This window comes from Sphingomonas sediminicola, from assembly GCF_014489515.1.
Taxonomy (GTDB): domain Bacteria; phylum Pseudomonadota; class Alphaproteobacteria; order Sphingomonadales; family Sphingomonadaceae; genus Sphingomicrobium; species Sphingomicrobium sediminicola.
This window is the reverse complement of the sequence record NZ_CP060782.1, coordinates 2,230,917-2,577,500: the sequence shown is the minus strand read 5'-3', so window position 1 is coordinate 2,577,500 and position 346,584 is coordinate 2,230,917. Positions and strand designations below refer to the sequence as shown.

The 346,584-nt window shown below is 63.1% G+C and carries 337 protein-coding genes, 3 tRNA genes, 52 pseudogenes and 1 riboswitch (2 of these 393 running past the window's edge); of the genes and pseudogenes, 177 read left to right on the top strand and 215 right to left on the bottom strand.

Annotated elements, in window-relative coordinates:
* Positions 1-352: the 3' portion of an acyl-CoA thioesterase gene (locus H9L14_RS13870; protein ID WP_187708561.1), read on the top strand. 26 nt of this gene lie to the left of the window's left edge; 352 of the gene's 378 nt are visible here — the last part of the coding sequence; the start codon falls outside the window, past its left edge; it ends in the stop codon at positions 350-352.
* Positions 353-432: 80 nt separating this feature from the next.
* On the opposite strand, the gene H9L14_RS16800 is transcribed toward H9L14_RS13870, so the two are convergent.
* From H9L14_RS16800 to H9L14_RS13800, 16 genes and pseudogenes are all read right to left on the bottom strand, one after another.
* Positions 433-564 (bottom strand): hypothetical protein, encoded by a 132-nt coding sequence (locus H9L14_RS16800; RefSeq protein WP_281389388.1) that lies wholly within the window; start codon positions 562-564, stop codon positions 433-435.
* A 24-nt stretch (positions 565-588) separates the two neighbouring features.
* Positions 589-813 (bottom strand): annotated as a pseudogene (locus H9L14_RS17535) (porin); the annotation flags it as partial.
* Between the two features lie 143 nt (positions 814-956).
* Positions 957-1,973, bottom strand: a pseudogene (locus H9L14_RS13865) (porin); the annotation flags it as partial.
* A gap of 98 nt (positions 1,974-2,071) precedes the next feature.
* On the bottom strand, positions 2,072-3,070 hold the full coding sequence (locus H9L14_RS13860; protein WP_187708559.1) for a substrate-binding domain-containing protein: 999 nt from the start codon (positions 3,068-3,070) through the stop codon (positions 2,072-2,074).
* Between the two features lie 158 nt (positions 3,071-3,228).
* Complete coding sequence (gene phoB, locus H9L14_RS13855; protein ID WP_187708558.1) at positions 3,229-3,921, bottom strand: phosphate regulon transcriptional regulator PhoB; 693 nt, start codon at positions 3,919-3,921, stop codon at positions 3,229-3,231.
* A complete protein-coding gene (phoU, locus tag H9L14_RS13850; RefSeq protein ID WP_187708557.1) occupies positions 3,918-4,616 on the bottom strand; it encodes a phosphate signaling complex protein PhoU in 699 nt (232 codons plus the stop codon). The genes phoB and phoU overlap by 4 nt, the downstream gene beginning before the upstream one ends.
* A 14-nt stretch (positions 4,617-4,630) precedes the next feature.
* Positions 4,631-5,377 carry a phosphate ABC transporter ATP-binding protein PstB gene (gene pstB, locus H9L14_RS13845; RefSeq protein WP_222949995.1) on the bottom strand — a complete coding sequence of 249 codons (747 nt, stop codon included), beginning with the start codon at positions 5,375-5,377 and terminating at the stop codon, positions 4,631-4,633.
* A gap of 100 nt (positions 5,378-5,477) precedes the next feature.
* A complete protein-coding gene (gene pstA / locus H9L14_RS13840; RefSeq protein ID WP_246444223.1) occupies positions 5,478-6,386 on the bottom strand; it encodes a phosphate ABC transporter permease PstA in 909 nt (302 codons plus the stop codon).
* Positions 6,379-7,747, bottom strand: a pseudogene (gene pstC, locus H9L14_RS13835) (phosphate ABC transporter permease subunit PstC). The gene pstA and the pseudogene pstC overlap by 8 nt, the downstream one beginning before the upstream one ends.
* A 30-nt stretch (positions 7,748-7,777) precedes the next feature.
* On the bottom strand, positions 7,778-8,812 hold the full coding sequence (locus tag H9L14_RS13830; RefSeq protein WP_187709995.1) for a substrate-binding domain-containing protein: 1,035 nt from the start codon (positions 8,810-8,812) through the stop codon (positions 7,778-7,780).
* Positions 8,813-8,903: 91 nt separating this feature from the next.
* Entirely contained in the window at positions 8,904-9,935 is a 1,032-nt protein-coding gene (locus tag H9L14_RS13825; protein WP_187708555.1) for an ATP-binding protein, read from the bottom strand.
* Positions 9,932-10,540, bottom strand: a complete 609-nt coding sequence (locus tag H9L14_RS13820; protein WP_246444220.1) for a DUF4167 domain-containing protein — start codon at positions 10,538-10,540, stop codon at positions 9,932-9,934. The genes H9L14_RS13825 and H9L14_RS13820 overlap by 4 nt, the downstream gene beginning before the upstream one ends.
* A 265-nt stretch (positions 10,541-10,805) precedes the next feature.
* Positions 10,806-11,592: pseudogene (gene prmC, locus H9L14_RS13815) on the bottom strand (peptide chain release factor N(5)-glutamine methyltransferase).
* 37 nt (positions 11,593-11,629) lie between these two features.
* Positions 11,630-12,715 carry a peptide chain release factor 1 gene (gene prfA / locus H9L14_RS13810; protein WP_187708554.1) on the bottom strand — a complete coding sequence of 362 codons (1,086 nt, stop codon included), beginning with the start codon at positions 12,713-12,715 and terminating at the stop codon, positions 11,630-11,632.
* The gene (gene hisS / locus H9L14_RS13805) at positions 12,712-13,950 is read right to left on the bottom strand and encodes a histidine--tRNA ligase (protein ID WP_187708553.1); all 1,239 of its coding nucleotides are present in this window, start codon (positions 13,948-13,950) and stop codon (positions 12,712-12,714) included. Before hisS ends, prfA begins: the two co-directional genes overlap by 4 nt.
* 10 nt (positions 13,951-13,960) lie before the next feature.
* A complete protein-coding gene (locus H9L14_RS13800) occupies positions 13,961-14,290 on the bottom strand; it encodes a DMT family transporter (protein WP_246444217.1) in 330 nt (109 codons plus the stop codon).
* A gap of 133 nt (positions 14,291-14,423) precedes the next feature.
* Between H9L14_RS13800 and H9L14_RS13795 the strand changes: the two genes are divergently transcribed.
* The gene (locus tag H9L14_RS13795) at positions 14,424-14,966 is read left to right on the top strand and encodes a DUF1345 domain-containing protein (protein ID WP_246444216.1); all 543 of its coding nucleotides are present in this window, start codon (positions 14,424-14,426) and stop codon (positions 14,964-14,966) included.
* Here H9L14_RS13795 and H9L14_RS13790 read toward each other — a convergent pair.
* The 4 genes from H9L14_RS13790 to ispG form a co-directional block, all read right to left on the bottom strand.
* Positions 14,963-15,868, bottom strand: coding sequence for a DMT family transporter (locus tag H9L14_RS13790; RefSeq protein WP_246444215.1), 906 nt, complete (start codon positions 15,866-15,868; stop codon positions 14,963-14,965). The two genes, H9L14_RS13795 and H9L14_RS13790, sit on opposite strands and share 4 nt — an antisense overlap.
* 26 nt (positions 15,869-15,894) lie before the next feature.
* Positions 15,895-16,371: a retropepsin-like aspartic protease family protein gene (locus H9L14_RS13785; RefSeq protein WP_187708552.1), complete on the bottom strand. Its 477-nt coding sequence runs from the start codon at positions 16,369-16,371 to the stop codon at positions 15,895-15,897.
* Positions 16,372-16,433: 62 nt separating this feature from the next.
* A complete protein-coding gene (locus H9L14_RS16795; RefSeq protein ID WP_281389387.1) occupies positions 16,434-16,562 on the bottom strand; it encodes a hypothetical protein in 129 nt (42 codons plus the stop codon).
* Positions 16,563-16,603: 41 nt separating this feature from the next.
* Complete coding sequence (gene ispG / locus H9L14_RS13780) at positions 16,604-17,737, bottom strand: flavodoxin-dependent (E)-4-hydroxy-3-methylbut-2-enyl-diphosphate synthase (RefSeq protein ID WP_187708551.1); 1,134 nt, start codon at positions 17,735-17,737, stop codon at positions 16,604-16,606.
* 109 nt (positions 17,738-17,846) lie between these two features.
* Between ispG and H9L14_RS13775 the strand changes: the two genes are divergently transcribed.
* From H9L14_RS13775 to H9L14_RS13760, 4 genes are all read left to right on the top strand, one after another.
* On the top strand, positions 17,847-18,971 hold the full coding sequence (locus H9L14_RS13775) for a toll/interleukin-1 receptor domain-containing protein (protein ID WP_187708550.1): 1,125 nt from the start codon (positions 17,847-17,849) through the stop codon (positions 18,969-18,971).
* The gene (locus tag H9L14_RS13770; protein ID WP_187708549.1) at positions 18,955-20,025 is read left to right on the top strand and encodes a hypothetical protein; all 1,071 of its coding nucleotides are present in this window, start codon (positions 18,955-18,957) and stop codon (positions 20,023-20,025) included. Before H9L14_RS13775 ends, H9L14_RS13770 begins: the two co-directional genes overlap by 17 nt.
* A 26-nt stretch (positions 20,026-20,051) precedes the next feature.
* Entirely contained in the window at positions 20,052-20,450 is a 399-nt protein-coding gene (locus tag H9L14_RS13765; RefSeq protein WP_187708548.1) for a hypothetical protein, read from the top strand.
* A gap of 99 nt (positions 20,451-20,549) precedes the next feature.
* Positions 20,550-22,304 (top strand): DUF4231 domain-containing protein, encoded by a 1,755-nt coding sequence (locus H9L14_RS13760; protein WP_187708547.1) that lies wholly within the window; start codon positions 20,550-20,552, stop codon positions 22,302-22,304.
* A gap of 4 nt (positions 22,305-22,308) precedes the next feature.
* Here H9L14_RS13760 and H9L14_RS13755 read toward each other — a convergent pair whose 3' ends face one another.
* Together H9L14_RS13755 and H9L14_RS13750 are read right to left on the bottom strand one after the other, a co-directional pair.
* Positions 22,309-22,509: a type II toxin-antitoxin system antitoxin gene (locus tag H9L14_RS13755; protein WP_187708546.1), complete on the bottom strand. Its 201-nt coding sequence runs from the start codon at positions 22,507-22,509 to the stop codon at positions 22,309-22,311.
* 6 nt (positions 22,510-22,515) lie between these two features.
* A pseudogene (locus H9L14_RS13750) lies at positions 22,516-23,414 on the bottom strand (SPFH domain-containing protein).
* Positions 23,415-23,521: 107 nt separating this feature from the next.
* On the opposite strand from H9L14_RS13750, the gene H9L14_RS13745 reads away from it, so the two are divergent.
* Positions 23,522-24,445: an isoaspartyl peptidase/L-asparaginase family protein gene (locus tag H9L14_RS13745; protein WP_187708545.1), complete on the top strand. Its 924-nt coding sequence runs from the start codon at positions 23,522-23,524 to the stop codon at positions 24,443-24,445.
* On the opposite strand, the gene H9L14_RS13740 is transcribed toward H9L14_RS13745, so the two are convergent.
* The 7 genes and pseudogenes from H9L14_RS13740 to H9L14_RS13715 all read right to left on the bottom strand — a co-directional run bounded on the left by H9L14_RS13740 (position 24,421) and on the right by H9L14_RS13715 (position 28,347).
* Positions 24,421-25,560 (bottom strand): GNAT family N-acetyltransferase, encoded by a 1,140-nt coding sequence (locus tag H9L14_RS13740; RefSeq protein ID WP_187708544.1) that lies wholly within the window; start codon positions 25,558-25,560, stop codon positions 24,421-24,423. The genes H9L14_RS13745 and H9L14_RS13740 overlap by 25 nt on opposite strands.
* Positions 25,547-26,140 (bottom strand): annotated as a pseudogene (locus H9L14_RS13735) (glycerophosphodiester phosphodiesterase family protein); the annotation flags it as partial. The gene H9L14_RS13740 and the pseudogene H9L14_RS13735, both read right to left, overlap by 14 nt.
* Before the next feature lie 91 nt (positions 26,141-26,231).
* A pseudogene (locus tag H9L14_RS13730) lies at positions 26,232-26,692 on the bottom strand (RidA family protein).
* Between the two features lie 32 nt (positions 26,693-26,724).
* Entirely contained in the window at positions 26,725-27,471 is a 747-nt protein-coding gene (locus H9L14_RS13725) for an SDR family NAD(P)-dependent oxidoreductase (RefSeq protein WP_187708542.1), read from the bottom strand.
* On the bottom strand, positions 27,468-27,767 hold the full coding sequence (locus H9L14_RS17190; RefSeq protein ID WP_343070200.1) for a hypothetical protein: 300 nt from the start codon (positions 27,765-27,767) through the stop codon (positions 27,468-27,470). The genes H9L14_RS13725 and H9L14_RS17190 overlap by 4 nt, the downstream gene beginning before the upstream one ends.
* Positions 27,768-27,844: 77 nt before the next feature.
* Positions 27,845-28,084 carry a hypothetical protein gene (locus tag H9L14_RS17185; protein ID WP_343070199.1) on the bottom strand — a complete coding sequence of 80 codons (240 nt, stop codon included), beginning with the start codon at positions 28,082-28,084 and terminating at the stop codon, positions 27,845-27,847.
* On the bottom strand, positions 28,081-28,347 hold the full coding sequence (locus H9L14_RS13715; RefSeq protein ID WP_187708541.1) for a DUF3572 family protein: 267 nt from the start codon (positions 28,345-28,347) through the stop codon (positions 28,081-28,083). The genes H9L14_RS17185 and H9L14_RS13715 overlap by 4 nt, the downstream gene beginning before the upstream one ends.
* A gap of 48 nt (positions 28,348-28,395) precedes the next feature.
* Between H9L14_RS13715 and H9L14_RS13710 the strand changes: the two genes are divergently transcribed.
* The gene (locus tag H9L14_RS13710) at positions 28,396-28,776 is read left to right on the top strand and encodes a response regulator (protein WP_425506914.1); all 381 of its coding nucleotides are present in this window, start codon (positions 28,396-28,398) and stop codon (positions 28,774-28,776) included.
* Between the two features lie 15 nt (positions 28,777-28,791).
* Here the strand turns inward: H9L14_RS13710 and rpmG are convergent, their stop codons facing one another.
* Positions 28,792-28,959 (bottom strand): 50S ribosomal protein L33, encoded by a 168-nt coding sequence (gene rpmG, locus H9L14_RS13705; RefSeq protein WP_187708539.1) that lies wholly within the window; start codon positions 28,957-28,959, stop codon positions 28,792-28,794.
* A gap of 146 nt (positions 28,960-29,105) precedes the next feature.
* Between rpmG and H9L14_RS13700 the strand changes: the two genes are divergently transcribed.
* The 4 genes and pseudogenes from H9L14_RS13700 to H9L14_RS13685 all read left to right on the top strand — a co-directional run bounded on the left by H9L14_RS13700 (position 29,106) and on the right by H9L14_RS13685 (position 33,963).
* A complete protein-coding gene (locus tag H9L14_RS13700) occupies positions 29,106-29,426 on the top strand; it encodes a hypothetical protein (RefSeq protein ID WP_222949850.1) in 321 nt (106 codons plus the stop codon).
* Between the two features lie 41 nt (positions 29,427-29,467).
* Positions 29,468-31,068, top strand: a pseudogene (locus tag H9L14_RS13695) (cisplatin damage response ATP-dependent DNA ligase).
* A 47-nt stretch (positions 31,069-31,115) separates the two neighbouring features.
* A complete protein-coding gene (locus H9L14_RS13690; RefSeq protein ID WP_187708537.1) occupies positions 31,116-32,411 on the top strand; it encodes a metal-dependent hydrolase family protein in 1,296 nt (431 codons plus the stop codon).
* Between the two features lie 7 nt (positions 32,412-32,418).
* The gene (locus H9L14_RS13685) at positions 32,419-33,963 is read left to right on the top strand and encodes a S10 family peptidase (RefSeq protein ID WP_187708536.1); all 1,545 of its coding nucleotides are present in this window, start codon (positions 32,419-32,421) and stop codon (positions 33,961-33,963) included.
* A 57-nt stretch (positions 33,964-34,020) separates the two neighbouring features.
* Here H9L14_RS13685 and H9L14_RS16790 read toward each other — a convergent pair whose 3' ends face one another.
* The gene (locus H9L14_RS16790) at positions 34,021-34,839 is read right to left on the bottom strand and encodes a cold-shock protein (RefSeq protein ID WP_187708535.1); all 819 of its coding nucleotides are present in this window, start codon (positions 34,837-34,839) and stop codon (positions 34,021-34,023) included.
* A gap of 233 nt (positions 34,840-35,072) precedes the next feature.
* On the opposite strand from H9L14_RS16790, the gene H9L14_RS13675 reads away from it, so the two are divergent.
* The 5 genes from H9L14_RS13675 to rpoN all read left to right on the top strand — a co-directional run bounded on the left by H9L14_RS13675 (position 35,073) and on the right by rpoN (position 39,160).
* The gene (locus H9L14_RS13675) at positions 35,073-35,693 is read left to right on the top strand and encodes a ribonuclease D (RefSeq protein WP_187708534.1); all 621 of its coding nucleotides are present in this window, start codon (positions 35,073-35,075) and stop codon (positions 35,691-35,693) included.
* Positions 35,694-35,813: 120 nt separating this feature from the next.
* Positions 35,814-36,335, top strand: coding sequence for an LPS export ABC transporter periplasmic protein LptC (gene lptC / locus H9L14_RS13670; RefSeq protein WP_246444214.1), 522 nt, complete (start codon positions 35,814-35,816; stop codon positions 36,333-36,335).
* Between the two features lie 5 nt (positions 36,336-36,340).
* The gene (locus H9L14_RS13665; RefSeq protein WP_187708532.1) at positions 36,341-36,874 is read left to right on the top strand and encodes an LptA/OstA family protein; all 534 of its coding nucleotides are present in this window, start codon (positions 36,341-36,343) and stop codon (positions 36,872-36,874) included.
* 4 nt (positions 36,875-36,878) lie between these two features.
* A complete protein-coding gene (gene lptB, locus H9L14_RS13660) occupies positions 36,879-37,652 on the top strand; it encodes an LPS export ABC transporter ATP-binding protein (RefSeq protein WP_187708531.1) in 774 nt (257 codons plus the stop codon).
* Between the two features lie 26 nt (positions 37,653-37,678).
* Positions 37,679-39,160, top strand: a complete 1,482-nt coding sequence (gene rpoN, locus H9L14_RS13655) for an RNA polymerase factor sigma-54 (RefSeq protein ID WP_187708530.1) — start codon at positions 37,679-37,681, stop codon at positions 39,158-39,160.
* Here rpoN and H9L14_RS13650 read toward each other — a convergent pair.
* The 7 genes from H9L14_RS13650 to H9L14_RS13620 form a co-directional block, all read right to left on the bottom strand.
* Positions 39,157-39,927, bottom strand: a complete 771-nt coding sequence (locus H9L14_RS13650) for an endonuclease/exonuclease/phosphatase family protein (RefSeq protein ID WP_187708529.1) — start codon at positions 39,925-39,927, stop codon at positions 39,157-39,159. The two genes, rpoN and H9L14_RS13650, sit on opposite strands and share 4 nt — an antisense overlap.
* 132 nt (positions 39,928-40,059) lie before the next feature.
* A complete protein-coding gene (locus H9L14_RS13645) occupies positions 40,060-41,178 on the bottom strand; it encodes a hypothetical protein (protein WP_222949849.1) in 1,119 nt (372 codons plus the stop codon).
* Between the two features lie 816 nt (positions 41,179-41,994).
* Positions 41,995-43,518 (bottom strand): TniQ family protein, encoded by a 1,524-nt coding sequence (locus tag H9L14_RS17595; protein ID WP_187708527.1) that lies wholly within the window; start codon positions 43,516-43,518, stop codon positions 41,995-41,997.
* A 200-nt stretch (positions 43,519-43,718) separates the two neighbouring features.
* Entirely contained in the window at positions 43,719-43,994 is a 276-nt protein-coding gene (locus tag H9L14_RS13635; RefSeq protein ID WP_187708526.1) for a hypothetical protein, read from the bottom strand.
* A gap of 20 nt (positions 43,995-44,014) precedes the next feature.
* On the bottom strand, positions 44,015-44,797 hold the full coding sequence (locus H9L14_RS13630; protein ID WP_187708525.1) for an ATP-binding protein: 783 nt from the start codon (positions 44,795-44,797) through the stop codon (positions 44,015-44,017).
* 226 nt (positions 44,798-45,023) lie between these two features.
* Positions 45,024-46,340, bottom strand: a complete 1,317-nt coding sequence (locus H9L14_RS13625) for an integrase catalytic domain-containing protein (RefSeq protein ID WP_187708524.1) — start codon at positions 46,338-46,340, stop codon at positions 45,024-45,026.
* Between the two features lie 481 nt (positions 46,341-46,821).
* Complete coding sequence (locus H9L14_RS13620) at positions 46,822-47,022, bottom strand: hypothetical protein (protein ID WP_187708523.1); 201 nt, start codon at positions 47,020-47,022, stop codon at positions 46,822-46,824.
* Positions 47,023-47,817: 795 nt separating this feature from the next.
* Between H9L14_RS13620 and H9L14_RS16785 the strand changes: the two genes are divergently transcribed.
* From H9L14_RS16785 to H9L14_RS16255, 6 genes are all read left to right on the top strand, one after another.
* A complete protein-coding gene (locus H9L14_RS16785; protein WP_281389386.1) occupies positions 47,818-47,943 on the top strand; it encodes a hypothetical protein in 126 nt (41 codons plus the stop codon).
* Between the two features lie 146 nt (positions 47,944-48,089).
* On the top strand, positions 48,090-48,683 hold the full coding sequence (locus tag H9L14_RS13615; RefSeq protein WP_187708522.1) for an energy transducer TonB: 594 nt from the start codon (positions 48,090-48,092) through the stop codon (positions 48,681-48,683).
* Positions 48,684-49,162: 479 nt separating this feature from the next.
* Complete coding sequence (locus H9L14_RS13610) at positions 49,163-49,993, top strand: UDP-2,3-diacylglucosamine diphosphatase (RefSeq protein ID WP_425506913.1); 831 nt, start codon at positions 49,163-49,165, stop codon at positions 49,991-49,993.
* 7 nt (positions 49,994-50,000) lie between these two features.
* Positions 50,001-51,065: a glycosyltransferase family 4 protein gene (locus tag H9L14_RS13605; protein WP_187708521.1), complete on the top strand. Its 1,065-nt coding sequence runs from the start codon at positions 50,001-50,003 to the stop codon at positions 51,063-51,065.
* Positions 51,066-51,241: 176 nt separating this feature from the next.
* On the top strand, positions 51,242-51,823 hold the full coding sequence (locus tag H9L14_RS13600) for an esterase/lipase family protein (protein ID WP_187708520.1): 582 nt from the start codon (positions 51,242-51,244) through the stop codon (positions 51,821-51,823).
* A gap of 856 nt (positions 51,824-52,679) precedes the next feature.
* Positions 52,680-54,674 (top strand): hypothetical protein, encoded by a 1,995-nt coding sequence (locus H9L14_RS16255; RefSeq protein ID WP_246444213.1) that lies wholly within the window; start codon positions 52,680-52,682, stop codon positions 54,672-54,674.
* Between the two features lie 235 nt (positions 54,675-54,909).
* On the opposite strand, the gene H9L14_RS16780 is transcribed toward H9L14_RS16255, so the two are convergent.
* Together H9L14_RS16780 and H9L14_RS13585 are read right to left on the bottom strand one after the other, a co-directional pair.
* Positions 54,910-55,416, bottom strand: coding sequence for a CHAD domain-containing protein (locus tag H9L14_RS16780; protein WP_187709990.1), 507 nt, complete (start codon positions 55,414-55,416; stop codon positions 54,910-54,912).
* The gene (locus H9L14_RS13585) at positions 55,388-56,356 is read right to left on the bottom strand and encodes a CYTH domain-containing protein (protein ID WP_187708519.1); all 969 of its coding nucleotides are present in this window, start codon (positions 56,354-56,356) and stop codon (positions 55,388-55,390) included. The genes H9L14_RS16780 and H9L14_RS13585 overlap by 29 nt, the downstream gene beginning before the upstream one ends.
* A gap of 580 nt (positions 56,357-56,936) precedes the next feature.
* Between H9L14_RS13585 and H9L14_RS13580 the strand changes: the two genes are divergently transcribed.
* The 8 genes from H9L14_RS13580 to H9L14_RS13545 all read left to right on the top strand — a co-directional run bounded on the left by H9L14_RS13580 (position 56,937) and on the right by H9L14_RS13545 (position 61,204).
* Positions 56,937-57,368, top strand: coding sequence for an NUDIX hydrolase (locus H9L14_RS13580; RefSeq protein ID WP_187709989.1), 432 nt, complete (start codon positions 56,937-56,939; stop codon positions 57,366-57,368).
* Between the two features lie 18 nt (positions 57,369-57,386).
* On the top strand, positions 57,387-58,133 hold the full coding sequence (locus tag H9L14_RS13575; protein ID WP_187708518.1) for a ParA family protein: 747 nt from the start codon (positions 57,387-57,389) through the stop codon (positions 58,131-58,133).
* Between the two features lie 411 nt (positions 58,134-58,544).
* Entirely contained in the window at positions 58,545-58,790 is a 246-nt protein-coding gene (locus tag H9L14_RS13570) for a hypothetical protein (protein ID WP_222949847.1), read from the top strand.
* Positions 58,787-58,990 (top strand): helix-turn-helix transcriptional regulator, encoded by a 204-nt coding sequence (locus H9L14_RS13565; RefSeq protein ID WP_425506885.1) that lies wholly within the window; start codon positions 58,787-58,789, stop codon positions 58,988-58,990. The genes H9L14_RS13570 and H9L14_RS13565 overlap by 4 nt, the downstream gene beginning before the upstream one ends.
* A gap of 193 nt (positions 58,991-59,183) precedes the next feature.
* The gene (locus H9L14_RS13560; protein WP_187708516.1) at positions 59,184-59,822 is read left to right on the top strand and encodes a hypothetical protein; all 639 of its coding nucleotides are present in this window, start codon (positions 59,184-59,186) and stop codon (positions 59,820-59,822) included.
* A 40-nt stretch (positions 59,823-59,862) separates the two neighbouring features.
* Positions 59,863-60,210: a hypothetical protein gene (locus H9L14_RS13555; protein ID WP_187708515.1), complete on the top strand. Its 348-nt coding sequence runs from the start codon at positions 59,863-59,865 to the stop codon at positions 60,208-60,210.
* The gene (locus H9L14_RS13550; RefSeq protein ID WP_187708514.1) at positions 60,207-60,599 is read left to right on the top strand and encodes an MAPEG family protein; all 393 of its coding nucleotides are present in this window, start codon (positions 60,207-60,209) and stop codon (positions 60,597-60,599) included. Before H9L14_RS13555 ends, H9L14_RS13550 begins: the two co-directional genes overlap by 4 nt.
* A 104-nt stretch (positions 60,600-60,703) precedes the next feature.
* Entirely contained in the window at positions 60,704-61,204 is a 501-nt protein-coding gene (locus H9L14_RS13545; protein ID WP_222949846.1) for an arsenate reductase ArsC, read from the top strand.
* 44 nt (positions 61,205-61,248) lie between these two features.
* On the opposite strand, the gene H9L14_RS13540 is transcribed toward H9L14_RS13545, so the two are convergent.
* Entirely contained in the window at positions 61,249-61,545 is a 297-nt protein-coding gene (locus H9L14_RS13540; RefSeq protein WP_187708512.1) for a hypothetical protein, read from the bottom strand.
* 98 nt (positions 61,546-61,643) lie between these two features.
* Here H9L14_RS13540 and H9L14_RS13535 point away from each other — a divergent pair, with 98 nt between their 5' ends.
* Positions 61,644-62,096 carry a DUF6869 domain-containing protein gene (locus H9L14_RS13535; RefSeq protein ID WP_187708511.1) on the top strand — a complete coding sequence of 151 codons (453 nt, stop codon included), beginning with the start codon at positions 61,644-61,646 and terminating at the stop codon, positions 62,094-62,096.
* 43 nt (positions 62,097-62,139) lie between these two features.
* Here the strand turns inward: H9L14_RS13535 and H9L14_RS13530 are convergent, their stop codons facing one another.
* Positions 62,140-62,769, bottom strand: coding sequence for an MmyB family transcriptional regulator (locus tag H9L14_RS13530; RefSeq protein ID WP_246444643.1), 630 nt, complete (start codon positions 62,767-62,769; stop codon positions 62,140-62,142).
* A gap of 12 nt (positions 62,770-62,781) precedes the next feature.
* A pseudogene (locus tag H9L14_RS16775) lies at positions 62,782-62,976 on the bottom strand (helix-turn-helix domain-containing protein); the annotation flags it as partial.
* Positions 62,977-63,086: 110 nt separating this feature from the next.
* Between H9L14_RS16775 and H9L14_RS13525 the strand changes: the two are divergent.
* On the top strand, positions 63,087-63,479 hold the full coding sequence (locus H9L14_RS13525) for a hypothetical protein (RefSeq protein ID WP_187708509.1): 393 nt from the start codon (positions 63,087-63,089) through the stop codon (positions 63,477-63,479).
* A gap of 260 nt (positions 63,480-63,739) precedes the next feature.
* Positions 63,740-64,150 (top strand): hypothetical protein, encoded by a 411-nt coding sequence (locus H9L14_RS13520; RefSeq protein WP_187708508.1) that lies wholly within the window; start codon positions 63,740-63,742, stop codon positions 64,148-64,150.
* Between the two features lie 340 nt (positions 64,151-64,490).
* On the opposite strand, the gene H9L14_RS13515 is transcribed toward H9L14_RS13520, so the two are convergent.
* Together H9L14_RS13515 and H9L14_RS13510 are read right to left on the bottom strand one after the other, a co-directional pair.
* Positions 64,491-65,159: a hypothetical protein gene (locus tag H9L14_RS13515; RefSeq protein ID WP_187708507.1), complete on the bottom strand. Its 669-nt coding sequence runs from the start codon at positions 65,157-65,159 to the stop codon at positions 64,491-64,493.
* Complete coding sequence (locus tag H9L14_RS13510) at positions 65,156-65,491, bottom strand: hypothetical protein (protein WP_187708506.1); 336 nt, start codon at positions 65,489-65,491, stop codon at positions 65,156-65,158. The genes H9L14_RS13515 and H9L14_RS13510 overlap by 4 nt, the downstream gene beginning before the upstream one ends.
* A gap of 540 nt (positions 65,492-66,031) precedes the next feature.
* Between H9L14_RS13510 and H9L14_RS13505 the strand changes: the two genes are divergently transcribed.
* Positions 66,032-67,132 carry a tyrosine-type recombinase/integrase gene (locus H9L14_RS13505; RefSeq protein WP_187708505.1) on the top strand — a complete coding sequence of 367 codons (1,101 nt, stop codon included), beginning with the start codon at positions 66,032-66,034 and terminating at the stop codon, positions 67,130-67,132.
* A gap of 52 nt (positions 67,133-67,184) precedes the next feature.
* Here H9L14_RS13505 and H9L14_RS13500 read toward each other — a convergent pair whose 3' ends face one another.
* From H9L14_RS13500 to H9L14_RS13485, 4 genes are all read right to left on the bottom strand, one after another.
* Complete coding sequence (locus H9L14_RS13500) at positions 67,185-67,817, bottom strand: alpha/beta hydrolase (protein ID WP_222949845.1); 633 nt, start codon at positions 67,815-67,817, stop codon at positions 67,185-67,187.
* Between the two features lie 182 nt (positions 67,818-67,999).
* Positions 68,000-68,830 carry an alpha/beta fold hydrolase gene (locus tag H9L14_RS13495; RefSeq protein WP_187708504.1) on the bottom strand — a complete coding sequence of 277 codons (831 nt, stop codon included), beginning with the start codon at positions 68,828-68,830 and terminating at the stop codon, positions 68,000-68,002.
* A 76-nt stretch (positions 68,831-68,906) separates the two neighbouring features.
* Entirely contained in the window at positions 68,907-69,713 is an 807-nt protein-coding gene (locus H9L14_RS13490; protein WP_222949844.1) for an SDR family oxidoreductase, read from the bottom strand.
* Between the two features lie 5 nt (positions 69,714-69,718).
* The gene (locus H9L14_RS13485; protein ID WP_187708503.1) at positions 69,719-70,048 is read right to left on the bottom strand and encodes a nuclear transport factor 2 family protein; all 330 of its coding nucleotides are present in this window, start codon (positions 70,046-70,048) and stop codon (positions 69,719-69,721) included.
* A 118-nt stretch (positions 70,049-70,166) separates the two neighbouring features.
* Here H9L14_RS13485 and H9L14_RS13480 point away from each other — a divergent pair, with 118 nt between their 5' ends.
* Complete coding sequence (locus H9L14_RS13480; RefSeq protein WP_187708502.1) at positions 70,167-71,066, top strand: LysR family transcriptional regulator; 900 nt, start codon at positions 70,167-70,169, stop codon at positions 71,064-71,066.
* 359 nt (positions 71,067-71,425) lie between these two features.
* Here H9L14_RS13480 and gyrB read toward each other — a convergent pair.
* A pseudogene (gene gyrB / locus H9L14_RS13475) lies at positions 71,426-73,919 on the bottom strand (DNA topoisomerase (ATP-hydrolyzing) subunit B).
* Between the two features lie 187 nt (positions 73,920-74,106).
* Here gyrB and H9L14_RS13470 point away from each other — a divergent pair.
* The gene (locus H9L14_RS13470) at positions 74,107-75,504 is read left to right on the top strand and encodes a M20/M25/M40 family metallo-hydrolase (RefSeq protein WP_187708501.1); all 1,398 of its coding nucleotides are present in this window, start codon (positions 74,107-74,109) and stop codon (positions 75,502-75,504) included.
* Here H9L14_RS13470 and H9L14_RS13465 read toward each other — a convergent pair.
* From H9L14_RS13465 to H9L14_RS13440, 6 genes are all read right to left on the bottom strand, one after another.
* Complete coding sequence (locus H9L14_RS13465; protein WP_187708500.1) at positions 75,485-76,972, bottom strand: DEAD/DEAH box helicase; 1,488 nt, start codon at positions 76,970-76,972, stop codon at positions 75,485-75,487. The genes H9L14_RS13470 and H9L14_RS13465 overlap by 20 nt on opposite strands.
* Before the next feature lie 184 nt (positions 76,973-77,156).
* Positions 77,157-78,215, bottom strand: coding sequence for a DNA replication/repair protein RecF (recF, locus tag H9L14_RS13460; RefSeq protein WP_187708499.1), 1,059 nt, complete (start codon positions 78,213-78,215; stop codon positions 77,157-77,159).
* A gap of 17 nt (positions 78,216-78,232) precedes the next feature.
* Positions 78,233-78,553 (bottom strand): antibiotic biosynthesis monooxygenase, encoded by a 321-nt coding sequence (locus H9L14_RS13455; RefSeq protein WP_187708498.1) that lies wholly within the window; start codon positions 78,551-78,553, stop codon positions 78,233-78,235.
* Positions 78,550-79,653 carry a DNA polymerase III subunit beta gene (gene dnaN / locus H9L14_RS13450; RefSeq protein WP_187708497.1) on the bottom strand — a complete coding sequence of 368 codons (1,104 nt, stop codon included), beginning with the start codon at positions 79,651-79,653 and terminating at the stop codon, positions 78,550-78,552. Before dnaN ends, H9L14_RS13455 begins: the two co-directional genes overlap by 4 nt.
* Before the next feature lie 88 nt (positions 79,654-79,741).
* Positions 79,742-80,323 carry a fasciclin domain-containing protein gene (locus tag H9L14_RS13445; RefSeq protein ID WP_187708496.1) on the bottom strand — a complete coding sequence of 194 codons (582 nt, stop codon included), beginning with the start codon at positions 80,321-80,323 and terminating at the stop codon, positions 79,742-79,744.
* Between the two features lie 79 nt (positions 80,324-80,402).
* The gene (locus tag H9L14_RS13440; RefSeq protein ID WP_187708495.1) at positions 80,403-81,296 is read right to left on the bottom strand and encodes a hypothetical protein; all 894 of its coding nucleotides are present in this window, start codon (positions 81,294-81,296) and stop codon (positions 80,403-80,405) included.
* Between H9L14_RS13440 and H9L14_RS13435 the strand changes: the two genes are divergently transcribed.
* Positions 81,249-81,794, top strand: coding sequence for a hypothetical protein (locus H9L14_RS13435; RefSeq protein ID WP_187708494.1), 546 nt, complete (start codon positions 81,249-81,251; stop codon positions 81,792-81,794). The genes H9L14_RS13440 and H9L14_RS13435 overlap by 48 nt on opposite strands.
* A 120-nt stretch (positions 81,795-81,914) precedes the next feature.
* On the opposite strand, the pseudogene H9L14_RS13430 reads toward H9L14_RS13435, so the two are convergent.
* Together H9L14_RS13430 and H9L14_RS13425 are read right to left on the bottom strand one after the other, a co-directional pair.
* Positions 81,915-83,173 (bottom strand): annotated as a pseudogene (locus H9L14_RS13430) (spinster family MFS transporter).
* A gap of 58 nt (positions 83,174-83,231) precedes the next feature.
* Complete coding sequence (locus H9L14_RS13425) at positions 83,232-85,553, bottom strand: TonB-dependent receptor (protein WP_187708493.1); 2,322 nt, start codon at positions 85,551-85,553, stop codon at positions 83,232-83,234.
* A 111-nt stretch (positions 85,554-85,664) separates the two neighbouring features.
* Here H9L14_RS13425 and H9L14_RS13420 point away from each other — a divergent pair, with 111 nt between their 5' ends.
* Positions 85,665-86,327 (top strand): TetR/AcrR family transcriptional regulator, encoded by a 663-nt coding sequence (locus tag H9L14_RS13420; protein WP_425506884.1) that lies wholly within the window; start codon positions 85,665-85,667, stop codon positions 86,325-86,327.
* On the opposite strand, the gene H9L14_RS13415 is transcribed toward H9L14_RS13420, so the two are convergent.
* From H9L14_RS13415 to H9L14_RS13405, 3 genes are read right to left on the bottom strand one after another with little or no spacing between them, the layout of a single operon-like run.
* Positions 86,324-87,418 (bottom strand): aminotransferase class V-fold PLP-dependent enzyme, encoded by a 1,095-nt coding sequence (locus H9L14_RS13415; protein ID WP_187708491.1) that lies wholly within the window; start codon positions 87,416-87,418, stop codon positions 86,324-86,326. The genes H9L14_RS13420 and H9L14_RS13415 overlap by 4 nt on opposite strands.
* Before the next feature lie 53 nt (positions 87,419-87,471).
* Positions 87,472-88,239, bottom strand: coding sequence for a tryptophan 2,3-dioxygenase (locus H9L14_RS13410; protein ID WP_187708490.1), 768 nt, complete (start codon positions 88,237-88,239; stop codon positions 87,472-87,474).
* A gap of 53 nt (positions 88,240-88,292) precedes the next feature.
* On the bottom strand, positions 88,293-88,757 hold the full coding sequence (locus tag H9L14_RS13405; RefSeq protein WP_187708489.1) for an outer membrane protein assembly factor BamE: 465 nt from the start codon (positions 88,755-88,757) through the stop codon (positions 88,293-88,295).
* A gap of 102 nt (positions 88,758-88,859) precedes the next feature.
* Here H9L14_RS13405 and H9L14_RS13400 point away from each other — a divergent pair, with 102 nt between their 5' ends.
* On the top strand, positions 88,860-89,375 hold the full coding sequence (locus H9L14_RS13400) for a ubiquinol-cytochrome C chaperone family protein (protein ID WP_187708488.1): 516 nt from the start codon (positions 88,860-88,862) through the stop codon (positions 89,373-89,375).
* Complete coding sequence (locus H9L14_RS13395) at positions 89,372-89,815, top strand: YceD family protein (protein ID WP_246444211.1); 444 nt, start codon at positions 89,372-89,374, stop codon at positions 89,813-89,815. Before H9L14_RS13400 ends, H9L14_RS13395 begins: the two co-directional genes overlap by 4 nt.
* Before the next feature lie 73 nt (positions 89,816-89,888).
* On the opposite strand, the gene ssb is transcribed toward H9L14_RS13395, so the two are convergent.
* The 5 genes from ssb to H9L14_RS13370 all read right to left on the bottom strand — a co-directional run bounded on the left by ssb (position 89,889) and on the right by H9L14_RS13370 (position 94,136).
* Complete coding sequence (gene ssb, locus H9L14_RS13390; protein WP_187708487.1) at positions 89,889-90,374, bottom strand: single-stranded DNA-binding protein; 486 nt, start codon at positions 90,372-90,374, stop codon at positions 89,889-89,891.
* A 27-nt stretch (positions 90,375-90,401) separates the two neighbouring features.
* Positions 90,402-92,249: a ferrous iron transporter B gene (gene feoB / locus H9L14_RS13385; protein ID WP_187708486.1), complete on the bottom strand. Its 1,848-nt coding sequence runs from the start codon at positions 92,247-92,249 to the stop codon at positions 90,402-90,404.
* Positions 92,250-92,253: 4 nt separating this feature from the next.
* Complete coding sequence (locus H9L14_RS13380; protein ID WP_246444210.1) at positions 92,254-92,520, bottom strand: FeoA family protein; 267 nt, start codon at positions 92,518-92,520, stop codon at positions 92,254-92,256.
* Between the two features lie 66 nt (positions 92,521-92,586).
* A complete protein-coding gene (locus H9L14_RS13375; protein ID WP_187708485.1) occupies positions 92,587-93,237 on the bottom strand; it encodes a COQ9 family protein in 651 nt (216 codons plus the stop codon).
* A gap of 161 nt (positions 93,238-93,398) precedes the next feature.
* Complete coding sequence (locus H9L14_RS13370; protein WP_246444208.1) at positions 93,399-94,136, bottom strand: DMT family transporter; 738 nt, start codon at positions 94,134-94,136, stop codon at positions 93,399-93,401.
* A 167-nt stretch (positions 94,137-94,303) separates the two neighbouring features.
* Here H9L14_RS13370 and H9L14_RS13365 point away from each other — a divergent pair.
* A pseudogene (locus tag H9L14_RS13365) lies at positions 94,304-95,391 on the top strand (alkene reductase).
* On the opposite strand, the gene ribH reads toward H9L14_RS13365, so the two are convergent.
* From ribH to H9L14_RS13335, 6 genes are all read right to left on the bottom strand, one after another.
* Positions 95,388-95,810, bottom strand: coding sequence for a 6,7-dimethyl-8-ribityllumazine synthase (gene ribH / locus H9L14_RS13360; RefSeq protein ID WP_187708484.1), 423 nt, complete (start codon positions 95,808-95,810; stop codon positions 95,388-95,390). The pseudogene H9L14_RS13365 and the gene ribH overlap by 4 nt on opposite strands.
* A gap of 4 nt (positions 95,811-95,814) precedes the next feature.
* Positions 95,815-97,095, bottom strand: a complete 1,281-nt coding sequence (ribB, locus tag H9L14_RS13355; protein WP_187708483.1) for a 3,4-dihydroxy-2-butanone-4-phosphate synthase — start codon at positions 97,093-97,095, stop codon at positions 95,815-95,817.
* A gap of 55 nt (positions 97,096-97,150) precedes the next feature.
* Positions 97,151-97,756: a riboflavin synthase gene (locus H9L14_RS13350; protein WP_187708482.1), complete on the bottom strand. Its 606-nt coding sequence runs from the start codon at positions 97,754-97,756 to the stop codon at positions 97,151-97,153.
* A 9-nt stretch (positions 97,757-97,765) separates the two neighbouring features.
* Complete coding sequence (gene ribD, locus H9L14_RS13345) at positions 97,766-98,722, bottom strand: bifunctional diaminohydroxyphosphoribosylaminopyrimidine deaminase/5-amino-6-(5-phosphoribosylamino)uracil reductase RibD (protein WP_187708481.1); 957 nt, start codon at positions 98,720-98,722, stop codon at positions 97,766-97,768.
* Between the two features lie 17 nt (positions 98,723-98,739).
* A complete protein-coding gene (locus H9L14_RS13340; protein WP_187708480.1) occupies positions 98,740-99,060 on the bottom strand; it encodes a hypothetical protein in 321 nt (106 codons plus the stop codon).
* 96 nt (positions 99,061-99,156) lie between these two features.
* Complete coding sequence (locus tag H9L14_RS13335; RefSeq protein ID WP_187708479.1) at positions 99,157-99,384, bottom strand: tautomerase family protein; 228 nt, start codon at positions 99,382-99,384, stop codon at positions 99,157-99,159.
* Between the two features lie 157 nt (positions 99,385-99,541).
* Between H9L14_RS13335 and H9L14_RS15215 the strand changes: the two genes are divergently transcribed.
* The 3 genes and pseudogenes from H9L14_RS15215 to H9L14_RS16245 all read left to right on the top strand — a co-directional run bounded on the left by H9L14_RS15215 (position 99,542) and on the right by H9L14_RS16245 (position 100,074).
* Positions 99,542-99,727: a winged helix-turn-helix transcriptional regulator gene (locus H9L14_RS15215; RefSeq protein WP_222949843.1), complete on the top strand. Its 186-nt coding sequence runs from the start codon at positions 99,542-99,544 to the stop codon at positions 99,725-99,727.
* A pseudogene (locus H9L14_RS17530) lies at positions 99,724-99,780 on the top strand (hypothetical protein); the annotation flags it as partial. The gene H9L14_RS15215 and the pseudogene H9L14_RS17530, both read left to right, overlap by 4 nt.
* A gap of 48 nt (positions 99,781-99,828) precedes the next feature.
* Positions 99,829-100,074 carry a hypothetical protein gene (locus H9L14_RS16245; RefSeq protein WP_246444206.1) on the top strand — a complete coding sequence of 82 codons (246 nt, stop codon included), beginning with the start codon at positions 99,829-99,831 and terminating at the stop codon, positions 100,072-100,074.
* A gap of 168 nt (positions 100,075-100,242) precedes the next feature.
* Here the strand turns inward: H9L14_RS16245 and H9L14_RS13325 are convergent, their stop codons facing one another.
* The 3 genes and pseudogenes from H9L14_RS13325 to H9L14_RS13315 form a co-directional block, all read right to left on the bottom strand.
* On the bottom strand, positions 100,243-100,911 hold the full coding sequence (locus tag H9L14_RS13325; RefSeq protein WP_187708478.1) for a TonB family protein: 669 nt from the start codon (positions 100,909-100,911) through the stop codon (positions 100,243-100,245).
* Positions 100,912-101,003: 92 nt separating this feature from the next.
* On the bottom strand, positions 101,004-102,323 hold the full coding sequence (gene gltX / locus H9L14_RS13320) for a glutamate--tRNA ligase (protein WP_187708477.1): 1,320 nt from the start codon (positions 102,321-102,323) through the stop codon (positions 101,004-101,006).
* Positions 102,320-103,983, bottom strand: a pseudogene (locus tag H9L14_RS13315) (NAD+ synthase). The gene gltX and the pseudogene H9L14_RS13315 overlap by 4 nt, the downstream one beginning before the upstream one ends.
* A 91-nt stretch (positions 103,984-104,074) precedes the next feature.
* Here H9L14_RS13315 and H9L14_RS13310 point away from each other — a divergent pair.
* From H9L14_RS13310 to rplT, 4 genes are all read left to right on the top strand, one after another.
* Complete coding sequence (locus tag H9L14_RS13310) at positions 104,075-105,010, top strand: ribose-phosphate pyrophosphokinase (protein ID WP_187708476.1); 936 nt, start codon at positions 104,075-104,077, stop codon at positions 105,008-105,010.
* 3 nt (positions 105,011-105,013) lie between these two features.
* Entirely contained in the window at positions 105,014-105,376 is a 363-nt protein-coding gene (locus H9L14_RS13305; protein WP_187708475.1) for a cupin domain-containing protein, read from the top strand.
* Positions 105,377-105,517: 141 nt separating this feature from the next.
* On the top strand, positions 105,518-105,721 hold the full coding sequence (rpmI, locus tag H9L14_RS13300; RefSeq protein ID WP_126717626.1) for a 50S ribosomal protein L35: 204 nt from the start codon (positions 105,518-105,520) through the stop codon (positions 105,719-105,721).
* A 13-nt stretch (positions 105,722-105,734) separates the two neighbouring features.
* Complete coding sequence (gene rplT, locus H9L14_RS13295) at positions 105,735-106,109, top strand: 50S ribosomal protein L20 (protein WP_187708474.1); 375 nt, start codon at positions 105,735-105,737, stop codon at positions 106,107-106,109.
* Positions 106,110-106,175: 66 nt separating this feature from the next.
* On the opposite strand, the gene H9L14_RS13290 is transcribed toward rplT, so the two are convergent.
* The 7 genes and pseudogenes from H9L14_RS13290 to aceA all read right to left on the bottom strand — a co-directional run.
* Positions 106,176-106,985 (bottom strand): COG4705 family protein, encoded by an 810-nt coding sequence (locus H9L14_RS13290; protein WP_187708473.1) that lies wholly within the window; start codon positions 106,983-106,985, stop codon positions 106,176-106,178.
* A gap of 51 nt (positions 106,986-107,036) precedes the next feature.
* Positions 107,037-107,402, bottom strand: coding sequence for a hypothetical protein (locus tag H9L14_RS17180; protein WP_343070266.1), 366 nt, complete (start codon positions 107,400-107,402; stop codon positions 107,037-107,039).
* A gap of 60 nt (positions 107,403-107,462) precedes the next feature.
* Positions 107,463-108,115, bottom strand: a pseudogene (locus H9L14_RS17175) (malate synthase A); the annotation flags it as partial.
* Positions 108,115-108,603 carry a hypothetical protein gene (locus tag H9L14_RS17170; protein ID WP_222949840.1) on the bottom strand — a complete coding sequence of 163 codons (489 nt, stop codon included), beginning with the start codon at positions 108,601-108,603 and terminating at the stop codon, positions 108,115-108,117. The gene H9L14_RS17170 and the pseudogene H9L14_RS17175, both read right to left, overlap by 1 nt.
* Complete coding sequence (locus H9L14_RS13280; RefSeq protein WP_187708472.1) at positions 108,600-108,797, bottom strand: DUF4170 domain-containing protein; 198 nt, start codon at positions 108,795-108,797, stop codon at positions 108,600-108,602. Before H9L14_RS13280 ends, H9L14_RS17170 begins: the two co-directional genes overlap by 4 nt.
* Positions 108,798-108,807: 10 nt before the next feature.
* A complete protein-coding gene (locus H9L14_RS17525; RefSeq protein WP_246444637.1) occupies positions 108,808-109,371 on the bottom strand; it encodes a hypothetical protein in 564 nt (187 codons plus the stop codon).
* 48 nt (positions 109,372-109,419) lie between these two features.
* A pseudogene (gene aceA, locus H9L14_RS17520) lies at positions 109,420-110,087 on the bottom strand (isocitrate lyase); the annotation flags it as partial.
* Between the two features lie 102 nt (positions 110,088-110,189).
* Here aceA and H9L14_RS13270 point away from each other — a divergent pair.
* Positions 110,190-111,005, top strand: coding sequence for a helix-turn-helix domain-containing protein (locus H9L14_RS13270; RefSeq protein WP_187709985.1), 816 nt, complete (start codon positions 110,190-110,192; stop codon positions 111,003-111,005).
* Positions 110,951-111,630 (top strand): annotated as a pseudogene (locus H9L14_RS17515) (helix-turn-helix domain-containing protein). Before H9L14_RS13270 ends, H9L14_RS17515 begins: the two are co-directional and overlap by 55 nt.
* Here H9L14_RS17515 and H9L14_RS13260 read toward each other — a convergent pair.
* Positions 111,627-112,538, bottom strand: a complete 912-nt coding sequence (locus tag H9L14_RS13260; RefSeq protein ID WP_187708470.1) for a DUF5996 family protein — start codon at positions 112,536-112,538, stop codon at positions 111,627-111,629. The pseudogene H9L14_RS17515 and the gene H9L14_RS13260 sit on opposite strands and share 4 nt — an antisense overlap.
* 59 nt (positions 112,539-112,597) lie before the next feature.
* Between H9L14_RS13260 and pheS the strand changes: the two genes are divergently transcribed.
* Together pheS and pheT are read left to right on the top strand one after the other, a co-directional pair.
* A complete protein-coding gene (pheS, locus tag H9L14_RS13255) occupies positions 112,598-113,665 on the top strand; it encodes a phenylalanine--tRNA ligase subunit alpha (RefSeq protein WP_187708469.1) in 1,068 nt (355 codons plus the stop codon).
* Positions 113,662-116,015: pseudogene (pheT, locus tag H9L14_RS13250) on the top strand (phenylalanine--tRNA ligase subunit beta). The gene pheS and the pseudogene pheT overlap by 4 nt, the downstream one beginning before the upstream one ends.
* On the opposite strand, the gene H9L14_RS17160 reads toward pheT, so the two are convergent.
* The 6 genes and pseudogenes from H9L14_RS17160 to ftsE all read right to left on the bottom strand — a co-directional run bounded on the left by H9L14_RS17160 (position 115,992) and on the right by ftsE (position 118,801).
* Positions 115,992-116,225 (bottom strand): hypothetical protein, encoded by a 234-nt coding sequence (locus tag H9L14_RS17160; RefSeq protein WP_343070198.1) that lies wholly within the window; start codon positions 116,223-116,225, stop codon positions 115,992-115,994. The pseudogene pheT and the gene H9L14_RS17160 sit on opposite strands and share 24 nt — an antisense overlap.
* A gap of 140 nt (positions 116,226-116,365) precedes the next feature.
* Positions 116,366-116,461, bottom strand: a pseudogene (locus H9L14_RS17155) (1-acyl-sn-glycerol-3-phosphate acyltransferase); the annotation flags it as partial.
* Positions 116,462-116,688: 227 nt separating this feature from the next.
* A complete protein-coding gene (locus H9L14_RS13240) occupies positions 116,689-117,222 on the bottom strand; it encodes a YdcF family protein (RefSeq protein ID WP_187708468.1) in 534 nt (177 codons plus the stop codon).
* The gene (locus tag H9L14_RS13235) at positions 117,219-117,578 is read right to left on the bottom strand and encodes an FtsX-like permease family protein (RefSeq protein ID WP_222949839.1); all 360 of its coding nucleotides are present in this window, start codon (positions 117,576-117,578) and stop codon (positions 117,219-117,221) included. Before H9L14_RS13235 ends, H9L14_RS13240 begins: the two co-directional genes overlap by 4 nt.
* On the bottom strand, positions 117,578-117,991 hold the full coding sequence (locus H9L14_RS13230; protein ID WP_222949838.1) for a hypothetical protein: 414 nt from the start codon (positions 117,989-117,991) through the stop codon (positions 117,578-117,580). The genes H9L14_RS13235 and H9L14_RS13230 overlap by 1 nt, the downstream gene beginning before the upstream one ends.
* 100 nt (positions 117,992-118,091) lie before the next feature.
* A pseudogene (ftsE, locus tag H9L14_RS13225) lies at positions 118,092-118,801 on the bottom strand (cell division ATP-binding protein FtsE).
* Between the two features lie 104 nt (positions 118,802-118,905).
* Here ftsE and H9L14_RS13220 point away from each other — a divergent pair.
* On the top strand, positions 118,906-119,778 hold the full coding sequence (locus tag H9L14_RS13220; RefSeq protein WP_187708464.1) for a zinc-ribbon domain-containing protein: 873 nt from the start codon (positions 118,906-118,908) through the stop codon (positions 119,776-119,778).
* A 1-nt stretch (position 119,779) separates the two neighbouring features.
* On the opposite strand, the gene H9L14_RS13215 is transcribed toward H9L14_RS13220, so the two are convergent.
* Positions 119,780-120,001 carry a hypothetical protein gene (locus tag H9L14_RS13215; protein WP_187708463.1) on the bottom strand — a complete coding sequence of 74 codons (222 nt, stop codon included), beginning with the start codon at positions 119,999-120,001 and terminating at the stop codon, positions 119,780-119,782.
* 161 nt (positions 120,002-120,162) lie between these two features.
* On the opposite strand from H9L14_RS13215, the gene H9L14_RS13210 reads away from it, so the two are divergent.
* Positions 120,163-120,249: transfer RNA gene (locus H9L14_RS13210), tRNA-Leu, on the top strand.
* A 95-nt stretch (positions 120,250-120,344) separates the two neighbouring features.
* On the opposite strand, the gene H9L14_RS13205 is transcribed toward H9L14_RS13210, so the two are convergent.
* The 5 genes from H9L14_RS13205 to H9L14_RS13185 form a co-directional block, all read right to left on the bottom strand.
* Positions 120,345-123,020: an SdrD B-like domain-containing protein gene (locus tag H9L14_RS13205; RefSeq protein WP_187708462.1), complete on the bottom strand. Its 2,676-nt coding sequence runs from the start codon at positions 123,018-123,020 to the stop codon at positions 120,345-120,347.
* 28 nt (positions 123,021-123,048) lie between these two features.
* Positions 123,049-123,396 carry a hypothetical protein gene (locus H9L14_RS13200; protein ID WP_187708461.1) on the bottom strand — a complete coding sequence of 116 codons (348 nt, stop codon included), beginning with the start codon at positions 123,394-123,396 and terminating at the stop codon, positions 123,049-123,051.
* A complete protein-coding gene (locus H9L14_RS13195; protein ID WP_187708460.1) occupies positions 123,393-123,863 on the bottom strand; it encodes a fimbrial biogenesis chaperone in 471 nt (156 codons plus the stop codon). Before H9L14_RS13195 ends, H9L14_RS13200 begins: the two co-directional genes overlap by 4 nt.
* 153 nt (positions 123,864-124,016) lie before the next feature.
* Positions 124,017-124,541 (bottom strand): DUF4402 domain-containing protein, encoded by a 525-nt coding sequence (locus tag H9L14_RS13190; protein ID WP_187708459.1) that lies wholly within the window; start codon positions 124,539-124,541, stop codon positions 124,017-124,019.
* Between the two features lie 155 nt (positions 124,542-124,696).
* Positions 124,697-125,221 carry a DUF4402 domain-containing protein gene (locus H9L14_RS13185; protein ID WP_187708458.1) on the bottom strand — a complete coding sequence of 175 codons (525 nt, stop codon included), beginning with the start codon at positions 125,219-125,221 and terminating at the stop codon, positions 124,697-124,699.
* 163 nt (positions 125,222-125,384) lie between these two features.
* Between H9L14_RS13185 and H9L14_RS13180 the strand changes: the two genes are divergently transcribed.
* The gene (locus tag H9L14_RS13180; RefSeq protein WP_187708457.1) at positions 125,385-127,535 is read left to right on the top strand and encodes a transglycosylase domain-containing protein; all 2,151 of its coding nucleotides are present in this window, start codon (positions 125,385-125,387) and stop codon (positions 127,533-127,535) included.
* On the opposite strand, the pseudogene H9L14_RS13175 reads toward H9L14_RS13180, so the two are convergent.
* Both H9L14_RS13175 and H9L14_RS13170 read right to left on the bottom strand, forming a co-directional pair.
* Positions 127,482-128,105: pseudogene (locus H9L14_RS13175) on the bottom strand (M48 family metallopeptidase); the annotation flags it as partial. The gene H9L14_RS13180 and the pseudogene H9L14_RS13175 overlap by 54 nt on opposite strands.
* Positions 128,106-128,177: 72 nt before the next feature.
* A pseudogene (locus H9L14_RS13170) lies at positions 128,178-128,626 on the bottom strand (YcgN family cysteine cluster protein).
* Positions 128,627-128,692: 66 nt separating this feature from the next.
* Here H9L14_RS13170 and H9L14_RS13165 point away from each other — a divergent pair.
* Positions 128,693-129,292, top strand: coding sequence for an ankyrin repeat domain-containing protein (locus H9L14_RS13165; RefSeq protein ID WP_187708456.1), 600 nt, complete (start codon positions 128,693-128,695; stop codon positions 129,290-129,292).
* Position 129,293: 1 nt separating this feature from the next.
* On the opposite strand, the gene H9L14_RS13160 is transcribed toward H9L14_RS13165, so the two are convergent.
* From H9L14_RS13160 to H9L14_RS13125, 9 genes and pseudogenes are all read right to left on the bottom strand, one after another.
* The gene (locus H9L14_RS13160) at positions 129,294-129,776 is read right to left on the bottom strand and encodes an MmcB family DNA repair protein (RefSeq protein WP_187708455.1); all 483 of its coding nucleotides are present in this window, start codon (positions 129,774-129,776) and stop codon (positions 129,294-129,296) included.
* 42 nt (positions 129,777-129,818) lie between these two features.
* Complete coding sequence (locus tag H9L14_RS13155; protein ID WP_187708454.1) at positions 129,819-130,397, bottom strand: cell wall hydrolase; 579 nt, start codon at positions 130,395-130,397, stop codon at positions 129,819-129,821.
* 258 nt (positions 130,398-130,655) lie between these two features.
* Entirely contained in the window at positions 130,656-130,955 is a 300-nt protein-coding gene (locus tag H9L14_RS13150) for a DUF1491 family protein (RefSeq protein ID WP_246444633.1), read from the bottom strand.
* 41 nt (positions 130,956-130,996) lie between these two features.
* A complete protein-coding gene (locus tag H9L14_RS13145) occupies positions 130,997-131,476 on the bottom strand; it encodes a PaaI family thioesterase (RefSeq protein ID WP_187708452.1) in 480 nt (159 codons plus the stop codon).
* Entirely contained in the window at positions 131,457-131,921 is a 465-nt protein-coding gene (locus H9L14_RS13140) for a PTS sugar transporter subunit IIA (protein ID WP_187708451.1), read from the bottom strand. The genes H9L14_RS13145 and H9L14_RS13140 overlap by 20 nt, the downstream gene beginning before the upstream one ends.
* Positions 131,922-131,986: 65 nt before the next feature.
* Positions 131,987-132,558, bottom strand: a pseudogene (hpf, locus tag H9L14_RS13135) (ribosome hibernation-promoting factor, HPF/YfiA family).
* A gap of 65 nt (positions 132,559-132,623) precedes the next feature.
* Positions 132,624-133,322, bottom strand: coding sequence for a DNA polymerase III subunit epsilon (dnaQ, locus tag H9L14_RS15190; protein ID WP_222949991.1), 699 nt, complete (start codon positions 133,320-133,322; stop codon positions 132,624-132,626).
* A 126-nt stretch (positions 133,323-133,448) separates the two neighbouring features.
* Positions 133,449-133,865, bottom strand: a pseudogene (gene coaE / locus H9L14_RS15185) (dephospho-CoA kinase); the annotation flags it as partial.
* Between the two features lie 100 nt (positions 133,866-133,965).
* Positions 133,966-134,544, bottom strand: a complete 579-nt coding sequence (locus H9L14_RS13125) for a Maf family protein (RefSeq protein ID WP_187708449.1) — start codon at positions 134,542-134,544, stop codon at positions 133,966-133,968.
* Positions 134,545-134,890: 346 nt separating this feature from the next.
* Between H9L14_RS13125 and hemE the strand changes: the two are divergent.
* The 10 genes and pseudogenes from hemE (at position 134,891) to H9L14_RS13075 (ending at position 144,624) form a co-directional block, all read left to right on the top strand.
* Positions 134,891-135,903, top strand: a pseudogene (gene hemE / locus H9L14_RS13120) (uroporphyrinogen decarboxylase).
* Entirely contained in the window at positions 135,900-136,352 is a 453-nt protein-coding gene (locus H9L14_RS13115; protein WP_187708448.1) for a CopD family protein, read from the top strand. The pseudogene hemE and the gene H9L14_RS13115 overlap by 4 nt, the downstream one beginning before the upstream one ends.
* Before the next feature lie 180 nt (positions 136,353-136,532).
* Positions 136,533-137,788: pseudogene (gene rho / locus H9L14_RS13110) on the top strand (transcription termination factor Rho).
* 25 nt (positions 137,789-137,813) lie between these two features.
* Positions 137,814-138,476 (top strand): YjbE family putative metal transport protein, encoded by a 663-nt coding sequence (locus tag H9L14_RS13105; protein WP_187708447.1) that lies wholly within the window; start codon positions 137,814-137,816, stop codon positions 138,474-138,476.
* 83 nt (positions 138,477-138,559) lie between these two features.
* On the top strand, positions 138,560-139,276 hold the full coding sequence (locus H9L14_RS13100; RefSeq protein WP_187709983.1) for a YjbE family putative metal transport protein: 717 nt from the start codon (positions 138,560-138,562) through the stop codon (positions 139,274-139,276).
* Between the two features lie 27 nt (positions 139,277-139,303).
* Positions 139,304-140,584: a tRNA uridine-5-carboxymethylaminomethyl(34) synthesis GTPase MnmE gene (gene mnmE, locus H9L14_RS13095; protein WP_246444197.1), complete on the top strand. Its 1,281-nt coding sequence runs from the start codon at positions 139,304-139,306 to the stop codon at positions 140,582-140,584.
* Between the two features lie 72 nt (positions 140,585-140,656).
* The gene (gene mnmG / locus H9L14_RS13090; RefSeq protein ID WP_187708446.1) at positions 140,657-142,333 is read left to right on the top strand and encodes a tRNA uridine-5-carboxymethylaminomethyl(34) synthesis enzyme MnmG; all 1,677 of its coding nucleotides are present in this window, start codon (positions 140,657-140,659) and stop codon (positions 142,331-142,333) included.
* Between the two features lie 46 nt (positions 142,334-142,379).
* A complete protein-coding gene (gene rsmG / locus H9L14_RS13085; protein ID WP_187709981.1) occupies positions 142,380-142,943 on the top strand; it encodes a 16S rRNA (guanine(527)-N(7))-methyltransferase RsmG in 564 nt (187 codons plus the stop codon).
* Between the two features lie 2 nt (positions 142,944-142,945).
* Positions 142,946-143,728 (top strand): ParA family protein, encoded by a 783-nt coding sequence (locus tag H9L14_RS13080; protein ID WP_187708445.1) that lies wholly within the window; start codon positions 142,946-142,948, stop codon positions 143,726-143,728.
* Complete coding sequence (locus H9L14_RS13075) at positions 143,725-144,624, top strand: ParB/RepB/Spo0J family partition protein (RefSeq protein ID WP_187708444.1); 900 nt, start codon at positions 143,725-143,727, stop codon at positions 144,622-144,624. Before H9L14_RS13080 ends, H9L14_RS13075 begins: the two co-directional genes overlap by 4 nt.
* A gap of 4 nt (positions 144,625-144,628) precedes the next feature.
* On the opposite strand, the gene holA is transcribed toward H9L14_RS13075, so the two are convergent.
* Genes holA through leuS form a run of 3 tightly spaced genes read right to left on the bottom strand, consistent with a single transcriptional unit; the run spans position 144,629 to position 149,105 of the window.
* Positions 144,629-145,645 carry a DNA polymerase III subunit delta gene (gene holA, locus H9L14_RS13070; RefSeq protein ID WP_187708443.1) on the bottom strand — a complete coding sequence of 339 codons (1,017 nt, stop codon included), beginning with the start codon at positions 145,643-145,645 and terminating at the stop codon, positions 144,629-144,631.
* A complete protein-coding gene (gene lptE / locus H9L14_RS13065; protein WP_187708442.1) occupies positions 145,642-146,145 on the bottom strand; it encodes an LPS assembly lipoprotein LptE in 504 nt (167 codons plus the stop codon). Before lptE ends, holA begins: the two co-directional genes overlap by 4 nt.
* On the bottom strand, positions 146,142-149,105 hold the full coding sequence (gene leuS, locus H9L14_RS13060; RefSeq protein WP_187708441.1) for a leucine--tRNA ligase: 2,964 nt from the start codon (positions 149,103-149,105) through the stop codon (positions 146,142-146,144). The genes lptE and leuS overlap by 4 nt, the downstream gene beginning before the upstream one ends.
* 220 nt (positions 149,106-149,325) lie before the next feature.
* Here leuS and H9L14_RS13055 point away from each other — a divergent pair, with 220 nt between their 5' ends.
* Complete coding sequence (locus tag H9L14_RS13055; protein ID WP_187708440.1) at positions 149,326-150,000, top strand: porin; 675 nt, start codon at positions 149,326-149,328, stop codon at positions 149,998-150,000.
* On the opposite strand, the gene H9L14_RS13050 is transcribed toward H9L14_RS13055, so the two are convergent.
* Entirely contained in the window at positions 149,997-150,506 is a 510-nt protein-coding gene (locus H9L14_RS13050; RefSeq protein WP_187708439.1) for a thiamine phosphate synthase, read from the bottom strand. The genes H9L14_RS13055 and H9L14_RS13050 overlap by 4 nt on opposite strands.
* A 62-nt stretch (positions 150,507-150,568) precedes the next feature.
* Between H9L14_RS13050 and H9L14_RS13045 the strand changes: the two genes are divergently transcribed.
* The 4 genes and pseudogenes from H9L14_RS13045 (at position 150,569) to H9L14_RS13030 (ending at position 154,249) form a co-directional block, all read left to right on the top strand.
* Positions 150,569-151,222, top strand: a complete 654-nt coding sequence (locus H9L14_RS13045; protein ID WP_187708438.1) for a YggS family pyridoxal phosphate-dependent enzyme — start codon at positions 150,569-150,571, stop codon at positions 151,220-151,222.
* A 19-nt stretch (positions 151,223-151,241) separates the two neighbouring features.
* Positions 151,242-151,727 (top strand): hypothetical protein, encoded by a 486-nt coding sequence (locus H9L14_RS13040; protein ID WP_187708437.1) that lies wholly within the window; start codon positions 151,242-151,244, stop codon positions 151,725-151,727.
* Between the two features lie 18 nt (positions 151,728-151,745).
* Positions 151,746-152,921: a dual-specificity RNA methyltransferase RlmN gene (rlmN, locus tag H9L14_RS13035; RefSeq protein WP_187708436.1), complete on the top strand. Its 1,176-nt coding sequence runs from the start codon at positions 151,746-151,748 to the stop codon at positions 152,919-152,921.
* Positions 152,922-152,978: 57 nt separating this feature from the next.
* A pseudogene (locus tag H9L14_RS13030) lies at positions 152,979-154,249 on the top strand (class I SAM-dependent methyltransferase).
* Positions 154,250-154,302: 53 nt separating this feature from the next.
* On the opposite strand, the gene H9L14_RS13025 reads toward H9L14_RS13030, so the two are convergent.
* Positions 154,303-154,920 (bottom strand): EF-hand domain-containing protein, encoded by a 618-nt coding sequence (locus H9L14_RS13025; protein WP_187708435.1) that lies wholly within the window; start codon positions 154,918-154,920, stop codon positions 154,303-154,305.
* 163 nt (positions 154,921-155,083) lie between these two features.
* Here H9L14_RS13025 and H9L14_RS13020 point away from each other — a divergent pair, with 163 nt between their 5' ends.
* Positions 155,084-155,407, top strand: a complete 324-nt coding sequence (locus tag H9L14_RS13020) for a hypothetical protein (RefSeq protein WP_222949837.1) — start codon at positions 155,084-155,086, stop codon at positions 155,405-155,407.
* A 2-nt stretch (positions 155,408-155,409) separates the two neighbouring features.
* Positions 155,410-156,336: a hypothetical protein gene (locus tag H9L14_RS13015; protein ID WP_187708433.1), complete on the top strand. Its 927-nt coding sequence runs from the start codon at positions 155,410-155,412 to the stop codon at positions 156,334-156,336.
* A gap of 317 nt (positions 156,337-156,653) precedes the next feature.
* On the opposite strand, the gene H9L14_RS13005 is transcribed toward H9L14_RS13015, so the two are convergent.
* Genes H9L14_RS13005 through H9L14_RS12995 form a run of 3 tightly spaced genes read right to left on the bottom strand, consistent with a single transcriptional unit; the run spans position 156,654 to position 158,753 of the window.
* On the bottom strand, positions 156,654-157,385 hold the full coding sequence (locus tag H9L14_RS13005) for a class I SAM-dependent methyltransferase (RefSeq protein WP_187708431.1): 732 nt from the start codon (positions 157,383-157,385) through the stop codon (positions 156,654-156,656).
* The gene (locus tag H9L14_RS13000) at positions 157,385-158,308 is read right to left on the bottom strand and encodes a glycosyltransferase family 2 protein (protein WP_246444191.1); all 924 of its coding nucleotides are present in this window, start codon (positions 158,306-158,308) and stop codon (positions 157,385-157,387) included. The genes H9L14_RS13005 and H9L14_RS13000 overlap by 1 nt, the downstream gene beginning before the upstream one ends.
* On the bottom strand, positions 158,265-158,753 hold the full coding sequence (locus H9L14_RS12995; RefSeq protein ID WP_187708429.1) for a GtrA family protein: 489 nt from the start codon (positions 158,751-158,753) through the stop codon (positions 158,265-158,267). The genes H9L14_RS13000 and H9L14_RS12995 overlap by 44 nt, the downstream gene beginning before the upstream one ends.
* Positions 158,754-158,822: 69 nt before the next feature.
* Here H9L14_RS12995 and H9L14_RS12990 point away from each other — a divergent pair, with 69 nt between their 5' ends.
* A complete protein-coding gene (locus tag H9L14_RS12990) occupies positions 158,823-160,595 on the top strand; it encodes an AcrB/AcrD/AcrF family protein (RefSeq protein WP_187708428.1) in 1,773 nt (590 codons plus the stop codon).
* Here the strand turns inward: H9L14_RS12990 and H9L14_RS12985 are convergent.
* The gene (locus tag H9L14_RS12985; protein ID WP_187708427.1) at positions 160,592-161,116 is read right to left on the bottom strand and encodes a peroxiredoxin; all 525 of its coding nucleotides are present in this window, start codon (positions 161,114-161,116) and stop codon (positions 160,592-160,594) included. The genes H9L14_RS12990 and H9L14_RS12985 overlap by 4 nt on opposite strands.
* Before the next feature lie 88 nt (positions 161,117-161,204).
* Between H9L14_RS12985 and H9L14_RS12980 the strand changes: the two genes are divergently transcribed.
* On the top strand, positions 161,205-161,717 hold the full coding sequence (locus H9L14_RS12980; RefSeq protein WP_187708426.1) for a COG3650 family protein: 513 nt from the start codon (positions 161,205-161,207) through the stop codon (positions 161,715-161,717).
* A 5-nt stretch (positions 161,718-161,722) separates the two neighbouring features.
* On the opposite strand, the gene H9L14_RS12975 is transcribed toward H9L14_RS12980, so the two are convergent.
* The 3 genes from H9L14_RS12975 to H9L14_RS12965 form a co-directional block, all read right to left on the bottom strand.
* Positions 161,723-162,157 (bottom strand): DUF1810 domain-containing protein, encoded by a 435-nt coding sequence (locus H9L14_RS12975; RefSeq protein ID WP_187708425.1) that lies wholly within the window; start codon positions 162,155-162,157, stop codon positions 161,723-161,725.
* 31 nt (positions 162,158-162,188) lie between these two features.
* Positions 162,189-162,374, bottom strand: coding sequence for a PspC domain-containing protein (locus tag H9L14_RS12970; protein ID WP_187708424.1), 186 nt, complete (start codon positions 162,372-162,374; stop codon positions 162,189-162,191).
* A gap of 329 nt (positions 162,375-162,703) precedes the next feature.
* Complete coding sequence (locus H9L14_RS12965) at positions 162,704-162,955, bottom strand: hypothetical protein (protein WP_187708423.1); 252 nt, start codon at positions 162,953-162,955, stop codon at positions 162,704-162,706.
* A 113-nt stretch (positions 162,956-163,068) separates the two neighbouring features.
* On the opposite strand from H9L14_RS12965, the pseudogene H9L14_RS12960 reads away from it, so the two are divergent.
* The 3 genes and pseudogenes from H9L14_RS12960 (at position 163,069) to H9L14_RS12950 (ending at position 167,093) form a co-directional block, all read left to right on the top strand.
* Positions 163,069-164,887 (top strand): annotated as a pseudogene (locus H9L14_RS12960) (ABCB family ABC transporter ATP-binding protein/permease).
* 36 nt (positions 164,888-164,923) lie between these two features.
* Entirely contained in the window at positions 164,924-166,708 is a 1,785-nt protein-coding gene (gene recQ, locus H9L14_RS12955) for a DNA helicase RecQ (protein ID WP_187708422.1), read from the top strand.
* Between the two features lie 10 nt (positions 166,709-166,718).
* On the top strand, positions 166,719-167,093 hold the full coding sequence (locus H9L14_RS12950; RefSeq protein ID WP_222949836.1) for a protein tyrosine phosphatase family protein: 375 nt from the start codon (positions 166,719-166,721) through the stop codon (positions 167,091-167,093).
* A 49-nt stretch (positions 167,094-167,142) separates the two neighbouring features.
* Here the strand turns inward: H9L14_RS12950 and H9L14_RS12945 are convergent, their stop codons facing one another.
* The 5 genes and pseudogenes from H9L14_RS12945 to H9L14_RS12925 all read right to left on the bottom strand — a co-directional run bounded on the left by H9L14_RS12945 (position 167,143) and on the right by H9L14_RS12925 (position 170,122).
* Entirely contained in the window at positions 167,143-167,289 is a 147-nt protein-coding gene (locus H9L14_RS12945) for a hypothetical protein (protein ID WP_187708420.1), read from the bottom strand.
* The gene (locus tag H9L14_RS12940; RefSeq protein ID WP_187708419.1) at positions 167,290-167,826 is read right to left on the bottom strand and encodes a DUF924 family protein; all 537 of its coding nucleotides are present in this window, start codon (positions 167,824-167,826) and stop codon (positions 167,290-167,292) included. It lies immediately after the preceding gene.
* A pseudogene (gene tldD / locus H9L14_RS12935) lies at positions 167,823-169,255 on the bottom strand (metalloprotease TldD). The gene H9L14_RS12940 and the pseudogene tldD overlap by 4 nt, the downstream one beginning before the upstream one ends.
* Before the next feature lie 54 nt (positions 169,256-169,309).
* Positions 169,310-169,528 carry a zinc-finger domain-containing protein gene (locus tag H9L14_RS12930; RefSeq protein ID WP_187708418.1) on the bottom strand — a complete coding sequence of 73 codons (219 nt, stop codon included), beginning with the start codon at positions 169,526-169,528 and terminating at the stop codon, positions 169,310-169,312.
* A gap of 72 nt (positions 169,529-169,600) precedes the next feature.
* Positions 169,601-170,122, bottom strand: coding sequence for a DUF4402 domain-containing protein (locus H9L14_RS12925; protein ID WP_187708417.1), 522 nt, complete (start codon positions 170,120-170,122; stop codon positions 169,601-169,603).
* A 124-nt stretch (positions 170,123-170,246) separates the two neighbouring features.
* Between H9L14_RS12925 and H9L14_RS12920 the strand changes: the two genes are divergently transcribed.
* From H9L14_RS12920 to H9L14_RS12900, 5 genes and pseudogenes are all read left to right on the top strand, one after another.
* Positions 170,247-171,173, top strand: a complete 927-nt coding sequence (locus H9L14_RS12920; RefSeq protein WP_187708416.1) for an ABC transporter ATP-binding protein — start codon at positions 170,247-170,249, stop codon at positions 171,171-171,173.
* Positions 171,170-172,749 (top strand): annotated as a pseudogene (gene nadB / locus H9L14_RS12915) (L-aspartate oxidase). Before H9L14_RS12920 ends, nadB begins: the two are co-directional and overlap by 4 nt.
* A 14-nt stretch (positions 172,750-172,763) precedes the next feature.
* Positions 172,764-173,159 carry an MAPEG family protein gene (locus H9L14_RS12910; RefSeq protein WP_187708415.1) on the top strand — a complete coding sequence of 132 codons (396 nt, stop codon included), beginning with the start codon at positions 172,764-172,766 and terminating at the stop codon, positions 173,157-173,159.
* A gap of 44 nt (positions 173,160-173,203) precedes the next feature.
* Positions 173,204-176,050, top strand: a pseudogene (gene polA, locus H9L14_RS12905) (DNA polymerase I).
* Positions 176,047-177,594, top strand: a complete 1,548-nt coding sequence (locus tag H9L14_RS12900) for a lipopolysaccharide biosynthesis protein (protein ID WP_187708414.1) — start codon at positions 176,047-176,049, stop codon at positions 177,592-177,594. The pseudogene polA and the gene H9L14_RS12900 overlap by 4 nt, the downstream one beginning before the upstream one ends.
* 1 nt (position 177,595) lies before the next feature.
* Here H9L14_RS12900 and purH read toward each other — a convergent pair whose 3' ends face one another.
* Genes purH through H9L14_RS12875 form a run of 5 tightly spaced genes read right to left on the bottom strand, consistent with a single transcriptional unit; the run spans position 177,596 to position 182,795 of the window.
* Positions 177,596-179,188, bottom strand: coding sequence for a bifunctional phosphoribosylaminoimidazolecarboxamide formyltransferase/IMP cyclohydrolase (gene purH / locus H9L14_RS12895; protein WP_187708413.1), 1,593 nt, complete (start codon positions 179,186-179,188; stop codon positions 177,596-177,598).
* Between the two features lie 19 nt (positions 179,189-179,207).
* Positions 179,208-180,170, bottom strand: a complete 963-nt coding sequence (locus H9L14_RS12890) for a heparinase II/III family protein (protein ID WP_187708412.1) — start codon at positions 180,168-180,170, stop codon at positions 179,208-179,210.
* Positions 180,171-180,193: 23 nt separating this feature from the next.
* Positions 180,194-180,859 (bottom strand): hypothetical protein, encoded by a 666-nt coding sequence (locus H9L14_RS12885; protein WP_187708411.1) that lies wholly within the window; start codon positions 180,857-180,859, stop codon positions 180,194-180,196.
* Positions 180,856-181,506, bottom strand: coding sequence for a ribulose-phosphate 3-epimerase (gene rpe / locus H9L14_RS12880; protein ID WP_187709980.1), 651 nt, complete (start codon positions 181,504-181,506; stop codon positions 180,856-180,858). The genes H9L14_RS12885 and rpe overlap by 4 nt, the downstream gene beginning before the upstream one ends.
* Positions 181,507-181,532: 26 nt before the next feature.
* Positions 181,533-182,795, bottom strand: coding sequence for an RsmB/NOP family class I SAM-dependent RNA methyltransferase (locus tag H9L14_RS12875; protein ID WP_187708410.1), 1,263 nt, complete (start codon positions 182,793-182,795; stop codon positions 181,533-181,535).
* Positions 182,796-182,823: 28 nt separating this feature from the next.
* On the opposite strand from H9L14_RS12875, the gene H9L14_RS12870 reads away from it, so the two are divergent.
* Positions 182,824-182,991, top strand: coding sequence for a DUF1674 domain-containing protein (locus H9L14_RS12870; RefSeq protein ID WP_187708409.1), 168 nt, complete (start codon positions 182,824-182,826; stop codon positions 182,989-182,991).
* On the opposite strand, the gene H9L14_RS12865 is transcribed toward H9L14_RS12870, so the two are convergent.
* Positions 182,988-183,977 (bottom strand): NAD(P)H-dependent glycerol-3-phosphate dehydrogenase, encoded by a 990-nt coding sequence (locus tag H9L14_RS12865; RefSeq protein WP_187708408.1) that lies wholly within the window; start codon positions 183,975-183,977, stop codon positions 182,988-182,990. The genes H9L14_RS12870 and H9L14_RS12865 overlap by 4 nt on opposite strands.
* Positions 183,974-185,004: pseudogene (gene tsaD / locus H9L14_RS12860) on the bottom strand (tRNA (adenosine(37)-N6)-threonylcarbamoyltransferase complex transferase subunit TsaD). The gene H9L14_RS12865 and the pseudogene tsaD overlap by 4 nt, the downstream one beginning before the upstream one ends.
* A gap of 71 nt (positions 185,005-185,075) precedes the next feature.
* Here tsaD and hemC point away from each other — a divergent pair.
* From hemC to H9L14_RS12835, 5 genes are all read left to right on the top strand, one after another.
* Entirely contained in the window at positions 185,076-185,996 is a 921-nt protein-coding gene (gene hemC, locus H9L14_RS12855) for a hydroxymethylbilane synthase (RefSeq protein WP_187708407.1), read from the top strand.
* Positions 185,993-186,655, top strand: coding sequence for a uroporphyrinogen-III synthase (locus H9L14_RS12850; protein ID WP_187708406.1), 663 nt, complete (start codon positions 185,993-185,995; stop codon positions 186,653-186,655). Before hemC ends, H9L14_RS12850 begins: the two co-directional genes overlap by 4 nt.
* Positions 186,656-186,663: 8 nt before the next feature.
* Complete coding sequence (locus H9L14_RS12845; RefSeq protein ID WP_187708405.1) at positions 186,664-187,467, top strand: hypothetical protein; 804 nt, start codon at positions 186,664-186,666, stop codon at positions 187,465-187,467.
* 122 nt (positions 187,468-187,589) lie between these two features.
* A complete protein-coding gene (locus tag H9L14_RS12840) occupies positions 187,590-187,949 on the top strand; it encodes a serine hydrolase (protein WP_187708404.1) in 360 nt (119 codons plus the stop codon).
* Positions 187,950-188,031: 82 nt separating this feature from the next.
* Positions 188,032-188,679, top strand: coding sequence for a serine hydrolase (locus H9L14_RS12835; RefSeq protein WP_187708403.1), 648 nt, complete (start codon positions 188,032-188,034; stop codon positions 188,677-188,679).
* 33 nt (positions 188,680-188,712) lie between these two features.
* On the opposite strand, the gene H9L14_RS12830 is transcribed toward H9L14_RS12835, so the two are convergent.
* A tRNA-Gly gene (locus H9L14_RS12830) sits at positions 188,713-188,787 on the bottom strand.
* A gap of 183 nt (positions 188,788-188,970) precedes the next feature.
* On the opposite strand from H9L14_RS12830, the pseudogene H9L14_RS12825 reads away from it, so the two are divergent.
* Both H9L14_RS12825 and H9L14_RS12820 read left to right on the top strand, forming a co-directional pair.
* Positions 188,971-189,863 (top strand): annotated as a pseudogene (locus H9L14_RS12825) (tetratricopeptide repeat protein).
* 14 nt (positions 189,864-189,877) lie between these two features.
* A pseudogene (locus H9L14_RS12820) lies at positions 189,878-190,494 on the top strand (LON peptidase substrate-binding domain-containing protein).
* On the opposite strand, the gene H9L14_RS12815 reads toward H9L14_RS12820, so the two are convergent.
* Positions 190,495-191,709, bottom strand: coding sequence for a UbiH/UbiF/VisC/COQ6 family ubiquinone biosynthesis hydroxylase (locus H9L14_RS12815; protein WP_187708402.1), 1,215 nt, complete (start codon positions 191,707-191,709; stop codon positions 190,495-190,497).
* A gap of 103 nt (positions 191,710-191,812) precedes the next feature.
* Here H9L14_RS12815 and H9L14_RS12810 point away from each other — a divergent pair.
* The 4 genes and pseudogenes from H9L14_RS12810 (at position 191,813) to ribA (ending at position 196,914) form a co-directional block, all read left to right on the top strand.
* Positions 191,813-194,142: pseudogene (locus tag H9L14_RS12810) on the top strand (FtsK/SpoIIIE family DNA translocase).
* Positions 194,143-194,237: 95 nt separating this feature from the next.
* On the top strand, positions 194,238-194,849 hold the full coding sequence (locus H9L14_RS12805) for a LolA family protein (protein WP_187708401.1): 612 nt from the start codon (positions 194,238-194,240) through the stop codon (positions 194,847-194,849).
* Between the two features lie 216 nt (positions 194,850-195,065).
* Positions 195,066-195,859 (top strand): annotated as a pseudogene (locus H9L14_RS12800) (exodeoxyribonuclease III).
* On the top strand, positions 195,856-196,914 hold the full coding sequence (gene ribA / locus H9L14_RS12795) for a GTP cyclohydrolase II (protein WP_187708400.1): 1,059 nt from the start codon (positions 195,856-195,858) through the stop codon (positions 196,912-196,914). Before H9L14_RS12800 ends, ribA begins: the two are co-directional and overlap by 4 nt.
* Positions 196,915-196,918: 4 nt before the next feature.
* Here ribA and mgtE read toward each other — a convergent pair whose 3' ends face one another.
* Positions 196,919-198,277, bottom strand: a complete 1,359-nt coding sequence (mgtE, locus tag H9L14_RS12790; RefSeq protein ID WP_187709979.1) for a magnesium transporter — start codon at positions 198,275-198,277, stop codon at positions 196,919-196,921.
* Positions 198,278-198,449: 172 nt separating this feature from the next.
* On the opposite strand from mgtE, the gene H9L14_RS12785 reads away from it, so the two are divergent.
* The 3 genes and pseudogenes from H9L14_RS12785 to H9L14_RS12775 all read left to right on the top strand — a co-directional run bounded on the left by H9L14_RS12785 (position 198,450) and on the right by H9L14_RS12775 (position 202,088).
* Positions 198,450-198,914, top strand: a complete 465-nt coding sequence (locus H9L14_RS12785; RefSeq protein WP_187708399.1) for a peptidylprolyl isomerase — start codon at positions 198,450-198,452, stop codon at positions 198,912-198,914.
* A 4-nt stretch (positions 198,915-198,918) separates the two neighbouring features.
* Positions 198,919-199,679: pseudogene (locus tag H9L14_RS12780) on the top strand (SDR family NAD(P)-dependent oxidoreductase).
* Between the two features lie 90 nt (positions 199,680-199,769).
* Complete coding sequence (locus H9L14_RS12775) at positions 199,770-202,088, top strand: CDC48 family AAA ATPase (RefSeq protein WP_187708398.1); 2,319 nt, start codon at positions 199,770-199,772, stop codon at positions 202,086-202,088.
* Here H9L14_RS12775 and H9L14_RS12770 read toward each other — a convergent pair.
* A complete protein-coding gene (locus tag H9L14_RS12770) occupies positions 202,085-203,383 on the bottom strand; it encodes an MFS transporter (protein ID WP_246444185.1) in 1,299 nt (432 codons plus the stop codon). The two genes, H9L14_RS12775 and H9L14_RS12770, sit on opposite strands and share 4 nt — an antisense overlap.
* A 75-nt stretch (positions 203,384-203,458) precedes the next feature.
* Between H9L14_RS12770 and H9L14_RS12765 the strand changes: the two genes are divergently transcribed.
* From H9L14_RS12765 to H9L14_RS12750, 4 genes are all read left to right on the top strand, one after another.
* A complete protein-coding gene (locus H9L14_RS12765) occupies positions 203,459-203,776 on the top strand; it encodes a hypothetical protein (RefSeq protein WP_187708397.1) in 318 nt (105 codons plus the stop codon).
* Between the two features lie 62 nt (positions 203,777-203,838).
* Entirely contained in the window at positions 203,839-204,747 is a 909-nt protein-coding gene (locus H9L14_RS12760; protein WP_187708396.1) for a sulfite exporter TauE/SafE family protein, read from the top strand.
* A gap of 44 nt (positions 204,748-204,791) precedes the next feature.
* Complete coding sequence (locus tag H9L14_RS12755; protein ID WP_187709977.1) at positions 204,792-205,508, top strand: TIGR02186 family protein; 717 nt, start codon at positions 204,792-204,794, stop codon at positions 205,506-205,508.
* Between the two features lie 75 nt (positions 205,509-205,583).
* Positions 205,584-207,269, top strand: a complete 1,686-nt coding sequence (locus H9L14_RS12750) for an ATP-binding protein (RefSeq protein WP_187708395.1) — start codon at positions 205,584-205,586, stop codon at positions 207,267-207,269.
* Between the two features lie 4 nt (positions 207,270-207,273).
* Here H9L14_RS12750 and H9L14_RS12745 read toward each other — a convergent pair whose 3' ends face one another.
* Complete coding sequence (locus tag H9L14_RS12745) at positions 207,274-208,116, bottom strand: helix-turn-helix domain-containing protein (protein ID WP_222949835.1); 843 nt, start codon at positions 208,114-208,116, stop codon at positions 207,274-207,276.
* Positions 208,117-208,358: 242 nt separating this feature from the next.
* Between H9L14_RS12745 and H9L14_RS15175 the strand changes: the two genes are divergently transcribed.
* On the top strand, positions 208,359-208,571 hold the full coding sequence (locus H9L14_RS15175) for a rhodanese-like domain-containing protein (protein WP_222949834.1): 213 nt from the start codon (positions 208,359-208,361) through the stop codon (positions 208,569-208,571).
* An 11-nt stretch (positions 208,572-208,582) separates the two neighbouring features.
* Positions 208,583-208,765 (top strand): rhodanese-like domain-containing protein, encoded by a 183-nt coding sequence (locus tag H9L14_RS15170; RefSeq protein WP_222949833.1) that lies wholly within the window; start codon positions 208,583-208,585, stop codon positions 208,763-208,765.
* A 53-nt stretch (positions 208,766-208,818) separates the two neighbouring features.
* Here H9L14_RS15170 and H9L14_RS12735 read toward each other — a convergent pair whose 3' ends face one another.
* Complete coding sequence (locus tag H9L14_RS12735) at positions 208,819-209,583, bottom strand: transporter (RefSeq protein ID WP_187708394.1); 765 nt, start codon at positions 209,581-209,583, stop codon at positions 208,819-208,821.
* The gene (locus H9L14_RS12730) at positions 209,580-211,490 is read right to left on the bottom strand and encodes a potassium transporter Kup (protein ID WP_425506912.1); all 1,911 of its coding nucleotides are present in this window, start codon (positions 211,488-211,490) and stop codon (positions 209,580-209,582) included. Before H9L14_RS12730 ends, H9L14_RS12735 begins: the two co-directional genes overlap by 4 nt.
* Positions 211,491-211,586: 96 nt before the next feature.
* On the opposite strand from H9L14_RS12730, the gene H9L14_RS12725 reads away from it, so the two are divergent.
* Positions 211,587-212,927 carry a DUF4118 domain-containing protein gene (locus tag H9L14_RS12725; RefSeq protein ID WP_187708393.1) on the top strand — a complete coding sequence of 447 codons (1,341 nt, stop codon included), beginning with the start codon at positions 211,587-211,589 and terminating at the stop codon, positions 212,925-212,927.
* Positions 212,928-212,934: 7 nt separating this feature from the next.
* Here H9L14_RS12725 and H9L14_RS12720 read toward each other — a convergent pair whose 3' ends face one another.
* Complete coding sequence (locus H9L14_RS12720; protein ID WP_187708392.1) at positions 212,935-214,101, bottom strand: M23 family metallopeptidase; 1,167 nt, start codon at positions 214,099-214,101, stop codon at positions 212,935-212,937.
* 120 nt (positions 214,102-214,221) lie between these two features.
* On the opposite strand from H9L14_RS12720, the pseudogene H9L14_RS17510 reads away from it, so the two are divergent.
* The 3 genes and pseudogenes from H9L14_RS17510 (at position 214,222) to fdxA (ending at position 217,402) form a co-directional block, all read left to right on the top strand.
* A pseudogene (locus H9L14_RS17510) lies at positions 214,222-216,741 on the top strand (helicase-related protein).
* Positions 216,742-216,745: 4 nt separating this feature from the next.
* Positions 216,746-217,009 carry an RNA-binding S4 domain-containing protein gene (locus tag H9L14_RS12710; RefSeq protein WP_187708391.1) on the top strand — a complete coding sequence of 88 codons (264 nt, stop codon included), beginning with the start codon at positions 216,746-216,748 and terminating at the stop codon, positions 217,007-217,009.
* Between the two features lie 54 nt (positions 217,010-217,063).
* Positions 217,064-217,402 (top strand): ferredoxin FdxA, encoded by a 339-nt coding sequence (gene fdxA / locus H9L14_RS12705; RefSeq protein WP_187708390.1) that lies wholly within the window; start codon positions 217,064-217,066, stop codon positions 217,400-217,402.
* A gap of 12 nt (positions 217,403-217,414) precedes the next feature.
* Here fdxA and H9L14_RS17140 read toward each other — a convergent pair.
* The 3 genes and pseudogenes from H9L14_RS17140 to cysD form a co-directional block, all read right to left on the bottom strand.
* A pseudogene (locus H9L14_RS17140) lies at positions 217,415-218,190 on the bottom strand (MipA/OmpV family protein).
* Between the two features lie 49 nt (positions 218,191-218,239).
* Complete coding sequence (gene cysN / locus H9L14_RS12695; RefSeq protein WP_187708388.1) at positions 218,240-220,144, bottom strand: sulfate adenylyltransferase subunit CysN; 1,905 nt, start codon at positions 220,142-220,144, stop codon at positions 218,240-218,242.
* Positions 220,141-221,039, bottom strand: a pseudogene (gene cysD / locus H9L14_RS12690) (sulfate adenylyltransferase subunit CysD). Before cysD ends, cysN begins: the two are co-directional and overlap by 4 nt.
* A gap of 78 nt (positions 221,040-221,117) precedes the next feature.
* Between cysD and H9L14_RS16215 the strand changes: the two are divergent.
* The 4 genes from H9L14_RS16215 to H9L14_RS12670 all read left to right on the top strand — a co-directional run bounded on the left by H9L14_RS16215 (position 221,118) and on the right by H9L14_RS12670 (position 224,678).
* Complete coding sequence (locus H9L14_RS16215) at positions 221,118-221,570, top strand: EF-hand domain-containing protein (RefSeq protein ID WP_246444182.1); 453 nt, start codon at positions 221,118-221,120, stop codon at positions 221,568-221,570.
* A gap of 34 nt (positions 221,571-221,604) precedes the next feature.
* A riboswitch (TPP riboswitch) is annotated at positions 221,605-221,708 on the top strand.
* Positions 221,705-223,540, top strand: a complete 1,836-nt coding sequence (thiC, locus tag H9L14_RS12680; protein WP_187708387.1) for a phosphomethylpyrimidine synthase ThiC — start codon at positions 221,705-221,707, stop codon at positions 223,538-223,540. (Overlaps the previous riboswitch by 4 nt.)
* Complete coding sequence (locus H9L14_RS12675; protein WP_187708386.1) at positions 223,537-224,001, top strand: nuclear transport factor 2 family protein; 465 nt, start codon at positions 223,537-223,539, stop codon at positions 223,999-224,001. Before thiC ends, H9L14_RS12675 begins: the two co-directional genes overlap by 4 nt.
* A gap of 104 nt (positions 224,002-224,105) precedes the next feature.
* Positions 224,106-224,678, top strand: coding sequence for a DUF1993 domain-containing protein (locus H9L14_RS12670; RefSeq protein WP_187708385.1), 573 nt, complete (start codon positions 224,106-224,108; stop codon positions 224,676-224,678).
* 20 nt (positions 224,679-224,698) lie between these two features.
* Here H9L14_RS12670 and H9L14_RS12665 read toward each other — a convergent pair whose 3' ends face one another.
* The 3 genes from H9L14_RS12665 to H9L14_RS12655 all read right to left on the bottom strand — a co-directional run bounded on the left by H9L14_RS12665 (position 224,699) and on the right by H9L14_RS12655 (position 225,587).
* On the bottom strand, positions 224,699-225,106 hold the full coding sequence (locus tag H9L14_RS12665) for a DUF302 domain-containing protein (RefSeq protein WP_187708384.1): 408 nt from the start codon (positions 225,104-225,106) through the stop codon (positions 224,699-224,701).
* A 72-nt stretch (positions 225,107-225,178) separates the two neighbouring features.
* Positions 225,179-225,373, bottom strand: coding sequence for a hypothetical protein (locus tag H9L14_RS12660; RefSeq protein ID WP_187708383.1), 195 nt, complete (start codon positions 225,371-225,373; stop codon positions 225,179-225,181).
* 49 nt (positions 225,374-225,422) lie between these two features.
* Positions 225,423-225,587, bottom strand: coding sequence for a hypothetical protein (locus H9L14_RS12655; protein ID WP_187708382.1), 165 nt, complete (start codon positions 225,585-225,587; stop codon positions 225,423-225,425).
* 207 nt (positions 225,588-225,794) lie between these two features.
* On the opposite strand from H9L14_RS12655, the gene H9L14_RS12650 reads away from it, so the two are divergent.
* Positions 225,795-226,280, top strand: a complete 486-nt coding sequence (locus H9L14_RS12650; protein ID WP_187708381.1) for a nuclear transport factor 2 family protein — start codon at positions 225,795-225,797, stop codon at positions 226,278-226,280.
* A gap of 54 nt (positions 226,281-226,334) precedes the next feature.
* On the opposite strand, the gene H9L14_RS12645 is transcribed toward H9L14_RS12650, so the two are convergent.
* Together H9L14_RS12645 and H9L14_RS12640 are read right to left on the bottom strand one after the other, a co-directional pair.
* Positions 226,335-226,472: a hypothetical protein gene (locus H9L14_RS12645; protein WP_187708380.1), complete on the bottom strand. Its 138-nt coding sequence runs from the start codon at positions 226,470-226,472 to the stop codon at positions 226,335-226,337.
* Between the two features lie 94 nt (positions 226,473-226,566).
* Complete coding sequence (locus tag H9L14_RS12640) at positions 226,567-227,037, bottom strand: c-type cytochrome (RefSeq protein ID WP_187708379.1); 471 nt, start codon at positions 227,035-227,037, stop codon at positions 226,567-226,569.
* A gap of 223 nt (positions 227,038-227,260) precedes the next feature.
* On the opposite strand from H9L14_RS12640, the gene H9L14_RS12635 reads away from it, so the two are divergent.
* From H9L14_RS12635 to H9L14_RS12620, 4 genes are all read left to right on the top strand, one after another.
* Positions 227,261-227,710, top strand: a complete 450-nt coding sequence (locus H9L14_RS12635; protein ID WP_187708378.1) for a nuclear transport factor 2 family protein — start codon at positions 227,261-227,263, stop codon at positions 227,708-227,710.
* A gap of 175 nt (positions 227,711-227,885) precedes the next feature.
* Positions 227,886-228,326: a J domain-containing protein gene (locus H9L14_RS12630; RefSeq protein WP_187708377.1), complete on the top strand. Its 441-nt coding sequence runs from the start codon at positions 227,886-227,888 to the stop codon at positions 228,324-228,326.
* Between the two features lie 96 nt (positions 228,327-228,422).
* Positions 228,423-228,962: a hypothetical protein gene (locus H9L14_RS12625; RefSeq protein WP_187708376.1), complete on the top strand. Its 540-nt coding sequence runs from the start codon at positions 228,423-228,425 to the stop codon at positions 228,960-228,962.
* 84 nt (positions 228,963-229,046) lie between these two features.
* Positions 229,047-229,334, top strand: coding sequence for a hypothetical protein (locus tag H9L14_RS12620; protein ID WP_187708375.1), 288 nt, complete (start codon positions 229,047-229,049; stop codon positions 229,332-229,334).
* A gap of 23 nt (positions 229,335-229,357) precedes the next feature.
* Here H9L14_RS12620 and H9L14_RS12615 read toward each other — a convergent pair whose 3' ends face one another.
* Complete coding sequence (locus tag H9L14_RS12615; RefSeq protein WP_425506883.1) at positions 229,358-229,828, bottom strand: YaiI/YqxD family protein; 471 nt, start codon at positions 229,826-229,828, stop codon at positions 229,358-229,360.
* A gap of 54 nt (positions 229,829-229,882) precedes the next feature.
* Positions 229,883-230,293 carry a DUF3597 domain-containing protein gene (locus tag H9L14_RS12610; protein WP_187708373.1) on the bottom strand — a complete coding sequence of 137 codons (411 nt, stop codon included), beginning with the start codon at positions 230,291-230,293 and terminating at the stop codon, positions 229,883-229,885.
* Between the two features lie 229 nt (positions 230,294-230,522).
* Between H9L14_RS12610 and H9L14_RS12605 the strand changes: the two genes are divergently transcribed.
* From H9L14_RS12605 to H9L14_RS12590, 4 genes are all read left to right on the top strand, one after another.
* The gene (locus H9L14_RS12605) at positions 230,523-231,593 is read left to right on the top strand and encodes a retroviral-like aspartic protease family protein (RefSeq protein ID WP_187708372.1); all 1,071 of its coding nucleotides are present in this window, start codon (positions 230,523-230,525) and stop codon (positions 231,591-231,593) included.
* Positions 231,506-231,916: a YciI-like protein gene (locus tag H9L14_RS12600; protein WP_246444181.1), complete on the top strand. Its 411-nt coding sequence runs from the start codon at positions 231,506-231,508 to the stop codon at positions 231,914-231,916. The genes H9L14_RS12605 and H9L14_RS12600 overlap by 88 nt, the downstream gene beginning before the upstream one ends.
* 96 nt (positions 231,917-232,012) lie before the next feature.
* Positions 232,013-232,435: a nuclear transport factor 2 family protein gene (locus tag H9L14_RS12595; protein WP_187708371.1), complete on the top strand. Its 423-nt coding sequence runs from the start codon at positions 232,013-232,015 to the stop codon at positions 232,433-232,435.
* A 31-nt stretch (positions 232,436-232,466) separates the two neighbouring features.
* Positions 232,467-232,613, top strand: a complete 147-nt coding sequence (locus tag H9L14_RS12590; protein WP_187708370.1) for a hypothetical protein — start codon at positions 232,467-232,469, stop codon at positions 232,611-232,613.
* Here the strand turns inward: H9L14_RS12590 and H9L14_RS16210 are convergent.
* The 14 genes and pseudogenes from H9L14_RS16210 to gluQRS all read right to left on the bottom strand — a co-directional run bounded on the left by H9L14_RS16210 (position 232,610) and on the right by gluQRS (position 243,438).
* The gene (locus H9L14_RS16210; protein ID WP_246444180.1) at positions 232,610-233,875 is read right to left on the bottom strand and encodes a glycoside hydrolase family 3 protein; all 1,266 of its coding nucleotides are present in this window, start codon (positions 233,873-233,875) and stop codon (positions 232,610-232,612) included. The two genes, H9L14_RS12590 and H9L14_RS16210, sit on opposite strands and share 4 nt — an antisense overlap.
* Positions 233,872-234,855, bottom strand: coding sequence for a glycoside hydrolase family 3 protein (locus tag H9L14_RS16205; RefSeq protein ID WP_246444178.1), 984 nt, complete (start codon positions 234,853-234,855; stop codon positions 233,872-233,874). Before H9L14_RS16205 ends, H9L14_RS16210 begins: the two co-directional genes overlap by 4 nt.
* The gene (locus tag H9L14_RS12580; RefSeq protein ID WP_187708369.1) at positions 234,852-235,634 is read right to left on the bottom strand and encodes a cupin-like domain-containing protein; all 783 of its coding nucleotides are present in this window, start codon (positions 235,632-235,634) and stop codon (positions 234,852-234,854) included. Before H9L14_RS12580 ends, H9L14_RS16205 begins: the two co-directional genes overlap by 4 nt.
* 72 nt (positions 235,635-235,706) lie before the next feature.
* A complete protein-coding gene (locus H9L14_RS12575) occupies positions 235,707-236,642 on the bottom strand; it encodes a hypothetical protein (RefSeq protein WP_187708368.1) in 936 nt (311 codons plus the stop codon).
* An 89-nt stretch (positions 236,643-236,731) separates the two neighbouring features.
* The gene (locus H9L14_RS12570) at positions 236,732-237,004 is read right to left on the bottom strand and encodes a hypothetical protein (protein ID WP_187708367.1); all 273 of its coding nucleotides are present in this window, start codon (positions 237,002-237,004) and stop codon (positions 236,732-236,734) included.
* 67 nt (positions 237,005-237,071) lie between these two features.
* Positions 237,072-237,698 carry a MarC family protein gene (locus H9L14_RS12565; protein ID WP_187708366.1) on the bottom strand — a complete coding sequence of 209 codons (627 nt, stop codon included), beginning with the start codon at positions 237,696-237,698 and terminating at the stop codon, positions 237,072-237,074.
* A complete protein-coding gene (locus H9L14_RS12560; RefSeq protein ID WP_187708365.1) occupies positions 237,695-238,330 on the bottom strand; it encodes a hypothetical protein in 636 nt (211 codons plus the stop codon). Before H9L14_RS12560 ends, H9L14_RS12565 begins: the two co-directional genes overlap by 4 nt.
* Positions 238,330-239,217: a bifunctional methylenetetrahydrofolate dehydrogenase/methenyltetrahydrofolate cyclohydrolase FolD gene (gene folD / locus H9L14_RS12555; protein ID WP_187708364.1), complete on the bottom strand. Its 888-nt coding sequence runs from the start codon at positions 239,215-239,217 to the stop codon at positions 238,330-238,332. The genes H9L14_RS12560 and folD overlap by 1 nt, the downstream gene beginning before the upstream one ends.
* Positions 239,214-239,516, bottom strand: a complete 303-nt coding sequence (locus H9L14_RS12550) for a YggT family protein (protein WP_187708363.1) — start codon at positions 239,514-239,516, stop codon at positions 239,214-239,216. Before H9L14_RS12550 ends, folD begins: the two co-directional genes overlap by 4 nt.
* A gap of 36 nt (positions 239,517-239,552) precedes the next feature.
* A pseudogene (gene egtD / locus H9L14_RS12545) lies at positions 239,553-240,511 on the bottom strand (L-histidine N(alpha)-methyltransferase).
* Positions 240,495-241,729, bottom strand: a pseudogene (egtB, locus tag H9L14_RS12540) (ergothioneine biosynthesis protein EgtB). The pseudogenes egtD and egtB overlap by 17 nt, the downstream one beginning before the upstream one ends.
* Positions 241,730-241,797: 68 nt before the next feature.
* Positions 241,798-242,361, bottom strand: coding sequence for a cob(I)yrinic acid a,c-diamide adenosyltransferase (locus H9L14_RS12535; RefSeq protein WP_187708362.1), 564 nt, complete (start codon positions 242,359-242,361; stop codon positions 241,798-241,800).
* A 13-nt stretch (positions 242,362-242,374) separates the two neighbouring features.
* Complete coding sequence (locus H9L14_RS12530) at positions 242,375-242,581, bottom strand: twin transmembrane helix small protein (RefSeq protein ID WP_187708361.1); 207 nt, start codon at positions 242,579-242,581, stop codon at positions 242,375-242,377.
* Entirely contained in the window at positions 242,578-243,438 is an 861-nt protein-coding gene (gluQRS, locus tag H9L14_RS12525; protein ID WP_187708360.1) for a tRNA glutamyl-Q(34) synthetase GluQRS, read from the bottom strand. Before gluQRS ends, H9L14_RS12530 begins: the two co-directional genes overlap by 4 nt.
* Positions 243,439-243,626: 188 nt before the next feature.
* On the opposite strand from gluQRS, the gene H9L14_RS12520 reads away from it, so the two are divergent.
* Entirely contained in the window at positions 243,627-244,193 is a 567-nt protein-coding gene (locus H9L14_RS12520; protein ID WP_187708359.1) for an HNH endonuclease, read from the top strand.
* A 44-nt stretch (positions 244,194-244,237) separates the two neighbouring features.
* The gene (locus H9L14_RS12515) at positions 244,238-244,804 is read left to right on the top strand and encodes a response regulator (RefSeq protein WP_187708358.1); all 567 of its coding nucleotides are present in this window, start codon (positions 244,238-244,240) and stop codon (positions 244,802-244,804) included.
* On the opposite strand, the gene galU is transcribed toward H9L14_RS12515, so the two are convergent.
* Positions 244,801-245,661: a UTP--glucose-1-phosphate uridylyltransferase GalU gene (galU, locus tag H9L14_RS12510; RefSeq protein WP_187708357.1), complete on the bottom strand. Its 861-nt coding sequence runs from the start codon at positions 245,659-245,661 to the stop codon at positions 244,801-244,803. The two genes, H9L14_RS12515 and galU, sit on opposite strands and share 4 nt — an antisense overlap.
* Positions 245,658-245,978 carry a hypothetical protein gene (locus tag H9L14_RS12505; RefSeq protein WP_343070195.1) on the bottom strand — a complete coding sequence of 107 codons (321 nt, stop codon included), beginning with the start codon at positions 245,976-245,978 and terminating at the stop codon, positions 245,658-245,660. Before H9L14_RS12505 ends, galU begins: the two co-directional genes overlap by 4 nt.
* Before the next feature lie 85 nt (positions 245,979-246,063).
* Here H9L14_RS12505 and H9L14_RS12500 point away from each other — a divergent pair, with 85 nt between their 5' ends.
* Positions 246,064-246,435 carry a TlpA family protein disulfide reductase gene (locus H9L14_RS12500; protein ID WP_187708356.1) on the top strand — a complete coding sequence of 124 codons (372 nt, stop codon included), beginning with the start codon at positions 246,064-246,066 and terminating at the stop codon, positions 246,433-246,435.
* A 144-nt stretch (positions 246,436-246,579) separates the two neighbouring features.
* On the opposite strand, the gene H9L14_RS12495 is transcribed toward H9L14_RS12500, so the two are convergent.
* The 14 genes and pseudogenes from H9L14_RS12495 to H9L14_RS12435 all read right to left on the bottom strand — a co-directional run bounded on the left by H9L14_RS12495 (position 246,580) and on the right by H9L14_RS12435 (position 256,065).
* Entirely contained in the window at positions 246,580-247,590 is a 1,011-nt protein-coding gene (locus tag H9L14_RS12495; RefSeq protein WP_222949832.1) for a DMT family transporter, read from the bottom strand.
* Positions 247,591-247,661: 71 nt separating this feature from the next.
* Positions 247,662-248,486 (bottom strand): 2,3,4,5-tetrahydropyridine-2,6-dicarboxylate N-succinyltransferase, encoded by an 825-nt coding sequence (gene dapD / locus H9L14_RS12490; RefSeq protein ID WP_187708355.1) that lies wholly within the window; start codon positions 248,484-248,486, stop codon positions 247,662-247,664.
* Positions 248,483-249,199, bottom strand: coding sequence for a pyrimidine 5'-nucleotidase (locus H9L14_RS12485; RefSeq protein ID WP_187708354.1), 717 nt, complete (start codon positions 249,197-249,199; stop codon positions 248,483-248,485). The genes dapD and H9L14_RS12485 overlap by 4 nt, the downstream gene beginning before the upstream one ends.
* Positions 249,200-249,215: 16 nt before the next feature.
* Entirely contained in the window at positions 249,216-249,380 is a 165-nt protein-coding gene (locus H9L14_RS15165) for a methyltransferase family protein (RefSeq protein WP_343070194.1), read from the bottom strand.
* Positions 249,377-249,955 (bottom strand): hypothetical protein, encoded by a 579-nt coding sequence (locus tag H9L14_RS12480; RefSeq protein ID WP_222949830.1) that lies wholly within the window; start codon positions 249,953-249,955, stop codon positions 249,377-249,379. Before H9L14_RS12480 ends, H9L14_RS15165 begins: the two co-directional genes overlap by 4 nt.
* A gap of 57 nt (positions 249,956-250,012) precedes the next feature.
* A complete protein-coding gene (locus tag H9L14_RS12475) occupies positions 250,013-250,375 on the bottom strand; it encodes a HesB/IscA family protein (protein ID WP_187708353.1) in 363 nt (120 codons plus the stop codon).
* 12 nt (positions 250,376-250,387) lie between these two features.
* On the bottom strand, positions 250,388-250,843 hold the full coding sequence (locus H9L14_RS12470) for an SUF system Fe-S cluster assembly protein (RefSeq protein ID WP_187708352.1): 456 nt from the start codon (positions 250,841-250,843) through the stop codon (positions 250,388-250,390).
* Positions 250,840-252,030, bottom strand: coding sequence for an aminotransferase class V-fold PLP-dependent enzyme (locus H9L14_RS12465; RefSeq protein ID WP_187708351.1), 1,191 nt, complete (start codon positions 252,028-252,030; stop codon positions 250,840-250,842). Before H9L14_RS12465 ends, H9L14_RS12470 begins: the two co-directional genes overlap by 4 nt.
* Positions 252,027-252,773, bottom strand: coding sequence for a SufD family Fe-S cluster assembly protein (locus H9L14_RS12460; RefSeq protein ID WP_187708350.1), 747 nt, complete (start codon positions 252,771-252,773; stop codon positions 252,027-252,029). Before H9L14_RS12460 ends, H9L14_RS12465 begins: the two co-directional genes overlap by 4 nt.
* Positions 252,774-252,834: 61 nt before the next feature.
* Complete coding sequence (locus H9L14_RS12455) at positions 252,835-253,065, bottom strand: hypothetical protein (RefSeq protein ID WP_187708349.1); 231 nt, start codon at positions 253,063-253,065, stop codon at positions 252,835-252,837.
* Positions 253,062-253,805, bottom strand: a complete 744-nt coding sequence (gene sufC / locus H9L14_RS12450) for a Fe-S cluster assembly ATPase SufC (protein ID WP_187708348.1) — start codon at positions 253,803-253,805, stop codon at positions 253,062-253,064. Before sufC ends, H9L14_RS12455 begins: the two co-directional genes overlap by 4 nt.
* A gap of 1 nt (position 253,806) precedes the next feature.
* Positions 253,807-254,184 carry a hypothetical protein gene (locus H9L14_RS12445; protein ID WP_187708347.1) on the bottom strand — a complete coding sequence of 126 codons (378 nt, stop codon included), beginning with the start codon at positions 254,182-254,184 and terminating at the stop codon, positions 253,807-253,809.
* A gap of 5 nt (positions 254,185-254,189) precedes the next feature.
* Positions 254,190-255,670 (bottom strand): annotated as a pseudogene (gene sufB, locus H9L14_RS12440) (Fe-S cluster assembly protein SufB).
* Positions 255,667-256,065: an SUF system Fe-S cluster assembly regulator gene (locus H9L14_RS12435; RefSeq protein WP_187708346.1), complete on the bottom strand. Its 399-nt coding sequence runs from the start codon at positions 256,063-256,065 to the stop codon at positions 255,667-255,669. The pseudogene sufB and the gene H9L14_RS12435 overlap by 4 nt, the downstream one beginning before the upstream one ends.
* A 96-nt stretch (positions 256,066-256,161) precedes the next feature.
* Between H9L14_RS12435 and H9L14_RS12430 the strand changes: the two genes are divergently transcribed.
* Positions 256,162-257,187, top strand: a complete 1,026-nt coding sequence (locus tag H9L14_RS12430) for a quinone-dependent dihydroorotate dehydrogenase (protein WP_187708345.1) — start codon at positions 256,162-256,164, stop codon at positions 257,185-257,187.
* Here H9L14_RS12430 and H9L14_RS12425 read toward each other — a convergent pair.
* Positions 257,184-258,899, bottom strand: a complete 1,716-nt coding sequence (locus H9L14_RS12425) for a gamma-glutamyltransferase family protein (protein WP_187708344.1) — start codon at positions 258,897-258,899, stop codon at positions 257,184-257,186. The two genes, H9L14_RS12430 and H9L14_RS12425, sit on opposite strands and share 4 nt — an antisense overlap.
* 97 nt (positions 258,900-258,996) lie before the next feature.
* Between H9L14_RS12425 and H9L14_RS12420 the strand changes: the two are divergent.
* Positions 258,997-260,744, top strand: a pseudogene (locus H9L14_RS12420) (AMP-dependent synthetase/ligase).
* Here H9L14_RS12420 and H9L14_RS12415 read toward each other — a convergent pair.
* The 3 genes from H9L14_RS12415 to H9L14_RS12405 are packed head-to-tail and all read right to left on the bottom strand — an operon-like array spanning position 260,745 to position 262,338.
* A complete protein-coding gene (locus H9L14_RS12415) occupies positions 260,745-261,143 on the bottom strand; it encodes a hypothetical protein (RefSeq protein WP_187708343.1) in 399 nt (132 codons plus the stop codon).
* Positions 261,144-261,193: 50 nt separating this feature from the next.
* Entirely contained in the window at positions 261,194-261,922 is a 729-nt protein-coding gene (gloB, locus tag H9L14_RS12410) for a hydroxyacylglutathione hydrolase (RefSeq protein ID WP_187708342.1), read from the bottom strand.
* Positions 261,922-262,338, bottom strand: a complete 417-nt coding sequence (locus tag H9L14_RS12405) for a VOC family protein (protein ID WP_187708341.1) — start codon at positions 262,336-262,338, stop codon at positions 261,922-261,924. The genes gloB and H9L14_RS12405 overlap by 1 nt, the downstream gene beginning before the upstream one ends.
* Positions 262,339-262,445: 107 nt before the next feature.
* On the opposite strand from H9L14_RS12405, the gene H9L14_RS12400 reads away from it, so the two are divergent.
* On the top strand, positions 262,446-263,198 hold the full coding sequence (locus tag H9L14_RS12400) for an SIMPL domain-containing protein (RefSeq protein WP_187708340.1): 753 nt from the start codon (positions 262,446-262,448) through the stop codon (positions 263,196-263,198).
* Here H9L14_RS12400 and H9L14_RS12395 read toward each other — a convergent pair.
* The 3 genes from H9L14_RS12395 to H9L14_RS12385 are packed head-to-tail and all read right to left on the bottom strand — an operon-like array spanning position 263,195 to position 265,016.
* The gene (locus tag H9L14_RS12395; protein ID WP_187708339.1) at positions 263,195-263,869 is read right to left on the bottom strand and encodes a tetratricopeptide repeat protein; all 675 of its coding nucleotides are present in this window, start codon (positions 263,867-263,869) and stop codon (positions 263,195-263,197) included. The two genes, H9L14_RS12400 and H9L14_RS12395, sit on opposite strands and share 4 nt — an antisense overlap.
* Complete coding sequence (locus H9L14_RS12390) at positions 263,866-264,606, bottom strand: alpha/beta fold hydrolase (RefSeq protein WP_187708338.1); 741 nt, start codon at positions 264,604-264,606, stop codon at positions 263,866-263,868. Before H9L14_RS12390 ends, H9L14_RS12395 begins: the two co-directional genes overlap by 4 nt.
* A gap of 5 nt (positions 264,607-264,611) precedes the next feature.
* Positions 264,612-265,016: a DUF411 domain-containing protein gene (locus H9L14_RS12385; RefSeq protein ID WP_187708337.1), complete on the bottom strand. Its 405-nt coding sequence runs from the start codon at positions 265,014-265,016 to the stop codon at positions 264,612-264,614.
* 243 nt (positions 265,017-265,259) lie between these two features.
* On the opposite strand from H9L14_RS12385, the gene H9L14_RS12380 reads away from it, so the two are divergent.
* From H9L14_RS12380 to H9L14_RS16200, 6 genes and pseudogenes are all read left to right on the top strand, one after another.
* Positions 265,260-269,207: a beta strand repeat-containing protein gene (locus H9L14_RS12380; protein ID WP_187708336.1), complete on the top strand. Its 3,948-nt coding sequence runs from the start codon at positions 265,260-265,262 to the stop codon at positions 269,205-269,207.
* On the top strand, positions 269,204-269,785 hold the full coding sequence (locus H9L14_RS12375) for a hypothetical protein (protein WP_187708335.1): 582 nt from the start codon (positions 269,204-269,206) through the stop codon (positions 269,783-269,785). Before H9L14_RS12380 ends, H9L14_RS12375 begins: the two co-directional genes overlap by 4 nt.
* A gap of 29 nt (positions 269,786-269,814) precedes the next feature.
* Entirely contained in the window at positions 269,815-270,831 is a 1,017-nt protein-coding gene (locus H9L14_RS12370) for an Ig-like domain-containing protein (RefSeq protein ID WP_187708334.1), read from the top strand.
* 89 nt (positions 270,832-270,920) lie between these two features.
* The gene (locus H9L14_RS12365) at positions 270,921-271,616 is read left to right on the top strand and encodes a calcium-binding protein (protein WP_187708333.1); all 696 of its coding nucleotides are present in this window, start codon (positions 270,921-270,923) and stop codon (positions 271,614-271,616) included.
* Positions 271,617-271,660: 44 nt separating this feature from the next.
* On the top strand, positions 271,661-272,182 hold the full coding sequence (locus H9L14_RS12360) for a hypothetical protein (protein WP_187708332.1): 522 nt from the start codon (positions 271,661-271,663) through the stop codon (positions 272,180-272,182).
* 137 nt (positions 272,183-272,319) lie between these two features.
* Positions 272,320-273,225: pseudogene (locus H9L14_RS16200) on the top strand (aldo/keto reductase family protein); the annotation flags it as partial.
* A 58-nt stretch (positions 273,226-273,283) separates the two neighbouring features.
* On the opposite strand, the gene H9L14_RS12350 reads toward H9L14_RS16200, so the two are convergent.
* The 4 genes from H9L14_RS12350 to H9L14_RS12335 all read right to left on the bottom strand — a co-directional run bounded on the left by H9L14_RS12350 (position 273,284) and on the right by H9L14_RS12335 (position 275,130).
* Entirely contained in the window at positions 273,284-273,499 is a 216-nt protein-coding gene (locus H9L14_RS12350) for a helix-turn-helix transcriptional regulator (RefSeq protein ID WP_187708331.1), read from the bottom strand.
* On the bottom strand, positions 273,496-273,906 hold the full coding sequence (locus H9L14_RS12345) for a hypothetical protein (RefSeq protein ID WP_246444176.1): 411 nt from the start codon (positions 273,904-273,906) through the stop codon (positions 273,496-273,498). The genes H9L14_RS12350 and H9L14_RS12345 overlap by 4 nt, the downstream gene beginning before the upstream one ends.
* Before the next feature lie 77 nt (positions 273,907-273,983).
* Positions 273,984-274,664, bottom strand: a complete 681-nt coding sequence (locus H9L14_RS12340; RefSeq protein ID WP_187708329.1) for a CADD family putative folate metabolism protein — start codon at positions 274,662-274,664, stop codon at positions 273,984-273,986.
* A gap of 70 nt (positions 274,665-274,734) precedes the next feature.
* Complete coding sequence (locus H9L14_RS12335) at positions 274,735-275,130, bottom strand: DUF1489 family protein (protein WP_187708328.1); 396 nt, start codon at positions 275,128-275,130, stop codon at positions 274,735-274,737.
* Positions 275,131-275,404: 274 nt separating this feature from the next.
* Between H9L14_RS12335 and H9L14_RS12330 the strand changes: the two genes are divergently transcribed.
* Complete coding sequence (locus tag H9L14_RS12330; RefSeq protein WP_187708327.1) at positions 275,405-275,935, top strand: class I SAM-dependent methyltransferase; 531 nt, start codon at positions 275,405-275,407, stop codon at positions 275,933-275,935.
* On the opposite strand, the gene H9L14_RS12325 is transcribed toward H9L14_RS12330, so the two are convergent.
* On the bottom strand, positions 275,932-276,336 hold the full coding sequence (locus tag H9L14_RS12325; RefSeq protein ID WP_246444175.1) for a phospholipase D-like domain-containing protein: 405 nt from the start codon (positions 276,334-276,336) through the stop codon (positions 275,932-275,934). The genes H9L14_RS12330 and H9L14_RS12325 overlap by 4 nt on opposite strands.
* On the bottom strand, positions 276,333-277,106 hold the full coding sequence (locus tag H9L14_RS12320; RefSeq protein WP_187708325.1) for a phospholipase D-like domain-containing protein: 774 nt from the start codon (positions 277,104-277,106) through the stop codon (positions 276,333-276,335). Before H9L14_RS12320 ends, H9L14_RS12325 begins: the two co-directional genes overlap by 4 nt.
* Before the next feature lie 137 nt (positions 277,107-277,243).
* Here H9L14_RS12320 and rpoZ point away from each other — a divergent pair, with 137 nt between their 5' ends.
* Positions 277,244-277,585 carry a DNA-directed RNA polymerase subunit omega gene (gene rpoZ / locus H9L14_RS12315; RefSeq protein ID WP_187708324.1) on the top strand — a complete coding sequence of 114 codons (342 nt, stop codon included), beginning with the start codon at positions 277,244-277,246 and terminating at the stop codon, positions 277,583-277,585.
* Between the two features lie 208 nt (positions 277,586-277,793).
* On the opposite strand, the gene H9L14_RS12310 is transcribed toward rpoZ, so the two are convergent.
* Positions 277,794-278,237: a winged helix-turn-helix transcriptional regulator gene (locus H9L14_RS12310; RefSeq protein WP_187708323.1), complete on the bottom strand. Its 444-nt coding sequence runs from the start codon at positions 278,235-278,237 to the stop codon at positions 277,794-277,796.
* Between the two features lie 182 nt (positions 278,238-278,419).
* Here H9L14_RS12310 and H9L14_RS12305 point away from each other — a divergent pair, with 182 nt between their 5' ends.
* Positions 278,420-280,510, top strand: coding sequence for a RelA/SpoT family protein (locus H9L14_RS12305; RefSeq protein ID WP_187708322.1), 2,091 nt, complete (start codon positions 278,420-278,422; stop codon positions 280,508-280,510).
* On the opposite strand, the gene H9L14_RS12300 is transcribed toward H9L14_RS12305, so the two are convergent.
* Positions 280,507-282,780 (bottom strand): NADP-dependent malic enzyme, encoded by a 2,274-nt coding sequence (locus H9L14_RS12300; RefSeq protein WP_187708321.1) that lies wholly within the window; start codon positions 282,778-282,780, stop codon positions 280,507-280,509. The genes H9L14_RS12305 and H9L14_RS12300 overlap by 4 nt on opposite strands.
* A 92-nt stretch (positions 282,781-282,872) precedes the next feature.
* Here H9L14_RS12300 and mutS point away from each other — a divergent pair, with 92 nt between their 5' ends.
* Together mutS and H9L14_RS12290 are read left to right on the top strand one after the other, a co-directional pair.
* Positions 282,873-285,473 carry a DNA mismatch repair protein MutS gene (gene mutS / locus H9L14_RS12295; RefSeq protein WP_246444172.1) on the top strand — a complete coding sequence of 867 codons (2,601 nt, stop codon included), beginning with the start codon at positions 282,873-282,875 and terminating at the stop codon, positions 285,471-285,473.
* Positions 285,470-288,195, top strand: a pseudogene (locus tag H9L14_RS12290) ([protein-PII] uridylyltransferase). Before mutS ends, H9L14_RS12290 begins: the two are co-directional and overlap by 4 nt.
* A gap of 223 nt (positions 288,196-288,418) precedes the next feature.
* Here the strand turns inward: H9L14_RS12290 and H9L14_RS12285 are convergent.
* The 4 genes and pseudogenes from H9L14_RS12285 to thrS all read right to left on the bottom strand — a co-directional run.
* A pseudogene (locus H9L14_RS12285) lies at positions 288,419-291,180 on the bottom strand (TonB-dependent receptor); the annotation flags it as partial.
* A 159-nt stretch (positions 291,181-291,339) separates the two neighbouring features.
* Positions 291,340-292,728 carry a pyridoxal phosphate-dependent decarboxylase family protein gene (locus H9L14_RS12280; protein WP_187708320.1) on the bottom strand — a complete coding sequence of 463 codons (1,389 nt, stop codon included), beginning with the start codon at positions 292,726-292,728 and terminating at the stop codon, positions 291,340-291,342.
* Positions 292,729-292,825: 97 nt separating this feature from the next.
* Complete coding sequence (gene infC / locus H9L14_RS12275; protein ID WP_187709971.1) at positions 292,826-293,371, bottom strand: translation initiation factor IF-3; 546 nt, start codon at positions 293,369-293,371, stop codon at positions 292,826-292,828.
* Between the two features lie 124 nt (positions 293,372-293,495).
* Positions 293,496-295,511, bottom strand: a complete 2,016-nt coding sequence (gene thrS, locus H9L14_RS12270) for a threonine--tRNA ligase (RefSeq protein ID WP_187708319.1) — start codon at positions 295,509-295,511, stop codon at positions 293,496-293,498.
* 318 nt (positions 295,512-295,829) lie between these two features.
* Between thrS and H9L14_RS12265 the strand changes: the two genes are divergently transcribed.
* The 4 genes from H9L14_RS12265 to H9L14_RS12250 all read left to right on the top strand — a co-directional run bounded on the left by H9L14_RS12265 (position 295,830) and on the right by H9L14_RS12250 (position 300,082).
* Positions 295,830-296,687, top strand: a complete 858-nt coding sequence (locus H9L14_RS12265) for a M48 family metalloprotease (protein WP_187708318.1) — start codon at positions 295,830-295,832, stop codon at positions 296,685-296,687.
* A 78-nt stretch (positions 296,688-296,765) separates the two neighbouring features.
* Positions 296,766-297,866, top strand: coding sequence for a YjgN family protein (locus H9L14_RS12260; protein WP_187708317.1), 1,101 nt, complete (start codon positions 296,766-296,768; stop codon positions 297,864-297,866).
* A 6-nt stretch (positions 297,867-297,872) separates the two neighbouring features.
* Positions 297,873-298,895 (top strand): M48 family metallopeptidase, encoded by a 1,023-nt coding sequence (locus H9L14_RS12255; protein ID WP_187708316.1) that lies wholly within the window; start codon positions 297,873-297,875, stop codon positions 298,893-298,895.
* An 89-nt stretch (positions 298,896-298,984) separates the two neighbouring features.
* Entirely contained in the window at positions 298,985-300,082 is a 1,098-nt protein-coding gene (locus H9L14_RS12250; protein ID WP_187708315.1) for a hypothetical protein, read from the top strand.
* Here the strand turns inward: H9L14_RS12250 and H9L14_RS12245 are convergent.
* From H9L14_RS12245 to dinB, 6 genes are all read right to left on the bottom strand, one after another.
* Positions 300,016-300,687 carry a DUF4956 domain-containing protein gene (locus H9L14_RS12245; RefSeq protein ID WP_187708314.1) on the bottom strand — a complete coding sequence of 224 codons (672 nt, stop codon included), beginning with the start codon at positions 300,685-300,687 and terminating at the stop codon, positions 300,016-300,018. The genes H9L14_RS12250 and H9L14_RS12245 overlap by 67 nt on opposite strands.
* A gap of 221 nt (positions 300,688-300,908) precedes the next feature.
* Complete coding sequence (locus H9L14_RS16760; RefSeq protein WP_187708313.1) at positions 300,909-301,319, bottom strand: GIN domain-containing protein; 411 nt, start codon at positions 301,317-301,319, stop codon at positions 300,909-300,911.
* Positions 301,253-301,606 carry a head GIN domain-containing protein gene (locus H9L14_RS16755; protein WP_187708312.1) on the bottom strand — a complete coding sequence of 118 codons (354 nt, stop codon included), beginning with the start codon at positions 301,604-301,606 and terminating at the stop codon, positions 301,253-301,255. The genes H9L14_RS16760 and H9L14_RS16755 overlap by 67 nt, the downstream gene beginning before the upstream one ends.
* Positions 301,607-301,640: 34 nt before the next feature.
* Positions 301,641-302,363, bottom strand: coding sequence for a head GIN domain-containing protein (locus H9L14_RS12230; protein ID WP_187708311.1), 723 nt, complete (start codon positions 302,361-302,363; stop codon positions 301,641-301,643).
* A gap of 123 nt (positions 302,364-302,486) precedes the next feature.
* Positions 302,487-303,026 carry a CarD family transcriptional regulator gene (locus H9L14_RS12225; protein ID WP_187708310.1) on the bottom strand — a complete coding sequence of 180 codons (540 nt, stop codon included), beginning with the start codon at positions 303,024-303,026 and terminating at the stop codon, positions 302,487-302,489.
* Between the two features lie 219 nt (positions 303,027-303,245).
* Positions 303,246-304,325 carry a DNA polymerase IV gene (gene dinB, locus H9L14_RS12220; RefSeq protein ID WP_187708309.1) on the bottom strand — a complete coding sequence of 360 codons (1,080 nt, stop codon included), beginning with the start codon at positions 304,323-304,325 and terminating at the stop codon, positions 303,246-303,248.
* Between the two features lie 189 nt (positions 304,326-304,514).
* On the opposite strand from dinB, the pseudogene sucC reads away from it, so the two are divergent.
* The 3 genes and pseudogenes from sucC to H9L14_RS12205 all read left to right on the top strand — a co-directional run.
* Positions 304,515-305,629 (top strand): annotated as a pseudogene (gene sucC, locus H9L14_RS12215) (ADP-forming succinate--CoA ligase subunit beta); the annotation flags it as partial.
* A gap of 109 nt (positions 305,630-305,738) precedes the next feature.
* A complete protein-coding gene (locus H9L14_RS12210) occupies positions 305,739-306,488 on the top strand; it encodes an electron transfer flavoprotein subunit beta/FixA family protein (RefSeq protein ID WP_187708308.1) in 750 nt (249 codons plus the stop codon).
* Complete coding sequence (locus tag H9L14_RS12205) at positions 306,485-307,414, top strand: electron transfer flavoprotein subunit alpha/FixB family protein (protein WP_187708307.1); 930 nt, start codon at positions 306,485-306,487, stop codon at positions 307,412-307,414. Before H9L14_RS12210 ends, H9L14_RS12205 begins: the two co-directional genes overlap by 4 nt.
* Here the strand turns inward: H9L14_RS12205 and H9L14_RS12200 are convergent.
* The 5 genes from H9L14_RS12200 to H9L14_RS12185 all read right to left on the bottom strand — a co-directional run bounded on the left by H9L14_RS12200 (position 307,411) and on the right by H9L14_RS12185 (position 311,803).
* Positions 307,411-308,415: a histone deacetylase family protein gene (locus tag H9L14_RS12200; protein WP_187708306.1), complete on the bottom strand. Its 1,005-nt coding sequence runs from the start codon at positions 308,413-308,415 to the stop codon at positions 307,411-307,413. The two genes, H9L14_RS12205 and H9L14_RS12200, sit on opposite strands and share 4 nt — an antisense overlap.
* A complete protein-coding gene (locus tag H9L14_RS17135) occupies positions 308,415-309,077 on the bottom strand; it encodes a Na+/H+ antiporter NhaA (RefSeq protein WP_343070193.1) in 663 nt (220 codons plus the stop codon). Before H9L14_RS17135 ends, H9L14_RS12200 begins: the two co-directional genes overlap by 1 nt.
* 11 nt (positions 309,078-309,088) lie before the next feature.
* Positions 309,089-309,652: a Na+/H+ antiporter NhaA gene (locus tag H9L14_RS17130; protein WP_343070192.1), complete on the bottom strand. Its 564-nt coding sequence runs from the start codon at positions 309,650-309,652 to the stop codon at positions 309,089-309,091.
* A 93-nt stretch (positions 309,653-309,745) separates the two neighbouring features.
* Positions 309,746-310,378: a hypothetical protein gene (locus H9L14_RS12190; protein ID WP_187708305.1), complete on the bottom strand. Its 633-nt coding sequence runs from the start codon at positions 310,376-310,378 to the stop codon at positions 309,746-309,748.
* 87 nt (positions 310,379-310,465) lie between these two features.
* Positions 310,466-311,803 (bottom strand): S8 family serine peptidase, encoded by a 1,338-nt coding sequence (locus tag H9L14_RS12185; RefSeq protein WP_187708304.1) that lies wholly within the window; start codon positions 311,801-311,803, stop codon positions 310,466-310,468.
* A gap of 70 nt (positions 311,804-311,873) precedes the next feature.
* Here H9L14_RS12185 and H9L14_RS12180 point away from each other — a divergent pair, with 70 nt between their 5' ends.
* Positions 311,874-312,380 carry an RNA polymerase sigma factor gene (locus H9L14_RS12180; RefSeq protein ID WP_187708303.1) on the top strand — a complete coding sequence of 169 codons (507 nt, stop codon included), beginning with the start codon at positions 311,874-311,876 and terminating at the stop codon, positions 312,378-312,380.
* On the top strand, positions 312,361-313,083 hold the full coding sequence (locus H9L14_RS12175; RefSeq protein WP_187708302.1) for a zf-HC2 domain-containing protein: 723 nt from the start codon (positions 312,361-312,363) through the stop codon (positions 313,081-313,083). Before H9L14_RS12180 ends, H9L14_RS12175 begins: the two co-directional genes overlap by 20 nt.
* A gap of 18 nt (positions 313,084-313,101) precedes the next feature.
* Here H9L14_RS12175 and H9L14_RS12170 read toward each other — a convergent pair.
* Positions 313,102-313,649: pseudogene (locus tag H9L14_RS12170) on the bottom strand (J domain-containing protein).
* Positions 313,650-313,708: 59 nt separating this feature from the next.
* Between H9L14_RS12170 and H9L14_RS12165 the strand changes: the two are divergent.
* Positions 313,709-313,996: a BolA family protein gene (locus H9L14_RS12165; RefSeq protein WP_187708301.1), complete on the top strand. Its 288-nt coding sequence runs from the start codon at positions 313,709-313,711 to the stop codon at positions 313,994-313,996.
* A 6-nt stretch (positions 313,997-314,002) separates the two neighbouring features.
* Here H9L14_RS12165 and H9L14_RS12160 read toward each other — a convergent pair whose 3' ends face one another.
* Positions 314,003-317,215, bottom strand: a complete 3,213-nt coding sequence (locus H9L14_RS12160) for an autotransporter outer membrane beta-barrel domain-containing protein (protein ID WP_187708300.1) — start codon at positions 317,213-317,215, stop codon at positions 314,003-314,005.
* A 267-nt stretch (positions 317,216-317,482) separates the two neighbouring features.
* On the opposite strand from H9L14_RS12160, the pseudogene H9L14_RS12155 reads away from it, so the two are divergent.
* From H9L14_RS12155 to H9L14_RS12070, 18 genes and pseudogenes are all read left to right on the top strand, one after another.
* A pseudogene (locus H9L14_RS12155) lies at positions 317,483-318,378 on the top strand (pirin family protein).
* Positions 318,375-319,259, top strand: a complete 885-nt coding sequence (locus H9L14_RS12150) for an alpha/beta fold hydrolase (protein ID WP_187708299.1) — start codon at positions 318,375-318,377, stop codon at positions 319,257-319,259. Before H9L14_RS12155 ends, H9L14_RS12150 begins: the two are co-directional and overlap by 4 nt.
* A 24-nt stretch (positions 319,260-319,283) precedes the next feature.
* A complete protein-coding gene (gene nusB, locus H9L14_RS12145) occupies positions 319,284-319,748 on the top strand; it encodes a transcription antitermination factor NusB (RefSeq protein ID WP_187708298.1) in 465 nt (154 codons plus the stop codon).
* A 5-nt stretch (positions 319,749-319,753) separates the two neighbouring features.
* Positions 319,754-320,716, top strand: a complete 963-nt coding sequence (gene thiL / locus H9L14_RS12140; RefSeq protein WP_187708297.1) for a thiamine-phosphate kinase — start codon at positions 319,754-319,756, stop codon at positions 320,714-320,716.
* Between the two features lie 159 nt (positions 320,717-320,875).
* Complete coding sequence (locus tag H9L14_RS12135; protein ID WP_187708296.1) at positions 320,876-323,041, top strand: sodium-translocating pyrophosphatase; 2,166 nt, start codon at positions 320,876-320,878, stop codon at positions 323,039-323,041.
* 85 nt (positions 323,042-323,126) lie between these two features.
* Complete coding sequence (locus H9L14_RS12130; RefSeq protein ID WP_187708295.1) at positions 323,127-324,098, top strand: quinone oxidoreductase family protein; 972 nt, start codon at positions 323,127-323,129, stop codon at positions 324,096-324,098.
* 73 nt (positions 324,099-324,171) lie between these two features.
* A complete protein-coding gene (gene infA, locus H9L14_RS12125; protein ID WP_187708294.1) occupies positions 324,172-324,438 on the top strand; it encodes a translation initiation factor IF-1 in 267 nt (88 codons plus the stop codon).
* Positions 324,429-324,974, top strand: coding sequence for a Maf family protein (locus H9L14_RS12120; RefSeq protein WP_187708293.1), 546 nt, complete (start codon positions 324,429-324,431; stop codon positions 324,972-324,974). Before infA ends, H9L14_RS12120 begins: the two co-directional genes overlap by 10 nt.
* An 18-nt stretch (positions 324,975-324,992) precedes the next feature.
* Positions 324,993-325,937, top strand: coding sequence for a ribonuclease (locus H9L14_RS12115; protein WP_187708292.1), 945 nt, complete (start codon positions 324,993-324,995; stop codon positions 325,935-325,937).
* On the top strand, positions 325,834-326,103 hold the full coding sequence (locus H9L14_RS12110; RefSeq protein ID WP_425506882.1) for a DNA gyrase inhibitor YacG: 270 nt from the start codon (positions 325,834-325,836) through the stop codon (positions 326,101-326,103). The genes H9L14_RS12115 and H9L14_RS12110 overlap by 104 nt, the downstream gene beginning before the upstream one ends.
* A 40-nt stretch (positions 326,104-326,143) precedes the next feature.
* Positions 326,144-326,219, top strand: a tRNA-Phe gene (locus H9L14_RS12105).
* A gap of 97 nt (positions 326,220-326,316) precedes the next feature.
* A complete protein-coding gene (gene rfbF / locus H9L14_RS12100; protein ID WP_187708290.1) occupies positions 326,317-327,087 on the top strand; it encodes a glucose-1-phosphate cytidylyltransferase in 771 nt (256 codons plus the stop codon).
* Positions 327,084-328,166, top strand: coding sequence for a CDP-glucose 4,6-dehydratase (gene rfbG / locus H9L14_RS12095; RefSeq protein ID WP_187708289.1), 1,083 nt, complete (start codon positions 327,084-327,086; stop codon positions 328,164-328,166). Before rfbF ends, rfbG begins: the two co-directional genes overlap by 4 nt.
* The gene (locus H9L14_RS12090; protein WP_246444170.1) at positions 328,163-329,407 is read left to right on the top strand and encodes a DegT/DnrJ/EryC1/StrS family aminotransferase; all 1,245 of its coding nucleotides are present in this window, start codon (positions 328,163-328,165) and stop codon (positions 329,405-329,407) included. The genes rfbG and H9L14_RS12090 overlap by 4 nt, the downstream gene beginning before the upstream one ends.
* A gap of 3 nt (positions 329,408-329,410) precedes the next feature.
* A complete protein-coding gene (locus H9L14_RS12085) occupies positions 329,411-329,548 on the top strand; it encodes a hypothetical protein (protein WP_187708288.1) in 138 nt (45 codons plus the stop codon).
* 56 nt (positions 329,549-329,604) lie between these two features.
* Positions 329,605-330,543: a glycosyltransferase family 4 protein gene (locus H9L14_RS12080; protein ID WP_187708287.1), complete on the top strand. Its 939-nt coding sequence runs from the start codon at positions 329,605-329,607 to the stop codon at positions 330,541-330,543.
* Positions 330,543-331,775, top strand: coding sequence for a class I SAM-dependent methyltransferase (locus H9L14_RS12075; RefSeq protein WP_187708286.1), 1,233 nt, complete (start codon positions 330,543-330,545; stop codon positions 331,773-331,775). Before H9L14_RS12080 ends, H9L14_RS12075 begins: the two co-directional genes overlap by 1 nt.
* A 42-nt stretch (positions 331,776-331,817) precedes the next feature.
* A complete protein-coding gene (locus H9L14_RS12070; RefSeq protein ID WP_187708285.1) occupies positions 331,818-333,272 on the top strand; it encodes an MATE family efflux transporter in 1,455 nt (484 codons plus the stop codon).
* A gap of 16 nt (positions 333,273-333,288) precedes the next feature.
* Here H9L14_RS12070 and H9L14_RS12065 read toward each other — a convergent pair whose 3' ends face one another.
* Positions 333,289-333,891, bottom strand: a complete 603-nt coding sequence (locus tag H9L14_RS12065; protein ID WP_187708284.1) for an acyltransferase — start codon at positions 333,889-333,891, stop codon at positions 333,289-333,291.
* The gene (locus tag H9L14_RS12060) at positions 333,888-334,841 is read right to left on the bottom strand and encodes an NAD-dependent epimerase/dehydratase family protein (RefSeq protein ID WP_187708283.1); all 954 of its coding nucleotides are present in this window, start codon (positions 334,839-334,841) and stop codon (positions 333,888-333,890) included. Before H9L14_RS12060 ends, H9L14_RS12065 begins: the two co-directional genes overlap by 4 nt.
* Positions 334,842-335,222: 381 nt before the next feature.
* On the opposite strand from H9L14_RS12060, the gene H9L14_RS15160 reads away from it, so the two are divergent.
* The 10 genes and pseudogenes from H9L14_RS15160 (at position 335,223) to H9L14_RS12020 (ending at position 345,406) form a co-directional block, all read left to right on the top strand.
* Positions 335,223-335,432: a hypothetical protein gene (locus tag H9L14_RS15160; RefSeq protein ID WP_222949829.1), complete on the top strand. Its 210-nt coding sequence runs from the start codon at positions 335,223-335,225 to the stop codon at positions 335,430-335,432.
* 107 nt (positions 335,433-335,539) lie between these two features.
* On the top strand, positions 335,540-336,646 hold the full coding sequence (locus H9L14_RS12050; RefSeq protein WP_187708281.1) for a hypothetical protein: 1,107 nt from the start codon (positions 335,540-335,542) through the stop codon (positions 336,644-336,646).
* A gap of 190 nt (positions 336,647-336,836) precedes the next feature.
* Complete coding sequence (locus H9L14_RS12045; protein WP_187708280.1) at positions 336,837-339,239, top strand: TonB-dependent receptor; 2,403 nt, start codon at positions 336,837-336,839, stop codon at positions 339,237-339,239.
* Positions 339,240-339,274: 35 nt separating this feature from the next.
* On the top strand, positions 339,275-340,267 hold the full coding sequence (locus H9L14_RS16750) for a TonB-dependent receptor domain-containing protein (protein ID WP_187708279.1): 993 nt from the start codon (positions 339,275-339,277) through the stop codon (positions 340,265-340,267).
* A 118-nt stretch (positions 340,268-340,385) separates the two neighbouring features.
* Positions 340,386-342,395: a tetratricopeptide repeat-containing sulfotransferase family protein gene (locus H9L14_RS12035; RefSeq protein WP_187708278.1), complete on the top strand. Its 2,010-nt coding sequence runs from the start codon at positions 340,386-340,388 to the stop codon at positions 342,393-342,395.
* A 4-nt stretch (positions 342,396-342,399) separates the two neighbouring features.
* A pseudogene (locus H9L14_RS16190) lies at positions 342,400-342,576 on the top strand (tetratricopeptide repeat protein); the annotation flags it as partial.
* A gap of 188 nt (positions 342,577-342,764) precedes the next feature.
* Entirely contained in the window at positions 342,765-343,547 is a 783-nt protein-coding gene (locus tag H9L14_RS12030) for an aspartyl/asparaginyl beta-hydroxylase domain-containing protein (RefSeq protein WP_246444166.1), read from the top strand.
* Entirely contained in the window at positions 343,544-344,020 is a 477-nt protein-coding gene (locus tag H9L14_RS16185; RefSeq protein ID WP_246444165.1) for a hypothetical protein, read from the top strand. Before H9L14_RS12030 ends, H9L14_RS16185 begins: the two co-directional genes overlap by 4 nt.
* 163 nt (positions 344,021-344,183) lie before the next feature.
* Positions 344,184-345,053, top strand: a complete 870-nt coding sequence (locus H9L14_RS16180; RefSeq protein WP_246444164.1) for a putative 2OG-Fe(II) oxygenase — start codon at positions 344,184-344,186, stop codon at positions 345,051-345,053.
* Between the two features lie 77 nt (positions 345,054-345,130).
* The gene (locus tag H9L14_RS12020; protein ID WP_187708277.1) at positions 345,131-345,406 is read left to right on the top strand and encodes a hypothetical protein; all 276 of its coding nucleotides are present in this window, start codon (positions 345,131-345,133) and stop codon (positions 345,404-345,406) included.
* Between the two features lie 6 nt (positions 345,407-345,412).
* On the opposite strand, the gene msrA is transcribed toward H9L14_RS12020, so the two are convergent.
* The 3 genes and pseudogenes from msrA to H9L14_RS16170 form a co-directional block, all read right to left on the bottom strand.
* Positions 345,413-346,012 (bottom strand): peptide-methionine (S)-S-oxide reductase MsrA, encoded by a 600-nt coding sequence (msrA, locus tag H9L14_RS12015; protein WP_187708276.1) that lies wholly within the window; start codon positions 346,010-346,012, stop codon positions 345,413-345,415.
* Positions 346,013-346,075: 63 nt separating this feature from the next.
* The gene (locus H9L14_RS16175) at positions 346,076-346,489 is read right to left on the bottom strand and encodes a glutathione S-transferase family protein (RefSeq protein WP_246444626.1); all 414 of its coding nucleotides are present in this window, start codon (positions 346,487-346,489) and stop codon (positions 346,076-346,078) included.
* Between the two features lie 68 nt (positions 346,490-346,557).
* Positions 346,558-346,584 (bottom strand): annotated as a pseudogene (locus tag H9L14_RS16170) (glutathione S-transferase N-terminal domain-containing protein); its annotated part runs 144 nt beyond the window's last position; the annotation flags it as partial.

Genomic DNA, 346,584 nt, shown 5'->3' with positions numbered 1-346,584 from the left:
GCTGCGCGTCGTTCCGGGGCCCAGCGACATTAATGCCAACGGCCATATATTTGGCGGCTGGGTGCTTAGCCAGATGGACATCGCGGGCGGAATCACCGCGTCCCGACGGTCGCAGGGGCCAGTCGCGACCGTTGCGATCGAGAGGATGGAGTTCATCGCCCCGATCCACCTGCGCGACGTCATCTCCGTCTACGCCGAGGTGGAGCGGGTCGGGCGAACTTCAATGGCGGTCCGGATCGAGGTCGTCGCCAGCCGCGATCGCGGTGCGACGCAGGTCCCGGTTACCGAAGGTCTCTTCACCTTCGTCGCTCTCGACGAGAACAACCGCCCGCGTCCTATCGAAGCGGCCTGAGCCAAGAAAGCAAAGACCCCCTCGCCGTACATCCGGGCGAGGGGCCTGCCGTGCCTTTCCGGGGAGTGGGTGGAAAGGCTCTAGAACTCGATCTGAGCCCGGGCCGCGAACGTGTCGGCGCCAAACTTGCGTTTGTTCGCCGGCTTGTTCGGGTCGACCAAGCCAAGCGCGCGCGGACCGCCCGTCACTTCCACGTGGCCGTACTGCGCCATGAAGCGGACCCAATCGATGGGATTCCAGATCAGGCTGGCCTGAAGACCCAGCTGCTTGCCGCCGTTGACGTAGAACGGCGCGGCGTAGGTGGCGCTGCTGTCAACGCGGTCGCTAAGATCGACATAGTCGACGCGGCCGTTGATCTGCAGGGCGCCCCAGCCGCCGTCGTTCCACGGCTTGAGCACCTTCGTGCGATCCCACTTGCCACCCTTGTAGGCGCGGGTCTCGCCGGTGAGGAAGTAGCCCAGCTCGAAATATCCGCCCAGAACGACGGATTACCATTCAGCGCGGTGCCGGTCGCAACATCGTTGTCATTCGGATCGGCGTTGGTCGCCGCCAGCTCGGCCGCGGTGAAGGTATTACGCACCCAGACCTTCTGCGCTTCGGCCGCAACGTGCAGGCTCTTGTGGATCGCGGCAAACTCGACGCCGAGCGTGTCGTCACCCGACGATGCGAGCGTGCCCGTATCGATGAAACGCTGGTCGGTGATCTGGGTCAGCGGACGCGTACGATATTGCGCACCCAGCGATTCCTGGCTGTTCGACCGGTGCTGGAAGTTCGCGCCGACATGGAGGCGGGTCGAACCGAGCGTCGGCGTGTACAGGGCACGCAGTGATGCCTGCCAGCCGGTGCGCGTGAAGCTCGCGTCATTGATCGGCGTCGAGAAGATGCCGGCCTGTACGAGGTAGCTGTCCGTCGCCTTGTCCGAGAACTGCAGGCCGATGCCCAGGCGGCGGTTGTAGTTGAACGCATCGGTGAACGAGGCGCGCTCGAGCATGCTTCCCAGACGCGAGCTCGTCATCGTTTCGAGGCTCGAATAGGGATAGAAGTTACCGACCGAGACCTGCAGCGGCGCCTTCTCGAAGTCGTAGGTGAGGATGATGTCCTCGTAGTCGACGGTGCCCTGGGCGAAGTTGAATTCGACCTTGTATCCGAACCGGCCGGGCAGCGTGCCTTCCGCGCCGAACACGAGGCGGCGAGCGCGGCTGTTGAAGCCGAGGTTCTGGAAATTGAGGCCGCTGACCGTTCCGCGGCGCTCGTCGCCGTCAGGGAACCCGACATAGCCCGTGTCGAACTGCGCGAAGCCCTTCGGCTTGAAGGTGAAGCCGGTATCCTTGTCGGCGAACTCAGGCCCGCCCTTCCACGAAGGAACCGCCTTGGCCTGCTGCTTCTTCACGCCCTCCAGCGATTCCTGAAGCGCTTCGACTTGGGCCTGCAGCAGCTCGATCTTTGCCTGCAGGTCGTCGACCTGATTGGTGTTGGCGATGGTTGCGTCGGCCGTGGCGTCGGATGCGTCCGGGGCCGTCGGCTCTTGAGCGGCTGGTGCTTCCTGCGCCGCGGCCTGGGCCGGCGCAGCGAATACTGCTGTGCCGGCGAGCAGCGCGGCGATTACGAACTTGCGAGTCATTCTATTCCCTTTCCCCGCCTCTTTGGTGAGGCCTCAGCGCCGGCTTCCCGAAGGGGCCGGCGCCGTCATGGACGATCAGTTTGTGTGGCGGAACGCTGCTACTTGAGGCTCGCAAAGTTGAGCGGAGCGAGGCCACGTGCAGCCATTTGCGAGCGGGCCCGCACCTGTGTCGGCGACGCGATCATACCCGCCTGGCGAAGATATCCGTTCGGCCCGAATGCGCTCTCCTTGGTGAACTCGGCGACGAAGGCGCGGATCGCCGGGATCGCACCGACGTGAGCGTTCTTCACGTAGACGTAGAGTGGGCGAGCACCCGGATACTTGAATGAACTGATCGAGTCGTAGCTCGGCGCGACGCCGTTGATGGAGAGGCCCTTCAGCAGGTTCGTATTCTCTTCGAGGTAAGAATAGCCGAAGATGCCGACGGTGCCGGGGTTTGCCTCGAGCTTCTGGACGATCAGATTGTCGTTTTCGCCCGCCTCGATGAAGGCGCCGTCCTCGCGCATCGCGGTGCAGATGGCCTTGTACTTGATCTCGTCGGCCTTCTTTACCGCTGCCATGCCGGGGTTGCTGTCGCAGCCCGCAGTCATGATCAGCTCGCCGAGCGCATCACGCGTGCCGGACGTGGGCGGCGGCCCATAGACTCGGATCGGAAGCGCCGGCAGCTTGCCGTTTACGTCCTTCCAGGTCTTCGCTCTGTTCGGCTTGCCGAACGGCGTCTTGGCGAGTGCGAGGTAGATGTCGCGCGTGGTCAGGTTGGCAAGCGGCGTACGCTTGGACGTTGCCAGCGAAATCCCGTCGATGCCGACCTGGATCTCGGTGACCTTGGTCACCCCGTTTGCGGCGCACTGCTTTGCTTCAGAAGCCTTCATCCGACGTGAGGCGTTCTCAATGTCCGGGAAGCGCTCGCCGACGCCGGCGCAGAACAGCTTCATTCCGGCGCCGGTCCCGGTCGATTCGATGATCGGCGTGCCGAGGCGACCGTTGGCGCGAGCGACGCGCTCGGCAACGATCTTGGCAAACGGATAGACGGTCGAAGAGCCGACGGCGCGCATCTGCGTGCGGGCTTCAGCGGCAGTGCTGGCGGTGGTTGCCATCAGTGCGACCCCGCCAGAGCCAAAATCTTGGAAGACATCTGAATAATACCCCTTGGAATGGTCGGCGGCTCAGCCGCGACAATCATTCTCTAGGAGCGTGCAAAGACTCGAAAATGACCGGTTTGTTTCAGTCTCGTGACGAGGTTTTCGGGTGACTCTCAGGCCTCGGCGTCGAGCGAATAGCCCGCCGAGCGGACCGTCCTGATTATGTCCTTCTGCCCGCCGTCGTTCAGCGCCTTGCGGAGACGGCGAACGTGCACGTCGACCGTCCTGAGATCGATGTCGGGATCGTGCGACCAGACCGTGTCAAGCAACCGCTCGCGCGAGAAGACGCGGCCCGGATTCTCGAGAAAATGGCGGAGCAGACGGAATTCGGTCGGGCCCAGGGAAACGGGTTTGCCGCTTCGACGAACGCGATGAGCGGCAACGTCCATCTCGACGTCCTCGTAGCCAAGCTGCTCGGCGGCAAGCGCCGGCCGGACACGGCGAAGCACGGCTTCGACACGAGCGACCAATTCGCGCGGGCTGAACGGCTTGGTGACATAGTCGTCCGCGCCGGTCTCGAGGCCGCGGATGCGATCGCTCTCCTCGCCACGAGCGGTGAGCATGATAATCGGAGCGTTTGCGGTTTCGGAGCGACGACGAAGCCGCCGGCAAACTTCGAGGCCCGTGATCCCTTCGATCATCCAGTCGAGGATGATGACGTCCGGCGCCTCTTCCGCAGCCAGCAACAGCGCTTCCTCGCCGTCACCCGTGCGACGGACATCGAAGTCCTCGCGCTCGAAATGCCAGATAAGAAGCTCCGCGAGCGCACGATCGTCCTCGACGAGGAGTAGCTTCTTCTTCGTCATGTCGTTTTCCGACGCCGCTTCTTGCTGGGCTCAACCATATGCTCGCCGGTCGCGGCGTAATAAACCATCTCGGCGATGTTCGTCGCGTGATCTCCAACCCGCTCGAGGTTCTTTGCCACAAACAGCAGGTGGGCCGATTGGCCGATATTGTGCGGGTTCTCCATCATGTGCGTCAGCAAAGTGCGGAAGATGGAATCGTAGAAATCGTCGACCGCCTGGTCGCGCTCGCAAACCCGGACGGCGCCCTTGGCGTCACGCTCGACGAATGCCCGAAGCACGTCCGTGACCATGTCGGTCGCGATGCGTGCCATTTCCGGAAGCAGCGAGACTGGCTCGATGTCACTGGCGCCGTCCAGCAGTGGGACCCGCTTGGCGATGTTCTTGGCATAGTCGCCGATGCGCTCGACGACGCCGGAGATCTTCAGCGCCGCAACGGCATCGCGAAGATCGCCCGCCATCGGCGCGCGAAGCGCGATCAACTGAACAACGCGCTTCTCCGTCTCGATCTCGAGGCGGTCGATCTCCTTGTCGCGCTCGACGACCCGAAGCGCTCCTTCGGTGTCTCGCTCGATCAGGCAGCGCATGGATTCTCGGATCGCCTGGTGGGCTAGCTGGCCCATCTCGCTGATGAGCCCGCGCAGGCGATCGATATCCTCGTCAAATGCCTTGAGTGTGTGACCGGTCTGTTGTTGCATCGTCTCTGCTCCGATCAGCCGTACCGCCCAGTGATATAATCCTGGGTGCGCTGTTCGCGCGGGTTGGTGAACATGTCGCTGGTCTTGCCATATTCGACCAGCTCGCCGAGGTGGAAGAAAGCCGTGCGCTGCGAAACGCGCGCCGCCTGCTGCATGTTGTGCGTGACAATCGCGATCGCGTAGCGGCCGCGAAGTTCGTGGATCAGCTCCTCGATGCGAGCCGTCGCTATCGGGTCGAGCGCCGAGCAGGGCTCGTCCATCAGGATGACTTCCGGATCGACCGCGATGGCACGCGCAATGCAAAGGCGCTGCTGCTGTCCACCGGACAGAGCCGTGCCGCTCTCGTTCAAGCGGTCCTTGACCTCATCCCAAAGACCGGCGCGCTTCAGCGACTTCTCGACGGTCTCGTCGAGCTCGGTCCGCGACGCGGTAAGTCCGTGGATGCGGGGACCGTAGGCCACATTCTCGTAAATCGACTTTGGAAACGGGTTCGGCTTCTGGAATACCATTCCGACCCGGGCCCGTAGCTGCACCACGTCCATCGCCGGCGCATTGATGTCCTCACCATCGAGCTCGATCCGGCCAGCGACGCGCGCGGACGGGATCGTGTCGTTCATGCGGTTGAGGCAGCGAAGGAACGTCGACTTGCCGCAGCCCGACGGGCCGATGAAAGCGGTCACGCGATCGTCGTGGATCTCGATCGAGACATCCTTCAGCGCCTGCTTGTCGCCGTAGAAAACGCTGATGTCCTTTGCCCGCATCTTGGGTGCCCGCTTGGTCGTAACGTGCGGCTCCTCGTCGGCGTGCAGCGGGACCGGCGGCGCGATCGTCGGGGCTTTCGTGGTCGTCATAAGCATGGGCCTACCAGCGTTGCTCGAAGCGGTTGCGAAGATAGATAGCGAGCCCGTTCATCATCAGCATGAAGACGAGCAGAACGATGATCGCAGCGCTCGTCTTCTCGACGAACGCGCGGTCGACCTCGTCGGACCAGAGAAATATCTGGACCGGAAGAACGGAAGACGGATCGGTAATGCCTGACGGCGGGACCGCGATGAAGGCGCGCATGCCGATCATTAGCAGCGGTGCGGTTTCGCCGAGCGCACGTGCCATGCCGATGATCGTCCCGGTCAAGATGCCCGGCAATGCCAGCGGCAGCACGTGATGGAAAACGACCTGCATCTTCGACGCCCCGACGCCGAGCGCAGCTTCGCGGATCGAGGGCGGGACGGCTTGAATCGCGTTCCGGCCGGCAATGACGATGACCGGCATGGTCATCAGCGCCAGCGTCAGGCCGCCCACCAATGGCGCGGAGCGCGGCAGGTGCATGAAGTTCAGGAATACGGCGAGGCCGAGCAGGCCGAAGATGATCGACGGAACGGCCGCGAGGTTGTTGATCGAAACCTCGATCATGTCGGTCCAACGGTTCCGTGCCGCGAATTCCTCGAGGTAAATCGCGGACAGCACTCCGACCGGGAAGGCTAACGCCATCGTCACGACGATGGTCAGGAAACTACCCTTCAGCGCGCCCCAGACGCCGGCGGTCGCCGGGTCGGTCGAATCCGACATCGTCAAGAAGCCGAGGCTTAGTCCGCCCGCGCCCTTCCACAGCATCGTGCCGAGGAGAAAGGCCAGGAAGGCAAGCGAAATGCCGACGGCCGCGAAGCCGAGCAGCTTGAACAGCCGCTCCGAGCGGTAGCGTTTGCGCAGCCGGCTTTGCATCGCATCGCCGGTCCAGCGAGTGATGGCGGCTTCTGAAGCGACGCTATTCATAGGCTTCTCGGTATCTGCGCACGACGGTCAGAGCGATCAGGTTCAGGACCAGGGTGATCAGGAAGAGCACCAGGCCGAGCGCGAAAGCCGCCAGCGTCTTGGCGCTGTCGAATTCCTGGTCACCGGTCAACAACTGGACGATCTGAACGGTGACCGTCGTCACGCTTTCGAACGGATTGGCGGTAAGGTTGGCGGCTAGGCCGGCAGCCATGACGACGATCATCGTTTCGCCGATTGCGCGGCTGACGGCGAGCAATACACCCCGACGACGCCCGGAAGCGCGGCGGGGAGAAGAACTTTGCGGATGGTTTCGGACTTGGTTGCGCCGAGCGCGAGGCTGCCGTCGCTCATCGCCTGCGGAACGGCGGCGATGGAATCATCGGCCATCGAGCTGACGAACGGAATGATCATAATGCCCATGACGAGGCCTGCGGCGAGCGCGCTCTCGCTGCTTGCCGATTCGATGCCCAGTGAGATTCCGACTTCGCGGATCCAGGGAGCGACAGTCAGGGCGGCGAAATAACCGTAGACCACCGTCGGGACGCCCGCGAGAATCTCGAGCACAGGCTTGATGACCGCCCGTGCCCGCTGACTGGCGTATTGGGTGAGATAGATCGCGCTCATCAGACCAAGCGGAATCGCGACGATCATGGCGATGATCGCGCCGATCAGGATCGTGCCCCAGAAGAGCGGGATCGATCCGAACGCGCCCGACGAGCCGGCCTGGTCGGCGCGGATCGCCATCTGCGGGCTCCAGGACAGCCCGAACAGGAAGTCGGTGATCGGCACCAGCTGGAAGAATCGCAGGGATTCGAACAGCAACGACAGGACGATCCCGAGGGTCGTGAAGATCGCGATCAGCGAGGCGCCGATCAGCAGGCCATTCATCCAGCGCTCAACCGACGTCCGCGCCCGGAACTCGCGATCACGTTTCCGCAGGAGCAGGACGCCTGCAGCACCGAGCGCAATCAGTATGGCGGCAATGCCCCCAATCAACGCATAGCGGCCTTCCGCTTCCGCTACGCGAGGCGCGAGTGACGTCGATTCCGGATTAAAGCCGGTTTCGATCTCATGGTGAGCAATTTGCCGCGCCTCATCGAGGATCGAATCGCGCTGCATCTCGAAGTCGGGAAGCGCCTTGCCTTCGGGCTTGATAGCACTGCCTGGTCGACGAGCCGGGTCTGCATGGGAGACCATGCGGCGAGCACTAGTAAGGCGGGCACCACGACCCAAAGGGCCGCGTGAATGCCGTGGTAGACGGGAAGCGAGTGAAGCCTTCCACCCGCGCGGAGCTGCCGTGCCCTGTTGAACGCGATCCCGCCGACCGCCGAAGCGATCAGCAGGACCACGATCAAGGCAATTCCGAGCGTCACGGCCGGCGCTGGCGAGGCTTACTTCAGGGTCGCCGGGTCGAGCGGCTTGAGCTCGGTGGCCTGCTTGGCAGCAGCTTCCGAGTCTGCTCCAGCGAAGGGAACCAGTCCACGCTTCTCGAGCGTACCGCCCTTGCCCCACGCCTTCGAATAGGCTGCGACAAAGTCACGCAGGGCCGGCTTTGCCGCCAGGTGCTCGCCCTTCAGGTAGATGTAGAGCTTGCGGGCGCCCGGATAGGAGAGGTCGGCAATCGTCGCTTCCGTCGGGGAAACGCCGGCAATTTGAACAGGCTGAACCTTGTCCAGATTCTCTTCGAGGTAGCTGAAGCCCAGCACGCCAATTGTGCCCGGCTCGGCGCTGACCTTCTGGACCAGCAGATTGTCATTCTCGCCAGCCTCGACATAGGCGCCATCTTCGCGGATTTTGGTGCAGACGTCCTTGTGTTTCTTCTCGTCCGACTTCTTCAGCGCTTCCATCGCCGGATCGGTGTTGCAGCCCTTCTCAAGATAGAGATCGGCGAGGCTGTCGCGGGTGCCCGACGTCGGCGGTGGGCCAAGCACGCGGATCTTGATGGCCGGAAGCGCCGGATTGACGTCCTTCCAGGTCTGCGCCGTGTTCGGGCCCTTGCCGAACGGATTGGCGGCAAGCGCCTTGTAAATGTCGGCTTGCGTCAGGTTGGCGAGCTGGCTGCCCTTGGCTTCGATGAACGTCAGTCCGTCGATGCCAATCGGGACCTCGATGATCGTCTTCGCACCGGCGGCGACGCATGAGTCATACTCGCTCTTTTTGATGGCGCGCGAAGCATTCTCTATGTCGGGGAAGTTCGCGCCGACACCGCCGCAGAACAGCTTCATGCCCGCGCCCGTGCCGGTCGATTCCACGACTACGCTGACATTGGGATTATCGCGCTGGAACTGTTCGGCGACCGCGGTCGTGAAGGGATAGACGGTCGAGGAACCGACCACCTTCAGCTGTTGTTTCGCGGCCCCGCCTTCGCCGCCGCCATTGCTTCCACACGCGGCAAGCGCCGCCGCAAGCGGCAGCGCAATCATCATCTTGTTCACTTGCGAACTCCCATTCGGGCCAATTTCGAAATCGGCCCTAGCGGCAGTTCAGCGACCTCTTCGCGACTCTTCTGTTACACTTCTATGACAGCGATCCCGCAGCAACCGGCAGCAGGACGTGCACGGTCGTGCCCTTCCCGACCTCGCTCTCGATGGTCAGGCGGCCTCGGTGTCGCTCGACAATATGCTTGACGATTGAAAGGCCGAGACCCGTCCCGCCGAGCGACCGGCTGCGGCTCGTGTCGACCCTGTAGAATCGCTCGGTCAGTCGCTGGATGTGCTCCGGCGCGATTCCCTCGCCCTGATCGACGATGCGGAGGTGAACCATTTCGTCCTCGAGCGATGCCGAGACCTCGACCGGAGTTCCTGGTTCGCCGTACCGAAGCGCGTTGGTGATCAAGTTGTCCAGCACCTGGAGTATCTGCACGCGATCGGCCGCAACCGGAGGCAATCCAGGCTCTATCTTGCAGAGAAGCGCCGACCCGCGTTCGTCGGCCATCCGCTTGGCGCTTTCGACCGCTACTTCGATCAACTGCTCGAGATCTACGGCCTCGGTCGGGGTCGTGAACTTTTCGGCCTCGATGCGGGAAAGGGAAATGAGGTCTTCAACGACCCGCTGCATTCGGCGAGCCTCTTCGTGAACGATCGCCAGAAACCGCCCTTGCGTCTCGCCGTCCAATTCGCCGGTATGTTCACGAAGGGTCTCGGTGTAGCCGATCAGCGTAGCCAGCGGCGTCCGCAACTCATGGCTCGCATTGGCGACGAAATCGACGCGCATCTGCTCGGCGGCACGCGCTTCGCTTCGGTCGATCAGGCGGACGAGTATTGCGCCGTCCCCAAGCGGCGCGATTCGGGCGAGCCAGTGGCGGCGTGACCCGCCGAAGCCCGCGGCTTCGATTTCTTCGGGCCCGGTCAACCCACCCCGAACAAGGCGCTCGATCAGCGCCGGATGCGGCAGTACCTGCCGAACGTCAACGCCCTCGATCCCGATGCCGAGAAGGTTGCGGGCCGCGGCATTGCTCATAACGACGGAAGCGCCGCGGACGATGATTGCGGCCTCGGTCAGGCCCTCAATGAGCTTTCGGCTCTTGTCCCTGTTGAGCGTGAAGATCACGCGGCGGGAGCGATGTCGCCTTCATCCTGGGACCGGGGACGTCGCGCGCGACGGCGGGGGCGGGCCTCAATGGCCTCCTCCTCACCCTCGTCATTCGCGCTTTCTTCGCGCCCGATCGCCGGCGGAAGAACATCCATCGGAATCCGCTCGTCGGCGCCATTGCCGCGCTCGAGGCCGTTGCGTTCATCGCCTTCGTCGCGGGGACGATCGTTGCGCGAGTAACGGCGCTGGCGCTCCTGACGCTCCGGGCGCTCGGCACGGTCGCGGCGGTCGTTGCGCTCTGGACGCGTGGCCTGCTCTTCCTCGATGTCCGAATTGTCTTCGCCGGACGTCTCCATTTCGTCGCCGTCGTCCTCGTCGAGTTCGTCGTCGCGCTGGCGACGCGGATTCTGTTCCTCGAAACGGGCACGGCTTTCGCTCAGCACGCGGAAATAGTGCTCCGCGAACTGGAGGTAATACTCGCTCTGGACGCGATCACCGGCGAGTTGCGAATCGCGCGCCATGCTCTTGTACTTTTCGAGCAGCTGCGCCGCGTTTCCGCGCTGCCGGTTGTCCTGACGGTTACCTCCGGGTTGTCCCCGAGGCTTTGTCCCCTCTGACCCCACGACCGCGCCTGCGGCCGCCCTGACGATTATTGATCAAATGCCTACTTCCTTAACAAGAAGCTTTCCCCTTCACCTGAGACTGCCAGACCAGCACGAATTCCACGTGCCGGGCCTGACCCTCTCGTTCCGAACTGTGTCTCATGGACACGATGCGAACGGCCGATTGCGTCGGGGTGGAGCGGGATCTGCTCAGCTTTCTCTCAAGGGAGCGAGCCCGGTCCTGACTTAGATGTAGTGTCGGAACAGGCGGATGCCAAGCGAATTTCTAAACACTCCAAGTTAGCAGCAGCGCCCTTGCCCGGCCGGCGAGGTCGTTCGCGATCCGGGCGGAAAGCCCATCGCGAGCGAGAAGCCCCGTCACCGCCTCGGCCTGATCATGGCCGATCTCGACGGCGGCGAGCCCCCTTTGTTCAGCAGCCGAGGAAGCTGGGGTGCCAATTCACGATAGGCGTCGAGGCCTTCCTTGCCCGCGAAAAGTGCCTCGTCCGGCTCATATTCACGGACTCCCGGTCCAAGTTCGGCATCTTCCGCGACGTAGGGCGGATTGCAGAGGATGAGGTCGAACCTCTCGCTGATCCCCTTGGCCCAGTCGCCTTCAATCAACTCTACCCTGGGCTCGAACCCGAGCCGCCGCGCATTTGCCGCCGCATAGGACATGGCCTGCCGCGAGACGTCGACGCCCAGACCGGTCGCACCGGGCCAAAGATCGAGGGCGGCCAACAGAAGCGTTCCGGGACCCGTGCCGAGATCGAGGATCCGCTTCGGCCCATCCGCGCCTTCGAAATGCTCGAGAGCAGACGAGATCAGAACCTCGCTGTCCGGCCGCGGGATTAGCACCCCGGCCCAACGTGCAGCTCGATATTCCAGAAGGCGCGCCGGCCGGTGATGTAGGCAACAGGCTCCCCAACCTTTCGCCGATCGACCATCTGGAAAAAGCGGTCGGGAGCTTCGCGCTGGGGCGGCGACAGGATCAGCCTGTCACGGTCGATGTGGAGCGCCTCGGCCATCAGCAATTCGGCGTCGAGGCGAGGCGTGTCGCTGACTGGTCCCAGTTCGTTGGTCGCCCGGGAGAGGGCTCGGGGATGGTCGTCACGCTTGTTCGAGACCGGCGAGCCTCTCCGCCTCGTCCTCCGCGGCCAGCGCGTTGAGAAGTTCGCCAAGTGCCGGCCCTTCGAGAATCTCCGGCAACTTGTGCAGCGTCAGATTGATCCGATGGTCAGTCACCCGGCCCTGCGGAAAATTGTAGGTGCGGATGCGCTCGGAGCGGTCACCCGAACCGACCATCGACTTGCGGGCTCCGGCGCGCTCGCTGGCGAGACGCTCTCGCTCCATTTCGAAAAGGCGCGTGCGCAGAACCTTCATCGCCTTCGCCTTGTTCTTGTGCTGCGACTTCTCGTCCTGTTGGATGACGACGAGGCCGGTCGGCAGGTGGGTAATGCGCACCGCGCTGTCGGTGGTGTTGACCGACTGACCACCGGGACCGGAGGACCGGTAGACGTCGATGCGCAGGTCCTTGTCATCGATCTGGACGTCGACATCCTCCGCTTCCGGAAGCACGGCAACGGTCGCAGCGGAGGTGTGAATGCGCCCGCCGCTCTCGGTCGCCGGCACGCGTTGAACCCTATGCACCCCGCTTTCGAACTTGAGTCGAGCGAAGACGCCCGGTCCGATGATCGAGGCGACGGCTTCCTTGTAGCCTCCGACGTCGGACGCGCTCGCGGAGATCAATTCGAACTTCCAGCCCTGCGACTCCGCGAAACGCTGGTACATTCGGAGCAGGTCGCCTGCGAAAAGCGCGGCCTCGTCGCCACCAGTTCCCGCGCGGACTTCGAGCATTGCAGCGCGCTCGTCGGCGGAATCGCGAGGCAGGAGCTTGATGGCCAGGGCGCGCTCGGCGTCGGGAAGCTTGTGACGGATCTCGTCGGCCTCGGCCGCAGCCATCTCCTTCAGCTCCGCTTCCGCCGCGGGGTCGGCCACCATCCCGTTCAGGACTTCGAGCTCGGCGCGCAGACGGCGGACTTCGCGAGCAGCCGCAGCGACGGGCTCGATCTGCGCATATTCCTTGGACAGGCGCACGAAGTCGTCCGGCGAGAGGTCGCCAGCGGCCATTGCGTCGGCAAGTTCCTGCTTCTTCGCCTCGATGGACGCGATACGCTCCGACGAAATCTGGGTCATTTGCGGATCGCATCCCCGATCAGGTCGAGCGATACCGCTCGCTGCTCACCAGTTGTGAGGTCCTTGAGCTGCGCCTCTCCGCTCTCGAGCTCATTGTCGCCAAGGATTAGCGCATATTTAGCGCCCGACGCGTTCGCGCGGCTCAGCCGCTTTTTCATGTTGCCGCGATAGGCCATGTCGGCGGCGATGCCCTCGCGGCGAAGTCCTGCCACGATTCCTTGCGCCGCAGCCTCGGCCTTATCGCCGAGCGGCACGACCGCCACGGTCGCCGCTTCCGGCTTGGGCGCATCGATCATCATGCCCAGCCGCTCAATTCCGGCCGCCCAGCCGACGGCTGGCGTATGCGGACCGCCGAGCGCCTCGATTAGGCCGTCATAGCGGCCGCCGGCGATCACCGTCCCCTGCGCTCCAAGCCGGTCGGTGACGAACTCGAAAGCCGTGTGACGGTAATAGTCCAGCCCGCGAACGAGGTGCGAGTTTCTTACCCACTTCACACCCGCCGCATCGAGGCCGGCCGTCACCTGCCCAAAGAAATCGGAAGCCTCACCGGTCAGATAATCGTCGATCGAAGGCGCGGCGTCCGCGATCGGGCGTTCCTTCGGATCTTTCGTGTCGAGAATACGGAGTGGGTTGCGCTCGAGCCGGGCCAGGCTGTCCTCGGACAACGAATCGCGATGCGCTTCGAAATACTCAATCAAAGCCGACCGCCAGGCATCGCGCGTCTCCGCATCCCCAAGCGTGTTGAGCTGAAGCGTCACGCCTTCGTGGATGCCGAGTTCGCGCAATAGCTGGTCGCCGAGCGACAGCAGTTCGACATCCGCAGCGGCCTCGCCTGCCCCAATCACTTCGGCGTCGAGCTGGTGGAACTGGCGGAAGCGGCCCTTCTGTGGACGCTCATAACGAAAGGCCGGTCCGTGCACCGCGAGCTTCAGCGGCGCGAACTGCTGCCAACCCTCGCTGAGATAGGCCCGACAGATGCCCGCCGTGAACTCCGGACGCAGGGTGATCAGCTCGCCGCCGCGATCCTCGAACGAATACATTTCCTTGGACACGACGTCGGTGGTCTCGCCGATCGTGCGAGCGAAGACGGCGGTCTGCTCGATCACCGGAACCTCGACGCGCCTGAAGCCGAACAGGCGGCGGACGCGATCGAACGCGTCGACCACTGCGTGGAAGCGGTCGGCCTCTTCTCCTAGCAAGCTCTGGGTCCCGCGAACGGGCTGGGGCGTCGTCATTGCGGGGGACTTAGGCGGTGAGCTTCAAGCCCGCAATCGCCGCCACGATTGCGAAGATCAGCAATATGCGGACGGTCGCCGCAGGCTCGCCGAACCAGAGGATGCCGACGATCACCGTGCCGACCGCGCCGATCCCGCCCCAGACCGCATAGGCCGTTCCCATCGGGATCGAGCGGGACGCAAGCTCCAGCAAGCCCATGCTGATTGCGACCGAAGCGAGAAAGGCGATCGTCCACGGAGCATTCCTGAAGCCATCGACGAAACGCAGCGACGTCGTGAAGCCGACTTCGAATACGCCTCCCAGAATGAGCCAGAACCAGGCTATGTTTCGCCTCCGCAACCAACTTGCCGATTGTAGGTTCTGCGCTCATGGCGAGCAGTGGCATGAATATCAATCGTATCGCCCCGTGGCGTTTCCTCTTGTTCTTCGCGATCCTGATCGCCGCCTGGATCGTTGCGATCGGGCGGGCGCAGTGCTTTCGCGAGGTCTGCTGATCGGGTTCGACGTCGCCGCAATCGCTTTCCTTGCTTCCTACGCGCCGACGTTCCGATTTGACGCGAAGCGCATCCGCCAGGAAGCAGCCCACAACGACGCCAACCGCGCAATCCTGCTCATCCTCAGTTTTGTGCTCACCATCATGATCCTGGCCGTGCTCGTCGGCGAGCTCGCTCAAGGCGGGAAGATCTCGAGCCTCGACAAGTTCATCGTCACCGTCAGCCTCATTCTGGTCTGGACGTTCGCCAACGCAGTCTACGCGCTTCACTATGCTCATCTCTATTACACGGCAGACGATGGCGGCCGCGATTGTGCCGGCCTCGAGTTTCCCAAGATGCGCGAACCGCTGATGGCGGACTTCGCCTATTTTGCCTTTACGCTTGGTGTTGCGGTCCAAACCAGCGACGTGGCGATCACGTCACCACACATCCGCAAGGTCGTCACCGTCCATTGCGTGGTCGGCTTCTTCTTCAATCTTGGTGTGCTTGCGTTGACGGTGAACATACTCGGATCCCGCTAGGTCGCGACCTCCACTTCACCCGGCGCAGCAATCTTGCTCCGGGCGGCAATGATACATCCTCCGACGATCATGCCGGCACCCGCAACGGTGTAGAGAGAGACCGGTTCTTGGAAGACGATCCAGCCGAGCGCAGCGGCCCATAGGAATGCGCTATATTCGGTCACTGCGAGGTAGCTCGCCTCGGCACGCGCATAACCCCAGGCAAAGAGCATGGCGCCGGCCGTCGACATAGCCGCAGCAATGACGATCCACGTCCACCAATAGTCCGATGGCCAGTCCGGCAGGCCCGCGAACGGAATGACCGCCAGCCATAGGACCAGAACGGTCAGCGACTGGAAGAAGGTGATCTCGAGCGGCTTGGCCGCCAGCGCCTGATGCCGCATCAAGACGATGTTGCAGGCATAGCAAAGCGCGGAGCCAATGATGGCGACGCTACCCATCAGGACGTCGGGACCAAGCTCGGCCCGCGCTTGCCCCAAGACAATAACGAGAACCCCGGCAAAGGCCGCAACCGAGCCGCCGATGGATCGTCCGCCGATTTTCTCGTGCAGGAAGAGCGCCGCGAGCATGAGTGCGATTAGCGGAGCGATAAACGTCAGGGCGATGGCTTGGGCGAGCGGCACCCGGCCGATTCCCCAGAAGAAGAGGAACGCCATAACGGTAACGATCAAGCCTCGCGCAACGTGGATCCTGAGCGTCGACCGACTCGGCCATGGAAGGCGGCGCGGGAGGTAGAGGCTCCCTGAAAGAATGAAGCCGACGACCGACCGCCAGATGCTGACAGCGTAGATCCCTATCGCCAGCACCAGCGCCTTCATCACAGCGTCCATGACCGACAGGATGCCGACTGCGGCTAGCGCCGCGAGAAAGGCCTGGACGGGATGTTGGGCGACGCGATTCACGCACCGCCCTTAGCCATGAGCGTCGGCTAGCGCAGCACCATATAATCGCCGCGCATCTGCACCTCGCCCATCCGCGACAGATAGGACTGGCCGAGAAGCGACAGCTCCGAACCCTCGAGGATTGCCCCGCGGACATCGGTCACCTTTTTCCCGTCCACATCGACCTCGTGCAGCATGATCGGCTTGCCGCGAATCGGGCCCGAAGCGCCCTCGCCAATATATTCGAATTCGGCCGGATTGACGGGAATGCCGATGCGCTGGGCGTCTTCAACGGTGAGGGCGACACCGCTTGCGCCGGTGTCGACCAGGAAGCGGACGAGTTCGCCGTTCACTTTCGCGTGGACGTAGAAATGCCCGTTGCTTTCGCGCTCGAGGACGGTCTCACGGGCTTGGCCGTCATTCTGCGGAACGGAGGCCGGTGCGGCTGGCGGGCGCTTGGACGTCGGCACGGCGAGGCCGATCACGGTTCCGACAGCAATGAACGCAAAGAGAGCTCGGTACATTGAGCTGCAATTTAAGCGCAACTCGTCAGCAATTGCTTAAACTCGCGAAGATGCTGTGGTGATTACAGGTCTGCGTCAGGCGAAGACGGTGCGGGCTGCGAGGCATCATCGATCAGCAGCGGCGGCTCCGACGGCTCCATGGTGCCGGCGAGCGCTCCGCCCAAAATCAGAATGAACAACAGCTTGGCCACGGCGCGACAATGCGCCCAACAAGGTGAAAAAAGGCTGAACTTTACTCGGCTGCGTCGAGAGTCTCGTCGCTTGCGGACGCCGCCTCGATTTCCGCGGCCTTGGCCTCGACCAGCTTCACGATGTGCTCGATCATGTCCTCGTCGCGAACATGATGGTCGGTGACTCCCGACAGGAAGACCATGTGCTTGCCCTGGCCGCCACCAGTGATGCCGATGTCGGTCTCGCGGGCTTCCCCTGGACCGTTGACGACGCATCCTAGCACCGAGAGCGACATGGGCGTGCGGATATGCTGGAGCCTTTCCTCCAGCGTCTGGACCGTGCGGATCACGTCGAAGCCCTGCCGCGCGCAGCTTGGGCAGGAGACAACACGAACGCCGCGATTGCGGATGCCGAGCGCCTTCAGGATCTCGTAGCCGACGCGAACTTCTTCCTCCGGCTCGGCGGAAAGGGATACGCGGATCGTGTCGCCGATCCCTGCCCAAAGCAAAGAGCCGATGCCGATCGATGACTTCACGGTGCCACCGATCAACCCGCCGGCTTCCGTAATGCCGAGGTGCAATGGACAATCCACTGCGTCTGCTAGCGCATGATACGCAGCGACCGCGAGGAAGACGTCGGACGCTTTGACCGCGACCTTGTACTCTCGGAAGTCGTGATCCTCGAGAATTCGGATGTGGTCGAGCGCGCTCTCAACGAGGGCCTCGGGGCACGGTTCGCCATACTTTTCGAGAAGGTCCTTCTCGAGGCTTCCGGCGTTCACGCCAATGCGGATCGCGCAGCCGTTGGCGCGAGCCGCCGCAATCACTTCCTTAACACGGTCTTCAGAACCGATGTTGCCGGGATTGATTCGCAGGCAGGCCGCTCCGGCGTCCGCCGCTTCGAGCGCGCGCTTGTAGTGGAAATGGATGTCCGCAACGATCGGGACGTTCGCCGCGCGGACGATCTCCTTCAAGGCCGCCGTGCTGTCCTGGTCGGGGCAGGAGACGCGAATAATATCCACGCCTGCATCCTCGCAGCGTCGGATCTGATCGATCGTGGCGCCCGCATCAGCAGTCGGCGTGTTGGTCATTGTCTGAACGGTTACGGGCGCATCTCCGCCCACCGGAACGGAGCCGACCATGATCTGACGCGACTTGCGGCGCGCGATATCTCGCCACGGGCGAATTGAGGACATGGCGGCGCATATAGGGCCTGCCGCCGCTACGGCCAAGCGAGGTCCGAGGACTGATTCGCGTTAAATTCGCGGAAATGGTAAGCGATTTAGCGGAGTTGCGAGGGCAGCGATGACGTTACTTGCCCGGCCGTCTGAGTGGATTCATCCCGACCGGGATGCAGCTTCGGCGACGCCCTTCGCCGGTGGCTCGAAGCACTATTTCGCATTCCTCAGCTACAGCCACCGCGACGAGCCGACAGCGCGCTGGCTCCATGATGAGCTCGAGAAGTTCCGCGTGCCCGGCCATCTGGTCGGCCGCGTCACCGATCACGGTTCCGTACCTCGAAGGCTCACCCCGATCTTCCGCGACCTAAGGGAGCTTCCTGCGTCGGATGACTTGGGCCACGAGATTCGTGCCGCGCTCTCGACGTCGCGCTTCCTGATCGTAATCTGCTCGCCGGCGGCGGCTGATTCCAAATGGACCAATGCCGAGATCGAGGCCTTCAAGCGCGTGCACCCCGAAGGCTGCGTCCTCGCCGCGATCGTGGCCGGCGAGCCCTTTGCATCCGAGCATCCGGGCAGGGAGCAGGAAGAATGCCTGCCGAGGGCGCTCCGGTTCCGGTACGATCGACGTGGACGTCCGACGCCGAAGCGAGCCGAGCCACTGGCAGCCGACCTTCGCGGCGATGCCGAAGTCAGACGCCTGGGATTGCTCAAGCTCGTCGCAGGAATGCTGGGCGTCGGCCTCGACGATCTCATCCGTCGCGACGAAGTCCGGCGGCAGAAAAGGCTAGCCTTGCTGGCTGCCGCATCCCTCGCGGGAATGGTGGTGACGAGCGGACTTGCTTACACCGCTATCCAGGCACGCGACGCTGCTCGCGATCAACGAAGGCAAGCCGAAGGTCTTATCGGCTTCATGCTCGGGGATCTGAAGAACAAACTGGAGCCACTGGGCCGTCTCGATGTCCTTGACAGCGTCGGGGCGCGCGCGCTCGATTATTACCGGCACCAGGACACAACGAGCTTAAGCGACGAAAGCCTGACCCAACGGTCGAGGGCGCTGACCCTGATGGGACAGATCGCAAGCAGCCGGGGGACGTGGATGGAGCCTTCCAGCGCTACCGTGAAGCCTTGGCAGGCACCGCCGAAGCCTTGCGTCGATCGCCCAACGATCCGCAGCGAATTTATGAACACGCGCAAAACGTCTTCTACGTGGGGACGTTGCCCGCCTGCGGGGCATGACGAACGAAGCTGAAGCGGCGATGCGCAACTACAAGGCGTTGGCGCAGCGGTTGATCGCGACCGACCCTTCGAACCCGACCTGGCAAATGGAAGGTATTTACGCCGATACCAATCTCGGAATCCTGCTGATGGAATCGGGTCGGTATTCCGAAGCGGCATCGGTGTTCGAGAACTCGCTATCCGACCGCGAAAAGCTGGCCGCGAGCGCTCCGGACAATGCGCAGTACCGCAAGGCGCTGATTGAGGTCCTGGCGTGGCTCGGCGACGCGCGAGAGAAGGAGGGCCGGCTCGACGACGGCCTCGCGCAGCGGGAACGCCAGATCGTACTACTCCAGCCCCTCATCACCAATCCGAACAGTGACGCGGAGTATCGCCGTCAAGCCGTCGTTGCGTACCGCGCGGCGGGTCGGTTGAACGCCGTTCGAGGAAACCTAGCTGCCGGCATCCAGCAAATGCGCACTTCGGTGAACATTGGCGACGCTCTCCTGAAAGCTGAGCCGGCAAATACGGACTGGGCGGCGATGACCGCTTATTCGAAGCTCGAGCTCGCCAAGTTCGATTTGGCGGCGCGAAACGTCGACGAAGCGTCCGCGCTTGTTCGATCCGGTTGTGATTCCGCGGACAGGCTCGTTTCAAAAGATTCAACGGTTGTTCTCTGGCGCATGGATCTGAGGAGCATGTGCCTCGAAACAAAGATTCGCGCGGCCGTTGGGCGAGGCGCGCTGGCGGAGGCGCAGGAGCTCTCCGGCCAGCTGAACGGACTTGCGCAAGGCGAACTCGCGAGATCGCCTTCGAGCGACGCGCGGCTTGTCCTAGCCAATGCCTACCTCTTGCGGGGCCTGGTCCAAAGCTCGTCCGGGGATCGGGCAGGAGCTCGCGACGCATTTGCGAGTGCATTGCGGTCATGGCCCGCGGAAGCGTCCGACAGGCCGGCACTGATCGCCCGCAAGGTCGTGATCCTGAAAGGATTGGGCCGACGGGAAGAGGCGGGAGGCCTGGCCGCACGGCTGGATCGCATGGGCTACGGCGACCCCACCTACAAGCGCGACCTTTCAATTGTTGGGTAAACGAAAACGAGAAGAGGAGCTCGGTCATGGCAAAGGACGTGAAAGTCGAGGCCAAGAAAGGCGACAAGGGCCTCATCGATTGGGAAATCGACGGGAAGAAAGCAAAAGTCTCGCGGATCGAATTCGATAAGGGCGACAACGACGTGCTGGTAGAGTTCAAGCTTCAAGACACAACCAGCCGGAAGCTTCGCTTCGATACCGAGCAGCCGATCTGGATTCACGAGAATGCGGACGGTCAGTGCCCTTCCCCAGGAGCGACTGACAAGCAGATCGAGGTCGTGAGCTGCGATGACAACACGCTGAAGCTCGTCAACAAGAACGACAAGGAATCGATACTTCGGTATCAGCTGAACTTCGTCGACCAGGCCAATAAGGCCGAGCCTTGCGATCCTGAGTTCAAGAACGGCGGGACTAGTGCGCAATAGGAGCGAGCGATCACTGCGCCTGAGCTGAACCTGCACCAGTCGGGTCGTCGCCGTATGCGGGAGTGCCCACCATCGCTGCCGTTCGTCCTTGCGGTTGGGGTGACCGGCCACCGAAGGGATGCCCTTGCCGCGGATGCGGTTGAGGCGCTGAAGAGCCGGCTGCGCGACGTTCTCGTGGCGATTGCGGCCACGGCAAATGACGTGCGGCGCGCGAACTGCGAGTTCTTTTCCGATGCACCGCTGCGGCTGCTATTCGTCTCGCCGCTGGCAGACGGGGCCGATCAGATCGCCGCCGCAATCGCGCTGGAGCTCGGTTTCGAGCTGCACGCAATCCTTCCGTTCGAACGCGACCGATATCTTGAGGACATGGCGGAAGCGGCCGGCCGCGCCGAATTCGACGCGCTACTCTCGCGCGCGTCCTGCGTGCTCGAGCTTCCCGGGCACACGAGCCATTTGCTCGAGAGCTACGTCATGGCCGGGCGTGCAACGGTTGCTCACAGCGATCTGCTAATCGCCGTATGGGATGGCCTCCCGCCCAGGGGGCGCGGCGGGACTGGCGAAATCGTGCGGCTAGCTCATGACCGAGCGACACCCACGATCCACGTTCCGATTTCGGCCTCGCAGCCAATTACCCTGAGATGGAGCGCCTTCGAGCCCGCCGTCATTACAAGCGCCGAAGACACGGCGAACGTTCGAGGCTTTTCCAATGAAGAGTTGAACGACGTTCTCAACGCGCTGGTGACCCCGCCGCCAGGCGCGCAGGAGCGTAACTTCATCCACAAGTTCCAGAGCGAATGCCGGCGGAAGGTGAAGGCACGGATCGAATATCCGCTTCTACTCGCCGCGACCGGAGTATCGCGCTTCCGCCGACAGCACTGGCGAGCCGATGCGGCGTTCGAGCAGTCCCATGCCGAATGGCGGAGCTATTGCGACGCATGCGAGCGAGTGCAGGCCGTCAGCGCGCCGCTCACTTCCCTCCAGAATTGGTACGAGTGGGCCGACAGCCTCGCCACCCATTTCGCCCAATCTTACCGGAGCGGGCACGTGTTCAATTTCGTGCTGGGTGCGCTGGCCGTACTGCTCGCGCTGACCACATTGGTCCTTCCCGACGCGAAGAAGTATCTTGCAGTCGCCGAGCTCATCGCGGTGCTCGCGATCCTCTTCAACACCTGGTTTGGCACCAGGCAGCAATGGCACCGTCGCTGGCTCGATTATCGTCAGCTGGCCGAGCGTCTTCGGCCCATGCGCAGCCTGAAAATGCTTGCCTTGGCGGCGCCGGACCCACCCGGAACCAGCGCAAATCCGGTCGCTCGACGGTGGATCGACTGGTATGCAATCGCGGTGTGGCGGGCGATGGCTTGCCCTTCCGGGCGGCTCACGCAGGATAAGCTCAAGATCCTCACAGAAACGATCGCCGAACATGAGATCACCCCGCAAATCGACTACCACCGTTCGACCGCGCGGCAGGTCGAACGGCTCGACCACCGTCTCGAGATATTCGGCTACAGCCTGTTCGCCCTCGCGCTCGTGGGCTGCATCGCCCTGCTCATCGGGTTCGTGGTCGATCCGGCCTGGGTCAAGCACAACAGCAATTGGTTCACCCTCCTGTCTGCAGGCCTCCCGGCCATCGGCACTGCAGTCTTCGGCATCAGGGTCCAGGGCGACTATGTAGGGAGCGCGGTGCGATCGGAGCAGACCGCGCAGGTCCTGGAACAGATCGTCGATCGCCTGGAGCGGGAGCCTGCGAACCTTCCGCGGGCGGGAGACCTTGTCGAACAGGCCGCGCGAGCGATGCATGCGGATCTCGACGAGTGGAGGCTGCTGAACCAGCAGCACGATCTTTCGGTCGGCTAGTCGATCAGCCCTTCTTGGGGCGGCCGCGCTTGACCGGCTGTGGTGGCTCCAATTTCACGCCGCGGGCCTTCAGCGCCTCTCTAAGCAGGCATTCGACTTGGCTGTTGACGCTCCTCAGGTCGGCGGCGGCACAGCGCTCGACTGCGGACCAAAGGTCCGGGTCGACCCTCAACGGATATGCCTTGCGCTCGCCGCCGCCAGCCATTTTGACCTAGGTGTAGAGCGTGCCGGTGTTCACCACGGGCTGCGTGTCACGCTCACCGCAGAGCACGACCATCAGGTTCGAGACCATGGCCGCCCGCCGCTCGTCATCGAGGTGGACGACCCTTTCTCGGACAAGGACGCGAGCGCCATCTCGACCATGCCCACCGCGCCATCGACGAGTGTCCGGCGAGCCGCGACGACTGCCTGCGCCTGCTGACGACGTAGCATCGCGCCGGCGATCTCAGTCGCATAGGCGAGGTGCGTGAAGCCACATTCGTCGATCGTGATTCCGGCGACCGCAAGACGCGCGATCAGCTCCTTGCGAAGCTCGACCCCGACCTCGTCGTGGTTGCCGCGAAGGGTGATCTCTTTGTGCTCGAAATCGTCGTACGGATAGCGCGAGCCGATGGTGCGGATCGCCGCTTCCACCTGGACCTTCACGAACTCCCTATAGTCGTCGACGTCGAACAGGGCCTGAGCCGTATCGACCACGCGCCAGACGATCTGGGCTGCCATTTCGATCGGGTTGCCGCGCAGGTCGTTGACCTTGATTCGCTCGGAAATGAAGTTGACCGATCGGACCGAGACCTTCTTGCGAATCATCCATGGCCACACCCAGCGGAGGCCCGTTGCACGATCCGTGCCGCGGTAATCCCCGAACAAGGTGATCGCGGAGGCCTGGTTGGGCTGCAACATGAAGAATCCTGGCGCGATGAGCAGCAGCGCGATCGGTCCGAGGAGCACCGCTAGGACCGGCGCCCAGCCGGCCGCGTAATTGCTCAGATTGTAGGCGCCAAAAGCAATGAGAAGGATGTCGAGCAACAAGAGAAACAGCATCAGGTAGCCGCTGGATGTTGAGGCCGCCCGCTCCCGGCTGGCCTTCAAGGCGGTGACATTGTCAGCCACGAGAACCTCCCTGTTAAAGTGATATCAAAATAATATCGCACTCAATCTGAGTCAATCCGACATCAGCGACGTGGATTTGGAACCCGTCGGTGGCTAGGAACGCCCCCATGACTATCTCCTGGAAGCTTGTGATTCATGGCGGCGCAGGTGCGATGCGCCCGGTCCATGGCGACGAAGATCATGAAGAGCGTGCGCGGCAGGGATTGCGCAATGCTCTCGAGGCGGGGTCTGCGATCCTGAACAACGGCGGAAGCGCGGTCGACGCGGTCGAGGCTGCTGTTCGAGTGCTGGAGGACGACCCCTGCTTCAACGCCGGACGCGGAAGCACCCTCAACGCGCAGGGCATCGTCGAGCTCGATGCCGCCATCATGGACGGTGAGGATCGCCGGGCCGGCGCCGTTGCAGGAGTCCGCACAACCCGCGCGCCGATCAGCCTGGCGCGCACATTGATGGAGCGCGGTCCGCACGTGTTCCTCTCATATGAAGGCGCCGATCGTCTCGCGATCGAGGCCGGGCTCGCGCAGGTCGACAACAGCTGGTTCGTGACCGGCGAACGCCGTCGGCAGCTCGACGAATTGCTCGAAAAAGGCGGCTTCGACGCTGACGTCAAATACGGAACCGTCGGCGCGGTTGCGGTTGATACGAACGGGCATGTGGCCGCCGCTACATCGACGGGCGGACTGACGGCCAAACAGTGGGGCCGGATCGGCGACTCGCCCCTGATTGGCGCCGGCACTTACGCCGACGACCGCTCCGCAGCGGTTTCGGCGACCGGCTCGGGCGAATATTTCATTCGCGCCGTCGCCGGCCATCAGTTGGGTGAACGAGTTCGCCTGGCCGGAGAGACGCTTCAGGACGCGCTCGACGGAACGCTGGAAGACATTAAACAGCTCGGCGGATTGGGCGGACTGATTGCCGTCTCGCCGAGCGGCGATTGTGCCTGGGGATTCACGACACGCGCCATGTATCGCGGCGTCGCTGGCCCGGAGATGCAGAAGGTCGCGATCTACGCTGAGGAAGACATGCGGTAGGGCAGAGCCCGCCGCAGCCAGTCCAACTCCGCGCCGATTGCCCGCCGCTCCTCGACCAGGAACTGCTCGACCGCGTCGCGGAATCCCGGATCGACGATGAAATGCGCTGACTTGGTGACCACTGGCTCGTAGCCGCGCGCAAGCTTGTGCTCGCCCTGCGCACCAGCCTGCACACAGGTCACACCATTCGCGATCGCCCACTCGATCGCCTGGTAGTAGCAGAGCTCGAAATGAAGGAACGGGACCTCGTCGACCGTTCCCCAGTAACGGCCGTAAAGTGTGTCCTGGCCTATGAGATTCAGGGCGCCGGCGACCGGCTCGCCGTCGCGCATGGCGAGGAACAGGAGCAGCTTGTTGCCCATGCTCTGGCCAATGAGGTCGAAGAATTTGCGGGTCAGGTAAGGCCGTCCCCATTTGCGGGAGCCGGTGTCCTGGTAGAAGCGCCACATCCAGTCCCAGTCAGCCGCGCCGATCTCGGCACCACGCAGAGTTCGGAACTCGAAACCATGCCGCGCTGCGTCACGTTCCTTGCGGATCGCCTTGCGCTTGCGGCTGGTCAGCGCCGCAAGAAAGTCTTCGAAACTGCCGTAGCCGCGGTTCCGCCAATGGTACTGGATGCCATCCCGGATGAGCCAATTGCGCCGCTCGCATTCGGCGACGCCACCCTCATCGATGAAGGTCATATGCGCCGATGAGATCTCATTTTGGACGACCACCGCCTCGGCAGCCGCAAGCAAGTGCTGCGGCTGGGTGCCGAGCAAGCGCGGCCCGGGCACGGGGGTGAAGGGAACGGCGATCTGAAGCTTCGGGTAATAGGTCCCGCCCGCGCGCTCAAAGGCGTCGGCCCAGCCATGGTCGAATACATATTCGCCCTGGCTGTGAGTTTTCAGATAGGCGGGCGCCGCCGAAATCAGACGGGAAGATTCGTCCTCGACAAGGATGGCCGCAGGCGTCCAGCCGGTGCCTTTGCCGACGCTGCCCGACTCCTCGAGCGCCGAGAGGAAGGCATGGCTTACGAACGGGTCATCGCCCGAAAGCCTGTCCCAGGCGTGGCTGTTGAGACCGCTCACCCCCGACGCCAGTTTGGCAATTACTTCCGATTCACGGTCGGCCATCGGCTTCCCAGATAAGGGCATCGGCGTGAACCTGCGCTTGCGCGCGCTGCTCGGGCGATCGTATCGTCCAGCTGTAGACTGGCATCCGCTCCCGTTCGCGGGCGATCCATGATTTTCCGAGAGAAGTACGATCCACGGCGAGAAAATCGGGATCGGCAAGCCAGATCGCAAGGCTGCGTTGCAGGGGCGAAAGGTCATCGCGAACGACAAGTCCGCGCCGAACGTCAGGCATGTTCGTCTTCAAAAGCCTCGCCAGGCGAGCATCGAAGCTCATCACCCCAAACGGACCGGCGTAGCCCGCGAGCGCACGCCGTAGTGCAGGCACCCAGCGCCAGATATCGCTGTCGACCTTCACTTCCAGCAGCAGCGGAGCGTCGCCTTTCACTAGCGCGAGAAGGCTTTCGAGGGTCGGCAGTGGGCCCTCACCGACCTTGAGCTTCTTTAGCTCCTCATGGGTGGATTGGCCGATGCGAAGCGGACTGCCGCACATGCGCCAGGCATCCGCGTCGTGAAAGACGAGAATCTGGTCGTCGGCGGTAAGCCTCAGGTCGCATTCGATGCCCGCGCCAAGCTCGAGCGCTGCGGCGGACGCGATCAGGCTATTCTCGGGAAAGCCAGAGCCGTAGTGCAGGCCCCGGTGCGCGAACCCTTTCGGGCCCGGCTCGAGCGGGTCAGGCTTTGACCGCGACGATCGCATCCACTTCGACGGCGACACCCAGGGCAGGACCGCGACGCCGACGGCGCTGCGCGCGTGCCGGCCGGCCTCGCCGAACACTTCCTGCATCAGCTCGGAAGCACCGTTCGCGACTTTCGGCTGGTCGGTAAAGTCAGGCGCGCTATTCACGAACACGCCGAGCTTCACGACCTTCTCAACTCGATCTAGCGAACCGAGCGCCGCCTTCATCTGCGCCAGGAGCATGATCCCGCAACGGCGCGCAGCCGCGGTTCCACGTTCCAGGTTCATGTCTTCGCCAAGACGACCTTGAATGAGATTCCCATCTTCGGAGAAGCTGATCTGGCCGGAGATGTGAAGCAGGCCGCCTTGCTCGACCGCCGGGACGTAAGAGGCAACGGGGGCTGCGGGCTGCGGAAGGGTGATGCCGAGTTCGGCGAGGCGCTGGTCGATGCTCATGGCCGCGCCTCAACACCCGCTGGCGCTTCTGGTCAACCCTCGCGGTTAACGGTGAAGCCGGCCCAGCTCTGGCTGACCGGCATCAGCTCGATCGTGTTGATGTTGAGGTGCGGCGGCAGGTTGGCCAGCCACCAGAACAGGTCCGCGAGGTCTTCCGAGGTCATCGGCTTCATGTTTGCATAGAGCGCGTCCGAGGCAGCCTTGTCCCCTCCTGTCCTCACAATAGTGAACTCGGTCTCGGCCATGCCCGGCTCGATCGAGGTCACCCGGACACCGGTTCCGGCGAGGTCGCAACGAAGGTCAAGCGAGAACTGGCGGACGAACGCCTTGGTCCCTGCATAGACCGCTCCACCTTTGTAGGGATACGTCGCAGCGACCGAGGACAGGTTGATGATCTGCCCCTTGCGCTCGACCAGCTTCGGAAGAAGCACGCGAGTGAGCGCGACCAATCCCGCGATATTTGTGTCTAGGACTTCTTCGATCCGCTCCCAATCCGTCTCCGGCATCGGGGTCATTGGTGGCGCCAAGCCCGCATTGTTGAGCAGGAGGTCGATGTCGCCCCAGGGCGGCGAAAGATTCGAAAGGCTTTCGACGGCCTCGCGATCGCGCATGTCGATTTCCAGCGGCAGGAGGGCGTCGCCCAGCTCTTGCTGAAGCTCTCGGAGCCTCTCGGCGCGACGGCCGGTGCCGATAACTCGCCATCCGTCGGCTGCAAAGCGCCTTGCCGCGGCCTGACCAAATCCCGCAGTCGCGCCAGTAATGAGGATGGTCTTGGTCATTTCTTCTCCGAAAGCTTGTCGAGGATCCAGTCGGTGGCGGTGGGCCAGTCGTCGATCCGCGCGTGGGCGTGCTCGGCCATTGGAACGGCTCCCGCAACGCGAGGCTCCGCGATCATGTGAAGCCGCCAGACCTTGGGAGCATGTTTCGCGACCGAAGCGTGATGCATCGGCAGATCGTCGACGAACACGGCTCCCGAGGGACGGCGCTTCTTGAGCAGCTGCTTCACCGGCGCGCCCTTGCCGCCGGTGTTGCAGATGACGTCATGGCGTATGCCGTGGCTTGCAAGCTGCTCCACGCGCCAGGGATGCGCCTCGTTGCCGAGGTTGGTGAGGATGACGATGTCCGCGGCCTCGCCGATCCGGCCGAGCGCTTCTACTGCCCCGGAACCAAGGTCTGGCGGTGCATTTCCCCGCGAAAGAACGCGTCGAGCAGGATCCAGGCCTGGTCGAGCGCAAGCGACTCGCCTGTCTGGACGACGGTCATCGCCTCGGACCAGCGGCCGGTTTCCAGCTCGAAGCGGACACCATGCTCCGCCTCCAGCCACTCGGCGAAGTGGCTGACCATATGCAACAGCACTTCGTCACAATCGGTGATGAGCAGCGGCCGCTTCACGCTTCCAGGTCCTCCCGGGCTGCGACCAGCTCCGCCGGCTTCACGCCCATCGCATCGGCTACATCGATCAGGTCGGGTTCGTGCGCTTCGAGGAAGCGCAGCAATGCGGCAAGCAACGCCGGCTCCGCAGCCTGGAGGCGCAACTCCTCTGTGTCGATTCCGGACAGGTCGAGGAACCGCCGGGCGCGGCGTTCGTCGGTCAGTGTGGCGGCAAGCGCGGAGAGCGCGAGCGTCTCAGCGTCATTTGTCGAGCGAGCCCGCATGGCTTAAGTCGTTGCTAGAGAGAGTGGGGGAATATTCGGTTGGCCAAGATCCTGATTGTCGAGGACAACGCCCTCAACATCAAGCTGTTCTGCGATCTGCTCGCAGCGCATGGCCATGAGCCGCAGGCCGTGACCGACAGCCGCCTCGCCCTCGACGCAGCGCGCGAGTTCGTTCCCGACCTGGTGATTACCGACATCCAGCTCCCGCACGTCAGCGGGCTGGAGCTCATTCAGCTGATTCGCGCCGACGAGGCGATCAAGGACGTGCCGATCATGGCGGTCACCGCATATGCGACCGCAGGCGACGAGGAGCGCATCCGCGGAGCGGGCGCTGAATCCTACGTGACGAAGCCGATTTCAGTCGCGCGGTTCGTGCAGGAGGTGGACTCACTGCTCGCGCGGAAAGAGCCGGTAACCGCCGACGCGTAAAGCGCCGGCAGCGGCTTACTTGATCTTCGCTTCCTTGAACTCGACGTGCTTGCGCGCGACCGGGTCGTACTTGCGGAAGCTCATCTTCTCGGTCTGGTTCCGAGGGTTCTTCTTGGTAACGTAGAAGAAGCCCGTGTCGGCCGTGCTGACGAGCTTGATCTTGACGGTTGTCGGCTTGGCCATCGCGCCTATCCCAAATGCTTGAAACGAAGAGAGCGGCGCGCGAGGCGGCCGCTCGATCGCCGGCGCAAATGACTGGCCCGAGCCGTTTTGTCAAGAAGACGCGGCCGCGTAACACGCTCTTAACCATCATCGGTGAAACTGCGCTCATGGCTCGGGCACGCAAATCTGACTCGCTAAGCGACGTTCGTCAGCAGCTCGGTGAGCGCATCGCCGACCTGACGAAGCGCGCGACCCGACTGTCGCCGCTCGATATCCACGCCCAGATGGACGCGATCCGCGAGGTTGCGGCGATCAACGGGTTTGCCGCGCTCGAATGCCTTGCGCACCGCTCGGCACAGCTGGCGCTTCTGCCCGGCCACCGCGTTTCGTTGCAGTGCTGCCTCGAACATATGGATGAAGCTCTTTCGAGCAATCGCAGCACCGACACGAACGCAATTCTCGCCGCGCTTGCCATTCGTCTTCACTAAAGTTTCGGCACCGCAACGCCATTGAGGCATTGTGATGCCCGATGCGCGCCTTCTCCCAGCTGCTGGACGACCTCGTCTACACGCGCTCGCGCAACACCAAGCTCAAGCTGATCGGAGATTACCTCAAGGAAACGCCCGACCCTGATCGGGGATCGCGCTCGCCGCGCTGACCGCGACGCTCGACATTCCCCATGTAAAACCGGCTGCCATACGCGGGCTGGTCGAAGAGACGATCGACCCGGTCCTGTTCCGCATGAGCCGCGACTATGTCGGCGATTCGGCGGAGACGATTTCGCTGCTCTGGCCCAATGCGGCAGATGGCGAGCCGGAGCTGGACGACGCTACCGTCAGCATTTCCGCCGCCGTCGATCGCCTTCGCTCGGCAAGCAAGATGGACGCGCCGAAGGTGCTCGCAGAGATGCTCGACCATCTCGATGCGTCCGGCCGGTACGCGCTTCTGAAGCTGGCGATGGGAGCATTACGCGTCGGCATTTCGGCCCGGCTCGCAAAGCAGGCGCTTGCCGACGCCTTCGGGATTGACGTCGAAGCGGTCGAGGAAGTCTGGCACGGCCTCGCTCCGCCCTATCTGGAGTTATTTGACTGGGCCGAAGGCCGCGGGCCGCAGCCGACTGCGCGCGACGTTCCGGTTTTTCGGCCCTTCATGCTCGCCCATCCGCTCGAAGAAACGAAGGTCTCGCTCGACGACTATGCGGCGGAGTGGAAGTGGGACGGAATCCGCGTCCAGATCGTGCGGACAGCGGGGCAGACGCGCCTCTACAGCCGGACCGGCGACGACATCAGCGGCAGCTTCCCCGAGATTGCCGAGGCCTTCACGGCGGAGGGAGTTCTCGATGGCGAGCTTCTCGTTCGAGGCACCGATCAAGGCGCTGCCGATCTCCATGGCGGGGCGGCCGCCAGCTTCAACGCGCTCCAGCAGAGGCTCGGCCGCAAGAACGTCAGCCAGAAGATGCTCGGCCAATATCCGGCGTTCGTGCGTCTCTACGACATATTGCTCGAAGGTGCCCGCGACCACCGCGAACTGCCCTGGTCCGAGCGGCGCAAGCGGCTGGAGAGCTTCGTCCCGACGCTCGAAGCCGAGCGGTTCGACATCTCGCAGCTGATCAAAGCGGCGAACTTCGACGAGCTGGAAGCTCTCCGCGCGGGTGCCCGCGACGCGGCGATCGAGGGCATCATGCTGAAGCGTCGAGACAGCCCCTATGTGGCGGGTCGCCGGGCAGGCCTCTGGTACAAGTGGAAGCGCGATCCGCTGACTGCCGATTGCGTGCTGATGTACGCCCAGCGCGGTTCTGGAAAACGCTCAAGCTATTACAGCGACTATACCTTCGGCTGCTGGAACGAAGCGGGCGAGCTGCTTCCCGTCGGAAAGGCCTATTTCGGTTTCACTGACGAGGAGCTGCGCTGGATCGACCGCTGGGTCCGAAGCCACACGATCCAGCGCTTCGGCCCGGTCCGCGAAGTCGAGAAGAGCCTGGTGTTCGAAGTCGCCTTCGATTCGATCCACAAGAGCACTCGTCACAAGTCCGGCCTCGCCATGCGTTTCCCTCGCGTCAGCCGTATCCGAACGGACAAGCCGGCGAACGAAGCCGACCGCATCGAGGCCCTGCTCGCCATGGCCACTTGAAGCGATTGCGACTCCCGTTACGGTCACGCACCGAAGGGGAGAGTTGCATGCTGAAACTGTTAGCCGCCGTCGCGGCGCTGACCGCCGCTTCCACTGCCAGCGCCGAAACCTACGCAATCCAGGCCGGACGTCTGATCGTCGATGCCGCGCAGCCCGCACGCGGAGCGTCGACCGTGATCGTTGAGAATGGGCGGATCGCGCGGATTGAGAACGGCTTCGCTGCGCCCGCCGGTGCGACGATCGTCGACGAGCGCGGCCGCACGGTGATGCCGGGCATGACCGACGTCCACGTCCACTTGACGCAGACCTCCGGGACACCCTGGTATGCGTACTTCACGAAGAAATATTCCGCTCCTTACGCGACCACTCTGGGCCTGACGCATGCGCTGGAAATGGCGCGCGGCGGGTTCACCACGGTCCGCGATCTCGGTGGCGATGCAAGCGCAGTGACCGCGGTTCGCGACGCGGTAGCGGAAGGACGCTTTCCGGGTCCGCGCATCCGAGTCTCCGGCGACCCTCTCTCGATCATCGGCGGTCACGCGGACGCGGCGACCGGTCTCCCGCCCGAGTTGGCGCAGGCCGTGAACGACGCGCACTTGAGCCCGGCCGTTTGCACCGGCGTCGAGCAGTGCCAGACGGCGGTTCGCAAGCTCGCGGCCGAGGGCGTCGATGTCATCAAGATCATGGCAACTGGGGGCGTCCTCGATCCGGGGGCGATGGGCCTCGAACAGCATTTCAGTGACGCCGAGATGAAGGGCATCGTCGAGGCGGCCCACGCAATGCACCTCAAGGTGGCCGCCCACGCTCATGGCGCGCAGGGAATCCTCGCCGCCACCAACGCGGGCGTCGATTCGATCGAGCACGGCACCTTCCTCGATGCCAAAGGCGCTCAGGCGATGAAGGCGCACGGTACCTATTATTCAGCGACCCTCATGGCGTTCAGCGGAGTCCAGGCGCTGATGGGCAGCGGCAAGCTGCCGCCCGAATCCGAAGCCAAGGCGCGGCAGACCTTCGCCGTCTGGGGCAAAGGGCTGAACCTCGCCTATCGCTCCGGCGTGAAGATCGCCCTCGGTACCGACAGCGCTGTCGCTCCTCACAATCAGGCCAACAAGGAACTTGAGCTGATGGTAACGAAGGGCGGGATGACTCCGCGGGACGCCCTGATCGCTGCGACGAAGGGCGGTCCGGACCTTCTCGACATCTCAAGCGAGACCGGGACTCTCGATCCCGGCAAGTCAGCCGACCTGATTGCAGTCGAAGGAGACCCGTTGGTCGATCCGACCGCTGTGCAGCGCGTCGGCTATGTCATGGTCGGCGGCAAGCCGATCCCGATGAAGGACTGACCGAAGCATGCGTTCGTCACTATTGGCGCTGAGCCTCCTCCTCTCCACCACCGCCTTTGCCGCCGATACGCCAGCCCCTGCCGGCGATGCCCCGCCAGCGAAAGCGAAAGAGGAAGCCGCGAAGCCGGATCCGGATGTCGCCGCCGCAAGCGTCGAGGAAGACGCCCAGCCGAAGAAGCGCTCGATCTCGATGCGCGACCGGTCGCTGAGCTACACGGTCACGCCTGGTCACCTGACGATCCGCGACGATGACGGCGCGCCCAAGGCGAGCATGTTCTACGTCGCCTACACGGTGGACAACGGGCGCGGTCCCGTTCGGCCAGTGACCTTCCTGTTCAATGGCGGGCCGGGTTCGTCGACCATGTGGCTGCACATGGGCAGCTTCGGGCCGGTGAAGGTGGACGCCTCGCTTCCCGAAACGGTTCAGGGCCCTCCGTTCCGCTACGGTGCGAACCCGGACACGTTGCTGGACGTCAGCGACCTTGTGTTCATCGACGCGCCGACGACCGGGCTCTCGCGGCCATTGGGCAAGGCCGAATCGAAGGACTTCTTCGGTGTCGACAAGGATCTCGATGCGTTCGGCCGAACCATCCAGCGCTACCTGACCAAATATGGGCGCTGGAATTCGCCCAAGTTCATCATCGGCGAAAGCTACGGGACGACCCGAGCGGCGGGCCTATCCACCGCGCTCGCGGACCGCGGCGTTCAGCTCAACGGCATCGTGCTCGTCTCGACGGTGCTGAACTTCAACAGCTTCAACGGCGATCAGTCGATGGTCAACTTCTTGCCGACCTATGCGACCAACGCCTGGTATCACGGCAAAGTCGCCGAACCGAAGCCGGACCTGATGAGCTGGGTGGCCGAGGCGAAGGCGTTCGCCGCCGGCCCTTACGCCGCCGCCCTACAGAAGGGCGCCGCAATCACCGAGGCGGAGAAGCAGTCCATTGCACAGCAAATGGCGCGGCTGACCGGCCTGTCGGAGGCATACATCCTTCGCTCGAACCTGCGCGTGAATCCCGACCGTTTCGAGCGCGAGCTCTTGCGGGATCGCCGCCAGATCATTGGCCGGATCGATTCGCGCTATGTCGGCACGGACGCCGACGCGGCAGGCGAGAAGCCGAGCTACGATGCACAGGCTGCGGCCATTACCGGCGCCTTTGCCGGAGCGCTGAACGACTATTTGTTCCGCGACCTCGGCTACAAGACGCCGCTCAGTTACCGGCCGAACAATTACGCCGGCATCGGCGAGGACTGGAACTTCCAGCACAAGTCGGTCGAGGGGCAGCAACTCGCAGTCGACACAAGCGCCGACCTCGCTGCGGCAATGCGCGGCAATCCCCGGATGAAGCTGCTTTCAGTGAACGGTCTCTATGACTTGGCGACGCCATTCTTCGGGGCTGATTATGACATCGGCCATATGGCGCTGGAGCCGCAGATCACGGCGAACATCCGCTACACTTACTATCCGGCGGGCCACATGATGTACACGGACCCGGGCTCTGCACGGCAGCTCAAGGCCGACCTCGCGGATTTCTACGCAAGCGCTCAATAGGCATGAAAAAGCCGGCGGGACTTGCGTCCCGCCGGCTCCTCTGCCCCCTAGGAGCTGTTATTCGCTGACCGGTGCCAGGTTCACCGCGGCATATTTGCCGCGACGATCCACCTCGATCTCGAACTCAAGTCGGTCGCCTTCGTTGAGCGTCGGCATGCCCGCACGCTCAACCGCCGAGATATGCACGAACGCATCCGGCTGTCCGTCGTCGCGCTGAATGAAGCCAAAGCCCTTCATCGCGTTGAAGAACTTGACGACGCCCGTCGCCTTTTCGCCAGTCAGCTTCCGCTCGGGCGCGCGCTCGGCCCGCTCGACCGCCATCGGCTCGCCATCGATTCGCAGGTTGGTCGCGGAAATACGCCCACCACGATCGACCAGCGTGAACTCGAGCGGCTGACCGTCGGCCAAATCAGTTAGACCGGCCTGCTCGACAGCAGAAATGTGCACGAAAACGTCTTCGCCGCCATCGTCACGGACGATGAAGCCGAAACCCTTCTGCGGATTGAAGAACTTTACGACGCCCTTGCCTTCGCCGACGACCTGGGGGGGCATTCCGCCGCCACCGCCGCCGCCGCCACGAAAGCCGCCACCGCCACCGCCGCCACGGAAACCACCGCCTCCGCCACCGCCGAAGCCGCCGCCACCGCCGAAGCCGCCGCCACCGCCGAAGCGATCACCGCCTCCGCCGCCGCCACCAAAGCGATCGCCGCCGCCGCGGTATCCACCGCCGCCACCGCCACCGCCACCGCCGAATCCGCCGCGGTCTCCGAAACCGCCGCGCTCGCCGTAGCTGCTGCTTTCACCACCGAAGAAATCGTCGCGCTTGTCACGGCCGCGACCACCGCGGTCCCCCTTACGCCCTCTATCGAAACCCATGCCCGTCTAAAATCCTTTGTGCCCACAATGTCTTAAAACCAACGCGCTGGGCCCAAAGAGCGCAACCGGTCAGGCGCATGATTGCTCACACACTGTTCAGCACCCTACAGCAAAAAACTGTGTCTCTCCAGTGATTCCAGCGCGGAACCGTGACATGGCCTCAAGAAGTGCGGCGCAAGGTCTGCTAAAGGGGGAGCGATCCGAGCGTAATGAAAGATTTTTGGGACGAGTGAATGAGCATCCATTTCCATGAAGAAGACCTGCCCGACGGCCTTAGCTTCGAAGGGGCGATTGCCGTCGACACGGAGGCGATGGGGCTCCATCCGGCGCGCGATCGGCTATGCCTGGTCCAGCTGTCTGACGGCCGCGGGGACGAGCACCTGGTCCGATTCCGCAAGGGAAGCGCTTACTCTGCGCCAAACCTCAAGGCGCTTCTCGGCGATCCGAACCGCCTCAAACTCTATCACTTCGCCCGATTCGATGTGGCGATGATCCAGGCCTACCTCGGGTTCATGGCCGCGCCGCTGTACTGCACGCGAACGGCGTCCCGTCTGGTTCGGACCTATACAGACCGGCACGGCCTCAAGGACCTTGTCCGCGAGCTTCTTGGCCACGAAATTTCCAAGCAGCAGCAGACCAGCGACTGGGGTGCACCGGAGCTTAGCGATGCCCAGCGCGAATATGCCGCGAGCGACGTCCGCTACCTGCATGCGCTGAAAGAAAAGCTCGACGAACGCCTGGTTCGGGAAAAGCGGGTTGAATTGGCGCAGTCCTGCTTCGATTTCCTTCCCCATCGTGCCTTGCTTGATCTGGCCGGCTGGCCGGAACAGGACATTTTCGCTCACGACGGATAATCGATGTCGGACCTTGCCAACCAGGAACGCGAAGTAAAACAGCGTTGGGCGGTGCCCGGGAGCTCGCACGACAGGATCGTGCGGTTCGCGAAGGTCGCGCTCCCAAGTGCTGTCGGCGTCGTGATCGCATTCCTGGCCATGGCGCCGCTCGACAAGAGTGGGGACGTGAGCTTCATCCTCGACAAGAACCAGGTGGAGAACGCTCCCGAGCGCATGCGCGTGGAGCAGGCGCGCTATGTCGGCCAGGACAATAACGGGCAGAAATTCCTGATCGTCGCCAACCGCGCGCTTCAGCGAACTTCCGAGCAGCCGATCGTCGACATCTGGGGAATGCTCGCCCGCTTCGGCCTTGCGCAGGGGCCCGTGACGGTTGCGGCGAACCAGGGCCAGTACAATCTCGACCAGCAGAAGGTGACGGTCCAGGGCCCGGTTCGGGTTGCCGGCCCAGAGGGCGAACAGCTGGTGACGCGCGACGTGACGGTCGACCTCAAGCAGAATGTCATGACCAGCGACGGCGGCGTGGCGGGCCGAATGGAGCTCGGTCAGTTCGAGGCGTCACGCCTTCGCGCCAACCTGAATGACCGAACTGTGGTCCTGGACGGCGGCGCTCGCTTGAAAATCGTGCAGGGGGCAGTCAGATGAGACCGATGCGCAGATTGCCGCTGATCCTTCTCGCCCCTGTGGCGCTCGCCACGGCGGCAGCGGCCCTCGCCCAGTCGCAGGAGCCCGTCTCGGCGCTCAAGGGACACAACAGCAACGCGCCCGTCGACGTTTCCGCCGACCGGATCGAGGTCCAGGACCGCGCCGACCGCGCAATCTTCGCCGGCAACGTGAAGGTGAGGCAGGACGAACTGAGTCTCGATACTGCCCGACTGACGGTCGCCTATACGAGCACGGGCGGTGTCCAGATCAAGCGGCTCGATGCCAGCGGCGGCGTGACGGTGCGCAGTCCGTCCGAGACCGCGCGGGGCGCTCTCGGAATCTACGACCTCGACCGAAAGCTGATCACCCTCGTCGGCGATGTCGTCCTCCAGCGCCAGGGATCGCAGATCAATGGCCAGCGGCTGGTGATCGATCTCGATACCGGACGCGCAGTGATCGATGGTGGCCCTGCCGGCGTCGGCCAAAGCGGCGGCCGGGTGACCGGACATTTCACCGTCCCTCAGAAAAAGGGCGGCTGATCCCGTGAACGAAGCCGTCACCCTCCCACGCGCGGTCATCGAGCCGGCGGCGGCGGTTGGCGGCCTGGAAGTCCGGTCGATCGCCAAGGCCTATGATCGCCGGGCCGTCTTGCACGATGTTTCGCTCGATGTTCACCGCGGTGAGGTCGTTGGCCTGCTCGGCCCGAACGGCGCAGGCAAAACCACCTGCTTCTACTCGGTCATGGGCCTGGTGAAGCCGGACAGTGGTCGGATCTTCCTGGACGGCCAGGACATCACCGAGCTGCCGATGTACCGGCGAGCGATCCTTGGGCTTGGCTATCTTCCCCAGGAAACATCGATCTTCCGCGGCTTGACCGTGGAGCAGAACATCATGGCGGTGCTGGAAGTCGCGGAGCCCGAGCCGCACGCCCGGCATGACCGGCTTGAGCAACTGCTTGGAGAGTTCGGGCTGACGCGCCTGCGCGATTCCGCCGCGATGGCCCTGTCTGGCGGCGAGCGTCGCCGCTGCGAGATCGCCCGCGCCCTCGCGGCCGACCCGTCGATCATGCTCCTTGACGAGCCCTTCGCCGGGATCGATCCGATTTCGATTGCCGACATCCGCGAATTGGTTCGGGAGCTGAAGAAGCGCGATATCGGCGTGCTCATCACCGACCACAACGTCCGCGAGACGCTCGACATCGTCGACCGCGCCTGCATCATCTACGATGGCCAGGTGCTATTCGCGGGGACTCCGCAGGCACTCGTCGCCGACCATGAAGTTCGTCGACTCTATCTCGGCGAGAGCTTCGCGCTTTAATTCTTTGCCGCTAGTCTCTTAGCGCAATGGCGCTCGGCCCACGCCTCGACCTTCGACAAACTCAGGCACTCGTCCTGACGCCTCAGCTGCAGCAGGCGATTCGCCTGCTGCAATTGTCGAACCTCGAGCTCGAAGCGGTCATCGCGGAGGAGATATCCAAGAACCCCCTCCTTGAGGCGGCTTCAGGCGGCGACGACGAGGGCGGCCCGCCCCTGGATGCGGATGCCGAAGTCGCGGTAGATTCCTCCGACGAACCAGCGGTCCCCGGCGCCGATGAACTGATGACTTCGTCGGACGGCACGTCCGATCAGCCGCTCGATTTCGACTGGGACAGCGAAGCGCTGGAAACCGACAGCTTCGCCGATGTCGTTGTCAGCAGTGGCGGCGGTGACGAAGACGGCCCGGATTTTGAGCGGATGGAATATACGGCGGACTCGCTGTCCGAACATTTGCTCAACCAGCTTCATGGCGCGTCAGGCACGGTCGGACAGCTCGCTCGGGTCATCGCAGAAATGCTCGAAGAGACCGGCTATCTGGACGTGCCGGTCCGCGACATTGCCGAAGCTACGGAGGAGCCAGTCGCGGTCGTCGGGGAGGCGCTCGGGCTCGTCCAAAGCCTCGATCCGCCCGGGGTAGGCGCTCGAAATCTCTCCGAATGTCTCGCGCTGCAGGCCAAGGCGGCTGACCGCTACGATCCGGCCATGGCGAGGCTGATCGATAATCTCGATCTGCTCGCCAAGGGCCGCATGGCCGACCTCAAGCGCATTTGCGGGGTTGACGACGAGGATCTCGCCGACATGGTCCGGGAGCTTCGCGCTTACGATCCAAAACCCGGCTGCCAGTTCTCGAGCCGGGGAGCTGAAAGCGTTTCGCCGGACGTGTTCGTCCGCCGGACTCGGCTTGGCTTTGCGGTCGAACTCAACCAGGCGACGCTTCCGAGGCTGCTGGTCAATCGCCGCTACTATCAGGAGCTGAAGACCGGACCGCAGGACAAGAAATCGCGGGCTTGGCTCAGCGAATGTCTGGCCAGCGCGAACTGGCTGGTGAAAGCGCTCGATCAGCGCGCCCGGACGATCGTCAAGGTCGTCAGCGAGATCGTAAAGCGGCAGCAGGGCTTCTTCGAGAAGGGTGTCGCCGCGATGAAGCCGATGACCCTGCGCGAGATTGCCGACGCGATCGAGATGCACGAATCCACGATCAGCCGGGTCACCTCGAACAAGTATCTGCTTTGCGATCGCGGCCTGTTCGAGCTGAAATATTTTTTCGGCTCGGGCGTCGCCTCGACCGAGAGCGAGGGCGAAGGCGCTGCTGCCGAAGCGGTAAAAGCGGCGATCCGCGAGATCATCGAAAGTGAGGCCGATGTGCTGAGCGACGACGCCATCGCCGGCCTGCTCAAGCAGCGCGGCTTCGACTGCGCCCGCCGCACCGTCGTCAAATATCGGGAGTCGATGGGGATCGGCTCATCCATCCACCGCCGCCGCCAACGGAAGATGGCCGGCGCCGCCTAAGGCGAGAGCCGCGCCCAGATTGGCAGATGGTCCGACGCGCGCCGCGCCGAGGGACTCATGTGCACGCCGGCCGCATCGATCCGCAATTCCTTGTCGACTATGATGCGATCGAGCGCCGCCACCGGGTGCCGCGAATGGAAGCTCGGCCCGGTCGGAGCGATATGGAAATGCGGTTCAAAGTCCCTGAGGCAGCCCGCCGCTTCGCGCCACTCGTTGGTGTCGCCCATCAGGATGGTGGGCATTTTCTGAGGCCGCTTTGCCACGGCCTCAAGGATCGCCCGGATCTGGCGCCGTCGCCACATTCCGGAGAGATCGAGATGCATGCCGATCACCCGGACGGGCCTCTCGCCGATCAACAATTCAGCAAGCACGGCCCCGCGCGGCTCGAATGTCGGAAGCTCAAGCGCCGCACAGTCGAGCACGCCGACATGCTGCTTCACGAGGATGGCGTTGCCGTGCCAGCCCATGTTGCGCGTGTTGATCTTGAGCAGCGCGTCGACATGCTTTCCGCCCGGCATGCGGTCCAGAACGCGCCGGTGCTTCACTCCGAAGAACACCGGCCTGTACGTCCCGTGATCGTCGATCAGCTCGTGCGGCACGGCCGCGCCGCGTCCGCCGAAGCGCTTGTCCGCTTCCTGCAGGGCGACGATGTCGGCATCCATTTCGTGGAGCACATCGAGCACGCGCTGCGGGTTTCGGCGCCGGTCGGTGCCGATGGCCTTGCGCACATTGTAGCTTGCGACGGTGATCGACGATTCAACGGTCACGACTGTGGCAACACCGGGCTCGCCAAGGCAGTTCTCAACGGAGCCGAAAAAGCGGAGCCGATCCGCGAATTCGGAAGGCAATCTCCCGCGTCGCGGAAGCGATAAAGCAGCTCTTAATCTCTTTCGGAAGCATTAAATGGGTTCCTCGTTCAGTCCTAAAGCGTGAAGGGCGCGCTCGCGCTCGAAAACGCGGTGGAAGCGAGAACCGTTCATTTCGAGGCACGGAATTCTCGCCACGCGCATGCGCTTTGTGATGATCTCTTGCGCAAGATCCGATCTGGCCGCCAACTCGGCCTTACTGACGTAACGCTCCGCGAACGCTTCGAGCGACCGGCGCGTCACAGTGTGAGATTTTGTGCGATTACGCGACGAAGGATAAATTTCCAGGAAGCCGGCCTCTATTAATCGATTAACGGCCCAGTCCCCCATCATAAGCCTCGCGCCGCCGTCGTAAATTGGTAGGCCGAACTCGACTTCATATTGCCGGTAGTCCCAACCCAATTGCTGATCCCTAACGAGCAGCCCCGCCAATCCAGCTACTCCTTTCAGCCGGCCCTCACATTCAAGCTGACCGTCCTGAATGGCTCGAACAATCTCAGCAATGCTCTGAGATCTACGGGTAATTATTGAAACGAGGTCATCCGGCTGTTCTGAGAAGGTCGGCTTCCCTTCTGCAGCCGCAGCCACGAATGCGCGGGGCGCCCTCAGATCGAACAGGTTTGCCTTCGTAGACGTCTTCCCGCTCACGCGCTGAAAAACTCCACGCTCGGCCAGTTGGAGCACGACTTTCCAACCGACACCCAACATCGCGGCGAGTTCATGTATGGTGCCAGTATGTCCGATCTTCAGCCTGACTGATTGAATCAGCTTTGCATCCAGCATCGCCGCCGGAGACCAATCCTCGACTTTTGTCTCGGTAAGCTCCGCGACGATTTCGGCAACCGCCGCCTCAGAAACCTCGTTTAAGAGCGCAACTTCACTTAGCGAAAAGCGCAACGGCTGCTGACGATTATGACGTGCCACACCACGGGCGCGGTTCAGGACAATCTCCTTCCATAGCCTCTCAAGAGCAGACATGAACGGCAACTCGCGGCGGTGTCTGCGTATGCGCTGTTCATGAAAGTGCGCGAGCGGACCAAAAACGCGCGAAAAGCCGTGACCCGCTCTCCGCGCGGCTTTCTCGCCGATGACCTGACAAAGGTCTCCGTCAGCGTCTAGCAGAAGGTCGAATGCCTCAGATGACATCCGCATGATCTCGTGAGGCGGCAGGTGTCGTCCAACATCCAGATACGGAGCGTCACTGAAAAAGAGACCAACTCGCAGACAAAGATCCGAGAGGGTCTGAAGATCATATGGGAGAGTCCAGGACGGCCTCGGAGAACCCATAAGGTAGCCAACAAACGCCGCGTCCAACGTTGCCACTTCCGCTTGGAGTTCGGAGCACCGCGCCAAATTTGCCCCACAGACACAAGACTCGACCCGCACTCTGCGGGTTTGGAGCTGGTCTCCACAGCCCGGGCATCGGGAAATCAAGGGCCGCCGATGGAGGGGCAGCCTATAAAGGAGAGGGCCACCAGAAACGACGATAGGGCCTGCAGTCCTCCGGCCCTCGAGGTGCTCAAGATCGTTGGCCAAACACTCGGGACAGACTGAATCGATGAAAGCTCCTCCGGGATGAGGAAAGCGCGTGTGGTCTGTCAGCAGGATGGAGTTCAGGATGATTCCGCGATCAGTGGACAGCGGCGTTCGAGCTTTTAAGGTCTCCAAATCCTGACCCGAAACGTTTGCGAGCGCGATCAGGGACTCTTCCCGCCATGGCGAATTCATGACGTCGCCTTTCGCGCCAGCTGTATTCAAAAAGTCGGTGACATTTTGATAACCGGCCCGCCTCGCTAGGCGGCACCAGATGGAGGCGGGAGCCTCGTCCGCTCGCTCCCGTATGTAGAGAGGGGCCTTTCGTAAGAGATGTGGTGGTCTCTTCCGCAGATGTGGCCTTGGGGTTCCCATAAGACACTCCCATTGATCACGATGTCGTTGACCCGCTCGATCGACTGCTCGCCACCCGTCCTAGAGACTCAGTTGACGGCAATCCTGCAGTCGGAAAAATGTTTGGCGAACGCTCGGTGGGCCGAACGCAGGGTGAACGCCTCGTCGGTCCGCGAAACCTATCACCTGCTTGGCTGCGATATGCAGCCTCTCGGCGAGCTGAGCTGTAGTTAGATGCTCTGCGAAAAATGCCTCTACATTCTCTCGGCACAGCTTTCGCCCGTGTCGCGCCAGCACGCCCAGCTTCACCAGTTCAAGTAGGGCTTGATGATGCGCGCCGAACCTTTGACTGACGTCCTTAATGGTCCACTCGGATGCCCGTTTGAGGCTCACGCAATCCTCAACGCTGACACGGAAGTCGCTCAAGCCGCCGGTCGCAGTCAGCCGCGTGCAGCGGACGCGACCTGCAATGATGCCGTGGCAAATATTGGCGAGCGACACCGCGCGATTTCGGCACACGTCCGATAGAAGACCAGTTTCAGACGGAAGGCTTTGATATGTTGGGAGGCTGCTTACCCACCTCCGAGCCATCTCGGGACATGGGCGACCCAGATTATTCTTCAGGCAAAACTCGGCAACGAGTTGAGCAGCTTGCCGCTTGCCCACGCCAAGGACTTGGGTCGCGCTCTCGGGCTGGCGCGGCGGCAGTGAATCGGCAATCGACGCCTCTATGGCGAATGCCACACCGCGTCGGGAGCCCCGAGGAATGGCGTTGGCCTCCCTCAGCAGCGACCTTGTCGTCTCGTATGATCGTCCTAGTCTTCTAGCCAGGCCGGTGACGCTCACGGTTCCTAGGGGCGGTCGCCCACGTCGGCACTCGTTCTCGGCTATTATGCCGTGTTGGACCGCGTGCCGCTCAATCGCGGCAAGAAGCTGTTCTGAGAAGATCGGCCCTGCGCTTTGCTCGTCCGTCTCGGTATAAAGTCTGCCGTAAGCCTCTATGAGGCCCGAGCCTCTACGACCTCGGCGCTTTAAGAGACTGTCCAGAAGCAACGGGATCGAATCGACCCAATTTTTGGCGATCGTCCATCCGCGGTCCGCTGGCGTGCAAAAATCTCCGACAGCTTCGATGCCAGCATCGGAAGCGGCGAAGCTCAAAATCCTCACAGCACGAACCGCATGCCGATAGTCGAGCGCATCGAGTAGCTCGCAGCTTAAGCGGTCGCTGACTCCAAGCCGGCCGGCAAGATAGTCGCTGCAAACGGAGCGAGCGGTCGCGAATAGTCTGCAGGTCAACCGGGCGCCGCACGCGCAATAAAGCAGTGACGGGTCGGACCAACGCTGCCGCCGGCCGCAGGCGGAGCAATCGTCCGTCAGGGCGCAGCCATGCTCAGGACAAGTGGAAATCGATTGAACGTCCCAGTGGAAGCGATGACAGGCCCAGGCCCGGTCGTCGATTCCAAGAGATCGCGCTCGTTCGAAATCGCCGTTCAGACAAAGCTCACACCGCCGTCGGAACGTAGTGGACCAATCCCCAAGTCTGATCAGCTCGCCTCGGAGCTCGACTAGACGGCCTGTCGGTCGCCTTACCGGAGACCACTTCATGAGCTGCCCGGATCTAGGCCTGCTCGAAACGCAAATTCATCGACGTTCATTCCCTTCGTGAGATCGTGCAGTGAAAATCGAAGGCGGCGTCGAAGATCTCGGAGGGCCCGATAACCCATCCTGCCCGCTAGCCTGACGAAGGCGCCATGCGCCGGCTCCATTAGCCTTGGCCGGAGCCTGAGGGTCAGAGCCCGTGACACCTACGAGCTTTTGCCTTTTCCCTTGGCTCCTATCGTGGCGTTGTTCACCGCGGGCTTCGCATTATCCCTCGCCTTGCGCGCTCTTTCGGCGTGAAGATCATCCCACAGGATTTTCAAGCGAGCCGAGGTGCAGAGAAAAGGATTGTCACTCAACGGAAGAGGTTCGGCCGCATCAATGGTTTCTGCGTCGCAATCGAATTCGATCTCCTCGTCCTCGTCGCCCCGCTTGAAGGCGACGTAAACCTCGCCGAGGAGTGCAAGATCGATCTTGGCCATCTGCCTCATGTGAGCACGCCTCAAAGCCTCGACCAAGAGCTTGCTGACGAGGCCAACCTGCCCCCTGACGCGAGGTAGAGTCGCTTGCTGAAATCCGGCGAGTTTATGAGCGATGGTTCGGGCAACCCCATGTTCTCTTCGAACAGCCCGAGCATTGAGCGGAAGTCGGTCTGGCCCTCTCTAGTGTTGAAGCGGTAAGGATCGAGGTTCAGATCCACCTCTTTCCGTCTCTCCAGGCCCCAGCCTTTGTGGAGCTGCTGAATCTCGGGAGCTCCGGCAAGCACGAGCTGACAGTCGAGGCTGTTCAGAAGCGACACGAGAAACTTCGCCAATATTGGCGCTTCAGAGCCAAAGATGCGGTCTGCCTCATCAATGGCGATCATGAGAACATCGTGCCGCCGCGCGAAATTAGCGATCTCGTCTACGATACGGGCGGTATTCCAGTTGGCGCTGGGCTCATGGCCCATCGCCATGAGTATGGCCTCGACGAGACCCTTGCGAGTGCAGGGAAAAGGCATTTCGACCAGCACTACGGGCATCATTCGACCGTCGATTGTCTCAACGTCGGGAAAGTCGCGCTTGTGCTGCTTGAGCAACGTTGATTTCCCTGCCCCAGGGAGGCCTGTGACGATGAGCAGATGCGATGGCTGTGAGGAGCCCTCGAAGAGCTTCAGACTTCGTGCCTGGTGCAGGCGTAGACGTTGCAAGCCATGGAAGAGCAACTTGTGCTGGACGATACTTTGCTCAAGACGGCTGCTGGCGATGGTGGCTTCGAGTTCGCCAGGTGCGTACCCGACCATCATGATTTAGCCCGCCAAAGCTTCATGCGTTCCTCAATGAGGGCTGCCAGCTCATCCAAAGATTCCTCGTCGACTTGTGGCAAGCCAACTTGGTCAGCGTTCTTTGCTCTAGGCTCAGGTGAGACGACGCGCGACGGTTCGCAAGCCGCTGCAAGCTCGAACGAGTCATCCTCCAACAGGGGGTCCTGGTCGTTGGCGATGACTTGGTGCTCGAACCCCGGGACCGGGGTCACCAACGTCCCAAGGTCCCGTACTTGGTCCATTTGAGCAGATATTTATGAGTGCTGTTCCGCTTGTATTCTCCGTTTTGAAGCGCCGCACTCTCGCGCTCTAAGCGGTTCTTGGCGCGAGCGAGGGTGGCAACCTGGATCTCCGCACCTTCGCGGGTCATCTGGCGCGCTTCGTCGAGGATGATCTTGAACTGCTCTCTGGAGACGCCGCTCATGACCTCGCGGTTGGCATTAGGTATCGTGATCCAGTGGGGCACGCGGCCTGTATCATCCAGAAGACGGATATATCCCCAGTCGGTATCGTCCCGATGAACCCGCCAGACCTTGCCAGGTCCGTGCCTCTTGCGAAGCCGCTCCATTACATCTTTGTCTAAGTACCATTGCGGACCGATCCGGATGCCATCCGACCTGATCCGACAATTGAAGATCTCGCCAGTGATGAGATGCACTTGCTCTGGGTCACGAGCCAAACGAATGCCGTAGCGCGAGGTCAGAACCTGCCACGCCATGTCAGGCGTCGTACCCCTTCCGTAGCGCTCTTCGAGCTTGGGATGCGGTCGATGATGATAGCGATCGACAATCCAGCGGATGAGCCGCTTCGTGAATTCGTCCTTATCTAGACGAGCACTTTTTGCTGATCGGTAGGCCTCGACGTCGTTAAACTTCGTTGCGCCGTCCATCAGGTCAAAGACGGCTATACCCATGTACCCGAACAGCCGCTCAATAGCACCTTTGAGCCAAGGGCTGCGACCTGGAAGAGGGACCGGAATGATGTCTAGCGCAGCGCAGGTCGCCTTGAAACTCGCGCATTTGAACTCCTTGCCCTGATCACTGATCAAGTATTTGGGCACTCCGAAGCACGCCCATTTTCGTTTGATGGACGGGAACGTCGAGAGATCCTTTGGATAAGCCGAGTGGGCAATCGCTAGGCGGACGGAGTGGTAGCTCGGCGGCTGGAAGGTGATGTGAATGCCGAGAACGCATCTCGTTGCCCTATCGAGAAGGACGGTAATCCACGGCCGACCGGCAATCCGCCCGTTCTTGTGTATCAATATGACGTCCACCAAGCAGTGATCGATCTCCACCTCATCGAGCGGGATGTCGGGTAGGTCCTGTGGAATGAAAATGCCGTGCTCGAGGAAGGCCTTCTTCCGGCCCTTGCGTGCTATGCACTGCTCTTCAGGCGTGTAGAGCCTGTCGATGTAATCGCGAAAGCCTCGATCAGACATCAGCTCGGTGGCGGGCAAGCTGCTTTCTTCGACACAGTCCTTGTACACCTCCCAAGCGGCCGTGGATGGAGGTCGCAACAACGTCATGTAGACTTCGTCGATCGCCTTCTTGGCATAATGATATGTGTCGAAGCCTGACCGATCCTTGGCCTTGTAATGGGGCTACGGCAGCCTCTGCGGTGATAGCTCGGAATGAGAGCGCAGATGTCGCGTCCGGCATCCCGCCAATCGCCGTACCAGTTCTCTATGGTCCGGGCAGAAGGCTGTTTCACCCGCCGGTGCTTGACAGCTGGCCCGTCGAAGCTCTCTCCCTTCCGGTGGGTCCTAGAGCTATGGATTATGAGCGCCGCGTTCTTCTCTTCTGCCTCCCAAGCTTCGAAGTGGGCGGAAAAGGTCTCGCCGCGTGCCGAGAGGCAGGCGGCCCTGATCGTCCCGCAAACAGGGATGCGCTGGTCGACTTCTGACACATAAGCCAACCGCCGAGCCGCTTCTCTCCTGACGTGCGCCGGCCAAGCGGTAAAGGCCGACTGCAACATCTCGACCTTGTCAGCTTGGAGGCTGTCGAGATTTACGGGCCAATGCGGAACCTCCGCCGTCCATAAGCCTGCAACACCTCGCCGAAGGAGATGGTCTCGGGCTCATCCTCATCCTTGCCGCTCTTGAGCACGCTGATGCCCGCCTTCGTAACCTTGAGAACACGGCATAGCGGCGAAGACATGCCGTCCAGGACGAAGCAGTCCCCAACCTTCAGTCGGACCGGCGCACTCATCTGCTACTCCAACTGCCACAACAACTCGCGCGTGATAATCGATGCGAATTGTCGATTTGTCAAAGTATCAAAATGCCGTTTTCCGATGTTCTAACAATGAATGAATGCGTATCGGTTTGTTGTGGAAGTATTGTGGATGTTCTAATGAATAGGTTCTGGAAATCTTCCTGATGATTCGACACATTCGTTGTTTCAGACTCAACAAGTTCCTGCGCTAGCAATTTGGGTTGATTAACCTCGGTGTCCTGTTCTTCTTTTCCAGAAAGATCCCGTTTGCCTCAGAAATCATCTCGGATAATCTTTTGGGTCCAACGATCTTCTGCGATCAGGAAGGAACGCCGCCTACGGCGGCGCGCGTTCCATCAGGCGAGCCCTGCTCAACCGCAGCCATCCTCTCCGTCCGGCAGAATGCCGGGTTCATCGAGCCCTCGGACCCGATTGGCCTCGCCTTGTTACTGCGCCGCTTGAGCCCGGGCCTGCGATAGCTGCGCGCTTGCCTTTGAGATACGTGAGCGGATCAACGTCGGGTCGAGCCGTGCGAGACCCTAGCCCTGCCTCTTCCCGGACAACGAGCAGATCATCCTAGCGTCTGCTTTCGACCCATTGCGGACATTAGCTTAGCCACCAGAATAGTAGCGCACCGAGGCAAACGATAGCGACGGCCAAGCAACCACGGCCAGAAACCGGCTTGCTGTCATCGCATTCGCCGGTGTCGGCAAAGCGCCTGATTTCAACCCGCTGCTTTCGGCCATATTCGGCATCTTTCGCCCTTATGTCCGCGTCCGCCAGGAAGTGATGGACGATGTGAGGGCAGTCCTGATTGGGGTGATTTTCGAGATCGTCAGAGAGCTTCGTGCAGAGGTCCTCAACGGCATGCCAATCAACATTTGGTCGCTCTTCTTCGTTGAGAATAGCGATTAGGCGCTGTCGGAGCGTCGCCGTGTTCATCAGCGAACCTTATGGAAATGGTGACGACGCGCAATGTCCGCTTTCGACCCAAAGCTGACATTAGAAGCTAGAAGCTGACGCATATCGACAATGGCTGAGACCAATGCAAACTTGAACGCATGATCTGGGTTGCACTTGCCGCTCAATTGAGCGCTCCGGTTCCCATCGATTTCCTCAAGTGGTGGTCGCCCGATGACATGCCGGCCTACCACCAGATCAACGGGGTCACGCGCTGGCTGACCTATCGAGTCACGGTGAAGCCCGACGGCTCAATCCAGGCTTGCGACGTCGAGATCAGCAGCAATGACAGTTACCTCGACAGTCTGTCTTGCAACATCATCAAAAAGCGTGCGAAGCTGGCACCGGCGAAGTGGACCGACGGATCACCCGTCCAGGGTGTCTTTCGAGCCGGAGTGACATGGGCGGTCGGAGACGATCCGCCTCCGAACCTCAGGCCGCCTGACGTTACGGTTAAAGTAGACCAAATTCCCAAAGGGGCTCGCTCGTCGGGCTATGCCAAGGTGATGTTCGCCGTTGATGAACACGGTCGCGTTTCTGATTGCGTGGAATATCCTGAAAACGAGCGGCCGGAACTGGTCGATGCAGCCTGTCAGGCAGTGATTGAGAGCTACAAAGCCACAGCGGCCGCAGGACCGAATGGCTACGCCGTACGGTCGGTTCAAAACGCTGAAGTTAAGGTATCGAAGAAGTGACTGCCGTAGCGATGGCGAACCAATTCGTTCGACTCGATTTGAGCAAGCGCCAATGTCCGCTTTCCACCCATTGCGGACACTACAGGCAGCTGCTGCCGAAGAAGCAAGCGAACACGATTATCCCGTAAAGAGCCAGCGCAACTAAGAAGGGTAGCGTTATTAGGAGCCAACGCCTTTGGCGCTTTCTGTGCGCCAGGAATACTCCCAGCAAGGATGCCAAAAGAAAAACGATGAAGGCGAACGTGAACATTTTTGTCTCAATCGCAGGGAGGCGTTAATGTCGTCTTTCCACCCAAAGCGGACATTCGCGGAATAATCACGGGCAAGCGATAAGGCGCCATAAGACTGTAGCAGTCACGCAACTCGGCTGACACGGCCCAGACCTACTCTGTTCCATATCAAGGAGGCGGGAGGGTGCCGTGTCCAACAGTCTGCCGAATGATCTGATCGTAGGTCGGAGTGCTTCCGCTGCAGGGCGACTGACGCCTAAGTGGATTGAGGAACCCATTCACTTCGAACCTCATCGCCCAAGACTAGTATTCCGCACCGTCTGGATCTCCGACACGCATCTTGGGACTCCTGGATGCAATGCGGAGATACTGCTCGACTTCCTCAAGGCGATCGAGTGCGAAACCCTTTACCTCGTCGGCGACATCATCGACGGCTGGCAGCTGCGAAAGGGTTGGTACTGGCCGCCACGCCACAACGATATCGTCCGTTGCGTGTTGAAGATGGCGAAGCATGGAACGCGGGTCATCTATGTTCCCGGTAATCACGATGAAGTCTTCCGCGACTATATCGGGCTTCACTTTGGCGGCGTCGAAATCCTGCCCGAAGCTGTGCACGTCACGGCAGATGGGCGGACTCTGCTAATCGTCCATGGCGACGAATTTGACGGCGTCGTCCTCTATGCGCGCTGGCTCGCGTTCCTTGGCGACAGCGCATACTCAATGCTGCTCAAGCTGAACGCTGCTCTCAACCGCTGCCGCCGGATGATAGGCAAGCCTTACTGGTCGCTGTCAGGCCTCCTGAAAAAGAAGGTCAAGAATGCCGTCCAGTTCATTTCCAGCTTCGAGGAGGCTGTCGCACGTGCGGCGTTCGAACGCGGCGCTAACGGCGTCGTCTGCGGCCACATTCACACTGCCGAGGTCCGTCAGATCGGCGACGTCACTTATTACAATGATGGGGACTGGGTGGAGAGCTGCACCGCTCTGGTTGAGCACGCAGACGGGCAGATGGAGATTCTCAACTGGGCCGAGCGCAAACGGAACGAAGCTAGCGCGGCAGCCCCCATCCCTCGAATCAGCTAGCCGCAGCGTGAGGATCGCGATCGCTACCGACGCCTGGCGTCCGCAGGTAAATGGAGTCGTACGGTCGCTCGATACGACCGTCGAGCATCTGCAGCGCCGCGGACATGAGGTGGTCGTCATCGAGCCGGGCATGTTCCGGACTATCCCGTGTCCGACTTATTCCGAAATTCGCCTCGCGATCGCTTGCGGGCGGCAGGTTTCCGCAATGCTCGACCGGATCGCACCTGACCGTATTCATGTCTCGACCGAAGGTCCGATCGGCTGGGCGACACGCAGCTGGTGCTTGAAGCGCAATCGTCAATTCACGACCGCATTCCATACGCGCTTTCCCGACTATGTTTCGATCCGGACAGGCATTCCGGCCGAATGGATCTGGAAGGTGATGCGGCGTTTTCACGGCGCGGCGGAACGCACGTTCTCGGCGACAGCAACGCTTGAGAGGGAACTCAACCGGCACGGAATTGCGCAAACACATCTTTGGCCGCGTGGTGTGGACCTCGACCAGTTCAGCCCCCACATCTGTCCGCATCCTGCATTGTTCAGGCTTCCTCGGCCGCTGCTGCTCAACGTCGGGCGGGTATCAGTAGAAAAGAACATTGGGGCTTTTCTCGACTGCAATGTGCCCGGAACGAAGGTCGTAGTCGGTGATGGGCCAGCGCTCGAAAGCCTGTCGCGGCGTTACCCCAAAGTTGTCTTCATGGGCGCGATGCACGGCGCGGAGTTGGCGTCTTGCTATACGGCGGCGGACGTATTTGTGTTCCCAAGCCGGACGGATACGTTTGGATTGGTCAATATCGAGGCATTGGCATGCGGCGTGCCGGTCGCTGCATATCCCGTTCCAGGGCCGCTCGACATTATCGGAGAAGACGGCCGAGGCGTTCATGACGGGTCTCGTCGAATTGGGGCGCTCGATGAAGATTTGGGCGCCGCAATCCATCTCGCTCTCACCGCCGACCGGGGCGCCGCGGTCGCTGAAGGTCGGCGTTACTCTTGGGAGCATTGCACAGACCTGTTCGAAACAGGCCTCGCAAGCGAAACATCGCAACGCACTCCCGTTCGCGAAGCGGCCTAGGTAAGCGTTTTGCCAATCTGGGGAGCCGATGAGACTCGGTGAGGAGATCGACGCAAAGTCATGAGCCGGCGTGGGAGGGGGACGACGCCCCACCATCTCAAGGAAATTGGGGCGAGCTCCTCTGGAACTTCGGCCGGATGATTGGCACATTCCGGAAACGAGGTCCGCTCGGCCCGTTGCACGGACAGCCTGTGCTGGTGATCCCGGGCTTCCTCTGTAGTGATCAGACCACGTTTTCCCTTCGACGCGAACTCGCTCGCGCGGGATTCAGGGTTCATGGCTGGAAGCAAGGATGGAACTTCGGCGCAAAGCCGGACACGATCGAGATTCTTGCAGCAAGGGTCGATGGCCTTGGCCACGATCGGCCAATAGTCATTGTGGGCTGGAGTCTTGGGGGTCTCTATGCTCGCGAGTATGCCCGTTATTACGCTGCAAACGTAAGGGCGGTCATAACCCTCGGCACCCCTTTCTCCGGTCATCCAAAGCAGAACAATGTCTGGCGGCTGTACGAGTGGGTAGCCAATCACAAGGTCGATGATCCACCGATTCCGCGGATCACTGATAAGCCGCCCGTTCCACACCTCGCGATTTGGTCCAGGCGCGATGGGCTGATCGCACCCCGGGCAGCACGAGGGCTTGATCATGAGCGCGACGCGCAGGCCGAGCTTGATTGCCATCATATGGCATTTGCAATCTCTCCCAGAGCGGCGCGCGATGTGGTGAGGGAAGTCGAACAGTTCCTGGAAAGTCGCGAATGATACCTTTCGTCTCGCAACTTTCATCCATCGGTCATGGCTGCGCCTTGGTTTTGACTGAGAAGAGTCTCGCAGCGCGTCCGCAAGCGAGGAGCTGGGGTTGGAGCACTGGGTCGAAATTTTGAGGCGATGGGTTCGCCTGCCGGTTTCGGTCATGGCCTTGGTCGTTGAGGGTGCTCTGCATATCTTGTTCGTCTTCGGGCCGGAGGTCGCATTTCTTTGTTTGCTATTGCGAATTGGTGGCCCGAGACCCTCTGCGGACTGATAAATGATTTGAATATTGGGGAAATCGGATTGTTCTAATGAGCAATAAGACTGTCGTGCTGGTCGCCCTTTTAGCTTGCTCTTGCGCGAAGGGGGCGCCGGAACCAGTAGCGCCTCCGCCTCAAAGAGTGGCTGAGCTCGCAGGCCGACTGCCGGTGAAAAGTCAACGCTGCATCGGGGTCGAATCGGGTCGGGTCTTCCGCATTTCGAACTCGGATCCCCACGTCCTTCTTTATGAGGAGGACAAGGTGATTTGGGTTAGCACCCTAGAGGACAGTTGCGGATTTTCGCCGGGTCAGACGGTGATCCCGGATTCCAATGCTGCCTATTACTGTAAGGGCGACCTTGTCCGATCTGGTGAGCAGGTCACTCTTCTTCCGTTCGGACGCATATGCGCTCTCGGAAATTTCACTGCTTTCAAGTTTGGGCGTTAGGCGCGCCGTCAGGAGCGGATTCTCTTGGCGATGAGTGAAGTTTCGAATTGCACCTCGCCTCCAACTTTCATCATTCGGTCTCGCGCGTGTCACCTGTCCGAACGGCGATCTGAAATCGCCCGTCCGTAGCTAATCTGCTTTCCAAGCAGAGGAGTAAGGCGATGCCTACCGGTCCTTCCACCACCGTTGATCCGTTCCTGCTCGCTTCCGAGCCCAACGTGCGAATCGTTTCGATCGCTACGACTGGTGATGCTCTGCCGGGCGACGGCGTGTTCGGTGGAATCCCGGATGGCATCGGCGCATTCGACAATGGCGACGGCACGATCACCGTGCTCGTCAACCACGAGCTGGGGTCGAGCGCTGGACTGGTGCGCGACCACGGATCGACCGGCGCCTACGTCGACAAGCTCATTATCGATGCGAATACCCTACAGGTCGTCGGCGCTGACGATCTCATCAAGACGGTGATGAAATGGGACGACGCGACCGACAGCTATGTGAACGCGACGACCGCCTTCAACCGCTTTTGTTCGGGCGACTTGCCGGCGACTTCAGCACTCTTCAATTCGGCGGATGGCCTGGGCACTCAGGTGCGAATCTATCTTACCGGCGAGGAGAACACGCCCGAAGGTCGTGCGACCGCAACGATCGTCACCGGTGCGAACGCCGGAACGATCTACGAGCTTCCTTCTCTTGGCAATCTCGCGTTCGAGAACATCGTCGCGAACCCCTACGCGCAAGACAAGACGATCATTGCCGTAAGTGACGATAGCAGTCCTCCGAACGGCAACGGCCAGGTGTACATTTACGTCGGCCAGAAGCAGTCGACGGGCACCGAGATCGAGAAAGCGGGCCTTTCGGGAGGCGATTTCTACGGCATCAAGGTCACTGGGGTGACCGCCGAGTCAAATGGCAGCCCGATAAGCGGCAGCTTCACTCTCAACGAAATCGGAGCCAGCGGCGACGTCAGCAACATGACGGGCGCCCAGATCGAGGCGGAGAGCAATGCGGAAGGCGTCACGGCTTTCCTGCGGCCGGAAGATTTCGCTTGGGATCCGGACAATCCAAGCGTCGCCTACTTTACGACGACGAACAGCTTCTCCGGCGTCTCGCGTGTCTATCAGCTGACGTTCAACGATATCACCAATCCGACGACCGGCGGTACAATCAAGGCCGTAGTCGAGAGCGACGATCTCGGCGGCCACATGTTCGACAATCTGACGGTCGCAGACGGCAAAGTCATCGTCCAGGAGGATCCGGGCAATAACGCCTATGTCGCCCGGGTCTGGGAATATGACATCGCGAGCGGTGCCGTCAGCGAATTGGCCCGCTTCAACCCGGCGCAGTTCGTTGTCGGTGGAGCGAACTTCATCACTCAGGACGAAGAAAGTTCCGGCGTCGTCGATGTCACGTCGCTCCTCGGCGACGGCGACACGCGAGCCTATCTACTCGACGCTCAGGTTCACGCTGCAACGGGGAATCCGGCCACCGTCGAACAGGGCCAGCTGCTTGTCATGTATGTCGACGATCCATTCCTGATCGGTGGAAACGACAACGACAATCTGTTCGGAAGCGCTGCTGACGAGACGCTCCGCGGCAACAACGGCGACGATTGGGCACGGGCCGGTTCAGGGAACGACCTAGTCTATGGCGGCAATGGCAGCGACCATCTCTCGGGTGACGCAGGCAACGACCAGCTCAATGGCGATAATGGCTCGGACGAGCTGATTGGCGGAACCGGCAATGACCAATTGAGGGGCGGAAACGGTCCCGATTATTTCGTCTTCGATAATCGAGCCGAAACCGGGAACGACCGGATCGTCGACCTAGGCAACCCGGACCACCTCCTGACGACGGTGCAGCTTGCCGATGGGAACGGCGACGGGATCATCGAGCTTGGCGCCGGCGGGACGCTCGGCCTCTTCGGCTCAAGCAGCGTGGAGATCACGGGGGCGACCGCCCTTCGTTATTCGGGAACGACCGAGCTCGATGGAGCAACCTATTATTCCTACGACCTTGCGGGCGCATCCGCCTCGCCAAAAGCGGCTGTTCGGGTATCCGGCAACCTGGATTCGCTGCACTTGATCGATGACTCGGTTATCGTACTAAACGCGAACTTCGGCCACGTGTTTGGCGCTTACGACCATCTGCTCTAATCGGCGAATTACGGGGGAGGGAAGCCTCCCCGCAGCCTTCGGCAACGCTATCGCTAACTTTGGGTAAGGTCTTCCACCGCAGCAGAGTGCGTATCTGCACGCCGGGGTTCGTTACTGGAATGCTCGACAAAAGCATGCCCCCGCAACGGGCCCCGCTTTCTTCTCCGCGCCAGTGACTTGCTCGAACATCGTCAGGGCTACGGGATTGCGATCGTGCTGCTCCGGTGACCGGGGATTAGCTTTTCCAGAAGAGCGGTTGGCGTTTCAGATGTTTGAAGCGTGTCTCGACCGTCTTGAGCTGCCGCGATCGAGTGGTCATTTCCATTCTGCCCATCTCGCCAAGACCAAAGTAGGCAACAATTCGCCGACTGACTATCTCGTCGTGGATCAGGCCGAGACAATCCTGCATCTTCTCCAACGAGGAACCGAACTTGCTAACCTGTTTCCTGGCAAACAGCGGCGCAAAGAAGTCCACGGCATATCGCATCCTCTTGAGGCTTATCCGAAGCCGATGAAGTCGCGTCGGCCCTAGGTCGCCTAGCCCTTTGCCCTTCCGTAAGACTTTTCTCCAGGCGGCGTTGAGCCGACGGGTTGCGAACTTTTCGATGGAAGCCGACGCGGCATCCTTCCGCCAGTTTGCCGAGACGGTCCATTCGACAAGGTCCAAGAGCATATCGCGAGACCTTTGAGCCATCAGCGTCCCGATAACTTGGTCATATGCCTTGTCGCGGGCCGCCGTCAGCTTCCGGCGGGCGTTCGCACTTAACTCGGCCCGTGAGTGTCCAGGAAAACGTCGAGATTGCGAGCATCACCGAAGGGGCAATGAATCCGCGCAATTCCTCGCGGAGCGGTTCGAGCGATCCCTGCTGAATCGCCGGCCTAAAGAAAGTGAACGCCGACCGAAGGCGCCTTATTGCGACGCGTGCCTGGTGAAGCGCGTGCGGATCGCGTTGCTCGATTATCAGCGTTTCGTTGAGGCGAAAATGCCGAATGCATTCATAAACGATCGTTGCAAACGCCTGCCCGGCATCCATCTTCTTACGGAGATCAATTGCTCTCGCCTTGTGTTCGTGACCAAAGGCGCCTCTTGCGAGCATCCGGCCCCGCTCTTCCTTGCTGAGAACACCAACGTGAAGCGGGACCACCCGGCCAAGCTCCTGAGCGATTGCGAATAGCGAAGCTTGCTTCCCTTGCCTCAATTCGAGCTCGAGCTCGTGGAGAGGGGCCTCTTTGCCATCGGCGCGAATGGACCCGGAGTCCAAGGCTACCTCGACTATGCTGCCATCGCGATTGATCAGCCAGGTCGTGCGTTCGACCTCGGACCAAACCACAGGCTTGGCGTCGCGGGTCAGTTTCTTTATCTTGCCCAGAGGCGTCTGTCTCAGAGCGTCTGGATCGGGAGCGATTTGCTCGACCCGCGCTTCCCACTCTCTCCGATCGAATAGACCGGCAGATCCCCCGTTCGTCTTGACCGTCTGTGTGAAGCTATTGCCGTCATCGCGCACGCGGAGCGAATAGCCTGCCCGATACGCGTCGCTGTCGTCCGTATCGAAATAGATCGATCTTTGGACCTTGGTTCGATGATCCGTTTTCGACAGGAGAGGGTGGCGACGGGCCTTCTTGGCTGCGCGACCGTCTAGTTCAAACTTGAGCTCGACCTCCCCGTTGGTTCCGTGCTTCATCGACGCCCAATTCGCAAACGGCTTGAGGCGTTCCTATACAGGGTTAGCGGTACCCTGTATCGAAGCATCCATGACGACGAGCCAATCGAACGTCTGCGCGGCCGGAGACTGCTCAAAAGAGGCAGTGATCAAGGATTCAGGTAGCGCCTACTGCGGAAACCATGCGCTTCAACGACACCGAATCCGCGTTAGAAACGGAACGCGCACCAAACATCTTGAGCGCTACGAACGGTGATCTCCAGAGCGTGGTCCACACGAGGTTCTTCCAGTTTTCGACGTCCTATGCCTAGCAAGGATGCGACGCCGAAGGAGTGCCAGCAATTGCCGTCGATTTTTCGGAAACTCGCCAAAGAGACCCTGGAACGCGAAAGGGCCGCGAGGTTCTTCCAAATCGCGCGGGAATACGAACCGGCAGTCGAGCGGCCGGAAACGCCCGTCTCCGCCGGACATTCCGCGCTTAGCGAGGCCTAAGGAAGACAATTGTTGCGCGGACGTCAGTAGTAATCGTTCTGTCCCAAAACTTCCTCAGATTTGGACGTGGTTGACGGCGCGATGAGTCGCGAGGAGTGTCGAAGTGGTAATGCAAACGGGAGCTTTGCCGTGGCGTCTAACTAAGGGCCACAAGCCAGAGGTTCTGTTGGTCACTGCCCGCCGATCTGGCCGCTGGACGATACCCAAAGGTTGGCCGATGATCGGCAAGTCGATGGCCGATGCAGCTGCCGTCGAAGCCTTTGAGGAGGCAGGGATCAAGGGCATTGTCCGCAAGAAGCCACTTGGGAGCTTCCGGCACACAAAGCGAAATTGGCTCGGTAACGTAGAAGTGGACGTTCTCGTCCATCCATTTGCCGTCGAAATCGAACTGGAGGATTGGCCTGAAAGAGGTCAACGAGAACGGCGCTGGTTTGCTCTCAAAGAGGCTGCGTCACTGGTAGAATCTGGCGAACTCCAGGCCTTGTTGGTTGGGCTTGATCGAGAGATCAAAACCGGAAGGTTTCAATCAGGCCCAGCCTAGCGCAGAGCGGTTTTTTGAATGGCAGCAATTGGAATCTATAGCGCCAAGGGAGGTGTGGGAAAGACCACACTCGCGGTGAATCTCGCATGGGCGAGCGCAGTATTGTACCACCGTCGCACTCTACTTTGGGATCTCGATCCTCAAGGTGGGGCGTCGTACATTCTCAGGCAGCAAAGCGCGGGTAGTGACCTATGCTCGCGGATCGTCGAAAAAGACGATCTGCCATCGATGGCCAGACGAACAGGCTATAAGAAACTTGATATCCTCCCATCCGATCCATCTCTTCGAAACTTAGAGCGTCGATTCCAGGATCTTGGAAAACGGCGGCGGCTAGCGAAAGCCACCGCTGACTTATCGCGAGACTACGACAGAATCATCGTGGACTGCTCGCCCGGCCTGACCGAAACGTCGGAGCAGATCATGCGAGCAATGGACCTGATCCTTGTACCAGTAATTCCAGCGGCTCTGTCGAGACGAGCGCTCGACGTGATCAGCGAACATCTCCGGAGGACGAAGGGCCCACAAGTTAGATTGATTCCACTCTTTTCAATGGTCGATCGGCGACGACAAATTCATATCCGGGAGTTGGAAGAACATCCCAATTGGCCGGTCATTCCAATGGCGAGCGCGTTTGAACGCGTTAGCGAGGAGCGGGCGCCGATAGGCGAGCTTCTGCCCCGATACTCAATGCCGGTGGAAATCACGGCACTCCTATGGCGGAAGGTCGAGCGAGTGCTTGCCGACCTTCGTTCGGCATCGCGCTAAATTCCTCGCGCCTCAACCAGGCCCTCCGCTGACGCTGCAATGCGCCTTTCGAAATTGTTCACGGATGCTCTGAGGGCTGCAAAGATGGACAATGGAATGCAGGAGCGGATTAAGTATGTCAGGTTTAGTTGACAGCTCCTTTGATCCCGCGTATGTCAGGTATTCCTGACACTAAGGGAGAGCGTCATGCTTTTCTATCGAGCCTCGAACGGTCCACGCGAACTATCTATACCGCTCCTCCGAGTTCTGACGGCAACGTCACTTGTCACCTATCCGGCTGGTGCTTTGCTCTTGGCGACCGGACCTGACACACTTGCGAACAGCATTGCAGGCTTTGGGTTGGTTTCCGCGGGTTTGGTCTCATGCATGCCCGTCTTCAGTTCTTCAATTCAGCGAATAGTGGGAGAAGAAGTGAAGGCGCTCGACGAGTTCGAGCTTCGGCTCCGTGGCCGCGCCATGGGTCTCGCGTATGCGATCTTCACTGGACTAGCCCTCGTATCAGTCCTCTATTCCGCCATTGCGGCCGACAAGGGCTTCTGGTTCCCCAGCACGTACGACGAGTTTAATGGCGTGTTCTGGGGCGTGTTTCTTTACGCTGCAGTTCTTCCGGCGGCGATCTTGAGCTGGCTCGTTGACCAGTCCTTCAACCAAGAGTGATCCGCACGTTGAGAAACAGCGTAAGAGAACTGCGCCTTCAGCGTGGGTTGAGTCAGGCTGAGTTAGGCGAACGTCTCGCCGTCTCCCGGCAAGCCGTCAACGCCATCGAGAACGGCAAGCATGACCCGTCGTTGTCGCTCGCGTTCAAGATCTCGCGCTTGTTCGAGCGCCCGCTGGAAGCGATCTTCGGGGACGAATGAATATGCTGGCCATTTGGCGGTGGAACCCACCATGGCCCTAAGGCCATCTGGATTGGCTAAAGGCAGCGGAGCAATCCGAGGGGATGCCCCTGAAGATCATCCTTCTGGTCCTCGCGCTGACGCAGGCGGGGCGCCATTGCTTCTCTTCTTCGACGGCTTCGATAAGGGAGCGGGGCGTCCACCAACACCCATAGTGCCCGCGAATTACGCGTTCACGATTTGGGGAATCATTTACGGGCTTGGGGTCGTGTACTCGGGAGCGCAGTTCTTTTCGACGCGCGTCAGCCCATTGCTGCAGCGCATCTTCTTGCCAGCGAGTTGTCTATTCCTGCTGTCGACCGTCTGGCTCCTGTTCGCGAGGTTCGGCCCATTCTGGGGAACCGTTCCAACCATTCTGGCGATGCTCGGATTGGCCGTTTACGCCCTTCTCGCTGTTAGTCCGGACGATGATGAGTCCCGGGCATTCGCCGACTGGCTGGCGCTTCCACTGTTCGGCCTCTACGCCGGATGGCTGACCATTGCGGTTTTCGCCAACTTCACGGAGATCGCCGTCGATCTAGGCTTTCCGTTTTGGGGCTTAAGTTTGCCGGCCTGGACTATGCTGGCGCTCGCCACGGGAACCGTGCTTGCCGCTTGTGTCGCTTCAGCGTCGCGCGGCAATGCATCTTACGCAGCGGCGATTGTCTGGGCATTGATCGCAATTGCCGTTGCGAACAGCCGTGAATGCCGGTGGACGATAGTGACGGTGAGCCTCGTCGGTGCTGCTATCGTGACGGGCTGGACCTATGCAGCTCGAAGGCGCGCAGCGCGACTTCCGGCAGCAGCGGCATAAAATGGAAATAGCCAGCCTATTGTTGCGCACCGCATACCTGGTGAACATCGCTATACTCGTACCAGTCGTGGCCACTCTGTGGTTCGGCCCGGCCCAGCGGATCCTAGGGCCAGAGGTCGTTGGGTCGCGCATGCTTCGGCTGCTGATCGCAGCGCTATGGGCCGGGATTTTGGTCTGCTCGGCGATCGGGTTGGCTTGGCCCAGAGCGATGGCGGGCGTTCTAGTCCTACAGGTCGTCTACAAGTCGCTCTGGCTTGCGACGGCGGCCGCCAATGCGTGGCGCGCGGGCGAGCCGATCCCGTGGGGGCCGACGATTACTTTCATCGCGATTGTGCTCACCTGGCCGATCGTGTTGTTCCTCAGCTGGCCAAGCCTGCTCCAAGGATGACGCACCAGCTCCCAATTACGGCGATTTACGCTGTCCCGCTGGCCTTGCTGTTCTTGGTCCTGAGCGTCCGGATCATTCTCATCCGCCGACACAAGCGAATAGCGTTTGGATCGGGCGGGGATCCAGATCTAGAACGGCGTGTCCGGATCCACGACAATTTCGCCGAATATACGCCCTTCGCACTCTTGCTTCTAACGCTTGCCGAAAGCGCTGGCAGCCCGCCATTGTGGCTGCATCTCGCTGGCTCGTCCCTTGTGATTGGCCGGTTCGCTCACGCCATTGGACTCTCCCGACCAAGTACAGATGACCTGGGGCGGATCGTCGGGATGACCGGATCGCAAACATCAATCCTGATCACGGCCATTCTGCTGTTGATGACTTGGTCGTGAGAAATATCGAGCCGAATGTGCGTGTGGGGTGGAATGCAGACAATGGCGGTCACGTGGTTGTCATTATGCCGTGCCAAGGGGCTACCGAAAATGGGGCCGCCACGATGGAAACCTATAACGTCCTGTTCCTTTGCACAGGCAACTCCGCTCGCTCCATCCTCGCGGAAGCTATCTTGAACAAGGAAGGCGCAGGCCGCTTCCGAGCCTTCTCGGCGGGCAGCTATCCAAAGGGCCGAGTCCATCCCGAAGCTCTCCGGCTCCTGGACGAGTTTGGTTTTCCGACGGGCGGGTATCGCTCCAAGAGTTGGGACGAGTTCGCAACCGAAAATGCGCCCCCGCTCGATTTTGTGTTCACCGTTTGCGACAACGCGGCAGGCGAGATTTGCCCCGTTTGGCCTGGACAGCCGATGACGGCTCATTGGGGCATTGAAGACCCTGCGGCAATCGAAGGCGAGCGCCAGGCAGAGGCGTTCCGCAATGCTTTCTACGCCCTTCAGCGGCGCATCGGGTTGTTCCTTGCTCTCCCGTTGGAGAGCATCGATGAGATGAGCTTGAAAACCCATTTGCGAGAGATTGGCAGGACTAGCGACCAAGACGCTGCCTAGACCAAAGCCTCGAATGTCCGGAATGGGTGGAAAGCTGCCATTAGCTACTCGGTCGCTAGCTCCGCTTTGGCAGCGCCGGCGGCTTGGCGTATCTGCTCCTCACTCCGGTAGTTCGGAATGCGTGCTCGCTCCTCCGGAAACGGTGAGAAGTAGACGACTTCATCGAAGAGCCGTTTGAAGGCAGTTTCTTCTCGCGGCGTCAGATCGCGCTGGTCAACGTCGAGGTTGAACGCTTGTTCGAAGTTGTCACAGAACAGCGTGGTGTCGATCCTGCCACCGAGATAATCGGTAAGCAGCTTGTGGAGCACTTCACTGCCCTTCCAGAGCGGCTGTAGCGTCATCCATCCAGCATCAGACAATCCGCCAATGTCCGCAATGGGTGGAAATCTGACTCTTGCCGTAGAAGGTTTCGAAACCTCCTTTGCTTACGTGCTGATACATGCCCGACAAGCGATACTCGGATGAACTTGAACATGCGTTGGCTCGGCATGACACCGACGAGATGATCCAACAACTCGACGCATATGCCGCTTATTTCGCGGCGGGTGAGGGTGAATGGACGGACGATTTTTCAGAGATAATAACCTGCCATTCCGACGATCCTGAAAAGGCTCTCGCATATGTGGCGCTAGGTGCTTCGCGGTCCGATGAGCCGGTGTTCTTGGCGCAGCTTGCGTGTGGACCACTCGAAGACGTGTTACGCGACCCTTCCTCGGAGCTTTTGGCTCGGATCGTAGCGGAAGCACGAAAGTCTGCGCGATTTCGTTGGTTACTCAGCCATCCGTTCAAAGTCGCGGTGTCGGACGAGGCTTGGGCAGCAATCGAGAGATTTCGAATGACTGGTCCCCATGAAGAGCCATCGCCCGACTCTCTGCCGCCGAGATCATCCTAAAAGGCTTCACGACGTAATGTCTGCTTTGGGTCGAGAGCGGACGCTAGCCGCCATCCGTTTGCAGCCGATAAGCCCCCTCACGACCTTTATCAGCCGCCGCACCATTGTATTTCGTGAGCCTCTCGGCAGTTGGAGCGTCGGCGGGGAAGAAACTCTCGATCGTGATTTCCGAAAGGGTGACGTCGTTGGCAGTGCCAAATATGGTTGTGGTCGAGAGGAACGAGAGCTTGCCTAGTGGAGAACTGAAGATCAGAGGCGACACGAAGTCCGACAAAGTATGTGGGTTGTCGGAAGCCGGCGCAGGGTAACTCCTCAATTCCTCCAGAAGTTCTTCAAGCCTGGAATCTGCGCTAGCGCGCACTTGCTGGCCGAGGCGATGCAGAACGTGCGCTTTCCACTCCGACAGATTGAGTATCCGTCCGGCGAGACCGTCTGGGTGCAAGCTTAAACGGAGCACGTTGGCATTCGGCGAGAGCAAATAATCGGCTGCACCCACCATCAAATGTTGAACCGCGGCGTTCGCGTGAAGCAGGTTCCAGTAACGGTCCACCGCCAAAGCCGGAAACGGCATGTGGCAATCAATGATCCGTTCGACCGCCGCGCGTGCTGCGCTGAGGACCGGGTCATCGAATGCTCGCTGCGGATAGTCAGGCGCGAAACCGGCTGCCAGCAAGAGGCTATTCCTCTCGCGGAGGGGAAGTTCGAGCGTTTCAGCAATCCGTAGGACCATATTGCGTGAGGGCATTGAGCGGCCGGTCTCAATGAAGCTCAGATGTCGGCTGCTGATCTCCGCTTCCAGGGCAAGATCCAGCTGGCTCATGCGCCGCCGCTTTCGCCAGTTCTTGAGCTGGTCGCCGAGCAGTTTGTCGTGAGCGGTCATAGCTCCTTCTCGTCGAGAGGACTTCTGGGCGCCATTACTTCCCAGGTAATGGATTGCCGACCGTAAGTCGCAGATTTTGCTCCACGCATTAGTCGTAAGGAGATTGGATCATGCAACTTTCATCGTTTCTGCGCACTGTCTTGAAGCTGGATGCTGCAAGCTGCCTCGCGATGGCAGCGTCGCTGATCGGCACGGCTGACTTGCTCAGCCCGCTTTTCGGGCTTCCCATCGCTATGCTGACCGAGGCGGCGATTCTGCTCGTTCTCGTCGGCCTCTTCATTCTTTGGCTGGGGACACGCGAGCGGAGTTCACCCACGCTGGTGCGAGTTGTCGTGTTCGGCAACGTTGGTTGGGCAGCCGCCAGCTTCGTCTCGCTCGGACTAGTCCCAAGCATTACCGGCTTGGGCTTGGCGGCCGTCTGCGGGCAGGCGGTCGCGGTGCTAGCCCTCGCAGCGCTTGAGTGGCGTGGACTGCGTGAGTCCCTTTGGGCCTCGCCAGCCTAGAGACGTCAGGGGAACTGCCTGTCACTAATCGCAATGTAGGCCCGGGCTTGAATGTGCCCGGGCCAGACATGCGCGGTTCTGAATGTCTTCTTTGGGTGGAAAACTGACATTCGGCTCTGTTCCGCAAACCTCTTTCTTCGACCGCGCCTTCGTAGAAAACCTCATCGGTCCGTCGAAACCAAAGCTTCGACCTCACTGAACCGGCTATGGTCCAACGATTCCACGTGAAGCAGGACGGTTTATTGGAAGGAGCAATGACAATGGCAAACAGCTGGGTCAAAGCCGCGCGAAGCGCAGCCGGGATCGTGATTGGCTATTTGGTCTTCGTGGCCGGTGCGTGGTTCGTACAGGAAGCCGTACTAGGTGGGGTCGGCTACCATGACAGCCTGAACACCATAGCTCTTGCCGGAGTCTTGACGCCGGTGGCAGCGGCGGCTGGTGCGATCGTCACCGTGAGCATCGCCGGCAGGCATCCCTGGCTGCATATCATGCCTATGTTCATACTGATCGGCGTGGAAACGACCTATCTTTATACACAGGGACGCGTCGATGGTCCGCTATGGTTCGAAGTCGCAGCGGGAGCCTCGCTGATCGCAGGTGGCGTGATCGGAGCCCTGATTTGGCAAGTCCTGTCGAAGCGGCTTTGGAGGCCCGAAACAGTTGGATCCTAATGTCCGCTTTGGGTCGAAACCGGACATTAGAATTCACGCCCAAGGCAGCTCCGATCGACCAAGTTCACGAAGGGCTTTGTTCGGTTTGGGAGGTTTCGCGAAGACCTTTGCAAACTCGATGCTTTGCGCCTCGTCGAGGTGAAGGATGACTAGTTGAGCCAGGGCATCGCGAAGGCTGCGACGAGGCCCAACAAGAAGGTAGTGGGAGTTCAGCGTGGCGACGACATTTCCCTGTTTCGCCGAACGAGGCGCAAGCAAGGGAGAGGTTTGGACCAGGCGGCCGTCGGGCCAGCGCTTCTTCTTGTCTCCGAAGACTCTCCCCACGAGCGTTGCGAACCCTTCAAACCTTTGAACAGCCCAATCTCGCAGTTCGGCATCGTGGTACACCATCGACATCGCTCCCTCGGGTGTCCCGCTCAATTCCCGGCGGCCTCCGCCCGCAAGTGCAGGCGGACGTTCCGAAGCGCGGGCAAGCCCCCTCAATCATCGTGACCAGCGCGGACCTGCCGTCGAATAGCGGTCCCTTGTTCGGCGCGCGGATCCATCGGTCGGCGGCCTCCCGCGGCAGGATCGCGTTCAGGGCGATGAAGATATCAAGGAGAATGGCGCCCCGCTCCAACGTTTCCGGCGAAACGTCCTGAAAGGGCTGGCCGCGGAGCGCTTGGAGGTCGGCAGCGCTTTCCAAGCCCATCAGCGCGAGCTTCTCCTCTTCAGTCAGCCTCCAGGCGCTCGCGACGCAGTCGATCATGAAGAAGAACGAGCCCGTCGAAGGATTGGTCTGGGAAAAGCCGCGCTTTCCAGCTTCGAGTTCGAACCGGTCGAACACGGCCTGCCGCGCGGCCTTGCGGAAACCCTTGAGGAGCATCCCGGCAAACAGCAGGTGGTTGCCCGACGCAACGACTTCCTCGAGGCTGACCCTTCCGCCACGCTGCGCAAGCCATTCGTCCCAATCGCGCAGTGGATCGTCGCTAGTTTTTGCGATCGACGGTCTCCGGGATTTTGGCTTCATCTTGGGGAGGTATCTCGGTTGCCATTCGGACCGAGCCAATCGCCGGTGCGGTGCTTCTCGTCGACGTGGTTATCTGAGAGAGCGCTGGAGAGCCGCGGGACCCATTCGTTGAGGGGCTTATTGTTGAGGTCGTGGAGACGATCGAAGATGACGTACGGCGTCCATCCGCCACGGCTTCGCAGTTCGTAACGATCGTAGCCTTTCCACCCCAGCATAGAGATCTGGATGGAGGAAGCTGATTCGAGCGGGCTTTCGTCGAGAAAGCTTGCGTAGCGCTCGAGCGCATCGCGCAGGTCGGTGAGTTCGATCTCAGCTGGAAAGTAGAACAGCACCCCAGTTCTCCTTCGAGTTTGGGGCGCCGGCGCAAAGCCGGGTGCTGCTAAGCCTGGGCTGTCGCTCCAGGACCGCCGCCTTTAGGCGAACCCTGGACATGCGCGGCGGCCACCCGGCCACGAAGCTCGCGACCGGTCGACAGCACCGAGGGGTTAGCAGGCCCCACCACCGCCTTTTACGGTGGCGGAAGCAGCGTCGCAGATGCTCGTCGGACGCGCAAGATGCATCCACAAAGACCCAGATTCGGGCTCTCGGAAGCCCATTCTGTCCCATTGCGTGCCGCGCGTCACATTTCGCGCAAGTCGCTGAAACGCAGCGGTTTTAATGGCTATTTTCGTTACGGATACGATACGAACTGGCCGTTTTGCGGAACGATTTCGGCAAAATCGTTCGCGATTTTCGGGGTCGACTCCGACACCGGTTTTTGGGCCCGATTTCCGGCTGAACGGAGATAGGACGATAATGACCCTTATCGCCTTTACTGGTGATTATCGTCCTATTACCCGGACCGCCGTTTCGCCGCGTTCATGGAGCCGCCAATGGCCGCTGCTTTGCCCGTTGCCGAACCGGCTCCCGGCGCCCCGGTTGCGCCCGCCGACGGCTTCCGTGCCGACCTGCTGCGCGCGGCGTTCGGCCCCGAGGTCCCCGGCGAGACCGTCCACCGCACCATCGCCGCCTTCGCCGGCGCCGCCTCGCCCAACACGCTGCGCGCGCTGCGCTCCGACCTCAAGCACATCGACGCGTTCCAGCAGCGCCGCGGCCGCCCGGCGTTGCCGCTGGCGCCGGGCGACTGCTTCATCCTCGTCGACGAGCGCGCCCGCGCCGGCAGCGCCAAGGCGTCGATCGACCGCCTGGTCGCCTCGGCGGTGCGCCTCCATCAGCTCGCCGGCCTGCCCTCCCCGGTCGACGACACGGTGCGCTGGAAGCTCAAGGAGATCCGCAAAGCCGACACCCGGCCGGTCCGCCAGGCACTGGGGCTGCGGATCAAGGGCGAGGTGGGCGACGTCCACACCGACGCGCCTCACCCTATCTCGTTGCTGGCACTGCTCGAGAGCATTCCCGCCAACCCCGCCGGCCTGCGCGACCGCGCCCTGCTGTCGTGCGCCTACGACGCCGGGCTGAGGCGCTCGGAAGTGGTCCGGGCGCGGGTCGAGCATTTCGAGCCGCTGCCGAGCGGCGAAGCGGCGCTGTTCCTGCCGCGCTCGAAGACCGACCAGGAAGGCGAGGGCGCGCGGGTGTGGATGTCGGCCCGGACGATGCACCACGTCGCAGTGTGGCAGGAGGCCGCCGAACTAACAGCGGGCTACGTATTCCAATCGTTATCGTACCGTATCTCGCCGCGCGGGCACCTGCACGAAAGCGCCGTCGCCAAGATCCTCAAGCAACGGCTCGCCGCGCATTTGGCGCCGATGGTTGAACGCGGCGAGCTGTCGCAGGCCGAGGCGGACAAGATCGTGGAGGAGATGTCGGCGCACTCGCTGCGCGTCGGCTGCGACCAGGACCTGTTCGCCGCCGGGGTCGACATCGGCGCAATCATGCAGGGTTTGCGCTGGACGTCGCCACGGCAGCCGCTGGCCTACGCCAGGCACCTGGCTCCCGCGTCATCGAAGCTCGCCGCGGTGATGCGCAACGTCCGATAAGCGCCCTTCTCAGACGCTCACAGACCGGTCGCTCTAGCCCGCGAGCGGACGTTCATCGCGTTGCTGCTTGGGCCTTCATCGCGGCCTGTTCGATCACGTCTGCTACCGCCTTTGGTTGAGTGAGGAACACGACATGGCTGCCCTTGACCTCGGTGGTGACGGCTCCAATCCGTCGCGCCGTGCTGCGCAGCAGCCTTGGATCAATTGCTCCGTCTTGCGTGGCCACCACCGCCCAGCTTGGCTTTGTCTTCCACGCCGCGAACGTCACCTTGGCCTTCAATGCCGCCATAGCGATCGGGACCTGGCTATCCCGCAGAAATGCCGCGACGTCGTTGCTTGCGTCTCCTGCAAAGCCAGCCTTGAACTTGTCCCTGTTGAGAGTCGCGAACCCATCAGCCGATTCTTCCGGGACAAAGTTCGGCGGGGGAGCGACTTCTGCATATTGGTCGAGGGTCGACTGGCCGACCTCTGGAGCGAAGGCTGCGACATAAACGAGCCCGACTACTTTCGGGTCACCGCCCGCCTGAGTGATCACGCTTCCGCCATAGCTGTGGCCAACGAGAATAGTCGGCCCGTCCTGGCGGGCGAGCACTCGCTTCGTTGCGACCACGTCATCATCGAATGAAGTGAGCGGGTTTTGCACGATGCTGACACGGAAACCGCGAGACGTCAGCTCATCATACACGCCCTCCAACCTGATCCGTCGGCGAAGGCACCATGGACAAGCACGACATTCTTGGCCGTCTGCCCGTTGGCGACGGAGGACAGGCCAAGTGCTGCAGCGGCTAGCAGAATACTTTTGGCGTTTTTCATGATCGTTCTCCTTAGGCGAGATGTTGCGATGACAAGGTAGGCTTCGTCCGAGCGTCACCCGGTGATGAAGGCGAGAATATCCTCGTTGATGATGTCCGCGTTGATGGTGGCCATGCCATGGGACAAACCGGGATAGATCTTGATCTCGCCCTTCCTGAGCAGCTCAATGGCAAGCTTGGCGCTCTGGTCGATGGGGACAATCTGATCGTCGTCGCCGTGCAGGATCAGCGTCGGAACATCGATCGCCTTCAGATCGTCGGTGAAGTCCGTCTCGGAGAAGGCCTTGATTCCCTGATAGTGCGGGAGCGAGCCGCCCATCATCGCTTGGCGCCACCAGTTGCTGATGACTGCGGGCTTCGCTTCGACGCCGTCGCGATTGAAGCCATAGAATGGGCCGGATGCCAGACCGTGATAGAAGCTCGCCCGGTCTGCAGCTAGCGCCGCACGAAACCCGTCGAACAGCTCGATTGGAAGTCCATTCGGGTAGGCGTCGGTTCTGGCCATGATCGGTGGCACCGCCCCAATCAGCACTGCCTTCGCTACGCGGCCTGCCTCTGCCCGAGCTACGTAGCGCGCGACTTCACCGCCGCCGGTGGAGTGACCGACGTGAACAACATCCCGAAGACCGAGCGCATCGACCACAGACGCAGCATCGGCAGCATAATGGTCCATGTCGTGGCCGCCCGGCACCTGCTCCGAACGCCCGTGGCCGCGCCGGTCATGGGCGATAACGCGGTAACCTTGGTTGACGAAGAAGAGGAGCTGCGCGTCCCAGTCATCAGAGGAGAGTGGCCAGCCATGGTGAAACATGATCGGCTGATCGTCCTTAGCGCCCCAGTCCTTGTAGAAGATCTGTACGCCGTCCGTCGTCGTTACGTATCCCATCTGCTTTCTCCTTCCAGTTAGTGCGATAGCGCCAGTGTTCTCTTCTAATGCCGCCAGGGCTTTCGATGATCGGGCGTCAGGCGGTCGGGACCGTCCCGCCGTCGATCGTGAACTCGGCGCCATGGATGGCGGCGGCACGATCGGACGCGAGGAAGGCCATCAGCTCCGCAACTTCGTCGGGCCGAGCCGGCCGCCCGAGTGGGATCCCGCCAAGAGAAGCAAGGATCCTGCCGGTGGCTTCCTGCTCGTCCACTTTCGCGTCGGCGGCGATCCTCTCTACGAGCGCCTTTGCTGCCTCCGTCGCGATCCAGCCCGGCGAGACCACGTTGACGCGAATGCCCTTTGGGCCGACCTCCTTGGATAGCGCCTTGCTGTAGGCGACCAGCGCTGCCTTGGCGGCCGCATAAGCGGTCGTGGACTCGGGCAATGGCAGCTTGCGCTGGATCGACCCGGTATGAATAATCGCTCCTGCGCCTTTCGCGACCATTCGGGGTACAAGTGCCCGGTCAAGCCGGACGGCACTCAGCAGGTTGAGGTTCAGCTCCCTTGCCCAATGGCTCTCCTGAAGCGCCGCGAACCCACCGCCCGGCGAATTCGACCCGCCAAGGACGTGGACGAGGATGTCGATCCTTCCCATCCGTTCCAGTGCCTGCGCGGCGAACAGCTCGACCCCGTCGACCGTCCCGAGGTCGGCCTGAACGAAGAGGTCCGAGGGGACGAAATCCGGCCGCTCGGACCGGGCTGCCGTCATCACCGTTGCTCCGCCAGCCTGGAAGCGACGAAAAGCCGCTCCGCCGGCACCCTTCGTTCCTCCGCTGATGACGACGTTCTTGCCGATGAACTCGGAAGAATCTGCCCAATGCATGGTCTTGCTTGCGCTCATGACCATCACGCCCCGATCTCAAGGTCGGCAATGCGGTCGCCGTCGAAGCGAAAGCCGTAGCGCAGGTCTACCGGACTGCCGGGGAAGTTGCCGACCAAGTGGCCCGTCACGATCGTGCGGTTGCCCTCCGTGGCTACTGCGAACGGCTCGACCGTGTATTTGTATTTCGAGCCCGCTCCTCGCTTCCAGGCAATAATTGCCTCGCACCCCTCGTAGACCTGGCCCTCATCCTTCACCGTTGCATCGTCCGTGAAGCAGGTGGCGAGGGCGTCGAGATCGCGCGCTGCGTCGAACGCGAAGTAACGCGTGATCGGGATTGGCAGATCGATGGTCATGTCGAGGTCCTCCGGCCGTGGCGCCGCACGTGGCAGCTTGGTCGAGCCTCACTTAGACGCTTGCCTTCCCTTCGATAATCGGGACAAAGCAGGACGTGCTGTTGCGATAGGAGGGACAATGTCCCGGATGGGACTGTTTGGCCTGCAGGCCGTTCTTGCAATCGCCCGGCGCGGCTCCTTCCGATCCGCCGCACTCGAACTTAACGTGTCGACGACGGCACTGAGCAATGCCGTTGCCAAGCTGGAGCGGGAGCTCGGCGTGCGTCTCTTCAATCGCACGACGCGGAGCGTCTCGCTGACCGATGCGGGTCGAAGCTTTGTCGACCAGGTCGGGCCGGCACTTCAGGACATCGGCGATGCGATGAACATCGCGCGTTCGCATCAGGAAGTGCCGTCCGGGACCATCCGCATCAACAGCTTTCCGACCGCAGCCCGTGAGGCGGTGATGCCTCTGGTGCTGCAGTTCCTCGAACGCTATCCCCAGGTCCATGTCGACATCGTCACGGAGGGACGGCTGGTCGACATCGTCGGCGAGGGGTTCGACCTCGGAGTTCGCGCGGCCGACCTGGTGCCCCACGACATGATCGCCGTTCCGCTACAGTCGGCTCGCCGTCACGTCGTCGTCGGGACACCGGCCTATCTCCAGGCCGCGGGCGTTCCCGAGGTGCCGAGCGCACTATCCCAACACCGCTGCATCTGCATTCGTCTACCAAACGGCGCGCCTTACCCGTGGCAGTTCGAGAAGGACGGCAAGACAGTGAAGATCAACGTGGGCGGCCCACTCACGCTGGACGAGGCTTCGCTGGCCCGAATGGCGGTGCTGAGCCACGTCGGCCTCGGCTACTTCATGGAGGCCGATGTGCGTGAGGATATCGAGAAAGGTCGCTTCGTCGAGGTGCTGGGGGACTGGGCCCTGAATGTCCCGCCTCTTTGCCTCTATTATCCAAGCAGGCGAAACCCGTCGGCGGCCTTCCGTGCTCTCGTCGAACTAGCGCGAGAAATTAATTCGCAGGTTTAAACGCCATGCCGAAGGCTGCAATTGTGCAATGACCCTCTGCAGCGGACGGTCCGCTAACGGCCAAGTTCGGCCTCCCAGACGCCTTAATTGCTTCCGAAGCGCAAATTATCTTTGAGACAGGTTATTGGTTGTCCGGAACAGCCAACCGCCTGAACGAGACAGACAATCGGCTGATTCCAGAACAAACCCGGCCCAAACCACTCGCAAGGCCGATCAGCATCTCTTGGATGAACTCCCGCGAGGCCCAGCGATTTCACCCACCGGCCCGTCGAAAACGCCCCAATTCCGGCTTTAATGCTTCCGCAACCGGCTTAATCGCTTCCGAAATCGTAGTTATCGGTTCCGTTGAGAGCAGTTCCTTAGACGTCCAGGTTCGCGACGCTGAGCGCGTTCTCCTGGATGAACTCCCGTCGTGGCTCGACGATGTCGCCCATCAGCCGCGTGAAGATCTCATCGGCGACATCGGCCTGGGCGACTTCGACCCGCAGCAATGAGCGGTTCGCCTTGTCGAGCGTCGTTTCCCAAAGCTGCTCGGCGTTCATTTCGCCGAGACCCTTGTAGCGCTGGATGCTGAGACCGCGACGACCCGCGGCGAGCACGGCATCAAGAAGTTCGGACGGCCGCGTGACCACAACCGTCTTCCCCTTGGTGTCGCTTTCGACCGCCTGCTCTTCGCCCTCTTCGCCTTCGACCGGCTCAGGCTTCGCCTCTTCGGCGGCACCCTTCTTTAGCGTCTTGAGCGTAGCGACCGTCGCGTAGGTAGCTGCCTGCTCACCGGCCAGGGTCGCCAGCTTCCGCGCCTCGGTCGAGACGAGAAAACCCTTCTCGAAGATGTAGGCATCGGTCACCCCGCGCCACAGACGCTTGAGCAGATAACCGCCCTCGCTGGACATTTCGCCGGACCATTGCGCTTCCGGGTCGCCGTTGTTGAGCCACTCGGCGACTTTGACGATCGCCTTGGCGCGGCCTGCATCATCGAGCTTTGGATTGAGCGCATCGTTGATCGCCAGCCCCTCGATCAAGGTCGAATCATACCTGCGCGGCGCATAGCGCATCAGCGTACGCATTCGGCGGGCGTGATCGACGAGAGTCCGGAGGTCCTGTCCAGACCGCGGACCGCTCTTGCTCTCGAATATGAGGCCTTCGAGACCCGCATCGACGAGATATTCATCGAGCGCTGCATCATCCTTGAGATAGACTTCGGACCGGCCGCGAGCGACTTTGTATAGCGGCGGCTGGGCGATGTAGAGGTGCCCGCCTCGATCAGCTCCGGCATCTGCCGGTAGAACAGAGTGAGCAGAAGCGTGCGGATGTGAGCGCCGTCGACGTCGGCGTCCGTCATAATGACGATCTTGTGGTAGCGCAGCTTCTCGAGGTTGAATTCCTCGCGGCCGATGCCGGTGCCGAGCGCCTGGATGATGGTCCCGATCTCCTTCGACGACAGCATTCGGTCGAAGCGGGCACGCTCGACGTTCAGAATCTTGCCCTTGAGGGAAGGATCGCCTGGAACTTGCTGTCGCGGCCCTGCTTTGCGGATCCGCCGGCGCTGTCGCCCTCGACCAGGAACAGCTCGGACTTGGCGGGATCGCGCTCCGAGCAGTCGTGCAGCTTGCCGGGCAATGAGGCGATGCCCATCACAGACTTGCGGCTGGCTTCGCGCGCCTTGCGGGCAGCCTCGCGCGCGGCGGCAGCGTCGATGATCTTCTGGATGATCGTCCGCGCGTGCGCAGGATTTTCCTCGAGCCATTCGGCCATCTTGTCGGCCATCAGGCTTTCGAGCGGCTGGCGGACCTCGGACGAGACGAGCTTGTCCTTGGTCTGCGAGCCGAACTTCGGGTCGGGGAGCTTCACGGAAACGATGGCGGTAAGGCCCTCGCGCATGTCTTCGCCAGTCAGACTCACCTTTTCGCGCTTAAGCACACCTGACTTGTCGGCGTAATTGTTGATCGTGCGTGTCAACGCCGCCCGGAATGCCGCAAGGTGCGTGCCGCCGTCGCGCTGCGGGATGTTGTTCGTGAAGCAGAGGACCTGCTCGTAATAGCTGTCGTTCCATTCGAGCGCGACTTCGATGCCGATGTCGTCGCGCTGGCCGGTGACCGAAATCGGGTCCGGAATCAGCGGAGTCTTGGCGCGGTCCAGATATTTCACGAAGGCTCCGATCCCGCCTTCGTAATGCATCTCGACTTCCTTCAGCTCGTCGTGCCGAGCGTCCTGGAGGACGAGGCGAACGCCCGAGTTGAGGAAGGCAAGCTCCCGGAAGCGGTGCTCCAGCCGGTCGAAGTCGAAGTCCAGGATCTTGAAGGTCTCTGGGCTTGGAAGGAACGTCACCTTCGTTCCGCGCTTGTCGGTCTTGCCGACGACCTTCAGCGGAGCCTCGGCATCGCCGTGACGGAAGCGCATGTAATGCTCTTCGCCGTCGCGCCAGATCGTCAGGTCGAGGAATTCGCTGAGCGCATTGACGACCGAAACGCCGACGCCGTGGAGACCGCCCGAAACCTTGTAGGCATTGTCGTCGGACGTGTTCTCGAACTTACCGCCGGCGTGCAGCTGGGTCATAATGACCTCGGCCGCCGACACGCCCTCCTCGGCATGGATGCCCGTCGGAATTCCGCGGCCGTTGTCCTCGACGGAGACCGATCCATCCGGATTGAGCGTGATCAGGACGCGATCGCAGTGCCCGGCCAGCGCCTCGTCGATCGCGTTGTCGCTGACCTCGAACACCATGTGGTGGAGGCCTGAGCCGTCATCGGTATCGCCGATGTACATGCCGGGACGCTTGCGCACCGCATCGAGGCCCTTGAGGACCTTGATGCTGTCGGCGCCATAGGAATTGCTGTTGGGATCGGTTGCCATGATGTCCGGGATAGGGAGAAAAACGGGAAAAGTCTCACGGAAACGCGCGTGCGCGCACGCGCGCGTGAGTCACTCCTCCCCAATATAGGAATTCTTCCGGAGATTTCGAGCTTCGCCCTTGCGCGCCAGCCGTGAAAGGTGAAGCGTGTCGCCGCTGCCCTCCCATGGCGGCGAAGCAGGGGGCAAGATGCTTAGATCCGCCGCTGTAATCGCGCTCGCATTTACCGCTCAGACCGTTTCAGCCCAGGCGCTCCGGCCCGACCAGGTCGAGTATCGGGCCCTCTACAAGGAGCTGGTCGAAACCAATACGACGCTTAGCAGTGGGAGCTGCACCTTGGCCGCAGAACGCATGGCTGCGCGTCTGAGAGAAGCCCGCCTCCCGGAAAGCCAGATCACCTTGTTTGTCGATCCCGCTCATCCGAAGGAGGGCGGTCTTGTTGCCATCTATCCGGGCACCTCGAAGACGCTGAAGCCGATCCTCGGCATCGCCCATATCGACGTGGTCGAGGCGAAGAAGGAAGACTGGGTCCGCGACCCCTTCACCCTGATTGAGGAGAACGGCTATTTCTATGCTCGCGGTTCGCTGGACGACAAGGCCATGGCGTCCGCCCTGGTCGACACACTGATCCGCTTCCAGGAATCGGGATACAAGCCGAAGCGCACGGTAAAGATCGCCCTCACTTGCGGCGAGGAAACCAACGGCGCCTTCAATGGCGCGCAGTGGCTGGCCGCGAACAAGCGCGACCTGATCGATGCCGAATTCGCGCTTAACGAAGGCGGCGGCGGGACCACCGACGGCAAGGGGAGGGTTGTCGAACAGGCAATGCAGGTCGGCGAAAAGACGTTCGCGACCTACCGCCTCGAGACTCGAAACCCGGGCGGCCACAGCTCTGTGCCGAGGCCCGACAATGCAATCTATCAGCTCGCGCAGGCCCTTGTCCGCTTGCAGGGCTACGAATTCCCGCTGGAAATGAGCGAGACGACGCGAGCCTATTTCCGCGAATCCGGAACCGGACGGAAGGACGAAGTCGGGCGTGCCATGGTCGCGCTTTCATCGAACCAGGCCGACAAGGCAGCCGAAGCGATCGTCAACAAGGACCCGTTTCTCCACTCCAATCTTCGGACGACCTGCGTCGCCACGATGTTGGACGGTGGGCACGCCAAGAACGCGCTCGCGCAGCGTGCCGGCGCCTTCGTGAACTGCCGCATCTTTCCCGGACATTCGGTCGACGAAATTCGCTCGGAGCTCGCAAAGGTCATCGGCGATGAGGGTGTAAACCTGACGGCCATCCCGCCGCTTCGCCCATCACCCCCAGCTCCGCCGCTCGATCCGAAAATCATGGAGCCTGCCGCAAGACTGGCGGCAAAATATTTCCCCGGCGTCCCCGTCGTTCCGTCGATGGCTAACGGCTACACCGACGCGACCTTCCTAGGCGCAGCCGGCATACCGACATACGGGGTGCCGGGCGCCTGGGGTGATCCCGATGGAAATGGAGCCCATGGGTTGAACGAGCGGATCGAAGTCCGCTCGCTCTACGTCGGCCGAGATTATCTCTACGACCTGATCAAGGCCTACGCGAACTAGCCCTGAGCTTGACGGCCGCCTGGGCGACCGCGCCCGCCGCGGAACGGACGCTTCGGGCGGCCGCCTTCGGGACGGTGTGCGGCATGGCCATCGGCGCGGTGCGGATGACGCTGCTGCTGCGGTCGATCGGTCCGTTGCTGGCCTGCGCGGGATGTTCCGGCCGCTGCTGACCCGAACGCTGCTGGCCTGACCGTTCACCGGAACGCTCGTTGCGCTGCTCGCGGCGCTGGCCGTCGAAGCGGCGGTCCGCCTTGATGCCGTGCGAGTGGAAACGCCGCGGCTGTTCCTCGGCCTGCTTGGGAGCGGGCTTGAGCCGCTTCAGTTCGGCAGCCGCCTGGACGAAGTTCTCCGGAAGCGGAGCAACTTCGATCTTCTGACGCGTCAGCCGCTCGATGTCGCGCAACAGTCCGCGCTCCTCCGATGAACAAAAGGCAATGGCCTTGCCCTCGGCGCCCGCGCGAGCGGTCCGGCCGATACGGTGGACATATTGCTCCGGGACCTCGGGAAGGTCGTAATTGACGACATGGCTGACACCCGGGATGTCGATCCCGCGCGCGGCAATGTCGGTCGCAATCAGGACCGGCGTCTGACCTGAACGGAACTCGGCTAGCGCCCGCTCACGCTGGCCCTGGCTCTTGTTGCCGTGAATGGCGCTGGCCGCGACCCCTGCGGCATTGAGCATCCGGACGATCTTGTCGGCTCCATGCTTGGTTCGGCTGAAGACCAGGGCGCGCTCGACCTTTTCGGTCTGCAAGAGAATGGTCAGGAGAGCGGTCTTTTCCGGCTGGTTGACCATGACAACCTTCTGATCGACGCGATCGGCGGTCTTGGCGACGGGAGTCACCGCAACCTCGGCCGGGTTCGTCAGATACTTGTCGGCAAGCTCCTTGATTGCCCTCGGCATGGTGGCCGAGAAGAACAAGGTCTGGCGCTTTGCCGGGACCAAGGCGACGATGCGCTTCAGCGCATGGATGAAGCCGAGGTCGAGCATCTGATCGGCCTCGTCGAGGACGAGGATTTCGAGATCGCGAAGGCTGAGCGCGCGCTGGTCGATGAGGTCGAGCAGGCGGCCCGGCGTAGCAACGAGGACGTCGAGACCGCGCGCGACCGTGCGCACGCTCTTCGAATTGGGAACGCCGCCGAAGATGACGCCGACAGACAGCCGCATGAAGCGGCCATAGGTCTCAGCGCTCACCGCGATCTGCGAAGCGAGTTCGCGGGTCGGCGCAAGCACCAGCATCCGGATCTGGCCCGGCTTAGGAATGTTGCGATTGGCTGCCAGGCGGTCGAGCGACGGCAGCATGAACGCCGCCGTCTTGCCGGTACCAGTCTGTGCAATGCCGAGGAGATCGCGGCCGGTCAGGACCGTCGGGATCGCCTGATGCTGGATTGGCGTCGCCTGCGAATAATTCTTCGCCGCAAGCGCGTCGAGAAGGGGCTTGGACAGGCCAAGATTATGAAATGACAATGGTAATTCCAATATGAAACGGCCGCGCAAAGCGCGGTCCGAGGGGGTCAAAAAAGCGCCCGCGTGAATTGGAGAGCAAAATCGATCGAAGCGCGGGCCGGGTCCTCAAACTTGTCGAGACCGTTCACGCCGCTTGAAAAGCGCTTCGTGCTGCAGTGCAATATAGAGGTAAAACACGAAAAGTCTAGATACGGTGGACAGCGCCCCCTTCGACATGGAGACGGCTAGCCTCTCCAACGCCGTCGAACAGCGCCGCTTCGGTCGCCGTCATCCACACCTGGCCGCGCCCTTCGAGGCGGGTGAAGAGCGCCGAGCGGCGCTTCGGATCGAGGTGGGCGGCGACCTCATCGAGCAGCAGAATGGGCGGTTCGCCACGGCGCTCGGCGACCACCTCGGCATGTGCCAGCACGAGCCCGAGGAGCAGCGCCTTCTGTTCGCCGGTTGAGGAGCGGGAAGCCTCCATCTGTTTTGCCCGGTGACTGACGAGCAAATCCTGCCGATGCGGCCCAATTATCGAGCGGCCGGCGGCAGTATCCCGGCTTCGGCTGTCGCGAAGCTGCGCCGCAAGATCGGCCTGATCCCAGCCGTCCAACTGGATTGCCGCGCGGGCGAATTGGTCGTCCGGCGCACCTTCCAGCCGATGTTCGAGTTCGGCGACCGTTCGCGAGCGCGCTCCGGCAATCGCCGTGCCATGCTCCGCCATCTGTTGTTCGAGCGCCCCGAGCCAGGACGGGTCGGGCAATCCATCGTCAGCCAGCAGCTTGTTGCGCGCGCGCATCGCCGCCTCGTATCGCGAAGAATGGTGCGCATGGCTCGGTTCGAGAGCGAGAACGAGCCGGTCGAGAAACCGACGGCGGTCGCCAGCCGAGCCAAGGAAGAGCCGGTCCATCGCCGGCGTCAGCCAAAGCACTGACAGCCATTCGCTGAGTGAGTTGACGGACGCCGGCGCGGAATTGATCCGCACCTGCCGGCGCTCGGGCGCTGACGTCTGGGTCCCTGTTCCGATCTCGACGTCGCCGAGCCGCGCGGCTACCGCGAACCCTCCGCCTCCGCCGATCCGGGCCATTTCGGATAGCGCGGCTCCACGCAGTCCGCGGCCGGGACTTAGCAATGACACGGCCTCGAGGAGGTTGGTTTTCCCGGCGCCGTTCTCGCCCGACAGCAGGACGAACCCCGGACCGGGCTCGATGAGCGCAGACGGATAGGAACGGAAATCGGTGAGGGCGAGGCGGCTTACGGGCACTTGAGCCGGTTTAGCCTCTATTGCTCGCGGCGGTCGAGAACCTCGAAATGGGCAGCGCGAGCGTCGAAGCGGGAAAGCAACGCCTGCGCCGCAGCCGGTACGTGGCTGACGCTGTAATCCTCGCCAGTGAACGCCTTGATCGCCTCGATGCTGTCGAACCACATGCAGGTCATGAACTCGACCTCGCTGCCAAGGTCGCGCTTCATCAGGTCGATGTGGCGGAAGCCGGGGATTTTTAGCGCCTCGATCGCAGGGATGACCTCGCTGCGAACAGTGCGCTCATAGGCTGCTGCATTTTCGGGTGTCGTCCACCCGCGCCAAAGACGGCAGACCGTCACACCCGCATCGGCATGAGGACGTAGAGCGCCGGGCTCTTGTCGTTCTCACGCAGAAGAGTGGGAGCCGCGGCATCGGCCAGGTGGACCTCGACCGTGTCGCCATCGATCTCGCCGAGGATGTCGAGCAGGTATCGGGCGTTGAATCCAATCTCGATTCCTTCGGAGCCGTAATCGGCCGCGATTTCCTCGGTCGCCGTGCCGCTCTCGGGCGAAGTAACAGACAGGGTCACCTTGTCGCGATCGACGTTCATCTTAACCGCGCGGGTCTTCTCGCTGGCGATGGTCGACACACGGTCGACGCCCTGCGCGAAGCTCTTCGGATCAAGCTTAAGAAGCTTGTCGTTTCCGGTTGGAATGACCCGGTTGTAGTCCGGGAACGTGCCGTCGATCAGCTTGCTGGTCAGGACAGCGCTGCCGAGGCCGAAGCGGATCTTGGTCGGCGACATCGAGACTTCGACGGTACCCTCGAGTTCCTCAAGCAGCTTGCGAAGCTCGGCAACGCACTTCCGCGGGACGATCACGTCCGGCATTCCGTCCGCTCCATCGGGCTTCGGCACGGTCACGCGGGCGAGCCTGTGCCCGTCAGTTGCCGCAGCCTTCAGCTGGTCGTCTGCCAAATGGAGGAAGATTCCCATCAGATAGTAGCGGGTCTCCTCGGTCGAGATCGCAAAGCGCGTCTTGTCGATGATCTGGCGAAGCGTCGCCGCCGGCAGCTCGAACTTGGTCGGCAGGTCGCCTTCGGCGATTACCGGGAAGTCGTCGCGCGGCAGTGTCGAAAGGTTGAATCGCGCGCGGCCTGCGGAGAGCTGCATCTTGCCCTCGGCGGCGTTGATCTCGACCTGGCTCCCTTCCGGAAGCTTGCGGACGATGTCGAACAAGGTGTGCGCGGAGACGGTCGTCGCGCCGGCCGTCGATACATTCGCCTGGATGCTTTCATCGACTTGCAAATCGAGGTCGGTCGCCATCAGGCGGATCGATCCGTCATCGCGTGCTTCGATCAGCACGTTCGACAGGATCGGAATCGTATTGCGGCGCTCCACGACCGACTGGACGTGGCTCAGGCTCTTGAGGAGTGTCGCCCGTTCAATCGTCGCTTTCATGCGTCGTCCTGCCCCAAACATGCCGATTTCGCTTCGTTTATAGCGAGCGTTCGGCTGCTTGGAAGCAGGAAAGGCTAATGCGGACCGCTTACTTCTTCGGGGCGGCCTGTGCCGACGGCGTAAGGATCGTGTCGATGTACTGAACCACTCCGTTCGAGCGCTTCTGGTCGCCGTCGACAATGGTGGCTTTCCCACCCGAAGAATCCGTCAGGACCACCTTGCCACCATCCTTGGTCGCGGTGAGGGTTTCACCGTTCATCGTCTGGATGAGTGCCTTGCCCTTGCCGTTGTCCACGGCTTTGGCGAGGTCATCGACAAGTACGGTGCCCGGCAGGATGTGCAGCGTAAGGACGCGGGTCAGTTCGGCGCGGTTTTCGGGATTGCCTGAATCCTTGAGTGCGCCTTCGACCTTGCCGAACGCCTCATCGCGAGGAACGAGCACGGTGTACGGCCCCGGACCCGCGAGGGTGGAATCCAGTCCCGCAGCATGAGCCGCCTGGTAGAAGCGTCCATTCTTGTCGAGCGCCGCGGCGATCGTCTGATCGCCCGCGGCCTTCGCGGCCTGCGCTGGCTGGTCGGGCGCAGCGCCATTGGTGGTGTCAGTCTTGTTGCAGCCGGCGACTGCAAGCGCGAGCGCGGCCGTTGTCACGGCAAACAGTCTGAAGGTCATTGCCTCCTCCATATTCATTCTGAGAACGAAATGGCCCGGCAACGCACGCCGGGCCATCTGCGATCCATATCTTCCAAAATCAGACGAGGGCCTGGACCATCGCCGTGATCAGCTGGGTCGTGGGATCGACCTGGTAAATGTAGCCGTCGCTGTAGCGATACCATGCGTCCGGACTATCGTAATATCGGTCGCGATAGGCGAACGGGACGTTGTACGCCGAATAAGACGCCGGCAGCGGCTGACCCACCGACAGTCCACCGGTCAGCAGGGACGAAATCGCCGTGATCAGCTGCGTGTCGCGATCGACCTGATAGATCGCACCTGGAGCGTAACGGTACGCGTACTCTGGCGTGTCGCGGTAATAGTCCCGATACTGGTACGGCACGTTGTAGTAGCTGTACCCTGCCGGGAGCATTTGCCCGAGGCCATAGCCGCGATCGAGAAGGGGGATGACGTCCTCGATCATGCCCGAGCCCGCATCCAGCCGGTACACATAGCCGTTGTCGTAACGATAATATTCGTACGGCGTGTCCGGATAGAACGACTGGTAATAGTCGGGCACGTAGTAGTTGGGCTGGTTGTAATACGGGAACTGCTGGCCGACGCCGTAACCGCCACCGATCAGCGGCAGCAGTGCCGAGATAAGATTGTCGCCCCGGTCGACGCGATACACGTACCCGTCGCCCCAACGATAATAATAGTCATCGTTGTCGTGATAGATGTCGCGAAGGCCGAGCGGCAGGTAGTTCGACGCGTAGAACGAAGGCAGCGCATGGCCGATGTAGTGCTGCTTCGCGAGGCCCGGAGGCACGCAGGCCGGCGACTTCTTGGCTAGGCCCGGAGGGCAGCCGACATAGGCTGCTGGGATGCCGCGATAGGCATAGTGCCGGTCCCAATCGCCGTCGCTCCAGTCGCGCCATTCCGAATGGCGACGGAAATCGTCGCGATAACGAGCGGCGTCAATGTTGTTCACGCGCGCCAGCTCGCGCCGGTCGCCGCGGACCTGACCGCGGTCGAACGCCATGCGCTGGTCGTGGCCGATCCGATCGCGGTTTTCGACGCGAGCGGCGTTGCGGCCGCGATTGTCAATGCGCGCGAAGTCGCGGTTGCCATGATTCTGGCGCTCGACCCGCTGTGCGCGGCGTTCGTTGCGGTTCGACTGGAAGTTGGCGAATCGGCGTTCACCGCCACTGCGACGTTCCATGCGCTGCGCCTGGCGTTCACCGCCACCACGCTGCATCTGGAAAGCACGCTGCCCGCCGCCGCCGCCATGGCGCTCGGCGCGCTGCATCTGCATCTGGCGGCCACCACCGCCTCCGCCACGCTGTACCTGCTGGCCTCCGCCGCCCCCACGCTGGGCCTGGGCGTTGCCACCATGTCCTCCGCCGCCCTTGTCGGGCTTGGCGGCTGCCGGAACGGCCATCGCAAATGCCGCGACACCGGCTGCAAGGATGAGCTTCCTCATCACTAATCTCCTATTGGTTCCCAGCTAGAACGGCCCTGTCACGGGCCCGTTCCACTCCTCGGGACTGAATGGGAACGTCCTACGGCACCAGGCTGAACCGCAGATTTCTGCCGTTTGCAGGCTAGGTTAGGACTTGATGTCCTGCTTGAGGCGCACTGCGGCGAACAGGTAGAAGAGAGCGGCGAGCAAGTAGAAGCCCAGCCCGTAGAGGATCGAGAACTTGAGCGAGTCCGCTCCGTGAGCGGCCTTCAGCGTATCGGACATCCAGCCGAGGAAATAGATTCCGAATGCGATTCCGATCAGATTGTTGATGAAGAGGAAACTGGCCGAGGCCGTGGCGCGCATCGATGGCAGGACGATGTGCTGGACCGCCGTGATTACCGGCCCGAGCCAAGCGAGTGCGAGCATCTGGCCGATCGTGAAAAGCAGCCATGCAATCCACAGGTTCGGAGCGAAGAGCCCGAGCGCGAAAGTCGGCGCTGTGATCACAAAGCATACGGCTGGAATGAGGGCATAGCCGCCCGGGCGCCTGGGACCGATCCGGTCGCCGACCGAGCCTCCCAGCCAGGTACCGAGCGCTCCGCCGACGAGAACGATTGATCCATAGAACCAGCCCACATCCTCGACCGCGAGGCCGAAGCTGCGGTTGAAGAAACTCGGGAGCCAGAAGATCAGGCCGTAGCCCAGGATCGACCCGGATGCGGCCCCGAATGAAAGCAGCCAAAAGCTCGGAATGGAGAACACTGCTTTCGCGACCGCGCCAAATGGCAATTCGGATTGGACGGGAGCGGCATCGAAGCGCCCGCGCTCCGGCTCGGGAACCAGCAGCTTGATGAGCAGAGCCGCGGGAAGGCCGGCGAGGCCGATGATGATGAGCGCGCTGCGCCAAGTCAGATGAGCTGCCAGCCATCCCCGGAGAAGACGCCCAGCGCCGAACCGATCGGGATTCCGAGCGAATAGAAAGCCAACGCCCTCGATCTCTTCTCGCGTGGGAAATAGTCGGAGATGAGCGAATAGGACGGCGCGATCCCGCCGGCCTCGCCGACGGCAACTCCCATGCGGGCAACGACGAGCTGCGTGTAATTCTGCACGACGCCACAAGCGGCCGTGAACAAGCTCCAGAGCGCAACCGCCGCGGCGATGATGCTGACGCGGCCCTTGCGGTCGGCCGCCCAGGCGATCGGGATTGCGATGGCCGCGTAGAAGACGCCAAAGGCGACGCCGAGCGTGCTGAGCGCCGTATCGGAAAGTCCGAACTCCTCGCGGATCGGCACGGCAAGGACGCCGATGATGTTCCGGTCGATGAAATTAAAAATGTAGGCGAACAGCAGAAGCAGGAGCACGCGGGTCCGGAGGGCGCGCTCGCCGGTCGAAGGATCAGTCATTGCGGTCGCCGCTGGCATGGCGGCGGCGGAGCGGCAAGCCCCGCCGCCGTCACTAGCATCAATAGCGGGCCGTGAACTTCAGCGAGACCGTCCGCGGTGCGCCGTAATAAACGGTGCGGATGCTACCGACGCTAGAGAACTCCTGGCCATCGGTCTTGTACGCCTTGTCACCCAGATTGTAGCCGTACAGTCCAAGCGCGAACTTCTTGCTCGCATTTTCCCAGACGATCCGGGCGTCGTGGATCCAGTATCCGTCCTGAAAAAGGCCTTCGATCTTCGTGGCCGAATTCACGAGCGTGTTGTCGACCGCCAGCGCTGCGCGCGAGCGGTAGCGCGTCTGGCCGCCAACGGTGATCCCGCCCGTGCCGCCAAGGTCGAACGTGTATTGACCGCCCAGGCGGAGCGTCCATTTCGGCGCGAAGGCCGGCGTCTGGAACGCACGGCTGCCACCGAAATTGGTGAAGCGGACGTCGTCGAAGTCCTTGTACTTGGCATCGAGGTAACCGAGCTGTCCATCGATCAGCAGGTTGCGGACAGGGGTCCACGAGGCTTCGAGCTCTGCACCCTGGATCCGCATCTTGCCGGCATTGAGGACCGACAGCTTCGGCGACGGCAGGCCGGTGACCGGATCGTCGTCGAGCCCCGAGACGCGGGCCTGGAAGTCCCTGTAGTCGTTGTAGAAGACCGAGCCGTTCAGCCGCAGCTGCTTGGCAAGCGTCGTCTTGAAGCCGGCTTCGTAAGACCAGACCGTCTCGGGATCGTACTTGGTCGATTCCGCGACGGTGTTCGCACGGCCGTTGAACCCGCCCGATTTGAAGCCCTTTGCAACGCGCGCATAGAGCATGGTCGAAGGCGTCGCCTGCCAGTCGAGGCTGACCATCGGCGAAGTGTCGTTCCATTTGCCCTTCGGAGGAACGAATATGTAGGTCGCGTTGAATGCGGGAAGGAGCGAGAAGAACGAGCTCGTGGTCCGGAAATAATCCTTCGTTTCCTTAGTGTAGCGGATACCTGCCGACAGACGCACCGTTGGAACCACCTCGTAGCTGGCGTTCGCATAAGCGGCGTAGCTCTTGGTCGTCAGGTCGTCGTCTATGGTGCGTAGGAAGCCGCTGTTTAGGAACAGCGGGCCGAGCAGGTCGTCGGCATAGGCTTCCTGGTGCGAGCCGACATTCTCCTTGAGGTAATAGACGCCCGCAACGCCCGTCAGCCGGTCGCTGGTGTAGGCCAGCTGCATTTCCTGGCTGAACTGGTCCTGGTCCACGCCGACGAACACATCGCCGACTTCGTAGCGGGTTGCATCGATGTCGATGAAGTCGTCTGTCTTGAGCTTCCGCACCGCCGTGATGGACTTCCACGTCAAATGGTCCGTCAGGTCGGCGGTGATCGTGCCCGCGAAGCCGTAGTGCTTCAGCTTTGTCGAGTTCGGGAAGCCGGGCGTGGTCTCGCCCTTCCACTTGTACTTGCCGGAGCCGACCGGGTCGGTGACGACCAGCGTTCCTCCCGAAAAGGTCGTGAGATTGTTGACCGGACGTCCAACGTTCAGCGCGGCGTCGTCCTGACTGTAGTCGGCCGTCAGATCGACGCGGACAGTGTCCGCCGGGGTAAAGGCCACGGCGCCGCGAATGCCGGCCGAATCCCGGTTGTTGTATTCCCGATCATCGTTGCGATCATCGACGAACCCATCACGCGTCGAACGCATCACCGAAACGCCGATCGCCAGCTGGTTGCTGATTGGCCCCGAAAGGTTCGCACGGACATCGATCTGATCGAACGATCCGAGCGTCAGGCTTCCTTCGGCGCGCACATCCTGGCCGGGCTTGCGCGACACGAACTTGATGGCGCCGCCTATCGTGTTCTTGCCGTAGAGCGTCCCCTGCGGTCCGCGCAGGACCTCGATCCGCTCGACGTCGAGGAGATCGAGCTGGTTGCCGCGGATGCGCGAGAGATAGACGTCGTCGACATAGACGCCGACGGCAGGGTCGAACGTTTGCAACGCGTCCGGCTGGCCGATGCCGCGGATGAAGATGTTGGTTGCGTTGGACGAGCCGCGGCCCTGCACGATGTTGAGGTTCGGTACCGCGCCCTGCAGGCCGGTTGTGTCCTGCGCCTGGATGCGGTCGAGAGCCCGCTCGTTGAAGGCGGAGATGGAAGATGGAACGCGTTGCAGCCGTTCGTCGGTACGACGGGCTGTGACGACGATATCGCCCGTTGCGGTATCCTGGCCCTCATTGTCGGTCGCTGCGGTCGCGTCCGGAGCGGGAGGCTGCTGCTGCGCTTCGGCATTGGCCTGCTCGGCAGTTTGAGCCCAGGTCGGCGTGGAAATGGCAAGTCCGGCGACGCCAGCAAGCAGCAGGCGTCCAAAGCGGTCGGCGCGAATCATCTCAGTCCCCTCTCCCGAGGCGGTAGTTGCGCCTCGTTCAACCTTGGGTCATACTGAAACCTGAACCAGCTTTCAACTTCCTTGATGGCTGGTCGATTTGGGGGACAAGGATTGGCCGGAATTCGTGACGCCGAAGGCAGCGCGGACGCTCGCAATCCCGAGGCATCCAGCCCGGCCAGCGAAGGCAAGGCTCCGCGCACGGCTCGCGGCCAGCGCACGCTGCGCAAGATCCTCGACGCAGCGCTGGAAGAGTTCGGAGAGAAGGGCTTTTCCGAAGGCTCGATTGTCGGGATCACCAGCCGCGCCCGCGTCGCGCTTGGCACCTTTTACACCTACTTCGACAGCAAGGAGGCGGTGTTCCAGGAAGTCGTGCGCGACATGTCAGCGCAGGTCCGCGACCACGTCGCTCCGGTCCTCGCCGGGTCGGCCGACACACTGGAGGGAGAAGGCCGCGCGCTTATTTCCTTCCTCGAATTCGTCCGCACGCATCGGGAGGTCTACAGGATCATCGACGAGGCGGAGTTCGTCGATCCAGAAGGCTTCAGGAAGCACTATGTGACGACTGCCGACCGCATCGCGGCGCGGCTTCAGGCCGGCAAGGATAAAGGGGAGGTCGTCGCGATGGAGTCCAAGCTTGCGACGGAGGTCGAAGCCTGGGCGTTAATGGGAATGAACGTGTTCCTGGGGCTGCGCTTCGGAGTCTGGGGCAAGGAGTCACCGGCCGAAGTCACTCGCATCGCCAACCACCTGCTGCAGAGCGGGCTGAGGCCCTAGGTTAGGTCTCCAGCCATCCGCGCGAAGGCGTGGATGTCATCCTCGTCATGGTAGAGCGCGAGCCCGATGCGCAGAACGTCCCCGCGCACGTCCGTGACGCAATTCCGCGCCATCAACTCGCCGGACCAGCGTTGGGCCTGCGGCGTCCGGAACGCGAGAAAGCGGGCATCGCCGGGCCGGTTCAATCGCTCGGCGTCCCCGAACCGGCTCCCCTCGATCGCGTCGAGCAGATGTTCTTGGAGCCGGCTGACATGCGCGTGGATTCGCGCAGTCGTCAGTCCGTTTTCCCAAAGCATGCGGCGAACTGCGTTGAACCGGTAGAGTGCCGAGGGGTCGAATGTCGCGCCCATGAAGCGCATCGCGTCCTTGCGATAGCCGACTGCTCCGGGGGGCAGTGTCAGATCTTCGAACTCGGCGAACCAGCCGGTTAGCGGCGGACGTTCGCCATAACCGGAAGGGGCATGAAGGAAGGCGCAGCCCTCCCCCGACATCGCATATTTGTAGCCTCCGCCGACGTAGAACGCCGACCTCGAAGCGACGTCGTCGAATGGGGACTCGATGGCCATGAACGCGTGATAACCGTCGACCACGACCCACGGGCCGGGGGAGCTCGCGAGTTCCGCCAACTGGTCCACGCGATCGAAGCGGCGGCCGCTTCCGAACAGCACCTGGCTCACGAAGATCAGGTCATGTTTTCCCGACTGCGCAGCTTCCAGGAAGCGATCGGAGAAAGTCTCGAAGGGCTCGACCGCGATGCGTTCGACCGTCACCTCGCCGCACTCCTCCCAGCGCGCGAATTGCCGACGCGCGCTATGGAATTCACCGTCGCTGGTCAGGATCCTAACCTGCCGATTCTGCCGAGGGACAGCGGCGACGAGCCGAATCAGGAAATCGTGCGTGTTTGGCGCGAACACGATCGCGTCGGGTGCACCGGTTCCGAGCTCGTTCGCGACATGGCCCTGCGCTTCCGGCCACACCTCGTCCATGATCCGGTCCCACTTGCGGTCGGCAAGGCGCGCTGCGTCCTCCCAACACTCCACCTGCCCTTCGAAGCTGGCGTCGGGCCACAAATGATGGCTGTGCGCGGCCATGTGCAGCCGAGCCGGGTCGGCCCCGAGGCTTCGCGCGAAGAGCGGCTTGAAGCTCAGAGTGCGGTCCTGATCGACCAGAGCTCGGGAAATGCCCGTTTTTCCAGCGTCGAGCGAAGATATGGCGCACCGGCCGATCCGCCTGTCCCCGGCTTGTTGCCGATGATCCGTTCGACCGTCAGCACATGCTTGAACCGCCACATCGACAAGGCGTCGTCAATGTCGACGAGCTTCTCGGCAAGCTGGTACAGCTCGAACCACCGATCGGCATTACGATAGATTTCGAGCCAGGCTGCAGAGATTGCCTCTTCGGAGCGGTCGCCAAGGTCGAAGCCAGCGCGTTCGAGCGCGTCGTGGCTGGCGTCACGCAGGCTTTGGCCTTCCAGCGCTGCCTTCAGCCGGGCCGCGAGCTCGGGGATATCCTTGTGATATTCGAGGAACGCGGGATTCTTGATTCCGAGCTTGAACTCGAGCTCCCGGAACTGAGCCGACTGGAAGCCGGACGATGTGCCCAGCACGTGCCGGAATTTCATGTAATCGACCGGAGTCAGCGTCGAGAGCACATCCCACGATAAGGTCATCACCGATTGGATTCGGCCGATCCGGGACATCGCCTTGTAGGCAGGCGCGTATTGATCTTGATCCACCAGCCCGATTGCCAGATCGAGTTCGTGCAGCATCTGCTTGAGCCACAACTCCTTGGTCTGGTGAATGACGATGAAAAGCATTTCATCGTGCAGATCCGACAAGGGCTTCTGGGCATTGAGCAGCTGGTCGAGCGCAAGGTAATCGGCATAGGTCATGCCGGCGGGCGTAGCGGTCATGCGCCCCGACTAGGCGAAAGCGCGGGGCTTAGGAAGATTGGCGCCTAAGGAGATTATTGGCCCTGGCGTCCCGGCAGACCCGGCTGTCGGATCGTCCCGATGTTGTTGAACAACTCTTGGAAGAAGCCGTGCGAGCGGCCGAGCGTCGGGGTCTTGTCGTTGCTCGGGTTGATCGCCGCGATCAGGCTTTCGTCGGTCTGCTCGACCGACGCGACGTTGCCGGTCGGGTCGAAACGGACATGGATGACCGTCTGGTCCGTCACCCGCGGGTTGCGGAAAGCGAAGGCCCGGGTGTCGCGCGCAACATAATACCAGTCGTTCTGGTCGAAGGTGCCGGTGAAGCTCGGCTCACCGAGGGTCTTCTCGACCGACTGCTTGTTGTCGACGCCGACCTGCACCGCGCTGGTCAGCTGCTCGTCGATCACATATCCACGGTGCTCGCGGACGCTGAGACCGCAACCGGCCAGCATCACCGCTCCAACGCAGGCGGCTACGCCGTTGAAAACCGCAGACTTCATGATTGAACCTTCTCCCGAATCCCGCCGGCGCTTGCAGAGCCGCGAGGCCGCCTCAATATGCGGGCCGCGCCCCAAGGCGCAAGCCGCAACCAGAGGAGTCCTATGCTTAGCGCCCTGTTCGCACGATTAACGGGCAATCCCAGGCGCGGGCAGGGCCTGTTCGATCTTGCCGTCGCAGAGGCGCGCCGGACCGGCTGGTTCGTGGAGGGCGAAGTCCCGGATACGGTCAACGGGCGGTTTGCAGTGCTCGCGACGATCATTGCTCTGTTTACCGTCAAGCTGGAGCGCGAGGGCGAAGCGGGCCAGGAAGCGAGTGTCGCCCTCACCGAGCGGTTGGTCGAGTCGCTCGATGCCGAAATCCGAGAGATGGGTCTCGGCGATCCGACGCTTGGAAAGCAGGTTCGGCGCCTCGTCGGCGCTGTGGGAGGCCGCGTGGACCGCTGGCGGGTGCTGGTCGAAAGCCACGACTCATGGACCGAGGAAGTGCGGCAGAGCCTCTATCTGAACGAGGCGACGCAAATCGACGCTCTGGCGTATAGCGAATCGGCCTTGCGAAAGCTGTGGCAGCGAGTGAGCGATTCTAGCCTTGAAGAGCTTGCCGACGGGAGGATGCGGTGACGGACACCTTCGCGCACCGGCTTCCGCTCAACCAGATTCGCGACGGCGAGCGTATCGATATCAGCGCCGACGAGGGCGAGCGGCGTCAGATCGCGGACCGGCTGGGCCTGCGCTCGCTCGACCGGCTCGAGGCTCATGCCACGCTCGACCGCAAGGGCGAGATCATCCGCGCGCGAGGGCGGCTGAGGGCGAGCCTGTGTCAGAGCTGCGCGGTCACCGGCGAGCCGATCGACGCCCATGCCGATGAGGCGTTCGACATCTATTTCCTGCCCGAGCCGACGAGCGGTGGCGGCTCCGACGAAGAAGTCGAGCTTGTCGAAGCGGACTGCGACGTTGTTTTCCATGATGGATCGGCCATCGACCTGGGTGGCGCGATTGCGGACACGCTGGCGCTAGGCCTCGATCCCTATCCGCGCAGCGCGGGGCGGAAGCTGCGCTGAAGGAAGCCGGGGTGCTTAGCGAAGCCGAAGCCGGCCCGTTCGCCGCCCTCGCCAAGCTAAAGCGGAGCGATTCCTAGAACGGAACGTCGTCGTCGAGATCGGTATCGAACGCCGCGGGCTGCGGGCGCTTCTGACCCTGTGAGCTGCCGCCTCCGCTGAAATCGTCGCTGTAGCCGCCACCGCCAAAGTCGCGGCCGCCGCCTCCGCCGCCTTCGCGGCTGTCCAGCAGCACGAGCTCGCCACGAAACTTCTGCAACACGATCTCGGTCGTGTATTTGTCGTTGCCGGATTGATCCTGCCACTTGCGCGTCTGCAGCTGACCTTCGAGATAAACCTTCGATCCTTTGCGTAAATAGCTTTTCGCGACGCGGCCGAGGTTCTCGTTGAAGATGACGACATTGTGCCACTCGGTCCGCTCCTGGCGGTTGCCGTCGCGGTCCTTCCACTGCTCCGACGTGGCGATTCGCATGTTCACGACTTCACCGCCGTTGTTCAGTGAACGGGCCTCCGGATCCGCGCCGAGATTGCCGACCAGGATCACCTTGTTCACGCCCGCCATGTCACTCTCCTTGTGCTTGGCGGACAGCTATAATCCCAGCGCGACCGCCGTCCAGTAGGTTGCGCCGGCTGCGATATAAGCGAGGGCGAAAAGATAGCCGACCATGAACGCAGGCCACTTCCAGCCATTCGTTTCTCGGCGGGTGACCGCGATGGTGGAGATGCACTGTGGTGCGAACACGAACCACGCCAGGAAAGCGAGGGCCGTCGCAAGCGACCAGCGTCCGCGAAGCCGGTCCTCGAGAGCGACATTGGCCGATTGGTCGTCGCCCGCATCAATCGAATAGACGGTGCCGATCGCGCTAACGGCGACCTCGCGCGCGGCCATGGCCGGGAGGAGCGCCAGCGAGATGTCGCGATTGAACCCGATCGGCTTCACCAAAACTTCGATGCCGCTGGAAATCTTTCCGGCGATCGACGCCTCGATTTGGCTTTCGCCCGGCTTTGCCTGCGGGAAGCTTGCCAGCGCCCAGAGCAGGACGGTCGTTCCAAGAATTATCGTGCCGGCGCGCTTCAGGAAGATCAGGGCACGCTGATAAAGGCCGATCACGACGTCCTTGAGCTGCGGCATCTGGTACTTGGGCAGCTCCATCATGAATGCGCCGCCGCCGCCCTTGGTGACGGTTCTGCGAAGCGTCAGCGCTGCCAGCAAGGCGCCACCGACGCCGGTCACGTAGAGCCCGAACATCACAAGCCCCTGGAGTCCAACACCCAATCCCACGGTCCGGTCAGGAATGAACGCCGCGATGATCAGGGTGTAAACCGGCAGCCGGGCCGAGCATGTCATCAACGGCGCAACGAGGATTGTCGTCAGCCGGTCCTTGGGATTGTCGATCGTCCGGGTCGCCATGATTCCCGGAACCGCGCAGGCGAAGCTCGACAGCAATGGAATGAAAGCGCGTCCCGACAGTCCGGCGCCATGCATCAACTTGTCCATCAGGAAGGCGGCCCGGACCATGTAGCCGCTCGCTTCGAGCAGCAGGATGAAGAAGAAAAGGATTAGGATCTGCGGCAGGAAGACGACCACTGCGCCGACTCCGCCGATCACGCCATCAACAATCAGTGACCGCAGCAATCCATGGGGAAGGACATCCGCCGCGCCCTGAGCAATCAGCGCTATTCCGCTCTCGATCCAGCTGACCGGAACCTCGCTCCACGCGAAGACGGCCTGGAACATGACGAACAGCACCGCGGCCAGGATCGCCGGCCCCGCGATCGGATGGAGCAGGACACCGTCCAGCCGGTGAGTCCAGCGGCGAACTGGGCTTTCGCTGACAACGGCGGCCTTGGCGATGTCACGGGCGCGGCGTTGCAATGGAATGAGATCGGACGGCGCATGCTCGTGAACGCCGCACCGCGGAGCCGAAATCATGTCGTCGAGCGCGGCCTGCAGCTCCTGGATTCCGCGCTTCCGGACAGCCACCGTCTCGATCACCGGAACGCCAAGTTCGGCTTCGAGGCGCTTCGGGTCCAGCTGGAGGCCGTCGCGCTTGGCGAGATCGACCATGTTGAGCGCGACGATCGTCGGCAAGCCCAGCTCGATCAACTGCAGCGCAAAGCGCAGGTGATTGTCGAGGTTCGATGCGTCGACGACGATAACCAGCGCGTCAGGCGCACGCTCGCCCTTCTGCTTTCCCAGCAGAACGTCCCGTGTGACCGCTTCGTCGGGGCTGGCCGGATCGAGGCTGTATGCTCCGGGCAAATCGACAAGTTCGACCGGACGTCCATCCGCAAGCGTCAGCCGGCCGGAGTGGCGCTCGACGGTCACGCCCGGATAGTTTCCGACCTTCTGGCGAGCCCCGGTCAGCGCGTTGAAGAGGGCGCTCTTGCCGGCGTTAGGGCTGCCGGCGACCGCCACGAGCGGGAGCGGGGTCATAATCCTATGCGGGAATGTTCACGCGCACTGCGCGAGCGTGGCTACGGCGGATCGCGACGGTCATCCGCCCTACGCGGATCGCAAGCGGATCGCGGCCGAACGGGCCAAGATGGAGCGGTTCGACGACGACGCCTTCGTCAAAGCCGAAGTGTTTCAGGCGGCAGGCTTCGCTCTCCTCGAGCGCGTCCCAGTCGATAGATGCGATGGACGCGCGCGCGCCAATCTTCAGCTGGTCGAGCGAGATCGACTCCGGTTTGAAGTGCGCGGTCATCTTGCAACTGATTATCAATAACGGAGGCAGAGCGCCATAGGGCGGATTACGTATTGCCTCTCCACGCTAGCGCGCCGGGTAGCGAAGACGGCCAAGGAAACGGGACACACTAAAGTGCTCCTGTCCCTTCCATTGCGCCTTGAACTTCTCGAACTTCATAACGTCTTCTATGCGGCGGTCGAGGAAGGCCGCGGTCTCGGTCCAGCCTTCGGATTGGTCGTCGAGCCAGACCAGAAGGGTCGAAGCATAGACGCCCCCAAGCGTGGCGCGTTTGGTGTAATGATTGAAATCCGTGCTCGTATCGCCGGCAATGCGCCACATCAGGTCGGCCGTCCGCCAGCCTGACCTGAGGCCGGCCGGAACGTTCTGCGGCATGGCAAGGATCGAGAGCGCGCGGCGGACTGCCTCACGCGCGGGCGCCATGATCTCCAGCCGCTTCCAGACGATCGCCCGGATCTTCTCGCGGATTTTCAGACCTTGAAGCCGCGCCGGGGTGAACCAGGCCTCGAGCTCCCGATCCACGGCCTGGATGTACAGGTCGATCTTGCCGGCCCGATCCTTCGGCATGGCGAGCCGCGCTTGTGCCGTATTGATCCCCACCTGGCCCGCGGCGGCATCGACCGCGGCTAGAGTCCAGCCGTCGAACACGGCATTTTCGCCGACGGCGAGCGCCAGCTTCTCGCGGATTTCGTGAAGTGGACTCGGCTCCGATTGCATGGAGGCTCAACTCGTCCCTTGGACGGCAGGTTGCAAGCCCCGCTGCGGAAGCCGGACGAGCACCAGGGCCGTCGCGATCGCTACAGCGCCCAACCAGTCAAACGGCTGAAGGGTCTCGCCATAGACCATCCATCCAACGAGAGCCGAGATGGCCGGCTGCGTCAGGAGCGTAAGACCGACGACCAGGGCGGCAGCGCCCCGATCGCATAAACGAGCAGCCCCTGCCCCAGCACCTGGCTGCTGATCGCGAGGACAACCACGAACGTCCAGTCGTCCGGAATGATTTTCTCTCCGAGCAGCAGCGAGAAGGGCAGGAGCATCGCGGCTCCGAAAGCGCTCGCCAGAAACAGGAGAGGCATCGGCGCCAATTTCTCTCGAGCGCGCTCAACGGCGATCAGGTAGCCGGCGTAGAGAAGCCCGGCCGAGAGGGCGAGCATGTCTCCATGAAGATTGCGGAGCGAAAGCTCGGCGCTGCTGCCCATGAGGAGTGCCGCGCCGAGCGCCGCCAGGGTCAGGGCCACAGCCTGGATGGGTGAAGGCCAGCTGCGCGCCAGCCACAAGCCCCAGCCCGCGAAGGCGAAGCTCGCCACGTTCCCGAACAAAGTCGCATTGCCGAGCTTCGTCATGTGAATGCCGGCGTGCCAGGCCGCGAGGTCGGATGCGAAGAACAAAGCCGCGAACGCAATGATCACCCCAAGCGCTCGGCCGGGCCAATGCACGGGCTGCCTTGCAACCTTCGCGATGACGAACAGGAACGGCAGGGCCAGCGACAGGCGCCAGAAGCCCGCAGCGACCGGCCCCACTTCGGACAGGCGAACGAGCCAGGGTCCGAAGGCGAGCAGACTGCTGCCGACCAGCAATGCAGGGAATGCGAAGGAGTGATGATGAGGCCGGTTCACAAGCGGTGATTAGGGCCTTCACCGTGCACATCAAAGCCGGAACTGCATGTGTCGGCCATAAAGCAGACTTATGGACTCAAGCCGCGAATTGAATTGAAAAGGAACCGAGGAAATCTATTTGGGCCGCCGACTGCTGGAGAGGGTTCACCCACAACGAAAGGACCCGAATGCCCACTCTTTTTGATCCGCTCGAGCTTGGCGCGCTCGAGCTTCCCAACAGAATTGCGATGGCACCGCTGACGCGCGCCCGCTCCAACCGCGATGCCGTGCCGAACGAGCTCATGGCCGCCTACTATGCCCAACGCGCGAGTGCCGGGCTTATAATCTCCGAAGCGACTGGGATCAGCCGCGAGGGCTGGGCTGGCCCAACGCGCCGGGTCTCTGGAACGATGCGCAGATCGAAGGCTGGAAGCTGGTCACCGACGCCGTGCATCGGTCCGGCGGACGGATCGTCGCGCAGCTTTGGCACATGGGGCGTCTCGTTCACCCCGACCTTGGCGGACGCCAGCCGGTAAGCTCGTCGACCACGACCGCACCGGACTATGCGCACACCTATGAGGGCAAGAAGCCCTACGTCGCTGCACGTGCAGCCACCTTCGAGGACATCCGCCGGATCATCGGAGACTATGCTTCGGCCGCGCGCAACGCGGTCGCCGCGGGATTCGACGGCGTGCAGATCCACGGCGCGAACGGCTACCTGGTCGACCAATTCCTTCGCAACGGCGCCAATTTCCGGACCGACCAATATGGCTGCTCGATCGAGAACCGCTTGCGTTTCATGACCGAGGTCCTGGAAGCGGTCGGCAAGGCGATCGGCATGGATCGCGTCGGCATCCGCTTCTCGCCCAACGTCTACACGCAAGGCGTCGAGGACTCCGATCCTATTCCTCTGTTCGCGGCGCTCGCAAAGCGGCTTGAAGAATTAAAGGTGCCCTGGATCGAACTACGCGAGGCGCATCGGCCGACCTCGGCGGGAGCTGTTCCGACCGAGCCCGTAAGCCCGTTCATGCGTCCGCTCTATTCGGGCAAGATCCTGCTCAACAGCGACTATGACGGGCCGAGTGCGCGAGAGCGCATGGCGGAAGGCATTGCTGACGGCATCAGCTTTGGCCGCCCGTTCATCTCGAACCCCGACCTCGTCCACCGGTTGGCGGTCAGCGCGCCCCTAAGTCCGGGCGATGTGGGCACCTTCTATTCGGGTGGTGCCGAGGGATACGTTGATTATCCCACCCTCGACGAAGCGGAAGCGGCCTAGGCCCCGTACTTTTCTCGAAGCTCGTGCAAGGCAAGGGCGGCGCGCGCGGCGTGACCTCCCTTGTCGCCTTGTCCAGGATCGGCGCGTTCGATCGCCTGGCTCTCGTTTTCCACGGTCAAGACGCCGTTGCCGATGGCAAAGCCGGCCAGCGTGAGGTCCATGAGCGCACGCGCGCTCTCTTCGGAGACGATCTCGAAATGATAGGTCTGGCCGCGGATAACGACGCCCAGGGCGACGAAGGCGCAGAATCGCCCGCTCTTCGCCGCGAGCGAAATCGCTGCCGGAAGCTCCAGCGCACCCGGCACGGCGATCGTCTCGTGACTATGCCCGGCTGCCTCGATTGCCTTGCGCGCTCCGGCGAGAAGCATGTCGTTGAGGTGCGGATAGAAGCGCGCCTCTGCGATCAGGATTGTCGCCATGACGTCAGTTCCCCGCCCTGATCGCGCGCTCTTCGACGATCTCCAGGCCGTAGCCGGAAAGCGCGACCGGCGACTGGTGCGTATTCGTAAGCAGGATCATTTGATGGATGCCGAGGGCCGCGAGGATCTGTGCCCCGATCCCGTAGCTTCGAAGAGCCGGCCCTTCGGTGGGCTTGCCTGCGCGCAGATCGGCCGAGCGCGAGAGCGATCCCGGTGCGGCCGCGTGGAGCGCGACGATGACGCCCGCGCCTTCCTTCTCGATCATCCGCATCGAGCCCTGGAGCAATCCCGAGCGCTGGCTCGCTTCGCCCAGAACGTCGGCAAACAGGTCCAGGCTATGCATCCGAACGAGCACCGGGCGGGTTACGTCGAGTGCGCCGTGCACGAGCGCGAGCTGTTCCTCCCCGGTCGCCTTGTCGCGGAAGACCTGCGCCTGCCACTCGGCGCCGCTCTGCGCCCGGAACGCGGTTGAGGCGGCGCGCGCGACCATGTGGTCTTTCTTCAGACGGTAAGCGATGAGATCGCGGATCGTGCCGATCTTCAGCCCGTGGGTCCGGGCGAAATCCATGAGATCATCGAGGCGAGCCATGCTTCCGTCGTCGCGCATGATCTCGCAGATGACCGCGCTGGGATTCAGACCGGCCAGCCGCGAGATGTCCACGCCGGCCTCAGTGTGACCGGCACGAACCAGCGCCCCGCCGGGCTTTGCGACCAGCGGAAAAACATGCCCCGGCGATACGAGCTCGTCCGGTCCGTGCGAAGCGTCGATGGCAACGGCAACCGTGCGTGCGCGGTCCGCGGCGCTGATGCCAGTCGAAATGCCTTCCTTCGCCTCGATCGAAACGGTGAAGGCCGTCTCATTGCGGCTGCGATTGTTGTTGACCATCGGCTGGAGACCGAGCGCGTCGGCGCGATCCTTGGTCAGGGCCAGGCAGATCAGCCCTCGCCCGTGCCGGGCCATGAAGTTGATCGCTTCGGGCGTCGCCATCTGGGCCGGAATGACGAGATCGCCTTCGTTCTCGCGGTCGTCGTCGTCGACCAGGATGAACATCCGGCCGTTGCGCGCCTCATCGATGATCGCCTCGGTCCCGACCAACACTTCCGTGTTTCCACGCTGAAGCAGCTTTTCCAGCCGCACCAGAGTGTCGGCCGTCGGATTCCAGTCCGTATGGCCGAGCTTGCGCAGCGAATTGGGGTGAAGCCCCGCGGCGCGGGCAAGGGCGGCGCGGCTGACCTCGCCGGTCTCGATGATGGCGTTCAGCCTGTCGATGAGAGTTGTGCTCATGAAGCGCGCACATAATCACATTGCAGTGTGATAGAAAGAAGGAACAGTGATGTTCCTATTGTGCGCGCGTGGCAAGCATCCGGTCGATGTAGCGGGCGATCACATCAATCTCGACATTGAGCTGTCGCCCCTTCTTAATATCGCCCAATGTCGTCTCATGCGCAGTGTGCGGGATGATGTTTACGGAGAAGTGCGTCCCGTCTTCGGTATCGCTAACGTCGTTGACCGTCAGTGACACTCCATCGAGGCAGACGGACCCCTTTTGGGCAATCGCGGGGGCGAGAGACCGGTCTACGCGAATTCCGATGCGGGTGGAATCGCCTTCGGGGCAGACGCCGATCACCTCGCCGACGCTATCGACATGCCCGGTAACAATATGGCCGCCGAGCTCATCGCCCATCCGGAGCGGGCGCTCCAGATTCAGGCGAGAGCTTTCGCGCCACATATCCTTCGCCGTACGTGCAATGGTTTCAGCCGAAACATCGACCGCGAACCAGTCGTCGCCCTTGTCGACCACTGTCAGGCAGACGCCCGAGCAGGCAATCGATGCGCCCAACTCCACGGTCGACAGATTGTAGCCGGTGCGAACTTGCAGGCGCAGATCGCCACGCTGCTCAATGCTGACGACTTCTCCGACGTCGGTGACGATCCCCGTGAACATGTCCGGCGCTTAAGCCTCGCGAACCCGCTCGTAAACTTCGAGCCGGTCTACGCCGAGCCGGCGGCCATCGCTCGATGCCCACTGCCCGTGCGCATCGGCGATCGCGTCCAGCCCGACATAGCCGAAGGACGACTTGCCCTCGCCGACGATGATCGGCGCCCGATAGATCAGAATCCGGTCGACGAGATCCGCCGAAAGAAACGCCGTCGCGGTCGCCGATCCGCCCTCGACCAGCAGGTCGTTGACGTCATGAAGTCGATAGACATCTTCCGGCTTTCTAAGGATTTCCCAGCCGTCGACCGCTTCGCCCCGGGTCAGCAGCGCCCGCTTCGGCGACCAATCCTCCAGACCTGGCAGGCGAACGTCGAGGCGCGGCGCATCCGCCAGATAGGTGCCGCGGCCGACTAGGATCATGTCCGAATGCGCGCGCTCCAGATGCACGTGCTTTCGCGCATCTTCGCCGGTGATCCATTTGCTTTCGCCGGAGGGCAAGGCGATCTTGCCGTCGATCGACAGCGCAAGCTTGAGGGTAATTCGAGGACGTCCGATCCTCAGCCGCGTGAGCCAGCCCGCCAGGGAGTCCCGCGCGGCCTTGCGGCCAATGCCTAGCTTCACGTCGATCCCGGCATCCCGCAGGCGCCTCATGCCAGTGCCGAAAACGCGCGGGTCCGGGTCTTTCATGGCGATGACGACCCGCGCAGGCTTGGCTTTCACCAATAGGTCGGCGCAGGCTGGGCCTCGCGGGCTCTCGTGGGCGCACGGTTCCAGCGTCACGTAGACGGTCGAACTCCTCGCCTTCCTGCCTGCCCTATCGAGCGCAATCGCCTCGGCATGAGGCCTGCCGCCCAATGCGGTCGCCCCGCGTCCGACAATCTCGCCGTTGCTCGAGACAATCAGGCAACCGACGTTCGGATTGGGCGCACTTCGCCCGCGTGCAGCTTCGCCAAGCCGCACCGCTTCAGCCATGAAGCGCCCGTCGGCGCTTACATTCCGAGCTCTTTTTCCAGCTTCTGGAATTGCCGTTGCTTCTCTTTGGCGGCAGCGTCGCGCTTGGCCTGATCGACCTTTTGCTGAGCGATGATCTCGGCATCGGTGCGATTCGAGGAATAGAGCTGAACCTCGACCACCCGCGGTGGTGGCGCGGTGTTGATCTTCGAATCGACGAGGAACTCGATGATGATGATCATCGTAACCAGGATGGCCAGAGCTGCGCCGATGAACTGCTCGCGGCTCCCATGGCGCATGAAGGCGCGAAGATCGGCAATTGCTGCGCGCGGCCCGACGGGCTTGGGGAACCAGGACATGGGTGGAATGTAGGCGCTGGCACCGGCGAGTGCCAGCGCTGGCTTCGTACCCGGCGGGTGCCTGACACCACCCGCTGGGACCGAGACGGAGAGTCGTCAGGCGGCTTCACGTCCTTTCTGCATTGCATGGACGGCAGCAGCATTGAGGCGCTGCCCACCGATTCCCCAGTCATTCTGCTGGATCTCGTTGATCTTGACCCAGGTTACGGATCGCATTGCTTCGCCTTCCACGCTGACCATGGCGTCGGTCACGCGCTCGATGAGGTCCTTCTTCTGGTCTGGGGAAAAGACGTCCTTGATGACGTCGATTGTCACGAGTGGCATTGGGGTCTCCTTGAAAACGCGCTGACCGTGCAGCGACGGGCTGCCCGATGGGTCAAAGGCGGCGTGCCCATCCAGTTCAAAGGATGAAGCAACCGACTACAGTTTCTGAAGTGGAGCTCGGCTCGGCGGACGTGTATCCGGCGCGAAGGAGGCCAGCATGAGATACGGCCAATTCTGCCCCATCGCGAAAGCAACCGAGATACTCGGGGAGCGGTGGACGATCCTGATAATCCGCGAGCTGCTCATGGGCGGCAGGCGATTCAATGAGCTTCAGCGCGGCTTGGGAGACATATCGCCGGCACTGCTTTCGGGAGGCTCAGGAGGCTCGAAAAGGATGGGCTGATTGCCCGGCGCCAAATTCCCGGCCAGCGAGGATTTGAATACTTCCCGACTCCCGCCTGCGAGGCGCTGCAACCTACGATTGCCACTCTTGGAGAATGGGGAATGTGCTGGGCGCGCGGGGCGCTCGATGACGAGGATTTCAACCTCGATCTGCTGATCCTGTACCTGGAGAGGAGCATCGATCCGGAACAGCTGCCGGGTGTCGAAACCGTCATCCAGTTCAAGTTTACCGACGTTTCGAAGCAAAAGGACTGGTGGCTCCTCGTCCGGAACGGCAGCGTCGAAGTCTGCGTCGTCCCACCGGGCGTGACGTGCACGTCTTCTTCACCACCGATGTTCGAACGATGAGCGAGGTCTGGATGGGGGATCGTAGCTACCGGGATGCAATCCGTGCCGGAAAGCTCATGGTCGAAGGGAGCCGGCGCTGACCCGAAGGATCAGCACCTGGCTCCGCCCGAGCATTTTTGCGAACTCACCGCAAACGCCGGCAGGCGGCGCGCCGGCGCTTGTCCCCGCCTAGTCCTGAAGTTCGAACCGCAGGGTGATGACCGTCGTAGTCGCCACGGCCCGTCCGTCTTCGGTCGCCGGTTTGTAACGCCAGTAGGCGATCAGGTGCTTGCGGGCCGCTTCGAAAAACGAGCGGTCAACACGACCTACGGGCTCGACGGCGGTCACCCGGCCACGATCGTCAATCGCCAGCTTCAGGCGAAGCGTAGCTTCTTCCTCGAGCCGCTGCTTGTCCGCCGGATAGGGCGGCTTGATCAGCAGCTCAGGCGTCGCGAATCGCGGACCGACACGGACGGGCTGCGAGATCGGGGTCGTAGTCGGACCTGGATCCAGATTCGGCCCGGCGATCGGTCCGAAATCCGGCTGCGGGATCGGCGTTGTGTCGATGGTCGGGCCGGCCAGGCTTGGCACCGGAAAAGTTCGCGATGGCTGGTATGGCGTCGACCTCGGCGGCTGATGCGTTTCCTTGGTGGCCGGCGGGTCCGGAATCGGCGGAGGGTCGGGCGGGATAGGAATCGGCCGGACGATGATCGGCGGATCCACAATTCTCGGCGGGACGGCCAATTTCGCCGTCATCACGGCAGCGATCAGGACTGCATGACCGCCGACGATGAACAACAGGGCATTGGGATGGCGCCGGTAAGCGGCGAAGCCTGACGTATCGGCATACACTGGCATGACCTTGACTCCTTCTGACGCGAGCCAAGTAGAATGTTACAACATTACATGTTTAACGCAACGTGAATTGCATCAGGCGGCAAAGGACCGGCTTAACGCTTCGCGGCTGCCCTCAACCTCTGAATCGCGCGATCCTTGCCCATGCGGGCAACTAGTCCCGCCATTTCGGGGCCGCTCTCGCGACCGGTGAGGGCAAGGCGGAGCGGATGGAAAAGCTCGCGGCCCTTCTTGCCGGAGGACGCTTTCAGTTCACCGGTCAACGCCCGCCAGGGCTCGACATTCCAGTCGAGACCATCGGCGACAGAGGCGGCATCGCGCATGAGCAGGCGCTCATCGTGCGCGAGTTCAGGCACATCCACGTCGCCCTTCAGAACGCCGAACCAGGGTTCGAAGTCGGAAAGGCGCTCGAGGTTCGGTCGCAGCAGAAGCCAATCCTCTTCGGCGGCTTCAGCCGGAAGCCGACTCTTCACCGCGGAGAAATCGAGCCTGTGGAGCAGGCGGGCATTCAAAAGCTCGACATCGTGCGGATCGAAATGTGCGGGCGCACGTCCGAAATGGGCGAAATCGAAATCGCTCGCGAGCTCGTCCAGGCTGGCGATAGGCTCGACCGGTTGCGATGTCCCAATCCGCGCCAGCAGCGAAAGCATCGCCATCGGCTCGACACCCTCTTCGCGCAGATGTTCGGCGCCGTACGACCCGAGGCGCTTCGACAGCTTTCCTTCCGACGCCACTAGCAGCGCCTCATGGGCGAACTGCGGCGGTTTCGCGCCAAGCGCCTCGAACATCTGGATCTGGGCCGCGCTATTTGTGACGTGATCCTCGCCGCGAACGATATGCGTGATGCCAAGGTCGACGTCGTCAATCACACTCGGCAGCAGATAGAGCCAGCTGCCATCCTCGCGCCGAACGACCGGGTCCGACAGTAATTTCGCATCGAACCGCTGCTGGCCGCGGATGAGGTCGGTCCATTCGATCGGACGGTCATGGTCGAGCTTGAAGCGCCAGTGCGGCTGGCGATCGTCCGGAAGCAACGAATCCGCCGTATTGCGCTCGTAAACCGGCGGCAGGCCTCGCCCGAGCAGCACTTTCCGGCGAAGCTCCAGTTCCTCGGGCGTCTCGTAGCATGCATAGACACGCCCGGCCGCTTTCAGCCGCTCGAACTCGCGCTCGTAGAGGTCGAACCGCTCCGACTGCCTCACTTCCGAACCGGCGGTAAGGCCCATCCATGCCAGGTCGTCACGGATTGCGTCGACAAACTCCTCCCGGCTTCGCTCCCGGTCGGTGTCGTCGATCCGAAGGAGGAACCGGCCGCCATGCTTCCGCGCAAACAGGAAGTTGTGCAGTGCCGTGCGGATGTTGCCGACGTGAAGCCGGCCGGTAGGAGACGGGGCGAAGCGGGTGATCACGCTCATTTTGGTAGCCCCGTATGGAAGAAATTGCTGATCGGGTAGCGCCGGTCGCGGCCGAAATTCCGGACGCCGATCTTCACCCCCGGCGGCGCCTGGCGGCGCTTGTACTCGGCCCTCAAGACCAGCTGCTCCATCTTCGCCACCAACTCCTCCGGCTCGCCGGTCGCGGCTGCCGTCTCGCGGACCGACATCTCCTTGTCGACCAGCGCCTCGAGGATGCGGTCGAGGTCGGAATAGGGCGGCAGGCTGTCCTCGTCCTTCTGACCCGGACGAAGCTCCGCGGTCGGCGGCTTTGTGATTACGTTCGCCGGCATCACGGGACCTTCGGGTCCAAGCGCGCCTTCGGGCCTGTTGTGATTGCGCCACCGCGAGAGCGCGAACACTGTAGTCTTGTAGGCGTCCTTCAGCACATTGTAGCCGCCCGACATGTCTCCGTAGAGCGTCGCATAGCCCACGCTCATTTCGCTCTTGTTGCCGGTGGTAAGCAGCATCGGGCCGAACTTGTTCGACAGCGCCATCAGCGCGACCATCCGCAGCCGCGCCTGGATATTCTCCTCGGCCAACCCGGGCTTCGTTCCCTGGAATGCCTCCCCAGCGCCTGGTCGAACGCGGCCACTCCGGGCGCGATCGAAATGACGTCATGACGACAGCCGAGCAAGCGCGCGCACTCGCGCGCGTCCCCGAGGCTCTCCTCGCTCGTGTACTTGGAAGGGAGCATCACGCCCCAAACCTTCTCTGCTCCAAGCGCGTCGACCGCGATGGCGGCGGACAGAGCGCTATCGATTCCGCCGGACAGTCCGAGGATCACGCCCGGGAAGCCGTTGCGGCTCACATAGTCGCGTAAGCCCACGACCATCGCCCGGTAGACGTCCTCCGGATAGGGATCGAGTTCGTGATCAGCGCGGGTGGCGCAGCGCCAGCCCTCGGCCTCGCGCTTCCATTCCGTGATGAGCAGCTGCTCGTCCCAATCGGCCATCTGCACGACGCGCTCGCCGTCCGGGTGCATGATGAAGGACGAGCCGTCGAACACCAGTTCGTCCTGGCCGCCGACGCGGTTGAGATAGGCCATCGGCAGGCCCGTCATCGTCACCCGCGACCGCACAAGTCGCTGGCGGATGTCGTCCTTGTCGAGCTCGTAGGGGCTGCCGTTAGGCACCAGCAGCAATTCCGCGCCGGCATCGGCCAAATGAGCGCAGACCGCTTCCTGCCAGATGTCCTCGCAGATCGGCACGCCGATCTTCACGCCGCGAAAGTCGATCGGCTCCGGCAGCGGCCCGGGCGCGAACACGCGCTTCTCGTCGAACGTCCCATAGTTAGGAAGCTCGCGCTTGAGCGTTCGCGCGACGACCCTGCCGCCCTCGGCCAAGATCATCACATTGTAGTTCTCACCCTCTTCGTGATGGATCGATCCGAACAAGAGCGCAGGTCCCGGCGTCGCAGTCGCATCGACCAGCCGCTCGGCTGCCTCCATCGTGCGCCGCACGAACTCCGGCTTCAGCACGAGGTCTTCCGGCGGGTAGCCCGTCAGCTGGAGTTCCGGCACCATCAGCAAATCGGCGCCGGCCGCCTGTTCGCGCACCGCGAGGATCGCCTTTCCGTTGCCCACCAGGTCGCCGACGCGCTGGTTCATCTGGGCAAGCGCGATGGTCAGGCGATCCGTCATGAGCGCGATTTAGCGTGCGCGCCGCCTCCCGCAACCTTTACGGAACCGCGACTCCCTCGCTAAGGAAAGCTTCAGCCGGGGACCTAAGCCGATGAAACTGCTCGCGGGGAACAGCAACACGCAGCTGGCCCGATCGATTGCCGACTATCTGGAAATCGCGTTGACGGAGGCGAGCGTCCGCCGCTTCGCGGACGAGGAAATCTTCGTCGAGATCCACGAGAACGTGCGCGGCGAGGACGTCTTCGTCCTCCAGTCGACCAGCTATCCGGCGAACGACAACCTCATGGAGCTGTTGATCTGCATCGACGCGTTACGCAGAGCATCGGCCAAGCGGATCACCGCGGTCGTGCCCTACTTCGGCTATGCGCGGCAGGACCGGAAACCCGGCCCACGCACGCCGATCTCGGCCAAGCTAGTCGCGAACCTGATCACGACCGCGGGCGCGAACCGCGTTCTGTCTGTCGACCTCCACGCCGGGCAGATCCAGGGTTTCTTCGATATTCCGACTGACAACCTCTTCGCTGCGCCGGTCATCGCGGCCGACATCCAGGCACGGCTGTCAAACAAGAACCTCATGATCGTGTCGCCGGACGTCGGCGGCGTGGTCCGCGCCCGTGGTTTGGCGAAGCGTCTCGACAACGCGCCGCTGGCCATCGTCGATAAGCGCCGCGAGCGCGCCGGCGAGTCCGAGGTGATGAACATCATCGGCGACGTCGAGGGCCGCACCTGCATCCTCGTCGACGACATCGTCGATAGCGCGGGCACCCTTTGCAACGCCGCGGCGGCCCTGCGCCAACAGGGCGCGGAAGAAGTCTTCGCTTATTGCACCCACGGCGTCCTTTCCGGCGCCGCGGCGGCGCGCGTCGGCGCTTCGGAGCTCAAGGAACTCGTGGTCACCGATTCGATCTGGAGCGGAGAGGCGGACGTCGAGGGCGGCAAGATCCGCCGCCTGACGATTGCCCCATTGCTCGCCGAGGCCGTGCGCCGGATTGCCGACGAAAGCTCGGTCTCCAGCCTGTTCGACTAGGCCATGCGACTGGACGTCGTCCTCAAGCGCTTCGAAACGCCCGACGAAGTCCGCGAATTTGAACTCGGAAAGTTTGAGCTGGTCTCGCTCGGCAGAATGACCATCGGCCGGGCGACCTACCAACCCGGCTGGAAATGGTCGGTCCATGTTGGCGCGGCGCTCGGAGCGACGTCCTGCCATGTCGAGCATGTCGGAATGGTCGTCTCGGGATGCGCAACCGCCGCAATGGACGATGGCGGGGTCATTGAGATGCGTGCCGGCGATATCTTCTACGTCCCGCCCGGCCACGACAGCTGGGTCGTCGGCGACGAACCCTATGTCTCGCTGCACTTCATGGGCGCGGAGGATTACGCCGCGCACGACTAAAGCCCTCAGTGCCTTGCCTTAAACAGCTGTCGCATTTATAGGCCCGCGCTTTCCAGATCATTGGAAAACCAATGGCCCGGCCAAAAGGCATGCCGTGGCGGTTGGATCATGTCGCGTCCCACGGGGCGCAAAGGAGACGAAATGCCCAAGCTGAAGACCAAGAGCGGCGTGAAGAAGCGCTTCAAGCTCACGGCGACCGGCAAGATCAAGCACGGGGTCGCTGGCAAGCGCCACCGCCTGATCAGCCACAACGCCAAGTACATTCGCCAGAACCGCGGCACCGAAGTTCTCGCCGACGCCGATACGGCGCGCGTGAAGCTCTGGGCGCCCTACGGCCTCAAGTAAGGAGTAGCGGGAAATGGCACGCATCAAGCGCGGCGTAACCACGCGCGCAAAGCACAAGCGGATCCTCGAGAATGCGAAGGGCTATTACGGCCGTCGCAAGAACACGATTCGCATCGCCCGCCAGGCAGTCGAAAAGGCAGGCCAGTACGCCTACCGCGACCGCAAGGTGAAGAAGCGGAGCTTCCGCGCACTCTGGATCCAGCGCATCAACGCCGCGGTCCGCGCGGAAGGCCTGACCTACGGGCAGTTCATCCACGCCTTGAAGCTTGCGAGTATCGACCTCGACCGGAAGGTCTTGGCCGACATCGCGATGCACGAAGGCGAAGCGTTCAGCGCCATCATCGCCCAGGCGAAGAAGGCGCTCGATGGCAACAAGGCCGCGGCCTAGCCTCAAGCGCTAAAGAACAAAAAAGGGCGTCGGGAGCTGATCCCGGCGCCCTTTTTGCGTCTTCGCCTAAGCTTGCGCCGCCCCTTCCCTCTCAGGGCGTCTACCAGCGCGTTGCGGAAGCAGGCTGATCAGCAGGATGATCGCGACCGCCAGCGCGAGCGAAGCCAATGGGCGGCTCAGGTCCAGGCCGCCCTTGGCGAGCGGCTTGTCGAGGAAGTCGCCGACCGTGGCTCCGAGCGGCCGGGTGAGGATGAAAGCGGCCCAGAACAGGAATGTGTGGGATATGCCCGTCCGGAAATAGAGCACGGCGAGGACGATCAGCATGGCTCCGAACACCAGCGCGCCGCCGGAATAGCCGAGCCCCGCATCGGCAATCCAATCGCCGAGTGCCGTGCCCAACGTCTGCGAGAAAGTGATCGTGAGCCAGTAGAAGGCTTCCGCCTTGGGCGTCGCGACTGTGTTTACATCCACGGTCCCGAGCGACCGATACCAGGCGAAGAGGGAGACGAGGACGAGTGCAAGCAGCACGAGCGAGCCGCCCGGATAGCCGACCCCGAGCGCACGATCGGCGAAGTCGGCCAGGGCCGTTCCGGCCGTCGTGGAGGCCGCGATCGTCGCCCAATACAGCCACGGATTGAAGGTGAGCGCCCTGATCTGCGCCCACACGAGCACAATGAGCAAGCTCCCAAAGATCGCGGTGCCGATGAGGTAACCGTTGGGAACCGGATGGGGCGTGGTTTCGCCCAGCCAGGTCATCGTCACGGTGTCGCCTGCTGTTTCTCCGAGCGTCGTGGCGAGGATCTTGATGATCCAGAACCCCAAGGTGATTGCGGGGACCTTCGACAAGGCTTCCTGCCGCAATTGCCGCTCGCTCATCCTCAAGCTCTCCTGGTCAAGAGCAACACAACGATGTCTCGAACAGAGAGTTCAGTCCAAGCGTTCGTACGCAGGCAGGGTCAGGAATTCGGTAAAGTCGTCTGAGACGACCATTCCGCGGAAAAGTTCGGAAGCGTCGGCGATGTTCGGGACTTCCTGAAGCAGGCCGATCTCCTCTTGGTAGAGCGCGTCGAAAAGCTCGCGCGTGAAATTGCGGCCATCGTCGAGCGGCGCGTCGAAGTGCAGCCATTGCCACAGCTGCGCGCGGCTGATCTCCGCCGTCGCCGCATCTTCCATCAGATTGTAGAGCGGCACCGCGCCTTTCCCGCCGAGCCAGGCGGCGAGATATTGCACGCCGACGCGGATGTTCTCGCGAGCGCCCTGCTCGGTCCGCGGGCCCGTGTGCAGCTTCAGCATCTCGTCGCGGCTAGGTACTTGGCTTGGCCTCTTCGATAGTTGGTTCGGACCCTGCATTGCTTCGAACGCTTCTAGGGCGATCGGAACGAGCCCGGGATGAGCGACCCAGGTACCGTCGTGGCCGTTGGTGACTTCGCGCAGTTTGTCGGCCCGAACCTTATCCATCGCAGCTCGGTTCGCTTCCTCGTCGCCTTTGACCGGGATGAAGGCCGACATGCCCCCATCGCGAAGGCTCCACGACGGTGACACGTGTCGATCAGGCGCAGCGAGTAAGCGGCGAGGAAAGCTTTATCCATCGTCATCGCCGAACGATCGGGCGTCAGGCGATCGGCGCTCCGGCCGAGGCGCTTGATCGTCGAAAAGATGTAGTCCCAGCGGCCGCAGTTCAGGCCGACGATGTTCTCGCGCAGCGCATAGAGAATCTCGTCCATCTCGAACGCCGCCGGGATGGTCTCGATCAGGATCGTCGCCTTGATCGTCCCGCGCTCGAGCCGGAGCCGGTCCTCGGTCAGCGCGAAGATGTCGCTCCACAGCGCCGCCTCTTCCATGCTTTCAAGCTTTGGAATGTAGAAATACGGACCGGAGCCCTTGGCCAGCGCCGAACGAGCATTGTGCCAGGCGTAGATCGCAAAATCGAAAAAGGCGCCCGCAACCGGCTGATAATCGACAGTCACGTGATCCTCCGGCAGGTGCAGCCCACGCGGACGGACCATTAGGACCGCGGATTTTCTCCCACGTCGTAATGTTTCTCGCTGTCAGGATCGCGGTAGTGGAGGCGGCCAAGCCAATAAGCCTTGAGGTTCGCCTGCCCCGTGATGAGTTCATCCCAGGTAGGCGAAGTCGCGTCCTCGAAATCGGCCATGAACACGCGCGCGCCGGAATTGAGCGCGTTGATCACCATCTTCGCGTTGGTCGGCCCGGTAATCTCGACACGGCGGTCCTGAAGGTCGGTAGGGATCCCGCCTACCGTCCACTTTCCCTCACGGACCTCGCGCGTATCCTCCCGGAAATCGGGAAGCTCGCCGGCATCGAACCGCTCTTGCCGCTCGAGCCTCTTGTCGAGAAGCTCGCGCCGGCGCGCGTCAAAACGCTCGTGCAACTCGGCAACAAGATCGAGCGCATCCGGGGTCAGGACGGCGCCCGCCCCGGGCACATGGCTTGGCTCGGCCACTATCCTTGGCCGGTCGATCACTGAATTCATGCGCGATTCGGCTCCACGCAAATCGAATAGCGCGTTGTCGCTCCGCAATGATCCCGAAAAGTGAGCCGTTGCCATTCGGTGCGCGCCTTCACTTCATTGTCGTAGGGTCCGAGCACCTTCTCCGTGCCGGGCTGGATCTCGCTGAAGCGGCAGTCGCTGTAGTCGCCGCCAATCACCCAATAGCGATAGGTCATTTCTTCCCTCCTACTCGGCCGCGACGATGAACTGAGCGGCTTCGGTCGATTCCTTGAGCGCGACGGTCGACGACTGGCCGCCGGAGATGGCGGTTGCGACAGCGTCAAAATATCCGGTCCCGACTTCGCGCTGGTGGCGGGTTGCCGTGTAGCCCTTGGCTTCGCTCGCGAATTCCGCCTGCTGAAGCTCGGAATACGCCGCCATGCCGCGATCGCGGTAGCCGCTCGCCAGTTCGAACATGCCGTGGTTGAGGCTGTGGAAGCCGGCCAAAGTGACGAACTGGAACTTGTAGCCCATCGCGCCAAGCTCGCGCTGGAAGTTGGCGATGGTCTGCTCGTCGAGCTTTGCACGCCAGTTGAAGCTCGGCGAGCAATTGTAGGCGAGCATCTTGCCTGGGAAGTGCGCGCGGATCGTCGCGGCGAAGATGCGTGCCTCGTCGAGGTTGGGGTGGCTGGTCTCGAACCAGATGAGATCCGCGTGCTCGGCAAATACTAACCCGCGCGAGATGCAGTGATCGAGGCCGGTGCCATCCTTGAGACGGAAGAAGCCTTCCGGAGTGCGCTCGCCGGTCATGAACGGCCGGTCGCGCTCGTCCACGTCGGAGGTGATCAGCTTCGCGCTCTCCGCGTCGGTACGGGCGACGAGGATCGTCGGAACGCCGCAGACGTCGGCTGCAAGCCGCGCCGCATCGAGATTGCGAACCGCAGCTTGGGTCGGGATCAGCACCTTGCCCCAAGGTGCCCGCACTTCTTCTCGGAGGCGAGCTGGTCCTCGAAGTGAACGCCGGCGACACCCGCCTCGATATAGGCTTTCATGATCTCGAAGCAGTTGAGCGGCCCGCCGAAGCCGGCTTCCGCGTCGGCGACGATCGGCGCGAACCAGTCGCGCTTCGCTCCGCCTTCGCTGTGCTCGACCTGGTCGGCGCGCTGAAGGGTGCGATTGATACGCTTGGCAAGCTCGGGACCAGTGTTCGCCGGATAGAGCGACTGGTCGGGGTACATCGAGCAAGCGGTGTTGGCGTCCGCAGCGGCCTGCCAGCCTGAAAGATAGATCGCCTGTAATCCCGCGCGAACCATCTGCATTGCCTGGTTACCGGTAACGGCGCCGAGCGCGCGGACCGGCTCATCCTGTTGCAACAACTCCCACAACCGAAGCGCCCCGCGGCGCGCGAGCGTGTGCTCGATCGGGAAAGAGCCGCGCAGCCGGAGCACGTCCTCCGCGCTGTACGGACGCTCGATGCCCTCGAACCGGCCGGAGGGAGCGGAAACCACGACACCGAAGTCAGCCATTACGAATCCCCTATGATCAGGATCGCAGGGAAACACGGGTTCGTGGTAAATGACGCACAGATAAGGGCAGAGACGACAAGACTAGACTTGTGTTGTTTGTAAATTCCTTCACAATCTGACGATGGTTGCACAGCGGAAGCTGTTTCTGGGGCAAGGCTACGAAGGCTTCGGCGTGAACGAGGCCTCAACCAGGCCGCCATGGCGGACGAGATCGGCATCTCCGCTTCCTACCTGAACCACCTCGAGCGAAATCAGCGGCCCGTCACCGCCGGCATCCTGCTTCGGCTGGCCGAGGCCTTCGACATCGACGTGAAAGCCTTCGCGACGGAGGGTGGTGACACGGCAGGCGCGGACCAGCTCGGCGAGATCTTCTCGGACCCGGTCCTCGCGGACCTCGGCGTGGGCCGCGCGGAATTGATTGAGCTTGCCGACAATGCGCCCGCAGTCTCGGAAGGCGTGGTGCGCCTCTACACGGCACTTCGCGAGCTTCAGCGGAGGCCTCCGGGTGGTACGGACGAGGAGGTGGCAGGCGACCCGAGAGCCCTCATCACACCCGAGACCTGGGTCCGCGACTACATCCAGGCGCAGCGCAACTACTATCCCGAGCTCGAGGAGCATTGCGAGACGCTTGGCGATTCGCTCAGCGACCCGCTTTCCGTCTCCGAAGCACTCCGCCGGCGCCTGAAGGAAGCGTACGGCGTCGAGGCGCAGGTCGTTTCGCCCGAATTGCTCGACAATTTCAGCCAGCATTACGACGCTCAGCGACGGACCTTCATGATCTCCGCGCTGCTTCGGGCCGAGAACCGAACGTTCGGCCTCGCCTACCAGCTGGCGCTGCTGGAGCTTGCCCCCTGCTCCAGCGGATGTGTGACGACGCGCGACCGCCGGACGCCGGTACCCGTGCCCTGCTCCACATGAGCTTCGCCAATTATGCCGCGGGCGCGATCATGATGCCCTACGGCCGTTTCCTCCGTGCCGCGGAAGAGCATCGCTACGCGATCGATCGGCTATGCGGACAGTTCGGGGCCAACGTCGAGCAGATTGCCCACCGCATGACTACACTCGGACGGTCCGGAGCGCGCGGCGTCCCGTTCTTCATGCTTCGTGTCGATCCGGCCGGGAACATCTCCAAGCGCTATGCCGGCGAGAATTTCCCCTTCTCCCACTTCGGGGCACCTGCCCCCGCTGGCACCTCCACGCGGCTTTCCAGACGCCCGGCCAGACGATCCGCCAGCTGATCGAGACTCCCGACGGCCAGCGCTTCTTCACCATCAGCCGGACGATCGAGCGGCCTATCAGACCCGAGCTCCGCGACGACGCCCTGCTAGCGATCGGCCTGGGCTGCGACATCCGCTACGCGCCCCGCATCGCCTATGCCGACGGGCTCGACCTTGCGAACACGCCCGCAACGCCCGTTGGTCCGGCTTGCTCGATCTGCCCAAGGATGGAGTGTGCCTACCGAGCTATGCCGCCGGCAGGGCGAATGCTGGCGGTGCATGAGAACCGAAAGACGATTTCGCCCTTCCCGTTCCTGCCCGGCTAGGGCGCGACGGGCTCCCGCTCAAGCATCGGGCGATTCCACGCCGCCAGATTGGCTGCGGCTTCGTAAGCGGATTGGAGGAACTCGCCCAGCATCCGGTCGGGGTCGGGCGCGGCTCGTACCTTCGAATAAGGCAGGACGAACTCGCCGAACGTCGTGTCATATGTGCCGTGCGCGACCCTCGCTTCTCGATAGCCGGGCGGCTCCGGATAGATGTAGCTGTAGAAAAAGGGGTCGGCCTGCGTCACGCCGCCCGCCCAGAAGCCCGCGCTGGCGACTTCGCGGCTATAGGCCTCGCGCGTGATGCGGTCCGGCAGGCCGGGAACACCGCCGGGGTGTTCCGGCGCCTTCCGTCCCGAAAAGACGCTCGACGCCAGGTCGAAGCTGCCCCACCAGAAATGGACGGGACTCGCTTTTCCTTCAAAGCCGGCACGGAAATGCTGGAACGCCGGCATGACCGCCGCAAGCGCTTCCCTGAACCTGCTTGCCGAGTCGCGGTCGTAGTCGCGTGGTGCCGTGTCCTCAGCGAACGGGATCGCTTCTGGAATCTCGTTCGGACGGCCATCGAAGCTAGACGGAAGGCCGTGCAGGTCGAGCATCGCGACGAGCCGCCGATGGAGGGCTGCAATGCTTCCCGCATTCAGCGGTAGCTCCTCACGCGATTCGTCGCTCGCCCACAGGACGATCGCATGGCGGCACAGGTCGAGGGTCAGCGTGAAGGTCCGGCCGTCGCCCGACGCGGTAGGCAAGGTGGATAGACCACGGGCGTTCGGCTGAAGCGCTACGTGCCAGCCATGGTTCGTCCACGGGGCGTGGGCGACCCGGATCTTGCCGAGCATCTGCGCCGCAAGGTGCAGAATGCTGAGCGTCTCGTGATCTCGCACCGGATCGAGCACAGGCCAATCGCTCATCGGGCGCGCCTTAGCACAGGCCTTTGCATTTTGCGCTGCGGTGCAGCTAAGGCCGCCCCATGGCGTCAGACACCGACCTTCTCGACCAGATCCGAAGCGCAGCCGACCTGGGTGCGCTCGATCAACTTCGCGTGTCCGTGCTCGGCAAGTCCGGAAGCATCACGCAGCAGCTTAAGTCGCTTGGTTCGATGGATCCTGAGACGCGAGCGGCCGAAGCGCCAAAGATCCATGCCTTCCGAGAGCAGGTCACGAGCGCCCTCGCCGATCGCAAGTCTGCTCTCGAAACTGCCGAACTCAACCGCAAGCTGGCGACCGAGACCCTCGACCTGTCGCTGCCCGCGCCGGAAACGCCGAGCGGCACCGTTCATCCGGTTAGCCAGGTGATGGACGAGCTGGCGGAGATCTTCGCCGACCTCGGCTTCGCGGTTGCCGAAGGTCCGGAGATCGAGGACCAGTGGCACAACTTCACTGCGCTCAACATGCCGGAGTTCCACCCGGCGCGCGCGATGCAAGACACCTTCTACCTCGAGCGGCATGAAGGAGAGCAAGAAGCAAAGGTCCTGCGCACCCACACCTCGCCGGTTCAGATCCGCGAGATGCAGGCGAAAGGCGCACCGCTCTACGTTATCGCGCCGGGCCGTGTGTACCGGTCCGACAGCGACGCTACCCACACGCCCATGTTCCACCAGGTCGAAGGCCTGGTCATCGACCGGGCAATCCACATGGGTCACCTCAAGTGGACGCTGGAGACCTTCCTCAAGGCCTTCTTCGAGCGTGACGACGTCGTGCTGCGCATGCGCCCGTCCTATTTCCCGTTCACCGAGCCGTCGGCCGAGGTCGACGTCGGCTACACGCTCGTGAACGGCAAGCGCACCATCGGCGGCAGCGAAGGCTTCATGGAAGTGCTCGGCTCCGGAATGGTTCACCCGAAGGTGATCGCCAATTGCGGGCTTGATCCCGACAAATGGCAGGGCTTCGCCTTCGGCTGCGGGATCGATCGCCTGGCGATGCTTAAATACGGAATGGATGATCTCCGCGCCTTCTTCGACGGCGATATCCGCTGGCTGAAGCATTATGGCTTCCGAGCGCTCGACGTGCCCACGCTCAGCGGAGGAGTGGGCGCATGAAGTTTTCGCTGAGCTGGCTGAAGCAGCACCTCGACACCAATGCCGACGCACAGACGATCGCCGACACGCTGACCGCGATCGGCCTGGAAATCGAAAGCCTCGAGAATCCGGCCGAAGCCCTGGCGCCGTTCCGCGTCGCCAAGGTGCTAACGGCGGAGAAACATCCGCAGGCGGACAAGCTTCAGGTCCTCACCGTGGATGCGGGCGAGGGCGCGGTGCAGGTCGTCTGCGGCGCTCCGAACGCGCGCGCCGGAATGCTCGGTGTGTTCGGACCTCCGGGCGCCTACGTTCCCGGATCTGACCTGACACTGAAGGTTGCTGCCATCCGCGGAGTTGAGAGCCGGGCATGATGTGCTCCGTTCGCGAGCTGCAGATCGGCGAGGAGCATGACGGCATCATCGAGCTCCCGGCCGATGCACCGGTCGGCACCTCCTTCGCCGATTATGCCGAGCTCAACGACCCCGTGTTCGACGTGAATGTCACGCCCAACCGTCAGGATTGCATGGGCGTTCGCGGAATCGCTCGAGACCTCGCTGCGGCAGGCCTCGGTACGCTGAAGCCGCTCGCAGTTCCGCAGATCGAGGGCAGCTTCAAGTCCCATATTGATATCCGCATCGAGGATTCGGAAGGCTGCCCGGCCTTCTTCGGGCGAGCGGTCCGCGGCGTCCGCAACGGACCGTCGCCTGACTGGATGCAACGCCGCCTCAAGAGCGCAGGCCAGCGGCCGATCTCGGCGCTCGTCGACATTACCAATTACGTGATGCTCGATGTCGGCCGTCCCGCGCACGCCTACGACATCGCCAAGCTGGACGGAGCGCTCATCGCTCGGTCGGCGCGCGATGGCGAGAAGGTGCTCGCGCTCAACGAGAAGGAATATGTGCTCGACCCGTCGATGACCGTCATCGCTGACGAGCGTCAGGTCCACGACATCGGTGGAATCATGGGCGGCGAGGATTCGGGCGTTACCGAGGGCACGACCGACGTGATGCTCGAGATCGCCTATTTCACACCGGACAAGATCGCGCAGACAGGCCAGAAGCTCGGCCTCACCAGCGACGCGCGCAGCCGCTTTGAACGCGGTGTCGATCCCGCCTTTCTCGCCGACGGTCTGGAGATCCTCTCTGGCCTTATCCTCGACATTTGCGGCGGCGAAGCTTCGGAGGCGATCCACCAAGGCGTCCCGCCGGTCGAGGATCGCACCGTTCGCTTCGATCGCGACCGCGCCTTCGCTCTGGGCGGAGTGGAAGTGCCGGAGGAGCGCCAGCGCGCAATCCTCGAATCGCTGGGTTTCGAGTTCGCCGGCGCGAACGATGTGCGGGTCCCCACGTGGCGGCGCGATGTCGCCGGAACGGCCGATCTCGTGGAGGAAGTCGCGCGCATCATCGGCTACGACCGCGTCATCTCCACACCCCTGCCTCGCAAAGCAGGCGTCGCCAAGCCGACGGCCACTCGGTCGCAGATGATCGAACGGAACGTCCGCCGTGCCGCTGCAGCGCGCGGGCTCGATGAGGCCGTGACATGGAGTTTCATTTCGGAAGAGGAAGCCGCGGCGTTCGGCACGACCGATTGGCGATTGGCCAATCCGATAAGCGAAGACATGAAGGTCATGCGGCCTTCCTTGCTTCCGGGCCTGATCGCTGCTGCGCGCCGCAACCTCGATCGCGGGGCGCCGTCCACGCGGCTGTTTGAGATCGGCCGCCGCTACCTCGCTGATGCTGAGCATCCGACCGCCACCTTGCTGCTTGCCGGCGACAAGCAGCCGCGCAGCTGGCAGGCTGGAAAGGCCAAGGCGTTCGACGCCTTCGATGCCAAGGCCGAGGCTCTCGCTCTTCTCGATGCTGCCGGCGCGCCCGTGGCGAACCTTCAGCTTTATCCGGACGCCGGACCGACATGGCATCCCGGCCGCTCGGCCACGCTACGGCTCGGGCCAAAGACGATCGTCGCCGCGTTCGGCGAGCTTCACCCACGGCTCGAAAAGCTGGTTGACGCACCTAAGGGCTCTGTGGCCGCAGAGGTCTACCTCGATGCGATCCCGGCACCGCGTTCGAGCGGTCACGCCAGGCCGCATTACAAGCCGCCTGCACTCCAGCCAGTAACCCGCGACTTCGCCTTTCTCGTTACATCGGACATCCAGGCCGACAATCTCGTCCGCGCAATCCGTGGAGCCGACAAGCAGGCTATTAGCGCGGCTCGGCTGTTCGATCGGTTTGAATCAGCTGACGGCCTTAGCCTGGCGGTCGAGGTTACGCTGCAGCCCGGCGATAAGAGCTTCACCGAGGCCGAGCTGGCCGAGATCTCGAAGCGGATCGTTGCCGCGGCTCAGAAACTAGGCGCTCGGCTGAGGAGCTAGTTCGAGGGCGTTGATCGCGGCGTGCACGCGTGCCTCGATCTCGTCGCGCTTCAGCCCAGCAGGAATCGCCTCTCCAACGAGGAAGTGCACGGTTCCGCTGCCATGCGGCAGGTTGCGGCCCCAGAAGCGGCCGCTGTCGACCGCCACTGGCACCACGGGCATGCCCAGGACTTTGTAGAGCCCTGCGAAGCCGGCCTGGAGCGGAGGCATTGTCCCTGAATGGACCCGTGTTCCCTCCGGGTAAATGAGCACTGGCCGCCCGAAGCTGCCGCCTCCTTGCCGGCCACAAGCATCTCGCGAAGTGCCTTAGCGCCGGCCTCCCGATCAACAGGAATGACGCCATAACGTCGCGTTGCCCAGCCGAACCCGGGCAGCCTACTGAGCTCGCGCTTCAGGATAACGACCGGCGTCCTGGCTATCCGCATCATTTCCAGCGTTTCGAACATCGACTGATGCTTGACCGCGATCAGAAAGGAGCCGTTGGGGATAGTGCCACTGACCTCCACTCGTGTTCCGAGCAGGCGCACGAACCAGTGATGAAAGTCGGTCCACGCATGCACCACCGATCGCATCGGTCCTGATCCGAACAGGCTCGCCACGAAACAGGCGAGCACGAACACTATCGTCGCCGGATAGAAGACCAAAGCGTAGACCGCCGATCGCAGCAGCGACATCACACGTCGATCCAGACGGCCGCGCGTCTCAGCAGATATTTGTTGTACTCGGCGAAGAGGGTCATGAACGACGGCTCGGTGCGGACGGCGTCGTGAGTTATCTCATACTTGCCGCCTAGCACTCGCCGGAATTCGTAGGCCGCGCGGCGCATGTGCCAGTCGTTGGTGATCAATCGAACCGACTTGTAATTGTGCCTGGCGAGCCAGCGCTGCGCTTCCTCCGCATTGGAGCGAGTGTCGACGGATTCGCTTCCAAGGTCCACGCAGCAGCGAACCAGGCTGCTTTTCGCCCCGAAGCGGGAAATCAGGTCCTTCTTCGTCACCAGCGGATCTGCGCCCGCGATCAGCACTCTTTTTGCCTTTCCCTTTTCGAGGACCGTCATCGCATGCTCGATCCGCCCTTTCCCGCCCGTGATCACCACCACAGCATCCGTGCGCACCGCGGCATCGGCGGGTCGTCCCAGCGTCACTCCGAAGAAGATGAAGCCGAGCGCGTAGAGGAGAATGAGGAAAGAGACGAAGCGCGCGATCATATGACCTTGTGCAATGCACTGAGCACCGCAAAGCGCGCAACAAGCGTCGCCAGCAAAACTGCGGCCACAGGCATCAGGGCGAGGACAACGAAGTCGCTGACACGAAGCGGAGGTCCGCCAGCGAGATCGCTTGCCATTGCCAGGCCCCCGGCGCCGATGACGATCAGAGCCAGCGCCGCAGCGAGGCCTCCCGCAACCGCGCCGGCCAGGGCGTCGAGAGCGATTTTGCGCTGAAACAGCAAAGCGACCTGCTGATCGGTCGCGCCAATCCCGTGCATGGTCTCGATTGTCGAGCGATGCGTGTCGAGCGCTCCCCTCGCAGCCAGGACGACCGCTGCAGACGTCGCTGCGGCCATCAGGAGTACGAGCGCCACGGACAGCCAGCGTAGCGCACGCAGCGAGGCGAGCAGCGGCTGAACCGTCGCCTGCTCCGCGATGAAGCGCGCACCGGGAATGGTCCGACCAAGCAAAGCGCCCACCTGCGCCGGATCAGCGGTCGGAGCCAGCTCGAGATGAACCAGGGCCGGCACGGGCAATTCCGCACCCAGCCCCCGGGACCCAGCCACTTTTCCAGCGTTTGCCGCATTTCCGCTTCCGGCACTGCCGCGACGGACGCAACGCCCGGAACGGAACGGGCTGCGCGCTCGACGGCCGCGAGCTTGCCGCCGCCCCCGTCCGGGACCTGCAGCACGTAGCGATGCTCGACGGCGCCCGCGACGATCCCGGCCGCATTGGCGAGTGCAAGTCCGGCGGCCGCAACGACCATCATCGCGAAGGTCATGATCGCAATGACATAAGGGTCGGGCCGCGCATCGCGCCGCCCGGGAGCAACCTGCGCTCGGCCTCGGTCCCCGCCAAGAAGGCCAAACTCATCGGCCGCGTACCTCCGTCGGAGGATTGCGCAGAATACCGGTGGGATCGGCCATTGAGCCCTTCTCGAGCCGCATCAGTCGGGCCCCCGGCGTCCTCGCGATCAGGCTAACATCGTGAGTCGCGACCACGATCGTGGTTCCGAGCCGGTTGAGCGCAGTGAACAAGTGCAGCAGGCGGGTGGCCATGTCCGCATCGACGTTTCCGGTCGGCTCATCGGCAACGAGCAGCTCGGGCTGGCTGATGACCGCCCGGGCAATCGCCACTCGCTGTTGCTCTCCGCCGGAAAGCGTCGGCGGACGCGCGCTCGCGCGATCTGCAAGCCCTACCCAGGCAAGCATCTCGCGGACGGGCCCCTCTACTTCAGCATCGCTCCTGCCCGCGATGCGCAAAGGCAGCGCGACATTGTCGAAGGCCGACAGATGCCGGATCAGGCGGAAATCCTGGAAGACGACCCCGATGCGTCGCCGAAAGTCGGGCAGGACATCGCGCGGCGCGTCCGTGAGATCCTGATCAAACAGCTGGATCCTTCCGCGGGTCGGTCGGCGGGCCAGGTACAGAAGCTGGAGCAGGGACGTTTTCCCTGCACCGGACGGTCCGGTCAGGAAATAGAATCCGCCCTTTGCGAGCCGGAAATCGAGGTCGCGAAGTACTTCCGCCCCGTGCCGTAACGCAAACCAACACTGTCGAATTCGACGATTGCCGACAGATGCCCGCCCCTCCTTGCCACCCGGCTTCTCGCATGGGGCCGCCGCCTTGCCAATGGCCGCACATTCCTGTTTACCCTCTGCAAACGAAGGACGAGTGTTGCGCATGATCCTGACCTGCCCTTCCTGCGGCACCCAATATGTCGTGAAGGACGGCGCCATCCCGCCGGCAGGCCGTCAGGTTCGCTGCAAGGCCTGCCAGCACAGTTGGCGCGAATTTCCGTCTGCCTCCGAGACACCTCCCGAGCCTAAAGCTGAGGCCGTTTCGCGCGAGCCGGAAGTCGGACAGCGAGAATTCGAAGCAGTTGAAGAGCAGACCGCTCAATATTTACCTGAGGATTACGGAGAGGCTTCGACCGACGAGGAGCGACTTCCAGAGGCAGTTGCGGCGTCCGCCGCGTTCGAGGAGGACGAACCGCTTACCGAGGCGCCGAGCCCTCCGCCCATCCCGCCGGAGACCGAAGTCGTAGGTCTCGCCGAAGCGACGCCGTCCCATCGGCTGGAATGGGTTGAGGAAGATGAGGATTTCACCCCCTTCGCGCCACGAGAGGCCGAGCCGAGGAAGTCGCGCGGTCGATTTCTGATCGTCGCAATCCTCGTTCTACTCATTGCCGCGATCGTGGCCGGCGTGTGGTTCCTCGCGCCGCTGGAGCTCCGTCAGCGCCTGGGCATAGCCGATGCGGGCGACACTCCGCTCCAGCTGATGATGACACACAGCGACCGTACTCAGCTCGCGAGCGGCAATGAGTTCCTGAACATCAGCGGGCGCATCATCAACCCTACGGACCAGCAGCAGAAGGTCCCGCCGATCTACGCGCAACTCCACGACGCGTCAGGAAAGGTCGTCTACAAGTGGACGATCCCGCCGCCGATGAAGACGATCCCGCCCGGCGGCAGCGCGAGCTTCAACAGCGCGGAGCTCAACATTCCTCCGGCCGCGCAGGAACTCACCGTCACGCTCGGCGAGCCGAAGATCTGATTCAGTAGAATTCGACCAGTGGGGCGGACCGGATAGATCCGTCGCGCTCGCGCACCAGGGCTGTCCGCACGATGCTTTCGTCGAAGCCCGTCGTCTCGCTGAAGTGAATCTCCGCTCCACGTATGATCCGGATCGTCGCTTGCGCCGGCTGTGCGGCGACGACGTGCATCGCCGGTTCGGCAGAGGCATTTGCGGAGATCGCGGCGAGAAACAGCGGCAACATTCCGCATTGCTAAACGCCCGGACGGTCAATGGTAAACAGTCTCTTAAGCATTCGTCCCGGCGCGGGACGAAACGGCAGCGTTGCGCGCCTTGGAATCCCTTGCTAGAGGCGCGCGCCTACCGGGATTGCGGCCGACGGCCCACTCCCCATCTTCATGACGTGCGGTCGTGGCGGAACTGGTAGACGCGCAGCGTTGAGGTCGCTGTGGCCGAAAGGCCGTGGAAGTTCGAGTCTTCTCGACCGCACCATCTGAAATCCTGAAAGAGTCGGATCGCTCCCTCCCGGGCGAGTTTCTGTTTTTGAGAATCAATAGCGGAATGGGAAGTCGTCTCGGACGACTTCTTCAGTTGGCGGACGCCACGCTCGGTATCTTCGTGACCTGGATCGAGCCCATTCGAGCCACCGATCGGTCCTCATTGACCTCGGCGGACGCATTCAAGCTGGGCAGGATTTTTGCCGCGGTCGCGGATTCTGCGCTGACGCGCACGGAGTACCGGCCGTATGGCACGCGCTCGAACAGGTAATAGCCGTCATAATCGGTCTCGGCCGTTGCGACGATCTTGCCCGCTTCGTCTAGCAGCTCGAGTTTGAGGCCTTCGAAGCCCAGGCCGCCGCTCTTGATAATCGCGCCTTCGATTTCGCCGCCGCCGACGAGCCCGATCTCGACCTCCGCAGGCACGCCCGGACGCGGAACCACGACCTGCAAGGCCTTCCTTGGAACGAGATTGGGGTCGGCGAGGCTGCTGGGATCGATCCCCACGGCAACCGGAGTAAACGTCGCCAGTCCCCCGACCAGGACCGCCCCTCGTTCGTCGGTGGGCTTTTCGGTGATGCGCGTTCCCGTCGTGATTAGGGCACCCTTCTCGAAAGGCTCCGAATTATCGCGGACGCCATTGTCGTTACGGTCGCGATAGACGCGCGCGCGCACCGCCCCTGCAGCGGCAAGTGGCTGACGCGAAAGGCCAAATCCGTGGCTTGGATCGAGCGAGAAATTCAGGTTGAACCCGACCGCGACCGATCCGTCGGTTGCCGCCTCGCCCGTGACCGCAAGCGCCATCGAGTCGAAACGCCGGATATGCGAGACGCGCGCACGCGCTCGTTTCGCACCCGCGTCATACGCAAGCGCGCCCTCCCAATCGACATGTTCGCTCGCCGACCAGTAAGCGCTGAGCTCCGCAGAACGGAAGCGCGCCTGTGGCGCGACCTCCATGCTGCCGAAGCCGCGCAGGCGAACGTTTCCGATTCCGCCCGACCCGATCAGCGCAACCTCGACCGCGCCGGGCGGCGATGGCCCGTGAGCCAGGAATTGGCGGCGATAACGCACGTCTGTGGCGAGATTGAATCGCCGAATCGTGGTCGAAAGCCGTGCGGCAGCTTCCAATTGGCTGGAATTATCCGCCTGCTTGATTAGCCGGACGTCGGCATGCGCGGGGACGACGGAGCGGCCGATGCGAAGCGGCGTGTCGACGGCCAGCTTGAAGTCCTTGACCGTCCTTCGCAGTTGCTGGCCCTGCAAATGAAAGTTGCTGGCGACCAGAGCTTCGCCGCTGACGTTAATTTTCCCGAACTTTGCAAGCACTTGCGCATGTGCCGCACGCCCGCCTCCGCTTTCCCAGGCGACGCCGGCCTCGACGAGCGCCGGACCGATCGAGCGGCGAACCGACCCTTCGACGAACGTCACGCGCTCATCTTCGATCAGCATTGCGCGCGCGATCGTTGCGACGGATGTCCGGTCGTCGATGCCGTGCTCGACGGAAACTGCCGCCTGGGCCTTTGGAAGGGTCAGCGCGTCCGGTGAATTATGGAATGCGACAACATCCCTGCCGGGCTGGTTCACGCCGGCCCAGTACCAGGTCTTGCCAGCCGGCACGTTATCCTGGCCGACGTTGATCATCTCCTCGCGCGTCCGGATCTGCCCTTGCGGCCCATAGAGGACGATGCTGACTTGGTTTTCGCCGTACAAAAGCTGAACGTCGTCAAAGACATAGCGTGACCCCGCAGTGGGGCGGGCAAATGCCAGAAGCTCGCCGTTGCGATAAAGCTCGGCCTCCCACCCGGCGGGCAGATCACCTTCGAACCGTGTCTTGTCGAACGCGGTCGGGTTGAAGAGCGGACGGTTGGTGACGACCGCGCCTCGCCCACTGGCTCCGGAGCCGCCAAGGCCGCTGTCGAGCCCCGCGACATCGCCAAAGCCGAAATGCGTCGCCTTGAGCGGGCCTAGGAGGCCTGCGTCAGGGTCCGAGCGATAGGCGCGCAGTCGCAACGTGCTCGGGACGCCCTTCGCGTTTGTGGAGAGCTTCGCATCGTAGGACATCCGCGCAACCTCGCCCGCCGCGTAGATCGACGTGCTGCGATCGACCCGGACGCCGTCGTTGGCGCGATAGGTAACTCCGGCGCTGACCACGAAGTCCAGCGCGGGTGCTCGCCACATCCGATAGGGGAGCTTCACCTGCGGGAGGCTCTTCAAGTCGAACTTTGCGGGCTTGATCTGCGCCGCACGCCGCTCTCGCTCGACCGCGAGCTCGACCGGCAGCTTCGCTTCCGATTCCAGGATCAGCGCCGAGGCGCCTGTGTTCGCCTTGATTCCGATCCCGAACCACCGCGCGAGTGCAGCGCTATCCACGCACCAGCCTTCGGGCGTCTCCCGAACCGTCCCGCGAGCCAGCTTTTCCGTGTTTTGTCCGTAAGTTGCGACGCCTGACGACGCGTCGACGACGATCCTGTTCTGCTCCTTGAACGCCCAGCCGCTGGCCTTCTTCGCGGCGAGGTCGATCTTCATCGGCACATCGAGGGCAGTCAGGAAGTCACCAAAGATGATGCACGTGCCTTCGGGCGTCTCATAAGCGCGAACGCCGTCCCCGAGGCGGAGACGGCGAACGTTTACGTCGAGTAGGAACTGGGCTTCAGGATCCGCCGACCAGCCGTCGGCAATGGGAGTGGCTGCGGGCGCACTGATCCCGCCGGCGCAGGCCAGGCCAAGCAGGGCGATCGCCCGGAGCTTCTTGCCGATGCGGAGCATCCTCCTGTCTCGCCACAGCCCCAGCGGCCTAGTTCAGGACCGCGTCCGCTTCCGCGATGGTCAGCGGGCCGGTGTCGCTCGGCTCGACATACTGGACGGTCACCCGGCCCTTTGCGGAGGACGCATATTTCTCATCGACCGGTATGGTGAGGCTGCGCTGGCCGACTTCGGTGTAGATGGCGACGCCGCGCTGCACGGCGATGGGATCCTTGATCCCCGCCTTCATCACGCGGACCTCGCCGAACGTAGAGCGCTCCCCCGCCCGGGTCAGCTCGAGGCTGACCGCCGGCTTGCCTTCGGCCTGCGTCAGCTTGACGTTCGCGATGCCGGCCTTAGCTTCGAGGTTGCCGAAACGCGCGATCACCGGGATGGTCACGCCGTAAATGGGGTCAGAGCGAAGGCGATCCCCTTCACGTCCTTGGGTGCCTCGACCGGGCTCGGCGGCGGCACCGCCCGAAACAGCAGGTGGACGCGATATTCGCCGTCGGGGAGATCCTTGGGGGCGCGGGCCGAAATGCGGATCGTTTGCGGCTCGCGCGGAGCCAGGGTCACGCGCCGGGGCGCGTAGACGATCATCGACTGGGCCAGCTGCTCCTCCGCATCCGGATCGGTCACGTCGTGAAGCATTCCGTCGGGAGTCATCCGGCGAAGCTCGACCGAGATCCGGTAAGTCGCGACATCGTCGCCGATGTTGTTGAGGATGATTTCCGTCCCGCGGCTTCCGTTCAGAATGATGCGCGTCGGCGCCACCAGAAGGTCGCCAACCCCGGCCTGTACGGCCGGCGCCCAAAGCAACATTGGAACAAGCAGCGCGGCGCGGGCCGCTACGCGGAACAAGGACATTCTATTCTCCCCACGGGTTCGTGGCGGAGAGTTGGTCCAAAATGGTTGATATCCCGCTAACCATGCCGGTTTCCCCGGCCGAATAACGGAAAAGGGGTCGCGGCGAACCGCGACCCCTTCCCTTCCGATCAGCCCTTTCGGGCCGTCAGCAGCTTACTGGTAATCAACGGTGACGTTGATGTTGCCGCTGTAGACGCCGTCCGTGGTGGTCGGCGTAATCACGATCGAGCCGCCAACGTTGAAGTTGGTGCCCGGAGCGCCCGAGTTGGTGAGCGTCGTCGTCGCCGGAGCGTTCGGCGTGAACGACAGCGTCGTAGCGTCGTTCGCGTTCGTCAGCGGGCTGGCGACGGCGAAGATCTGCACGACCTGGTTGTTGGTGCCCTGCACGTTGTACTGCGCAGAAACCGGAGCGCCCGAGCAGGTCAGGCCACCCGAACCGCAGGTAACAACGCCGGCCTGGGTCATCGAAACGGTCTCGCCACCGGCAGCAACCGTGCCGAGCGTGATCGTTCCGAAGTCGAGGTTACGAGTCGCGGTCAGCAGAAGCGGACGGACGATTTTGGCGCGAGCCGTAGCAGGCGTGCTAGCACCGACGGGTGCAGCGACGGCCGGCGTGGCGATCAGTGCGGTGGCAGCGACAGACGCAGCCAGGCACGTCGTACGAAGGAGTTTCGTCATTGAGATTTCCCCACTTGTTCCGAACCAAAAATATCGCGGCTGGTGGACCGGCGGTCCGCTCACCCGTGACTGCTGCATTAACCCCACCCGATTACGGCTTGCTTCAAGGGCATGGTTACCGAAGCGGAAAGGATTCACTCCGAAACGGAGAATATTCAGAGATATTCGACGGTAATCGGTACGTCGCCGCGGAAGTCGCCGTCGGTATTTCCTGACAGCCGGATCCTTCCTCCGAAGCGGAAGGACAGGTTTCCCGAAGAATCGAGCCGCGGTGCCGAAGAGAGGTCGGTGACGATCTGGTCGATACTGATTCGCGCTCCGTCGAGCGAGTAGAGCTCGATCCGCTCCGGAAGCTCGACCCGGATCAGTCGCCCCGGCTCTCCTCGAACACTCGCTTGGCCGACCATTGCCCGGCCGCTGATTGCCTCGACCGAGCCGCTGGCCTGGCGAGTGCCGTCGGGACGAAGGGTAGCCGTGCCATCGCCTGGGCCAACGACGACGAGGCGATCGAAGTCGAGACCAGCCTCGATCTGGAGATCGATCGGACCTTCGGCGCCCTCAGCTGCCGGCATCGTGCTCGGCTTCTCGCAGAGGCGGCATTGGGCGCGCGCCGATGGTGGCGCCGACAAGGATGCCGCCGCCGCAAGCCCGATTACAAAGAGCGCAGTGCGCGTCTTCATGGCTCCGATAGCTATTGGGCAAACCTCAAAACACGGTTAATCCGCCGCTAACGCGGCAATTGGGATAGGTGCGCCGGACGGCGAGCGCGCGGTGGGAGATAATGATGACGGTAAAGACTGGCGCTTGTCGGTAGACCCGCGAGTTTCTATCCGTCGTGGCAAGATGGCCCGCGCCGCTCCTACTCCCACCCGCAGGCCGTTAGTGACTGCGCTGAAGATCTTGATCTACGTCGCGCTCGTCGGTCTGCTTGCGCTGATCGTCTCGGTAGCCGTCGCCTACGCCAACCTCCCGAGCTATTCCGAACTCGCGAAGCGCTCCGACCTTGGCCAGATGATCCGGGTCCGGGCCGCAAACGGTGCCGTTCTGGTCAACATAGGGCCCAGCTTCGGGCAGTGGCTTCCTTATGAGCAGATCCCTCCGGAGATGCGGGCCGCGATGATCGCGGTCGAGGACAAGCGCTTCCGCTCGCATCTCGGTGTCGACCCCATCGGCGTCGTCCGCGCCGCCAAGGTCCGGATCGACACCGGACGCTGGGCGCAGGGCGGTTCGACCATCACCCAGCAGCTCGCCCGCAACATCTTCCTGACCAACAGCCGCACCTTCGGCCGCAAGATCAAGGAAGGCGTTCTTTCGCTCGCGATCGAACGGAAGTTCTCGAAGAACCAGATTCTCGAGCTCTACCTCAACCGCGTCTATTTCGGCGGTGGCGCCTACGGCATCGACGCTGCCTCGCGCCGGTTCTTTGGGCACAGCGCACGCAGCCTCTCGCTCGGCGAGGCGGCGATCATCGCCGGCCTTGTGAAGGCGCCGTCCAATTATTCTCCGACAGCCGACGTCGAAGCCGCCCGCGACCGTTCGGAAGTCGTGCTTAAGACGATGGTCGAGAATGGCTTCGTCACGCCCGAGCGCGCGGCGCAGGTCGATTCGGCTGCGGTCAAGATCCAGCCGACCACCAAGCAGAACAGCGTCCGCTATTTCACCGACTGGGCACTTCCCCAGCTCGATACCCTGATCGACGAGAACACTCAGCCGATCGAGGTCTGGACAACGCTCGATCCCAACATGCAGGCGGCAGGTGAACGCGCCATCGCTGCGAACACTCCGAGCCAGGCGCAGGGCGCGCTCGTCGCTATCGATCGCGATGGCGCAGTGCGCGCGATGATCGGCGGCCGCGACTATGTGGACTCGATCTACAACCGTGCGACCCAGGCCGAGCGCCAGCCCGGCTCCGCGTTCAAGCTTTTCGTTTATCTCGCGGCACTCGAATCCGGGATGAAACCGACCGACACGATCGTCGACGAGCCGGTGACGATCGACGGATGGACGCCGCGCAACTCAACGCGCACGAACCGCGGACCCGTCAGCCTGCGCGAGGCCTTCGCCCTTTCGATCAACACGGTCAGTGCCAAGATCGGCGCCCAGCTCGGCTTCGGGACGATCGCCGACATGGCTCGCCGGTTCGGGATCAGCACCAATATCTCGACCTTTCCGTCGATGGTGCTGGGAACGAGCGACGTCCGCCTCATCGACATGACTCGAGCCTTCGCCTCGGTCGGAAATCAGGGTGTTTCCGTCACGCCTTATGCGATTCGCAAGGTCGTCACCGCCGATGGGCGGCTGCTGTACCAGAAGGAAAGTGATGAGGGCCGGGTGCTCGTCGCGCCCTGGGTCGCGGCGGAAATGACCGACCTGCTCCAGTCCGCGGTGCTAACCGGTACCGGCCGGGCTGCGCAGATCGGGCGTCCGGTCGCGGGCAAGACCGGCACGACCAGTTCCAACAAGGACGGCTGGTTCATCGGCTTTTCCAGTGGCCTGACTACTGGCGTGTGGATGGGCCGGGATGACGCTCGGCCGGTCGCCGGCCTTCAGGGCGGCACTGCGCCGGCACGTGCGTTCCACGATTTCATGGCCGTCGCCGTTGCTCGTCGGCCCGTCGAAAGCTTCCAGACCGAAGTGCCGATGCCGGACTGGAACATCGAGGGCGAGGAAGACCCCTACGCACTCGGGAATGAAGTCGGGAGCGCGCCGCTGGTGGACGAATATGGCAACCCGCTCCCCGGCCAACCCGTCGATACCATGCCGGTGCCAGGCCAGCCGCTGCCTCAACAACCGCAGCAACCAGGGCAGGCCGGTGCTCAGACGACCGAGCAACTCGATCAGCAATGGCTCGACCAGGTTCTCCCGCCGGGAAGCACCCAGCGTCAGCCGCAGAGACAGCCGCCGCAACGTCCGCAGGTCGTCAGGCCGCCGGCCCCGACCTCACCGCGTCCTGCCGATCCGCTTCAACCGGCTCCCGATACGCCGCAGCAATAGGCGTGCCGCTTCGGCATCGCCTTCGAACAGGCGAGACTCCAATGCCTTGAACTCGCGGCCATGGTTCAGGTGGACGAGATGCGCGACCTCGTGCGCGACAACGTACTTCCGGACCTCAGGCGGCGCTAGAATAAGCCTCCAATTGTAGCGAATGCGCCCGGCCGAAGAGCAGCTGCCCCAGCGCGTTTCCGCATCCCCGACCGAGACCGCCTTAAGGGTCACTCCGGCGCGGTCCGCGGCCTCCGCAGTCTCTCGCGAGAGCGTGTCGACCGCTCTCCGCTTCAGAAACGTCTCAACCCTTCGCGCGAAGCCCTCTTCGGGTCCGCCGCAGGTCAAACGCACGTTGTCCAGGACCGGCGTTCGCCGTCCCGACGCGACCCGCTCGAGCAGGACGTCGCGACCCTCCACCGGGATGGTTGCACCTGGAACGAACGGTTCCGGCGGAAGCATCGCGCCAACCTGCGCTTCCACCCATTCCTTCTGCTCGGCGGCCCATTCCAGCGCCGCCTTGCGGTTCATCCTCAGAGGGCCAGTCAGCTTCAGGAGGCCGCGCTTCTCGTCCAGCCTTAGTCGAAGCCGCTTCGCCCTCGCATCCCGCGAATCTCCACTGGAAGCGGGAGATCGTCGTGCCGGAAGAGCGCCTCAGAGCGAGCGATCGACCACATGGTCTTCCAGTTCTTCGACGTCCTTCTCGCTTACGGTCCAGCCGCGTGTTGATTGGCGGGCTTCGTGGACGGTCTCGCGGCTTCCCGAAATCAGATAATGCCAGGCGGGAGGGGCTTACCTTCGGACCGCAGGCGATAGGCGCAGCTTTCGGGCAGCCAGTCCAACGACCCGATGCTCTTGCGATTGAGCACGACGCAGTCGGCGACCCTCTTCTTGCGATGCGCATAATCGATGCACATGCCGTTCCTGCGGTCGAGCAGCTCGCAGGCGACGTTCGTCGGGTAGAGAAGACCGGTCTCCTCGTCCTCGAGCTTGTGCAGGCAACAACGGCCGCAGCCATCGCACAAAGCCTCCCACTGTCCACGGTCCAGCTCGGACAGAGGCTTTTCCCAAAAAGGATTGGAAGAGTTTCGCGCGTCGGCCATGACAAGTTCAGACATGCTTTGCTATCGGGGCGCATTCAAGGAGCCGAGGGCAAAAGGGCAAAGAATATGAAACGGTTCGCTTTGGTCGCGCTCGCGCTCGCGTCGGCATCCGCACCGGTGGGTGCACAATATATCTCGGACGCGGAGCCATTCATCAACGCCGTGCGCGACCGAGACGGCAACAAAGTCACCGAACTGATCGAGGCGAGGCCGACGATCGTCAACACCCGCAACCTGAAGGGCGAAACGGCGCTGATCATCGCCATCTCCCGGACCGACGATTTGTGGACCAAATTTCTCCTCGGCAAGGGCGCGAATCCCAGCCTTGCGAATGCATCCGGCGACACGCCCCTGATTGCTGCAGCACGCGTCGGCTACACCGAGGCCATCGAGATCCTGCTTGCCCTTGGGGCGAAGGTCGATGTCGGAAACAAGATGGGTGAGACCCCGCTGATCGTTGCAGTCCAGCAGCGCCAGCTCGAGGCCGTGAAGCTGCTGCTCGCGAAGGGCGCCGACCCGGACAAGAAGGACTCGGCTGCCGGCTATTCCGCGAGGGACTATGCCAAGCGCGACACCCGTAGCCGCGCGCTTCTGACGGCCATCGAATCGGCCGCGAAGCCGAAACCCGCGAAGACCGAGGACCTCGACAGCTTCAAGCTGAAATAAGCTAGAAGTCGTCCCCCATGCTGGGGTCGATCTGCGCGGACAGCCGACGCGCCGCACGCCTGGCGAATCGCAACAGTTCCGCCTTTCGTCTTGCGGGAGCGAGCGGCCGATGCAGCGCCTCGCGCATCAAAGCCGCGTCATAGCGGTCGGCGACGATCAGTCCCGCCTCGTTCGGCATAAATCGCTCACCGTTGCAGATCGGCGCGAGGTCAGGCGGCACGGCCCAGAAGAACCGGTCGCAATATTCCAGGTAATCGGTCCACTTCGCATCGCTCAGCAGGTCCGCTTTCGCGACCTTGATCTCAACGATTGTCAGCGCGCCCTTTGCATCGATAGCCATCATGTCGGCGCGCCGGCCGTTCGGAAGCGGCACTTCACAGATGGCGAACAGATCCGACCGGCAAAACAACCGCGTCACCCCGCGCGCCACTTCGGCCGCGATTGGCGGCGCATCGGTAAAGCACGAATCGATTAGGGTGGCCATCGCTGGCCACCCTAGAACGAAACAAGAATATCGAAAACCGCTCTAGCGGTAGAAGATATGATTGCCGACCGATGCGACGCGCCTCAGGCGCCAGCCCGGAGACACGCGCTTGGCGTGGAAGAACAAGGCGTTACCGACAACCGAGTCCTTGAGATCCTGATCGACGATCTTGGCGATTGCGACAGCGGTCTGCCATTGCTTGCTCGCACGCGGGACCGACGGAAGCGACCGCCCGCGAATGAAGCTGAATTGGCTGCGCTGGAACAGGACGCCGCAATAGGTCGAAGGGAAGCGGCCATTCGAATTCGCGCGATTGGCGATCACTTCGCCGACGGCCAGCTGGCCCGCGAGCGGCTCACTCTTGGATTCGAAGTAGACGCCAACCGCGAGGCACTCAAGCTCGCGGCTACCGGGCTCGGAGCTGCGAAGCTGGGCCACCAGTGAGGAGAGATCGCCGCTCGGCTTGACCGGAGTCGGTGTCGCTGTCTCATCGCTGTCGGCGGAATTGGCATCTGCCGGATCGATCGTATCCGGGGTGTAGGTCGGGTTCGAGATGGGTTCGGGTACGACGATCTTCGGATACGAAGCGGTCGTAACCGGAATAATAGGTTCAGAGGACATTGGGCCTACCTGGGCCGGCGCAACCGAACTTGCGGTTGCAGCTGCGAAAACCAGCAGTGCCGATCGAAACGATACCAACATTAAATCCGAATTTAGTGCGGTTAACCGACAGACAGGCGCGTCTCATCACGTTCGAAAACGTACGATCGCGCCTGGTGTTGATTCCCCGTCTTGCGTGGCACCTGCCCCCGGCTCTTTCCGGTCGGATGGTGCCCCCGCTCTGTCTTGTCCCCTGTTTTCCCGGTGGGAGGGCAGGGGTCAACTCGAATGGATCGTTTCAGCGATGAATCGTTCCGGCTCCGCGATATCCAGTTCAATTAACCATGAATCAGCGTCGAACCGCTGCCGCCGCGCGATCAATTCGCGCAAAGAGTCGGAACCTTGGCTCTCTTCTGCTTTCTTGAACGTCCACTCGTAGGTGAAGTCGGGGCCAAGCTCGCGCTCTAGAATTCCGCGGAATTCTCCCCTTTCGTTGAGCAGGAGAGTCAGCGCACCACGATCGGGATCGCCCTTGCGAAGCACCATTGCGAATCCGCCCGTAGCCTCTGCCCGGCGCATGATCGCGGCCGCCTCGAGATGAGCCGGCAGCCGATCCTTCGTCACTCTTTGTAGCCTGACAGGCCGCTCAACGGGATGTGCGACCTCAGGAAGGTCCCGGTTCCGCGCGCGGCCTCCTCGCCATCGGGACCGATGATATGCGCGTCTGCGATCATCACTCGCCGACGGCCGCTGATCCACCTGCCCTCGGCGATGGCCTCGCCCGCACGCATCGGCCGCGTGAAGTGGAGATTGAAAGCGGTTGTCAGTAGGAAGCGGTCGCTGATGAGGCTGTTCGCAGCATAGAACGCCACGTCGTCCAGCATCTTGAAGTAGAGCGTGCCGTGAGCCGCTCCCGCAGCATGGTAGGAGGATTCCTCCACCTTGAAGCGGATCCGCGCCTGGCCCGGCCCGGTGATCTCGATTTCTGATTCAAAATGCCGGTTGACGGGGGCCGAGCGATAGAGCGCTTCGAGGCGGCGATAGTGCGCCTCGGCACCCGTCGCCGTCAGTCGCTCGACGTCAGGCGGCGTCTCGCTCATCGGCCCCCATGAGAACCGCCGCGAGGGCGTCGCGGCTGCGGGCACCGCGCATCTTCTCGAGCGTCGGCGCGTGACGCGTCACCCGGCTGATCGCGGCAAGCGCTTTCAAATGCTCGGCTCCGGCATCGGGCGGCGAAAGGAGAAGGAAGACCAGATCGACCTTCTGACCGTCGATCGACTTGTAATCGACCGGATCCGACAGGCGGGCGAACAGGCAGTAGATTCGGCTCAGCCCCTCGATCTTGCCGTGCGGGATGGCGACTCCCTGGCCGAAACCGGTCGAGCCCAGTCGCTCGCGTTCGCTGACGCTCGATAGAATCTCGCCGGCGTCGGCATCGAGGCGGCCGGCCGCGATCTGCGCGAGCTGCTGAAGCAACGCGCGCTTGTTGCCGCCCGGAAGGGACGGCTTGATCGCGTCAAAATCGAGAAAATCCGAAAGGTGCATATCTTACTCACGACCGCGGTGGAGACGCCGCCGCGCCGCCACCGATACACATATTGCAAATGTTGTCAGCCGGCGGGCGGTTCAACCCAGCCGATATTACCGTCGTCGCGGCGGTAGATCATGTTGAGTTTCCCCGATGCACTATTCTTGAACATCAGCGCATTCGTGTTGCGAAGATCGAGCAGCATGACCGCGTCGGAGACGCTGGCTTCCGGGATGTCGACCTTCGTCTCGGCAACGATCGTCGGATGCATTGCCTCGTCCTTTTCGACGGGCACTTCCGGCTGAGGCGCGAAGACCGTGTAGCCGGCATCTTCCACGAACTGCGACGTGCCGTCGGCTTTGTGCTCGCGAAGCCGCTTGGCATATTTGCTGAGCTGCTTCTCGATCTTGTCAGCCGCACCCTCGAACGCGATGTGCGCCTCGGGGGCTCGCTGATGCGCTTTCAGGACGACGTTGTTGATGACCGGGGCGACGATGTCGCAGACAAAGTCTGCGTAGGGCCCGGACTGAACGTCACGTTCGCAGCAACTGCGCGTGGAAAATATTTCTCAGCGAGTCCTTCGATCCGGCTCACGGCCTGAGTCTGCAAGGAATCTCCGACGTCGACCTGATGGCCCGTCACCCGTACGTCCACCTAACCAGCCCTCCTTTCTGCGCGGCGCGCCGCTTAGGCGCGCTGCGGCCAATGCGTCAATCGCCTCAGGCGACCGCTGCGTAGCGTTCCCAAAGTGGGCTCGCCATCTGAGCGATAAACGCACGATGCCGCTCCAGTTCCTCCGAGCTCGCAAAGTGCGGGCGCGGAACGCGGGGCTCGCGAACCGTCACAGTCGGTCCGCTAACTCTGACTTCCCTGGCGTCCGTTTCGGCCACCAGGCCAAGGCCGATCTGCCGGCCTCCGGTGAGTTCCACATAGACCTGCGCAAGCAGTTGCGCGTCGAGTAAGGCGCCATGCTTTACCCGGAGACTGCGATCCACGCCGAACCGCGTGCAAAGCGCGTCGAGGCTATGTTTGGCGCCGGGATGCCTTGCCCTTGCGAGCACCAGGGTATCGACCATCCGGCTCATGCAAACGGTCGGGCGGCCGCAAATCAGGAGCTCCTGGTTGAGGAATCCGAAGTCGAACGACGCGTTGTGAGCGACGAGCGGCGCGTCTCCTAGGAATTCGATCAGCTCTTCAACCTTGTCGGCGAACAAGGGCTGCGCCGACAGGAAGATGGTGCTGAGACCGTGGACGGCCTCCGCTTCGGATGGCATCGCCCGTTCAGGGTTGAAGTAAGCGTGAAAATGGCGGCCCGTTTCGACCCGATTGATCATTTCGATGCAGCCGATTTCGACCATTCGGTCACCACCGGCCGGATTGAGACCGGTTGTTTCCGTATCGAAGACGATTTCGCGCACAGCTCTTCTATCCACCTCGCCCGATTCCGAGACAAGACAGAATGTCGCCGACCTGCCGCTCAGTTGTGGATAGGTCGCCCCCGTATCTACCACGAAATCGGCTCGTTTGCGCTTTTCGTCGTCGCGCATCTGGCGCGAAAGGATCGCGTCGAGCTTTTTCGCCGTCATGCCGGGCCGGGACAGGACTCGCTCACGCTGGATTTCGGGCGGCGCCGAAACGACGATGATCTTGTCGAAGGCATTCTCGCCTTCCGTCTCGAACAGCAGCGGAATGTCAAACAGCAGTGCCGGCGCATCCCGGTTCTTTTCGATAAAGTGAGTTCGGGCCGACTGTACGGCGGGATGGACGATGGCCTCGAGCGCCTCCAGCTCTGCGGGAAAGCCGAGCACCTTGAGCGCAAGACGCTCGCGATCGAGGACGCCGTTCGTCACCGTCCCGGGGAATCGTTCGCCGATAGCGAAAATGAGCGCGGGATCATTGGCCTGGAGATCGCGCACGACAGCATCGGCATCGAACACCGCGACTCCGGCGCGCTCGAACATCTTCGCGACTGTCGATTTGCCCATGCCGATCGATCCGGTGAGAGCCAGCCGCATCACGACCGAACCCAATCGCAATAAGTGACATCATGACGCCGTGACGTCATCTTGCCAGGATCTCCCGCTTTCGAAGCGCTTTGAGGACCGGAATCAGCGGCATTCCCATGATCGTGAAATGCCCACCGATGATCCGGTCGAACAATTGGATTCCGCGTCCCTCGATCCGGAAGACTCCCACACAATTGCCGACTTCCGGCCACTCGGCATCCAGATAGGATTGGATGAAATCCTCGCTGAGGTCGCGGACATGCAGCTCGGCACGACCGACATCGCTCCATTCGATGGATCCGCCGCGCGCCAAGGCGACGGCGCTGTACAGCTGCATCGGCTTGCCCGAGAACAGCCGGAGATGGTCGGCGGCCTCTTCGCGGCTTCTCGGCTTGTCGAAGAGCCGTTCGTCGACGCGTACGACGGAATCGCTTCCGATCACCCAATCCCCAGGGCGATTGGAGCTGACCGAGGCAGCCTTGGCCTTCGCCAACTCCAGGGCGATCGTCTCCCCATCATCCATGCCCGCCTTAAGCGCGGCCTCGTCGACCTCCGGCCGGACAACATCAAACTCAACGCCCGCGTCTTCGAGCATCTTGCGGCGAATGGAGCTTCCGGAGGCGAGAATGAGCACGTTTCGAACAACCTTGTGGAAAACTGGTGTGGCGTCCTAGCGCGGACATGGGGACTGGCTCAACGGACGCGTTGTCCGACATCCATTTCGGTCCTTCCCGAGATTCATCCACGGAGGCGGGATTCGATCCCCAGCCTGTGAATCATGGGCAACAGGCGTCGCGACTCGCCGCCTCTCCTTCAGAGTCTGATTCCCCGCTTGTTGGCAAAATCGGGAGCCGCGCCTAAACCCCGCGTCCCGCGCCCCAACAACTACAACAATCTTCTAAGATTCTAATATATAGGGAGAGAGAAGGGTGGCCTTGAGCCCGAATGAGAGCTCTGGAGCCGGGTCGGCGCGCCAGCCGATGCTTGCCGTGCTGAACAGTGAGCGGCTCGATCCTCCTCCCGTGTGGATGATGCGCCAGGCTGGTCGCTACCTGCCCGAATATCGCCAGCTTCGTTCTGACAAGGGAAGCTTTCTCGACCTCGTCTACGACAGCGATGCCGCGGCCGAGGTCACGCTTCAGCCGCTGAAGCGCTTTCCTCAGCTCGACGCGGCGATCCTGTTCTCCGACATCTTGATCGTACCGTTCGCAATCGGCCAGAACCTGAGCTTCGTCGCCGGCGAGGGCCCGCGCCTGACGCCCCGCTGGCGAATGCAGCTCCGGAGAGCCTGCAGGCCTTCCCTGCGCGTCTGGAGCCCATCTACGAGACGGTTCGCAAGGTGAAGGCGGCTCTGGACCCTTCGAAGGCTCTGATCGGCTTTGCAGGGGCTCCCTGGACGGTGGCGACATACATGGTGGCCGGACAGGGCAGCCGCGACCAATCCGAGACGCGGCGCCTCGCTTATTCGGATCCCGCTCTGTTTCACGCGATCATCGATCGCATCGAGGAGGTCACGCTCGGCTATCTTGCCGGCCAGATCGAGGCCGGCGCCGAGGTGGTGCAATTGTTCGACAGCTGGGCAGGAAGCCTTGCACCGGCCGAATTTGAGCGTTGGGTCATCGCCCCGACCGCCCGCATCGCCGCCGCTGTCAAAGAGCGGTATCCCCAAGTGAAGTTTATCGGCTTCCCGAAGGGCGCCGGCGGAAAGCTGGGCGCATATGCCCGCGAGACCGGGATCGATGCGATCGGGCTCGACGAGACGGTCGACCCGGTCTGGGCGGACAGGGAACTTCCAAAGGGACTTCCCGTGCAGGGTAATCTCGACCCGCTGGCATTATTGTCCGGCGGAGAAGGCCTGAGCGCCGCAGTGAAGCGCATCCTTGACGCTTTTGACGGGCGGCCGCACATCTTCAATCTCGGTCACGGAATTCTCCAGGAAACACCCATCGCTCACGTTGAACAGATGCTTGCAGAGGTGAAGAAGCGCGCATGAGCGATCTCCACGACTTACTCGGCCTCGCTTATCCGTGGGTGAAGGCCGCGCATGTCACATTCGTGATCTTCTGGATGGCCGGCTTGTTCATCCTGCCGCGTTTCTACGTCTATCATCATGAGACGACGCCGGGTTCGGCCGAGGATCGTGCTTGGATCGAGCGGGAGGACAGGGTCCGTACGATCATCCTCACGCCGGCGATCATCATCGTATGGATCCTCGGGCTCACGCTAGCGTGGATCACCGATGCCTGGGCCCAAGGCTGGTTTATCGGAAAATTGGCGATGGTTGTCGGTCTGTCCGGCTATCAGGGGTGGCTGGCGAGCTACGGCAAGCGCCTTGCCGCTGGAAAGCGACCGCTCGACAATCGCACCCTGAGGATCATGAACGAGATCCCTGGCGTTGCCGCGGCGGTCATCGTCGTTCTCGTGATCGTAAAGCCTTTCTGACGCAATCCTTGCGTGCAAGCATTGACTTAGTTCATCGCCAGACATACCTCGACGCCGACGGCTAAATCGGCCAGTTCACTTCCTTTGCCGACGAACCGTTTGTCCTGGATGAGGCGTCCTGCCCATCCCGCGCTTTTTGAATAAAGCCATTCTCCACCTTCGCCCGAAGCGACCCACGAAATGCATCTCAAAGATCTCAAGAAACAAACACCCGCCGAACTGGTCACCATGGCCGAGGAGCTCGGCGTCGAGGGAGCATCCACCCTGCGTAAGCAGGACCTCATGTTCTCCATTCTCAAAGTGCGCGCGGAAACGGGCGCCGAAATCAACGGCTCGGGAACGATTGAAGTCCTGAATGACGGATTCGGCTTCCTCCGCTCGCCCGAAGCCAACTATCTCGCCGGCCCTGACGACATCTATGTCGCGCCGAGCGTGGTGCGCCGATTTGGGTTGCGCACCGGTGACACCGTCGAAGGCGAGATCCGGGCCCCAAGGAAGGCGAGCGCTATTTTGCACTGACCAAGGTCACCCAGATCAATTTCGACGACCCGGAGGCCGTCCGCCACCGTGTCAATTTCGACAACCTGACGCCGCTCTATCCGACTTCGAAGATCGAGCTCGATCCCAAGGATCCAACAGTCAAGGACAAGTCGGCCCGCGTGATCGACATCGTCGCGCCGCTCGGAAAGGGCCAGCGCGCACTGATCGTCGCCCCGCCGCGGACTGGTAAAACGGTCCTTCTCCAGAACATCGCCCGGTCGATCACCGCCAACCATCCGGAAGTGTTTCTGATCGTGCTGCTCATCGACGAGCGTCCGGAAGAAGTTACGGACATGCAGCGATCGGTTCAGGGCGAAGTGATCAGCTCGACCTTCGACGAACCGGCTTCTCGTCACGTGCAAGTCGCTGAAATGGTTATAGAAAAGGCCAAGCGTCTGGTCGAGCACAAGAAGGATGTCGTGATCCTTCTCGACTCCATTACCCGCCTCGGCCGCGCCTACAACACGGTGGTTCCGAGCTCTGGCAAGGTGCTTACCGGCGGTGTCGATGCCAACGCCTTGCAGCGTCCGAAGCGCTTCTTTGGCGCCGCGCGCAACATCGAGGAGGGCGGTTCGCTCTCCATCATCGCGACCGCGCTGATCGATACCGGATCGAAGATGGACGAAGTCATCTTCGAAGAGTTCAAGGGCACCGGTAACAGCGAAATCGTCCTCGATCGCAAGGTCGCCGACAAGCGCATCTTCCCGTCGCTGGACGTCGGCAAGTCCGGCACCCGGAAGGAAGAGCTGCTGGTCGACCAGGGCGTCCTGTCGAAGATGTGGGTCCTTCGCCGGATTCTTATGCAGATGGGCACCGTCGACGCGATGCAGTTCCTTCTCGACAAGATGAAGGATGCGAAGACCAACGAGGACTTCTTCGCCTCGATGAACCAGTAGTCCGCTCGAGCGGTTCTACCGGCTCATGATAACCGGCTTCAGCTTCTCTAGCGTCTTCACCGCCGGTGGTCTGGCCAAGCTCGGCCAGATCATCGTCGGCGACCTTACCATGGCCGGCGACAACGTCGTAATCATGGGGTCGCTGGCGTCGGGGCTCCCGGAGAAGGACAGGCGCCGGGTCCTGATGCTCGGCGTCGGCATGGCGCTGGCATTCCTGATCACGTTTGCGGTGATCGCGACGCAATTGCTCAAGGTCACCGGTCTCGTGTTCGCGGGCGGCCTCCTGCTTCTGTGGGTCGCCTACAATATGTGGCGCGAGTTGCATCCGCGGGCGACGGTCATCTCCGACGACCCGGACACGCCTGAGATCGAAGGCCCGCCTCGCACGAAGACATTTCTGCAGGCCGCAGTGCAGATTGCGATCGCCGACCTCAGCATGAGCTTGGACAACGTCCTGCTCGTCGCCTCGATCGCGAAGGAAAATCCGGCTCTCCTGGTGATCGGGCTCAGCTTCTCGGTCCTGTTCATGGGTTTTGCCGCGAATTACGTAGCTCGGCTCATCCAGCGCTATCACTGGATCAATTACATCGGCCTCGCGGTCATCCTCTACGTCGCCCTAAACATGATCTACGAAGGGTGGGTAGGCGGTGAACATGTGCTTGGCCTGAGGAACGCATTCGGGGCATAGATCGACCGCCGGAACAAAGACCTGGGATGGCGCTTGCTCCGAAACTGCCCGACTGACATCAGGGGGAAAGATTGATCGAGTTTCTGCTGACGACCCTCGCCGCGGCCGCGACGGCCGGATTCGGTGGGCCTGCCGGCATCTGGGACGCCATCGTCCAGGATTTCTCCAACATCACCGAGCCGGCGGCATTTGCGGCTTTCCTGCAGGTGCTGATGATCGACCTCGTCCTCGCGGGCGACAACGCGATCGTCGTCGGTGCCCTGGCGGCGGGCCTGACGCCCGACCAGCGCCGCAAGGTGATCATGATCGGCGTGCTGGCGGCCCTGGTGCTTCGCATCGCCTTCGCCCTCGTTGTTACCCAACTACTTCAAATCATTGGACTTATCCTCGTTGGCGGACTCCTGCTACTGTGGGTGGCGTGGAAGATGTGGCGCGAGCTTCGCCATGAGGGCGAGTCTGGCGGGTCTGAGGAGATTCTGGGGGACGAACATTCCGGGTTGAGGCCTGCGAAGAGCTTCGGCGCTGCCGTCTGGGCCGTTGCGGTCGCGGATGTTTCGATGAGCCTCGACAACGTGCTCGCCGTCGCCGGCGCCGCCCGTGACCACCCGGGTATCCTGATCGTAGGCTTGGTATTTGCAGTGATCCTGATGGGCGTCGCCGCAAACCTCATCGCCCGCTACATCGAGCGCTACCGCTGGATCGGCTACGTCGGTCTCCTCGTGATCCTCTACGTGGCTGTGAAGATGATCTACGACGGCTGGGTCCATCCCGACGTCGGTCTGGGCAAGCTGTTCGCCTGAGGCTCTGACTGCGCTAAGCGGCGCTGCGTGAGCGCCGATACGATCTTCGCCCTCTCCAGTGGACGGCCGCCCGCAGCGGTGAGCATTATCCGCGTAAGCGGACCGGGGGCACACGGAGCTGGCCGGAGATTGGCCGGCTCGCTTCCCGACGTCCGGATTGCGGCGCTGAGGACGCTTCGTGACGAAGCGGGTGGCAGGTTGGACGACGCCTTGGTCCTGCGTTTCGATCGGCCTGCAAGCTCGACCGGTGAGGACATCGTCGAGTTCCACTGCCATGGCGGTCGAGCGGTCGTGGATGCGGTGCTCAGCGCTCTGGCCGAGATTGAAGGGCTTCGGCCCGCGCATCCCGGCGAATTCACGCGCCGTGCCTTTGAGAATGGCCGGATCGACCTGACCGAGGCCGAGGGCCTGGCCGACCTGATCGAGGCTGAGACGGAATTCCAGCGCAAGTCGGCGCTTGCGATGGCCGAGGGCGGGCTGAAGCGCCAGATCGAGCAATGGCAGAAGAGAGTGCTCATCCTGTCCGCCCAGGCGGAAGCAGCGATCGACTACGCCGAGGATGACGATGTCGGCACGGATCCGACCCTCGCCAAGGAATGCTTTGAGCTGGCTCGCGAACTTGGGGAGTGGCTCGGCCGCCCGCGGATTGAACCGCTCAAAGATGGTGTCAGGGTGGTGATTGCCGGGCCTCCTAACGCCGGGAAATCAAGCTTGATCAACGCGATAGCCGGGCAGGAGAGGGCCATCGTCACCGATATTCCGGGGACCACTCGTGACCAAATCGAAGTGCCGCTGTCGCTCGGCGGCATTCCCATTTTGCTGACAGACACAGCAGGTCTACGCGAGAGCGATGACACGATCGAGCGGATTGGAATCAACCGCGCTCGTTCGCTCGTTGAAGGCGCGGATGTCCTTCTATGGCTAGGTGAGACAAAAGAAGCGCCCGGACATTCTCGCAGGATCCTCGTGCATCCGCGGGCCGATCTCGCGGAAAGGGCGACGGCCCCGGAGGGTTCGCTGGCAGTGTCGTCCGTAACTGGCGCGGGCCTGGACGAACTGCTGGCTCGTACATCGGAATTGGCTGCATCCCTGCTGCCGGACGAGGGTGCGATCGCATTGAATCGACGTCAGGCGGCGCATGTCGCCGAGGCCCAGGGAGCATTGGAAGCCGCGGCGGCGACGAACGAGTTCGTCTTTGCTGCCGAGAATGTGCGTGCAGCGCGCGTCGCGTTTGACCGCCTTACCGGGCGGGCAGGAATGGAGGATGTCCTTGACTCTCTCTTTGGTCGGTTCTGCCTCGGGAAATAGGATGTTTCACGTGAAACAAGTCGTCTGAGACGATATTTTCCCTTCGAGCCAAAATCCACTAAGCGCCTGCCGATGTTCGACGTTCTCGTTATCGGAGCCGGCCACGCCGGGTGCGAGGCTGCTGCCGCTGCGGCCCGCCGCGGCGCGCGGGTCGGCCTGGTCACATTCCGGGCGAAAGACATTGGCCAGATGTCGTGTAACCCCTCGATCGGTGGTGTCGGCAAGGGCCACCTTGTGCGTGAGCTCGACGTGTTCGACGGACTCATGGCGCGCGCGGCGGACCGGGCAGCAATCCACCGCCGCATGCTCAACAGGAGCAAAGGGCCGGCAGTGCAGGGGCCACGGTTCCAAGCAGATCGTAGGCTCTATCGTTCCGCTATGGCTGCTCTCGTTGCCGAGAGCGGTGTCGAAGTGCTCGTCGCTGAGGCGCTGGCCCTGCGGATTGAAGGTGGCCGAGTTACCGGCTTGCATACGTGCGCAGGTGTTCTCGGGTGCCGAGCGCTGGTCGTTGCAACCGGAACGTTTCTCGATGCGCGCATCTTCGTGGGCGACGAGGTGCAAGAAGGCGGCCGTCGCGGAGAGCGGGCGTCGGGCGCGTTGGCTGAGCAGGTTCGCGGGATGGGCCTAGCGCAGGGAAGGCTTAAGACCGGCACGCCGCCGCGCCTGGACGGGCGCACGATCGATTGGTCTTGCCTCGAAGAGCAGCCTAGCGATCTCGACCATTGGACGATGTCGTCCTTGGATGAGGGCATTCGCGTTCCACAACTTGCGTGCGCAATCGCCCGCACGAACGGACGCACACATGAGATCATTCGTTCAGCGTTCGACCGCTCCCCGTTGTTTGCCGGAGCGATTGAGGGCAGGGGGCCGCGCTATTGTCCGTCGATCGAAGACAAGGTGAAGCGTTTCGCCGATCGCGACAGTCATCAAATCTTTCTCGAGCCCGAGGGACTGGAGGACCATCTCGTGTATCCCAACGGGGTGTCGACGTCGCTACCCGCTGACGTTCAGCGCGCCTTCTTGCGTAGCGTCGAGGGTCTGGAGCGAGTTGAGGTCGTCCGCCCTGGCTATGCGGTGGAATATGAATTCGTCGATCCGCGGCGGCTGCGCTCTACGCTCGAAACAACGGATATCGCGGGCCTCTTCCTTGCCGGCCAAATCAACGGAACGACAGGCTATGAGGAGGCAGCGGCGCAAGGGCTAGCAGCGGGTCTCAATGCGGCAGCCCATGCGCTTGCGTTAGACAAGGTGCAGTTTGACCGACGCACTAGCTACATCGGCGTGATGATCGATGATCTGACCTTGCAGGGGGTCAGCGAACCATACCGGATGATGACCGCGCGCGCCGAATATCGGCTCGCCCTTCGCGCGGACAACGCGACTACGCGGCTCGGCATGGCCGCGATCGAAGCCAAGTGCGTGAAGGATCGTCGCCGGGATCAGATCGAGAATCATTTCGAGCGACGCGCGCGTTCCACGTGGAGCGATACTGAGGAGGGGAAGGCCGACTTCCTATACGCCCCTTATCTGGAGCGTCAGGAGCGTGAATGGGAGGCGGTTCAGCGCGACGCTCGCGTAACGATTCCCGCTTGGCTTGAGTTTGCCTCGGTTCCTGGAATCTCCACGGAGATGGCGGAACGGTTGGAGCACGCGCGGCCTGAGACCTTGGATCAGGCGTCGCGCATTCGAGGCGTGACGCCGGCGGCTCTCTCCGCCCTTTATGTTGCAGCCAGCCGTCGGGCGGCATGATCGAGAGGGTCTTGGCGGCTTCAGGCCGCGATGTTTCACGTGAAACATTCGATCGAATTGCTCTTTACGTTCGCATTCTCACTCAAAGTGCAGGGGGCAGAACCTTATCGCGCCCTCAACCCTTGGGACTATTTGGGAGCGTCACGTTCTCGATTCGGCGCAGCTAGTGCGATTCGAGCCTTTCAACGGTGCATCCTGGGTCGATGTCGGATCCGGGGCCGGACTTCCCGGACTGATCGTCGCGCTCCTAGTCAAAGGACCGATCACACTGATCGAGCCGCGCCGTTTGCGAGCCGAGTTCTTGAGTGATGTCGTCTCGAAGCTTGGTCTGGCCGATCGAGTCACGATCGAGTGCGCCAAGGTCGAGCGCGTCCAAGGAAAGTTCGACGTGATCACGGCACGGGCGGTCGCCGCGCTCGACCGATTACTTGCCATGACGGAGCACCTATCCAAGAGTGAGACGGTCTGGGTGCTTCCGAAGGGCAAAAATGCTCAGACGGAACTGGCGCAGGCGCAGGTAAACTGGCACTGTGACGTTCGGGTCGAACAGAGCTGCACGGATCCGGAATCCCAGATTCTCGTGCTGACAAGGGTGGGGGCGAAGAAATAGCGATGATCAGGGTCGCTGTCGCGAACCAGAAGGGTGGGGTCGGCAAGACCACCACGGCGATCAATCTTGCTACCGCGCTGGCCGCCGTCGGCTGGAAAGTGCTGTTGATCGACCTCGATCCGCAGGGCAACGCCTCGACCGGCTTGGGAATTGGCCAGTCGGGCCGCGAGATTTCCAGCTATGACGTGCTGATCGGCAGTGCGGGCGTGGTCGAAGGCGCCGTTGCCACTCGCGTGCCGCGTCTCGAACTGCTCCCAGCGACGATGGATCTTTCGGGCGCCGAAGTTGAGCTCGTGAGTCTCGAGGATCGCGCTCGGCGCCTGGAACGTGCCTTGGATGCCGTGCCGTCTGGGCGGTGGGACATCTGCTTGATCGACTGTCCGCCTTCGCTGGGGTTGCTAACCGTGAATGGACTGGTAGCCGCCCGGCACCTGCTCGTTCCGCTCCAGTGCGAGTTTTTCGCTCTGGAAGGTCTGAGCCAGCTTCTTCAGACTGTCGAGCGCATACGTCTTGCATTCAATCCCGAGTTGCAGATTCTGGGAATCGCGCTGACTATGTTCGACAAGCGCAACAATCTATCTCAACAGGTTGCTGACGATGTCCGCGCCTGTCTCGGCCAAGCCGTGTTCGACACGGTGGTCCCGCGGAATGTCCGGCTTTCGGAGGCGCCAAGCCATGGGTTGCCTGCCTTGATCTACGATCTTCGCTGCCCCGGTTCCGAGGCTTACGTGCGGCTGGCCCGAGAGTTGATGGGACGCCTGCCCCGCCACGCGGAGGCCGCATGAGCGCTAACAGGCCTTCTTCAGGGCTCGGACGGGGTCTTCAGGCGCTTCTCGGGGAACAGGCTTCGTCTACTGCCGCCGCCGGCGAACAGGCTCCGGTGCGCCTGGGCGGCGTCCGCGAGATCGAGATCGGGCGTATTCGCCCGAATCCTGAGCAACCGCGTAGCCAGTTCAAGGAAGATGCGATCGACGAGCTCGCCGATTCAATCGCGGAACGGGGCGTCCTTCAGCCGATCTTGCTTCGTCCTCACGGTGACGGCTTCGAGATCGTCGCCGGCGAGCGCCGATGGCGAGCTGCGCAGCGCGCCAGGCTGCACACCATTCCCGCGATCGTGCGCGAGATCGATGATTCGACCGCGGCCGAGATAGCGCTGATCGAGAACGTCCAGCGTGAGGACCTGAATGCGATTGAGGAGGCGGAAGGCTACCGCCAATTGATCGATCGGCACGGCCATACACAGGACAATCTTGCAAAGCTCGTTCACAAGTCGCGGAGTCACGTTACTAACCTACTGAGATTGCTCGATCTTCCGGATTTCGTTAGGCAATCGCTACTGCGAGGCGATATCAGCATGGGTCATGCCCGCGCTGTTGCCGCTGCGCCAGATCCTGAAGCTTTGACCAAGGAGGTCATCGCGAAGGGCCTTTCGGTGCGCCAGGCGGAAGAGAGAGCTCGCGCCGTCAAACCAGGCGCTGTGAACGAAGTTGCCCGAGCGAATTCAGGGACCGCCGGTCCGGTCGATGCGGACGTTGTCGCGCTTGAGCGGCAGCTGGGGGACACGCTGGGTCTCAAGGTTCAGATCGCGCACAACGGTAAGAAAGGCGTCGTAAGCCTTCACTACAGCAGCCTCGATCAGCTCGACATGGTTTGCCAGCGCTTATCGGGCGAGCCGATCTAATCCTCTATCCGCGGCGCGCCTGCCGGGCGATCGCGACCAATTCTTCACCAAGCGCCTCCGCAGCCGGTGGCGAATCACCGCGCATCAGTCGACGCTCAAGCGTGCCTGCTCTCTCCGAGACGCGGGCCAACCCAGCCGAGTCCCATAATGCGAGCATGCGTTCGACCATCGGCTTGTCTTTCCAGAACAGGGACTTACCGAGTGACGTCATGACGCTTTGAATCCTCTCACCCGAGTCAACACGGGCGCGAATGGGTGCGAGCATCAGCAATCGTCTCTGAAGGGAACGGACGACCGGAATCGCCTCCTTACCGCTCGCGTCCATCCGGGATAAAGCGTCGCTGAGCCGTCGCACGTCGCCGCCGAGCGCAAGATCGGCGATGCCCATGAAATCGCCGCCCAGGTCCGCGCCGACGGCATCGAGCGCCTCGCTCCCCAGGTCCTTCGGCGCGTTCGGCGATGCGTCAAGATAGAGAGCGTACTTCGCGAGTTCCTGGGAAATCATCCGCCGGTCATTCGCGCATGCGCTCGCAATGCTCGCTGCTACATCCGGCTGGGCACGCAGACCCTCAGTTCTGGCAAGCTCCACGACCAGTCGCTCGGCGTCGCGGGCATCCAGTTCGTACGATACGTGGGCGAGGGCTAGAGGGTGAGACTCCGCGACCTTCAATAGTCCCGAGGTCTTGCCGAGTTTTCCAGCAATCGCGACGACTGGGCTTTCGGCTGCCGCCGCTTCCAGCAAGGCTTCAACGGCAGGAAGAATTTCCTCGCCGGCGGGCTGGATGACAATGACTTTGGAACCGCCAAACATGTCAATGGCGCCTGCCTCGTCAGCGAGAAGTGCGGGATCGCCGCGCAACACGCCCGACGCGACGGATTGTTTGGAGGCCTTCAGAGCAGCGGCAAGCCGATCGCCGAGCGCGGAGGATTGAGCTTCGTCCGCCCCGTGGAAGAGATAGAAGCGGACCTTCGGATCAGGATCGTCGACCGAGCGGCCGATACTGCCCTTGATCGTTTTCACTGGGCCGCAGGCGCTCGCGACGCGTAAACGCTCAGCCGGGCGACGATCTGGTCGGCGACCGCCTCGGACAGGCGCTCCGCGGCGGTTTGCTCGGCGGCGACGGTTGCATATTCGGAGCTGACGACGTCGATGCCCGCATCAGATCCAGCCGTGGCGTCGAGAACGACAGCCCCGGTGCTGGTGTCGACAAGCTGGTAGCGTGCACGTAGCGAGCGGCGCTCGCGGGTGACTGCACGGTCACCGCGAATGCCAAGACCGACGATGTCGTCGTCGAGCTCGACGTTCAGTCGGTACCGGGCCTCGCCGGCTCCTGACGCCGCTAGGCGATCCTTCAGCTTGTTGAAGACGAGCCAACCAACCTGGCCCTCAATCGGGGCAACCGTCACGGACGACAGGGTTGTGGCGACCGGGCCGGTCGACCCTCCGGCATAGAGCGGCTGCAACTGGCAGCCAGTCACGGCAAAACCCGCCAACACGAGAAGGGCGAGGCCGCGCGTCATGCGACGATATTCACCAACCGGTCGGGCACTACGATCACCTTCCGCGGCGCATTGCCGTCGAGCAACCGCTGTACCTTCTCGGAAGCCAGCGCGAGCGCTTCGGCTGCTCCTCGGTCGAGCCCCCGCGGTGCGTTCAACGTGTCGCGGAGCTTGCCGTTGACTTGAATTGCGAGCGTGACTTCGTCTTCGACCAGCAGGGCAGGGTCGAATTGGGGCCACGGTGCGTCCACGATCATTCCGGTTTCACCGAGCGCAGCCCAAGCCTCCTCAGAGAGGTGAGGAGCGGCAGGCGCTGCCAGCTGAACAAGAATCCTGATGGCCTTCGAACGCATTGCCGACGGCTTCGCCTTCTCGATCGCGCTGGTCAGTTCGTAGAGCTGCGCCACGGCCTTGTTGAACTGAAGTCCATCGAGCGCCTCGGTGACCGCCGCGATCGCCCGATGTAGCTTTCGCTCCAGCGCTTCGTCCGAGCCTTCTGAAACGGCGTCACTCGACGCCAGTCGCCACACGCGCTGTACGAAGCGGGCTGCGCCTTCGATTCCGCCTTCAGACCATTCGAGATCTCGCTCCGGCGGGCTGTCGGAAAGCATGAACCACCGGACAGCGTCAGCGCCGTAGCGCGCGATGATCGGCTCAGGATCGATCGTATTGCGCTTAGACTTGGACATCTTCTCGACGCGGCCGAGAGTGACGGGCGCACCGCTTTCAATGTGAGTCCAGTCGTCGCCGTCGCGGCGGACTTCGTCAGGGCTGAGCCAGCTTCCATCGCCAGCGCGATAGGTCTCGTGCGTGACCATCCCTTGGGTGAACAGACCCTTGAACGGCTCGCTCATTCCAATCCGGCCAATGCGGTTGAGGGCGCGCGTCCAGAAGCGAGCATAGAGTAGGTGAAGGATCGCGTGTTCGACGCCGCCGATATATTGGTCGACTGGCAGCCATTGCTCGGCCTCACCACGATCGAAGGGCTTGTCGGCCGGCTCGCTTGCGAACCGGATGAAGTACCAGCTCGAATCGACGAATGTGTCGAGAGTGTCGGTCTCGCGCCGCGCCAACCCGCCGCACGAGGGGCATGAGACGTTCCGCCAGGCGTCGTGACGGTCGAGGGGATTTCCCGGCCTGTCGAAGCTGACATCCTCTGGGAGCACGATAGGAAGCTGGTCACGCGGTACCGGCACCGCCCCGCACTTGCCGCAGTGAATGATCGGAATCGGAGTGCCCCAGTAACGCTGGCGCGAAACGCCCCAGTCGCGAAGGCGGAAGGCGGTCTTGCCTTCGCCCCATCCGCCCGCCTCGGCCCGGCGGATGATCTCGGCGGTTGCCTGCTCGGTCGTCAGGCCGTCGAGAAACTCTGAGTTGACCGCGATGCCATCCATCGACTCGGCCTCTCCGACGATCGGCTGGCCGGCCTCTTCCGCGTTCGCTGCAACGACGCGTTTGATCGGGAGGCGGTATTTGGAGGCGAATTCGAAGTCGCGCTGGTCATGGGCCGGAACGCCGAAGATCGCGCCGGTGCCATATTCCATGAGGACGAAATTCGCGATGTAGACTGGGAGACGCCAGTTCGAATCAAGCGGGTGGATAGCCTCGATCGGGGTCAGGAAACCCTTCTTTTCGGCCGTTTCGATCTCGGCCGCGCTGGTGCCGCCGCGCTTGCATTCGGCGATGAATTCGGCGGCCTTCGGATCGCGAGCGGTAATCGCCTCGGCGATCGGATGCGTTGGGGCGATCGCGACGAAGCTGGCGCCAAAGATTGTGTCCGGACGAGTAGTGTAGACCTCGATCTTGTCGATTCCGTCGGCCGCTTCTGCCAAGCGAAACCGGAACTGCAGGCCGCGGCTTTTTCCGATCCAGTTCTCCTGCATCAGCTTGACCTTGTCGGGCCAGTTCTCGAGCTCGCCGAGCCCGTCAAGGAGTTCGTCGGCGAAGTCGGTGATCTTGAGGAACCACTGCGAGAGACGCCGGCGCTCGACAGGCGCGCCCGAGCGCCAGCCCTTGCCATCGATCACCTGCTCATTGGCGAGGACGGTCATGTCGACCGGATCCCAGTTGACCTCGCTCTCCTTGCGATAGACTAGGCCTGCCTCGAACAAGTCGAGGAACAGGGCCTGCTCGTGCCCGTAATAGTCGGGCTCGCAGGTGGCGAGCTCGCGGCTCCAGTCGAGCGCAAAGCCCAGCCGCTTCAGCTGTCCGCGCATCGTGTCGATGTTGCTTCGGGTCCAGGCGCCGGGATGGACTCCACGTTCCATAGCCGCATTCTCGGCCGGCATGCCGAACGCGTCCCAGCCCATTGGGTGAAGGACCTCGCGTCCCTGCATCCGGCGGAAGCGCGCAAGCACGTCGCCCATCGTGTAGTTGCGGACGTGGCCCATGTGGATGCGCCCCGACGGATAGGGGAACATCTCCAGCACATAGGTCTTGGGCTTCGGGCTCGCGGTATCGGCAACGAAGCTTTGGGCTTCGTCCCAGCGGGCCTGCCAGCGGATGTCCGCGACGGCCGGATCGAAACGGCCGGTCATATGCTCGGCCTTACCCCTGACGGTCGTGCGGCGAAGGTCGCGGGCACGGGTGAGGATGATGTCCTCAAGCTTTTGGACGGTCGCGGCGGAAACCGGAGCGTTCACCCAGGCGCCGCCCTGGTTGACCTGGCGCGAGGCCGTGACGCGAAGGGCGTCGGCGCGAAGGTCCTGGTCGAGGATCGCGACCGTGACCTTAACCCGCTCGGTCGGCAAGTTGGGATTCGAATACCAGTCGGTGATGATCACCCCGGTGTTGGCATCGGCCTGCAGCAACGGAGCGAAGGAAATGGTGTCGAGCGCGGCGCGCCAGAGATAGGCGTTCACGCCGATTGTGGTCATTCGCGACGGAGCCAGCTCGACGGGCACGTCGCGGTTGCGGGAGCAGCCCGGCGCGGCCACGGCGATGACAAGGAGCGCAGCAGCGGCGGTCTTCAGGCGGAGCATCGGCAATCCTCTTGGGCAGGGATAAAGGGGCTTAGGAAGGGGCTTATAGATACTGGATGAATAGCCGCAAGCAGCCGTGAGACCGGGATTCTGTGTTGAGTCTGCAACAATACGGCACGGAATCGATTTGCGTCATGGAACCTTCAGGCTCGCCCGACTATATCGAATTCGTAACAGGAGGTTTGAATTGCCGAGTCTCGGTCGTTCCCGGAGCGCTAAGATGCTCGCCGCGGTTTCCGCGGTGGGTCTACTTCTGTCGCCCGCGGCCGCTGCTCCGGCAAGGAAGAAAGCTCCGGCCGTCGCTGTAAGCTTCGACCCGCTTTCGACCTTCACCCCAGCGGGTGCGGACCCCAAGCTCGCCGCTTCGTTTGGCGAGCGCGGTCTGTCGCTGACCGATTTCAAGTTCACTCCTGCCGCAGCCAAGAGCCGTCCGTCCCAGGTCCGGGTGGCAATCCGGGCCCGTCCGGATGCGGCGCTTCGGACCAAGACCGAATTCGGTTCGGCCTCGCCGATCACCGCGCTTACTCCCGCCAGCTACAATCTCGGCGTGGCCGTTGGCTGGCGCCGGTTCGCAGTCGCCGGCGATGTCGCCAAGACCGACTCGCGCAACCCGGCAATCGGCAGCAAGCAAAGCGCCGTCGTGGGCGTCAGCTATTCGCTCAAGCGATTCACCGGCCGCGTGGCAGTGGGCGCTGAGCGCGATGATGATCGGGTGCCGGCGCTCCGCGACCGCGAGAACTACTCGCTGGATGTCGGCGGCGCCTATAACCTGACCCGCAGCCTCTCGCTGACTGGTGGCCTGCGCTACAATGTCGAGCGCGACCGTAATGCGGTGGTGAACGACAATCGCCGCGATAGCCAGGCAGTCTACGTCGGAACGGCGTTCAAGTTCTAAGCGCCTTCGTCGCCTAGCCAGGCGTCGATCCCAGCCCAGCCGTAAAAACCCTCACGCTCCAGTTGCGTGAAATTCAGCGCGGTCATGCCTCCAAGCGCGATCGCCGGAGCCGCTGCGGCGCGGGCAATTTCTGCCGCCTTGGCGACGCCCAATGGTTCGCGGCCGGGATGTGATCGGGTCACGAAGACAGCCGAGACAAAGACCAACGAAGCGCCTTCGGCATTTGCAGCCTCTGCTTCAGCCATCGAGTGAATCGGTCTCGAAAACGGCAGGCCGGACGATCGTGTAGGATTGTGGACGAGGTCGGCGCCGATCGATCGGGCCAGACCAGCGTCTCCTGCGACCGCAAGTGTCAGGTTCTGTCGACGGCAGAACTCCGCGATTCGTTCTGCAAGCATGGCCCGGGTGTCCGGAGGCGTTGAATGGTGCCGGAACACGATCCCGGATTCGGCCGGCAGCCGATCGATCGCGGTCCAGAGCCGCTCGCCCATCCGTTCGTCGGTCATCAGCCATGCACGCGGCCAAGGTCTCTGGCGGGGAATCATGCCGCTTCCTATAGCCGCGTGTCATGACTGCTGCCGAGCGACGACAGAAAATCCTCGACGAGATCGCCTCCGTCGCGAAGCTCGCCGGGCGGAAGGCGGCTGACGTCAAGCTGATTGCCGTCAGCAAGACCCGCTCATCCGATGAAGTCGAAGCGCTAATCGCTGCGGGACAACGCGACTTCGGCGAAAGTCGAGTCCAGGAAGCGCTTGAAAAGTGGCCAACCCTCCTGGCGCGCGATCCTGGAATCCACCTTCACTGCATCGGCAGGCTTCAGTCGAACAAAGCAACCGAGGCCGTAAAATTGTTTGACGCGATCCATTCGGTCGACCGCCTCTCCCTGCTCGATGCCTTGGTCAAGGAGGCCGATAAGATTGATCGACGACCGTCTATGTACGTCCAGGTGAACATTGGCGAAGAGGAGCAGAAAGGTGGCTGCCCGATCGGCGAAGTCGGCTCGCTGGTCCAAGCGGCGCGCTCATCCGCTTTGCCGCTCGCTGGCCTGATGGCGATCCCGCCGCTGGGCGTCGAACCCGCCCCCTTCTTCGCCTTGCTCGCCAAGTTGGCGCGGGAGCACTCCGTCGAAGGGCTCAGCATGGGCATGTCGGGTGACTTCAAAGCCGCGATCATGCTCGGCGCGACATCGGTCCGAATCGGAACCGCCTTGTTCGAGGACTAGTCCCGGCTAGGTTGCCTGCATGCGCTGGCTTCCCACCCTGCTTCTGCTTTTTGCTGTCCCCGTGTCGGCGGCAGACCTGCTGTTCGCGGGCGGCCAATGGGTCGCGCTCGACCGGGGCCACAGCTGTGAGGCTGGTAGCCGTTCACTTCGCATCGCCCAGAAGGGGAAGGTGCAGGCTCGCGCGGGCTTCGCGTTCGACGCCGCCGGGCCAAGGCGCGGCCAGTTCTTCGCGCAGCTGAGCCGAATGCCTCGGCAGGGATCGACCGTCATCCTCACCGTCGGCGACCAGCCGTTCCTGCTCGTCGCCGGGCGCGGATGGGCTTGGAGCCGCGATCCAGCGCAGGAAGCAGCCATCATCGCGGCTGTTCGCGCCGCCGGCGGAATGCGTGTCGATTCGCGCGATCAGGCTGGCGGCCGCTTCGTCGATCGCTACCTGCTGGAGGGCGCTCCCACTGCAATCGATGCCGCCGCCGCTCGCTGTGCTGGCAAAATGCAGCGCCGATAACTAGATGGGCCGCCTGCCATGAGTGCCGACACTGCCATCATGCCGATCCCCGGCCCCGTCGACCCTGTGCCCGTGCCCAGGGCTGCGACGCCGCGCGCCGACGGCAAGGCCGAGCTTGTCGGTCTCTCGAAGGGCCAGATTCGCGCGACATTCGAAGAGGCCGGGCTCGAGCCGAAGCAGGCCAAGCTCCGCGCCAAGCAAGTCTGGCACTGGATCTACAATCGCGGCGTCACCGACTTTGAGGCGATGAGCGACATCGCCAAGGCCCAGCGGCCGTGGTTCGCTGAACGCTTCGCGATCGCCCGGCCCGAGGTCGTCGAGGCGCAAGTCTCAACAGACGGCACGCGCAAATGGCTGCTGAAGACCCACGATGGCCACGAATTCGAAATGGTCTTCATTCCGGATGCCGACCGCGGGACGCTGTGCGTGTCGAGCCAGGTCGGCTGCACGCTCAACTGCCGTTTCTGCCATACCGGCACCATGCAGCTGGTTCGCAACCTCGAGCCGTCTGAGATCGTCGGCCAGGTCATGCTCGCCCGCGACGCGCTAGGTGAATGGCCGAGCCAGCCCGAGGGCCGGATGCTGACCAACATCGTCATGATGGGTATGGGTGAGCCACTCTACAATTTCGAGAACGTCCGCGATGCGCTGAAGATCGTAATGGACGGCGACGGCCTCGGCCTGTCGAAGCGCCGTATCACGCTGTCGACCAGCGGCGTCGTTCCGATGATGGACCGCGCCGGCGAGGAGATTGGCGTGAATCTCGCCGTGTCGCTGCATGCGGTGACCAAGGAAGTCCGCGACGAGATCGTGCCGCTCAACCGCAAGTACGGGATCGAGCAATTGCTGGAGGCGTGCGCGGCTTATCCGGGCGCGAACAACGCGCGCCGAATCACGTTCGAATATGTGATGCTGAAGGACAAGAACGACAGCGACGAGGATGCCCGCGAGCTCGTCCGGCTGATTCGGCAATATCGTCTGCCGGCGAAGGTGAATCTGATACCGTTCAACCCCTGGCCGGGCGCGCCCTACGAATGCTCGACGCCTGAGCGGATCAAGGCTTTCAGCAATATCGTGTTCGAAGCGGGCATTTCGGCTCCAGTCCGGACGCCGCGCGGCCGTGACATCGATGCTGCCTGCGGCCAGCTGAAGACAGCCGCGGAGCGCAAGCGCAAGGCTCGCGAGCCCGCCTGACCCATTTGCCCGCGCCTGCCTGGCGTGGCACATCGGCTTCACTCTTTGGAGGTGTGCATGGCGTTGATCGGGCGTTTCATTGAACAGATCCTGCCGATCGGCAGCATCACGATTGTCCAGGCCGACGGCGGTCGGGAGACCTACGGTCCCGGCGGCGGCAAGCACGTTGCGGTGCGCCTCCACGATCGGCGAGCGGCGCTCGAGCTCTTCCGCAATCCGCGTCTCAAGCTCGGCGAGCTCTACATGGATGGCCGGGTCACGATCGAAGACGGCACCATCCTGGATCTCCTGGAGCTGATCGTCGGGGCAAAGCCTTGGGAGAAAGGCAAGCGCAAGGCGCTAGGCAAGGGCAAGGGGAGGTGGCTGAAGCGCTTCTTTCGGCGCAATGACCCCACCAAGTCTCGGCGAAACGTCGCGCACCATTATGATGTAGGGAACCAGCTATACGAGCTCTTCCTCGACCGCGACCTGCAATACAGCTGCGCCTATTTTACAGAGCCGTCCAATTCGCTCGAGCAGGCGCAGGAGGACAAGAAGGCGCACATCGCCGCCAAACTCTATCTGAAGCCAGGCCAGCGGGTTCTCGACATCGGCTGTGGTTGGGGCGGGATGGCGCTTTACCTGAACCGCGTCGCCGACGTGGACGTCCTCGGAATTACCTTGTCCGAAGAGCAATTGAAGGTCGCGCGCCGCCGGGCCGAGGAAGCGGGTGTAGCCGACCGCGTGCGCTTCCAGCTGATCGACTATCGTCATCTCCACGGCCCCTTTGATCGCATCGTCTCGGTCGGCATGTTCGAGCATGTCGGCGCGGCCCACTACGAGGAATTCTACGCCAAGTGCCGCGAGTTGCTGACCGATGACGGAGTGATGCTGCTCCACACCATCGGCAAGCTCGGCGGCGCGGGACAGCCGGACCCGTTCACCGACAAATGGATTTTCCCCGGCTATCACTTGCCGAGCCTGTCGCAGATGTCGTCGGGAGCGAAAAGGTCCGGCTTATCGCCAGCGATATCGAGACGCTTCGCCTCCACTACGCCTTGACTTTGCGGGAATGGCTGAAGCGTTTCACCGCGGAGCGTGCGGAGGTGATCAAGCTCTACGACGAGCGCTTCTTCCGGATGTGGGAATTCTATCTCGCCGGCGGGATCGTGATGTTCGAGAGCGGCGCGGCCTGCAACTACCAGGTGCAATACATCCGTGACCGCAACGCGCTACCGATCACGCGCGACTATATGGCCGAAGCCGAGCAACGGTATCGTAAGCTCGGAGCCGCGCCCGCGAAGGGCGCCAATCGCAAGAAGACGGTCGCTCCCGAGCCCGTCAAATAAAAGGGCCCGGCGAAAATCGCCGAGCCCCAAAAAATCTTCGATCTGGACAGTCCTTAGCTGTGATGCTCTGCGCGCATGCGCTCGTGCATCTGCTTGCGCTCATCCGGGGTGATCTGGCCGTCGCGATTGGCGTCGGCCATGTCGAAGTGGCGCAAGGCGGCCGCCTGCGCCTCTTGTAGAGTGATGCGCCCATCCTTGTTGGAGTCGGCCATCTCGAACATGTGACCCGAGAAGCCGCTCATCCCGTGCATGCCTCCGGGCTTATGCCCATCGCGACGGCCGCCGCCGTCACGATCGTGCGAAGCGATGCGCTGCTCGTGCTGTGCCTGACCGGCATCCCATTCCGCGCGGCTGACGGAGCCATCTCGATTGGAATCGAGCCGATCGAACATCCGGTCTCCGCGGTCGTCGCGGCGGTCCTTCGCCCGTTCTGACCATTTACCGCGAAATGCCTGAGCGGCGGCATCAGCCTCGGCCTTCGTCACCACGCCATCATGGTTCGCATCGACCTTAGCAAAATGCTCTGCCACTTTCGCCTGAACTTCTGCCCGGGTATGCACCTTGGCCGCCATCGGCTGGGCAGGTGCTTGTGGGGCCGCGCTCGGAGCAACTTGAGCTATCGCCGCCGCAGAGGCGAGCAACATCGCGCCACCAATCCAAAGCCTCTTCATTCGACTGCCTCCTCGCAGAAAGAGCCGCGTTCGATTAACAAGCTGAAGCTGTATCGATGTTGAATGCGCCGCTGCTGTCGTGGCAAGGGGCCGTCGCGATGGCCAAGGGGTATGCTGACAATGTCCAATCGAGCGACTGCGCAATGAGGTCGGCCGGTTGAACATGACTCCCATGACCGCTGCCCCTCCGCGGCCGCTAGGCCCGCGGCCCTGGTGGGAACGCCGCAGCTTCCTTGCGGCACTGATCCTGCTTTCCGTCGTGCCTTTGCTTTATCCGCCGATCCCACCGCTCGTGGACCTGTTCGGCCACTTGGGTCGCTACCGGGTGCAGCTGGACGTCGCGACCTCGCCTTGGCTGTCGCAATATTACGGGTTTCACTGGGCGCCGATTGGGAACCTGGGTGTCGATCTACTCGTCGAGGTGCTCGCGCCCCTGTTGGGGCTGGAGCTTTCCGTAAAGCTGATCGTCCTCGCGATCCCCCTTTGACCGTGGCTGGATTCCTGTGGGTCGCGCGTGAGGTCCATAATCGGGTGCCGCCGACGGCATTCTTCGCCCTGCCGCTCGTCTACAGCCATCCGTTCCTGTTCGGGTTCGCCAATTTCTCGCTGTCCATGGCGCTTGCCTTTCTCGCCTTCGGTCTTTGGCTTCGGCTGGGAAGGCTGGGGAAGACCAAGCTTAGGGCATGGCTCTTCGTACCGATCTCGATCGTCATCTTCTTCACGCACACGTTCGGTTGGGGGACGCTCGGGCTGCTAGCATTCTCGGCTGAAGCGGTCCGTCAGCACGATCATGGCAAGGGCTGGCTCAAGTCCGGATTCAACGCGGCTCTGCACGCGTCGACGATGGCGCTGCCCTTGGTCTTCATGCTCGCCTGGCGCTCGGCGGCACCGGCGGGTGGCACCGAAGACTGGTTCAACTGGGATGCGAAGCTCGCTTGGATCAACAGCATCTTCCGCGATCGATGGAAGAGCTTCGAGTGGTGGTCGATGTTTGCCCTCGTTGCCGTCCTGTTCGAAGCACTTCGCAACCCTCGGCTGGGTTTTTCCCGCAACCTCGGCTTTTCTGCCTTGGTGCTGATTGCGGTCTATGTTCTGCTGCCGCGCATCATCTTCGCGTCGGCTTATGCAGACATGCGGCTTGCGCCGTTCTTGTTCGCCTTACCACTCCTCGCAATTCGATTCCGATCGGAGACGCATTACCGGACCGCGCAGGTCTTCGCCGTCCTCGGCCTGATGTTCTACGTGGTTCATATAGCGGCCGTGACTGTAAGCCTGGCGATGGCTTCCAATGACCAGCAAGCGAAGCTGAAGGCGCTCGATCACATCCCGATGGGTTCCCGGGTTGCTAGCCTGGTCGGCCAAGGTTGCCTGGATCGCTGGGCTATGCCCGCAACAGCCACATCGGCGCGATGGTGATCGTCCGCCGACATGGCTTTTCGAACGACCAGTGGACGATTGCCGGCACCAACCTTCTTGAGCTTCGGTACACGAGGCCGGGGCCATTCGCGGTAGATCCATCGGAAATCGTTCGGCCGTTCAACTGCGCAAAGCCACGCCCCTGGGAAATCAGGAACAATCAGCTCCGCGGCGACTGGACGATACATCAGGCGCTGGAGCGCCTTCCCGCGAGGACTTCGATTTCCTTTGGCTGATCGACGTGCCTCCGTACGATCCGCGCTACGTCAGAGGATTGGAGCTTGTCTGGACCGGCCCGCGGTCCGAGCTGTATCGGATTAGGCCGGCCGGCGCAGAACAGCGACCAGCGACACCCCAAAGGGAAGCGGCAGCCGCCCGATAAGTCCCGCCTCAAGCCCAAACACGCCTTTCAGAATCGAGTTCACTGGCCTGGGAGGCATTGCATCGTCTGCGCTCTCGCGCCCGGTGACCTTTCCGGCGGCGCGAACGGCTGCAATCAGCGGAAACAGGAGGCTATTGAAGGGCGACAGCAGGTCGACTTCGAATCCGCATTCGCGAGCGACATTTCGAAGCTCGTCCTTGCCGTAACGCCGATGGTGGTGGTGAGCGACGTCGTGCGCGCTCCACATCCACTTGTTCGCCGGAACGGTCACGAGAAGCTTCCCGCCTGGCTTCAGCCGTTCGCGGATGGCCACCAGGCCGCTGCGGTCATCGGGAACGTGCTCAAGTACGTCGAGCAGCGCGACCAAATCGAATTGGTCCGTCGGCCAGGCCGACAAATCGGGCAGTGCCGCGTCGGTCACGGCTCGACCCAGCCTCTTGGTTGCGAGTTCCCGCGCGGTCTTGTCCATCTCGGTCGCTTCGACGCGCCCAAATTTCGACAGCATCGCGAGGTTGTGACCGGTGCCGCATCCGATCTCGAGGATGCGGGCATTCTTTGGCGGCCGGACGATACGCTCGATGAGGTTCTGGAGAATGTCGCGGCGAGCAACGAACCACCAATGGTCCGAATCCAGCTCCGCCATTCTCTCGTAGACTTGTGCTTCCATCAATCGTCCCCGCCGATCCGCTCTCGAACGATGTACAGCGGCCGGTGCTTTGTCTCGACGAGAATGCGGCCCACGTATTCACCCAGGATTCCGAGCGAGAGAAGTTGGAGGCCTCCGAGGAACAAGATCGCGACCATCAGCGAGGCATAGCCCGGAACCTGGACGCCGAAGATCAAAGTGCGGATCGTCACGAAGATGGCGTAGAAAAGTGCGAGCATTGCGACGATCCCGCCGAGATAGCTCCAGATGCGGAGGGGCGCCGTTGAAGCTGATGTGATGCCGTCCAGCGCAAAGGTCCAAAGCTTCCAGTAATTGAACTTGGTCTGGCCGTGCTGCCTCTGTTCTCGGCGGTACGAGACGGACGCCTGGCGGAAGCCTGCCCAGGCGAAGAGTCCCTTCATGAACCGGGTCCGCTCGGGCATCGCCCGAATGACGTCGACGACCTTGCGATCGAGCAAGCGAAAATCGCCGGCATGCTCCGGGATCTTGTCGTCGCTCATCCAATTGTGAGCCCGGTAATAAAGATCCGCAGTAAGTCGCTTGGGCAGGCTATCCGTCTCGCGATCGTTGCGGACGCCGTAGACGATCTCAAATCCTTCGCGCCATTTGGCGATCATGTCGCCGAGCACTTCGGGCGGGTCCTGCAGATCGACGTCCATCGGGACAATTGCCTGGCCGAGCGCTTCGTCGAGCCCAGCCGATAACGCGGCTTCCTTCCCGAAATTTCGCGAGAAGGAGATTGCGCGAACGCGGTCATCGGCTTCGTGTGCGCGCTTGATGCGGTTGAGCGTGTCGTCGCTGCTTCCATCATCCACGAACAGGATTTCGAAGCTCTTCGCGGCAGGATCCGAGAGCGATCTTATGACGCTGCCAACGCGTTCAACGAAGGGGCCGATCGCCTCCTCTTCGTCCTTGACGGGCACGATGATTGAAAGAACGGGCGCTCTCATCCGTAAACCCATCGCCTGTGCAACGCGAAGGTGACCCATGGCGTGACGAAAATGAAGGGATGATCGGCCACCACGTCGGCCCGCCGAGTTGTTTGACCAGCATCCACACGAAGAACTGGTTCAGCAGGAAACCGATGATGTTGACTAACAGGAAGCGGGTTGCGCGGATATGCTGCTGATCCCTCGACCCGTGGCCCCGAAAGCTGAAGGCTCCGTGGGCGAAATAGGATATTCCGGAGAAGACGAGGAAGACTAGGGTCAGCGAGATCATTGGGTCGACGCCGAGCAAATCGGTCACCGCCCAGTAGCTGATCGAGAAAAGCACTGTGATGACGAACCCTGCGAACCCATAGCGCGCCGCCTGCAGCAGCACGGCGCGATGCTCTTTATCGAGTGGTAGCAGTTCGGAGAGTGTCATGCGTGGCAGTCTGCTTGCTCTGTAGCCGCGCCCCGCTACAGCAGGAAACCCTTTAAAAAGAGGCAAGGCTTGGACCGCGTTTTCGATTTGCTCGACCGCTACTGGAAATGGGTTGTGGTCGGCACCTGGCTAGCCTTGTGCACCTACTTCGTGATGGATCGCTGGAACACGATCCAGTATTTCTCGCTACCTGATACCGATGACAATATGCGGATGAGCCAGGTTCGGGCCCTGCTGGCGGGGCAGGACTGGTTCGACCTTCGCCAGTATCGGCTGAATCCGCCCTTCGGCGCTAACATCCACTGGTCCCGGCTCGTGGACCTGCCGATCGCCGGGATCATCCTAGCGCTGCGTCCGCTGGTTGGCGGCGTCGATGCTGAGCGCACGGCTATCGCGATAGCACCGATGTTGCCGCTGCTGCTGCTCCTCGTTTCGGTCTCCCTGATTACGCGGAGGCTCATTGATCGTCGCGCCTATCCGCTCGCTTTCATCACCCTCTTCTATGCCGGGTCGGCCACCGGGATGTTCATGCCGGCACGGATCGACCACCATGGGTGGCAGCTAGCGCTGCTGGCGCTGTCGGTGGCTGGGGTCGCTGATCCTAAGAGAGCAAGAGGTGGGGCAGTAGCCGGCATTGCCTCGGCAATGTCACTGTGGATCGGCCTCGAAATGGTGATCTACATCGCGGTCATCGGCGCGGCGATGGGGCTCTTTTGGGTCTCTGATGCAAATGAACGGAAGCGGCTCTCGACCTATGCCGCTGCGATGGGCGGCGGGACGGCGATCGGGTTCATCGTCTTCGCTTCGTACGCCAATCGCGCGCCGGTCTGCGATGCGCTTTCCCCGGTATGGCTTTCGGATGCCTTGCTGGGCTCGGCGTTGCTTTTCGGCCTGACAATGTTCTCGCCGGCCGACTGGAAACGCCGCCTGGCCATGGCGGCAGCGGCGGGTATCGTGGTCGCGGCCTTCCATGCATTGATGTGGCCGCATTGCCTTTCGCGGCTCGAGGGCATTTCTCCCGAGGTGGAGCGGCTTTGGCTGAGCCATGTTCGCGAGGCGCGGCCTCTCTATCGCCATGGATGGCAGACCGCGGTCGCGGTCGCTGCAATTCCCGTGACCGGCATGATCGGCTGGTTTCTTCTCGCCTGGACGCGGCGGCAGGATCCGGATCTGTTGCGGCGGATCCTTGCGGTGGCCGCACCACTTACGGCCGCGACATTGCTCCTGCTGTGGCAGACCCGGACTGGCCCGGCAGCTCAGGTCCTTGGCCTGGCTGGAGCGATTGCATTGCTATGGGCCGCGGTGCCTTGGACGTGGAAATCAAAGAATTCAGCTGTTCGCGTTCTCGGAACATTTCTGCTTGTTGCGTTGGGTCTCGGCGCGGCGGCGCCCGCTGCGAGCTATTTCTACCCGGTGAGGAAGAAGAAGCCGGTGGAGCTGGCAGTCGACAAGGCCAACCGGCAGTGCGTTTCGCTTTGGGGCCTGAAACCCGTGGCGAAGCAGCCGAAGGGCATGGTCTTCACCTTCATCGATCTCGGCCCAAGAGTCATCACAGTGACCCATCACGATGCCGTAGCGGGTCCTTACCATCGCAACGGAGATCAGATCGCTGACGTCATGAATGCATTCAGGGGCGACGAGGCGCAGGCGCATCGGATCATGGCCAAGTACCGCTCCGACTATTTGCTGGTCTGCCCGAACATGGCCTCCGCGACGATCTTCACATCCGAGGCGCCCAATGGCTTCTACAGCCAGCTCTCGAAGGGCCGCGTCCCGACATGGCTGACGCCCGTCAGCCTTCCGAAGGATTCGCCATTCCGCATGTGGCGGGTGAACCGCTAGCGCTTCAGCGCTTTTACGGCCTCGAGCGTCTTGGCGACGTGCTGGCTCCAGTCGAGATCATCGTGGACCATGACGATCCGACCCCGGCGGTCGATGACGTAGGATGTCCGGGTCGTGAGCCCAGGATGCTCGGCCCAGGCCACGTCATAGGCCTTCTGCGTTTCGACAGTCGCGGTGGCCACGGGGAAAGCACTGCGGCAGGCCTCGACCGAGAAACGTTGCAGCGTCGGAAGGTCGTCCGCCGACATTCCGATGACCCGCGCTCCCGCTTTCCGGAATTCCTTCGCCGCTTCGCTGAACGCGTGAGCCTCCAGCGTGCAGCCTTTAGTGAATGCCTTAGGGAAGAAGTAGAGCACGACCGGGCCCTTGCGGAGCTGGTCCGCGAGGTGAAGCTTGAAGGCCTTGCCGCCGACGGCACCCGTGGTGGTGAAGTCGGGTGCCTTCGATCCATTTGGTAGAGCAGCTGCTGCGGGCGTTGCCACTGCTGCGGCTATCACGAAGGCCGTTAGCCACTTGCGCATGCGACTCTCCTCTATCGGGTGATGGAACCTAGCCAAGGAACGTTGCAGAAGCCAACATCGCTCCCGTTTGTAGCTAGAGGGGTCATCGGTGCGGCGCACGAACATCGTGATGATTGGCTTATTGTTGGCGGCCTGCGGCCAACGCGACGCGGCCGAGAGCAATTTAGTACCGGCGAACGAGGTCGAGCAGGTCAACCGGGTTGTCCCACCAATTGCGGAAAGCAATGTTGTGGCAGAAGCTGTCCCGCGGGACAGTGCAACACCATCGAGCGCAAGCCCCTGCAGGATCCAGAACGGCAAGGAGATAGGCCCGAATCGTCTGAAGGCGGTGGGCACGGAGCCCTTCTGGAGCGCCGACGTGGATGGCCGATGCGTCACCTACAGCACGCCGGAGAATCAGAAGGGCATCAGGATCTGGACTAAGTTCACGGGCACTCGAGAGACAGGCGAGTGGAGCGGATCGCTCGGCAAGGATCGCTTCATTCTGGCGACGAGGCCCGAAGCGGGGTGCTCCGATGGAATGTCCGACCGCACCTATCCGATCGCTGTAACGCTGAAGATCGGAGGCGATGAAAGGCGGGGCTGCGCAGGGCCGGAGTAGCTGGGTTAGTTGCGGCCGATAAGCTGAAGCGTCGCTTGGTCTGGTCGATCGTAAAATGCGTCTAGGGCGCGTGCGAAGAGCGGGTCGCCCGATACGCGCTCGAATAAAGTGAGGCTCGATCGAAACTTCATCGCGTCGACCTCGCCAAGGACCTCAACGGCGGATTTTCTGTCGGCCCAGGAAAGTATTGCCTCGACCGCCTTGCGATAGCGGTCTCCAAGGACCGGGTGGTCCAGGTAGGCGCGAGCCTCATGAATGGACCCTATTCCATAGACGGTTGCGGTTGGGCTTCGGCCCAGTCCGGCGAGCTGCGGGAAGATGAACCAGATCCAGTGGCTCTGTTTCCTTCCGGTCTGCAATTCCGTCAGCGCAATTTCGAACGTACCTTGCTGGGCATGGACGAAGCGTTGCAGCTGAAACGGATCCGGGCCCTCAATCACAAATGAGAGGTTAGGGAAGGTTAGCGCGGGATCAACGGTCCGACGCTAACCATCCCGTGAGAACGTAGAACAGGATCACCACCGGCCCGGTCAGCAGGAGCGCTGCGACCATTCCGAGGCGGATCAGAAGTGCATCGATGCCGGTCCAGTCGGCAAGGCCGGCGGCCACGCCCATCACCTTGCCTTGGGTCCTGTTGAGAACAAAACGACCGTTCACTTCGAATTCCTTGTGCTGAGGTTCGTTACGCAATCGGGAACGCGCTGGTCGCGGTGCTGACGAACAGCATGGCGGTGATGAAAGCGGCTGCGAAGGCAGTGGCGGTGTCGCGAGCAGAAGTCAGAGCAAACATTTCAGTCTCCCTTTTTGATGTGCGGCTCGACGTGAGCCCCACGCCGCTAACAATGCAGGGAGCGTGCCAATTCGAAATTATCTTTGTTTTTCAGTAGAAGAGAGTGGCTGCTTGGCTAGCAGTTGGCGCAATTCGCGCTGACTGTTGGGAGATTTTCCCAATTGGATTGGGCCAAGATTAGGCCATGAGGGAAAGCTCAGCCGCGAAGTGAGTTCGCCGGTGCCTTGTCCGAAGAGTCCTTGGCGGCGATGGTCCGCGGATCAGTCGCCCGGCACTCGGCTACGAGCGTCGGAAAATCGAACTCGTTGTTCGTCAAAAGCGCTTGCTGAGTGCCGGCGGAGCAGGCTTCATGGGACGAATAATGCGTCGGCATCGTCGCCACTGGCGTGCACTGTGCCGAGCCGTCGGAGCAGCCCAGGATCGCGATGACGTAATAGACTGGTTCCATTTGGAAAAACCCGCTCGAGAACTTGTCCGCAAAACAGCCGAATCCCACTCCAGTTCCACTTGTTTCGCATACGTCATTTGCCGCGGGCCATACGCACTCCTACCTAGGCCCGGATGGCATCGGCAGAGGGACAGCATCAGGAGAAAGCAAAGGGTGGTTTCCACACCCTCGTGCGCTTCCTCCCGATGCTTTGGCCTAAGGGTCAGACGGAGCTGAAGGCGAGGGTAATCGCCGCGGTGGTCCTCGTCCTTGCAGGCAAGGCAGCCGTGCTGGTCATGCCCTTTGCCTACAAGGCGGTTATCGACCGCATGTCGGGTCCCGCGGTGGCCGCCGGCGTCGTGACCGGATTGGTCGCTGCCTATGCGACTGCTCGCTTCGCGGGAGTCCTCGCCGACAATCTCCGCAACGCCTTGTTCGAGAAGGTCGGTCAGGGGGCCGCCCGGCGGCTATCGGGCCAGGTGTTCCGCCACATCCACGACCTCAGTCTGAGATTTCACCTGGAACGCCGGACCGGCTCGCTGACCAAGATCGTCGAGCGCGGGACAAAGAGCATCGACATGATGCTCTACTTCCTCCTCTTCAACATCGCCCGACGATCATCGAGCTGGTCGCGATTTGCGCCATCTTCTTCGTCAAATTCGGCGGAGGGCTCGTCGCCGCTACCCTTGTGATGGTGGCGATCTACATAGCCTTCACGCGCAAGGTCACGGACTGGCGCGCACAGATCCAGCGCGACATGAACGAAGTCGACAACAAGGCGATCGGGCGCGCGGTCGATTCCCTGCTCAACTACGAGACCGTCAAATATTTCGGTGCGGAGGAGCGCGAGGCGAAGCGCTACGACGAGGCGATCGGCGCCTTCACGAACGCCGCCGTTCGAAACGAAACGTCGCTCGCGTGGCTCAACATCGGCCAGTCCTTCATCACCAATCTGATGATGGCCGGCGCCATGATCTTTACGGTCTGGGGTTGGAGCCGCGGCCAATTCACGCCTGGCGACGTAGTGCTCGTGAACTCGCTTCTGATGCAGCTTTTCCGGCCGCTGGACATGCTCGGCTGGGTTTATCGCTCGATCCGGCAGGGCCTGATCGACATGGAGGCGATGTTCGGATTGCTCGATACGCCCGCCGAGGTCGTCGATGCTGCGGACGCGCCTGCCCTTGAAGTGAAGCGCGGCAACGTTCGGTTCGAAGGCGTGCGCTTCGGGTACGAGCCGGGCCGCGAGATCCTGAAGGGCATCGATCTCGACATTCCCGCCGGGACGAGCCTCGCGGTCGTCGGGCCTTCGGGAGCGGGAAAGTCGACCCTCGCCCGTCTGATGTACCGCTTCTATGATCCGACCGCCGGGCGCATCCTCATCGACGGACAACCCATTGCCGAGGTCGCGCAGCGCTCGCTCCGTTCCGCGATCGGAATCGTCCCTCAGGACACGGTCCTGTTCAACGACACGATCGGCTACAACATTGCCTACGGTCGCGCCGAAGCGTCCGAGGACGAGATCGAAGGAGCGGCCAAAGGCGCCGCCATCCACGATTTCGTAAACTCGCTTCCGCAAGGCTATCAATCGATGGTCGGCGAGCGTGGTCTCAAGTTGTCCGGCGGCGAGAAGCAGCGCGTCGCAATCGCCCGAACTCTCCTCAAGAATCCCCGATCCTCGTGCTGGACGAAGCGACCAGCGCGCTCGACAGTCGCACCGAGCAGGCGATTCAGGAGACGCTTGAGCGGATCGCCCGCAACCGCACGACCATCATCATCGCGCACCGTCTCTCGACCGTGGTCGGAGCCGATCGCATTGCCGTGCTGGAGGACGGGAATGTGGCGGAGCTCGGCACCCACGAGGAGCTGCTCGATCGCGGCGGCCTTTACGCCGATCTCTGGTATCGCCAGGCGGCCGAGCGCGTCCTCGAAGAAGCCGCGGAAGCCGCCGAGTAGTTTCGACAAGCTCGTCCCGCACGCTATGGACGGGGCGTGAGTAGCGTTCCCGAAATCCTCCACACAGTCTTCGGCTTCGACCATTTCCGCGGGGTCCAGGAAGACGTCGTCGACCGAGTGCTTGCCGGCCGGCACACGCTCGCGGTGATGCCCACGGGAGCGGGCAAGTCGCTCTGCTACCAGCTGCCCGCCATCGCCCGCGAAGGCGCCGCGCTTGTCATCTCGCCGCTGATCGCGCTTATGCACGACCAGATCCGGAGCGCCGACGCGATTGGGCTTCGCGCCGCGTCGCTGACCTCGGCGGATGCCGACCGGGAACAGACGGTCCAGCGCTTCAAGTCGGGCGAGCTCGACCTGCTCTACATCGCGCCGGAGCGGGCGACCGGCGAAGCTTTTCGTCGCCTCATTAGCCGCACGAACCTGTCGTTAATCGCGATCGACGAAGCGCATTGCGTGAGCGAATGGGGACACGACTTTCGTCCCGACTATCGCCTGCTGAAGCCGCTGCTCGATGACAATCCGGACGTGCCCCGGCTCGCGCTGACGGCAACCGCCGACCAGCGCACCCGCGCCGACATCTTGGCTCAACTCGGCATTCCGGAGGAAGGATTGATTCTCGCCGGCTTCGACCGGCCCAACATCCGCTATCACGTCCGCCCGCGCGACGGGCTGAATGCCCAGCTTAAGACGCTGCTTGCCGGCCAGCCGGGCTCAGGTATCGTCTACGCGCCGAGCCGCGACAAATCAGAGCGGATCGCCGAACAACTCGCGGGAAGCGGAAGGCCGGCGGTGACCTACCATGCCGGTCTCGAAGCACCGATTAGGGCCCGTAATCAGGCAGCATTCGTCGAGTCCGAGGAAATGGTGATCGCGGCGACCGTTGCGTTCGGAATGGGGATCGACAAGCCGGACGTGCGCTTCGTCGCCCATGCCGGGATCCCGAAATCGATCGAAGCTTATTACCAGGAAACCGGCCGCGCCGGCCGCGACGGCGAGCCGGCAGAGGCTTGGCTCTTCTGGGGCGCCGAGGACTTCGCGCGAGCCCGCAGCCGCATCGAGCAGGAAGTCGAGCCGGTTCGGCGGCCCGCCGAGCGTGAACGTCTCAATGCGCTCGCGGCCTTCGTGGAAACGCCGGGCTGCAGGCGCGCCGTACTGTTGCGTCATTTCGGCGAGGACCCGCCCGAAACCTGCGGCAATTGCGACAATTGCCTCGACCCGCCCAAGACGATCGACGCCACCGAGGTCGCTCGCAAATTGCTCTCCGCGGCGTTCCGGACCGAAATGCGCTTCGGCGTCGCGCACCTCGCGGACGTGCTGGCAGGCAACGACAATGAGAAGGTGCGCAGCTTCGGCCACGATCGCCTCTCGGTTTTTGGGATCGCCAATTCCGAAGAACTGGCCCTGGTCCGGCCGGTCGCCCGGGCGTTGATCGCTCGCGACGCCTTGCGTGCCGATGCCTATGGCGGCCTGAGCTTCGGGCCCGGTGCGAAGCCGATCCTGAAGGGTGAGCAGGAGCTGACGATCACGTTGCCGGCACCGCGCAAGCGGACGTCCAGACGCCGCCACGAGGGACCCGCCGACCCGATGTTCGACGCCTTGCGGGAGGTTCGCCGGCAGCTCGCATCAGATGCGGGCGTTCCGCCTTATGTGATCTTCCACGATTCGACCCTGCGTGAGATCGCCGCGACCCGACCGCGGAGCCTCGCAGAACTTGGAACGGTCCAGGGAGTTGGTGCAGCGAAGCTTGCCCGCTACGGGGAAGCCATGCTCGCCGCGCTTGCGGCCAAAGAGGAAGAACCGGATGTCGCGCCAGCTGGATGAAAAGGTTTTGGTGAGTGGTCAGATTAGGCCCGAAGACGTCGCCGCGCTGGTCGGCGAGGGTGTCACCATGCTGGTCAACAATCGTCCCGATGGAGAGGAACCTGATCAGCCGCTCGGCATGGACATCGAGAAGGCCGCCCGGGCGGCCGGCATCGAATATCGTGCGATCCCGATCATCCGCGGAATCGGTCCCGCAGACGCTCAAGCCATGCAGGACGCAATCAAGGCCGCCAAAGGGAAGGTATTCGCGTTCTGCCGGACTGGCACGCGCTCATCTCTCGCATGGGCATTGGCAAAGAACGATGAAGGCATGTCGCGCGGAGACATCGAACGGCACCTCTCGGACGTCGGCGTCGACCCGACGCCGATCGCGCATCTGCTCTAAAGCGTTGGAAGGAGCCGGCGGGCGTCGGCCAAATCTTCTTCGAGAACCATCAGCCGGATTGGCATGATCGGCCCCAGCCGAACCCATGCATGTCGGTGTCGAACAGCACAGCGTCGATTCCCTCGGCCTCGAGGTTCAACCGTGCGAGATCCGCCTCGACGCGATTATCGAACCGGGCGAGCTCGACGAGGCTCATTCACCAGGGAACGACATTGCCCGCGGCGACTTCATCCGGGCGCGGAGCACGCCCGAGGATCGCATTGCGGTGCGGAAAACGGCCGAAGCGCTCGATCAGGTCGTGATGTTTCTTCGCGAAACCGAGCTGATAGTCGTCGCCTAGCGCAGTGAAGAGCTGCACCGACCAATTCTGGTCGGCGAGCACCTCGCTGTGCTGGAACGGCATGTAGAGGAAGCCCCGTTCCTGCCGCTGCAAGTTGTCGTCGAAGCCGCGATCGACCGCCGACTTCGCAATGGCGAGCGCGAGATGATCAGTCGCAAACTGTTCTGCCGAGTCGCGGAACATGTTGCGCGGAAACTGATCGAAGAGGACGATGGCCGCGAGCGCCGTCAGAGAATCCTCGAGAAACGCATCGACCGGCAGCTGTCTCTTCTCAGCCCACAGTTTCGAAAAGCGTTGGCGGATTTCGTCGTCGACTTCCGGCTCACTGCGCCACCACTGCTTCGGGTCGAGCCCGAACCAGTATGTCAGAACGTCCCGGCGCCAGTCAGTCACGCGGTTGCGGTGCCTCCGACGGTCAGGCCGTCGATCAGCAGGGTTGGCTGGCCCACACCGGCAGGCACGGACTGTCCGCCCTTGCCGCAGATACCGATGCCTTCATCCAGCTCCATGTCGTTGCCGATGCCCTTGATCCGGGTGAGAACTGTCGGCCCGTCACCGATCAATGTCGCACCCTTGATCGGCTCGGCGATCTTACCTCCGCGGATTCGATAGGCTTCGGTGCAGGAGAAGACGAACTTGCCGCTCGTGATATCCACCTGCCCGCCCCGAAGCTCTTAGCGTAGATCCCGTCTTTCACCCGCTCGACCAGCTCACCGGGATTATCGTTGCCGCCCAGCATAAAAGTGTTGGTCATGCGTGGCATCGGTGAATGCGCGAAGCTTTCGCGCCGGCCATTGCCAGTTGGCTCGACGCCCATCAGCCGGGCATTCAGCCGGTCCTGGATGTAGCCCTTCAGGATTCCGTCTTCGATCAGGACGTTGCGGCGCGTCGGAGTGCCTTCGTCGTCGATCGTGAGCGATCCGCGGCGCTGGCCGATCGACCCGTCGTCGATGACCGTGACCCCGGGTGCGGCAACGCGCTCGCCGATTCGACCGGAGAAGGCGGACGTCCCCTTGCGGTTGAAGTCGCCTTCAAGGCCATGGCCGACCGCCTCGTGCAGCAGAACGCCGGGCCAGCCGGGGCCGAGCACGACCGGCATTTCGCCAGCGGGGGCTGCGACGGACTCGAGATTGACCAGGGCCTGCGCCAGCGCGACGTCGATTGCGCGCTGCCATTCGGATTCCTCAAACAGCCGACCGTAAAGATAGCGGCCGCCCATGCCGTGAAACCCTGTTTCACGGCGATCGCCGTTTTGCGCGACGATCTGAACGTTGAGCCTCACCAAAGGCCTCACGTCGCTTCCCACGAAGCCGTCCGAGCGGACGATGTCGATGACGCTCCAGCTGGCGGCGAGTGAAACGGCGACCTGCGCAACGCGCGGATCGCGCGCTCGCGCCGCTGCGTCGATCTTCTGGCATAGCGCCACTTTCTCCGCGAACGGGATGACGCCGAGCGGGTCGTCCGCCGTGTACATCGCCTGGTTCGTGCGCAGCGGCGGCTGGGCCGGCGGGCCCTTCGCGGGATCGAGCAACTTCAGTGTTGCTGCCGCTCGATCGACAGCGGCGGCGCTGATTTCATTGGCATGCGCAAATGCGGTCGTTTCGCCAGAAACGCCGCGGAGTCCGAACCCTGAGGCCGTGTGGTAATCAGCCGTCTTCAATCGACCGTCGTCGAAACCGAACGCCTCGCTTGCCGAATATTGGAGGTACAGTTCGCCGTCGTCGCAATGGGCGAGATGCTTTGCGACCAGGTTCTTGGCGTCGTCCGGATCCAGCGCTCCATCGCGATAAAGGAATCGGCGCGGATCGGTGATTAGGGACATTGGGCAGATATAGACGTCGCGGAGGTTCCTGCCACCCCGGTCGGGTTTTGGGCCTTAGGCCTGCTTGTCGGCGGGACCGCCCTCGAGGACGAATCGCCGGTCGCAATAACCACACTCGACGAAGCCGAGGTCGGGCTCCATTCGAAGGAACACGCGCGGATGACCGAGTGCCGGCGAGACTTCGCCCGATCCGTCGCAGGCGACCTGCAGGGTCTTCACTTTGTAGACTTCCGGCGGTGGAAGCGCGTTGGCGGCCTTGGCGGACTGTTCCATGGGCTCCCGGTAGCAATCGCGGGTTGCGGCTTCAATGCGAAGGGTTGCCGCAATCTTAAATCTCTTGGCGGGCTAGGGGTATTGAACGTCTACGGTAAACGTTCCGACATAGAGCCCTTCCACCTGGTTGGCGTTGACGTTCAGCGTCCCGCCGACCTTGAATGTGAACGGCTCCTTGGCGTTGACCGTGCGGCTGTTGCTGCCATTGATCGTCCATGTCGAGACGGTCATTGTCTCGGTGCCGCCAACCCTGATGAGCGTGATGGGCTTGTTTGGGATGCGGACGATCACGACGCCCTTCACCGGAGAGACGCTCTCGAACAGGGCCGAGTAGGGATTCCCTCCGACGCTCACTACGCCGCCGGTGGTCGTCAGGACGTCCGTGCTCGGGTTCATGACCGCGGTGCCGGCAGTGGTCACGGTGAGGGCACCGAAGTTCAGATCGTTGAGCAATCGGACCTGTGCCGCGCGGCGGATATCGGCGCTCGCCTTGGCAGGCGGGGCGGCGGCCTTCGGCGCAGCAAAAGCCGGCGCCGCCGTCATGATCGAAAGCAGCCCTGCAGCAAGCAAGGTGAAGAGACGTACCGGACCCATCGCAAAGACCGCAGTAACCTTTTCCCCTCAACAGGCGTCTGACAGGTACAGTAAACGCCGCATTTACCTGTTTTATTTTGCTCAGCTTGTCCGCGGGCCGCGCTGGCCGCTATGCGAACCTGTGATGGAAACGCCTGCCGCCATTCGGATCGACTCCGTCTCCAAGACCTATGCGGGCGGAAAGCTCGCGCTCGACGATGTCAGTTTCGACGTCCCGCAGGGGCAGATTTTCGGATTGCTCGGACCCAACGGCGCCGGAAAATCGACTCTGATCAACATCCTCGCGGGCCTCGTCGTGAAGAGCGCCGGCAAAGTCCGCATCTGGGGCTTCGACATCGACGAGCATCCGCGCAATGCGAAGCGCTCGATCGGGATCGTCCCGCAGGAGATCCTATTCGATCCCTTCTTCACTCCGAAGGAGGCGCTGGAGATTCAGGCGGGCCTTTACGGAATTCCACCGGAGCAGCGGAAAACTGACGAACTGCTCGCGGCGATGCATCTGACCGACAAGGCCGACGCATATTCGCGTACCTTGTCGGGCGGGATGAAGAGACGGCTGTTGGTTGCCAAGGCGATGGTCCATTCGCCGCCGATCCTCGTCCTCGACGAGCCGACCGCTGGTGTCGACATCGAGCTCCGCCGACAGCTGTGGGCTTATGTTCGCGAACTGAATGCTCAGGGCGTCACCGTTGTACTCACCACCCATTACCTCGAAGAGGCCGAGGAACTCTGCGATCGCATCGCGATCATCAACCACGGGAAAGTCGTCGCGAACGAGCCGACGCGGACCTTGGTGGCGAAGGCGCAGGAAAAGGCGGTGGTGGTCACCTTCGACCAGGACCTTGGCTCGGTCCCGAGCCACTCCTGTTTCGAGAATATCCGACTGCTGGACGAACGAACGATCGAGATCACCTATCGCAAGGACAAGTGCAATGCGGGCGACGTCCTCGCGGCCGTCCAGCGCGAAGGCTTCTCTATCGTCGACGTTCGGACCCGCGACCCCGATCTCGAAGACGTGTTCCTCAGTCTGGTGAGCGAAAAGGCGGCATGAAAGCCACTGCGGACGTATTGGTCGTCGGGTCCGGGGCGGCCGGGCTGACCGCCGCTCTCAACCTAGCCGAAGACCGTAAGGTTGCCGTCATTGCGAAAGGCGCGCTCGGCGAGGGGGCCACCGGCTGGGCGCAGGGCGGAATCGCCGCGGTCCTGGAAGAGGGCGACAGCTTCGAATCGCATATTAACGACACGATGATTGCGGGCGCCGGTCTCAATGACCGCAAGGTTGTCGAGCATGTCGTCGAATCTGCACCGCGCGCCATCGCTCGCCTGATCGAACTGGGTGTCCCCTTCGCGACGGAAGGCGGCGGCCTTCACCTGACCCGCGAGGGTGGACACAGTTTTCGCCGCATCGTCCACGTCGCCGATGCGACCGGAGCCGCGGTCCAGCAGGCGCTGGAAACCGCCGCGCTCAGGCATCCGAACATCACGCTCATCCCCGACATGGTCGCCGTCGACCTGATCACCGGCCGGCACGCGACCAACTTCTCGACCAGCGGAGCGGTCCACGGCCTGTACGCCTACAATCGCGCGAAGAAGCGGGTCGAGGCGCTGACCGCGCGAGCGACCGTCCTCGCGACGGGCGGAGCGGGCCGCGCCTATCTGTTCTCGACCGCGCCGCGCGGTGCGACCGGCGACGGTATCGCCATGGCTTGGCGGGCGGGATGCCGGATCTCCAACATGGAGTTCATGCAATTCCACCCGACCTGCCTCTACAATTTGCAGGTCAAGAACTTCCTCATCACCGAGGCGGTTCGGGGCGAGGGCGGTCAGCTCAAGATACCCGGCACCGGCGAGCGCTTCATGCCGCGCTTCGACGAGCGTGCCGAGCTTGCGCCTCGCGACATTGTGGCCCGCGCGATCGACCACGAGATCAAGCGGCTTGGTCTCGACTATGTGCACCTCGACATCTCCCACCGCGACCCGGATTTCGTCCGCGAGCATTTTCCGAACATCTACGAGAAGCTGATTGGCCTGGGCATCGACATCACGAAGGAGCCGATTCCGGTCGTTCCGGCCCAGCATTACACCTGCGGCGGCGTGGTCGTTGACCTGCATGGCTGTACCGATGCGCCTGGGCTCTATGCAGCTGGCGAGGTCACTCAGTCCGGCCTTCACGGCGCCAATCGCCTGGCTTCGAACAGCCTACTCGAATGCCTCGTGTTCGGTGAGTCCGCCGCACACCATATCCTCGGCAATTGGGACGCGCTGACCGATGTCCCGGAGGTTCGCGGTTGGGACGAAAGCCGAGTCACCGACAGCGACGAGGAAGTCGTGATCACCCAGACCTGGGCGAGATTCGCCGCTTTATGTGGAACTATGTCGGCATCGTCCGGACGACCAAGCGGCTCGAACGGGCCAAGCACCGCATCGACCTGCTTCGCCAGGAGGTCGCCGACTACTACAGGCATTTCCGCGTCACGCCGGACTTGATCGAGTTGCGTAACCTGGTCGAGGTCGCGGACCTGATCATCCGAAGCGCGCTCTCGCGTCACGAAAGCCGCGGCCTTCACTACACGCTCGATTATCCGAAGATGGCCGCCGAGGCGAAGGACACCGTTCTGGTCCCATAGAAGAGGAGCCGGGAATGCCAGTCGAACTCAAGATCGCCGCGTTCGGAGCGCTTCTGCTCCTGGTTCACATTTTCGCCGCGGTTCACCTCAAGACGAAGCAGTACGGCCGAAACTGGAACGTAGGCGCTCGCGACGAGGCACTTCCGGCGCTCAATCCCGTCGCCGGACGGCTCGCCCGCGCTCAGGCGAATTTCCAGGAAACCTTCCCGATCGCGATTGTGGCTCTGCTGGGTGTCGTTCTTGCGGATCGCACGAATTCGTGGACCGCTCTTGGCGGGTGGATATGGCTTGGAGCGCGCATTATTTATCTTCCGCTCTACGGCTTTGGCGTGCCGGTGGTGCGGACGATCACTTTCGTGATCAGCCTCATCGGCCTTTGCATGGTGCTGAAGCCGTTGTTGTTCGGCTAGCCGCCGCTGGCATCCGTCCGACACCCTGCTAAACCCGCCCGCTCATGTCCGACGTAGAAACCGCCGAAGCGCCCACGACCGAAGCGAAGGTGACCAACCACCTCTACCTTGTCGACGGGTCGAGCTACATCTTCCGCGCCTATCACCGGCTCCCGCCGCTGACGAACCGGCACGGGATGAATGTCGGGCGGTCTATGGCTACACGGCCATGCTGTGGAAGCTCGCTGACGGGCTGAAGCAGGCCGAGGGCCCGACCCACATGGCCGTCATTCTCGATGCGTCGGAGCATACGCACCGCAACGAGATGTACGACCAGTACAAGGCGCACCGGCCGCCGCCGCCCGAAGATTTGGTCCCGCAGTTCCCGCTCATCCGTGTGGCGACGCGCGCCTTCTCCATCCCTTGCATCGAAAAGGCCGGGCTCGAGGCTGACGACATCATCGCCTGCTACGTAATGGCGGCGAAGAACGCCGGTTGGAAGGTGACGATCGTCAGCTCCGACAAGGATCTGATGCAGCTGGTTGAGGACGGGCACGTCGACATGCTCGACACGATGAATGACCGCCGCATCGACGAAGCCGCGGTCAATGAGAAATTCGGCGTGGGGCCTGAGAAGGTCGGCGAAGTCCTCGCGCTTATGGGCGATAGTGTCGACAATGTTCCCGGCGTTCCGGGCGTTGGCCCCAAAACGGCAACTCAACTGATCCAGCAATACGGCAGCGTCGAGGCCGTGCTCGCAAGCGTCGAAGAAATCGCCAAGCCGAAGCTCAAGCAGAATCTGATCGAGCATGCGGACAATGCGCGGCTCTCGCGCGAACTCGTGCGGCTGGTGTGCGACGCACCACTTCCAGAACCGCTCGAGGATCTGATCCTAAAGGGCATTCCCCGGAACCGCTCAGAGAATTCCTCGAGGATCAGGGCTTCAAGACCCTCTTGAATCGGATGGTCGGCGGCGGCTCGCCCAATACCGGCGCGACCGTTCGCAATGACGTCATAGCGGCACTCGACCGCAAACCGGCGTCGAAGATCGCCGAGCCCGACGCACCGGAGAAAATCGAGGTCGATGTCTCTAAGTACGAGACCGTTACGGACGAAGCTTCACTCGATCGCTGGATCGCGGAGGCTCGGTCGCAGGGCTATATCGCGGTCGATACCGAGACCGACTGCATAGACTGCATCATCGCCAGGTTCGCCGGGATCAGCCTGGCGACCGCCCGAACCGCGCCTGCTACATTCCGGTCGGCCACGTCGGCGGAGACCTTCTGTCGGAAACGCCGAATCAGCTTCCGCTGCAGCTCGTACTCGACCGCCTGAAGCCGCTCCTTGAAGACCGGGCGGTGCTGAAGATCGGGCATAATCTCAAGTACGACTGGGTGATGTTCGACAAGGCGGGCATCGACGTCGCGCCTTACGACGACACGATGCTGATGAGCTTCGACCTGGATGCAGGCCGGAGCTTTGGCCACAACCTCACCGACCTCGCCAAGTCGCAGTTCGAGCATGACTGCATCAGCTTCAAGTCGCTGTGCGGGACGGGTGCCAAGCAGATTACCTTCGACAAGGTGCCACTGAAGGAAGCGACCGAATATGCGGGCGAGGATGCGGACATCGCGCTTCGGCTGTGGCAACGCTTTAAGCCTCGCATGACCACCGAGCATGCCGAGCGGGTCTACAAGCGTGTTGACCAGCCTTTGATCCCGGTCATCGGGCGGATGGAGCGGCGCGGCGTGAAGGTTGACCGCGAATATCTAGCGGGGCTCAGCAAGACTTTCTCGGAAGAGATCACGAAGCTCGAAGGCAATATCTACGAAGCGGCGCAGGGGCCGTTCACGATCGGCTCGCCGCAGCAGCTCGGCGATGTGCTTTATCAGCGGCTCGGCCTCAAGGGCGGTCGCAAGGGCAAGAGCGGTCATTATTCGACGGACGTGAATGAGCTGGAGCGGCTCGCGAGCGAGGGCGTCGACGTCGCGCGCTTGGTGCTCGACTGGCGCCAGCTGACGAAACTTCGGTCGACTTATACCGATGCGCTGCAGGCGCAAATCAATCCGGAGACCGGCCGTGTCCACACCAGCTTCAGCCTGACCGGCGCACAGACCGGGCGACTGTCGTCGAACGATCCGAACCTGCAGAACATTCCCATCCGAACGGAGCTCGGCCGCAAGATCCGCGACGCCTTCGTCGCCGAGCCGGGATATGTGCTGATGAGCGCCGACTATAGCCAGATTGAACTGCGCATCGCGGCGCACATGGCCGACGTCCCGCAGCTCAAGGAAGCGTTCAAGAACCGCGACGACATCCACAACATCACGGCCGAAGAGCTGTTCGGCACCGTCGATCGCGACACAAGGGGCAAGGCGAAAACGGTCAATTTTGCCATCCTTTACGGCGTATCAGCGTGGGGTCTTGCATCGCGAATGGGCGTGTCGAGGGAAGAAGGCTCGGCGATCATCGCGCGCTACTTCGAACGTTTCCCGGGCATCCGCGCCTACATGGACGACACCCTGAATTTCGTCCGGCAGAACGGCTATACGAAGACTCTCTTCGGCCGGAAGACGCACTTCTATCCGAACATCCGCTCGCCCAATCCGTCGATCCGGGGCGGGGCCGAGCGCGCCGCCATCAACGCGCCGATCCAGGGCACCAGCGCCGATCTCATCAAACGAGCGATGGCGCGGATGGATGGTGCGCTGGCCGAGGCCGGCCTCGACGGAGTCCGCATGCTCCTGCAGGTTCATGACGAATTGGTTTTCGAGGTGCCCGACGGCCGTGAGGAGGAAGCGGCTGCCGTGGTCCGCCGGGTCATGGAAACTGCGGCGGAGCCGGCTCTCAAGCTCGACGTTCCGCTCGATGTCGAGATCGGCTGGGGCGAGCATTGGGGCGCGGCGCATTGAGCACGGCGCCGAACGGCTCGGCACCTCCCGCAGATCTCGCGGCCTTGGCTCGCGGCGGAAGAATCAACTTTTTCGGCTTCTGCGTTCGGCTGGCGGCGCGCCTACCGTTCCTGTTCATCGCCGGCCGGATCTACGGCGCCGAGGCGCTCGGCCGCTTCGCCTATGCGGTCCTGATCGTCGAGTTCGCCGCCCAGCTTGCGACCCTTGGGTTGAAGCGAGGTCTCGCGCAGCAACTCGCTCATACCGACAAGCCGCATGTATGCATCGCGTGGGACGCCTTGCTGGTCGCCGCCGTCGGTTCCACGTTCGCAATGGGCATACTGATGGTCTTCCCTCAGGCCATGTTCCCGAACAGCGAGCTGACCGGACTCGAATGGCTGCTGCCGATCACGATCATCGCGCTGGCCTGGTCGGACATCATGCTCGCCGCGCTCGCCTATCGCCACGATGTGACGTCGACGGTCCGGGCGAGGGCGATCGTTGAACCCGTGACGATCAGCGTCGCGGCGCTCGTCTGGGCGTTCATTTCGACGCGCGACGGCCTGATCATCTCCTACGTCCTGTCGATGGTCGCCGCCCTGCTCGCTTCGATCATCCCATTCGTGAAGAATTACGGGATCGCGCACGGCTGGCGGCCGGATCCCGCGACCCTCTGGCGGATGGCCAGACGCAATATTCCGGTTGCCGCGGCTGACGCGGTGGAGTGGGGATCACGCCGAATCGACATCGCGGTCCTCGGCCTGTTTTTTTCGCCGAAGGTCGTCGGCATCTATTATGTCGCGCAGAACGTTGCTTCGCTTCCTGCCAAGCTAAAGACCAGCTTCGACCCGATCCTCGGACCGGTCATCGCGCGCAACCTGAAGGAAGGCGACAAGGAAGCGGTCGCCAAGCAGGTGCGGCAGGTCGGTTTCTGGGTGATCGGTGCGCAACTCGGTGTCGCGCTCGCTCTCGCAATTCCGGGCGAAGCCGTAATGGGTCTCGTCGGACCGGCATTCGTTGCCGGTACCGCCGCCTTGGCTTTCCTTCTTGCCGCAGAAGTCGTGGCTGCGATGGCGGCGGTTAGCGAGGCCGCTCTCATCTACGTAGCACGGCACCGCAACATGCTGATCAGCCTCGCGATGCTGGCGCTCCAGGCGGGGCTCTCCGTCGTGCTGATCCTCGCGATGCGCTGGCTCGGATGGCCAGTGATGTTCCAGGCCACTGGTCCTGCCATGGCCCTGATGCTTGCCTTGGGCTTCGCGGCAATCGCCAAGTCGCGGCTGCTGTGCGGAATTCTCGGTGCTCGCGTGAATGGCTGGCGCTGGCCCTTGATCTGGGCCGCTGGCGCCGGGACTATCGTCGGGTATCTCGCGACCCTCCTTCCCGAGTGGGCCGAGTTGATATTCGGCATCCCGGGAATCCTGCTCGCCTTCGGCGCGGTCCTGTGGACCAAGGGTTTCAAGGCCGAGGACCGCGAGCTGTTCCGAATGAAGAAGGCGGATATCGAAGAGCTGCAGGAACTTGAGATTCCTGCCCCCGGGACAACCGGAGATGTCGTCCGCTAGCCTAGTGCCGGAAGTGCCGCATACCCGTGAAGACCATCGCGAGTCCTGCTTCGTCGGCGGCTGCAATGACTTCATCGTCACGGATGGAGCCGCCAGGCTGGATGACTGCCGTAGCACCCGCTTCCACCGCAGCTAGCAGGCCATCGGCAAACGGGAAGAAGGCATCCGAAGCAACCGCCGAGCCGACCGTGCGAGGCTCGGCCCAGTCGTAAGTTTCGGCGGCTTCTTTGGCTTTGGCGGCGGCGATGCGGGCACTGTCACGGCGATTCATCTGCCCTGCGCCAATGCCGGCGGTCGAACCGTTCTTGGCGTAAACGATCGCGTTCGACTTGACGTGCTTGGCAACGGTCCAGGCGAATAGGCAGTCGCGGATTTCTTCCTCGGTCGGTTGCCGCTTCGTCACGACCTTGAGCTCGTCGCGCGTGATCGAGCCATTGTCGCGATCCTGGACCAGGATGCCGCCGGCAATCACTGCGATCGTCTGACCTGGGCGCTTCGGATCGGGCAGGCCGTCCGTCAGGAGAAGCCGCAGGTTCTTCTTCTTGGCGAAGATCGCCTTGGCATCGCCGCTTGCGTCGGGAGCGACTACGACCTCGGTGAAGATCTGCGTGATGGCTTCTGCCGTCGCCGCATCGAGCGGACGGTTGGTCGCGACAATCCCGCCGAACGCCGAGACGCTGTCGCATACGAGCGCTGCGTTCCACGCCTCAAGCAAAGTATCGGCGCTCGCCACGCCGCAGGGGTTGGCGTGCTTGACGATGACCACCGTCGGCGGACTTTGGCGAAATTCGGCGACCAGTTCGAGCGCGGCGTTGGCGTCGTTCAGATTGTTGTAGCTGAGTTCCTTGCCCTGAACCTGCTTCGCCTGCGCGATTCCCGGAGCGTGCGGTCCGATCGGTTCGTAGAGCGCTGCCTGCTGGTGCGGGTTCTCGCCGTAGCGGAGCGGCATCAGCAGCCGGCTCGCGCGCGTCCACACCTTCGGGAAGCGCTCGCCCTGATCGGCGAACGCGAACCATTGCGAGATGGTGGAGTCGTAGGCTGCCGTCAGCGCATACGCCTTTGCTGCCAGCCGCTTGCGGAATTCGTATGACGTTGCGCCGTCATTCGAGCCCATCTCGCCAAGCAGTTCCTCGTAGTCAGCCGGGTCGGTGACGACCGCGACGTGGGCGTGATTCTTGGCTGCGGACCGCACCATCGACGGGCCGCCGATATCGATATTCTCGATGATCTCGTCGCGGTTCGCTCCGCGCGCGACCGTCGCTTCAAAGGGGTAGAGGTTGACCACCACCAGGTCGATCGGAGCAATTGCGTGCTCTTCCATCGCGGCCGCATGTTCGGGGTTGTCACGCACGCCGAGGAGTCCGCCGTGGACCTTCGGGTGCAGGGTCTTGACCCGGCCGTCCATCATCTCCGGAAAGCCGGTCAGGTCCGCGATGTCGCGGACCTGGTGACCGAGATCACGAAGCTTCGCCGCCGTGCCGCCCGTCGACACTAGTTCGACGCCGCGTGCCGCCAATCCCTGGGCCAGGCGATCGAGGCCGTTCTTGTCGGAAAGCGAAATGAGCGCCCTTTTGACGGGCACGAGGTCGGTCATGAACTATTCCTTGTGTGGTTCAGCTCGAACGGCGGAACTGCCAGGCAACTTCGCCGCCGATAGCGGCGACTTCGCCTTGAATCACCAACTGAGTCGTCGGGACCATTTGCCCGCGACCGTCGATCATCAGGCTTTCCTCGACGCTCAGGTTCGCTCCTCGGCACCGGAAATTCCACGGCGGCGCACCTGGCGAGCGGAGGATCGCTCCCATTCCGTCGGCAGTGATGGTCGGCTCGACGCCCGGTGCGAGATGGAAGCGGATCGCATAAGGCACGGCGTCGCGGATTTTTCGCCGACCCTTCTGGATCATCTGGTCAGCGCCGCGAAGTTCCTTGCCGTCGTTGCCCAGCATGAGGCTCCGCTTATGGACCAGGCCGAATCCGCGGACGTAGCCATCGTGAGTGGCTTCCAGACGGCTGCAGTCATTATCCTCGCTGCGGTCGACGGTGACGTCCTCGACACCCTTGCCGAGCGAACCGTCAGCAAGGATTGCGGTCGAATTCGTATCGGAAACGATCAATGTGCTGTGTGCAGCCGTCGTCCGAAGGCCTTCAACGAGATCGTCGGGAAGCGCGGTGGGGAAGGGCTGCGGACCGCCGCAATTGATGATCAGGCGCTGCGCTCCGTCGGACATTTCGAAGGCCAGCGTGGACGCGCATCCGGACGGGGCCATCTTTGGCGGCGGCGGAGGCGCAGCGTCGATCACCACGACGGTGCCCAATGCCGAAAGGCGGTGATAGCCCCAGCCGCGAGCCTGTCGCAGCGGACGAGCCCGGAGCCCGCACCCCTCGATGAGTGCATGAAGACGCGCGGCCTCGCCGGGATTTCCGCCTTGCCAGCTCGATAAGGCTCCGTCGCCCATGGTGACTCCATGAAGCGCAGCGAGCGCCGCTGCAGCCGCGGCTTCGATAGAGTCTGGAAGACTCTGCTTGGCCGCGAAATAGGCGCCGCGAAGGAGCGCCAGACGGTCGACGAGCAGCATCTGCTCGTAGGGTGTTCGGCTGATCAGGCCCCGTCTTCAAATTGGGCGGTCGAGAGCGCTCGAGCGAGGCCGGATTCGCCCCGGGCCACCCGAGGAACTCCGCCTTGGACAAGCAGCCCCGCTGCGACCAGTCCCGCCCATGCGGTGATGCGATCGATCCCGGGTGAGGCCTTGTCAGCATTACTGTCCAGGTGCCGCGCGCCGCGGACCAAGGTGTTCAGGAGTGCGGAGCGGTATCCCGAATCGCGGCTTGACAGAATGTATGGCGCGTAAGTCGTCCAAAAGAGGATACGCTCGCCCCAGAGATCGGGACGCCAGGCTTGGTCGACGCGCGTTCCGTGGGCGAGCAGCCAGCGCCCGGCGAGGGCCTCGCCGACGCGTGCGCCTTTCTCCCGCGATGCCGCGGCCGCGAGGTCCCGAAGCCAGGAAAAGCCCTGCATCCCGTCCGCGACCGGATTGCCTGCGCCGAGGCTAGCGAAATCGAGCTCGTTGAGCGCCAGGACCTCGTTGCCAAGGATGTAGCGTCCGGCAAGCATTGCATCACCGCGCTGGCGGTCGCCCTGCACGTGGTCGCGTGGAACCGCGACGAGCTTGAGCGGCTGGCGCCCTGAAGCGAACATCCGCGAAAACAGTGGACGCTTGGCCAGCTTTTGGACGACGGCATTCTGTGCCGCGGCGTCTGCGCTCATCCCTCGCCCCTGAGCGCCCTGATGTTTGAAGCGTAATTGTCCGGACCGCCCTTGAAGGCCGCCGTTCCAGCCACGAGAGCGGTTGCGCCGGCGTCAACAGCCTGCCGCGCTGTTACCGGGTCGATCCCCCCGTCGACTTCGACCTGGACGGTGAGATTCTCCTTCGCAATCCGCTTGGCTATGGCCTCGATCTTGCGGAGCTGGCTTGAGATGAACTTCTGTCCGCCGAAGCCCGGATTGACGCTCATCACCAGGACGAGGTCGATTTCCTCGAGCACATAATCGAGCGCTTTGGCAGGTGTTGCGGGGTTCAATGAAACGCCGGCCTTCTTTCCAAGGACCTTGATGCGCTGGATTGTCCGGTGGAGGTGGGGGCCTGCCTCCGGATGGACGGTAATGATGTCCGCGCCTGCCTCGGCGAAGGCGTCGAGAAAATTGTCGATCGGCGAGATCATGAGGTGAACGTCGAACGGCTTTGCGGAGTGCGGCCGAAGCGCTTTTACGACTCCCGGGCCGATCGTGATGTTCGGGACGAAATGCCCGTCCATGACGTCGACGTGGATCCAGTCGGCCCCAGCCTCGTCGATCGAGCGAACTTCCTCGCCGAGCTTCGCGAAGTCGGCGGACAGGATCGAGGGTGAAATCAGGGGACGGCCATCGCCTCGATTAAACGCTAAGTTGCCATGCGGACAAGGCGCGCGACGAAGAAGCCGTCGAGGCCGCCGTCGCTTTCCAGCAGTCCGGGCAGGATCCGGGACCAGCCGCGCTCACTCGATGTCACGAAATCGGGAAACTCGCCGGGCCTGGGCGGGGAAATCTCAAAGTCCGGATGCGCACTCAAGAAGCCGCTCACGACGTTCTCGCCTTCGCCTGGCTCGAGCGAGCAAACCGCGTAAACCAGCGATCCGCGAGGCTTGAGCCAGGTGGCAGCGCGGTCGAGCAGGCTGCGCTGTAGCTCTGCACTGTCACGAATGATGCCGGCCCGCGCGCGGTAGAGGACCTCGGGATGGCGCCGGAAGGTGCCGGTCGCCGAGCAGGGCGCATCGAGCAGGATCGCATCGAATTGCCGGTCCGATTTCCATTTGAGCGCATCGGCAGCGACCAGCGTCGCGTCCAGGCCCGTCCGATCGAGGTTTTCGCGCAGCCGCTTGAGTCGCGTTTCAGATTGATCGACCGCGGTGACCAAATGCCCGGCAGCAGCCACCTGCATGGTCTTGCCGCCAGGCGCTGCGCAGAGATCGAGGACATCGCGAGCATCTTTGGGAATCAGGCGGGCGGGGAGCGACGCCGCCAAATCCTGGACCCACCACCGGCCGCCGCCGAAGCCGGGAAGCTCCGTCACCGAACCGGCGTCCTTCAGACGAACGTGGCGAGACGCAAGCGATTTGCCGTCGACTGGTTCAGCGAAGGCCTTCGCTTCCGCGTCGTCGACAAAGCTCAGGTCGAGCGCCGGTCGCTTGGTAATTTGGCGGCGGGCTGACGCAACGACGTCATCGCCCCATGCTTCGCGCCAGCGCAGCTCGACGGCGTCGGGAAGGCGCGGCGCTTCCATCGGCGGCACGCCGCGCCTGAGCAAGGTGCCGAGCACGCCATGAACGAGCCGTCGGGGACCGCCATCGACCAGGGGCAGCGCGGTCGCAACCAGGGCATGTTCGGGAGTTCCGAGTCCGACCTTCTGCGCAAGCGCGATCCGCAGGACCATCCGCGCCTTGCTGTCGTCCGGAAGTCGTTGGCGCGTTGCGCTGTCGATCAGCGCGTCGAGGTCGGGCAGGTGCCTGAGTGCTTCGCCAGCGATGGCAACCGCCAATCCCTGGTCGGCCGGCTTGAGCGACCTAGCAGCCTGCGCGGCGGCATCCAGTGTCTGCCCGCGCCGGAGAACGGCATCGAGCATTTGCAGGGCGGCTCGTCGCGCGGGGAGGCCTTCAACGCTTGGCATCAGCCGTCCCAACGCACATCTTCATTCCATGTCCAGGACCAAGCGCCCCGAGGCGCCCGAATACCTCTCCAAGTCCCCGCCGGTTCCGAAGCCTGAACCGGCTGAGCAGGCTGGACCGCCCGACGGCGAGGAAAAGAAGCTCGATCCCACGCGCTATGGCGACTGGGAGAAGAAGGGCATCGCGATCGATTTCTAATGGACCTCTGGCCGGGGCGGACGGGCGAGCAGTTCCTGAAGAACCTGATCAACATTCGCTCGAGCGGACAACAGCTTATCAACTGCCGCGACAACCGGCATGTCGATGCCCATTTTCTCTGCCAGCCGGGCCAGCACCGGTGCGGTGAACGCCCCCTCCGCAACCGTCTTTCGGTCGCTCATCAGTTCGGTGGGTGAGCGCCCTTCGCCGATACCCTTGCCGAGCGAGAAGTTGCGCGAGCTTGTCGATGAGCATGTCAGCACGAGGTCGCCGAGGCCGGAAAGCCCTGCCAAAGTCTCGCGCTTTGCTCCGTTGGCCAGGCCGAAGCGCGTCATCTCCGCGAAGCCGCGCGCGATAAGCGCGGCTCGGGCGTTCTGGCCAAGCCCTTTGCCGTCGACCACGCCGCAGGCGATCGCGAGCACGTTCTTCACCGCTCCGCCGATCTCCGCGCCGGCGACGTCGTCGCTCAGGTAGATACGGAAGGTGGGCCGAGAGATCCGGTCGCGGAGAGCCTCCGCCAGCAACGGATCCTCAGCCGCGAGGGTGACCGCCGTCGGCAGACCCGTTGCGACCTCGTGCGCGAAGGTCGGTCCGGAGAGGACAGCGATCGGCGCGCCGGGGCTAGCCTCCGTGGCGACGCGATGGAGCAAGGCGCCGCTCCGTTCTTCAATGCCCTTTGAGCAGAGAATCAGCGGTCGACCGCATTTCGGGGCGGCCTCCAGCACCGCCCGCATGTGCTGCGCGGGAGTGACAACCAGCCAGGCATCGCATTCAGCCAGGTCGGCCAACCCGCCAGTCGCGCGCACGGCGGGATCAAGTTGTGACCCTGCTAGGAAAACCGAGTTTTCGTGACGCGAATTGACGGCCTCGACGACCTCCGGCTCGCGCGCCCAGAGCAAGACGTCGCCGCCGCCGCTTGCTCCAACTTGCGCCAAGGCGGTCCCCCACGCACCACCGCCGATCACTCCAAGCCGGTCGAAGCTCATGCCTTTACCCCCGCGCCCCGAACTTTCTCGGCATCCGGATCGAGCGGCCAACGCGCCCTCGCCGGTGCATCGAGTGAATCAGTGAGTCCACGCGCCAACCGCTCCGCGCCAGCCCAGGCGATCATCGCCGCATTGTCGGTGCACAGCCAACCCGGCGGGACGCTGAATTGGCGGCCCTGATCGGCAGCGAGCTGCTGAAGCGCCGTGCGGATCGAGCGATTGGCGGCCACTCCGCCGGCAACGACCAAAGCGGGGCAACGCTTCCCTCGAGCGCCAGCCGCGTCCGGTCGACGAGACAATCGACGACCGCCTGCTGGAACGACGCGGCAATATCGGCCGGTCGGAAATTGCCGGAGGCAGCCGCTCTTTGCACCGCGCTCTTCAGCCCGGCGAAGGAGAAATGCGGCTCGCCCGAACCCACCAGGGGCCGAGGGAGCGGTACGGCGGCTGCATCGCCTTCGGCCGCCAATTCCTCGATCGCAGGCCCGCCGGGATAAGGCAGTCCGAGCAGCTTGGCCGCCTTGTCGAACGCCTCTCCCGCGGCATCGTCGATCGTCGTCGCGAGCCGGTGGTACTCGCCGACCGATTGAACTTCGAGCAACTGGCAATGCCCGCCCGACACCAGCAATAGAAGGTATGGGAACTCTAGGTCCGGATCGACGAGGCGTGGACTCAATGCATGCCCCTCTAGGTGATTGACCGCGACCAGCGGCTTGCCCGTGCCGAGCGCTAGGCCTTTGCCCGCAAGAAGCGCGACCATTACCCCGCCGATCAGGCCTGGTCCCGCGGTAGCCGCGATCGCATCGACGCGTCCGATGCTCTTGCCGGCATCCGCAAGTACGCGCCGTATGAGATCGGGCAGGATCTCGACGTGGGCGCGGGCGGCGATTTCCGGCACCACTCCACCGAAAGGGCGGTGCGCCTCGTTCTGGCCGACAACCGCCTGCGCAAGAATCTGCCGGTCGCTCGTTACGAGCGCGGCAGCAGTGTCGTCGCAGGATGATTCAAGGCCAAGAATTAGCGCCATCTGGCGCGCCTTTGCCGCAGGCGGCGGCGCTCGGCTAGTGGCCCTGCCGGTTTGCCGCTAGCAGGGACGCCATGCAGCGGTCTCCGATTCTCGGCACGCGCGGTTCGCCGCTGGCGCTTGCGCAGGCTCATAAAGTCGCCTCCGCGCTCGAGGTAGCGAACCGTTGGCCCGCCGATTTCGTGCAGATCCAGGTGGTCGAGACGACTGGCGACAAGGTGCAGGACCGGCCGCTCGCGGACATCGGCGGAAAGCAGCTCTGGACCAAGGAGCTCGACCGCGCGCTGATGGAAGAGGAAGTCGATTTCTGTGTCCACTCTCTGAAGGATGTTGAAGCGATCCGGCCGCGCGAGATCAGCATTGCAGCTGTAAGGCCGCGTGGTGATGTACAGGACCGGCTGATCGGCGCTGATTCGATTGAATCTCTTCCGGACGGCGCGGTCGTCGGTACATCGTCGCCCCGTCGCAAGGCGCAGCTGCTCTCGATCCGGCCCGACCTGAAGATCGTACCTTTTCGGGGAAATGTTCAGACCCGGCTTGCCAAGCTCGAAGCCGGCGAGGTCCAGGCCACCTTGCTCGCGGGCGCCGGCTTGAGGCGGATCGGAATGGGCAATGTCGGAACGCCGATTCCGCTCGATATAATGCTGCCTGCGCCGACCCAGGCCGTCATCGCAATCGAATGCCGCGCGGATGACGCGCTTACGGCGGCCATGCTGACGATCGTCGACGACCACTCGACCCAGGCGATCATTCGCGCCGAGCGGGCTTTCACTGCGGCCCTTGGCGGTAGCTGCCATTCGCCGGTCGCCGCTTTGGCGGAGCTTGTCGACGGCAAAATCCGCTTTCGCGCGCAATTGCTGTCCGAGGATGGCCGCGACCAGTTGAAGGACGAGGTGGCGTTCGAGTGCGGAGACCACGAAACGCCTCGGCAGCTCGCGCTGTCGATGCTCGAAAAGTCCCCGGACTCGATCCGCTCCCTGTTCACCCCGGGATGAGACGCCTCTTCGTGTTCCGCCCGGAGCCGGCGTCGCGGCAGACCATCGTTAAAGCACAAGCCCTCGGCCTCGATGCGGTCTCGATCCCTCTGTTCGAACTTCACAAGCTGGAATGGTCGCCGCCCGAAGCGGGCGACTATGACGCCTTGCTTTTGACCAGCGCCAACACTGTGAAGATGGCGGGAGACCGTCTCGATATTTATCGCGCTCTCCCGGTTCATGCGGTCGGCGAAGGAACTGCAGTTGCTGCCCGTGTGGCGGGTCTGGGGGTTGCTACGGTTGGCGGAGGAGGAGTCGACCAGCTTTTGGGCGAGATCGATCCCGGCCTGCGGCTCCTGCATCTGTGCGGAGAGGATCGCCGGGAGCCGTCCGTCCCGGCGCATGCGATCACATCCGTCCCCGTTTATCGGGCAGCGGAAAGAGCTGAAATTCAAGGGCTCGGGCAGCTTAGGGGTCAGGTTGCGGTCCTCCATTCGCCAAGGGCTGCGAAGCGACTCGCCGAACTGGTCGATCCGACTGACCGCGCGACCATCCGAATTGCAGCAATCAGCGCGGCCGCGGCAGAGGCTGCGGGCGAAGGCTGGCAGGACGTGCGAATCGCGTCATCGCCCAATGATGCAGAGCTTCTGGCCCTCGCGGCGCGGCTGTGCGAGACTTGAGCCCAAGCATGGCTACTGCACCGAACCGCACCGGGATGGGATGGGGAAGCCGGTTACTTCTTTGCCTGGCTCTCGTCCTTGCCGGAGCCGCCGGTGCAGCCTGGGCCCTGGCCCGCTACGATGGCGCCGCTCGTTTCCTTGGCATCGGCCCGAAGCCGGCCGAGATTCGCGCTCCCGCGCGAGTAGTCGCGACCCCGCAGCCGCCCACGGCCCAGCAGGAGATGATGGCTGATGCCGCGGAGATCGCGAGCCTGGAATCGCGCCTTTCTCGGGTTGAGACCACCGCGCACCGGGTCGAAGGCTCGGCAGGGCGCGCCGACGCACTGCTTGTAGCCTTCGCGGCTCGGCGAGCGATCGACAGGGGCGTTGCCCTTGGGTATCTCGAGCCCTTGCTGCTCGACCGGTTCGGCCAGACGCATACGCGGGCCGTTGCCACGATCATCACCGGCTCTCATTCGCCGGTTCGGTTGAACGATCTAGTCAGTCAGTATCGCGACCTTGGGCCGACACTCCGGTCATCTGCGCCCGATGAAAGCAATTGGACGCAGTTCAAGCGTGAGCTCGGCTCGCTGATCCAGATTCGACGGGCCGACCGACCGTCGACCCAGCCTGATGCGCGCTACACCCGAGCCCTTTCGGCGCTCGAGGACGGAGAGGTCGACAGGGCTCTGGCCGAGACCATGCGGCTGCCCGGAGCCGCGAACGCCGGACCCTGGGTCACGCAGGCCAGGCGATATGTCGCTGTTCACCGTGCCCTCGACGAGATCGAATCCGGCGCACTTCTCGCAAGAAGCACTCCCGAAGCCTCTTAAAAGGGTTGGCAAATCGATTCCTGGATGCGATTCCTGTCATCGCGCCGGGTGGAACAGCTCGCGTTCAGCAAACATCGCTAAGCTGCTGGCGCTGTGGGATTTTGGTGGGGAGAAGTGCCGTCATGACGTCACATTGGCTCAGCCTTGGCCTGGCGATCGTTGCGCTCGGTCAGTCGGGGTCCAGCGCAATGGTGCCAGCAGCAGGAACTGCCGTTCCCCGTGCGGCGCCGGTAGTTCGCCCCGCTCAGCCAGCGCGGCCGCCGCAGGCGCCGACTTATCTCGCCAACCGCGTCGATGAGCTCGGAAAGGGATTCAACGGCCGCGTCGGGATTGCCGTCCGCTCGGTCAACGAAGGCTGGAGCACGTCGTGGAACGGGAATGAGCTGAGCCCGCAGCAGAGCGTCAGCAAATTGTGGGTTGCGATCACGGCCTTGGATGCAGTCGACAGGGCCGGGTCCGACTCGACGACCGGGTCAGCATGACCCGCAGCGACCTGACGCTTTTCCACCAGCCGATCGCGTCGAAGATTCTCGGCGGAGGAACAACGATCACACTCGGGAGCTGATGTTCCAGGCGCTGACCAAGAGCGACAATACCTGCAATGACAAATTGATGCGCTCGGTCGGCGGACCCGAGGCGGTGCGATCAATGATTCGCAACAAGGGCCTTGGTGCAATCCGCTTCTACGAAGGGGAACGCTCGCTTCAGAGCCGGATCGCCGGCCTGACGTGGAGCCCGAGCTATTCGATCGGCAACGCCTTCTACGAGGCTCGCAACGCATTGCCGATGGCCATCCGGAAGGCGGCATTCGACCGCTACGTCGAGGATCCGTACGACGGTGCGTCCGCCAACGCGATCGTGGATGCGCTTGCGGCCCTGAAGCGGGGCGAACTGCTCTCTCCATCCTCGACCGCGAGGCTGCTGACGATCATGAGTCAGACGTCGACGGGCAAGAACCGGCTGCGTGGCGGCCTCAAGCCCGGCTGGTCGCTCAGCCACAAGACGGGGACCGGTCAAATCCTCGGTTCGACCCAGGCCGGCTACAACGATATCGGGATCCTGACGGCTCCGGACGGGCGCAGCTACTCGGTTGCGGTGATGATCAAGAAGACGTCGGTTCCGCTCCCGGTCCGGATGACCTTGATGAACAACGTCGTCCGCGCGACAATCGTCCAGCACGAGATGCGCTACAGCCCAAGCATCACGCTTTAGGCTGGTTTCTGAAGTCCCGTTTCGGAGGACTGCTGGAGCGGGCGAAGGGATTCGAACCCTCGACCCCAACCTTGGCAAGGTTGTGCTCTACCCCTGAGCTACGCCCGCTCTGAGCTGAGCCGCGAGTGAAGCCGAATGGGCTTGGTCCGCAGCGGGTGGCGGGCGCCTAGCATGGGCTGGACGATTCCCGCAAGGCCCGACCTGAAGCTTGTGGCCCGCGCCCTGTCCGACCATATGGAGCGCTCCAACGACAGTGGCAGCGGGAGTGTTCGAAGCGTGGCGACCCTTGGCATGAGCGAAGCGGAACGCGAAGCGGTCGAACGCCTGAAGCGCGACGTCATCGATCCGTCGATGACCAGTCTCGTCATTCTCGATTTCTGGGCGGAATGGTGCGGGCCGTGCAAACAGCTGGGCCCGCTGCTCGACAAGATTGCCGCCGACTATGCCGACAAGGGCGTTAAGCTGGTCAAGATCGACGTCGACCAGGAAAAGCTGATCGCTTCGCAATTCCAGATCCAATCTATTCCAACGGTCTACGCCTTTTTCCGCGGCCAGCCGGTCGCGGACATTTCGAGTTACCGCACCGAAGGCCAGCTCAAGCGGATCGTCGACCAGCTGATTGCGCAGCTTGGTGTGAAGGGCGAAGCGGCGGAGCAGCAGGCGGAGATAGAACCGCTGATCGCGATGGCGGAAGGCGTCATGGCGGAGGGCGATGCGCCGCGTGCGGTCTCGATCTTCCGCCAGATCCACGACATGGCGCCCGAAAATCCGACCGTCATAGGGGATTGGCTAGGGCCCTCCTCGCGACGAGCGAGACGGACGAAGCACGCTCCATCCTCGATTCGGCGCCGGCCGACGCTGCCAACCATGCCGACATCAGTCGCGCCCGAGCCGCGCTGGAGATGACAGCGGCTGCGCCGGAAAGCGACACCTCCGATCTCGAATCCAGGATTGCTTCAGATTCCGGCGACCTGGATGCGCGGTACGAGCTCGCCGGCGCAAAAATGGCGGCGGGAGACCGAGAGGCCGCCGCGGACCAGCTTCTCGAAATCATCGCGCAGGACCGGGACTGGAACGAAGGCGCGGCCCGAGCACGCCTGCTGCAGTTGATCGAGGCGCAGGGCCTCGAGGACCCTTGGGCGCGCATTCAGAGGCGGCGGCTTTCCGCTTTGCTGTTCACTTGAACGGCAAGCGACCGTTGAGGATTCCTATCTTTCCTTTGCCGGGCGCGATTCTTTTCCCCCGGTCGCAGTTGCCGCTTCACATCTTCGAGCCGCGCTATCGCGAGATGGTTCGCGATGTCCTGGATGGCCCCGGCCGCATCGGATGATCCAGCCCCACGCACCGGAAGACGAGGGCGCGCCACTCTATCCAGTCGGATGCGTCGGCGAGATCGTCGGTGTCGAGGAGCTCGACGACGGCCGCTACAATATCATTCTCCACGGCTGGCATCGTTTTCGGATGATCGCCGAGGCAGATCTAGAAACGCCTTACCGTAACGCTGATGTCGACGCGGGCGCCTTCGACGACAAAGAGCCTCCGCCGCTGTCACTCGCCGCGCGCGCCGAGGTTGAGCGGGAGGCGCGCCGGCTGGGCGACGCGATGCGCCTTTCGGTCGACTGGCAGGCCGTGAGCCGGCTCGACGACGAGTTGCTCGTGAACGCCATTGCGCAGGTCGCGCCATTCGACGTCGGCGCGAAGCAGGCATTGCTGGAGGCGGCTACGCTCGACGATCGGGCCGATCTGCTCGTCCAGCTGATGCAGTTCCAGCGCGCGGCGGTGAACGGGGCCGAAATTCAGCCGACGCTTCAGTAATCAGATCGGCAGTCCCCGAAGCAGCAGCGGAAGCTCGCCGCTGGTCCCACGAGCCTCACTCATCAGGCGGTTCTTGAGCGGGCTTAGCCGGTCGATCATCCCCATTCCGAAGCGACGGACGGCCGATGCCGTCTTCCCAGGGATTGCATATACCCGCGTCAGGCTGTCGGTCGCGAACGCTACCGACAGGGCGTCGAGCGAGCGCCAGCGCTGGTAGCGGTCGAGCAACTGCTTGTCGCCAAGGTCGAGGCCCAGCCGCGAGCCTTCGACCAGCACCTGCGCGAGCGCCGCGACGTCGCGGAGGCCGAGGTTTAGGCCCTGCCCCGCGATGGGGTGGATTGCATGCGCCGCGTCGCCGACCAGCGCCAGCCTTTGATCCGTGATCCGCGCCGCGTGGTGGAATCCGAGCGGATAGGTGGAACGTGGCGCGGCCAATTCGGTCTTGCCCAGGAAGCCGCCCATCGCCGCCTGCGCTTCTACCGCGAACTGCTCGTCTGATAGCGACATCCAGCCTGCGGCATCGTCCACCGGCACCGACCAGACGATCGCCGAGCGATGCCCTTTATCGTCGTCGGTCATCGGCAGCAGCGCAAACGGGCCGCCTGGATAGAAGATCTCGTAGGCGATGTTGCCGTGCGGTCGTTCGTGTCGGAGCGTCGATACGACGGCCATGTGATCGTATTTCCAGCGAGCGATAGGAATGCCCGCGGCTTCCCGCGTCGGGGAATTCCGGCCGTCTACTGCGGCGAGGATCGGCGCGCTCAGCCTGCGCCCGTCTTCGAGCGAAACGACCACTCCATGCGGACCGCGATCGACCGTTTGCGGCGCGGATTTCCACAGCAGCCAGAGGTTCCGGCCCGCCTCCGCTCTAGCCTGCAGGGCAGTGCGGAGATGCCGGTTCTCGTGCATGACCCCCAACGGCTCATCGTCGTCCGGATCGAAGGACAGTCCGCCAGGCTGCAGTCCGTCGGCTACCTGGATCGTCCGGATCGGACAACCAGCTGCGGGCAGATGGTCCGTGACGCCGATCGTCTCCAGCATCCGCATCGAGCTCGACGAGATGGCGGTCGTCCGGCCGTCGAAGGCCCGGGTGGATCGCCCAACGGGGTCGGCCGGATCCACAACGATGGCCGAAATGCCGCTGGAATCGAGCGCCGAAGCCAGCGTCAGGCCGGCAAGGCCGCCTCCAAAGATGATTACGTCCGCGCGGTCCATGGCAAGTCGCACTACCGTTCCGTCGCATTGACGCCAAGGCTTCGCTTGACCGCGGACTCCGCGAAGATGCATTCTACGCAAGGATTTGGGTGGGGATAGAATGATGGCGACCGCGGCCGTGCGGACCCCAAAACGGGAGCTGGAGCCTCATTGGCGCGATGCGCTGCGCGCGTCGTTGAAGCGGCTCGCCCTTCGCACATGGGGTGCGATGCTGTTCGGGCTTGCGGTCGCGACAGCCGTCGCCCTGGCCACCCACAGCACGACCGACCCTTCGTTCAGCACGGCTGCAGGCGGTCCGCCCTCGAACTGGATCGGAAGCTTCGGCGCTTACGCCAGCGATGCCTTGCTGCTCTTGTTCGGCATGGGGTCTGTCCTGTTCCTGCCGGTCGTTGCCCTTGCCGGACTCCGGATGATGCGGCTGGAGCCGACCGGGCGGGTTGGCCGCGCACTTCTGGTGGCGGCTGCCGGAGCGATCCTCATCGGAATCGCGCTCAGCCTGACCAGCGGCTCGGCCGTCTCGGGCCTTCCGGGCGGCTGGGGCGGCGCGATCGGTCTTGGCGCGGCCTACGGAGTCGATGCTGCTATCGGTCTCATTCGCGAAGACGCGGTTGCAGGACCGGTCCGCCTCGTGGTGCTGATCCTGTTTGCACTGGCTGGCCTATTCCTCGGCTATCTGGCGCTCGGGCTCCAGGCTACCGAGAGAGCCTGGGTCACCAACATCTTCCGTCGCGAACCAAGGCCGCGAGTAGCCGCGCCCCGCCGAACGATGGAGGCCGCGGAAGATCGCTCGACGAGCGCTGCTCCGCCGAAATCGCGGCCCGCCGTTGCCGTTGCCGAGCCGCCGAGGCCGATCGCCGCCGCGCAGGCTCGCGGAGGCAAGCGACCGAGCGCCGCAGCCCAGCAGAGCCTTGCGCTTGGCGACAACTACCAGCTGCCGCTGATCGAGCTGCTGGCGTCGCCACCGGAAAAGGGCGGATCGAAGATCGACCGCGCCGGACTTGAGCGGAATGCCCGCTTGCTCGAATCCGTCCTCGAGGACTTCCACGTGCGAGGCGACATCGTCGAAGTCCGGCCCGGACCGGTGGTTACGATGTACGAGCTTGAGCCCGCGAGCGGGATCAAGGCGAGCCGCGTCATTCAGTTGGCCGACGACATCGCCCGCAACATGTCGGCGTTGTCTGCCCGCGTCGCTACGATCCCCGGCCGCAGCGTCATCGGCATCGAGCTTCCCAATCCCAAGCGCGAGGCGGTGGCCCTGTCCGAACTGATCGGAAGCCAGGCCTACGCCGATCAGAACATGTCGCTGCCGCTGATTCTCGGCAAGAACATCGCCGGCGATCCGGTCATCGCCGACCTTGCGCCAATGCCGCACCTGCTGGTTGCGGGCACGACCGGGTCCGGAAAGTCGGTCGGTCTCAACTGCATGATTTTGTCGCTGCTCTACCGGATGACACCGGATGAGTGTCGGATGATCATGATCGACCCGAAGATGCTCGAATTGAGCATGTATGACGACATTCCGCACCTGCTGTCCCCGGTCGTGACCGAGCCGTCGAAGGCAATCCGCGCGCTCAAGTGGACGGTCGAGCAGATGGAGGAGCGCTATCGCATGATGGCGAACCTCGGCGTGCGCGCGCTGCCCAGCTTCAACCAGAAGGTGCGCGACGCGAAGGCCAAGGGCTCGAAGCTCGGGCGCCGGGTGCAGACCGGATACGACGCAAGCTCGGGCCAGCCGATCTACGAGATGGAGGAGCTCGAATACGACGTCCTTCCGCAGATCGTGGTCATTGTCGACGAGCTCGCCGATTTGATGATGACCGCCGGCAAGGAGGTGGAATTCCTCATCCAGCGCCTCGCCCAGAAGGCGCGCGCCGCCGGTATCCACCTCATTATGGCCACGCAGCGACCGTCGGTCGACGTCATCACGGGCGTGATCAAGGCCAACCTGCCGACCCGCATCAGCTTCCAGGTCACGAGCAAGATCGACAGCCGCACCATTCTCGGCGAGCAGGGGCGGAGCAGCTGCTGGGCAAGGGCGACATGCTCTATATGCCGGGCGGCAAGCAGATCATCCGAGTCCATGGCCCGTTCGTCAGCGACGAGGAAGTCCGGGCGGTCGCCGAGCATTGGCGCAGGCAGGGCGTGCCCGACTACATCCAGGCAGTTACCGAGGAGCCCGAAGACGGCGGCTATCTGTTCGACGGCCAGCCGAGCGGCGAGGACGATGCGGAAACGCAGCTGTTCCGCAAGGCGGTTCAGATCGTCGCCGAAAGCCAGAAAGCCTCGACCTCTTACCTCCAGCGCCAGCTGCGCATCGGATACAACAGCGCGGCACGCCTGATCGAGCGGATGGAGAAGGAAGGTCTCGTGGGTCAGCCCGACCATGTCGGCCGCCGCGAAGTGCTGATCGACCCTGACGGGCACCCGATCTGAGGCCTCGCGAACCTGAACAACCGGGAACCGGCGGGTTCAGTCCGCATTCAATGGCCGATTGCCACACCGGCCATGAATTCCCAGGAGTTTAGTAGATGAGCTTTCCCAAACACCTAGCGCGCGCCCTTGCGCCGGTCGCGATTGTCGCCCTCGCGGTTCCCGCAGAGGCGCAACAGTCCGATATCGCCAAGGTCGAGGCGCATCTTTCCGCCGTTCAATCGATGACGGCCAATTTCACGCAGACGGATTCGCGCAATCGCGTTGCGCGCGGCACGCTGCAGCTCAAGCGGCCGGGCCGGATTCGCTTCCAGTATGACGGGAACGATCTCGTCCTCGTCGGCAACGGCAACAAGCTGACGTTCGTGGACTACCAGGTCGGCCAGAAGAACAGCTGGGATCTCAACAAGACGCCGCTCGGAATCCTGTTATCGGCCAATCCCGACATCAACCGGATCGCCAGAATCGTCCCACAATCCGATCCGAGAGTCCTCGTGGTCCGAGCCCGCGATGCACGCCGGCCGGAGTTCGGAACCCTGCTCCTAGCCTTCGTTCGTAGCCCGTCGGCGCCCGGCGGTCTCCTGCTCGAGGGCTGGACTGCGATCGACGCGCAGAACAAGCGCACGACGATCAAGCTCGACAATCAGCGCTACAATGTCGCCGTTCCGGAAAGCGCATTCGCCTATGCGGAGCCCAAAAAGCGCAGGTAATAGAATAACGTAGCGGTTTGAAACCGTTCATCGCGGCGTCAGGTTCGGCATGGTAAACGATCTACTGATCGTGCGGATTTAGCCTGGGGTTTCCCCCTGTTACCCACGGCCCGCCTGATCGCCTTGCGTGACGAACGCTTGGTCGGCCCTCGCTCCATGCCCCCGGAGCGGGGGCCTTTTCTTTGCCTCCAACACAGAACGGGCTAAGCGCGACGCGTGTCCAAGACCATCAAGATCGCATCCTGGAACGTGAACTCGGTCCGAGCCCGGCTCGGCATCGTCGAACGCCTGCTCCGCGAGGAGCAGCCGGACGTTCTTTGCCTCCAGGAAACCAAGGTCACCGACGATATATTTCCCGCCAATCTGTTTCGAAGCCAAGGCTACGAGCATCGTGTTCTGAAGGGGCAGAAGATGCACCACGGCGTCGCGATTCTCAGCCGCCTGGAGCTTCGAGATTCGGGTAGTCACGATTGGCAGGACAATGGCGAGGCGCGCCACGTCGGCGTGCGGCTACCGTGCGGTCTCAGGCTTGAGAACGTCTACGTCCCGCCGGCGGAGACATCCCTGATCGCACCGTCAATCCGAAATTCGGCCAGAAGCTCGACTTTATCGAGCGTATGACCCGTTGGTCCGAAGGTCTTCGCGAGCCGACCCTGATCGTCGGCGACTTCAACGTCGCTCCGCTTGAATGCGACGTCTGGAGTCACAGGGCGTTGCTGGACGTCGTCAGCCACACGCCGATCGAGATCGATGCCCTGACCCGGTTGCAGCAGGCGCATGACTGGATCGATATCGGCCGCCGTTTCGTCCCCGCGCCAGACCGCAACTTCACATGGTGGAGCTACCGCTCGCCCGACTGGACGAAGAACGATCGCGGTCGACGTCTCGACCACATGTGGGTTTCGCCGCAAGCGAAAGAGCGCGTGCTGTCGCATAGGGTGCTGGAGCCCTGCCGAAGCTGGGAACGGCCTTCGGACCATGTTCCCCTGATTTGCGAGATCGCCATTTGAGCCGCTCGGGGGCGGTCGAGCGGGCGATCGCTGCGTTGCGCACTGGCCGCGCGGTCAGGATCGAAGCCGGCGAGCCGTTCGTCTTCGTCTCGATCGAGACCGCCACACCTGAGCTGCTTCGCCTTCTGGATCCGGAATCGAAAAGTCCTCTGCTGATCAGCGGCAGGCGCGCCGCGGCCCTGTCGTTGGCGAACGAACGCGACGCCGCCGACCCCGCGCAACCCGTGCTCGTAGCGCGCGAGCCGTGGCTCGATCGGGCCGCGGCGATCACGCTGGCCGACCCCGCGCAGGATCTCGCCCGAGCCCCGATAGGGCCGCTACATTCGCTTCGCCTGAAGTCGCCTGACGCCGCACAAGCGGCCCTGGTGCTGACGCGAGCCGCCGGCCTTTTGCCGGCCGTGTGGCTCGTAGATGCGCCGGACGCTTCAATCTCGATCCCGCTAGACGAGCTAGTTGGCGACAACCTCCAACCGGACGTTACGTTGCTGTCCCGCGCGCGCCTGCCGCTCGACGGCATGCCAGACACGCAGATCTTCGCATTTCGTGGATCGGACGACGGGCAGGATCATGTTGCTCTCCTTGTCGGCGCGTTCGGCGGGAAGCCTCCGCTTGTTCGGCTCCACAGCGAATGCCTGACCGGCGACGTGTTCGGCTCGCTCAAGTGCGATTGCGGACCGCAGCTGAAGGAAGCGCTTCGCTTGATCGGCGCGGCTGGAGGGGGCGTGCTCCTTTACTTGCGACAGGAAGGTCGCGGGATCGGGCTCGCCAACAAGCTTCGAGCCTACGCGCTACAAGATCGCGGGCTGGACACCGTCGATGCCAACCTTCGGCTCGGCTTCTCCGACGATGAGCGGGACTACGCCCACGCCTCGGCAATCCTTCGTGCACTCGGAATTGAGGAAGTACGGCTGCTCACCAACAATCCGAACAAGGTCGCGGCGCTGGAAGCCGAAGGCATCAAGGTTGCGGAGCGCGTCGCTCACCATATGCCCGCCAACCCGCACAATGCCGACTATCTGGCGGTGAAGCGCGAAAAGAGTGGACACCTGCCCTGATCGTCTAACGGACCAGCCCGACCCCGGTCGCGAGTCCCAGAAAGAGCAGGAAGCCCATCGAATCCGTCATCATGGTGACGAAGATGCTGCTCGCAACCGCGGGGTCCGCTCCATAACGCTCGAGCGTCAGTGGAATGAGGACGCCTGCCAGACCTGCAACGAGGATGTTGAAGAGCATCGCCACGGCAATCACGCCGCCCAACTGAGGGCTTCCGAGCACGAGCGTAACACCGACGCCGATTAGGACGGCAATTGTCAAACCGTTGAGAAGCGCGACCCGGATCTCTCGACCTACCGCGCGCCATCGGTTCGATCCTGTAAGCTGGTTTGTCGCGAGGGCCCGGACGGTGACCGCGAGCGTCTGCGTTCCAGCATTGCCGCCGACACCGGCAACGATCGGCATGAGCACCGCCAGGATCGCCAGGCGTTCGATCGAATGCTCGAACTGCCGGATGACGAACGCCGCGACGAGCGCGGTGAGTAGGTTGGCGATCAGCCAGCGAACGCGGGCGCGATAACTCTCCGTCACCGGCTCGTTGATGTCGCCCTCGTCGCCCGCGCCAGAGAGAAGCAGGACGTCCTCGCTCGCTTCTTCCTGGATGATGTGGATGACGTCGTCGACGGTAATCATCCCGACGAGCCGGCTTTCAGTGTCGACCACTGCCGCCGAGACAAGCGCATATTTCTGGAAGCGGAGCGCAACGTCTTCCTGGTCCATGTCGACCGGGATCAAAGTCTGATCCCGTTTCATGATGCTGCTGACCAGCGTCGTTCTCGGGCTGCGAAGGATCGTCGAAAGCTTGCAAGTCCCGACCGGGTGGTGGTCGGGCGAGACTACGAAGACTTCCCAGAAGTCGGTTGGAAGTTCGTCTTCGGACCGCAGGTAATCGATGACCTGGCCGACCTTCCAATGCTCGGGAACAGCGCACAAATCGCGCTGCATCAACCGGCCCGCGGATTCTTCCGGATAACTGAGCGCTTCCTCGACCGCGGCGCGGTCGTCCGGCTCCATCTTTTCGAGGACGGCCTGCCGCTCGTCCCGATCGAGATCCTCGATCAGGGCGACCGCGTCGTCGGTTTCCATCTGGCCTGCGAGGTCGGCAACCTGCTGCGGCTCCATCTCGTCGATCAGGTCTTCGCGAACGAAGTCGTTGAGCTCGGCAAGGACGTCCGGGCTGATGATCCCGGCCAGAGCCTTGACCAGACCCTCGCGCTCGTCGCCGCGGGCAAGCTCGATCAGGTCGGCGACGTCGGCCGGGTGGAGTGGCTGCACCAGTTCGCGCGCGACCGCATCGTCGCCGGCTTCGACTGCGTCCAGGACCCTGTCGACGAACTCGGGCCGAAGCCGATCTTCCTCATCGATCGGCGCCTGAGCCTTCTGCTCGGGGCGGCGGTTGCGATGTTCTCGCTCTCGCTCATGCCTAAATCCCCCGCTCGACCCGTGAGGGCCGTCCTATTGCCGCGCCCGCACTGGCGCAACCCGCTTGGGCCGCCTAAATCGCCGCCAACTTTCCTCTTTTGACCGGAGCAGACCGATGGCCGACGACGAACGCCTTGTATTCAACCTTTCGAGCGGCGGCGATGTCGTCATCAAACTGCGCCCCGATCTCGCGCCCGGCCACGTTGATCGGATCAAGGAGCTGGCGAAAAGCGGTTTCTACGACGGCGTCCTTTTCCACCGCGTGATTCCCGGCTTTATGGCCCAGGGCGGTGACCCGACCGGCCGCGGCACCGGCGGCTCCAACCTTCCGAACCTCAAGGCCGAATTCAGCCGCGAACCGCACGTCCGCGGCATTTGCTCGATGGCTCGCACTCAGGATCCCAACAGCGCCAACAGCCAGTTCTTCATCTGCTTCGACGACGCTCGCTTCCTCGACAACCAGTACACCGTTTGGGGTGAGGTCGAGAGCGGCATGGAGCATGTCGACGCGCTTCCGAAGGGCGAGCCGCCGGCGAACCCGGGCAAGATCATGAAGGCCGAAATCAGGCCGGCGAGCTAAGGCGATGGACCCGAGGCCGGCGACTCTCATCACGGGCGCGTCCGCCGGCCTCGGCGTCGAATTCGCCAGGCAATGTGCAGCGCGCGGCGACGAGGTCATTCTCGTCGCGCGCCGAAAGGATCGCCTCAACAAGCTCGCCGCCGAACTCGGCAAGGCGCACGTCATTGCCGCCGATCTGGGCAAGCCAAACTCGCCGGCCAAGTTGCTTGAGGAGATCAAGTCACGCGGGCTGTGGGTCAGGACGCTCATCAACAATGCCGGTTTCGGACTTCGCGGTCGGTTCGACGCGCTGCCGCTCGATCGCCAGCTTGAGATGATTGACCTCAATATCCGGTCCCTGACCAATCTGACCTTCATCGTTATCGATGACATGCGAGCGCACGGGGCGGATCGATTCTCAACGTTGCCTCGACCGCCGCATTCCAGCCAGGCCCGAACATGGCGGTCTATTTCGCGACCAAGGCCTACGTTCTCTCGTTCACCGAAGCGCTGCACGAGGAGTGGAAGGACCGCGGGATCAAGGTGAGCGCGCTTTGTCCCGGCCCGACGCGGACCGAGTTCGGCGACGTGGCAGGGATCAAGACGCTCGGAAGTTTTGACCGCCTTGCGATGGAAGCGGAGCCGGTCGTCAGGGCAGGACTAGAAGGGCTCGACCGCAATCAAGCGATCGTGATTCCAGGCGCGACGAACAAGATCGGGGCCTGGTCGACGCGCCTGGCTCCACGCTCGACGGTCCGAAAGATTGCCGGGTCGCTCAAGTTCTGAAGGGGTTTTCTTGGGCTTCAGCCGCACCACATTGAACCCAATCACGCTGCAGCCGTTACGCTAGCGGCACGAAAATGGAGGAATGGTCGCGTGGCCGATACGGATACTCTCGAACGACCGACTACGGCCCGCGTGCAGGTGGCGAACCTTCCGCCGGCGGACGGTGGCCGTGGTTTTGCCCGGCTATCCCTCAACCTGATGAAGTCGCTCGGCCTTAACGAAGGCGACGTGATCGAGATTGTCGGCAAGCGGTCGACGACTGCTCGCGCCCTCCGACCTTATCCCGACGATGCCGGCCTCGATATCATTCGTCTCGACGGCCTGCAGCGCTCCAACGCCCGTGTCGGATCGGGCGACTATGTCGAGGTCAAGAAAGCCGAATCGAAAGCGGCGACGCGCGTGGTCTTCGCGCCGGCCACCGACAATATCCGTCTCCAGGGCTCGGCGATCGCCTTGAAGCGCAGCTTCGCGGGACGGCCGGTGACCGAAGGCGACGTCGTTGCCACGACCGGGCACCAGCGAATCGATTCAAATATTCCCGAAGAAGTCCGGCAGATGCTCAACGCGCCTGCCTTCGCGCTTCATGAGGTTCGGTTGAACGTCGTCAGCACGACGCCCAAGGGCATCGTCCATGTCGACGCCAACACGCAGATCGAGCTGCTCCCCGAATATGCCAAAGGCGAAGGCGAGCGCCGCGCGGACGTCACGTACGACGACCTCGGAGGCATGCGCGACACGATCGACGCGCTGCGCGAGATGGTCGAGCTTCCGTTGCGCCATCCCGAACTGTTCCAGCGCCTCGGCGTCGATCCGCCCAAGGGCGTGCTGCTCCACGGCCCGCCCGGCACCGGCAAGACCCGGCTTGCGCGAGCGGTCGCGAACGAGAGCGATGCGAAATTCTTCCACATCGCGGGGCCGGAGATCATGGGCTCGGCCTATGGCGAGAGCGAGAAGAAGTTGCGCGAACTTTTCGAGCAGGCCGCCGAATCCGCCCCGTCGATCATCTTCATCGACGAAATCGATTCGATTGCGCCCAAGCGCAGCCAAGTGACGGGCGAGGCCGAAAAGCGGCTCGTCGCGCAGCTCCTCAGCCTGATGGACGGGCTGGAGCCGCGCCAGAACCTCGTCGTGATTGCCGCGACCAACCGGCCGGAAGCGATCGACGAGGCGCTTCGTCGCCCTGGCCGGTTCGACCGCGAGATCGTAGTCGGCGTTCCCGACGAAAAGGGACGGCGCGAGATTCTCGGGATCCACACCAGAGGCATGCCTCTCAGCGCGGAGGTGGATCTCGATGAGCTGGCACGGCAGACCTACGGCTTCGTCGGCGCGGATCTTGCAGCGCTGACTCGCGAGGCGGCGCTGGAGGCAGTCCGGCGGATCATGCCGCGCCTCAACCTTGAGGACGAGGCTATTCCTACCGAGATCCTCGATGCTCTGTCGGTCGAACCACACGACTTCATCAATGCGCTGAAGCGCGTGCAGCCTTCCGCAATGCGCGAGGTCATGGTCGAGACGCCGTCGGTCAACTGGGACGACGTCGGCGGCCTCGATGCGGCGCGCGACCGGCTCCGCGAAGGTGTCGAGCTCCCGCTCAAGCATCCGGAAGCATTCCGCCGCCTTGGTATCCGTCCGGCCAAGGGTTTCCTGCTCTATGGCCCGCCGGGAACAGGAAAGACCTTGCTCGCCAAGGCGACCGCGCGCGAGAGCGAAGCGAATTTCATCGCGACCAAGTCGTCCGACCTGCTCAGCAAATGGTACGGTGAAAGCGAGCAGCAGATCGCCCGCCTGTTCGCACGCGCCCGGCAGGTCGCACCGACGATCATCTTCATCGACGAACTCGACAGCCTCGTGCCCGCGCGCGGCGCCGGTCTTGGCGAACCGCAGGTGACTGAGAGGGTGGTCAACACGATCCTCGCCGAGATGGACGGGCTCGAAGAGCTCAACAATGTCGTGGTCATCGGCGCGACCAACCGGCCGAACCTGATCGACCCGGCGTTGCTTCGGCCAGGCCGGCTCGACGAACTAATCTACGTCGGCACTCCGGACACTGCCGGCCGGCGGCGGATTCTCGCAATCCACACTGAGGAAATGCCGCTCGCCAAGGACGTCGACCTCGAATCGCTCGCCCAGCGGACCGAGCGTTTCACCGGCGCCGATCTCGAGGATTTGGTCCGCCGTGCCGGATTGACCGCGCTTCGTCGCGGACTCGAGGCGAAGGAAGTGACGATGGCCGACTTCGAGGCCGCCCTTACCGAGACCCGCGCTTCGGTCACGCCCGAAATGCTCGACGAATATGAGCGCATCCAACGGACATTGAAAAGCGAAGCGGTGCGACCGACAGGTATCGGCTTCGTTCTTCCGGGAATGCTCCGGTCACGCGGCGGCGACGGTAAGGGCTCGGACCACTAAAAGCGCGGAAGCGCGCGTCGGGACCAGATCGCCAGAGCGACGAGCAGCGCGGACGAAATTGCGAACGGCAGGTTCGGGTTGACGAGGTAGAGCGCCATGCCGAGGGCCGGTGCGGCCACCCAGCTGATGCCGTTCGCTGCCGTGATCAGCCCTGCCACTCCGCCTTGCTCCGCCAGCGGGACCGCAAGCGACGCACCGCCGGTGAAGCCCGGCCGGGTGAAGCCGAATCCGAGCGAAGCAAGTGCGAACGACAAAGTGATTCCATAAAGGTCGCGAGCGATCATGGCTCCGGCGAGCCCGATCGCGGCCACCAACGCCCCTGAGAAAATCAGGGCCTGCGGCTTCAGGTTCAGCCTCGGGATCAGGCCCCATTGTGCCGCCAAGGTGGCGGACGCGCCCGCCATCATCACGATCGCGATCGAGGCTTCCGATCCATGCGGCTCGAGGTTGAGCCGGTCGATCACGAAGAAACCGATGCAGGTCAAAGTCGCCGCCTGCGCATGGCCGGCCGCGACGCCAGCCATGATCCACGACCGAACGCGGGAGTCCTTCCAGCTTAACCTCTTGCTCCTCGGCGACGTCGCCGCGACGACGCTAGCTCCTGTCGGCTGCGAGGCTCCTGACGGATAGCTCATTGCCGCGCCATGGCCGATGCGGCGGCCATATCGATCGTTCGGAAGCCACAGAAGAACTGCGGCGAATACGGCGATTGCGATCAGCGCAAAGGCGAACAAAGGGCCGGCCAAGCCTACCAGCGGAAGGACGAACAACGGCGCGACCGCCGGACCGATGATCGTTCCAAGGCCGAAGGAACTGGAGAGCGCCGACAAGGCAGCGACGCGGCCGCCCCTTCTCGTCTTCGCTGCGAGATAGGCCTGGGTTGCGGAAGGCGTCGAACTGCCCAGAGCGCCGTAGATTGCCCGGAACATGCCGAACAAAAGGAACGTCACTCCTCCGCCGATCGCGCCGATCAGGCCGAGGTGAAGGACAGTCCCACACAACAAGCTTGATGCGATGAATCCCGACAGTCCGAGCAGGGTAAGCGCCTTGCGTCCGTGGTGATCGCTCTTCTCGGCCCAGAAAGGCGCGAGCGCGACCCACAGGACCGCCGACCAGGTGTAGGCGACCGCAACCCAGAAATCGGAGATCCCGATCTCGCGTCCTATGGCCGGCATCACCGATTGCAGCGCTGTATTGCCCGAGGCGGCGACCAGCATTGCTGCATAAAGCAGCAGGAAATGAGTGCGCGTCAGCGCGGTCGTTCCGACCTTTAGCCTCGTCGATTCCCGGAGCACGCGACTCTCTAGCAACAGGTTCGAGGCCAAGAAACCGCCGGAACGGATCAATCTTGAGGAAGAGCCGATGTACCGATGTGGTGCAGTCTGAGGGGCGCTCGGTGGGACCTGTTCCTCGACGGCTATGGCCCAGGGGGCGTTGTCGGCATCCGCAGCCGCGACCTGTTCGCCGACGGCGGCCTTGCTGTCTCGCGTCCAGTCTGGGGCCGTTTCTCTGCCGATCTCGGTGTCTGGGGCGGGTACCCGCCCGGCCTTTATCGCGTCGATGCTGGTGCGCGGATTTCGGTGCGCGTGCGCTCGAACGTGAATGTTCATCTCGACTGGCGTCAGAGGCTGGCGGGTACGGCCGAGCCGGATTCCGGACCGGCGGTAACATTGGGGGCCAAATTCTAGCCGCCGAAAACAGCCGTTGCGCTTGGCCTCAAGCCGACTTTGCCGCTAGTCCTTCGTTGCCGATGGACATCTACCTCCCGATCGCCGGCCAGTCGGTCAATGCGCTGTTGATCATCGCGCTTGGCGGGGTCGTCGGCATCCTGTCGGGCATGTTCGGTGTCGGCGGCGGCTTCCTAACGACGCCACTGCTGATCTTCTACGGAATCCCGCCGACCGTGGCGGTCGCATCGGCGACGACGCAGATCACGGGCGCCAGCGTGACCGGTGCCATGGCTCACATGCGGCGCGGCGGCGCGGATTTGCAGATGGGCGCGGTGGTGGTTGCCGGCGGCATCATCGGCTCGCTGGTGGGCGCCGCGATATTCCGTGCTCTGCAGGCGAGCGGCCAGATCGATGTCGTCATCGGCTTCATGTACGTCGTTCTGCTTGGCTACATCGGCGTGCTCATGCTCAAGGATGCGCTGATTGCGCTCGGTTATGTGAAGGCCGCCGCGCCGCGCCAGAGACCGAGGCACAATCGCTGGGTGGCCACCCTCCCGCTCCGCTGGCGCTTCTACAAGTCGGGTCTCTACATCTCCCCGCTGGCGCCGCTCGCGCTCGGCTTCGGCGCGGGCATCCTGACCATGCTGCTTGGCGTCGGAGGCGGCTTCGTACTCGTCCCGGCGATGATCTATATCCTGGGTATGCCGGCCCGCGTCGTGATCGGCACGTCGCTCGCAATCATCCTGGTTATCAGCGCGGGCACGACGATGGTCCACGCGCTGACCACACGGTCGGTCGACATCGTCCTTGCGGCGCTCCTCCTCGTCGGTGGCGTCGTCGGTGCCCAGTACGGCGCAGCGCTCGCCACTCGAATGAAGCCCGACTTCCTTCGCCTTGCGCTTGCGGTCGTCATTCTCCTCGTCGGGATGCGGATGGCGCTCGGGCTTGCCTGGCGTCCGGACGAGATCTTCACGGTGGAATATCTGTGAAGATCGGTCGCGCCTTGGTGCTTGCGATCGTTTCGCTCGCACTGATGGCGCAGGCAAAGCCCGTGCTCGTTCCGGACGTGTCGGCGCGCAGGATCGAGATCCGCTACAGCTTCTCGGGCGCCCAGCTCCTCCTATTCGGAGCGATCCTCTATCCACGCGGCCGGTTGCCGGAGCGCGCCCCGGACATCGCGGTGGTCCTTCGCGGACCGGTGCAGCCGATCCTCATCCGTGAAAAGCAGAAGATCGCCGGAATCTGGATGAACGCGGATTCGGCGCGCTTCCGGTCGGCGCCCGCTTTCTACGCAGTGGCCTCGTCACGGCCGATTTCGCAGCTCGTCGATGAGCGCACGGCGGCGATCTACGAAATCGGCCTGCAGAATTTGCAGCTTTCGCCGGGCTCGGGAGCGTTGCCGGAAAAGGCGCGCCACTTCGAGGCCGGACTGATCGATCTTCGAAAGCGCAACGGCGTTTACTACGAAAGCCCGCGCGGCGTCGAAATCAGCGAAGGCGTGCTCTACCGCGCCCGCATTTCCATCCCGAGTCAGGTGCCCGTGGGGACCTACACGGCCGAGACTTTCCTCATCCAGGATGGCCGGGTGCTCGCCGTCGCCACACGCGACATCTACATCGGCAAGAGCGGATTCGAGCGCTGGGTATCCCTCGTCGCCCGCCGCCACGAGTTCCTCTACGGCCTTGCTGCGGTGGTGATGTCGCTGTTCCTCGGATGGGCTGCCGCGATGGTGTTCCGGCGCCGCTTCTAGACCTTAAGGTAAATCTTAACCGCTCGCGCTTACCAGTTTGCTCCAGATCAAGTTAACGCGAGTTGGGGCGGATTAATGGACGAACAACCGAACCTGCAGAGTTTCGTAAACGAAATCAGCAGCTTCAGCGATGATGGCGGCGCGCAATCGAAAGCGGTGTCTGCGGCGGCAAGCCTTCAGGCTATTGGCGAGGTCGTCGAGATCGCCGGCTCGGGCTCGCGAATCCGGATGGATGGGGCGGTGCTCGCTAGTCTGCACAACCATTCCGATCCTTCGGTCGCCATGTCCGGCCAGGTCGGCAGCCAGGTAAAGATGTCAGTCGCCGGCAGCTGGCTTATCGCGAACGTCCGCACCATGAAGAGCGGCGACAACGGCGAGATCCTCGCGTCTATCGACTTCCTCGGCGAAGGCGCTCGGGATTCCGCAGGCAACATGTCCAACTTCCGTCGCGGTGTGACGCGCTATCCGATCCCGGGCGAAAAGGTTCTTGCAGTCTCGACGCAGGATCTCCGCTCGGTGTTCGCGGCTGACGACAGCCCGCACGTTGAGATCGGCACGGTCTATCCGACCGACGACATTCGCGGCGCACTCTACGTCGACCCGATGCTGTCGAAGCACTTCGCGATCCTCGGATCGACCGGTACCGGTAAGTCGACCTCGGTTTCGTTGATCCTGCACCGCATTTCGGAGCTCAGCCCCGAGGGTCACATCGTGATGATCGACCCGCACGGGGAGTATTCCGCAGCGTTCAAGGACTGCGGCGAGCTGTTCAACGTCGACAACCTTCAGCTTCCTTATTGGCTGATGAACTTCGAAGAGCATTGCGAGGTCATGCTGACCACGCATGGCTCGGAGCGTCAGCGCGACGCCGACATCCTCGCCAAGTGCCTTCTGGCTGCCCGCACCAAGGGCAAGAACGTCGAGCAGTTCGGCAAGGTGACCGTGGATTCACCGATCCCGTACCTTCTCGCCGACCTCAACGGCATCGTCGTGAATGAGATGGGCAAGCTGGAACGCGCCGGCGATACGCTTCCCTATCAGCGCCTGAAGACGAAGCTCGAAGAGCTTCGCGCCGACCCGCGATACACCTTCATGTTCTCGGGCATGCTCGTTTCAGACACGATGGGAGGCTTCCTCGCGAAGTTGTTCCGCCTTCCGAGCCACGGGCGTCCGATTTCAATCGTCGACGTGTCGGGCGTTCCATCCGAGATTACCTCGGTGGTGGTTTCGGTGCTCGCCCGCATGGTGTTCGACTATGCGATCTGGTCGCGGACAGAACCGCAGCGTCCGATCCTACTCGTTTGCGAAGAGGCTCACCGTTACGTCCCGAAGGACGAGAACGGCGGAGCCCAGGCCGTCCGCAAGATCCTCGAGCGTATCGCCAAGGAGGGCCGTAAGTACGGTGTGTCCCTCGGCCTCATCACGCAGCGTCCGTCCGACTTGGCGGAAGGCGTGCTGTCGCAGTGCGGTACGATCATCTCGATGCGTCTGAACAACGACCGAGACCAGGCCTGCGTGCGTGCGGCGATGCCGGAAGGTGCCCGCGGCTTCCTCGATGCGATCCCGGCGCTCCGCAACCGCGAGTGCATCGCCTGCGGCGAAGGCGTCGCGATCCCTATCCGTGTTCGCTTCGACGACCTCGAGCCGGAGAAGCGTCCGGCCTCCGCCGACCCGAGCTTCGCTGCCCTGTGGCGCGAGACCGGCGGCGAAGAGGGCATCATCCAGCGCACCGTCAAACGCTGGCGCGGCCACGGCCGTTGATCGGCTAGGCGTCCGCTCTGACCTGCGGACCGCCCGGTAGATAATTCCGCCGGTAAGTGGCGGGCGAGATCCCGAAGCGACGCCGGAAATGGTGTCGGAGCGCCTCGACCGACCCGAAGCCCGCTGCCGCAGATATCTCGTCGATTGAGCCGCGAGTTTGCTCGAGCAATTCTCGAGCCGCATCGATGCGAGTGTTGATCAGCCACTCGCCGGGAGTGGTCCCGGTCGCCTCGCGAAACCGGCGAAGGAACGTGCGCTCGCTCATCGCCGCCGCGCGGGCCAGCCGGCTGATGCTGTGATCTCCCGCCAGATTTGCGCGCATCGCGTCGAGCAGAGGTGCTAGCGTCCCGCGCTCCGGCACTACCGGCCGCTCGATATACTGCGCCTGTCCGCCTTCACGATGCGCCGGCATCACGAGGCGTCGCGCGACCGCGTTCGCTTTCTCGGCGCCGAAATCGCAACGGACCAGGTGAAGGAGCAGGTCGATGCCCGCCGAGCTGCCAGCTGAAGTAAAGATCCGTCCGTCGCCGATATAGAGAACGGATGCGTCCACGTTGACCTGTGGAAACCGGCGGGCGAGCGCCTCCGAGTAGCGCCAATGGGTCGCGACGGTCTTCCCGTCCAGCAATCCGGTTGCCGCCAGCACCGTTGCTCCCGAGCAGATCGACATTAGCCGCGCGCCACGGGAATGCGCTGCGACCAATCGCTCGATGAGGGACTGCGGTACTGGTGCATCGATCCCGCTCCACCCAGGGACCACGATTGTTCCGGCACTATCCAGCGCTTCGAGCCCGCAATCCGCCGTGATCGCGATGCCACCGCGCGCATGCATCCGGCCCGGTGCCACTGCTGCCGTCGAGAAACGGTACCAGTCCTCCCCATCTCCGGGCGGGCAAGGCCGAAGACCTCCGCCGCGATCCCGAATTCGAAAGTGCAAAGTCCGTCGTAAGCGAGCGCAACGACGCTTCTGTTGAAAGAGGACGGATCTTCCGGCGAGTTTGGCATGATCTTGCTGCTTATTGGCATTTACGCCACTCACCCGTGGATAGGAATAGCCTTATGTCCAGCGGATCAGAAGGAGACGATCCGATGTCCAATGGTGTCACCGAAATTCCGGCCGCCGACGCGACCAGGGCGCTGTCGCACTTCGCCGCAGCCTTCGAGTTCGAAACAGATTGCTGGGACACGCATCAGGCACTGGCGTCCGGTAATCCGGGTTTCGTGCTTCTCGACGTTCGCGGGCCGGCTCTGTTCGAGCGTGGTCACATCCCGGGGCGATCAACCTGCCTCACGGAAAGATAATCGGGTCGAAGATGGCGCAGTGGCCGGCGGACACGCTTTTCGTAACCTATTGCGCCGGCCCGCACTGCAACGGCGCCGCGCGCGGCGCGCTTCGGCTGGCGAGGTTGGACCGGCCGGTGAAGATCATGGCCGGAGGGATCACCGGCTGGCTCGACGAGGGCTTCCCCCTCGAAACTGAGTTGCCTGAAGCTTGAGTGCGATCTTAATTTGAACCCACCCGTGAACCTTCAAATCTCGCGCGCTCCGGTCAGAAACGTAGGGACAAGCCTCCGTACAGTTCGACGTCCGGCGTGTCCCGCGTAAGACCGATATTTGCACCGGTGTCGGTCTGGACGGAGTCGGACACGGCGTAAGCCAGCGCCGCATCCACTGACGCCTGCTTCATTGTTCCGGAAGGGTCGAGATTGACGTTCGTCCAAAGCTCACCGGCCAAGGTGAGCCTTGGAGCCAGCGGCCCGGCAACGTTAACGAGGTTCACGACCGCGAAGTGTCGGCCGTGGCCGTCCGCATCGGCAAGCACGTCGACTTCCGGTCCGAATGTCACGGATAAGGTTCGCGAAGCCGGAATGCTCACTGGGACGGAGACGCCTCCCTCGAGCTTGCCGTTTCCAATTGCCCGGGCAGCGGTCGGCAACTTCAAAAATGGAATGACTCCTACCTGGGTTCCCGTATCGCCGGTCGTTAGGCGATGCTTGTAGCGAACGGTCAGGTCCCCGAACCCCGAGGCCCGCGTTCGCGAAGCGGCGACTGAGAGCTTGAGCTTCGTGTAAGGTGTGAAGCCGACCTGAAGGTCCGAATGATTGGAGAGACCGAGTTTCACAACGGTCGACCCAAGTGTGATCAGCTCAGTCCGAGTTTTCTGTATCCTGGTCAGACTCCAATCGGCAACGCCAGCTTCTACCTGCAACCTGCCGGCCGGGACCGTGCATGTACCAGTCGCTTTTGCAGGCCGGTCCGCGCAGATCGGCGGAAGCGACGCCGCTACTGCCAAAAGCGCGATTCCCGCGCTCATATCCGAAGCTGGCTGCCGAGTTCGATCACCCGGTTGGTCGGGAGCTTGAAGAACTCCATCGCGCTTTCGGAGCTCTTCATCATCCAAGCGAACAGCTTTTCGCGCCACAACGCCATACCGGGCTGCTCCTTGGCCGCGATCAGCTTCTGGCGTCCGAGGAAGAAACTGGTGCTCATCATGTTGAAGCTATCGCCGCAAGACCCGATGCGGACCAGGTCGGCGGGCACATCGACCTCGTCCATGAAGCCGTAGTGGAGGATGACCCGGTAGAAGCCCTTGCCTGCGCCATGGGTCTCCAGCCTCTTCGCTGGAGGCACGTGGGGAACGTCCTCGACCTTCACGTTCAGGATAAGCACGCGCTCGTGGAGCACCTGGTTATGCTTGAGATTGTGGAGGAGGGCGGATGGCACGATATCCGCCGAGGTTGAAAGGAACACCGCCGTTCCGCGGACGCGGTGGACCGACCCCGCCGACTTGATGAAGACCTCGAGCGGAAGTGCATCCTCTTCGAGCCGGCGTCGCATCAGCGCCCGCCCGCGCGCCCAGGTCGTCAGCACGGTAAAAATCACCGCGGCAACTGCGAGTGGGAACCAGCCGCCGTCGGCGATCTTGGTGATGTTCGATGCAAAGAAGGCGCCGTCGACGATGGCGAACAGACCGATCGTGAAGGCCGCGACATAGCGGTTCCACTTCCAAACGCCGAAGATCAGGACGGCGAGCATGATCGTGGTGATGATCATCGTACCGCTGACGGCAATGCCGTAGGCCGACGCGAGGTTGGTCGACTCGCGGAAGCCGAGAACGAGCAGGACGACCATGATCAGCAGGCCCCAGTTCACCGCCGGAATGTAGATCTGGCCGGCCGCCTTGGCGCTCGTATGCTCTGTGCGAATGCGGGGCAGGAAGCCGAGCTGGACTGCCTGGTGGGTCACGGAGAATGCGCCGGAGATGACCGCCTGGCTGGCGATGATGGTGGCAGCGGTGGCGATGAAGACGAGCGGAAGTCGCGCCCATTCCGGAGCCATCAGGTAGAACGGATTCTCGACTGCTGAAGGCGTCGACAGCAACAGCGCGCCCTGTCCGAAATAGTTAAGCATCAGGCAGGGATAGACGAGCCCCAGCCAGGAGAAGCCGATCGCCCTTCGGCCGAAATGGCCCATGTCGGCATAAAGCGTCTCCGCGCCGGTCACGGCGAGGAAGACCGACCCCATAGCGAGGAATGCTAGCTTCGCATCGTGGGCAAAGAATTCGACTGCCCAGTAGGGGCTGAGCGCACCGGCGATCTCCGGATGTCGGATGATGTTCGATAAGCCGAGGGACGCGAGCGCCGCGAAGTAGATGAGGACGACCGGGCCGAATACGGCTCCGACCTTTGCCGTTCCTCGGGACTGGACGAGGAAGAGCGCGATCAGGATGACGATCGCGATCGGGATGACGAGCGGCTTTAGGCCGGATTGAACGATGGTCAGCCCCTCGACCGCCGAAAGCACGGAAATGGCGGGCGTGATCATTGCGTCGCCGTAGAACAGCGCGGTCGCGAGGACACCGAGCATCACGAGCCCCGACGCCCATCTTTTCTCGCCGAGGTTGCGCGAGATGAGGGCGAGCAGCGCGAACGATCCCCCCTCACCCTTATTGTCGGCGCGCATTGCGACCAGCACATATTTCACGGTCACGATCATCATGAGCGACCAGAAGATGAGGCTCAGCACTCCAAAGATGTGCAACGGGTCGACCGCCAGCGGGTGTGGCCCGATGAAGCTTTCCTTCATCGCGTAGAGCGGGGACGTGCCGATGTCGCCGTACACGACGCCGACCGCGCCTAGCATCAAAGCGGGCAGGGAATGCTTTTGAGCGTCGATCGGTGCATCCGCGGAAACGGCAACGGGTTGGGAAAGTGTGGCCATGATCAACGCCATGTGCGGTCCATGGTCGTAAAGATTCCATGTGGATTCCGGTACCCGGCCCTCGACGGTCGCGATCGCAGGGCGCACTTAGGTGCGATGAACCTCCTGTCCGCAAAGGAACGTTCGGCCGCTCGCCAGCTGCGCGGTTATGCCGAAGCACTGCTGATGGTCGCGACGTCGACGCTCATCGGCCTCGCAATGGCTCCGAGATGGGGCAATTCCTCCGTCGACCTGCTCTATCTCCCAGCCGTTCTGGTTGCCGGAGTGACGGCGGGGCTTGGCCCGGCGCTCGTCGCGGCGCTTGCGTCGGCGCTCGCCTACAATTTCTTTTTCACCGCGCCCCACCTCACCTTCCGGATCGACAATCCGAACGATATCGTGACGGTGATCGTCCTTTTCGCTGTTGCCGCCGTAACCAGTCAATTGGCAGCTTCGGTCCGCAGTCAGGCGCGTATCGCCGAAGCGCATGCCGCGCGGAGCGCGACCATCGCCGGTCTGGCGCGACGGCTGCTCTCCTGCACCACGGAGCAGGACATCGCCGAAGTGAGCACTCGCGAACTCGCTCAGGTGTTTGAGACCAATGCCGTGCTGCTGGCGGGGACGCCAGAACCTCGCATGAAAGCAAGCGCTCCAGCCGAGGCAAGGCTCACACCGGGCGATATTGCCGTCGCCGCGCTGGTCATCGATCAGGGTGAACCCGCAGGCCGCGGCGTGGGACGCGCAGTGCCGACCGAATGGCAATTCCATCCGATACGATCGGGACGCGCGGTCATTGCCGCGATGGGTCTTGCGCGGGACGACGGCGGCCCGCCGCTCCGGCCCGAGCAAATCCCCTTGCTCGACAGTTTGCTCGACCAGGTGGCGCTCGCCCTGGAACGCGGGCGGCTGGAGGCCGAAGCGCGGGAGTTCGCGCGTACCCGCGAACACGACCGCGTCCGTTCAACCCTGCTATCGACGATCGGACAGGACATCGCGCCATCTCTGAAGGCAATCAGCAACGGGGTCCGCGAGCTGAAGCGCAAAGGTTCGGGCGACAAGGAGGTCGTTTCCGGCATCGGCGCGGAAGCGGGAAAGCTCGATCGTTACCTGACCAACCTGCTTGCCCTCGGGCCCGACTCCGATCAGCGGCCGATCGAAATAGATGGCGTAAGCATCGACCTCTTTCGGCGCGCGGTGTTTCGGGACGGTGAGGAGATACACCTCACTCCCAAGGAATTTGCGGTCCTCGCCGAGCTGGCGAAGCATTCGGGTAGGGTTTTGACGCACGCGCATCTGCTTCGAACCGCATGGGGACCGGCACAGGAAAGCCAGATCGACTATCTTCGCGTGGCCGTCCGAGCGCTGAGGCAGAAGCTCGAGCGAAATCCAGCGGAGCCTCGACTCATCATCAATGAGCCCGCTGTGGGCTACCGCCTCGGTGCAGTAGTCGAGTCCTGAGCTGAGGTCAGGATGCCGCCGCAGGCTGCTGCGGATGCATGGGGATCGAGCGAATCTCTTTCAGCTTCGCCTTGAACGCGGCAAGCTGCGCTCCCTCGAATACCGGCCGGCTCACGAGCCGCGCGGTCAGCGGGTTGATCGGCCGGCCGCCGGCGCGGACTTCGAAGTGGAGGTGCGGGCCTGTCGACAGGCCGGATGAGCCGACATAGCCGATGACCTGTCCCTGGCGAACCAGCGTCCCCGGCTGCGCGACCATCGCGCTCATGTGCGAATAGGTGGTCATAATTCCACCTTCGTGAACGATCCGGACCTGGCGGCCATAGCCTCCGGTCCAGCCGGCACCGATCACCTGACCGTCAGCGGCGGCGACGATCGGGCTGCCGTAGGCGACGCCGAAATCAATGCCGGCGTGGAAGCGCATGAAGCGCAGGATCGGATGCATGCGATAGCCGAAGCCGGAGGTGATCCGGCCCGCGACCGGCGCCATGAGGCCGTCGGAAGACTGCGGCTGCGTGGCTCCGTCGAACCATTCGGTGTGGCCGTTGGCGGTCCATTTCAGAACCTGGACGTCGCTGTACTGGGCGCGGTCGAGCCCCGCGTAGATAAGCTGGTCCGGCTCGCCGGCCTTCCCCTTCACGACCGCAAGATCGAACCGGTCGAACGGAGCAACTTCGCCAACGTCGATGCGGGTTGCAACCGCCTTCAGATAATCTGCGGCGATCTGCGGGCTAGCCCCGGCGCCGCGCAGCGACCAGTATAGGCCGCCGGCAACGTCGCCGCCGATCCGTTCGACACCGCCGCGTTCCCCGACGAGGATCCCGACGGGCTTCGGAATGGAAATCGTCTCAGGCTTTGCGGCCATTCCCGGCATTGCCAGATCGCTGAGCTGCGCATTGTGCATCTCCGAAACTGGCGCGGCCGCCATCTTCGACGCGAGGAACGGCTCGAAACCCGGAGCGAGGAAGAATACCGTACCGCAGAGAAGCGCCAGCGTCGCGACGCCCCGGAACCAGCGGGGCCCGATTTCCTCGGAGTGCAGGTCGACGACCAGGCTGAACGGCTCGCGCGGACCGCGCTTGCCGAACTCGCGGCCGTCTTCCGCCGCCGCGCGCGGAAAGGCGACGACCTCCGCGCCACTGCGCTCTTCCGGCCAGTCCTTACGCGCCTGAAGCATCTGGAAACCCGCTCCCCATCCGAGGACGGTGATGGAGGAACACGGTTAATGACCGTTTAAAATCGCTCCCTTCGTCGAAGGATGCTTGCGCTTCCCCGGCGCGCTGCCACATTCGTGGCGATGTCTCGGCGCGACGATGCTCCGGTCCGGGCGATCCTCGGTCCCACCAACACCGGGAAGACCTATCTCGCGATCGAGCGCATGTGCGCCCATTCCACCGGGGTCATAGGCTTCCCGCTCAGGCTGCTTGCCCGCGAAGTCTACGAGCGCGTCGTCGCGCTGAAGGGCGAAAAGCAGGTCGCGCTTCTGACTGGGGAAGAACGGATTGTCCCGCCCCAGGCGCGCTATGTCCTCTGCACTGCGGAATCGATGCCGGTGAGGACGGGCCGCGACGATCGGCCTCATGAGGGACCATTCCCCGATCAGTTCGCCTTCGCCGCGATCGACGAGGCGCAGCTCGGCGTAGACCCCGAGCGGGGCACGTCTTCACCGACCGCATGCTCCGCGCCCGGGCCGCGAGGAGACGCTGATCCTGGGTTCTGACACGCTGAAGCCTTTGGTCCGGAAGCTTCTCCCGGACGCCGAGATCGTCAGCCGTCCGCGCTTCTCGACCCTCCGCTATGCCGGCAACGTCAAGCTGTCCCGGCTCCCGGCCCGGTCGGCCGTCGTCGCCTTCTCCGCCGAGCAGGTCTACGCGCTCGCCGAGATGCTGCGCCGGTTCCGGGGCGGCGCCGCGGTGGTCATGGGCGCACTGTCGCCTGCCACTCGCAATGCCCAGGTCGCGATGTTCCAGCGCGGTGAGGTCGACTATCTCGTCGCGACCGACGCCATCGGCATGGGCCTCAACATGGACGTCGCCCACGTCGCCTTCGCGGGCTCGAGAAGTTCGACGGCCGCCGCGACCGGCGTCTCTCCATCTCCGAAATGGCGCAGATCGCGGGCCGGGCCGGCCGCCATCAGCGTGACGGGAGCTTCGGCACGCTTGGCCTCGGCAGCGATGGCGGCGCGACCTTCAGCGACGAGGAGATCACGGCGATCGAGGAGCATCGCTTCCGCCCGCTCGACTTCACCTATTGGCGAAACCCCGACCTCGATTTCACCGACGTCCGCACCCTGATCGGAAGCCTCGAGAAGCGAAGCGACGATCCGCTGCTTCGGCCGGCGCCCGAAGCCATTGACCTGTCCGTGCTGAAGCTCATCGCGGAGGACCCGGCGATCGCCGCAAAGCGCGGCGCCATTGCTCGGCGGTTGTGGTCGGTTTGCGGGCTTCCCGACTTCCGCAAGGTCGGACCCATGCATCATGCCCGGATGGTCCGTCGACTCTTCTCCTATGTCGGAGAGGGCGGCCATATCCCGCACGAATGGTTCGCGGCCGAGGTCACCCGACTCGACAACGTCAACGGCGATATCGAGGCGCTGGCCGACCGGCTCGCCGGAATCCGGAGCTGGGCCTACATCGCGCACCGCGCCGACTGGCTCGCCGAGCCAACCAAATGGGCGGAACGGACGCGCGAGGTCGAAGCGCGCCTTTCGGATGCACTGCACGAGCGGCTCACCCAGCGTTTCGTCGACCGTCGCACTGCAGTGCTGGTCCGCGACATCGGCGCGCGAGGTTCGGATGCCCTGCCGGTCACGGTTGCTGCCGACGGAGAAGTGAGCGTCGGTCCCGAGCCCATCGGCCACCTCACGGGGTTCGATTTCCGAGTCGATCAATCCGCGCGGCTCGCGGACAAGAGATTGCTCCTCGCTGCAGCCGAGCGACGCCTAGGTGACGAGCTGGACCGCCGGGCAAAAATCCTGGTCGAGGCCGGCGACGAAATCTTTGAGCTGATCGTCGAGGAAGAAGGCCAACCGGCGGTTGGCTGGCAGGGGAACGTCCTTGCCCGGATGGCAGCCGGGCGCTCCCTGCTGGAGCCCGCGCTTCGGACAAGCCGCGCGCTCGACCAGCTTTCGGCCGCTCGCAGGGCTGAGCTTCGTGCTCGCCTCGAAGCGTGGCTGGACGCTCAGGTCGACCGCAATCTTCGAGCCCTCAAGAAACTTGCCGCGGCGGCTACCGACCGCTCCAGCTCACCCGGTGTTCGCGCTCTCGCCGCCATGCTTGCGGATGCGGGTGGAGTGCTGACTCGCCGCACTTTGGTCACGACCATTGCAGCGCTTGAGCAGAGCGATCGGCAGACGCTGCACAAGCTGGGCGTCCGCCTCGGCCCGCTTGACGTGTTCGTCCCGGCCCTGCTGAAGCCCGCGTCGCAGCAGTGGCGCGCGATCCTGCAATCGGTCCGTACCAACCTCCCGATGCCGAAGCTTCCATCGCCCGGAGCGGCGACGCTCAGCGAGGCGGATACGCGCGGCGCGTCGCTTGCCTACCGTCGTCTCGGCCGGCAATGGCTGCGCATCGACCTTGCCGACCGGCTTGCCAGCCATGCGCACAAGGTCCGCTCGGCCGGCGGCGACGAACCCGTCGACATGGACCTGGCGACCTCGGTCGGTCTGGACGAGGCCGGCATCGCAAAGCTCATGGAAGAGGTGGGGTTCACCCGTGCCGGCGAGGCGTGGAAATGGCGGGGTCGCCGTCCGCCGCGCCAGGACAATCGCGCGCCCGGCTCCCATGCCTTCGCCGAGCTCGCCAAGCTAAAGCGCTAGGCACTTGCGGCTCGACCTCTATCTCCACCGCATCCGGCTGGTGAAAAGCCGCACTTCTGCGCAATCCCTGATCGAAACGGGATATGTTCGCGTCGACGGCAAGCGCATCGAGAAGACGAGCGAGCAGGTCGATGTCGGAAACGTCATTGCTTTGCCTCTCCAGGAGCGCGTCCGCGTGCTGAAGGTGATCGAGCTTCCGGCGAGGCGTGGCCCGGCAGCGGAGGCTCGGCGCCATTACGAAGAGCTTGAGCCTGATCCCGGCAATTGACGGCGGGGGCGCTCGCTCTTAGCGAAATGGCGTGAAGAGGGAGTCCGACCAGCCATGACCTACGTCGTCACCGACGCGTGCATCCGTTGCAAATATATGGACTGCGTCGAAGTCTGTCCGGTCGACTGCTTTTACGAGGGCGAGAACATGCTCGTCATCAATCCCAACGAGTGCATCGACTGCGGCGTGTGCGAGCCGGAGTGCCCGGCGGAGGCGATCCTTCCGGACACCGAGAGCGGGCTCGAGAAATGGCTCGAGCTCAACTCGACCTATTCCGCCGAATGGCCGAACATCACGCGCAAAAAGGACAGCCCCGCCGACGCCGACGAGCACAAGGGCGAAGAGGGCAAGTTCGACAAGTATTTCTCGGCAGATCCCGGCGCCGGCGACTGATCTCGCACCGGATCAGCGTTTGACGATAAAGGTGTAGTTCAGCCCTATTCCGCCCGAAAGCTGGTCACGCGAACCAAGTTCACGAACGATTGGCGATTTAGCCGCATCGCCGATTAGCCGTTCGTACCGAGCATAGCCGAACAGCCCCCATCGCGGATTGAACTGGTACGACAGTCCGCTCGTCGCGGCGAGGGCGTAGATGCCGCCCTTTGGTCGGTAAGTTGGAAGGCCGGTGGCAATTGCCGCCTCGCTGTCCACTCCGAAATAAGCGCGCTGGAATCGCGCGTCCGAGACAAGGACGCGGGGCCGATCGAGAAGACGTACCGGTCCCCGTCACGCCAGATGCGGTCCGCCCCGAAAGATCCGACGAGCCCGTCATGCCCGCCGAGTCCCTTGCGCAATTCCCCCCGCAGGCGAATCGATTCGCTCGCCTGGTATTCCGCGAAGCCACCGATCTCTACGGTCGTCGCCACTTTGCCGACCGGCGCTCCGAGGTCGGAGTTCTTCCGCTTCCCCTGAATATTGGCGGACGGGCCCGCCGAGAAACCGCCTTTGGAGAAGAGCCGGATGTCGAAGTTGTCGTCCGGCGCTTCGAACGGGAAGGGGTTTGTTCCGCGGGCCAGGTCGAAATCGAATAGTGGCCGTACGTCGTAATTGTCGGCACCGATGAATGCCGGCTTGATCTGCCCACCCAATCCGACCCGTACGCGATAATCCTTCTCGTCTTGCGCCGCAGCTGGAGTCGAGACGGTGAGTATTGCGGCGCAGGCCAGGAAAGCAGCTTTCATGAGCGTCGAAACTGCCGTGCGCGGAGTTGGTTGCAGCGCCGTATCGTTGCTACAACCTCCCCCGCTTGCTCAATTCCTCGACAATGCGATCGGCGGCGGCCTCCGCCGTTAGCGTCATCGTGTCGATGACGATCTCAGCGTTTTCAGGTGGCTCGTAGGGGCTGTCGATGCCTGTGAAGTTCTTGATCTCACCCGCGCGGGCCTTTGCATAGAGGCCTTTCGGATCCCGCTTCTCCGCATCGGCCAGCGGCGTATCGACGAACACTTCAATGAACTCGCCCTCTGGCAGCATCTTTCGAACCATTTCTCGCTCGGCGCGGAATGGTGAAATAAAGGCAGTCAGCACGATCAGGCCGGCGTCGGCCATGAGCCGGGCGACTTCGCCCACGCGCCGCATGTTCTCAATGCGGTCAGCTTCCGTGAACCCGAGGTCGCGGTTGAGTCCGTGACGGATGTTGTCGCCATCGAGCAGGAAAGTGTGCCGTCCGCGCGCCACGAGCTTCTTTTCGACCAGGTTCGCGATGGTCGACTTGCCCGATCCCGAAAGGCCGGTGAACCAGAGGACCGCCGGCTTTTGTCCCTTGAGCGTGGCGTGGGTCTCGCGACTGACATCGAGGTGCTGTCGATGGATGTTCAGCGACCGGCGCAGCGCGAAGTGAAGCATTCCGGCCGCGACGGTCGCGTTGGTCAGCTTGTCGATCAGGATGAACCCACCGAGCGCCCGATTGGGCGAACCGCCGTCGACGACGTAGGGTTCGAACACGATCTCGCGGTCGGTGGCGACCTCAGCGATCCCGATCGAATTCAGCTCCAGCGTCTTTGCGGCGAGACGCTCGAGCGTGTTGACGTTGATCTCGTACTTCGGGTGCTGAACGGTCGCCGTGACCAGTTGCGTGCCGAGCTTCAGCCAATAGCCTCGGCCCGGAAGCATTTCGTGCTCGTCCATCCAGACGATGGTTGCTTCGAATTGGTCGGCAGCCTCCGGCGCCTGCGTTGCCGCGGCGATAACGTCGCCTCGCGAGCAATCAACTTCTTCGTTTAACGTGAGGGTGATGGACTGTCCCGCGATCGCCTCGTGGAGGTCGCCGTCGCGGGTTACTATGCGGGCAACCCGCGTCTGCCGCCCCGACGGAAGCACGCGGACTTCGTCGCCCGGCTTCACCGACCCGGCTGCGATCTGCCCCGCAAATCCGCGGAACGACTGGTCGGGCCGGTTCACCCACTGCACGGGCAGGCGGAACGGCTTTGCAGCATCCGAAGTCGCGTCGATCGGAACGCTGTCGAGTTGCTCGAGCAACGTCGGGCCCGCGTACCAGCCCATCCGCGAGCTCTGCTCGCCGATATTGTCGCCGCCAAGCCCGGAGACCGGAATAGCGGTCCAGTCCTTGATACCGATCTGGCCGGCAAAGACGCGGTAATCCGCAGCAATCGCGTCGAACGCGGACTGGTCGAAATCGACCAGGTCCATCTTGGTGACCGCGAGGATGAAGTGCCGAATGCCGAGTAGCTGGGCGAGATACGAATGTCGCCGTGTCTGGGTCAGCACGCCCTTGCGCGCATCGACCAGCAAGACCGCGAGGTCGGCGGTCGAGGCGCCGGTGACCATGTTGCGCGTGTACTGCTCGTGACCCGGCGTGTCGGCGACTATGAATTTGCGTTTCTCGCTCGCGAAGAAGCGATAGGCGACGTCGATCGTGATGCCCTGCTCGCGCTCGGCCGAAAGGCCGTCGACCAGCAACGCGAAGTCTATCCCTTCGCCCTGCGTGCCGTGCTTCCGGCTGTCCGCTTCGAGCGCCGAAAGCTGGTCGTCGAAGATCTGCTTGGTGTCGTAGAGCAGCCGCCCGATCAGGGTCGACTTGCCGTCATCCACGCTGCCGCAGGTGATGAAGCGCAGAAGCTCCTTGCTGTCCTGCGCCTTCAGCCACTCGGAAATGTCGGTCGCAGGGCGGTTCAAAAGTAACCCTCCTGCTTCTTCTTCTCCATGCTGGCGGTGCCTGCATCGCGGTCGATCGCCCGGCCCTGACGTTCTGACGTCGTCGTCACCAGCATCTCGGCGACGATTTCCTCGACCGTGCAGGCGGCGCTCTCAACCGCGCCTGTCAGCGGATAGCAGCCCAATGTTCGGAATCGGACCCTGCGCATCTGCGGTTGTTCGCCGTTCAGCGGAATGCGGTCGTCATCGACCAACAGGATCAGCCCGTCCCGCTCAACCACCGGCCGCTCGCCCGCAAAGTAGAGCGGCACGATCTCGATCTTCTCGCGAAGGATGTATTGCCAGACGTCGAGCTCGGTCCAGTTGGATAAGGGAAACACGCGGACGCTTTCGCCCTTGTTCTTGCGGACGTTGTACAGAGACCAGAGCTCCGGCCGCTGCCGCTTTGGGTCCCACCGATGATTGCGGTCTCGGAAGCTGAAGATGCGCTCCTTCGCCCGGCTCTTCTCCTCGTCGCGGCGAGCACCGCCGAACGCCGCGTCGAAGCGATACTTGTCGAGTGCCTGCTTCAGCCCTTCCGTCTTCCACATGTCCGTGTGCGCCGGGCCATGGTCGAACGGGTTTATGCCCAGGCGCTCGGCCTCGGGGTTCTTGTAGACAATCAGTTGCACCGCCGGATCGGCCGCCACCCTGTCGCGCAACGCATACATGTCGCTAAACTTCCACGTCGTATCGACATGCAGCAGCGGGAAGGGCAGCGGTCCCGGGAAGAAGGCCTTCTTCGCCAGGTGAAGCATCACCGCGCTGTCCTTGCCGATCGAATAGAGCATCACGGGCGGTCGGCCTCGGCGACCGTTTCCCGCATGATGTGAATGCTCTCGGCCTCAAGCCGGTCGAGATGGGTCAGCGCATGCATTGGACGCCTGATGCCGTCACAATGCATAATAGGGAAGTAGGCGATTCATTCGCTCCATCCGGAATTCAGGAGGCCATTGTGCGTAAGGTTCTGTTTGTTGCACTCTCGATCGTTGCTGGAACAGCCGCCGCGCAGGCGCCGAAGGTCAGCCTCCGCACCGACGTCCAGAAGCAGGTCGACGTGAATTTCGACAAGGGCGACACCAACAACGACAACTTCATCAGTCGCGCCGAAATCCAGGCGATGACCGCCAAGGCCCTCCAGAGCCTGGCGCCAAAGATCGAGGCCGAGTTCAAGACGCTCGATAAGGACGGCAACGGCCAGCTCAGCCTCGCCGAGTTCAAGGCCGCCGCATTCTCCAAGCTGGGTCAGAACCCGGAGCTCACGCTCCAGAAGTTCGACACCAACAAGGACGGTAAGGTCAGCCAGGCCGAATTCCGCGCGCCCATCCTCGGGGCTTTCGACCGCGCCGACCTCAACAAGGACGGCAAGGTCACCGCCGAGGAAGCAAAGAAAGTGACCGGCCGCTAAGCGGGTGGCGCCCGACGCCGAGCGGGACTAAGAACGAATCTTCCCGGGGAGCTCATCGAGCTGAGAGGCGGCATGGGGCCGCGACCCGTAGAACCTGATCCGGTTAGCACCGGTGGAGGGAAGGAGAGACTCGAATGGCGGACATTCCCGCACGCACTGAGCTTAAAGTCACCACCGGCCCGATCCGCGGATCGCGCAAGATTCATGTCGGCCCCCTCGGCGTCGCCATGCGCGCCGTCGATCTCGAGCCCTCGTCCGGAGAGCCGCCGGTCGTCCTGTACGACACCAGCGGCCCCTATACCGACCCGGCCAAGCGCATCGACATCATGGCCGGCCTGCCCGAGCTCCGCCGCGACTGGATCCGTGCCCGCGGCGATGTCGAGGAAGTCGCCCAGCGTGAGGTCCGCCCGGAGGACAACGGTCAGCTCGGCCCCGACCGCAGCGGCGGCGTCCAGCCCTTCCCCAACGTTCGCAAGCGCGTGCTGCGCGCCAGGCCCGGCGCCAACGTCACGCAGATGCACTATGCGAAACGCGGCATCGTCACCCCCGAGATGGAATATGTCGCCATCCGCGAAAACCTCGGCCGCGAGGCTGCGCTGAACGCCGCCCGCGACGGCGAGGACTTCGGTGCCGCCATCCCCGACTTTGTCACCCCCGAGTTCGTCCGCGACGAGATCGCCCGCGGCCGCGCCATCATCCCCAACAACATCAACCACCCTGAAAGCGAGCCGATGGCGATTGGCCGCAACTTCCTGGTCAAGATCAACGCCAACATCGGCAACAGCGCCGTCGCCTCCGACGTCGCGGCCGAAGTCGACAAGGTGGTGTGGGCGATCCGCTGGGGCGCTGACACGGTCATGGACCTCTCGACCGGCCGCAACATCCACGACACGCGCGAATGGATCGTCCGCAACTCGCCCGTGCCGATCGGCACCGTCCCCATCTACCAGGCGCTGGAGAAGGTCGGCGGCATCGCCGAGGAGCTGACGTGGGAGATCTACCGCGACACGCTGATCGAACAGGCCGAGCAGGGCGTCGACTATTTCACCATCCACGCCGGGGTGCGCCTGCCCTACGTCCCGCTGACCGCCAAGCGCGTCACCGGCATCGTCAGCCGCGGTGGCTCGATCATGGCCAAGTGGTGCCTCTCCCACCACAAGGAGAGCTTCCTCTACGAACGCTTCGACGAAATCTGCGAGATCATGAAGGCGTACGACATCGCCTTCTCACTGGGCGACGGCCTCCGCCCCGGAAGCATCGCCGACGCCAATGACGAGGCGCAGTTCGCGGAGCTCTACACATTGGGCGAGCTGACCAAGAAGGCTTGGGAGCACGACTGCCAGGTGATGATCGAGGGCCCCGGCCACGTGCCGATGCACAAGATCAAGGAAAATATGGACAAGCAGCTGGAAAGCTGCGGCGAGGCGCCCTTCTACACCTTGGGCCCGCTGACCACCGACGTCGCCCCCGGCTACGACCACATCACCAGCGCGATCGGCGCGGCGATGATCGGCTGGTTCGGGACGGCGATGCTTTGCTACGTCACGCCGAAGGAGCACCTCGGCCTCCCCGACCGCGACGACGTGAAAGTCGGCGTCGTCACCTACAAGCTGGCTGCCCACGCGGCCGACCTGGCAAAGGGCCACCCGGCGGCGAAGGCGCACGACGACGCGCTAAGCCGCGCCCGCTTCGAATTCCGCTGGCGCGACCAGTTCAACCTCTCGCTCGATCCGGAAACGGCGGAGCAGTACCACGACCAGACCCTCCCCGCCGAAGGCGCCAAGACCGCCCACTTCTGCTCGATGTGCGGACCCAAATTCTGCTCGATGAAAATCACCCAAGAGGTCCGCGATTTCGCCAAGCTTCAAGAGCAGAAAGCGGCAACCACCGATGCGGAATCCGGCATGGCCGAGATGAGCAAGCGCTTCCACGACGAGGGCGGTGAGCTTTACCTCCCCGCAGCCGGATGACGCCCCTCCTGTTCTTCGCTCTCGCGGCCGCCACCGCCCCGAATGCCACCCGGAACGAGCGCGAAATCCGTACCCAGCGAGCGGCCTTCAACCGGGCGCTCGCCGCCGGCAACATCCGCCGCATCGCCCCGATTCTCGCCGACGACGCGCAGCTGGTCACCGGCGCGGATAGCATGATCGTCTCCGGCAAAGCGGCGCAGCTGGCCTTGTGGACGGAGGACCTCACCGGACCTAAGCGCCGTTCCTACGTCCGCAAGCCGCTGCGCATCCGCGTTTCCGCCGTTGGTCCGATGGCCATGGAAACGGGCGAATGGCGCGGATCCCAGCTGTCGGCTGCCCGCAACTGGGCCTCGGGCGAATATGTCGCCAAGTGGCGCCGAATCGACGGCACCTGGCAGATCGAAAGCGAGACTTACATCGCGATGGCCTGTGGCGGCAGCTTCTGCCCAAAGAGGAAATGACGGGCCTGAAGAGCAAGCGCTTCCCCGCTACAAATTCCTCCCCGGCAAGCGGGAGGAATGGAAACGCCTGACGGATCGGTGCGTCCTCCGCTAACGCGTCTCGCATGACCCTGACCGACCTCCTGATTCCCACCTACCGCAACATGCTGCGCACGTTGCGCGGGTTGCTCGACAAGGCCGAAGCCCAGCTCGGCGCGGAGAAGGCGGAGGCGCTGCTTTCCGCCCGTCTCGCGCCCGAAATGTTCCCGCTGGCGACGCAGGTCCGCTTCGCCTGCGTTCAAGCCCGGGAAGCGCCGTTACGGTTGCTAGGGGAGCCTCTCGACGCCATCCAGCCCGTCCTCGACGAAGGTCGCAACGCCGGGGAACGGCCCGGTACCCTGGCGGAGGCGCGCGCACGGATCGACGAGGCATTGGCCTTCCTCGACGGTCTGCCGCCGCAGGCGCTCGACGCCCGGCCGGCCGATGTGCCGCTCGAACTCGCCTTGCCGGTGGGCCTGACCTTCGACCTCACGCGCGAGCAATTCGCGCGCGACTGGGCGCTCGGCCAGTTCTACTTCCACGTCATGGCCGCCTACGCGATCCTGCGCAGCTCAGGCGTGGAGATCGGCAAGGCCGACTACGTCCAGCACATGTTCGCTTATCTGCGCGGGGACCAGGGAATGACGGACCGGGCCTGACGTGCCAGGTCCGCGGACGATCAGGCCGCGACCCCGCTTTTCTCGAGCTGCCCGATGACCACTCTGAGCCGCTCTCGCACCTCGGCAGCGGCATCCTTCAGCGCGGGATTCTCGATCGCCTGCATCGACGCGACGGGGTCGATGGCAGCGATCTCGGTCGAACCCTCGCCCTTCGCCTGGACCACGACATTGCAGGGCAGCATCGTCCCGACCTTGTCCTCCAGCTTGAGCGCCTCGTGAGCTAGCGTCGGGTTGCAGGCACCGAGGATCGTGTAGGGCCGGAAATCCACGCCGATCTTGGTTTTCAGCGCCTCCTTCATGTCGATGCGGCTGATGATCCCGAAGCCCTGCTCCTTGAGCGCTGCTTCGGCCAGTTCGATGCCCCGCTCAAATGGAACGGGAAGGGTCGCGGCGATGTAGTAGCTCATTCCTGGCCTCGCTCTCTTCGCTTCCACAACGTGACGGCGGCGCTGATAAGGATGGGCGGCACGCCCGCTGTCCTACAGCGGCGGGTTTGAGCTCAGTCGGTCGTTCAGCTCCGCCAGCCGCTGCTTCAACGCTTCGATATTCTCAGGCGTGGCCGCCTGGAGCTCGCGCAGATCCTCTTCGTCCACGTGCGTGACCTTGCCCGTCTCGATCGCCTTCAGGAGGCGCACCAGCCGGTCCCGCTCCTCATGCCAGTTCTCCGCGCTCACAATATCCTCCGCCTCGGCTTGCAAGCATAGAGGAGGGTGGCGACGCCGCCTAGCGGACGAACCTTTTCTTCAGGTCCGCCTTGATGGACGCGCCGCCAAGATGCGCGTCGACATTGGAATAGCCTTCTTGCCGAAGGGCCTTCCGGATTTCGTCGATGCTCGTTGAGCTTTGTGCCAGCTGGAAGGCGCGTTCGATGATGTTCTGGGTTTGCATGGAGATTCCGGATGTTTCGTCACCGTCATGAACGGACGGAGCGCGCTTCCGTTCCCCTGCGCCATACTTCGGCGGCAGCCCATTGCCTTGCCCCTACTGTTGACTCTTAACTATCTTAAGCCGACCGCGAAATTGCTGGCGGCCCTAGGGGAAATGTTGTCCCGCCGGTCGGTCACTCCCTCTGCGTTTCTCAAGCGGAGGATTACAATGATGAACCTGACAAAGTGGTCCCGCGGCGCTGCCGGCGGGACGATCGCCCTGTTGTTGATGATCGGCACGCCGGTCCAGGCGGCGGACAATCCGCAGGTTGCCGCGGAAATCATGGCTCTCGCGCGTTCGCAATGGGCATCCGAGATCGCCGGGGAGCCCATGGCTCAGCAAAATGCCACGCTCGCCGAGGATTATACGGAGTTCAACGGCGACTTCCCGACCTTGATCGTCGGCAAGACGATGTCCACGCGCATGGGAGAGGTCACGCCCAACGACAAGGCGATGTTCTCCGACATGCAGAACGGCCGCGTGCAGGTCTATGGCGACACTGCCGTCCTGACCTACAATTTCGCAGGGCTCAGGCGCGCGGCGGACGGCAAGGTCGCGCCGTCTCTCGCGAAATCCACTCGGGTCTACGTGAAGCAAGGTGGCAAATGGATGCTGGTCCACGCCAACTTCGCACCGCTGGCGTCCGGGCACTAGGCCATGATCGAGGCCGGGCCGCGCTAGTCCAGGCGCGGCCCATCACGTCCTCGGCTAATTGTTCTTCAAGTGCTCCAGGGTCTCCAGCCCGCGCGCTCCGCCCTTCTGGGACGGATTGGCCGCGATGGTCTTCACCTTCGCCTTCTTCGGCTTGCGAGCTTCCCTTCCGGATCTCTGCTGTCCCTTGGCCATCCTCATTCTCCTGCCGGGCGCGAAAGCGCCGCGTGACGGTCATCCTACGTGTTCGGAAGCGCAGCTCCTACTGCGTAGCGCGAGCGCCCGCCATTTATGGCGAGGCGTAGGGCATCCCCGACCTCAGGTAGAAGGCGAGGGACCAGATGTCCTCGCTGGACAGGGACTGCTTGAACGCCGGCATTTCGGAATCGAACGCCGCGCCACCTTCGGCGACGGTCCAGTAGATGTAGGCGCTCGACCTGTCCTTCGGCGTGCGCGCGAGCCATTCCAGGTCGGCTGGCGCCGGCACCAGGAAGAAGCCTTCCGATCCGCCTCCCGCGCCGCTCCAGCCGTGGCACGACGAGCAATTGCGGTCGAAAAGCGCCGCCCCGCGCCGCATCTTCGCTTCGGTGTCGGGCGTCGGATCGAGCATCTTGTCATAAGGGGCCGGGATGCCCTGCATGATCACCTGCTGGTGGCGGCTCATGTTCGCCTTCCACCGCGACAGGTTCTGGTCCGGCTGTGCAGTCGCGGCCGCGCCAACGAACGCGAGGACTCCGGCCGACAAGAGAATGCGGATCATGCTCGCTCCTTCGCTCTGGCTTCAGGTCGCAAAGTTCATACTAGCTCGGCGGCACCATGACCGGCCATCCGGTAAGTTGCGTAGAAGAGCCCTGCATTCCTCGGTGCTATAAGCCGCGCTGTCAGCATTACTGGCGAGTCGTATCGCGGCGCCCGCCGCCGGACATTCCGTCCGGGCGGCGCCACGCGCTGCGTAACGCAGTGAAGAAACTCGGGGAGTTTCCATGTCACAACAGAATGTGCAGGCAATGCGCCGCCTCTATGAGGCGTTCAACGCTGGCGATCTCGAGACGTTTGAAAGGGGCCTCAGCCCCGACATCTTGTGGAACGAGGCGGAGAATTCGCTCTACGCCTCCGGCAATCCATACCGCAGCTTCTCGGCGGTCCGCGACGGCATCTTCGCCCCCACGGCGCGCGATTATGACAATTTCCGCTGCGACCTCGAAAAGCTGCTCGATGCCGGAGACTATGTGATTGGCACCGGCCGGTATCGCGGCAAGAGCAGGGCGACCGGAAAGACCCTGTCGGCGCAATTCTGCCACGTCGCGCACGTCGACCAGCAGGGCAAGCTCGACACATTCCAGGAATACGTGGACACGCTGCAGGAGGCCGAAGTGTCCGGCCGGACGGCGCGCGTGACCGAAGAGCTCAAGATCCCTCATCCGGTGATGTAAGCCCGCATGGGCCGCGCCTCGGCCTCGTGCCGGGGCGCGGGCCTGTTCATTCCGGATGCACGCGAAAGCAGTGAACAAGGAAAAGGCTGGCGGCCTTCGTCCTGCGGTGGCCTGAGCTGGATTCCGACGAGAAACCATAGAAACTTCCGCCGCTTAGGAGTCGCGGGAGGGATCAATGGTCGAAACGGTCAGCTTGCGGCCGAACCACTATGAATTGCTGGGTCTTACCCCGGCTGCGAGCAGCGCCGAGATTGCGCAGGCATTCGCGAAGGAGCTCAGCCTGCTTCCGATGCGCCCCTTCGGCAGCCTCGCCCAGGTCAGCCTTGCCTACGAGACCCTTCGGGATCCCATCAAGCGCGCAGCCTACGACGCCTCGCTTCGCCCCGAGACCAAACCGCAGCCGAGCCATCCGCTGATCGGCCGGCTGGAGAGCGCGCCGTTCCTGGGCGGGGTGCCGGCGAAACCGGTAGTGCGGCCTGCCGCAGTGTCGTCCTCGCCTGTCACGCCACGGCCAGAGCCCTCGGCGAACCGAGAACCGCGCCGTCCGTTAGCGAATTGCTGCGTCAGCCGCCCAAACCAGCCGTCCGCGAAATCGAGCCGACCTCGGGAACGATAACGATCACACGTTCCACCACGATGCGCTGGACCGTTTCGGTCAAAGCGAGAAGGCTTCGATCGATTGGAGACTGCCTGCTCTTGCGGGGGAGTCCTGATGCTCGCGGTCGTCCTCGGCGCCTGGACAGGCTGGGAGGCAGGCAACGCCAATGAGCAGCTGCAGCCAGAAGCGGCCGCGATGCTCAAGACCCCGCCGGCCAAGGCCCTACCGGCCCTAGATGTATCACCGGAAGCTCCGGCCCCGATTGTGGCGGAGGCGCGGCCTGCGCGGCGGACGCGTGCGCCGGTCGCCGCGGCGAGGACTGTGCGTGCTCGACCGCCGCTCCAGATCGATCTGCCTGAGGCAGGTCCGGTCGAGGCGGTGCAGGCTGACCAAGCTCCACCCGGAGAGATCGCAACCGGTCAGGCTGTTGCGGAGGCGCCGGCAGTCGTCCCGACTGCGGCGAAGCTGCCGCTCCCCAAGGCGGTGATCGCGCGCACGATCGGTCGCATCGGCTATGCCTGCGGGCAGGTCGCTTCTGCCACCGCGGTCGACGGTAGCGCAGGGGTCTTCACGGTCACCTGCACGTCCGGCCATTCCTATCGGGCCGCGCCGGTTCGCGGACGTTACCACTTCCGCCGTCTGGGCAGTCGCTAGGCGGACACGGAATCGTCTTCGCCGCCGGGCCCATTCGCCCCATGGCGCGTTCTCCGCCCGCCTGCCTCAAGCTGAAGGAACTTTATGTCCCGTCCCAATCCGGCCGCCGACTGGTCCCGCCTCATTTTCGACGCCTCGCAGTTGTGGGCCGAGGCCGGCATGGTCGTCGCGCTTCGCTCGTGGCGGATGATGGCCGGTGGTCCCGCCGCCCGGCGCGAGTTTGAACGGATGATCAGCGAAAAGGTCGAGGCTGGATCCGAGCTGACCGGCGCGCTGGCGGGCGGTCGCGTCAAAAGCCCCAAGGCGGCCGCGCGCAAGGCCCTCGGAATTTACGGAAAACGCGTGCGAGGCAATCGCCGGCGATTGGGCTAGGCCCATCCTTTCGGTTTGCGCTTCTAAGCTCGGCCCAGTCTCACCAACGCTTCGTCCAGCGCCTGGAGGAACCGCGAACGGTCGGTCTTGGCGAACGGCCCCGGTCCGCCAATCGCATCGCCTCCCGCCCGCAGGTCGGCCATGATCGCGCGGGTCGCGATGGCCCCGCCAATGCTTGCCGAAGTGAACGGCTTGCCATTGTGGCCGATGACTGTCGCGCCCGACTTGAGGCAGCGGTCCGCGAGCAGGATGTCACCGGTGATCACCACGGTCTTCGCATCTGCCTCGACAGCGATCCAGTCGTCGGCGGCATCGAACTTGTCGGACACCAGCACCCGCTCGATCAGGGGATGGCTTGGCACGCGCATGCGGGCGTTGCTAACCACCCGCACGGGCACCTCGCGCCGGAATGCGACCTTGTAGACCTCGTCCTTCACCGGGCAGGCGTCAGCGTCGACCAGGATGCGGATTGACCCGCTCACCATTGAGACCATTCATAGTTGTTGACCCGCTTCGCTCCTACTAGGGGCGCTACTATCATCGCGGGCTTAGTCGGTCAGATTCGCCGGCACCTTGCCACCGTGCGCAGCCAACTGTCGCATGACCTCCTTATGCAGCCAGATGTTCATCTCCACGCTGCCGTCCTTGGCGCCTTGATAGCCGAGCTCAGCGGCCAGCTCCTTCCGGTTCTCAAGGCTCGAATCCATGCCGAGCAGCTTCATCAGGTCGACGATCGAGGTCTTGTAGTTGAGATCGGGGTTGCCCTTCTCGCGCGAGATTTGGGCCAGCACTCCTTCGACGTCGACATGCTGGGCCGGCGCCTGAGCCTGAGGCGGCACCTGGGTCCCGGCTTGCCCCGTCGCAGCTCCGGCAGGCTGCGGTGTCGGCGCGGGTTGGGCCTGAGCAGGGGCGCTTTTGTGCCCGAAGATGGCGTCCTTGATCTTGCTGAAGATGCTCACGTCTTCTCTCCTGCTGTCCAAGGCTGAACTGTCACCTCTCCGGATGTTTCCCGGCAGTGCGCTCACCCGTGCCGAATTTTCGAAGTTCACGTTCGAGCCCGCTTCAACCGTGCCGACAGTCATTTTCACGACGTTCGGTCGACGCTTTCGGCCGTCCGTCGACTCTTGGGTGGAATAGGTCGCGGCTCGGAATAGGCGTATGATAGGATTACCTCACGGGGAGGACCGATTGTCCACGCGTCGCCGCGCCCTGATTCTCGCGTTCCTGACTGCGCTGTCAGTCGTGCCTGGCGACGTCCAGGCGGCCGACGTGCCCCCGAAGATCCGCAAGCCGATGCCTGCTCCGGCCACGCCGCCGGACGTCGCTCCGCTCCCGCCCGCTTATTTCGACCCGACGCTCGCCGTTGGCGGACAAGACGTGAAGGCGCGCAAGGTGGAAACCCGCCTGACCGTGGCGGTGCATGTCAACGGCAGCGGCCCGTACAACTTCATCGTCGACAGCGGCGCCGACACGTCGGTGGTCGGTCTTAGGATCGCGCGAGGCCTTCAGCTTCCGCTCGGAACGACGGCAATCCTGAACGGGATGACCTCCCGCAACGTCGTTGACCGCGTGCGGGTCGCCGAGTTGACCTTGGGGCCGAACACCATCCGTAACGTGCAGCTTCCGGCCTTGCGGGAATCGGATCTGGGCGGCGACGGCATGATCGGCATCGATGCGCTCACCCAGCAGCGGCTGATGATGGATTTCGAGAAGCGCCTGATCAAGGTCGAGGACGCACGAATTCCAGAGAAATCACGTCCCGGCGACATCATCGTCGTCGCTCGCCGCCAGCGCGGCCAGCTGATCCTGACGCATGTCAGGGCCGCGGGGCTGTCGCTGGATGCAGTCATCGATACCGGAACGGAGATCACGATCGGCAATCTCGCACTGCGCGACAAGCTGATCCGCAAGAACCGCGACAAGTTCATCACGGTCGCCGTGACCGGTGTCACCGGGGAGACGGTCGATCTGCAGATGGCGAAGATCGCCGAGCTCCAGCTCGGCCCGATCACCTTGCGCGACGTCCCGATGGCCTTCGCCGACGTGCCGCCGTTCAAGATGTTCGGTCTTTCGAACGAGCCGGCGCTGCTGCTCGGGACCGACATCCTGGAGTCTTTCCGTCGGGTGTCGCTGGACTTCCGTGCCCGCAAGGTCCGCTTCCAGCTCAGGCGTTGCGGATCGCAGGGCGTAGTCATCAGCACGTCACCGGAAACCTTCACCCGCATATCGGCAACGGGTGGATCGGAAATCTGCGGCTGATAGGAAGGGGCGATGAAGCACTTCTCCTCTTCTACGAAACCGGGCCGGATTATCTTGATCGGCGCCCGCAATTTCGCGCTGAGCATCTGCGCCATGCCTGGTCAGCCGCCGAACACGGTGAGATCGTCGTTGCGGGCGCGCTGGCGGATCCGGTCGATGGGGCCGTTCTGATGTTCCAGGGCGAGGACAAGTCCGTCGCCGAGGATTTCGCGCGGGCCGATCCCTACGTCGTCAGGGGCCTAATCGCACGCTGGCACGTGCGCGAATGGACGACCGTCGTCGGCGAGCTGGCGGCGACACCCGTACAGCCGGAGACGTCTTAGACTCATGCGGCTGAGGCCGGTTGCTCGCCTGCGCTACGTTCGAGCGGTGCACCCGGTTTTCTGCTATCCGCGGCGAGCTCGGCAAAGGAGGCTTGTATGCTCGATCCTGGCTTGCCGCTCGACCAGCTGAAATCCGCATATGAAAATTGGCGCCGGACAAAAGGCGGGAACCTCAATGAGGTTCTGAACCTGTTCGACGACCGGATCGAAATGCACTCTGTGCTCGAACCGGGCGTCAAACACGAGCTGGCTCGGGTCCAGACCTCGCGCGAAGACACCAAAGCATATTTTCGGGAATTGCTCGATAATTGGGAAATGATCTACTTCCCGACGGAGAAAGTCCTCGCCGATGGCGACACCGTGGTCTGGATCGGTCGCTGCCATTGGCGGAACAGGAAGGACGGAAACGTGCTCGACACGCCCAAGATCGACGTCTGGACGTTTCGGAACGGCAAGGCGGTCCGATTCTTCGAAATGTTCGACAGCCTGGGTTTTGCACGGGCCGCCGGCTTGCTCTGAACCGCCAGGCCCGTCCGCGCGTTTTTAGCCCATGATAAGGAAGCTGAAATCAGGCGAATATCGCCTCTATTCGCGCAAGAAGGGTTCGGACGGAAAGCGGCGGAATCTCGGCACCTTCTCGAGCCGCGATGCGGCAGAAAAGCACGAGCGCGAGGTCCAGTACTTCAAGCGGGGCTAACGGTCGGCCTTTCCGGCGCTCCAGACGCTGTCGGGCAAGGGCACGTCCACGCTCTGCATCTCCGCGTCCGAGGCTTGTCCGACCATCAGGCGATAAGTTCCCGCCTTGATATGCCAGTTATTGTTGGCGGCCTCGTAAGTCGCCAACAGCCTCGGATCGACGTTGAGTTCGATCTGCCTCGCCTTGCCCGGCTTTAGATCGGTCTTGGCGAAGGCTCCAAGCCGCTTCGGCGCTTCCCAGCCGGCCTTCTTCCAGTCTACCGGAGCGACATAGACCTGCGCCACGCCCTTGCCCGCCCGCTTGCCTGAATTGCGCATAGAGAAGCCGACCTTGACGGACTTGCCGTCGGGCAGCGCCGTCAATCCCGACAAAGCGAAGCTGGTGTAGCTCAGCCCGTGGCCGAACGCCCATAAGGGCTTGTAGCCCTTTACGTCGTACCATTTGTAACCGACCGTCGCGCCTTCATCGTAGGTGATGTGCATCGGCGTTTCGCCCGGCAGTCCGAGGCCCGGAAGGTCAGGGTGCGCGAGCTGGTCGGATGAAGCGGGGAAGCTGATTGGCAGGTGACCCGACGGATTGACCTTTCCGGTCAGGATTCGCGCGATCGCCGGACCGCCGCGAATGCCGGGGTAGAAAGCTTCGAGGATCGCGGGGACGTCCGAGGCCCACGGCATGAACACCGCACCACCGCTTTCGACTACTACGACCGTTTTCGGATTGGCCTTGGCGACGGCGGCGACAAGCGCGTCCTGGTTTCCTTGAAGCTCGAGATGGCCGTCATATCCTTCGCTGTCGTGCTGGGTGACGAAGACAATTGCGACGTCGGAGGCCGCGGCAAGCGCTGAGGCGGAAGCAAGGTCGCTACCGGCATCGAAGCTGACCTTCGCGCGTGGGAGTTCGCTCTTGAGCGCTGCCAGCGGCGGCGAGGGCATGAAGGTATGCTCGTCGAGCATCACAGCGCCGCCGACGGGGGTCACGTCGGACGATCCGCCGCCTGCCATCACGCCCTTGTCGGCATTGCCGCCAATGACCGCCACGGACTTCACGCCGCGCAGGGGCAGCAGGTCGCCGTCGTTCTTCAGCAGCACGAGCGATTCTTCGGCGGCCTTCTGAGAGACCAGGGCATGCGCCGCATAGTCGATCGATCCGGCTTTCACGGGGTTGTCGACCGGGCCCTTGGCGAAAAGCGCCCAGAGGATGCGCTCGACCATGTTGTCGAGCCTGCTTTGAGAAATCGCGCCCGACTGAAGCGCTGCCTTCATCGCGGGCGGAGCGAAGCGGGGGTTGTCAGTAACACAGCAGAAGCCGGTGAACTGGTCGAGGCCGTTGTTGGCCGCTGGCGCCGTCGAATGGACCGCCCCCAGTCGCTCATCACGAAGCCCTTGTAGCCCCAGTCGCCCTTGAGGACGGTGTTGAGCAGATAGTCGTTCTCGCAGCCCCAGCGGCCGTTAATAAGGTTGTAGGAGCACATCACTGAGCCCGGCGATCCCCGTTCGATGGCGAACTCGAACGCGAGGAGATCCGACTGGCGTAGCGCCTCAGCCGAGATCGTCACGTCCAGCGTCGTTCGCTGAGTTTCGGTATCGTTCACGGCGTAATGTTTGATGGTCGAAATGATCTTGTTCGACTGGATACCCTCGATCAGCGAACCGGCCATGGTGCCGGCGAGAAGAGGGTCCTCGCCGGTATATTCGAAGTTGCGGCCGTTCCTCGGCTCGCGGGCAAGGTTCACGCCGCCCGACAACATGGTGTTGTGGCCGGTCGCACGCGTTTCGGCACCGATCATCACGCCGCCCGCTCTGGGCACGGCGGGATCGAAACTCGCCGCTGTCGCAAGTGAGGAGGGAAGGGCCGTGCTTGGGATGAGGCTGTTCCGGACGCCCATCGAGGCATCGGTCTGCCATTGGTCGGGAACGCCGAGCCGCGGAACGCCCGGAACGAAACCCGCTGAGCCCTTGACCGCGCGGGTCTGCACGTAGGCCTTGAGTTCTTGAGACACGATGTCGTCGGGGACTTTCGAGATCTCGGTGACCGCCTGGTCCGAATAGCCGAAAATGAGCCTCAATTTCTCGTCGAGCGTCATTGCTTCGACGGCAGCCCGCGCCCGTGCTTCGGGCGAAAGGCCGGGGTTGAGCCAGGGCTGGCCTGCTGACGTCGGCGTTGCGCTTTCCTGTCCGCTCGCTGGACCTGCCAGCGCGATCGCGATTGCTGCAGACGCCAGAAACGCCGTGGCCTTGCTCATGTACTAACCCCCCTGAACGCCGGGCCTCTCGCCCACCAATAATTCACCAGCATGTTGAAGCGCTCGATCGCCTCGACATGATGAAACCAGTCCCTTGGAATGAAGATTGCGTCGCCGGCTGACAACTCCGCTTCTTGCGCGACGTCCAGGGCACGCGCGAACCGCGGATAGCGCTCCAGGTCCGGCGCGGTGACGTGAACCATGCTGACCGGTGTCCCGGCGGGCGTAGGATGTGCCGGGCCCATGTAGAGATCGTCCTCGGCATCTGGCGGAAAGAGGGTGAACCTGCGCCGGCCCGCCGCAACCACCGCGACATTGTCGACAGGATCGTTGTGGGTCGCGACCTTCGCGGAATTGCCGACCCAAATCCTGGGCTCGGTCCCTTGGGGAACCAGCGGCATCGGGTGGGACGCGGAGAAGCCGGGGACATAACGCTCGGCGAGCATGCCTTGCACGACCATCGCATATGGTCGTTGCTCGCCGGCCTGCTCGTGCATCGCCGCGAGGAAGGTCGATAGGTCCGCGCGGCCACGTATGAAGTTCAGCGACTTGCCATCGGCGGTGTAGTGAAAGCGACCCTGCTGGTCGGGGTCCGCGCGAAGGATCTCGACGGGTTCGTCATTCACGTGTGCGGCGAGCAAAGCCATCCAATTGCCGCCTGCATTCACCAGCGGCCAGCTCGCTGCGATTCCACGCAGAACTGCAGGTTCGGCCCGCGGCAGGATGTCTTTCCGGAATTGCTCCAGCGAGGGTTCTGTCCATTCGGAAATGGAGCGCATGGAAGAGCCCTAAACGAAAGGCGCCGCCGCCAAAATGGCGACGACGCCTTCGTTCATAACCTTCCGCTCAGATTAGAACTGATATTCGTGGACCTTTGCCTTGCTGGCCGTGCCGCCGAAGGAGATAGCCATCTTTTCAGGCTTGGCCGCAACGACCGGCTTGGTGACTGCGGTCGGCTTTGGAGCCAGCCCCAGGCGTTCGCGACGGTCGAGCTCTCCCGCGATCTTCAGCCGCTTGCGCAGGGACAGCGAAGGATTCTCGGTCGTCGGGCCCTGATAGGCGGCGCGGACGTGACGTCCGAAGTCCGATGTGTCGAACCTGTCGGGAACTTCCGTCGGCTCCATTGCGGCCGGCATCGTTGCAGCCACCGGTTGGTGGACAGGAGGGTCCCAGCCAGCCTCGGGCTCGGCCTGGACCGGGTCGGTGAGCGCGAGCTCGTCGTTGTCGATCCAATTGTGCTCGAACTCATCGTCCTCGCGGCGGCGTTTCCGGCGGACTGCCATACCTGCGCCGGCAAGGGCGAGGATCAGTGCGCCCGCGCCACCGGCAATCGGGAGTGCTTCCTTGAGTTCGGCGTCCTTTGCCGGCTCGACTTCGGCAACCGGCGCGACTGCGGGCGCAGGCTCGACCGAAGTGATCGGGACCGGAGCCGGAGCAACTTCTGCAATAGGCTCGGAGGCCGGCGCATCCACTGGCGCTGCAGCGGCCTTCGGGGCCGAACGGACGGTCTTGGCAGCCGTCTTCTTGGCCACGGGCTTAGCCGCCGGTGCAGCTTCAGGTTTTGCGGCTGTAGTCGTTTCGACCGGCGTCGAGGTTGCTTCCGGCTCGGCAGCCGGGGCGAGCGGATCGGCCGCAGGCGCTGCCGGCTCCGGTGCGGCCGCCGTTGCCTCGACGGGTGCCGTCTCGGTGCTCGGCACCTCTTGGGCAGCGAGCGAAGTTGAAGAAAGGGCAAGGACCGCGGCAATCGCGGTAGTGCCCAGGCGATACTGCTTGCGTGTGTACATCATGAAAAACGAACACGCACGGACGTTACGCGGTCGCATCGTTTCCGACGAGTCGAACCGTGGTGACGACGAACTGAAAAAACTCAATCTTCTTAATGGGTTGATGAACGGCGGTTTTCCAAATCAATCGGAATTTGTCGTATTTTCAGTAGCGTTGGTGGTGTCCGAGCCGCTCTCGTTGAGCTGATTAAGCTGGTTGCCGAGCGTATCGCTTTCCGCCCGCCTTCGTCCGCGGGAAGGACGGTTTCGTTGGTCGACATTTGCGTGTCGGACTCCATATTTGCCGCATTGTCCTGACCGCTCTGGGAGCAGGCGGCGAGCGCGACGATGCCGATTGCAGCGCCGATTCTCAGCGTGAGTTTCATTGCGCTTTCCTCTTTTGATGGGGCGACGAGATTTAAGAGCGCTCGATAGGTACCACTGGTTCCCTTCCTAGAGCGAGGGGAAGCTTTGCTTGAGGCCGTCGATCACGAACTGAGCGGCGAGCGCGGCAAGGATTACGCCGAGGACCCGAGTGATCATCGCTTCCAGCTTTTCGCCGATAAGGCGCATGATCGGTCCGGCGGCGAGGAGGGCCAGCATGGTCAGCAGCATCACGATCGTAATCGCGGCAAGAACCGCAGCGACCTCTGCAGAGCCGTCCGCGCGAGACACCCACAGCATGGCGCTGGCGATCGAACCGGGGCCCGCGATCATGGGTATCGCCATCGGGAACACCGAGATGTCCTCGGCCTCCGGAGTGCCCTCGATCGACTGGGCCCTGGACTCCCGGCGCTGGGTCCGGCGCTCAAACACCATGTCGAGGGCGATCATGAACAGCATGATGCCACCGGCGACGCGGAAGCTTGCAAGGCTGATGCCCAGTGCCTGAAGCATCGGGCGGCCGAGCAGAGCGAAGAACATCAGGATCGCCCAGGCGATCAGCGAGGATCGGACCGCCATCGCCCGGCGGTGCTTGCCGGGCGTCCCGCGTGTCAGGCTTGCAAAGATGGGTGCGCAGCCCGGCGGGTCGATGATGACCAGGAAGGTGACGAGAGCCGAGCCGAAGACCTCGATCATTCTTTGGGCGCGCTGATGTGCTGGTCGAGAATGGTGCGGTAGTCGCGGCCGTTCCAGAGCTTGGCTTCGAAATGGCGTTCGCCGGACGCGGAAACCTTCCATTCGTAAATGAGGGTGCCGTCGGCCGATCGGCCCTGGCCGCCGTCAGCGGGCGGCTTGCCGGCGATCCGCGCGGTCGATTTCACCTCTTCGCGATACGCCCCCGGAATCTTCGTCCGGCCGCCGCAGCTGGCGCGCTGCACGCGGGGCTTCTTCGGAAGCGCCATCGGCGATGCCAGCGTGTCACCGCCATCGTACGACCACTTCCAGCTCTTGCCGCTGCGCATCCAGACCGTGGTGAAATAGCCCGTCGCTTTGCCGGACGCCGAAGTCCACGGGCCACGATTTATCGCCGTCCGGCCGTCGCACGAAAGCCAGCTGTCCGAGGGTCCCCAGCTGATCGCCTTGGGCGGGTCCTTCAGAGGGGCGAGGAACTCATGGGCCCAGACCGCCTGGGGCGTAAACATGACCGCGGTTTCGTCGGCATATTTGCGAAAAGCGGTCCATTGTCCGATACGTTTCGCATCGGCTGCGAACGCGCGTTCCGCGTCGACGGCACTGATTGCGGCGGCAGCAAGCAGGAATTCTAGCATTACACTCCCTTCGGATCCGAGAGCCCCGCCCTCCGGTGCGCGGCAACAACCGTGTTCCTTAAAAGCATGGCGATGGTCATCGGGCCCACGCCGCCCGGAACAGGAGTGATCGCCCCGGCTCGCTCGCTTGCTCCGGCGAAGTCGACGTCGCCGACGAGGCGAGACTTGCTGTCTTCCGTCGGCACACGGTTGATGCCGACGTCAATGACCGTCGCACCCGGCTTGATCCAGTCACTCTTGACCATTTCCGGGCGGCCGACCGCGGCTACGACAATGTCCGCGCGGCGAACGACATCCGGCAGGTCCCTCGTTCGGGAGTGGGCGACCGTCACCGTCGCGCTTTCGCCGATCAGCAGCAGCGCCATCGGCTTTCCGACGATATTGGAGCGGCCGATCACGACGGCCTCCTTCCCGGCGATCGATCCGAGTTCCTGCTTCAGCAGATAGAGGCAGCCGTAGGGCGTGCACGGGACGAGCGCTTCGAGCCCGGTCGCCAGCCGTCCGGCGTTCATCGGGTGGAAGCCGTCGACGTCCTTGGCCGGATCGATCGCCGCAATGACCCGGGACGCATCGATCTGCGGAGGAAGCGGCAGCTGAACCAGGATCCCGTCCACGTTATCGTCGCGATTGAGCTGGTCGACGAGGTGGAGGAGCTCAGTCTCCGAGGTCGTGTCCGGGAGCTTGTGCGAGAAGCTTGCCATGCCGGCTTCGCTGGTCGCCTTGCCCTTGGACCGGACATAGACCGCGCTCGCGGGATCCTCGCCGACCAGCACTGTCGCGAGACCCGGTTGGCGACCGGTCGTGCGCGCGAATTCCGCTGCAATCCCGGCGACGCGCGCCCTTACTTCGGCGGCAGCGGCTTTTCCGTCGATGATCTTTGCGGTCATGCGCCCGAATAGGCCAGGTCCACCGCGACGCCGCTCAGAAGCATCCGCAGGATCTGGATGACGAGAAGGAGGACCAGGGGCGAGAAATCGATGCCGCCGAAATCCGGCATGACCTTCCGGATCGGCCGGTAGAGCGGGTCGGTGATGCGGTCGAGCGCGCCGACGAAGGCGCGCAGGCCCTGCGAGCCCGTGTTCAACACGTTGAAGGCCACCAGCCAGCTGAGGATGACCTGGATGATGATGATCCAGCCGAGGACCCGAAGAAGCAGGTCGGCGACGTTGAAGAGCGCAATCAGCATTGACGGGGCTTAGCGGGAGGCCCGCTGCGCCGCAATCTACGGTGCGAAACGGTTCGGAAGTGCCTCGGCGAGGATGACTGCGAAATCTCCGGCCGGGTCTGTCCACTCCGCCAATGGCGTCCACCCGCCCGCCAGAAGCAGGACCCGTGCGCCGCGCTGTCCGTACTTGTGGCTGTTCTCGGTATGGATCGACGAGCCCTTGGCGAAGGAGAAGCTCTTGCCTGAGATCGTGAACGTCACGTCCCGCCTCGCGACGAGATGCATCTCGATCCGCGACAAAATGTCGTTCCAGCGTGCCTCGTGACGGAAGGCGTCGATCGGGATGTCGCCGTCCAGCTCACGGTTGATCCGCTCGAGGAGGTTGAGATTGAAGGCGGCGGTGACCCCCGTGGGATCGTCGTAGGCCGCGATCAGGCGCTCGATCGGCTTCACCTTGTCCATGCCGATCAGCAGCTGCGCGCCGACGCCGAGCAGGTCGCGGAAGCTGCGTAGGAGGTCGGTCCCGGTCCGCGGCACGAAATTGCCGATGGTCGAACCCGGAAAGAAGCCGAGCTTTGGCAGAGCCGCGATACTGTCGGGCAGGTCGAAAGGTCGCGCGAAGTCGGCGACGACCGGCTCGACTGAGATGGACGGGAATAGGTCGGCGATCTCGGCAGCACTCTCGCGAAGATAGTCGCCGGAGATGTCGACTGGCACGTAGGCCGCCGGGTTGATCGCTTCGAGAAGCAATGGCGTTTTTGTCGCCGAGCCGGCGCCGAACTCGACTACGGCAGCCCGGCGTGGACGCACTTCGCGATGTCCGGAAGAATCTCCTTGAGAAGCGCCGTCTCCGTCTGCGTTGGATAATAAGCAGGGAGACGGGTGATCTCGTCGAACAGCTCCGATCCACGGCGGTCGTAGAGCCAGCGCGCGGGCACTGCGGGAATATAGGCCGACAAGCCTGCCAGCACGTCTTCTCGGAAGGCGGGATCGACCCGTTCAGCTGTCTCGAGCAAGCCTCAGCCCCGTGAATTGCCAGCGCGAGGCCGGAGGAAAGAAATTGCGATAGGAGGCGCGGCTGTGCCCGCGCGGCGTTGCGCAGCTGGCCCCTTCAGCACGAACTGTCCGCACATGAACTTGCCGTTATACTCGCCGACCGCGCCCTCGGCCGGAACGAAGCCTGGGTAGGAGAGGTAGGCACTTCCGGTCCACTCCCACACATCGCCGAAGATTCCTCCTCCGGGTTTCGGAAGGACAGCCTCGGCTGTGTCAAGCTGGTTGCCGAGGAAAGGATCGGCACTTCCCGCGAAGTCCTCCCATTCGGCTTCAGTCGGAAGGCGCGCGCCGGCCCAGCGGGCGAAAGCGTCGGCCTCGTAATAGCTGATGTGCGCAACGGGTGCGGCGCGGTCGATCTCGCGGCGGCCCGCGAGCGTGAACTGCGTGCCGTCGCCGTGCCAGTAGAGAGGCGCATCGATCTTTTCGCGCTGCACCCAGTCCCAGCCCTCGCTGAGCCAGAGCGTCGGAGTGGAGTAGCCGCCGTCGGCAATGAAGTCGGTCCATTCGCCGCTCGTCACCTTGCGGCTCGCTATCGCGTGGGGGTGCAGGACGACGCGGTGGCGCGGCCGCTCGCAGTCGAAGGCAAAGCCATCTTCGCTCGCTCCGATTTCGACGATCCCGGCTCGACCCGGATGAAATGTCATCGGCTCGGTCGCGAAGCAGGCGGGCGGGCCGAGCTCGGCATAAGCCGGCTCCATCGGATTTTCGGCGAAGGTCGCCAGCAGGTCGGTAAGGAAAAGCTCCTGGTGCTGCTGCTCGTGATTGATGCCCAGTTCGATGAGGTCGAGGACGTTCGGCGAGAAGTTCGGCAACTCGCGATCGAGTGCCGCATCGACCTGGGCGCGCCAGTCGCGAACTTCGTCGAGCGAGGGGCGGCTGAGCATACCGCGCTTGGGCCGTGCGTGACGGTCGCCCTCCGTCTCGTAGTAGCTGTTGAACAGGTAAGCGAAGCGCTCGTCGAACGGCCTGTAATCGGCGACATGGTCGCGCAGCACGAACGTCTCGAAGAACCAGGTCGTGTGGGCTAGGTGCCACTTGGCCGGCGAGGCGTCCGGAAACGGCTGGATCGTCGCATCCGCGTCCGAAAGAGGCGCAGCCAGATCGAGCGTCAGCTTGCGCGTGGCAACCAATCGCTCGCGGAGCGCTTTGGGGGTTCGAGCCGAATCCTCCCTGGCCATCGTTGAGCCCCTGCCACGAAACAGCGGCAGATAAAAGCCGAAGTTCTCCAAATGTTCCGCCGGAGCGGCTATTCGTCCCGGGTTCCGCCCGGCTTCCAGAGGACATCGCCGCCAGAACCAGCGGCGACTTTACGCGCGCCGACGAACAAATGGTCGGACAGGCGATTGAGGTAGGCGAGGAGGTGCGGATTAAGCGGCTCGACCTCGTTCAGCGCGACGGCTGCCCGCTCGGCGCGGCGGACGACTGCGCGGGCAAAATGCAGCGCGGAAACGGCCACCGAGCCGCTCGGAAGGATGAAGCTGGTGAGCGGCGCGAGGTCCGCGTTCATCCCATCGATTTCCTGCTCCAGCCGCTCGACCTGTACGGGGACGGTGCGCAGCGCGCCGTCGACTTCGCCCGGCGTTGCGACGTCTGCGCCGACATCGAACATATCATTCTGGATGCGGAGCAGGTGCGCACGGACCTCGCCCCCATCCATCGCCGAGATGGCCATGCCGATGGCGGCATTAGCCTCGTCCACTTCACCGATGGCGATCATCCGGAGGCTCGATTTGCTGACCCGCGAGCCGTTGACCAGCCCCGCCGTTCCGGCGTCCCCCGTCTTGGTATAAATTTTGTTGAGGCGGACCATCAGGTCTTGGCCGTCAGCCCCGCGATCCGCCTGCCACGACCAGAAGCAGGATGACGATGATGATCGCGACGGCCTGGAACAGCACGCGCTTGCGCATGTAATCCTGCTGCCGCTCGCCGCTGATGTCCTTGCCCGAAGCCATGGCTATGACCCCGCGAACGAGGACGTAGGCGGTAGCACCCATGGCGAGGATGAGCAGGATGATGAGGATCGCGTTCATGGCCCGGCTCTACTCGTCGCGAAATGCGAAACCAAGGGGAGCTTTTCGGCCAGCAGGTCTCGGGCGAGCCGAATTCCGTCGACGCCGCCCTCGCGCATGGCAGCGAGCGTCGGCGCAAGGTCGCGCTTGGCGAGCCGCCGTCCGTCTTTGTGCGTGACCAAAGGATGGTGCCGATAGGTGGGTTCCGGCAGGTCGAGCAGCACCTGCAGCAGTCGCTGGGTCGGCGTCGATGGGCGGAGATCCGCTCCGCGCACGACCATGGTCACTCCGCTTGCCGCGTCATCGACGACGCAGGATAGGTGATAGCTCGCGGGCGCATCCTTCCTCGCTAGGATGACGTCGCCAATCTGCGACGCGTCTGCATCGAAGCGGCCTCCGTCGGTCTCCGTCCACGACGGTAGGCCGGCGATTTCGAGCGCCTTGGCGGAATCTAGCCGCCAGCTGTGCGGCGTCTTTGCTCGCCGCTCCGGGTTGTCATGCAAGGGCCGACAAGTCCCGGGATAGGATGCGGCTGCGTCGCCGTGCGGAGCCGCCATCGACTGTGCAATGTCGGCCCTGGTGCAAAAGCAGGCATAGACGAGCCCACGCTCACGCAGCCGGTCAAGCGCCGCCCCGTAGTCGTCGGTCCGCTGCGATTGCACGAGGACCGGCTCATCCCAGTGGAGTCCGAGCCATTCCATGTCCTCGTAAATGCCGTCGACGAACTCCGGTCGGCTGCGTCCCTGGTCGAGATCGTCGATCCGAAGAAGAAAGCGACCGCCACTTTCGAGGGCCCGTGCGTGACCCGAAACCGCGCTGAACGCATGACCGAGATGAAGCCGGCCCGTCGGCGAGGGTGCGAAACGCGTCACAATCATTTCGACTGTGACTCAAAGGACTCTTGACGGCGAATCCGCAATCTTCGATTCTTCATGCCGTCACATCGGGTTGGCATCCGGTGGGCAACAAGGGAAGACGGGCCCGACGCGACCCATCTCCTCCTTGAGTGCGACAGGGCCGGAGACTTGTTCGTAGCGGGCGGACAGGAAAGGCCATTGCCCGCGTCATGTATCACCCCGACCTCATTCGCCATCCCGAAAGCTGCCCGGCGCTCGTCCTGAACGCCGACTACACGCCGCTCTCTTATTATCCGCTCAGCCTCTGGCCTTGGCAGACCGCGATCAAGGCCATGTTCCTGGAGCGCGTCGATGTCGTCGCGCACTACGACCGCGAAGTGCACAGCCCGAGCATGGCGCTGAAGCTTCCGTCGGTGATTGCGCTTCGCCAGTTCGTGAAGCCCAGCGAATATCCGGCGTTCACAAGGTTCAACCTGTTCCTCCGCGACAAGTTCAGCTGCGTCTATTGCGGTTCGCGCAAGGAACTGACCTTCGACCACGTGCTCCCACGCGCCCAGGGCGGCCGCACGACGTGGGAAAATGTCGCGACGGCCTGTGCACCCTGCAACCTCAGGAAAGGCGGACGCACGCCGCGCCAGGCCGGCATGCATATAGAGCTTGAGCCGATCCGCCCGACCAGCTGGCAGTTGCAGGATCACGGGCGCAGCTTCCCGCCCAACTATTTGCACCAGAGCTGGCGCGATTACCTCTACTGGGACATCGAGCTGGAGCCCTGATCGCGCTTATCGCGGCATTAACCATTCCCCCGTAGCCTCGGCCAATGGATGTCGCACCGTGGCAGAATGAGGTTCACGAAGCGGGAGCCGAGGCTCCGCGCGTCCTCATCGTGCAGCCGAACCGCGCTTATCTGGGAGTCCTGGCCCGTCGCATCTCGGAGGGCGGATATCGGGTGGCTACGGCGGACACCGCGGCCTCTGCAATGGCGGAGCTGCATCGGCTTTCGGTCAGCCTGATCCTGTCGGAGCTTCGGATGCCGGGAACCAGCGGCGTTGAGCTGGTCAGCATGGTGCGTGAGGACCCCGTGCACCGCGAGCTTCCGGTCTTCCTTGTCACCGGCAGGTCCGACACGGACGGCGCCGTGCAGGCTTACAGGAGCGGCGCGGACACGGTCATCGCGAAGCCGTTCCATTTCGAGGTGCTCATTGCCCGGATCGGTCGAGAGATCGAGCGGTCCAAACAGCTGGCCAAGCTCCGCAACGACGTTGCTGCCCTCGACGCTCGAGTGGTCGGGCGCGCAATCGAGTTGGGCGAGATGCGCGATCGCTGGCTCGCGAGCGAGGCCGAGTTGCGCCGTCTCCAGGAAAAGATTCGCTCCACCGAGGCCTAGAGCCCGGCGAGAAACTCCCGGACCTTGGGGCCGACGTCTTCGCGCTCAAGAGCGAGCGCGAGATTGGCGATAACGTAGCCGGCCTTGTCGCCGCAGTCGTGCCGGACAGCGTCGACCTTGATCGCGTGAAACGGCTGCTTGCCGATCAGCTGGGCCATGGCGTCCGTCAGCTGGATTTCTCCACCTGCGCCGGTTTCGCCCTTGCCGAGCACCCGCATGACGTCGGGCTGAAGGATGTAGCGGCCGATTACCGCAAGATTCGAAGGCGCTTCTTCCGGCTTCGGCTTTTCGACGAGGCCGAGGACTTCGGTAACCGCGCCGTCCTGCCTGCCCGGAGTGATGACCCCATAGCTGCCGGTCTTCTCGTGCGGCACTACCTCGATGGCCAACATATTGCCGCCGACCTTCTCCCAGGCTTCGACCATCTGCTTGAGGGCACCCGGCGTGCCGGACATCAGGTCGTCGGGGAGAAGGACCGCGAACGGCTCGTCGCCGACCACTTCGCGCGCGCACCACACTGCGTGACCCAGGCCGAGAGGCTGCTGCTGGCGGACCGAAACCAGCTCGCCGAAGCGGGCGCGCGACGGCTCGAGCGCCTCGAGCGTCTTGCCCTTCTCGCGCATCGTCGTTTCGAGCTCGAAAGCCATGTCGAAATAATCGACGAGCGACGATTTCCCGCGGCCGGTGACGAAGATCATCTGCTCGATGCCCGCCTCGCGAGCCTCGTCGACCGCATACTGGATGAGCGGCCGGTCGACGACCGTCAGCAACTCCTTCGGAATGGCCTTGGTTGCGGGAAGCAGGCGCGTGCCGAGGCCGGCCACTGGAAACACGGCCTTGCGAAGCTTTCTTGTCATTCGGGGGTCGCGGGTCCTACTTCGTTGGTCGGGCTTTCCTGCCCTGTCCCGGCCGGAGGCGGAGGCGCTGCTCCGCCACCGGCGGGCGGCAGGTCGAAACGATCGACCGAGCGCGGCTGCGAGCGCTTGATCAATTCGTCCACGCGCTGCGGGTCGGCATAGGTCGGCGGGGTCAGCAGGTCTTCCGCGGTCGGTGTCGTCTGGGCCATCAGCGGCTTGACCGGCAGCGGTTCGCCCTGCGCTGGTGTGAGCGGCGCCATACGGCCGCAGCCGCAAAGTGCGGCGATCAGGATTACGACGGCTGCGCGGCGGAACATCGGGAGTGGCGTAGCGTCTCGCGAAGTCTTTCGCCAGCCGCTCCAGCGCCTTGCAGCCACGGGGCGGCTTTCCTATCGGCCTCTCATGTCCATCTTCAGAACTGCTGCGCTCCTTCTCGCCCTCGGCCTCTCTGTCGCTGCCTGCCAGAAGCAGGAGGCTCCGACGAACAAAGAGACGAGCGCTTCAGATCCGCGCGGCATTCATCGCGACCAGGCGGGCAAGCCCGCGCCCGATGTCGAGCTTCGCGACGCGGAAGATGAGCCGGCAACTCTCGCGGATGCGAAAGGCCAGCCCGTCCTCGTCAACATTTGGGCGACCTGGTGCGCCCCCTGTGTAAAGGAGCTGCCGACGCTTCAGGCGGTCGCCAAGCAGAAGGGAGGGATTCGCGTCATCGCCGTTTCGCAGGACGTGGCGCCGCGGGCTCTGTCGATGCCTTCCTCGAGAAGAACAGGCTGACCGACCTTGAAGTCTGGCACGATCCACGGATGGCCTTGTCGTCGGCGTCGGGTGCCCAAATCCTGCCGACGACGATCCTTTACGATGCACAGGGCCGGGAGGTTTGGCGCTATGTGGGCGACCTCGACTGGTCGGGCGAGGAAGCTAGGAAGCTGCTGGCTGAACTGCCCGCCGCTGGAAGAGGCTGAGCAATCGTCCGTCGATCGCTGCGAGGCCAAGGGCGATAAGGCCGAGACCGGCGACATCGCGGGCTTCGATGATTTCACCAAGCATGAGCGCGCCCATCAGGATTGCTACCGGCGGTACCAGCAGGGTGACGAGCAATGCGTTGGTCGCACCCGCTGAATCGATCAGCCGGAAATAGAGGATGTAGGCGTAGGCGCTGCAAACGACCGCGAGCACGAGGATGGCGCCGAGTGCGCCGAGCGGGGGAACGGCCTGCTCCCATGGGCGATCGAACACCAGCGCGACAGGAAGCATGACGAGCGCACTCGCGGTCAACTGACCGGTGGTGACCGACATCGGCGAAACTCCAAGCCGCTTGAACCGGCGCGCCCAGACTCCCGCCAAAGCGTAGAGAAGAGCGGCGGTGACGCAGGCGAGCTGCGCGAGCACATTGTTTCCGATCGAGCCGAGCAAGTCGGGGCCGATCATCAGAGCGACGCCGCCGAATCCGAGCAGAACTCCGGCGATCTTGCGCGGGGTCATGCGCTCGTCGTGGGTGAAGACGTGCGCGACGATCACGCCCCAGATCGGCGTGGTAGCATTGAGGATCGACGCCAGTCCGCTGGCGATATGGGTCTGTCCCCATCCGAACAGGATGAAGGGAATGACGTTGTTGAGCAGCGCGAGGACGAACATCGAGCCCCAAACGGACTTCGGCAGGCCTGCGGGTTCCTTTCGCCAGGCGAGGTAGGCCCAGAGAGCCGCGGCCGCGATCGTCACCCGCAGCCAGACGTAGGTGAGCGGCGGCACAGAATGCACGGCGACGTGAATGCAGAAGAAAGCGCTGCCCCAGATCACGGCGAGCCCGATGAGCGTCAGCCAATCGGAGCGGTTCATGACGCTGCGGATCATCGCATGCGTATGCGGTCCGACCGGCGCGGCCGCTTCCCGCAGCTTGCTGTCAAAGCAATCCTGGCTGAGCTTCGTCATCCAGGAATTCTGACTGACGAGCTCCAGCGCCGCCAACAAAAGGGCGGTTTCCGCTCATAAGGTCAGCTTATCTAGTCGCGCAGCAGTTCGTTGATGCTGGTCTTCGACCGCGTCCGCTCGTCGACGCGCTTCACAATGACCGCGCAGGCCAGTGAAGGGCCGCCATCCTTGCCCGGCAATGCGCCTGGAACGACCACCGAATAGGCCGGAACGCGGCCGTAATGGACTTCGCCCGAGGCACGATCGACGATCTTGGTCGAGGCGCCGAGGAAAACACCCATCGACACGACCGCGCCCTGCTCGACGATCACGCCTTCGGCGACTTCCGAGCGTGCACCGATGAAGCAATCATCCTCGATGATCACGGGTCCGGCCTGAAGCGGCTCAAGCACTCCGCCGATCCCGGCGCCGCCCGAAATGTGCACGTTCCTGCCGATCTGGGCGCAGCTGCCGACCGTCGCCCAGGTATCCACCATTGTGCCTTCGCCGACCCGGGCACCGATGTTGACGAAGCTCGGCATCAGGACAGCCCCAGGAGCGATGTAGGCGCCGCGGCGAACGATGGCGCCGGGAACCGCGCGATAGCCCGCGGCTTCGAATTCCTTCTCGCCGAGCGCCGCAAATTTGGAGGGCACCTTGTCCCACCAGTTCGCGCCGCCGGGGCCGCCGGCGATCAATTCCATCGGATTGAGCCGGAACGAGAGCAGGACCGCCTTCTTGAGCCATTGGTTGACAACCCATTCCCCACCGGCCTTTTCGGCGATGCGCGCTTCCCCGCTGTCGAGAGCGGCGATGGCCTTGTCGACCGCCTGGCGGACATCGCCCTTCGTGTCGGGCCCGATCGCGCTCCGATCCTCCCATGCCGCGTCGATCACTTGGCTCAGGCTGCCGGTCATTCCTCATCCTCCAGTATCGTCTCGAGCCATTCGCCCACATCGGCGATGCGATGGTCGATGTAGCTGTCCTCGGCGCCGTGGTTCCCGCGCTCCGATCCATTGTCCACCCAGACGGTCGTCATTCCGAGCGTCTTCGCGGGCCTGAGGTTCTGGGCGATGTCGTCGACCAGAAGCGCCCGGGCGGGATCGATGCCGAAGCGCTCGCAGAGTAGCTCATAGCCATGCGGGTCGGGCTTCGGGCGATAGCTGCTGGCGTGGATGTCGTGCAGATCGTTGAAGCGGTCGCCCACCCCAATCGCCTCAAGCACCCGGCGCGCATAAGGCGCATCGCCATTTGTGAAGATGAATCGTCTGCCGGGAAGGCGCTGCAATGACGCCGCGAGTGCATCGTTGCGCTGGATGCGGTCGAGCGGGATTGCGTGAACGTCTTCGAGGAATTCGTGCGGGTCTATTTCGTGCGCGCGCATCAGCCCCGCGAGCGTCGTCCCATGCGTGTGGAAATGATGCTTTTGGACGCGGTGCGCCTCGTCGGCGTCGCAGTTCAGAAGACGCCGGATATAGGCGTTCATGCGCTCGTCGATCAGCGCGAACAGACCGCTCGAGGCCGGGTACAGGCAATTGTCGAGGTCGAAGATCCAGTCGCGGACGTGGCTGAATTCGGGGCGACGCTGGCGGCCATGCCGAGCGCCTAGCCCCTTTCTCCTTCCCGGCAAACCTTGCCCTGACGGTCTAGGCTGCGCGCTTCCAGAATTTCGGGGTCAGCATGCCGACAGTCGCGCGGTATTCCTCATAGTCGCGGCCGAACAGACCCCTCAGATCGCGCTCCTCGTAGCGGATGGCGATCAGGATATAGACGGACATTCCGAGTGCGAAGAGCAGGTGACCGGCGGTCATCTTCGGAATGGCCCAGAAGGAGATGAAAAAGCCCGCGTAGAGCGGGTGCGCCACCCACCGGTAGAAGAAGGGCTGACGGAGTTCGGGGCCTGGGCCTCGCGACTGCGCATGTGGAACCAGGCCTGCTGAAGTCCGAACAATTCGAAGTGGTTGATCATGAACGTGCTCAGGAGGACGACGAGCCAGCCGGACCCGAACAGCAGCCAGAGCGGAAATTCGAGCCCCGTTCCGCTAGCGTCCCAGATCACCTGTGGGATTGGGCGCCAGAGCAGGAACATTACGATCAGCACAGCGCTGGCTCCGAGCACATAGATACTGCGTTCGAGGTAGTGCGGCACGATGCGGGTCCATGCCCGCTTGAACCCTTGTCGAGCCATCACGCTGTGCTGAATTCCGAAAAGGGCGAGCAGGGCGAGATCGATAATGACGGCGACGGCGACTGGTGCCTCCGGCCCACGATCGACAGTAAGAGCCGCAAGCGGCAAATTGCCGACGAAGGCGATCAGGTAGAGGAAGGTCGCGAAAAAGATCGCATAGGCGATCGTCGAAAACAGTAGCGAAGCTGAGCGTGACATGCCGATTCCCCTTCGGCTGCGAAGCGCCCCTTTATCAGAAAATCGACGGCTTACCTATCAGACGGTGAAGCTCTCGCCGCAGCCGCAGGCGCCCTTCGCATTCGGGTTCTCGAACACGAAGCCGGCGGCGAAATCGTCTTCGCGCCAGTCCATGATCGAGCCGATCAGGTAGAGGATCGATCCGCCGTCTACGAAGAAGGTGCCGCCCGCAGTCTCGATCTTTTCATCCATCGGGTTCGCCTCGGTGATATAATCGACCGAGTAAGCGAGGCCCGAGCAGCCGCGGCGCGGCGTTGATAGCTTCACACCGATCGCGCCTTCGGGAGCGCGGCCCATCAATTCCGCAATGCGCGCTTCCGCCGCGGAGGTCAGGATGATCGCGGCCGGACGCGGTGCCCGGACTTTCGTTTCCCTATTCATTACAAATACCGCTCATAGCATTCCCAGTTCGAGCCGGGCCTCGTCGCTCATCTTGGACGGGTCCCACGGCGGGTCCCAGACCAGCTTCACCTCGGCATCGCGGATTCCAGGGACCGAGAGGACTCGAAGCTCGACTTCGTTCGGAAGGGATTCCGCGACCGGGCAGTGCGGCGTCGTCAGCGTCATCGTCACCACCGCGTCACCATCCTCGCTTATCGCAACGTCGTAGATCAGGCCGAGCTCGTAGATGTCGACCGGAATTTCCGGGTCGTAGATCGACTTCAGCGCGTCGATGACGTTGTTCTTCAGATCTTCGTTAGCGGATGCTTCGTCCGCCGGCTTGGTCTCGCCCGAGAGGAAGCCGGTCAGATAGTCGCGCTTCCGCTCGAAATCGGGCGTGACTCGAGCGCGCGGCGGTGGGCTTACCGCTTCCACTTCTTCCGTTTCGATCTTCCGCTCCTTGTTCATCCGAAGATCCGCTTCACCTGTTCTATCCCGCGCACCAAAGCCTCGATGTCCGAGCTGTCGCTATGCGCCGCGAAGCTCGCCCGCGCCGTCGCCGGAACGCCGAGAACGTCCATCAGAGGCTGCGCGCAATGATGGCCGGCGCGGACCGCGACGCCCACGTCATCCAATATGGTGGCGGTGTCGTGCGGATGCACCCCGTCGACGTTGAAGCTGACGATTCCTGCACTGTCCTCGGGTCCGTAAAGCGTCACGCCGCCGACGCCCGACAATGCCGCGCGGCATTCCGCGACGAGCGCGCATTCATGCGCGTGGACTGCGTCCAGAGTCAGGCCTTCGACCCAATTGACCGCTGCGTTCAATCCGACCGCCCCGACGATGTGCGGCGTGCCGGCCTCGAAGCGCATCGGTGCGTCGAGATATGTGGTCTTCGCGAACGTTACTCGGTCGATCATCGACCCTCCACCCTGCCACGGAGGAAGGGCGTTGAGCAGGTCGTATCGACCCCAAAGACAGCCGATGCCCGTAGGGCCGTAAAGCTTGTGCCCAGAGTAAGCGTAGAAGTCGCAACCGATTGACGCGACGTCGACAGGAATTCGCGGAACAGCCTGGCAGCCGTCGAGCAGCAGAAGCGCGCCCTTCGAATGCGCAATCTCGGCCGCCCTCTTCGTGTCGAGAATCGAGCCGAGCACGTTCGACACGTGCGCGAAAGCGACGACGCGATGCTCCTCGGAGATCATCGCTTCGGCGGCATCGAGATTGATGCGTCCATCGACGGTCAGCGGAACCGCGTCGACTTCGTAACCCGCGAGCTGCCAGGGAACGATGTTGCTATGATGCTCGAGCTGCGACAGCAGCACGCGGTTGCGGCCTTCCTTTGGAAGCGAGCGCGCGACCAAGTTGATCGCTTCGGTCGCGCCGCGCGTGAAGACGACCTCGTTCGGTTGCCCGCCAATCAATCCTGACGCGGCAGCGCGTGCGGCTTCGTAACTCGCCGTCATCGCCGCCGAGCGCTCGTAAACGCCGCGGTGCACTGTCGCATAATCGCGGGCGTAAGCGGTGGTGATTGCGTCGATCACGACCTGCGGTTTTTGCGCGGTCGCCGCACTGTCGAGATAGTGCCAATTCTCGATCGCCGGGAATTGGGAGCGAACGTCGAGCGCGCTGTTGATGCGCGTTGCGACGTTCATGCCACCCTCCGCAACGCACCGCGCGCGGCGGCGCAGATCGCCTCGCGTTGCGCCTCATCCGCGACGTTGTCCCAAAGTCCCATGACGAAGCCTTCGAGCAGCAACGCGCGCGCGCTTGCCGGGTCGAGCCCGCGCGATTGTGCGTAGAACATCTGAGTCTCGTCGAGCTCGCCGACGCTCGCGCCGTGAGCGCATTTCACGTCGTCAGCGAAGATCTCCAGCTCGGGCTTACAGTTCGCTGTTGCGCCGCGATTAAGCAGCATGGCTTTCACCGATTGTTCGCCGTCGGTTTGCTGCGCGCCGCGTGCGACCTCGACCTTGCCGAGATAGGAACCGACGGCCTTGCCGCCGAGCACCGAGCGAACGACCTGCCGCGAGCGTCCGCGCTCGCCGATGTGCCTCACGTTGGTGACGATTTCGTTGGTCGATTGACCATCGCCGATATTCGCAGCGAACAACTCGAAATTGGCGTCAGCTTCGAGGCTCACCTGGAGCTCAATGCGGCCGTAGACCGATGCGGTGTTCAGCACGAACAATCGCGCCTTCGCGCCCGCACCGAGCGCAATCGACATGCGCTTCACTTGCACGTCATCGCCGGTCGGCACCCACACGTCTTCGAAGGAATCGCCCGCGCCGATTGTCAGCGTCAGCGGCTCTGCGAACTGTTCCCAAACCGGCTTCAGCGCGTCGAGGTCGGCGTAACGCCATTCCTCCTGTTTGCGGGTGGGGAAGGGGGCGGTCATGCGCGTCTCTTCATCAGCCGGCGCAGCTTCTTGTCGCGGCGCTTCTGCCGTTCAGGAGCCATCAGCCCGTAGAGCGAATCGAGTGCGAGGCCCCGGCGACCAGGATGATGACGAGGCTTGCTGCGTAGCCGGTATCCATGAAGCGGCTGACGATGAAGTCGAGCGCGGCGACGATGCCGGCGAGGATGACGAGAAGGGTCGTGTCGGCGATTGCGCGGCCGGGATCGCCGCGTACCGACGCGACAACGATCATGAAGACGATACAGCCTAGGATGATCGCGAAAGTGCTCACGCAGCCGCCTCCGCGTAGCCTTCGCGCTCGAGTTCGTGCGCAAGCTCGGGACCGCCGGAGCGGACGATGCGCCCGGCGTTCAGCACGTGCACCTTGTCCGGCGTTACATAGTCGAGCAGCCGCTGGTAGTGCGTGATCAGGAGCACGCCTTTGTCGGGCGCGCGCATGATGCGATTGATGCCCGCGCCGACCGCACGAAGAGCATCGATGTCGAGGCCGCTGTCGGTTTCATCGAGGATCGCGAACTTCGGATTCATGATGCCCATCTGGACCATCTCGGCGCGCTTCTTCTCGCCGCCCGAAAAGCCGACGTTCACCGGGCGCTTCAGCATGTCGACATCCATGCCGAGCAGCGCTGCCTGTTCGCGCGCGAGCTTGATGAACTCGCCGCCGGAAAGTTCAGGCTCGCCGCGCGAACGGCGCTGCGAATTGAGGCTCTCGCGAAGGAATTGCAGCGATGAGACGCCCGGGATTTCGACCGGATATTGGAAGCCCAGGAACAGGCCCGCGGCTGCGCGCTCGTGCGGCTCCAGCGCAAGCAAATCCTTGCCGTCGAATGTCGCCGAACCTTCGGTCACCTCGTACCCTGGGCGCCCCGAAAGCACGTAGCCGAGCGTCGATTTGCCCGATCCGTTCGGCCCCATGATCGCGTGTACTTCTCCCGCGGGCACGCTGAGCGAAATGCCCTTCAGGATCGGCTTGTCGGCGACCGTCGCATGGAGGTTCCGGATGTCGAGCATCTTATTTGTCGAGCCTCCCGGCCGGGCAATTGAGGAGGAAGTAGCGACGCATCGAATCCATCGCGTCCTGGCGAATTCCTTCGAGCATCCGGCGGTCGTTGAGCGCTCGCTGGCGGTCCTCGATTGCGGCATCTTCCAACGACAGTTTCTTTTCGTCAGCGGCCTTGATCGGGCCCGCCTCGCGAAGCGTCGCGCGGCGCTGCGAAACTTCGAGACGCGCGGCGACAATCGACTCCTGCTCGCGGAACGTGTCCAGCAGGAACGCGCTGCGCTGCGCGGCTTCCCCCGAGAAAGCCGGATTGGCCGCCCCGCGATCGCATTGAGCGACTGCGCGGTTCAGCGAATCCAGATCGGCAGACGCCGCAACAAGAAACAACAACGGCATCATCCGACTGAACCTTCCAAACTAATTCCAAGTAGCTTCTGCGCCTCTACGGCAAACTCCATCGGCAGCTGCTTCAGCACCTCGCGGGCGAAGCCGTTGACGATCAGTGCGACTGCAGCCTCCTGGTCGAGCCCGCGGCTCATTGCGTAGAACAGCTGGTCCTCGCTGATCTTCGACGTCGTCGCTTCATGCTCGATGGTCGCGGTCGGGTTCTTCACCTCGATGTACGGCACGGTGTGAGCGCCGCACTGGTCGCCGAGCAGAAGTGAATCGCACTGCGTGAAATTGCGCACGTTCTCGGCGTTCGGTAGGACCTTCACCAGACCGCGATAAGTGTTGTTCGAACGCCCTGCGCTGATGCCCTTCGAAACGATGGTAGAGCGCGTGTTGGCGCCGATGTGCACCATCTTCGTGCCGGTGTCGGCCTGTTGGCGATTGTTGGTCAGCGCGACCGAATAGAATTCGCCTACGCTGCCCTCGCCCTTCAGGATGCAGCTCGGATATTTCCAGGTGATCGCGGAGCCGGTCTCGACCTGCGTCCAGCTGACTTTCGACCGCGCGCCGCTGCACAATGCCCGCTTGGTGACGAAGTTGAAGATCCCGCCCTTGCCCTCGGCGTCGCCAGGATACCAGTTCTGCACCGTCGAGTATTTCACTTCGGCGTCCTCGTGCGCGAAAATCTCGACGACCGCCGCGTGCAGCTGGTTCTCGTCGCGCATCGGTGCGGTGCAGCCTTCGAGGTAGGAAACGTAGCTGCCCTTCTCGGCGACGATCAGGGTGCGCTCGAACTGGCCCGTGTTTTCCGCATTGATGCGGAAATAGGTCGACAACTCCATCGGGCAGCGGACGCCCTCGGGATGTAGACGAAAGTGCCGTCGGAAAAGACCGCGCTGTTGAGACAGGCGAAGTAATTGTCGCGCTGCGGAACGACCGATCCGAGATACTGCTTCACCAGTTCCGGATATTCGCGGATCGCCTCGCTGATGCTGAGGAAGATAACGCCGGCCTTCTTCAACTCCTCGCGGAAAGTGGTCGCGACCGACACGCTGTCGAACACCGCATCGACCGCCACGCGCGGCGCACCTTCGACGCCGGCGAGCACTTTCTGCTCTTCCAGCGGAATGCCGAGCTTCTCGTAGACTCGTAGGATTTCAGGATCGACCTCGTCGAGACTGCCGAGCTTCGGCTTTTGCTTGGGCGCAGCGTAATAATAAGCGTCCTGGTAATCGATCTCGGGGATGTCGAGCTTGGCCCAGCTGACCTCTTCCATCTCCAACCAGGCACGATAGGCCTTAAGCCGCCAGTCGAGCATCCACTCCGGCTCGTCCTTCTTGGCGGAGATGAAGCGGACCGTCTCTTCGCTCAGGCCCTTGGGTGCGAATTCCTGCTCGATGTCGCTTGTGAAGCCCCACTCGTACGTGGCGAGCTTCTCGGCGGCTTCCTGCGCCTCGCGGTTGCGGACGGTGGTTTGCTCGGTCACTGCGCGAGCTCCGTCAGGCTAACCGCGCCGAGCGCCCCGCGGATTGCATTGCCGACAACGCCCATGTGCGGCTTGACCATGCAGTGCGCGTCGAGTGCGCAGTCGGTGCGGCCTTCCGAGCAGATCGTCATCGCGATCGGCCCTTCGACCGCCTCGACGATGTCGGCGAGCGTAATTTCACCGGCCGGACGAGCCAGAGCGTATCCGCCCGCGGCGCCGCGGACGCTTGTAAGCAGGCCTTCGGCGGCAAGTCGGCCCATCAACTTCTGGGTGGTCGGCAAGGGGACGCCCGTATCCTGGGCGAGCTCGCTCGCGCTGAGGCGCGCGCCAGCTTCCCGGCGGGCGGCGGCGGTCATGATCACGACCGCATAATCGGCAAGATGGGTCAGGCGCATATCAAATCGGACTATTTGTGTCCGATTTAGTGCGTTGCGGGCGAAAACTCAACCGATGTTGATGACGATGCGCCGGAGAGGGATTAAGCGGCTCGCGTGCGCCTTTACTCTCTTGTTCGACCTCTCGCCTTCGCTCTCGACGCAGAGAGAGCGCACCGGCTGACTATTGCTGGCCTGAAAATGATGCCGAAGCTGGATCCGGCCCGGTTTCCGGACTCGCTTCGTTCGACCGTCGCAGGACTCGAATTTCCGTCACCCGTCGGTCTCGCCGCAGGCTTCGACAAGGACGCCGAAGTGCCGGAGCAGATGCTCGGAATGGGTTTTGGCTTCGTCGAGGTCGGGACGGTCACTCCGAAGCCGCAAAAGGGAAACCCCAGGCCGCGGCTATTTCGGCTCGTCGAGGACCGCGCGGTCATCAACCGGATGGGCTTCAATAATGGCGGTCAGGCGGCTGCGTACGAGCGGCTACGGCACGCGACGCACCTGCACGGCGTGATCGGCGTAAACGTCGGCGCCAACAAGGACAGCGCGGACCGCATTGCGGACTATGCAATCGGAGCGCGCAATATGGCGCCGGTCGCGCGCTATCTCACTATCAACATCAGCTCGCCGAACACCCCCGGGCTTCGCGGACTGCAGGAAGAGGGCGAGCTCAGGGAACTCCTCGCGGCAGTCGAGGAAGTTCGGACCGACAAGCCGATCTTCCTCAAGGTCGCGCCCGATCTCGAGCCTGGCGACCACGAGCGAATCGTCCGGGCGGCGCTCGACCATCATGTCGACGCGCTGATCGTGTCCAACACGACGGTGTCGCGGCCGCCGCTCAAGTCACGTCACGCCTCCGAGGCGGGCGGTCTTTCGGGCGAGCCGCTCAAGTCACTCGCATCCGAAGCACTTCGAACATTCCGCAATGCCAGCGGCGGAGAAATCCCGCTGATCGCGGTTGGTGGGATAGCGAACGCCGATGATGCTTGGGAACGGATCAAGGCGGGCGCGAGCCTCGTCCAGCTCTACTCCGCAATGGTCTTCGAAGGGCCGGGAATCGGGCGCGTCATCGCTGCCGGCCTGGCGGGCCTGCTGAAGCGCGAAGGCTTCTCGAGTATCTCGGAAGCTGTCGGAACCTAAGGGCGCGGCAGAGTCAGGACGACCCCTTCGCGCCGCGGGTCCGCTCCTCCGTCGATCTCCCCGTTGCGGATGAGCACGCCGGTCAGGCCCGAATCCTCGCCCTGGCCCGGCTTCAAGTCGATACCGCGCTGGCGGAGCCCTTCGAGGATCTCTGGGGAGAACTTGGTCACCTCTCCCTGGAAGTTGGGACCACGGGCAACGAGGTTCGGGGCCGCGAGCGCATCGGCCATCGTCATGTTCCAATCGACTGACGCGACAAGCGACTTCGCAACGTAAGCAATGATGGAATTGCCGCCGGCCGATCCAATTGCGCCCGCGAACTTGCCGTCAGGCGTCAGCAGGATCGTCGGAACCATCGACGAGCGCGGACGCTTACCGGGCGCAACCGCGTTGGCCGCTGGATTACCCTGGTCGTCTACCGGCTTGAACGCGAAGTCGGTCATCTGGTTGTTGAGGAAGAAGCCGTCGACCATCCGGCCCGACCCGAAGATGCTTTCGACGGTCGTCGTCATCGAGACGACATTGCCGTCGCCATCGCGGATGATGAAGTGCGAGGTGCCTGTCGGCTCGTAGGTGGTATCGTTCGCGGCGACCTTTGCGCCCGCAGGAACGCCAGCGCTTGGAGCAGGGCCGGCGGTCGGGCCGATCAGCTGCACGCGCGACGCGACATATGCTGGATCGAGCAGCCCATCGACTGGCACGCTGGCGATATCGCCGACGTAGCGGTCGCGGTCGGCGTACATCAGGCGACTGGCCTCGGCGAACAGGTACCAGGACTGGGGATCGCTCGGTCCGCGTTGCGCGATGTCAGTGCGCTCGAGCATTTTCATGAGCTCAATAAGGCCTACACCGCTCGACGGCGGAGGCGGGACGCACATGACGTAAACGCGATAGGGCCGGCAGAGTGCCTCGCGTTTCACCGGCCGATAAGTCGCAAGATCGGCCATGGTCATCGAACCACCAAGCGGTCCGGCTCGCGTCCGCTCGACGATCCTCGCTGCGGTCGATCCCGAATAGAGCGCCGCCGGTCCCTGGCTGGCGAGGCGATTCAGGAAGTCGGCGTAAGCGGCGTTCGTCAACCGATCGCCGGCCTCGACCAGACGGCCACCCGGCCCCTGCGAGAAATAGGCGACGACGTCGGGCGCGTGGTTCTCGGCATAATCCGCGTGAACAAGTCTCGCGAGCCGCGGGCTGACGATAAAGCCGTCGCGCGCGGCCTTCTCCGCATCGCCGAACAAGCTGCTCCACGGCAGCTTGCCACGCTCCCCGTGGGCGACGGCCAGCATCCGGACTGCACCCGGAACGCCGGTAGCGCGGCCCGAAAGCACGGCCTCGTCGAACGAAAGCGGAGTGCCGTCGGAGCGGAGAAACATGGTCGAAACGGCCTGCGCGGGCGCGACCTCTCGGCCGTCGAGGACCGAAACCTTGCCGCTACGCCCGTCATAATAGGTCATGAAGGCGCCGCCGCCGACACCTGAGCTTTGCGGCTCGACCAGCGACAGCATGGCCTGGACGGCGATTGCTGCGTCGACGGCGCTGCCGCCCCGCTTCAGGACGTTCAGTCCCGCCTGGGCGGCCAGCGGATTGGCCGCGATGACGAACGGTTCCGCGGCAACGGTCCGTTCGACTTTGGGCTGGGGTGCGGGGATCGTCGCGCAGGCGGGAAGCCATGCGGAAGCGAGCAGAGTGAGCAACAAGCGAAGCGGACGCATGGCTGCCGCGCTAGCGGATGCAGGAAGCTCCGTCCACGCGCTGGCGCTTGCGGCCGTTTCGGCTAAGAAGTCCCTCCGCACAGCATGAAGGGGAGCCATGGCGCGGCAACTCGAATATTTCCCGAACCTCGTCACGATGTTCCTGACGCGATCCCGGGAGAAGGGCGATGCGCCATTCCTCTGGGCCAAGCACGGCGGGGTCTGGGAGCCGATTTCGTGGAGCGAGGCAGCGCGGCAGGTTGCCGCCTTCGCCGACAGCCTGAAGCGGATCGGGATCGAGCCCGGTGACCGGGTCATGCTGGTCAGCGAGAATCGGCCCGAGTGGCTGATCGCCGACCTCGGCATCATGGCCGCCGGCGCGGTGACGGTGCCCGCCTACACGACGAACACGACCCGCGATCACACGCACATACTTGGCAATTCCGGGGCGAAGGCGGTGATCGTTTCAAGCCAGAAGCTTGCACGGAATCTGATTCCCGCCGTGCTGTTCAGCTCGGAATGCCATCACGTCATCGGGATCGAGGATATCCGTACCGGGCAAGCACCCGGAACGGTTGACTTCCATCACTGGGACGAACTGGTCGGGGCCAGCCCGACCTGAAAGCGCTCGAGCAGCGCATGCAATCGGTCGGGCGAAAGGACCTCGCCTGCATCATCTACACCAGCGGCACCGGCGGCGCTCCGCGCGGCGTGATGCAGCACCACGGATCGATCCTGGCGAACTGCGCAGGCGCAGCGGACATCATCTCGACCGACTTCGGATGGGACGATGAGATCTTCCTGTCCTTCCTGCCCGCGAGCCATGCCTACGAGCATACCGGCGGACAGCATTTCCCGATCGGGCTCGGCGCGCAAATCTATTACGCCGAGAGTCTCGAGAAACTGGCTGCGAACATTGAAGAAGTCCGCCCGACCATCATGGTCGTCGTCCCGCGACTGTTCGAAATGCTGCGGGCGCGAATCCTCAAGACGATCGAGGCTTCTGGAGGGATTTCGCAATACCTTCTGCGCCGCGCGCTCTCGATCGGCGCGAGGAAATACGAGGATCGCCGCAACCCGCTCGACCTGCCGATGGACGGAATATTGTCGCTGACGCTTCGCAAGAAGGTACGCGCAAAATTCGGCGGGCGCATGAAGGCGATGGTATCGGGTGGCGCTCCGCTCAATCCGGAAGTGGGCCTGTTTTTCCAATCATTGGGTCTGACGTTCCTGCAAGGCTATGGCCAGACCGAAGCTGGGCCGGTGATCAGCTGCAACCGACCGTCGGCAGGGCTGCGCATGGACAGCGTCGGTCCCCCGGTAAAAGATTGTGAAGTGCGGATCGCCGACGACGGCGAGATCATGGTCCGCGGCGAGCTGGTGATGCACGGCTACTGGCACAATCCGGATGAGACGGCGCGGGTGCTCAGCGACGATGGCTGGCTTGCGACGGGCGACGTCGGCCATCTCGACGAATCCGGCCGGATCGTCATCACTGATCGAAAAAAGGACCTGATCGTCAACGACAAGGGCGACAATGTCTCGCCCCAGCGCGTTGAGGGAATGCTCACGCTCCAGGCGGAAATCGCGCAGGCGATGGTCTTTGGCGACCGCAAGCCGTACCTCGTCGCATTGCTGGTTCCCGAGGCCGAATATGCCGACAAAGCCGATCTTCAGCAGCGGCTGTCAAAGGCGGTCGACAAGGTGAATGCCGACCTCTCAGTGATCGAGCGCATTCGCCGTTTCATTATTGCCGACGAGCCGTTCACGACGGACAATGAAATGCTGACGCCCTCGCTCAAGATCCGACGTCACGTGATCAAGAGCGTATACGGCGAAAGGCTCGACGCTCTCTACGGCAAATAATCAGGTCCGTGTGTAGGGCGTGAAGTCGCCGATCGCGCAGGATCCGACGACCATTCCTGTCCTGACGTCGGCAACGTCGGCAATATCTCCGCGGCACATGCCGGGCCCAGAACTTCGGGTCACGAGCGTGTACCAGCCGGATTTCAGGCCGGAGCATTCGCCGATCAGATGGTTCACGTAAACCGTGCTGCCATTCTTGAAGGCTACAGTGCTGTTGTCGATCGTGACCATCTCGCCGCTACGATAGCTCTGCAAGCAGGTGAGCGGCCTTCCGGCGACCTTACCGGCGATGAGCTTCTGGAATTCGGCCTGGGCTTCGGCGCTGCGGGTCGCGGGTGGAGGCTGCGTGACGCAGCCCGTCAGAGCGGCGGCGGCGAGAAGGAGCGGAATTGCGCGCATGGCATGACTCCTTGTCTTGAGGTTGTGCATCCCTAGAGCGCCCGTGCAGCTTAACGGAAGCTGTCTTTCTCGCTCCGGAGACGCGCAAATTCCTCAACGTCCAATGCGCGAACGAAGGGGTTGGTTGCCCGTTCCTGGGCAACGGTGGTCGGCAGGGTGACTTCGCCACGTTCGCGCATCTCGGAGACTTGCTCCAACCGGCGGGCTACGTCCTGGTTCTCCGGCTCGGCGTGCAGGGCGAAACGGGCGTTCGCCAGCGTATATTCGTGCCCGCAGTAGATGCGGACGTCGTCGGGCAGAGCGGCAATGCGCTGCATATTGGAATACATCTGCTCGGCCGTGCCTTCGAACAGCCGTCCGCAGCCCATCGCGAACATCGTGTCGCCGACGAAGATCATGCCCTCGTCCTCGAAGTAATAGGCGACATGTCCGGCGGTGTGCGCCGGAATATCCCACACTACCGCGTCCGCGCCCGCGATAGTGACTCGGTCGCCTTCGGAAACGATCCGATCGACGGAGCTGACCTTCTGAGCTTCCGCAGGGGCCGTGATCGGCGCGCCGGTTGCGGCCTTGATTCCTTGATTGCCGCCGGTGTGATCCGGGTGCCAGTGCGTGTTCAGTATTTGGGTAAGGCGCAGGCCCTCCGTCGCGACTTCGTCGAGGACCGGGTCACCCACCGACGGATCAACGGCTGCAGTCTCGCCCGTGTCCGGATTGGTGATCAGCCAGACGTAATTGTCGCTGAGAACCGGGACCGCGCTGACCTTGAGGCGGCTCATCACCATTCGCCCGTGTTCGGCATCGAGGCCCAGGGTTCGGCCGGTGCGAGCGAGCCGCCTTTCTGAAGCAGCTCGATCGAGATGTTGTCAGGGGTGCGGATGAAAGCCATGTGCCCGTCGCGCGGCGGGCGGTTGATGGTCACGCCCGCCTCCCTCAGCCGTCTGCACGTCTCGTAAATGTCGTCGACCTGGTAGGCGAGATGGCCGAAGTTGCGGCCGCCGCCGTAACCTATTTCATCCCAATTGTGCGTGAGCTCGACCTCGCCGCCCTCGTCACCCGGAACGCCGAGGAAGATCAGCGAGAAGCGCCCGGATTCATTGTCCATTTGCCGCCGCTTCTCGAGTCCCAGCAGTTGAAAAAATGCAACAGTGGCGTCGGGATCCGACACACGGATCATGCTGTGCAGGAATTTCATTTCGCCTCACTCAATTCATCGCTATTATTGCACGGTTCGTCGACGATACTGACCGGCGATGGTGTCCGGTGATCGTCAGCATTACGACGAACGCAGGGTAACTTTCCATGATCCAGAAGCTGCAGGACAGCCGCGCCGTCCTTTTGGGCGCGGTGGGGATTTTTGCTTTGGGTTTGACGACAAGCGGTTATGCGCTGGGCGATGGCCTCCGCCGCTACAAGCTGGCCGAGCACCGAACGGTTACCGTCCGCGGCGTTTCCGAGCGCAACGTGACTGCCGACCTTGCGACCTGGTCGGTCAACTTCTCGCACCAGGGCACCGAGCTTGCCCCGGTCCAGCAAGCTGTCGACCAGCAGGCGCGCGCTGTGCGTGCCTTCTTCCTGCGCTCCGGATTCAAGCCGCAGGAGATCACCGATTACGACGTGTCCTTGAACCGTGAGCAGCCGACCGATCGCGAAGGTGAGCCCGTCGGCCCGCAAAAGTTGACGGTCAGCCGGTCGATCCAGCTTCGCACCAATGACATTACGAAGGTTCGTGGCGCCTACGCACGCCAGGCCGAACTCCTGCGGGACGGGGTCGAGCTCGTGGGAAGCGGAAGCAACGTCAGCTTTACGTTCACCAAGCTCAACGCGCTGAAGCCGGAGATGATCGCCGAGGCCAACCAGAACGCTAGGCGAAGCGCCGAGCAATTCGCGCGCGACAGCGGGGTCTCGGTCGGAAAGATGAAGACCGCCAGCCAGGGTTATTTCTCGGTCGGCGCTCGCGACGGTGAAGACTGCGACGACTGCGGTTCGTCGGGCGGCAGTTCGCCGTTCCAGAAAGTTCGCGTCGTGACGACGATCGACTACGACCTCGGTTAGCGGGCCGTAGCAGTGGCCGGCGCGGGGAGCATTGAAAGCGCTTCCCGCGCCGCCTGTCCCGACTTGCCCTTGGGATCGGCGGCGGAGGCCCGCGACCAGTAATCCCGTGCGGCCGCGAGGTCGCCGGCGAAGTGATAGACGTGACCCGCCTCGAACAGGATCGTCGGATTGTTGGGCTCCAGCGTCAGCGCCTTTCCGATCGCCTCCTTGGCAGTCACGGCGTCGTTTTCGCGGATCGCGAGCGCGGCAGAGAAATACCAGAGGAACGGGTCCTCCGAAACGGTCCGCGCGGCTTCGGTAACTTTCGAGCGGGCCATCTTGAGGTCGTTCTGCGCTTCGGCGGCGCGTGCACGATCCAGCAAGGCTTCGCCGCGCTGCTCCGCTTGCAGACCCGCCCCGGTAAGCGCTTTGTCGAGCGCCATCGCGGCTTTTCCGGGCTGATTGGCGGCGATCCACATATTGCCGGCAGCAGCCCAGAGGCGGGCTTTCTCCGCCTCGTTTTCGCTTTGCGCATTGGCGGCCTGCTCGAAGGCCTGAGCGGCTTCTTCCGAGTTGCCGGCACTGCTCGCCTGCAGCGCCCGGCAGGTGAAGGCCTGCGGGGTCACGACGTCTGGACATGCAGCGGCCGGCGCCTGGACGGCGGCAATTGCGGCGGCGATGGCAAGGATCATTCGGAAGGCTCCAAAAGGGCGGCGACGGTCCGCCGGATCGCGTCAATCTCATGCGGAGCCGAAAGCCGATGCCCGCCGCCCTTGATCACCGTCACCTGCACATCGCCTGAACGCAGCCGATCCGTGAGGCGGAAGGCAATGTCCAGCGGCACGTCCTCGTCCCGGTCGCCGTGAACCAGGCGAACCGGGCAGTGGATCGCAATTTCGGAGTCGAGCAGGCGCATCGCTTCGCCCGACTCCCAGAAACGCAGCGTCGTCAGCTGCGGTTGGTCGCCGTACGGGTTCGGCTGCTCCAGCCTGCCTTCGCGGCGGAGCGTAGTCTTTTCGGCATCCGTATAGCCCCATTCGGTGAAGTCCGGCGCGGCCGCGATCCCGACCAGAGCTGCGAGTCGCTCCGGCCGCCGCAATGCCAGATGAAGCGCGATCCAGCCGCCCATCGACGACCCGACAAGCACGACCGGCCCATCGGTCAGGCGATCAAGCACCGCGGTCGCTTCGTCGGTCCAACGCTCCAGCGTGCCATCCTCGAATCTGCCCTCTGACGAGCCGGTCCCTGAATAGTCGAAGCGCAGCATCGCCAACCCATGATCGGCCGCGAATGCATCCAGCGCGACGGCCTTCGAGCCATCCATGTCGGAAGCGTATCCGGGCAGGAAAACCAGAGTCGGGCCGCGCCCCTCGCGCTTGCGATAGGCGAGGCTCGGGCCCCTATCTTGTTCGAAGAATGCAACGCTCATTTCAGTCAGTGTGAAGCGAAGACTCGAGTCTTTCCACTCTTGTCGAACAGGACGACCTTGTACGGCTCCTTGAGGTCACCCTGTTCCATGCCGGGCGATCCGACAACCATGTCGGGAACCGCAACTCCGGTAGCCTTCGGCTTGGTCGTCAGCAGGCGCTTCACGTCGGACGCGGGCACATGACCCTCGATGACGTAGCCGCCGATCGTGCTCGTGTGACAGGATCGAAGATTGTCCGGAACGCCGAGTTTACGGGCGGTCGGACTCACGTTTTCGACGTCTCGGACCTGAACTGTGAAGCCGGCCTTCTTCATGTGCTCGACCCAATGCTTGCAGCAGCCGCAATAGGCGCTCTTAGTGACGATGAGGGTCGCCGCCGTTGCGCTTTCCGCGCAGGCGAGCAGCGCCAACGGTGCGAGACTCTAAAGATCGTGCGGCTCTTCATTTCAGTCCCTCGGATGCCCATTCGCGCCGTTGTCCATCACGATTCTGGCGGGAAGCGAAAACCATAGCTCCCCGAGTGTGAAAAGTCCGGATTGTCCGATTTTGAGACATTTATTCAGATTAAGGCATTGGCACAAATCAAGAAATTCCACATAGTTAACGAAAGTTAAACCGACTCGCGGGGGCGGGTCGCGTCGCGCGGGGGAATTATGGCCACGAACACCAGCGGTGGAACGACCAGCTCGTTCATGAACACGCCTCAGGCGAAGGACGACCTCTACAACGTCTACGAAGACAATATCTGGACGTTCGACGTCATGGCGAACGATCTTGGCGGTAACGCGAAGATCCTCTGGTCGATCGACGACTCCAACTTGGACGGCACATTCGGCGTCCCGGCCAGCGGCGACGGCACTTATGATCTCCTGAAGCAGGACGCGGCGCTAGTTCCGGAGCTGAGTGACCTCGGTGCGCGCATCTGGATCGATTCCGGAAAGATCAAATACGACGCCTCGCTCTTCAATTACCTCGGCGCGGGTCAGTCGATCTCCGACCATTTCACCTACGCGATCCGCATGTCGAACGGCACGCTCAGCTGGGCCACCGTCACGGTCACCATCACCGGTACGAATGATGGTCCGGACATCAGGCTGGTTGGAATCGACAGTGCATCGGCAGGGATTGCCGAAAGCAATTCAGGGTTAAGTGCGAATGGCACCTTGACGGTGTTCGACCCTGACACGGCGGACTCGGTCAATGTCTCGGTCAGTTCGGTCAGCGTTGGCGGTACGGGAGGCACCGGCGGTCTGACCAATGCTCAACTGCTGGGGATGCTGAGCCTTACCGGCAACAATGCGAATGCCGCAAATGGCACGCAGGGGAGCCTGGGCTGGTGGTTCAACTCTGGCAGCCAGGCGTTTGATTATCTTGCGGTCGGCCAGACGCTGGTCCTGACCTACACGCTGATTGGGACGGACGGCAACGGCGGTTCCGACACGCAGCCTGTCACGATCACCATCACCGGCACCAATGATGGTCCGGACATCAGGCTGGTTGGAAGCGACAGTGCATCGGCAGGGATTGCCGAAAGCAATTCAGGGTTAAGTGCGAATGGCACCTTGACGGTGTTCGACCCTGACACGGCGGACTCGGTCAATGTCTCGGTCAGTTCGGTCAGCGTTGGCGGTACGGGAGGCACCGGCGGTCTGACCAATGCTCAACTGCTGGGGATGCTGAGCCTTACCGGCAACAATGCGAATGCCGCAAATGGCACGCAGGGGAGCCTGGGCTGGTGGTTCAACTCTGGCAGCCAGGCGTTTGATTATCTTGCGGTCGGCCAGACGCTGGTCCTGACCTACACGCTGATTGGGACGGACGGCAACGGCGGTTCCGACACGCAGCCTGTCACGATCACCATCACCGGCACCAACGACGGCCCGACGGCGAATGCCGACACGGCGAGCACCGACGAGGACAGCTCGGTGCTGATCAATGTGCTTGCCAACGACACCGATCCGGACACGTCGGACACGCTCGTCGTGACCGCGGCGGCGGTGACCACCGGCCTTGGCGCGGCGACGATCGAGAGCGGCCAGGTCCGCTACGATCCGGGCAGCGCCTACAACTATCTGGCGGTCGGCGAGAGCGAGACGGTGGTGATCACCTACTCGATCAGCGACGGCAACGGCGGCACGTCGACCTCGACGGCGACGGTGACGGTGACCGGCACCAACGACGGCCCGACGGCGAATGCCGACACGGCGAGCACCGACGAGGACAGCTCGGTGCTGATCAATGTGCTTGCCAACGACACCGATCCGGACACGTCGGACACGCTCGTCGTGACCGCGGCGGCGGTGACCACCGGCCTTGGCGCGGCGACGATCGAGAGCGGCCAGGTCCGCTACGATCCGGGCAGCGCCTACAACTATCTGGCGGTCGGCGAGAGCGAGACGGTGGTGATCACCTACTCGATCAGCGACGGCAACGGCGGCACGTCGACCTCGACGGCGACGGTGACGGTGACCGGCACCAACGACGGCCCGACGGCGAATGCCGACACGGCGAGCACCGACGAGGACAGCTCGGTGCTGATCAATGTGCTTGCCAACGACACCGATCCGGACACGTCGGACACGCTCGTCGTGACCGCGGCGGCGGTGACCACCGGCCTTGGCGCGGCGACGATCGAGAGCGGCCAGGTCCGCTACGATCCGGGCAGCGCCTACAACTATCTGGCGGTCGGCGAGAGCGAGACGGTGGTGATCACCTACTCGATCAGCGACGGCAACGGCGGCACGTCGACCTCGACGGCGACGGTGACGGTGACCGGCACCAACGACGGCCCGACGGCGAATGCCGACACGGCGAGCACCGACGAGGACAGCTCGGTGCTGATCAATGTGCTTGCCAACGACACCGATCCGGACACGTCGGACACGCTCGTCGTGACCGCGGCGGCGGTGACCACCGGCCTTGGCGCGGCGACGATCGAGAGCGGCCAGGTCCGCTACGATCCGGGCAGCGCCTACAACTATCTGGCGGTCGGCGAGAGCGAGACGGTGGTGATCACCTACTCGATCAGCGACGGCAACGGCGGCACGTCGACCTCGACGGCGACGGTGACGGTGACCGGCACCAACGACGGCCCGACGGCGAATGCCGACACGGCGAGCACCGACGAGGACAGCTCGGTGCTGATCAATGTGCTTGCCAACGACACCGATCCGGACACGTCGGACACGCTCGTCGTGACCGCGGCGGCGGTGACCACCGGCCTTGGCGCGGCGACGATCGAGAGCGGCCAGGTCCGCTACGATCCGGGCAGCGCCTACAACTATCTGGCGGTCGGCGAGAGCGAGACGGTGGTGATCACCTACTCGATCAGCGACGGCAACGGCGGCACGTCGACCTCGACGGCGACGGTGACGGTGACCGGCACCAACGACGGCCCGACGGCGAATGCCGACACGGCGAGCACCGACGAGGACAGCTCGGTGCTGATCAATGTGCTTGCCAACGACACCGATCCGGACACGTCGGACACGCTCGTCGTGACCGCGGCGGCGGTGACCACCGGCCTTGGCGCGGCGACGATCGAGAGCGGCCAGGTCCGCTACGATCCGGGCAGCGCCTACAACTATCTGGCGGTCGGCGAGAGCGAGACGGTGGTGATCACCTACTCGATCAGCGACGGCAACGGCGGCACGTCGACCTCGACGGCGACGGTGACGGTGACCGGCACCAACGACGGCCCGACGGCGAATGCCGACACGGCGAGCACCGACGAGGACAGCTCGGTGCTGATCAATGTGCTTGCCAACGACACCGATCCGGACACGTCGGACACGCTCGTCGTGACCGCGGCGGCGGTGACCACCGGCCTTGGCGCGGCGACGATCGAGAGCGGCCAGGTCCGCTACGATCCGGGCAGCGCCTACAACTATCTGGCGGTCGGCGAGAGCGAGACGGTGGTGATCACCTACTCGATCAGCGACGGCAACGGCGGCACGTCGACCTCGACGGCGACGGTGACGGTGACCGGCACCAACGACGGCCCGGATATCCGAGCTGCAGCCGGAGACAGCGCATCCGCCACACTTCCCGAAACCAATGCGGGCCTGACGGCCAGCGGCACATTGACGGTCACCGATGCAGATACGACCGATACGATTTCTACGTCGATCGCGTTAACGACGGTAACCGGCAATGCGGGCAGCCTGACCAATCCGCAGCTGCTGGCGATGCTGTCAGTCACGCCGAACAGCGGGCTCGCTGCGAACACCGGCGACGCCAACAATCTGACTTGGAACTTCAACTCCGGCGGGCAGGCGTTCAACTATCTCCCCGCGGGCCAGTCGCTGCAGCTGACCTACACGCTGACCGTCAGCGACGGGAACGGCGGCACCGATACGCAAAACGTCACGGTCACTATCCAGGGAACCAACGACGCGCCGGTGCTGACGGGCGACTTTGCCGCCCCGATCAACGAAGGCGGTTCGTATCAGCTTACCCTGGCCGATCTCAACTTCACGGATTCGGACGATAGCGCCGCGGACGTGACCTTCACGGTCAGCGGGCTCAGCAACGGCACCCTTTTCGTCAACGGAGTAGCGCAGAGCACGTTTACGGGGCGCAGCTGGCCGCCGGCCTGGTGACCTTCACCCATAATGGGTCGGAGACGATCACGGCGGGCTTCAACGTGTCGGTCGAGGACGGCAACGAGGATGCTTCGGCGCCGGTCGCCCAACCATTCAACTTCACCGTCACGCCAGTCAACGACGCGCCGGTCAACACGGTGCCGGGGGCGCAATCGGTCAATGAAGACACAGCTAAGGTCTTCAGCACCGCCAACGGCAATGCAATCTCGATCAGCGACGCGGACGCTGGAAGCAATAACGTCCAGGTGACCCTGAGCGTCGCCAGCGGCACGTTGACGATGGGTTCGCTGGTGGGGCTGACGGTGACTGCCGGAGCGAACGGTTCGTCGACGGTTACCGTGCAGGGCACGCAGGCGGCGATTAACGCCGGACTTCAGGGCCTGACATACCAGGGCAACCTGAACTTCAATGGCGGCGACAGCCTGTCGATCGTCACCAGCGATCTCGGCAATAGTGGAAGCGGCGGAGCGCTGACGGATACCGACAGCGTCGCGATTACGGTCAATGCCGTGAACGATGCGCCGGTGATCGATGTAAATGGGCGAACACGTACACGATCAGCGGCCCCGCGATAGTAATCGATTCCTCGATTCCGATTTCCGATGTGGACAGCACTCAACTGAATGGCGCGACCATCCAGATTACGGGCGGCCGTCAGGCGGGCGATACGCTGAACTTCACGAACCAGAACGGTATTTCCGGTTCGTATAATAGTAGCACAGGATTGCTCACGCTTACGGGGACCGCCACGCTGGCAAACTATCAGGCGGCGCTGCAGTCGATTACCTTCGGCACGACGAGCCTGTCCACAACTCAACGAACCATTACGTTCGAAGTTACCGACACTGGCAACACGCCGAGTGCAACGGATACTGCCGTCGTCAATATAGCGGCAGACACAACCGCGCCGACGATAGTCAGCGAGGTCGTCACGAGCGCAACCGGCATTCAGGCTGGACGGGTCAACGCAGGCGACGTGGTCAGCGTCACGGTGACTATGAGTGAAGTGGTCAACGTGACTGGTACACCAAGACTGGCACTGAACATTGGTGGAACGACCGTTCAGGCGAATTACGCCTCTGGCAGCGGTACGAACACGCTCGTTTTCACCTACACGATTCTGGCAGGACAGACCGACACCAACGGCATCGCGATCAATGCCAACGCGCTGACCTTGAACGGTGGAACCATTCGCGACACGTCGAACAACAATGCGGTTCTCACCGCTGGCGCTGTTGGAGACAATGCCGCATTCATCGTCGATACGACGGCGCCGACGGTAGTCTCAATCACTTCCAGCCCGTCGTTGAGCGGAAATACCGCGACTTCGACCGTTACGTTCCAATTCAGCGAAGCGGTCTCCGGTTTCGATCTGTCGGATCTTACGGTGAGTCCAAACCGGGGTACGTTGAGCAATCTTATTCAGGTCGATGGCGATACTTACACGGCGACCTTCACCCGAACCAATAACGGCTCAGTCGGAATAAATGTCGGTACCGGCTATTTGGACTTGGCGGGTAATACTGGAACAGCTTTCAACTCGCCCAACCTTCCCGCCGGTGTTGCTGGCGAACCCATCAATCTCGGGCTTTCGGATCCGACTGATCAAGGGCACTCGTAACAGTCACGATTGGCAATCTGCCCGAGGGCTGGACGCTGGATGGCGGCACTCTGAATGCGGACGGCTCTTGGACGATCCTGACCACCGACGTGAGTTCGCTCACCGTGACTACGCCGGCCGACTACGCTGGTGCGGAGTTGGTCAATGTGAGCATCTCCTGGACCAATTCCGACGGCTCTACTGAGACAATGTCCTTGTCGGACAATATCGAGGCTTATGCAGCAGGAAATCCGATCTTCGCCTGGTCGGGCGACGACACGCTTACCGGCTCGGCAGGCGCGGACATGTTCGTGTTCTCCCAGCCGATTGGTGCGGACACAGTCCATAACTTCGACGTGTCCGCCGATACGATCGACCTGATCGGCTATGGTGTCAGCGATTTCAGTGGCCTTTCAATCACCGATACGGCTGAAGGTGCGTTGATCACGCTGGCAGACGGCCAATCGATCCTGCTGGACGGCGTGTCGTTGTCCTCGTTGACTGCCTCCAATTTCGTGTTCGACGTCTCACCGACGGTGACGAACAGCGGAACGATTACCATCGGCAACGGCGCAATGCTGCCGTTGAGTGGAACGATCGACAATAGTGGGACGATCAGCCTCGAATCGGCCGGCGCGACCACCGTCATGCAGCTGATCCAGTACGGCATCACGCTTCAGGGCGGCGGCAATCTCGTCCTGTCGGACAGCGCAAGCAATGTGATTTCCGGAACGCTCCCGACCGTGACGTTCACCAACGTCGACAACGTCATCTCTGGGCGGGGCAGCTCGGCGGCGGTTCGCTGACGCTGATCAATGGCGGGACCATCGTCGCGGATGGCGGGAACGCCTTGGTCATCGACACCGGGGTCAATGCCGTCACCAACACTGGTACGATCGAAGCGACCGGCCTCGGCGGGCTCGAGATCGTCGGAACGATCTCGAACAGCGGTACGCTGCTCGCAGATGGAAGCAGCATCCTGATCGGCGGGAACCTGACGGGCAGCGGTGACGTGCTGATGAATGGCATTTCGACCGTAGAGTTCGGAGCTGGTTCGTCCAACGACGTCACGCTCGACGCCGGAGCTTCTGGCCTGATTGTCTTCGATGACGCCGACGGATTCAGCGGAAGCATCTCCGGACTCGACTTCAATGATCAAATTGACCTTCTGGACGTGGTCTTTGATGCCGGCACCTCGATGAGCTTTGCGGACAACGGAAATGGTAGTGGCGTGCTAACGATCACCGACGCCACCCACTCCGTGCAGCTGGTGCTGGTCGGCGATTACCGGATTGAGGACTTCATCCTGGCATCGAACGGACAGGGCGGGTCGCTGCTGACAAACAACGTCGGAGATCTGCTCTTCCCGTAATCGTTCGATGGGTGAGCCGTGGGCGCTGGTCTTAGATCAGCGCCTCACGTTTGACGTCCGACCGAAGCAGACCTTTCGACATCCGTTGCGCGAACCTAGATAGGCGCCTCGCGTCACCCGACGAAAAGGAGCCCGCCATGAAATACCGCAGACTCGGCGACAGCGATCTTACCGTTTCCGAAATCTCCCTGGGCTCCTGGCTGACCTACGGGGTAGGGGTCGAAGCCGACAAGGCGCGCGCCTGCCTCGACGCGGCGTTCGATGTCGGGATCAATTTCATCGACACCGCTAACGTTTACGGCCGCGGCGCCGCCGAAACGTTCCTCGGCGAGGCTCTGAAATCTCGGCCGCGTGACAGCTACGTCCTTGCGACCAAGCTCTACTTTCCGATGTCGGACACCGATTTCGGGCTGTCGCGAGCGCAGGTCGAGAAGCAGCTCGATGCTTCGCTGAAGCGGCTTCAGACCGATTACGTCGATCTCTACCAGTGCCACCGCTACGATAGCGGAACGCCGCTCGAAGAGACGATGGAGGCGCTCACCCGCGCGGTCGAAAGCGGGAAGGTCCGCTACATCGGATTTTCCGAATGGCCGGCGGACAAGATACGCGAAGCGCTGGAACTCTCGAAGTCGCGCGGCTTTGCCAAGTTCGTCTCGAGCCAGCCCCAATATTCGCTCGTCTGGCGAGAGCCGGAGCAGGAAGTCATTCCGATCTCGGCCGACAATGGCATTTCGCAGATCGTCTGGTCGCCGCTCGGGCAGGGTGTGCTCACTGGCAAATACGATCCCGACAAGCCGCCGCCGGCTGGAACACGCGCCACAAGCGAAGAGATGGGCGGCTTCATCAAGCGGCTGATGCAGCCTCAGCTGCTGCGCGCGGTTCAGCGTCTGAAACCGATTGCCGAAGAAGCGGGACTGTCTCTTCCACAATTCGCGCTGGCCTGGATTCTTCGCGAGCACAATGTAGCCTCGGCGATCATCGGTGCGTCGCGGCCCGAACAGGTGCACGACAATGCCGGCGCGTCTGGGGCAACTGTAGATCCGGAACTCTTCCAACGGCGGAAGCGGTCCTCGGCGAGGCAATGGCCGAGGTCGAGCCGGCCTAGATCGCCCCCGACGCCCGGCGGCTGGGGCTTTCGAACACTTCCTCGATCGCGAGCCCGAACAGTTCGGCGATCCGGAAGGCGAGAGGCAGCGACGGGTCGTATTTGCCCGTCTCGATCGCGTTGACGCTCTGGCGCGAGACTTCGAGCCGTTCAGCCAAGTCGTTCTGACTCCAGTTCCGCTCGGCGCGGAGCACTTTCAGCCGGTTGTTCACGCGCAGGACGCCGCTTCGCCGCGAGTTACCTTGTTGACGATCGCTCCGACGCCTTGGCCGAAGAACCAGACGACGACGATCATGTAGCTGTCGACATGGCCGGCCAACTCGAAGCTCTCGAGGAAGCCCCAGATCGTCGCGACGCTGAGCGTGAACGCGCTGGCCCACAGGGACTGCCGGACCATCAGGGTGCGGATATATTCGTCCTGTTCTTCGACCAGGTATCGGCCCATGGCGGCGAAGATGCCGATGATCGGCAAGGCCGGAAGGACAGCCGCGACGTAGGCCGCGAGACCGCCAAACAGTTGGCGCTTGAAGCCGTAAACCGCCGCGATCAGCAACACGCTATACAAAGCGGTCAGCCAGACCACCCGAATGTTGTAATTCTTCCAAGCCTGCGTTCGCATGACAAGCATCCTTATCCAATAGACAAGGACGCTTTACACTATGTCAGCGCGAAGTCAAGCTAACTTGACATCGATGGTCATTGGAGCGTGAGTTCGGCCTCGCGCTCGACGCCCGACAGGAAATTCCAGAGCGCGCCAGCAAGTTCTTCGCCAGCAGCGACTGCTTCCGCGCGCTCGCTCTCCGGCAAGCGGTCGAGCAACTCGCGGCAGACGCGGCTGTGCTCGACGTCGGCGCTTTCGTGGACGCGGAAGAAACGGAGCGTCTCCTCGTCCTTCACGTCGTAGCGTTCGATTAGCCCTTCGATCTTGGCACTCGCGACTGCCGGGAACTGGCTCTCATAGGCGTAGAGCGCTCCGAGGCCCGACGCGTAGGAGCGACGCGACAGCCTGCGGAAAGTCTCGATCAGCCCGAGCGTCTCGGCGTTGAGCTGCTGCGAACGAACCGCAACCTCGTCCTCACCGAGGCCGCAGGCGAACATCAGCCACAGGCTCGCGTGATCCTGCTTGCCGGCTTCGATGCCCTCTTCCTCGGCGAGGTTCTCGGCGAGCATGCGACGACCCTCGCGGTCCGGGCACGCGCTGTGCACGGCGCTCACCGCTCTTGGGAATGCGTCGACGTGATGGAAATACTGCCGCGAATAGGCGCGAAGCGTGTCGATCGGCAGCCGGCCCTCGGTCCAGGCCTGGTAGAACGGATGGCTGAGCATGGCCCGCTTTGCGACCTTCGAATCGATCTGCGAAGAAACCGTCGTGATCATGCTGAGCCTCCTGAATGTTGAGTTTCAGCCGATAGCTTGAGGCCCGAACGTCGGCAAGACGACGCGCTGCTCAAACCAGGGCCAGCGCCGAAAGCCGGCCATAAAGCTGTGGCGGAAGCTCGCCGACGCCTGACTCGTCAGCCGTCACGGCCGCGTCGGTTTCGAAATAGCGCCAACCCTGGTGCGCCCGCTTCGGGAAGGGCGTCACTGGTTCGAGCTCGGCGGAACACACGATGTTGATCCGCCCGTCCTCGCGATCCTCGAACGCCAGGATCTGATTGCAGCCAAGCACACGGTGCTTGACGATCCAGTAGAGATTCCCGCCGACGAGTTCGGCCGAACGCTTGGGACGCATTCGCGTTGGCACTCGCAGCTGAGTATTCTCCGACCGCGCCGCAACCCGTGAGCGGAGTGCGTCGAGATCCCGGCACCCGAACGCGACCTTGGTCAGATGGAGTTGCGGCATGATTCGGTTCTACCGTCCGAAACAACGCCCGATCAACGACATCGCTCGATCCAAAACGCCGCCGTAACGGTTCGGCCCGCCGCAGGAACGACATCGGAACCTTGCCAAGCGGCGATGCATTTGCGAACGAACCGCCGTTTCCCCGCACGGAGCTTGCTTTGCCGACCTCGACTGCCCGAACCCTAAAGGGCCTCGCCGACTCGTTCGCCGTTCCGCCCGGCGCAGCCCAAGCCCGCGCTGGCAGTTCCTTCGCGGATTCCTGAAGCACCCGGTGATGGTCGGCTCGATCATCCCGTCGAGCCGCATCCTCATCGAGAAGATGCTCGGCCGGGTTGATTGGGAAAACACGAAGGTGTTCGTGGAATATGGCCCGGGCGTGGGCACGTTTACGCGCCCGATCCTGGAAAAGCTCGGCGCCGATGCGCGCCTGGTGACGATCGACACCAACGCTGACTTCACGCGCTATCTGAAGGAATCCATCGACGATCCGCGCCTGATTGCCGTCACGGGCTCGGCTGCCGACGTTGAAAATATCCTCGAGGACCGCGGCCTTCCGAAGGCCGATTTTGTCCTGTCGGGGCTTCCGTTCTCGACGCTTCCGCCGGGTGTCGGCGATGCGATCGCAAAGGCGACGTCGGAGGTTATCCGGCCAGGCGGCGCGTTCCTGGTCTACCAGTTCAGCCCGAAGGTTCGCGATTTCATCGCCCCGCATTTCGACAAGATCGACCGCGGATTCGAGTGGATCAATGTTCCGCCCGCGACCTTGTTCTGGGCGTGGAAAAAGAATGGCGAAGCGCTCGACTAACGCTCGATGAAGTTCAGACGTCGGGTGACTGTGTAGTCCATCGACGTGACCAGCCAGTACGAAATCGTCCATTTGAGCCGTCGCCATAAGGTGGCGCGTTTCTTGTGGAGCGCCGGCGTGATGTGCTCGCTGTGGTGCCGTTCGTTCTCGAAATAGCCGCGCATCGCCGCAGCGAAGTCTGCGTCATCGACCCGCAGAACGATTTCCATGTTGATGAAGAGGCTCCGGAAATCGAGGTTGGCCGAGCCGATGTATGTCACGTCATCGACGATCGCGAGCTTGGTGTGCAGTTTCGCGGCCCGATACTCGTACATCTGGACGCCACGCCTCAGCAGGCGCGAGTAGGTGTGCCGGGCGGCCGCGATGGTCGCGTTATTGTCGGACTTTGCCGCCGTAATCACGCGCGCCTTCCCGCGCCGGGCGACCCGGCCGAGACGCCGCATGAACGACCAAGGGGAGAGAAATAAGCGGCGATAAGGTCGAACCTTTTTGTAGTGACGAGTTCGCGCGCGAGTGCCGCCGGTAGCCTGTTCTTGCGGCTCATCGGGCCGCTGAACTTCCATTGCAGGGTTCCTTCCGACTGGCTGTGCCGCGTAACGATCTTCCGCAATGTCCTGAGCTTCGCGCCCTTGGTCGTCGTCCAGAGAAAGACCGAATCGAAGTAGCGGCTGGCGGGCTTGGCCGCCGGTCCGTCGATCAGGGCCCAGAGGTCGCGCCAATGCTCTTCGCCCTTGTCGGTCAGGTAGGTCGTCTCGACGTTGGCGCCGCCGATGATTGCCAGCTTCTCGTCCGCGATGACCAATTTCTGGTGATTGCGAATCAAATACCGGCGTCCGTAGCTCGGCAGGAAGAGGCAGAAGTCGCCGCCTTCGTCCGAGATCGGCTGGAAGAAGCTGGAATCCGCGCCTGAGGAGCCATAGCCGTCGAGAAGAAGCCTGACCTGGACGCCTCGCCTCGCCGCCGAGACCAAGGCGTCACGGACAGTCGTGCCGGCTTCATCTTCGGCGAAAATATAGAAGATGAGCCTGAGGCTCTCCTTCGCCTCATTGATCAGCCGAAGGATGGCGTCGAGGCGCTCGGCGCCCGTCTCGAGCATCTCCAGACGGTTGCCGTCGACCGTCGCGACGATGCGATCTACGCGATCGCCTGCGGATTTCGGCTGGCTCGCCATGCCATTGCTGTGGCGGCGGACAAGGGGCAGCGCAAGCGTTCCGCGGGCGCTCTCGCTTTCGAATCCTTGACTTTTGAACCTCCAGACCCCTAATCGCTCTCCTCTTCCAACCCGCTAAAAGCTAATTCGGAGCGCACATGGCTCGCGTCACGGTCGAAGATTGCGTCGACAAAGTCTCGAATCGGTTCGACCTCATCCTTTTTGCAGCGCAGCGCGCTCGGCAGATTTCGTCGGGTGCGGACCTGACGATCGATCGCGACCGCGACAAGAACCCGGTCGTCGCACTGCGCGAGATTGCCGAGCAGACGGTTCGCCCGAAGGAGCTCGAGGAATCGATCGTCAACAGCCTGCAGCGCGTCCGCGTCGACGAGGAGGACGAGACTGAAGAGCTGTCCTCGCTCAGTGAAGCCGCCGAGGCCTTGCGCCTTACGGCTGCGGCTCCGCCGCGTCCCACTCCGAGCGGCGGCGACTACGAATAAGCCCCAGGCGCAAGCTGTCGGGGACAAGGGAAGGGCCGCTTCATGGCCCTTTTCCTTTGGCGATTCAGTAACATGAAATGCACTGGCTAAAGAAGCAGCAGCGCAATGATGACCAGAGCGAAGACGGCACAAGACGCGATGGTAAGCTTAATGCTGGTCGCTGCGCCTGCAGCTACAAGGTCAGTTGGATCGATCGGGCTTTCTTGCCTTAGGCAGCCCGGCCCTTGTTCACAGACTCCGCGTGGGCCCGCGAAACCCAGACCAGGTCGTCGTGCCTGTTCAGCACCTTCCCGTCTTCGGATTGGACGCAGATCTTGCGGACAGGCGATCCGGTGCTCCGATTGACGAGCATGATATCAGCCGGCCTGCCGCCCCATTCTTCGCCCCACTGCCGTAGCGCCAGGACGACCGGCATCAGCGCCTCGCCCTTCGGCGCCAACGAGTAAATGACCTTGCGGCGGTCCGACGGGTCTGGGGTTCTCTGAAGGATTCCGCCGGCAACCAGCTTGGCGAGCCGGTCGGATAATATGTTACGGGCGATTCCGAGGCCCGCCTGGAATTCCTCGAAATGATGAAGTTCGTTGAATGCCCCGCGAACGATCAGGAACGCCCATTTCTCTCCGATCAGCTCAACGGCAGCGGGCAGGGGCATTGCAGCGCCTGCGCGCGAAACTCGTTGATGGCGGACCTGACCTTGCCCTGGGTCAATCCTCGCACTCCCCTCGATGAGCCAAGGTAAGCACAAACATTTACAAATGAATAGTTCTCTAGCCGACACAGTGATCGAGTCCTTTCGCGCTTGCACAAAAGAGGCGCCTCCCCCATGTTAAGGACGTGCTGAGACAGTACGAGCTGATCGAGAGGGTCCGCTCCTACGATCCGGATGCGGACGAGGGGATGATCAACCGCGCCTACGTCTTCTCGATGAAGGCGCACGGCACACAAACTCGCGCCAGCGGTGACCCCTATTTCAGCCACCCGATCGAGGTGGCCGGAATTCTTACCGACCTCAAGCTCGACGACGAGACCATCGTCACGGCGATTCTGCACGACACGATCGAGGACACGATCGCGACTCCGGAAGAGATCGAGCGTCTCTTCGGTTCGAACATTGCGCGGCTGGTCGATGGCGTCACGAAGCTCAGCAAGATCGAAGCTCAGTCCGAAAACGAGCGCGCGGCCGAGAATCTGCGCAAATTCCTGCTCGCGCTGAGTGACGACATCCGCGTCCTGCTCGTGAAGCTCGCCGACCGGCTGCACAACATGCGCACGCTGCATCACATCAAGAACGAGGAGAAGCGCCGGCGCATCGCCCGCGAGACGATGGATATCTACGCGCCGCTCGCCGAGCGGATCGGCATGTACGAGATGATGAACGAGATGCAGACCCTGGCTTTCCAAATTTTGGAACCGGATGCCTACGCCTCGATCATGCGCCGCCTGAAGCAGCTGACCGAGCAGGGCGGCGACCTCGTCAGCCGAATCGGGCTCGGGCTGCAGCTCCACCTTGAGGACAATGGCCTCCACACCGAGGTCATGGGCCGCCAGAAGCATCCCTTTTCAATCTGGAAGAAGATGGCCGAGCGGCACATCAGCTTCGAGCAATTGTCCGATGTCATGGCGTTTCGAGTCATCGTCGACAGCCAGGAGGACGCCTACCGAGCGCTCGGAGTGATCCACCAGCGCTGGCCGATGGTTCCGGGCCGCTTCAAGGATTACATCTCGACGCCGAAGCGCAACGGTTACCGATCGCTGCACACGTCGGTGATCCACGACTCGAAGATGCGCATCGAAATACAGATCCGCACTCGCGAGATGCATGATCAGGCCGAGCGCGGACTGGCGGCGCACTGGGCCTACAAGGAGAACAAGCCGAGCGCGGACCTCAAGGTCCCGTGGATCGATGATCTCGTCGAAATCCTAGACCACGCCGCATCGCCCGAGGAGCTCCTCGAGCACACGCGCATGGCAATGTACCAGGACCGGATCTTTGCGTTCACTCCGAAGGGCGAGCTGATCCAGCTACCGAAGGGTGCGACCCCGGTTGACTTCGCCTACGCCGTGCACACCGACCTCGGCGACCGCACCGTTGGCGCGAAGGTCAATGGCCGCGTGGTCCCGCTGCGAACGATCCTGGAGAACGGCGACCAGGTCGAAATCCTCGCGTCGGAAGCCCAGCATCCGCAACCGTCGTGGCTGCGGTTCGTCGTCACGGGAAAGGCACGCTCGGGTGTCCGGCGTTTCGTCCGCCACAAGGAGCGCGACGAGACCGTCGAGCTTGGGCGCAAGATCTACGACGAGATCGTCGAACGGCTTCCGGCGGTGCTCGACAAGGATGCCCTGAAGCAGGCGTTGAAGCGGTTGCAGATCGAAAGCCAGGACGAGCTGATGATCGCGATCGCCCGCAAGCGAATCAGCGACGAGCAGGTGATGGAAGCGTTGATGCCGGGGTCAGCCGGCGGCGACGTCGCACCGCGCCCTGTCGCACAGCGCACCGCCATCTCGATCAAGGGCCTGACGCCCGGAGTCGCCTATCACCTCGCTCAATGTTGCCATCCGATCCCCGGCGATCGGATCGTCGGCCTTCGCCGCGAGGACGAAGAAATCGAAGTGCACGTCATCGGCTGCGACACGCTCGCGAGCGGAGTCGATGCCGACTGGCTTGATCTCGCCTGGGGTGAGGGCTCGGACGGCGGTGCGGCTCGCCTGAGCGTGATCCTTCGCGACGTCCCCGGAGCGCTGGGAACGATGGCCGGCATCCTCGGCACCAAGCATGCGAACATCGTGAACCTGCATTTGGTTCATCGCGACGGAAGCTTCCAGACATTCCACGTGGACGTGGAAGTCCACGATCTAGCGCACCTTCACGCGATCATCGCAGCGCTTCGCGGCGCCGACCCGGTCAGCTCGGTCGAGCGAATCTAGCCTTTCGGCCGCTCCCGCGCCCCGAGCGCCGCAAGCACTGCGAGGGTGACGAGGTCGGAGGCCGAAGCCGTCATCGGCGCAATCTGCACCGGCATGTCGAGCCCGAGGATGTACGGCCCAAGAATGCTTTCGCCGCCAAGCTCGCGAAGCAGCTTCGACGACAGGCTCGCGGACTGCAAGCCGGGCATGACCAACACGTTGGCCGCTCCGGACAGTCGGCTGAACGGATAGAAGCGACGCTGCATGTCGTAATTGAGCGCGACGTCCGGCCCCATCTCGCCTTCATATTCGAAGTCGCATTTGATGCCGTCGAGCAGCTTCACCGCACCGCGCAGCTCCTCGATGTGAACTCCGGGCGGATTGCCGAACGTGGTGTAGGAAATGAAAGCGATGCGCGGCTCGAGGCCCATGCGCCGCGCGAAGCCAGCCGAACGAAGGGCGATGGCGGCGAGTTGTTCGGCGTCCGGGCGTTCGGTCACCGCGGTATCGGCGATCAGCACGGTCTGGTGGCGCGAAACGACCACGCTGACGCCGAACGGCGTCGCGCCGGGCTCGTCGTCGATGACGACTCGAATCTGCCGGAGCGACTGGCTGAACGGGCGCGTCGTGCCGGTGATCATGGCGTCGGCCTCGCCCAGCGCGAGCATCGCGGACGCGAAGTAGTTGCGGTCCTGGTTGACGAGCCGCTCCACCTCGCGACGAAGCATGCCGTGGCGCTGGTGCTTCTTGTAGATGAAGTCGACCGCGCGCCCGACGAGCGGCGAATTGCGGCTGTTGAGAACCTCATATTCCTTCGGGTTCTCGACTCCGTGCTCGCGCAGGAGGTCGTAGGTTTCCTCGCGTCCGACCAGCACGGGCGTGCCGTAGCCCGCTTCCTTGAAGGCGATGGCTGCCCGAAGAACGTTCGGCTCCTCGCCTTCCGCGAACAGTACACGCTTCGGCCTAGCCTTGGCTGTTTCATAGGCAAGGCTGAGAACCGAGACGGTCGGGTTCTGGCGGGCACGCAGTTTGGTGCGATAGGCGTCGAAATCCGTAATCGGCTTCAGTGATACGCCCGTCTTCACCGCCGCTTCCGCGACCGCCGAAGCGACGACTTCCATCAGTCGCGGATCGAACGGCGCGGGGATGATGTAATCGTGACCGAAGCTCTGGGAGCGACCTCCATAAGCCGCCGCGACTTCCTCCGGCACCGGCTCGCGAGCGAGCTCCGCCAGCGCTTCGGCAGCGGCGATCTTCATTTCCTCGTTGATTCGCGTCGCACGGACGTCGAGCGCGCCGCGGAAGATGAAGGGGAAGCCGAGGACGTTGTTGACCTGGTTCGGGAAGTCGGAGCGGCCGGTCGCGATAATCGCATCCGGGCGAACCTCTTTCGCATCGGGCGGCCAGATTTCTGGGTCCGGATTCGCCATGGCGAAGATGATCGGCTCCTTGGCCATCTTCCGGACCATCTCGGGCTTCAGCGCTCCCGCAGCCGACAGGCCGAGGAACACGTCGGCCCCGACCAGCGCCTCTTCAAGCGTGCGCTTGTCCGTTTCAACCGCGTGCGCCGACTTCCACTGGTCGAGGTCGGTGCGGTCCTTGTGAATGACGCCCTTGCGATCGCACATGATGACGTGGTCGCCCTTGACGCCCATCGCCTTGATCAGCTCGGTGCAGGCGATCGCCGCGGCGCCGGCGCCGTTCACGACGACCCGGATTTGCCCGAACTCGCGGCCCGTCAGGTGGCACGCGTTGATCAGGCCCGCCGCGGTGATGATCGCGGTTCCGTGCTGGTCGTCATGGAAGACGGGAATGTTCATCCGCTCGCGCAGCGTCTGCTCGATGACGAAGCAGTCGGGTGCGGCAATGTCTTCCAGGTTGATTCCGCCGAAGCTGGGCTCGAGCAATTCGACCGCTTCGATGAATCTCTGCGCGTCCTCGGTGGCCACTTCGATGTCGATCGAATCGACATCGGCGAAGCGCTTGAACAGCACCGCTTTGCCTTCCATCACCGGCTTCGACGCGAGAGCTCCGAGGTTGCCGAGTCCGAGGATCGCAGTGCCGTTTGAGATGACGGCGACAAGGTTGCCCTTCGCCGTGAGATCATAGGCCTTGCCCGGATCGTCGGCGATCGCCCGAACCGGAACCGCGACGCCAGGCGAGTAAGCGAGGCTGAGGTCCCGCTGCGTCGCCATCGGCTTCGATGCAATGATCTCGATCTTGCCCGGGCGGCCGCGCGAGTGGAACTCCAGCGCTTCGGCTTCCGAAAAGGTGACGTTGCTTTCCGACATGGCGGCAGCCCTTAGCGGACAGGAGAGGAAAGAGTCACGTCGAAGCCAATTGCGGAGTCGCACCGCTCGAACCGAGCGGCTACGGTTTGGCAATGGCGCGGGCGGACGCTCCCACTCCGATGATGCAGCAGTACCAGCGGCTGAAGGCCGAGGCTGGAGACGCCTTGCTGTTCTATCGGATGGGCGACTTCTTTGAATTGTTCTTCGACGACGCGAAGGTCGCAGCGAGTTGCCTCGACATCGCGCTGACCAAGCGCGGCGAATCCGAAGGCGAGCCGATCCCGATGTGCGGCGTGCCGGTACATGCGGCCGAATCCTATCTCGCCCGCCTGATCCGGGCAGGTAATCGTGTGGCGATCGCGGAGCAGACCGAAAGCCCCGCCGAAGCCCGCAAGGCGAGGGGATCAAAGGCGCTTGTCGAGCGCGCGATCATTCGCCTCGTCACACCGGGAACGCTGACCGAAGAGACTTTGCTCGAATCCTCCGCTGCTAATTGGTTGGCGGCGATTGGCAGGGCCGGCGATGAATGGGCGATCGCCGCGGCCGATATTTCGACCGGCCGCTTCGAGTTGATCGCTTGCGGAACAGGGGAGCTGGCGGCGGAACTTGCGCGGCTGTCGCCCGCTGAGACAATCGCCGATGCGCCGGTTCCGGGCCTGCGCACGACAGTAGGCAAGGGCGGGTTCGACAGCATGGCGGGCGAACGCTCGCTGAAGACCCGGTTCGGTCTCGCGACGCTCGACGGCATCGGCAGCCCGACCCGCGCGGAGCTTGCGGCGGCTGGCGGCCTGCTCGCCTATCTCGACGCGACACAGAAGGGCGCGGGCGTCTTGCTCGACGCACCCCGGCGTGTGTCGCGGTCGGCGCACATGGCGATCGACGCCGCAACCCGCGACAGCCTGGAGCTGTGCCGGTCCGTTTCGGGCGGGGTGCCGGGCAGCCTGATGGGCGAGATCGACCGCTGCCAGACGGCTGCGGGACGGCGGCTCCTGGCGTCGGACATTTCGGCGCCACTTACCGACAAGGCTGGGATCGAACAGCGCCTCGCGCTTGTCGCGTGGCTTCACGAGGATGCGCTTCGACGTGAGCGGACGCGCTCCGCACTCAGGGCGATGCCCGACTTTGCGCGGGCGCTCGCGCGGCTCACGGCTGGGCGAGGAAGTCCGCGCGACCTCGCGGTCCTTCGCGATGGTCTGTCGGCCGCCGAAGCGCTGAAGACGGAGCTGGGTGGCGAGCCGGATCGGCCGGCGCTTCTGCAAAGCCTGCTTCCGCTGCTCGGCGGTCACGACGCGCTCGTCGCCAAGCTTCGGGCGGCGCTCGTTGAAGCTCCGCCGATCGACGCGAGCAAGGGCGGTTACATCGCCGAAGGATATGACGCGGCGCTCGACACGCTTCGCTCGGCAGCATCGGACGGCCGGCGCGCCATCGCCGCTCTCGAAAGCCGGTACCGCAACGCGACGCAAATCTCTTCGCTCAAGATCCGCCACAACGCCGTGCTCGGCTATCATGTCGAGGTCGCCGCTCGGCACGCCGACAAGCTCATGGACCCAGAAAGCGGCTTCACCCATCGGCAGACGCTGGCTGGAGTCGTCCGCTTCAACTCGCCCGAGCTCCATGAAGAAGCGAGCCGCGTCGTCGAGGCGGGCGCGCACGCGCTCGCGGCAGAGGCCGCACATGCCGAGGAGCTGACCGGTCTCGCTGTCGCATCCGCCTTGCGTGTCGTCGCCACCGCTGAAGCCATCGCCCGAATCGACGTCGCGGCGTCGAATGCCCGGCGCGCGGTCGAAGGCGGCTGGTGCAGCCCGCACATCACCGACGAACCCTGCCTGGAGATCGAGGCGGGTCGGCATCCGGTCGTCGAAGCGGCGCTGTCCGACACCGGCGAGCGCTTCGTCGCCAACGATTTGAGGCTCGGCCCCGACGATCGTCTCTGGCTGATCACCGGCCCCAACATGGGCGGCAAATCAACCTTCCTGCGGCAGGCTGCACTGGTGGCGGTTCTCGCCCAGTCGGGCAGCTTCGTGCCGGCGAGCAACGCGACCGTCGGCATCGTCGACAAGCTGTTCAGCCGTGTCGGCGCTTCCGACAATCTCGCTCGCGGTCGCTCGACCTTCATGGTCGAAATGGTCGAGACCGCCGCCATCCTTTCGCGGGCGACCCCGCAGAGTCTCGTCATCCTCGATGAGATCGGCCGCGGCACCTCGACCTACGACGGCCTCGCGATCGCTTGGGCAGTAGTCGAGGCGATGCACGATCAGGTGCAGTGCCGGACTTTGTTCGCCACTCATTATCATGAGCTGACCCGCCTCGCCGGACGTCTCGATTGCCTGTCGCTGCACAACGTCCGGGCGCGCGAGTGGAAGGGCGATCTCGTCCTGCTTCACGAGGTCGCCGACGGCGCGGCCGACCGTAGCTACGGCATCGCCGTCGCCAAGCTTGCCGGGCTCCCGCCGGCGGTTGTCGCGCGGGCGAAGTCGGTTCTCGCCAAGCTCGAAGCAGGCCGCGACGCCACCGGAGGAGTCGCGGCGGGTCTCGACGATTTGCCATTGTTCGCCGCAATCGCGGAGCCGGAGCACGTCGCCGACCCGCTCGCCGTCGCGCTCGACGCGCTTGATCCGGACAGCCTCAGCCCACGCGAAGCTCTTGAAGCATTATATTCCCTCAAGCGGATAGCCACCGAGCACGGGAAATGACCTCCTCGAAGTTCGAGAACGTGCCCGACCGGCGCGCGATTATCGACCGCCGGGGAATCGCCGACGCGCTCTCCGCACTCCCGGAAGGCGAGGACCGGAACGGGTTTGCGGCCAAGATCCTGCGCGGAGCACTCGAGCAGGGACGCGCCGAGGTTGCGCGGCGGCTGGCGATAGATCCCGACCGGGGACGAGCCGCTGCGCGAGCGACCGCCTATCTCCACGACCAGATCGTCCGCCTGACCTACGACTTCGTAGCGGCAGGCGGAGATATCGAGCCGATAGCAATCGTCGGGCTTGGCGGGACCGGCCGAGGCGAAATGGCGCCGTTCAGCGATCTCGACCTGATGTTCCTGACGTTCGCGAAACCGACCGCTCGTCAGACCGCCGTCATCGAAGCGATGCTGCATTTGCTGTGGGACTTGAAGCTCAAGGTCGGCCACTCGGTGCGCTCGATCGGGGACCTGATGACGCTCGCCAAGTCGGACATGACCGTCCGCACGGCATTCCTGGAGGCGCGGTTGATCTGGGGCGAACAGGCGATCTTCGACCAGGCGATGCAGCGTTTCCGTTCGAAGATCGTGTCGGGAACGGCAGCCGAATTCGTCTCGTCGAAGCTGGCGGAACGCGACGAGCGCCACGTTCGCATGGGCGACACGCGTTACGTCGTCGAGCCGAACGTGAAAGACGGGAAGGGCGGACTGCGCGACCTTCATACGCTCTACTGGATCGGCAAATACGTCCATGGGGTGGAGGAGCCGTCAGACCTCGTCCGCGTAGGTTTGTTCACGGCGGCCGAGTTCAAGAAATTCGAGCGCGCGGAGCGGTTCTTCTGGGCTGTGCGCTGCCATCTCCATCTGGCGGCCGGACGGGCGGAGGAGAGACTCGGCTTCGATCGCCAGAAGCAGATCGCGGAGGTCATGCGCTACGCCGACCGGCCGGGAAAATCGGCCGTCGAACGGTTCATGCAATTCTATTTCCTCAACGCGAAGACGGTCGGCGACCTGACCGGAATATTCCTCGCCCAGCTCGACGAGCAGATGGGCAAGAAGGGCTTCCGCTTCGCCCTGCCGACAATCCGCCGGAGACCGAAGCGCCTCTCGGGATTCGTCCTCGATCGCGGACGGCTGTCGATTCCGAACGATGACTTCTTCGCCGAGGATCCTGTGCGACTGCTCGAGCTTTACGCATTGGCCGCGCGCGAGGGCCTGGAGATCCATCCGGCGGCGATGCGTGCGGCCGCCCGCGACGCGAAGCTGATCGACGAGAAGGTCCGCAAGGATGCACGCGCGAACGAGCTGTTCCTTGAGGTCCTGACCTGCGTCAAATCGCCCGAACTCGTTCTCCGCTGGATGAACGAGGCCGGCGTGTTCGGCCGCTTCGTTCCCGATTTCGGCCGCGTCGTCGCTCAGATGCAGTTCGACATGTACCACCACTATACGGTCGATGAGCATTCCATCCGCGCTATCGGCCTGCTGGCGGCGATCGAGCGTGGCGAGCTTCAGAAGGACCACCCGCTTTCGACGGCTTTGTTCAAGCAGATCGGGTCGCGGCGTACGCTCTACGTCGCGGTCCTGCTTCACGATATTGCCAAGGGCGGGGCGGCGATCACAGCGTCATCGGCGAGCAGGTCGCGCTCAAGCTCTGCCCGCGCTTCGGGCTCGATCCGGCGGAGACGGAGACCGTCGCCTGGCTCGTCCGTCACCACCTCCTGATGTCCGCGACGGCATTCAAACGCGATCTCGCGGACCCCAAGACCGTCGAGGATTTCATTCGCCAGGTGCAAAGCCCGGAACGGCTCAGGTTCCTGCTGATCCTGACCGTTGTGGATATTCGCGCCGTCGGGCCCACAGTGTGGAACGAGTGGAAGCGGGCGCTCCTCCGAACCCTGTTCGATGCCGCAGAGGAGCGGCTACGGCTGGGCCACAAGCAGCGTGGACGGAGCGAGCTTGTCGAAGAGCGGCAGCGCGAACTTGCTTCCGCTCTCGGTTGGAAGGCTAGCGCGGCCAGGGCGCACGCAAGGCGGCTGCCGGACAGTTATTGGCTAGCTGAGCCGCCGCAATGGCAGGTTGCGAACGCGAAGCAGGTTGCGGCGGCGGAAGCCCATATCGGGGACGCGACGCCGAACGTGGTCGCCGAGGACGATCCGGAAAGCGGTTCGACACGGATCAGCGTCTTCACGCCGGACCGCGAAGGTCTCTTCTATCGAATCTGCGCCGGACTGGCCTCGGCGGGCGCGAACATCATCGACGCGCGCATCCACACGACCCGCGACGGAATGGCGCTCGACAATCTGCTGGTGAAGGACGGGCAGGGGCGCGCCTATTCGGACCGCCGGCTGAAGAACCGGCTGGTCCGCTCGGTCGAAAATGCGCTGACATCCGAAATCGAGCCGCCGCTGCCGCATGCTCCGGGCCACGGCAAGGCCGCCGCCTTCCGGGTCGCGTCATCGGTCGCGATCGCTGAGCGTGCTTCGACCCGGACAACGGTCGTGGAGGTCAACGCCCGCGATCGTCCGGCGCTTTTGGCGGGCCTTGCGGGAGCGATCCACGGCTGCGGGCACATCATCCACTCCGCCCATATCGCGACCTATGGAGAGCGGGCCGTCGACGTCTTCTATCTGACACGATCCGACGGCCAGAAGCTTCAGCCCGACGACATTGAACCGTTGCGTTCGGCGTTGCTCGCCGCGGCCCGCGAAACGAGCGAAGCCGCAGCCGCATAGGAAAAGGGCCCGCCGTTTCCGGCGAGCCCTCCCCCTTTTAGTAGCGCTGTCGTCAGCCGCGCTCTGGCGCCGGCGGCGGCGGCGGAGGCGGTGGCGGCGGAACCGGGCATGCCTCAGTCGCCAGGATCACCGATCCGTCGGCGCAGGTCTGCGTGGCCGGCGGCGGCGGAGGCGGCGGAGGCGGCGGTGGGGTCTCGACCACCGGCGCAGCCTTTGCTGCGGCGAACCGGGCGCGAAGCGTCAGGCCGTAGGTCCGCGGCTCCGCGAGGTAGGACGAGAAGATCTGCCGGCCGCCCGGAAACTGCGGATCGGTGAACGGAGCGCCCGTTGCACCTTCCTGGAACGGCGAGTTGAACGCGACCTGCTGATAGTCCTCGTTGAACAGGTTCTGCGCCCAAAGTTCGAGGGCCCAGCGGTCATCCGGTCCGCGGACGCCGATGCGGCCGTTCACAACCGTGAAGCTGCCCTGCGTCTTCTGCGGGAAGAGGTCCGAACCCGTGTTGAATCCGCTGCTGTAGCGGCCGTCGATGTAGAACAGGCCGGAAAGCCCGCTGCCTCCGATCGGCGGGGTCCACGACAAGGATCCCGTCACGACCGTCGACGGAGCGTTCGAAACGCGGCGTCCCGGGAGGCGGCGCAGAGCCTGGTTGAGCGGCGCACCGTCGTCGGTTCCGACAAGGTCCCCACGATAGCGCGTGTCGGCGTAGGTGAAGCCGGCGTTGACGCGCAGGTCCTTCATCAGCCTTGCCGACGCTTCCAGTTCGACGCCCTGCGAGCGGACGCCGTACCCTACGTCGCCGCTGTCGCAGGCGCCTGACGTTGCGGCGGCGGGATTGTAGTTGGGCGCCGTCGAGAACTTCGACTGATCCTCGTCCGTACCTCCGAGGTCCGAATCACAACCGTTGATGTTCTGGACGATGAAGACAGTTCCATCGAAGGTGTTGAGCTGGAAGTTTTTGAACTCCTGCCGGAACAGGGCGAAGTTGAAGAGGATTCCGCCAGCCGAATATTTGCCGCCGATCTCGAACGCATCGACGGTTTCCGGATCGAACTGGAGCCGGCTGACCAGCGCCTGCGCGCCACCCTGCGACGCGAAGGTGAAGATCGGAATCTTCAGCGCCGAACGGTCGAGGTTGAAGCCGCCCGCCTTATAGCCGCGCGAGAAACTGCCGTAGAGCAGCATGTCGTCGTTCGGCTTGTAGGAAAGCACGCCCGTGCCGGTGAGCTTGTTCTCCTTGCGCTTGTCGCGGATCGAAACGCCATTGAGCTCGGCCGTGCTGTTGCCCTGGCAGCTGAGACCGAGGATGCCCTGGATGACCGGGGCAAGCGCGGCGTTGCCGATCAGCGGAAGCAGCGAAGCCTGGTTGAGCGTGCAGGCCGTATTGTCGTTGCCGAACGTGGCCGAGAATTTCTTCCGCTCGTTGGTGTAACGAAGACCCACGGTGACGTCGAAGTGCGATGTCACGTGGAAGATGTTGTGGGTGAACAGCGCCCAGTTGCGGCTGTTTTGCTTGTATGTATCGCCCGTCGCGCCGACGTCGCTCATCCCATCGAGGCGATCGATCGCGGCGTAGATGAGCGGGCTTGCTGCACCGAAGGCTGCCGGACGCGCGGCTAGACAGCCCGCGGCAGCGGGTTGTACAACGGTGACAATGCGCTGCCAGTGACCAGGCGGCAGGTCGCGAAACGGCCGTATTGGTCGCCGAAACGAAGCTGATCCTTCAGCGTCAGGTCCTCGTCGGCGTAATAGCCGCCGACCAACCAATCGAGCTTGTCGTTGAAGGCGCGGCCGTTGAGCCGGACTTCCTGGCTCAGCGTCTCGAACTTCCGCGAAGAGCTTCCGTCGTCCGGGCGATAGAGGATGTCGACGGTGCCATAGTCGAAGTCGCCGCCCTGGTCGGCCTTGTAATGGCGCCATCCGGTGATCGAGGTCAGCTCAGCAGCGCCGAGGTCGAACTTGCCCTCGAGAGAGACGCCGCCGTCCTTGGTCTTGCCGTTATAGCCGCGGCCGGGAGTGACCGAGACGTTGCGGTTGAACCCGTCGGTGAATGCGCTGAGATCCTGGCCGAGATCTCTCAGGACCCTGATGATGTTGTTTTGCGCCGGGTCGTTGAGCCCGTCGATCTGCGAGTTCATGTCGTCGTTGACGTAAACCGCCGCGCAGCAGCGCTCCTTGCGCCACGTGTAATCGCCGATCAGGCGGAAGCTGATGTCGCTCGTAGGCTCGAACAGCAGCTGGCCGCGCGTGAACAGGCGATTGCGGTTGTTGATCGTAGTGTCGTTCGCGGCGTCGTCGTAAAAACCGTCGCGCTTGACGTAGACGACGTCCAGGCGGCCGGCGAGCGTGTCGGTAAAGCCGCCGGTGATGCCGCCGGCGACGCGCCGGAGATCGTAATTGCCGATCGTCGCTTCGCCATAGCCTTCAAAATTGTACGAAGGCCGCTTGCTGATGATGTTGATGAGGCCGGCCGATGCGTTGCGCCCGAACAATGTGCCCTGCGGACCGCGAAGAACCTCGACCCGGTCGAGCTCGCCCATTTCGTTGAGGCCAATGCCCGAACGCGAACGATAAACGCCGTCGATGAACACGGCGACCGAGCTTTCGAGGCCGGGGTTGTCGCCGACCGTGCCGATGCCGCGGATACGGGCCGAGCCGTTCGCTTCGCTACCGGTCGAGGAGACGAGAAGCGACGGGGCAAGCTGGTTGAGCTGGCGGATGTCGGTGACGCCCGAATTCGCCAATTCGCCGCCGCCGATTGCAGTCACGGCGATCGGAACGTCCTGGAGGACCTGACGGCGGCCCTGCGCGGTGACGATGATGTCGCCCGAGTCGGATTCGGACGCAGCCTGCGCTTCAGGCGTTACGCCTGCAGCTTCCGTCGGTGACGGCGCTGTCGGCTGCGGTGTGGATTGGTTGTCCTGGGCGTTCGCCGGACACGAAATGGCGACGATGCCTGCCGATAGCAGCCACACGGACTTGCGCATAATTCCTCCCCTGTGCGCCGCTCTCCCTGCGGCGTGAACAGCGAAAGCTAATCCAGGTGATGAGTCAAGGAAAGCAACGGCGGCGTTATGAGCCGCACAATCGCAACGCGTTGCTGCACAATTGCAACAGCGCTTTCGATTGATGCGGATGCCGTAGCGTCAGCTTGGCGCGACTTCGGGCGAGGCAGCGTTCTGCGGCGTCAGTTCGGACCACGATCGCGTCATCAACGCGATCGCACGATCGATATGCGCGTCGGTCGTGCGCCAGGAAGACACGCTAAAGCGGAAAGCAGACTGTCCGCGCCAGACCGTCGGCCCGAACCATATCGTGCCCGATCTTTGCGCAGCTTCGCGTATCGCGGTCGTCGATTGCTCGGTATCGGCACGCGCAACGACCTGGTTGAGCACAACGCGATTGAGCACGTTGAAGCCTGCGGCTTTCAGCCCATCGGCAATGCGCTGCGCTTGCGCGCAATGCCGCTCGACGAGCTGCTCGATCCCGTTCCGCCCGAGGCTGCGCAGCGCCGCCCAGACGGAAACTCCGCGTGCGCGCCTCGAAAACTCGAGAGTCAGGTTCTTCTGCGAATCGCTCGAAGATGTCGCGTAGACTGCGTCGCTGTTCATGCTGGCGGCGAGCGCATCGGCGTCGCGGCAGATGGCCATCGCCGCATCGTACGGAGTGTTGAGCCATTTGTGCCCGTCGGTGGTCCAGCTGTCGGCCAACTCCACGCCTTCGGTCATCGGCTTGAGCTTTTTTGAAGCCCGGGCCCACAGCCCGAACGCGCCGTCGACATGCACCCATGCACCGGCCTTCCGGGCGGCCGGAATGATCTCGGCGAACGGATCGAACTCGCCGGTATTCACCTCGCCTGCCTGCAGGCACAGGATCGTTGAACCGTCGAGCGCTGGAAGGCGCTTCGGATCGACCCGCCCGAACTCATCCACCGGCGCGACGATCAAATTGTTCGTGCCGAAGCCCAGAACCCGGAGCGTCTTCTTCACCGTGATGTGCACGGCCTCTGAGACCACGACGCGGATGGGCGGTGCGCCAACGAGGCCCTCGCCATCGAAATCCCAGCCGTGACGCTTCAGCAAAGTACGCCGCGCCGCGGTCAGGCAAATCAGCGTGCAGGCAGTGGCGGAGGTGCCGAAACCGACCGCGCTTTCGCGAGGCAGATCGAGCGCCTCTAGCACCCAACCGGCAGCGACCTTTTCCAGCGTTGCGGCAGCCGGCGAATTCGCGAACGAGGAAGCTGTCTGGTCCCAGGCGAGAACCAGCCTGTCCGCCGCTGCGGCGGCCGGAAGGGTCGCTCCCACGACGAAGCCGTAATAATTTGGCCCATTGCTCGCGACCGTCGCCGGGGATCCGACGTCGTCCAGCAGCGCCAGCGTCTCCGCATCCGGACGGCCCGTATCAGGCAATCGCTCGCTGAAGCGTTCGAGCGCATCGATCGCCGAGTCTTCCGGAAACACGCGTCGCGCATCGGCGCCGGCCACGTAGCGGCGGGCGCGTTCGTCGGCGTCCTGCAAAAGTGATAGCTCGTCCATGCTTCGAGCCCGTTGCTCCGAGCGGCCTTGGCCGGCCAATCAAAAGGCACGCGGAATCGATAAGCGGATTTGTACGAGCCGCCGGGCTACGCCGGACTTACTTCGGAGCGAGCACCATCAGCATCTGGCGGCCTTCCATGCGCGGATGCGCTTCGACCTTGGCCAGTTCGGCAGTCTGCTCCTGAACCCGGCGGAGCACGTTCATGCCAAGCTCGCCGTGTGCCATTTCGCGGCCGCGGAAGCGCATGGTGACCTTCACCTTGTCGCCGTCCTCGAGAAACTCGAAGACCTTCTTCATCTTCGTGTCATAGTCGTGGTCGTCGATATTCGGACGCATCTTGATCTCTTTGATCTCCTGCGTCTTCTGGCGCTTGCGCTGCTCGTTGGCCTTCTTCTGGGCCTCATACTTGTAGCGGCCGATATCGAGGAACTTGGCGACCGGCGGATCGGAATTCGGGGAAATCTCGACGAGGTCGAGGCCGACCTCCTGCGCCTGCTCGAACGCTTCGCGCGTAAACATCACGCCCAGGTTCTCACCGTTTTCATCGATCACCCGGACCTTCTGGGACTGGATGAATTCGTTGTAGCGGGGGCCGGTAAATTGCGGCGGCGTCTGCGCTCTGCGCGGATAGGGCGGGGGTATAGTCGAGTCTCCAAGAATGCTGTTGTAACGGGGGCGAAGTAAGCACTGGACGCCCAGTTGAAAAGTCCGGGCGCCGAAAGCGCGTCATTTTTGCCGCGACCTGTTGCGAAGAGTCGTCAGACGGTCAGCGTTTCAGGTCCGGCGGAATCGCTTCCTCGACGATCATCGAGATCGCTTCATCAACGGTCATGATCAATTGCCGTTCCTCAGAGCCGAGGCGGCGCAGGGCGACGGTGCCTTCCTCGGCTTCGCGCTTGCCGACGACCAGCAGCAGCGGGACCTTCTTCAGCGAGTGCTCGCGCACCTTGTAGTTGATCTTCTCATTGCGAAGGTCGGTCTCGACCCGGATTCCCTGGCTCGCGAACCTGGCCGCGACGTCCTTCGCATAGTCGTCCGCGTCCGACACGATGGTGGTGACGACGGCCTGCACCGGCGCCAGCCACAGCGGGAACTTGCCCGCATAATGCTCGATCAGGATGCCTAGGAAGCGCTCGAACGTGCCGATGATCGCGCGGTGGAGCATAATCGGCCGGTGTTTTTCGCCGTCCTCGCCGATGTAGGTGGCGTCCAGGCGTTCCGGCAGCACGGTATCGGTCTGGATGGTGCCGACCTGCCAGGTGCGGCCGATCGCGTCCGACAGATGGAACTCCAGCTTCGGCGCGTAGAAAGCGCCCTCGCCGGGTAGCTCCTCCCAGCCAAATTCCTCGGTGTTGCGGCCTGCGGCAGCGACCGCATCGCGAAGCGATTGCTCTGACCAGTCCCACATTTCGTCCGAGCCGAAGCGCTTCTCCGGCCGCAGCGCGAGCTTGATCGCATATTTGTCGAAGCCGAGGTCGCGATAGACGCTGTCGAGCAGGTCGCAGAATGCGACGACCTCGTCGACCAATTGCTCCTGGGTGACGAAGATGTGCGCGTCGTCCTGGGTGAACTGGCGCACGCGCATGATGCCGTGCAGCGCTCCGTGCGGCTCGTTGCGGTGGCAGCAGCCGAATTCGGCAAAACGCACCGGCAGGTCGCGGTAGCTTTTGATGCCCTGCTTGAAGACCAGGATGTGCGCGGGGCAGTTCATCGGCTTAAGCGCCATCAACTCGGCATCGCCGGACAGGATCGGCGCATCGTCCTCGGTCGACGGAATCTCGTCGGGAACGACGAACATGTTCTCGCGATACTTGCCCCAGTGGCCGGAACGCTCCCACTGCCTGGCGTTCATCAGCTGCGGGGTCTTGATCTCGAGATAGCCCGCAACGTCGAGCCGGCGGCGCATGTAGGCCTCCAGCTGGCGCCACACGATGTAGCCGTTCGGGTGCCAGAAGACGCTGCCCTGCGCCTCGGGCTGGAGGTGGAACAGGTCCATCTCCTGGCCGATCTTGCGATGGTCGCGCTTGGCCGCTTCCTCGAGCCGAACGAGGTGTTCGTCGAGCTGCTTCTTGTTGAGCCAGGCGGTCCCGTAGATGCGCGAAAGCATCGGGTTCTTGGGATCGCCGCGCCAGTAAGCGCCCGACACGCGGGTCAGCTTGAACGCGTTGGGGTCGACCTTTCCGGTCGAAGCGAGGTGCGGACCCCGACAGAGATCCATCCAGGCGTTTTCGCCTTTGCCCGACCGATACATGGTGATGGGCTCGCCCTCGGGCAGTTCCATCACCCATTCCGCCTTGAACGCTTCACCGGTGCGCTCGAAGAAGGCGCGGACATTCTCGCGAGTCCAGACTTCGCGGATCAGCGGTTCGTCGCGAGCGATGATTCGCCGCATCTCTTCCTCGATCGCGGGCAAGTCTTCGTCGGTGAAGGGGCCATGCTCCGCGGTCGGCGCGAAGTCGTAATAGAATCCGTCATCAGTCGCGGGCCCGAAGGTGATTTGGGTTCCCGGAAAGAGGTTCTGGACCGCCTCGGCGAGGATATGCGCGAAGTCGTGGCGGACGAGCTCAAGCGCGTCCTTCTCATCGCGTGAGGTGATCAGCGCGAGGCTGGAATCGCCCTCGAACGGTCGCATGATGTCGCGCACTTCGCCGTCGATCTTGGCGGCAAGCGCGGCCTTGGCGAGGCCCGGCCCGATCGCGGCAGCAACGTCCGCGGGTGTCGAACCCTCGGGCATCTCCCGTACCGAGCCGTCGGGAAGCGCGATCTTGAACATCTTGGTCATTGCAGGGCGCATGTAGCGACGGACCGCATCCCTCTCAACCGCGCAAGCATCAGCTGGCGGTTGCTGCCGACGCCAGAGTTCAGATAATCGTGCGGCAGCTCGGGGAAAGCTGATGAGTCATTGAGTAATTACGGCATTCTCACCGCCTCGCGCGGAGCCTCGCCGGTGTCCGTCCGGCTTGAGCTGAACGATCGCGAGTTGGTAGTCGACAGGTCCGGGCAGCTCGATTTCGTCCCTCTACAGTCCCTTCGGCGCCTGTCGTCAGATCCGTTTCAGCTGAAGCTTGGCCGGACTGGACGACGCGGTTGGGAGCTCCGAATGTCCGGCGCGCTTGCGGAGCAGATTCGCGGACAGGTCAGCGGTCGCCGCCGAAGACTTCGCTGGGGTGCAGCCAAAGTTTGGCACATCGGCATTTTCGTCGGGACAATGCTGGTCATCGAACTTGTGAAGGTTCCGCCAGATTGGTTGGCGCCGCTGGTGCCAGCCAGCGTAGAACGGCGGCTCGTTCCCGAAGATGTGCGATCCGACTACGGAAGCTACTGTAAATCCGCCAAGGGCGATTTGGCTTTACGAGTACTCCTCGAACGTATCGATCCCGCGATTGCGAAATCGGTTCGTATTCAGGTCGTGGGCAACGAAGGTGCCTTCCTGGTCTCAAGTCTGCCCGGCAATCGGCTCTATGTTTCGAACGCGTTCCTGACCACCACTGATCCAGAAGAATTAGCCGCGCTGCTCGCTCATGAAGTTGCTCATCTCCGAAACGGGGATCCAGTTCGAGCTGCGCTTCGGGCGAGTGGGACGATTGGCGGACTCATAGGCAGAATTGCTGGAGATCGACGACCGGAACAGCTCCTTGTTTTCTCAGAGGAAGAAGAAAGGAAAGCGGATCTGCAAGCCGTTTCGATGCTGATGGCCGGAGGTATCCGAACCCAAGCGGGCGCAGAGCTGTTCGAAAGGATGGAACAGGAGCGGGAGGCGAACAGAAGCTTCGGCAAAGAACAATATTACATGCATTTCGGCTTCGGGCAGAACCGCGCGAAACTCTGGCGGGACATTCCTGACAAATCGGCTGCGTTTTGGGTGCGTCCGGCCTTGTCTTCGGAGCAAGCGGATGCCCTCTTCAATTACTGCCATATGACCATCGGACCGAGAAAGACGCCATTGCCGACTCATTAGGCACCCCGGCCGATCCGGCCCACTTGCCAACCTTCTTTATTGATTGCAGTTTCGCCCGGCTCGGGAGGGGATCGAGTAATGGATAGCTACAAGGCGTGGCCCGCCGACGGGGACGAGCGTGCCATTCGCTTCACCGGGAACTGGCGGGAATATCTTCCGATCGCGGCGACCAATGTCGCGCTGATCATCGTCACTCTGGGCATCTACCGCTTCTGGGCGACCGCGCGCCAGCGCCGCTATCTATGGTCGCGCACGCACATCGTCGACGACGGTCTCGAATGGACCGGCACGGGGAAGGAAATGTTCTTCGGCTTCCTAATGGTCGTCGCGTTCATCCTTCCGTTCTTCGTCTTCATCCAGTTCCTGTTCCCGGCGCTCGTCGCGCGCGGCAAGGAAGCTGCGGCGGGCGGGCTCATGTTCCTGTTCTACATCGCCTTCTTCTATCTCGCCGGCGTCGCCCGCTTCAGGGCGCTTAGGTACCGGCTGTCGAGGACGTGGTGGCACGGAATCCGCGGAGGCAGCGACAATCCCGGCTGGAACTATGGCGGCGAATATCTTGGCCGCCATGCACTGTCATTCATGACGATGTTCATCATGTACCCTTGGGCAGCAACGCGCCTCTGGAATTCACGCTGGAAGGCCATGAGCTTCGGACCGCTTCAGTTCCGGGCTGACCTGACCGCCAAAGGCCTGAAAGCGCGCTGGGTATGGGTTTATATTGCGCCGCTGCTGCTCATGGCTGTCAGTGCGGCCATCGCGATGATCGTGATCACGGCGAAGCTTGATGGCCAAGAGGCAGACCCCGAGAAGATGGCCGGTCTCGGGGGCGTTCTGGGCGTGATCCTGGTCCTTTTTTACATCGTCCTGCCTCTCGCGACCCTTCACTGGTACGCCAAATTCTATCGGAACGCCGCTGCCGCTACGACGCTCGGCGATATCGAGTTCGGCTTCGACGCGACGACCTGGGATTGGCTGAAGCTGTTCCTAGGCAATATTGGCCTCGCGATCGTAACTTTTGGTTTCGGGCTGGCATTCTGGGGCTACCGCCAATGGGCGTTCATGGTGCGGCACATGCACGTGTACGGCGTCGTGAACCTCGACCAGCTGACCCGCTCGACCGTGGCTGCGCCGCGTGAGGCGGAAGGCTGGGCCGATGCCTTCGACGTTGGCGCGATCTGACCGGCGATGATCGACGGCATCCTGTACGACGGCGTCACCGGCGACCGTCGCGAGGTTCGCGCTGAACCGATTGGCGGCAAGCTCCAGCTGACGCATTCGGACGGATCGCTGGAAACGATCGATGCCGCCGTCCTGCGGCGGATCGACCGCGATCCCGACAGACTCCGCATCGGCCGGAGCGACCGCGAGGGCTGGCGGCTGCTCGTCCCAGCCGCGGCGAAATCGGACTTCGATCCGCTGCTCGGCAAGGAAGAGCGATACGGCCGATGGATCGACCGCATCGGGCTGGTTCCTGCGCTGGTCACCTTCGGCGTGATCACCGCGGGGATCGTCGCCATCGGTTATCTGTCGCCGAAATGGATCGCGCCGCATGTGCCCGAAAGCTGGGAGCGCAACGTCGGGGACGCCATCGTCGGTGACTTTGGCGACAATCGGTGCCGCGGAGCTGAAGGGCAGCGCGTGCTCGATAAGCTGGTCGAGCGGCTCGATCCTGGTGCGACGCACGGACCGAACGCGATCAGGATCGCGACCCTGGACTTCCCGATCTTTAACGCAGCCGCGCTTCCGGGCGCTCACATCGTCGTCTTCCAGGGTGCCCTGGACGAGGTCGAGGACCCGGATGCGCTCGCCGGCGTCGTTGCCCACGAGATCGCCCATGTCCGCCGGCGGCACGTTACCCAGGCGCTTATCCGGGAGCTTGGAATCGGAGCGCTGATCCGCCTCTTCGCCGGCGACGTCGGCGTGAACGCGCAGCAACTGGTCTCGCTGTCCTACACACGGGAGAATGAGGCGGAGGCGGACCGCGACGCAATCGTGATGCTGCGCCGCGCCAACATCTCTCCGAAGCCAACTGGCGACCTGTTCGTCCAGCTGGCCAACGAGATGGGCGAAGAGCCGGGCTTCACGGGCGAGTTCCTGCAGAGCCATCCACTCAGCCGGAAACGCGCGGAGCGCTTCGTCGCCGCGGCGCAGAAGGGGTCACCTATCGGCACGCCTTGTCTGACGGCGAATTCCACGCGCTCAAGCTGATGTGCCGATCGGGAGAGCAATCCTAGCGCCAAGCTTGACAAGCTTCCGCGATTGGAGGCCCTCTAGGTGGGAATTCGCGGGAGTTGCGGATGGCGGCACGGCTCGCACTGGCGGTCTTGCTAGCGGCTGCGGCGCAGCCGGTCGCACCGGCGTCCAAACCGGCCACCCGCCTGTTTTCGGAAGATCAGCCGATCCACGTGACGATCAAGGGGCCGATTTCGGCAGTCGTCTCGACGCCGGCGCCGGCACGGACTGCGAGGCCAGCCGTGCTGCAGGCAGGGGCGGAAACTCTTCCGATCCTGCTCTCGCCGCGCGGAATCCTTCGGCGGACCAAGGTCGCCTGCTCGTTCCCGCCGCTCGGCGTCCAGTTCACCGCCAAGCCTCCCACGCAGTCGCTGTTCGACCGGCAGAAAAGGCTCAAGCTCGTTACGCATTGCCGCAATCCATCCGATCACCAGCAATATGTCCTGTTGGAATATGCGGCTTACCGGATGTTCAATGTGCTCAGTCCGCTTGGCCTCCGGGCGCGCCTCGGCACATTCGACTATGTCGAGCAAAACGGCCGGGCCGTAGCGTCCAAGACCGGATTCTTCATTGAGGATCCCGACGACGCGGCAAAAAGGAATTCGCTGGCGGAGCTGCGCATCGCCGCGCGCATCGCGCCCTCGCAGCTGGACCCGGTGACGTCGGCCCGGGCGGCGATGTTCGAATATATGATCGGCAACACCGACTGGTCGATGCGCGCGGGCCCGGCAGGCGACACCTGCTGCCACAATTTCAAGCTGCTCGGGCGAGCGGCGGGTGCGCAATATGGCATTATCCCCGTGCCCTACGACTTCGACGTCTCGGGACTGGTCAATCCACCCTATGCGTTGCCCCCGACGGTCTGGGGATCGATACCGTCAAACAGCGTCGGTATCGCGGCTACTGCGTCCACAACCGCCAGGCGCTTGATGTCGCGGCTGAGTTTCGAGCGAAGAGGGCAGAGATTGTCGGGGTCCTCGGAACCGTGCCGGGCCTGGAGGGGGTCGGCAGCAGAAGGCAGCGGCCTATCTGGAAGGCTTCTTCCAAGACATTGCTACCGACGAGGATGTCAATCGGCGGTTGCTGAAGACCTGTATCAGGTAAGATCGGCGGGAGGCGCTGCCGCGGCCGGTTTCACGTCCGGATCGCAGTCGGTCATGTAGCGTTTCTTGAGGCCGCGCCGGTCGCCGTAATCGGTCACCCACAGGATCAGGAACGTGTAGTTGAACGCGATCGTCATCACGATCGCCAGCTCCAGCGCGCCGATCCCCGCCGACAGGCCGATGCCGACCGCGAGCAGGATGAACAGGGCATCGCCCGAGCTCTTGAGCGAATTGCGGAAGCGCACGGCTGCCGCGATCCCGGCGATCGAGAAGGCGAGCGCCAGCGAGTTCTGGACGATGATGATGATGCTGGTGACGACGATCGGTAGGATGATGATCGTGTCGACCAGCGACTGGTCGTAATCCTTGGGATTGCGGATCGCGATATAGACCCAACTGCCGGGCAGGGCCGTCAGCAGCGCGCCCAGTATGGTGATCGTCAGCCAGTAGAGGCTCTCGCGGAGATTGCCGATCTCGGCCGCCGCCGGGCTCGGCGCGAGCATTCCATCGAGGCCAGTGGTCCGCGGGCCGGACATCAAGGCCTCGACCCCGCCAAATGGCATATATTCGCGAAGATACGGAAATAGACGCAACGCGATCAGGACGATCGCAGTGACCGCGACATAATATGCGGTCAGCTTCGCGAAGAGACGCAGCGCCAGCATTGCGAGCATCCTGACACAAGCGAAACGAAAGAAGAAGCGCAGCCGCCTCTCGACGGCTGCGCCTTCTATTCTGGTCTAATCTCGAACTGTTCTCAGAACAGGATGATCAAAAGGATGATCAACAAAATGAGACCGCCGATACCGATATACATCGCTTGGCTCCCACTGTTTTGGTGTGGTGAGGTAACGATTCCGGGTCGAGCGAAGTTCCGGTGATTAGGTTAGCGGCAACCGGTGACGACGGCAGAGCCCTGCGCCTTGACCGTGCAGGCCGGACCGCCCGCGATCTCCACGCTCGCCACGCCGCGGGCGTCGACCTTGGCGCTGTTGCTCACGTTGAGCCGCACCTGTGAGGGGCCCTCGGCTCCGACGGTGACGTCCTTTACTGCAAGTGCGGATGCATCGAGCGAAGAGGTGCCGCGAACGATCGCGGTTAGCTTCGGCGCAGCACCGGCTAGAATGACGCTTCCGGCGCCGGCAATGCCGATCTCCATCTGGTCGACGGCGGCGTTGCCGATAGCGGCCGAGCCGGACCCCTGGACGGCGAGGTTGAAGGATAATCCCTTCACACGATCCACGGCCAGCGACCCGGAGCCGTTGACCCAGGCCGCCGACAGATTGAGGGTTCCCACGGAGATTTCGACCGGGCCGCGTCCCTCGCCTGGATACGCTCCGCCCCATGACGAGGGTTTGCCCGGATGATCAGGGTCTGACCCTGCTGGTCGACCGAGACTCCGTCGATGGCGGCGGATGATCCGCTGACCTTCGCGTAAGGCGAGACACCCGTCGTGACCTTCACCTTATAGGGTCCATCGACGCGAACGCGATCGAAGGTCGTCACGCTCAAGGTGCGCTCGGCCGCGATTGCCGGCGAAGCGAGTGAGACGAGGCAGAAAACGAAAATGGCGGTCCTGTTCATGCCGCCACTCTCGCTTGTCATGGTTAAGATGTCACTATGAGCAGCGGGCCGAGCCGGAGCCTGCCTTCGAGACCGTGCACTTGGCGCCGCCGGTCATCTCGACGTTGCCCGATCCCATGATGTCGACCGAGGCGGTCGTGCTTGCCTGACCCGCGACATCTCCCGATCCCGCAATGGAGACCGCCGCGGTTTCGACAGCGACGCCCTTGGCGTCGATCCCGCCCGATCCGGCGATTTCATATTCGGCTGATTTTGCGCGGCCGGAGCCGGCGGAAGCATTGCCCGAACCGGCAATCGACAGCTTGAGCTTGCCGACTTCGACCTTGGCTAGCTTCAGGTTTCCTGACCCCGCAATCGCGCCGTCGAAGCTGTCGCCGGCTACCTTATCAATGTTGATGTCGCCCGACCCGGCGAGCTCCGCGCCGCGCAGGCTCGGGACGGTCACGTCCAACGTTACCTTACCGTGGCCGGAGCCCCAGCTGAAGCCCATGCGCGACTTGTGGCGGATGACGAGGATCCCGTCCTTTACTTCCACTTCGAGATTGTCGATCGCCTTCTGGTTGCCGTGGGCGCGGACGCCTGGAGCCGCGCCGGTGCGAACGGTCGTGTTGTAGGCGCCGGCAAGGGCAATCCGGTCGAACCCGCCGACCTTGTAGGTCCGGTCGACCACCGGCCCGCCATTCTCGCCTCGCGCTTCGCTGCAACCGGCCATAGCCGCCGCTGCCGCTACGATTCCAAACACGATCGCCCTTTTCATCAGTACCTCCTCAAGCGTATTACCGAACTAATACACTAGGGCAGATGCGAAGGGCAAGCGCAAAAAGAAAGGGCGCGCTCCGCTTTGGAGCACGCCCTTGTTCTTTAAGCGGAAGCGAAACGCTTAGGCGTTCGCGACTTCCTTGGCCTTGTTGTGGATCGGCCATGCCTTGTTGAGGATCTCGAGGATCTTCGCCAGCGCGGCCTTCTCGTCGGTCTGCTCCATGGCGCCGAGCTCGCGGGCCAGGCGCGACGAAGCCGCCTCAAAGATCTGACGCTCGGAGTAGCTCTGCTCCGGAGCATCGTCCGGGCGGAACAGGTCGCGGGTCACTTCCGCGATCGAGGTCAAGTCGCCCGAGTTGATCTTCGCCTCATACTCCTGAGCGCGGCGCGACCACATGGTGCGCTTGACCTTGGGCTTGCCCTTCAGGGTCTCGAGAGCGTCCTTCATCGTCTTGTCGGACGAAAGCTTGCGCATGCCGACCGAGTCAGCCTTCAGCACGGGAACGCGAAGAGTCATCTTCTCCTTCTCGAACCTCAGCACGTAGAGATCGAGGCTGGTTCCGGCGATTTCGGTGCTCTGCAGCTCGACCACCCGGCCGACTCCATGCTTGGGGTACACCACATAATCGCCAACGTCGAAGCTAAGCGCCTTCGCAGCCATTGCTATCCTTTCCGTTACGGCAGACTAGAGCCGACACGTTGCTCGCATCGTCCCCCAAAACGACCCGTTCGGTCGCGGCTCCTTGCCTGTTTCCGGTTCCTGCAAAAATGGCCTTCGCTGATTGCGAGGGCCTCTATTACAATTTTATATCACAACTGATCTCGAAAAACCACCCTGAGTCGAATCTATCCACAGCGCCATCCCCATCTAATTGCTCAATTAGATCGCTAATCCCAACTGACGCGACTGTGCGGCATTAACTTCGATTAAATTGTGCAATCCCAGTCCGAGCAATCGTATGCCTTTCGGTAGTGGGTGCAGTGCCGCAAGGAGGGCTTGGCCCGCCGATTCAAACTCGCAACGCCCCAGCGTGGTTCCGAAACTCTTAGATCGGGTGATGATCTCGAAGTCCGCGAATTTCACTTTGAGCGTGACGGTCCGCCCCGAAACCGCAGCTCGCTCGATGCGGTCCCAGGCATAGCCGGCGATGCGCGTCAGCTCCGCGGCGAGGCGTTCGGGATCGCGCAAATCGTCGTCGAAAGTGCGCTCGGCGCTGACCGACTTGTACGGCCGGTCCGGCTTCACCTCCCGCTCGTCGATCCCCCGGCAGATGCGCCAGTACCAGCGGCCGGAACTGCCGAACCGCGTCTCCAGTTCTGCTAGGCTCCGCTCCTGCAAGTCCGCCCCAGTTTGAATACCGAGCGCTTCAAGCTTGCAGGCCGTAACCGGGCCAATCCCGTGGAAGCGCGAGACGGGCAAAGCGGCGATATAGGCCTGCGCCCGCTCGGGGGTGATGACGCAAAGGCCGTCGGGCTTGTTCTGGTCGGAAGCGAGCTTAGCGACGAACTTGCAATAGGAAACGCCGGCCGAGGCGGTGAGGCCGGTTTCCTCGCGGATGCGGCGACGGATTTCCTCGGCGGTTGCGCGCGCCGTGCCGAGGCCTCGCTGGTCCGCAGTCACGTCGAGATAGGCCTCGTCGAGGCTGAGCGGCTCGATCAGGTCGGTATAGTCGGCGAAGATCGCCCGGATTTGCCGCGATACCTCACGGTACACGTCAAACCGCGGCTTCACGAAGATCAGCTCAGGGCATTTCCTTTTGGCCGTGACTGACGGCATCGCCGACCGCACGCCGAACGGCCGGGCCTCATAGCTCGCGGCCGTGACCACACCGCGGTGCCCGCCGCCGACGGCAACCGGCTTACCCCTCAGTTCAGGATCGTCGCGTTGTTCGACCGACGCGTAGAAAGCATCCATGTCGACATGGATGATCTTGCGGACGGGCTTGTCGGAGTCGGCCACGCGATTTCACTGTCCTACAGCGACCCAGGAAGTCTAGGCATTACGACCGCAACTTTGACGGGGTTCGCAAGGTGACGAAGTGGAAGAAGTGGAAGACCCCCGGTTTCAATCAGTCGACTGACATGATCGTCACCCTGACCGAGCGGTCGAGCTTTGCATCGCGCTCTCCAATCTGTTTAAGGGCGCCCGATGAATATCCACGAATATCAAGCCAAAGAGCTGCTCGCGAAGTTCGGAGTGCCGGTTCCCGCCGGTTACGCCGCCATGTCCGTCGACGAAGCGGTCGAAGCCGCGAAGAAGCTGCCGGGACCGCTGTGGGTGGTTAAGGCGCAGATCCACGCCGGTGGCCGCGGCAAGGGCAAGTTCACCGAGCTCGGACCCGACGCCAAGGGCGGCGTCCGCCTCGCCAGGTCGGTCGAGGAAGTCCGCGCCAACGCCGAGGAAATGCTCGGCAAGACGCTCGTCACGATTCAGACGGGTCCGCAGGGCAAGCAGGTTCAGCGCCTCTACATCACCGATGGCGTAGACATCGCGAAGGAATTCTACCTCGCGCTGCTTGTCGATCGCGAGACGGGCCGCATCGCCATCGTCGCGTCCACCGAGGGCGGTATGGACATCGAGAAGGTCGCTCACGACACGCCTGAGAAGATTCAGACGCTGACCGTCGATCCGGCGACCGGACTGATGCCGCATCACGGGCGGGCCGTGGCGGCGGCGCTCGGCCTCACTGGCGATCTCGCCAAGCAGGCGGGCAAGCTTCTGCCGCAGCTCTACAATGCGTTCGTCGGCACCGACGCTTCCCAGATCGAAATCAATCCGCTCGCCGTCACCGACGACGGCAAGCTGCTGGTGCTCGATGCCAAGGTCGGCTTCGACAACAATGCCGAGTTCCGCCATCCGGAATTGGAGCAGATGCGGGACCTCACCGAAGAGGATCCGATGGAGATCGAGGCTTCGAAGTACGACCTCGCCTACATCAAGCTCGACGGCAACATCGGCTGCATGGTCAACGGCGCCGGCCTTGCCATGGCGACGATGGACATCATCAAACTGAACGGCGCCTTCCCGGCCAACTTCCTCGACGTCGGCGGCGGCGCCTCGAAGGAAAAGGTCACCGCGGCCTTCAAGATCATCCTCAGCGATCCCGCGGTGAAGGGCATCCTCGTCAACATCTTCGGGGGATCATGCGCTGCGACATCATCGCTGAAGGCATTGTCGAAGCGGCGCGCGAAGTCGATTTACGGGTGCCGCTGGTGGTTCGCCTGGAAGGCACGAACGTCCAGCAGGGCAAGGACATCTTGGCGATGAGCGGGCTTCCGATCATCGCTGCCAACGACCTCGGAGATGCGGCGAAGAAGATCGTCGCCGAGGTCAACCAGGCGGTTCCCGCCTGAGCATTCTGGGAGCTACGCGATGAAGGTGCTGGTCGCCGTAAAACGGGTGATCGACTATAACGTGAAACCGCGCGTCAAGATGGACGGCACGGGCGTCGATCTCACCAATGTGAAGATGAGCATGAACCCCTTCGACGAGATTGCCGTCGAAGAGGCGATCCGTCTGAAGGAAAAGGGCGTTGCGACGGAGATCGTCGTCGTCTCCATCGGCCCGGCCAAGGCACAGGAAACGCTCCGAACCGCTCTCGCCATGGGCGCTGATCGCGCGGTCCACGTGACGACCGACGAGGAGGTCGAGCCGCTAGGCGTCGCCAAGCTTCTCGCCAAGATTGCCGATGAAGAACAGCCGCAGCTGATCATCCTCGGCAAGCAGGCGATCGACGACGACAATAACGCCACGGGCCAGATGCTCGCGGCGCTTCTCGGCTGGCCGCAGGGCACGTTCGCGTCGAAGCTGGATCCGTCGGACGGCGAGGTCAGCGTCACCCGCGAGGTCGACGGCGGTCTCGAAACCGACAAGCTGAAGCTTCCGGCCGTGATCACCACCGACCTTCGCCTGAACGAGCCGCGTTACGCCTCGCTCCCGAACATCATGAAGGCCAAGTCGAAGCCGCTCGCGACGAAGACCCCGGACGAGCTTGGCGTCGACATCTCGCGCCGCCTCGAAACGCTGAAGGTCACCGAACCGCCGAAGCGCCAGGCCGGCGACAAGGTCGGATCGGTCGACGAGCTGGTTGGCAAACTCAAGGCATTGGGAGTGGTGGCATGAAGACGCTCGTCTACGTCGAGCACGAGGGCGGCCAGATCAAGGACGCCACGCTCGCGGCCGTCACCGCCGCCTCGAAGCTGGGCGAAGTTCATGCGCTCGTCGCCGGCAGCAATGTCGGCGCCATCGCGGACGCCGCGACCAAGATCGCGGGTATCGGCAAGGTCCACGTCGCCGATGGCGCGCATCTCGATCACGGCCTTGCGGAGAATGTCGCCCCGGTCGCCGCCAAGCTGATGGAGAGCCACGACGCGTTCGTCGCTCCGGCAACGACCACCGGCAAGAACATCGCTCCGCGCGTCGCCGCCTTGCTCGACGTGATGCAGATTTCCGAGATCCTGTCGGTCGAGGACGAGAACACGTTCACCCGCCCGATCTACGCCGGCAACGCGATTGCGACCGTCCGCACTGGCGATGCGAAGAAGGTGCTCACCGTTCGCGGCACTGCGTTTGAAAAGGCTGCACGCGAAGGCGGCAGCGGCTCGGTCGAGAATGTCGACGTGGGCGGCGATTCCGGGAGCAGCAGCTTCGTCGGCCTCGAAGCCTCGAAGAGCGACCGTCCTGAACTTACCAGCGCCAAGGTCATCGTCTCCGGCGGCCGCGCGTTCGGTTCGTCGGAGCAGTTCCATTCATTGCTCGACCCGCTCGCCGACAAGCTCGGCGCAGCCGTCGGCGCCAGCCGCGCCGCGGTCGATGCGGGCTACGCGCCGAACGACTATCAGGTCGGCCAGACCGGCAAGATCGTCGCTCCCGAGGTCTATATCGCGATCGGCATCTCCGGCGCGATCCAGCACCTCGCCGGGATGAAGGATTCGAAGGTCATCGTCGCCATCAACAAGGACGAAGAAGCCCCGATCTTCCAGGTCGCGGACATCGGCCTCGTCGGCGATCTCTTCAAGATCGTCCCGGAACTGACCGAGAAGCTCTAAAATCCGCTGAGAAAGGTGACGACGTTCGCGCCCAGCGCGTCGATGGCGTACCCGCCTTCCATGACGACGACGGTCGGAAGTCCGAGCGCCGCGATGCGCTTTGCCATCGTCGCGTAATCGCTGGTCCTGAGCCCGAAGTGGCTGATTGGGTCGCCTTCGTACGTGTCCGCTCCATACGAGACGATCAGCAGTTCGGGTTCATGGCTATCAATCCAATCGAGCGCCTTGAACAACGCGGGCTCGTAACCGTTCCAGTCAGTGCCGCGCGGTAGAGGCAGGTTGAGCGTTGCGCCTTCGCCCTTGCCCGACCCGGTTTCATCGGCATGTCCCCAGAAGAAGGGATAATCGGTGCCAGGCTCCGCGTGGATCGACGCGTAGGCCACGTCCGCTCGAGCATAGAAGATGTCTTGGGTCCCGTTGCCGTGGTGGTAGTCGACATCGAGGATTGCGACGCGCTTCTTGCCGGCTGCAATCGCATGTTCCGCCGCGATCGCTGCGTTGCTGAGGTAGGAGTAGCCGCCGAGATAGTCGCGGCCGCAATGATGTCCGGGCGGCCGGCAAACCGCGAACGCCGATCGCTCACCACCAAGTACAAATTCAGTCGCGGCGAGCGCCGTCTGCGCGGCCCAATAGGCAGCCGTCCAAGTACCTTCCGCAATCGGCGTGGACGTGTCGAAACCATATTGGCCGAGCAGCGCGTCGATGCGACTTAGGTTTAGCGGACGCCTACCGATGACCGGGAACGTGTAGGGAAAGGCATCGCCTTCGCGTCCCGCTTCGCGCCATCGATCGTACGCCGTCCGAAGGAACTCGATGTAGTCGTGTGAGTGGACGCGAAGGATTGGGTCCAAGCCAAGGTCAGGAGGCGCGACGGTCGTCCCGATCGCTTCCAGGATTGCATCGACCCTCCCCGGATGCTCGGCCGCGGGATGCACCCCGCCGTTGAAGAACTCCCCCGCCGGCGAGTGGGCCCGCTGCTGCTCGCCCCAAAAGCAGCGCATCAGCGTTCCGCTTTCGGCCGGGGCGCATCCGCCGGCTCGGTGAAGTCTCCAGCGAAAATTTCGAGCGCCTCGTCGCGATCATCTTCGACGACGAACGGCCGGGAGAAATAGAGCAACGCCCAGCCGCTCACGCCCGCCATGATGGATCCCGCAATCGTTCCAAGCCGGGCCGCATCGACCAGCTCCGGATCGTTCGGAAAAGCGAGCGCCCCGATGAAAAGGCTCATCGTAAAACCGATACCCGTTAGCAGCGCAGCCCCATAAAGCTGGATCCACGGCGTGCTCGGCTCCCGCTCCACGACGCCGAACCGGACCATCAGCCAGATCGATCCGAACACGCCGACCTGCTTTCCGACGAATAGCCCGGCCATGATAGCCAACGGCAACGGCTGCAGGACCTCGCCCAGTCCGTCGATGTGCACGCCTGCGCTTGCCAGTCCGAACAAGGGCACGATCGCAAGCATCACCCATGGATGGATGCGATGCTCAAGCCGTTTAAGCGGCGAATGGGCTTCGCCTCGGGCAAGCGGGATGGTCAGGGCTGCGAGCACTCCCGATATGGTGGCGTGAATTCCGCTCGCCAGCATCGCGTACCAGAGCAGGGCGAAGCCGATCATGTAAGGCCAGAGGCGGCGAACCCCGAACAGGTTCAACAGGGCCATTGCCCCAAATACTACCGCAGCGCCCCGATCGCCATGGCATCTAGACCAGCCGTGTAGACGAGTGCGATGATGATCACGGCGCCGATGTCGTCGATGATCGCAATGGCTACTAGGATAAGCTTGAGCGAGGGGTTGGCGCTCGATCCGAGCAGCGCAAGCATACCTACGGCGAAGGCGATATCGGTAGCCGACGGAATCGCCCAGCCGCGGACCAAGGTTGGATCGAACCCGGTCACCGCGAGGTAGATCAACGCGGGAATGGCCATTCCCGCAACCGCTGCGACGATCGGCAGACGACGCGCGGCCGGAGTGGAGAGACGCCCCTGGTACCATTCACGCTTCACTTCGAGCCCGACAAGGAGGAAGAAGATTGCCATCAGGCCATCGGCAATCCATTCGTGAAGCGACAGGATCCCGAAGCGCGGCATGGGCGGGCCGAATGTCGTTTCGAGCGCTGCGTGATAGCCCTCGGCAAAGCCGCTGTTGGCGAGAATCAATGCTACGGCAGCAGCCGCCATCAGCAGGAGGCCGCCAATCTTTTCCTGTTGCTGGAGTTCGCGAGCGCCGCCGGCCATCAAGGTGTCTTAGCGTTACAGCCCGACAAGAAAAGGCCCGCCGCCCTGGGGAAGGCGACGGGCCGGGGACCCCTGAAGGAGGCGTCAGGGCGACTAGTTGCCGTAGGAAATTGCGACATTGCCGTTGCCGTTGGCATTGCCGCTTCCGCTCGCACCGACTGAAAGCGAGCCGTTGTTGTGACCGGCGTTGGCATTCGCATTGCCGCTCGCCGAACCGGAGCCGCTGGCCGAGCCGCCGAGAGCGCCCGTGCCCGCACCTGTGATCGAACCGGCAGCGTTGCCGGCGCCATTCAGTGCGCCATTGAGCGAGCCGGCAGCGTTGCCTGCTCCGTTCGCCATGCCGGTGACGGACCCTGCGAGGTTGCCAGCACCGTTTGCAGCGCCGGTCACCGAGCCGGCCGCGTTGCCCGCGCCCGTTACGACTCCTGCTAGTCCGACATTGCCCGAGCCGCTTCCGCTGCCATGACCGCTGACGTTGCCCGCTGCCGACACGCTGTTCGTGATCGTGCTCGTCACGCTGTTTGCGATCGAACCGGATCCGCCGAGGGCTCCGCCGGCATTACCTGTGGAGTTCACGATTCCGCCCAGCGTCCCGTTGACCGTTCCGCCGAGCGTTCCGCCCACCGCGCCGTTGACGGCTCCGGTGACACCGCCCAGCAGCTGGGCCTGCGCGGGAGTGCCCGCAAATGCGACCGCAGCACCGGCGATCAGGATGACCTTCAACATGAGATTCTCCTTCCAATTCTGGAGGGCATTTTGCTGCCCTCAGACAAGAGAACGACGCGGACTCGCCGCTTCATCCCGGAGTTGGAATTATTTTGCGCCGACCGCTCGCGGATCGATTCGGCACGTGCCGCAGACGATACCTCGCCCGACGCGGCCTCTGCCCGGGCGCGCTTCCGAAGCGAGCCGCTGAAAGGAGCCGCTGAGAGCGAGGCGCGCAGTCGCGAGCGGAGCGGCAAAGCTCGTCCCACGAACTTTCGCATAACCCTGGCCTGGAAGCGCGGCGGCCATGTCCGCGCCCGGCGCTGCGAAATCGAGATGCGCGGCCTTTCCGGCCTCCGGAAGAGCTCGACCGCGCGCATCAACGCCGGTCACTGCAACCACGCCCGGATAGGATGCAGGGTATTGAGGCGGAGCGGCGGGGCCGTCGTTGCCGACTGCAGCCACGATCCCGATTCCGCGCGCGCGGAGGGCCTGCACCGCTCGCTGGACCAGCCGGTTCTGTGGACCGACGAGGCTGATGTTGATCACTTGCGGCCGCTTGGATGCGAGCCAGCTCAGGGCACGGACGATCGAGCTTGCCGACCCGGCAGCGCGCGAGCCGCCGTAGACGTCTGCAACGAACAGCGAGGCGCCGCGGGCGGCGCCCTGGAACGGACCCTGGTTGCCGACGATCAGCGAGGCGACCGCGGTACCGTGTCCCGTCGGCTGCGGGCGTCCAGCAAAGCCGTTCTGCTCGATCGACGCGCCCGCCATGGAGGGGTGCGATGCGACTCCGCCATCGACGATTCCGATGCGCGGGCCGCCTCCAGCTCCTGCGCTAGCGGCGAGGGCTCCTGCGAAAGGGAGCAAAGCGCCTCCCGCCGGCTCGTACAGATGGTCGAAGTCGGCCTGCAGGCCCGGGGCGACTGAGCGGAGGCGCTTCAATGCCTGCCGGGTCGAGAGGTTACGAGGGACCGATAGGGTAACGTTGCGAATTCCAAGCTCTGCATCGCGATCATCCGAAACGACGCCGAACCCTGCTTGGGACACTCTCTGGAGCGACGCTGGATCGGGATCGACGACGACCAGGACGCCGCGCCTTACCGGCTGACCGTTCCCGTCATTCTCGAGCTCGCGCGGATATTGCCGGATGAGTTCGCGCAGGCGGAGCTGGCGCAACTCGAGCAGCGTGGCGGGCGGCGCTTCGGCGAGGCGTTCGGGCAGGCCGGAGACCGAATTGAGGGTCGGAGCCACCGCCTCGCTGGCGCCAGGCTGCGCGAGAATGGTTTGGAGCACTGGTCCGGCAACCGGAAGGTCGCGTGTAGGGAGGCCTACCGGAGGCAGCGCGGGCAGGCCCACGCCCGGCAGCAATTGCGCGCCCGCGCTGCCCGCAAGGACGGCGGCGGCAGTGGCGGCAATCAGCGCTCGGTGAACAAAACTGGACATCGCGTGACCTCTTTTTATGCGTTTGGGGATGAAACGATGATGAAGCGTCGTTTCATCCGCATGAGGGCGAATGGGATCATCCGAAACGTTCGAGAACGAGCTGACGCAGCTGCTCCCGCGGCTGCGAAGGTTCGCCTTCTCCTTGAGCCGAAACGGGGCCGATGCAGACGATCTGGCTCAGGCGACGATCGAGCGTGCCTTGCGTTCCCGCGGGCAATGGGAGCCGGGGTCCAGGCTCGACTCATGGCTCTACCGGATCATGCGCAATCTCTGGATCGACACCGCCCGTGCGCGCGGGCGGAAAGAGAAGCACGAGGCGCCGGAGGAAGAAGCGCAATTCGTCGGCGAGGATCCGCGCGAAAGCATGGACGCGTCGCTCGAATTAAAGCGCGCCATGGCGGCGATGAATCGCCTGCCGGACGAGCAGCGCGAAATCGTCGCGCTGATCCTCGTCGAGGGCTTCGGCTATCGCGAGGTTTCGGAAATGCTCGACCTGCCGATCGGAACCGTGTCGAGCCGGCTGGTGCGCGGGCGCACGGCGCTGCTGGAAATGTTGGGTGGGTCTGCTGATGGTTGAGGAAGAGAAGTTCTTCGCATGGCTCGACGGAGAGCTTTCACCCGATGAGGCCGCGCGGGTCGAAGCGGCAGTCGCGGCCGATCCGGAATTGTCGAAAATGGCGGCCGAACATCGGTCGATGGCCGCCGGCCTGCGCGGCGCGTTCGGCGCCGTGGAGGCGCAGCCGGTCCCAGAGCGGCTGCAGGCGATGCTCAAAGGCGACGGCAAGGTCGCGAGTCTCACCGATGCCCGGTCCAGGCGGCAAGCGCGGCTTGCCCAGCCGTTTTGGGTCCAGGCCGCCGCTCTTGCGGCAACTCTCGCGATCGGCGTCTTTGCGGGTAGCCAGCTCGGCGGTGGGCAAGGCAGCCCGATCCACCCGCGGGACGGAAAGCTTGTCGCCGCTGCGGGCCTCGAACAGGCGCTTTCGACTCAGCTTGCCAGCGCTCCCGCGAATACTGGTCCGCGCATCGGGCTCACATACCGCGACACGTCCGGCGCAATCTGCCGAACGTTCGAAGATCGGGCGGCCAGCGGGCTCGCTTGCCGCGAGGGTGGTGATTGGCGAATCCGCAGCCTCTTCCAGGGGGCCGAGGGGCAAGCTGCTGACTATCGCATGGCTAGTGGCGGTGACCCACAGCTGATGGAGGCCGTCGATGCGTCGATCGATGGTGAGCCGTTTGATGCGGCTCAGGAGAAAGCGGCGATGGAGCGCGGCTGGCGCTAGGTGAAAGCTAGGTGAAAGTTAGGTGAAAGCTGCCGACTTCCGCAGCGTCTGATACGCCTCGATCACTTCTCCGAGACGCCCCTCGTGGCTTCGGTCGCCGCCGTTTCGATCAGGATGGAAGCGCCGTACCAATTTCGAGTAGCTGCTGCGGACCGCCTTGAGATCGGCATCTTCACCGAGTCCGAGGATGCTCAGTGCACGCTGCTCGTGGCGCGAGAAGCGCGTCGTGTCCTCGTTGTGCTTCCGTCGAAACCGGCCCGAGATCGCTTCCAGCGGATCGGCAAAGTCGCTCCAAGATGGCGCGGGTCGCTACCGGCATGCGCAAAGGCGCGCGTCGCCCGATCCCATCCCGCGATCGGCGACTGGGCTTCGGTGATCTCGTCGGGGCTCATGCCTTCGAAGAAATTGTATTTCGAATTGTGCTCGCGGACGTGCTCCAGGCACAGGAATCGCCATGAGCCCGGGCCGTCGAAATTGGCAGGCTGCAGCGGCGCCTTGAACTCGCCGGGAGCACGGCACCCGGGGACTGCGCAGCGATCCCGCGCTCCCTCGACCCGTCCATGCATTTTGGGATGACTCGATGCCACTCACTTCCTCGTTCGATCAGCCGGCATATATAGGAACCATGGACACGACCGCCACCGGACCCGTCGCGACTGAAATGCTGAAGCGCCTCGACTCGGCGCTTTCGCCGAGCAGGATCGCGCTGACCGACGATAGCGAGAAGCATCGCGGGCATGGCGGCTACAACCCGGCCGGCGAGAGCCATTTCTCTCTCGAGATTGAAAGCGAGCTATTCACCGGCAAGTCGCGCGTGGAACGCCAGCGTCTCGTCTATCGGGCGCTTGGAGAACTGATGCACGAGCGGGTGCACGCGCTCCAGATCAGAGCGCGCGCACCCGGTGAGGAATGAGGTCGCCTAGAAGGTGAACTGGAGGCCTAGGCGGCCGCCGAGCGACATCTTGCTCTGAAGCTCCTCGGCATTGACTTCGCCGGTGACCGCGATGCCCGATCCGCCGCCCATCAGGCGGAGGCCGCCGACCCAGCCGCTCGTCCGCTTTTCGGGAGTCAGCGTGAACGGATCGCCGTCGCCGAACCGCGCGGTAGTCGCTCCCAGCTTGCCGCTGAGGATCTCGCGCCGGCCGCCCTCGAGCTCGACTCGGAACCAGCCCTCGTCCGGACCGCGGCCCTGGATGATCTCGTAGCCAAGAGCGACCGTCCCAGAGGCCGAGGTCTCCGTGCTCTTGCGGCTGTCGACGGTCAGGTCGAACGCGTCGCCGCCGCCGGTCTCCGTATAGCCCTTCTCCTTGAGCGAATAATATTCGATCGCGGCGGTCGGACGGAGCGAGAAGCGGCCGAACTGCGCATCGTATGACACGCCAGCGGCGCCCGACCACATCGTGCCCTTCCACTTGCCCTTGGCTTCGCGGCTGACTGCCGTTCCGCCGACGGTGCCGTTGAAAAAGCGGCTGCCGTCGAAGTTGAGCGTGCTGGCCATCGCGCGTGCGAATGCCCGCACCGGCCCGAGCGCCCCGCGCCAGTAGGCGCCGCCCTCGTACTGGCTGCTGACCAGTTCGTTGTCGTTGATGTTGCGACTGTCCTTGCCGGAGAGATAAGCCAGGGAGAGGCCGACACTTCCGAGCGGACCGACTGCGGTTTCGACGCCGCCCGACGCGCCCCATCCGCTGATATCGTAGGACGACGACGCGCCGATCGACTTGCTGCCGCCCCAGGCAACCTGCTGCATCCAGAAGCCAAGCGATCCGCGCTTCGCGAGGGGCGCTTTCGGGTCGGTGAAGACGCGGTTGATCAGGCGCGAACCCTTGGTCGCGGTTTCGAACGCACCGCCCGCATGGTCCGGCAGCATCTGCTGCAGAGTGTTGCGCAGCGTCGCGCTGTCTTCGACGCCGAGGAACACGCCCGCGACTGCCGCATCGGAATCGGCGGCGTTGAGGACCGCGCTCAGGATCGCGCCCTCAGACCCGTTGAGACCGAGCTCGGTGGCCGTCTTCTGCCGGATCGTGACCGAAATCTCGTTGGGCGTCGACGTGACCAGGCTGCTGTCGAAGATGAACGGAAGCGATTCGACCGAGCTGGAAAGCCCGCCTGCGCCGGTCAGAGTGCCGGCCTGGAGAACTTTGTATGTTCCCGCGACCCCGCCAAGCGAGAGCAGGTGGATATCGATCGTCGATCCCGCGCCCAAGTTCGCCGCACCGGCGACGTTGTACAGGGTCTCTTCGCCGGTCGAAGAGTCGATGGTCACGCCGAGCGTCGAGCCTGCGCCGGTCGTCAGCGATGCCAGGTTCACGGTCCCGAGATTGGTCGCGTTAAGTGTCGAGCCCGTTCCGACGTTTACGGCCAGACCTGCGCTTCCACTCAGCTTGCCGTTGAAGGCCGAGGTTCCGGCGAGGGTCAGAACGTCCGTGCCGCCGCCGAAGTCGATGTCCGCCTTAAGAACGGACGTGCCGGCGAGCTGAAGCGTATCGCTGCCCGATCCGAACTGGACCGCGCCGTTGAAGACCGCGTCGCCCGACAGCGACAGGCTGTTGTTGCCGGCGCCGAACTTGGCGGTGCCGAACACCGTGCCGTCGGCAACATCGAACACGTCATTGCCCGCACCGAACAGCATCTGGCCGCTGATCGCCGGAGCCGCCGCACCAGTCGCTGCGACGAGCTGGCGGACGGTAACGCCGCCGCCGTTCGCGCTGAGATCGAAGGCAATGCCTTTGTCGCCCAGCGACAAAGAATTGGCGACGCCCAGCGACCCGCTATTCTCGAGCAGGGTGACCGTGCCGGCCTTGTCGACGATCGCTGCTGCCGTGCCGTCAGCGCCCGAGCGCGACGCGATGATCGAACCGCTGTTCTTGATCGTCGTGACGCTTGCACCGGCATCGATGAGAATGGCAGTCGAGCCGGTCGTCGTGGTCCCGCCGCCGGTCGCGGTGATCTGGCCGCTGTTTTCGATGATCGGGACGTTTCCGCCGGATCCGATACGGAGCGCCGTCGCATTCGCTTCAGAACCGGTTGCCGCAATCGTGCCGGCGACCGTGATCCCGCCGGCGACGTTTACGGCGTTTCCGAGCCCGCCGATCACCAGGCCGTTCCCGGCGACGCCCTTGTAGAGGCCGTTGCCGACGATCGAGCCCTTCATCACGATTCCGCGACCGCCGGAGTTGGCGACCGCACCAATGTTCGTCGCTTCCGTCGCCGACCCGATCTGGACCGCCGGAGCCGAGCCCAAAGTGATGATCGTCGCCTTGGTTTCCGACGCGTCTGGGATCCCGTCGTCGTCTTCGTCGGTGTCGGTGGTGCTGAGATCCTTCGGCGGAGCGTCGAACAGGATGCCTCCGGCGACATCCCCGGCGACGATCAGCGCCGATCCACCCTGCAGGAGATCGTCCGCATCGAGCTTGGACGTATCGGCCGGAACCGAGGTGTAGCGATAGCCGGTCGACTGGACCGTGCCCTGGATGGTCAGCGAACCGCCAATGTCTCCGTTTAGGGCAACGCCAACGGCATTGGCGCCCTGCACCGTGATCGTCCCCTTGGGCAACGAGACGTTGCCGCTGATGTTGCCGGCCTTGATCCCGAAGCTGTCGTTGCCGAGCACGGTGATGCTGCCGCTGCTGACGAGATTGCCTGTCAGCGGGCCATCGAGGAGGATACCCCCGGACTGATTGCCCTTGACCGAGATCGAGCCGCTATTCGTGATATTGCCGGTGAATCCGCCCAGCGTATGGATGCCCCACCGGCCCGAACCTTGCGCGAAGGCGCCGTCGAGATCGCCGTCGTTGTCGGTGTCGGTCGGCGTATAGGTCTCGTCGATCGTGATCGTGCCGCTGTTGGTGATCTCGCCCGTCACTCCGGCGTTGGCGACAACACCCGCGCTGTTGTTGGCGCCGGTGATCTGGATCGTGCCTTCATTGCGGACGTAATTGTTGGTGTTTAGCGTGACGCCGATGCCGCTCGTGGGCTTCACCGAGCCCGTCGAAGAGATTTTGATATCGCCCGATGCGCTGGTCGTTTGCGGAGTAGTGACCGCCGTCGAGATAACCGTTTCGGCATGTGCTGGAACCGCCGCGGTCGCCGCCGCAATTGCACCAAGACCCGTCGTAGCAAGCAGAAAACGCATGCGAGAAATGCCCTTTTCTTCTGCGGCGGCGAGTGCCGCTGCGTTTCGATGATGTGAGTCAGCATTCCGGGAAACGGCGTCTCCCGACACAGGCTGGTTCCAACTGATGAGGCCGACGCGGCGACTGCCACTTCGTTACGCCCCGGATGAGCGCGCCTAAGCGTCCCGACCCTGAAGCCCAGATGAACAATCGTTAAGCATGTGAAATGACAAGGAAACTTCGGCGGGTCTTTTTCGCGGCCTCATGACGGCGTAGGGCAACGCGCCATGGATTCCGTGATCTCCATGACGATCGCCCCGGTCACGCACGACCTCGGCGGATTCAAGGTCCATCGGACGCTTCCGAGCAAGCAGCGCACGATGGTCGGCCCCTTCATCTTCTTCGATCAGATGGGGCCCGCGCGCCTCCGTCCGGGCGACGGAATCGATGTGCGACCGCATCCGCACATAAACCTTGCGACGGTGACTTATCTGTTCGCAGGCGCGATCGATCACCGCGACAGCCTCGGCACGTTCCAGCGGATCGAGCCGGGTGCCGTAAACCTGATGACCGCCGGCCGGGGAATCGCTCATTCCGAAAGGTCTCCAGCCGAGGAGCGCGCGGCCGGGCCGGAGCTGGACGGCATCCAGACCTGGCTCGCCTTGCCCCAGGCAAAGGAGGAGCTCGAGCCTGGGTTCGAACACACGCCTGCCGCCGCCTTGCCGCTGGTCGAGGGCGATGGAGTGCGGCTGCAGCTGATCATGGGAGAGGGGTTCGGCATCCAGTCGCCGGTCACGCAGCACTCCCCGACGATCTATGCCGCGATCACGCTCTCGCCCGGGCGGCATTGATGATCGACCATCCAGCCGACGAGCGGGCGCTCTATCTGATCGAGGGCGATGCGACGGTCGACGGCAACCAATTGCTCCCCATGCATCTCACCTTGTTGGCACCGGGTCATCTGCCGCTGCTGACTTCGCACGCCGGCGCGCGGCTGATGCTGTGCGGCGGCGCGCCGATGGAGGGAGAGCGGCATGTCTGGTGGAACTTCGTGTCGTCGCGCCGCGACCGGATCAACGAAGCCAAGCGCGCGTGGAGGGCTGGCGAATTCATTCTCCCGCCGGATGATCATGACGAATTCATCCCGCTACCCGAGGTGCCGCTGACGGTAAGCTATCCGTGACGGAGTTCCGGCGGGTCGGGCTTTCTACAGGGGTAACCCTGAACGTTGCTGTTGCGGGTCCGGAGGACGCACCGCCGGTCATCCTTCTTCATGGCTTCCCGGAATCGCACCGGACATGGCGCGGCGTGGCGCCGCTGCTCGAGGACAGCTTCCGGCTGATCATGCCGGACCAGCGCGGCTTCGCTGGCTCGGACCGTCCGCTCGATGTCGATGAGTACGAGAGCGATAAATTGATCGGCGACATCTTCGCGCTTGCCGAGGCGTTCGGTGTCGAACGCTTTGCGCTCGTCGGGCACGACTGGGGCGGCGCGATCGCCTGGCCCGCAGCGATGCGCAACGACCCGCGGCTGACCAAGCTTGCGATCATCAACGCACCGCACCCGCTCATCTTCCAGAAGAGTCTGATCGAGGACGCGGACCAGCGCGCGGCGTCGCAGTACATCAACTGGTTCAGGGTCCCTGGGGCCGAGAAGGCGATCGAGGCGATGGGCTTCGAAGCCTTCTTCCAGAAGACCTTCATGAGCCATGTCGAACTCGCAAGCGTCTCCGAAGCGGAGAAGCAGCAGTACATCGCGGAATGGTCGCAGCCGGGCGGAATGCTTCCGATGTTGAACTGGTACCGGGCCACCAAACTTATCGTACCCCCGCCCGGCGCAACGGTTGCGGTGCCCGATTTCCTGCTTCGATCCTTTCCCATGATCCACGTCCCAACGCTCGTTGTGTGGGGAATGAAGGACCCGGCGCTTTTGCCGCTCCAGCTCGAAGGGCTTGAAGCGTTGGTGGACGATTTGACGGTCGTGAAACTCCCGGATGCGGGTCACTTCGCGCCGTGGGAAGCGCCGGATCAGGTCGCATCGGCGCTTCGGGACTTTCTCGGCTGAGCCTGCGGGGCTAAGGCCCGCGCGATGAATACCGCTGCTCGCTCCCGTTCGCGCTCCGCCGCCCGCCTTGCCGCGGTGCAGGCGCTTTACCAACAGGAGATGGAGGGCATCCCAATTACCCGGCTACTCCGGGAGTTCCACGAGCATCGCCTCGGCGCGACGATCGAGGAAGCACAGTATGTTGAAGCCGAGCAGAGCTTTTTCGACGACGTAGTCACCGGCGTCGACGCACGCCGCATCGAGATCGACGACGCCATTGCCGACAAGCTCGCCGAAGGATGGAGCCTCGATCGGCTGGACCGTCCGATGCGCGCAATCCTTCGCGCTGGCACCTACGAGCTCCTCGCGCGCAAGGACGTGCCAGTGGGATCGGTAATCTCGGAATATGTCGATGTTGCGCATGCGTTCTATGACAAGCGCGAGAGCGGTTTCGTGAACGGGCTTCTCGACGCAGTTGCCAAAGAGGCGCGGCCGGCCCGCGCGGAGTAGTTCGAGTGCGTGAATCCCAGGCGATCCAGCGCCTCCGGCGGATTGCGACCAGTCCCGCCGCCTTGGGACTCGCCGATGACACCGCCCTCCTGGATGGGTTGGTCCTGACCCACGACAGCATCGCCGAGGGCGTTCACTTCCTGCCCGCGGACCCGGCAGCGAGCGTTGGCTGGAAGCTGGTGACAGTGAACCTCTCGGACCTTGCGGCGAAGGGAGCGAGCCCCGCAGCGGCGCTCCTGTCGCTCGCCCTTTCGGGCGACGACGCGTGGGACATGAGCTTCCTCGATGGAATCGAGGCAGCTTGCGAAAGCTACGGGCTGGCGTTGGTCGGAGGCGATACGATCGCACTTCCAGCAGGAGCGCCGCGCGTATTCGGTCTTACCGCCATCGGCCGGGCTGGCGAGCGAGTACCCCTCAGGAAGGGCGGAAAGGACGGCGATGTCCTTTGGCTCATCGGCACGCTTGGAGATTCCGCCGCCGGACTGGAATTGCTTCGTGAAGACGGCGCGTCGACCGGTCCCCTGGTCGATATCTATCGCCGGCCCGTTCCTCTACTCGCGCCCGGTCAGGTTTTGGCACCACATGCGCATGCAATGATGGACGTGTCCGACGGACTGTTGCTCGATGCGATGCGTTTGGCCGAGGCGAGTGCGCTGAATGCCGAAATTGACCTCGACGCGATCCCGCTGTCGAAAGCATTCATCGCGGAGCGTGGCGAAAGCCTCGACGCTCGCCTGTTCGCCGCGACCGGAGGTGACGACTACGCGCTCCTCGTGGCAATGCCTCCGGACGTCGATCCGTTAAGTCTTTCTTTACCTCGCGGAACGACCATTGCCCGCATCGGGACTCTCGCCGCTGAAGGATCTCTTCTCTCTCTTTCAAGCGGCGGAAGTCCGGTACCGCTACCGGAGCATTTGGGTCATGAACATCGCGGCAATTCCCCTGCGCCAATGGGTGATCGCAGCTAGCGGGCTCATCTCTGGCGCCCTCACGGCACTGCTCCTTCACTAAGCCCTAAGCCGAACGCGGTTGCCAGCCGCGATTTCGGTCCATAAACACTCGCCCCGTTCGCCGTCTGCGTCCTGCAGGCGGTTCGGCATTGCCGCGAAAACGGGGAAGAATTTTCGATGAACCTCATTCTAATCGCGATCGGGTGCGGCCTCATTGCCGTGCTTTATGGCTTGTTCACGAGCCGCCAGGTGCTCAACGCGCCGGCGGGCAACCAGCGCATGATCGAAGTGGCCGGCGCCATCCAGGAAGGCGCCTCGGCCTACCTGCGCCGCCAGTACACGACGATCGGAATGGTCGGCGTTGCCGTAGCCATTCTCGTTGGAATTTTCCTCGGCCCGGTTCAGGCCGCGGGCTTTGTGCTCGGCTCCCTGCTGTCGGGTGCGGCTGGGTTCATCGGCATGAACATTTCTGTTCGAGCCAACGTGCGCACTGCGGAAGCGGCTCGCACGAGCCTGCAGGGCGGACTGACAATCGCGTTCCGCTCGGGCGCGATCACCGGCATGCTCGTGGCGGGCCTCGCTCTGCTCGCAATCTCAACCTTCTTCTACTACCTCGTCGACGTTCGTGGTCTCGCTCCGAACGACCGTGGGGTTACCGATGCGCTCGTTGCGCTGGCATTTGGGGCTTCGCTGATTTCGATCTTCGCACGTCTCGGCGGCGGCATCTTCACGAAGGCTGCCGACGTCGGCGCTGACCTCGTCGGCAAGGTCGAGGCCGGGATCCCGGAAGACGATCCCCGGAACCCAGCCGTGATCGCCGACAACGTTGGCGACAATGTCGGCGACTGCGCCGGTATGGCTGCCGACCTTTTCGAGACGTATGTCGTCACCGTCGGTGCGACGATGGTTCTTATCGCATTGCTGGTGGGCGGCACGCCGCTCCACGTCGGCGGGCTGATGACCCTTCCGCTGCTGATTGGAGGGGTTTGCATCATCACTTCGATCATCGGCACCTACTTCGTCCGGCTCGGCAAGAGCGGCTCGATCATGGGCGCGCTTTACAAGGGCTTCTGGGTCACCGCGCTGCTGTCGGTGCCTGCGATCTATTTCGTCACTCAGCTCGTCCTCGGCGACCTGAACGCGTCTGTCGGCGGCGAGCCTGCCGGCCTCGACGTTGGCGCACAGGCCAAGGTTGGTGAGTTCACCGGCGCCTTCACCGGCTGGGACTTGTTCTATTCGATGCTCGTCGGCCTCGCGGTGACGGGCCTGCTCGTGTGGATTACCGAATATTACACCGGCACGAGTTATCGTCCGGTGAAGAGCATCGCCAAGTCGTCGCAGACCGGCCACGGCACGAACGTCATCCAGGGTCTGGCAATCAGCCTTGAATCGACGGCGCTTCCGACGCTCGTCATCTGCGTCGGCATCATCGTGTCTTATCAGCTTGCAGGCCTGATCGGCATCGCCTTCGCGGCGACCGCCATGCTTGCGCTTGCCGGGATGGTGGTCGCGCTCGATGCCTATGGGCCGGTCACCGACAACGCCGGCGGTATCGCCGAGATGGCGGGCCTCGAGGATGACGTGCGCACACGCACCGACGCTCTCGACGCGGTCGGGAACACCACCAAGGCGGTGACCAAGGGCTATGCAATCGGCTCGGCGGGCCTCGGCGCGCTGGTTCTGTTCGCAGCCTACACGACCGACCTTCGCACCTTCGCGGGCGATCTCGGTGTGGCTTATGCGGACATCAACTTCACGCTCGCCAACCCGTACGTAATCGTTGGTCTCCTGCTGGGCGCGCTGCTTCCGTATCTGTTCGGCGCAATGGGCATGACTGCCGTCGGCCGTGCAGGCGGCGCAGTGGTCGAGGAAGTTCGTGGCCAGTTCCGTGACAATCCGGGCATCATGGAAGGCAGCGTCCGTCCGAACTACGCGCGCACAGTTGACCTGGTGACCCGCGCGGCGATCAAGGAAATGATCATCCCGTCGCTGCTCCCGGTGTTCACTCCAATCGTCGTTTTCTTCGTGATCCGCATGGTTGCGGGCACGGAGAATGCGTTCGCGTCGCTCGGCGCGGTCCTGATCGGCGTGATCGTGTCCGGCCTGTTCGTCGCCATCTCGATGACCTCGGGCGGCGGCGCTTGGGACAACGCCAAGAAGTACATCGAGGACGGCAATTACGGCGGTAAGGGCTCTGAAGCTCACAAGGCTGCCGTGACGGGTGACACCGTCGGCGATCCCTACAAGGACACCGCTGGCCCGGCCGTGAACCCGATGATCAAGATCACCAACATCGTCGCGCTGCTCCTGCTCGCGGCTCTGGCTGGTCACGGGGCCGGCTGAGCGCCGACCGGATCTGAAGAACGGCCCGCCCGGCACTGCCGCGGCGGGGCTTTTCTTTGTTCTCGAGCAGGCGCAGAGGCGCGCCATGGTTCACGCTATCCGGGTTCACGAGGCCGGCGGGCCTGAAGTCCTGCACTGGGAAGAGGTAGAGGTTGGCGATCCGGGACCGGGTCAGGTCCGGTTGCGCCAGCAAGCCGTCGGGCTGAACTACATCGACGTCTACCACCGCACCGGCCTGTATCCGCAGCAACTGCCCTTCACGCCTGGCACCGAGGGCGCGGGGACGGTTGAAGCAGTCGGGGAGAACGTAACCGGCCTCATGCCGGGTGATCGCGTCGCTTATGCCGGGCCGACCGGCGGCTATGCGGAAGAGCGGCTGATCGACGCCGAGCGCCTCGTGAAGTTGCCGGACGAAATTCCGTTCCAACAGGCTGCCGCGATGATGTTGCAGGGCATGACCGTCCGGATGCTCCTGCGCGGAGTCCATGCGGTCCAAACCGGCGAGACGATCCTCGTCCATGCGGCCGCTGGCGGCGTCGGCCTGATCATGTGCCAATGGGCCAGGGCCATCGGCGCGACGGTCATCGGCACAGTGTCGACCGACGAGAAGGCGGAGATGGCGCGTACACACGGCTGCGACCATCCGATCATTTACACGCGGCAGGATTTCGTCGCCGAGGTCGAGCGCATCACCGGCGGTGCGAAGCTGCCGGTCGTCTACGATTCAGTCGGCAAGGATACGTTTCTCAGGTCGCTCGATTGTCTGCACCCTCGCGGGCTGATGGTCAGCTACGGGAACGCTTCCGGGTCGCCGGACCCGATCCCGCCAAACCTGCTTGCGCAAAAAGGATCGCTGTTCCTGACACGGCCAACCCTGTTCCACTATATCGCCAAGCGCGAGGAGCTCGAGCAGTCGGCCAAAGAACTTTTCGACATGGTGCTGTCGGGCAAAGTGAAAATCGAGATCGGTCAAACCTTCCCGCTCAAGGATGCCGCCGAGGCGCATCGCGCTCTCGAAGCGCGCAAGACGACGGGTTCGACTGTTTTCACGGTCTGATGCACCACCTTCACTTTTGAAGTTTGCGCTAGTAAGGCTCCGCGACTTTTTACCGACCCGAAGAGGAAATCGTTTGGCTAAGGAAGAACTTCTCGAGATGCGCGGGCAGGTGGTCGAACTGCTGCCCAATGCGATGTTCCGCGTGCGGCTCGAGAACGGCCATGAGATCCTGGGGCATACCGCAGGCAAGATGCGTAAGAACCGCATCCGCGTGCTGACCGGTGACGAAGTGCTGGTCGAAATGACGCCGTACGACCTGACCAAGGGCCGGATCACTTATCGCTTCATGCCGGGCCGCAGCGGGCCTCCGCCCCGCCCTAGGGCGGCGGCATGCGTCTGATCCTCGCTTCCGCCAGCCCGCGCAGGCTCGACCTGCTTGCGCGCATCGGTGTGATTCCCGACGAGATCGTCCCCGCCGATATCGACGAGAGTGTCCCGGCGGGCGAGCTTCCGCGCGATCATGCCCTTCGCCTTGCGCGCGAGAAGGCCATGGCGATCGCCGCAGAGCATCCAAACGATCTGGTTCTGGCAGCCGACACCGTCGTTGCCGTGGGACGGCGCATTCTGCCCAAAGTGGAGGATGAGGCCACGCTTCGCGTTTGCATGCGATTGCTTTCCGGGCGCCGCCATCGGGTCCTGACAGGCATCGCGTTGGCGGCTCCGGGCCAACCGCTTCGTACACGGCTCGGCGAGACCATGATCGCGATGAAGCGGCTGTCGGACGATGAGATGGACTATTACGCCAGTCACGGCGAATGGCGCGGCAAGGCCGGGGGCTACGCCCTTCAGGGCTATGGCGAGGTGTACGTGCGCCAGATCGCCGGCAGCTATTCGAATGTGGTCGGCCTTCCCTTGCCGAGACACGTTTGCTGTTGAAGTCCGCGGGATATCCAATTGCCTGAATGGGTCGTCGAGCGCGGGATCGGTGAGACCCGCTCGGTACGCATCCATGCCGGTGAGATCGTCGAAGCGCGCGTCCTTCTCGAAGGTGTTGAGCCGGCCGGGGCAATTCTCGAGGGTCGGCTGATCGAGACGGGCTTCCCTGCCGTCGCGCAGGTGGGGTGTCAGCAATACCTCCTCCCCAAGGGCGCGCCTGGTGTTACCGAAGGCGCGCTCATTCGGATCGAGATCACGCGTGAGCGGATCCCAGGCATCGAACCATGGAAGAGGCCGCTGGCCCGGCTGACTGACGAACCACTACGTCCAGCACAGCCAATGGACGCTGAAGTCCTTCCGTTCCCGTCACCCGAGGATCGGCTCGAGCGAGCGGGATGGTCGGACCTGATCGAAGAGGCGCGAAGCGGCATCGTCCGGTTCGAAGGTGGTGAGCTTCGCATCTCACTGACGCCGGCAATGACGCTGATCGACGTCGATGGGCGTCTACCTCCGTTCGACCTTGCCGTCGCGTCCGCGGTTGCGGCGGCTCGTATGATCCTTCGGCACGGAATCGGCGGGTCGATTGGGATCGACCTTCCAACGATTGCTGGAAAAGACCAGCGACAAGCGGTTGGAGCCGCGATCGATGCGAACCTTCCGCTGCCGTTCGAGCGCACGGCGATGAATGGGTTCGGCTTCATTCAAATAGTTCGCGTGCGAGCGCGCGCGTCGACGTTCGAGCTGGCGTCCGACCGGGCTCCGTTTGAAGCGCGGGTGCTCCTTCGAAAAGTCGCGATGGATCGAACTGGGGCGACCTGCCTTGTCGCCCATCCGTCAATATCCGCCGTCTTCGAGCGCAATGTGGCCTGGATCGACGCCCTTGCGAGACAGATCGGCGGCGGGGTTACCTTGCGAAGCGACCAATCGCTCCCCATCCATGGCGGGTATGCGCAAAACGTCTGACTCCAAGTCCTGCCCGATTTGCCGGAAGCCACCGTCCGTCGAGCATGCTCCATTCTGCTCGCGCGGATGCAAGGACCGAGACCTCCTTCGATGGCTGGGCGGGGGCTATCGGATTCCCGGTCCCAAGGCCGATCCCGGGGTGGACAGTGAAGACCACGAAGGTTAGGGAGCGCGTCGCTTGGACGGGCGGCCCGCCGGTCACGAGAGCCCAGGTAGCTCAGTTGGTAGAGCACGTGACTGAAAATCACGGTGTCGGCGGTTCGATTCCGTCCCTGGGCACCACCCCCTGAAGCGTGTCGTAATGGGGCAATTGGGACACTAGCCTTCCCTTGCCGCCAATTTGGCATAAGCTGCCGGCTACGTCGCTGGCGGGGTTCCAATGAAAGTCGTCATTCTGGCAGGCGGGTATGGCACCCGCATCTCGGAAGAGACTGCCCAGAAACCGAAACCTATGGTCGAGATTGGCGAGCGGCCAATTCTCTACCATGTCATGTGCCATTACGCGGCGTTCGGTTTCAACGACTTCTACGTTGCCTGCGGTTACCGCGGTGAGGTCATCAAGAAGTACTTCGCCGACTTCTGCTATCACGCTCAGGACTTGATCGTTTCGCTGAAATCCGGCGACGTCGAGATGGTCGGCGGAGCACCGCCAGACTGGCGGGTCCATGCGATCGACACCGGGCGTGACGCGATGACTGGCGGCCGCCTCTTGGCGCTGCGTGATTATGTCGGCGACGGCCCGTTCATGTGCACCTATGGCGATGGTCTCAGCAGCGTCGCGCTCGACCAGTTGGTCGCCTTCCACCGGAGCCACGGAAAACTGGCAACCGTTACAGCCGTTCACCCGCCCGCGCGCTTTGGTCTGCTCAAGCTGGAAGGCGACCATGTTGCGGCATTCTCTGAAAAGCCGCAGACCGACACCGACTGGATCAACGGCGGCTTCTTCGTCTTCGAGCCGGAGATCCTCGATTATATCGAAGGCCCTGAAAGCTCGCTGGAAAGGGACGTGCTCGAGCGGATAGCCGCCGACGGCCAGCTGCAGGCCTTTCGTCATTCCGGTTTCTTCCAGCCGATGGACACGCTTCGCGAGAAGCAGCTGCTGGAGGAGCTGTGGCAGTCCGGCAATCCGCCCTGGGTCTGCAAGCCATGATCGCAGACGCTCTGAAGGCCTATTCCGGCAGGCGAGTCCTGGTCACCGGCCACACGGGCTTCAAGGGCGCATGGCTGTGCGCATGGCTGGAGCGCCTCGGCTCAAAGACGACGGGCTATGCCTTGCCGCCGGAAAGCCGAAGCTTGTTCCTCCAGGCGCGGATCTCCGACCGGATGCATTCTTTGGAAGGCGACGTCCGCGACCTTGCACATCTGCAGGCGGCTGTCCGGGAGGCCGAGCCCGAGATAGTCTTTCACATGGCCGCGCAATCCTTGGTCCGCCCATCCTACGACTTTCCGGTCGAGACCTTTGCGACGAACGTGATGGGAACCGCGCACCTGCTGGAAGCAATCCGTGGCTTCCCGTCGATCAAGGCGGTGGTGATCATCACCAGCGACAAATGCTATGAGAATGACGGACGCTCGACGCCGTTTAGCGAGACTGACCCGATGGGCGGTCACGATCCGTACAGCGCCTCGAAAGGTGCAGCCGAACTGGTGACTTCGGCCTACGCGCGTTCGTTCTTCGAAACCTCCCGCTGCACGGTCGCAAGCGGGCGCGCCGGCAATGTCATCGGTGGCGGCGACTGGGCCGTCGACCGGATAGTCCCCGACCTCGCCCGCGCGGCAGAGACGGGCGCGACTGCCGTCATTCGCCGTCCGGGAGCCGTCCGTCCCTGGCAGCACGTTCTGGAGCCGCTCGGCGGCTACCTCCTGCTTGGGCATCGCGCTGCGACGGAGGGTCACCGATTCTCCGGAGCATGGAATTTCGGTCCGTCTGAAGACGAGATTGTCCCGGTCCGCGAACTGGTCGAGCAGCTCCGCGGCCGCTGGCCAGAGCTGAAGGTCGCATATCAGTCCGAACAGACTGGGCCGCACGAGGCAGCCGTCCTGCGTCTCGACTGCACGAAAGCTCGCAACGAACTCGGGTGGCGGCCTGCACTAGGCCTGTCACGAGCGCTCGATATGACCGCCGAATGGTATCGCGAGGCAGCCGAAGGGTCGCCTGTCGCAGTCACCGACCAACAGATTGCAGCGTACGAACAGCTGCTCACCGAACAGGAGGAACGTTGCCAATGAGTTCGACGCGAGCTTCTGCGGCGACGGCAAGTCAGCCGGGCGGAGCGCCCGCCATTCGCGTCCCATACGGGCGGACCGTCCACGGCGAGGAGGAGATCGCGGCGGTCGTCGAAGTCCTGCGCACATCGACGCAGATGGGCGCGAACGTTCGGAAGATGGAAGCGTCGGTAGCGGCCCTGTTCGCCAAGGACCACGGGATCATGGTCAATTCGGGGTCCAGCGCAAACTACCTCGCGGTCGAGCTGCTCGGTCTCCCGGTCGGAGCCGAGGTAATCACGCCTGCACTGACCTTCGCGACAACGGTGGCGCCGATCGTAAAGAACGGCCTCGTGCCGGCCTTCGTCGACGTCGAACCGGATACTTTCAATGTCGACGTCGAGCAGGTCGAGGCGATGATCGGCCCGAATACCCGGGCCATGATGGTCCCATCGCTGATCGGAAACCTGCCTGACTGGGATCGCCTGGCCGAGCTCGCCGCCGCGCATGACCTGCTGGTCGTCGAGGATTCCGCCGATACGCTAGGAGCAACCCTGCGTGGGTCCAGCACGGGAACGCGGTCTCACATCAGCACGACGAGCTTCTATGGCTCGCACGTGATCAACTGCGCCGGCAATGGCGGAATGCTGTGCGTCAACAGGGACGACTGGGCCGAAGAGGCGAAGCTTCTGCGGAGTTGGGGACGAAGCTCGTCCTTGTTCGTGGATTCCGAGAATCCCGAGCATCGATTCGGGGTAACGCTCGAAGGCATTCCCTACGATGCAAAGTTCGTGTTCGAGCGGATTGGTTACAACCTGGAGCCGTCGGAGATCGGAGCTGCATTCGGGCTCGTCCAGCTTGGCCGGCTGCAGTCGAACATCGACGCCCGCGTCGCCAATTTCGACGCTCACCTCGCTTTCTTCTCCGACTATGCCGACTGGTTCACCCTTCCGCGGCAATGCGAGGACAGCCGCACGGGTTGGCTGGCTTTACCACTGATCCTGCGTGACGAGGCCCCGTTCACCCGGCGTCAATTGCAGACATATCTCGAGGGTTGTGGAATCCAGACGCGGACGGTCTTCACGGGCAATATCCTTCGCCAGCCGGGATATCGCGACATCGTTCGGCGTGAGGCTTCGGGCGGCTATCCCAATGCCGATCGGGTCATGCGAAGCGGCATGTTGGTCGCCTGCCATCACGGTCTGAGCGAGACCGATCTCGCCTACGTTCATGAGCGCTTTCGCGACTTTGCCGGGCAGTGGTAACCCATGCGCATTGCGTTCAACGGGCAGCGGCTCGCCGGCCAGCCATTCGGCGTCGGGCGCTACCTGGAATACATCCTTGGGTACTGGAACGAGCAGCTGGCTGACGGCGAGGAGCTGAGTCTCTTCGTTCGGCGGCCCTGAACGAGCGACTGGCGGGAGCCTGGCCACGCATCCGGACGGTCCTGCTTGAAAGCCGCATGCCGGGCTTGCCCTGGGAAACGCTGCGCCTCGGTCCCGCCGCCGCCGACCACGATGTGCTGTTTTGCCCGGCCTACTCGGCGCCGCTCGGCTATCGTGGACGGCTTGTTGTCGCGACGCACAGCGTCAACGAGACGGAGCCGGCTGCGCATAGCTGGCTTTACCGTCAGACTTACGCGCGGCTCTACAAGCACTGTGCCCGGCGCGCCGATGCAGTCATCGTTCCGGGTGAAAAAACGAGACGCGCTGTCGAAGAATATTATGGCGTTCCGAAAGATCGGCTTCACATCGTTCACCAGGGGGCGGACGAAGCCTTCCATCCGATGGACGACCAGCCCGGCCTGTTGTCGGCTACACGCAAGCGCTTCTTCGGTTCGGACCGGCCGTATTTGCTGTTCGTAGGCAAGGGATCGCCGCGACGGAATATCCCGATGCTGATCAAGGCATTCGCCCGCCTGCGGAAAGAAGGGAAGTGGCCGCACGGCCTGCTCCTGTTCGGGCCCTACAGGGGCGATGTCCCGCTCGAAAAGCTGATCCGCGACCTGGGTGTCGAAAACGACGTGGTCCAAACCGAAGGGGTCGTGGAACATCATTCGGACCTGGCGCCGATATATGCAGCCGCGGACATCTTCATTCACCCGTCGGAGAATGAAGGATGGTCGATGACCACGACCGAGGCGATGGCGGCAGGGACCGCAGTCATTGCTGCCAATCGCGGCGGTCTCGGCGAGGTTGCGGGCGGGTACGCCTACATGATCGAGCCCAGCGTCGACTCGCTGGTCGAAGCGATCCAGGCAGTGCTTTCGGATGACAATCTCCGCGCCGACCTACGCCGGAAGGCGCGCGAGCGGGGAGAAGCGCTCCGCTGGGAAAAGCTTGCTCAACAGACTTTGGACGTCGTCCGCGACGTCGGAAAACGATCGCAAAGGGGTCGCTGATGCTTGGAAAGACCGTTTGTCGCGCCTGCGACAGTACCAACATGTATTGCTTCCTCCCGATGGGCGACCATCCGGCGGCGAACGCCTTTGTCAGGCCTGAGAACCTCGACAAGCCGGACGTGCTGTTCCCGCTGGAAAGCCATGCCTGCCTGGATTGCGGCCTGATTCAGATCCCGGATCCGCTGCCGGCGGACTTCTACGTCGACTATGTCTACATGCCGTCGGCAACTACGACCATGCCGGCGCACTTCGCTGCGCTCGCGCACCAGTTCCGCGAGAAGTTGGTGACCGCGCCAGGCCAGCTTGTGGTCGACATCGGAAGCAATGACGGATTGCTTCTCGCCGCCTGCCTGGGCGAGGGCATGCGGGTTCTCGGCGTCGATCCGTCCGCGAACATTTCCCAATTCGCCCGCGATCGCGGGGTCGAGGTCTTCAACGAATATTTCACGGCGGAATCAGCCGTGCGCATCCGGGACCAGTACGGACCGGCGCGCGTGATCGTTTGCACGAACACGTTCAATCACATCGACAATCTAGACGACTTCATGGCTGGTGTGGCGACCCTGCTGGACCCCGAGGGAAGTTTCGTGCTGGAGCTGCCGCAGGCTCTCACCTGCATCGAGCTCAACGAGTTCGACACCGTCTATCACGAGCATCTGTCGACCTTTACGGCCGCTTCGCTTGTCGCACTTGGCAGGAAATTCGGGTTCAAGCTGGTCGAACTTGAGGAGCTGCCGATCCATGGTGGATCGATGCGCTGTACGCTCAGCCGAGTTGGTGAGCCCTCCGCTGCGGTCACCGCCTATCTCGAACGCGAGAAGGCAGCGGGTCTGTTCACGAAGGAGGCCTACGATCGCCATGTCGAGCGTGTCCACGCCATCCGTTCCGAGCTGATGAGCCTGCTCGAAAGGCTTAAGGGCGAGGGCCGTCGGCTTGCCGGCTATTCGGCGCCGGCGAAGGGCAACACGCTCCTCAACTATTTCCGCATCGGGCCGGACACGCTCGAGTGGATTGCTGACCGCAACGAGCTCAAGCAGGGGCGCTATACGCCCGGAATGCGGATTCCCGTCGTGTCACCGGATCGGATTGCGGCCGACCGACCCGATTTCCTGCTCATTCTCGCCTGGAACTTCAGGGACGAGATCGTGCAGCAGCAATCTGAATTCCTCGCCAAGGGCGGGAAATTCATCGTGCCGATCCCCCGTGTCGAAATCATCGGCAACGAAGGATAATTGTCTCGTCGCCAGTTTGCGTATGAAGGTGGCACGGCGATAATGTTCAGGACCATAGTCATCATCGGACTGCTTCAGGTCCTGACAATCCTTGTCCAGGTCGTCAGGGCCAAGGTGATTTCCGTTGATCTCGGCCCGGCCGGGCTCGGTTTGGTCGGCCTGACTGACCAGCTGATCATCCTTGTCGGCATGGTATTCGCGCTTAGCCTGCCGACCGTGGCGGTGCGGGTGATGTCCAGGTCGTACGGGCGTCCTGACTTCGCGCGTCAATATGCTGCCTTTCTGCAAGCAATCGTTGTCGCGTCGGTAATCGGATGCGGTGCCCTCGGCATCGCCCTACTTGCTCGCCCCGCGCTGTTCGGCCCGACGGTAGCAGCGTACTCACTCGAATTCGGAGTGGCGTTGGTCAACGCGCCGTTGTTCGCCCTCGGACTGTTTCTTCCGAATGTCCTGGCGGCGGGTTTGCGCCCGGTGGGCGCTGCCAGTCTTTCGTTCGCGATTGCCGCGATAACGACCGTTGCGGCCGGCATCGGACTGCTGTGGGGCGATATACTCGAGATCTATGTGGCTCAGGCCATCGCGATCGCCGTACTGATTGCTTGGGCGCTCATCTATTTCAAGCGGACCCTCCACCTGCCGGTTTTCGACAGGAATGCGAGCTTGATTGCCGAGATACGCGCGAGGCCGGACATCATTCCCACGGCCGTTGCGTTCTACGCGTCGCTAGTCGGCACTGCCTTTTCGCTGCTCGTCGTAAGATACGTGACTGCACATTCACTGGGGATCGAGACCGGCGGGTGGCTTCAGGCAATACTGAGCATGGTCCTCGCAGTGGGAGCGGTGATGGTCGCAATGGCGGCGCGATACCTCGGCCCACAGCTCAACCGGCCTTCGCCTATCGCCGATAAATTCGCCACGTTCGACCTGTTCCGCCGCCGCCAGCTCATGCTTCTGATCGCGATGTCCGTGCCACTGGTATTGTTCGCTAAATTCGCGCTGATCGTCCTGTTTTCATCCAAATTCATCGTGGCCGCCGGTTGGCTTCCTGCATTTCTCGTTTGGCAGTTGGTCATCATCCAGACGAACGTCCAAATGCAATTGCTGTTCGCGCTCGACGAGCTCTGGATCGTGACCGTCAAGTCGATTGCGGGATGCATTGTCTCGACACTGCTGTGCGTCGCCCTCATTCCGCATTTCGGCATGAACGGCGCCGCTGCAGCAATGCTCGCCGGGGCCATCGTGACATTCGCCCTGGGCGCGCAACGGCTGCATCGCCGTGGCTATGTGATGACCGGATCTTCGATACTGCTTGTCGGATACGCAGTCGCGGCACTGATGATCGCGCCCTATTTGGCGCAGGGCGAGGTCCTCGGCTCAATCCCGCTCAGAGTGGTCGCCTGCCTCGTTCTGATTGGGGGCTTGTGGCCATTCCTCACGCCTGATGAGAAGGTCTCGATCAGGCGCTTCGGCCGGCAGTCCGCGGCCCCTGTCGGCTGAGAGGCAATCGCCCGGTTTACTCAGCTCGCTCTTCGCCGACTGCCTTGATCTTGCGAGCCGGCACGCCGCCCCAGAGCTCCCCGGATGGAACATTACCCCGGACTACGCTGCCTGCGGCTATGACTGCATCGTCGCCAATCACGGTGCCGGGCAGGATTACACAGCCGGCGCCGATCCAGACATTGTTTCCGATCTCGATGCCAGATCGGCTTTCATCCCACCGAACATGGAAGCGAGGTTCGCCCGGCCGCAAAACGTGGTTCGCCGCAACAAGCACATTGTACTGCGCAATTCCTGTACCCGCGCCGATGCGGATCGTGCCGCCGGCCGCGCGCACATTGGAACCGACGCCGATGCTTGACCGGTCGCCGACGATCAGGCGTCCAGGCACGTCGCTAAATGGCGAGCGATGATACACCAGTATGACCGCATGCGGTCCGACCGTTACATCTTTCCCGAGCTCGATGGCGTCGAGATCGTGAAATCCGTAGTCCCAGATAGAGGTCGCATGTGCGTTGAGGGTCGAATGACGCGCGCGAACGCGATAGGCCGATATCGCCATGATCGCGCGTTGCCGCATCGGCGCGAACAGTGCGTGAAGGCCACTCGCAAGGCTCATGCCGCGCATCCTGCCGAAATTCTCGACCGGTGCCACTCGATCGTTTGAGCGAGGCCGCGGACTAGCGAGATCGTCGGCCTCCAGGCGAGAAGACGCTCTGCCTTCGACGCGTCGCCGCGAAGGTCGACGATGTCGTTCGGACGATCCGGAAGCTCGCCTAGCCTGAGGAGATGGGGGCGCCCCATCATGCGCCCAATCGTGAGAGCTATGGTACGGACCATTGGCGCCTTTCCGCTCGCGATATTGATCACTTCGCCTCCTGCATTGTCTGCGGTCGAAGCAGCCAGGATCGCCGTCACGAGATCGTCGATATGGAGCATGTCGCGCCGCTGTCGTCCTTCGCTCAATGGGAATGGCCGCTCCGCCAGCAGGGCCTCTATCAAAGCGGGGATCATGAAGTCGGTCGACTGGCCGCTCCCGTAGATCAGGGTTGGCCGCAGGGTCACGGCTTCGAAGGGAAGGGTAGGCTGGAGCGCCTCGAGCAGATGCGTTCCGGCCACCTGGCTGGCCGAATAGGCCGATCGCGGCATCTCTCGCTGCGTTTCGACAAACGGGGAAGGTCCGCTGCCATATTCTTCCAGGCCGCCGAGCCGGACCAGGCGGCGGATCGGTGCCCCGCTCGCGCAGGCGGCCTCCACCAAATTAATGAGACCGTCGACATTGACGCGAAAAGCCTCCCGGATCGGAGCCCAGCCTGACATGTGCCGGGCACGCGAAACCCCCGCGCAATGAATGATGCGATCGGGTCGAGCGCCTTTCAGACAAACTTCAAGTGCAGCCCTATCATGCAGATCGCCGGTCCATCGGCGAACTCCGCCAAGATCTTCCAGCCGCGGTGGAGTGGAATCCGGGCGAAGGAGCACATGAACCTCACGTCCTTCTGCCAGAAGGTGGCGTGTCACGTGGGATCCGATGAATCCACTCGCGCCAGTAACCAGGACGCGATTCATCGCGCGCGGCTTCGTGAATGGATTGGTCCGCGTCGAGACTTCGCCGGCATTGCTATTTTCCTGCCTCTGAGGGCGATTGGAACAGAGCAACCGGACGTTTCACTGTCAACGCGCGTCCCCCCGCGCCCTTCGGATTCCGCGCAAGTAGCTGGCTGAAGCGCTGCGTGGTTCGCAAGTCTCTCGAGGCTCTTCCCGCAAGTCCTGTTCCAATTTGAACCAAGGAAGCTGAGCCGGCTTGTCTCCAAATGCTTTCCGATAGAGCGGAGGTTGACGCCGTGGCGTGCTTATAGCTTGCTGTCGCATTCCGACGTCTTGGGAATTCAAGTGGATCGCATTCGGTCAAATCATGAGGTTTCAGGGCTTCGGAACGGTGCTGGGATCGTGCGTCTGGATCGAGACCTGGCCTGGCGAACCTTATTGTTCGCCGCGCTCCTTCTTTGGCCGCTCATCCTTTTCGGGCGCCCCGCCTACATCGCCGACAGCGCCGCTTACGTTAAGGGCGGCAAGGCATCCGTCGAATTCGTCATCGGCAAGGCGGATCTCATGGCTGGCCCCCATCCGGTCAAAGCAGGGGAGCAAATGAAGCCGTAGAGACGAGTTCGGTAGAGCGCGCACGCTCCGAAGCCGCGAGCGCCAGGGGCGTCCGATCGATCCCTTACAGCGTCCTGGCCTATCTCTTCAGCTGGCCAGCCTACACCATGATCGGCCTTGCCCTTTTCCAGACTGTGCTGGCCGCTTTCGCTTGCGCAGTCGTTGCTTCGAGCCTCGGCGTTGTTTCGAAGAAAGCCTATCTGATCCTCGGCATCACGCTGTCAGCTGCGTCGTCCCTCCCGATGTTCACTGCATTCGCATTGCCCGACGTTTTCGCCGGTATTGTCGCGGCCTGCCAGATCGTCCTGTTTACCGGTCTCGAGCGTCTCTCGCGGGGTGTTCGTTTCGCCCTGGCCGCAATCGCAAGCCTGGCCGTCGCAGTTCACGCGAGCATCGTTCCGCTGGCCCTGTGGCTATGCATCGCTGGGACGGGCGTCGCGCTTTGGCGCCGCAAATCCGAGCTGCGGCCGGCAATGCGACTGGCATGGCTTTGGGCGCCCCTCCTGGCTGGCGGGATCATCACGGTCGGCGCCGGCTTCGTCGCCTTCGGCGAAACGAGCGTCGTCGCGAAGCACTATCCCCACGCGCTGGCCCGGTCGGTCTCCGACGGACCGGCGCGCTGGTATCTGGAAAAGGAATGCCGGACCCCTCGGTATGCCGTGTGCGAGGTCTTCGGCACAAAGATCCCCACGACCGTGGGCGGATTCCTGTTCAACGATACCGGTCTCGACGGACGCGCAACCCCGGAACAGATGGACAGGATACGCGCCGAAGAGAGCGAAATCGTCTTCCGGGCCGCGCTCGCCTATCCTGGGACAGAGCTTGGGAACCTGGCGCAACACGTCGTGAAACAATCCGTCTGGTTCTGGGTGCGGCCAGCCCGGTACGGAGACCAGGTCCGTCCGGATTCATCGGGAAACCCCGATTTCGTGGAAATGGCCAACATCCCGTCCGCCACGATCTATGCCCTGAATGTGGCCATCTACGCCGTGATTGCACTTTGCACGGTCTGGATCGGCATCAATGCTCGACGCCTGACGCAATCTCAGTTGACGGCTATTTCGCTGATTATCTCGGTTCTCGCGGTCAACGCAGCTTTCTGTGTGTTGGCGTCTGGGTTGTCCGATCGATACCAGGCGCGCCTGGCGTGGATCTTCCCTCTGTTCGTCTTGAGTTACGTGCTGTCTCGGCATGACAAGGAGCGCAGCCTTTAGGGAAGGGCCGAGTGGGGCCATTGGCTCGTGGCGGTCCGCCAATCCTTACCGGCGCGTTTATGTTGTTTCGCCGACACACCATTCCGGAAAAGCGTCGCAAGCGGGTCGCGGAATCTTGTTCTGTTAAACTTATCGGACAATGAGAGCGCCACGTGCGCCCAGCAATCATGGGCCGAATAAGGGGAGTAGAATGAGAACGAACCTGCGGCAAAACCTGCTCGCGACGACCTTGCTGGTCGGCGCCAGCGCATTGGGAGCGCCCGCCTGGGCGCAGGATACGGCACCAGCCGCATCTGAACCCAGCGGTCCAGTCGAAGCCCAGCCCACGCCGTCGGTTTCGGCCGAGGGTGAGGACGTCCAGGGTGGACAGGACATCATCGTCACCGGTTCGCGCATTCCGCAGCCGAACCTCGAGAGCGCCGCTCCGGTCACGGTCGTCAACGACCAGGACGTGAAGCTCTCCGGTTCGACCAGGGTCGAGGACGTTCTCAACCAGCTGCCGTCGGTCGGCGCTGCGCAGGCGTCGGGCGTTTCGAACGGCGCAACCGGCACCGCCGAAGTCGACCTTCGCTATATGGGTGCGAAGCGCTCGCTCGTCCTGATCAACGGCCGCCGCATGATGCCGGGCGACCCGAACAGCGCGAACCTGTCGGCCGACCTTAACGTCATCCCGTCGGCGCTGATCCGCCGTGCGGAAGTCCTGACCGGCGGTGCATCGTCGGTGTACGGTGCGGACGCGGTCGCGGGCGTCGTCAACTTCATCATGGACACTGAGTTCGAAGGTATCCGCTTCGACGGCAATTGGAGCACCTGGCAGCACAACCAGGATAATCCTCGTGTGGGCAATTGTGCCAGCGTCGCAGCAGGACAGGGCTACTGTACTGGCCGGACCGTTGGCGACACGATCCACATGGCGGACATCATCAACAATCGCGGTTTCCCGCTTCCGACTGGCAGCGTTACGGACGGCCGCTCGATCGACGGCACCGTCACCATCGGCGCCGGCTTCGACGACGGCCGCGGCCATGCGGTTGCCTATTTCGGATATCGCAACACGAAGCCCGTCCTTCAGCGCGACCGCGACTACTCGGCCTGCGTTCTGCAGAACACGACTCGCGGCACTCCGCGTTGCGGCGGTTCGGCGACTGCAAATCCCGGAACTGCGGTCATCTTCGCGACGACCACGGAAGGCAGTGTCACGTCGACGGTCGCGGCTCTCGGGCCGGGAACGATTACGCCATTTGCCCAGAACCTCTACAATTTCGCTCCGCTGAACTATTTCCAGCGGCCTGACGAGCGCTACATTGCTGGCGCGTTCGCGAACTATGAAATCAGCCCGGCCTTCAAGCCGTACCTTGAGTTCATGTTCATGGACGACCGCACGCTGGCGCAGATCGCGCCGTCGGGCGACTTCGGCAACACGCTGACCATCAACTGCGACAACCCGCTGATGTCGGCTCAGCAGCTCGCGGCGATTTGCGGCAATCCGAACAACCTGATCAACGGGTTTGTCGGGAATTTCCCGCTCGCGGCTGGTGCCTCGTACAACCCGAACCCGGGTGCTGCGCCGATCAACTTCTTCGATGCTCGCGGCAACACGTACAATCAGGGCTTCTTCCAGTTGCTTCGTCGCAACACGGAAGGCGGCCCGCGTATTTCCGATCTTCGTCACCAGGCATGGCGTGGCGTGCTCGGCATGCGTGGCGACCTGTCGAACGTGTTCTCGTATGACTCGTACTTCCAGTACGGCCGTACGAACTACACGCAGGTCTACAAGAACGAGTTCTCGATTGCGCGTCTGAACCGCGCTCTCAATGTCGTGAACGTCGACGCCAATGGCGCAGTCGTTCCGGTGGGAACGGCGGGTTCGCAGATCGTCTGCCGTTCGGTTCTCGATCAGTCGGATCCGACTTGCGTACCGTACGATCCGTTCGGTGCCGGTCCGTCGGCCGCCGCCGTCAACTACCTGAACGTCTTCGGCGTCATTCAGGGCATTACCTCGGAGCAGATCGCCAACTTCAACGTGACCGGACTGCTTGGCGAGATGGGCTGGAAGACTCCGTGGGCCGAGGATGGCGTCGCGGTTAACGCGGGTGTCGAGTATCGGCGTGAGTCGCTCGAATTGAACCCCGACCAGTCGTTCCAGACGGGCGACCTCACTGGCCAGGGAGCACCAACGCTTCCGGTCAGCGGCAACTTCAGGGTCTGGGAAGTGTTCGGCGAAATGCAGGTGCCGATCATCCAGAACAGCTTCATCGATGAGCTGACCTTCAGCGCCGGCTATCGTAAGTCCTGGTACACGACCAGCAACGACCGCAAGTACGACACGGACACGTACAAGCTCGCTCTCGAGTTTGCACCAATCCGCGACATCCGCTTCCGCGGCTCGTACAACCGCGCGGTTCGCGCCCCGAACATCCAGGAGCTGTTCGCCCCGCAGTTCGTCGGACTCGACGGCAGCGATGATCCTTGCGCAAAGGTCATCACCGCCACCGATTACGGCTGTCTCGCACAGGGTCTCGTCGTCGGTCAGTCGCCGACTGCCAACCCGGCCGGACAGTACAACGGCCTGCTCGGTGGTAACCCCAGCTGACACCCGAAAAGGGCACGACGATCACACTGGGCACCGTGATCCAGCCGAGCTTCATCCCGAGGCTGGCGCTGACGGTCGACTGGTGGGACATCAAGCTGGAGAACGCGATCCAGGGTCTGGGCGCGGATGCCATCCTGAAGACCTGCGTTGCCGACTCGACGGCAAGCTTCACGTCGCCGGCCTGCGACCTGATCAACCGCGACACCGCGGGCTCGATCTGGTTGACGCCGAACGGCTACGTGAGCGATCTGCCGCTGAACACGGCGAAGATGCGCAACCGCGGTATCGACGTGAATGCCGCCTACTCGCATCCGCTGTTCAACTTCGGCAAGATGTCGTGGAGCTTCCTCGGAACGCGCATGCTTAAGGCGCGGGTCGATAACGGCCTGTCCGAGCCGTACGATTGCGTCGGCTTCTACGGTCCGGTCTGCTCGGGCGGCACGGTTGCCGCGTCGGCCCCGATCCCGAAATGGCGTCACAAGATGCGTGCGTCGTGGCAGTCGAACTTCGGTCTCGGCCTGTCGCTGGCGTGGCGCTATGTCGGCAAGGTCAAGGCTGAAACGACTCAGGACAACAACACGGTTGGAGGCGACTTCAACTATGAGCCGGGCCTGAGCGTGAAGGCGCAGAACTACTTCGACCTCTCCGGTACGTTCAACCTGATGGATCGGGTCAGCCTGCGGGCAGGTATTAACAACCTGTTCGACAACGACCCGCCGCGTATCACGGGTGGTAACGCCAACCGTAGCGGTTCGAACCTCTGCCCGGCCGGTCCGTGCAATGGCAACACCTACCCGGGTACCTGGGATGCTCTCGGCCGCCTGTTGTGGGTTGGTGCGACGATCGACTTCCTGCCTCCGAAGCCGGCTCCGGCTCCGGTTGTGCCGGCAGCCCCGCCGCCGCCGCCGCCTCCGCCGCCGCCTGCTACGCAGACCTGCCCGGATGGTTCGGTGATCCTGGCGACCGAGGCCTGCCCGGCCCCGCCGCCTCCGCCGCCTCCGCCGCCGCCTGCGCCAGAGCGCGGCTAAGCGTAACGGCTAGCCAAGAATTGGGCGGTGGGTCTTCGGATCCGCCGCCCTTTTCTTTTGCGCGCCATACCGACGGCTGAGGCTGTCACTCGTCGGCAATTGCGCTAGACAGCCGCTCATGACCGCCGTTTCCGTTCTCGACGACCAAACCGCCGCCGCAATCCGCGAAGCCATAACGGCTGCTCGATCAGGCAGAATCCCCGAAGCAGTAAGCATCGCCGAACGCGCGCTCGCCAACGGCGGAGACGTCGCCGCTCTCAATGCGATGATCGGCACTTTGCACTGTCAGACCGGCAATCTGGACGCAGGGATTCGGCACCTTCAAGCCGCCCGGCAGGCGCGCCCTTCCGACCCGGTCGTTTCCTCCAACCTGGCAACCGCTCTGGCCCAGAAAGGCGATTTCGCAGGGGCGCTCGATGCTTTGTCGGAGGATGTGGCGCGTACCGATCCGACCATGCAACTCTTGCGCGTTCGGGCATTCCTTGCCCAGCAGGTCGGCGACTATTCTGCGGCGATCCGGACTTACGAATCCATCGTCGCCGTAGCGCCAGAGGATTGGGAGAGCTGGAATAACCTGGGCAATGCCCGTCGGCTGGCCGGCGACATCGAAGGCAGCGTGGCGGCGCTCGAGCGCGCTTCGGATCTCAATTCGGCAGCGCCGCCCATCCGATTGAATTACGCGACGGCTCTTGCGGCGGTAGGCCGCGTCGACGATGCGGAAGCCCAGCTTCGCCGAATGGCGGAGGATTTTCCGCAAGACACCAAATCCCTTCGCGAGCTGCACGCAATGCTGAAGGAGCTGGGCAGGGAAGAACCGGCCCTCGAAGCGATCGAGGCTGCATCGAAACGCGATCCTGCTGACATCGAACTTCTTCTCGCGCTCGCGAGCCAGCGTCTCAACCTCCTTCACACCGAGGCTGCAGAGGAAGCCTATCGCAAGGCGGTCGAGCGTGAACCTGGCAATTCGCTCGCCAATCTGGGCCTTGCGGTGGTTTTCGAGCTGACCAACCGGACCGGCGACCTTTCGAACCTGGTCAACGAAGCTCAGAAGCGCGGAGTTGGCGAAGATGTCCTGAACTTCATTCGGGCGTTCGATTATCGCCGTCAAAAGAAGTTCGATGAGGGCCTCGCTGCGCTGGAGAAGGTTCCCGACGAGCTGGAGACTGCGCGCCGCTGCCACCTTCTCGGCCAACTCGAAGAAGGGGCCGGCCACTACGACGAAGCCTTTGCCGCCTACACGCGAATGAACGAAATCCAGCGTGGCGATCCGACCCGGCCTGAGGAGCGCGCTGCGGCTTACCGTACCGTCGTCGGCAACCAGCGGGAGACCATTTCGGCCAAGTGGCTGAAGGGTTGGCGCGAAGACGCTTCCAAGTGCGATCGTCCGTCCCCGGCGTTCCTGGTCGGCTTCCCGCGTTCAGGCACGACCCTCCTCGACACGATGCTCATGGGACATCCCAACGTCGAAGTCCTCGAAGAAGAGCCGACGCTGCTCAAGGCGTCCAAGATCCTGCCCTTCGATGCGCTTGCTGATGCGAGCGACCAGCGGATCGAGGAAGCGAGGAATGAATATTTCAAGGTCGCCGGTGAGCGCACCCCGCTCGCGCCCGGCAAGCTGCTGATCGACAAGAACCCATTGTCGATGAACGCCTTGCCGACGATCCGCCGGCTATTCCCGGAAGCACGCATCATCCTCGCGCTGCGGCATCCGTGCGACGTTGTGTTCAGCTGCTACGCAACCAACTTCAAGCTGAACGACGGCATGTCCAACTTCCTTGGCCTCGACACGGCTGCGGAGCTCTATGACCTCAGCTTCTCCTATTTCGAAAAGGCGCAGGGCTTGCTCGGGCTATCCGTTCACAAGGTCGTCTACGAGAATGTCGTCGGCGATCGCGAAATCGAGCTTCGGTCTTTGCTCGATTTCCTTGGCCTCGAATGGAGCGACGATGTTCTCGACCATGAGTCGACCGCTCTCAGCCGCGGCCGCATCAAGACCGCGAGCTACGCTCAGGTTGCGCAGCCGATCTACAGTCAGGCGGCGGGACGCTGGACGAACTTCCGCGAGCACCTCGAGCCGGTCCTCCCCGTTCTCGAGCCATGGCTAGCCAAGTTCGGCTACAGCCTGTGATCTGATGCAGTCCGGCGGCCTCGTTACTCAAGCAGAGCAGGCCGTCGCGGCGGGCGATCTGCGTCGGGCGGTGACCCTTCTCAGCGAGGCTGCGGAAGGAAGCCCGGGTAATGCCGAGCTCTGGATGAAGGTGGCTGCACTTCATCGGGCGACCGGCAGCCCCGACGCCGCGCTGGAAGCTGTCCACCGTGCGCTGACCATATCGCCGCTCGACTTTACCATGCTGCTGATGCGAGCGAGCCTTCTGCAAAGGCTCGGTCATCCGGACGCGGGACAGGCCTGGAGCCATGCCCTTGCCCAGAAACCGGACGCGGACCTTCCGCCGCAGCTCGCATCTGTCGTCGCAGAGGGCGAGCGGCAACATGCTGCATGGATCGACGCCCGGGAACGCCGCATGAAGGCGGCGATGGGGGAGTCGAGCAAGGCGCGGACGACCAGGAACGGGCGCGTATCGAGCGTTTTCGGAACAACGTGCTCGGCCGAACGAAGCCCTTTTACAGCACGCCGACGCACTTCTTCTTTCCGGAGCTTGCCCAGCGCGAATTCCATCCGCGTCTCCTGTTCCCCTGGATCGATGAGCTCGAGGCGGCGACCGAAACGATAGCGTCCGAACTTCAAGCCGTGATGGCTGCGGAGCGCGCCGAGCTCGTGCCGTACATTCAGTACGACGATCATCTTCCGCTTGCGCAGTGGCGGCCGCTCAATCGCAACCCGGACTGGACCGCAATTCACCTGTGGCGGAACGGCGAGCTGATCGACGCCAATGCTCGCCATTGCCCGCGGACGCTGGAGCTGCTCGAGAAGTTTCCGCAGCCGACCATCGGTGGCTCTGGCCCCAATGCCATGTTCTCACTGCTAGCGCCGAATACGGCGATTCCGCCGCACGTGGGTGTCAATAATGCTCGGCTCGTCTGCCACCTCCCGCTTGTCGTTCCCGAGGGTTGCTGGTTCCGGGTCGGAGCGGAGACCCGCTACTGGAATCGCGGCGAAGCCTTCGTGTTCGATGACACGATCGAGCATGAGGCGCTCAATCCAAGCAATGAGCTGCGCGTCGTCTTCATTTTCGATGTCTGGCATCCCGATCTCAGCGAGGCGGAGCGCAACGCGGTCGCGGCGCTGATCGGAAGTGAGGGCGGAGTTGGCGCGTTATGAGCGAGACGGCATCGATGGCGTCTGCGCTTTCCAGCTCTGTCGATGTCGCGGCCCTCGCCGATCTTGCGAGCAAGGCGCTGGAGGAAGGCGAAGAGGAATGCGCGCTTCCGCTGATCGAGCGTGGAGCCAGTCAGGCACGAAGCGCGCTTCTGTGGCAGTGGAAGGGGCTGCTGGAACGCTCGCTCGACGAACATGACCGAGCGCTGCAATCGTTCGAAGAAGCCGCGAAGCTCGCCCCCGGAGATGCGAGCATCGCTCACGGTCATGCGCGCACGGCCATGGAGGCCGGGTTGGACGCCCGACCGCTCTACGAACGCGCACTCGCCCTTGCACCCAAGAATGGCGAACTCCTTGTCGGCATGGCCGCTGCGCGTGCCGCCTGCGGGAGGGCGACATTGCGATTTCAGATCTGCAGACGAGGCTCGAGCGGGCACCTGCATGGTTGTACGGGCACGAGCAGCTCGCCCAACTGATGGCGACGGAAGGCCGTGCCGCGGAAGCGACGTCCTCTCTTGAGCAAGCCCTGATGCTGTTCCCCGCAGCGCAGCCGCTCTGGGAGACCCTGCTGCACGTGCAGCTCCGCCGCGGGCCTACGGCTCGCTCAAGGAGATCGTCGAACGAGCGAGATCGTCGGGCGTGAGCGCGCCTGAGTTCCAGATCTACGAGGGCATTCACGCGGCGGAGTTCGACGAGGAGGCGCAACCGGCGGCGCTCTTCGGATCCTTCCCGGAGGCAATCGACAAGGCGCTAGAAAGTTGGCGAATCCGTCACTTGCTGCGCGTCGGCGAGGTCGATGCCGCATTGCCGCTGATCGATCGCCGTTTGAAGACCGACCCGAACGCGGAGATCTGGGCCTATACGGCAACGGCCTGGCGGCTGGCGGGTGACCCGCGCTCGGAATGGCTCGAAGGTGATCCCCGGCTCGTCTCCGTTATCGACCTGTCAGATGCGCTGCCTCCGATCAAAACACTGGCGGAGACGCTGAGGGCTCTTCACGTCGCGAAGGGCGAATATCTGGACCAATCCGTGCGCGGCGGCACGCAAACCGACGGCCCGCTGCTCAGTCGGATCGATCCCGCCATCCGCCACCTGCGACGGGCGATCGTCGGCGCCGTCGAAAATTTCAAGGCGCAGCTTCCGCCTACCGACGAGAAGCATCCGCTGCTTCGGCATCCACGCGATCGACGGGTCAGATTCACCGGCAGCTGGTCGGTGCGGCTGAGGTCCGAGGGCCATCATTCCAACCACGTCCACCCCTTGGGCTGGATCAGCTCCGCGCTCTACGTCGCGCTACCCGAGCGCGGGCCGGGCGAGCGCCAGGATGCGGGCTGGTTCACTTTGGGCGAACCGGATCAGCTGCTTGGTATCGACCTGCCACCCTGGCGAAAAATCGAGCCGAAAGTGGCGCAACTCGTCCTCTTCCCGTCATGGATGTGGCACGGGACCGTTCCGTTCGCGGAGGGCGAAAGGTTGACGGTTGCGTTCGACGTCGGGGCGCCGCGCTGACGCCGTTCGTCGAAAAAATCTTTGAGGTTGAGGTCCACAGAGGCGATAATCTTCGCTTCCCCTGAGGAGGGTTCAGTATGTTCAAAGCCTTTTCTGCGTCCATGGCTGCAGCGCTTCTTGCTGGAATGACCGGCACTGCGATTGCCCAAGCAGCCGCTCCTGCGCCGCAGGCTCCCGCCCAAGCGTCGACACCCGATCCCAACGAGGTAGTCTGCGAGCGGCAGGAAATCCTGGGCAGCAGGCTCGCAAAGAGAAAGGTTTGCCATACTCGGGCCGAGTGGGCGGACCTCAAGCTCCAGGATCGCCAGGATCTCGAGCGCGCGCAAACGCGGCGGGGAATGAAGGGCGAGTAAGCCCGCTTACGCCTTCCAATATTGTGGATAGGCTTGCTTGAGCTTTGCAAGCTTGGGCCGGTCGTTCACGATTATGTACGGGTAGTACGGATTCCGCCGCATGAAGTCCTGGTGATAGGCTTCGGCGGGGAAGAAGGGGCCACTCTCGATTCTGGTCGCGATCGGCCGCCTCGCGCGCAGCTGCGCGATGAAGCTTGCTGCAATCTGCCTTTGCGCGGAGTTCTGCGGGAAGATCGCCGAGCGATAGCTCGGCCCAACGTCGGGGCCCTGCCGGTTCACCTGCGTGGGGTCGTGGGCAACCGAGAAATAGATCTTCAGCAACTGCGCGTAGCTGACCTGGCTCGGGTCGAAGCTGATCCTGACCGCCTCGGCATGGCCCGTCCGTTCGGTGCTCACCCGGTCATAGTTCGCGTCTGAAGCTGAGCCTCCGGCATAACCCGATACGACGTTGGTCACGCCTTTCACGTGCTCGAACACGCCCTCCATTCCCCAGAAGCAACCGCCGGCAAGGACGGCTGTCTCGATGGGCGCCTTGGCGGAGGCGGCGGTGGCCAACGAGAGGCACGCCGCGGCGAGGGCGCTCAGAACGGGGGCTCGGTTAGGCATCGATTTGGCTCCGGAAGGTTCTCACATCTGCCATTCGCGGCGACCAGCCAATTGGTTACGCGACTAATCGCGATCGGGTGCGCCAAGTGGAAAATAATGCCTGTAGGGGCGCCCCTCGTCGACCGCCCTGGCGACAATGGGATGCGCAAGCAGGCGGGCGCGATACGCCGCCAGCCTTGGCCGGTCTGGTCCGATTTCCTCGATCCAGTCGGCGTAGAACAGGCTGGGAGCGGCGGCGCAGTCGGCCATTGTGAAGCTCTCGCCGACGGCCCAAGGGCCTTCGCCGAGATTTGCCTCCAGCCAGTCGTAGGCCGTGTGCAGGTCCCGCGCGCCTTCTCCACTCCGAACGGATCGCGATTGGCGCCTTCCGGGCGGATCGTATCGGCTACCGGCCTTTGCATGTTGCCCATGACGTACAGGTCGAAGAAGCGGTCGAGGAAGCGGACTCGCCGCCCCGTCTCGCCTTCCGGAATCCAATCGTTGGATCCGCGATGGTGGGCATGGAGATGCTCGATGATCGTGGAGGACTCGAACACTGGCCGGCCCTCGTCGATCAGCAGCGGGAAGAGCCC

Excerpts from the sequence above, each read along its gene's own strand:
- H9L14_RS16800 (WP_281389388.1), bottom strand. The coding sequence starts at position 564 with ATGGCGCAGTACGGCCACGTGGAAGTGACGGGCGGTCCGCGCGCGCTT.
- H9L14_RS13860 (WP_187708559.1), bottom strand. The coding sequence starts at position 3,070 with ATGGCAACCACCGCCAGCACTGCCGCTGAAGCCCGCACGCAGATGCGC.
- phoB (WP_187708558.1), bottom strand. The coding sequence starts at position 3,921 with ATGACGAAGAAGAAGCTACTCCTCGTCGAGGACGATCGTGCGCTCGCG.
- phoU (WP_187708557.1), bottom strand. The coding sequence starts at position 4,616 with ATGCAACAACAGACCGGTCACACACTCAAGGCATTTGACGAGGATATC.
- pstB (WP_222949995.1), bottom strand. The coding sequence starts at position 5,377 with ATGCGGGCAAAGGACATCAGCGTTTTCTACGGCGACAAGCAGGCGCTG.
- pstA (WP_246444223.1), bottom strand. The coding sequence starts at position 6,386 with ATGAATAGCGTCGCTTCAGAAGCCGCCATCACTCGCTGGACCGGCGAT.
- H9L14_RS13830 (WP_187709995.1), bottom strand. The coding sequence starts at position 8,812 with ATGATGATTGCGCTGCCGCTTGCGGCGGCGCTTGCCGCGTGTGGAAGC.
- prfA (WP_187708554.1), bottom strand. The coding sequence starts at position 12,715 with ATGACCCAGATTTCGTCGGAGCGTATCGCGTCCATCGAGGCGAAGAAG.
- hisS (WP_187708553.1), bottom strand. The coding sequence starts at position 13,950 with ATGACGACGCCCCAGCCCGTTCGCGGGACCCAGAGCTTGCTAGGAGAA.
- H9L14_RS13785 (WP_187708552.1), bottom strand. The coding sequence starts at position 16,371 with ATGTACCGAGCTCTCTTTGCGTTCATTGCTGTCGGAACCGTGATCGGC.
- ispG (WP_187708551.1), bottom strand. The coding sequence starts at position 17,737 with ATGTCCTCAATTCGCCCGTGGCGAGATATCGCGCGCCGCAAGTCGCGT.
- H9L14_RS13775 (WP_187708550.1), top strand. The coding sequence starts at position 17,847 with ATGACGTTACTTGCCCGGCCGTCTGAGTGGATTCATCCCGACCGGGAT.
- H9L14_RS13770 (WP_187708549.1), top strand. The coding sequence starts at position 18,955 with ATGACGAACGAAGCTGAAGCGGCGATGCGCAACTACAAGGCGTTGGCG.
- H9L14_RS13765 (WP_187708548.1), top strand. The coding sequence starts at position 20,052 with ATGGCAAAGGACGTGAAAGTCGAGGCCAAGAAAGGCGACAAGGGCCTC.
- H9L14_RS13755 (WP_187708546.1), bottom strand. The coding sequence starts at position 22,509 with ATGGCTGGCGGCGGCGAGCGCAAGGCATATCCGTTGAGGGTCGACCCG.
- H9L14_RS13745 (WP_187708545.1), top strand. The coding sequence starts at position 23,522 with ATGACTATCTCCTGGAAGCTTGTGATTCATGGCGGCGCAGGTGCGATG.
- H9L14_RS13740 (WP_187708544.1), bottom strand. The coding sequence starts at position 25,560 with ATGGCCGACCGTGAATCGGAAGTAATTGCCAAACTGGCGTCGGGGGTG.
- H9L14_RS13725 (WP_187708542.1), bottom strand. The coding sequence starts at position 27,471 with ATGACCAAGACCATCCTCATTACTGGCGCGACTGCGGGATTTGGTCAG.
- H9L14_RS13715 (WP_187708541.1), bottom strand. The coding sequence starts at position 28,347 with ATGCGGGCTCGCTCGACAAATGACGCTGAGACGCTCGCGCTCTCCGCG.
- rpmG (WP_187708539.1), bottom strand. The coding sequence starts at position 28,959 with ATGGCCAAGCCGACAACCGTCAAGATCAAGCTCGTCAGCACGGCCGAC.
- H9L14_RS13700 (WP_222949850.1), top strand. The coding sequence starts at position 29,106 with ATGGCTCGGGCACGCAAATCTGACTCGCTAAGCGACGTTCGTCAGCAG.
- H9L14_RS13690 (WP_187708537.1), top strand. The coding sequence starts at position 31,116 with ATGCTGAAACTGTTAGCCGCCGTCGCGGCGCTGACCGCCGCTTCCACT.
- H9L14_RS13685 (WP_187708536.1), top strand. The coding sequence starts at position 32,419 with ATGCGTTCGTCACTATTGGCGCTGAGCCTCCTCCTCTCCACCACCGCC.
- H9L14_RS16790 (WP_187708535.1), bottom strand. The coding sequence starts at position 34,839 with ATGGGTTTCGATAGAGGGCGTAAGGGGGACCGCGGTGGTCGCGGCCGT.
- H9L14_RS13675 (WP_187708534.1), top strand. The coding sequence starts at position 35,073 with ATGAGCATCCATTTCCATGAAGAAGACCTGCCCGACGGCCTTAGCTTC.
- H9L14_RS13665 (WP_187708532.1), top strand. The coding sequence starts at position 36,341 with ATGCGCAGATTGCCGCTGATCCTTCTCGCCCCTGTGGCGCTCGCCACG.
- rpoN (WP_187708530.1), top strand. The coding sequence starts at position 37,679 with ATGGCGCTCGGCCCACGCCTCGACCTTCGACAAACTCAGGCACTCGTC.
- H9L14_RS13645 (WP_222949849.1), bottom strand. The coding sequence starts at position 41,178 with ATGCGGATGTCATCTGAGGCATTCGACCTTCTGCTAGACGCTGACGGA.
- H9L14_RS17595 (WP_187708527.1), bottom strand. The coding sequence starts at position 43,518 with ATGAAGTGGTCTCCGGTAAGGCGACCGACAGGCCGTCTAGTCGAGCTC.
- H9L14_RS13635 (WP_187708526.1), bottom strand. The coding sequence starts at position 43,994 with ATGGCCAAGATCGATCTTGCACTCCTCGGCGAGGTTTACGTCGCCTTC.
- H9L14_RS13630 (WP_187708525.1), bottom strand. The coding sequence starts at position 44,797 with ATGATGGTCGGGTACGCACCTGGCGAACTCGAAGCCACCATCGCCAGC.
- H9L14_RS13625 (WP_187708524.1), bottom strand. The coding sequence starts at position 46,340 with ATGACGTTGTTGCGACCTCCATCCACGGCCGCTTGGGAGGTGTACAAG.
- H9L14_RS13620 (WP_187708523.1), bottom strand. The coding sequence starts at position 47,022 with ATGAGTGCGCCGGTCCGACTGAAGGTTGGGGACTGCTTCGTCCTGGAC.
- H9L14_RS16785 (WP_281389386.1), top strand. The coding sequence starts at position 47,818 with ATGGACGATGTGAGGGCAGTCCTGATTGGGGTGATTTTCGAGATCGTC.
- H9L14_RS13615 (WP_187708522.1), top strand. The coding sequence starts at position 48,090 with ATGATCTGGGTTGCACTTGCCGCTCAATTGAGCGCTCCGGTTCCCATC.
- H9L14_RS16255 (WP_246444213.1), top strand. The coding sequence starts at position 52,680 with ATGCCTACCGGTCCTTCCACCACCGTTGATCCGTTCCTGCTCGCTTCC.
- H9L14_RS13585 (WP_187708519.1), bottom strand. The coding sequence starts at position 56,356 with ATGAAGCACGGAACCAACGGGGAGGTCGAGCTCAAGTTTGAACTAGAC.
- H9L14_RS13580 (WP_187709989.1), top strand. The coding sequence starts at position 56,937 with ATGCAAACGGGAGCTTTGCCGTGGCGTCTAACTAAGGGCCACAAGCCA.
- H9L14_RS13575 (WP_187708518.1), top strand. The coding sequence starts at position 57,387 with ATGGCAGCAATTGGAATCTATAGCGCCAAGGGAGGTGTGGGAAAGACC.
- H9L14_RS13550 (WP_187708514.1), top strand. The coding sequence starts at position 60,207 with ATGACGCACCAGCTCCCAATTACGGCGATTTACGCTGTCCCGCTGGCC.
- H9L14_RS13545 (WP_222949846.1), top strand. The coding sequence starts at position 60,704 with ATGGAAACCTATAACGTCCTGTTCCTTTGCACAGGCAACTCCGCTCGC.
- H9L14_RS13540 (WP_187708512.1), bottom strand. The coding sequence starts at position 61,545 with ATGACGCTACAGCCGCTCTGGAAGGGCAGTGAAGTGCTCCACAAGCTG.
- H9L14_RS13535 (WP_187708511.1), top strand. The coding sequence starts at position 61,644 with ATGCCCGACAAGCGATACTCGGATGAACTTGAACATGCGTTGGCTCGG.
- H9L14_RS13525 (WP_187708509.1), top strand. The coding sequence starts at position 63,087 with ATGCAACTTTCATCGTTTCTGCGCACTGTCTTGAAGCTGGATGCTGCA.
- H9L14_RS13520 (WP_187708508.1), top strand. The coding sequence starts at position 63,740 with ATGGCAAACAGCTGGGTCAAAGCCGCGCGAAGCGCAGCCGGGATCGTG.
- H9L14_RS13515 (WP_187708507.1), bottom strand. The coding sequence starts at position 65,159 with ATGAAGCCAAAATCCCGGAGACCGTCGATCGCAAAAACTAGCGACGAT.
- H9L14_RS13505 (WP_187708505.1), top strand. The coding sequence starts at position 66,032 with ATGGCCGCTGCTTTGCCCGTTGCCGAACCGGCTCCCGGCGCCCCGGTT.
- H9L14_RS13495 (WP_187708504.1), bottom strand. The coding sequence starts at position 68,830 with ATGGGATACGTAACGACGACGGACGGCGTACAGATCTTCTACAAGGAC.
- H9L14_RS13490 (WP_222949844.1), bottom strand. The coding sequence starts at position 69,713 with ATGAGCGCAAGCAAGACCATGCATTGGGCAGATTCTTCCGAGTTCATC.
- H9L14_RS13485 (WP_187708503.1), bottom strand. The coding sequence starts at position 70,048 with ATGACCATCGATCTGCCAATCCCGATCACGCGTTACTTCGCGTTCGAC.
- H9L14_RS13480 (WP_187708502.1), top strand. The coding sequence starts at position 70,167 with ATGTCCCGGATGGGACTGTTTGGCCTGCAGGCCGTTCTTGCAATCGCC.
- H9L14_RS13470 (WP_187708501.1), top strand. The coding sequence starts at position 74,107 with ATGCTTAGATCCGCCGCTGTAATCGCGCTCGCATTTACCGCTCAGACC.
- dnaN (WP_187708497.1), bottom strand. The coding sequence starts at position 79,653 with ATGAAAGCGACGATTGAACGGGCGACACTCCTCAAGAGCCTGAGCCAC.
- H9L14_RS13445 (WP_187708496.1), bottom strand. The coding sequence starts at position 80,323 with ATGACCTTCAGACTGTTTGCCGTGACAACGGCCGCGCTCGCGCTTGCA.
- H9L14_RS13435 (WP_187708494.1), top strand. The coding sequence starts at position 81,249 with ATGGCGACGGAAATCGTCGCGATAACGAGCGGCGTCAATGTTGTTCAC.
- H9L14_RS13425 (WP_187708493.1), bottom strand. The coding sequence starts at position 85,553 with ATGATTCGCGCCGACCGCTTTGGACGCCTGCTGCTTGCTGGCGTCGCC.
- H9L14_RS13415 (WP_187708491.1), bottom strand. The coding sequence starts at position 87,418 with ATGGCCGCGCACAGCCATCATTTGTGGCCCGACGCCAGCTTCGAAGGG.
- H9L14_RS13410 (WP_187708490.1), bottom strand. The coding sequence starts at position 88,239 with ATGACCGCTACGCCCGCCGGCATGACCTATGCCGATTACCTTGCGCTC.
- H9L14_RS13405 (WP_187708489.1), bottom strand. The coding sequence starts at position 88,757 with ATGAAGTCTGCGGTTTTCAACGGCGTAGCCGCCTGCGTTGGAGCGGTG.
- H9L14_RS13400 (WP_187708488.1), top strand. The coding sequence starts at position 88,860 with ATGCTTAGCGCCCTGTTCGCACGATTAACGGGCAATCCCAGGCGCGGG.
- ssb (WP_187708487.1), bottom strand. The coding sequence starts at position 90,374 with ATGGCGGGCGTGAACAAGGTGATCCTGGTCGGCAATCTCGGCGCGGAT.
- feoB (WP_187708486.1), bottom strand. The coding sequence starts at position 92,249 with ATGACCCCGCTCCCGCTCGTGGCGGTCGCCGGCAGCCCTAACGCCGGC.
- H9L14_RS13380 (WP_246444210.1), bottom strand. The coding sequence starts at position 92,520 with ATGACCGCGCACTTCAAACCGGAGTCGATCTCGCTCGACCAGCTGAAG.
- H9L14_RS13375 (WP_187708485.1), bottom strand. The coding sequence starts at position 93,237 with ATGCAATCGGAGCCGAGTCCACTTCACGAAATCCGCGAGAAGCTGGCG.
- ribH (WP_187708484.1), bottom strand. The coding sequence starts at position 95,810 with ATGGCGACAATCCTGATCGCAGAGGCGCGCTTCTATCCGCACCTCAAC.
- ribB (WP_187708483.1), bottom strand. The coding sequence starts at position 97,095 with ATGAGCACAACTCTCATCGACAGGCTGAACGCCATCATCGAGACCGGC.
- H9L14_RS13350 (WP_187708482.1), bottom strand. The coding sequence starts at position 97,756 with ATGTTCACGGGGATCGTCACCGACGTCGGAGAAGTCGTCAGCATTGAG.
- ribD (WP_187708481.1), bottom strand. The coding sequence starts at position 98,722 with ATGGCTGAAGCGGTGCGGCTTGGCGAAGCTGCACGCGGGCGAAGTGCG.
- H9L14_RS13340 (WP_187708480.1), bottom strand. The coding sequence starts at position 99,060 with ATGTCCTGGTTCCCCAAGCCCGTCGGGCCGCGCGCAGCAATTGCCGAT.
- H9L14_RS13335 (WP_187708479.1), bottom strand. The coding sequence starts at position 99,384 with ATGCCACTCGTGACAATCGACGTCATCAAGGACGTCTTTTCCCCAGAC.
- H9L14_RS15215 (WP_222949843.1), top strand. The coding sequence starts at position 99,542 with ATGAGATACGGCCAATTCTGCCCCATCGCGAAAGCAACCGAGATACTC.
- H9L14_RS16245 (WP_246444206.1), top strand. The coding sequence starts at position 99,829 with ATGTGCTGGGCGCGCGGGGCGCTCGATGACGAGGATTTCAACCTCGAT.
- H9L14_RS13325 (WP_187708478.1), bottom strand. The coding sequence starts at position 100,911 with ATGCCAGTGTATGCCGATACGTCAGGCTTCGCCGCTTACCGGCGCCAT.
- gltX (WP_187708477.1), bottom strand. The coding sequence starts at position 102,323 with ATGAGCGTGATCACCCGCTTCGCCCCGTCTCCTACCGGCCGGCTTCAC.
- H9L14_RS13310 (WP_187708476.1), top strand. The coding sequence starts at position 104,075 with ATGAAACTGCTCGCGGGGAACAGCAACACGCAGCTGGCCCGATCGATT.
- H9L14_RS13305 (WP_187708475.1), top strand. The coding sequence starts at position 105,014 with ATGCGACTGGACGTCGTCCTCAAGCGCTTCGAAACGCCCGACGAAGTC.
- rpmI (WP_126717626.1), top strand. The coding sequence starts at position 105,518 with ATGCCCAAGCTGAAGACCAAGAGCGGCGTGAAGAAGCGCTTCAAGCTC.
- rplT (WP_187708474.1), top strand. The coding sequence starts at position 105,735 with ATGGCACGCATCAAGCGCGGCGTAACCACGCGCGCAAAGCACAAGCGG.
- H9L14_RS13290 (WP_187708473.1), bottom strand. The coding sequence starts at position 106,985 with ATGAGCGAGCGGCAATTGCGGCAGGAAGCCTTGTCGAAGGTCCCCGCA.
- H9L14_RS17180 (WP_343070266.1), bottom strand. The coding sequence starts at position 107,402 with ATGCTGAAGCTGCACACGGGCCCGCGGACCGAGCAGGGCGCTCGCGAG.
- H9L14_RS17170 (WP_222949840.1), bottom strand. The coding sequence starts at position 108,603 with ATGAATTCAGTGATCGACCGGCCAAGGATAGTGGCCGAGCCAAGCCAT.
- H9L14_RS13280 (WP_187708472.1), bottom strand. The coding sequence starts at position 108,797 with ATGACCTATCGCTATTGGGTGATTGGCGGCGACTACAGCGACTGCCGC.
- H9L14_RS17525 (WP_246444637.1), bottom strand. The coding sequence starts at position 109,371 with ATGACCGGCGAGCGCACTCCGGAAGGCTTCTTCCGTCTCAAGGATGGC.
- H9L14_RS13260 (WP_187708470.1), bottom strand. The coding sequence starts at position 112,538 with ATGAGCGATTGGCCTGTGCTCGATCCGGTGCGAGATCACGAGACGCTC.
- pheS (WP_187708469.1), top strand. The coding sequence starts at position 112,598 with ATGGCGTCAGACACCGACCTTCTCGACCAGATCCGAAGCGCAGCCGAC.
- H9L14_RS17160 (WP_343070198.1), bottom strand. The coding sequence starts at position 116,225 with ATGCCTCCGCTCCAGGCCGGCTTCGCAGGGCTCTACAAAGTCCTGGGC.
- H9L14_RS13240 (WP_187708468.1), bottom strand. The coding sequence starts at position 117,222 with ATGATCGCGCGCTTCGTCTCTTTCCTCATTCTCCTCTACGCGCTCGGC.
- H9L14_RS13235 (WP_222949839.1), bottom strand. The coding sequence starts at position 117,578 with ATGGCCGCAGCGACGTCTGCAGCGGTCGTCCTGGCTGCGAGGGGAGCG.
- H9L14_RS13230 (WP_222949838.1), bottom strand. The coding sequence starts at position 117,991 with ATGATGGTCGTTGCGGCCGCCGGACTTGCACTCGCCAATGCGGCCGGG.
- H9L14_RS13220 (WP_187708464.1), top strand. The coding sequence starts at position 118,906 with ATGATCCTGACCTGCCCTTCCTGCGGCACCCAATATGTCGTGAAGGAC.
- H9L14_RS13215 (WP_187708463.1), bottom strand. The coding sequence starts at position 120,001 with ATGTTGCCGCTGTTTCTCGCCGCGATCTCCGCAAATGCCTCTGCCGAA.
- H9L14_RS13205 (WP_187708462.1), bottom strand. The coding sequence starts at position 123,020 with ATGCTCCGCATCGGCAAGAAGCTCCGGGCGATCGCCCTGCTTGGCCTG.
- H9L14_RS13195 (WP_187708460.1), bottom strand. The coding sequence starts at position 123,863 with ATGTCCTTGTTCCGCGTAGCGGCCCGCGCCGCGCTGCTTGTTCCAATG.
- H9L14_RS13190 (WP_187708459.1), bottom strand. The coding sequence starts at position 124,541 with ATGACGAAACTCCTTCGTACGACGTGCCTGGCTGCGTCTGTCGCTGCC.
- H9L14_RS13185 (WP_187708458.1), bottom strand. The coding sequence starts at position 125,221 with ATGAAGACGCGCACTGCGCTCTTTGTAATCGGGCTTGCGGCGGCGGCA.
- H9L14_RS13180 (WP_187708457.1), top strand. The coding sequence starts at position 125,385 with ATGGCCCGCGCCGCTCCTACTCCCACCCGCAGGCCGTTAGTGACTGCG.
- H9L14_RS13165 (WP_187708456.1), top strand. The coding sequence starts at position 128,693 with ATGAAACGGTTCGCTTTGGTCGCGCTCGCGCTCGCGTCGGCATCCGCA.
- H9L14_RS13160 (WP_187708455.1), bottom strand. The coding sequence starts at position 129,776 with ATGGCCACCCTAATCGATTCGTGCTTTACCGATGCGCCGCCAATCGCG.
- H9L14_RS13155 (WP_187708454.1), bottom strand. The coding sequence starts at position 130,397 with ATGTCCTCTGAACCTATTATTCCGGTTACGACCGCTTCGTATCCGAAG.
- H9L14_RS13150 (WP_246444633.1), bottom strand. The coding sequence starts at position 130,955 with ATGCGCCGGGCAGAGGCTACGGGCGGATTCGCAATGGTGCTTCGCAAG.
- H9L14_RS13145 (WP_187708452.1), bottom strand. The coding sequence starts at position 131,476 with ATGAGCGAGACGCCGCCTGACGTCGAGCGACTGACGGCGACGGGTGCC.
- H9L14_RS13140 (WP_187708451.1), bottom strand. The coding sequence starts at position 131,921 with ATGCACCTTTCGGATTTTCTCGATTTTGACGCGATCAAGCCGTCCCTT.
- H9L14_RS13115 (WP_187708448.1), top strand. The coding sequence starts at position 135,900 with ATGAGCGATCTCCACGACTTACTCGGCCTCGCTTATCCGTGGGTGAAG.
- H9L14_RS13105 (WP_187708447.1), top strand. The coding sequence starts at position 137,814 with ATGATAACCGGCTTCAGCTTCTCTAGCGTCTTCACCGCCGGTGGTCTG.
- mnmG (WP_187708446.1), top strand. The coding sequence starts at position 140,657 with ATGTTCGACGTTCTCGTTATCGGAGCCGGCCACGCCGGGTGCGAGGCT.
- H9L14_RS13080 (WP_187708445.1), top strand. The coding sequence starts at position 142,946 with ATGATCAGGGTCGCTGTCGCGAACCAGAAGGGTGGGGTCGGCAAGACC.
- H9L14_RS13075 (WP_187708444.1), top strand. The coding sequence starts at position 143,725 with ATGAGCGCTAACAGGCCTTCTTCAGGGCTCGGACGGGGTCTTCAGGCG.
- lptE (WP_187708442.1), bottom strand. The coding sequence starts at position 146,145 with ATGACGCGCGGCCTCGCCCTTCTCGTGTTGGCGGGTTTTGCCGTGACT.
- leuS (WP_187708441.1), bottom strand. The coding sequence starts at position 149,105 with ATGCTCCGCCTGAAGACCGCCGCTGCTGCGCTCCTTGTCATCGCCGTG.
- H9L14_RS13055 (WP_187708440.1), top strand. The coding sequence starts at position 149,326 with ATGCTCGCCGCGGTTTCCGCGGTGGGTCTACTTCTGTCGCCCGCGGCC.
- H9L14_RS13050 (WP_187708439.1), bottom strand. The coding sequence starts at position 150,506 with ATGACCGACGAACGGATGGGCGAGCGGCTCTGGACCGCGATCGATCGG.
- H9L14_RS13045 (WP_187708438.1), top strand. The coding sequence starts at position 150,569 with ATGACTGCTGCCGAGCGACGACAGAAAATCCTCGACGAGATCGCCTCC.
- H9L14_RS13040 (WP_187708437.1), top strand. The coding sequence starts at position 151,242 with ATGCGCTGGCTTCCCACCCTGCTTCTGCTTTTTGCTGTCCCCGTGTCG.
- rlmN (WP_187708436.1), top strand. The coding sequence starts at position 151,746 with ATGAGTGCCGACACTGCCATCATGCCGATCCCCGGCCCCGTCGACCCT.
- H9L14_RS13025 (WP_187708435.1), bottom strand. The coding sequence starts at position 154,920 with ATGAAGAGGCTTTGGATTGGTGGCGCGATGTTGCTCGCCTCTGCGGCG.
- H9L14_RS13020 (WP_222949837.1), top strand. The coding sequence starts at position 155,084 with ATGACTCCCATGACCGCTGCCCCTCCGCGGCCGCTAGGCCCGCGGCCC.
- H9L14_RS13005 (WP_187708431.1), bottom strand. The coding sequence starts at position 157,385 with ATGGAAGCACAAGTCTACGAGAGAATGGCGGAGCTGGATTCGGACCAT.
- H9L14_RS12995 (WP_187708429.1), bottom strand. The coding sequence starts at position 158,753 with ATGACACTCTCCGAACTGCTACCACTCGATAAAGAGCATCGCGCCGTG.
- H9L14_RS12985 (WP_187708427.1), bottom strand. The coding sequence starts at position 161,116 with ATGCGCAAGTGGCTAACGGCCTTCGTGATAGCCGCAGCAGTGGCAACG.
- H9L14_RS12965 (WP_187708423.1), bottom strand. The coding sequence starts at position 162,955 with ATGGAACCAGTCTATTACGTCATCGCGATCCTGGGCTGCTCCGACGGC.
- H9L14_RS12945 (WP_187708420.1), bottom strand. The coding sequence starts at position 167,289 with ATGAGCCTCGTCGAGCTCGCCCGGTTCGATAATCGCGTCGAGGCGGAT.
- H9L14_RS12930 (WP_187708418.1), bottom strand. The coding sequence starts at position 169,528 with ATGGAACAGTCCGCCAAGGCCGCCAACGCGCTTCCACCGCCGGAAGTC.
- H9L14_RS12925 (WP_187708417.1), bottom strand. The coding sequence starts at position 170,122 with ATGGGTCCGGTACGTCTCTTCACCTTGCTTGCTGCAGGGCTGCTTTCG.
- H9L14_RS12920 (WP_187708416.1), top strand. The coding sequence starts at position 170,247 with ATGGAAACGCCTGCCGCCATTCGGATCGACTCCGTCTCCAAGACCTAT.
- H9L14_RS12910 (WP_187708415.1), top strand. The coding sequence starts at position 172,764 with ATGCCAGTCGAACTCAAGATCGCCGCGTTCGGAGCGCTTCTGCTCCTG.
- purH (WP_187708413.1), bottom strand. The coding sequence starts at position 179,188 with ATGACCGACCTCGTGCCCGTCAAAAGGGCGCTCATTTCGCTTTCCGAC.
- H9L14_RS12890 (WP_187708412.1), bottom strand. The coding sequence starts at position 180,170 with ATGCTGCTCGTCGACCGTCTGGCGCTCCTTCGCGGCGCCTATTTCGCG.
- H9L14_RS12885 (WP_187708411.1), bottom strand. The coding sequence starts at position 180,859 with ATGAGCGCAGACGCCGCGGCACAGAATGCCGTCGTCCAAAAGCTGGCC.
- H9L14_RS12875 (WP_187708410.1), bottom strand. The coding sequence starts at position 182,795 with ATGCCAAGCGTTGAAGGCCTCCCCGCGCGACGAGCCGCCCTGCAAATG.
- H9L14_RS12870 (WP_187708409.1), top strand. The coding sequence starts at position 182,824 with ATGTCCAGGACCAAGCGCCCCGAGGCGCCCGAATACCTCTCCAAGTCC.
- H9L14_RS12865 (WP_187708408.1), bottom strand. The coding sequence starts at position 183,977 with ATGAGCTTCGACCGGCTTGGAGTGATCGGCGGTGGTGCGTGGGGGACC.
- hemC (WP_187708407.1), top strand. The coding sequence starts at position 185,076 with ATGCAGCGGTCTCCGATTCTCGGCACGCGCGGTTCGCCGCTGGCGCTT.
- H9L14_RS12850 (WP_187708406.1), top strand. The coding sequence starts at position 185,993 with ATGAGACGCCTCTTCGTGTTCCGCCCGGAGCCGGCGTCGCGGCAGACC.
- H9L14_RS12845 (WP_187708405.1), top strand. The coding sequence starts at position 186,664 with ATGGCTACTGCACCGAACCGCACCGGGATGGGATGGGGAAGCCGGTTA.
- H9L14_RS12840 (WP_187708404.1), top strand. The coding sequence starts at position 187,590 with ATGACGTCACATTGGCTCAGCCTTGGCCTGGCGATCGTTGCGCTCGGT.
- H9L14_RS12835 (WP_187708403.1), top strand. The coding sequence starts at position 188,032 with ATGTTCCAGGCGCTGACCAAGAGCGACAATACCTGCAATGACAAATTG.
- H9L14_RS12815 (WP_187708402.1), bottom strand. The coding sequence starts at position 191,709 with ATGGACCGCGCGGACGTAATCATCTTTGGAGGCGGCCTTGCCGGCCTG.
- H9L14_RS12805 (WP_187708401.1), top strand. The coding sequence starts at position 194,238 with ATGAGCTTTCCCAAACACCTAGCGCGCGCCCTTGCGCCGGTCGCGATT.
- H9L14_RS12785 (WP_187708399.1), top strand. The coding sequence starts at position 198,450 with ATGGCCGACGACGAACGCCTTGTATTCAACCTTTCGAGCGGCGGCGAT.
- H9L14_RS12765 (WP_187708397.1), top strand. The coding sequence starts at position 203,459 with ATGTGGTGCAGTCTGAGGGGCGCTCGGTGGGACCTGTTCCTCGACGGC.
- H9L14_RS12760 (WP_187708396.1), top strand. The coding sequence starts at position 203,839 with ATGGACATCTACCTCCCGATCGCCGGCCAGTCGGTCAATGCGCTGTTG.
- H9L14_RS12755 (WP_187709977.1), top strand. The coding sequence starts at position 204,792 with ATGGCGCAGGCAAAGCCCGTGCTCGTTCCGGACGTGTCGGCGCGCAGG.
- H9L14_RS12750 (WP_187708395.1), top strand. The coding sequence starts at position 205,584 with ATGGACGAACAACCGAACCTGCAGAGTTTCGTAAACGAAATCAGCAGC.
- H9L14_RS15175 (WP_222949834.1), top strand. The coding sequence starts at position 208,359 with ATGTCCAATGGTGTCACCGAAATTCCGGCCGCCGACGCGACCAGGGCG.
- H9L14_RS15170 (WP_222949833.1), top strand. The coding sequence starts at position 208,583 with ATGGCGCAGTGGCCGGCGGACACGCTTTTCGTAACCTATTGCGCCGGC.
- H9L14_RS12735 (WP_187708394.1), bottom strand. The coding sequence starts at position 209,583 with ATGAGCGCGGGAATCGCGCTTTTGGCAGTAGCGGCGTCGCTTCCGCCG.
- H9L14_RS12730 (WP_425506912.1), bottom strand. The coding sequence starts at position 211,490 with ATGGCCACACTTTCCCAACCCGTTGCCGTTTCCGCGGATGCACCGATC.
- H9L14_RS12725 (WP_187708393.1), top strand. The coding sequence starts at position 211,587 with ATGAACCTCCTGTCCGCAAAGGAACGTTCGGCCGCTCGCCAGCTGCGC.
- H9L14_RS12720 (WP_187708392.1), bottom strand. The coding sequence starts at position 214,101 with ATGCTTCAGGCGCGTAAGGACTGGCCGGAAGAGCGCAGTGGCGCGGAG.
- fdxA (WP_187708390.1), top strand. The coding sequence starts at position 217,064 with ATGACCTACGTCGTCACCGACGCGTGCATCCGTTGCAAATATATGGAC.
- thiC (WP_187708387.1), top strand. The coding sequence starts at position 221,705 with ATGGCGGACATTCCCGCACGCACTGAGCTTAAAGTCACCACCGGCCCG.
- H9L14_RS12675 (WP_187708386.1), top strand. The coding sequence starts at position 223,537 with ATGACGCCCCTCCTGTTCTTCGCTCTCGCGGCCGCCACCGCCCCGAAT.
- H9L14_RS12670 (WP_187708385.1), top strand. The coding sequence starts at position 224,106 with ATGACCCTGACCGACCTCCTGATTCCCACCTACCGCAACATGCTGCGC.
- H9L14_RS12665 (WP_187708384.1), bottom strand. The coding sequence starts at position 225,106 with ATGAGCTACTACATCGCCGCGACCCTTCCCGTTCCATTTGAGCGGGGC.
- H9L14_RS12655 (WP_187708382.1), bottom strand. The coding sequence starts at position 225,587 with ATGCAAACCCAGAACATCATCGAACGCGCCTTCCAGCTGGCACAAAGC.
- H9L14_RS12650 (WP_187708381.1), top strand. The coding sequence starts at position 225,795 with ATGATGAACCTGACAAAGTGGTCCCGCGGCGCTGCCGGCGGGACGATC.
- H9L14_RS12645 (WP_187708380.1), bottom strand. The coding sequence starts at position 226,472 with ATGGCCAAGGGACAGCAGAGATCCGGAAGGGAAGCTCGCAAGCCGAAG.
- H9L14_RS12640 (WP_187708379.1), bottom strand. The coding sequence starts at position 227,037 with ATGATCCGCATTCTCTTGTCGGCCGGAGTCCTCGCGTTCGTTGGCGCG.
- H9L14_RS12635 (WP_187708378.1), top strand. The coding sequence starts at position 227,261 with ATGTCACAACAGAATGTGCAGGCAATGCGCCGCCTCTATGAGGCGTTC.
- H9L14_RS12630 (WP_187708377.1), top strand. The coding sequence starts at position 227,886 with ATGGTCGAAACGGTCAGCTTGCGGCCGAACCACTATGAATTGCTGGGT.
- H9L14_RS12625 (WP_187708376.1), top strand. The coding sequence starts at position 228,423 with ATGCTCGCGGTCGTCCTCGGCGCCTGGACAGGCTGGGAGGCAGGCAAC.
- H9L14_RS12620 (WP_187708375.1), top strand. The coding sequence starts at position 229,047 with ATGTCCCGTCCCAATCCGGCCGCCGACTGGTCCCGCCTCATTTTCGAC.
- H9L14_RS12615 (WP_425506883.1), bottom strand. The coding sequence starts at position 229,828 with ATGGTCTCAATGGTGAGCGGGTCAATCCGCATCCTGGTCGACGCTGAC.
- H9L14_RS12595 (WP_187708371.1), top strand. The coding sequence starts at position 232,013 with ATGCTCGATCCTGGCTTGCCGCTCGACCAGCTGAAATCCGCATATGAA.
- H9L14_RS12590 (WP_187708370.1), top strand. The coding sequence starts at position 232,467 with ATGATAAGGAAGCTGAAATCAGGCGAATATCGCCTCTATTCGCGCAAG.
- H9L14_RS16210 (WP_246444180.1), bottom strand. The coding sequence starts at position 233,875 with ATGAAGGCAGCGCTTCAGTCGGGCGCGATTTCTCAAAGCAGGCTCGAC.
- H9L14_RS16205 (WP_246444178.1), bottom strand. The coding sequence starts at position 234,855 with ATGAGCAAGGCCACGGCGTTTCTGGCGTCTGCAGCAATCGCGATCGCG.
- H9L14_RS12580 (WP_187708369.1), bottom strand. The coding sequence starts at position 235,634 with ATGCGCTCCATTTCCGAATGGACAGAACCCTCGCTGGAGCAATTCCGG.
- H9L14_RS12575 (WP_187708368.1), bottom strand. The coding sequence starts at position 236,642 with ATGATGTACACACGCAAGCAGTATCGCCTGGGCACTACCGCGATTGCC.
- H9L14_RS12570 (WP_187708367.1), bottom strand. The coding sequence starts at position 237,004 with ATGAAACTCACGCTGAGAATCGGCGCTGCAATCGGCATCGTCGCGCTC.
- H9L14_RS12565 (WP_187708366.1), bottom strand. The coding sequence starts at position 237,698 with ATGATCGAGGTCTTCGGCTCGGCTCTCGTCACCTTCCTGGTCATCATC.
- H9L14_RS12560 (WP_187708365.1), bottom strand. The coding sequence starts at position 238,330 with ATGCTAGAATTCCTGCTTGCTGCCGCCGCAATCAGTGCCGTCGACGCG.
- folD (WP_187708364.1), bottom strand. The coding sequence starts at position 239,217 with ATGACCGCAAAGATCATCGACGGAAAAGCCGCTGCCGCCGAAGTAAGG.
- H9L14_RS12550 (WP_187708363.1), bottom strand. The coding sequence starts at position 239,516 with ATGCTGATTGCGCTCTTCAACGTCGCCGACCTGCTTCTTCGGGTCCTC.
- H9L14_RS12535 (WP_187708362.1), bottom strand. The coding sequence starts at position 242,361 with ATGGTCCGCCTCAACAAAATTTATACCAAGACGGGGGACGCCGGAACG.
- H9L14_RS12530 (WP_187708361.1), bottom strand. The coding sequence starts at position 242,581 with ATGAACGCGATCCTCATCATCCTGCTCATCCTCGCCATGGGTGCTACC.
- gluQRS (WP_187708360.1), bottom strand. The coding sequence starts at position 243,438 with ATGATTGTGACGCGTTTCGCACCCTCGCCGACGGGCCGGCTTCATCTC.
- H9L14_RS12520 (WP_187708359.1), top strand. The coding sequence starts at position 243,627 with ATGTATCACCCCGACCTCATTCGCCATCCCGAAAGCTGCCCGGCGCTC.
- H9L14_RS12515 (WP_187708358.1), top strand. The coding sequence starts at position 244,238 with ATGGATGTCGCACCGTGGCAGAATGAGGTTCACGAAGCGGGAGCCGAG.
- galU (WP_187708357.1), bottom strand. The coding sequence starts at position 245,661 with ATGACAAGAAAGCTTCGCAAGGCCGTGTTTCCAGTGGCCGGCCTCGGC.
- H9L14_RS12505 (WP_343070195.1), bottom strand. The coding sequence starts at position 245,978 with ATGTTCCGCCGCGCAGCCGTCGTAATCCTGATCGCCGCACTTTGCGGC.
- H9L14_RS12500 (WP_187708356.1), top strand. The coding sequence starts at position 246,064 with ATGTCCATCTTCAGAACTGCTGCGCTCCTTCTCGCCCTCGGCCTCTCT.
- H9L14_RS12495 (WP_222949832.1), bottom strand. The coding sequence starts at position 247,590 with ATGACGAAGCTCAGCCAGGATTGCTTTGACAGCAAGCTGCGGGAAGCG.
- dapD (WP_187708355.1), bottom strand. The coding sequence starts at position 248,486 with ATGACCGGCAGCCTGAGCCAAGTGATCGACGCGGCATGGGAGGATCGG.
- H9L14_RS15165 (WP_343070194.1), bottom strand. The coding sequence starts at position 249,380 with ATGACCGCCGGTCACCTGCTCTTCGCACTCGGAATGTCCGTCTATATC.
- H9L14_RS12480 (WP_222949830.1), bottom strand. The coding sequence starts at position 249,955 with ATGTCACGCTCAGCTTCGCTACTGTTTTCGACGATCGCCTATGCGATC.
- H9L14_RS12475 (WP_187708353.1), bottom strand. The coding sequence starts at position 250,375 with ATGAATAGGGAAACGAAAGTCCGGGCACCGCGTCCGGCCGCGATCATC.
- H9L14_RS12470 (WP_187708352.1), bottom strand. The coding sequence starts at position 250,843 with ATGAACAAGGAGCGGAAGATCGAAACGGAAGAAGTGGAAGCGGTAAGC.
- H9L14_RS12465 (WP_187708351.1), bottom strand. The coding sequence starts at position 252,030 with ATGAACGTCGCAACGCGCATCAACAGCGCGCTCGACGTTCGCTCCCAA.
- H9L14_RS12460 (WP_187708350.1), bottom strand. The coding sequence starts at position 252,773 with ATGACCGCCCCCTTCCCCACCCGCAAACAGGAGGAATGGCGTTACGCC.
- sufC (WP_187708348.1), bottom strand. The coding sequence starts at position 253,805 with ATGCTCGACATCCGGAACCTCCATGCGACGGTCGCCGACAAGCCGATC.
- H9L14_RS12435 (WP_187708346.1), bottom strand. The coding sequence starts at position 256,065 with ATGCGCCTGACCCATCTTGCCGATTATGCGGTCGTGATCATGACCGCC.
- H9L14_RS12425 (WP_187708344.1), bottom strand. The coding sequence starts at position 258,899 with ATGCGTCCGCTTCGCTTGTTGCTCACTCTGCTCGCTTCCGCATGGCTT.
- H9L14_RS12415 (WP_187708343.1), bottom strand. The coding sequence starts at position 261,143 with ATGCGCGCAATTCCGCTCCTTCTCGCCGCCGCCGCTCTGACGGGCTGC.
- gloB (WP_187708342.1), bottom strand. The coding sequence starts at position 261,922 with ATGAGCCGCCTCAAGGTCAGCGCGGTCCCGGTTCTCAGCGACAATTAC.
- H9L14_RS12405 (WP_187708341.1), bottom strand. The coding sequence starts at position 262,338 with ATGAAATTCCTGCACAGCATGATCCGTGTGTCGGATCCCGACGCCACT.
- H9L14_RS12400 (WP_187708340.1), top strand. The coding sequence starts at position 262,446 with ATGATCCAGAAGCTGCAGGACAGCCGCGCCGTCCTTTTGGGCGCGGTG.
- H9L14_RS12395 (WP_187708339.1), bottom strand. The coding sequence starts at position 263,869 with ATGATCCTTGCCATCGCCGCCGCAATTGCCGCCGTCCAGGCGCCGGCC.
- H9L14_RS12390 (WP_187708338.1), bottom strand. The coding sequence starts at position 264,606 with ATGAGCGTTGCATTCTTCGAACAAGATAGGGGCCCGAGCCTCGCCTAT.
- H9L14_RS12380 (WP_187708336.1), top strand. The coding sequence starts at position 265,260 with ATGGCCACGAACACCAGCGGTGGAACGACCAGCTCGTTCATGAACACG.
- H9L14_RS12345 (WP_246444176.1), bottom strand. The coding sequence starts at position 273,906 with ATGCGAACGCAGGCTTGGAAGAATTACAACATTCGGGTGGTCTGGCTG.
- H9L14_RS12340 (WP_187708329.1), bottom strand. The coding sequence starts at position 274,664 with ATGATCACGACGGTTTCTTCGCAGATCGATTCGAAGGTCGCAAAGCGG.
- H9L14_RS12335 (WP_187708328.1), bottom strand. The coding sequence starts at position 275,130 with ATGCCGCAACTCCATCTGACCAAGGTCGCGTTCGGGTGCCGGGATCTC.
- H9L14_RS12330 (WP_187708327.1), top strand. The coding sequence starts at position 275,405 with ATGGTCGGCTCGATCATCCCGTCGAGCCGCATCCTCATCGAGAAGATG.
- H9L14_RS12320 (WP_187708325.1), bottom strand. The coding sequence starts at position 277,106 with ATGGCGAGCCAGCCGAAATCCGCAGGCGATCGCGTAGATCGCATCGTC.
- rpoZ (WP_187708324.1), top strand. The coding sequence starts at position 277,244 with ATGGCTCGCGTCACGGTCGAAGATTGCGTCGACAAAGTCTCGAATCGG.
- H9L14_RS12310 (WP_187708323.1), bottom strand. The coding sequence starts at position 278,237 with ATGCCCCTGCCCGCTGCCGTTGAGCTGATCGGAGAGAAATGGGCGTTC.
- H9L14_RS12300 (WP_187708321.1), bottom strand. The coding sequence starts at position 282,780 with ATGTCGGAAAGCAACGTCACCTTTTCGGAAGCCGAAGCGCTGGAGTTC.
- mutS (WP_246444172.1), top strand. The coding sequence starts at position 282,873 with ATGGCGCGGGCGGACGCTCCCACTCCGATGATGCAGCAGTACCAGCGG.
- H9L14_RS12280 (WP_187708320.1), bottom strand. The coding sequence starts at position 292,728 with ATGGACGAGCTATCACTTTTGCAGGACGCCGACGAACGCGCCCGCCGC.
- thrS (WP_187708319.1), bottom strand. The coding sequence starts at position 295,511 with ATGACCAAGATGTTCAAGATCGCGCTTCCCGACGGCTCGGTACGGGAG.
- H9L14_RS12265 (WP_187708318.1), top strand. The coding sequence starts at position 295,830 with ATGTCCGGCGCGCTTGCGGAGCAGATTCGCGGACAGGTCAGCGGTCGC.
- H9L14_RS12260 (WP_187708317.1), top strand. The coding sequence starts at position 296,766 with ATGGATAGCTACAAGGCGTGGCCCGCCGACGGGGACGAGCGTGCCATT.
- H9L14_RS12255 (WP_187708316.1), top strand. The coding sequence starts at position 297,873 with ATGATCGACGGCATCCTGTACGACGGCGTCACCGGCGACCGTCGCGAG.
- H9L14_RS12250 (WP_187708315.1), top strand. The coding sequence starts at position 298,985 with ATGGCGGCACGGCTCGCACTGGCGGTCTTGCTAGCGGCTGCGGCGCAG.
- H9L14_RS12245 (WP_187708314.1), bottom strand. The coding sequence starts at position 300,687 with ATGCTGGCGCTGCGTCTCTTCGCGAAGCTGACCGCATATTATGTCGCG.
- H9L14_RS16755 (WP_187708312.1), bottom strand. The coding sequence starts at position 301,606 with ATGAACAGGACCGCCATTTTCGTTTTCTGCCTCGTCTCACTCGCTTCG.
- H9L14_RS12230 (WP_187708311.1), bottom strand. The coding sequence starts at position 302,363 with ATGAAAAGGGCGATCGTGTTTGGAATCGTAGCGGCAGCGGCGGCTATG.
- H9L14_RS12225 (WP_187708310.1), bottom strand. The coding sequence starts at position 303,026 with ATGGCTGCGAAGGCGCTTAGCTTCGACGTTGGCGATTATGTGGTGTAC.
- H9L14_RS12210 (WP_187708308.1), top strand. The coding sequence starts at position 305,739 with ATGAAGGTGCTGGTCGCCGTAAAACGGGTGATCGACTATAACGTGAAA.
- H9L14_RS12205 (WP_187708307.1), top strand. The coding sequence starts at position 306,485 with ATGAAGACGCTCGTCTACGTCGAGCACGAGGGCGGCCAGATCAAGGAC.
- H9L14_RS12200 (WP_187708306.1), bottom strand. The coding sequence starts at position 308,415 with ATGCGCTGCTTTTGGGGCGAGCAGCAGCGGGCCCACTCGCCGGCGGGG.
- H9L14_RS17135 (WP_343070193.1), bottom strand. The coding sequence starts at position 309,077 with ATGGCCCTGTTGAACCTGTTCGGGGTTCGCCGCCTCTGGCCTTACATG.
- H9L14_RS17130 (WP_343070192.1), bottom strand. The coding sequence starts at position 309,652 with ATGGCCGGCGGCGCTCGCGAACTCCAGCAACAGGAAAAGATTGGCGGC.
- H9L14_RS12190 (WP_187708305.1), bottom strand. The coding sequence starts at position 310,378 with ATGTTGAAGGTCATCCTGATCGCCGGTGCTGCGGTCGCATTTGCGGGC.
- H9L14_RS12185 (WP_187708304.1), bottom strand. The coding sequence starts at position 311,803 with ATGTCCAGTTTTGTTCACCGAGCGCTGATTGCCGCCACTGCCGCCGCC.
- H9L14_RS12180 (WP_187708303.1), top strand. The coding sequence starts at position 311,874 with ATGGGATCATCCGAAACGTTCGAGAACGAGCTGACGCAGCTGCTCCCG.
- H9L14_RS12165 (WP_187708301.1), top strand. The coding sequence starts at position 313,709 with ATGGACACGACCGCCACCGGACCCGTCGCGACTGAAATGCTGAAGCGC.
- H9L14_RS12160 (WP_187708300.1), bottom strand. The coding sequence starts at position 317,215 with ATGCGTTTTCTGCTTGCTACGACGGGTCTTGGTGCAATTGCGGCGGCG.
- nusB (WP_187708298.1), top strand. The coding sequence starts at position 319,284 with ATGAATACCGCTGCTCGCTCCCGTTCGCGCTCCGCCGCCCGCCTTGCC.
- H9L14_RS12135 (WP_187708296.1), top strand. The coding sequence starts at position 320,876 with ATGAACCTCATTCTAATCGCGATCGGGTGCGGCCTCATTGCCGTGCTT.
- H9L14_RS12130 (WP_187708295.1), top strand. The coding sequence starts at position 323,127 with ATGGTTCACGCTATCCGGGTTCACGAGGCCGGCGGGCCTGAAGTCCTG.
- H9L14_RS12120 (WP_187708293.1), top strand. The coding sequence starts at position 324,429 with ATGCGTCTGATCCTCGCTTCCGCCAGCCCGCGCAGGCTCGACCTGCTT.
- H9L14_RS12110 (WP_425506882.1), top strand. The coding sequence starts at position 325,834 with ATGTGGCCTGGATCGACGCCCTTGCGAGACAGATCGGCGGCGGGGTTA.
- rfbF (WP_187708290.1), top strand. The coding sequence starts at position 326,317 with ATGAAAGTCGTCATTCTGGCAGGCGGGTATGGCACCCGCATCTCGGAA.
- rfbG (WP_187708289.1), top strand. The coding sequence starts at position 327,084 with ATGATCGCAGACGCTCTGAAGGCCTATTCCGGCAGGCGAGTCCTGGTC.
- H9L14_RS12090 (WP_246444170.1), top strand. The coding sequence starts at position 328,163 with ATGAGTTCGACGCGAGCTTCTGCGGCGACGGCAAGTCAGCCGGGCGGA.
- H9L14_RS12085 (WP_187708288.1), top strand. The coding sequence starts at position 329,411 with ATGCGCATTGCGTTCAACGGGCAGCGGCTCGCCGGCCAGCCATTCGGC.
- H9L14_RS12080 (WP_187708287.1), top strand. The coding sequence starts at position 329,605 with ATGCCGGGCTTGCCCTGGGAAACGCTGCGCCTCGGTCCCGCCGCCGCC.
- H9L14_RS12075 (WP_187708286.1), top strand. The coding sequence starts at position 330,543 with ATGCTTGGAAAGACCGTTTGTCGCGCCTGCGACAGTACCAACATGTAT.
- H9L14_RS12070 (WP_187708285.1), top strand. The coding sequence starts at position 331,818 with ATGTTCAGGACCATAGTCATCATCGGACTGCTTCAGGTCCTGACAATC.
- H9L14_RS12065 (WP_187708284.1), bottom strand. The coding sequence starts at position 333,891 with ATGAGCCTTGCGAGTGGCCTTCACGCACTGTTCGCGCCGATGCGGCAA.
- H9L14_RS12060 (WP_187708283.1), bottom strand. The coding sequence starts at position 334,841 with ATGAATCGCGTCCTGGTTACTGGCGCGAGTGGATTCATCGGATCCCAC.
- H9L14_RS12050 (WP_187708281.1), top strand. The coding sequence starts at position 335,540 with ATGATCGGCCTTGCCCTTTTCCAGACTGTGCTGGCCGCTTTCGCTTGC.
- H9L14_RS12045 (WP_187708280.1), top strand. The coding sequence starts at position 336,837 with ATGAGAACGAACCTGCGGCAAAACCTGCTCGCGACGACCTTGCTGGTC.
- H9L14_RS12035 (WP_187708278.1), top strand. The coding sequence starts at position 340,386 with ATGACCGCCGTTTCCGTTCTCGACGACCAAACCGCCGCCGCAATCCGC.
- H9L14_RS12030 (WP_246444166.1), top strand. The coding sequence starts at position 342,765 with ATGGATCGACGCCCGGGAACGCCGCATGAAGGCGGCGATGGGGGAGTC.
- H9L14_RS16185 (WP_246444165.1), top strand. The coding sequence starts at position 343,544 with ATGAGCGAGACGGCATCGATGGCGTCTGCGCTTTCCAGCTCTGTCGAT.
- H9L14_RS12020 (WP_187708277.1), top strand. The coding sequence starts at position 345,131 with ATGTTCAAAGCCTTTTCTGCGTCCATGGCTGCAGCGCTTCTTGCTGGA.
- msrA (WP_187708276.1), bottom strand. The coding sequence starts at position 346,012 with ATGCCTAACCGAGCCCCCGTTCTGAGCGCCCTCGCCGCGGCGTGCCTC.